Origin of the sequence: Candidatus Brevundimonas colombiensis (assembly GCA_029202665.1) — a bacterium.
GTDB classification, from domain to species: Bacteria; Pseudomonadota; Alphaproteobacteria; order Caulobacterales; family Caulobacteraceae; genus Brevundimonas; species Brevundimonas colombiensis.
In genome coordinates this window covers 57672-512858 of sequence record CP119326.1, presented here as the reverse complement: position 1 = coordinate 512858, position 455187 = coordinate 57672, and the positions used below count along the sequence as shown (strand labels likewise).

Here is a 455187-nt window from a genome sequence, read left to right as displayed (position 1 = left end):
GACCGACCGCCTGTCGATCTGGCTGGACGCCCAGTACAGCAAGGCGTCGGCCGACGACGTGGACATGAGCATCTACGGCGCGATCACGCCGGTCTACACGCTGATCGGCGAAGGCCGTCACGGCGTGCCGGACATCCAGTTCGTCGACGCCTCGGGCCAGCCCTCGGCCCTGACCAACGATCCGGCCAACTTCTACTATCGCGCCGCCATGGATCACGTCGAACAGTCCGACGGCGATCAGAAGGCGTTCAAGGCCGACCTGAAATACGACTTCGACAACTCGTTCCTGCGCGCCATCCGCATGGGCGCGCGTTATTCGGATCGCGAACAGACGCGCCGCTACAGCGCCTATAACTGGGGTGCGATTTCCGAAAGCTGGGCGGGCGGCATCTCGCCCTTCCAGACCACCGGACCGCTGGCGGTCGCTCAGTACGACTTCCCCAACTTCCAGCGCGGCCACAACCCGTCGCCGATCAACAGCTACTATCCGACCATCGGCCTGGCCTCGGCCTATCGCGATGGCACGTTGCAAGCCGCTCTGGCGGAGGTCAGGAGGCCTGAAGCATCGTGGAAGCCTTTGGACAAGCGTGACGGCGTGGTTTCCGGCACGCCATTCCTGCCCGGCGAGACAAACGTTTCGTCGGAACAGACGAAGTCCGCCTATGTTCGGTTCGATTTCGGTCGTGACGATATCTTCGGTGCTGATACGGCGCTCACGGGCAACATCGGCCTGCGTTACGCCAAGACGGAATTCCAGACGCGCGGCTTCATCACGACGCCGAAGGTGGGCGAGCAGTTCGGTGACGCCGACAGGAATGACCCGAGATTCCCGGGCCAGGGTATTCCTGTCACCCAAGCCAATGCCGCCGCCATTGCGCGTTATCGCTGCGGGCTGATCCAGCCTGGCCAGTCCGGACCGGGCTATTGTCTGCTCTCCGATGCACGATTGAATGATCTGATCGCCTTCAGCGATGGCAGCACCCAGCCGGTGGAGCGCACCAACAGTTACGATGACTGGCTGCCCAGCCTGAACGTCAACGTGAAATACAAGGAGTGGGTCTTCCGCGGCGCCGTCTCGCGCGCCATGACCCGGCCGGACTTCGGCGTCACCGCCTTCTCCGCCGGTCTGTTCTACACTGACATGAACCAGATTCGGGCGAACGGAGGCGACGTCAATACGGCGCCCCTGCTGACCACGAACGGCGGCGGTTCGTTGCTCACGGGCGTTCGCGCCTGGAACTACGATCTCGGCGTGGAGTGGTATTTCAAGCCGGGCAGCTCGCTGACGTTCAACGCCTTCTACAAGGACCTGACGGACATTCTGGCCAGTGGTTCGTTCGTTCAATCGTTCAGCAACACTCAGGGCGTCTCGACCGATGTTCTGGTCAACCAGCAGGTCAACATCGGCTCCGGCTGGATCAAGGGCTTCGAGGTGGGTTACCAGCAGACCTACAGCTTCCTGCCGGGTCTGCTCAGCGGGCTGGGGATCGAGGCCAACTACACCTTCGTCGAGCCTTCGACCTTCCCCAACGCCGTGACCGAGCCGCGCTACGCCGGGCTGGAGCTGCCGCTGCAGCAGTTGTCGCGCCACACCTACAACTTCTCGGTCTTCTATGAGCGGGATCGTCTGTCCGCGCGCCTGGCCTACAACTGGCGCAACGGCTTCCTGCTGACGCCGCGCGACGACGTGAACCCCTTCTCGCCGATCTTCAACGCCTCGACCGGGCAGTTGGACGGGTCGATCTTCTACACCCTGAACGACAACTGGAAGATCGGGGTGTACGGGGCCAATCTGCTGGACGAGGTCACGGTCACGGAACAGCAGACCTCCTACAAACTGAACGGCGTCAACCAGGCCGGTCCGCTGGCCCCGCGCTCCTACTTCCGCAGCGACCGCCGCGTGACGTTGAGCCTGCGCTACACCTTCTAAGACCTTCTCTGAGCCGAAGGCCTGGGGCGTCGATCACCGATCGACGCCCCTTTTTTTATGGATCAGGCGACGCCGTGAAGATCGGCCATGACCGTGTCGTGCGTCGGCAGGGCGGCCAGGGTCTGGTCGAAGGCCATCACCATTCGCCCCAGCGCGCCAAGGGCGGCCGAAAGGTCCAATCGGTCCGCCTGGACGTCGTAACGGCGGGGCGTCAGGCCCAGGCCCGCCATCACCATCCCCCAGTGCTGGGCGTCATAGGGATCGCCGTCCAGCATGACCGCGCCGTTTCGCGACAGGAACTGGCGAACCCGCCGTTCCAGCTCCGGTCCGAACGGCGCCAAGGCCGCGCCTTGCGGACCCTGACGCAGGATCAGGTGAAGCCGGTCGGCGCGGTGGCCCGCGTCTCTGGCGGTCGCCGTGTTGTAGGCTGCGGCGCAGGCCGGGATCTGGTCTGTCGCGCCGGGCAGACACGCGGCCAGCGTCTTCAGCTGCTGGCCCAGCAGGATGTCGTCCAGACCCAGGGCCGGGCCGAAGCTGGCGGCTGCGGGGCCCAGCGCCAGTCTGTCGCTGATCCAGGGGGTCCGAAGGAAGCCGGGACCGACGGCGGCATCGGATTGGTCGACGATCTCGACCTCGCCGACGGCGGCCCGCAGGCGGCCCCTCGCCTGATCCGGCGACGTCCGGCTCTCGGCGTAACAGAGGCTGGCGACGCCGCCGCCCCGCAGCGGCGTCAGCGTCAACAGACTGTCGGACAGCGCCCGCACGGCGACATAGGGCGGCTGGTCGCCGCCCCGATAGCGGACGACCGCGAGGCGATCATGACCCAGTCGGCCGCGCCAGTCCCCGTCGCCGTGGAAGGCGGCGGCGCGGGTGTCGACGGTCAGAAAAGGCGTCCAGCCTTCCGCCTCGTCCGCCGACATGCACCGGGCGCCGTCGCGCAGGGCGGCCGCCCTCAGGCGCGCCGTCAGGACCGCGCGGTCCAGCAGCAGTCGGGGCCGCAACAGCGAACGCGGCGACTGTCGTTCGGGGCTGGGGTGGGCGTATTGGCCCGCACGCATGACCCGCGCCTGAAACTGAAGCGGCTCCAACAGGGCGGCGTAGCCGTGCCCCCCCGGCGCCCCCAGCGCCGCCCGCAGCACCACGTCCTGAACGGCCACGCCGTCGATGGCGGGCAGGGGTTCCTGCTCCGCCAGGGCCATGTCGCGCCCCTCGCGCCATTCGCGCAGCATGACGCCCAGGCAGAAGCCGCCCTGGGCCTGGACCATCAGGTCGTCCCCGTCGTCCGCCAGTTGGACCAGCAGGCCGTCCGGCTCGGCCAGAACAGGCTGCAAATCCTCGGCGCCCGATTCGCGACCGTCCTCGACCCTCACCGAATGGCCGTGGGGCAGGGCGCGGGCCAGCAGGGCCGCCGCAGCCCAGGCCGCCAGTCCGCCGCCTTGGACCCGCCAGGTCTTCGTCGCCATCAGACGCCTCCCTGCGTCGGCCGACCGCCGGCCCGAACGAAGCTCATGTGATCCGGCGTGCCTTCGACCGCGCGCCGAACCGCGTCGCGCATTCCGGCCAGCCGGACCTCAAGCCCGGCGGGATTCAGCCGGTCCACGCGCGGATCCCAGCCTTGGGGGATGATGTTCTGGCCTATCAGCACAGCAAGCCAGCTGGGTGGATGGAAGACCCCGACATCATAGTCGGGCAGCAGGCCGCGCGACACGAAGGCCTCCACCTTGGCCGACAGGCTGTCCGGCCAGGCCATCTCGCGGATGTCGCGCCAGAACGGCTCGTCTCGCTGGTTGGCCACATAGTGCAGGACCAGGAAGTCGCGGATGCGGTCGAACTCCAGCGCCATGATCGTATTGTATTCCCGCGCATCGTCCGCCATCCCGGCCCGATCCGGGAACAGGTCCAACAGGGTCGTGATGCCCAGCTGGATCAAATAGATGCTGGTCGATTCCAGCGGCTCCAAAAACCCGCCCGACAGGCCGATGGCGACGACGTTGCGGTCCCACAGCCTGCGCCGCCGTCCGGTGCGGAACGACAGCCGACGCGGGTCCGCCAGCGCCGGCCCTTCCAGATTGGTCATCAGGATTTGCTGCGCCGCGTCGTCGGAGAGGTGGGCCGAGGAGAAGACCAGGCCGTTGCCGGTCCTGTGCTGCAGCGGGATTCGCCACTGCCAGCCGGATGAGCGGGCCGTGGCCCGCGTATAGGGGCCGACCGGGCCTGTGGTCTGGCACGGCGCCGCAAAGGCGCTGTCGCACGGCAGCCAATGGCTCCAGTCCTCGAAATCCGCATCCAAGGCCTGGGCGATCAAGCGTCCGCGAAAGCCCGAGCAATCGATGAACAGGTCGCCCGCGACGCGCCGACCGCCTTCCAGGGTCAGGGCCGTGACCCGGCCGGTCTCGGCATCCAGATGGTGATCCACCACCTTGCCTTCGGTGCGGACCACGCCACGTCCGCACGACACCTCGCGCAGGAAGGCGGCGTAGAGGCTGGCGTCGAACTGGAAGGCGTAGGAGAAGGCGGACAAGGGCGAAGCCTCGTCCGATGTCGGCCGTTGGAACCGGCAGGCCTCCGCCGCCCGCACCGGATAGCTGAAGTCGTCCAGCGGCGTCGGGTCGCCGCCCGCCCGGCGCGCGGCCCAGACTTGATGGAAGTCGATCCCCTCGATCGGCTCGCCATAGGCGCCGAAGGGGTGGATGTAGGCGTCGCCCGGCCGTCCCCAATCGACGAACTGTATGCCCAGTTTGAACGTCGCCCGGGTTCGGTCGATCAGGGCCTGCTCGTCGATGCCCATCGCGGCGTTGAAGGCGCGGATATGCGGCAGGGTGGCCTCGCCCACGCCGACGATGCCGATGGCGTCGGACTCGATCAGCTCGATCTCGACGCCGCGCCTCGCCAGCCGATGCGACAGGGCGGCGGCGGTCATCCATCCGGCCGTGCCGCCGCCGAGGATGACGACCCGTCTAATCGAGCCCTGGTCTGCGATCGTGTCCATACCGCTTCGTATCAGATGAATTCCGCCCATGACAGCGCAGGACAACGGGTGAAGAATATGCGCGCGCGCGTCATCGCTATTCCCCGCATCGGTGGTAAGAACGGCGTGAGCGGTCGGTATTCGGGGGCGGAATTTGGCGACGGTGACGATCTATGACGTGGCGGCCAGGGCCGGCGTCTCCATCAAGTCTGTGTCGCGCGTTCTGAACAACGAGCCCAACGTCAGCCCGTCGCTGCGCGCCAAGGTCGAAGAGGCCGCCACGTCTCTCGGCTATCGGCGCAGTCTGTCGGCGCGCAGCCTGGCCGGCGCCTCCTCGTCGCTGATCGCCGTTCTGGTCGACGCCGACCTGACCATCGAACACTGGAAAAGCGGCCGGGGCAGCGACTATCTGGGCCGTCTGGAGTTCGGCGCCCTGATGGAGGCGCGTCAGGTCGATTATCACCTGATGGTCGAACTGGTCGATCACAACTCGGCGGACCTGGAGCGGGACCTGATGGCCCTGCTGAACTCGATCCGGCCCGAGGGCGTCATCCTGACCCCGCCCAATTCGGACAACGCCATGGTCATGGACGTGCTGGACGCCGCCGGCACCCCCTATGCCCGCATCGGGCCGGAAGCCGCCTTCGATCGGGGCTACTGCATCGAGATGGACGAGCGGCGGGCCGCCTGCGAGATGACCGCGCATCTGATCCGCCGGGGCCACAGCCGGATCGGCTTCGTGACCGGTCCCATCGCCTATGGCGCCAGCCGCCGCCGCCTGGCCGGCTATCGCGACGCCATGGCCCAGGCCGGGCTGGAGGTGCGGGCGAACTGGGTGGTCGAGGGCGACTTCACCTTCAAGTCGGGAACCGTCGCCATGGAGCGGCTGCATGAGACCGCGCCCGAGATCACCGCCATCTTCGCCAGCAACGACGACACCGCCCTGGGGGTGCTGCATTGCGCGGCGCGTCTGGGACTGTCCGTGCCGGCTCACCTCTCGGTCGCGGGGTTCGACGATTCGCCCGGCGCGGGGTTCAGCACCCCGGACCTGACCACCATCCGCCAGCCGGTGGCCGAAATGGCCGCCGCCGCCGCCCAGCGGCTGATCCCGCCGCTGCGCCGCCTTCTGACCGGCGACCCGAACGCGCGTGTCATCGTGCCGCACGATCTGATCGCCCGCCAATCCACGGCTGAGCCGTACCACTAGGGGCTGGCTGCAAACCTGTTCTTGACAGCGCTGTCATACCGCTGGCACTGTTTGACTTGTCCGCTGCAACCTTGGACGTCACGACTGGCCTGAACGCGCGCCTCCGGGGTTGGCTTGGGCGGTGCGACGGCCGCAAAGATCAGGCCTCATCCATGCGAAAGACCGCCACCGCCTTGGTGATCACCCTCATGTCGAGCGCGTGCGCCGTCGCCGCCCCGTCGCGTCCGGTTCCTGTCCAGGCGGTGACGTCGGGGACTTCGATTGTGACGGAGGGGTCTCGGGCGCATCCGGGGCTTTGGCCGCGTGCGGCGTCTCCGGCGGCGATGACGGATGCGGCGACGGAGGCGTTCGTCACCGAACTGATGGGCCGGATGACGCTGGAGGAGAAGGTCGGCCAGACGATCCAGGCCGACATCGGCTCGATCAAGCCCGAGGATCTGCTGACCTATCCGCTGGGGTCGATCCTGGCGGGCGGCAACTCTTCGCCCGGCGGGGACGAGCGGGCCTCGGCCGACAAATGGGTCGCCCTGGCCCAGGCCTTCCGCGCGGCGGCGGCTCAGCGTCCAGGGGCGAAGGTGCCCCTGATCTACGGCATCGACGCGGTGCACGGGCACAACAACATCGTCGGCGCGACCATCTTCCCGCACAATATCGGCCTGGGCGCGGCGCGCGATCCGGACCTGATCCGCCGCATCGGCGAGGCGACGGCGCTGGAGGTGGCGGTGACGGGCGCCGACTGGACCTTCGGGCCGACCCTGGCCGTGCCCCAGGACGACCGCTGGGGCCGCGCCTACGAAGGCTATGCCGAGAACCCCGAGGTGGCGCAGAGCTACGCCGGTCCGATGACCCTGGGCCTGCAGGGCCGGCTGTCGGCCGACCATCCGCTGACCGCCGGCCATATCGCCGGCTCGGCCAAACACTTCCTGGCCGACGGCGGCACCACGGGCGGCAAGGATCAGGGCGATTACGCCGGGTCCGAGCAGGAGATGATCCGCACCCACCTGTCCGGCTATCCCCAGGCCATCGACGCGGGCGTGCTGTCGATCATGGCCAGCTTCTCCAGCTGGAACGGGGTCAAACATTCGGGCAACGAGACCATTCTGACGGATGTGCTGCGCGGCCCGCTGGGCTTCGACGGCTTTGTGGTGTCGGACTGGAACGCGCACGGCCAGCTGCCGGGCTGTTCGAACGAAAGCTGCGCCCTGGCCTTCAACGCCGGGATCGACATGTTCATGGCGCCCGACAGCTGGAAGCCGCTGTACGCCTCGACCCTGGCCCAGGTGAAGTCGGGCGAGATCCCGATGGCGCGCCTGGACGAGGCGGTGCGCCGCATCCTGCGGGTCAAGGTCAAGACCGGCCTGTTCAACGACAGCCGCCCGGTCGAGGGCCATATCAACGAACTGGGCTCGCCCGCCCACCGCGCCCTGGCCCGCGAGGCGGTGCGCAAGTCGCTGGTGCTGCTGAAGAACGAGGGCTCGGTCCTGCCGATCCGTTCGGGCGCGCGGGTGCTGGTGGCGGGCCACGCCGACGACATCGGCCAGGCCTCGGGCGGCTGGACCCTGACGTGGCAGGGCACGGGCAACACCAACGCCGACTTCCCCAACGGCCAGTCGATCTGGAGCGGCATCCGCGAGGCGGTGGCGGCCGGCGGCGGTCAGGCGACCCTCAGCGCCGATGGATCCTTCACCCAGAAGCCCGACGTCGCCATCGTCGTCTTCGGCGAGACCCCCTATGCCGAGTTCCAGGGCGATGTGGACACGCTGGACTTCCTGCCGACCGAACCGCTGGAGACGCTGAAACGTCTGAAGGCGGCGGGCATTCCCACCGTCTCGGTCTTCCTGTCGGGCCGTCCGATGTGGACCAACCCGGAGATCAATGCGTCCGACGCCTTCGTCGCCGCCTGGCTGCCGGGCACGGAGGGCGCAGGCGTCGCCGACGTGCTGATCGGCGATGCGGCCGGCAAGCCGCGCAACGACTTTACCGGAACCCTGTCCTTCAGCTGGCCCAAGACGGCCAAGGGCGAGCCGCTGAACGTGGGCCAGCCGGGCTATGATCCCCAGTTCGCCTATGGCTACGGCCTGACCTACGCCCGGCCCGCCCGCGTCGGCGCCCTGTCCGAGGACAGCGGCGTGGTCAGCACGGGCAGCAGCCTGGACCGCTACTTCGTCGATGGCCGCTTCATCGCCCCCTGGTCGCTGATGCTGCGCGACGCCGGCGGCGAGTTCCGCCTGGGCGCCGAAAAGAACGGCGCCAGCCCGCGCGCCGGCGTCTCGGTGCGATCAACCGACGGCGCCGGCCAGGAATCGGCGCGCGCGCTCACCTTCTCGCCGGCCGGCGGCATGGCGATGATCGTGGCGCAGCCGGTCGATCTGGTCCGCCAGGCCAACGGCGAGATGGCGCTGGCCTTCCGTTACCGCGTCGATGCGGCCCCGGTCGCGCCCGTCATGCTGGTGCTGGGCCAGGGCCAGGTCGATGTCACGGACCTGTTCAAGGCCGCGCCGCTGGGCGAATGGCGGACGATGAAGGTCCGCCTGTCGTGCCTGCGCGACGCCGGGGCCGATCTGGCGGCAGTCGAACAGCCCTGGGGCCTGCGCGCCGCCGGCGCCTTCGGCGTCACGGTCGAAAATATCCGCCTGGCCTCGAACGAAGGCGATGCCATCTGCCCGACGACGCGCTAAGGCGCATTCGGGGCAGGGGGCCGCGCGATGACGAATGCCGAACTGAGCGTCGCCTTCTTCCTGCAGATGGCGATCGTCATCGCCGCCTGCCGCATCGTCGGCTGGCTGGCCAAACGCTATCTGGGCCAGCCCCAGGTGGTCGGCGAGATGATCGCCGGGGTGATCCTGGGGCCGTCGCTGCTGGGGCTTGCGTGGCCTGATCTGCAGGCGGCCCTGTTCCCCAAGGAGTCGCGTTCGGTCCTGTTCGTCGGCGGCCAGCTGGGCGTCGGCCTCTATATGTTCCTAGTAGGTCTGGGCTTCCGGCGCGATCATTTCCAGGCCAACGCCAGAAGCGCGGCCGCCGTGTCGCTGGCGGGCATGGCCGCGCCGTTCCTGGTCGCCGTCGCCATCGCGCCCTGGCTGGTCTCAATGGGCCTGTTCGGCGCCGGGATCGCGACGTGGCAGGCCATGCTGTTCATGGGCGCGGCCATTTCCATCACCGCCTTTCCGATGCTGGCCCGCATCATCCACGAGCGGGGTCTCAGCGGCACGCGACTGGGCTCGCTGTCGCTGGCGGCCGGCGCCATAGACGACGCGGGCGCCTGGTGTGTTCTGGCCGTTGTCCTGGCCAGCTTCGGTGCGGGACCGATGGTGGCGGTCAAGGCCATCGCGGGCGGCGGCGCCTTCGCCCTGCTCGTCCTGACGATGGGGCCTAGGTTGCTGGCCCCGCTGGGCCGGATGGTCGAGCGCGAAGGACGTGTCGGCCCGACCGTGCTGGGGATTGTGCTGATCCTGTTCATGCTCAGCGCATGGGCCATGGATGCGGTGGGGATACACGCCGTCTTCGGCGGCTTCATCCTGGGCGTGGCCATGCCGCGCGGCCTGCTCGGCCAGGAGGTGCGGCGTCAGCTTGAGCCGCTGGTGGTCCTGCTGCTCCTGCCCATGTTCTTCACCTTCTCAGGTCTGAACACCCAGCTGACCCTGGTCGACAATCTGGGCTTGGTTGCGGTGACGGGCGTCATCCTGATCGGCTCCGTCCTGGCCAAGGGCGGGGCCTGCTGGGCCGCCGCGCGCCTGACGGGTCAGGACAATCCCACGGCCCTGGGCATCGGCGCCCTGATGAATGCGCGCGGACTGATGGAGCTGATCATCATCAACATCGGCCTGCAGCGCGGCGTCATCGGTCCGGCCCTGTTCTCCATCCTGGTGCTGATGGCCATCTGCACCACCCTGATGGCCTCGCCCCTGTTCGAGGCCGTCTATGGCCGAAAGGCGCGCGAGCGGGGCGAACTGGCCGGTCTGGACGAGGCGGAGCACGATACGGCCCCGCCGCCCGGCCTCACGCCCAGGGCCTGAGAAAGCCGCCCCGCCGCGCCGCCGCGACGGGGCTCTTTTTCAGTGATCGTCGATGAAGGCGGCGACCCAGACCAGGGGCGCGTTCCAGTTGATGGCCACCTCGTTCAGCGCATAGGCATTGATGTCGTCGGCCCAGCAGGTCTGGGCCGCGCATTTGCCGACCAGGGTCTTGGCCACATCGTCGATCATGGCCTGGTTGTTCGGCCCGCCCGACAGGGCGCCCGCCGGGGGCAGGGGATAGGCCGGGTTCGCCTGATGCGCCCAGAACCGATGGTGCGGGTTCTGGAACGGCCGGTCGCCGTAGCCCGTCACATAGGACCGATCCAGCGGGTTGCGGCCCAGCACATAGTCCAGCGCGGCGATCACGGCGTTCCGATAGTTCCAGTCGCCCGTATAGTCGAAGGCCGAGCCCAGAACGACCGCCCGGCTCATCAGGGCGCCGTTCGACCCCCATTCGTAGCGCTCGCCCGCGACCGGCAGGCCGTAGCCCTGGCCATAGCCGGCGTCGACATAGGACTTGGCGGCCGCGACGATATTGGCGCGCACGGTGACCAGATCGTCCGCCGGCAGGGCGTCTGGCACGGTGGCCAGGGTCAGCGACCCCAGCGCCGCCGTCCACGAATAGCCCGGATCGCCCGTCGCGCTGCGGCCCGAGATCGGCCCGCCCAGATAATAGGGCGAGGTCTTCAGGGCGGTCAGATAGGCCGGATTGCGGGTCGTGGCGAACAGCTCGGCCGTGGCCCAGTAGAACTCGTCCGAGAAGTCCTGGTCGCCATAGGCGCCGCCGCCCGCGAAATGTTCGCCGGCCCGGACGTCGCGATTGCGCAGGGCGGCGCGGAAGGCGCGCTGGGACGCAGTCAGGCACTGTCGCGCGAAGGCCGGGTCGATCTCGCGCCAGATGCGCGCGCACTGGGCGCCGACCGCCGCGAGATTGAGGGTGGCCGCGGTGCTGGGCGGATAGAGCAGGCGGGGTTGGGGATCGTCGGCCGGGGCCAGCGGAATGCCGGTCCACTGGGCGTCGTGGACCTTGTGATGGACCATGCCGCCGGCGTCGATCTCGGTCAGGGTCAGCGGCTGGCCCGGCGTCTGGGCGCCGAGCGGAACCTGGGCCTTCACCCCGTCGGGAATCTGCATCTTCAGCAGGAATTCGATCTCGTAGCGGGCCTCGTCCACCAGGTCGTTGACGCCGTTTCCGGCCTCCGGGATGCTGGCCTTGCCGTCCGCGAAGGCGTCCGCGCCCGGACCCTTGCGCGTCATCGCCCGCTCATAGGCGTTCAGCAGCATCCAGACGGAAATCCCGCCGTTGACGACATATTTGCCGTGGTCGCCGGCGTCGTACCAGCCGCCCGTGACGTCCAGCGTATAGTCGCATCCGGGCCAGACGACCCCGGCCGTATCCGCTCCCTTGAAACAGGCCGCCACCTCGTGCGGATGGCCCGCCGCCCGCGCCAGATCGGGGCGCGCGACATGGGCCGCCAGGATCGGCACGCCCGCCCGGTTCTGATAGAAATAGGCCAGGGCGTCGTATTTCAGCCGGGCGTGCGGATGCTGCTGGATCGAGAAGGGCCGGCTTTCGTGCGATCCCACGATCAGCCGATAGCCCTCGCCGTCCGTCTGCAGCGTGTGGAAATCGACCGTATGCACGGCCTGGCCCGAGGCGGCGTCCTGGCCGAACACCTTGGACGTGCCCTGGGCCACGCTGGCGCCCGACCGATCCACGATGCGCCAGGGCAGGGGGCGGGCGGCCCCATCCTCGACCGTCGCCATCTTGGGCCCCTGGGTCTCGAACCCGACCTGGCTCATCCGCACGGCGCCGGCCTCCGGTTCGGCCTGGGCCGTCCCGAACGCGCTCGCCAAGGCCGCCGCCGCCACGCCCGCCGCAAATCTCTTCTTCACCCCAGCCTCCCTCAAGACTCTGTCGTTTCTGATGCAAGCGGCCCACGTCGTCGCGCCGCCCGCCTTTACGAAAAGACTATCATCTGACAGCGTTGTCACAAGAGGTGCGGTGATCGCTTTATGTTGCAGGCACGCCCCGTGACCGCGCCATGATCGCCCTAGCAACGATCAGGAGCGCCGTGGCATAGGGAGAAGAGCCGTTCGATGGAGGAGGGTGACGTTTCCAGCCGGTCTGAGACCCGCCGCACGCCCATCGTCGTGGCGGCCTATCTCCTGCTTTTTCTCGCCGCCTTCATCGGCCTTGCGCCCCTGTTCCAGGTCGTCGCGCCGCTGCACGCCAGCCATCTGGACGCCCGGGCCAAGACCGAGATCCTGAGTCGGGCCATGGTCTGGGGCGCGATCACGGCGGCCGGGGCCAACATCGTCATGGGCGCGATCAGCGACCGGACGCGCTCGCGGTTCGGCCGCCGCCGGCCCTGGATCGCCCTGGGCGCCGTCCTGACGGTGCTGAGCTATGTCGGCATCTGGCGGTCGTCGACGGCGGACCAGTTCGTCTGGGCCATCATTGGTTTCCAGCTGGCGTTCAACGTCCTGATGGCGCCGCTCTCGGCCGTGTTCGCCGAGCGGGTGCCGCTGGCCCTGCGAAGCACCGCCTCGGCCCTGATGGGCCTGTCCTATCCTCTGGCCGTCGCCCTGGGGTCCAGCCTGATGGCCCTGGGGCCGCAGCACGAGCCGGGGCGGCTGGCGCTGCTGGGCGGCGTTCTGCTGGCCGCCGCCGCCCTGTTCCTGATCGTCTATGACGAGCCCGCCGCGACGGACCGCCCGCAGGCTGCGACGTCCGAACCGCACGCGGGGCGAGGGGGTTTCTTCGCTCCGTTCCGGTCGCGCAATTTCGTGGTGGTGTGGACCTGTCGGCTCCTGATCGCGACGGGCTACGCCTTCGTCAGCGCCTATCTGCTCTATTTCATCACCGATGCCGTCGGCTGGCCCGGCCGCACGCCCGAGAGCGCCCACGCCCTGCTGACCGGCGTGGGGTTCGGCGGCGTGGTGATCGTCGCCGGTCTGGTCGCCCTGTTCGGCCGGCGCATCAGCCGCCGCCAGCCCGTGGCCTTGGTCGGGGCGGTCCTGCTGTGCGCCGCGACGGTCGTCCTAGCCCTGACCCAGTCGTGGATCGTCGTGGTGATCGCCTTCGCCGCCTATGGCCTGGGGCAGGGCGCCTATGGCTCGGTCGAGATGGGGCTGATGGCAGACGCCCTGCCGTCCCAGGACAATCGGGGGCGGGACATGGGGCTAAACAATCTGGCGGTCGCGTTGCCGCAGGCGCTGGCCCCGATCACCGCCCTGATCCTGGAACGGGCCGAGATCGACGTGCGCGGCCTCTACATCGCGGCCGCCGCCTGCTTCGCCTGCGCCGTCGTGGTGGTGGGGCTGTTTCGACGGCGGGCTTGATCGCATCGCGCCGACCCCGCATGAGGTGGCGCCTTTCCGCGCACGCCGGCGTCAGGGACCATGTCGAACAGCCAGAGCAACAGTCGCGCCGCCGAAGCGGCGCTTATTCTGGATGCAGCCATCGAGCGGGCTGCGGCTGAGGGGCTGCATGGGTTGCGCCTGCGCGATCTGGCCCAGGCGGTGGGCAAGAGCACCACGGTCATCGTCAATCTGTTCGGGGCCAAGTCGGGGCTGATCCAGGCGGTGGGCGAAGAGGCGTTGCGGCGCGATGCGGTCTTTCACGACGCCTTCTTCGGATCGGTGGCGGGGTTGCCGCTGGAGCGTGACGGCCTGTTGGCCCTGACCCAGACCTATCTGCGGCATCGGGTGGCGGACGATGCGGGGTTCGCCCGCATCTGGGAAAGTCTTGTGTTGGACGCCGAGCCGACGTCGGAGCGGCAGGACCTGGTGGAGCGATGGCACGCCATGCGGTGCGCAGCCTGGCGTCGCCATCTATCGCGCGACGCACGACTGGACGCCTTCGTCGAGCCCCTGGTCGCCTGGCTGACGTTTGAACAATATTATTCGGGCGCGTTGTCGGGTCGCGCGGACTATGGGGTGGTCGCCGCCGAGGGGCTGGGCGCCCTGATCGACCGCGCCCTGGGACTGGCGGACGGCCCGCCCACAGCGACCTTCTGGTATCGCGACGTCATGGTCCTGCCTCAGGCGCCGGCCAAGAGCGCCGAACCCGAATCCATGCGGCGCAAGCTGCTGGATATCGCCGCCGACCAGATCCTGGCCGGCGGGATCACCGCCATCACCAATCGTTCGGTCAGCGCCGTGGCGGCCACCTCGACCTCGACCATCGCCTATCACTGGCCGGACATGCGCCATTTTGTGCTGGACGCGGTCTGGCACAGCGTATTCCGCGACATGCCGGGGCATCTGGCGGGGCATACGCCCGAGGGCGACCCGGCCGTCGCCGATCTGGAGCGATGGGCCGCGATCATGGCGCCGACCGTGGCCATCGCCCGGGAAGCCGAAGGCTTCTATGTCCGATACGCCCGCCTGATCGCCAGCATCTGCATCGAGGCCCGTCGCGATCCGTCGTTGCGCGACCTGGCCATGCTGCTGCGGGGACCGGAAGGCGGGGGCACCTATTACAAGCGAACAGGCGTCTGGCCGGCCGAGTTCGATCTCAACCGCTTGGCCGCCACCCGGTTCGCGCTGTGGATCAAGGCGGAGGCCCTGCTGGCCTGCGCGCGTGGACGCACCCTTGACGAAGAGGCTCTAAAGACGGGCGCCTGCCTGCTGGTTGCACGAAGCGGGTAGTAGAACGAGCGTTATCCCGCCGTGACGATGGTCGGGCGCTCATTTGACAAAAACAGTTACCACAAGCGTCACAAAAGCATAGTTCGCGCGGCCTATTGCGGCATCGTTGTCGAACAGTTGTTTTTCTAACGCGACGAAGACGCATCCGGCTCGCCTCCCCCGGGCCGCAGGCGTCTCGACCAAAGCGTGGATCGAGCGGCTGTTCGACGACATCCCGAAACACATCGACACGCGAGGGCGGGGGCCCCGCGCGTCGCCCGATGGATGGTCAAAATGAAACGTCTCCTTCTCGGCGCCTCGGTCGCCGCGCTCACCCTGGCGGCCTTGCCCGCCGTCGCTCAAACCCAGCCCGAGGCCGCGACCGCCTCGGTCGACGACGTCATCGTCACGGCCCAGCGTCGCGCCGAGTCCTCGCAGAAGGTCGGCCTGGCCCTGACCGTCATCTCCGGCGAGTCGCTGGACGATCGCAACATCGAGAACGTCAACGATCTGGAGAACTCGGTGCCCAGCCTGGAGGTCGACAGCCAGCTGGGCGGCGGCCAGCCGCAGTTCCGCATCCGCGGCGTCGGCCTGACCGACTACGCCGCCAACAACACCTCGACCGTCGGCATCTACGTCGACGAAGTGGCCTATCCTTACGGCGTGATGACGCAAGGTCTGCTGTACGACATCGCCCGCATCGAGGTGCTGCGCGGACCGCAGGGCACGCTTTACGGCCGCAACACCACCGGCGGCGCGGTCAGCGTCATCACCAACTCCCCGACCGACCATGTCGCCGCCGGTTTGAACCTGAGCTACGGCAGCTATGACGCGGCCAAGCTGGAGGGCTATCTATCCGGTCCGGTCGCCGAAAACCTGACGGCGCGTCTGTCGGTGGCGGCGGAATCGGGCGGCGCCTGGCAGTACAATCGCGACACCGGCGAAAGCCTGGGCGACAAGGACACCCAGGCCGCCCGCCTGCGCGTCAACTGGACCCCGACCGCCCAGACCGACATCGACCTGAACGTCCACTACAGCCGCGACCAGTCGGACGGACGGGGACTGCGCCTGATCACCAGCCCCTTCACCTCGGGCGGCGGCCGGGTCTATCCGATGGACACCGCCCACCGCATCACGGGCTGGGGGATCTCGCCCTATTTCGCCCAGCTGATCGGCGTCTCGGCTGACGCCAAGCCGTTCCGGGACAATGAAGGCAAGGGCGTCAGCCTGCGTCTGAACCAGGACCTGAACTGGGCGACCCTGACGGCCATCGCCAGCTACGAGACCTTTGCACGCAAGGAGTTCAACGACTGGGACGCCACCGCCTCCAACGAGGCCGGAACCTACTTCTTCAACGACATCGACACCTCGTCGCAGGAAATCCGTCTGGCCTCGCCGGCCGGCGGCCGGGCCCAATGGCTGGCCGGCGTCTATCACGCCAATGAAACCGTCGACGGCGGCTTCTACTCCGACTTCTCCCAGGCCAAGAATCTGGGCTTCTACATGAGCACGACCTACGGCCAGAAGGTCGAGACCACCGGCGTGTTCGGCAATCTGGACTATAGGCTGACCGACCGTCTGACCCTGGTCGGCGGCCTGCGCTACGAGGACGAGACCCGCGAGCTGAACAACTTCATCACCCAGGTCCTGGCGCCCACGCCGCGAACCAACGCCACCGCCTCCAAGTCGCAGTCGATGCGCGAATGGACCGGCAAGCTGGGCGTCGAATATACGATCAGCGACGACATCCTGGCCTACGCCAACGTGTCGCGCGGGGTGAAGTCGGGCGGCTTCACCACCTACAACAGCGGCCTGCCGGACCAGCTGGAGCCGTTCAAGTTCGAAGAGCTGATCGCCTATGAGACCGGGGTGAAGTCCAGCTTCTTCGACCGCAAGCTGCAGTTCAACGCCGCCGCCTTCTACTACGACTACCGCGACCAGCAGCTTCAGGGCGTCCTGTACACCCAGACCGGCCGCGTGGGCCGGATGATCAATGTGCCCAAGTCCCATATCCAGGGCGCGGAGATCGAGGCGGTCTGGCGGCCGCTGCCCAACCTGACCATCACCCAGGCCCTGGCCTACAAATACGGCGAATACGACGAGTTCTTCTTCGTCAACTCCAGCGCCACCGAGGCGGCCAAGGATCCCGTGACGGGCCAGTACAACACCATCGTCTACAGCGACCGCGCCGGCGAGCGGCTGCCCTTCCCCAAATGGGACTACAAGGGGTCGATCGCCTATGATTGGCAGATGGGCGACTGGGGCGTGGAGGCCCAGACCAACTACGCCTTCCGCGACGAGAAGTTCTCCACCTCGTCCAACTCGATCATCGACTCCTTCTGGCTGGTCAACGCCGGGGTGACGGTGCGGCCGATGAACGGGAACTATGCGTTCGGCGTCTATGTGAACAATCTGACGGATGAATATTCCGAGGAATCGCGCAACCGCTTCATCTCGGCGGCGACGGGTTCGCCCAATCCGCCGCGCACCTGGGGCGTGCGTCTGAGCTATCGTTACTGATCCAAAAAAAAGGGGCTTCGGTCGTCAGGCCGAAGCCCGTCCTGCCGCCAGGAGATCGCGCCGTGCATAATATCTGGAAACGCCTGACCTGCGCCGTTCTGGCGGGCGGGATCGCGCTCGTATCCGGCGCGGCTCTGGCCCAGCCCCAGCCCCAATCCGGGCCCCAGTCCGGGTCCCAGCCCGCCTCGGGGCGGTTCACCATCGCCGTCATCCCCGACACCCAGAACTATGCGGATTTCACCCATCAGCGCGCGGCGGGCTTTCCCTTCGACGCCCGCGACCTGATGACCGAACAACTGCAATTCATCGCCGACCACGCCGTCTCGCGGGGCGGCGATATCGTCTTCGCCACGGCTGTCGGCGACGTGTGGCAGCATCCGGTCATGACCATCGATCCCGACCACGCCGCGCGGGGGTTCCGCCCCCGTCCGGCGCCCGCAGGGGCGAACCTGGACAAGATGGTCGAGGGCGTGCGGACGGTCGAGATTCCGGCGTCCATCGCCGCCTATGACCGCATCGACGGCGTCCTGCCGTTCTCGGTCGTGTCGGGCAATCACGACTACGACGGTCAGTGGTGGGACGAACAATGGCCCCAGGATCTGAGCGCGCCCGCGGGCGATCTGCGCCGCCTGGGCATGATCCACATCGGCGGCCTGACGGCGTGGAACAGCGCCTTCGGGGCGGATTCGAAATATTTCAAGGACCGGCCCTGGTATGTGGCCTCGCACGACGGCGGCTCCGACAGCGCCCAGGTGTTCGAGGCGGGCGGCTATCGCTTCCTGCACATCGGCCTGCAGATGGCGCCCTCGGACGCCAGCCTGAAATGGGCCCAGACGGTCATCCACGCCTATCCCGGCCTGCCGACCCTGATCACCACCCACGACTTCATCGACAAGACCGGCCAGCGCCGCGCCCATCCGGTGGTCGATCTGCACGCCCTCGACCCCTTCGACAATGACGCGCAGGGGGTGTGGGACAAGCTGATCGCCCGCAATCCGCAGATCTTCATGGTTCTGAGCGGCCACCACAACGGCCAGGCCTTCCGCACCGACCCCAACCGCCAGGGCGGCGCCGTCTATCAGCTTCTGTCCGACTATCAGGACCGCAATCAGACCGCGCTGGACGCGGGCCTGGCGCCGGATCGCGCGCCGGCGATCGGCGACGGATGGATGCGGCTGATGGTCTTCGACATGACGGGCGAGACGCCGACGGTGCGGGTGCGGGCCTATTCCACCCATTATCATCAGTATGCGTCCGATCAGGCCGAATACGCCAGCCGATACAAGGCCAATGACCAGCCCCAGATGACCGACGCCGCCTTCGTCGCCAGCGACGACTTCGTCATCCGCCTGGAGGATTTCCGCGCCCGCTTCGGCGCCGGCGCCAGCGCCGCGAGCGCCGCGCGATGAGCCTTTCCAAACTCGGCTTTTCCCGCCGCGCCCTGATCGGGGGGCTGGTCGCGGCCCCGGTCGTGCTGCGCTTTGGCCGGGCCCAGGCAGGCGGGGCCTATCTGTTTCCGCTCGGCGTCGCCAGCGGCGATCCGTGGCCGGATGGTTTCGTCCTGTGGACGCGACTGGCCGTCGATCCCGTCGCCGCGGACGGACAGGGCGGTCTGGGCGCGCCCATCCCCGTTCAGTGGGACGTCGCGGCGGACGAGGGCTTTTCCCGCATCGTCGCCTCGGGCCAGGTGACGGCCGAGGCCGCCGCCGCCCATTCGGTCCATGTCGAGGTCCAGGGGCTGAACCCCGGTCGTCCCTACTGGTATCGGTTCACCGCCGCCGGCCAGCGCAGCCCGGTCGGCCTGGCCCGCACGGCCCCGGCGCCGAACGCCGATGTCGACCGGCTGAAGCTGGCCATCGCCTCCTGCTCTCACTGGGAGGTGGGCTATTTCAGCGCCTACGGCCACATGGCTGACGAGGCGCCGGACCTGACCCTGTTCCTGGGCGACTATATCTATGAATACACCCGCACGGGGGCGCGGGCGGCCAATGTCGTGCGTCATTACGGTTTCGAGGACGCCACCACCCTGGCCGGTTATCGCAACCGCTATGCGTTGCATCGGACCGACGCGGACCTGCAGCGTCTGCACGCGGCGGCGCCGTGCCTGGTCGTCTGGGACGATCACGAGGTGCTGGACAACTATTCCGGCGTCTGGCCCGACAAGGGCGGGCGGCCGGACGATTTCCTGATGCGCCGCGCCGCCGGGTATCAGGCCTTCTACGAGGCCATGCCGATCCGGCGCACCCGGCTGGACCGGCGGCTGCAGATGCCGATCTACAAGCGCGTCCGCTATGGCAGGTTGGCCGAGTTCTTCATGCTGGACGGGCGTCAGTACCGCTCGCGCGGGGCCTGTGTGGACGAGGGCGGCGCCAAGGGCCAGATCGTTACCGACGCCCAGTGCCTGGACCGCGTGGACCCGTCGCGCACCTTCCTGGGTTTCGAGCAGGAGCGTTGGCTGTACGACGGCCTGGCGGGCGCCGAGGCGCGCTGGAACATCCTGGGCCAGGACCTGGTCATGGCCGGTCTGCGGTTCGAGAGCCCGAACGGCGAGACCCGCTACTGGACCGACACCTGGGACGGCTTCCCCGCCGCGCGCGATCGCATGACCCAGGCGCTGCATACGATCAAGCCGCGCAATCCGGTGGTGCTGGCCGGCGACTATCATTCGTTCTGGACCAATGACGTCCTGCTGGACAGCCGCGACGAACGCTCGCCCGTGGTGGCGACCGAGTTCGTCGGCACCTCCATCACCTCGGGCGGCCCGCCCTACGACGCTCTGATGGCGACCATGCCGGCCAATCCGCACATCAAGTTCTTCGACAGTCGCGAGCGCGGCTATATTTCGATGGACGTCACGCCCCAGCGGATGACGGCCCGCTATCAGGCCATCAGCGACGTGCGCGATCCCAAGGCGTCGCTGTCCACCCTGAAGACCTGGGTCGTCGAGGACGGCCGTCCCGGCGCCCAGATCGCCTGAGTTTCCCAGAGTTTCAGAGTTTCCATGTCGCTTTTCCTTTTCGGTCGTCGGTCGACGGCGGCCGCCCTGGCGTTCGCCCTGGTCGGCTGCGCCTCCGCGCCTGCATCCACCCCCGGCTTCTGGACCGGCTTTCGCGATCATCCGCACGGCTATCTGGACCAGGCGACCGCGCCCAACGCCGCCGCCTTCCTGCCGCCGCCGCCTGAGGCCGGATCGCTGAGGGCGCAGGACGACCTGGCCTATTATCGCGCCACCCGCGCCCTGAAGGGGACCGCCCGCTGGGACCAGGCGCGCGCCGATAACGAGATCGAGACCCCCGCCGCGCCGCGCGTGTTCGACCAGGCGCTGGGCGTCGCCTTCGTGCCCGAACGGATGCCGACCCTGACACGGCTGCTGGGGCGGATGCTGGGCGACCTGGAGACGATCCAGACCCCGGCCAAGCGCGGCTTCGTGCGCCCGCGCCCCTTCGTGACCGAGCCGGCCGAGACCTGTTTCGAACCCGAGCCGTGGCTGACGGCCAGCGGTTCCTATCCTTCCGGCCATTCGGCCCTGGGCTGGGCCTGGGCGCTGGTCCTGTCCGAAATGGCGCCGGACCGGGCCGACCAGATCCTGGCGCGCGGCCTGGCCTATGGCGACAGCCGGGCCATCTGCGGCGTCCACTACGCCAGCGACGTCGAGGCCGGCCGCATCGTGGGCGCCGCCCTGTTCGCCGCCCTGAAGGCCGATCCGGCGTTCCAGGCCGACTTCGCCGTCGCCGCCCGCGAACTGGCCCGGGCCCGCGCCGCCGCGCCGTCGTCGGGACCCGCCCGGGTTACGCCGTAACCTTGTCTTGCGCGCCCGGCATGGTATGGGCGGGGCATGAACCGGCGCGGCGGACACTCCCGGCTGATGGCGGCGCTTTTCGCGCTGTTCCTCGGCCTGTTCGCCCTGGCCCCCGCCGCCGACGCCTTCGCCTGCGCGGGCGAGACCGGGTCGGCGCACGCCGCCGCCTTCGACGTCCAGACCGATCCTGACGACGCGAGCGATCCCATGCATGGGGTCTGCGCCCACGGCCATTGCCATCATGGGGCCAAGGCGGCCGATAGCCGGGCCGAGGCGCCGCCGACTGTCTTCGAGACCGCCCGCCACGAACGCGCGCCGAACGATCTGCGCGCCTCTCATGCGCCCGACGGGCTGAAGCGACCGCCCAGAGACTGATCCGATGCCGCGCGGCTGCGCGCGTCTTGTTTCGGATCATCATGGGAAGTGAATCATGCCCCCCCTTCATCGCCGATCGCCGCCTTGCGCGGTCGGCATCGCGCTGGCCGCCGTCGCGACCGCGTTCGCCGGCCCGTCCTGGGCCGATCCCGCCCCCGCGTTCGCCAGCCTGCTGGACCGGCTGGGCCAGACCCCCGGCCTGATCGAGGCCGACGCCGTAGGCGAGGCGGCCCAGGCGCGGGCGCGTCAGGCGCGCGCCCGTCCCAATCCGACCCTGAGCCTGGAGGCGGAAAACGCTTTTGGCGACGGTCCCTTCGCCGGCTATGGCGCCGCCGAGACCACCCTGTCCGTGTCGCAGGACTTGGAACTGTGGGGCCGGCGCGGCGCGCGGATCGGCGCCGCGGGGGCCGAGGCGCAGGCCGCCGCCCTGGAACGCGATCTGGCGGGGATCGACGCCGCCGGGCGTCTGGCCCTGACCTATGCCCAAGCCGAGGCCGCCGCCCGGCGCGCCGATCTGGCGCAGGAGGCCCTGACCCTGGCCGTCGCCGATGCGCGCGCCGCCCTGGCCCTGGTCGAAAAGGGACGCGAACCCATGCTGCGCGGCATCCAGGCCGAGAGCGAGGCCGCCACCGCCCGCGCCGCCCTGGAAGAGGCCCAGGCCGAACGCGCCGCCGCCTTCGCCCGGTTGACCGCCGTCGCCCTCTTGCCCCGGCCGGTCACGGCCATCCCCGAAAGCCTGCTGGACCAGACGGTCGAATGGGGGGAACCCAGTCTCTCCGTCTCGCCCGCCGTGCGCGTCGCCCAGGCCCGTCGCATGGCGGCGGAACGGCGCATCGCCGTGGAGCGGACCGCCGCGCGGCCCGATGTGACCGCCAGCCTGGGTCTGCGCCGGTTCGAGGCCGAGAACGCTACGGCCCTGACCTTCGGCGTCAGCCTGCCCCTGCCGCTGTTCGACCGGAACCGGGGAAACATCGACGCCGCCCGCGCCGAACACCGCGCCGCCGACGCCCGTCTGGCCCAGGCGCGGCTGGATGAACACGCCGACCGGGCGGCGGCCCTGGCCCGGCTTTCGGCCTCGGCAAGCCGCGTCTCGGCCGCCGACGCCGGGGTGGCGGCGGGCGATGAGGCCTATCGCCTGTCGCGGATCGGCTTCGACGCCGGCCGCATCTCGCAACTGGAGCTGCGCACCAGCCGCGCGGCCCTGATCGCCGCCCGCAACGCCGCCGTGGACGCCCGCCTGGCCCGCGTCCGCGCCGAAATCGATCTGGCGCGCCTGGATGGCCGCGCCCCCTTCCAAGGACGCCGCCCATGACCCGCCGCCGCTCCAAAACCGCCTTTCTAGCCGTCGCCGCAGGCGTGGTCCTGCTGTCCGGCGCCGGTCTGTATCTGGCGTTCGGCCGGCCCGACGCGCCGCCCTCTCCGGCCGGAGAAGACCACGCCGAGGCGTCCGCCGCGCCGGAAGGCGTCGTCGCCCTCAGCCCCGATCAGGCGCGCGCCGCCGGGATCCAGGTCGTCGCCGTCGAACGCGGCGGGGGCGGCGAGACGCGCCTGTCGGGCCGGGTCGAGGCCATGGTCGACGCCCGCGCGGCGGTCGGCGCCGCCGTCGGCGGCCGCGTCGAACGGGTGCTGGTGGCGCCGGGCCAGACGGTCCGTATCGGCCAGCCCCTGGTCAGTCTGGTCAGCGGCGACGCCGCCTCGCTGCGCGCCGAGGCGGACGCCGCCCAGGCCGCCTATGTCGCCGCCGAACAGGCGCACGGCCGCGACGAGGAGCTGGCCGACCAGGGCGTGATCGCGCGCCGCGAGGCCGAGGTCTCCCATGCCGAGGCCCTCAGCGCCCAGGCGTCCGCCCGCGCGGCCCGCGCGCGGGTCGCGGCCGCCGGGTCCCCCAACGCCTCGGGCCGTCTCAGCGTGGTCAGCCCCATCGCCGGGGTGGTCAGCGCCGTCCAGGTCGGGCCGGGCGGCTTCGTCGCCCAGGGCGGGGTCGTCGCCGAGGTGACCAATCCCGCGCGGGTCGAGCTGGTGTTCAACGCCCCGCCGCATCTGGCGGCCGAGGCGCGGCCGGGCGCGGTGCTGCGCGTCGCGGGGCCGGCCGGGGCCTTCGACGCCATCGTCACCGGGGTCGCCGCCAATGCGGCGGCGGATAGCAGCGGGGCGACCGTGATCCGCGCCCGGCCCGGCGGCGGCGGAGGCCTGCCGCCCGCCGGATCGGCGGTCAGCGCCACCCTGGTCACGGGCGGCGAGACCGGCGCCCTGACCGTGCCGAGCGCGGCGGTCCAGACCGTGGAGGGGGCCGCCGTGGTCTTCGTCCAGGTTCCGGGCGGGTTCCGCGCCACGCCGATCCTGGCCGGGCGCCAGGCGTCGGGCCGCACCGAAGTCCTGCGCGGCCTGACCGGCGACGAACGCATCGCCGCCGCCAACGCCTTCCTGCTCAAGGCCGAGATGGCCAAGGGCGAAGCCGAGCATGGTCACTGAGGTTCGGTCATGTTCAAAGCCATCATAGAAACCTCGATCCGCCTTCGGACCTTCGTCGTCCTGGCCGCCGCCCTGGTCGCGGCCGTGGGCCTGTTCGAGTTGACGCGGCTGCCGATCGACGCCGTGCCCGACATCACCAATCGTCAGGTCCAGATCAACACGGTCGCCCCCGCCCTGGCCCCGGAACAGATGGAGCGTCAGGTCACCTATCCGCTGGAGACGGCCATGGCCGGCATTCCCGGCCTGCAGTCCACCCGGTCGCTGAGCCGTAGCGGCTTCAGCCAGGTCACGGTGATCTTCAGCGACCGCACCGACCTGTATTTCGCCCGCCAGCAGGTGGCGGAACGCCTGGCCCAGGCGCGCGAAAGCCTGTCTGACGGGGTCGAGCCGGTCCTGGCGCCGATCACCACGGGCCTGGGCGAGGTGCTGATGTGGACGGTGGACTTCAAGCCGTTCGACCGCGCCGCCGTCAAAGGGGCGGGGCCCGGCTGGCAGGCGGACGGCGCCTATCTGACGCCCGAGGGCGAGCGGCTGACCACGCCCCAGGCGCGCGCGGCCTATCTGCGCACGGTCCAGGACTGGATCGTGGCGCCCCGGATGCGCACCGCGCCGGGCCTGGCCGGGGTCGACGTCAACGGCGGCTATGTGAAGGAATACGCCGTGCGGCCCGATGCGGCGCGGCTGGCCGCCTATGGCCTGGGGCTGTCGGACCTGGTTCGGGCGCTGGAGCGGGCCAACGTCCAGGCCGGCGCCGGCTATGTCCAGCGCGCGGGCGAGGCCCTGACGGTGCGGACCGACGCCCTGGCCCGCACGGCCGAGGACCTGGCCCAGGCGCCGGTGGTCAACCGCAACGGCCTGGTGGTGCGCGTCGCCGATGTGGCGACGGTCGAGATCGGCCAGGCCCCGCGCCTGGGCGGGGCCAGCCGCGACGGGCACGAGGCGGTGATCGGCACGGCCCTGATGCTGGCCGGCGCCAACAGCCGCACCGTGGCCCAGGCGGCCGCCGAACGGCTGGAGCATATCTCCGCCAGCCTGCCGCCCGATGTAGTGGTGCAGCCGGTGCTGAACCGCAGCGCCCTGGTCAACGCCACGATCAAGACCGTGGCCCGCAACCTGATCGAGGGCGCGCTTCTGGTCGTGGCGGTGCTGTTCCTGCTGTTGGGCGACATCCGCGCCGCGACCATAACCGCCCTGATGATCCCGCTCAGCTTCCTGTTCGCGGTGATCGGCATGAACCACTTCGGCGTCAGCGGCAATCTGATGAGCCTGGGCGCCCTGGACTTCGGGCTGCTGGTCGACGGGGCGGTCGTGGTGGTGGAGAACACGCTGCTGATGCTGGGTCGGCGGCGCGCCGAACTGGGGCGGATGCTGAGGCCGGGCGAACGGCTGGGCGTCGCGGCCGCTGCCGCCCGCCAAATGGTCAAGCCCGCCGCCTTCGGCCAGCTGATCATACTTCTGGTCTTTGCGCCCCTGCTGATGCTGGAGGGGGTGGAGGGCAAGACCTTCGTGCCGATGGGGGCCACCGTCATGCTGGCCCTGGTCGGCGCCTTCGTGTTTTCCTTCACCTTTGTTCCGGCCATGACGGCCCTGATCGTGCGCGAGCCCCGAACGGTCCACCGCGATGCGCAGGGGCGGATCGAGGCGCACGAGACCGCGGTGCTGCGCGTCGCCCGCCGTTGGATCGAGCCGGCCATCCGCGCCGCCGTCGCCCGGCCTCGGGCGGTGCTGATCGCGGCGGGCATGGCCCTGACGCTGGGCGGAACCGCCTTCACCCTGTTGGGGCGCGAGTTCATCCCGACCCTGGACGAAGGCGACATCGCCATGCAGGCGCTGCGCGTCCCGTCCGCCTCGCTGGAGCAGTCGCTGGCCATGCAGATGGCGCTGGAGCGGGCCATCAAGGCCCAGCCGGAGATCGAGACCATCTTCTCGCGCACCGGCACGGCCGAGGCGGCGGTCGATCCCATGCCGCCCAACATCTCCGACGCCGTGATCGTGCTGAAGGACAGGAAGGCCTGGCCCGATCCCCGGCTGCCCAAGGCCGATCTGGTGGCGCGGCTGGAGACGGTCGCCTCCGGTCAGCTGGGCAATAGTCTGGAGTTCAGCCAGCCCATCGAACTGCGCTTCAACGAGCTGATCTCGGGCGTGCGCACCGATCTGGCGGTCATGGTCCACGGCGACGACTTCACCCGTCTGCAGGCGACGGCGGATCAGGTGGCGGCGGCCCTGCGCGGCACGCCCGGCGCCGCCGACGTGCGGGTGGAGCAGGTCGCCGGCCTGCCGACCCTGACGGTGGCGGTGGATCGGTTCGCGGCCGCCAACTACGGCCTGTCGGCGGCGGATGTGTCCGAGGCGGTGTCCACCGCGCTTGGCGGCGCCCGGGCGGGTCGTATCTTCGAGGGCGACCGCCGCTTCGACGTGGTTGTCCGCCTGTCGGATCAGGCGCGCGACGATCCCGCCGCCTTGGCGGCCCTGCCCATCGCGACGTCCGGCGGGGCCAGCGTGCCCCTGTCCTCGGTCGCCGGAATTCAGGTCGCGGAGGGTCAGAACCAGATCAGCCGCACCGACGGCAGCCGCCGCATGGTGGTCCAGGCCAATGTGCGCGGCCGGGATCTGGGCGGCTTCGTCGCCGAGGCGCAGGGGCGGGTGGCGCAGGCCGTCGACCTGCCGACCGGCTATGCCCTGAGCTGGGGCGGGCAGTTCGAGAACCTGAAGCGGGCCGAACAGCGGCTGGGTCTGGTCGTGCCGGTCGCCTTCGTCCTGATCGGGGGGCTTCTGTTCATGGCCCTGGGGTCGGTGCGCGAGGCGGGGCTGGTGTTCGCCTGCGTGCCCCTGGCCCTGGTGGGCGGGGCGCTGGCGTTGCTGGCGCGGGGGATGCCGTTCTCGGTCTCGGCGGCGGTCGGCTTCATCGCCGTCTCGGGGGTGGCGACCCTGAACGGCCTGGTGCTGATGCAGGCCGTCCGAGAGCGGCTGCAGGCCGGGTCGTCCCCTGTCCAGGCGGCGATCGAGGGGGCCAGCGGCCGCCTGCGCGCGGTGCTGACCACGGCCCTGGTGGCCATCGTCGGCTTCATCCCCATGGCTCTGGCCCACGGGGCGGGGGCCGAGGTGCAGAAGCCCCTGGCCACGGTGGTCATCGGCGGGCTTCTGACCGCAACCGCCCTGACCCTGCTGGTCCTGCCCGCCTTCGCCGCGCGCGCCATCCGGCGTCGGCCGGATGCGGTGGAGGAAGCCTCGGCCTGAATGGCGAAAGGGGCGCGGTCGCAAGACCGCGCCCGATCCGTCGGAGCAAGGCCCCAGCGGCCTCAGCCGCGCCAGTTGTCGCGGTCGCCGCGTTCGTTGCGGATCTGGGCCGAGAGGCGGTCGAAGCGGCGGTCCAGGTCGGCGCGCTCCCACGCCGTCAGGCCGCCGCGACGATAGTTGGCCTCCAGCCGCAGCAGGCTGTTGAACTCGCCGCGCAGGCGGGCGGCCTCGCGGCGGCTGAGCTGACCGGTGCGGACGCCACGGTCGATGCGGCGGTCCAGGTTGGCCTGGCGGGCGTTGATCGACGACCAGCCGCCATAACCGGCGTGCTGGGGGCCGTGCTGGGGGCCGTGATGCGGCGGGGGCGGGGGCGCCGGGCGATGATAGGACTGGGCCAGGGACGGCGCGGCGACGGAGGCGGCGGCCAGGATCAGGGCGGGGGCGATAAGCTTGCGCATGACGATCTCCTTCAAGCGGTGCGCCGGTCGGGAACGGCCGGCGTTGACGAGACCAGACCATCCCCCGCCTGAGTCCGATCTGAACGGCGGCGATCAGGCGCCGTTCATCACCCTGACGGGATCGACAGGTTTTCACGGTCCCGGGTTTGGCGCAGGGCGGCTGTTGACCTATACGAGGCATTCAGCACCCGTTCAGATGAAGGGGGCTAGATCGGTCGCCATGTCTCGCAAACCCGCCAGTCTCATCGTCGCCGCCCGACCCGCGATCATGGCCCCGATCATGGCCCTGATCATGGCCTTGGCCTTCGCCCCCGTCATGACCACGCAGGCGGCCGCCCAGTCGCGCGACCAGGCCCAGCCGTCGCCGGACCGCGGCCCGCGCGTCAGCCCCGACGAGGCGCGCAGGCGTGGCGGAGAGGCCGGGGGCGGGCGCCCCATCGACACCCAGCCGCGCCGCGACGGCAACTATTCCGTCCTGGTCGAACGCGACGGCCGCGTGCGCGAGGTGGTGGTCGACGGCCAGACCGGCCAGACCCGCCAGGGTGGTCCCGACAACGCTCAACGCCGCAGGCCCAACTGATGCGCGTGCTTCTGGTCGAAGACGACGCGGACCTGTCGCGTCAGCTGAAGGCGGCGCTGGGCGACGCGGGATACGCCGTGGACCACGCCCCGGACGGCGAGGAAGCCCATTATCTGGGCGAGAACGAACCCTATGACGTCATCGTGCTGGACCTGGGCCTGCCCAAGATCGATGGGGTGTCGGTGCTGGAACGCTGGCGGCGCGAGGGCAAGACCACGCCGGTCCTGATCCTGACGGCGCGCGGCGCCTGGTCGGACAAGGTGGCGGGCTTCGACGCCGGGGCCGACGACTATCTGACCAAGCCCTTCCATACCGAGGAGCTGCTGGCGCGTCTGCGGGCGCTGCTGCGGCGGTCGGCGGGCATCGCCTCGGCGACCCTGTCGTGCGGCGGCCTGAGGCTGGACCCCCGCGCGGCGCGGGCCAGCGTCAACGGCGAGCCGCTGCGGCTGACGTCGCTGGAATACCGGCTGCTGCATTACATGATGATGCATCAGGGCCGGGTCATCAGTCGCACGGAGCTGGTCGAGCATCTGTACGACCAGGATTTCGACCGGGATTCCAACACCATCGAGGTCTTCATCGGCCGGGTCAGGAAGAAGGTCGGGCCTGACCGGATCGAGACCGTGCGCGGCCTGGGATACCGGCTGACCCCGCTGGCGGGCGAATCCGAACCGGCGTGACCGAGGCGCCGGTCGCGAAACGCCTCGATTGGGGCCGCTGGTTCGGGCGGCCGGGACGGTCGCTGACGCGCCGGCTGATCTGGCTGGCCTCGGCGTGGATTCTGGTGGCCCTTGTGATCGCGGCCCTGGTCCTGACCCAGGCCTTCCAGGAATCGGCCCTGCGGCGTCTGGGGGCCACGCTGAACGAGACCATCGACGAGATCGTGGTCGCCGCCAGCCGCACCCCGCCCGGCGACGTCGCGCCCCAGATTCAGGACGCCCGCACCCTGCGCCTGCTGTCGGGCAAATACTGGCAGATCCTGGAGGTGCGGCCGGACGGGCGGCTGGTCAATCTGGCGCGCTCCAACTCGCTGTGGCGTTACGACCTGGCGCTGCCGCCGGACCTGCCCCGGCGGCTGGATGCGGCCTTTGGCGACGTCATCACCTTCAACACGACCGGCCCCAAGGACGACGCCGAGACGCACGAACCCCTGCGCGTCGCCGCCAGCATGAAGTCCATCCCCCGGCACGAACATCCGATCATCTTCATCGCCGCCGTGGACCGGTCCGAGGTGGACGCCGACACGCGCCAGTTCGCCCATGTCGCCTGGATCGCCCTGTTGGTCTTGGGGCTGGGGCTGGTGTCGGCGGTCTTCATCCAGGTGCGGATCGGCCTCAGGCCCCTGTTCGACCTGCGCGACGAGATCGCGGACGTGCGCAAGGGCCGGTCGGCGCGGATCGGGCGGTCCTATCCGCTGGAGATCCAGCCCCTGGCCGAACAGGTCAACCGCCTGCTTGATCATAACCAGGAGGTGGTCGAGCGCCAGCGCACCCACGTCGGCAACCTGGCCCATGCGCTGAAGACGCCGATCTCGGTCATGCTGGCCGAGGCGGGGACGCAGGAGGGGCAACTGCCCGAACTGGTGCGGCGCCAGACCAAGGTCATGCAGGGCCAGGTCGATCACCACCTGCGCCGCGCCCGCGCCGCCGCCCGCGCCGCTCACGGTCTGGGCGAGACGACGCCCGTGCCCGAGGTGCTGGACGAACTGGCGGTCATGATCGAACAGGTGTTCCGCACCAAGGGGGTCGAGATCGACTGGCGCGCGCCCGACGACCTGGCCTTCCTGGGCGAGCGTCAGGACCTGCAGGAGATCCTGGGCAATCTGATCGAGAACGCCGCCAAGTTCGCCCGGCGTCGGGTGCGCGTCTCGGCCGGCGGCAGCGGCCTGGGGCAGATGATCCTGGTGGTCGAGGATGACGGGCCGGGCCTGCCCGCCGATCAGCGCGACACGGTCATGCAGCGCGGCGCCCGGCTGGACGAAAGCGCGCCTGGATCGGGCCTGGGCCTGTCGATCGTCGACGACCTGACGCGCGCCTATGGCGGGCGGCTGACGCTGGCGGACAGCGACATGGGCGGGCTGAAGGCGGTGCTGGAACTGCCGGCCGCCCAGACCTGAGGGCCATCTCACTGTTCGGTATCGCCTCCGTCTCGTCATTCCGGGGCTGAGCGCAGCGAGGAACCCGCAAGCCAGGGCCGCACGTTCGACGCCGGCCGTTTCGACGATCACAGAACGCCCCCCTGGGTTCCGGGTTCGTCCTTCGGACGCCCCGGAAGGACGGTCCGGGGCAGGCGTGGGATCTGAGATCGTCAGTCGTCGCCACGGCGGTAACATTCGCAGGCGGCCCGCTCCAGGGCGCTGCGGTCCAGAACGGTGATGCGCCCGCGCGAATAGGCGATCGCGCCGGCCTTCTGCAGCCCCTGGGCCGCCTCGTTCACCGTGGTCCGCTGCGAGCCCAGCATGGAGGCCAGATACTCCTGCGTCAGGTTCAGGGTGTCGCCCTGGACCCGGTCGTGACAGCGCAGCAGCCATTTGGCGAACCTCTGGCCGGCGTGGTGCAGGGCGTTGCAGGCCGTCGACTGCTCCAGTTCGCCCTGAAGCCGGGCCATATAGATCGCCGTCGCGTCGCGCAGGCCGGGCCGCTGGGCCGACAGGGCGCGGAATCGGCCCGCCTCCACCCGCCGCGCCGTGCCCGCCATCTGGGCCACGCTGCGGGTATGGGCGTGATGGGGCACGACCGAGGCGACGACGCCCAGCACCCCCTCGCGCCCGATCATGACGGTCTCGACCGTGCGTCCATCCTCCAGCACCGCCACCGAGGAGCAGAAGCCGCTGTCGATGAAGTGCAGGTGTTCGATGATGTCGTCCGGCTCGTTGAACACATGGCCCAGGGCGAATTCCACCGGGTTGGCGACCCCGAGAAGGGCGTCGCGGTCTTCGGGGTCCAGACCATGGATCAACCGGTTGCCCGGCGGGAGGCTGCGCATGAGTTCGCGCATAAGGCGATCCGCTCGTCGCGTCTGTCGGAACCCGACACAGCGTGACTGTATCTGATCCCGGTTCCTGGGGAAAAAGCCTGATAATACCGCGATGTGTACGCCAGCGATCAGAGGGCGGCCGGTTGGTCGCGTCGCACTCGCCCCACCATCCTGCCGGCCTCATGCACATCGACGCCGATACAGGACCTGTGATCGGCCAGCCGGGCGTGGGCGGCGGCCAGGGCCGTATTGTCGTCGGCGCCGTCGAAGAAATCGACCAGTGGGCGGCGATCCGCCTGATCGAAGAAATGAAACTCGTAGATGCGCAATGGACCCGCTCCCTTGAGATGGACCCTATTCTCCTAGGCGTCGTCTCGTCTGTCGGATACGCAACACAACCTATAGGCGTGTTGAGCCTTTCCGGCGGCGGGGCGTTTAGGGGCGTCTCGCTGCCGGAGATGCGATGACCGCCGCCAAGACCCTTCGTTGCGCCGCCGCCGACCTGGGCCGCATCTTGGGCCGACCCTCGCTGGCCACGCTGCTGGAGGGCGCGGCGCGGGTCGGTTACGGGGCGCGGGGCTTCGTCTATCTGTCGGCCGGGGGCCTGACCCTGCTGGCGGCGACCGACCGGATCGGCGAGGCGGTCGGGACCAGCGGCGCGGCGGGCTGGCTGGCGGAACAGCCGTTCGGCAAGGTCTGGCTGGTGCTGCTGGGCCTGGGCCTGTGGGCCTTCGTCGGCTGGCGCGTATTGCAGGCGGTGTTCGACGCCGACCACGAGGGGACCGACCTGAAGGGCTGGATCACGCGGGCGGGCCAGGCGGTCAGCGGCCTGTTCTATGGCGTGCTGGCGACCGGCGTGTTCGAATATCTGGACGAGTTCGCCGAGGCCTCGAACGCCTCGTCCGCCCAGGCCGAGAGCATCGCCGAGAACCAGCAGAAGGCCGCCGCCCTTCTGGCCCTGCCGTTCGGCGAGGCGCTGCTGATCGGCGCCGGGCTGACCGTGCTGGCGGTGGGGGTCGGCAATATCGTGAGGGCCTTCCGCGACGACTTCGACGACGCCCTGGCCTGTCCCAGGGCCTTCTGCGGGACGGCGACGGCCCTGGCGCGGACGGGATACGCCGCGCGGGGGTTCGCCTATCTGCCGCTGGGGGCCTTCGTGGTGCTGGCGGGGCTTCATGCGCGCTCGGGCGAGGTGACGACCACGGCGGCGGCCCTGGAGGCGCTGGAGGCCCAGCCGGGCGGCTCGATCATCCTGGGGCTGACGGCGGCGGGACTGATGGCGTTCGGGGCCTTCGCCTTCGTGGAGGCGCGCTGGCGGCGCATCCGGCCGCCCCGGGACCTGAAGATCGGCTGAGGCTTTGGTCTCCTCCCCATTCCATGCGGAGGCGTCGAGAGCCCCTCCACCCCTTCGGGATATCCCTCCCCACACGGTGGGGAGGAGACGGTCTGGCGTTCGTGCCCGGGCTTCCCATATGCTTCGCAACACTCTCTGTTTCAGAAGGCCGCCGCCATGACCCAGGTCGCTCCCGCCAAGACCCTCAAGATCGACTTCGTTTCCGACGTGGTCTGCCCCTGGTGCGTGGTGGGCCTGGGCGGGCTGGAGACCGCGCTGGACACGCTGAAGGACGAGGGGATCGCCGCCGACATCGCCTTTCAGCCGTTCGAGCTGAACCCCCAGATGGCGCCCGAGGGCGAGAATGTCGGCGAACACATCGCCCGCAAATACGGATCGACCCCGGAACAGTCCGCCGCCAACCGCGCCATGATCACCGAGCGGGCCGCCTCAGTCGGCTTCGACATGCGGATGCGGCCGGACAGCCGCATCTGGAACACCTTCGACGCCCACCGCCTGCTGCACTGGGCCCACGAGACGGCGCCGGACAGGCAGAAGGCGCTGAAACAGGCCCTGTTCGCCGCCCATTTCACCGACAACAGGAACATCACCGACGCCCGCGTCCTGACCGAGGCGGCCCAGGCCGCCGGGCTGGACCGGGCCGAGGCGGCCGAGGTGCTGGCGTCCGGCCGCTATGCGCAGGACGTGCGTCAGGCCGAGGAGACGTGGCGCGCGCGGGGCATCAACTCGGTCCCCGCCGTGGTGGTCGAGGGCAAATATCTGATCTCCGGCGGCCAACCCGCCCAGGCGTTCGAACAGGCGCTGAGGCAGATCGCGTCGGAGGGGTGAGGGCCGCGGGTCCGGTCGTCATTCCGGGGCGTCCAACGGACGAACCCCGAACCCCGGGGGACCCGTGGCGATGTCCGATGCGGTCAGGGCGGCGGGGCGGTCCTGGGTTCCGGGGTCTTGGCTTCGCTCGGCTCCGGAATGACGATCTGAGGGGCGGGCGGTCCGGTTTCAGACCCGCCTTGCGCAAAAACACCGTCTGAATAGTGCAATTCGTCTGAAATCGGCGGCGGGCTCAGGTCGTCCAGCGCGTCCACGCGGGCCATCAGGGCGTCGCGGCCGGCGATGTCGCCCCGCGTCAGGGCGGCGGCCTCGCGGGCGATGACGCCGATCTCGCGCGCGACGGCGGCGGCGCGGTCGATCCTGTCGGGCGGTTCGGGTTTCGGCGGCGGCGGGGCGGCGTCCTGCTGGCGCGCCAGGGCCGCCAGCGACAGGTGCAGCCGCATCCAGCGGGCGGCCTCCATCGCTCGCCCGGACCGGACCGCCCGGTTCAGCCGCGCCAGGGCCTGATCGGCCATGACCGCGAAATCGGTCGGTTCGTCCAGCAGGTCCGCCGCGTCCAGAGGCCCGTCGACGGGATCGGGGTCGGGCTGGTCGCGACGCCGCCAGCCTTCGTCGGCGGCGCGGGCGCGAAAGGTGCTGACGCCCATGCCGTAACGGGCGCCGACCATCTCGGCGGTGTCGCCCGCCAGATAGTCCTGGCCCGCCGCCTTCCACATCTCTTGCGAGACGCTGGCGTAGCCGCCGCGCGATCCGGCTCCGGACCCGGCCCCATCCCGCCCCTGGCGCCCCGTGGCGGCGTCCCGCTCGGCCATCAGCTCGGCCATGGCGGCGGCGACCGCCGGATCGGTCGGGGCGCCGGGGACGTATTCGTCGACCGGCAGGTCATCGGGATCGCGCCCCTCCTGCCAGGGACCGATATTGCCGCGCGCATCGCCCATCGGCGGCGCCTTGTGCCGGGGAATATAGGACAGGTCCCCGAACTCGTTCTGCTCCCACTCGCCGCGCGCGATGATGCGGGGTTCGCTCCGTTCCATGTCTTCCCAAGGCCCCTGACCACGCCCCCGAAACAGGGCGCCCCCAGTCTAACCCCGCCCCGAAGGGCGATAGGTCGGGCCGGCGCATTTTGGAGAAAGACGAGGGACCACAGTCAGTTGGCTGTCGGCATCGTGTATAGGAAGGCGGCCTTCCTGCCCCTTTTTTTTCGTCATTCTCCGGCGAGCGCAGCGAGACCGGGGAACCCAGCGGCGCCGAAGGCGATGCGTCCGCCGCATGATGTCGAAAGGTCCTGGCCCGCGACAGGTTCGCGCTCCCGCGCGCCGCTGGGTCCCCCGGTCTGCGCCGCTGCGCGGCTTGCCGGAGGATGACGAAAACTAGGCCCGCTTTTTCCGGGACGAGGGCGCGGCGTCGGCGGCCGTGACCAGATGCCCCTTCCAGCCGGGCGGCGGCAGGAATTTGCCGGACTTCTCCTCGCGCGTGCCTTCGCGCGCGATCCGCGCGGCGTCGCGTCCGGCTTTCAGAACGGTTTCTCGATCAAAGAGGGTGTTCATTTCGGCCCCAATCTAACAGTTCGAGGCCGTCGTCGCTACTCGCATAGACCTCCCACGCGTCCACCAGCGGCTTGTAGGTCGTCTCCAGATAGTCGAGGCTGAGCGCGAAGCGGCGGCGCAGCGTGTCCTCGGGAATGCCGTGCCCGCCCTGGGCCACGCGGCGCGCAACGCGGGCGACGGAGAAGTCCGCCGAGGGCGGGCGCAGATAGATCAGTTCGACCCGGTATCCGGCGGCCTTGAACCGGCGCAGGCGCGGGGCGTGGGAGCGGGTGGCCAGGGTCGTCTCCAGCACCACATCGGCCCGCTCGACGAACAGGGCGCCCAGCCGCTCCAGCACCAGCCGCCCGGCCGCCAGATCGCGCGCCGCACCCTCGCCCGTCAGACCCCGCGCGACCTCGTCCGGGTTCACAAACCGAAATGCCTCCGCCCGCTGACGCAGGAAGCGGTTGATGAAGGTGGTCTTTCCGGCACCGTTCGGTCCGGCGAGGAGGACGAGGGTGGGCTTGGTCATTTAAGAGATTGCTACGACACTTTGGGACGTACTGAGATGTATTTAATTCGCGCAAGGGTAGCGCTTTACCCGTTTCGCTTTATCATCGGGAAAAGAATAGCCGCGAGGAAATATGCCAAGCTCAATCGGAGTTCGAATTTATCAGGTGCGCGTCACGAAGGCTCGTCAAACCCAGACTATCGATCCCAATAGCTCCGAACTCAAGTTGCCTCTCAAAAGTTTTGTCGAGCAGTTTGTGAAAGCCAACGCTACTGTAAACGAGAGTTCAGAGGCGGAGCGAAGCTGGTACTTTGAAGAACGGACTGCCCAAGCTGAGGGCGGCTCAGGGTATGTGCATTACGGCACATTTGGTTTCGAAAGCAATTTCGTCGATAGCAAAACTAAGAAGCGTAACTATCGTCGTAAGACGACCGATGTTGAGGAAATACCTCTTTTCTACCAAGCATGGTTTCCCGACAGTGCCAAATACGGACTCGTTGCTTTTCAATCGTTTCAGGGACGATCATGCGTCGCGCTCGTCACCAGTAAAATGCAGAAGGCATTTGCTCAACAGAACGACGGTTTTGTCCTAAGATTCCGAAAGCTGTTGCCGGTCGGAAAAGCTGGGGGGCTCTACGCACAATCGCCCGTCAAAGAACTAAGGCTCGTCCGACGCAATGCGCCTTCCGACGTGACTGATCGCTATTTGGATGAAACGCCAGAAGATCCGATCGATTTTGAAGTGTCTATGAGGGCTCGACGAAAGGGCACTCTCGGCAAGCTGCAAGACATCCTTGGTTCCTTAAAGGCTAACGACAAAGGCCTCGTAATGCATGATGGCATCGCCTTTGACCGAGCTGTGGCCGATGTCAGAATCGGGCGAGGCACTCGGCCTGTTAACCTTCTCGGCAGTGCTGGGGAGGCGGGTGTCATAGACTTGACTGAAACTGTTAGTCGGGGGCCCGATGGGCACCCGGTCTTTGATTCCCTTGCTTCGGAAGTCGATGAAATTCTAATCGATTTCTTCAAGACGCTGTCTGGCAAATGAAATGAAGATTAATCTTCGCAGGATTATCTCCGATCACGTTCGAACTCTAAGACACGATGGCAGAGGCAAAATTTCTGTCCTCGATATCGTCCTGTTCTACGGTTTGCCTATAGTATCGGGGGTTCTTACGTTCAAATTTATATGTCTCGAGCCAGACGTATATAATGCTGGATTGTCTTTTTATGGAATATTTATCGGACTTTTGATAAATGTTCAGGTTGCTATGTTTTCAATCTTCCAGAGAAAATGGACCCCGTTAGAAGACAATTTAGCTGAGGAAGCTCGCTTGGAGTCTGTTCAAAGAAGGAATGTCTTGCTCAAAGAGGCCAACGCGAACATATCTTACCTTATCGTGATCTGCTGCTTTGCAGCGACCATCTCGATCATTTTACTTGTGCAGCGCGCTCAGTGTGGTTGGGGGCCAGCCCTTTGTGCCGTCCTGACTTCTCATTTTCTTCTGACGCTGATGATGATCGTCAAGCGCCTGCATGCGCTCTTCGCAAGAGAGTACGAAGAAAGGTGAAGTAGCGCCTTCTAGCCCTCACACCTTCACCTCCACTACCCCGCCGCCCGCCCGGAACTTCGCGCTCATCTCCGCCATGCCGGCTTCGGCTTCCAACAGGGAGGCCCCCGCGTCGTTCTGGGCCTTGGCGGCGTCGCGGATGTCCTGGCTGATCTTCATGGAGCAGAACTTGGGGCCGCACATGGAGCAGAAGTGGGCGGTCTTGTGGGCTTCCTTGGGAAGGGTGGCGTCGTGGTATTTGCGGGCGGTTTCGGGGTCGAGGCCTAAGTTGAACTGATCCTCCCAGCGGAACTCGAACCGGGCGCGGGACAGGGCGTCGTCGTGGGTGCGGGCGGCGGGGTGGCCCTTGGCCAGGTCGGCGGCGTGGGCGGCGATCTTGTAGGTGATGACGCCGTCCTTGACGTCCTGACGATCCGGCAGGCCCAGATGCTCCTTGGGCGTGACGTAGCAGAGCATGGCCGTGCCGAACCAGCCGATCATGGCCGCCCCGATGGCGCTGGTGATGTGGTCATAGCCCGGCGCGATGTCGGTGGTCAGCGGCCCAAGCGTATAGAAGGGCGCCTCGTGGCAGTGCTTCAACTGCTCGTCCATGTTCTGTTTGATCTTGTGCATCGGCACGTGGCCGGGGCCTTCGATCATGACCTGACAGCCCTTGGCCCAGGCGATTTTCGTCAGTTCGCCCAGGGTCCGCAGCTCGGCGAACTGGGCCTCGTCATTGGCGTCGGCGATGGAGCCGGGGCGCAGGCCGTCGCCCAGGCTGAACGAGACATCATAGGCGCGCATGATGTCGCAGATGTCCTCGAAATGCTCGTAGAGGAAGCTCTCCTTGTGGTGGGACAGGCACCATTTGGCCATGATGGAGCCGCCTCGGCTGACGATACCGGTCACCCGCTTGGCCGTCAGCGGCACGAAGGGCAGGCGCACGCCCGCGTGGATGGTGAAATAGTCCACGCCCTGTTCCGCCTGTTCGATCAGGGTGTCGCGGAACACCTCCCACGTCAGGTCCTCGGCGATGCCGTTCACCTTCTCCAGCGCCTGATAGATGGGCACGGTGCCGATGGGGACGGACGAGTTACGGATGATCCAGTCGCGGATGTTGTGGATGTTGCGGCCCGTCGACAGGTCCATGACGTTGTCGGCGCCCCAGCGGGTGGCCCAGACCAGCTTGTCGACCTCGTCATCCACGCTGGACAGCACTGCCGAGTTGCCGATGTTCGCATTGATCTTCACCAGGAAGTTGCGGCCGATAATCATCGGCTCGACCTCGGGGTGGTTGATGTTGTGCGGGATGATGGCGCGGCCGCGGGCGATCTCCTGGCGCACGAACTCGGGCGTCACGAAGTCGGGAATGGCGGCGCCGAAATCCTCGCCGTCGCGGATGCAGGGGCTGTTCTGCTCGCGGCGCAGGTTCTCCCGGATCGCCACATATTCCATCTCGGGCGTGATGATTCCGGCCTGGGCGTATTCGTATTGCGTCACCGGGCGGCCTTCGACGCCCTTGAAGACGCGGTGGTTCGAGACGTCGAAACGGGGGGCGAGGTGGCGGCCGCTGGCGTGGCCGTTGTCCTCGGGCTTGACCTCGCGGGGGTTCGCGACCGGGGCGATGTCGCCGCGATCCAGCTGCCAGCTGGATTTGACCAGGGGCAGGCCGCGCCTGATGTCGATGGTCACGGTCGGGTCGGTGTAGGGGCCGGAGCTGTCATAGATGGTCACCGGCGGCTCGTTGGCGCTCGGGTGGACGGCGACCTCGCGGAAGGGGACGCGGATGTCGGGGTAGAGTTCGCCGGCCACATAGACCTTCTTCGACCCGGCCCGTTCGCCGGTGGGGATGGCGCCGGTCTCCTGCATCACCTGCTCGCGCGCGTCTTTCAGAGCCAGCTCGATGTTGGGCTCTTCGGGCAGGGCGGGCGGTGTGACGGAGATATTCATGGCGGCCTCAAACGGTTGAGGTCCGCCGACGTCGGGCGAGACGGTCCTGTCGTGAGGACCAAAAGCGTTTCCCATCCCTTCGCCGGCATGACCCGGATCAGGTTCGACGGGTCAGAGGAGAAACCTCTATCTCAGCCGCTCGATTGCGACCCCCCGGAGAACAGGGCCACCATAACCCAGCCTCAAGGCGCCGACCAGCCCTTGACCGCGACGGTCGCCGTGCGGGGATCGCCGTCGAAGCGGAGATAGGCGCGGGCGTGGCCGTGGGCGGGAACGTAGTCCAGGGTCGCGGTGGCGGTCTGGTCGCCCAGCACGCCCTCGATGTCGACGGCGGCGGCCGTGTCGTCGCCATCGTTCTGTACACGGACAGTCGCAACATGACCGGCGGCGGTGGACTGGACGGCGACGATACGGGCGCTGAGGGCGGGGGGCGAGGACGGCTGCAGCGCCTCCCACACCACGATGCCGATGGCGGTCAGGGTGACGACGGCGCCGATGGCGGCCATCAGCCATTGAAGCATGGGGCGGGTCGCGGCGGGGGCGGATTTCTTCCTGGCGGGCATGGGCGGTCAGACCAGAAGGCGGGCGGCGGCGGCCCCGATGGAGGCGGGAAAGCCCAGGACGATCAGCGTCTGGACCACGCCCGTCACCGAATGGCCGTCGACGCGCCCGAACAGGGCCAGGGTGAACAGACTGATCCCCAGGGCGATGGCGTAGCCCGGCAGGGTGAAATGCAGGAAGGCGGCGGCGGGATGGTCGGCGTCCTCCTGCCCGGCGAAGCCCGCCTTGAACACGATCAGGTGCAGCAGCAGGATCGACACGGCGATCAGGGCCAGGACATGGGCGGGCGTCGCCTTGTAGGCGATCAGGATGATCTCCTCGGTCGGGGCGATGTTCAGGGCGAAGAACAGGGCGCCCGCCGCCATCAGGAACAGTTCGCCGAAATAGGAGGCCTGATCCTCGTCCGTGTCGCCGCCGCCTTCGCCGCTGAGCTGACGCCGCGCCAGAAGGGCGCCCATGGCGCCGGGAATGGCCTGAAGCGCGACCATGCCCAGGGCCTCGCGCGGGGGCGCGTCCCATTCGACCACGCCGAACAGGATCAGCAGGAGAGAGGCGGTGACGAAGCCGACCGCCAGGGCGACGGCCGTGTCCAGCGCGTCGTTGACCAGGCCGCGCCGCTTTGAGAACCCCGCATAGCAGGACAGGCCGTACAGCAACGGCAGGCCGCACAGAATGAAGCTCAGCAGCCGCCAGCGGTCCATGACCACGCCCTGCTCCCACATCTCCATGGTCATCAGAAGCGGGATGTTGAACACCAGGGCGCCGGCGAAGGCGCGGCCCAGATCCGACACATAGGCCCGCTCTCGATCCAGGTTCACGAACGGCGCGGCGGGGGTCATGGGACGGCAACGGTCGACACGCGGCTTTGGCTCCTTGGGGCTGTCATGCCGACGCGCTATCAAGGCGGCGAACAGGAACCCGTCTCCATGCATCTCGCCCGTTTCGCCCGTATTCGCCTGGCCCATCTGCCAACACCGCTGGAGCCGCTGCCCCGGTTGTCGGAGGAACTGGGCGTGGATCTGTGGATCAAGCGCGACGACTGCACCGGCCTGGCGGGCGGGGGCAACAAGACGCGCAAGCTGGAGTTCCTGCTGGGCGCGGCGTTCGAACAGGAGGCCGATACGCTGGTGACGCAAGGGGCGGTGCAGTCGAACCATGTGCGCCAGACGGCCGCCGCCGCCGCCGCCCACGGCCTGGCCTGCGAGATCATTCTGGAGGAGCGGACGGGATCGAAGGCCAGCGACTATGTCGGCAACGGAAACGTGCTGCTGGACCGGCTGTTCGGGGCGACGATCCGCACCGTGCCGGGCGGGACGGACATGGTCGCAGAGCTGGAGACAACGGCCGAGGCGGTGCGGGCGCGGGGCGGCAAACCCTATGTCATTCCCGGCGGCGGATCGAACCCGGTCGGGGCGCTGGGCTATGTCGACTGTGCGCGCGAGATCGTGGTCCAGGCCGACGAGATGGACCTGGAGGTCCACCGGATCGTGACGGCGACGGGCAGCGCGGGAACCCATGCGGGCCTGGTCGCCGGTCTGGCGGTCATGGGGGCGGACGTTCCGGTGCTGGGCATCGGGGTGCGGGCGCCCCGGGACAGGCAGGAGGCGAACGTCTTCAAACTGGCCGAGGAGACGGCCGCCCTGCTGGGCCAGCCGGGGCGGGTGACGCGCGAGATGGTGGCGGCCGACTGCGACTATGTGGGCGAGGGCTATGGCCTGATCGACCAGGGGGTGATCGACGCCCTGACCCTGGCCGCGCGCCTGGACGGGATCGTGCTGGACCCGGTCTATTCCGGCAAGGCGATGAAGGGTCTGATCGCCCTGGCGCGGGCCGGCCGGTTCCGGGGCGAGACGGTGGTCTTCCTGCACACCGGCGGGGCGCAGGGACTGTTCGGCTATCAGAGCGAGATCGAGGGGGCGCTGTAGCGCGGCGCCCGGCATGGACGCGCGCGAGGCGACGCTGGCGCTGTTGGCCGGCCGGGGCGCAGACGCGACCGTGTGCCCCAGCGAGGTGGCGCGGGCGGTCGCGGGTCGGAGCGGAGCGTGGCGGGAGGTGATGCCCGAAGTCCACGCGGCGGTGGATGTGCTGGTGGGCGAGGGCGCGGTGCGGCTGAGCTGGAAGGGACGGCCGATGGCGATGCGAGCTGGGCCGTACCGGATCGGGCGGGGCAAGGAGTCCGTGTAGTCGGCTCGGCGACGTCGGATAATCGCGCTATGCCATCCTGCTGGTGGGGGTTTACGCTGACGCCAGTCTCATGGCCCGGACAGCGAATCGGATGGCGACATCGATGAAGATGAGCATCTTGAAAGCCTGCCTTCCTCTGCTGGTCGTCGCAGGTCTGTTGGGATGCGGGCCCGAGCCCGCCGCCTCAGCCGAAGGACAGCCGTCGCAAACGGCTAGCCGGGGTGTCCAACCGGTCGCCTCGGGCGCCTTGGGACAGTGCTCGACATTCATGGGCGCATCGCTGTCCGACGGTGATCGGGCGGCGCTTTGGGACGGTCGCGGCGACGCCCAGCCTCTGTGCTTGTTTGTGGCATCGTTCGCCTGGGCGGATCATGATCGACAAAAGGCGTCTGACCTCTACGCATTGGCCATGGTGCGCTACCGGTACGACGCCGTGAGATGCGCGGCGCCCGTTCCAGACGCGCTGGTGTCCACCATGGTTGCAGCCCGGATGGCCGCCGGCGACCGACTTGCCGACCTCGGTATTGATGTCGGGCCGAACGAGATCGGTGCGGCGGCCCAGCGTTCTGAAAGCTACATCTATCCCGTCGGCCATCTTCAAACGCAGTGCGACGGCAAGCTGCGGCCGGAAACGGAATGGGCGGGCCTGAGGCGGGCGATGCAGGAACAGATCGCCGAAGCCCAAGCAAGACCCCGGACGAACCTTTCCTAATTCCCGATTGCTGACCATTGTCATGGCTGGTCGGGGCCGATCCTCCTTGCAGCAGGCCCCGTCGATAGCCGTGGCGGCAGTTCCGGCCGCGATCGCGGCGGTGGGATGGGGACTGATGCGATGAGCAAGATCCTGGGCGTCATCGGGGGCATGGGGCCGGCGGCGACGGTGGCGTTTCTGGCGCGGGTGCAGGCGCTGACCCCGGCTGAAGGGGACGCCGATCATATCCGGGTGGTGATGGACCTGAACCCTCAGGTTCCCGACCGGAACACGCGGCCGGGCGAGGCGGAGGTCGTGCTGGGGCGGATGGCGACGAGCTTGGCGGCGGCGGGGGCGACGGTAATCGCCATGCCGTGCAACACCGCCCATGCCCAGGCGGGCGCGATCCGGGAGGTGTGCGCGGCGCACGGGCTGGCCTTCATCGACATGATCGCAGCGACGGCGGATGCGGCGATCGTCGATGGCGCGCGGCGGATCGGGGTGCTGGCGACGCCGGGGGGCGAGCGGCTGTATCAAAAGGCGCTGGCGGCGCGCGGGGTCGAGACGGTGCTGCTGAACGGCGCGGACCGCGAGGCCTTCATGGGGCTGGTCTATGGGGTCAAGCGCGGGGACGTCGGCGAGACGGCGCGGGCGGGGATGCGGCGGTTGGCGCGGGGGCTGGCGGATGCGGGAGCGCAGGCGGTGATCGCCGGATGCACGGAGGTTCCGCTGCTGTTGCAGGCGGACGACGCGACCGCCCCGCTGACGGACTCGGCCGAGGTGCTGGCGCAGGCTTGCGTGAAGGCATGTCTGTCGTTTCGTCCCTGATGGGGTTGCCCCCCGGCTTCCGGCCCGCCAAACGAAGCGGGTGAGCATTCAATCCCTGATCATCGATTGCGACCCCGGCGTGGACGACGCCGTGGCGCTGTTCCTGGCCTTTGCGGCGCCCGAGCTGAAGGTGCTGGCCGTCACCACGGTCGGGGGCAATGTCCCCGGCGCCCTGACCCAGCGCAATGCGCGGATGGTGCGCCAGATCGCCGGGCGCGATGACGTGCCGGTGTTCGGCGGGGCGGAACGGCCGCTGAAACGCCCGCCGGCGGGGGCGGGCGCGTTCCATGGGCCCGAGGGGCTGGGCGATCTGGAACCGTTCGAGCCGACGGGCATCGTGGGCGACGGGCCGGCCGCCAACGCCATCGTCGATCTGGTGATGCGCCGGCCCGAAGGCTCGGTCGCCGTCGCCGTCCTGGGCCCCATGACCAATCTGGCCCTGGCCCTGCGACGCGAGCGGCGGCTGGCCGAACGGCTGGGGCCAGTGGTCGTCATGGGCGGGGCGCGCAGCGAGGGCGGCAATATCACGCCCTCCGCCGAGTTCAATATCTGGGCCGACCCGGACGCGGCGGCGGTGGTGTTCGGTTCGGGCTGCCGCGTGGTCGCCTTCGGCCTGGACGCCACCCATCAGGTGCGGGCGACCGAGGACCGGATCGCCGCCGTGGAGGCCATCGACGGCGCGGCGGCGCGGGCGACGGCGTCGATGCTGCGGTTCTCCCAGCGGGTCGAGCGTGAGATCGTCGGCTGGCCCACCTTCGATTGGGGGGCGCCGTTGCACGATCCCTGTCCCATCGCCTGGCTGATAAGGCCCGAGCTGTTCGAGACGCGGCCGTGCCGGGTCGAGGTCGAGACCGCGTCCGACCTGACGCGCGGCCATACGGCGGTGGAGTTCCGGGTCGATCCGGCGACGGCGCGGCATCGCTGGGCCACGGCGGCGGACGCCCAGGGGGTGTTCGACCTGATCGTCGAAACGTTGAAAGGCGCGGCATGAGGATCACCGTCGTCGGTTCGATCAATCTGGATCTGGTGGCCACCGCGCCCCAGCTGCCGGCGCCGGGCGAGACGGTGACGGGGGCGACCCTGGCGCGGCATCCGGGCGGCAAGGGCGCCAACCAGGCGCTGGCGGCCGAGCGTCTGGGCGCCGAGGTCAGTCTGATCGGCCGGGTCGGAAACGACGCCATGGCCGGCGAGGCCCTGGCTCTGATGGAGGATTTAGGCGTTGATCTGGCGGGGGTGGAGGTCGATGTGGCGGCCCCGACGGGCGTGGCCCTGATCGCCGTCGATCTGACCGGCGAGAACCAGATCGTGGTGGCGGCCGGGGCCAACCACATGGTCACGCCCGAACAGTTGCCGCAGCGGATCGAGGGCGCGCTGATCGTCCAGCTGGAGCTGCCGGTCGAGACGGTGGAGGCGGCGGTGGGCCGGGCGACGGGCTTCGTCTGCGCCAACCTGGCGCCCGCCCGGCCGGTGTCGGAACTGCTGCTGCGCCGCGCCGACCTGATCGTGGTCAACGAGACCGAGGCCGCCTTCTACGGCGACGGCCTGCACCGGGGCGGCGGCCGCGTGGTGGTGACCAAGGGCGCCAGGGGCGCGGCCATGTACCAGCGCGGCGTCGAAATGGCCTGGGCCGCGCCGCCGGTGATCGAGGCCGTCGATGCCACGGGCGCGGGCGACGCCTTCGTGGCCGCCATCACCGTGGCCCTGCTGGAAGGCATGGACCCGGCCGAGGCCCTGACCTTCGCCTGCGCCGCCGGAGCGTTCGCCGCGACCAGGGCGGGCGCGCAGCCTTCGGCGCCGGAGCGGGACGAGGTGGAGGCGTTGCTGGCTCTCTGACATCGTCATTCCAATCACTGGGCGCGAGAGAGTCACCCGTCCGCTCATCCTTGTGAAAGCGGGGGGCAGCGCTTTGCGCGGGCGACCTCGCAGACGATGACGGGCTGCCGATCCCGCGTCCTGCCGCGCAATAAACTGGTGCTCGTTTTTGCGGGGATGAGCGGAAAAGAAATAGGTAGATGTAATACTATAACCCTATTGAGGGTTGGCATGACGGCTTGGGCGGGGTTAGGTCTGGAGTTCGGGATTTGTGGGGACTTCAGACGATGATGATGCGTGGACGTGGGGTCGGGTTCGTCCTGGCGGCGGTGTTGCTGAGCGGCGTGGCGGGCGAGGCTCTGGCCCAGAATGCGGGGGGCCAGAATGCGGGGCCGGCCGCCGGGCCGATGGTCTATCAGCAGCCGCCCCAGCCCATCGCGGACATCTTGGACGCCAGGCCGACGCCGTCGTCGATGCTGAGCCCGGATCGGCGGACGCTGGTGCTGATGGATAGGTCGAGCCTGCCCAGCATCAAGGCGCTGGCCGAGCCGATGCTGAGGCTGGCGGGCGCGCGGATCAATCCCAGGAACAATGGCGCGGCCGAAAGCCGGGTGTCGTGGCTGACAGGGCTGAGCCTGCAGGACATCGACGGGGGGCAAGGTCAACAAGAAAGGGCGCGGGTCGTGGCCCTGCCGGCCGGCGCGCGGTTCACGGCGCCGCGGTTCTCGCCGGATGCGAAGTCGCTGGCTTTCGTGATGGACCGGCCGATGGGGCTGGAGCTGTGGGTCGTGGACGTGGCCTCGGCGCGGGCGCGCAAGCTGACCGAGCCGATGGTCAATATGACGGGCGGGTCGGGCTATGAGTGGCTGCCGGACAGTTCTGGCCTGTTGGTCGAGGCGGTTCCGTCCGGGCGGGGTCCGGCGCCGGACGTGACGGCGGCGCCGACGGGGCCGAACATCGAGGAGACGGCCGGGCGGGTCGCGCCGGTCCGCACCTATCAGGACCTGCTGTCGAATCCCGGCGACGAGGCCCTGTTCGATCACTATTTCACGTCGCAGCTGACGCTGGTTCCGCTGAACGGCCGTGCACGGACGATCGGAGCGCCGGCGATCTATCTGGACGTCGCGGTGTCGCCGGACGGCAAGTATCTGCTGCATGAGATCGCCAAGCGGCCCTATTCCTATGCGGTGCCGGACGACCTGTTTCCCACCGAGATCGTGGTGACGGATATGAATGGGCGGGTGGTGCGGACGATCGCCGACCTGCCTCTGCGCGACGATGTGCCGACCGCCTTCGACGCCGTGGCGCCGGGGCCGCGCTCGGTGGGCTGGCGGGCCGATGCGCCGGCGACCCTGACCTGGGTCGAGGCGCTGGACGGCGGCGACATCCGGCGCGCGGCCGAGTTCCGGGACCGGGTCTTCATGCAGGCGGCGCCGTTCACGGGCGAGCCGGTCAAGCTGATCGACCTGAAGGAACGGTTCGGCGGCATTGTGTGGGGCAGGGACGACCTGGCCATCGTCAACAGCCGCTGGTTCAACACCCGGCACGAGACGCGCTTCGTGGTCGATCCGTCCAATCCCGGGCAGGGGCGAGTGCTGCTGGAGCGGAATTATCAGGGGCGTTACGACAATCCGGGCCAGCCGGTGACCCAGCCGAATGCGGCCGGGCGTTCGACCATCCGCTTCACGACCGACGGCGACATCCTGATGTCCGGGGCCGGGGCGACGCCGCAGGGCGAGTTCCCGTTCCTGGCCGCCCTGGACCCGGCGACGGGGCGCAGCGAACGGCTGTGGACTTCGGCGAACACCGACTACGAGGCCGTGGTCGGCTTCCTGGATGCGGACGGCAGGCGGGTGGTGACGCAGCAAGAGACGCGGCTGGACCCGCCGAACCTGCAGATCCGCGACCTGACGACCGGCCAGACGACGCCGTTGACCCACTTCCCCGATCCGGCGCCGCAGCTGGCCGGGGCGACGCGCCAGCTTGTGACCTATGAGCGGGCCGACGGGGTCAAGCTGTCGGGGACGCTGTATCTGCCGGCCGGTTACGACAAGGACCGCGACGGGCCGCTGCCGATGCTGATGTGGGCCTATCCGGCCGAGTTCACCGATGCGGCGGTGGCGGGCCAGACGGTGGACGTGCAGAACCGCTTCGTGCGGCCGGGCGGGTCCAGCCATCTGTTCCTGCTGACGCAGGGTTATGCGATCTTCGACAACCCCTCCATGCCCATTATCGGCAAGGATGGGGCCGAGCCGAACGACACCTATGTCGAGCAACTGACGGCGGACGCAAAGGCGGCTGTCGATGCGGTGGTGGCGATGGGGGTGGCGGATCGCGACCGGATTGCCGTGGGCGGCCACAGCTACGGCGCCTTTATGACCGCGAACCTGCTGGTTCACACCGATCTGTTCAGGACTGGGATCGCGCGGTCGGGGGCCTATAACCGCACCTTGACGCCGTTCGGATTCCAGTCCGAGCAGCGCAACTATTGGGAGGCGACCGAGGTCTATACTGAGATGTCGCCCTTCACCTACGCCGACAAGATGAACGAGCCGATCCTGCTTATCCACGGCGAGGCGGACGACAACTCGGGCACCTTCCCTGTGCAGTCCGAGCGGTTCTATGCGGCGCTGAAGGGGCTTGGCGCGACGGCGCGCTACGTCACCCTGCCGCTGGAGGCGCATGGATACCGCGCGCGGGAATCGGTGGGCCATACGTTGTGGGAGATGACCCGCTGGCTGGACCAGTATGTGAAGAACGCGCCGCCGAGGACGGGGGAGTGATCTGCACCTGCGTTGATGCGGGCCGTTGAATGCTGTCATCACAACAGGCGCGATGACGGCGGGGAGGAGACGTCGGGGCTGAATCTGGGGCGGCGCTTGCCGAGCCGTCACGGCGACGTCGTGGTCCTTGTGTCCTCATTGGCGTTTTCCGGAGCGTTGCTGCCAGCGCGTTCGTGATCCGGGCCTGTCGATAGGCGCTTGACGCAGCGTCGTTCACGCTAGAGCGTCGTCGTTCGAAGCGACCGATCAGACGTCGCCAGGGAGAGACGACCGATGCCCAAGAGGCAAGAAGGCCCGCTGGCCGAACGCGCGACCTACAAGGCCTATCACATGGTCTCCACGCGCTGGGCCGACAACGACCAGTACGGCCATATCAACAACGCCAAATTCTACGAGTTCGTGGACTCGGCGGTGAACGCCCACCTGCTGATCGCCAACGCCCTGAACGAATCCATCGGCCTGGTGGTCGATTCCGGCTGCCGCTACACCTCGTCGCTGAAGTTTCCGGACGTGATCGAGGTGGGGATCAAGGTCGACCGCATCGGCACCTCCAGCGTCAGCTACGGCTTTGCGGTCTTCAAGCGCGGCGTCGACGTCCCCGCCGCCATCGGCCATTTCGTCCACGTCTATGTCGACGCGGAGACGCGCCGGCCCAAACCCCTGCCCGAACGGCTGCGCGCCGTGGTGGAGAACCTGCGGGCGGATTGAGGGTGGTCCGGACAAGTGCAAGGGCGGGTTAGAACGCGGGCGTAATCGCCCGGTCTCGACCCAAAGACGTGTCTTCCGGCGGTCCGTTTTGCGACCTTAGCTGTTTCCGTCAGCAAGCGGACGCAGGGACCTCACGCGTTTTAGTCGGTGACCGCCACCAGCATAGGCGTATAGCCGCTGAGCGACATGCCCCAGTTGACGTCCGTCGGCAGGATTAGAACCTGGCCGACTTGCGAGACTTGAATGCCCGCAAAGGGCTCAGCCCCCGGCATATCGATAGTCTGGACCTCGCCGCCGCTCGAAATAAAGACCTTCCCTGGCGCGATTGCGAGCCAGCCGTCCGGTGTCGCGGCCAGTCCGAACAAGGGCCATGTACTGTGAAAGAACGCTTCGATTGAACCCGGAAGGGCATCCACCTCGCGACTGAATACGAGCGTCGCTTCATCGCCGCAGATTCGCATGACTCGACCGTGGGATAACATATGGGACAGCCCGATCGAGGCCAGAAGGCATCCGGGATGGTCGACATCAGGAACGAGACCGGTGATCGGATCGCATTCAGCTGCAAGCGGGCCGTGGCAAGGATTGTTATCGACCTTGCGAACTTCGACCATCTTCGATGAGCCGGGCGCGATCCGCCATAGTCCGCCGCCCCATTCCCCATAGTTGAAGCCTATGTAGATAGACCCGTCGGGGGTGGATGCCATGGTCCTGACGCCAAGTTGGCGCCCAGAGCCTTCGATGGCCTGCCTGCGCCACCGACCGCCGTTACTCCGGTAAAGGGCGTCCCTTGTGACGACGATCCAGTCTGGCCCGACATAGAGCAGGCCGAGTGCGTCAGCGCGAAGCGCCGGCGTCAGGGAAAGGCCTGTTTCCGGATCAAAAACAGAGAAACGGCTCGGCGAGGCGCCATCCGACTTCAGGATAAGAGTTCGACCCGAGGCGCGCAGCAAATCCGCCGCGCCTTGCTCGACCACAATGCGCCGCTCGCCGTTGGATCGGTCGAAAGCGACAACGGCTCCGGACGCATTTCTGAGCCAGAGTCGATGCGCAGTGGCGACGCCTTCGACAAGCCGCGCGCCAAGGACAGGATCACTCGGTGGCGACGACGAATTCTGGGCCGCCGCTGAGCTAGCGCTAAACACGATCAAGAAAAGAAGGGCCAGGATGCGCATGATGCGACCCTAGCGTGAAATGGAGACGGCGTCCCGGCTTATCCATCACGTCGCCGGCGGACGTTGTTTGGGTGTAGCGTCAGATCCTTGGCGAGACGCCGCTTCGTAAACTCACCCGTTTTGAAGGTTTCTGATGGCTACTGAAGCGGACGTCGCTTTAGACCGCCGAATTCCACGTCGGACATGGCTCGGCTGCCTGTCTGATCGCAAAAAGCAACTACGCCTCGCGAGAGACATAGCGAAGGCCGGGTCGTCAGTCGTCCAGGCGGCCGATGAGGAACAGGGCGCCGACGGCGGTGAGGGCGCCCAGGGTGAAGGCGGTGACGACGGCGCCGGCGGCGACGGCGGTGGAGACGGTGACCGGGCGGGCCTCATACCATTCGACGATGTCGGCCTCGTGCAGGTCGTCGTCGGCATAGCCTTCGGCTTGGTAGATGGTGTCGTCGGCGGTCATGACTTTACGCTCCGTCTGTCTTGCCCGGATCAATACGCGCAAACGGTCGAGGTTCCACCCCCAGGGCGCATCGTGACAGGATGCCGTCCATCGGCCGAGCCTTGATCGGCTGAGGAGAAATCGCTTCGCGATTTCGCAGGCGCCGTGAATCAAGGCTCAGTTTGAACATGGAGCCTGATTCACCGTCTCGTCGAAGCGCGCAGCGCTTCCACTTCGGCGGATCAGGCTCTATGAGGCGCGGCTCAAGGTTTCAGAACGCGCAAAAGACGATCCCATGGCCGGCCACTCGAAATTCAAGAACATCATGCACCGCAAGGGGCGCGCCGACGCGCAGCGCTCCAAGCTGTTCTCCAAACTGTCGCGCGACATCACCGTCGCCGCCAAGTCGGGCCTGCCCGACCCGGCCGCCAACCCGCGCCTGCGCCTGGCGGTCAACAACGCCAAGGCCGAAAGCCTGCCCAAGGACGTGATCCAGCGCGCCATCAACAAGGCCGCCGGCGGCGACGTCGATACGATGGAAGAGGTCCGTTATGAGGGACGGGGTCCGGGCGGCGTCGGCATCATCGTCGAGGCCCTGACCGACAACCGCAACCGCGCGGCGTCCAACATCGGCACGGCGTTCAAGAAGAACGGCGGGACGCTGAGCGAAATGAACTCGGTCGCCTTCATGTGGGATAAGGTCGGCCAGATCATCTACAAGGCCGAGGCCGGCACCGAAGACGAGGTGATGGAGGCCGCCATCGAGGCCGGCGCGTCCGACGTCGAAAGCGATCTGGTCAAGCCGGACATCTATGAGGACGCGCCGGGCCACACCATCTGGACCGCCTTCGAAGATCTGAACGAAGTCGCCGACGCCATGTCCAAGGTGCTGGGCGACCCCAAGTCCACCGCCATCGTCTGGAAGCCTCAGTCCGAAGTGCCGGTGACGGGCGAGGCCGTCGGCACGCTGTTCAAGCTGCTGGACGCGCTGGACGCCGAGGACGACGTGTCTGCGGTCTATTCCAACGAGGACGTCTCGGACGAGGACGCGGCCAAGTACGCGGGGTGATGGGCGACATGCGGGGGTTGTGATACGGTTCCCGCATGACCGTGCATGTGACCATCGCCCTGGACGAAGCCGTCAAGGCCAAGCTGGACGCTCTGGCCGACGTCCGGCAGGCGACGATTGACGACATCGTGGCCATGGCGGTGCTGGACATGGCGGTCGAGGACGAGGCGGTGCCGTTCATGTCGGCTGAAGAAGAAGCCGCCTTTCACGCCGCCGTCGACGAGGGGCTGAGGTCGCTGGACGCCGGAGGGGGCATCCCGCACGAGGTGGTCGTCGCGGAGTTGCGCGCGCGACAGGCGGCGCGGACGCAGCGTTGAAGGTCATCTGGTCGCCCGCCGCCCGCACGGACCTCGAAGAGGTCTGGCGGTATATCGCGACCGATAGCGTCAATGCCGCGACCCTGGTCGAAAACCGCATCATCGACGCCGTCGATGGGCTGGGCGCCTTTCCTGAAACGGGGCGACGTGTCGGGAACGGGTTGAGGCAGTTGGTCGTCGCCAGAACCGGCTATCTGATCATCTACCGCGTCAGGGCGGAGCATATCGAGATCGCTCGGGTGTGGCACGGCGCGCGCGAACCGTTCGCCTAAGGGAACAGCGAGTCGTTCGCACGGAACCGGGCGGTGCGCCGGGCGTATCGGGGCTTCACAGTTACGCTAGGAGCCTTCCATGGACATCACCCAGCTGATCCTCGACGACCATGCCGAACAGCGCCGGCTGTTCTCGATCATCGAACAGATCGACCCCAAGGACACCGAGGCGCTAAGCGCGGTGTGGGGGCGGCTGTCGGCCTTTCTGGATGTCCACGCCGAGGCCGAGGAGCGGTTCTTCTATCCCGACCTGATGAAGAAGGGCGATGGCGCCAATGACGCCGAGGAGGGCACGGTCGAGGGCGAGACCGAGGACGCGATCGAGGATCACAACAAGCTGCGCGATGCGGTCAAGGCGGTCGCCAGGCACGAGGTCGGAACCAGGGCCTGGTTCGAGGCCGTGGGCGAGGCCAATGTGGTCAACTCCAAACATATGGGCGAAGAGGAACGTCAGGGCCTGACCGACTTCCGCCTGAACGCCGGCGTCGCCGTGCGCCATGATCTGGCGGTCAAGTTCGCGGCCTTCGAGGCGACGCATATCACGGGCGTCAAACCGGTGAACAAGGACCCGGAGACCTATGTCGAGAAACACGGCTGAGGCGTTGGAATCCTGAAGCAGAATCGGACCGGGCTGACGCGGTCGGCCCGGCTTTAGATTTTGCTTCGGTTTGATTCTGGAGCATTTTTCACCCTCTGTCCGATTCAGACAGCGGCCGAAATCCTCTAGGTGCAGAAGGCGGCGGCGGCGTCCAGCCAGACGGCCAGACCGACCCGAGACCACAGCCAGACGCCCACGGCCAGCAGGGTCAGGGCGACAGCGGCGATGGCCAGGGCAATCGGCCGCATCTTCATTCGGCCGGAAGGGCGGTGCGGACCAGGGGCGCTTCCTTGATCGGCAGATTGGCGACGGCGGCGGTCAGGGCCAGGGCGATGGAGGCGATCCACATCAGGCTGTAGGAGCCCGTGGCGTCGAAGATGAGGCCCGCCAGCCAGGCGCCGAGGAAGGCGCCGACCTGGTGGCTGAGGAAGACGATGCCTGCCAGCGCCGACAGATGACGCAGGCCGTAGATCTGCGCCACCAGGCCGTTGGTCAGGGGCAGGGTGCCCAGCCACAGGAAGCCGGAGACGGCGGCGAAGACCAGGGCGCTGGCCGAGGACAGCGGAACCAGGACGAAGACGATCATGCTGAGGCCGCGCAGCCCATAGAGCAGCGCCAGCAGCCCCTTCTTAGACCCCTTGGACCCCCAGGCGCCCCACAGCCAGGACCCGGCGATGTTGAACAGGCCGATCAGGGCCAGGCAGGCGGCGCCGATCGACGGGTCCAGACCGCCGTCGCGCAGATAGGCGGGCAGGTGGAAGCCGACGAAGGCCAGCTGGAAACCGCAGACGAAGAAGCCGAAGTTCAGCATCCAGAAGCTGGGGTGGGCGAAGGCCTCGGCCAAAGCAGGCTTCAGGGCCGGACCGTCCCGGTGATCGGCGGCGGGGGGCTTGCCCGCGACGCCCAAGGCCAGGGGGATGACCAGGGCGACCAGGGCGGCGAGGCCGAACAGGGTGACGCGCCAGTCGAAGGCGTCGATCAGGGCCTGGGTCAGGGGCACGACCAGGAACTGGCCCAGAGACCCGCCCGCCGTGACCAGACCGAAGGCCAGGGTGCGCCTGTGCGCGGGCACGACCTTGCCGACGGCGCCCAGCACCACGACGAAGGCGGCGCCCGACATGGCGGTTCCGGTCAGGACGCCCAGGCCGATCGTCAGGCCCAGGGTGCTGGACGCCAGGCCCGCGACGGTCAGTCCGAGGGCGTAGACCAGGGCGCCCGCCACGGCGATCACGCCCGCGCCGCGTCGGTCGGCCAGGGCGCCGACGAAGGGCTGGGCCAGGCCGAACAACAGGTTCTGGACGGCGACGATGAAGCCGAAGGTCTGGCGGTCTATGCCCATGTCCATCGTCAACGGCGCGAGGAACAGGCCGAACGCCTGACGGATGCCCATCGACAGGGTGACGATGGCGGCGGCCGCGCCGATCATGATCCAGACGCGGCGGGAGAGATGCGGGGCGTCGGCGTCAGACATGGGTCTCGACCTCGTTGAGCAGTTCGATCAGGGCGGCCTCGCCCGGGCCGAGGGTCCCGCTGACGGCGGCCTGAGCAGTTTTCCAGAGGGGGCGGGCCCGTTCCAGCTGTTCGCGACCGGCGTCGGTCAGGGCGAACCTCTGGACACGGCCGGGCTGGGCGGCGATCCAGTCGTGGCGGATCAGGGGCTGAAGCGTGCGCCACAGGGCGCTCTTCTCATGGGCGGTGCGTTCGGACAATTCGACCAGGGTGGGGCGGTCCATCGACGACAGGGTCCGCAGCACCGAGAACTGGGTGATGGTCAGGCCCACGGGCGTCAGGGCCTCGTCATAGTGACGGGTCAGGGCGCGCGAGGCGCGGCGCAGGCGGCCGCAGATGCAGGGGATATCATCGCCGGGGTTCGAGTTCATTGCATATGCAAAGCACGACGTCGTTGCATATACAATCGGCATTGTCGGACGGCTGGTGATTGTTTGCTAACCCTCTTTGCGGCAATAGGGGAACGGATGGCGAACGAACCGATCAGAATCATCGGGCTGGACCCGGGTCTTAGGCGCACCGGCTGGGGCGTGATCTCGGCCGAGGGGGCGCGGCTGCGCTGGATCGCGCACGGGGTGGTGACGCCGCCCGAGGCCGCGCCCTTCGCCGAGCGTCTGGTGCATCTGCTGGACCATGTGGCGGCGGTCTGCGCCGATCACGATTGCGACGAGGCGGCGGTGGAGGAGGTGTTCGTCAATGTGAACCCGTCCTCGACGCTGAAACTGGGCCATGCGCGGGCGGCGGTGATGCTGGCGCCGGCCAAGGCGGGTCTGGCGGTGGCGGAATATTCGCCGAACCTGATCAAGAAGGCGGTGGTCGGGGCGGGCCACGCCGACAAGAGCCAGATCGCCTTCATGGTCAAACGGCTGCTGCCGACGGCCGGCGACGTGAAGGCCGATGCGGCCGACGCCCTGGCGGTGGCGATCACCCATGCGCAACTGCGGAAACGGAGCCTGTTGGAAGCCCTGACGCGGGGTGCGGCATGAGCGGTGCGGCGTCAGTCTCCTCCCCATCGCAGATGGGGAGGTGGCGCGGCGCGGCTTCGCGCCGTGACGGAGGGGCTCTTCCTGTGCGGCTGGTGTCCGAGAGACGTCAAAAGCCCCTCCACCGCTTCGCGGTCCCCCTCCCCATCAAGATGGGGAGGAGACGGTCGTGATCGGGCGTCTGAGAGGCGTGCTGGCCGAGGTGGGCGAGGCGGACTGCCTGATCGACTGCGGCGGCGTGGGCTATGTGGCGTCGTGCGGGGCGCGGACCTTGGGGCGGCTGCCGGCGCCGGGCGACGAGGCGACGCTGCATATCCATTCGCAATGGAGCGAGGACGCGGGACCGCGCCTGTACGGCTTTCTGACGCGCGACGAGCGGCGGGCGTTTACGACCCTGCTGGCCATTCAGGGCGTGGGACCCAAGGCGGCGCTGGCGGTTCTGGACGTGCTGCCGCCCGGCGAACTGGCGGGGGCGGTGGCGCGCGAGGACAAGGCGGCGGTGGCGCGGGCCAACGGCGTGGGGCCGAAACTGGCGCTGCGGATCGTCACCGAGCTGAAGGGCAAGCCCCTAAGCAGTATAGTGGGCGACGTGGCCTTTGCGCCGCATGCGCCGGGAATGCATGTCGAGATCGCGCCGCCCCCGCCGTCGATCACCGGCGAGGCGGTGTCGGCCCTGCTGAGCCTGGGCGTGGTGGAGGTCAATGCGCGCCGGGCCGTCGATCAGGCCCTGATCCGGCTGGGCGACGAGGCCGAACTGTCGGCGGTGATCCGCGCGGCGCTGCAGGAGTTGGGGCGGTGACGCGTCGAGAACGCTCCCCAGGTTTGGAACGGACAAGGTTGAGCCGAGGTCCCGGCGCGGCCTATGGCGACAGCCCCCCCAAACATGAGTACGGATTTTACAATGAACAAGAAACTGCAGGTCGTGATCGTCTTCGCCGTCGGTCTGGTCGCCATGGTGGTCGGTTACGCGGTCCTGAAGGGGATGTAAGCCGGTCGCGTCGGGGAGCGGTTCGATGAGCGATGACAGACTGGTCGCCGCCGACGCCGCCCCCGGCGAAGCCTATGACCGCGCCCTGCGGCCCCAGACCCTGTCCGAGTTCGTCGGTCAGTCGCAGGCCAAGGGCAATCTGAAGGTCTTCATCGACGCGGCGCGCGGGCGGGGCGAGGCGCTGGACCATGTGCTGCTGTTCGGACCGCCGGGGCTGGGCAAGACCACCCTGGCGCAGATCGTGGCGCGCGAACTGGGGGTCGGGTTCCGGGCGACCTCGGGGCCGATCCTGGCCAAGGCGGGCGATCTGGCGGCCATCCTGACCAATCTGGAACCGCGCGACGTCCTGTTCATCGACGAAATCCACCGCCTGAGCCCCCAGGTCGAGGAAATCCTGTATCCGGCCATGGAGGACCATGTGCTGGACCTGATCATCGGCGAGGGGCCGTCGGCGCGTTCGGTGCGGATCGATCTGGCGCCCTTCACCCTGGTCGGGGCCACGACGCGGGCGGGCCTTTTGGCGACGCCGCTGCGGGATCGGTTCGGCATTCCGCTGCGGCTGGAGTTCTATACGCCCGAGGAACTGACCGCCGTGGTGCGGGGCGCGGCGCGCAAGATGGGCGCGGCCATCGACGAGGGCGGGGCGCTGGAGATCGCGCGGCGGGCGCGGGGCACGCCGCGCATCGCCGGGCGGCTGCTGCGTCGGGTGCGCGATTTCGCCGATGCGGAGGCCAGCGCGGTCATCACGCGGGCCGCCTCGGCGCGAGCGCTGGCGCGGCTGGAGGTGGACGAATCCGGCCTGGACAGCCTGGACCGCCGGTTCCTGAAGGCCCTGATCGAAAACTATGGCGGGGGGCCGGTGGGGATGGACACCCTGGCCGCCGCCATCGCCGAGGCGCGCGACGCGGTCGAGGACGTGATCGAACCCTATCTGCTGCAACAGGGCTTCATCATGCGCACCCCGCGCGGCCGGGTCGCCTGCGCCAAGGCCTACGCCCATCTGGGACTGAGCGCGCCGCCGCCGCCGTCCGCCGGCCCCGCGCCGGGCGACCTGTTCGAATGAAGGTCGGCTTCGATCCAGGCAAGGATGCGAGCAATCGCGCCAAGCATGGATTGTCGCTGTCGCGCGCGGGCGAACTGGACCTTCTGGCCGCTTTCGTCCTGGCCGATGACCGTCTGGATTACGGCGAGCCACGATGGCGGGCCTATGGTATGATGGACGGGCGGCTGCATATGCTGGCCTTCACCTTCCGGGACGGGATGTTGAGGGCCATCAGTCTGCGGCGCGCGAACGCCAGGGAGTGTAAACGCTATGGCTGATCCCAAGCTCAGCCTCGATCCGAACGACTATGCGGACGTCGAGATCGACGACATCGACAATCCCGAATGGACGGACGGGGACTTCGCCAAGGCGCGACCCCTGCGCGAGGTCATGCCGGACCTGTACGCCCGGATGACGGGCGAGCAGGACGTGGCGCTGAAACTGTCGGCGGAGACGATCAAGGCCTTTGCCGAGGAGGGCGAGGATTGGCGCGAGCGGATGGCGCAGGCTCTGACCGACGTGGCGCGGAACAAGCGCGCGGCCTGATCCCCGGCGACCTGTTCGAATAGGCGTTGCCAAGCCGGGGCGGATCGGCGTTTGCTGGCGCGGCATCGGAGCGCGCCCCATGATCCTTCGTCCTGTCGCGGCATTGGTTTTGAGCCTCGGCTTGTGGGGCGGTCTGGCGGTCGCGCCGCCCGCCCGCGCGGCGGCGCCCGTCTTCACCGAAAAGCCCTGTCCGGCCGACTGGCCGACCGATGTGCGCAAGACGACCTGCGGAACCCTGACGGTCGATGAGGCGCGGGGGACGGCCAGCGATCGGCGCATCGGCGTGGCGGTGGTGGTGCTGAAGGCCAGCCAGCCCTATCGCGACGCTTCGGGGCAGGCGCTGCCGCCGGTGTTCATGTTTCATGGCGGGCCGGGCGGGGATCTGACGCCGGGCGTGGGGAATATGCTGCGCGCCCTGTCGCGGCGGCCCGACCTGATGGCGGTGGATCAGGACGTGGTCCTGTTCGACCAGCGCGGGGGCGGGCGGGGCGATCCGTCGCTGGACTGTCCGGGGGTGCAGCTGACCGACGCCGGGCCGCCGTCCGACGCCGACCGCGACGGGCTGATCGCCTGTCTGAAAGCCTATCAGGCCAAGGGGATCGACCTGAACCAGTACAACGCCGCCGTCATCGCCGACGACGTGCGCGACCTGGCCCAGGTGCTGGGTTACGACAAGATCGACCTGTGGGGCGGCTCCTACGGCCCGCGCATCGAGGCGGCGGTGATCACCCATCAGCCCCGGATCGTGCGGGCGGCGGTGATGGACAGCCCCTGGCCGCCCGAAGGAAACTGGGCCGTCGGCACGCCCGAACAGGTGTCGGCGGCGGTGCGGCTGATCCTGGCCAAATGTCAGGCCCAGGTCGCCTGTGCGGGGCGGCATCCCGACCTTCAGGCGCGGTTCGAGGCCGAGGCGCGAAAGTGGCTGGCCGGGCCGGTGAGAGGAAAGGACGGGCGGAGCTTCACCGTCGACGACCTGTCGGCGTTTCTGATGGACACGACCTATAGCGCGACGGGGGTGCGGCGGCTGCCGGCCGATCTGGAGGCGATCATCGCCGGAAACCTGAACCCGGTCGCCGAGATCGCGGAGGACCGCACCTATTACACCGAGGGCCAGCATATGGCGCATCTGTGCAAGGAGGAGCTGCCGTTCGAATCCAGGGCGCGGCTGGCGGCGGGCGCGGCGGGCGATCCGGTGGCCGAGGTGCTGGTTCCGTCGCTGTCGCGCCTGTTCGACGTATGCGACGCGGTGGGCGAGACCCCAGCCGAGCCCATCGAGAACCAGCCGGTCACGACCGACATTCCGACCCTGTTCGTCGCCGCCGAGATCGACCCCGGCTGTCCGCCGCCCCTGACCGAGGCGGCGGCCAGGGGCTATTCCCGCAGCCAGGTGGTGATCGTGACCAACGCCACCCACGGCGTCATCAACGCCAGCCCCTGCACGCGCAGGATGGCGCGCGACTTCCTGCGCGATCCCTCGGCGCCGGTGGACCGCAGCTGCCTGCCGGCGGCGGACACGCCGCTGAACTTCATCGAGGCCGCTTCGGCGGGATAGGGGATGCGCGGGGCCTTTTCCCATCAGCGACGGACCATGGCCCTGATCGCGGCGGCGGGGGTGCTGGCGCTCAGCGCAGGCGGGGTGTGGCTGGCGACGCGGCCGACCGGCGCCCAGTCCCCCGAGCCGGCGGACGAGCGGGTGATGCGCCAGATCCGGGTCCAGGCGGGACACGGCGCCGAGCTGCGCTATTCCGAGCCGGGGCAGAGGCGGGCGGTCTGCGGCTATATGGGGCGCCGCGCGGGCGCGCCGGCGACGGCCTTCGTCTCCATTCCCAACCGCATCCTGTTCAGCGACGATCCCCTGCCGACCGAGTTCCGCGAGATGCGCCAGCGATACTGTCCCGGCTTCATGATCGCACCGGCGGGGGCGCGCTGAGGCGTGGTTTGCGCTAGATTGAGGCCATGAACATCGACCAACCCACAGCCGGGCGATTTGAAGGGCGCGACCACCTGTTGCCGGTGCGCGTCTATTATGAGGACACCGATTTCACGGGCCTGGTCTATCACGCCAACTATGTGCGGTATTTCGAGCGGGGGCGGTCCGATTTCCTGCGCGCCATCGGGGTGGGCCACGCCGATCTGCTGGAAGAGGCCGAGCCTCTGGCCTTTGTGGTCGCTGAGTTAAATATCAGATATTTGAAGCCCGCCCGGATCGACGACGCCCTGGTGGTGCGCACCCTCTACGAGCAGGTGAAGGGGGTGCGGCTGATCATCCGCCAGAGCGTGGAGCGCGGGGGCGAGGTGCTGTGCCGGGCCGAGGTGACGGCGGTGTGCATCCATCTGGACGGACGGCCCCGGCGGCCATCCAAAGGGCTGGTGGAGAAGGTGACGCCGTGGCTGGCGGAGGCGGGATAACGCCTTCCTTCGAGCATTCCGGCGAAAGAGATGGGGCTGTCGGGCGCCGCCCTTTGCTCTAGAATCGGCGCGAAACGAGGGGAAAATCATGGCGAGCGAAAACTACACGATGTCGGCCAGCGCGGTGGTGGTGTCGGTGCTGCTGATCCTGCTGCTGGTCGGCGGCGGGCTGGTGGGGTGCCCGTATTACAAGGTCTGGGAGCGCAAGATGGCCGGTCAGGCCGAGTTGCAGTACCAGCAGGGCGCGCGTCAGGCGCTGATCGCGCAGGCCGCCGCCGAGGACGAAGCCGCCATCAAGCGGGCCGAGGCGGCGACGCGCCGGGTTCTGGGCTGGACCGACGCGGCCAGGCGCGGCTGCGCCGAACTGGGCCGTCCGGGCGACCGCCAGTGCGAGGAAGGGCTGCTGAAAGACGCCGCCACCTATTCCATCGCCAAGGAAGGCCACGAGGGCGTGATCATCAGCGTCGGCGCACCCGTCTCGGTCGCCGTCGATCCGACGCGGCGGGCGGCGTCGGAGTGAGGTCGGCGCCGCGCCGGCCCGTGTCGTGACGGCATGATCATCGGTCAGATCGACGTCGCCATCCGGGCGGGGGCGGCGGTGACGATCCTGTTTCTGGCGTGGCTGATGCTGGGCCAGCGGCGGCGGCTGGGTCTGCCCGCCATCCTGTTCGCGCCGATGGCGGCCTGTGTCGCGGGTTTCGTCATCGGCAATACGCCGCTGGCGACGCTGAGCCCCGACGGTCTGGCCGGAGAGATCGCCAATACGCTGAGCGGTTTCACCGTCATCTTCCTGTGGTGGTTCTGCCTGTCCTGTTTCGACAGCCGGTTCCGGTTGAAGGGGGGCGTGCTAGGCGTCGGCCTGATCTGGGGGCTGATCGCGGCGATGGACCGGGGTCTGTTCGGCCAGACCCTGGCGCACATAAGCTGGTCGTTTCTGCTGGTGCCGCTGGGGTTCGCCATCGTGGGCCATATGGTCTGGCGGCTGTTGGCCGGACGCCAGGACGATCTGATCCAGCGGCGCCATGACGCGCGGATCATGGTGGCGGTGCTGCTGGGTGGGATGCTGTTCGTCGACCTGACGGCGGATGTGCTGTTCGGCTTCGCCTGGCGGCCGCTGGCCTTCGCCATGGGCCAGAACCTGGCGGTGCTGGTGTTCGGCCTGTGGCTGGCGGGACGGCTGCTGATGGTGCGGTCCGATGTTCTGACCTTCGGCGCGGCGGAAAAGACGGCACCGCGACCGGCGTCCGACCGCGACGACGCGCTGCATGGCCGCCTGTTGGTCCTGATGGAGACCGAGCGGGTGTTTCTGGACCCCGACCTGACGTTTGCGGCCTTCGTCGCGCGCATGGGGGCGCCGGAGCGCACGGTGCGCACCCTGATCAACCGCGAGCTGGGGCACGATCATTTCCGCAGCTTCCTGAACCACTATCGCGTTGCGGAGGCGCGGCGTCTGTTGAGCGCGCCGGGGCGGGCGGACGACAAGCTGATCGCCGTGGCCCTGGACAGCGGCTTCGCGTCCTTGGCCAGTTTCAACCGGGCGTTCCGGGCGATGCAGGGATGCGCGCCCAGCCAGTACCGCGCCGCCGCCCGACGGGTCGATTCCCCTTCCGCACCGCATGACGCCCGGTTTTGAGACGCGAAAAGCCGGGTTCTGAGGAGACGCATCCGGCCCTGCGCCGATAGGTCGCCGCCGTCATTGGCGATGAGGTGAAGGCGTGAACGGATTGATTGGATTGGGCGGCGTGCTGACGCTGCTGCTTGTTGTGGGAACCGCGATCGGATTGACGGACCGGCGGCGCTTTTCATGGCGGTGGCTGGTCGTCGCGGCCTTGCTGGTGGCGGTGAACGACGCGTTTCTGACGGGCTTCTACGGTCGGCTGCCGGACGTGATCGGCGGGTCGTGGAACTGGCAGGGCAAGCTGCTGGCCCTGGCCGCCACCCTGGCCATCGCCGCCTCGCCCGCGTTCGGATGGCGCCGCGCGGGCCTGACCCTGACCCAGGCGCCCGGCAGTCTGAAGGCGGCGCTGCCGGTCGCGGCGCTGTACTGCGCCTTCTTCGTCGTGATCGCCATGGCCTTTCCCGGCGGGTCGTCGACCGGCGAGGACATCGCCTTCCAGCTGACCATGCCTGGCCTTGAGGAGGAGCCATTCTATCGCGGCGTCCTGCTGTTCGCCCTGTGTCAGGCCTTCACCGGCACGAAGCGGTTCCTGGGCGTCGACTGGAGCTGGGGCGCCGTGCTGTCCTGCGCCCTGTTCGGACTGGCCCACGCCTTCGGCTTCTCGAACGGGGCCTTCTCGTTCGATCCGATGACGATGGCGCTGACGGCCCTGCCGTCCTTCATCGCCGTCTGGCTGCGTCTGCGCACCGGAAGCCTGCTGTTGCCCATACTGCTGCACAACTTCGGCAATTCGTTTTCGTTGATGTTCTAAGCGGGGTCGGCGGGAAGGCGCCCCTAGAAGAACTCGTCCAGGGCCAGGTGGAAGGCCAGCCTGTCCTGGTCCAGTTCGGTCAGGCCGTAGGCGTCGAGGAAGGCCCTTGGGCGTCGAGGCCGAACGGGGGCCAGGCCAAATTCGTCAGCTGCGGCGGCCCAGCCGATGCGCTCGCCTATTGCATGATCAGACCGCCATCCACCGCATACTGGCTGCCGGTCACGTAAGAGGCGTCGTCCGACAACAGAAACAGGGCCACAGCCGCTGCCTCGTCCGCTGTGCCCGCTCGGCCCAGCGGGACTTGTCGTATGACGAAATCCTCGAAACCGTGCTTGGCGTCCTCGGGCAGGAAATGGCGGAAATTGGTGTCGATCGGACCCGGTACGATCACATTGACGCGAATACGGCGAGCCGCCAGCGCCGAAGCCCAGGATCGAGCCATGGCGACCAGCGCCCCCTTGGTCGCGGCGTAAAGGCCGGTCGCCGCCGCCCCTTCATAGACGGACGAGGAGGCGGTCACGACGACGGAAGCGCCAGCTTTCAGGTGCGGCGATAGGGCGGCGATCTGCAAGGCGGGGCCACGCACATTCGCGGCCATCATGCGATCGAACGCCGGGGCGTCGATGTCTTCAGGCGCGCCAAGCGCGGCGTAGGCTGCGTTCAACCACAGTCCGTCCAGTCCCCCCGCCGTCTCGGCCGCTTGCGCCAGGACGGAGGCCGCAGCAGGATCGGCTGCATCATTGGCCAGCACTTCGCCTTTCTCGCCGAGTGCGGATCGCGCCGCATCCAGGCGCGCCGGGGTCATGCCCGTTACGATGACCGAGCCGCCCTCGCGGACGATACGTCTGGCTCCGGCCAATCCCATGCCGCTGGTTCCGCCGGTAATCAGGACGCGCTTATCTTGGAATCGAGCCATCTGTCTTCCTAGCGAATCCAAGAGGGGGCGTCGAGATTTCGGGAGCGCTCCGGTCCACGTCATGGCGCGCTCGTCGTCGTTTCGCCCACCTCCCTAGCGTCGCGATAACCTGCTGTTAACCGTTATGACGCGCCTGTCAGATGACGGGCGGTCGGGTCGTGGTTAAACGGGCCGGACGCCACACAATGGTCACGTCGGCTCGGTCGAAGACGATGTGACAGACCTCGATTCCGCCCGGAGCGCCTGAATGACCACGCCCGTCGACGCCGCGATGATGAACCCCGTCGCGCTGTTCATGACCGCCGACTGGGTGGTGAAGACGGTCATGATCGGCCTGGCGGCGGCCTCGATCTGGTCGTGGACCATCATCATCGACAAGGCGGTGCGGTTCACCGCCCTGAACCGACAGGCCGACGAGTTCGAAAAGGCGGTCCAGTCGGGCCGGTCGCTGGAGGACGTGTCGGCCCAGGCCGGGCCGGAGCCGGACCACGCCCTGCCGCGCATGCTGGCCATCGCCCTGTCGGACTGGCGCGAGGCGCGTCAGCGCGGCGTGCTGAACGATCATCAGGGCGACCTTCTGATGGTGCGGATCGACAAGGCGATGAACAGCCTGATCGCGCGCGAGAGCCAGCGGATCGAGAACGGGCTGGGGGTGCTGTCGGTCGTGGCCACCGCCTCGCCCTTCATCGGCCTGTTCGGTACGGTCTGGGGCATCATGAACGCGTTCGGACGGATCGCGGCGGCGGGCAACACCAATCTGACGACGGTGGCGCCGGCCATCGCCGAGGCCCTGTTCGCCACGGCCATCGGCCTGGCGGCGGCGATCCCGGCCTATATCGCCTACAACAAGTTCTCGATCGACGCGGGCAAGTTCGCCGGTCGGCTGGACGCCTTCGCCGATGATCTGCAGGCGGCGGTCGCGCGCCGGCTGGGCGCGCCGTCGGCCCCGCCGCCGCCGCCCCCGCCCGCCGCCGACCTCAGCCTGAAGCGGGGCGGCTGAGCCATGGCGCTTGGTGGCGGCAGGAGCGGTTCCAGCGGCGGCGGTCGCCGGGGTCGGCGGGGGCGCACGGGGCCTCTGACCGAGATCAACGTCACGCCCCTGGTGGACGTGATGCTGGTGCTGCTGATCATCTTCATGATCTCGGCGCCCCTGCTGACGGTGGGGGTGCCGGTCGAGCTGCCCAAGACCGAGGCCAGCGCGGTCGAGACCAAGTCCGAACCCCTGTCGGTCAGCATCGACCAGCAGGGCGCCATCTTCGTGGGCGACAGCGAGACGGCCTTCGACCAGCTGTCGGCGCGGCTGCAGACCGAGGCGGGCGGCGCGGACAAGGCGGCCGAGCGGCCGGTGTTCGTGCGGGCCGACGGGCGGGCGCCCTATCAGGCCGTGGCGCGGGTGATGGCGCGGCTGAGCGCGTCGGGCTTCACCAAGCTGAACCTGATCACCGACACGGCGCCGGAGGCCTGAACCCCTTGCGTCGGCCGAGCCCCGCGATCGTCGGTTCCCTCGCCCTGCACGCCGGGGTGATCGCGCTCGCCTTCGTGACCTTTTCGCAGAAGGTCGAGGAGGAGAAGCCCCTGGTCGCCTCGGTGCCCGTGACCATCGTGTCGCAAGAGGTGGTCCAGGCCGCCCCGGCCGACAATCCCCAGCCCGAACCCTCGCCCGACGACGCCGCGACGGCGCCGGTTCAGCAGCCCGACCCGGTTCCGCCCACGCCCCAGCCGACGCCGCCCCAGCCGCGTCCTCAACCCCAGCCCCAGCCCCGCCCGACGCCGCCCCAGCCGCAGCGTCCGACGCCCGCGCCCCCGACCAAGGCCCAGCCGACCCCGCGTCCCACGCCGACGCCCGCGCCGACCCCGCGCCCCACGCCGCGCCCGACGCCGCCGCAGCCCCGGCCCACGCCGCCCGCGCCCACGCCCTCGCCGCCGACCAAGGCCCAGCCGACGCCGCGCCCGGCGACGCCGGCGCCCGCCCGCCCGGCGCCGCAGCGCACCGAACCCAGCCTGGACCTGGACGCCCTGGCCGGACCGACGCGCCCGACCAACAATCGCGGCCGCCCGGCGACGGGTCAGCAGGGCGCAGGCGCGGCGTCCCAGGCGACGGGGCCGCAGATCACCGCCATCTTCAACCAGGTCTATCCGAACTGGATTCTGCCCTGCGACATTCCCGGCGCGGATCAGCTGAGAATTCAGGTCGAGCTGACCCTGTCGGCGGACGGGCGGATCACGCGCGGACCCAACCTGATCAACGCCCAGTCGTCGAACGTCTATCGCGCCGCCGCCGACGGCGCGCTGAGGGCCTTGCGCCAGACCGCTCCCTTCGACGTGCCCCAGGGCTTCCCCGGCGGCGTCTATCGTCCGACGTTCAACACCGAACGGGCGTGCCGGAATCGTTAGGCGCGAGGCGGTCCGATGAGGTGAAGCGCGTCGCGCCCCCCGACGACCGCATGAGGCGACAGGCGGCGGTCGAGCGTCGCCAAACGCCCGCCCTTCGACACGGCCAGGGCGAGTAGATAGGTATCTGTGACCTGCTCGGGCGTCGTGATCGCAGAACCGTCGAACACGCTGGTGTCGGCCAGGCTGAGTGTGTCCGGCCAGAAAACATGGCCTGACATTTCACGCAGGAGACGCAAAACGCCAATGACTTCGAAAGGCGTTCCGACCGGGTTGCGATAGCGGCTGTTGCCGACGATGCGGACCAGGCCATTTTCCGTTATCGGACACGTCGCCCAAGAGGAGACGGCTTCGCGCTGAAACCAGATATTGGCTGTCTCATGGAAGACGTGACGTGGATCGACCAGAGCGATCAGCACGTTGACGTCCAGCAGATAGGTCAAGGCAGTTCGTCGCGCAGCGCGTTGACGTCTTCCAGTGTGACCATCGGTCCCGGGCGGTCGGGAAGAAGGGGGACGCCGTCACGAAACCGGACGGTCGTGGGACGCTTCTGCAGCGTTTGTCGCGCCAGTTCGGACACGACCTCGCCGACCGTTCGATCCTGATGAACCGCAATGGCGCGCGCGGCGTTCAGCACGTCGTCGTCGATGGCGAGGGTGGTGCGCATGGGCCGAATATAATGCATCACGCATCACGCATCAATGTGATCGCCCTCGTCCCGAAAGTCGCCCCATTCGCCGTGAAGCTGGCGAAAGTCGAACGGCCCGGCGATAAGGGGCGGCGATCCTTTGAGACTTGTGGGAGCACCCGATGCGTCTGAACCTTCTTCTGGCCTCCGTGGCGGCGGTCGCCATGGCGGCGCCGTTGACGACGGCGGCCCAGACCCCGCAAGCCGCCGCGCCGCAACAGAACCAGCCGGTCGAGGTCGAGATCGATCAGGGCGTGCTGCGGCCGTTGCAGATTGCGGTGGTTCCGTTCGCGGGGACGCATGGGTCGGACATTTCCAGCGTGGTCAGCGCCAATCTGCGGCGTTCGGGCTTCTTCGAGCCGCTGAACCCGTCCAGCTTCATCGAGACCGGCCTGACCCTGGCCAATGCACCGAACTTCCCGCAATGGACCCAGATCGGGGCGCAGGCGGTGCTGTACGGCGGGGTGACGACGCGCGGCGATGGGCGGCTGGACGTGGGCTTCCGCCTGTATGACCCGTACCGTCAGTGCCAGCTGGTCAGCTATCAGTTCACCGCCACCCAGGAACAGTGGCGCCGGATCGCGCACAAGATTTCCGACGTCATCTATCAGCGCATGACGGGCGAGGCGGGCTTCTTCGATTCGCGCGTGATCTTCGTGTCCGAGGAAGGCTCGGCGCTGAACCGGATCAACCGCCTGACCATCGCCGACCAGGATGGGTTCAACCCCACCTATCTGACCCAGGGCGACGAGGTGATCATGTCGCCGCGCTTCTCGCTGTCGCAGCCGGACGAGATCACCTATGTGGCGCTGGGCAAGGATTACAGCCGCATCTACCTGTATAATCTGACGACCGGCCGGCGCGAGAGCCTGGGCGAGTTCGACGGCCAGGTGCTGGCGCCGCGCTTCTCCAACGACGGCAACAAGATCGCGTTTTCGATCATCCGGGGCGGCAATACCGACGTCTATGTGATGGACCTGAGAAGCCGCCAGATCTCGCGCCTGACCAATGATCCGGGCATCGATACATCGCCCTCGTTCAGCCCGGACGGCAGCCAGATCGTCTTCACCTCCGACCGTTCGGGATCGGCGCGGCTTTACGTCATGCGTTCGGACGGATCGGGCCAGCGGCCGATCTCGCGCGGGGGCGGCATCTATACGGCGCCGTCGTGGAGCCCGACCGGCAATCTGATCGCCTTCACCAAACAGGGCGGCGGCCGGTTTTCGACCGGGGTGATGAACGCCGATGGATCGGGCGAACGCATCCTGTCCTCCAGCTATTTCGAGGAGGGGCCGAACTGGGCGCCCAACGGCCGCTATGTGATGTTCGCGCGCCAGACGCCGGGCGGGGACACGCGCCTGTGGACCGTGGACCTGTCGGGCCGGGTGGTGTCGCAGGCGGGATACAATGGGCGCGGCACGGACCCGGCCTGGTCGCCGCTGCTGGACCGGCCGCCGACCAATCTGGGCTATGGCCAGGGCGCCGACAGTTGCCCGGCCTGATCACGACGCAGCCTTAAAGCTCAACAGTGCGTTATCGCCTCTGGCGCCCGGATGGAGGCCAAGGCAGACAGCAACGTCAAGCTTGAGGCCCGCCCCCTTGCAAGAAACGACACGTCAGGAGACGACCCCATGAAGACTTCCCGCATTATGAAACTGGCGATGGTCGGCTGCGCCGTGGCGGCGATGGCCGCCTGTACGCGCAAGCCCCCGGTCGAGACCGGCGTGCCCGGCCCCAACGACGGAACCTCGACCGCCCCGACCGGCCCGGCCTATCCGACCGCGCCGACCGGCCCGGTGACGGGCGGCGGCCTGGGGTCGGCCCAGCCGGGGTCCGAACAGGACTTCGTCGTCAACGTCGGCGACCGCATCTATTTCGACCTGGACAGCTATGAGGTCCGCCCCGAGGCCATGCCGCGCCTGGACGCCCAGGCCCAGTGGCTGCAACGCTATCCGTCCGTGACGGTCCGTATCGAGGGTAACGCCGACGAACGCGGCACGCGCGAATACAACCTGGCCCTGGGCGCCCGCCGCGCGGAATCGGTGCGCACCTATCTGATCAACCGCGGCATCCCGGCCGGCCGGATCGACACCATCAGCTTCGGCAAGGAGCGGCCGATCGCGGAAGGCTCCAACGAGGACGCCTTCGCCCGCAACCGCAACGCCCACACCGCCATCGTGTCGGGCGCGCCGCGCTAGGCGCCGGCTGAACGGCTGAAATGAGCGAGGCGTCGGCCGATCAGGGTCGACGCCTCTTTTCATGAAAGGCTCCTGTGGCGCGCACCCTGCAACAGCGGCCTTGCGGCGGCCCCAAATCGATGAAAGCTAGACGGATGACCAAGCTCTCGATCTCTCGCGCCCACACCCCTGCCGACGCCCCCGCCTACGCCATCGTCGCCGCTGCTGTCGGGGTCGTGCTGATGGGCGGCGCCGCCGTGGCTCAGCAGGCCCAGCCCAACATCATGGAGCGGACCGAATGGGACAACCGCCGCCTGGACCAGCTGGACCGCAACGTGCGTCGGCTGGAGCGGGCGCTGACCCAGAGGAACGCCGCCGGCCAGCCGGTGCTGGTCGAACCGGACCCCGAGGTGGTGACGCTGCAGGGGCAGTTCGCCCTGATGGATCGGCGCCTCGGCGACCTGGAGGCCACGGTGCGCCGCATCAACGGCGACAATGAGCGTCTGACCTTCCAGCTGGACGAGGCCACGCGCGACAATCAGGCCCTGCAGACCCGGCTGAGAGACGCCGAGACCCGCATCCAGAAGCTGGAGACCCAGGCCGAGCTGAACGCGCCGATCGAGGCGACCTCGCCCACCGGCGATGCGACGCGCGACCTGGCGGCGGCCGTGACCCTGTTGTCGACCGACAAGCCGCGCGGCGAGCGGGCGCTGGAGACGGTGATCGCGGCCTGGCCCGACACGCCGCAATCGCGTGAGGCGAACTCGCGTCTGGGCGACCTGCGGGTCGCGGCCAACGACAAGGCGGGGGCGGTGCCCTATTACGCCGCCGCGCTGAAGGACTGGCCGCGCATCGGCTGGGCGGCGGACACGACGCTGAAACTGGCCGACGCCCTGTTCGCGACCCAGCGTAAGCCGCAAGGCTGCGCCGCCCTGGCCGAGTTCACGCGCCGCTATGCGCCCTCGGCGTCCGATCCGCAGAAGGCCCGCGCGGCCCAGCTGCGGACCACGGGCGCGTGCGCCGCCTGACGTCCGACCCGGGGGGGCTGGCCGAGCGCGTCTTCGCGCGACTGGACGCGCGGCTGAGCCGAAACGTCGAGCGGCCTGTGGCCCTGGCCCTGTCGGGCGGAGGGGATTCCATCGCCCTGCTGCGGCTGGCGACCGAATGGGCCGGGGCGCGCGGCAGACGTCTGCTGGCCCTGAGCGTGGATCACGGTCTGAACCCCGACAGCGCGCGCTGGAACGGCTTCGCCCGACAGGCGGCGATGACGGCGGGGGCGGACTGGCGCGGCCTGCGCTGGGAGGGCGACAAGCCCCGGACGGGACTGACGGCGGCGGCGCGGTCGGCGCGGCATCGGCTGATCGCCGGGGCGGCGCGGGCGGCCGGGGCGCGGGTCGTGCTGTTCGCCCATACGGCCGACGACATCGCCGAGGCCGATCTGATGCGGCGCGAGGGCGCGACGCTGGGGCGGGTGCGCGAATGGTCGCCGTCGCCCGTCTGGCCCGAGGGGCGGGGGCTGATGCTGCTGCGGCCGCTGCTGGACGAGGGGCGCGAACCCTTGCGCGACGGGCTGAGGGCGCAGGGGGCGGACTGGATCGAGGACCCCGCCAACGCCGATCCGCGCTATGGCCGCAGCCGGGCGCGGCAGGCCCTGGCCGCCGGGGGCGCGGCGCCGCAGCCGGTGTCGGGACCGCGCGGGGTCTCGGGCGCGCAGGGGCTGAGGACGGTCGGGGCGGCGTCGGTCGAGGCGTCGCGCGACATTCCGGCGCGAACCCTGGCGGCGGCCCTGGTCTGCGTGGGCGGCGGGGCGACTCCGCCACGCGGCGGGCGGCTGGAGACGCTGGTCCGGCGGCTGCGGGCGGACGAGGATTTCACCGCCACCCTGTGCGGAGCGCGGATCACGGCGGCGGGCGAGACCGCGACCCTGGTGCGCGAGGCGGGCGAGATGGCGCGAAAGGGCGCGGCGCCCCTGAGGCTGACGCCGGGGGTGGAGGCGGTGTGGGACGGGCGGTTCGCGTTCACGGCCGCCGAGGCGGGCTGGTCGGTCGCGGCCGGGCGCGGGCGATTGTCGCAGCTGTCGGACACGGACCGGGCGGCGCTGGCGCCCTTGACGCCTCAGGCGCGGGCGGCCTGGCCTGTTTTGGTCCGGGACAAGGGCGGGGATGGGGGCGAGGGTGCGGTTCTTGCAGGGTCGGGGGTCGAACGGCGCGGGCTTGTCGCGGAACGGCTCAGGCTGGCGCTGGACGAAACGACGCATGAAGACGACCTGATTTCCGCCCCGCGATGGCGTAACGCCATGGAACCTCCTATTTTCCCAGACAGACACATCCAGACCGGCGGCCCGAACGGGGCGGCGGACGACCGAGGACCTCAATGAACCTGCGTAATCTGGCGATCACCGGCGTGATCATTCTGGCGCTGCTGGCGGGCTATGCGGCCCTGTCCCAAGGCGGCGCGATGAACGGCATGGCCGGTCAGCCGGCGGGCGGACGGCCCGAAGTGATGAGCTATTCCGAACTGGTGCAGCGGGTGAGCGCCGGCGACGTCAAGAAGGTGACGGTGCGCGTCGACAAGGTGAACGGCGAGCTGAAGAACGGCCAGCGCTTCACCTCCACCACCGTCTATCCGAACGAACAGCTGATGGCGAACATGCTGCAGGCGGGCGTCGAGATCGACGCCAAGTCGGGCGGTCAGTCGATCTGGATGAGCCTGCTGCTGGGCATCCTGCCCATCGCCCTGCTGATCGGGGTGTGGATCTTCTTCATGCGCCAGATGCAGGGCGGGGCGAAGGGCGCCATGGGCTTCGGCAAGTCCAAGGCCAAGCTGCTGACCGAACACAAGGGGCGCAAGACCTTTGACGACGTGGCGGGCGTGGACGAGGCCAAGGACGAACTGCAGGAGGTCGTCGACTTCCTGAAGGACCCGGGCAAGTTCCAGCGTCTGGGCGGCAAGATTCCCAAGGGCGCCCTGCTGGTCGGGCCTCCCGGCACCGGCAAGACGCTGCTGGCGCGCGCGGTGGCGGGCGAGGCGGGCGTGCCCTTCTTCTCCATCTCGGGTTCGGACTTCGTCGAGATGTTCGTCGGCGTCGGCGCCAGCCGCGTGCGCGACATGTTCGAACAGGCGAAAAAGAATGCTCCGTGCATCATCTTCATCGACGAGATCGACGCCGTGGGTCGCCATCGCGGCGCCGGACTGGGCGGCGGCAATGACGAACGCGAACAGACGCTGAACCAGCTGCTGGTCGAGATGGACGGCTTCGAGGCGTCCGAGAACATCATCCTGATCGCCGCCACCAACCGTCCCGACGTGCTGGACCCCGCCCTGCTGCGTCCCGGCCGCTTCGACCGTCAGGTGGTGGTGCCGAACCCCGACGTCTCGGGCCGCGAGCGCATCCTGCGCGTCCACATGAAGGACGTGCCGCTGGCCGCCGATGTGAATGTGAAGACCATCGCGCGCGGCACGCCCGGCTTCTCGGGCGCCGACCTGGCCAATCTGGTCAATGAGGCGGCCCTGACGGCGGCGCGCAAGGATCGCCGCATGGTCACGCACCGTGATTTCGAGGACGCCAAGGACAAGGTGCTGATGGGCTCGGAGCGTCGCTCCATGGCCATGAACGAGGAAGAAAAGCGCCTGACCGCCTATCACGAGGCCGGTCACGCCATCGTGGCCATGAACGTCAAGGCGGCGGACCCGGTCCACAAGGCGACCATCGTGCCGCGCGGCCGCGCCCTGGGCATGGTGATGCAGCTGCCGGAAGGCGACCGCTATTCGATGAAGTATCAGCAGATGATCGACCGGATCGCCATCATGGCGGGCGGCCGCGTCGCCGAGGAGCTGATCTTCGGCAAGGAGAACATCACCTCGGGCGCGTCGTCGGACATCGAACAGGCGACCAAGCTGGCCCGGGCCATGGTCACGCGCTGGGGCTTTTCAGAGAAGCTGGGCACGGTGGCGTACGGCGAGAACCAGGAAGAGGTCTTCCTGGGCCATTCGGTCGCGCGCAGCCAGAACATCTCGGAAGAGACGGCCCGCACCATCGACGAGGAGGTCCGTCGTCTGGTGTCCTCGGGCTGGGACGAGGCGCGCCACATCCTGACGACCAAGGCCGATCACCACGAGAAGCTGTCGCAGGCCCTGTTGGAATATGAAACCCTGTCGGGCGAGGAGATCAAGGACCTGCTGGAGAAGGGCGTCGCGCCGAACCGCGACGAGAACAACTTCCCCAACGCCGGGCCTTCGGTCTCGGTGCCGGTGACGCCGGTCTCGGACGGGACCGACATCGAGGTTCCGGTCGCCGCCCCCGCCGCGACCAGCGTGCCGACGGTTCACTGAGGGTCGTCTTTCAGTCGCCGTCATCCTCTGGCTCGACCCTTAGGATGACGGACACGGAAAACCGGCCGGGAGAGCGATCTCCCGGCCGGTTTTTTCAGGCCCGCCCGATGGTCAGAGGTCGGCCAGGATTTCGGCGTCCTCGATCATCACCGGCGTCAGGCTGCGCTCGGCGCCCGACGGATCGCTCCAGGAGATGGTGTAGCCCTCGACCAGACCGATCAGTCCCGCGCCCACGTGCGACAGGACCGACACCTTGCCCGCGTCGATGTCGGCCTCGTTGGGCAGGACGATCTGGATGCGGCGCGGCTCCGTCGACCGGCCATCGACATAGTGCAGCCAGCGGTGAAGCGGCACGGCGCCCTTGGGCAGGTCGCCCGGTTCGCAGATGATCGCGCGCTCCAGCTCGTCCTGCAACATGCCGGTGACTCCTTCGCCGGGCATGTCGCCGACCAGGCGCGACAGGGTTTCATGATCCTCGGCGCTGAGGAAGATGTCGGGGCGGACGGGAAGCGTGGATTTGGACATGGGAAATTCTCTTGGAGTGGCATGCGCCGCCGTGCGCGTTCTTCGGCGTTCGGGCGGCGGGAGGAAGGGGTTCGGATCGTCGCCCGGAACGGGCAGATGGCGCGCGGCCGTTCCGGGTCAGAAGCCTGCGACGAGGCGTCCCGCGTGGGAAAGGCGTCGAGCCTGGCTGACGAAACGAGTGTTCACCGCTAGAGGCTGATCCCATGCCGCGCGAAAGTCAAACCTCGCTGTGTTCGCCAGTGAATATCTTGCGGGTGATGGTTAGAAATCTTCGGATTCTGGTTCCCAGGTGCCGAGGTCGTAAAGATAGAGCGTGACTTCATCGGGGTATTGTTGCGCCCACGCGATAGCGTCTGTGACTGATATCCCCGAACGCGAGGACATGGTGTCGCCAAGCTTGATGGATGCTGTTGCGTCGGCGTTGTCATGATGCTGCGTGCCAGGGGGAGCGTTGTCGTGCCAAGTCGCCTCGGCTACGGCGTCTACTGATCGCCATTCATGAATATGAATCCGTCGATCGAGAATGTTTGTAATCATGGATGAGATGATGTCGCGGTTGCCTCCAAAAGTCATGGGCATCGTCAATGTGACGCCCGACAGCTTTTCCGACGGCGGACGCTGGGCCTCCACCGAACAGGCCGTCGATCAGGCGATGCGGCTGGTCGATCAGGGGGCTGACGTGCTGGATATCGGGGGTGAAAGCACCCGCCCCGGTGCGCAACCCGTTTCCGAGGTCGAGGAGATTGAACGGGTCGCGCCCGTCATCGCCGCCATCCGCGCGCGGTGGGACGGTTTGATCAGCGTCGATACGATGAAGCCCGCTGTCGCCCGTGCGGCGGTCTCCGTCGGCGCGGGCCTGTGGAACGACGTCACCGCCTTGACCCATGCGTTCGACAGCGCAGTCGTCGCCGCCGAACTGGGCTGCGAGGTGGTTCTGATGCACATGAGGGGCGAGCCGCGCACCATGCAGGCTGATCCCTGTTACGAGGATGTGGTCGCCGAGGTGGCGGATTATCTGGCCGCGCGGGCCGGTGCGGCGATAGCGGCGGGGGTGGCGCGCGAGCGGATATGGCTGGACCCCGGCGTCGGCTTCGGCAAGACGCTGGCGCACAATCTGACGCTGACGGCGGGGCTGGGGGCGCTGGTCGAACTGGGGTTTCCGGTGCTGTACGCCGCCAGCCGAAAGCGCACCATCCAGGCGATCGACCCGACGGCGGTCGAGGCGACGGACCGGCTGGGCGGATCATTGGCGCTGGCGCTGGCGGCGGCGGCGCGCGGGGCGCGGATGGTGCGGGTCCATGACGTGCGCGAGACGGTGCAGGCGCTGAAGGTGCAGGCGGCGGTTCGCGGGGCCGGTCGAACGGACGCGACGTTCGGTCGCGGTTGAGCTAAGGACGGGGATCAACCGCCGCAGCGTCGCCCATGCCCCTGATGTCCTACATCGCCCCCATCGTCATGTTGGCCCTGTCCAACGTCTTCATGACCTTCGCCTGGTACGGGCACCTGAAGTTCGAGCACAAGCCGTTGTGGCTGCTGGTGATGGCCAGCTGGAGCATCGCCTTCTTCGAATACTGGCTGGCGGTGCCGGCCAACCGGATCGGCATCAAGGTCTATTCGCCCGCCGAGTTGAAGACGATGCAGGAGGTGATCACCCTCCTGGTCTTCGCCGGGTTCTCGGTGCTGTATCTGGGCGAGAAGCTGACGGTGAACCATCTGGTCGGCTTCGCCTTCATCGGCCTGGGGGCCTTCTTCATCTTCAAGGGGCCGCTGGGCGCCTGATCGCGGCTTGCCCTGGTCGACGGGCTGCGCCATCTGAGCCGCATGTCCTGGGTCATGTCGATCAATCCGTGGGCGACGCTGGTGGTCGCCGGTCTGCTGGAGGTCCTGTGGGCCTCGGGCCTGAAGACCGTCGGCCTGAACCGGCCGCTGGCGTCGCTGGGCGTGGGCGTGGCGCTGGCCGGCAGCATGATCCTGTTGTGGGTGGCGACGCAGAAGCTGCCGATCGGCACGGCCTATGCGGTGTGGACCGGCATCGGCGCGGTCGGGGCGGCGGTGGTCGGGGTGCTGGTCCATGGCGAGCCGGCGACGGCGGTCAGGGCGGTGTGCATCCTGCTGATCGTGGCGGGGATCGTCGGATTGAAGCTGTTTTCGGGAGCCCCTGCATGAGCAGCCCTCAAACAGACGCCCGCCGCGCGGGCGGCGATAGCGCCAGAAAAATGGGCCGGGTGCTGATCCTGGCCGGGTCCGACTCGGGCGGCGGGGCCGGAATCCAGGCCGATATCAAGGCCGTGACGATGATGGGCGGCTATGCGGCGACCGCCATCACGGCCATCACGGTGCAGAACACCCTGGGGGTTCACGGCGTCCATCCCCTGCCGCTGGACCTGATCGCGGCGCAGGGTCGGGCGGTGCTGGACGACATCGGGACCGACGCCTTCAAGACCGGAATGCTGGGCTCGGTCGAGGTGGTGGAGACGGTCGCCGCCCTGCTGGACGGCGCCGACGCCCCCGCCGTGGTCGATCCGGTCATGGTGGCCAAGGGCGGACATCCGCTGTTGCCCGACGCGGCGGTCGAGGCGGTGAAGCGGCTGATGATCCCGCGCGCGGCGTTGCTGACGCCCAATGCGCCCGAGGCCGAGGCCCTGACCGGCATCGCGGTCCAGGACCTGGACGGCCAGCGACGGGCGGGCGAGGCCCTGCTGGCCATGGGCGCACGGGCGGTGCTGATGAAGGGCGGCCATGTGCCGGGGACGATGGTGATCGACCTGCTGATGACCCCGGACGGCGAGACGGCGCTGGAGGCCGAGCGGATCGACACCCGCCACACTCACGGCACCGGCTGCACCCTGGCCAGCGCCTGCGCGGCGGGTCTGGCGCTGGGGCGGCCGCTGGAGGTCGCGGTCGCCGAAGCCTGGGCCTATGTCGGCGAGGCGATCCGCCGCGCGCCGGGCCTGGGCGGCGGTCACGGCCCGCTGGACCACGGTTGGCCGGTGCGGGGGTAGAGCAACCTGCCCGCCACACCGTCATCCTAGGCCTTGTGCCTAGGACCCATAAACGCAGACCTGTCCGTATAGAGACGGTTTTTGCCTTGCGTCCTTCACCCCATGCACCGGGAGTATGGATCCTAGGCGCAAGGCCTAGGATGACGAGGAAAAGAGGCTGTGGATGCTGGTTCGCCGCCACTCCCCCGCGCCCGGCGGGGCCGCTAAGAGAAGGGCATGACCGACGCCCTGAACAAGGAACTGACCGACATCGTTCGGGCCGACCCCGGCCTGATGCATGTCCTGACCACGGTGCGGGAACTGGACCTGCCGGATTGGCGGCTGGTGTCCGGCGCTGTCTATCAGGCGGTGTGGAACGTGCGGACCGGACGCCCGGCGGGGTATGGGGTCAAGGATTACGACCTGGCCTATTTCGACGGGTCGGACCTGTCCTACGAGGCCGAGGACGGGGTCATCAAACGGGTCGCCGCCGCCTTCGACGAACCGTTCCGCAGCCGGGTCGAGGTGCGCAACCAGGCGCGGGTGCATCTGTGGTTTCAGGATCGGTTCGGCGAACCCTATGAGGCGCTGAAATCGACCGACGAGGCGCTGGGGCGGTTCGTGGCGCCGACCTTCGCGGTCGGGGTGCGGCTGGAGGCGGACGATACACTCACCGTCGCCGCGCCGTTCGGGCTGGAGGACGTCTTCTCCATGACCATCCGGCCCAATCCGAACCGGCCGGTGGCCAGGAGCTGGACCAAGGTGATCGAGAATGCGCGGGCGCGATGGCCCGAGCTGACGGTGGTGGAGGCCTGACCCGATACACCGTCATTCCGGGGCGTCCGAAGGACGAACCCGCAAGGGGTCCGGGTTCCGCGCGATGCGCGGCCCGGAAGGACGACATCTGGGATTAGAACGGCCCGTGTTTGCCGTTGGAGGAGAACTCGGGCGGGGCGGCCTTGTGGATATATTGTTCGGCGACCAGCCAGGCCTTGAAGGGGCGCAGGCAGCCCAAGCACAGGCCGATCAGGATGGGCAGGGTGACCACCCCGTGAACCCAGATCGGCGGATGGACGGTGAAGTCGAAGATCATCAGCAGGATCATGCCCACCACCCCGACCGCCGTCATGACGAAGAAGGCCGGGCCGTCCGCCGGGTCGGCGAAGCTGTAGCTGAGCCCGCAGTCCTCGCAGGCCTCGCGCAGGGTCAGATAGCCCTTGAACAGGGCGCCCTTGCCGCAGCGGGGGCAGCGGCAGGCCAGGCCGGTCTTGATCGTGCTGAGGCGCGGATAGTCCGTCATGGGACCGATTATGCGCGCTGGAAGCGGCGTTGTCGCGTGGACGGGTTGTCCTATGGCGTCGTCGTCACGGTGAACGGCGGTTAACCGCGATTAAAGGGCTTTTGCGGCATGGGTCGGAAGATATGTCCGGGGCCGCGCCGACCAAGCGTATTCTGAAGACGACCGTGGCGGCCGCCGCGGCCGGCGCCGTCGTGCTTTCTCCGCTGTCGCCACTGGCGCAGGAGGCGGGACGGTCGCGCGATCCGCTGTCCATCGGCATCGGCCAGAACGCCGAGTTCACCCGTGTTGAATTCGGCGGCGTCATCGGGGTGCGGACGCGCGTCAGCCGCCAGGGCGACAAGGTGGTGGTGCGGCTGGGCACCACGGCGGCGCCCGATGTGTCGCGCCTGAAGGTCGATCCGCCCGCCGGGGTGAAGTCGGTCGAGACGCGGGTCGCGCGGGCGGGCGGCACGGACCTGATCATCACCCTGCAAGAGGGGGCCGACGCGCGTTCGGGCGTGGCGGACGGGGCGGTCTGGCTGAACCTCTATGCGCCGGGCAAGGCGCCGCAGGGCGCGGACGCCGCCAAGCCGCAGACGACCCAGGCGGTGGTGCCGGTCAAGGCCGAGACCAGCGCCGACAAGACCATCCTGACCTTCCAGTGGGATGCGCCGGTGGGCGCGGCGGTGTTCCGGCGCGGCGACGCGGTGTGGATCGTGTTCGACACCCCCGCGCGGATGGACATGACCGGCGCCAGACAGCTGGGCCCGGCCAGGGACGCGCGCTGGGCGGCGGGGCCGGGTTACACCGCCATGCGGATCGCCGCGCCCGAGACAATGGGCGTGGCGGCCCAGGGGCAGGGCGGAACCTGGACCGTGACCCTGGGCGGGACCGCGCCCGCCGCCACCGGCGTCGAGGTGGATCGGTCCGACGACGGCTCGGCGACCCTGGTGGCGCGGATGGCCGGGGCGACCAAGGCGATCTGGCTGACCGATCCGCTGGTGGGCGACCGGTTCGCGGCGGTGACGGCGCTGGCGCCCGGCAAGGGCTATGGCGGCGGGCGGCGCACGGTCGACCTGACCCTGATCCCCACGGCCCAGGGGATGGCGGTCGAGACCGGCGCAGACGATCTGAAGATCGAGGCGGCGGGCGATCTGGTGACGCTGAGCCGACCCAGGGGGCTGACGCTGTCGGCGCCGTCGGCGGGGCTGGAGACCGGCGACCACGCGGCCGATGCGCCGAGACGCGCCGCCTATCCGGCCATGATCGACGAGGCCTGGGCCACGACGGGCGAGGCGGGCTTTTCGGACCGCTATCGTCGGCTGCAGGACGCGGCCGGGCTGGAGACCATCGCGGCGGGCGACGATCCGCGCGCGCCCATCGAGGCGCGGATGGCGCTGGCGCGGTTCCTGGTCGGATCGGGATTGAACTACGAGGCCATCGGCGTGCTGAACGCCCTGATCGCCAAGGCCCCGAACATGCAGGGCGAGCCGGAGGTTCGGGGCCTGCGCGGCATCGCCCGCGTGGGCGTGGGGCGGCTGGAGGAGGCCCAGGTCGATTTCGCGGGCGCGGCCCTGGCCGACGATCCGGCGACCAGGGTGTGGCAGGGCTATATCGCCTCGGAGCAGGGGGACTGGGAGGGGGCCAGGCGCAACTTCGCCGCCGGGGCCTCGGTGATCGACGACTTCCCCCCGGCCTGGCGCGCGCGGTTCGGCGCCGCCCATGCGCTGGCGGCCATCGAGACCGGCGATCTGGCCGCCGCCCAGCAGCTGCTGGCCTATAGTTTCAGCCAGAAGGCGCCGGCGACGGACCAGCTGACCGCGCGGCTGGTGCAGGCGCGGCTGTTCGACCTGCAGGGGGACAAGGACCGGGCGCTGGCGGTCTATAAGGCGGTGGCGCGCGCGCCCCTGGACGGGATCGCCACGCCGGCCAAACTGGGCGCCATCGGCCTGGAGATGGACAAGGGCGCGCTGAGCCCCGACCAGGCGGCCCAGCAGCTGGAACTGCTGAAATGGCGCTGGCGCGGCGACGGCACCGAACTGGCGGTGATCCGCAAACTGTCGGACATCTATCTGAAACAGGGGCGATACCGCGAGGCGCTGGATGCCCTGCGCGGGGCGGGCAAGCGGCTGTCGGGCATTCCGGGCGCGGCCGAGATCCAGGCCGATCAGTCCAACGCCTTCCGCGCCCTGTTCCTGGAAGGGGCCGCCGACGGGTTGCAGCCGGTGCAGGCCCTGGCCCTGTTCTACGACTTCCGCGAACTGACGCCGATCGGCGCGGACGGGGACGAGATGGTGCGCCGTCTGTCGCGCCGCCTGATCGACGTCGATCTGCTGGATCAGGCCGCCGAACTGCTGCAGCACCAGGTGGACGAGCGGCTGGACGGCGTCGCCAAGGCCCAGGTCGCCACCAATCTGGCCACCGTCTATCTGATGGACCGCCAGCCCGAAAAGGCGTTGCAGGCCATCTGGGGATCGCGCACCACCCTGTTGCCGGCGGCGATGAACAGCGAGCGGCGCGCGCTGGAGGCCCGCGCCCTGATGGACCTGGGCCGGTTCGACCACGCGCTGGAGGTGCTGGACAAGGATCAGTCGAACCCGGCGCGCGAGGTCCGGGCCGACATCTTCTGGAAGCAGCAGAAATGGGCCGAGGCGGCGCCGGTCTATGAGGCGCGCCTGGGCGATCGCTACAAGACCGCCGGAACGGCCCTGACGCCGGCCGAGGAAAGCTGGCTGATCCGCGCGGGCGTGGGCTATTCGCTGGCCGGGGATCGGGGCGGGCTGCAACGGCTGAGCGGGCGCTATGGGCCGTTCGTGGCGGGCGCGCGGTCGGCGGCGGCGATCCGGGTGGCGCTGGACGATAATCTGTCGGGCGTGGCGGGGACGGGTGACTTCGCCAATCTGTCCAGCCAGGCGGACACCTTCGTCGGCTGGGTCAACAGCGCCAAACAGGCGTTCAGGAAAGAGGCGGACGCCAAGGCGGCGGGCTGAAACGAGAACGGGCGGAGACCGCATCGCGATCCCCGCCCGCCCAGCATTGCCGATCCCGTCAGGCGGGATCGAAAAGGCTTAGCCGTTGACGGCGTCCTTCAGCGGCTTGGAGACGCGGAAGCGCACGGCCTTGGAGGCGGCGATCTTGATGGTCGCGCCGGTGGCCGGGTTGCGGCCTTCGCGCTCGGCGCGGGCGGCGGTGTCGAAGACGCCCAGGTTCGAGATGCGGATGTCGCCGCCCGACTTCAGGGTCGAGTGGATGTTTTCGACGATCGCGGTCAGCACCTTGCCGGCGTCGGCCTGCGAGACACCAGCGTCCTTGGCGACGGCGGCGATCAGTTCGGCTTGAGTGGTCATAAGAAGCGTTTCCAGTGTTAATCGCCCGATTCAGGGCGAGGACTGAGGGATCAACACGGATTTCCACCGGCTTTGCAAGCGCCGATGACGGGCAAAGCCATATGGGACGGGGGATTATCCGGCGCCGGACGCCTTCTGGAAGCTCTCGACCAGGCTTCCGGCGACCAACCGCCAGCCGTCCACCAGCACGAAGAAGATCAGTTTGAACGGCAGGGACACCACCACCGGCGGCAGCATCATCATGCCCATGGACATCAGGACGCTGGCCACCACCAGATCGATCACAAGGAACGGAACGAAAAGGAGAAATCCGATTTCGAACGCCTTCTTCAGCTCGCTGATCATGAAGGCCGGGGTGACGACGCGCAGGGGCAGTTCCTGGACGGTCTTGGGGGGCTCGATCTTCGACAGACGGGTGAACAGGGCCAGGTCGCCGCGGTCCACCTGGGCCAGCATGAAGGTTTTCACCGGCTCGGACGCCTGATCGAAGGCCTGGGGCAGTTCGATCTGCTGATCCATCAGCGGACGGATGCCCGAATCATAGGCGTCCTGCCAGGTCGGGGCCATGACGATGGCGGACAGGAACAGCGACAGGGACACCAGGACGGCGTTCGGCGGCGACTGCTGAAGACCCAGGGCTGTCCGCAACAGCGACAGAACCACGATGATCCGCACGAAACTGGTGGTCATGATGACGATGGACGGCGCCAGGGACAGAACCGTCATCAGCCCGACCAGCTGGACCACCCGCTGGGTCAGGCCGGCGCCCGAACCCAGGTCGATGTTCAGGGCCGAGCCGCCTTGCGCCGCCTGCTGGGCCAGGGCGGCGACGGGCCAGGCCAGGCAGATCAGGGTGGTGAACAGAGACAGCAGGGCCGCGCGCTTCAGCTCGGCGCCGGTGGGGGTGACGAACACCGTCACCCTCCCCCGGCGGGGGAGGGTGGTCGCGGAGCGACCGGGTGGGCGCGGCGAGGCGCAAGTGCGGGGTGCGATGCGGAACAGGCGTGCGAGGGATCGCCCTGCCGTCCCCACCCGACCTCGCTGCGTTCGGCCACCTTCCCCGGCGCGGGGAGGGAGAAGGGCGTGCGACGGCTTCATTGCACGCCTCCCGGTTGACGCGGCTCGATCAGTTCGCGGCCTTCGCCCAGCAGGATCAGCCGCTCTTCTTCGTCGATGCGGACCAGGACCAGACGGCGGGCGGGGTCCAGGACCAGGGTCTCGACCACCTGCATCCGGCGCGCCCCGCGCTCGGCGCCCAGCCTGGCCAGCAGTTGCGGCGCATAGCGGCGGGCGGCCCAGGCTGCGATCCCGATCAGGCCGAGGGTGAAGGCCAGGCCGAAGACGGCCCGGGCGAGATCGAGGAAATTCATACGCTGCAAGGCCCCGCGCAGTCGGCGCTGTGGCCCAAGTCTTAACCACCACGGTTAACGAGGCGTTGAGATAACCCCCTATTAACCATGGGGGCGGCATTTTCTGCCCATCGCGCGCATCCGCGTCGCACGGGAGATCGCCATGGGCGTCGCCGACATACCGCTGCTGGGGCAGATCAAGGGCCGTCTGGGCTGGCTGGACGCGCGCCAGCGCGTGATCGCCGAGAACGTGGCCAACGCCGACACGCCGGGCTACGTCGGGCGCGACCTGAAACAGCCGACCGACTTCGCCGCCGCCATGGCCCGGGGCGGGGGTCTGCAGATGACGCGGACCAATGCGGCCCACATCGCCCCGGCGGGAACGCCGGTGCGGTTCGATCCGACCAAGGCGCCCGATTCGGAAACCACGCTGGACGGCAATTCGGTCGTGGTCGAAGAGCAGATGCTGAAGATGGCCGAGAGCCGCATGGCCTATGACGCCGCCATCGGCTTCTACCAGAAATCCATGTCCATGATCCGCCTGGCCGCCAAACGGCCCGGCGGTTGAGGAAGGACGCTAAGCCATGCCCGATTCCATCTCCCCCTCGAACAGCGCCATGGCGGTGGCCGCCTCGGCCCTGAAGGCGCAGCAGTCGCGGATGCGCGTCATCGCCGAGAACATCGCCAACGCCCAGTCGACCGCCCGCACGCCGGGCGGCGAACCCTATCGCCGCCAGATCCCCGTCTTCCAGGCGCGCGAGGTCGACGGCGCGACGGGGGTGACCCTGGCCGAGGTGCGGCCCGACCAGAGCGACTTCAAGATGGACTACGACCCGTCGCACCCGGCGGCGAACGCGCAGGGCTATGTGAAGCGGCCCAATGTCGACACCCTGGTCGAGGCCATGGACATGCGCGAGGCGCAGCGCGCCTATGAAGCCAATCTGAACGTCATCGAGACGGCGCGGTCGATGGACAGCCGCACCCTCGACATCATCAAACGCTGAGGGCTAGGCCATGAATCCGATGATGGCCGCCAGGGCCTATGCCGCCGTTCAGGGCGGCGCCATGCCGACGGGCCTGTCGGGCGCCGCCTCGGCCCCCGTCGCCGGGGACGGCGGCTTCGCCGATCTGGTCAAGACCGCCATGACCGACATGACCCAGCAGTCGCGCGCGGCCGAAACCCAGATGACCCGCTCGGTCCAGGGCCAAGGCAATCTGATCGACGTGGTGACGGCGCTCAGTTCGGCCGAGGCCTCGTTGGAGACGGTGATCTCGGTGCGCGACCAGGTGATTTCCGCCTACAAGGAAATCATGGCCATGCCGATCTGACGGGATATCCCAGGCGCAAGGCCTGGGATGACGAGGGGTGTGATGCCGCACCCCTTCAGAAATAGCGTTCGCTCACGCGGATCGTGTCGCCGGGCAGGATGCGGGCGTCGGGGGACAGGGGCTGTTCCACGGCGGCGCCGGCGCGGCGCACGAACAGGCGCCGGCTGTTGGCGCGATAGGTGAAGCCCTGGGCCGTGGCGACCGCCTGCAGCGCCGTGGTGTCGCCCGCATAGGGATATTCGCCCGGCCGATTGACCTCGCCCAGAATATAGAAGGGCCGATAGGTCAGCACCTGGGCGGCGACGCGCGGCTGGTTCAGATAGCCCTGGCCGAGGGCGGCGGTCACGGCGGCCTGAAGCTGGGGCGCGCTAAGCCCCGAAGCCTGGATTTCGCCGATCAGCGGCAGGGTGATGCGGCCCCGCCCGTCCAGGGTGAAATCGCCGCCCAATGCGGGCTCCCCGAACACGTCGATCCTGACCCTGTCGGCCGGGGTCAGGCGATACTCGCCCGGTGTCAGGTCTGAAAAGGCGGTCAGACCGAGCGTCAGGACCAGTCCGACAGCGGCGGCGAGGACGGGGCGCGGCATGGTCGTTCCTCCCAAACGCACGTACAAGCTGTTCAATAATGCGCGATGGTTGTTCGGGTCTAGGGGCGCATCCTTGGCTTGACCGTCATTCCGGGGCCGAGCGGAGCGAGGAACCCGGAACCCAGGGCCACGATCGCGCTGTTGGACGCATCCCATGCCTGATGCCCGCCTCCTGGGTTGGCTGCTACGCGCCGCCCTTCGGGTCCGGGTTCACCCTGTGGGCGCCCCGGAATGACGATGAGGTCAGGCCCGATCGGCCAATATCCGCTGGGCCAGGTCGCGGGCCTGGCCGCGCAGGTCGGGGACGGCGGTCATCTCCCAGAAGGCGCCGCGCGTCAGGGGGCCGATGGCGTGAAGGCCCCGGGCCGGATGGCCGTCGGCGTCCAGCAGGCGGCCGTCGTCGTCGACCTGAAGCCCCAGGCCAAGGGGATCGGGCCGGCCATAGGCCTTTTGAAGCAGGTCGCGGATCATCGGCTCGACGCTGTGGCCGATGGAGCCCAGCGGTCCGGTGCAGTTGACCACCAGGTCGAAACGGTCGCGGATGGGGCGGCGGCGTCCGCGCGGACGCCAGGCGACCTCGATGACGTCGGCGAGCTTCAGTTCGGTCAGCTTGCCGGCCAGGACCGTCAACTCGCCCCCCGCCAGCATGGAGTGAATGTCGCGCGCCGCGCCGGGCGACAGCCGGTGGCGATGCACATCCCAAAGCGGGCGAAGGTGGCGCAGGAACCGCCGCCGTTCGACCGGCGACCAGCCCCGCCACAGCGCGCGGGCCGAATGCCGCAGCCGGTCGAACACGGCGCGCCAGTCGGCCTTGTCGGCCGCCGCGCGGACCTGACGCAGCACCTCGGCCGGGCCGCCCGCGAAATCGCCCGCGAACGGGGCAGGCGGCGCGACGGCGTGGGCGCGGGGCAGAAGACCGTGGCGCGACAGGGCGGTGAAGCGCCGCCCCGGCCGCCGCAGCGTCAGGGCCGCGTCCACCATGGTCAGGCCCGACCCGATCAGAAGGACGCTGCGCGCGCCCTCGACCGAGGCCGCGTCCAGCCGCCAGGGGTTCTCGACATAGGCGGGCGAGGCGCGCACGGCCGCATCCACCCCCGCGGGCGAGGCCGGCTCCAGATTTCCCAGGGCCAGGACCACCTGATCGACGACAATCCCCCCGTCCGAGGTTCCGATGCGCCAGCCGTGGTCCAGCCGGTCCAGGGACCGGGCCTCGGCGCCGACCAGGGTCAGACGTTCGGGCGCGTCCTCCAGCGCCGCGTCCAGCAGGGACTGGAGATAGTCGCCATAGACGCCGCGCGTGATGAAGCCGTCCTGGGCGCGCCAGGACGGCTGTTCCGCCAGCCAGTCGGACAGATGCTCCGGCCGGTCGGGAAAGGCGCTCATATTGTCCAGGCGCACGTTCAGCAGGTGCTGGGGATTGCCGGTGTCATAGGCCGTGCCGGGGCCGAAGACGCCCCGCCGCTCGATCAGCGTCACCCGCACGGCGGGCGAGGCCTGAAGCAGGTTCACGGCCGTCAGCAGGCCGCTGAACCCCGCGCCCACGATCGCGATCCGCGGCCCGTCTCGATCGGACATTCGCGCCCCCGTGTGGTTATCGACGCCCTAGGGATAGCACGGCCTCGGGGGACGGCCAGGGTGATAAATCTCTATCTATCTGGTAGGAAATTTAGCCGTTCCGCGTCGATCGCGCCCCTGGCGCAGGTCGGCCAGCGCCAGGGGAATCAGGCTCCATGGCTCGATACAGTAGCGGACGAACAGGCGCCGGGGATCGCGGAACAGGCGATAGGCCCATTCGATGCCGGCCCGGCCCATCCAGCGCGGCGCCGCGCTCTGGACGCCGGCCTCATAGTCGAAGGCGGCGCCGACCGACAGGATGACGCAATCGGGCAGCCGGTCGTAGTTGTCGGCGATCCACAGCTCCTGGCGCGGCATCCCCATGCCGACGAACAGGATGTGGGGCTTGAACGCGGCGACCCGGGCTAGGACGGCGTCGTTCTCGGGCGAACCGGGGCAGGCGTCGAAGAAGCCGTGATGAACCGCGATGTCGGCGCCGGGATAGAGGGCGCGCAGCCGCGCCGCCGCCGTCTCGCCCACCCCGGGCGCGCCGCCGACCGACAGGACGCGCCAGCCCTTGCGGTCGGCCACGCTCCAGAAATGGTCGCGCCAGTCCAGATAGGTGCAGCGGTGAAAACCCCGGCTGTTCAGCCCCGCCAGCCGCGAAAAGGCGATCAGGGGGGTGGAATCGACCTCCACCATATCGGCCCGGTCATAGAAGGCCGACAGGCCGGGCGTCCGCTGCATCAGATACAGGCTGTGCAGATTATGGTTGGCGATCAGGCTTTTGCGGCCGTCGTCCACGGCCTGTTGAATCTGATGCTGGACCTCCTCGGGCCGGACCAGATCGACCCATTGGCCCATCAGCCGCACACGTTCGCTGGCGCGGCGGCGCGTGCGGAAGGGCGCGCGGACGGCCGCGCGGCGCTCTGTCTTCGGCAGGGGCGGGGACAACGGCGTCATGATCTCCCCTTAAACGGCCACGCCTCAAGACGCGGTTAGCAAACAGGCTTAGCGGGCGTTAAACGGCGGCCGGGACGGGTCTGCGGCCAGGCTTCAAACGCCGTTCGCGGAAGAAATCGCGCCAAGGCGGAAAATCCCTGTTGACCCCGCCCGGAGCCTCCCTTAGAGGTCCGCGCCTTCCCGATGGAAACGCCGCAAGGCGCTGCCGACGGGGCCCAGATGGCGGAATTGGTAGACGCGCTGGCTTCAGGTGCCAGTGGCTTAACGGCCGTGGAGGTTCGAGTCCTCTTCTGGGCACCAGTCAGGTGATTTATCGCTCTTGCGCGATAAATCACCTGACTGGCCCTTAGGGGCCTATATTCCTTCCTCCGCAGCCGAACAAACAGGCCAAGCCGCAGGGCCTTCGGCAAAACGCCCAGCCGGCCGCCGGTTTGCACGGCGCGCCGATGATCTGCGCCGCATTGAACCGGCTCGTCTCCACCTCGGTCAGATGAAACGGACGTGAAGACGAGGGATCGGCAACGGGCGCGTCGGTCAGATCAGTTTGGCGTCCCTGAGCAGATCCTCCAGATAGGTGCCCTTGGCCTTGGCCAGGGCGGCCTTGCTGGCCAGACCGGCCAGGAAGGGCATCTGCATCTCTTCCAGCGGCTTGCGGCCGTTGAGATAATAGAGGGCGTTGAGCAGGACCCGGATGTCGAAGGCCGAGGCGAACGTCTCGGGCACGCCGCGATCCACACCGGTCAGCGTATAGACCGCCTCCATCGCCGTGCGCACCGAATATTCCGTGGTGAAGACCGTATCGCGCTCCGTCTCGGCGAAATTGCCGATGAAGGCGAGATTGCGCGACCGTTCCGGCGTCACCAGGGGCCGGTCGCCGACGGCGCGCGGCATGAAATAGGCGGTGATATAGGGCATGTTGCACGGGATGGTGCGCGCTGCACTGCGCGACAGGTCTTCGATCTGATCCTCCGGCACGCCCAGATGATACAGCCATTCGGCGCACAGTTCGGCGCCGGTGCATTCCCGGATCGTCTTTTTGACGTAGTCGCCCGGTCTGTCCGAAAACAGGCCGTACAGCCAGACCACCAGCGCCGTCTTGGGGTCCTGGGCGGCGAAATGGGGTTGGCGGCTGATGGAGAAGCCGTACAGCCAGCTGGAATCCTGGATGTTGCACGGCCCGCCGGTGACGATGGCGCCGGACCGGGGATCGCGCCCGGTGATGCGCTCGATATAGGGCGCGATGCGGTCGTCGGTCAGGGTGACGGTGGCCGATATGGTCCAGTTGGCCTCGGGTATGTTTTCGCAGAACTTCTCGGGGCGGCCGAAGGCGCGGTCCCGTTCGGCCATCCGCTTCCACAGCGACCAGGCCCCGCCGCGATCCGTGACGACGGGCGCGGGCGTGTCATTGTCGCCGAAGGTCGAGCTTTCGGTGATCGAGCCGTTGGTGACGAAGACCAGGTCCGTCGGCGCCAGGGCGATCTTTTCCTTGCGGCCGTCGACCGTCAGCTCCAGCGTGGTCGCTGTCTTTGAACCGCCCGCGTCCGTGACCAGAACGTCCTGAACCTGGGTCCCATAGCGGAAGACCACGCCCTGGGCCTTCAGGTGGGCCACCAGCGGGCGGATCAGAGATTCATACTGGTTATAGCGGGTGAAGCGCAGCGAACTGAGGTCGGGCAGGGTCGAGATGTGATGCACGAAGCGCAGGATGTAGCGCCGCATCTCCATCGCGCTGGCCCAGGGTTCGAAGGCGAACATGGTGGCCCAGTAGAGCCAGAAGTTCGAGGCGAAGAAGTCTTGGGTGAACACCTCGTCGATCCGCTTGTCGTCCAGGTCCTGTTCGCGCATCAGCGCCAGGGCGATCAACTCCTCCACCGCCTTGGGCGTCAGGGTCAGATCGGCGATCCGGTCGATCGGCTGGCCGCGGTTGCGCAGAGCCCGGCGGGCGCTGGTCGAGGGATCGGTCTTGTGCAGCCAGTACATCTCGTCCAGCACCGAGGCCTCGGGCGTGTCCAGCGACGGGATGGAGCGGAACAGATCCCACAGGGTTTCGAAATGCGCCTCCATCTCGCGGCCGCCGCGAATGATGAACCCCTTATGCGCGTCCAGGACGCCGTCCATGCTGCCGCCCGGCAGGTCCAGTTCCTCAAACACGGTGATGGCCTCGCCCGGCATCTGGGCGTCGCGAATCAGGAAGGCCGCGCCCGCCAGGGCGGCCAGGCCCGAGCCGACGAAATAGGCCCGTCGTCCGTCGACGCCCTCGGGCTTCAACGGGCGGGCGAAAGCTTCGAAATTGCCGTTTGAGCGGTACATGACATGGTCCTTGTCACAGGGCGACGACAAGGCCGGAAAGCCGTCGCAGCCCGGATGCGGGTTCGACCCTTCCAGGGCCACCCGTCCGGCCACTATGAAACCGTGGTCGCTCAAAGTCGCCGGGGCGATTTGTCCGAGGCGTCGCCTTTGTCGATCAGCCCGTTCCGTCCGCCGCATTCGCCGTGTAAGAGCCTGAGCATGACCGTTTACCTGCATGAGGGCGACCTGCCCGACGATCTGGACCTGGGGGCCGAGGTCGCCGTCGATTCCGAGACCATGGGTCTGCGGTTCCGCCGCGATCCGCTGTGCGTGGTGCAGCTGTCGTCCGGCGACGGCAAAGCCCATGTCGTGCGGCTGAACCGGCCCGCCTACGACTGTCCGAACCTGAAGCGGGTGCTGACCGACCCGGCGGTGACCAAGATCTTCCACTTCGGCCGGTTCGACATCGGCATGTTCCTGCTGCACCTGGGGGTCGAGACGCGGCCGGTCTATTGCACCAAGATCGCCTCCAAGCTGGCGCGCACCTATACCGACCGCCACGGGCTGAAGGACGTGGTGCGCGAGACGGTGGGGGTTGACCTGTCCAAGGCCCAGCAGTCGTCCGACTGGGGCGCGCAGACCCTGACCCAGGCGCAGCTGGATTATGCGGCGTCGGACGTCCTTTATCTGCACGCGGCCAAGGCCAGGCTGGACCAGATGCTGGCGCGCGAGGGGCGCGCCGAACTGGCCGCGAAATGTTTCGACTTCCTGCCGACCCGTTCGGCGCTCGACCTCGCCGGCTGGGACGAAGTCGACATCTTCGCCCACAGCTGAGGCGCGCTTGACCGACCCCGTCGATCCGTCCCGCATCGAGGCCGACGAGGCCCGGGTCGCCCTTGCCGGCGCCCGCTGGCGCGCGCGTTCGCGCCGGGTGAAACTGTATCGCCGGGTGCTGCCCGTCATCATCCTGGTGCTGGCGGGCGGCGTCCTGACCTGGACGGTGTTCCGCACCGTCATGTCGGGGGTGGAGCGCAAGGCCAGCCAGAGCCAGGAGGTGCGGCTGGACAGCCCGCTGTTCCACGGACAGGATTCGCAAGGCCGCGCCTTCACCGTCGGCGCCCAGGGCGCGGTGCGGGACCCCAATACCGGCAAGTTCCGCCTGATCGGCCCGGCGCTGAAGCTGAACCTGGGCGGACGCAAGGTGACGGAGCTGACCGCCGACGGCGGCGTCTATGACGAGCAGGGCAGGACGGTGACGATCGGACCGAACGTGCGGATTTCCGACGGCGGCACGGGCTTCATCCTGACCACGCCCGAGGCGGTGGTGAACACTGCGACCGGTGTGGTGACGGGTTCAAAGGGCGTTCAGGGTTCAGGCCCTATTGGAACCATCAACGCATCGTCCTATGCCATCTATGATCAGGGTCAGCGCGTGGTGTTCGATGGCGCGGGCGACAACAAGGTGAAGGGCGTGCTGACGCCCGCGGGTGCAGGCCGATGATGACGATGAAGATTTCCAAGGCCCTGGCGGCTGTCGCGGCTGTCGCGGTCGTCGCCCTGCCTGCGGTCGGGGACGCCCAGAGCCCCAACGCCGGGCGCGCCCAGGCGTCGAACCAGCCGGTGGCCTATGGCGCCGACTCGGTCGAATACGCGCCCAACCGGGTGATTCTGCGCGGCCGGGCCGAGGCGACCCAGGGCGGCAACCGTTTCCGCGCCGACACCCTGACCCTGGTCAGCAGCGACGGCGGCAGTCTGGAGCGGGCCGAGGCGGCGGGATCGGTCTATTTCGTCACCCCGGACCAGTCGATGCGCGGCGACCGCGCCGTCTATAATCTGGGCAATGGCGAGATCGTGGTGACCGGCAATGTCATCCTGACCCAAGGTCAGAACGTCCTGACCGGATCGCGGCTGGTCTATAATATCAACACCGAGACCGCCCGCATGGACGGCGCGCCGCGCGGCGCCGCCGGCAGCCGCGTGCAGGGCGTCTTTTATCCCAGCGGGAACTGAGGCCACTCGGCCTCGGGATCACTGATTTGGCGCGCAAGGAACTCTCCGCCCTGAACCTGGACGACCGGCCGGCGGCCGCGTCGCCGCCTGTCGTCTCGCCGGCCGAAAAGGGCCTGCGGGTCGTCAATATCGCGCGTTCCTTCGGGGCGCGGCAGGTGGTGCGCGACGTGTCCCTGACGGTGCAGCGGGGCGAGGTCGCGGGCCTTCTGGGGCCGAACGGGGCGGGCAAGACCACCTGTTTCTACATGATCACCGGCCTGATCCCGCCGGACTCGGGCTCGATCTGGCTGGACGGCGAGGACATCACCGGCCAGCCCATGTACCAGCGGGCGCGGATGGGCCTGGGCTATCTGGCGCAGGAAGCCTCCATCTTTCGCGGCATGACGGTCGAGAAGAACGTGCGCGCGGTGGTCGAGCTGAACTACCCCGCCGATCGGATCAAGGCCGAGACCGAACGGCTGCTGAACGAACTGCACATCGACCATCTGCGTCATGCGGCGGCGACGGCCCTGTCGGGCGGCGAGCGGCGGCGGGTGGAGATCGCGCGCGCCCTGGCCGGGCGGCCGTCCTTCATGCTGCTGGACGAACCCTTCGCCGGCATCGACCCCCTGGCCATCGCCGATATCCGCACCGTGATCCGCTATCTGGCCAGCCAGGGGATCGGGGTGCTGATCACCGACCATAATGTGCGCGAGACCCTGGACATCACCGACCGCGTCTCGATCATCTCCAACGGCGCGGTGCTGTTCGAAGGCACGTCGGACGAGGCGATCCACGACGCCGAGGTGCGCCGGGTCTATCTGGGCGAAAACTACGTCTGATCGCCCGCATCTCCTCCCCACGTGTGGGGAGGGGGACCACGAAGTGGTGGAGGGGTTTTCAATGTCCCACCGGCGCCTGCGATGCGGCGGACAGCCCCTCCGTCACGGCGCGAAGGCGCGCCGCGCCACCTCCCCATGAAATGGGGAGGAGACAAAAGCGCCGTTCGTCGGACGTTAACCGGTTAGGCGACATTCTGGCCCCAGCAAGTTCCGGGCCACTTCGGCCGCGGCGGCGGGATGCGGACGTGATCGGGCAGCGGTTAGAGGTCAGGCAGGGGCAGGGGCTGGTCATCACGCCCCAGCTGCAGCAGGCGATCAAGCTGCTGCAACTGTCCAATCTTGAGCTGGACGACTTCGTCGAACAGGAGCTGGAGCGCAATCCGCTGCTGCAGCGCGAGGAGCCGGAAGGCGAGACGCCCGAGACCGCCGAGCGGGCCGAGACCGGCGATGTCGAAATGACCTTCGGCGACGGGGTGGGCGAGGGCTCGGTCGCGGCGATGGACGCTGGATCGGACGACGTCTATGGCGACGCCGCGCCGGGCGAGCGCACCAGCGACCGGATGACCGACGAGGCCCAGCCCGGGCTGTCGGACTGGTCCAGCGCGGGCAAGGGCGGCCAGATGTTCGAGGGCGAAGGCGAACGGCCCGACACCCACGAGCTGACATTGTGGGAGCATCTTCAGGCCCAGGCGTCCTCGGCGGGGTTCACCGCGGCGGACCACGGCATCGCCCTGACCCTGATCGACGCCACGGACGAGGGCGGCTATCTGCGCGGCGAACTGGCCGAGTTCGCCGACCGTCTGGGCGTGCCGCTGGAACGGATCGAGACGGTGCTGAGCGTCTGTCACGGGTTCGAGCCGACGGGGATCATGGCGCGGTCGGTGCCGGAATGCCTCAAGCTGCAGCTGATCGAACGCAACCGGTTCGATCCGGCCATGGCGGGGCTGCTGGACAATCTGGACCTGTTGGCGCGGCGCGACCTGTCGGCCCTGCGCCGGGTGTGCGACGTGGACGGGGAAGACCTGGCCGAGATGATCGCCGAGCTGAAGGCGCTGACGCCGCGTCCGGGCGCGGGCTTCGGCGGGGAGCCGGCCCAGACGGTCGTGCCCGACGTGCATGTGCGGCCCGATCCGGCCGGCGGCTGGCGGGTCGAGCTGAACGCCGACACCCTGCCGCGTCTGCTGGTGGACAAGCGCTATCACGGCCTGGTCCAGGCGGGGGCGCGCTCCGACACGGAAAAGACGTTCGTCGCCGATTGCGCCGCCCAGGCCAACTGGCTGGTCAAGTCGCTGGATCAGCGGGCCAAGACCATATTGAAGGTGTCGTCCGAGATCGTGCGTCAGCAGGACGCCTTCTTCGCCTTCGGGGTGGAGTTTCTGCGGCCGCTGAATCTGAAGACGGTGGCGGACGCCATCGGCATGCACGAATCGACCGTCAGCCGCGTCACCTCGAACAAATATGTCGCCACGCCGCGCGGGGTGTTCGAGCTGAAATTCTTCTTCACCGCCGCCATCCAGTCGGTGGACGGCGCCTCCAGCCATTCGGCCGAAGCCGTCCGTCACAAGATCAAGACGATGATCGACGGCGAGGGCCTGGAGGGCGACGTTTTGTCCGACGACCGGATCGTCGAGATCCTGAAGGAGACCGGCATCGACATCGCCCGTCGAACGGTAGCCAAGTATCGGGAAGCCTTGAGGATTCCGTCCTCGGTGCAACGTCGGCGGATGCTGAAGACCGCCTGATAAGCTTCACCACAAAATGGTGATCCCGATTGACACCAAATCGGGTCGGGCGCGTTCTATCGACATGCAAGTCCAAGTCAGCGGCAAGCAAGTGGATGTCGGCGAAGCGTTAGGCTCGCGCATCTCCCAGGAACTCGAAGACGGGGTTGGAAAATACTTCGCCCGCGGCGGCGATGGCGCCGAAGTCGTGGTGTCCAAGGACGGCCACAACTTCAAGGTGGATTGTTGGGTTCGACTGGCGTCTGGCCAGACGCTGGTGACGACCGGGTTCGGCGGCGACGCCCATTCGGCCTTCACCGAGGCGCTGGACCGGCTGGAAACACGGGTGCGTCGCTATAAGCGTCGCCTGAAGGATCACCATATCGGGCCCAAGGGTCTGTCGCCCGAGAAGACCGAAAACGCCGCCCGCGAAGTCGCCCGCAGCATCGTGCTGCGGGACCCCGACACCGTGGAGGATGACGTCTTCGGCGATGCGAACGAGAACGACGGCCCGCCGCCGCTCGGCATGGTGATCGCCGAAACCGAACACGAAATCCGCACCATCACGGTGGGGCGCGCGGTGCTGGAGCTGGACATGACCGGCTATCCGGTCGTGCTGTTCCGCAATGCGGCCCACGGCGGTCTGGCGGTCGTCTATCGCCGTCCGGACGGCAATGTGGGCTGGATCGACCCGGAACGCACGGCGGTCGGCGGCAAGACCAACGGCGCGCACGTGAACGCTGATAAGGCCGATGGGGCCACGACCGAAGCCGCCGTGAATTGACGGCATGGTTTGACTTCGGCGCGGGAGCCTCTAAACGGGCGCCCGCGCCGTTGTATGCGTAATCGAGGGTTGTCTGATGGACATCGGTGATTTGCTCGCGCCCAAGGGCGTCGTGCTGCGCGGGGGAGCGTCGTCAAAACGCCAGGCCCTGCACGCCCTGTCCGAGGCGGCCTCGCACGCCCTGGGCGTCGACGACGCCAAGGTGTTCGATGCCCTGATGGAGCGTGAGGCGCTGGGCTCGACCGGCCTGGGGTCGGGGGTGGCGGTGCCGCACGCGCGTCTGGCCGAAATCGACAAGGTCATGGCGGTGTTCGTGCGGCTGGATACGCCGGTGGCCTATGATGCGGTGGACGACCGACCGGTGGATCTGATCTTCGGCCTGTTCGCGCCGCCCAAGGCGGGGGCCGAACATCTGCGCGCCCTGGCGGCCGTGTCGCGCGCCCTGCGCTCGCCCGAACTGCGCGAACAACTGCGCAAGGCGCACACGCCCGACGCGGTGCGGGCGCTGTTCGTCAAGGATAAGGCGGCGACCGCCGCCTGAGGCGCGTTTTCGCCCTTGTCAGTGAACCGAAACCGGCTCCAGCTCGTGCGCCACGGCGGCGGCGAAGGCGGTGTCGCGGTCGATCATGACCGCCAGACGCTCGCCATCCGCGCTATGGACGGCATACAGGGACTGGCCGGGATCGATGTCCACGTCCTTGATCTGAACCGCCTCGTCCAGCAGGTCGGACGCCTTGATCTCGCGCACATAAACGAGGTCAGGGGCGCCCAGGCCGGCGAAATCTTCCTTGGTCATGGTCATTGGCGTCATTAAGACCGCCTCCTTTGATTTGACAACGCCCGGATCGTCGGGCGGTTCGAACGGCCGCCGCTTTCAGCCGGCCGTGATGGGAATGCGCCGCACCTGTCGCTCGGCCTCGGGCCGGACCAGATCGACATGCAGCAGGCCGTGCTCCAGCCGGGCGCCGGACACCTCCAGCCCGTCGGCCAGGACGAAGCTGCGCACGAAACTGCGCGAGGCGATGCCCCGGTGCAGGAAGGTCTGGTCGCCCCCCGATCCCGATTTGCCCGCATCGTCACGCTTGCCGGCGATGGTCAGTTGGCGGCCGTCCAGGGTGATGGCCAGTTCGTCGGGCGAAAAGCCCGCGACGGCCAGACTGATCCGCACGCCCGCATCGCCGATCTGCTCGACATTATAGGGCGGATAGCTCTCGGCCGCCGCCTTGGCGGCGCGGTCGATCAGGGCGCGGGTATGATCGAAGCCCAACAGGAACGGGCTGTCGAACAGGATGGTGCGCGTCGTCGTCATCTGGGGTCCTTGGAGAAAGCGACCGGCGAAGGCGTCTCCCGCAATCGGCAAGACGCTCCGTCACAGATGAAGATGGGGGCGGACGCGGGCGGGATCAACCAGCGGCCGGGGGTCCGGCCCTCGGGTCGCCCCCGAGGATGACGGACGGGACGAAGACGCCCTAGTGGATGGCTTCGCCATGCTGGGTGTAGTCCAGCCCCTCGACCTCCTGGTCCCTGGTGACGCGCAGACCCGTGGTGAACCTGCAGATCATCAGGACGACGAAGGTGCCGAACGCGCTCCAGACGATGACGCCGGCCAGGCCGACGGCCTGTTTCCACACCGTCGCGCCGTCCGACAGGGCGTTGACGGTGGTGGTGGCGAAGACGCCGGTCAGCAGGGCGCCGACGATGCCGCCGATCCCGTGCACGCCGAAGGCGTCCAGGCTGTCGTCGTATTTCAGCGCGTGTTTCAGCCAGACCGCGCCCGCATAGCAGGCGGGACCGCCGATCAGGCCGATGAAGAAGGCGCCCTTGGGATCGACGAAGCCGGCGGCGGGGGTGATGGCGACCAGACCGCCGACGATCCCGGACAGAAGGCCCAGCAGGGTCGGACGCTTGCGGTCGAACCATTCGATCGTCATCCAGCCCAGGGCGGCGGCCCCGGCGGCGAGAAGGGTGTTGAAGGCGGCGACGGCGGCCAGGGCGTCGGCCGCACCCGCGGACCCGGCGTTGAAGCCCAGCCAGCCGACCAGCAGCAGACCCGTGCCGATGGCGCTATAGATCAGGTTGGCCGGGGCCATGTTGTCGCGCCCGAACCCGTGACGCGGCCCCAGCACCAGGGCGCAGACCAGGCCGGCGACGCCTGCATTGACGTGGACCACCGCCCCGCCCGCGAAATCCAGCACGCCGAGATGGCCCAGCCAGCCGCCGCCCCAGACCTGGTGACAGATGGGCGCATAGACGATCAGGTGCCACAGACCGAAGAACAGCAGGCTGGCCGAGAACTTCATCCGCTCTGCGAAGGCGCCGGCGATCAGGGCCGGGGTGATGATGGCAAAGGTCATCTGGAAGCTGACGAACAGCAGTTCGGGCAGGCCGGGCAGCAGGGCGTTGGCCGTCTGCATCGTCACCCCGTTCAGGAAGGCCGCCTGAACCCCGCCGATCAGGCCGTTGATCGCGTCCGGCCCATGACTGAACGACAGGGAATAGCCGACCAGGAACCACAGCACCGAGACGATGGCGAAGGCCGCCGCCGACTGGGCGACGACGCTGATGATGTTCTTCTTCCTGACCATGCCGCCGTAGAACAGCGCCAGCCCCGGCAGGGTCATCAGCAGAACCAGAGCCGTGGAGGTCAGGATCCAGGCCGTCGCCGCCGCGTCCAGGACCAGCGGCGCCTGGTGGGCCAGAAGGGCGGGCGCGGCCAAGGCCGGCCACGCCGCGAACGCCGCCCCCACGGCAAGACATGCGGCGAGGGCGGCGGTTCGGTTCATGCGGCGGTCTCGGGCAGGAGAGAGGAAAACCAGGTCAGGCGGAGGTCTTGAGCCGTTCCGTCCGGGCGACGATTTCGGTCAGGGGCGCGATGCGGACGAAGCGTTGCAGGCTGGCGTCCCAGTCGTTCAGCAGGCGCCGCGCCAGGGGCGAGGCGGTCGCCGCCAGATGGGCCTCGATCAGGCCCTTCAGACGGTCGGCCGCCGCATCGTCCAGATCGGCGACGCCTGCCAGGTCGCCGTTCAGCGCCCGTTCGGCATGACCGGGCTGGTCCAGCACGAACAGCTCGCCGCCGCTCATGCCCGCCGCCAGGTTCCAACCGACCGGACCCAGAACCACCACGCGGCCGCCGGTCATATATTCGCAGCCGTGCGCGCCCAGACCCTCGACCACGGCCTCGGCGCCCGAGTTCCTGACCGCGAACCGCTCGCCCGCCGCACCGGCCACGAACAGGCGGCCGGAGGTGGCGCCGTACAGCGTGGTGTTGCCGCAGATCAGCTGATCCTCGCGCCATTCGGGAGTGCGGACCGAAATCTCGGCGCCCGACAGACCCTTGCCGACATAGTCGTTGGCCTCGCCCGTCAGGTGCAGTTCCAGACCCTTGGCGGCGAATGCGCCGAAGCTCTGGCCCGCGATGCCTTCCAGATGCAGCTTCAGCCGCCCGGCAGGCCCCTGCGCCCCGAAGCGTCGCACGATGGCGGACGACAGGGCGGCGCCGACCGTGCGCTGGGTGTTGTTCAGCGGATAGGACAGCTCCAGCGTCTGGCCCCGGTCCAGGAAGCGGACGGCGTCCTTCAGCACGCGCGCGTCCAGGCTCTCGGCGATGGGCTTGCGGGCCGTCTTGTCGGCCCATTTGCCCGCCGCGCCCTCGTCCACCTGAACCAGCAGGGGGTTCAGGTCCAGGTCGTCCAGATGCGAGCCGCCGCGACGCACCTGACGCAACAGGTCGGTGCGGCCGATGATCTCGTCCATCGTCCGGGCGCCGATGGAGGCCAGGATTTCGCGCGTCTCCTCGGCGATGAAGGTGAACAGGTTGACGACCTTGTCCGGGGTGCCGGTGAACTTCTCGCGCAGGCGCTCGTCCTGGGAGCAGACGCCGACGGGGCAGGTGTTGGAATGGCACTGGCGCACCATCAGACAGCCCATGGCGATCAGGGCGGCGGTGCCGACCCCATATTCCTCGGCCCCCAGCATGGCGGCGATGACCACGTCGCGGCCCGTGCGGACCCCGCCGTCGGTCCTCAGCGTGACCGAGCTGCGCAGATTGTTCAGCGTCAGCACCTGATGGGCCTCGGCCAGACCGATCTCCCACGGCAGGCCCGCGTGTTTGATCGAGGTCTGGGGCGAGGCGCCGGTGCCGCCGTTGTGGCCGGCGATCAGGATGGCGTCGGCATTGGCCTTGGCCACCCCGGACGCAATGGCGCCGATGCCCGAGGCGGACACCAGTTTCACCGTCACCCGCGCATCGGGGTTGATGGCCTTCAGGTCGTAGATGAGCTGGGCCAGGTCCTCGATCGAATAGATGTCGTGGTGCGGCGGCGGACTGATCAGGGTGGCGCCGGGCACGGCGTGGCGCATCCGGGCGATGAACTCGGTGACCTTGAAGCCGGGCAGCTGGCCGCCCTCGCCGGGCTTGGCGCCCTGGGCCACCTTGATCTCGATCTCGCGGCACTGGTTCAGATATTCGGCGGTGACGCCGAACCGGCCGGACGCCACCTGTTTGACCGCCGAATTGGCGTCGTCGCCGTTCGGGCGGGGGTGATAGCGTTCGGGATCCTCGCCGCCCTCGCCCGAGACCGAACGCGCGCCGATGCGGTTCATGGCGATGTTCAGCGTCTCGTGCGCCTCTGGCCCCAGGGCGCCCAGCGACATGGCCTGGGTCAGGAAGCGGCGGCGGATGTCCGACACGCTCTCGACCTGGTCCAGCGGGATCGCCACGCCTTCGCGGAAGTCCAGCAGGTCGCGTAAGGAAAGGTCGGCCTGGGCGCGGACGACCTCCGAGAACTGCTTGAACCGGCGGTAGTCGCCGCGGTTGCAGGCGTCCTGCAGCAGGTGGATGGTCTTGGCCTCATGCGCGTGGGCCTCGCCGCCCGCGCGAATCTTGAAGAAGCCGCCGATGGCGGGCGAGGGGACGGCCTCGCCCCAGGCCACCTTGTGCCGCTTCATCGCCGCCTGCTCCAGACCGGCTAAACCGATGCCGGAGATGCGCGACGGGGCGCCGGGGAAGAACTCGGCCGTAAGCGCCCGCGACAGACCCAGCACCTCGAACTCGCAGCCGCCGCGATAGGCGGAGATGACGCTGATCCCCTTGCGGGCCAGGGTCTTCAGCAGGCCCGCCTCGATGCCGGCCTTGTAGTTCAGGCAGGCGTCGCGCAGCGTCAGGCCGGGATACAGGCCCCGGTCCAGACGCTCCTGGAACAGGTCCTGGGCCAGCCAGGCGTTGACGGTGGTGGCGCCCACCCCGACCAGGACGGCGAATCCGTGCGGGTCCAGCGTCTCGGCCGTGCGAACCACGATGGAGCAGTAGGAGCGCAGACCCGCACTGGTCAGGCGGCCGTGAACCCCGGCGGTGGCCAGGATCATCGGCGCGGCCAGACGATCCGCCGACCCGTGCTGGTCGGTCAGGACGATCAGGGCGGCGCCGTCGCGGGCGGCGGCCTCGGCCTCGTCCATGATCCGGTCGAGCGCGGCGCGCAGGCCCGCGCCGGGGCGGGCCTGGTCTGACGGCGCGTCATAGCTGCAGTCGATCACCCCGGTCGAACCGGCGCCGACCGTCTCGACCATCCGCTCGTACATGCCGTTGGTCAGGACGGGGCTGTCCAGAACGAAGACGTCGGTCTGGGCCTCTTCCTCGGCCAGGATATTGCCCAGGTTCTTGAACCGGGTCTTCAGGCTCATGGCCCCCGCTTCGCGCAGGGGGTCGATGGGCGGGTTCGTCACCTGCGAGAAGTTCTGGCGGAAATAGTGGCTCAGCGGACGCGGCAGGGCCGACAGGACGGCGGGCGGGGCGTCGTCGCCCATGGAGCCGACCGCCTCCTTGCCGTCGCGCACCAGGGCGTCCAGCAGCAGGTCCAGATCCTCGCGGCTGTATCCGGCGGCGATCTGACGGCGGGTCAGGGCTTCGCCGGAAACCGAGCGCGGTTCCGGGCCGGGGCCGATGATCGGCTCCAGATCGATCATATTGTCCAGCCACTCGGTATAGGGGTGGGCGGCGGACAGGGCGTCGATGGCCTCATGCTCGTCATAGACGCGGCCATGCTTCAGATCGACGGCGATCAGCTTGCCGGGGCCGATGTGCAGGCGGCGCTTCACCCGGCTCTCGGGAATCGGCACCAGACCGGCCTCGGACCCGGCCATCAGCAGACCGTCGACGGTCTCGACGGCGCGCAGGGGACGCAGGCCGTTGCGGTCCTTGCCCGCCACGATCCAGCGGCCGTCGGCGGCGCAGATGGCGGCCGGGCCGTCCCACGGCTCCATCACCGCATTGCAATAGGCGTAGAAGGCCCGGTTCTCGGCGGGCATGACCACATCGTCCTTGGCCCAGGCTTCGGGGATCAGCAGGGCCTTGGCCATCGGCGCGGGGCGACCGGCGTGGACCAGCACCTCCATGACGTTGTCGAGCGCGGCAGAGTCCGATCCACCCGGCTGGACCACCGGCTTCACCTCGCGGTCGCGATCCCCGAAGGCCTGAGCGGCCATGCGGATCTCGTGCGACTTCATCCAGTTCAGATTGCCCTTCAGCGTGTTGATCTCGCCGTTGTGGGCCAACATGCGGAAGGGCTGGGCCAGCTTCCATTCGGGGAAGGTGTTGGTCGAATAGCGCTGGTGGAAGACGGCGTAGGCCGAGACGAAGCGCGGGTCCTCCAGGTCGGGATACAGGTCGCCCAGCAGTTCGGCGCGCACCATGCCCTTGTAGGCGATGGAGCGGGCGGACAGGGTGCAGATATAGACGGCGGCCAGGTTCTCGGTCTTGACCGTCTTTTCGATGCGGCGGCGGCACAGATACAGTTCGCGCTCCAGCGCCTCGCCGTCCAGCGGTTGGCCTGCGTCGTCCAGCGGCGGGGCCAGCATGATCTGTTCGATCTCGGGCCGGGTCGCGCCGGCCTTGGTTCCGACGACCGACAGGTCGATGGGTGTCTGGCGCCAGCCATAGATCCAGAAGCCGGCGCGCAGGGCCTCGGTCTCGACGATGGCGCGGGCGCGGTCCTGGGCGCCCAGATCGGTGCGCGGCAGGAAGACCTGGCCGACGCAGATCGGGCCGGGACGCAGGGACTGGCCGATGGAGGCCACCTGCTCGGCGAAGAAGCCCTGCGGCAGTTCGGCCATGATGCCCGCGCCGTCGCCCGACAGGCCGTCGGGATCGACCGCGCCCCGGTGGGCCACGGCCTTCAGGCTGCGGATCGCATAGTCGACCACGTCGCGGCGCGGCGTGCCGTCGATGGAGCAGACCAGGCCCACGCCGCAGGCGTCGCGCTCTGAGCTGCGATCATAGGCGTTGGCGGCTTCCAGCCGGTCGCGGGTTTTGGTGTAGGTGTCTAACCAGGTCATAAGCTTACCCAACCCATCCGCTCATCCCCGCGAAGGCGGGGAGCCAGTGCTGTCGCGAGGCGCCGGCGTCAGGGATAAAAATCGTTGATCCGTCTGCTCCGTCGGAGCGCCCAAAGAACTGGGTCCCCGCCTTCGCGGGGATGAGCGGAAGTTTGAGGAAGGTCATGCCGCGACCTCCTCGATGCGGGTCTTGAAGTGGCGGTCGATCTCGGCGGCGGCGTCCTGGCCTTCGCGGACGGCCCAGACGACCAGGGAGGCGCCGCGCACCGCGTCGCCAGCGGCGAAGACGCCGGGCAGGCTGGTGGCGAAGCTGACGGCGCCGACCTTGATCGTGCCGTCGTCGCGCAGGCGAAGATCGGGTTCGTGCGCCGCGAACGGCTCGGGCGAAAAGCCCAGGGCCTCGATGACGATGTCGGCGGGAATGTCGAAGTCGGCGCCGGGAACGGGCACGATGTCGCGACGCTGGCCGGGGGCGGCCTCGGTCAGCTGCATCCGCGCGGCGCGGACGCCGGTGACGGCATCGCCTTGCGACAGCAGGGCCTTGGGCGCGCCCAGCCATTCGAAGACGACGCCTTCCTCCTCGGCGTTGATGACCTCGCGGGCCGAGCCGGGCATGTTCTCGCGGTCGCGGCGATAAAGGCAGGTGACGCTGGCCGCGCCCTGACGGATGGCGGTGCGGACGCAGTCCATGGCGGTGTCGCCGCCGCCGATCACGACCACCCGCTTGCCGCGCGCCTCGTGCCAGCCGTCCTGTTCGGCGTCGCCCAGGTCGCGGCGGTTCTGATGCGTCAGATAGGACAGGGCCTCGACCGTCGAATCCGGCCCGCGACCGGGCGCCGACAGGATGCGCGGCTGATAGACGCCCATGGCCAGAAGCACGACGTCGTGGCGATCCCGCAACTCGGTCAGGGTCACGTCCTTGCCGATCTCGCAGTCCAGCACGAAGCGGACGCCGCCCTCGGCCAGACGATCCACGCGGCGCTGGACGACGTGCTTCTCCAGCTTGAAGCCGGGGATGCCGTAGATCAGCAGTCCGCCCGCGCGGTCGTGCCGGTCATAGACCGTGACCTGATAGCCTTCTGAGCGCAGGCGGTCGGCGGCGGCCAGGCCGGCCGGACCCGCGCCGACGATCCCCACGGTCTCGCCGCGTTCGGCGGCGGGGCGGATGGGTTCGACCCAGCCCTTCTCCCATGCCTGATCGCCCAGCCAGGCCTCGACCGAGCCGATGGTCACGGCGTCCCAGCCGGACTGGTTCAGGGTGCAGCCGCCCTCGCACAGCCGGTCCTGCGGGCAGATGCGGCCACAGATTTCGGGCATGGTCGAAGTCTGGGACGACAGACGCCAGGCCTCGCGCGCCTCGTTCTCGGCCGACAGACGCAGCCAGTCGGGGATGTTGTTCTGAAGCGGGCAGGCGTTCTGGCAGAACGGCACGCCGCAGTCGGTGCAGCGCGACGCCTGTTTCTCGGCCGTCTCGGTCGAAGGCGGAATCGTGATCTCTCCGAAACCGCGCGCGCGCAGTTCGGCCGAGGCCTTGGACAGGCGGCGGGGTTCGACGACGAATGTCCCGCCTTGCTTCAGGGTCTTATGCATGTCTCGCATATGCCGCAAAGGAAGCCTGATGGGCAAATATTATTGCCGCGAGCCGTTCTCAACGAGAAAGAAAGAATAAATAATCCAATATCGGACGTTTCTTCGTCAGAAGATGCCGATTTTGAGGGGTTGCAGTGCAACAGTGTTTGGTTCCGCCCTGCGACATAAGGAACCGGCCGTCGCGCCAAGCGTTGCCGAACCTGCAATCAGCAGGAGAGGCGCGATCATGCCACGATGGACAACCCCCGTTGGACTGGGAGGGTGGTTGACGCTGCTTCTCGGCCTGCTTCTGGCCGTGATCGGCCTGGTTCTGACCGTGGGCGGGGTCCAGCTCGCCGCACTGGGCGGCTCCTGGTACTATCTTCTGGCGGGCCTGGCGCTGATCGCGTCAGGCTTTTTCCTTGTCTATCGCGACGTGCGCGGGGCCTGGATCTATGGCGCCACCTTCCTTCTCACCCTGGTCTGGGCGTTGTGGGAGAAGGGTCTGAACGGCTGGGCCATGATCCCGCGCCTGGTCGGGCCGCTGGTGCTGATGTTCCTGGTCCTGGCGACCCTGCCCGTGCTGCGCCCCGGTCGGGGCGGCGGCCGAAAGGCCGGCGTCGGCGCCCTGGGTCTGGCGGTGCTGACGGTGGTGTTCGGTCTGGTGGTCGGCCAGATCAACAGGTCCGGCGTCGACAGTCCCGTGCCTGGCGCGCGTGGTCCCTTCGGCGATCCCGCCCTGATCAAGGCCGGGGCGGACTGGCCCGCCTATGGCGGATCGGAGGCCGCCCAGCGCTTTTCGCCGCTGAACCAGATCAACAAGGACAATGTGGGCCAGCTGGAACGCGCCTGGACCTTCCGCACCGGCGACCTGCCGGGTCAGCGGTTCGGGGCCGAAACCACGCCGCTGAAGATCGCCGACACCATCTATCTGTGTTCGGCGCGCAACAAGATGTTCGCCCTGGACGCCAACACCGGCAAGCAGAAATGGACCTATGATCCCAAGGTGCCGGACGATCAGATCCCCTATACGGCCGCGTGCCGGGGGGTGACCTACTACGCCGTGCCCAACGCCGATCAGGCCCAGCCCTGCGCGACCCGCCTGATCGAAGGCACGCTGGACGGCCGCATCATCGCCGTGGACGCCCGGACGGGCGTGCCTTGCCCCGCCTTCGGGACCAATGGGTCGGTCAGCATCAAGGAAGGGATGGGCAACCCCTATCCCGGCATGGTGTCGATCACCTCTCCCCCCGTCATCGTGCGCGGGATCATCGTCACCGGCCACCAGGTTCTGGACGGCCAGAAGCGCTGGAATGCGTCGGGCGTGATCCAGGGCTATGACGCCGTGACGGGTCAGATGCGCTTCGCCTGGGACATGATGCGTCCCGAAACCACCACCACGCCGCCAGCGGGCGAGACCTACACCCCCGGCACGCCCAACATGTGGACGACGGCGACGGGCGACGAGGCCCTGGGCCTTGTCTATCTGCCGATGGGCAACTCGGCCGCCGACTATTATTCGTCGCTGCGCCGACCGCAGGAGGACCAGTATTCCAGCGCCCTGGTCGCGCTGGACGTCACGACCGGCAAGCCCCGCTGGCGCTATCAGACGGTGCGCCGCGACGTCTGGGACTATGACCTGGGGTCGCAGGTGACGCTGGTCGACATGCCGACGGCGGGCGGGGTGACGCCGGCGGTGATCCTGCCGTCCAAGCGCGGCGAGATTTTCGTGCTGGATCGCCGCACGGGTCAGCCCCTGCACGGGGTTCAGGATCGCGCCGTCCCCGGCGGCGGGGTCGAGCCGGCCCAGCGCGCCCGCACCCAGCCCTATTCGCTGTTCAACACCCTGGCCAAGCCCGATCTGCGCGAAGCCGACATGTGGGGGATGTCGCCGATCGACCAGATGATCTGCCGCATCCAGTTCAAGAAGGCATCTTATCAGGGTCAGTTCACCGCCCCGACGGCCGATCGCCGCTTCATCGAATATCCGGGCTACAATGGCGGTTCGGACTGGGGCAGCGTGGCGCTGGACCCGCGTCGTGGCGTGATCATCGCCAACTATAACGACATGCCCAACTACAACCGGCTGGTGCCCCGCGCCGAGGCCGACAAGCTGGGCTGGTTCCCGCGCGACGACCCCCGCTACATCGCCCGCGAGAAGGAACTGGCCAACCGGGGCGGCAGCCTGTCCAAGGCCGAGGGCGCGGGCGACCCGCAGATGGGCGTGCCCTATGCGATCGACGTGAACGCCGGCTGGCGGATGCCCTTCACCGGCCTGCTGTGCAAGGAGCCTCCCTATGGCGGCATCCGCGCCATCGACGTGCAGAGCGGCAAGACCCTGTGGGACCGTCCGTTCGGCACGGCGCGCAAGAACGGGCCGTTCGGCATTCCCTCGATGCTGCCGCTGGAGATCGGCACGCCGAACAACGGCGGCTCGGTGGTCACGGCGGGCGGGCTGATCTTCATCGCCGCGGCGACCGACGACCTGATCCGCGCCATCGACATCGAGACCGGCAAGACCGTCTGGTCCGACGTCCTGCCCGCGGGCGGCCAGGCCAACCCGATGATCTATGAGCAGAACGGCCGCCAGTATCTGGTGATCGTCGCGGCGGGTCATCACTTCATGGAGACGCCGGAGGGCGACTACGTCATCGCTTATGCTCTGCCGCAACGCGGTTGAGTTCACGCGCTGAATCTCCCTCCCCTGCGGGGGAGGGTGGTCGCGCCAGCGACCGGGTGGGGGCGGCTCGGAAACGAGCCGCCTTTTCTCGTTTTAGAAATGCCTGGCCGGGCCGCCCCCACCCGACCTCGCCTTCGGCTCAGCCACCCTCCCCGAGCGGGGAGGGAAAGGCGAATGTCAGAGTTCGACGTAGGCGATGTGATCCGCTTCGCTTTGCCATTCTTCGAAAACGGCAAAAGGCTCCGACACTCGCATCGCCTTGGTCGGCACGCTCTTGTCGCCCTGCATATCGTGTCGAATCTCGTCGCCGACACGCAGGGTCGAGGCTTCCCCTATCTCCAGCGGGATGGTGATCTCGCCCTCTGATGTCACTCGGCTTGTGATCATGTTGCGAGGGTGCGGTAAACTGCTGTCGCGTTCAAGTCAGGGCCTGATCTGCCCCTGGCCGCGCACGACGTATTTGTAGGTGGTCAGCTGTTCGGCGCCCACCGGGCCGCGCGCGTGGAGGCGGTTGGTGGAGATGCCGATTTCGCCGCCGAAGCCGAACTCGCCGCCGTCGGCGAACTGGGTCGAGGCGTTGATCAGCACGATGGCGCTGTCGATCCGGGCGGCGAAATCCTCGGCGGCGGCCGGGTCGGTGGCGACGATGGCCTCGGTGTGGCCCGAGCCGTAGCGGGCGATGTGGTCGACGGCGGCGTCCATATCGGCCACGACGCGGACGGCCAGGATGGGCGCCAGATATTCGGTCAGCCAGTCGGCCTCGTCGGCCGCGACCATGCCGGGGACAAGCTGTTGCGCCTCGGCGTCGCCGCGCAGTTCGCAGCCGGCGGCGATTAGATCGGCGGCGACGGCGGGCAGCAGGCGTTCGGCCGCCGCCCGGTCCACCAGCAGGGTCTCGGTGGCGCCGCAGACCGAGACGCGGCGCATCTTGGCGTTCAGCACGATGGCGCGGGCGGTCTCCAGATCGGCGGATCGGTGCAGATAGGTGTGGTTCAGCCCCTCCAGATGGCTGAGGACGGCTGTCCGCGCCTCGGCCTGGACGCGGGCGACCAGGCTCTTGCCGCCACGCGGCACGATGACGTCGATGGCGCCGTCCAGCCCGGTCAGCATCAGGCCGACGGCCTGGCGGTCGGGCGTGTCGACCAGTTGCACCGCATCGGCGGGCAGGCCCGCGTCGGCCAGGGCTTCGGCGATCAGGGCCGCGATGGCCAGGGACGACTGCAGACAGTCCGAGCCGCAGCGCAGGATGGCCGCATTGCCCGAGCGGATGCACAGGGCGGCGGCGTCGGCGGTGACGTTGGGACGGCTCTCGTAGATCACGCCCAAGACGCCGATAGGGGTGCGGACGCGGGCGATGTCCAGGCCGTTGGCGGGGGTCCAGCGCTCGGTCTCGATCCCCAGCGGATCGGGCACGGCGGCGATGGTCGCCACGGCCTGGACCATGCCGGCGACGCGGGCGGGGCTCAGCGACAGCCGGTCGATCAGGGCCTCGCTCATGCCGCCCGCGCGGGCGGCCTCCACGTCGCGGGCGTTGGCGGCCAGGATGTCGGTCTCGGCCGCCGCGAGCTTTTCGGACAGGGCGTTCAGCGCGCGGGTGCGGGCGGCGGCCGGGGCTTCGCGCAGGGCCGTGGCGGCGGCGCGGGCGCGGCGGCCCATCTCCAGCATCGAGGTCGAAAGCTCGGTCATCGGTCGTCCAGCACCATGTCGTCGCGGTGGATCAGAACAGAGGCGCCGCGATAGCCCAGGACGGCCTCGATCTCGTCGGAGCGGCGGCCCCGGATACGGGCGGCCTCGTCCGCCGCATAGGCGGCCAGGCCCACGCCGACGGGCCGCCCATCGGCGTCGATCAGGCGCACGCAGTCGCCCTTTTCGAACGCGCCTGAGACAGCCACGACCCCGGCGGGCAGCAGGCTCTTGCCCGCCTTCAGCGCCGTGACGGCGCCGGTGTCCAGCGTCAGGGTTCCGGCCGGCGACAGACTGCCGGCGATCCATTGTTTGTAGGCGGCCATCGGGCCGTCGGGCGCGGCGATCAGGGTGGCGCGGGCGCCGTCGCGGATGGCGGACAACGGTGCAAGCATCTGGCCCGAGGCGATCAGGGTGGCGCAACCGGCCGAGCGCGCGATCTGGGCCGCCGCCAGCTTGGTGGCCATGCCGCCCGTACCCACGCCCGCATCGGCGTTGGCGCCCCCGCCCATCGCGATGATGTCGGGGGTCAGGCTCTCGATCAGGGGCAGGTGGGCGGCGCCCGGATCACGGCGCGGGTCGGCGGTGTAGAGGCCGTCCACGTCCGACAGCAGGACCAGCAGATCGGCCCGCGCCAGCTGGGCCGTGCGCGCCGCCAGCCGGTCGTTGTCGCCGTAGCGGATTTCCTCGGTGGCGACCGTGTCGTTCTCATTGACGATGGGGACGACCCCGTGGGCCAGAAGCGCCTGGACGGTGGCGCGGGCGTTCAGCCACCGCCTACGACGTTCGGTGTCGTCGCGGGTCAGCAGAACCTGACCCGCGATCAGGCCGTGCGGCTCCAGCGCGGCGGACCAGGCGGCCATCAGCAGCGACTGCCCGACCGAGGCCGCCGCCTGCTTGTCCTCCAGCCGCGCGCCCAGATCCGGCAGGCGACCCCGGCCCAGGGCGATGGAGCCGGAAGACACCACGATCACCTCGCACCCCCTGGCCCTCAGCGCAGCCAGGTCGGCGGCCATGGCCGTCAGCCAGTCGCGCGTCGGCCGCCGCGTCTCGGCGTCGATCAGCAGGGACGAGCCGATCTTGACCACGATGCGTCGCGCGCCCTCCAGGGCGGAGGCGGCGTCGAGACTTAGGGGCTGGGCGGCGGCGGACGACATGACGGTGTCTCTAACGCGCGCTTTCGCGCTTGTCTCTTGCCGCGTCGCCCCACAATGCAGGCGGATGATGGAATCCCTTTTCCCGGCCTCCGGCGGTTGGGCTCCGATCATGGCCGGAACGCTGGGCAGTCTGGCGGCGGGCATGATGACGGCGGTGGGGGCGGTCCCGCTGCTGTTCTTCCGCAAGCCGGGGGGCAGACCCAGAGCGCCCTGTTGGGCTTCGCCGCCGGGGTCATGCTGGCCGCCTCCTTCTTCTCGCTGATCATCCCCGGCGTGGACGTGTTGCTGGCGGGCGGCGCGGGGCGGGCAGGGGGCGCGTCCGCCGTCGTCATTCCGGGGCGGTCGCAGGCCGAACCCGGAAGCCAGGAGGATGTCATCCGATTCGCGACGCATTTGGCATGGCGCCCGTCCCCCTGGGTTCCGGGTTCTTCGCTGCGCTCAACCCCGGAATGACCACGGAGTAATGGCGGCCATGTCGTTCACGGCTCTGAAACCGACCTTGATCGGGCCAGGGGGCGTTACATCATTTACATGGCGGACGGGGGTTGAAGCGGCCGGTCGCCAGAGGCTAGGCGTCTGGGCTTCGCTGCTCGATCTCGTCCCCTGAAGGAGCGCCGCTTTTGACGCGACCTCTCAAGCCTGCGGCTTCCCGTAGAAATTTCTTGTCTGGCCTGGGGCTTTTGGCCCTGATGGGCGCCGGAGTGTTCCCCATGCCTGTTTCCGCCCAAGCGTCCCGCACCATCGCCCGTCACCGCCAGAGGATCGAGGATCTGATCGCGGCCATGACGGTCGAGGAAAAAGCCGGGCAGTTGAACCTGCTGGCCGATCCGTTCCGCTGGATGCCGACGGCCGTCAATCCGCTGGACGGAACCGGCGACCCCGCGCGCGTCACCGCCCTGATCCGCGAGGGCAAGGTCGGGTCGCTGTTCAACGGCATCGGCGCCGAGGCGGGCCGTCGCATCCAGCGCGTCGCGATGGAGGAATCGCGGCTGAAGATTCCGCTGCTGTTCGCCGCCGACGTGATCCACGGCCTGTCGACCATCTTCCCGGTGCCCCTGGCCGAGGCGGCGGCGTTCGACACCGAACTGGCCTATCGCACCGCACGCGCGGCGGCGGTGGAGACGGCGGCCTCGGCCGTGCACCAGACCTATGCCCCCATGGTGGACGTGGCGCGCGACCAGCGCTGGGGCCGCAATGTCGAGGGCGCGGGCGAGGACGTGCTGCTGAACAATCTGCTGGCCGCCGCGCGCGTTCGCGGCTTCCAGGGCGAAAAGGGGCTGGACGACCGTGACGCGGTCCTGGCCACCGCCAAACACATGGCCGCCTATTCCGCCGCCGTGGGCGGGGTCGAATACAACACTACCGACATGAGCGAGCAGACGCTGCGCGGGGTGTTCCTGCCGCCGTTCAAGGCGTCGGTGGACGCCGGCGCCCTGTCGATCATGAGCGCCTTCAACGATGTGAACGGGGTTCCGGCGTCCGGCAGCCGCAAGCTGCTCACCGACATCCTACGGGGCGAATGGGGCTTCGAGGGCTTCGTGGTCTCGGACTACACCTCCGAGCAGGAGCTGGTGGCCCACGGCTTCGCCGAGGACGGCCGCGACGCCGCGCGCCTGGCCTTCAACGCCGGGGTGGACGTGTCGATGGTGTCGGGCCTGTATATGCAGCATCTGCCCGGCCTGGTGGCCTCGGGCGAGGTGTCGATGGCGCGGCTGGACGAGGCGGTGCGCCGCGTCCTGACCACCAAGGCGGCGCTGGGCCTGTTCGACGACCCCTATCGCGGCACCGATCCGGCGCGCGAAAAGGCCGTGGTCGGGTCGCGCGACCATATCGAACTGTCGCGCGAGGCGGGCCGCAAGTCGGTGGTGCTGCTGAAGAACGACGGCGACCTGCTGCCGCTGGACAAGGAGCGCAAGATCGCCCTGATCGGCCCGTTCGCCGACGACGTGGACAATGTCTGGGGACCGTGGACCATCTGGGGCGCGCCCGAGCGTCGGGTCTCGCTGGAGACCGGGTTCCGCGCGGCCATGCGCGACCCGCAGAACCTGACCATCGCGCGTGGTTCGGGCGTGGAGACGCGGCTGGACGGCGGGATCGAGCAGGCCATCGCCGCCGCCCGCGACGCGGAGGTCATCGTCCTGGCCATCGGCGAGGCGACCAATATGTCGGGCGAGGCGCAGTCGCGCACCGAGATCGTGGTGCCGGCCCCGCAGATGGCGCTGGTCGACGCCATGGCGGCCCTGGGCAAGCCCATGGTCGTCCTGTTGCGCAACGGCCGGGGTCTGGCGCTGGAGGGCAATGTCAGGAACGCCCAGTCCATCGTCGTGACCTGGTTCCTGGGCGAACAGATGGGCCACGCGGTCGCCGACGTGATCTTCGGCGATCACGGCCCGTCCGCCCGCTTGCCCGTCAGCTTTCCGCACAAGTCGGGCCAGCAGCCCTATTCCTACGACCGCAAGACGACCGGCCGCCCGGCCAATCCCGATCTGGCGACCGAGGAATACAAGTCCCGCTATCGCGAAACGACCAATACGGCGCTGTATCCGTTCGGCCATGGCCTGACCTATGGGGCGATCAGCTACGGGCCGATCGAGATGGAGACGGATCAGCTGCAATGGGCCGGGACGCTGGACGTCGCGGTCACGGTGACCAATACGGGCCGGCACGCGGCCGAGGAGCTGGTTCAGCTGTATATCCACGACCGGGTGGCCAGCCTGACCCAGCCGGGGCGGCTGCTGAAGGACTTCAAGCGGGTGGCCTTGCGCCCCGGCGAGAGCCGCAAGGTCGGCTTCACCCTGAACGCCCGCCAGCTGGGCTTCATCGGGGCGGACGAAACCTATCGGATCGAGCCGGGCCTGTTCGATCTCTGGCTGGCGCCCCACGCCCAGGGCGGGGTGACGGCGACCTTCCAGCTGGTCGGGCCGGCGTCCATCAGCGATGGGCGTTGAGCCGTGGTTGACGGGGCGGGCGGCAGGGCCTAACGACCCCGCCGTTTGCGTCCCGCCCCGGTTCGGGCGGGATTCGGTTTTAGGAGCGCGCCCATGACGACCAAGATTCTTCCGGGCGCGACCGGCGTCCTCGCACTGGCCGATGGCACTGTTCTGCAGGGGATCGGCGTCGGCGCCGTCGGCTCGGCCCTGGGCGAGGTGGTCTTCAACACCGCCATGACGGGCTATCAGGAAATCCTGACCGACCCGTCCTACATGAGCCAGATCCTGGCCTTCACCTTCCCGCACGTCGGCAATGTCGGCACGAACGTCGAAGACATCGAACAGATGGGCGGCGGCTCCGATACTTCCGCGCGGGGCGCCATTTTCCGCGACGTCCCGACCGATCCGGCCAACTATCGCTCGGACGCCTCGTTCGACGACTGGATGAAGCGGCGCGGCGTGGTCGGTCTGGCGGGCGTGGACACCCGCGCCCTGACCAAGATCATCCGCGACAAGGGCGCGCCCCATGCGGTCATCGCCCACGATCCCGAGGGCAATTTCGATCTGGACGCCCTGGTCGCCCAGGCCAAGGCCTGGACCGGCCTGGTCGGTCTGGACCTGGCCAAGCCCGCCTCGACGCTGCAGGCGTTCGAATGGAACGAGGGGCTGTGGGAATGGCCCGAGGGTCATCCGAAGACCGAAGGCCGCAAGGACGTCGTGGTCATCGACTATGGGGTGAAGCGCAACATCCTGCGCGCCCTGGCCTCGACCGGCGCCCGGATCACCGTGGTCCCCGCGACGACGACGGCGGAAGAGGTTCTGGCCCGCAATCCCGACGGCGTGGTCCTGTCAAACGGTCCGGGCGATCCGGCCGCGACCGGCGAATACGCCGTGCCCGAGATCCAGAAGCTGGTCGCCAGCGGCAAGCCCCTGATGGGCATCTGCCTGGGCCACCAGATGCTGGCCCTGGCCCTGGGCGCCAGGACCGTGAAGATGGATCAGGGCCACCACGGCGCCAACCATCCGGTCAAGGATTTGACCACCGGCAAGGTCGAGATCGTCTCGATGAACCACGGCTTCACCGTCGACCGCGACAGCCTGCCGGACGCCGTGACCGAAACCCACGTCAGCCTGTTCGACGGCACCAACTGCGGCATCGCGGTCAAGGACAAGCCGATCTTCAGCGTCCAGCACCACCCCGAGGCCTCGCCCGGACCGACCGACAGCCTGTATCTGTTCGACCGGTTCGCCGAACTGATGGGCGACCGCTGAGGCCATGAAACAGGGGGCGGCGCGGTCGGACTATCTGGACTGGCTGGCCCAGGCGCTGGCGGCGGCGCAAGCGTTCGAACCCTTGCCCGACGGCGATGCGGTGGTCGGCTACGCCACCGGCTACGACGCCGCCGACATCGCCCCCTTCGTGACCTCGCTGCGGGCCGTGTTCGACGGTTCGGTCGCCCTGGTCGTGGACCCGGACGCGGACCTGCGCGCCTTTCTGGCCGACCATCAGGTGATGGCCGTGGATGCGCCGGTCTGGCGCGGCTGGGCGCCCCATCCGGTGATGCAGCGGTTCGTCGCCTTCGCCGGGTTGCTGGGCGAGCGGCCGGGGGCGGCCCTGGCCTGCGACGTGCGCGACGTGATCTTCCAGGCCCCGCCGTTCGCGCCCGCGCCCCTGGGGCTGGAGGCCTTCGTGGAGGCGGACGGGCCGCTGGCGGACCATGCCTTCAACATGAAATATCTGCGCGCCCTGTTCGGTCAGGCCCAGGCGGACCGGATGGCCGACAGGGCCTGCCTGTGCGTCGGCACGCTGGTGGGGCCGCGCGCGGAGGTGTCGCGGCTGTCGCGGCTGATCCTGGCGCTGGCGTCCGCGCCGCGTTCGGAGATCGGCGGGGCGTTCGGCGCCGATCAGGCGGCCTTCAACCTGGCCATCCATCAGGGACTGATCGGGGCGACGGTGCAGGGCAACTACGGCCGGGTGGCGACGCTGGGCCTGACGCCCGGCGAGCGGCTGAGGTTCGAGGACGGCCGGGTGGTCAATCCGGACGGCGGGATCAGCCCCATCGTCCATCAGCACGACCGCCATCCGCATCTGGACGCGCCGGTCCATGCGCGCTGGGGCGCCGGGCTGGAGCATCGCAAGCGGGTGCGGCCGAAATCCGCAGGCCAGAAGCTGGAAAAGCTGAAGGCGTCGCTGCGCCGCCGGATGCCCGAACTGCGCTGAGGCGGCTATGCCAGGCCCAGGCGCTGGCGACGATGGATTTCAGGTCGGACCGGCGGGGCTGGAAGCCCAATTCGCGCCGGGCCAGGGCGATGTCCGAAACCAGATGGACCGGATCGCCCGCACGACGGTCGCCGGAAATCCGGGGCAGGTCCGCGCCGCTGTGATCCATGATCGCCGCCAGCACTTGGCGCACCGAATGGCCGTGTCCGGCCCCCAGATTATAGGCGGCGAAACCGCGTCGGTCGGCCAGCAACTGGCTGAGGGCGGACAGATGTCCCTGGGCAAGGTCGGACACATGGACATAGTCGCGCACCGCCGTGCCGTCGGCCGTCGGATAGTCGGCGCCGTGGATGGCGAAGTCTTTGATCCGGCCCATGGCGGCCATTATGGCGCGCGGGATCAGATGGGTCTCGACCGGCCGGTCCTCGCCGATCCGCCCCGAGGCCGAGGCCCCGCCAGCGTTGAAATAGCGCAGGGCCACCACCTTCAGTTCGTGGGCGGCGCTGGCGTCCGACAGGATCCGCTCGCACCCCAGTTTGGAGCGGCCATAGGGGGTGACGGGCGACAGAGGCGTCGCCTCGGTGATCGGCGCGTCGCCGGGGTCGCCATAGACCGCGCAGGAACTGGAAAAGACCAGCCGGTCCACCCCCGCCGCCCGCATCCCGCCCAACAGGCCGAACAGTCCGCCGATATTGTTGCGGTAATAGTCCAGCGGCGCCCGCACCGACTCAGGGACCACGGACGAGCCGGCGAAATGCATGACGGCGCGGATGTCGTGGGCGACCAGGGTGTGGCGCACATGGTCCGCGTCCCAGACATCGCCCTCGACCAGCGGGCCCCAGCGCACGAAGCGGCGTCGGCCTGTCGACAGGTTGTCCAGCGTGACGGGACGATAGCCCGCGGCGGCCAGGGCCTCGCAGACATGGGCGCCGATATAGCCTGCGCCTCCCGTGACCAGGATCGCCTTTCCAGATGTCAGCCCTGTCGCGACGTCGCTCATGGGCCCTTGTCGGACGTCAAAGGTCGGCAAAGCAACTTAAAATAGATGCGATATCTATTGGTAGTAGTTGTTTCGTCCGTCAGGGCAGGGGGGCGAAACTGCGGTCTTCGCGCAGGGCCATGGCCTTCTTCACGGCGATGGGGGCGGCGTGCAGCCAGTAGTCGGCGTCGTCCAGGCGACGCTGGCGGCGGCGCTCCAGTCCGCGCATCCGGCGCAGGGCGGCGTTTTCGAGCAGGCGCGCATGAAAGGCGCGGGGCGACAGTTCGGCGATGGCGGGAGAGCCGGGGACGGCGACGGCGTCGGGGCCTTTGGGCTCCACCGCCGGGTGGGCGATGGCGATGAACATGGATGTCTCGGTGCAGGAGGGGGAGGGCGCTTCTGCGCCGCATTCATGGTGAATTAACCACAGTTGCTGTGGATAGTTCCTGAGTGCGTCCGAAAAAAGTCCGTGAATCTAAAGGCTTATCGCCGCGATCTGGTCATAGGCGTTACCAGAAGGTTAATCCGAAGGCGGAGCTTCGGCTCGACGCCGAGGATCGACGATTCGGATTGGGGGAGGCCGCAAGGCGGCGCCGGTGGCAGTCCCTAGGGGAGTCGAACCCCTCTTTTCAGGTTGAAAACCTGACGTCCTAACCGATAGACGAAGGGACCGCGGCCGGGGCGGCGCATGTGCCCCGGTTCGGCCCCCTCTGCAAGCGAAAACTTACGCGGCCTCGGCGGTCGCCGGTACGAGCGCGTCTAGCGCCGGGAACAGGTCGGCGATCAGGTCCTCGACATGCTCCAGCCCGACCGACAGGCGCACCAGGCCGTCGCCGATGCCGGCCGTGACGCGCTGTTCCGGCGTCATGGCGGCGTGGGTCATGGTGGCCGGGTGGGCGATCAGGCTTTCGACCCCGCCCAGGGATTCGGCCAGGGTGAAGATCTCCAGGGTCTCGACCAGTTCGCGCACGGCGTCCGTGCCGCCGTTCAGCTCGAAGCTGAGCATGGCGCCGGGGCCTGCCTGCTGGACAGCGACCAGGGCGTGGCTGGGGTGGGATTTCAGGCCGGGATAGTGGACGACCTTGACCGCCGGGTGGGCGGCCAGCCGCTCGGCGATCAGGCCGGCCGTGGCCTGCTGGCGCTCGATGCGGGCGAACAGGGTGCGCACGCCCCGCAGCGTCAGATAGGCGTCGAAGGGCGAGCCGGTGACGCCGGTGCAGTTGGCCCACCAGGCCAAGGTCTGGTGATCCTCGGCGTCGGCCGAGACGACCGCGCCGCCGACCACGTCGGAATGGCCGTTGATGAACTTGGTGGTCGAATGAACCACGAAGTCGGCGCCCAGCTTGATCGGGTTCTGAAGGGCGGGCGACAGGAAGGTGTTGTCGCAGACGACCTTGGCGCCCGCCGCATGGGCGCGGGTGCAGATATCGGCGATGTCGACCAGACGCAGCAGGGGGTTGGACGGGGTCTCGACCAGGACCAATTTGGGCTTGAGAGCCAGGGCCGCCTCCAGGGCGACGGGATCGCCCTGATCGACCAGCAGCAGCTTGAAATGACCCTTCCCGGCGCGGGCGTTCAACAGGCGACAGGTGCCGCCGTAGCAGTCGTGCGGCGCGATCAGCAGATCGCCCGGCTGAAGCAGGGTCAGGGGCAGGTCGACGGCGGCCATGCCGGTGGCGGTGATGACGCAGCCCGCGCCGCCTTCCAACTCGGCCAGGGTCTCGGCCAGGACGTCGCGCGTCGGATTGCCCGAGCGGCTGTAGTCGTATTTCCGCTTCTGCTCGAAACCGGCGAAGGAATAGTTCGACGACAGATAGAGCGGCGGCATGACCGCGCCGTGGGCCGTGTCCGAATCCACGCCCGTGCGGGCGGCGATGGTGTGCGGATTGGCGGGACGGGAAGTCATGCTTTGATGTCCTTGAAGGCGGTGCGGAGGATGTCGCCGACGAAGGCGTCCTCCTTCAGAAAGGCGTCGTGGCCATAGAGGGAGGGCGCCTCGACGAAGCGCCACAGGGTCGGCAGCCGCGCGGCCAGTTCGCGGATGTCGTCGATCGGCACCAGCCGGTCGGAGGTGAAACCGATCAGGGTGACGGGGGTGGTTATGGCCTCGGGCGTCACGCTGTGGCGGTCCAGGGAATCGGACATCGACAGCCAGCGGGCCGGGGTGGTGTGGGTGCGGTACGCCTGGCCCCGCGCCGTCAGATAGTCGCAGACGGGATAGGCGCCGCCGACGGCCGCGGGCGCGGTGGTGTCAAAGCGGTCGTGGAATTCCTCGGCCGTGCGATAGGTGGTCATGGCCAGTTCGCGGGCCAGGGCCACGCCCTCCTCCGGGCGGCCGGCGGCGACGGCGAACTGCAGGATGCGGCGCTGGATGCCGCGCCAGGCGGTGGCCTGCGGATGGGCGCGGTGGGCGGCCGAGACGACGATCAACTGATCGGCCCAATGGGGATAAAGCTCGGCGAAGGCCAGGCCGATCATGCCGCCGTAGGAGCAGCCGACGAAGGCGGCGACCCGCTCGACCTTCAGATGGTTCAGCACCAGGGCCAACAGGCGCGCCTGGTCGTGGGTGGTGATGGTGACGGGGGTGTCCGAGAACTCGGCGCCCCATCTTTCGGAATTGGGCGCGAAATCGACGGCCAGGACCTGATAGCGCGACAGGTCGATGGGGCCGCGCACCGACACGGCGCCCGACCACCAGCCCAGGCCGTTGGTCTCGGTGCGGTGAACGAACCGCCCGGCCGAAATGCCGCCGGCGACGACGACGACGGGCGCGCCGATCCGGCCGTGAAGGCGGCCTACGATATTGGGCTGGTTCAGCTTTTCGCCCGACGTCAGGCGGAAGTCGGCGGGGATGGGGACGATGATGTCCCGGGCGCCGCCGCGTTCGCGGACCGGCGCGGCGACGGGCGCCGCAATCGGCTGACGCCGACAGTCGGGCTCTTCAAGCAGGGATGTTTCAGCCAGGGTCATCAATCGTCGTCCGCATCGTTCTCGCCTCAGCAAGGTCTCGATGCGGTGACAGATCGTGGAGCCTCGCCTCGCCGATGCTCCACTCATCTCTCGCGGTCCCGAAGAACCCCGCAGGAGTTGGCACCGTTTCGGGCGGAACCCGATGGTTGCCCCGGCGTCAAAGGGCCTAATCCCTCAGCCGGTCTTGATGAGTGACTTTACGTTGATCAAACGGGCGGCGCCGGTCAAGCGGAAAATTCCACCTTTATCGCGGTGTTGCGTGAGCGCATCGGGTTCGAAATGGGGGGAAAACGGTCCTGTCGCGAAAAAATCATCCAAGCCTGCTTGACAGACCGGGGGTGCGCCAATCACCCTAGGCCAAGATTTCAACCGGATCCGTCCCGTGCCGCAGCGCTCGTTCATCGCCGAAGTTTCCACCGTCGCCGGCCCCGCCGCGACGGGCTTCGGCATGGGCTCGACCCTCGGCGGCGCGACCCTCGGCGGCGCCATTATCGGCGGAACCATTACCGGCGGCACGACCGGCGCCACCACCATGCCCAGACGGGCGGGACGAGTTTAGCACGCCGAACGCAGGCGAACGCAGAACCCGAACCCCGCCCGGTCCGCCAGGCGGGGTTTTTCTTTTCACCCCACGCTCCCCATCCAGAAATCCGAGAAACCCCCGATGTCCGCCTCCCTCGCCGTCGTAGAGAAACCCGAACCGCTCGATCCCGATCACCGGCGGGCGCCCGAACCCGCCGCCGAGGTGGTGGTGCTGAAGTTCGGTTCGTCCATCCTGCGCAGCCCGGCGGAGGCGCCGCTGGTCGCCTCGGCCGTCTATGGCCATGTGCGGGCGGGTCGCAAGGTGGTGGCGGTGGTCTCGGCCTTCGGCGGCGCGACGGACCGGCTGCTCAGCGAGGCGCGGGCGCTGGGCCTGGCCCATTCCAACGACCTGCTGCCCGGCTATGTGGCCCTGGGCGAGGAGAAGTCGGCGGCCCTGGTCGCCATCGCCTGCGACCGGATCGGCCTGGACGCCTGCGCCCTGTCGGTGCGCGAACTGGGCATCGTGGCGGAGGGCGAGCCGGAGCATTCGCGCCCGTGCGGCCTGCGTCCCGACCACCTGAAACAGGCGCTGGACCGGCACGAGGTGGTGGTGGTCCCCGGCTTCGGCGCCGTGCGGCCGGACGGCAAGGTGGCCCTGCTGGGACGCGGCGGATCGGACCTGACGGCGGTGTTCCTGGCGGCCGAGCTGGGGCTGAAGAAGGTGCGGCTGGTCAAGGATGTGGACGGCCTCTACGACCACGATCCCAACGACAAGACGGCCCCGGCCCTGCGCTATCGCCGCGCCTCCTGGGACGTGGCGCGCAAGCTGGGCGGCGCCCTGGTGCAGCACGACGCCATCGACCTGGGCGAAAGCCGGGGGGTCGAGATCGAGGTGGCGGCCCTGGACCGGGCGGACGGCACGGTCATCGGCGAGAAGTCGGCGCCCCCCGGCCCGGCCCCGGCCCTGCCGCCGCTGAAGGTGGCGGTGGCCGGCTGCGGCGTGGTCGGCGGCGGGGTGCTGGGCCGGCTGCTGGTCGATCCGCGCTATGATGTCGTGGGCGTGCTGGTGCGCGATCCGAAGAAGGCGCGCGACGTGGCCTGTCCGGCCTCGCTGTTCACGGCCAGCGCCGAGGATCTGCTGTCGCGCAAACCTGACATCGTGCTGGAGGCCCTGTCCGAGGGCGAGGCCGGTCATGCGGTGATCCGCGCGGCGCTGGAGGCGGGCTGCGATGTGGCCAGCGCCAACAAACAGGCGGTCAGCCGCGATCCCGGCGGCCTGCAGGACCTGGCGCGGCGGCACGGACGCCGCGTCTTCTGGTCGGCCTCGGTCGGCGGCGGATCGCCGATGGTCGAGACGGTGCGCGCCGCCCGCGCGGCGGGCGAGGTCGTCGGCTTCGAGGCGGTGCTGAACGGCACGGTCAACTTCATGCTGGAGCGGCTGGGCGACGGCGCGGCCTTCGCCGAGGCCCTGGCCGACGCCCGGGCGGCGGGCTTCGCCGAGGAAGACCCGTCGTCGGACTTGGAAGGACTGGATGCGGCGGCCAAGGTGCGGCTGTTGTGCCACGAGGCGTTCGGCCGTTCGCCGGACGCGGAGGTGTCGCGCGACGCCCTGACCGAGGCGACATCGGCCGACGGCGGGGTGCGCCAGATCGGCGCCGCCCATCTGAAGGACGGGGTGGTCACGCCCTCGGTCAGGCTGACGGCGGACCACGGCGATCCGTTGTTCTCGGACCTGCGCGGCGAGGGCAATGCGCTGAAGGTGTACGGCGCGGACGGGCGGGTGTGGCGTTGCCGGGGACGCGGCGCTGGTCGCTGGGCCACGACCGAGAGCATCATGGCGGACCTGGCCGAGATCGTGCGCGCACGTCGCGCCGATGCGGGACTGAACTAGGGTCATGGCCGTCTTCACCCCCGTCAGCCTGGCCCAGGCCAGGGCGTTTCTAGTCGGCTACGACATCGGTCGGCCGGTGTCGCTGACCGCCATCGCCGAGGGGGTGGAGAACACCAACTATCGGCTGGACACGGTGCGGGACGGCGTGGCCCGGCGGTTCGTCCTGACCCTGTTCGAGGGGCGGACCGATGCGGCCTCCCTGCCGTTCTGCCTGGGGCTGACGGCGCATCTGGCCGGGCGCGGCTTTTCCTGCCCCATGCCCATCGAGGATCGGGCGGGTCAGTGGCTGGGACAGTTGAACGGCCGGGCGGCGGCGGTGATCGAATGGAAGACCGGCGCCTGGCTGAGGACGCCCGGCGAGGCGGATCAGGCGGCGGCGGGGGCGGTTCTGGCGCAACTGCATCTGGGGGCGGCCGACTTCCCGCTGCGCCGCGCCAATCCGGTCGGGCCGGCGGTGTGGCGGCGGTTGGCGGATCGGTGCGCCGAGGGCGTGGCGCGCGCTTCCGACACGGATCGGGCGCTGTTGAAACAGGTGGAGGCGGGGCTGGCGCGGCTGGGTGATCCGTTTACGGACGATTTGCCGGGCGGGGCGATCCACGCCGACTATTTCCCCGACAATGTGCTGTTCGAGGACGGGGCGGTTTCGGCCGTCATCGACTTCTATTTCGGCTGCGACGGCGCCTTCGCCTATGACCTGGCCATCGCCCTGTCGGCCTGGGGGTTCGACGCCGAGGGCCGGGCGCAGCCGCAGGCCCTGGCCGCCTTCCAGCGCGGCTACGAGGCGGTGCGGCCCCTGAGCCCGGTCGAGCGGGCGGCCCTGCCGCGTCTCGGCGAGGCGGCGGCGTTGCGGTTCACGGCGACCCGCCTGCACGACCGCATCTTCCACGATCCGGCCAATCTGGTGACCCCCAAGGACCCGGCCGTCTTCCTGCGCCGCCTGGACCACTGGCGGGCGGTGGAGCCGGCGTAAGACGGGCGAAAAAGACGGTGCAATCGGTGCGCTTCGTCTGAAATCAGGAAATTGAACTGCACCCGGAAAAAAGGTGCAAAGTGCAATTGCGCCGGGCGGCGATGTCAAAGACCCGAGGCGCAGTATCGCACGGTTTCGGGCCTGTATGGCCGAATGTCGCTGGCGGCGATCAAGTCGTTGAAATCGCGATGCCTGGATTGCGGAGTTGGGACCGATGCGACGCCTTTCTCCCTCCCCGTTCGGGGAGGGCGGCCGAGCGGAGCGAGGTCGGGTGGGGACGGCCGCACACGCTTCACCGATCTGTATTGCACCCGCTAAGCGCGTCCCTGCCGGGCCGCCCCCACCCGGTCGCTGCGCGACCACCCCGCCCGAACGGAGGGGACATGCGTATCGTCGCTGGAACCGAAAGCGTAACTGGGGTTTTGATGTGCAACGGCGAAAAGCGCCGCTCTCTTTCTCCCCGAGGATGACATCATGACCGACGAACAGATCAACGGCGCCGCTTCGCAGGTGCAAGGCAAGGTGCAAAAAGGCTTGGGCCAGCTGGTCGGCGACCAGAAGTTGCAGGTCGAGGGCGCCTATAACGACGCCAAGGGCAAGTCGCTGGAGACCTTCGGCAAGGCCATGGACGCCGTAGATCGCCTGGTCGAGAAGACCCCGGCCGATTATCGCGACAAGGCCCGCACCGTGGCGGCCGAGGCGCGCAAGCGTCCGCTGGTCACCACCCTGTCGGTCGCGGGCGTCGGTCTTCTGCTGATACGCGCCCTGACCGGCGGCAATCGCCGCTGAGTTCGGGTTCAGTGGCGGCCTGAAAAGGCCGCCACCGCGTCCAGCGCCGCCTCAACCGTCCCATTGACCACCGTCAACCGCTCGGGCCGATCGCCCAGGGCGGCGATGACGTTTGCGGCTTCGGGTTCGAAGCCCAGGACGTCGGAGACGAAGGCGCCGAACTTGGACGGGTGGGCGGTGGACAGGGCCACGACCGGTCCCCTGGCGCGATCCTGGCGACGCGCGGCGGCCAGGGCGACGGCTGTGTGCGGGCAGACCACGCGGCCCCAGGCCTCATAGGCATGGGCGATCTCGGCGCGGGTTTCGGCCTCGTCGATGGAGACGGCCGAGACCTCGGACCGCAGGGCGGCCAGCAGGTCCGGGTCGAAGGCGACGGCGCCGTCGCGGGCGAAGGTCTCGAACACCGCGCGGGTCGCCCCGGCGTCGCGGCCCGTCGCCTCGAACACCAGACGTTCGAAGTTGGACGGGGCCTGGACGTCCATGGAGACGCTGCCGCTCTCGACCGCCGCGCGGCGCGAATAGAGGCCGTCGTTGAGGGCGCGGGCCAGGGCGTCGTTCTGGTTCACGGCCGCCACGAAGCCGTTCGACGGCAGGCCCATACGGGTCGCGGCGATCCCGGCGAAGGCGTCGCCGAAATTGCCGGTCGGCACGACGAAAGTGGCGGCCCGGCCCAGCTGGGCGGTGGCGGAGACATAATAGGGGATCTGGCCCGCCAGCCGCGCCCAGTTGATCGAATTGACCGACGACAGCCGGCCGCGTGAGCGCAGATCCTCGTCGGCCAGCAGGCTTTTGACCAGGCGCTGGCAGTCGTCGAAATCGCCGCGCACGGCCAGGTTCAGCACATTGTCCGCCTGGACCGTCGTCATCTGTTTGCGCTGGATCGGCGACACGCGATCCAGCGGGTGCAGCACGATCAGATCGACGGACCGGGCCCCGGCGAAGGCGCGCACGGCGGCGGCGCCCGTGTCGCCCGAGGTGGCGGTCAGGATGGTCAGCCGCTCGCCCGAGGCCGACAAGGCCTCGTCGGTCAGGGCCGCGACCAGCTGCATGGCCAGGTCCTTGAAAGCGGCGGTCGGTCCGTGGAACAGCTCCAGCACGAACAGCCCCGGCTCCAGCTCGACCAGGGGCGTGACCAGCGGATGGTCGAAGCCGGCGGTCAGGCGATCCAGAGCGCGATCCAGCGCCCCGGCCGGCAGGGCGTCGCCGACGAAGGGCGACATGGCCTGAAGGGCGATGCGCTTGTAGTCCGCCGCGCCGGTCCAGGCCTGGGGCGAAAGCGCCGGCCAGGCGGCGGGCATATAGAGGCCGCCGTCCGGCGCGATGCCGCGCAGCAGGGCGTCGGCGAAATCGGTTTCGGGCGAGAGGCCTCGGGTCGAGACGTAACGGTCGGGGGAGGTGTTCATGATGCTGAAGGTCGTAGCCAGACGGGGCGGCGGCGTCATCCGGTTTCTGGCCCCGGCCGGGATGATTTTGTCGGGTTCCGCGGGCTTGTGGCCGGTTTGGCGCGCGAGGGGCGACGAAGGGATCGGCGGACGACAATTTCATGCCCTGTGCGACCTCCATCCCTGCCCGCCCCGTGGCCAGGATGGCCGACAGGGACGGGCGAAGGGCGTTGCGACCATCGCCCCGCTGGCGCCCGTCGTCGCGACGGTCCATGTCATGGGCATGAGACGACGCGATCTTCTGATCCGGCTGGGGTTGATCGCCGGGGGCGTGGGCGGAGCCTGGTGGCTGCGCGACCATGTGCTGTGGCGGGGGCCGACGGTGGTTTTCGCGCCGGGCGGGACGACGGGCTGGCAACCCTATGCCGAGCCGCGCGCCAGCACCCCGACGGTGGAGGTGTCCGTGGACGGTCGGCCGGTGCGGGCCCTGATCGATTCCGGGGCGCAGTATTCGGTGATCGACCGTTCGCTGGTCCAGACGCTGGGTCTGACCCATGTGTTCGACATCCCGATGGTGGCCTACGGCGTCGGCGGCCAGGCCCAGGTCGGGCGCGGCGCGACGCTGGATGTCCGCATCGGCGGCCCCCAGGGGGTGCGGCTGGAGGGGCTGCGCGCCGCGATCCTGGACCTGGGGCCGCTGGCCGGCGACAAGGGATTGGGCGCGCCCCTGATCCTGGGGCAGGATGTGCTGCGCGAACTGATCCTTGAACTGGATGTCCGCAGGCGGCGGATCCGGCTGATCTCGCGTGCGGGATGGACGCCGCCGCCGGGCCTGGCCCCTGTCGCGGTGACGCGGGCGGGCAAGGCGTTGCAGGCGGCGATCACGGTGGAGGGGGCCGCGGTCGATGCGGTGATCGACACCGGCGCATCGGCGGTGCTGGCCGTGACGCGCGAGACGGCCGACGCGGCGGGCCTGCTGGACGGCCGCCGGCGGACCCCGGGCCAGAGCATGGTGCTGGGCGGCGTGGTGGGAGCCGAGACGGTGATCGTCCGTACCCTGACCATTGGCGACGAATTGTATCGTCAGGCGGCGGTGGCCATCTATGACGACGTGGCCGTGCCGGGCTTTCCAAAGGCGCTGGTCGGCATGGCGGCGTTCGAGGATCGGCGCGTCATCCTGGACCTGCGCGGCCCGCGCCTGTTCGTCGAGCGGCCGATGGAGATCACGGTCGGGGCCTGACCGATTGAGGCTGGATCGGCGGCGGGGAACGGCCTAGGTCGGCGCCATGATCGAATTCACCCCCGAAATCGTCGCCCTGTTGTTCGCTGCGGCCATGGCGGCGGGGTTCGTGGACGCCATCGCGGGGGGCGGCGGCCTGATCACCGTGCCGGTGTTGCTGGCGGTCGGGGTCAGCCCGGTGGCGGCCATCGCCACCAACAAGATCCAGGGCAGTTGCGGCACCGCCTCGGCGACCTGGACCTTCTGGCGCAAGGGGCGGATCGATTTCGCCCTGCTGAAATGGCCGCTGATCGCCACGGCGGTCGGCGCCGCCCTGGGCGCCATGGTGGTCAGTTTCGTCGATACGACCTGGCTGATGGTGCTGCTGCCGCTGTTGCTGGCGGGGATCGCGGTCTATTTCCTGGTCGGCCCCAAGGCCAGCGACGAGGATGTCCATGCGCGGCTGACGCCCCTGGCCTTCGGGGCCGTGTCGGGCGGGATCGGCTTCTACGACGGCTTCTTCGGTCCGGGCGCGGGGTCCTTCTTCGCCCTGGCGCTGGTGACGCTGATGGGAATGGGGCTGACTCGGGCCACGGCCCATACCAAGGCGCTGAACTTCTCCAGCAATCTGGTGTCGGTGGTGGTGTTCGCCATCGGCGGCCATGTGCTGTGGGCCGTCGGGTTGACGATGGCGGTGGGGCAGGTGCTGGGCGGCTGGCTGGGGTCGCATGCGGCGATGCGGTTCGGGCCGAAACTGATCCGGCCCCTGCTGGTGCTGATCTGCATCGGCATGGTGATCAAGCTGCTGTCCGATCCCGCCAATCCCCTGAGGGCGTGGATCGAGGGCGTGATCTGAAACGGCTAGGCAGGGGCTTTGAGCACCGTCACTGGACGCACCGCGCCGGGCCAGAGCTGGATGCGATAACGGTCGTCGCCATCCAGGCCGTCTTCGGACAGGCTGTTCAATCCGCCGTGACAAACGCGGGCGGCATAGTCGCCGACGGGCGCGGCGATGCGTTCGGCCTGATCCGGATCATCGGTGCAGCCGAACACGATCAGCGCGCCGCTGGTCAGGCGGAGGCCGCAGTCGCGGACCTGATCCCACGCGTCCGTGTCGGGCGCCGGTTCCGACGGCAGGATTTGAAGTTCGACCGGAACCCGCATGTTGCGCGCCGTCCCTATGGCGATCAGGTCGGGGCCCACGGCCAGCATGGGGTCGCCGGCCGGGCCCCACAGGAGAGCGGGGTCGGTGACGAAGGTTTCGTCGCAGACGTAGAACTGGAAATAGTCCGCGAAGATGTCGAAGCGGCGGACCGTCATTCGCCCTAGCCCGCCAGGGCCGTCGCCACCACCGCCCTGGCCTCGGCCTGAACCTGGGCCAGATGGTCCGGGCCGAGGAAGGATTCGGCATAGATTTTATAGACGTCCTCGGTGCCCGAGGGGCGGGCGGCGAACCAGGCGTCGGCGGTGACGACCTTCAGCCCGCCGATGGCCTCGCCATTGCCGGGGGCCTTGGTCAGGATGTCGGTGATGGCCTGCCCCGCCAGGGCGGTGGCGGTGACGTCCGAGGGGCTGAGGGCGGCCAGACGGGCCTTTTCCGCGCGGGTCGCCGGGGCGTCGACGCGGGCGTAGGCGGGGGCGCCGTACTGGTCGGTCAGGTCGGCGTAGAGCCGGCTGGCGCTGCGCCCGGTGCGGGCCTGAATCTCGGCGGCCAGCAGGCACAGGATGAGGCCGTCCTTGTCGGTGGTCCACACCGTCCCGTCCTGACGCAGGAAGGAGGCGCCGGCCGATTCCTCGCCGCCGAAGCCCACGGTTCCGTCCAGAAGGCCCGGCACGAAATGTTTGAAGCCGACCGGAACTTCCAGCAGGCGGCGGCCCAGGCCGGCGACGACCCGGTCGATCATGGACGACGAGACCAGGGTCTTGCCCACCGCCACGTCCGCGCCCCAGCCCGGCCGGTTGGCGAACAGATAGGCGATGGCGGCGGCCAGGAAATGGTTGGGGTTCATCAGGCCCGCGTCGGGGGTGACGATGCCGTGGCGATCCGCGTCGGCGTCGTTGCCGAAGGCGACATCATAGGCCGATCCGCCCTTCATCATGCCGATCAGACCGGCCATGGCCGAGGGCGAGGAACAGTCCATGCGGATCTTGCCGTCGGCGTCCAGCGGCATGAAGGCCCAGCGCGGGTCGACGGCGTCGTTGACGACGGTCAGGTCCAGTCTGTGACGCTCTGCGATCTCGCCCCAATAGGCCACGGCGGCGCCGCCCAGCGGATCGGCGCCGATGCGGACCCCGGCGTTTCGGATGGCCTCCAGGTCCACGACGCGGGGCAGGTCGTCGATATAGGCGGACAGATAGTCGAACCGGCCCGCCGCCGCCTGGGCCTGGGCGGACGGGACGCGGCGCACCTGGGTCAGGCCGCCCTCGATCAACTGGTTGGCGCGGGCGGCGATGGCGGCGGTGGCCTCGCTCCCGGCCGGGCCGCCCGAGGGGGGATTGTATTTGATGCCGCCGTCGCGGGGCGGATTGTGCGACGGGGTGATCAGGACGCCGTCCGCCTGGCGCGCGTTGGCCCGATTGTGCGTCAGTATGGCGTGGGACACGGCGGGGGTGGGGGTGAAGCCGTCGCGGGCGTCGATCAGCACCTGGACCCCGTTGGCGACCAGCACCTCCAGCGTGGTGCGGAAGGCGGGTTCGGACAGGCCGTGGGTGTCACGCCCCAGGAACAGGGGGCCGTCCACGCCCTGGGCCGCGCGGTATTCGGCGATCGACTGGGCGATGGCCAGGATGTGGGCCTGGTTGAAGGCGCCGTCCAGGCTGGACCCCCGGTGGCCCGAGGTGCCGAAGACCACCCGCTGCTGGGGCTCGGTCATGTCTGGCTGGACCGTTTCATAGGCGCCCAGCAGGGCGTCCAGGTCGATCAGGTCTTCGGGGCGTGCGGTCAGGCCGGCGCGATCATGCATCGTTGGTCAATCAATCGTTTCAGACAAGGCGGGTCAGACAAGGCGGGGCGGCGCTCAGGCGCCGCCGAAGGTGTCGCAGGATGCGGGATCGCCCGACTGATAGCCGCGCTGCAGCCATTCGACCCGCTGGGCCGAGGAGCCGTGGGTGAAGCTTTCGGGCGAGACGCGGCCGCCGCCGCGCCGTTGCAGCGCATCGTCACCGATGGCCTGGGCGGTCTTCATGCCCTCCTCGATGTCGCCGGGCTCCAGCGCGACCTGACCGTTCGAGACGGCGGCGGCGTTCTTGGCCCAGACCCCGGCGTAGCAGTCGGCCTGAAGCTCCAGCGCGACGGAATAGCGGTTGGCCTCGCCCTCGCCACGCGCCCGCTGCTGGGCCTGACGCACCTGATCCGAGGTGCCGGTCAGAGTCTGGACGTGGTGGCCGAACTCATGGGCGATGACATAGGCGCGGGCGAAATCGGCGCCGGAGGCCCCGAGCTGGGTCTCCATCTCCTGCCAGAAGTTCAGGTCCAGATAGACGGTCTTGTCGTTGGGGCAGTAGAAGGGACCCATGGCCGACTGGCCGTAGCCGCAGCCGGTTCCCGTACCCTGTTCGTAGATCACGACCTTGGGCGGCTGATAGCCCTTAAGCTTCTGCGCCCAGACGTCGTTGATGTTGGCGCCGATGACATCGACGAACCGGCCGGCCTGGTCCTGGGGCGTGCCGACCTGGCCCTGCTGTTCCGAGGCGCCGACGCCGCCCAGCTGGCTGGCCAGTTGCGTCGTGGTGGACGGGTCGATGCCGAAGACGAAATAGCCGATCAGGGCCAGCACGCCCACGCCGATGCCGCCTCCCGCGATGGCGCCGCCCCCCATGCCGCGCCGGTCCTCGACCCCGCCGCCCGTTCGTCCGCCCTGCCAGCGCATCCGCCTATCTCCCGTCTGATCGCCCCTAAGCTAGGCCGGAACGCGGGGGCGAGGGAAGGGATGCGTGGTCCTAACGCGACCGATCCAGCCAGGCGTCGATCTGGCTGACGCCCTGGGTGGTCTGCTGGCGGCGTTCGGCGGCGGACTGGCGCAGCGCCCGCTCCTGTTCCGGGCTGTAGAGGAGGCGGGGCGGCAGGGCGGACGGGGCCGCCGGTTCGCGCGCAGTCTCGATGGCGCGCAGGCGCAACTGGGTCTCGATCTGCTGCTGGCGGGCCTGATCGGCGTTGGACTGGGACTGGGCGCGCAGACGGTCGTTTTCGTAGCGATGCTGGTCGGCGATGGCGGCGGGTATGCCGCCCGGATAGGCGCCATAGGGGCGGCCGGGCGCCGGATAGGTCTGGGTCGGGTAGATCTGGGCCAGGACGGGCGTCGCGGCGGCCGCCAGCAAGGTCGTCAGGGTCAGGAGCCTTCGCATGGACGATAGATGGTACCGGCGGCCGCATCCGCCAAGCGGAGCCGCAACCCTTTGACTTGTCGTGGGTTCATCGCCCCGAACCCCTTTCCGACACGGAGCATTTCCCATGGCCCAGACCCTTTCCGGCAAGACCGTCGCCATCCTGGCGACCGACGGCGTCGAACTGATCGAACTGAACGAACCGATGAAGGCGCTGAAGGATGCCGGGGCGGTGGTCGAGATCGTGTCGTTGAAGGCCGGGGAGTTCCAGGGCTTCGACCATCTGACGCCGGGCGAGAAGGTGACGGCGGACAAGGCGGTGGCGGCGGTGGACGCCTCGGCCTATTCGGCGCTGCTGCTGCCGGGCGGGGTGGCCAATCCCGACCTGTTGCGCGCCGATGCGGATGCGGTGGCCTTCGTGCGGGCCTTCTTCGATGCGGGCAAGCCGGTCGCCGCCATCTGTCACGCGCCCTGGCTGCTGATCGAGGCGGGGGTGGTCGAGGGGCGTCGGATGACGGCCTTCGAGAGCATCCGCACCGACCTGAAGAACGCCGGGGCCGATGTAGTCAATGAAGAGGTGGTGGTGGATCAGGGACTGGTCACCAGCCGTTGCCCCGACGACATCCCGGCCTTCAACGCCAAGATGATCGAGGAATTCGGCGAGGGGCGGCACGAGGGACAAGCCGCTTAAGTCGGCCTGCCGCAACACCCTCGTCGTGATTCCGGGGTCGAGCAAGGCGAGCCTGGGTTCCGGGTTCGCCCTGCGGGCGCCCCGGAATCACGTCCGGCAGGCTCAGGGCATGGCCCAGACCGAGGATCGCTTGATCTCCTGATCCTCCAGCTCGCGCGAGGTGGGGACGCGGTATTCGGCCAGGAAGTCCAGGCCCGTGCGCGGGAAATAGGTGCGGCCCGGATCGCCGATCAGGACGCGCGTCCCCCGGCTGCGGGCCTGGGCCAGCCAGGCCAGGACGGCCTCGGTCATCGGGCGTTCGTAGCAGATGTCGCCCGCGCAGATGACCTCGACCTCGGGCGGGGCGGCGTCCAGCAGATTGGCCTGGGTGAAGGTCAGGGTCACGCGGTTGGCGGCGGCGTTGGCGGCGACGGCGGCCTGACAAAAGGGGTCGATGTCCGCGCACAGGACCGAGGCCGCGCCCGCCCTCATCGCCGCCACGCCGACCAGGCCCGAACCGGCGGCGAAGTCCAGCACCCGCTTTCCCGCCACCTCATGCGGATGATCCAGCAGATAGCGGCTCAGCGCCTGACCGCCCGCCCAGGCGAAGGCCCAGAAGGGCGGCGGCACGCCCATTTCACCCAGCTCCTCCTCGGTCAGCCGCCAGATCGGGGTGATCTCGTCGGCCAGCCACAGGGAAATCTCCGGCGCGTGCGGCACGGGTTGAAGACGGGTGTTGTCCCGAATGAAGGCGGCGGGGTCGGCGATCGTCATGCCGGGCGGCGGGTCGCCGTTCGGATCACGTCCAGATAGCCGGGCGACACCTCCATCGCCGCCGCTTGCGGCCGGGCGTGGATGGCGCGGTGCAGGCGCGGCAGCTTCCAGCACGGCACATGCATGAACAGATGATGCTCGGCGTGGAAGTTGACCCAGTAGGGGGCGATGAAGGCGCGCTCCCACCAGGCGGCGCGGGTGGTGCGGGCGGCGCGGAAGGGATCGACGGCCGAACCCTCGACACAGGCGTGTTCGGCGATGTTCCTCAGCCGCGTCACCATGGGGAACCAGGTCGCCATCGGCAGCAGCCACAGGACGAAGAAGGCCCACCACAGACCAGCGGCGACGAAGCCCGCCAGCAGGACGGCGTTGAAGACCAGGAAGGGCAGGACGGACCGGCCCGTCACGACCGCCTCATAGTCGTGGGCGGCTTCGCCCATGGGTTTGGCGCGATCGCCCTGGGGGCGGTTTGAGCGCGGCGCAGCACGCGTCTGGGCCAGGGGCAGCAGCACCCGCTGTTTGAAGAAGGTCTGGCCGGTCAGGTCGCGGATCAGCTTGCGCCGCAGCGAGGCGGGGCTGACGGGGAAGGGCGCCGACAGCATCAGGTCCGGGTCCTCGGCCTGCTGGGCGAAGCGGTGGTGGGTCAGGTGATAGGGGCGATAGGCCGCCAATGATGCGCCGATGGGCGTGGCGCACAGCCAATGGCCAAGGAAGTCGTTCAGCCGGGGCGACTTGGACAGACCGCCGTGCGCCGCCTCGTGCATCAATATGGCCAGGCCCAGCTGGCGCGTGCCGACGATCATGACGCACAGGGGGATCAGCCAGGGCACGGCGACGCCAGCGGCCACGGCCAGGGCGATCACCGCCCAGCAATGCGCGACCAGCAGCGGCCCGGCCCAGGCCGAGCGCGTCTGGAACGGCGCCCATTCCTGGGGCGTGAACAGAACCGACGGAGCGATGCGCGGGGCGGCGGGCATGGGGTCATCCTACGCCCATCGGCGCGTCTGGAAAAGCAACGGATGAATGTGCGGATATCCTGACAAAAAGTCAGGTTGACATGACATAGCGTCGATGTCAGGTTGGCCTTACACATGGAGAGGCAGATGTTCACCGCCTGGAAGACCGGAACGCCCGCGCATCGGCGCTATCTGATCCGCACCCTGGCGTTCACCGCGCCCTATGTCGCGATCTGCGTGGCGATGATGACCACGAACCTCTTTGACGACCTGATGGGAAAGCCGGCGGCCTGGGGGCTGGCGGCGGCGGTGTCGGCGCCGGTGATCGGCCAGATCTGGGCGACCCTGGCGCTGATGCGCGAAAGCGACGAGTTCGTGCGCGGCGTGACGGCCAAACAGTTCATCGTCGCCGCAGGCCTGGCCCTGGCGCTCGCCACCTTCTGGGGCTTCGGCGAAAGCTTCGCCGGGGCGCCGCATATGCAGACCTGGCTGATCGTGCCTGTGTTCTGGGCCATGTACGGCCTTGTCTCGCCCTTCATTCGGAGCAGCCGATGAAGAACCGTCTGAAGCTGCTGCGGGTCGAGCGGGGCTGGACCCAGGAACAGCTGGGTCAGGCGCTGGGGGTGTCGCGTCAGGCGGTGATCGCCGTGGAGACCGAGCGGCACGATCCGTCGCTGGACCTGGCCTACCGGATCGCCGCCGTGTTCGAACGGCCGGTGGAAGAGATTTTCGAGAACTCGCATTCGGGCTGACCCGAATGTCGGAATAACCTTACAATTGGAGACTGTGATGTCGAACCCCATTCGCCCTTGCCGGGGCGTCTTCGCGCCCCCGCGCCTCGCCGCCGTCCTGGGCGTCCTGATCGCTTGCGCCGTCGCCGACGACCCGGCCCAGGCCCAAGCGCAGGCCCAGGCCAGCGGCGCGGTCGCCACGGCCGCCGCGCCCTTCGTCTCGGATCGTCTGTCGGTCGAGGTGGTGGGGTCGGGGCCGGACGTGATCCTGATCCCCGGTCTGGCGTCCTCGCGCGAGGTGTGGCGGGCGACGGCAGACCGGCTGAAGGCGACGCACCGGGTGCATCTGGTGCAGCTGGCCGGGTTCGCAGGCGAGCCGTGGACCCACGGCGACGGCGCCTTCGTCCAGCCCGAGGTCGAGGAACTGGCCCGCTATATCCGTCAGGCGGGGCTGAACCGGCCGGCGGTGATCGGCCATTCGCTGGGGGGCTTGAGCGGCCTGTTGCTGGCGCAGCAGCAGCCGGGCCTGGTCGGGCTGCTGATGACGGTGGACAGCCTGCCCTTCTACAGCGCCCTGTTCGGCCCGACCGCGACGGCCGAAAGCGCCAGACCGTTCGCCGACCGGGCGGCCGCCCTGATCCTGGGCGCGGACGAGGCCGGGTTCCGCACGCAGCAGGCGGCCACGGCCCAGGCCCTGTCGCGGACGCCGGGCGAGCAGGCGCGGATCGTGGACTGGTCGATGGCCAGCGACCGCCACGCCGTCGCCTCGGCCATGAAGGACGTGATGACCACCGACGCGCGGCCGGGCCTTGCGGCCATGACGACGCCGGTGACGGCCCTCTACGCCGCCGATGCGGACGGCGGGGCGCCGGCGGCGGGTGCGGATGCGATGTGGGGGAGGGAGTATTCGTCCCTGCCGGGCGCGACGCTGATCCGGGTGAACGGATCGCGCCATTTCATCATGGCCGATCAGCCCGAACGGTTCGCGGAACGGGTGGACGCGTTCCTGGCGAAGTGAAATCCGAAATCCGTCATCCCAGGTCTTGCGCCTGGGATGACGGGCTTCCAAACCGATCAGTTCTTCGGCGTCACGTCGCCCGCCTTGGCGGGGGCGCCGTCGAACTGGTCGGCGTAGACGGGGTTGAGCAGGGCGCGGAAGGCGCTCTGGGGCAGGGCGACCCAATAGGGGCCGTCCGAATAGGGGCCGATCTGATACGGCCCCATCAGGAAGGTGACGCCGCCCGCCTTGCCCGGCGTCGTGCCCGGCGTCAGGACGAAGGGGGTCGAGACGGCCTTGGGGCAGGTCCACATCTTGCCGTCCAGGGTCGCGGCCTCGGACCCTGGCGAGCGGGCCTGTTTGGCGGCGTTGGCGGCGGCGCACAGGGCCTTGTCCAGCACGGTCAGATCGGCGCCCGGACGGAACAGGTCGGCGAAGCCCAGTCGCTTGTTGGTCGTCTTGTCCCAGATCACAGAGGCGAAGCTGGTGTTGGGGTGGGCGCCGCCCGTGAACTCGAAATCGGTGCGGGCCAGGCTGACCAGCTTGGCCGTCTCGGCGCCGGGCGCGAAGGCGATGGACTTCTCATAGGGGTTGGGTCCGCCGCCGGCCTCGCTGAGATCGGCCTGGGCGCCCTCCTCGAACTGTTTCAGGTCGCGCACCATGTCGGCATAGAGGGCGGCGTGCAGGGCGGGGGTGGTCTTGACCGTCTGCGGCAGGGTCAGTTTGACGGTGGCGTAGGGGGTCTTGCTGTCATAGCCGACGGGGGTGTTGTCGGCGGCGACGGCCGGGACCGGGGCGGCCTTGGGCGCGGGGGCCTTGTCCTCTCGGCGCTGGCAGGCCGCCAAGGACGCCGAAAGGGTCGCGGCGACGGCGACGGACAGCAGCAGGATGCGGGGGGCGGAGGTCATTGTCGTTTTCCTATCGTTCGACGCGCGGCGTCTCTCTGCTTGAGGATAGTCGGTCATGGCGCGGCGCCCAAGGCGCCCAGGGCGACGGCGGCCAGCAGTATAAGGCCGGCGTCGCGGTTCGACTTGAACAGTTTCAGCGCCAGGGCGCCGTCGCTGCGGTCCAGGCGCGCGACCTGCCGCGCCAGATGGACGGCGTAGGCGACAAGGCCGATCCAGAACAGGGCGCCCAGACCGGCCGCCGCGCCCGCCGCGCCCGCCAGGACGACGGCCAGACCATAGAAGACGGCGACGCCCGGACGCACGGCCGAGGCCAGGCGCCGCGCCGAGGACTTGACCCCGATCATGGCGTCGTCCTCGATGTCCTGCAGCGCGTAGAGGGTGTCATAGCCCAGGGTCCAGAACACCCCGCCCAGCCACAGCAGGACGGCGGGGACATAGGCCTGCCAGACCAGGGCGACGGCATGGCCGCTGTCGCTGGCGGGCGACCACAGGAAGGGGCGGAACTCTCCGGCGATGTCGGCGGGCAGCAGAAGGGCGGCCGCCGCCAGGGGCAGGGCGGCGGCGAACCCCATCAGGGCGCCCCAGTTGAAGGTCAGGCCCAGCCAGGCCTGGGGCCACCAGGTGATCCGCTTCATGAAGGGATAGGCCGCGACCAGGGCCAGCGACCCGACGCCCAGCAGGATGGCCACGGTCGGCAGGGTCAAAAGGATCATCAGGCTGATCAGGCTGCACGCCATGACGAAGGCCCAGGCCTGTTTGACGCTGATCCGGCCCGACGGAATGGGGCGCAGGGCGGTGCGGGCGACCCGGGCGTCGAAATCCCGGTCCACGATGTCGTTGAAGGCGCAGCCCGCCGCCCGCATCAGACAGGCGCCGACCGCGAAGCCGACGAACAGCCACAGCTCATAGAGGCCGGGACTGCGCCGATACTGGGCCAGGGCCAGGGCGATCCCCTGCCAGCCGGGCAGCAGCAGCAGCCAGATGCCGATGGGCCGGTCGAACCGTCCCAGCTTCAGCCAGGGTTTCAGCCCCTCGGGCGCATGGCGATCCACCCAGTTGGCGCCGGCGTCGGGAAGGGGGGCGGAGGTCATGGCCACGACTTAGCGGTTCCGGGCCGGGGGGTGAAGGGCGCAGGGCAGATCCTTCTCACTGTGGGAGCAGGTGGCCCGGAGGGCCGGATGAGGGTCGGACGGCGGGCCAGGTCGCAATCCGACCCTCACCCTTTCGCGCCAGAACGACGGCTGCCGCCGTCGTGCGCTCAAGCCCTCTCCCAATGGGAGAGGAACGAAAAAGGGGGCTGGTGCGACCAGCCCCCTCTCGGTTCAACGCTTCATCGCCGATCAGTTCTGATACACCTGCCCCGAACCGGAGACGCTGCTGTTCAGCTTGGCGGGGCGCAGGGCCAGGTTGACGTCGCCCGAGCCGTTGATGTCGATATCGACCGTGCCGCTGGCGGCGAGCGTGGCCTCGCCCGAGCCGGCGATGTCGACCTTGGCGTCCGTCAGCGTCAGGCTGGCCAGGTCGGCGTCGCCCGAGCCCGAGATGTCCAGGTCCAGCCTGTCGGCGCGGCCCGAGGCCGAGACGTCCGACGACCCGGACACGGCCACCGACATTGACGGCTGGTCATACTGACGAATGGTCAGATCGCCCGAGCCGTTGGAGACGAAGCGGCGCACGTTCGGGGCGGTGACCACCACCTTCAGTTCGTCGCGTTCCGACCGGGCGGAGAAGTTTCCGCTGCTCCAGCCGAACACGACGCGTTCGTCGCCGTCGGCCAGGCGGATGCGACCATCCTCGACCGTCACGCGGTCGGCCAGGGCCTTGGGCCCGGTGACGACGACGGAGCTGGCCGGGCCCTGAACATAGTCGACGTCGACGCTGGAATCGACGGTCAGGGTTTCGCCGCCGGTCCAGGCCAGGGTGCGGGTGGTCATGGGGCCGAGGTCGTCGGTCCCGCCGCCCTTGACCCGCTCGAAGCGGACGCTCTCGCCATTGTCGTCCCTGAAGGTCCAGGCCCAGCCGTGGCGCTGCAGGTCGTGGCCGCCGATGGCGACGGCGCCGCCCACGGTGACAAGGCACAGCACCAGGGCGGCGCCGGCGATGATGAACAGGGTGCGGATCATGCCGAAACTCCCGAAGTCGAGGTGGATGGGGCAGGCGTGGGCTCAAGTGCGGGCTTGAGCAGGCGATAGTGCAGGCGGGCGAACCAGACGACGCCGTTGACCAGCCAGATGGTGAAGATGGTCAGAAGCGCCGCGATGAACACCGCCCCGGCCATCAGGCCCAGACCCATCAGGATCGCCGCGAACGGACCGCCGGGGAAGCCGGCGAACGGTCCGGCGACCATGATGACCCCGCCGGCGACGAACAGGGCGACGGCGGCGATGAAGAAGCCGAACACCGTCCCGACCACCCCCATCAGAATGGGCAGCAGGATCAGGATGTCGAGCGCGCCCAGGCCCAGCACCGCGAAGACGGCGCCGGCGGCGGCGGACGGGTTCTTTTCCTGGTGCCAGCGCTGAATGCCGGCCTCGGCCTTCAGTTCGCGGGCCAGGCGGACCGGATCGCCCAGGGCTTCGGCGACCTCGGCCTCGGTGCGACCGGCGGCGATCCCGTCGTCGAAATGGGTCTGATAGTCGGCGACGATGTCGTTGGCCGTGGTGGTCGGCAGACCGACCAGCCCGTCCTTGAGGCGGTTGATGAAATCGGCGCGCGTCATTGGGCGGCTCCCTGATCGGCGTCGTTCGCCACGATGGCGTCGACGGCCTTGGTGAAGGCGGACCATTCGGCGGTCTGGGCGGCCAGGGCCGCGCGACCCGCCTCGGTCAGGCGATAGTATTTGCGCGAGGGACCGGCGGAGGATTCGACCAGATAGGTCTCGACCTGGCCCTCCGACTGCATCCGCCGCATCAGCGGGTAGATGGTGCCTTCGCCCATGTCGATCGCGTCCGACAGGCGGCTGGCGATCTCATAGGCGTAGCTGTCCGCCCGGCTCAGAAGCGCCAGGACGCAAAGGCCCAGCACCCCTTTCTTCAACTGTATCTCGATGGTTTCAGACACCGCGATCTCTCCCTGTGTGTAGGGATTGACTACGGCAAGGTATCTGGCGACGCAAGGTAGCTGTCGAAACATGACAGCGATTTAATCGAGGCGGACAACCGTCGAGCCGCGGGTCGATCTTGGGCGGCATTGCGGCGATGGCGCGTTGTTCGCTTGGCAAGCCGAAAGCGATCCGATAGGTCAAATCCATCGCCGGGCGTGGGAATCGCGCCAGTGTGATTACTTGCGAGCCATTCGCAAGTGTCTGCTGTAGAACGGTTTTATGGGGAAGACTCCGATGGGGATGGGCAATCGAGCCCGGAGGACGCTGGGGGGGACTGCGGCCTCCATCGTGCTTGGGACCGGACTGGCGGTGTTCGCCGCCGCGCCGACCTGGGCGCAGGATCTGATGGGACAGCCGACGCCGGGGGGCATTGACCTGCAACCCGCAGCCTCGCCGCTGAAGCATGACGCCATCGCCTTCCACAACGGGCTGCTGGTGGTGATCACCGCCATCACCCTGCTGGTGCTGGGCCTGCTGGCCTGGATCGTGTTCCGCTACAACAAGAAGGCCAATCCGACGCCCGCGCGCTGGAGCCACAACACCACGATCGAGATCATCTGGACGGTCATGCCGGTCCTGATCCTGGCGGGCATCTCGCTGTTCTCGTTCCGGCTGCTGTTCGCCTATCACGACATGCCGACGCCGGACCTGACGGTGAAGGTGACCGGCAACCAGTGGAACTGGGCCTATGAATATCCCGACCAGGGCGTTGCGGAATATATCTCCAACATGCTGCCCGAGGACGAGGCCAAGGCGCGGGGCGTGCCCTATCGCCTGGCGGCGACCGAGCCGATGGTCGTGCCGGTCGGCAAGACGGTGCAACTGGTCATCACCGCCTCGGACGTGATCCACGCCGTGGCCCTGCCGGCCTTCGGTCTGAAGACCGACGCCGTGCCCGGCCGGATCAACACCACCTGGTTCAAGGCCGAGCGCACCGGCGTCTTCTACGGCCAATGCTCGGAACTGTGCGGCGTCGACCACGCCTTCATGCCCATCGAGATCCGGGTCGTGACCCAGGCGCAGTTCGAACAGTGGCTGGCCTCCAAGGGCGGCTCGATGAAGCCCAAGGTCGCCGCGCCCGCCGCCGCCGCGCCCGCCGCCGCCCCCGCCGCTCCGGCCGAGGGTGAAGCCGCCGCTGCGCCGGCCGCCACCGCCGGCGCCCCTGGCGCCCAACCCGTTCCCGCCGCGGCGCCCGCCGCGCCGGCCGCCCAGTAAGAGGCGAACAGATCCATGGCTGACGCTACCGCAACCCGCGACGCGACCCACATCGGTCACGCCCACGACCATCATCATCACGACGACCACAAGGTGGGCTTCTTCACCCGCTGGTTCCTGTCCACCAACCACAAGGACATCGGCACCCTGTATCTGATGTTCGCCATCATGGCGGGCATCGTCGGCGGCGCCCTGTCGGGCCTGATCCGCTGGGAACTGGCCGAGCCGGGCATCCAGATCTTCAAGGAAGGCTCGTCGATCCAGCTGCTGGGCCTGGTGGAGCAGTCCAAGCACGGCTACAACGCCGTGGTCACGGCCCACGCCCTGATCATGATCTTCTTCATGGTCATGCCCGCCATGATCGGCGGCTTCGGCAACTGGTTCGTGCCCATCATGATCGGGGCGCCGGACATGGCCTTCCCGCGCATGAACAATATCTCGTTCTGGCTGCTGGTCGCCGCCTGGTGCCTGCTGATCCTGTCGATGTTCGTCGACGGCGGGCCGGGCAAGGGCTTCGGCGGGGGCTGGACGGCCTATCCGCCGCTGTCGACCACGGGCCACGTCGGTCCCGCCTTCGACCTGGCCATCTTCGCCCTGCACGTCGCGGGCGCCAGCTCGATCCTGGGCGCGATCAACTTCATCACCACCATCCTGAACATGCGCGCGCCGGGCATGACCCTGCACCGGATGCCGCTGTTCGCCTGGTCGGTGCTGATCACCGCCTTCCTGCTGCTGCTGTCGCTGCCCGTCCTGGCCGGCGCCATCACCATGCTGCTGACCGACCGCAACTTCCACACCCACTTCTTCGATCCGGCCGGCGGCGGCGATCCGATCATGTACCAGCACCTGTTCTGGTTCTTCGGCCACCCGGAAGTGTACATCCTGATCCTGCCGGGCTTCGGCATCATCAGCCACATCGTCTCGACCTTCAGCCGCAAGCCGGTGTTCGGTTATCTGGCCATGGCCTACGCCATGGTGGCCATCGGCTTCGTCGGCTTCATCGTGTGGGCGCACCACATGTACACGGTCGGCATGAGCATCAATCTGCGCGCCTATTTCATCGCCGCCACCATGATCATCGCGGTGCCGACGGGCGTGAAGATCTTCAGCTGGATCGCCACCATGTGGGGCGGGTCCATCAGCTTCAAGACGCCCATGCTGTGGGCGATCGGGTTCATCTTCCTGTTCACCGTCGGCGGCGTGACCGGCGTGGTCCTGTCCAACGCCGGCATCGATTACAGCCTGCACGACACCTATTACGTCGTGGCCCACTTCCACTATGTGCTGTCGCTGGGCGCCGTCTTCGCCATCTTCGCGGGCTTCTACTACTGGTTCGAGAAGATGTTCGGGGTGAAGTACAACGAGTTCCTGGGCGCGACCCACTTCTGGATCATGTTCGTGGGCGTGAACCTGGTCTTCTTCCCGCAGCACTTCCTGGGTCTGCAGGGGATGCCGCGCCGCTACATCGACTATCCCGAGGCCTTCACCCTGTGGAACCACGTCTCGTCCATCGGCTATGCGATCACGGCCGTCGGCGTGGTGGTCTTCCTGATCATGCTGGCCGAGGCGGCGATCCGTCGCCGTCCGGGCGTGGCCAATCCGTGGGGCGAGGGCGCCACGACCCTGGAGTGGACCCTGTCCTCTCCGCCGCCGACGCACCAGTTCAACGAACTGCCGGTGGTCAAGGGCGACGAGCACTGACACCCGACCTTGCGCCGTCCTTCGGGCCTGTCCCGAGGGTCGGCCGGGGCGGCGACGAAAGACTGGGATGGGCCTCGGACGGACTGTTCGGGGCCCTTCTTTTTGTTTCTGGGAAAATGGAGACCCTCGGGACAAGCCCGAGGATGAGGGTGTAGAAGATGACCATCGTGACCCCGACCGACCTCGACCAAGCCGCCATCTCGACCGCCCAGCCGGAGGACTTCTTCCAGCTGTTGAAGCCGCGCGTGATGTCGCTGGTGGTGTTCACCGCCGCGACCGGGCTGATCGTCGCGCCGGGATCGGTCAATCCGCTGGTCGCGGCCATCGCCATCCTGTGCATCGCCGTGGGCGCGGGCGCGGCGGGGGCGCTGAACATGGCGCTGGAGGGCGAGACCGACGCCCTGATGCGGCGCACGCGCGGCCGGCCGGTGGCGGCGGGCCGCGTCAGGAAGAACGACGCCATGGCCTTCGGCGTGATCCTGAGCCTGTTCTCGGTCATGCTGCTGGGCATGAACACCAACTGGCTGGCGGCGGGGCTGCTGGCCCTGACCATCGTCTATTACGCCGGTTTCTACACCCTGCTGCTGAAGCGTCGGACGCCCCAGAACATCGTCATCGGCGGGGCGGCGGGCGCCTTTCCGCCGGTGATCGGCTGGGCGGCGGCGACGGGCCATGCGCCGTGGCAGGCGTGGCTGCTGTTCGCCATCATCTTCCTGTGGACCCCGCCGCACAGCTGGGCCCTGGCGCTGTATTCGGCCGGCGACTACGCCAAGGCGGGCATTCCGATGATGCCGGTGGCGCGCGGCGCCCGGTCCACCCGGCTGCAGATCCTGATCTACAGCCTGATCTTCGTGCCGACGGCCATCGCGCCCGCCCTGGTCGGCCTGGGCGGCCTCATCTATCTGGTCGTGTCGGTCGTGGGCGGCCTGGGTTTTCTGGGCCTGGCCTGGCGGCTGTTCCGCTCGCGCGCCGGCGACGAGCCTGACAAGGCCGACACCGTGGGACGCGAGGCCGCATTGTATGACGTCAAGGTCCAGGCCAAACCGGCGCGGGACCTGTTCGCCTTTTCCATCCTGTATCTGATGGCCCTGTTCTCGGCCCTGTTGGTCGAGGCCCTGGCCGGCCTGGGAGCGTAAGCCATGCGCCTGACCCCCGAAGAACTGCGTGCGCGCAAGCGTCGCAACGTCTGGATCGCCAGCGCCCTGGTCGCCTTCATCGTCCTGGTCTTCGCCACCACCGTCCTGCGCCTGCAGCAGAACCAGGCGGCGGAGCGGGCGCTGGAGCAGTCGGTCGAGAACAGCCGGCCATGAAGGCCGACCGCAAGAACCTGATCGCCATCGTCTGCGTGCTGGGCGTCATGGGGATGACGGGCGCGGCCTTCGCGGCGGTGCCGCTTTATCGGATGTTCTGTCAGGTGACAGGCTTCGACGGCACGGTGCGGCGGGCGGAAAAGGCGCCGGACAGGGTGCTGGACCAAACCGTCCTGGTGCGGTTCGACACCAATGTCCGGGGCCTGCCCATGACCTTCAAGGCCGAACAGGCGACGCAGCGGGTGCGGATCGGCGAAACGGGTCTGGCCTATTTCGACGTGACCAACACGTCGGACCGGCCGATCCAGGTGCGGGCCGGCTATAATGTCGTGCCGGAATATACGGGGCCGTATTTCCAGAAGCTGCAGTGTTTCTGCTTCACCGACCAGACCCTGGCGGCGGGCGAGACGCGCCAGTTCCCGATGCAGTATTTCATCGCCCCCGAACTGGCCACCGACCGGGAGGCGCGCGGCGCGCGCGAGATCACCCTCAGCTACACCTTCTATCCGTCCGTCGACGCGCCGACGGCTTGAGGTCTTGGCCCAGCCAGGCGTGGATTTCCCCGGCGTGGGGTGCGGCCTGGTGATCCGCGGCGACAATGGTCGCGTGCTGCTGTATCGGCGGGTTGGGGCGCCCGAGGCGAGTCATTGGAACATCGTCGGCAGCAAGGTCGATCCGATGGAGTCGTCGGCCCGGGTCGCTCGCCGCGAGGCCGAGGAGGAGACCAGCCTGGCCAAGTCATACATAACATAACCGTGGGTTAAATTCATACGACTAATAGTTGATATCGCAATGTGGTGGGATGGGTTCGTCATCAGCCACGCAGGAAAAGATGCGCGTCTCCCTGAAAACTAAACTGAGTGTGATTGCTTTGTCATTTGCCTGCACGGCGACAGCGATGCCGGCTAATGCTCAGTCGCAGCCGCCCCTGGATTCTTGCTGGGAAATCGTGGTCACTTGTAACAAACAGGGGGTCTGCGATATCTCGGAGCCGGTCCTAGTCGATTGCGACACGCTGTAACAATGACCATGCTGGCGGGGCTGCCGCCCCGTCAGCGCCTGACCTGTTCAGGTCCGAATTCCAATCCAGCCGGGAAGCGCGGCCAAGTTGGAGACGAAGGCGACCCAGTTGGTGTCGCCATAGCTGAACTGTGCCTTAGGCTGTAACCACTGGTCGTGGCTTCTGCGCGAAACCCGACATGGCCAGTTTCGTCCTGAAACACCTTGACCCCAATCCAGCCGCTGGTCTGTTGGCTGTCTCGAGCAAGCTCTGCGCCACGATTGATGTAGAACCCCGCCTTAGCACCGAGACGACATGCCGGTGTGGTTTCGGATCGCAGGACGCAATGCGTCAGAGGAGCATCGTCGGCGGACCACCAGCAGCTAAATTCAGCATAATCTTCGAACGGTTTACACTGAACTGGAACCTCGGTTGCAACAACCTGCTTCAATGGTTCTGCAGTTGTGCAGCCCGCAAGCCCCAACATTGTCAGCAGCACAACTTTTCTTCTGACCATATTATTCTCCTAGAATTCCTTCACGTTGTTTCAGTGCAACCTTGGCATGGCAAGAAAAAAGGACACACTGGAATCAAACCCCTCAGTCCTCGCTCAGCCCACATTCGAACGAGCGGACGCTGGCTGCGTGGACTTCCCCGGCGTGGGGTGCGGTCTGACGGCCCTCATAGAGCCCAAAGGGCCCTCTGGCCTGTTGCGCTCGACGGCGTTATGTCGGAAGAAACGGTGACTTCATCGCAGGATCGAGGCCTGACAAACGGCCCGGCCGCGAATGGATTTGAGGGGAAGAGACCGCATGGCCGACGCGCACGCCGCTCCGCAGCACGACTACCACCTGGTTCCGCCCAGCCCGTGGCCGCTGGTGTCGTCCATCGCCGCGGCCATCATGTTCATCGGAGCGGTGATCTGGATGAAGGGTCTGGCCCCGGCCGAGAATGGCCCGATCGCCGCCAACTTCCTGGCCCACGGCAAGCCCGGCGTCTTCTTCGCCGGCCTGGCGGGCGTGCTGATCTCCATGTTCGGCTGGTGGTCGGACGTGATCAAGGAATCCAAGGCGGGCGACCATACGCCGGTCGTCTCCATCGGCCTGCGCTACGGGATGCTGCTGTTCATCGCATCGGAGGTGATGTTCTTCGTCGCCTTCTTCTGGATGTTCTTCGACATGGCCCTGTTCCACGAATCGCGGGCGCTGACGCCGGAAGTCGGGACCTGGGCCGACACGGCCAAGGCCTGGTCGACCTGGCCGCCCAAGGGGGTCGAGGTGCTGTCGCCGTGGCAACTGCCGCTGTTGAACACCGTGACCCTGCTGCTGAGCGGCTGCACCGTCACCTGGGCGCACCACGCCATCCAGGTCGGGGACCGCAAGGGCGCCAAGATCGCCCTGGCCATCACCGTGGCGCTGGGCGTGCTGTTCACCTGCGTCCAGGCCTATGAATATCACCACATCCTGCACGAGAAGCTGTTCTTCAACGAAGAGGCGGTCAACTCGGGCCTGTACGGCTCCATCTTCTTCATGGCCACGGGCTTCCACGGCTTCCACGTCCTGATCGGGACCATCTTCCTGGCGGTCTGCCTGATCCGTCTGCTGGCCGGCGACTTCACCCCCCAGAAGCATTTCGGCTTCGAGGCGGCGGCCTGGTACTGGCACTTCGTGGACGTGGTCTGGCTGTTCCTGTTCGCCTTCGTCTATGTCGTCTTCGGTTGAGCCAAGACGGGCCTGAGACTGTCGAAACGGCGCGGGACGAGCCATCGTCCCGCGCCGTCATCGTTTGCGATCATCCGGTTCGCGCGGCGCTGAAGGGGCGGTGTCCGCGTTGCGGCCAGGGGCGGCTGTTCGACGGCTTTCTGAAGGTCCGGCCGGCGTGCGAGGCGTGCGGGCTGGATTTCTCGACCATCCAGACCGGCGACGGGCCGGCGACCTTCATCATGCAGATCGCCGGCTTCGTGGTGGTGTTCTCGGCCCTGTTCGTGGAGATCAAGTTCCACCCGCCCATGTGGCTGCATCTGATCGTCTGGCTGCCGATGGTGGCGGGCCTGTCGCTGGCGCTGATGCGGCCGGGCCGGGGGCTGATGATCGGCCTGCAGTACAGGAACCAGCGATGAAGCGTTTCCCGTGGGTGCTGACCGTGCTGACGGCGCTCGCCGTGGCCCTGCTTGTGGGGCTGGGCGTCTGGCAGGTCGAACGGCTGAAGTGGAAGGAAGGACTGATCGCGGCGGCCGATGCGGCGGCGGCGAAACCGCCCGCGCCGCTGGATCAGGTGCTGCAGGAGACCCGAAGCGGCGCCGACCTGGAGTTCCGCAAGGCCCTGATCGTCTGTCCCGGCCTGGCCAGCGCCCCCTTCGTGGCGTTGCAGTCGATCCACGACGGCGAGGCCGGGGTGCGGCTGATTTCGGCCTGTCGTCCGGCCGGTCAGGATTTCAGCCTGCTGGTCGACCGCGGCTTCGTCGGCGAGGGCGTGGCGACGCGGCCGCGCGTGATCGACACCACCTTGCCGCTGGTGCTGATGGGCGAGTTCCGCACGGTCCCCAAGCCCGGCGGCCTGAGCCCCGCCCCGGCCGACAACCGCTTCTACGCCCGCGACAACGCCGCCATGGCCAGGGCGCTGAAGGTCGCCGGGCCGGTGCGGCCCGAGGTGGTCTTCGCCCTGACCGCGACCAATCCCGAGTTCCCGGCCCTGCGGCCTTCGGCCCCGCCCGCCGCCTTCTCCAACAATCATTTCGGATACGCCCTGACGTGGTTCGGACTGGCGATCGCGCTCGTCGGCTTCTATGTGGCGCTGCTTCGCCGTCGAACCAAGAAAGACCTTTCCTGACCGCTTCCCTGCACACCCTGTCCAACGGCGTCCGCGTCGTCTGCGATCCCATGCCCGGCCTGAAGACCCTGGCCGTCGTCGTCACCGTCAAGGGCGGGGCGCGCTGGGAGGCCGAGGACCGCTCCGGCTGGTCGCACCTGCTGGAGCATCTGGTGTTCAAGGGCGCGGGCGACATGGCCGCGCGCGAGATCGTCGAACGCATCGAGGCCGAAGGCGGAACCATCAACGCCTCCACCGGATACGAGCGGACCAGTTTCGAGGTGCGGGGGCTGGACGGTTCCTTGCCGCTGGCCATGCAGGTGCTGTCGGACCTGGTGTTCCGGCCCACGCTCGATCCGACCGAGATCGTGCGCGAAAAGGACGTGGTGGCCCAGGAGATCGCCGAGGCCTTCGACACGCCCGACGACCATGTGTTCGAAATGGTCCAGACGCGCGCCTTCACCGGCCAGCCGATGGGGCGGCCGATCCTGGGCTCGATCGCCAGCCTGAAGCCAGCGGACAAGGCGACGGTCGAGGCGTGGCGGGCGCGTCTGTATTCGCCCGACCGCATGGTGGTGTCGGTGTCCGGCGCGGTGGAGGAGGGCGAACTGCTGGCCCTGGCCGAGCGCTGGTTCGGCGAGGCGGTCGCTGCGCCGGTCGAGGCCCCGGCCCCGGCCGTCTTCGTCGGCGGCCATGCGAAACTGACGCGCAAGATCGAACAGGCCAATCTGGTGTTCCAACTGCCCGCCCTGTCGGCGACCGATCCGGCCCTGTCGGCCATGCGGCTGTTCGGCGAAATCCTGGGCGGGGGCATGGCGTCGCGCCTGTTCCAGAGCGCGCGGGAAGAGCGGGGCCTGGCCTACGCCATCGACGCCTATCAGGAGCCGTATGAGGATGCGGGGGTGCTGGGCATCTACGCCGGGGCGGCGGCGGACCGGGCCAGGGAGCTGGCCGAGGTCTCGGCGACCGAGGTGCGGGCGCTGGCCGACACCGGACCGACCGAAAAGGAACTGTCGCGGGCCAAGGCGGTGATGAAGGCGGGCCTGTGGATGTCGGACGAAAACCCGATGAGCCGGGCGGGCCGCAACGCCGCCCAGACCCTGATCTTCGGCGCGCCGCGCGCCAGCGCCCTGATGACCGAACAGTTGGAAAGCCAGACGATCGAGGATGTGCGGACGGTCGGCGGGCGGGTGCTGGCGGGCGGCAAGGCGGCCAGCGCCGTGCTGGGGCCCAGGTCGGCCGCCCCGGCGGGCGAGGCCTTCGCCAGGGCGTTGTTCGGGGGCTGATCCCAACGCACGTCCGTCACCCTCGGGCTTGTCCCGAGGGGCCATGGTACGGCCGGTCACGGCCATGAAACCTGTCGCGACAGCGGCCGATCAGGCCTGCTGACAAATAGGCCCCGGGGACAAGCCCGATGTGACGGGGGAAGAGTAAGGGAACATCCGATCACGGTATCGGTTATGCTGGCGCTTCAATCCACCCGTCCCGGAGAACCCCATGTCCGTCCGCGTCGCCCTGATCGTCGGCAGCCTGCGCAAAGGCGCCTATTCGCGCGCCATCGGCCTTGAACTGAAGGCGCTGGCCGCGCCGGGGCTGGAGCTGGAGCTGGTCGAAATCGGCGACCTGCCGCTCTACAACCCCGACCTGGACACCGAGACGCCCCCGCCCGCCTGGACCCGTTTCCGCGACGAGGTGGCGACCACCGAGGCGGTGCTGTTCGTCACGCCCGAATACAACCGCTCCATCCCCGGGGCGCTGAAGAACGCGCTGGACGTCGGCTCGCGCCCCTATGGCCACAGCGTCTGGGCCAAGAAGCCCGCCGCCATCGTCAGCGTGTCGCCCGGCGCCCTGGCCGCCTTCGGCGCCAACCACCACCTGCGCCAGCCCCTGGTCTTCCTGGGGATGCCCACGATGCAGCAGCCCGAAGCCTATATCGGCAATGTCGCCGACCTGCTGGACGACGACGGCAAGTTGAAGAAGGACGACACGAAGAAGTTCCTGAAGGACTTCATGGACGCCTTCGCCGCCTGGATCGACACGACGAAGGGATAGTCGCGTCCGCCGTCGCGAGGCAGAGCAACGCCCCAATTGAAAACGGCGGCCCCTTGCAGGGCCGCCGTTTCCTTTATCGGATAAGACCGAACTCAGCCTTGGGTCTGGAGCTGGCCAGCCGATTCCTTGCCCGAACGCTTGTCGCGTTCCAGCTCGTAGGAAACCTTCTGGTTTTCGTCCAGGCCGCGCAGGCCGGCGGCTTCAACAGCCGAAATGTGGACGAAGACGTCCTTGCCGCCGTCGTCGGGTTGGATGAAGCCGTAGCCCTTGGTTGCGTTGAACCACTTAACAGTGCCGGTAGCCATGATGAGACCTCCGTTAGAGATTGACCGAGGGAACGCCCCTGCGGCCTGTCGGGTCTGAATGGGAGCGGCCTGGACTCGTGCGTTCGCAGAGAGAGTGGGCGTTACGCAGAGAGATCGACGAGGCTTATGTGCGCATGTCTTCGTGACAAATGCAAGCGCGCCCCGTGAGGCGACAAATTCGCCCGACGGAACGGTTTAGCTTGCAAGACGTTGATGTGACGAACGAAAGGCATTCATCATGAACCGCACCCACGTCGTGGAGCGCGCCTATCAGCTGGCGCGCACGCAGAACTGTCTGAATACGGGCGATGTCGTAAAGGCCCTGTCCGGCGAGGGCTATTCCGGCGCGGAAATCTCGCATTTCCAGGGCAGTTCGATCCGCGCCGACCTGAACCGCATCTGCAAGATGCCGAAGGCCGAGGTCGAAGCCACGCCGGACGCGGCCTGAGAGTCTGACCTGAGTCTTAATGCGCGCCGGCGTCGGCCGGCAGATGCATCTTCTCGAACCGCCCTACCCGCGCGACCAGGGTGCGGGCGGCGTCGTTCATGCCGGCGACCTCAACCTGGGCGCCCTGACGGCGGTAGCGGAACACCACCTTGTCCACGGCGGCGACGCCGGTCAGATCCCACAGATGCGCGTCGGTCATGTCGATGTGAACCCGCGTCGGCCGGCCATGGTGCTCGAAACTGGCGGCGAACAGATCGGCCGAGCCGAAGAACAGCTGACCCGACACGCGATATTGCAGAACGCCGGGTTCAGGCGTTTCGATCTCGGTCACGACCAGGGTCTTGCCCAGTTTGCGCATGAAGAAGACCGCGGACAGCAGGACGCCCAGCACCACCCCCTTGGACAGGTCATGGGTGGCGACGACGGTGACGGTGGTGGCGATCATGACGATCGACGACTGAAGCGGCAGGGTCCGCAGCTTCAGCACCGAGTTCCAGTCGAAGGTCCCGACCGACACCATGATCATGACGGCGACCAGGGCCGCCATGGGAATGCGCGCCACCCAGTCCTGAAGCGCCAGCATCAGGAACAGCAGGAACAGACCGGCCCACAGGGTCGACAGCCGCCCGCGCGCGCCCGACCCGACATTGATCATCGACTGGCCGATCATGGCGCAGCCCGCCATGCCGCCGAACAGGGGCGACAGGATGTTGGCGATCCCCTGGCCGCGCGTCTCGCGATCCTTGTCTGAGGCGGTGTCGGTGATGTCGTCGATCAGATTGGCGGTCAGCAGGCTTTCCAGCAGGCCGACAAAGGCCAGGGTCGCCGAGATCGGGGCGATGATCGCCAGGGTTTCCCACGTCAGGGGCACGGCTGGCAGGTGGAACATCGGCAGGGTCGTGGGCATCTGGCCCATGTCGCCGACGGTGCGGACGTCCAGCTTCATCACCATGACCACGGCGCTGATGAAGACGATGGCGACCAGGGGCGAGGGGACGGCCTTCGTGAGGCGCGGAAAACCGTAGATGACGGCCAGGGCCGCCGCGACCAGGGCGTAGGTGATCCAGCCCCTGCCGATCAGTTCGGGCATCTGGGCCAGGAAGATCAGGATGGCCAGCGAATTGACGAAGCCGGTCATCACGCTGCGGCTGACGAACCGGATGTAGCGGCCCAGTTTCAACAGGCCGATGGCGATCTGGAACACCCCGCACAGGATGGAGGCGGCGAACAGATATTCGATGCCGTGGTCGCGGACCAGGGTGACCATCAGCAGGGCCATGGCCCCGGTCGCGGCCGAGATCATGGCCGGGCGCCCGCCGACGAAGGCGATGGTGACGGCGATGACGACGCTGGCGTACAGGCCCACCGCCGGATCGACCCCGGCGATAAGCGAGAAGGCGATGGCCTCTGGGATCAGGGCCAGGGCGACGACGGTCCCCGCCAGCAGGTCGCGGCGCGGATTGGCGAGCCATTGACGGCGCGCGGAAGCGATCAGGGTCATGTCAGGATTACATCTGGATGAACCGCGCCCGACTGTTCGGTTTACGGCGGTTCGGTTTCCCAGCGGATCGGCGGCGGGGATAGCCACCCGTCGCCTGCGAACAGGGCCGGGTCCAAGGTGATGGCGTCCTGATGCGTCAGACGGGCGCGGAAAGCAAGACGCGGGCACGATCCGCACCCCATGCCGTCATTCCGGGGCCGAGCGTCAGCGAAGACCCCGCAAGCCAAGGGAGCGGCCCTGACGCCGACCTGTCATGGGCTTGCGCCGTGGTCCTGGGTTCCGGGTTCGTCCTGCGGCCGCCACGGAATGACGGTGAGGGGCGGCGGGACGGCCCGCCGTCAGACCAGTCCGGTCGTCGCCGGGGCCTCGGCCGCGCTGCCGGGGAAGACGCGATTGTCCAGGGCGGCGCGGTCCAGACCCATGTGATCGCGCAGCAGCCCCTTGAACACCGACCGGATGTCCAGGGTCGGTGCCAGGTCGCGGTTCTCGAACAGGCGGTTCTCGGCCAGGGTGGGCCAGTCGCCGATGGGACCGCCGCGCTTGATCGCCCCGCCCGCCAGCAACAGGGACGAGCCGGTGCCGTGGTCCGTCCCCTGGGTGCCGTTGGCGCGGGCGGTGCGGCCGAACTCGGTGGCGACCACCAGGGCGGTGCGCGGCCAGGCGTCGCCCAGACCCGTCTTCAGCCCCATGACCAGCTGATCCAGGCCGGTCAGCCGGTTCTGAAGCTGCGCCTTCTGGCCCGCATGGGTGTCCCAGCCGTCGAGAGACACGGCGATGACATCGGCGCCATCCGGCCCGCTCATCAGACGGGCGACGGCCTGACCCAGGCCCTGGACGTCGTTGCGACGCACCGGCTGGCCGCCGACCATTTCGACCCGCTCCTCGGTCGCCAGGCCGCGCGCCAGGTTCTGGCCCAGCAGCGGGTCCTCGACATAGAGGTCCTGCAGCAGGGCTGCGATGCGGTCGCCGCCGCGCACCAGCCCGCCCGGCGCCCAGCTGGACACGGGGGCGCCGCCGCGCAGGATCAGGGGCGTCTGGGCGCCGATGGACAGGCCCTTCACCGTGGTTCCGCCGGCCGCGACCAGGGCGCGGTTCAGCCAGCCGTCGGTCTGTTGGCGCAGGGCCTCGCCGCCGTTCTCCAGCACGTCCTGGGCTTCGAAATGCGAACGGATGCGGACCGGCAGGGCCACGGCGGGGGCGAACCGCATTTCGCCCTGACCATACAGCTGATGCAGGCCCGACAGCGCCGGGTGCAGGCCGAAACCCTCGCCCATGGCCAGGGCGCCGTTCGCCTCGCCCGGCGCGCCGATGGCCAGACCGCCGCGCAGGGGAACATAGTTGGCGTCGCCATGGGGGACGGTGACGGACAGGCCGTCCATGGCGCCGCGCGCGATGACGACCACCAGCTTGTTGGCGGGGCCGCGCGTCCGGGCGGCGACCTTGCCCGCGAAGGCCAGGCCCATGCCGGCGGTCGCGGCGGCCAGCAGGTGGCGACGGTTCAGGGAGAGGGCGTTCATCGGCGTTGAAACTCCGGCGACATGAACAGCAGGGTCAGGGCCTCGGGGCGGCTTTCGGCGCGGGCGACGGCCAAGCGCGTGCGTTCGCTGAGCCGGGCGCCCAGGGCGCCGGCGGCGACCGCGTCGGTGTCGGAAACATGGGCGGTCGCCGCGGCGGCGGACGCCCAGTTCAGCCGTTTGACCAGGGCGTCGGGACCGGCCCAGTCGGCGGCCGTGTCCGGCCATCCCTCGGGCGAGGGCGGGGCGTAGAGCGGCTGGCCCATGTCGGCCAGGGCCTGGCGCAGCGGCGGCAGACGCTGGGGCTGGGTTCCCAGGGCGCGGTGGGTGGAGACGACCAGGTCGTAGGGCGTCTTGATCTTGGCGGGCTGGGGCGTCCAGGTCTCGGGCGCGGCGATCAGGGCGCGGGCGACCTGGGCCAGATCGCCGCCCGAACGGGTCCAGGCGGCCTCAAGCCGGGCGACCAGGGCGTCGGGCGGGCTGTCGGCCACGAAATGGGCGGCCAGACGCCGCGACAGGCGTGTGGCCGTCGCCGGATGGCGGGCCAGATCGCGCAACACCGCCTGACCCTGGCCCAGGCCGCCGGGCGGATAGGTCTTGCCCATCACCGTGCGGGCGCCGGGTTCATGGACATTGGCGCGGAAGACGAAGCCGTTCGGACCCGGCTGAACCTGGGCGGCCATTCCGGCGCGACGTGGGCGGGCGCGACGCGGGGGGGCGGCGTCGGCGACCAGGCCCCCATCTTGCGCCTCGCGCGCGGTGGGAATGGACCAGCCGGTCAGGGCGCGGGCCAGTTCGGTCACGTCAGCCTGGGTATAGCCCGCATCGGCGCCGACGGTGTGCAGCTCCATCATCTCGCGGGCCAGGTTCTCGTTCAGCCCCGCCTTGCGCCGGGCGCCGACCGGACTGTCGGGGCCGGTCGAGCGGGCCTGGTCCAGATAGAGCAGCATGGCCGGATGCTGTTCGCAGGCCATGACCAGATCCTCGAACCGGCCGAAGACGTGGGGACGCACGGCCTCGCATTCGTACTGGGCGATGAAGGCGCCGCTGTCGAACCTGGCCGCCGAGACGGTCAGGGCGTTGGACCAGAACAGGGCCCAGCGCTCGGCGAATCCCTCCTCGGTCGCGGCGCCCAGCTGGGCGCGGGCCAGAAAGGCCTGGGCCGTGTCCTGAACGATGTCGCGCCGCGCGGCCTGGCGCGCCGCGCGCCGGGCTTCGGCGGCGGGATCGACGGGGGCGGCGCCGGGCGTGGCGGGGGTTTGGGCTGCAGGCGAAACGGCGGCCGCAGGGGCGGGCGCGCGAGAGGCGGACTGATAGTCGAAATACTGACCCAGCCGTTCGGCGGTGTCGGGCAGATCCCCCGGCGGCTGGGGCGCGCCCTGGCGCCGGATCTGTGCGAGGGCCCAGCCGCGCGGATCGGCGGCCACGCGCGCGATCTCGCCGGGACGGGCGCCCAGACCCAGCCGGGTCAGGGCGACGGCGGCGTCGATGGGGGGTGAAGCCATGACCTCTGTCCTCGTGCATCCCCCGAAGCCTGTAACGCACGAGGATGCGGCTTTCCGTCGCAGCGTGGCGACAGAAAAGCGACGAGGTCGAGGACGACAAGCCGGACAGGTTCAATCGACACACAGCCCGCCGCCCTTCGGGTCCGGGTTCCTCGCTTCGCTCAGCCCCGGAAGGACGAACGGGAGGCGGGTCGATCCAATGAGGTCAGGCCGGCTGGGCCAGGCCCGCCTCGGCCTGGACGATCAGGTCGCGGTCATCCACCTGCCAGGGGTGGAAGCCGGGTTTGTAGAAGGCGAAATAGTCGCCGATCATCCGCCGATACAGGCCCGGCTTCAGCCACAGCCAGCGGAACAGGCCGAACCGGGCGCGCCAGCCGACGATGCCGTCCTGTTTCAACAGCATCAGACTGGTTTCGCGCACCGTCTTGGTGAACAGCAGGGTGGTCAGCAGCATGGCCCAGCGCCGCAGCCGCCAGCGTTGAAGCGGCGACATCGCGCGGGTCGCGTGCAGGAAGACGTCATAGGCCACGCCCTTGTGTTCGATCTCCTCGATCGAATGCCAGCGCCACAGACGGGCCAGATCGTGCGGCGATCCCTTCAGCAGATCGGGGTCGGCCAGCAGCCGGTGGGCGAAGGCGGCGGTGAAATGCTCCAGCGCCATGGTCGCCGCCAGCTGGGCCAGCGGCGGGCGGGCGCGGGCGATGTCCAGCCGCTCGGTGACATAGGCCTCGATCGCGGCGGTCTGATAGCCGGCGCGTTCGGTGATGGCGTTGAAGGCCATGTGTTCGCGCGTGTGCGCCCCCTCCTGCACCGTGAAGGCGCGGATGTCGGCGGCCAGTTTCGGCGGCGCATCCCTGGCGAACCGCTTGACCGACTGGATAAAGAACCGCTCGCCGTCCGGGAAGGTCAGGCTGAGCGCATTCATCACGGCGGCGCCGAAGGGGTCGTTGTTCAACCACCAGCGTGGCGTGACGGCCTCGCGGTCGATATGCAGGTCGCGCGGCTTGATCTGGAGGTCGGCGGGGGTGGCGGATTTCGCCATGGTTCTGCTCCTCGATTTCGAGCGCAATATGGAGATAACTGACATTAATGTCAACTAATGGTCCGGTGAGACGTCGACGCGGCGCGGCGGCGCGCGAGGAGGCGCTGGAGGCGGCGCGCGATCTGCTGCTGTCCGGCGGCCCGGCGGCGGTGACGCTGAAGGCCGTGGGCCAGCGTATGGGGGTGGGCCACGCCAATCTGATCCACCATTTCGGATCGGCGGCCGGGCTTCAGGGCGCGCTGATGGATGCGATGGTGCGCGACCTGGCCCAGCGGATCGAGGCCGGGCTGGGCGAGGGGCGAGAGCAGGTCGAGCCGGATCGGCTGATGACCGTGGTGTTCGACGCCTTCGGCAAGGGCGGGGCGTCGCAGATGGCGGCCTGGCTGGCGCTGGCGCGCGAGCAGGGGCGGGCCGAGAGCTTCGCCGGGGTGGTGCGGGATCTGGCCGACCGTCTGGCGGCGATGGCGCCGGACGATCCGAACGCGGCGGAACGCGCGCGCGCGCTGGTCATGACGGCGGCCTATATGGCCTTCGCCGAAGGGCTGATCGGCGACATATTGACGCCGATGCTGGGCGCGCCCGACGGACTGGGCCGCGATCTGGCGCTGAAACTGACGGCGACGCTTTTGGGCGAACCTTAAGGTTCAGGCCAAGATCTTGGTGCTATAGTCCGACGCGATGGCCCTGCTGGACTGGATGAACGATGTTGGCGGTCCCGTGATCCGGGGCGACGGCGTGCTGTTGCGCTCGCCGCGCGCGGGCGATTACGCGGCCTGGTCCGCGCTGAGAGAGGGATCGCGCGACTATCTGCAGCCGTGGGAACCGGCCTGGCCCCAGGACGACCTGACCAAGGCGGCGTTCCGGCGGCGCCTGTCGATCTATGCGCGCGAGATGGAGCTGGGCAATGCCTGGCCCTTCTTCGTCCTGGTCGAGGGGGGCAAGACACTGGCCGGCGCCGTGACCCTGTCGAACGTGCGGCGCGGCGTCGCCGAGACCGGCACCCTGGGCTACTGGATCGGCCAGCCCTATTCCGGCCAGGGCGTGGCGACGGCGGCGGTCAGAGCGGTGGTCGGCTATGCGTTCGACACGCTGAAGCTGCATCGGCTGGAGGCGGCCTGTCTGCCGACCAACCACGGATCGCGCCGGGTGCTGGAGAAATCCGGCTTCAGCCAGGAGGGGCGGGCGCGGGCTTATTTGAAAATTAACGGCGGATGGGCAGACCATCTTCTGTTCGGCCTGGTCGAGGACGAGCGTTGACGGTCGCGAGCCGTCTGGAAGGGCGGATAGCGTGACGACACGATCCCGATCGCTGGCCTGGGACGCCACGACCGCCATCGAGGCGCTGGCCGCCGCCGACACCGCCCTGTGGATCTGGACCCCTGCCGAGAACGAACTGCGGTTCACCGGCGCCACCCGCGCCCTGGGCCTGGGGCCGCTGGCGCCGGAGTGCACCGCCGCCGGGTTCGTCGCCCTGGCCCTGCCTCAGGATCGCAGCCTGGCCGAGCGCATGCTGAAGCCCCAGGAAGAGGGGACCGAGGTCGCCGTGCGCCTGCGGATGCGCGGATCGGAAACCTGCCTGTGGCGCGGCGTCTGGCTGGAAGACGGGCTGCGCGCCGCTGGCGTCGTGGCGCTGGAGACCAAGTTCGCCGGGTCGGATCGGGATGGGCTGACGGGACTGCTGGACCGCCGCGCCTTTCTGGCGCGCGTCACCGAGGTTCTGACCCAGGTCGGCGAATACGAGGTGGTGGTCGGCGACGTCGACCGGCTGCGGCGCCTGAACGAGGCCCTGGGCCATGAACGGACGGACCTGGTGCTGTCGGCGCTGGGGTCGCGTCTGGCCGCCGCCTTCCCCAAGGACGCCTCGCCCGCCCGCATCGGCGAGGACGAGTTCGCCATCATCACCCCGCGCAGCCCCTCGCACACCAGCTATCGGATGCGCGACGCCCTGGAACAGCCGCTGCGCGTCGCCGGGTTCGACATCTATCCGACCGTCTCCATCGGGGCGGTGATGGTGGAGGGCGGGCCGGACGCGCCGGACGCCGCCGAACTGTTGCGGCGGGTCGAACTGGCGGTGGAATCGGCCAAGAGCGCCGGGCGCGGCGGATCGGCCGCCTATGGCCGGGCGCTGGAAAGCGACTCCTTAAGCCGTCTGGCGCTGGAGGCGGACCTCAGGAACGCCTTCGTGCGCGGCGAGATCGTGCCCTTCTTCCAGCCCATCGTGAACCTGAACACCGGGGCGGTGGCGGGGTTCGAGGCCCTGGCCCGCTGGCGACACCCGCGTCGCGGCCTGGTGCCGCCGGACGAGTTCCTGGGCCTGACCGCCGATTTGGGCATGATGAACGAACTGGGTCTTCTGATGATGACCCAGTCGGCGCGGCAGCTGGCCGAATGGATCGAACGCCATCCCCTGTCGGGCAAGCTGTTCTGCAGCGTCAATCTGTCGGTGGGCGAGATCGAGCGGCCGCATCTGTGCGAGGACGTGGCCCGGATCATCAAGGAAAGCGGCCTGCCCAAGGGGGCGCTGAAGCTGGAGGTCACCGAGGGCGACATCATGCGCGACACCGCGCGCGCCGCCGAGGTTCTGCAGTCGCTGAAGGACGTGGGGGCGTCGCTGGCGCTGGACGACTTCGGCACCGGCTTCTCGTCGCTGTCCTATCTGGCGCGCCTGCCGTTCGACACCCTGAAGATCGACCGCTATTTCGTGCTGACGATGAACAAGGACGAAGGATCGTCCAAGATCGTCAAGTCGGTGGTCAACCTGGGCCGCGACCTGTCGCTGGAGGTCGTCGCCGAGGGGGTGGAGAACGCTGAACTGGCCCGCCTGCTGCTGGACGCCCAATGCCATTACGGCCAGGGCTTCGGCTATGCCCCGGCCCTGCCGGCGCAGGAGGCCGAGGTCTATCTGGCCGAAAGCCTGGCCGACGGCTCGGCCCCGATCAAGCAGCGCTCGGCCTGATCGGCGCCGGGCCGATTCAGCGCAGCACCCCCTCAAGGTCCGCCAGGACCACGTCGTGCATCATGTTCAGATAGGCCTCGTAATAGGGTTTGTGCGAGGCGCCGACGATGGTCAGCATCCGCGTGCCCGGATAGCGGCCCACGACGTCGCGCATATTGGCGACAATGCGCAGGTTCCGCGTCTCCCAAAAACCGACGTAGCGGCGCCCGAATCCCTGGGGCGAGGGTTCCGTCAAAGCCGCGCCGAAGTCCGAACGATAGATGATCAGCGCCTGGCTTGGATCATTGTAGGCCCGGTACATGGCCAGCACCCCGTCCGGTTCGGCGAGCCGCGCTTCCAGTTGCTGCGACGCGGCGCGGCGTTCGCGGGTGTATGGATTGTCCCAGGCCCCCATCACGGCGTCGGCGTAGGCCTTCTTCTCCGCCGGATCGGCGCCGTCGGGCGTGTCGGCGGAATGATCGTCGACGCTCCACAGACGCTCCAGGCCCAGGCGGGCGGCCAGGGGGGCGGAAATCTGATCGGTCTCGTTGCGGCGGTCCTTGATCCGGTCGAGATGGACGACAAGCTCGGGCGTCAGGCCGTCGCCTTCGCGCCGTTCCTCGACCGGCAGACGCAGCCATTGGACCAGGGCCGAGCCCGGCTCTCCGGCCGCCAGGAAGACACCCGCCAGTCGCCGCCGCTGGGCGGCCGTGGGCGCCGAGGGCCAGGCGGCCAGCAACCGTTCCGCCTCGGCGTTGGCCGCCGGCACGTCCAGGCCCAGGGCGGCGCCGGCCGCCGTCGGATCGGCGCAGTAGGTCTCGACCGTTTCGGCGTAACGCTGGGGATAGCGGCGAAGACTGTCGCACTGAAGGCCCGACATGTCCTCGGTGGCGATGGCGGTCGGCGCCCAGGCGACCAGCCTGTCCATCAGCGGCGCCAGGAGGGCGAAATCAAAGGTCTCCGGCAGGCCGGCCAAGTGGGGGGTGCCCAGGACCAGAACCGTGTTGGGCACCCCGACCGGCGGTCCCTTCAACTGATCCGGGTGGAAGTCCGGCCGATAGTCCTGGGCGCCGGCCAGGCCGGAGGCGCTGGCGGCGGCGATGGCGACGAGGGACGCCAGGATGAGATGACGGAAACGCTTCATGCGCAACGAGCCTTGAGACAGCGTCGCCAGCCCCGGCGACGACGGGACTGTGGCGCAAGCGTCGCCGCAACGCCCGTTAAGTTTTGGACAGCTAGCCATACGGCTCAGTTTGACGGACAGTGGGCGCCATGACCGACGCCAGACTGGAGATCGCCGCCGGCTTTGCGACCTTGCAGGGGCCCAAGGCGGACAATCAGGACTTCGGCGGCGTCCACATCGGCACGACGGTCGAACAGCGCGAGCATGGGGTGGTGGCGGTGATCGCCGACGGGGTGTCGGGGTCCAGGGCCGGGCGGATGGCGGCCGAGCTGACGACGCGCAGCTTCATCGACGGCTATCTGGACCAGAACCCGCTGAACGGCATCGCCGCCAACGGGATCAAGGCGCTGCGGGGCTTCAACCGCTGGCTTCACGCCAAGGGGCGCAGCGATCCGGCGATGGAAGGGGCGGCGACCACCTTCACCGCCCTGGTGATGCGCGGGCGCGAGGCGGTGGCCCTGCACGTCGGCGACAGCCGCGCGTGGCATTTCCGCGATGGCGCCCTGACCCGGCTGACCGAGGATCACACCCGCGCCCAGCAGGGGATGAGCCATGTCCTGTATCGCGCGGTGGGCATAGAGGCGGACGTCAAGCTGGACGTGCGCCAGGTGCGGCTGGAGCCGCACGACCGGCTGTTGCTGACCACCGACGGGGTGCATGGGGTGCTGACCGACGCGGCCCTGGCCGGGTTGCTGGCGCGACGCGGATCGCCGGATGCGGACGCCCGCGCCATCCTGGCCGAGGTCGAGGCGGCGGGGGCGCGCGACAACGCCACCGCCATCGTCATCGACGTGGTCCGAACCGGCGCGCCCGACTGGGAGGCGATCACCGCCGAGGCCGAAGGGCTGGCCATCGCGCCGCCGCCGGTCGTGGGGGAGACGGTGGACGGCTTCGTCCTGCAACGGCTGATCGCCGACGGCCGCTACACCCGCCTGTTCCTGGCCCGGGACACGCTGGGCGACGCGGGCGTGGTGGTGCTGAAGTTTCCCAAGCCCGCCGTGGTGTCCGAACGCGGCGCCCGCACCGCCTTCCTGCGCGAGGCCTTCATCGGCCGGCGCATCGACAGCCCCCATGTCGGCAAGGTGCTGACGCTGGACGCGGGCCGCCAGAGCCGTCTCTATATCGCCCAACCCTTCCATGCCGGTCAGACGTTGCACGCGCGGCTGGCGGAGGAGGGGGCTTTCGAGATCGCCGAGGGGATCGCCGTCGCCCTGCCGCTGGCGCGCGCCGTCTCGGCTCTGCACCGGGCGGGGGTGACGCACCGCGACATCAAGCCGGACAATGTGATCCTGGAGACGGGCGGCGGGCTGAAGCTGGTGGATCTGGGCGTGGCGCGTCTCAGGCTGGCCGAGGAGTTCGCCGAGGCCGAGGCGCCGGGGACGGCCGGCTACAAGGCGCCGGAAATGTATGCGGGCGAGGCCGGAAACGCCCTGACCGACCAGTTCGCCCTGGGCGTGACCCTGTACCGCCTGTTCACCCGAACCTATCCGTGGGGCGAGGTCGATCCGGCGGACGCGCCGCGTTTCGACCGCGCGCCCGCGCCCCCGACCCGCCATCGCCCCGACATGCCCGCCTGGCTGGAGGCGGCCATAATGCGCGCTGCGGCGGTCGATCCGAACGAGCGGTTCGAGGATGTGGAGGAGCTGATCCATGTGCTGGAGACCGGCAGCGCCGTCGCCGCCCCGCCGCCGCGTCGACTGTCGCTGATCGAGCGCGATCCGGTGCGGTTCTGGCAGGGCGTCAGCCTGATCCTGCTGGTGGCCTTCCTGATCTCGATGGCCACACGCTAGCGGCCATACGCTCGGCCGCATCCCTTGGATGTGCGACATTTGGCGGCGCACCTCTTTCGGGAACGGCGTGCGCGCTGCGGCTTTCTGACCCGCGAGCGGGGACTTCGCGCCCGCAATCCGGCACGTGAGCCTCCCCCATGATCAAGACCCTTGCCTGCAGCGCCCTGGCGCTGGCCCTCGTCTCAACCCCCGCCCTGGCCCAATCGAGTGTCCAGAACTGGTCTGGCCCGTATGTCGGCATCTTCGGCGGCTATAATCAGTCGAACGACGACGGCGACGAAATCCTGCGCTTCGACCGCAATCTGGATGGAAACTATGGCGACCCCGTCACGACCGGCACCGGCGCCAACGCCTTCAGCCCCGGGTTCTGCGGCGGCGCGGCCACCAGCACCGGCCCGACCAGCGGCTGCAAGAGCGACAACAACGGCGTCGAAGCGGGCGTGCGCGCCGGCTATGACTGGCAGTTCGGCAATATCGTCGTCGGCGCCCTGGCCGAATACAGCGTCAACAACGCCCAGGATTCGGTGACCGGCTTCTCGACCACCCCGGCCTATTACACCTTCACGCGCGAGCTGGAGAGCACGGCGGCCGCCCGTCTGCGTCTGGGCTATGCGGCCGGCAACGCTCTGATCTACGGCACCGGCGGCTACGCCTACGGCAAGTTCGACAACAAGTTCCGCACGTCGAACCAGGCCAACAGCTTCACCCAGACCAGCGAGGGCGATGACGGCGACGGCTGGCAGGCCGGCGGCGGCGTGGAATACGCCCTGGGTCGCGGCCTGACCTTCACCGGCGAATATCTGTACACCTCGCTTGACGTCGACAGCCCCGTCATCCGCGTGGGCCAGGGCACGGCGCCGGCGACCAACCCCTTCGTCCTGGCGCCGAACACCACGGGCACGGACATGACGCGCGGCAACGGCAAGTTCGGCGCGCACATGTTCCGCCTGGGCATGAACTACCGCTTCTAGGGCCCAAGGCGGGGCGGTCGGGCCGGACCTTTCAGGCCCGGCCGCCCTGGCTGGACAGTCTGGCGGCGTCCACGCCCAGCTGGGCCAGGGCGCGCGTCCATTTCGACGTGTGTTCGCTGTCGAAGATCAGATCCAGGTCCGCTTCGGCGGTCAGCCAGACATTGTCGGCCAGCTCCTCCTCCAACTGCCCCTCGCCCCAGCCGGCGTAGCCCAGCAACAGGGCCGAGCGGCGCGGGCCGCCGACATCGTCGGTCATGGCCGTCAGGGCCTCGCGCGTGCCGGTCATGGCCAGGCCGTCGCCGAACGGCAGGCTGTCCTCGCCGATCATCCAGTCGTCGGTGTGCAGGACAAAGCCGCGCTCGCGCTCCACCGGCCCGCCCATCAGCACGACCCGGCCGATCGATTGATCCGGCGCCGGGGCGTCCAGCTTGTCCAGCACCGTCTTCAGATCCACCCCCGGCGCGGGATGATCCAGCCTGAGGCCCATCGCATGGTCCGGGCCGTGGGCGCAGATCAGGATGACGGCGTGTTCGAACCGGGGATCGTCGATGCCGGGCATGGCCACCAGCAGGCGGCCGGTCAGGGGGGAGGCTTGGCTCATGATCCGGCCATCATCCGTCGCGAAAGCGGCGGGCGCAAGTCGGCGGACGCTTGCGGTTGGCCCGGCGGCCTCTATGTGTCGCAGGCGGTGTTTCACATTCGTGCGACGCCCCGACTTTCCCTTCATCCCTTCCCTGTCCGCGGAGACCTCCATGACCATCCAGATCGGTGATCGCATCCCCAACGCGACCCTGGCCCAGGCCACCGCCGAGGGCCCCAAGCCCGTCAACACGTCCGACATCTTCGCCGGCAAGACCGTGGCCCTGTTCGCCGTGCCCGGCGCCTTCACCCCGACCTGCTCGGCCCGCCACCTGCCGGGCTTCAAGGACCATCTGTCGGACATCCAGGGCAAGGGCGTCGATACGGTGGCCTGCATCTCGGTCAACGACGCCTTCGTCATGAAGGCCTGGGCCGACAGCCAGGGCATCACCGACGACAGCATCGTCATGCTGGCCGACGGCAACGGCGAACTGACCAAGGCCCTGGGTCTGGTGCTGGACGGTTCGGGCTTCGGCCTGGGCGAGCGTTCGCAGCGCTATTCCATGCTGGTCAAGGACGGCGTCGTGACCCAGCTGAACATCGAACAGGGCGGCGAGTTCAAGGTGTCCTCGGCCGAGCATCTGCTCGCGCAGCTCTGATGATCTTAGGTCCAGGCTCAAGTAGCGAAGCGGTAGCCTGGACCGAAAAAAGATGACGACCGACGTTTTCAGCCCGGAGAAGCGCAGCGCCGTGATGCGTCGCGTGAAGGGGCGGGACACGTCGCCGGAACTGGCCGTGCGCAAGGTTCTGCGCGCGGCCGGGATTGGTTATCGACTGGGCGGCTGCGGCCTGGCCGGTCGGCCGGATGTCGTGATGAAGGGCCGCCGCGTCGCCCTGTTCGTCCACGGCTGTTTCTGGCACGGCCATGACTGCCCGCGCGGCGCGCGTCAGCCCAAGACCAACGCCGACTACTGGATCGCCAAGATCGGCCGCAACCGGACGCGCGACGCCGAAGTCCGGCAGGCGCTGCTGGCGGATGGCTGGCGCGTGATCGTGGCGTGGGAATGCGGGATGCGCCGCCCCGACTTCGCCTCGGCCCTGATCGCCGAGGTGAACGGTCAGGCGGCCTCGGAGCGGGCCTGAGCCGTCTCGTCCAGCACATGCTGCAGGGCGCCGATCAGGGCCGTGGGCGTCAGGGGCTTGGACACGAAATAGGCCATGCCCGCCGCCTGGCAGGCGGCCACGTCCTCGGGCGCCGTGTCGGCGGTGACGGCGACCACGGGCGTCAGGGCGTTCGGACCCTGGCCGGCCCGCAGGCGGCGGGTGGTCTCGCGCCCGTCCAGTTCGGGCATCCGCACATCCATGAAGATGACGTCGAACACCGTCTCCTCGCAGCGTTGCAGCGCGATCAGGCCGTCGGCGGCGGTGGTGATCTCGCACCCCAGCGGCTGGAGGATCAGCTGGATCGCGCGGCGATTGATGTCGTGGTCGTCCACCACCAGCAGGCGCAGCGGTTGATCGGCGTCGTCGTCCGGTTCGGGTTCAGGTTGGGGTTCCGCTTCCGGCTGAGGGGCCATCATGACGGGCGCGGGCTCAGGAACCGGCTCGGGCGCCGCGACGGCCGGGCGCAGCGCACGGGCGATCTCCAGCCGGCTTTCATCGACCGTTTCGATCGGGGGGGCGATGGCCTCGCCGCGCGGCAGCACCAGCGAGACGGTGAAGCGCGACCCCTGGCCCGGCGTGCTTCGCACCGTCAGCCGCCCGCCCATCAGGTCCGTCAGATTGCGGCTGATCGCCAGACCCAGCCCCGATCCGCCGTAACGGGCGGTGACGCCCTCGGCCGTCTGATCGAACGGGGTGAACAGGCGCGCCAGCTGGTCCTGCGTCATGCCGGGGCCGGTGTCGGCGATCTCGAACGTCAGGGCGTAGGACGCGGGCTCTTCCGGCCAGGCCTGGACGCGCAGGGTGATGGCCCCGGTCTCGGTGAACTTCATGGCGTTGGACAAGAGGTTGTTCAGCACCTGGCGAATGCGGATGACGTCGCCCTTGACCATGCGGGGCGCCAGGGCCGCGCCCTCGATCCGCAGTCTCAGCCCCTTGGCGTCGGCCTGGGCGCGCCACAGCTGCAGCGTCTGGGCCAGCATCTGGCGAAGGTCGAAATCCTTGACCTCAATGGTCATGCGCCCGGCTTCGATGCGGGAATGGTCCAGCAGGTCGTCCAGCAGCGACTTCATCATCAGCCCGGCGTCGGTGATCAGTTCGGCGTTCTGACGCATTCCGACATCGCCGCCGCGCAGGTCCGTCGCGCCGCTCAGGATCGCGCCGATCGGGGTGCGCAGATCATGACCGATGGCGGCCAGGAAGGCGCGCTGCTCGCGCAGTTCCTGGCCCATCCGGGCGACGTGCGCCTCGGCCAGCAGCCGGTCCTTCTGCTCGGTCTTCACCCGCTCGGCCAGGGCGCGCCAGACGTTCAGGCAGTAGATGGTGAAGATGGTCACCGCCGCCGCCGCCGTGATCGCCGCGCCCACCGGCGCGCCCAACTCGATCAGCAGGAAGGGAAAGGCGGCCATATAGAGCGCCTGCGGCGCAGTGGTGCAGGCCAGGACCGTCAGCGAACGCGGCGCATTGACCATGGAATAGACCATGGCCGCCGGCAGCATCACCGCCGCCGACACCCCGCCCGCCACGCCGCCATACAGCCACAGCACCAGCGACAGGGCGCCGTACAGGCCGGTGTTGGCGAACATGGTCGCCCCGCCCAGAATATTGCGCGCCCTGGACATCGGGCGCGGCGTCGAGGCGTTCAGGGGCGCAAAGACAAACGCCTCCCACAGCTGGATGGCGACATAGGCCGCGCCCCAGCCCAGGGCGATGCCCCAGCCGACCAGGGGCGTCGCCGCCAGACTGCTGGCCAGGCCCACGGCGACGCGTTGCATCATTGCGCCACGGCGTTGCCGAACCGCGAAGGTCCAGCCGCTGACCGTATCGGCGCCCGTGGTGTCCGGCATGCGTTTCCCCGTTGCGCGATCACGCGCTTCGGGGCGACCTTGCCCTGCTTGAACCTAACGCTCCGTCAACGGCCCGTCCCGATCGCCTGGGACAGAGTGGAAAAACCATCGGTGCGCAGCCGGGCGGCCAGGTCGCGCTTGATGCGGGCGACCAGACCCGGGCCTTCATAGATCAGGGCGGAATAGAGCTGGACCGCCGCGGCGCCCAGACGGATGCGGGCATAGGCCTCGGCCCCGCTGTCGATGCCGCCGACCGCGATCAGGGGCAGACGGCCGTCCGCCGCTTCGGCCGCCGCGCGCAGGGCCTTTTCGGCGAAGGGGCGGATGGGGGCGCCCGACAGGCCGCCGGTCTCGTGCGCCTGGGGCGACCGCAGGGTCTGGGGCCGCTCCAGCGTGGTGTTGGACACGATCAGCCCGTCGATCCGGTGGGCCAGGGACGCCTCGACGATCATGCCGATCTCGTCGGCGATCAGATCGGGCGCGATCTTCAGGAAGACCGGCACGCGGGCGGGACCCGCGACCGGTCGGGCGGCCTCGATGCGGCCCAGGAGATCGTCCAGCTGCGCGCGGCCCTGAAGCGCGCGCAGGCCCGGCGTATTGGGCGAGGAGATGTTGACGGTGAAATAGGAGGCGCGGCCGGCCAGCCGTTCCAGGCCCGCCACATAGTCCGCCGCCTTGTCCTGCGTATCCTTGTTGGCCCCCAGATTGGCCCCGACGACGACACCCGACGGGCGCTGGTCCAGACGGGCGGCGAAGGCGTCCAGCCCGGCGTTGTTGAACCCCATCCGGTTGATGACGGCGCGATCTTCACTCAGGCGGAACAGGCGGGGCTTGGGGTTTCCGGACTGCGGGCGCGGCGTGACGGAGCCGCATTCGACGAAGCCGAAGCCCAGGCGCGACAGACCGCGCAGCGCCTCGCCGTTCTTGTCCAGACCGGCGGCCAGACCGACCGGATTGGGCAGGTCCAGCCCGGCGAGCCTGGTCCTCAGGATCGGATCGTCGGCGGGCGGCGCGGGCAGGGGGGCGAACGCCAGCCCCTTGATCGCCAACTGGTGCGCCTGTTCCGGGTCGAGCCTGCGGAGCAGGGCGGCGCCGACATCCGTCAGGCTCATATCGCGTCCTCGAACGCCATCTCGCCGTCGGCCGTGACCGAGAAGGCGCGCGAGGCGGTGACGGCGGCGACGGGCAGGGGGGCGTAGAGGTGGGGAAACAGATCGCCCCCGCGCGACGGCTCCCAGATCAGGGCGTCGCCCAGGCGAGCCAGGTCCACCGTCAGCAGCAGCAGGCCGGACCGTCCGGCGAAATGCCTGCGCGCCGTCTCGGCCAGTTGCGGTTCGGCGGACATATGGATGTAGCCGTCGGCCAGATCGACGGGCGCGCCGTCGTAACGGCCCTCGGCGACGGCCGCGCGCCATTCTGCCGCGTCCACGATCTTGTAGGCGATGTCGGTCACAGCGACGGCGCGCCCAGCGCCCGGGGCGTCAGAAAGCCCTCATAGGCGCAGCGACCGGCCGCATCGACGGTGAACAGGGCGGCGGCGCCCGTCGGAAACCCTCCCGACAGCCGATCCGTCACCGCCGGGGAGGCGGCGCTTTCGATCAGATAGTCCGCCGCCAGCACATGGACGCCCGGATTATGCGCCAGGACCAGCAGGCAGCCGGCCTCGTCCTCGCTGGCCTCGACGAAGCGGCGGATGACGTCGGCGGCGGCGTTGTACAGGCTGGCCTCGTCGCGCACCTCCACGTCGCCCAGGGCGTCGTGCATCTGCTCCCAGGTCTGGCGGGTGCGCACGGCGGTCGAGACCAGGGCCAGGTCGGGCTTCAGCCCCCGTTCGGCCAGGGCGCGCCCCATCAGGGCGGCTTCGACGCGGCCGGCGGAGGACAGGCGGCGGGCCTCGTCCCCGCCGCCGGACGGGGCGGAGCTTTCGGCCTGGGCGTGCCGCATCAGGATCAGTCGGTGCATGAACTTCGCCATAAGGCGGTTTGCGTCGTCCGACCAGACGCCGCGCCGGTCAACTCACCGTCAGCCGGGGATCAGGAGTAGGGTTTTCGTCGCGATGAGATCGAGGCGGCGGGTTGGGGCGTCAGGACCGGGGCTGTGACCCGCTGGGCATGGCCGCTGGGCCGGATGCGGGCGTAGCCTTGGCGCGTCGCCTCCAGCAGGATCAGGCCGGCCGTTCCGGGAAAGACATGGCGTCCCACCTGTTCGAACCCGTCGGCGAGCGGCAGCATGGGGCCCCACGGCGGGGCGTACAGGGTCTGCGACCAGGCCATCGGCTCCAGCCCCACGTCGCGCACCAGCCGCTCCAGCTGGCGCCGCGTGAAGGGCCGCCCGTGACCGAAGGGCGTATTGTCCGCCCGCGCCCACAGCCCCCCGCGCGCCGCCGCCGCCAGGATGATCCGCCCGGTCGGCGCCAGCGCCCTGACGGCCTCGAGCAGCAGGGCGGCGGGGTCGTCCGCCTCCTCCAGCGCATGGACCAGCAGGATGCGGTCGAACGATCCGGCGGCGAAGGGCAGGCGGCGGTCGTCGACCAGCAGGGTGCGGTTGCGTCCGACCGCCGGCCAGTGCTCGACCCCCTGACCGCCCGGCATGGCCGCGACCACGCGCCGCGCGCCCACGAAGGCGTCCAGCCACGGCGTCGCATAGCCGACGCCCAGCACGTCGCAGTTGGCCGCCTCGCCCCAGGCGTCGTCCAGTCGGCGCGCCACCAGCCGTCGCGCCAGGGCGCCGGTCGGCTCGCCGTAGAAGGTTCGAAGCTCGTCGATGCTGCGCCGCATCCGGCCACTATAGGCCCGGCGCCCCCCGTCCTGCTAGGATGGCGGCATGACCCTGGACGTTCATCTGTTCCCCTGCCGCAGCGACAACTACGGCTTTCTGATCCGCGATGCGGCGACCGGCGTGGTCGCGGCGGTCGATACGCCCGACGCGGCGCGGATCCTGGAAGCGCTGGAAGGGCTGGGCTGGGGCCGGCTGGACCTGATCCTGAACACCCACTGGCACCCCGATCACACCGAGGGCAATGAACAGCTGAAGGCCGAAACGGGCTGCGAGATCGTGGGGCCGGAAGAGGTGCGCAGGGTCGCCCCGCTGGACCGCGTGGTCGCCGACGGCGACGTGGTGATGGTGGGCGAGACGCGGTTCGAGGTCACGGCCACGCCGGGCCATACCCTGGGTCATGTCGTGTTCCACGCCCCGGCGGATGAGCTGGCCTTCACCGGCGACACCCTGTTCGCCCTGGGCTGCGGGCGTCTGTTCGAAGGCGCGCCCGATCAGATGTTCGCCAGCCTGCAACAGCTGAAAGCCTGGCCAGACGCCACGGTGATCTGGTGCGCCCATGAATATACGGCCGCGAACGCGCGGTTCACCCTCAGCCTCGATCATCGCCCCGAAACCGCCGCCCATGCCGAGGCGATCTTCGCGGCGCGTGACAGGGGCGAACCGACCGTGCCGACGACGATGGGGGTGGAGAAGCGGTTCAACCCCTTCCTGACCGCAGGCGACGCCGATCAGTTCGCCGCGCGACGGGCGGCCAAGGACGCCTTCTAGACCTTAGCGGTTCAGCGCATCGCCGGCGACGACCCGCACGATACGGGCCGAGGACGGGCGGCCGGCCACGCCGGCGTCGGCGTCGATGACGATCCGCAGCGTGCCCTGGACCAGGGTGACGCTGGGCCGGCCCTGGTCCGACACCACGACGCGGCGCACCCGCTCGACCTGGCTGCGCAGGTTGGAGGCGCGGGCCATGCGCACGATGGCGTCGCTGGCCGCCGATACGGTTTCGGCCGCGACCTGTTCCGAGCCCGGCTGGATGTCCACGTCGATCACGACCAGTCGGCCCATGGCCGTGCTGGCCCGGTAGCTCTGACGCATGAAATAATCGACCAGCTGGGCGCCGGTCAGGGTGGCGCTGGCCAGGCCCTGGGCGTCGCCGACGCGCGACACGGGCGACCCCTGGGGCGTGGCGGTGGTGTACAGGGTCACGCCGCCGTCGGGGGTGACCTTCAGCACCTGATCGCCATTGTCGTTGCGATAGATGATGTCGCCGCGCGGGGCGGGCGTGGGGCGCAGGACCCAGACCTCGGTCGACCGCTCGAACCGCAGCAGGGCGCGCGAGCCGGAGGTGTCCAGGATGAAGGCCTGGCCGTTGCCGCTGACATAGCGGGCGGTGGGCGGCACGGCGCGGCGCGTCTGGGCGTGGCACTCGGCGGGCAGGACGACGGGCGTGGCGAGGCTGACGCCCATGACCGCGAGGGCGACGACCGCCATCGCGGTCACGCGCGGCGAATTTTTCGCCCTGACCGTTCCCATCAACTTCATGACAGACTTGATGAAAGGGACGCGCGGCGGATTTTGGGCGAAGCCCAGCTCAACCGACCAGGTATTGACCGCCGTTCAGCGACAGGGTGCAGCCTGTGACATATCCGGCACGCTCGCCGCACAGCCAGGACACCATGTCGGCGATCTCCTCCCCCTTTCCCAGACGCCCGACGGGGATGTGGCTGATGATGCCCTCCAGCACCTTGGGGTCCATGGCGCCGACCATTTCCGTGTCGATATAGCCGGGCGCGATACAGTTCACGGTCACGCCTTTTCTGGCGTTCTCCAGCGCCAGCGCCTTGGTGAAGCCGATCATCCCGGCCTTGGCGGCGGAATAGTTGGTCTGGCCGACCTGGCCCTTCTGACCGTTGATCGAGGAGATGTTGACGATGCGGCCGTGGCCCCGGTCGCGCATGCCGTTGATGACCTGGCGCGTCATATTGAACACGCTGTCCATGTTGACGCGGATCACGTCTGACCACTGGTCGTGGCTCATCTTGTGAAAGAAGCCGTCGCGGGTGATGCCGGCGTTGTTGATCAGAATGTCGATGGGCCCCAGCTCGGCCTCGACCTCGCCGACGGCGCGGGCGCAGTCGTCGAAACTGCCGACATTGCCCTTGACCACCATGACGCCCAGCGCCTTGGCCGTGGCCTGGGCCGCCTCGTCATTGCCGGAATAGCCGGCGGCGACCCGAAAGCCGTCCTCATGCAGCCGCTGGACGATCGCCTTGCCGATGCCCCGGGTGCCGCCTGTCACGAAAGCCACGCGCGCCATGTCGTCTCCTGTCCCTTGTTGGCCGTTCGCGGCCGTGTCTGATCTCAGGATTAACCCGCGACATGTCGCGCGCAAGGCGTGAATCTGACGCGGCGGAAGTCTTGGCCTCGGGGTCAGGCGGCCAGCTTCTCCATGTCGATGACGAAGCGATAGCGCACGTCCGACTTCAGCATCCGCTCATAGGCGTCGTTGATCTGGTGCGGGGCGATGGTTTCGATGTCGCAGACGATCCCGTGCCGGGCGCAGAAGTCCAGCATCTCCTGCGTTTCGCGGATCCCGCCGATCTGGGACCCGGCGATGCGCCGCCGCCGCCGCAGCAGCGGCAGGGCGAACACCGGCAGAGCCTCGGTCGTCAGACCCAGCATCACCATGGTGCCGTCACGCGCCAGCAATCGCACATGGCTGGCGATCTCGTGCGTGGCCGAGATGGTGTTGATGATCAGGTCGAACTTTTCGGCCGCCGCCTTCATGGCCGCATCGTCCGAGTTGATCAGGAAATGTCTGGCGCCCATCCGTTCGGCGTCGGCCTTCTTGCGGTCCGAGGTGGACAGCACCGTCACCTCGGCGCCCAGGGCCGCCGCCAGCTTGACCGCCATATGGCCCAGGCCGCCCAGGCCGATCACCGCCACCTTCGATCCCGGCCCGATCTTCCATTCCTTCAGCGGCGAATAGGTGGTGACGCCCGCGCACAGCAGGGGCGCGGCCGCATCCAGCGGCAGGCTGTCGGGGATCGACAGGACAAAATGCTGATCGACCGTGAGGTGGTCGGAATAGCCGCCCTGGGTGATCGGTTCGGCCGTGCCGCCCGTCTTGTCCCTGGCGCCATAGGTGCTGGTGAAGCCGGGCGCGCAGTATTGTTCCTCGCCCTCCTGGCAGGACGCGCATTCGCGGCAACTGTCGACCATGCAGCCGACGCCGACCCGGTCGCCCTGCTTGAAACGGGTGACGTTTGCGCCGACCGTCTTCACCACGCCCGCGATCTCGTGGCCCGGCACCAGCGGATAGGTGGATCGGCCGGTCTCGCTGCGCGCCGCGTGCAGGTCCGAATGACAGACGCCGCAGTATTTGATCGCGATGACCACGTCGTTCGGGCCGGGATCGCGCCGCTCGAAGCTGTAGGGCGCCAGGGGCTGGTCGGCGGCGGGGGCGGCGAAGGCGCGCGTGGCGATCGGCATGGTCTGTCCTTCAGGTCTTTCAGCGGGGGTGCGGTTGATGGGGCGGCTGCATGTCGCAACCGCCCGCCCCTCTCATTTCAGCTTGGCGATCAGCGCCTGGGCCGCCGCCGGGTTCCGCACCTTGGCCCCCGAGATGAAATAGGCGAAGACGTCGCCGCGTTTCGCCCAGGCCCGGGCCTGGTCCGCCACGACGTCCAGCTCGGTCGCGGTCATGCCGGTCGGCTCGTCCTCGCGGCTGGACATCAGGCGGGCGTAGCTGAAGTCGGCGGTCGCCTCGTCGATCTGGGGCCAGGTCGGCTCTTCGTCGTCCACCGCATAGACGATGGCCGCGCCGTATTTGCGCGCCAGATCATAGAATTGCTCGGTGGCGAAGGTCGGGTTCCTGACCTCCAGCGCGTGACGCAGCCGCAGGCCGTCCTTTTCCCTGGGCAACAGTTTCAGGAAGCCCTCGAAGTCCTCGGCGTCGAACTTTTTCGTGCCCATGAACTGCCAGTTGATCGGCCCCAGCTTGTCGCCCAGTTCGGTCAGGCCCTGGGACAGGAATTTGTCGAAGCTCTCCGCGCCTTCCGACAGCACCTTGCGATTGGTGCAGTAGCGGCTGGCCTTGACCGAGAACACGAAGCCCGCGGGCGTCTCGTCGCGCCACTTCCTCCAGCTGTCGGGCTTGAAGGTGGAATAATAGGTGCCGTTGATCTCGATCGAGGTCAGTCTGGACGCCGCATATTCCAGCTCCCGCTTCTGCACCAATCCCTCGGGATAAAAGACCCCGCGCCACGGCTCGAACGTCCAGCCCCCGATGCCGACGTGGATGGGGTGGGTCATGGTTCGTCTCCGTTAGTCATTCGATCCGTCGTCCGGCGCATCGGATTGCCAGTCTTCATGTCCATGTCGAATGCGGCGGACGAAAACGTCCACGTCGTCGATTCGATAAAGAATGGCATGGCTCTTGTAGAAGGCGACGTGGGCGTCCGCGCTCAAATCCTGCCGCGCAGCGCCAAGCCGTGGAAACTGCGCCAGCAGGTCCAGTTTCGCGAATAGACCCTCGATATAGTCGTCAGCTTGACGGCCGCCGAACAGTTCAAGACCTTGCAGATAGACCTGTTGCAGATCCGCCTTCGCCCTGAGGCTGAGGCGAAGCATCAGGAGGGGCGGCGCAACTGGGCGCGCAACTCCTCGATCACTTCACGAGGGGACTGGTCGGAAACGCCAGAGGCGTCCGCCTCGTCGATCAGCCTCCGCCAATGGGCGATCTTCTCGGCCTTGATCTGCTCACGGCGGATCAGGTCGCGCACGACGTCGGATGTATTGGCGTAACGGCCGGATTTCGCCTGTTCCTCGACCCAGGCCTTCATCGGATCGGGCAGGGAGATGTTCATCGTCGCCATGGTCGGCCTCCTGAAGCCAAGGTGGTGGTTTGGCAATCCTTGTCAAGATTAGCTCCAAACATCGACTGGCGTCGCCGCGTATCGGGGATAGGATGGCGCCATGATTTCCACCCTTCTTCTGATCATCGCGCTGCAGTCGAACGCCGACAGGATCGAAACCCTGACGCGGATCGATGATCGCGCCTGCACCGGCGACCAGGCGTGGTGTGTGGGGCTTGTGGAGGGCGTGCAGGAGGGGGAGCCCGTGGTTCGGCCTGTCTTGCGCCATCCGGACGCCCTGCCGTCGGGTCGGACGACGAAAAGCGAGGTCGAGCATTTCCAGCCCTGGACCGGCCTGGTCCGTCTGGCCGACGGCGGCTTTCTGGCCGGCGTTCAGGTCGAGACCAGCAGCATGTATTCCGGCGGCGGGGGCCAGGCGACCGAACTGCGGCTCTATCGGCTGGACGCCGGGGGCGATGCGGGCACGACGCCTGTTCTGACCGTGCCGATCCGCAGCGAGCTGATGATCCGCGCCTGTTTCAGCGAGGAGGACATGGCGCAGCGCGCGGGCGCCTGCCACGACGAATACGCGTTCGACGCGGTGCTGACGGCGACGGGCGAGGCGGGCGTGATGCCCGTCTTCACCTATGGAACCACGGCGACCGCCTATCCGCGCGGGGTTTCGCGGTCGGAGGATTCGCTGGAAAAGCCGCCGCTGAAGCCCGCCGATCTGGTGAAGACGCGCGATCCGAAATGCAGTTTCACGCGCCGCTTCACCTTTGATGCGGCCTCGGGGGCGTATCGACCGGATCGCAAGCTGCCCGACTGTTCGGACTACACCACGCCCTAATAGGCGAAGTCGGCGTAGATGCGTTTCATATCGCCCTGCCAGGCGCCGTGATACAGGTCCAGCAGGCGTTCGGCCGGGGTGATCCCGCTGTCGGCGATGTCTTCCAATTCCGACAGATAGCCGCGCTCGTCCACCATGCCGCCCGAGAATTTGGCGCGGTTCTTCAGCCCCTGTTTGGCGATGGTGACCAGGTCGACGGCGATGTCGCGCACCGACCGGCCCGCGACTTCCGCTTTCAGGCCTAAACGGGTCACGTCGCGGCGCAGGCGTTCGTGGTCGGCGATGTCCCAGTCCTTGACCAGGTCCCAGGCGGCGGCCAGCGACGGGGCGTCATACAGGACCCCGGCCCACAGGGCGGGCAGGGCGCAGATGCGGCTCCACGGGCCGCCGTCGGCGCCGCGCATCTCCAGATAGGCCTTCAGACGCACCTCGGGGAAAAGGGTGGTCAGATGGTCGTTCCAGTCCTTGATCGTCGGATACTGGCCGGGCAGGGCCGGCAGTTTCCCGGCCTGGAAATCGCGGAACGACTGGCCCGAGGCGTCGACGTAATGGCCGTCGCGCTTGGCGAAATACATCGGCGTGTCCAAGGCGTAGTCGGCATAGCGTTCGAAGCCGAAGCCGTCCTCGAACACGAAACCCAGCATCCCGGTGCGGTCGGCGTCGGTGTCGGTCCAGACGTTGGCGCGGGCCGACAGGAAGCCGTTGGGCCGCCCCTCGGTGAAGGGCGAACAGGCGAACAGGGCGGTGGCGATGGGTTGCAGCGCCAGGGAGGTGCGGAACTTCATCACCATGTCCGCCTCGCTGTCGAAGTCGAGGTTGGCCTGGATGGTGCAGGTGCGCAGCATCATGTCCAGGCCCAGCGACCCGACCTTGGGCATATAGGCGCGCATGATGTCATAGCGGCCCTTGGGCATGACCGGGACCTGCTCTCGGGTCCACAGCGGGTCGAAACCGGCGCCCAGGAAGCCGACGCCGATCTGATCGGCGACCTGCTTGACCTCCATCAGGTGCTGGCCGGTCTCGTTGCAGATGTCGTGGATGGTCAGGAGCGGCGCGCCCGACAGCTCCAGCTGGCCGCCCGGCTCCAGGCTGACCGAGGCGATGAAACCCTCGGCATTGCGGCGCTCCAGCCCGATCAGGACGCCGTTCTCCTCCACGCGGGACCAGCCGAACCGCTCCAGCCCCTCAAGCAGGGCCTTGATCCCGCCCTCGCCCTCATAGGCGGGGCGCGCCAGGGTATTCTTGTCGAAGCCGAACTTCTCGTGCTCGGCGCCGATGCGCCACTGGTCCTTGGGCTTGGCGCCCTTGGACATGGCCTCGATCAGAGCGTCTCTGGAAAGCGGCGCGTTCTCGGCCATCTGTAACCCCTGCTGTCGCGGCTAGATGGCGGCTAATGCAACGTTCCTCAAGGGGTTGAATGAAATCCGCTCATCCCAGGCGAGGGCGGGGAGCCGGTTCTTTCGTGTCGTCGGTGCGCGGGACGGGCGATGTCGCATGACTTGGACGCCTATGGCCCAAAGCACGGGGTCCAGCCTCGGCGGCTTCGCGCCGTCCCTCGGGTCGCGGGGATGAGCGGAACGAGGATCAGCGTTCCCAATCGCCGACCGCCGCCTGCCACAGGGTCATGGCGGCGATGGCGGCCGTGTCGGCGCGCAGGATGCGCGGACCCAGCGAAACGGCGGTGGTGAAGGGCAGGGACCGCAGTCGCTCGCCTTCCTCCGGCGAGAAACCGCCTTCCGGTCCGATCAGGATGGACCATTTGCCTTCCCCCGCCGCGCCAAGGGCGGACACCGCAGGCGCGCCGCCGGTCTCGTCGCAGAACATCAGCCTCCGTCCGGGTTCGGGGCCAGCCTCCCAGCCGTCCAGCAGGGCGTCCAGCCTGACCGGATCATCGACGGCGGGCACGTCCAGCCGCCCGGTCTGTTCGGCGGCTTCCTCGGCGATGGCGTCCAGCCGGTCCAGGCGGATGCGGTCGGCGTTGGTGCGTTTGGTCAGGACCAGCCGCACCCGGCGCGCGCCCAGTTCGGCGGCCTTTTCCACGATGGTTTCGACGCGGGCCTTCTTCACCACCGCCACGATCAGCTCCAGATCTGGACCATAGGTCTGGGGCCGCAGCTGTTCCTCGGCCCGCAGGATGACGCCCTTCTTCAGCACCTCGGCGACGGAGGCCCGCCATTCGCCGTCACGCCCGTTGAAGACCAGCAGGTCGTCGCCGACCTTCAGCCGCATCACCTGCGTCAGATAGCGGGACTGGTCCAGCGTGGGCGCGACGGCGGCGGCGGGGGCGAGGTCGCCCTGAACATGCAGACGGATCATGCGGCGTGCATATCGCGGTTTCGGCGCCCGAACCAATCCCTGACGGCTGGACGGGCCGATGTGGAACGTCGCCTGTCGTGCGACGTTTGACCAGCCATGTTCACAACCTTGGCCGTTGCCGCGCGCGACCGAAAACGTCTGACGGAGATATCGGGGATCGCGGCCCGTTTCGGGCTGGGCGCTGTTCTGGCGCGCCTGGAACTGGGGGCGGGTCTGGGGTCAGGCGCCGCGGACGACGCGGGAGGCGAGCCTCTGTCACGCCGCACGCGGCTGGCGCTGGAGGCGCTGGGTCCGACCTTCATCAAGCTGGGCCAGATTCTGTCGACGCGCTCGGACCTGTTGGCGCCCGACTGGATCGAGGAGTTCGAACGGCTGCAGAGCGGCGGGGCCACCCTGGACTTCGATGTTCTGCGCCCGGACGTGGAGGCGGCGCTGGGCGGGCCGCCGGAACAGGTCTTCGGCCGTTTTGACGTGACGCCCCTGGCCGCCGCCTCCATCGCCCAGGTCCACCGCGCCGCCCTTCTGGACGGGACTGAGGTGGTGCTGAAGATCCGCCGCCCCGGCGTGCGCCCCCGCGTCGAGGCCGACCTGCGCCTGATCGCCGAACTGGCGCGAAAGGCCGAACAGGCCAGCGCCGAGATCGCCCGATACCGCCCGCGCGCCTTGGTCGCCCAGCTGTCCGAAGCCATGCTGGACGAGCTGGATTTCACCATCGAGGGCCGCAACACCGACCGGTTCGCCGCCGACTTCGCGCGCAATCGCCACGTGGTCATCCCGACCATCCATTGGGATTACACCACCGACCGGGTTCTGGTTCAGGACTATCTGGACGGGGTGGCGCCCATCGACGCCGAGCGGCTGAGGGCGGGGGGCGTCGATCCGCACCAACTGGCCCGCATCGGGGCGGACGCCGTGCTGGACATGGTTCTGGTCAATGGCCGGTTCCACGCCGACCCCCATCCCGGCAACCTCAGGGGCATGGAGGGCGACCGGGTGGGCCTGCTGGACTTCGGCATGGTGGGCACGGTCACGCCGCGCCGCCGGGCCGAACTGATCGGCTTCGTCCAGGCGCTGGCGGGCGGGGACGCCCAGCGGATGGCCGAGGTTCTGGCCGACTGGACCGAGGGATCGGACGTGCCGTCGCGCAGCCTGACGGCGGGGGCCGAACGGCTGATCGCGCGCCACGGCCAGGGTCAGGTCGACCTGCCCGCCATCGTCGCCGACCTGATGGCCCTGATGCGTCAGGAGCGGGTGTCGGCGCCGCCCGACCTGATGCTGATCCTCAAGGCCCTGGTCACCATCGAGGGCGTGCTGTCGCGCGTCGATCCCGAGTTCGATCTGGTCCAGGCCATGAGCGGCGCCTGGAAACGGGTGGTCTTCGCGCCGCGCAGCCTGGGGATGATGCAGAACCAGTTGATCGGCGCCCTTCTGGACCTGTCGGCGTCAGGCGGCGACCTGCCGCGCATCATCCGGGCGGTGTCGCGGCGTCTGCTGGAGGATCCGGGCCGCCAGGCGGAGGCTGTCGACCGGCAAACCGCAGAGGCCGTGGCGAAGACCGGGCGCTGGATCGGCGTGTCGATCCTGGGCGCGGGCGGGATGATCGCCTTGGCCGTGATCGCCGGGGCGTGGCTGGGGCGTTGAGACGGTCAGGCCTGTTCGTCTGGATTTCGGGCGCGATAGTCCGCCAGCCCTTCCTGGGCTTCGGCCCGGGTCTCATAGAGGCCGGATTCGAACAGCGGAAACTCGGCCTCCCATGACCCGAGCCTGGGGGCTGAAACCGTTTGGCGCCGCCATTCGGTGAAGCTGTAGAGGCCGTCCGGGCGGCGTATGACCTCGAACCAGACGCCTGGCCCCGGCCCGTCCTGGCGGACCACGACATCACGGGCGGGGTGTTCGAAGGGCTGGAGGACAGGCCTGGGCGCGGGGCGCAGGATCGTCTTCAAACCCTGGCCCAGTCCCTGCACGAACCGCTCGAACGGGCCTTTCTCGATCAGGGCCATTCGGGGTTCTCAGGTCAGGTGATAGCGGACGGCGGCGATCGGGTCGGGCAGAGGGCGGGCGCCCGTCGCATCCAGCAACTCACGCTCGACCGTGCGGCTCATGGCGTCCAGCGCCAGGTCATTGTCGTCGTCGCCAAACGGGTCCTCCAGTTCGTCGCCCAACGCGTCCAGGCCGAAGAAGGCATAGCCGACGATGACGCTGAGCAGCGGCGTCCACCAGCCCAGCGCCGGGGCCAGGGCGAACGGCAGGAACAGACAGAAAAGATGCGCCGTGCGGTGCAGCAGCAGGGAATAGGCGAAGGGCAGGGGCGTGTGCTTGATCCGCTCGCACGCCGCCTGAACATGGGTCAGTTCGCCCAGCCGCAGCTCCAGCACCGAATAATGGATCGGCGTCAGCCGCTTGTCCTGCATCAGCCGCCCCAGACGGTCCCCGACCTGCGACAGGGCCGCGTCGGTGGGATTGAGCCGGTCGGCGACGACGCCTGCGGTCCACCGCGAAATGGCGGCGATCTCATCCCCGCCGCGCAGGCGGGCGTTCAGGCCATGGGTGAAGCCGATCAGGCCGCGCAGCATCGGCTCGCGATCCTGGGCTGTCAGGGTTGTGGTCTGGCGGGCGAAGCCCCGGCAGGCGATGATCAGCTCGCCCCACAGCTTTCGCGCCTCCCACCAGCGATCATAGCAGGCGTTGTTGCGGAAGCTTATGAAGATCGACAGCGCCAGTCCGATCAGGGCGAAGGGCGTGGCGCTGAGTTGCCCGACAAGTCCGGGCCAGCGCTGGGTCAGCCAGACGGCCAGGGCCGAAACCGCCGTCATGGCGGCCAGCCGCCCGATGATGCGCGGCAGGATCGAGCCGCGCAGAGCAAAGGCGATCTCGAACAGCGAGGGTTTGGCGCGGACGATCATGCCGCAGGCCTTACGCCCGCCGAACCCTCCGCGCCAAGGGGCTTACAGCGTGCGCGCGATCAGCAGTTTCATGATCTCGTTGGTGCCGCCGTAGATGCGCTGGACGCGGGCGTCCTTGTACAGCTGGGCGATGGGGTATTCGTTCATGTAACCATAGCCGCCGAACAGCTGGAGCATCTCATCGATGGTCTCGCCCTGGATGTCGGTGACCCAGTATTTGGCCATGGAGGCGGTGGCGGCGTCCAACTGGCCCTTCAGGTGCAGGCCGATGCAGTGGTCGACGAAGACCTTGGCGACGGTCAGCTTGGTCTTGACCTCGGCCAGCTTGAACTGGGTGTTCTGGAAGTCGATGATCGACTTGTCGAACGCCTTGCGCTCCTTGACATAGGCCAGGGTGGCCTCCAGCCCCCGCTCGGCGGCGGCGACGCCCTGAACGGCGATGTTCAGCCGCTCCTGCGGCAGTTGCTGCATCAGTTGGACGAAGCCCCGGCCCTCGACGCCGCCGATGATGTTTTCGCCCGGAACCTTGACGTCGTTGAAGAACAGTTCGGAGGTGTCGTTGGCCTCCATGCCGATCTTGTGCAGGTTGCGGCCGCGTTCGAAGCCTTCCGCCCCGTCCGTCTCGACCACGATCAGCGACGTGCCCTTCGAGCCCTGCGAGGGGTCGGTCTTGGCCACCACGATGATCAGATTGGCCAGCTGGCCGTTGGTGATGAAGGTCTTGGAGCCGTTGACCACATAGCCGTTGCCCGACTTGATGGCGGTGGTCTTCACCCCTTGCAGGTCGGACCCGGCGCCCGGCTCGGTCATGGCGATGGCGCCGACCAGTTCGCCCGATTGCAGGCGCGGCAGCCAGCGCTGCTTCTGCTCCTCCGTGCCATAGTGCCAGATGTAGGGCATGACGATCGCATTGTGCAGCGAGACGCCGAAATGGTCCGCGCCCTTCCAGCCCAGCTGGCGCATCAGCACGACCTCGTGCCGATAGTCGCCGCCGAAACCGCCGTCTTCCTCGGGCATCGACAGGCCCAAGAGCCCTGCGTCGCCCGCGTCGTTCCACAGTTGGCGCGGCACCGAGGAGTTGGCGATCCACTTCTGGACCTTGTCCAGCGGCGCGTGCTCGTCGATCCATTTGCCGACGCTGTCGGAGAAGAGGGTGATTTCTTCTTCCTGCATGAAGTCGGGTTCGGGGCTGTTGAGGACGTTCATGGGGTGATCCGACTGTCTCCCTCCCCGTTCGGGGAGGGTGGCCGCGCAGCGGCCGGGTGGGGGCGGCAGGGCGAAGCGTTGCAGGGCATGGATGGATTGCCGGGACGCCCCCACCCGGTCTCCGCTTCGCTTCGACCACCCTCCCCCGCAGGGGGAGGGAGATGTGCGTGCGGCGTCCTCAGAACGCCTCGGCCGGCATGGCCATCAGGACGTCGGCGCCAGTCTTCATCTTCTTCAGATGGGCTTCCGCGTCGGGCAGGATACGCTCGACGAAATAGCGGCCGGTCTGAAGCTTGGTGGCGTAATAGGGATCGGTCGAACCGGCCTCCACCTTGGTCTGCGCCACCTTGGCCATCTGCGCCCACATATAGGCCAGCGCCGTCAGGCCGAAGACGTTCAGATAGTCGGTCGAGGCGGCGGCGGCGTTGTCCGGGTTGGCCATGCCGTTCTGCATCAGCCACATGGTGCCGTCCTGAAGCTTGGCCTTGGCGTCGGCCAGACCGTCGACGAAGGGTTTGATGGCCTCATTGCCGCTGTTCTCGGCGACGAAGGCGTCGATCTCGCCGAACCAGGTCATGATGGCCCGGCCGCCGTTGGCGGGCAGTTTGCGGCCGACCAGGTCCAGCGCCTGAATGCCGTTGGTGCCTTCATAGATCATGGTGATCCGCGCATCGCGCAGATATTGCGAGGCGGTGAAGTGTTCGGTGTAGCCCGAGCCGCCGTGGACCTGCATCCCCAGCGACGCGACGTGGAAACCCTTGTCCGTCAGATAGGCCTTCAGCACCGGCGTCAGCAGGCCCATGTAATCCTTGGCCTTGGTGGCGACGGCGGCGTCCTCGGACTTCTCCAGATCGGCGTGCAGGGCGGTCCACAGGATGAAGGCCTGGCCGCCTTCGACGAAGGCCTTGGATTCCAGCAGCATCCGGCGCACGTCGGGGTGGACCATGATCGAGTCCGCCGGGCCGTCCGGGTTCTTCGGTCCCGTCAGCGAACGGCCCTGCAGGCGGTCCCTGGCGAACTCGACGGCGGCCTGATAGGCGGCGGTGCCGATGGCCAGCCCTTGCAGGCCGGTGCCCAGACGCGCCTCGTTCATCACCACGAACATATTGTTCATGCCGCGGCCTTCTTCGCCGATCAGCCAGCCCTTGGCCCCATCGTACTGCATGACGGCGGTGGCGTTGCCGTGGATGCCCATCTTGTGCTCAAGCCCGGCGCATTCGAGCTTGTTGCGCTCGCCCAGCGACCCGTCCTCATTGACCAGGAACTTGGGCACGACGAAAAGCGACAGGCCCTTGATGCCCGGAACCGCGCCTTCGACGCGGGCCAGCACCGTGTGGATGATGTTGTCCGAGAAATCGTGTTCGCCCGCCGAGATCCAGATCTTCTGGCCGGTGATCGAATAGGAGCCGTCGCCGTTCGGAACCGCCTTGGTGCGGACCATGCCCAGATCGGTGCCGCACTGCGGCTCGGTCAGGTTCATGGTGCCCGACCATTCGCCGGTCGCCATCTTGGGCAGGTATTTCTGCTTCAACTCTTCCGACGCATTGGCGTGGATGCCCGCATAGGCGCCCGCCGTCAGGCCCGGATACATCGAAAACGCCGCCGAGGCGCCCGCCGTCATCTGACCAAAGGCCGAGGCGACCACGCTGGGCATGCCCTGACCGCCATAGGCCGGGTCGGCGGCCAGCGCCATCCAGCCCGCTTCGGACATGGCCTTATAGGCTTCCTTCCAGCCCTTGGGTCCGGTCACGACGCCGCCCTCGGCCCAGTGACAGCCCTCCTTGTCGCCCGGATTGTTGATCGGGGCGATCACCTCGTCGGCGAACTTGGCGCCTTCTTCCAGAATCTGGTCGACCAGATCCGAAGAGACGTCCTGGAAGCCCGGCTGGTTGGTGTAGCGGTCGATCTCCAGCACTTCATTCAGGATGAAGGTGAAGTCGCGGACAGGCGCCTTGTAGGCCATGGATTACGCTCTTGCTTTGAAGGGGTGATGGTCGTGGTTGAGGCGCGACTTCAGCAGCCGCTCATAGTCTTCCGCGCCCGGCAGCAGGTCGGGACGGTGTTCGGACAGTTTGGATTCCATCCAGGCGCAGGCGGTTTCCGCCGTCTCGATGGCGCCTTCGATGTCTTCGAGCTGTTGTTTCAGCGCCGCGATCTGGGCGCGGTGGCGGACCAGGGCGACGGCCATCTGATGGACGTTGTGGTCCTTCTGATCATACAGATCCATCATGTCCTGGATCTCCTGCAGGGTGAAGCCGATGCGGCGGCCCCTCAGGATCAGTTTCAGCCGGGCGCGGTCGCGGGCGTCATAGACCCGCGTCTGACCCTTGCGCGCCGGGGTCAGAAGGCCCTTGTCCTCATAGAAACGCAGGGCCCGCGCCGTGGCGCCGAACTCGCGGCACAGCTGGCGAATGGAATAGGTTCTGTGATCGTCGGCTGTGGCCATGCGCCGACCATAACTTTACCCGCACGTAAAGGGAAGAGTTTACGCGCACGTAAGGGTAAGCTTTTTCTATGGCCCCTAGCCGAGCCTTGCTGCGGCAGAGAAAAAGCCCGGAACCGGGGGAACGGTTCCGGGCGCGAAACGCCGGAGGGAGGGGGGAGAACGTCCGGCGCTCGACCTTTTCGGCGCGTCAGGCCCGGCGGCGGCCCAGCAGCACCGGAACCGTGAAGGCCAGGAGGACGGCGTTCACCGCCGCCAGGGCGATGTCGTGATTGATGGCGTGGACGGCCAGCATGGCGGTCTCCATGACGATCAGGCCGGTCGCGGCGGTCAGCAGCAGCGGGCGGCCGATGCGCCAGGAGATCAGCGGGCTCAACATACCCAGCGCCAGGACCACCTCGACCACGCCCAGGCCGCGCACCATGTTCTCGGGCGCGACCGCGGGCCAACCCATCAGATTGATCAGATTGGTCATCGGCTCGGTCAGCTTGGCGTAGCCGGCGGCGATGAAGAACATCGCGATCCAGCCCTGCAGCGTCCACAGGGCGATGTTGCGATAGGCGGCGCGGCTGCGGCCCTGGGGGGCGGGAAGAAGAGTGGTGGTCATCGGGAGGGCCTTAATTCGTAACAGCCGCGATATCGGATCGGATGTCGCCGTGTGCAAGGGGGGATATAGCGGCGCTTTCGATATTTGTCATCCAGCGATGACATCAGCTGATGACATCGGCTGATGACTTTTTGTTACAGGTGGACGGATCGGCCCGAGGCCCCCGGGGTCGAGTCCGCGTCGCGGATGGCCCACAGGGCCGGGCCGTCTCCGGCGGCGCGGGCGATGGGGGCGGGGGCTGCGGGCGCCTCGGCGGCGTGGGCGTCCACGGCCAGGAAGGCGACGCTGGCGGCCAGGCCCACGGCGACGCCGAAGCCGATGGATTGCAGGCGCGAGGCGGCGCGCCCCAGAGCGATCTGGAGGTTCATGGTCTTGTTCCTTGATGTTTGGAGGGGCTTTCGGCGGCGGCCAGGCCGCCGCATCAGATGGCGAAGAGGTCTTCGACCGGATGGTTCAGGGCGCGGGCCACGCGGACCGCAAGAGGCAGGGATGGCGTGTAGAGGCCAGCCTCCACCGCGCGCAGGGTCAGGCGCGAGATGCCGATCTGACCGGCCAGTTGCGCGACCGAAAGACTCTGGCGGCTTCGCAGATCACGCACCCGGTTGGTCAGCGGCTTCATGCCCGCAGCCGGTGGATCAGCCAGGCGACGCCGTAGCCGACGGCCTGTCCGCCCAGCAGGCACAGGAAGCCGAACAGGGCCCAGGCGGCGGGGTGGTCGGACAGGGGTTGGGGCGCGATCGGCATCCCCGTGGCCAGGACGGCCAGAAGTGCGGCGGCGCCCAGCAGGATGCCGAAGTTGCCGCCATGCCACCAGGCCTTGCGGTGGATCTGGCGCTGGTCTTCGGTCAGGTCGCGCCACCAGACGGTCGAATGCCAGATGACGGCCAGAACGACCCCGGCGCCCAGCAGAACGACGCCCAGCGGGGGCGGCGCGCCCAGAGCCTGAGGCCAGAAGGGCGTGGCGGCGGTGACGGTCGCGCCGACCACGATGAGGGCGGCCAGGCTCGGCGTGACATTGTCGCGGGTCGGCGTGGTCTTGGTGATCGGTTGTTCGTTCATGACAAGCTCCCCTGTCGTTGTGACAAGTGAGCTTTACGTTTCGGTTCGCTTGTTGGTCAAGCGTATTTTACATCACGACAAAGAAACTTTCCAAAAAGCCGGGTTTCCTTGGCGGCAGCGGCTTCATTCGTTGAACGCCCACGCCGTCCGCGCCGCTTCCAGCCGGGCCAGTTTGGCGTTCAGGGGCGACCAGTCGTCGTCGGTTGCGATGGCGGCCCAGATCGTCTCGACCTCGTCGATCAGCATCTCCTCCGGCTCGCGGGCGGTGAACATCGGGTGCTCCAGCCGGTCGATGCGGTCGGGTTCATGCTCCATCAGGGCGAAGCGGAAGGCGTCGAAGGCCTCGCCCTGATACAGTTTCGCGCGCGGACCCGACAGGGCGCGGGCCGAGGAGGCGAAGCCGCCGAACCAGTCGAAGAACAACGGCTCCCACCGCATGGCCTCGCCGTTCTCCCGCAGGAGGGCCAGGGTCGCATCCAGCAGGCGCTGGTCCGCGGCCTCGCCCAGGCTGTTGACGCCCAGACGCATCAGGAAGGCGGCGCGCAGTTCGCGGATATAGGCGGGGCCGAAACTGTTCAGCGCCTCGGTCAAACCCTCGGGTCCGTCTGCGACCGGCTTCAGCGCGCCCGCCAACTGGGTCAGGTTCCAGAACACGGCCTCGGGCTGGCGCGCGAAGGCGTAGAGGCCCGTCTGGTCGAAATAGGCGGCGGTGAAGGCCGGGTCATAGTGCGGCAGGAACCGCCACGGCCCATAGTCGAAGCTTTCGCCCGTCACGTTCAGATTGTCGGTGTTCAGCACCCCGTGGACAAAGCCCGCGGCGACCCAGCGGGCCGTCAGCCTGGCCGAGGCCTCGACCATGGCGCGCAGCAGGCCGGACACGTCTCCCGGGGCGACCAGCGGGTGATACAGGCTGCGGACGTGCTCCAGCAGGGCTTCGGTCTGGTCGGTGCGGCCCAGATAGGCGGCGCGCTGGAAGGTTCCGAACCGGACATGGCTGTGCGACAAACGCACCAGAACAGCCGATCGAGTGGGCGAGGGCTCGTCCCCGCGTTCCAGCGCCTCGCCGGTTTCGATCAGCGAGAAGGCGCGGCTGGTGGGAACGCCTTGGGCCTCCAGCATGGCCGCCGCCAGCACCTCGCGCACCCCACCCTTCAGTGTGAGGCGCCCGTCGCCGTTTCGCGACCACGGCGTCTGGCCCGAGCCTTTCGTTCCCAGGTCCATTAATCTTGGCCTATCGCCGCGCTCGTGGCGCGCGGCTGCTTGAGGCGTTTCCCGCATCTGCGCGGCCAGGAAGCCGCGACCGTCGCCCAGATCGGGATTGTAGTGGCGGAACTGATGCCCGTGGTATCGCATGGCGACCGGCGCGGGCTGACCGGGCAGGGGCTGGAACCGGCCGAAGGCGGCGATCCATTCCGCATCCGTCAGCGTCTCCAGCCCGACGTCGGCGGCGGCCCGGTCGTTGCGGAACCGCAGGATCGTCTGGGGAAAGTCCGCCGCCTGCACCGCGTCGGAATAGTCCGGGCCGAGGTCGAAGAAGCGCGGGTCGGGGCGATAGGCGGGTGAGACGGGCATGGGAACCTAGGTGCGGGTCCGAGGAGCGGAGCGCAACCTTTACCGCGTCATTCCGGGGCTGAGCGTCGCGAAGAACCCGGAACCCAGGCGCATAGGCTGAACGCCAGCCGCATCAAGCGCCGCAGACGCCCTCCTGGATTTCGGGTTCGTCCTGCGGACGCTCCGGAAGGACGAGCGCAGGGGTGGCGAAGCCGGGCCAGGTTCTCTATTCTGGCTTCAGACATCAGGCCGTTGAACACGGTCAGGCTGGCGTCGCCTGCGGGCGGTGAATCCGGTCCGACGCCCGTCGATAACCTGGCGTCACGACGTTTCTTCCTTTCGCTTGGAGGCCGCCGTGGCGCGCAGACTGACCCTTGATTTCCTCAAGACCGAGGCCGCATCCGGCGCGGCCCTGGCGTTGGCCGCCGTGGCGGCCCTGGTCGTGGCCAACTCCCCTTGGTCGGCCGACTATTTCGCCTGGCTGAAGTCCTATCACATCGTCCAGATCGGCCCGATCCGGCTGGAGGAGACGATCTCCGACTGGATCAAGGAAGGGCTGATGGCGATCTTCTTCCTCGTCGTCGGGCTGGAGATCAAATACGAGATCGTGCGCGGCGAACTGAGCGATCCCAGGAAGCTGGCGACGCCGGTTCTGGCCGCGCTGGGCGGGATGGCCGGGCCGGCGGCGGTCTATCTGCTGCTGTCGGGCGCTATCGGCGCGCCGCATCAGGGCTGGCCCATTCCGCTGGCCACCGACATCGCCTTCGCCCTGGCCGTCTTCGGCTTCGTGGGCAGGGGATTGCCGTCGTCGCTGCGGGTCTTCCTGCTGACCCTGGCCATCGTCGACGATCTGGGGGCCATCGCCCTGATCGCGGTGCTGTTCAGCGAGGGGACGCAGTGGACCCCGTTGCTGTGGGCCGCCGCCGCCCTGATCGCGGGCGCCGTCGCCGCGCACAGCGTGCGGATCCCGGCGCCCTTCTGGGTGCTGGGTTTCGCCTTGGTCTGGTATCTGACGGTTCTGTCGGGCCTCAGCACCTCTCTGACCGCCGTGGCCTTCGCCATGATCGTGCCGATCAGGCCGCGCGCCGACGACGGCCAGAGCCCGCTGAAGGAAGCGATCCACGACCTGCATCCGTGGAACGCCTTTCTGGTCCTGCCCCTGTTCGCCTTCGCCAAGGCGGGCGTCTCCTTCGCCGGCCTGACGATGGATCAGGCCTTCGCGCCCCTGGTCGTCGCCATCGCCCTGGGCCTGTTCCTGGGCAAGCAGATCGGCGTGTTCGGCGCCGCCTGGCTGGCCTCGGCGCTGAAGATCGGCGCGCGGCCGACGGACGCCGGCTGGATGCAGGTCTATGGGGTGTCGCTGCTGTGCGGCGTCGGCTTCACCATGAGCCTGTTCATCGGCGTACTGGCCTTCCCCGGCGCGGTCGACAGCCCCGAACAGGTCGAGGTCAAGCTGGGCGTCATCGGCGGCTCGATCCTGTCGGCGGTGGCGGCGGCCCTGGTGCTGGGTCTGGCGGGGCGGGCGCGCCGCGTCGATCCCGTCGCCTTGAAACCCGAGGTGGAGCCGCAGGGGCCGAAAACAGCAGAAAAACTGACCTAACGTCAGGGTTTTCTGTCTCTTCACTGACACACAAAGGCGAATCTGCGGCGAAAAATCGTCGCGGTGAACAACGCTCGCTTGTCGGTGGCGGCGAAGCGCGCTTAGCCTAGCGATAACGAACGATCCCCCAAGAAGGGGACGTCGCAGGGAACAGGAAACGCCGCGATCGCTCCAAGCATCGCCGCTTCAGCCGGGAGGACGCTATGCGCCGCAATCTTCACCTCAGGACCACCGTGTCCGCCGCCGCCGTGATCGGCGCCGTCGCCTTCGGCTTCGCCGGGGCCGCCGCCGCGCAGGAAGCGCCCGCCACCGTCGACGACATCATCGTCACCGCCCAGAAACGCGAACAGAGCCTGCAGGACGTGCCGATCGTGGTCACCACCCTGTCGCAGGAACTGCTGCAGGGCGCGGGCGTCCAGGACATCAAGGACCTGCAGATCCTGACGCCCGGCATGACCGTCACCTCGACCCAGTCGGAGGCCTCCACCACCGTCCGCATCCGCGGCGCCGGCACAGTCGGCGACAACCCCGGCCTGGAAAGCTCGGTCGGCGTGGTGATCGACGGCGTCTATCGCTCGCGCAACTCGGTCGGCTTCGGCGACCTGGGCGAACTGAGCCGCATCGAGGTGCTGAAGGGGCCGCAGGGCACCCTGTTCGGCAAGAACACCTCGGCCGGCGTCATCAACATCATCACCGAGCGCCCGTCGTTCGATCCGTCCATCTCGGCGGAGCTGACCGGCGGCAACTTCGGCGCCATCGGCGGTTCGGTCTCCGTCACGGGCGGCCTGACCGACCAGATCGCCGGCCGCCTGTTCGTCGCCCACCGCGAGCGTGACGGCTTTTACGACGTCAACAACGGCGATGGTCCCAACAGCAAGACCGACGACCAGACCCAGGATTACTGGACCACGCGCGGCCAACTGCTGATCCTGCCCAACGACAACACCTCCATCCGCCTGATCGCCGACTATACCAAGCGTGAGGAATACTGCTGCGTCGCCGTGCAGACCCGCGTCGGTCCGACCCAGGCCTTCATCGCCGCCCTGACCGCCCCGAACGGCCAGGGTCAGGCCTCGCCTGCCGCCGGCTTCGGCACGGTGCCCTTCTCGCGCCTGGCCTATTCGAACCGCGAGACGCCGCAAGAGATCGAGGACATGGGGCTGTCGGCGGAAGCCAACATCGACTTCCCCAGCATCAACGCCACCCTGACCTCGCTGACCTCGTGGCGGGACTGGTCGTTCCAGCAGGGGATGGACCTGGATTACACCGGCGCCGACATCCTGCACCGGGCCAACGACGGCTCCAACGGTTACGGCGTCGGCAACCTGACCCAGGAACTGCGCCTGGCCGGCACGACGGGCAAGTTCGACTGGCTGGTCGGCTTGTTCGCCACGCGTGAGACCGTCTATCGCGACGACAGCTATGTCTATGGTTCGGACTACAACGCCTTCGCCTCCCTGCTGCTGACGGCGACGGTGCCGGCGGCCTTCGGCGGCCCCAGCCCGTCGCGCCTGGGCTGTTTCACCAACCCCAACGGCTTCCTGGTCGGCACGACCGGCGCCCTGGCCGGCCAACCCCTGTGCGTGCTGGGCCTGGTTCCGCCCAGCGCCGCCGCCCCCGGCTTCGCGGCCGGCAAGGCCTATGAGGACCACTATTCCCAGAAGTCGGAATCGGTCGCCCTGTTCACCAACAACACCTACCATGTGACCGAGGCCTTCGACATCAACCTGGGCCTGCGCTACACCTACGACAGCAAGCGTCTGCTGGGCGTGCAGGACAATCTGGGCAGCAATGGCGCTGCCTGCGGCGGCGCCCTGGCGAACAACCTCGCGCCGTCCCTGCCGGGCTCGCCGATCCCCGGCACGGCGAATGTGAAGACCCCGGCTGCGGCTCTGGGCCTGCTGTGCCTGCCCTGGTCGAACCCCCTGTACGACGGTCGCCGCATCCAGGAGAAGTTCAACGACACCGACGTCTCCGGCACGATCAAGGCGTCGTACCGCTTCAACCCCTCGATCATGGTCTATGGTTCGTATGCGCGCGGCTACAAGGGCGCGGGCTACAACATGGACCGGGTGCAGACGGGCGTGACCCCGGACGCCTCGCTGTTCTTCAAGGCCGAGACGGTCGACAGCTATGAGGCGGGGGTCAAGACGACCCTGTTCAACCGCACCATGCTGCTGAACCTGACCTATTTCGACCAGAAGTTCGAGAACTTCCAGCTGAACACCTTCCTGGGGACCGCCTTCGTGGTGGAATCCATCCCCGAACTGACGTCGCGCGGCGTCGACGCCGACATGGTCTGGTTCACCCCGGTCGAGGGCCTGACCTTCCAGGGCGGCGTGACCTATACCGACGCCAAATACGGCCGCTTCACCGCCGCCGACATGTCCAGCCCCGGCCGCTTCCCGCAGCTGTCGCTGCTGCCGGGGGCGCGCGCCTCGTTCGCCCCGGAATGGTCGCTGACCGGCGCCCTGGCCTTCGACCGCTCGCTGGGCGGGGGCCTGCGCGGCGGGTTCAACCTGTCGGCCAAATATTCGACCGACTACAACACCGGCTCGGACCTGTTGCCCTACAAGCATCAGGACGCCTTCACCGTGGTCAACGGCCGCGTGTCGATCGGGTCGGAAGACGAACGCTGGACCGTCGAGGTCTGGGGCCAGAACCTGCTGCAGGAAGAATACACCCAGGTCGGCTTCGCCGCCCCGCTGCAGGGCACGGCCTTCGCCAACACCACGACGCCCCAGGCGGACGGCACCTATTACAACAAGGCCACCGACACGGCGACCTACAACGCCTACCTCGGCGCCCCGCGCACCTATGGGGTGACACTAAAGGTCAAATACTGATCGTCAGGCCGCAAGACTGAACGCGGAAGGGCCGACCGGGCGACCGGCCGGCCCTTTTCCCTGGATGCGGGCCTGTGGCGGGCGAGAATGTCCGCGCTCAGAAGCGACGCCGGATTCGGCTGTCGATCCGAAGCAGACCTTAATCAACAGGCGTCATGTCCATGTAGTTGAAACGAGCGGTGCGTCCTGATGCAGTGGTCAGAAGCGCCGTGAGGGTCTCCGGATCGATTTTGAGGCTTGCCCCTTCATGCGTCATCTGTCGCAGCGCATCCAAACGTCCCGCATCATGCGGATCACATTGAGCTTGCGGCGGCTTGCCAGGATGCAACGCATCACTGACCAACACACCTCGATTTCGGTCGAGGCGGCCCCAATCCTGACAACTGATTGAAAGCTCATATTCTGAGGCTTGAAGGGTATCTGGGTTAAGTTTTGGAAGCCTCATCTCTACAAGAGAGCCGACGGTAGGCTCGCCGTTGACTTCGGTGACGTACCAATAACCGATCAACGGAGACGCATGCTCTTCGAGTTGGCACGCGGGGAGCCCGATGGAGCCTAGCAGGACTAACCCTAGTCTCGTCGCTCCAATCAGACTGCCTGTCAGCCCGGCTTTATGAAGTTCCAGCATGCCGAAATGATAGCACGCAAAGGTCCGCTTCCCACCCTTTGCAGACCCGCGGAGGGTCCGCAAAGGGTGATCGGCCTCATTCCACCAAGGGCGCCTGTTTCGGTTTCGCCAGTTCCCGCTGTCCTGCGGTCTTGCGGTGCAGGATGCGGCGGCCCCAGCCGGCGAAGTCGTCGACGATGGTGAAGATGGCCGGGATGTAGAGCAGGGACAGGAAGGTCGAGGAGATCAGCCCGCCCAGCACGGCGATGGCCATGGGCGAGCGGAACTGGACGTCGGCCCCCACACCCATGGCGATCGGCACCATGCCCGCGCCCATGGCGAAGGTGGTCATCAGGATGGGGCGGGCGCGCTTGTGCGCCGCGTCCAGGATCGCCTCGCGCCGGGGCATCCCGTCCCGCTCGGCCATGATGACATAGTCGACCAGCAGGATGGAGTTCTTGGCCGCGATCCCCATCAGCATCAGCACCCCGATCAGGGCCGACATCGAGAAGTTGGCGCCGCCGATGGCCAGGGCGATGAAGGCGCCGCCGATGGCCAGGGGCAGGGCCGCCATGATGGTGATCGGATAGGCGAAGCTTTTGAACAGCAGCGTCAGCACCGCATACATCAACAATATGCCCGAGGCGAAGGCGACGCCGAAGCCCACCAGCATCTCCTGAATGAACTCGGCGTCGCCGGCCGGCACCTGACGCACCCCGGCGGGCAGGGCCTTGACCGAGGGCAGACGGTTGACGGCGGCGCTGGCGGCCCCGGTCGTCGTGCCGTCCAGTTCGGCGCTGATCGAGGCGATGCGCGAGCGGTCCTGGCGGGCGACGGTGGCCGGGCCGGCGCCGAACTGGATGTCGGCGACGGCGCTCAGCGGCACCGAGGCGCCGCCCGTCGCCGGCACGCGCAGGTTCTCCAGCACGCTCAGATCCTCGCGCGCGGCCTCGGTCAGCTGCAGGCGGATCGGCACCTGGCGGTCGCCCAGATTGTACTTGGCCAGGTTCTGGTCGATGTCGCCGATGGTGGCGACCCGCACGGCCTGGGAGATGGCGCCGGCGGACACGCCCGCCAGGGCCGCCTCGTCGGGACGCGGGGTGACCAGGATTTCGGGGCGGGCGATGGCGGCCGAGTTGACCACATTGGCCAGGCCCGGAACGGTCCGCATCTCGGCCTCCACCTTGCGCGCGGCCGCATTCAAGGTGTCGGGATTATCGCCCAGGATCGAGAAGGTGTAGGTGGTGCCGTCGCCGGGACCGCCGCCCTGCTGGGCGATGCCGGCGCGGATGCGGGCGCCGGGAATCTGTTTCAACTGATCCACCATGGCGCGGGCGAAGGCCTGCTGGCTCAGCTTGCGGTCGCCCTTGGGCACCAGGTCGGTATAGACATTGGCCTGGGTCACGTCCTGGCCGCCGACGGCGGCGTAGACGGAGGTGACTTCCGAGCGCGCTTCCAGCGTCCGGGTCACCTGCTGCACCACCGCGTCGGTCTGGCGCAGGGTCGAACCGGGCGGCAGTTCGACCTGGAAGGCGGCGCGGGCCGTATCGCCGGGCGACATGAATTCGAACGACATCTTGGCGATCCCGGCGGTCAGGACGGAGCCGACCAGGAACAGGATGCCGATCACGAACACCTTCCAGCGGTTGCCCAGCGACCAGCGCAACGCCTTCAGATAGCCGCCCATCCAGAAGGGATCCTTGTCCTCGTGGTTGGTGTGTTTCAGGATGAAGGCCGCCATCAGCGGGGTCAGCGTCCGCGCGACCAGCAGCGAGAAGGCCACCGAGACGCAGGCCGCCAGGGCGAAGGCCTTGAAGAACTGGCCGATGATGCCGGGCATGAAGCCGACGGGCGCGAACACGGCGATGATGGTGGCGGTGGTGGCCACGACCGCCAGGCCGATCTCGTCTGCCGCCTCCAGCGAGGCGTCATAGGGCGGTTTGCCGTCGCGCATGTGGCGGACGATGTTCTCGATCTCCACGATGGCGTCGTCGACCAGGATGCCGATGGTCAGCGACAGGGCCAGCAGGGTCACCACGTTCAGCGACTGATCCAGCGGCCCCAGGATGGCGAAGGTGGGGATCAGCGACATCGGCATGGCCGTCGCCGCGATGAAGGTGGCCCGCCAGTCGCGCAGGAAGATGAAGACGATGATGACCGCCAGGACGGCGCCCAGCAGCAGGGCCTCCAGCGAGGCGAGATAGGATTCCTCGATCTGCTCGACGCTGGCCGTGACCTGCTGGATCGTCAGCTCGGGGTGGGCCTCGTCGATCCGCTTGACCTCCTGGCGCACCTTGTCGGCGACCTTGACCTCAGAGGCGGTGCGCGAGCGCAGGAAGTTGAAGGTGACGGCCTCCTGGCCGTTGTAGCGGGCCAGACGGCGCGGCTCGCTCCACTTGTCCTCGACGGTCCCCAGATTATCCAGGCGCACCGTCTTGCCGTCGCCTAGAGGCACCAGGGTCTCGCGAAGCTGCTGGACCGAAGTGGCCGATCCCAGGGTGCGGACGGCGCGCTCGGACCCGGCGATGGTGACGCGGCCGCCGGGCAGGTTGTTGTTGACGTTGTTCAGGGCCTGGCTGACCTCGGCGGCGGTGACGCCGTAGGCGGCCAGCCTTTGCGGGTCCAGCTCGACCCGCATCTCGCGGTCCACCCCGCCGGAACGGTTGACCTGGCCCACGCCGCCAAGCGCCAGAAGCGCGCGGCTCATTTCGTTGTCGATGAACCAGCTGATCTGTTCGGGCGTCATGGTGGGCGAGCGCACGACATAGGTGATCAGGGCGTCGCCGGTGATGTCGATGCGCTGGACCGCCGGCTCCTGCATGTCCTGAGGCAGGCTGGCGCGCAGGCCGGTCATGGCGTTGCGCACGTCGTTGGTGGCCCGGTCGGTGTCGGTGCCCAGCTCGAACTCGATCACCGTGGTCGAGACGCCGTCGCTGATGTTGGAGTTGATGTGGCGCACGCCCGACAGGCCGGCCAGCGAATCCTCGATCAGCCGCGTGACCTGCACCTCCATCTCGGCCGGGGCCGAGCCGGGGCGGGCGGCGGTGACGGACACCAGGGGAAAGTCGATGTCGGGGTTGGAGTTGATCCGCATCCCCATGAAGCCGACCACGCCGCCAAGCGTCAGCAGCAGGAACAGCAGGATGATCGGGATGGGGTTCTTGATCGCCCAGGACGACATCTGGTTCATGGGCTCGGTCCTAGTTGGTCGCGGCCGGGCGAGCCTGCGGGGCCGCAGGCTGGGCGCCGACGGCGGGGGCCACATTGACCTTGTCGCCTTCGTTCAGGAAGCCCGCGCCGTCCACAACGACGCGGACGCCGGTGTTGACGCCCGAGACCGCCGTCTGGGCGTCGGTGCGGGACAGGACCGTGATCGGCTGGAAATGCACCGAGCCGTCGCCGTTCAGGATGAAGACGCCGGGCTTGTTCTCGCGGTACAGCACCGCCCCGGTCGGGACGGTGGTCGCCGGCTGATCGCCGACGGCGATATCGGCGCGCGCGAACATGCCGGGCCGCAGCTGGGCGCCGGGCGTCAGCGAGATGCGGGCCAGGCCCAGCCGGGTCGAGGCGTTCACCTCGGGCGTGACGATGCGGACCGAGCCGGTCGTCCGGCCCGCCTCGCTGGAGGTCACGGTCGCCGACTGGCCGGCGCGCACCAGGCCCAGCTCCGTCTCCGGCACCTGGGCGTCCAGCTCCAGCCGGCCGTCGCGGACCATGCGGAACAGTTCGGTCCCGGCCGAGATGATCTGGCCCTTGGTCACGCTGCGGCTGATGATCAGCCCACTGACGGGCGCGCGGATGGTCGACTGGCTGAGCCGGGTCCGGGTTTCGGACAGGGACGCGCGGGCGGCGGCCAGATTGGCCGTCGATGAGCGTTGATTGGCCAGGGCCGTGTCCAGCGACGCCTGGCTGAGGAAGCCGCGGTCCTTCAACTGCCGGGCGCGATCCAGGGCGGCGTCGTCGCGCTGCACATTGGCCTCGGCCAGCTGGACCTGGGCCTGCTGCTGCTGCAACTGGGCGCGCAGCAGGACGTCGTTCATCTGCACCAGCGGCTGGCCCTGGCGGACATAGGACCCTTCGTCGACATACAGGGCCACGGCGGTCAGGCCCCCGGTCTCGGCGGCCACCGGCACCTCTTCCCAGGCCGAGACGGTGCCGGAGGCGGTCACGGTGCGGTTCAGATTGGTCTGGGCCACGGTCGCGACGCTGACGGTCTGGCGCGAGCCCCCGGCCTTATCCTCCGTCTTGTCCTCCTTGCGCTCCCCGCAACTCGCCAGCAGAAACGCCGAAAGGGCCATGGCGCCGACGTTGAGAGCGGTTCGGGTCGTCTTGGACACGGGGAAATTCCTCGGTTGCAGGCGAAGCGTATCGCCGGCTCGCGCCGGTTGGCGAAGGGTCGACCCTTACCGCGTCCGCGACCCGTTCTCAAACGTGGAAGTGGTTTGTTGCAAAGCCTTAATGTGGCCCGCCGCGCGACAGATCGGCCGTGCGGCTGGCCCCTGGCGCCTACGCGTGATAGGGGCGCGCGGATGACGACTCCCCCTATCTCGAACATTCGCAACTTCAGCGTGGTCGCGCACATCGACCACGGCAAGTCGACCCTGTCCGACCGGCTGATCCAGCACACCGGCGGTCTGACCGCGCGCGAGATGTCCGAACAGGTCCTCGACAACATGGAGATCGAGAAGGAACGGGGCATCACCATCAAGGCCCAGACCGTGCGCCTGACCTACAGGGCGCGTGACGGCCAGGACTATGTGCTGAACCTGATGGACACGCCGGGCCACGTCGACTTCGCCTATGAGGTGTCGCGTTCGCTGGCCGCCTGCGAAGGCTCGTTGCTGGTCGTCGATGCGTCGCAGGGGGTCGAGGCCCAGACCCTGGCCAATGTCTATCAGGCCATCGACAACAACCACGAGATCGTCCCGGTCCTGAACAAGGTCGATCTGCCGGCCGCCGAGCCGGACCGGGTGCGCGCCCAGATCGAGGATGTGATCGGCATCGACGCCTCCGAAGCCGTCCTGGCCTCGGCCAAGTCCGGCATCGGCATCGAGGAGGTGCTGGAGGCCATCGTCACCAAGCTTCCGGCGCCCAGGGGCGACATCAACGCCCCGCTGAAGGCCATGCTGGTCGACGCCTGGTACGACCCCTACCTCGGCGTCGTCGTGCTGGTGCGGGTGTTCGACGGCGTCTTGAAGACCGGGATGCGGGTCAAGATGATGCGCAACGGCTCGACCCACCTGATCGACCGGGTCGGTGTCTTCCTGCCCAAGAACACGCCCGTCGACCAGCTCGGTCCCGGCGAGGTCGGCTTCATCACCGCCCAGATCAAGGAAGTCGCCCACGCCGCCGTCGGCGACACCATCACCGATGAAAAGAAGCCGACCGCCGAACCGCTGAAGGGGTTCAAGGAGGTTCAGTCGGTGGTCTTCTGCGGCCTGTTCCCGGTGGACGCCGCCGACTTCGAGGACCTGCGCGCCGCCATCGGCAAGCTGCGGCTGAACGATGCGTCATTCACCTATGAGATGGAAAGTTCGGCGGCCCTGGGCTTCGGCTTCCGCTGCGGCTTCCTGGGGCTGCTGCACCTGGAGATCATTCAGGAACGCCTCAGCCGCGAGTTCAATCTCGACCTGATCGCGACGGCGCCGTCTGTCGTCTACAAGATCGGCCTGCGCGACGGGACCGAGATGGACCTGCACAACCCGGCCGACCTGCCCGACGTGATGCAGATCGAGACCATCGCCGAACCCTGGATCAAGGCCACCATCCTGACCCCCGACGAATACCTGGGCGGGGTCATCAAGCTGTGCCAGGACCGTCGCGGCCAGCAGATCGAACTGTCCTACGTCGGCAACCGGGCCATGGTGGTCTATGAGCTGCCGCTGAACGAGGTGGTGTTCGATTTCTACGACCGGCTGAAGTCGATTTCGAAGGGCTATGCCTCGTTCGACTACGAGATCACCGAATACAAGGTCGGCGACCTGGTGAAGATGTCCATCCTGGTCAACGCCGAGCCGGTCGACGCCCTCAGCATGCTGGTCCACCGCGCCCGCGCCGAGACGCGCGGCCGGGGCATGGTCGAGAAGATGAAGGAGCTGATCCCGCCCCACCTGTTCCAGATCCCGATTCAGGCGGCCATCGGCGGCAAGATCATCGCCCGTGAGACCGTCCGGGCGCTGAGGAAGGACGTGACCTCCAAATGCTACGGCGGCGACGCCACCCGCAAGAAGAAGCTGCTGGAAAAGCAAAAGGCCGGCAAGAAGCGGATGCGCCAGTTCGGCAAGGTCGAAATCCCGCAGGAAGCCTTCATCGCCGCCCTGAAGATGGACGAGGATTGATCGTCAGCGACGATCTTTTCCCTCCCCCTGCGGGGGAGGGTGGCTTAGCCGCAGGCGAAGTCGGGTGGGGGCGGCCAGGCGACGGCGCACTGATCTGACTTCAAACGAAATCTGAGAGGCTTTGCCCGGCCGCCCCCACCCGGTCGCTTCGCGACCACCCTCCCCGGAACGGGGAGGGAGAGGCAACTACGACGCCCTCAATGCGCCGCGTTCAACCGTTCGAACACGGTCTCATAGCCATTCACCTCCGCGAACCGCAGCGGCTTGACCCGTTCGACCAGGATTTCGCCGCGCGGCGTGTCGCCCCGCTCGATCAGGCCGATCACTTCGTTCGTAAACTCGGCCAGCGGCATGGAGTTGGGGTTCTCCGCATGGCCCGGCATTAGGTCGGTGGCCACGGCGGGCGGGGCCAGTTCCAGCACCTCGACCGAGGCACCCGCCAGTTGATGTCGCAGCGACTGGGTCCAGGAATGGATCGCCGCCTTGGTCGCATTGTAGGTCGGCGTCGCCGCCAGCGGGATGAAGGCCAGGCCCGATGTCACCGTCATCACCGTCGCCGCCGGCTGGGCCGTCAGATGCGGCAGAAGCGCGGCGGTCAGGCGGATCGGCCCCAACAGGTTGGTGGCGATGGTCCTCTCGGCCACGGCCAGATCGAACGGCTGGGCCTTGAGGTCTTCCGACTGCATGATGCCGGCGTTCAGGATGACCGCGTCCAGGGCGGGGTGATCCTTGACCACCTGGGCGCCGAAGGCGGCGATGGCGGCGGCGTCCTCCATGTCCAGCGTCGCCCAGGCCATGCCGGGATTGGCGGCCGCTGTCGCCTTCAGCACGTCCGCGCGACGGCCGGTGATGATGATCCGGTTGCCCCGCGCGTGCAGCGCCTCGGCCAGGGCGCGGCCGATGCCCGTGCCGCCTCCGGTGATCAGGATGGTGGCGTCGTTGATGTTCATGATCGTCTCCTTGCGGGATGCGCCCGCGATGAAGACGAGGTATGGGTTTCACTCTCCAATCGAAAGCAGGCACTTGAAACCGCCCTACTTACCGCTCGGAAAGAAATGGATATGACGGCTGTTCCGCCCGCAAGAATCGCTCATCCCGAGACTGGTGACTATGCCGATCCCCGCGTCGAGGCCCTGGTCAACGACGTGATCGGCCGCGTCGCCGACAAGTGGACCATGCTGATCCTGGAGGTCCTGGCCGAACACGGCGAGCAGCGCTTCACCCGCGTCGGCGACCTGGTCGGCGGGATCAGCCAGAAGATGCTGACCCAGACCCTGCGTCAGATGGAGCGCGACGGCCTGGTGGTCCGCACCGTCCACCCGGTCATCCCGCCCAAGGTCGAATACCGCCTGACCGACCTGGGCTTCACCCTGGCCGAAGCCTTCTGCGGCGTCTGGACCTGGGCCGAAAAGAACATCGACCGCATCGAGACGGCGCGGGCGGCGTTCGACGGGCGCAAGGGATAGGGCGGTTGCTAGCGTCGCGTCATATCGACCGTGCCGATAGGCCCGCCGATGGGCAGCAGGCGGACCCTGAGATCGACCGTGCCGGCGAAGCCCTGACGTGCGCGGTCGGTCAGGGTGAAGATCATCCTCATGCCGCCCGAGCCTGAGGTGACGACCAGCCTGCCGTCGCGTATCCGGCATTGAGCGGGCTGGTTATCGACCTCGCAGGTCAGCCGGTCGCCGGATCGGGCCGTGATCGTGAGCGGTTGAACGAACGGTCCGCCGTCCTTGGACTTGAAGGTGACGGTGCGCGCCTGTCCCTCGACGGGCGTCATCCTAAGCGTCCAATCGCCGATCACATCGCGGCCGGTGATCGGCGCGGCGGTTTGAGCTAGCGTCGCGCTACCGAGCAGCGAAGACGCCAACACGGCCGCGCCGATCCAATTCTGTTTGATCATACCGCCCTCCAAATATCGCCCCAGGGATGCATTGAACGATAACCATCGATTGGCACGTGAATTCTTGGACAGTTTTGGCGGAGGGGACCGTTACCCCTGCACCGTCTCCGTGATGAAGTGCCGGCCCTGCCTGTCCTCGATCTCCACCACCCACAGGTCCGGGTCATACCTCCGTTGCCGGGCGATGTAGGCGTCCAGTTCGGTTTCGTTGTCGGATGTGACCGGCTGAATCCACAGGCGCTCGCCATCGGGGCCGAAGGCTTCGGTGAACAGGCGGGCGGTGCGGGTGGAGGTGTCGTAGGCCTTGACGATGACCGAGCCGGCGCGGTCGTCGCCCCTGGCGACCACGGTGGCGTAGGCGCCCTCGATCTGGGCGCGGCGGATCAGGGCGCTGACCCACAGGTCGCTGGAAAGAAGCAATTCGCTAACCCTGCTCGCACACGGAACCCCAACCCTGGCGGGCTAGGGTCGGGGCATGAGGATAGGCCTTTCCCCCCGGCGGACCCAAGCCCTTATGTCGGCCTTGCTGATCGCCGCGACGCCCGTCGTCGCGATGGCCGCGCCGCAGGACCGGTATTATGAGCGCAGCTTCGTGCTGGCCGCCAACGACCGCTGCGGCCTGTTCGAGCCGCAGTTGACCGCCGCCCTGACGGCGGCGGCCTATCAGGCGCGGGGCGCGGCCCTGCGCGCGGGATCGAATGACCGGCAACTGGCCGAGACGGCGCAGCGGGCGCGGGCCCGGGCGGTCACCACGCCGTGCGGCTCGGCCGATCTGAAGACGGTTCAGGGCAGGGTGCAGACCGCCTTTTCCGGCTGGTCGCGCACGACGCGGATGGAGTTTCCCGGCGACCGCAGGGCATGGAGCGCGGACCGCGCCGCCTATTCCCGCCCGACCTGGCGGCTGATGCAGGCGACCGTGACCGGCGCCTCGCCGGTGCGGTTCGGGGTGGTGGGCGGCATGGCCCGGCCCGACCAGCTGGCGGCGGTGGTGTCCTGGCGCGGACGGTCGCGGCCCACCGGGGTCAGGATCGTGATGCGCGACGTCGGCGTGGCGCCGCGTCCGTGGCTGGCCCAGGGCCTGCCGCCCGCGGTCCAGCGCCGCGCCTTCTGGGCCGCCGGAAACCAGGCGGCCGAGCGCACCCTGCTGGCCGAGGGCCGCGCCGAGGGCCAGACCTGGGTCTTTCCCGCCGAGGCCGCCGACGCCCTGTCGCGGCTGGACCCGCGCGAGGTCTTCACGGTCGAGTTCGTCTTCCGCGACGGCAGCATCGCCCGCTCCACCTTCGAGGCCGGCGACTTCGCGGCGGGCCGGGCGTTCCTGGCGATGGGGCGGGTCTAGGGGCGACGCGCGAAAGGACGGGGTCTTGCGGACGACCCCATGATCTCTACCTCGAACCCGGGACGCGACATCAGGCGTCAGGGCCAGCAGGCGGATTCATGACGACCGAAAACAAACGGGTTCTTCTGGCCAGACGGCCGACGGGCCTGCCGACCCCAACCGATTTCCAGATGGAGTCCGCGCCTGTCCCAGAACCGGGCGACGGCGAAGTTCTGCTTGAAATCCTCTATCTCTCGCTCGATCCCTATATGCGCGGGCGCATGAGCGCGGCGAAATCCTATGCCGATCCAGTGGCGATCGGCGCGGTCATGGAGGGCGGCACGGTGGCGCGCGTCGTGCGCTCACGCCACGCCGACTTCGCCGAGGGCGAAATCGTTCTGTCGCATTCGGGCTGGCAAACCTATGCCGTCTCGGATGGCGCAGGGCTGCGCAAGCTCGATCCACAAAGCGCGCCCGTCAGCACAGCGCTCGGCGTTCTTGGAATGCCGGGCTTCACCGCCTATGCGGGGCTGTTGACCATCGGTCGTCCCCAGCCGGGTGAAACGGTCGTTGTGGCCGCCGCGAGCGGGCCGGTGGGCGCCACGGTCGGACAGATCGCGCGCATAAAGGGAGCAAGGGCGGTCGGCATCGCAGGCGGCGCGGAAAAATGCGCCTTCGTCCGTGATGAACTGGGCTTCGACGCCGTGATCGATCACCGCGCGCCGGACTTCGCCGAACAACTGAGGGCGGCCTGTCCGAATGGGATCGACGTCTATTTCGAGAATGTCGGCGGCCATGTCTGGGACGCGGTATTTCCGCTGCTGAATCCCTTCGCGCGCGTGCCGGTCTGCGGCCTGATCGCGCAATATAATGATGATCCCGGGGCGACGTCCGGTCCCGACCGGCTGCCGGGCGTGATGCGCGATGTGCTGAGCAAGAGCCTGACGGTTCGCGGCTTCATCCAGCGCGAGTTCGCCGATCAACGACCGGCTTTCTACGACGAGGTCGCCGGTTGGATCCGAGACGGCCGGATCAAATATCGCGAGGATATCGTCGCCGGACTGGACAGGGCGCCCGACGCCTTCATCGGTTTGCTTCAGGGCCGCAACTTCGGCAAGCTCGTGATCCAGGTGGCGCCCTAGCCGCCGTGAAGACCGCGCGGCCCGATCCCCGGTCTAGGCCGGGACGGAGCCTGGGGTCTTGGCGGGCTCAGTCGGCGAGATCGCGTCCGCCCCTCCCGTCGCCATCACCGGCAACCGGATCAGGACGGCCGTGCCTTCGCCCAGGGTGCTGTCGATGGTCATGCGGCCGCCGTGCAGTTCGGTCAGGCTGCGGACCAGGGACAGGCCCAGGCCAGTGCCTTGGGCCTTCTGGTCGGCGCCGCCCGCCTGTTCGAAGGGGCGGCCCAGGCGTTTCAGGTCTTCGGGGGCGATGCCGACGCCGGTGTCGGACACCGCCAGCTCCAGGTCCGGGCCGTCCGCGTCCAGGGTCAGGGTGACGGAGCCGCCGGCGGGGGTGAACTTGACCGCATTGGACAACAGGTTCAGCGCCATCTGCTTCAGGGCGCGGGCGTCGGCGCGCACCGTCAGCGGCTCGGCCGACAGGACGGCGGCCAGGTCCACGCCCTTGTCGTCGGCCTGCAGCCGGACCAGGGCGACGGCGGCCGAGACGGCGTCGCGCGCGTCGAACCCGGCGACCGCCAGCTGATAGCGTTCGGCCTCGATCTTGGACAGGTCCAGCACGTCGTTGATCAGGTCCAGCAGGTGGCCGCCCGCCTGGTGGATGGCGTCGGCGTAACCGGCGTAACGGTCGGGCAGGGGGCCGAACAGGCGCTGGCGCATGATGTCGGCGAAGCCCAGCACGGCGTTCAGGGGGGTGCGCAGTTCGTGGCTCATATTGGCCAGAAAGCGGGTCTTGCCGGCGGACTGGGCCTCGGCCTCGACGCGGGCAGTCTCAAGGCCCAGTTCGCGGGCGAACTGGGCCGTGCCGTCGAACGCCTGGGCGATCAGACGCGGGCGGCGGTCGGCGTCATGACGCAAGGGGGCGACGATCAGGATGACGCGGCGGTCCAGGGCGATACGCGGGCTGAACTGCACCTCGGCCGGATGGCCCGACAGGGCGCGCGACAGGGCGGCGGAGACGGCCGGCCGATCCGGCGCATGGGCGCTGGCCACCAGGCCCTGGTCGATCAGGGCCGGGACGGACAGGGCGGGGGGCGCCGCGCCCCAGGTCGCGACCGCATGGCCCGACGGCTCCAGCAGCAGGGTCAGGCCCGGCTGGTCGCGCAGCAGGGCGGCGATATGCTCGGCCTCGTCCCTGGCCTCGATCAGGCGGCGGCGACGCTGGCCCCAGGTCAGACGCAGGGCCGAGCCCGCGGCGGCCAGGGCCAGCAAGGCCGAGGCGGCGGCCAACAACGGCCCTTGCGCCTCCGGCCCGTTCAGCCAGCTGGACGTCAGGCCGCTGAAGATCGGCAAGAGCACGCCGAACACCCCCAGCCAGGTCAGCCCGTCGCGGCCGTCCCGCTCGTGGTCCAGGGCGATCCCGGCGGCCAGCGGCAGGACGACCAGGCCGGGCAGGGCGCCGGTCACGCCCCCGGTCAGGCCCGCCGCCGCCGTCGCCGCGACCAGCCAGCCGACCATGATCGCCAGCCGCAACGCCAGGCTGTCGCGCACCATCAGCACCACGCCCAGCACGCCGGGCAGGGCCATGATCAGAAGCGCCGCCAGCGGGCCGTTGTGCAGGCCGCCCGCCATCTGGGCCGACAGGGCCGTCAGGCTGACCGCCACGGCCCAGACGGCGTGCCACAGGGCCAGCGTGGGTGCGACCAGCGGCGCGCCCGACCGGGCGTCATGCGGCGCCGGGCGCAGGTCGTCCTGGAAGCTGTGGCGAGGCAAGGAGGTCAATCAGTCGGCCGGTGTTCTGTCTGAGCCCAGATTAGTCGCCGCCTTGAGTCGGCGCGAGGCCGCTCCCCCCTCAGGCGAACCCCCTCGCGGCGTTCACCATGAATATCGGGGGACAAAACGGCCGGTTGTCGTTAACGGCCCGGCGGCCTATCCAGCCCTCCATGACCGCAAGCCACCGCACGCCCCCGACAGACACCCTGGATGAGACGCTCGTTGAGCTGGCCGACGACTTCGACCTCCTGGGCGATTGGGAGCAGCGGATCGAATATGTGATCGAACTGGGCAAGGGGCTGGCCCCGCTGGACGACGCGGACCGCCTCGAGGCCAACAAGGTGCCGGGCTGTGCGGCCCAGGTGTGGCTGGCCGTGACGCCGGCGGACGGCCGCCTGTGGTTCGCCGCCGACAGCGACAGCGCCCTGTCCAAGGGCAATATCGCCCTGCTGCTGAAACTGTATTCCGGGCGCACGCCGTCCGAGATCCTGGCCTTCGACGCCAGGGCCGCCCTGGACCGCCTGGGCCTGCCCTCGGCCCTGACGCGCCAGCGCGCCAACGGCCTGAACAGCATGGTCGGGCGGATCAGGGAGGCGGCGCTGGCGGCGGGCTAGGTTACAGCGCGATCCTCAGCGACGCCCGGATGCTGCGCGGGGCGCCGGGGAAGATCCACAGGTTGCTGTAGGAGCTGGCGGCGTAGCGTTCGTCGAACAGGTTGTCGACCTCGACCCGCGCCGTGACCTGGCGCGTCAGCCCATAGTCCAGCGCCGCCTTGGCCTTCCAATAGGCGGGCAGTCTGACCGGATCGGCCAAGGCGCCGGCGCGGTCGCCGACATAGGCCGCGCCCGCCATCACCGACCAGTCCGTGCCGTGGGCGGTGGGGAAGCGGCCGATGGCTAACAGCGAGCCTGAGTGTTCGGGCACGTTCAGCACCGCGTCGCTGGCGAAGCGGCTGTCGTCGGCCTTGGCGTCGGTCCAGCTGTAGTTGGCCACCACCTGCCAGGCGTCGTCCAGGCGCAGCGACCCGTCCAGCTCGATCCCGCGCGTGGTCAGCTTGCCCACCGGGGCCAGATAGTTGGAATCGACCGGATCGGTGGTCAGGATGTCGGACTTCTTGATGTCGAACACCGTCGCGGCCAGGTCCAGCCCGTCCCAGGCGCCGGCCAGACCGATCTCATAGCCCTGGCCCTTTTCGGGCGCGAAGCCCGCGCCGTCGCGGCCCGTGCCTGAATTCAACACGAACGACCGGCCATAGCTGGCGTGGGCGGTGAGGTTGTCTGTCAGGCGGTAACGGGCGGCGAAACGATAGTCGAACGGCGTGTCCGACGCCTGACCCACCGCGCCGGTCCGGTTGTTGCGGATGCGCTGGTCATAGTCGTCCAGGCGCAGGCCCGCCGACAGGCTGAGGCGATCGTTCACCTCCCACAGGTCCTGGGCGTACAGGGTCACGACCTCGCGCGTTTCCAGATTGTCGGTGAAGGGCAGGGGGGTGGGCGCCGGAACGGCCCCATAGACCGGGTTGAAGACGTCGATCGGATAGGGGTTGGCCGCCGTCGGATTGATCCGCAGCCACTTCTCGCCATAGGTCAGCCTATAGGCCTTGGCGCCGAAGGCCAGGTTGTGAACGCCGACGCCCGCCGCGACCACGCCGTTCAGCTCCAGCCGCGCCGACAGGTCCTCGACGGAGAAGTCGCGGCCCCGGCGCTGGCGCCACAGCTGGTCGCCGACCAGGCGGGACTGATCGCTGGACAGACCCCTCAGCGAACCGCCGCGCCAGGCGACGCCGCCGTTCAGGCTCCAGGCGCCGTTCAGGGCGTATTCGCCCGTGATCTGATGCCGTTCGTTGCGGAACCGGGTCGGGCCGTCGCCCGGCTCGCCGTAATAGTTGGATTCCGGCAGGGCCAGGGCGTCGCCCTTGATGGCCGGCATTCCCCGGTCGAACAGGGTGGTGAAGGTGGTGAACTCGCCCACATAGGTCAGGCGCAGGTCCGCATTGGGCCGCCACGTCAGGGAGGGAGCGACCACGGTGCGGTCCAGCCCGACGCGGTCGCGCCAGCCCGTGCTGGTCTCGCCCGCCAGGATCAGCCGCCCGGCCAGGGTCTCGTGCAACGGGCCGGTGACGTCCAGCTCGCCGCGCCGCAGTCCGAAGGAGCCGACGGTCGCGGTGAACGCCGCCCCGGTCGTGAACCTGGGCGTCTTGGACACCAGATTGACCCGACCGGCCGGGTCGATGTCGCCGAACAGGGCGCCGGACGGCCCCTTCAGCACCTCTATCCGTTCGGCCGTGGCCGGGTCGCGCGGCGGGGCCATGCCGCGATTGGCCAGGAAGCCGTCGACGTAATATTCCGCCCCGCCGTCGGGCGTGCCCAGAAAGCCGCGGATGGCGAAATTGTCCATCACGCCGCCGCGATTGTTCTGCTGGCTGACGCCGCTGACCAGCTCCAGCGCATCGGCCAGGCGGGTGGCGCCGACCGCCAGGATCAGGTCGTTCTCGATCGAGCGGCTGGACGGGGACATGGTCTCGGTGTCGCGTCCGGCGCCCAGGGTCCGGTCGCGCGGCGCCGTGCGGCGGCCCAGGACGACGATTTCGCTCAAGGCGGCCGGTTCGGCGGCGGCTTCCGGCGCTGGAGCCGCAAGAGCCACGGACGGTTGGGCGGCGGCCAGCAGGCAGGCGCCGGCGCAGCTCGAAAGCAGGGACAAGTCAGGCTCCGTTTGAAACGTTATACTATATCGGCTATCCGCTTGGGCATGACGCTGTCAACCGCTGCGACGCTTTCGCCCTCCGCCCCTGCCCCTGCCCCGGCCCCTGCCGTTTCCCGGCCCGCCCTCGCCCTGGCAGGCGTGGGCGCCCGCATCCGCTCCATCGACGCCCTGCGGGGACTAGTCATCCTGCTGATGCTGGTGGACCATGCGCGGGAGTTCTTCTTCATCCACGCCCAGGTCTCGGACCCGATGGACGTGTCGACGACCGCGCCCGGCCTGTTCTTCACCCGGCTGTCGGCCCATCTGTGCGCCCCGGTGTTCGTCGCCCTGACCGGGCTGGGGGCCTGGCTCTATGCGGACAAGACCGCCAGGGGCGGGGACCGGGCGCGGGCCGCGTCCGGCTTTCTGCTGAAGCGGGGTCTGTTCCTGGTGGCGCTGGAACTGACGGTGGTCAGTTTCGCCTGGACCTTCTCGCTGAGCCCGCAGACGATCTATCTTCAGGTGATCTGGGTCATCGGCCTGTCGATGATCGCCCTGGCGGCTCTGGTGCATCTGCCCCGCCCGGCGCTGATCGGGGTCGGACTGATCATCGTCCTGGGCCACAATCTGCTGGATCCGATCAGCATCGCGCCGGGACAGGCGGGCCATGCGCTTTGGGCCATCCTGCACGAGCGAGGCTTCATCGATCTGTCCGGGTTGGGGCTGGGGGTCGAGCAGGCCCGGACCTCCTATCCGCTGTTGCCGTGGATCGGCGTCATCGCCCTGGGCTATGGCGTCGGGCCTTGGTTCGCAGGGCCGCAGGGGCTGCGGATCAGACGTCTGGCGGCGACGGGGCTGTCGGCCCTGGCCCTGTTCGCGATCCTGCGCGTCCTCAACCTCTATGGCGATCCGACGCCGTGGGCCGTTCAGGCGACGCCGCTGCAGACGGCGATGAGCGTGCTGAACCTGACCAAATATCCGCCGTCCGCCGATTTCATCCTGCTGACGCTGGGGGTCGGCGCCCTGCTGCTGGCGGGGCTGGAGCGGGCGTCGGATCGGCTGATCGGCCTGCTGGCCGTGTTCGGCGCGGCGCCCTTGTTCTTCTATCTGATCCACCTCTACGCCCTGCATCTGCTGCAACGGGGGTCGCTCGCGGTCTTCGGGGCCAATCAGGGGGACGGGTTCGCCGTGCCGGGCGTGGGCTGGCTCTGGGCGCTGGCGGCGATCGTCGCCATTCCCTGCTGGTTCGCCTGCCGCTGGTTCGCCCGGATCAAGCGGACCAGCGGCCAGCCCTGGATGAAATACCTCTAGACGCCGATGCCATAGTGTTCGGCAAGGGCCTGCAGCGCGTGTTTCAGCACCGTCTTGCCCTGGCGGCGGCGCAGGCCCAGGCCGGTTTCGGCCAGTTGCAGGCTGTCGCCGTGGATGCAGATGCGGTTCAGCATGGGGCGCAGGCGCGGGCCGACGGCGGTCAGCGCGGCCTCCACCCGGCGCGAGGCCGACAGGGCGCGGTCGCCGGGCTCCAGCCGCGCGGCGGTTCCGGCGCCTGACGTCGGCAGGGCGTCCCAGCGCATGGTCAGGGACGGACCGCGCAGGGCGAACTCGGCTTCGCGCCGCAGACGTTCACCCGCCGCCGCCTCGGCCGGCGTCAGCCAGGGGCGGCCCGAGACGTCCTTTCGCCGCGCCAGCCAGGCGATGGGGCTTTCGCCCAGATTGGCCGTCCGCCTGGCCACCCGCCCGTCGGGCTGGATCAGGTCGCGTTCGCCCAGGATGACGCCCGGCCGACCGGGCGGGGCCGAAGCCGTCGCCGCCGCCTCTCCGGCCGGACGCGTCCGCCAGCCGCCGCCGGGCCGGGCGCGCAGGCCGGGGCGGTCGATCAGGGCGCGGAACTCGTCCTCGTTCAGGGTCAGGCTGACCCGGCTGCGCCGATCCGCCGACAGCCGCAGCGCATAGGCGCCCTGCGCATCCTGGGCCAGCCAGGCGCCAGGGCGGGTCATCAGGTTGCGCGCCCGCTCCACGACGCGGCTCATCGGGCCAGATCCAGGACGGGCCGCTCATAGAGGGCCTGGATGCAGGTCTCCAGATCGTTGAGCAGGTCGTCCAGGGTGCGCCGGTCCCGCTCGTCCTCCACCCAGCGGCAGGCGGCCCCGACGCTGGCGCGATTGACCCCGAAGACATGGCTGACCCGCTCCAGCGTCCAGCCGAAGGCGACGTGCGACAGATACATGGCCACCCAGCGCGGGCGGGCGGTGCGCGGATGCATCCGGCCCCGGCCGATCATCTGCGACGGGCGCGCGCCCGTCCGCGCGGCGACCAGATGGATGGCCAGCCCGGCCTTGATCCGATCATCCTCGCTGACCGGCACGATATAGTCTTCCAAGGCGAACGCCCTCCCTGTTCTTCTGAACCCAAGGCCCGCACCATAAGGCGCCCCGACCTCGTGATAGGAATAAAAGCCTATCTGACGTCAAAATCGGTCGTGGCGTCTTAACCGCCTTGAGGTTGTGGGTTTGGCGATAGGCTGGCTGAGAGGCGGTCGCGGCGCGCGGCCGGGCCGCGCGGGCGGCGGACATGGTTAATAAATTTCGAATCCTTGACTCGGCCCACTCGACGCCGATTCGCAAATCAGCCTAGATTCGACTCAATCGAATGGCGTTAACCCTTCTTAAGGTTTTCACGTCTTAACCTGCGAACAAGGTTACCCGGCCGTATGCCAGGGTGGTTACCGCAAAGCTATGGCCTGGAGGGGCACGAATGCGCGTCCTGTTGATTGAAGACGATCACGCAACTGCCCAAAGCATCGAACTGATGCTGAAGTCGGAAGGCTTCAACGTCTACACGACCGACCTGGGTGAAGAAGGCATCGATCTGGGCAAGATCTATGACTACGACCTCATTCTTCTTGACCTGAACCTGCCGGACATGAGCGGCCTAGAGGTCCTGCGCCAGCTGCGCGTGGGCAAGGTCAACACCCCCGTCATGATCCTGTCGGGCAGCCACGAGATCGAAACCAAGGTCAAGACCTTCGGCGGCGGCGCCGACGACTATATGACCAAGCCCTTCCATAAGGACGAGCTGATCGCGCGCACCCACGCCGTGGTCCGCCGCTCCAAGGGTCACGCCCAGGCCATCATCCACACCGGCGAGATCGCCGTGAACCTGGACGCCAAGACGGTCGAGGTGAACGGACACCGCGTGCATCTGACCGGCAAGGAATATCAGATGCTGGAGCTGCTGAGCCTGCGCAAGGGCACCACCCTGACCAAGGAAATGTTCCTGAACCACCTGTACGGCGGCATGGACGAGCCCGAGCTGAAGATCATCGACGTCTTCATCTGCAAACTGCGCAAGAAGCTGGCCACCGCCGCCGACGGCAAACACTATATCGAAACCGTCTGGGGTCGCGGCTACGTCCTGCGCGACCCGTCAGAGAGCGTCGTCACCGTCGCCGCCTGATCGATCTTTCGATGCCGAAATGACGAAACGCCCGCCGGAAACGGCGGGCGTTCTGCGTTCAGGCGCTCCATCGACCCTGTTGCCGCTCTGGGGCGTCGAAGGCCAGGATGGCGATCAGGCCGCCGCCGTCGGCGTTCGTCAGGGTCAGGCGCGCGCCCGCGCGTTCCGCCATGCGGCGGGCGATGGTCAGGCCCAGGCCCGAACCGCCGCTGTCGCGTGAGCGGGACGGGTCCATGCGCTGGAACGGCTCGAACAGGCGGGGGATCTGGTCGCCGGGGACGCCGGGACCATGGTCGCGGACCGTCAGGCGCACGTCCGAGGCGTGGCGCACGGCGGACACCTGGGCGTCGCCGCCATGCCGCACCGCGTTGTCGACCAGGTTCGTCACGCAGCGGCGCAGCGCCTGCGGTCGGGTGCGGATCACCGCGCCGCAGCCGTGGACGAAGACGACGGGCTGACCCGCGTCGGCGGCGTCCTCGCACAGGGCGGACAACAGGGCGTCCAGATCGACGGGAACCGCGTCCTCGACCGTCGTCTCGATGCGGGCCAGATCCAGCCCCTCGCGCACCAGATGCTGCATGGCGGCCATATCCTTGACCAGCTGGGCGCGAAGGTCCGCGTCGTCGACCTTCTCTATGCGCAGCCGCATCCGGGTCAGGGGCGTCTGGAGGTCGTGGGCCACGGCGGCCAGGACGCGGGTGCGCTCTTCAATCAGAGCCTTGAGCCGGGTCTGCATGGCGTTTAGCGCCACGGTGGCCTGGCGCACCTCGCGCGCGCCCTCCTCGATCAGCGGCGGCCGATCCAGATCGTGGCTCAAGGCGACGGCGCCTTCCGACAGGCGGTTCAGCGGTCCGGCGGCCAGACGCGAGGCCATCCAGCCGGTCAGCAGCACGCCCGCCAGACCGAGGGCCAGCAGGGCGGCGGCTTCGGGGCTCAGGCTCCAGGGACGCGGATTGGCCGGCAGGCTGATGGCCACCTGGGCGTCCGGCTGGCCGTGAGGACTGAGGACCAGGATTCGGCACCGCATATGCGCCGTCACGCCGCCGCAGGCGATCAGCGGCGCCCTATAGGCCTTGAGCGCCACGCCCTCTATGCCGCGCCGCTTGAACGCGGCCGTCACGGCCTGCGTCAGGGCCGCATCGGCCGCACCCAGCCTGAGCCCGTCGGCTGGCGGCAAGCCCATGGACAGGGCGGCGGCCGGGTCGGCGCTGGAGCCCGCCAGGTCGACGATTCTTTCGGCCGTGACGAAGTCGTGCGATTCCGACAGGCCCTTGCGATGACTGAAGCTCAGCGCCGCGAAGGTGACGCCCGCCGCCAGCAGGGCGCCGATAAGCAGGAGCAGGAAAAGGCGGGTTGTCTCGTTTCCCGCGCGGCGCGGCCTCAGGCCCGCCATGTCACCGTTCCCGACAGCATATAGCCCAGATTGCGCACGGTGCGGATCAAGGTCGGGTTCCTGGCGTCATCGCCCAGCTTCTGACGCAGACGGCTCACTCGCAGGTCGACGGCGCGATCGTCCGTGTCGGCTATGGTCGAAAGGGCGCGTATGCGCTCGCGCGAAATGGCCTTGCCGCCGTTTCGGATCAAGGCGTGAAGCAGGTCGAAGTCCGCGCTCGACAGGGGCGCCAGCCGTCCGTCCGGCGCCGTCAGCGACCGTGTGGCGATGTCCAGGGACCAGCCGGCGAAGTCCGCGTGGCGGCTTTCGGCCGTATCCCTGGCCCCATCGGCGCGCCGCAGGACCGTGCGGATGCGCGCGACCAGTTCGCGCGGCTCGAAGGGTTTGGCCATATAGTCGTCGGCCCCCATTTCCAGCCCCAGTATCCGGTCGATGGGGTCGCCTCGCGCCGTCAATATGATGACCGGGATCAGGGAGGCGGCGCGGATGGAGCGGCACAGGCGCAGCCCGTCCTCATCCGGCAGGTTCAGGTCCAGCACGACCAGATTGACCGGCCCCGCGTCCAGCGCCGCCTGCATCGCCTTGCCGTTCGCCGCCTTCAAGGTGCGGAAACCGTGCTGCTCCAGGTGGTCAGCCAACAGATTTCGAATGTCGCGATCGTCGTCGACGATCAGCAGAACGGGAGCGGCCGGTTGAGACATCGGAGGGCCAGGTGACGTGAGACCTCACTTGTCCATCCGCCTCATGGCCAAAGCGCGGCGGACACAATCGGACACAAATCCGGGCGGCCTCGATACTTTGCGACACGGCTCGGTCCTTAACCCGCCGGAACCTGGCGCGAAACAAAAGGCGTCCGACATATCGTCGAACGTCCTTCTCAAGGGAGACACCCCCATGACGTCCTTCCGCACCGCCGCCGCCCTGTCCGCCGTCGCGCTTGTCGGTCTGACCAGCGGCTCGGCGTTCGCCGCCACTCAGGCGGCTTCCAGCCGCCAGTCCGCGACTTCGCCCGCCGCTTCGTCCACGACATCGCCCGCTCGTCCGTCGACGACCGCTCCGCGCGCCACCCCTGCGCCTGCGCCCTCGACGGGTGCGTCGGCGCATAACGCGCGCGGCCACCGCGCCGGTCCGGCTCAAACGCCGGCTCCGGCGCCGAAGAAAAAGTAAGGACTACGCGCCTTCCCCCCGGAACGTCCATCGGTCCAAGGATCGGTGGGCGTTTTGCTGTCCGCCCCCGCCAGAGCGGCGCTTAGCGCGGCGATCCGAACCCCGCCGCCAGCGCCGCCGCCATCGGATTGGGGCGGCCGAAGCTGTCGAAGGGCAGGGGCCTGTCCCGACCGTCGTCCTTGTCGCCCTGCCTGTACCAGCTGTCGGCATCGCGCAGGCCCCAGACGGTGAAGGCGAACTGCTGGGCCCTGGGCAGGGCGGCGAAGGCCTGGGCCAGTTCCGTGACGCGCGCGGACTGGGCGGTGATGCGTTCGCCCTGGCTGCGCAAATCCAGCCGGTCCTCGGTGCGCAGGGTGCAGTCCAGCTCCGACACATGGATGGGCAGGCCGAACTGGGCCGCCTCGCGCATGAAGGCGGCGATGACGCCGGGCTTGATGTCGATCCACAGGTGCGATTGCAGCCCCAGCCCCTGCAGCGGACAGCCGGCCTTCAGCAGGCGTTCGACCAGTTTCAGGAACTGGGCGCCTTTGGCCGGCACGCTTTCCTGATTGTAGTCGTTCAGGAACAGCACCGCCTCGGGATCGGCCGCCCGCGCCTGTTCGAAGGCGCGCAGGATATAGCCGTCGTGGCCGTAACGGGCGCTCCAGTGGCAGTCGCGCATCCCCGATCCGTCGTCCAGGATCGGCTCGTTGACCACGTCCCAGCTGCGGACCTTGCCGCGATAACGGCCGGCGACCGTCGCGATATAGCCGTCGAAGGCGCGGTCGAAGGCGGCGCCCGACAGTCCGGCGAACGCCTCTTTTCCTTGCGCGTACCAGATCAGGGTGTGGCCGTGCATCGCCATGCCCTCGGCCTGGGCGAAGGCGGCGATACGGTCGGACCGGTCGAAGTCGGGGCGGTCCAGGCCGTTCGCCAGGATATATTCCATCTTCATCTCCCATTCCGGCGTCAGCTGGGAGACGTTGGCGCGCGCCAGGGCGACCCAGTCCGGGTCGTCGATCTGGCTGGCCTTGATCGCCGTGCCGAAGGGGGCGGGGGCGACGGATTTCAGCGGCGGGACATTCGGCGGGCTGGCCTCGGCCGAGGCGAACCGGTCGCAGGCGGCGAGAGCGAGGGGCGCAGCGAGGAGGGCGCGGCGGGTCGGGGTCAAGGTTCTCCCTCGCCCGCAGGGGGAGGGAGATTGTCGCCTGTCAGACCGCACGTTTGCGCAGGCCCATTTCGTCGAAGGCGGCGGTTTCGCGCTTGGCGATGGCGACCAGCTGGTTCAGCCGGGTCGTTTCGGCGACGTGTTCGAACTTTTTCAGCTCTTCGAAGGCGCCGGTCAGGGCGTCGCGGGCGCCGGCTTCCTCGGCGTCCAGCACGGTCAGGTCGCCCTCGGCCTTGGCCTTGCGGGCCTTCCAGCCGTTCAGATAGGCGCCCAGCATCATGCCGGCCTCGGCGTCCAGACGGGCGCGGTCGCGCTCGCCCTCGGCCTCGGCGTCCAGAACGGCGATGCGGACCTCGGCCTGGCTGCGGCGTTCGGCGATCTCGGCCAGGCGCTTCTGCAGCGTCTCGACCTCATAGTTGGAGATGCGGATCAGGGATTGGGCCCAAGCGGTCATTTCGTCGTCACTCTCTGATCATGCCTTGGCTCAGGATTGCTTCCAGCCGGGTAAAGGAATCGGAAAGACGGGTCGCGTCGTCCTTGTCCTGACCCAGGAAGTCCTCCAGCGCCGGATTCAGGGCGATGGCCCGGTCCACGATGGGGTCGGCGCCGGTCCGGTAGGCGCCGATCTTGATCAGCTCTTCCATATTGGCATAGGCCGACAGGCATTGGCGCGCGCGCTTGTTCAACTCGCGCTCGGGCGGGGTCTGACAGCCGGGCAGGGTGCGGCTGACGGATTTCAGTACGTCGATGGCGGGGAAACGCCCGCGCTCGGCGATCTTGCGGTCCATGACGATGTGGCCGTCCAGAATGCCTCGCACCGCGTCGGCGATCGGTTCGTCGTGGTCGCCGCCGTCCACCAGCACGGTGAACAGGGCGGTGATCGGCGCCGCCGTCGTGCCGTCCGGGCGGATCGGTCCCGGCCCGGCCCGCTCCAGCAGTTTGGGCAGTTCGGTGAAGACGGTGGGGGTATAGCCCTTGGTCGTCGGGGGTTCGCCCGCCGCCAGGCCGATCTCGCGCTGGGCCATGGCGAAGCGGGTGACACTGTCCATCAAGCACAGCACCTCCAGATCCTGATCGCGCAGGAACTCGGCGATGGCCATGGTCATATAGGCGGACTGGCGGCGCTTCAGGGCCGGTTCGTCGCTGGTGGCGACCACCACGACGGCGCGTTTCAGCCCCTCTTCGCCTAAAGTCTCCTCCACGAACTCGCGCACCTCTCGGCCCCGTTCGCCGATCAGGCCGACCACGACCGCGTCGCAGGTCGCCTCTTTCGCCAGCATCGACAGAAGCACCGACTTGCCCACGCCCGACCCGGCGAAGATGCCCAGACGCTGGCCCCGGCAGGTGGTGGTGAAGACGTCCATGGCCCGCACGCCCAGGTCCAGCCGCTCGCCGACCCGGCCGCGTGAATGGGCCGGGGGCGGGGGCGCGCGCAGGGGATAGGGGGCAGGACCCTGGGGTAATGGCCCCTTGCCGTCGATGGGCTGGCCGAAGGCGTCGATGATGCGGCCCAGCCAGGCGGTGGTGGGCCTGACGCTGGCGGCCTGATCGATGATGCGGATGTCGGCGCCGGGGGCCACGCCCTCGACCGGGCCGAACGGCATCAGCAGGGCCTTTGAATCGCGGAAGCCCACGACCTCGGCCGGCAGGGGCGCCTGTCCGCGCCGCCCGATCTCGGCCCGGGCGCCGACCGCCAGGCGCGACAGGCCGCCGCGCGATTCGATCAGCAGGCCCGACACGCCCGCCACCTTGCCGGTCACGACCAGCGGGTCGATCGCTTCGACGGCGGCGACGAGATTGCGCAAACGGGACCCCAGGAACAGCTCTCAACCAGATGCGCCATCGTGGTTAACGACCGGTGAAGCCCGCCCGACCGGATGGGGGATCTGCAACTCATGATGAAGCTATGCCGCAATAACAGCCAAGCTTCACAACCTTTGCGAGAAACGCTTTCGCAAGGTTTGAGGCGCAAGTTGCGTTCATCGCAATCCAAGAGGGTCGGGATGTTCACCAAACGACGCGCGCAATCGGATCAACAGGCCCGGCTGGCCGATCTGGACGGCAAGATGGCCGCCATCGGCCGATCCCAGGCGGTGATCGAGTTCAACATGGACGGCGCCATCATCGACGCCAACCAGAACTTTCTGACCACCATGGGCTACACGCTGGAGGAAATCCGCGGCGCCCATCACCGCCAGTTCATGGACCCGGCCGAGGCGGCGGCGCCCGACTATTCGGCCTTCTGGCGCGAACTGAACGCCGGCCAGTTCATGGCGCGCAAGTTCCGACGGCTGGCCAAGGGCGGGCGCGAGGTCTGGCTGCAGGCGTCCTACAACCCGGTCTTCGGCGCCGACGGCCGGCCGGTGAAGGTGATCAAACTGGCCATCGACATCACCGACCACGAGCAGGATGCGGCCCGGCGCGAGGCGGCGCGCATCGCGGCGGAACAGGCCCAGACCGTGCTGGTCGAGGCCCTGGCCGGGGTGCTGGCGCGGCTGTCGGCGGGCGACCTGACCGCGCGCATCGACGCGCCGGTCGAGGGGGCGCATCTGCGCGTGCGCGACGACTACAACGCCGCGGTCGAGAGCCTGCGTCAGACCCTGGGTCAGGCGCTGGGGGCCATCGGCGCCCTGCGCGGCGGGGTGGGTGAAATCTCCAGCGCCTCGGACGACCTGTCGCGGCGCACCGAACAGCAGGCCGCCAGTCTGGAAGAGACGGCGGCGGCGTTGGATCAGATCACCGCCACCGTCAAACGCAGCGCGGACGGCGCGCGCCAGGCCTCGGCCGCCGCCGCCGGCGCCCGCACCGAGGCGGATCGGTCGTCCGAGGTGGTGCGTCAGGCCGTGGCGGCCATGGACGGCATCAGACGCAGCTCGACCCAGATCAGCGACATCATCGGCGTGATCGACGAAATCGCCTTCCAGACCAATCTGCTGGCCCTGAATGCGGGGGTCGAGGCGGCGCGGGCGGGCGAGGCGGGACGCGGTTTCGCCGTCGTGGCGTCCGAGGTTCGCGCCCTGGCCCAACGCTCGGCCGAGGCGGCCAAGGAGATCAAGACCCTGATCACCACCTCGGGCCAGGAGGTGTCGCAAGGGGTGCGGCTGGTCAACGAAACTGGCGCGGCGCTGGAAGCCATCGCGGTCAAGGTGGCCGAGATGGACGCCCTGGTCTCCGAGATCGCCGCATCGGCCCAGGAACAGGCGACCGGCCTCAGCCAGGTCAACAGCGCCGTCAACCAGATGGACCAGGTCACGCAGCAGAACGCCGCCATGGTCGAACAGACGACGGCGGCGGCGATGAGCCTGAAGACCGAAACGGACCAGCTGGCGCAACTGGTCGAACGGTTCGATACGGGCGATGCGCCGGTCAAGACCCAGGTTCACCATCTGACGCAGGCGTCCGGCCCCGTTCCCCTGGCCCGCGAACGCGCCCGCATCCGCGCCTATGCCGCGGGCGGCGCCGCGACGGCGGTCAGTCAGGAGTGGGAGGAGTTCTGACTCTCTGATGTCCGCTCGTCCCCGCCTTCGCCGGGATGAGCGGACAGAAGCGCCCTAAACTGGTTCCGGACCCGTCTGCGGTTCGCGCGTCGTGGCGATGGCGCCGACCGAGGCGGCCACGATGGCGGCGATGGCCAGCCATTGCTGGCCGGTCAGATGCTCGTGCAGGATGACCAGACCGGCCAGGGCGCCGACCGCCGGTTCGATGCTGAGCACCACGCCGAAGGTGCGTTTGGGAATGGCGCGCAGGGCCACCATCTCCAGCGAATAGGGCAGGGCGCTGGAGAAGATCGCCACCGCCACTCCCGCCAAGACGATGGCCGGGTTAAACAGCGCCATCCCGGCGTGGGCCACGCCGAACGGCACCACGACCATGGCCGCCACGCTCATGCCCAGGGCCACCGACTGACCGGCGTGCAGGTGCGACAGCCGCTTGCCGAAGACGATATAGAGCGCCCAGCACAGGCCCGCGAAGGCGGCCAGGCCCATGCCGACCGGATCGAGCGCGCCGGCGCCGCCCTTCAGCGGCAACAGAAGCCCCAGTCCCAGCGCCGCGAAGCCGATGCAGACGAAATGGATCGGCTTGCGCGAATGCAGCAGCGCCAGCGTCAGCGGCCCCATGAACTCGATGGCGATGGCCAGGCCCAGCGGAATGGTCCGCAGCGACATGTAGAAGCTGAGGTTCATGGCCCCCAGCACCACCCCGTAAAGCGCCACGGCGCCCAGATCGGCGCGGGTCAGGCGGAACCGCCAGGGCCGGAACACCGCCACCAGGATGACGGCGGACAGTCCGACGCGATAGGCGGTCGTGCCCTGCGCCCCGATCACGGGGAACAGGGTCTTGGCGAAGGAGGTGCCGCTGGCCAGGATGGCCATGCCTGCGAACAGCGCCAGATAGGGGATCAGGCGCGTCATCAGCGGCGATGTCAGATGCGATTTCAGGGCGACGGCGGTCATGACCGATGACTAGCCGAAATACGGTTGCGCTTCCCGGCGATTTCCGGCCTGAATGCGCCTGAATTCGGCGTCAGGGACTATGATATGACGAATTTCGTCACGCTGGATGCGTTCGATCACAGTCTGCTGGATCGGGTGCGTCGCAACAATCAGGAACCGGCGCGGGTCACGGCCGAAGCGGTCGGCCTGTCGGAATCGGCGGTCCTGCGTCGGCTGAGGCGGCTGCGGGCCGAGGGGGTGATCGTACGCGACGTGGCCATGATCGACCCGGCGCGGATCGAGCCGCGCATCGTCCTGCATGTCCAGGTCGAGATGAACACCCAGGAACGCAAGGTGATGGACGCCTTCCAGCGGGCCATGAAGGCCAGCCCGGAGGTTCAGGGCTGCTGGGACGTGACGGGCGAAACCGACTATCTGCTGACTGTCGCCGTCCGCTCCATGCAGGATTACGAGGCGTTCGGCATTCGCGAGCTGGTCCCCGAAAAGGGCGTGCGCGGCTACAAGAGCATGATCGTGATCCGCGAGGTGGTCGGGTTCGACCCGGCGCGGGCTGTGCTGGGGCGTTAGAGCGTTTCGCCCGTTGCGTCATCCTCGGGCATGACCCGAGGATCGGATGGTCCGCCGCGCGTGCGACAGGATCGGCGCACAGCCCGACCGGCGCCCGGTCCTCGGGTCGAGCCCGAGGATGACGGAAAAGAAGAGTCGCGCCTTCGGCGAGAGCGGAGGTGGGACGTCCTGTCAGAAATCCTCGCCCGCGCCCCCTTGCGGATCGAAGCCTCCGCCTATCTGTTAGCGCAACTGCAACATGCCCTTCGGAGACCGCCCCATGTCCGACTTCAGCTACGACGCCTCCCGCCACCTGAAGACGGGTCGGGGCAAGGTCTATGACTCGATCATCGACACCCTGGGCGACACGCCCATCGTGCGTCTGCCGCGCCTGTCGGCGGAATACGGGGCCAAGGCGACCGTCCTGGCCAAGCTGGAGTTCTTCAACCCCATCGCCTCGGTCAAGGACCGGATCGGCGTGGCCATGGTCGAGGCGCTGGAGCAGGCGGGCAAGATCAATGCGGACACGGTTCTGGTCGAACCGACCAGCGGCAACACCGGCATCGCCCTGGCCTTCGTCGCCGCCGCCAAGGGGCTGAAGCTGATCCTGTGCATGCCCGAAAGCATGTCGATCGAACGCCGCAAGATGCTGGCTCTGCTGGGCGCGCAGCTGGAGTTGACCCCGGCCGAAAAGGGCATGAAGGGCGCCATCGCCCGCGCCCAGGAGCTGCTGGAGACGACGCCGAACGCCGTCAGCCCCTCGCAGTTCGAGAACCTGGCCAACCCCGCCATCCACCGGGTCACCACGGCCGAGGAGATCTGGAACGACACCGACGGAGCGGTGGACATCGTCGTCGCGGGCGTCGGCACCGGCGGCACCATCTCCGGCGTCGGCCAGGCGCTGAAGGCAAAGAAAGCGTCCGTCCAGATGATCGCGGTGGAGCCGGAGGCGTCGCCGGTGCTGTCGGGCGGCCAGCCGGGACCGCACAAGATCCAGGGCATCGGCGCGGGCTTCACGCCCGCCATCTATGACGCCTCGGTCGTGGACGGGGTGGAGCAGGTGTCCAACGACGACAGTTTCGACATGGCCAGAAAGGCCGCGCGCGTCGAAGGCATTCCGGTCGGCATCAGCTCGGGCGCCGCCCTGAGCGTCGCCTTCCGTCTGGCGGCGCGCCAAGAGAATGCGGGCAAGACCATCGTGGTCATCATCCCCTCCTTCGCCGAACGCTATCTGTCGACCGCATTGTTCGAGGGCTTGTAGGCGCAGTCTTCGGCGGCCGCCCCATCGGGGGCGATATTCGAACAGGCCGTGACGCGGCCCGGGGCGGTCAAGAGCGGCTTGACCGTGCCGGGCGTCTTCGCCAGGGCGCCGGGGATCCCACGGGTTCCGAGGCCGGGGTGTTCGTGATCCAGGTCATGGCTGGGGTGGTCAACAACATCCGAAGCCCTCATGCCCGGTTAACCGCTCGCGTCTAGATTGGACGTATGGGCGAACAACCAGCCATGATCGCGCAAGAGCCTGGGGCGGAAACGCCGATGCGGGCGCGCCGGGCGTTGCTGAAGCGTCTGGCCGATGTGGTGTCTCTGCCCGCCAGCCGGATCAACGCCTTCGAACGCGCGGTGACGGGCGATCTGCTGGTCGAGATGCTGCGTCTGGCCACGCGCGAAGAGCGCCGCCGCGTCGCCGCCCGCCTGGCGCCCCTGGCCGAACTGCCCAACAGCGTGGCGCGCATCCTGCTGCGCGACGAGGTGGAGATCGCCGGCCTTCTGATCGAACAGTGCGCGTCCCTCAGCGATGCGGACATCGTCGGCTGCGCGCGCGACGCCGGCGTCGATCACCGGCTGCTGATCGCGGGCCGCCGGGGCCTGTCGGAGATCGTGACCGAGACCCTGTTCTCCTTCGGCGAGATGGAGGTGATGGAGGCGGTGCTGCGCAACGCCACCGCGCGCCTGTCGCAGGTGGGGATCGAGGCGGTGGTGGGCCTGAGCCGACAGTCGCCGGGCCTGTGCGGCCTCCTGCTGAAACGCCCGGAGCTGAGACCGTCGGGCGCCTATGTCATGTTCTGGTGGTGCGGGCCGGAGGACCGGCGCACCATCCTGCAAAGGTTCGCCGTGTCGCGCGAGGTGATGCAGGAGGCGTCCGAGGACGTGTTCGGCATGGCGGCGGCCGAGGACTGGGGCGATCCCGTCGCGCGCAAGGCCCTGCAGTTCATCGAGCGACGCCAGCGCAATCGCGGCGCCATCGCCAAGAGCCCCTTCGACAGTCTGGAACAGGCGGTCATGGTCGCCGGGCGCGACGGGCTGACGCGCGAGACGGCCTCGGAAATCGCCTTCCTGTCGGGCGTCAAGCCGCTGACGGGCGCCAAGCTGCTGGGCGATGCGGGCGGCGAGCCCCTGGCCATCTTGTGCAAGGCCACGGGCCTGTCGCGCGCCGATCTGGCCAATCTGTGGCGCTCGATGCGCCGGCCCGAGACGGTCGCCGACGGCCACATCCATCCCGATTGGGAGCGGGTGCAGATCACCTATGAAATGCTGGCCGTGGACCGGGCGCAAACGGTGCTGCGTTACTGGAACTGGTCTCTGTCCTCGGCCCTGACGCCCAGTCTGTTGCGCGCCATACGCGACGGGGAGGACGATGTGGTCGACGAATATTCGGCACCCGAACGCGCGGCGATGATGGTCCTGGCCGAAGACTTCGGCCGCTGAGCTTCACCACTACAGATATATGCAGCAGCGTGCATAGATCGGTCATCAAGCGCGGGTTTGCTATCGGGATCGAATAACTCTATTAGCGGATGCAGGATGTGTCGGCTGTGGAATCGGTCGGACGCAATAGATCAGGAAAGCGAAGACGCGAATGGAAGATAAGCCCGAACTGCTCGAGATGACCGCAGACATCGTGTCCGCCTATGTGGGCAACAATACAGTCTCGGCCGAGACCCTGCCGTCGCTTATCGCCAGTATCCACGCCGCCCTGTCGGGCGTTTCCAATGGTCCGGTCGAGGCCGAGCCGGAACCCAAGGAACCGGCGGTGCCGATCCGCAAGTCGATCGCCCCCGACTTCCTGATCTGCCTGGAAGACGGCCGCAAGTTCAAGTCGTTGAAGCGCCACCTGCGCACCAAATACGACATGAGCCCCGAAGAATACCGCGCCAAATGGGGTCTGCCGAAAGACTATCCCATGGTGGCCCCGAACTACGCCAAGGCGCGTTCTGAACTGGCCAAGTCGATGGGCCTGGGTCAGGGCGGCCGCAAGCCCGCCCGCACTCCGCGCGTCAAGAAATAAGCCGAGACGCCTCGGTATAGAGACGCCCGCTTCCGAAAGGAGGCGGGCGTTTTGCTTTGGGGGATCGCGCGATCTTTCTCCCTCCCCGTTCCGGGGAGGGTGGTCGCGCAGCGACCGGGTGGGGGCGACAGGGCGAAGCGTCATGGCTGTCTGAATGTAGCCTAGGCATACGCATGGCCGCCTCAGCTCGGCTGTCGAGGAGGCGGCGTACCATCTCCGGGGGTGTTTGCTGTAGGGAGCCGATTCTCTGTCCCTGCGCGAGACCGCTGACGCCAACGCTTGAAGCAGTAGTGAAAAGCCATCGCGATAAAATGCTTGATGATGGTGTGGACTAAAGCGGGGCCGTGGTTGGCCATGAAGTCGGTGAGGGTGTCGATGACGGTCATCCGTCGCTCCTTTCAAAAGAAAGGATCGATGCTCGGTCAGTCCGAAATCTCGCAACGCGGTCTTGTTGTCGGATGCGATCTGACAACACGCATCTTCGATGGAAAGTGTCTTGTCGGCCGCCCCCACCCGGTCGCTTCGCGACCACCCTCCCCCGCAGGGGGAGGGAGAGATAGTTGCTGCGTCAGGCCGCCTGGGCCGTGCGGCGCATGCGCCAGAAGCGCAGGGTGCGCAGCGCCGCGTCGCGGGTCAGTTCGCCGTACATCCGGCCATAGGCGGCGGCCTTGCCCATCGGATTGTCCTCTGATCCCAGGACGGCGACGGCGTAGGTCAGATAGACGGCGCGGTCCATGTCGGCCGCCTTGCAGACCACGGACAGGGCGTCCAGGTCCTTGCGCTCGACAATGCCGCGCGCGGTGTGGAAGTCGATGTCCGCCAGCTTGGCCAGGGCGATCAGGAAGGGCGTGCGGCCGTTGGAGCGCAGGAAACGGATCAGCACCACGGGCGTCAGCTGGCCCGCCGCGTGCAGTTCGTCCACATAGGCCAGATTCTCGGCGTAGTCGGCCGGCAGGGCCCCGTCGTCGGTGGCGACCCGGGTGCGGCCGGCGGCCAGGGCCGCCTCCAGTAGTTCGGGGTCCATCCGCGCGTTCTGCTCCAGAATCTGGTGACGCAGTCGGGCCTCGACGACGAAATACATCTCGTTCAGCAGATCGACCGGCAGGCTGTTTCGCTCGACCGTGGCGGCGTGCAGCGCGGGATTGGCCTTGGCCCGTTCCACAGCGGTCTCGGACGCCGCGCGCGACAGACGGGCGCCGTCATTGCGCAACAGGGCGCCCAGGGTGTCGTCGTCGCCGCGCTCGACGATGATGTCCGACACGGCCTCCGACACCACGACGCGGCCCGAGACGGCGCGCAGATGGCCCTGACCACGCTGGCGGACCACCTGGATCAGATCGTCTTCGGTCAGGACGGTGGAGCCGCGAAGGACCGGCTCGGCGACCTCAAGCTCATCGTCGGCCAGACGCCGGATCAGGCCGTGGGGGGCGTTGGCGGCGGGGGCGAAACGGGCGGCCAGCTCGGCGCGGACGGCCTGCTCCATCTCATTGGACAGTTTGGCCAGGACCGCGCCGTACAGGGCGGTCTCGCTGGGGCTGTGGTCGGGGGCGCCAAAGAAATGGTTGGTCAGTTCGCGCAGCAGCAGGCGCCGCTTGTCGCTGGATTCCTCGCCGGCCAGGGCGATCAGTTCGGGTAGGCGCGAGGTGGAGACGACGGCGGCCTCGACCGTGGTCGTATCGCTCATGGAAGGTCGTCGGCCTGGGTCTGGGGCACAGCGCGCAGCGAGCCGTTGGCGTTGCGGATCAGGGACGGCGGACCGTCCGGCTGGGCCAGGTCGTCGGACTTGGGGGTCTGGGTCATCTGCACCGGCAGGGCGTCCAGATAGGTCGGCTGGGGCGTGACGATGGTGTCGGGGTGCCGGCCGGCCTGACGGTGGACCGAATAATAGCGGGCGGTCTGTTCGCCGGGGGGCAGCTGGGCCGCCTGCTGCGATCCGGCGACGGCCGCCCCGTCCAGCGCGACGCCGCTCTGCGGGCGCATCAGGCGATAGATGGGCGCGTCGCGGCGCGGGGCCATGGGGTCGGCGGCGGCCTGAGCCGAAGGGGCCTGGGCCGAGGCGGTCTGATCGGGTGAAGGCTGGGCGGCGGGCGTTTCGGCGGGCGCGGTCTGGGGAGCCGCAGCGACCTGGGCGGCGGGGGCGGGGGCGGCGGTGGCGGGGGCGGGCTGCATCGCCGACGGGACGGCCGCGACCTGATGCGGGGCGGGCTGATAGGCGACGGGCGCGTCGGACACAGGCGGCGTTTGGGCCGCGTCCTGGACCGGAGCATGGGCTTCAGCCTGGACGGGGCGTTGAGCGGGCGCCGGCGTCGGATAGGCCTGGGGGACATTGCGGGCGGCCTGGGGGTTGATCCAGTCGCTGGCGGGCGTCAGGCCGGGGCGGGTCGCGGGCGGCGGCGCCAGGCGGGTCAGGGGCAGAGTGCGGCTGGCGGCGATCACGGTCGGGGTCGGCTCGGCCGGCGCGGGCGTGCGGGCCGGCGAAGGGGCGGGGGGCAGGCGGGCGCCGACCGGCGGCTTGCCCGGCCAGGACAGGTAGCGCAGCCCCGCGCCATTGGTCGGCGCCGACTGGGCGACGGCAGTCCCAGCCCAGGCGCAGGCGAGGGCGCTGGTCGCGGTCAGGACGGTCGTGAGGACGAGGGCGCGGCGCAAGGCGGCTCTCCGGCTGAGGAATTCAACCGTTAGTGTAGGCGGCACCGCTTAACCCCGCGCTAACGGCGGGTGTCAGCCGCGACCGGGCAGATAGTTGTCGGTGAAGGCGTCGCGCCAGTTCAGGTTCGCCTCGTAGACGCCCGCCTTGGAGGTCGCCTCGAAGAAGGCCTGCCACCGCTCGGCCGTCAGGGCGCCCAGGCCGTAGAGGGCCGCGTCGCCGCCGTCGACCACAGCCTTGTCGCGCAACCGGTCGCGGGCCTGATCCAGCTGGTCCTGGGTCATGTCGGGATTGTCGCGGCGGATCAGGGCGTCGCCAGCCGAGGCGTCGCCCCGGATATAGTCGCGCCAGCCCTCGGCCGAGCCGGCGATGAAGCTTCGGAGCGCCGCCGCATTGTCGCGCGCGAAGGCGTTGGGGGCCAGGACGATGGCGCCGTAGGAGGGATAGCCCTCGTCCGCCAACAGAAAGACCTTCGGCTCGAAATCGGCCGCCTGTTCGATCGTATAGGGATCGCTGGTCAGAAAACCCTGCTGCACCGCCCGGGCATTGGCGATGAAAGCGGCGGGGTCGTAGGCGTAGGGCCGCAACTGGGCGTCGGTGAAGCCATAGGTCGCCTTCAGCCAGACCCAGAAGGTCTCGATCCCCGCCTGGGCCACCAGGAAGGGACGTTCGGCCAGGTCGGCGATGGTGTGAAGCGCGGCGTCGGGATGGGCCATCAGGATCTGCGGATCCTTCTGGAAGAAGGCGGCGACGGCCCGGACCGGCGCGCCGGACGCGACCAGATTCATGGGGGTGAAGCTGTTGGACGCCATGCCCAGCTCCACCGCGCCCGAGGCCAGAAGCTGCGGCACATTCACCGCAGGACCGCCCTGGACGATCTGGACGTTCAGGCCCCGCTTCTCATAGGCGCCGGTCGCCAGGGCCTGATAGAAGCCGCCGTGATCGGCCTGGGCCCGCCAGTCCAGGGCGAAACGCAGCCGCACCCGGCCCTGTTCGTCCACCGGCGCCTCGGACCGGCCGCAGGCGCGCAATCCCACCCCCGCAACCCCCACGGCCGCAGCCCCCGCGATCAGGGCGCGGCGACGGGTCAGGAACCGATTCCCCGATAAGCTCATCTTCCTGATCTAGGGTGGGATGACGGCGTTGGAAAGGCGCGGCGTCAGTCGGTCGCGACGTCGTCTCGGGTCGCCTCGGGCCCGGAGGCGGCGACGGGCAACAGGTAGCGGATGGGAACGACGCAGCGGACCGCCGCGGTCGGCGCCGCCTCGGCGCGCGCCGAGCCGATCATGCGGCGGCCGTCCTCGCCGAAGGTCGCGGCGGGCTGGGCGTCGATCACCTCCAGGGCGCCCGTCTGGCCCCAGGTCGCCAGGTCGAACCGGATCAGGGCCCAACCTTCGATACGGCGTTTGGCGAAGGCCGCCGGAAACCGCTCCGGCGCGACGGTCAGCCGCAGACGGTCCGAAATGTCCGCCGGACAGACCTGCTGCGGGTCCTGATCGGGCGCGGGCATGTCCGGCGCCGGCAGGGTGTCGCCGATGCGGTTGAAGTTGAAGACGCATCCGGTCAGGGGCGCGCCCGGGCGCAGAACCGTATCGGCGACGGCGCGCCGGGCCTCGCGGTCCAGATCAATGTCGCCCGAAGATCCCAGGGTCTCGACCCCCGTGGCCCGCCCCGCGGCGTTCACGTTCCAACGCACCACGGTCCAGGAGCGGCCGCCCGGCGGCGGACGACGGCCGATCTTGAAGTCGGGCACGCTGATCGTGCGCGCGGCGCGGCCGCCGCGACCGTCGCTGCCGCAATCGGCGCCGGGGCCGCCCAGGCGCCTGGCGACGATATCGCGCAGGGCGCCGCGCGTGCGGGTGACGGCGAAATAGCGCAGAAGATCGTCGGTGGTCGCCGCCTCCAGCGGCTTGGTGGAATAGCGGATCGTGGCGCGGCAGTCGGCGCGCGGCGCGGCCTGGAAACGCCAGGCGGCCAGGGCGGCCTGTTCCGCTTCTGCGGGATTGAGCTGGGGAATGATGATCGGGCCGGTCGGATTGGACGGCCCATCCGGCGCCGGCCGAATGTCGCGGGTGCGGCCCTGTGCGTCCACCGAGAAGGTCAGGACGACGGCTGGCCTTTCGTGGGCGGCGCTGCGGACGGCGCCGACGGCCAGATCGTCGGCGTAGAGGGGTTGGATCGGTTGGCCGCCGCAGGCGATTTCGGTCGAGGGAACCTGCAGCAGCGACGACGGCTCGGCCACGAAAAGACGCCCGTCGCGGACGGGCGACACCCGCAGCGGCTCCAGCGCCTGCCCCGAGGTCGCCGCCAGGGCGGGAGATGTGGTCAGGGTCAGGGTCAGGCCGAGACCGATCAGGACTGCGCGCATGGGTATCTCCGGCTGCACCTCATGGGTGCAGCGCGGGCGGGGTTTGTCTAGCGCGATTGTGTGACAACGACCGGGCGGCGGCCGGATTGAGCGACGGATCAGTTGAGCGACGGACCAATTGAGCGAGGGCCCAATTGAGCGAGGGGACGAAGCGTGCGGGCGGACCCGTGTGCTTCGTCCCCTCGCCAAGTCCGGGTTGGACTTGGCCGTTCGGGTCAGGGCCTTGGCGTCGGCGCCGTCGCGGGCGAACCTGCGAGGGCGGTCGGCTGTATCCTGTCGCGCTCCTGGTCTTGGGCGTCCCACGGTATTGCGACCGCGTCGTCCCGTGATCCCGATCCGGTTCTCCTGTCCGTCGTCGATCCTGAGACCGTCGAGCACTGGAGCCTGGATCCCGCCTGTCGCACGTTACGATCCGAGGATCGCCCGAAACGCCGGGTCGGAGAGCCGGGCCGGTTCGCTTGACACCCGGGGTCTCCCCCGGATTTCCGCGCCGCCGTGTCCCTTGGCCTGTTGACGTTCCGACGAAAGCGGCTATGAGGCAAGCGTCCGACTTCGCCCCGATGTGCACGACCGGCCCGGCGGCGGTGGACAAGCTTGTGAACATCGGTGGACGGATTAAATTCGCGATTGCGGATCAACCTGTTGGCTTTTCCACAAGAAGACGCGCGAAAAGGCTTATGTCCGGTGACGAACACAGGATCGGCTGCAACAACTTCACGGGCTGGGGGTTTGTGGTCGGCAGACGTAAGACTTTGGGGAAAAAGCTTGTCCATCACGGTCTCTGAAGGCGAATCCATCGCCTTTAATCGCGCACAACTGGTGCAGATGTTCGCCCACGCGCCGGGGTTCATGGCCCTGCTGGTCGGGCCGCAGCATCGGTTCGAGCTGACCAATCCCAACTACCAGACGCTGATCGGCCATCGGTCGGTGACGGGCTGCGCCCTGGCCGATGTGCTGAAGGATGCGGTGGACCAAGGCTATCTGGAGCTGCTGGACACCGTCTATCGCACGGGCGAGGCGCACCGCGCCGAAAGCGCGCTCTACGCCGTGCAGGCGGCGCCGGACGGGCCGATAGAGGACCGCTACGTCGATTTCGTCTTCCAGCCGATGAAGACGGCGGAAGGTCAGGTCTGGGGCGTTTTCGTCCAGGGCGTCGATGTCACCGACCGCCTCAGGGCGGACCAGGCCCTGGCGCTGAGCGAGCAGCGCTACGGCGCCCTGTTCGCCGCCATGGCGACGGGTTTCTGCGTCATCGAGATGAAGTTCGACGAGGCGGACCGGCCTGTCGACTACAAGATCGTCGAGGGCAACACGGCCTTCGAAGAGATGACCGGCCTGGTCGATCCCTACGGCAAATGGGTCAGCGACACCGCGCCGGGGCTGGAGCAGCACTGGTTCGATCTGTACGGCGGCGTGGCGCGCACGGGCCAGCCGGTGCGGTTCGAGAATCCGGCCGACATCTTCGGACGCTGGTACGACGTCCAGGCGCTGCGGATCGGGGAGCCGGGCGCCTGGCAGGTCGCCATCCTGTTCAACAACATCACCGAGCGCAAGCAGAGCGAGGCGCGACAGGCCGCCCTGCTGGAGCTGAACGACGCCATCCGCGACCTGACCGACGCCGGCGAGATCGCCCAGGCCTCGGCGCGTGTCCTGGCCCAGTCCATGGGCGTCAGCCGTGCGGGCTATGGCGTGGTCGATACGGTCGCCGAGACCATCACCATAGAGCGCGACTTCAACCAGCCGGGGGTCGACAGCATCGCCGGCACCCTGGCCTTCCGCGAACACGGCTCCTACATCGAGGACATCAAGCGCGGCGAGACGGTCGCCATCGCCGACGTGACCCTGGACCCCCGCACGGCCGCGACCGCCGATGTGCTGAAGCAGATCGGCGCCGGCTCCTTTGTCAACATGCCTCTGATGGAGCAGGGCCGGGTCGTGGCCATGGTGTTCGTCAACCACGCGACGCCGCGCCATTACAGCGACGATGATCTGCGGCTGATGCGCGACGTGGCCGAGCGGGTGCGGATGGCCACCGAGCGCGCGCGCAGCGAAGCGGCCCTGCGCGACAGCGAGGCCCAGTTCCGCGTCTTCGCCCAGGCCACGCCGAACCAGATCTGGGCCGCCGACGTGGAGGGGATGCTGTATTGGTTCAATCCCCAGGTCTATGCCTATACCGGCCTTTCGGAAGCCGATCTGAACGGAGAGGCCACCTGGGCCCTGATCGTCCATCCCGAAGAACAGGCCCGAACCGAAGATGGCTGGTGGCGCGCCGTGGCCAACGGCGAAATCTATGAGGACGAGTTCCGTCTGCGTCGCAGCGACGGCGTCTATCGCACCTTCAAGGTGCGGGCCGATCCGGTGCACGACGAGGAGGGCCGGATCACGCGCTGGGTCGGCGCCAACACCGATATCGAGGACCTGCGCCGCCAGTCGGTCGAGCTGGAGCGGTTCAACGAGACGCTGGAAGACCAGGTCGCCGAGCGCACCAACGCCCTGATGCAGGCCGAGGAGGCGTTGCGCCAAAGCCAGAAGATGGAGGCGGTCGGGCAACTGACCGGCGGCATCGCCCACGACTTCAACAATCTGCTGGCGGGGATATCCGGCAGTCTGGAGATCATCGGCTCGCGCATCGCCCAGGGCCGGTTCAACGACGTGGAGCGGTTCTCGGCGGCGGCGCAGGGGGCGGCCCGGCGCGCGGCGGCCCTGACGCACCGGCTGCTGGCCTTTTCGCGACGCCAGACCCTGGACCCCAAGCCGACCGACCCCAATCGCCTGATCCGGGGAATGGAGGACCTGATCCGTCGCACCACCGGGCCGGGCGTCCATCTGGAGGTCGTGGCCGGGACGGGGCTGTGGCCCGTTCTGATCGATGCGAACCAGCTGGAAAACGCGGTGTTGAACCTGTGCATCAACGCCCGGGACGCCATGCCGGACGGCGGGCGGCTGACCATCGAGACCGGCAATCGCTGGATCGATCCGCGCGTCGCGCGGGCCCAGGACCTGGAGCCGGGGCAATATGTCTCCGTCTGCGTCAGCGACACCGGCGGCGGCATGTCGCCGGACGTGGCGGCCCGCGCGTTCGAACCCTTCTTCACCACCAAGCCGATGGGCGAGGGCACGGGGCTGGGCCTGTCGATGATCTATGGCTTCGTGCGCCAGTCGGGCGGGCAGGTGCGGATCTATTCCGAGCGGGACGAGGGGACGATGGTGTGCCTGTATCTGCCGCGCCATCTCGGCGCGGTGGAGGACGAACCGACGCCCACGGTGACCGACACCCCCCGCGCCCAGGCCGGCGAGACGGTGATGGTGGTGGACGACGAGCCGACGGTGCGGATGCTGGTCGCCGAAATCCTGCACGAACTGGGCTATCAGTGCATTGAGGCGTCGGACGGGGCGGCGGGGCTGAAGCTGCTGCAATCCGATGCGCGCATCGACCTTCTGGTGTCGGACGTGGGCCTGCCGGGCGGGATGAACGGGCGACAGATGGCCGATGCGGCGCGGATCGACCGGCCGGACCTGAAGGTCTTGTTCATCACCGGCTACGCCGAGAACGCGGTGGTCGGCAACGGCCATCTGGACCCCGGCATGCACGTCATGACCAAGCCCTTCGCCATGGAGGCCCTGGGCACGCGCATTCGCGAACTGATCGAGAGCTGATCCCCCTTTACCCGCGCATCGCGGCGAAAGCCGGAATGAGGGGAAGGGAGAGAGGACTTTTAGAGCCTGGCGTCCAGCCAGGTGCGGATGGCGCGCCGGGCGCCGCGGGCGGCGGGACCGCCGAAGTGCAGGAAGCCGTGCGGGACCTCGGGCACGCGGATCAGGTCGGCGTCGGACGCCTCGCCCCAGCGCGTCGCCATCAACAGGCTGTCCTCGAACAGGGGGTCGTATTCGCCGGCCAGGAACAGGGCGGGCGGCAGGCCGGTCAGGTCGGCGTACAGGGGCGAGACGTCGGGCTGGCGCAGGCCCGCCTCGTCGCGGTCGGGGGCCAGGCGGGCCAGGTCGGCCCGCATCGTCGGGCCGTTGAACAGCAGGGTCTCAGGCCCTGCGGAACGCACGCTTTCGGTCCCCGACAGGTCGAAGACGCCGTAGGTGAAGACGCAGCCCTTGACCAGATCGATCAGCCCCTTGTCGCGCAGGGCCACGGCGGTCAGGGCCGCCAGATGCGCCCCCGCGGATTCGCCCGCGATGAACAGGGTCGCGGCGCCCAGGCGGTCGACATGGGTCACGGTCCAGTAGGCGGCGGCCAGGCAGTCGGCGATGGCGGCGTCGATATAGACCTGCCGACGCTCGGACAGCAGGCGATAATCGACCGAGACGACACAAAAGCCGTGATGCGCCAGATGGGCGTTCAGCCGGTCGTTCAGCCCGGCGCTGCCCAGCACCCAGCCGCCGCCGTGAATGTCCAGGATGACGGCGCGCGGCGCGCCCGCCGGATGCAGGATGCGTAAGGGAACCGGATGGTCGCCGTCGGTCTGGACGATCTCCACCGTCACGCCGCGCTTCTTCAGGCGGGGCGTGGTGACGCGCCCGGCCGCCGCATCCAGCCACAGCGACAACCGCTGGCCCGCATCGATCCGCCAGCCGTCGGTCCGCAGACGCGGCGCGCGGGCCAGGGCGGCGTCGATGCGACGCACGGCCGCCTGTTGAGGCGGAGCGAAATCAACGACGTGGGTGCGCAGGGTCATGAGGCCTATGCGTGACCTTTAGAATGATGGACGCAAAGGCAACGCTTACGTCGGGGGCAAGTTGCGGGGTCAGGGCGCGGAGAACTGTGCGCGGTCGCCCAACAGGGCCGTTGGGACCACGAGTATGATGAAACCGGGCTGATCCTCGTCTTCGCTCTCAGCGACCGCGATGGCGCGATCGCCCTTCAGCATGACGCCGCCGTCATTTTCGCGATAGCCCCGAGCTTCGGCGTCAGCAAGAACCGCACGGGCTGCGGTCCGGGCCTGAGGTCCTGCAAGCAGGATTTGGCAGTCGCCGTTCCCCATGGGGTGCAGGCGAATGGACCCTTGCGAGGCATCGGCTGCGAGGCGACGCGACGCCAGTTCGGGTTCCGCCTTGAGCACGGCGACGCGCGCTGTTTCGTTGTTGAGGTCCAGAGCCGGGCAGACGACAGCCGCCGCGCGAAGAGCGACATCGACCAGGGGGCGTCGGGCGCGATCGGCCGCCTCCAGCATCTGAAGGCCCCATTTGCCTGCAACAGGGACGCTGACGATGGATGCGCCCGGCACGCCGTCTTCATCGAACGACTGGATGGCGATCATTCGGGTTTGAGACCGCCAGAGATTATCGCCCGCCAAGGACCAGTCCTGATCGGCGCTGAAACGGTCGGTCAGCGCCTTGACCGCCACACCGACGTTGGACTGGACGAAGACCTGACAGGCGCCGTCCGCCTGCACGGTGGCGAAGCTGATCTCCAAACCGTCCGATGTCGCGACGCCCTCGGAAATATCCGCCTGTCCCTCCGCGACGGCGGCGTCGCAACGGGTGAAGAGAAGGTCCTGCACGGACTGCGCGGTCGTCTGCTGCGCCTGGCTGGGGTGCGCCCAAAGCGTGAGCGCGATCAGAGTGGGAACAAGTGCGCGAAAGGTCATGTCGCCAGAATAGCCTCTTTGTCTTCCAAGCACCGTGATCGGCCGGGGCCTAGCCGTTCCATAATGTCTATCGCTCGGCGTCTTGACGTTGGTTTGACCTGACCGAAATGGAAACGCTTGCATAATCCGAGCGGGCCCAGGAGGGCCAGTTGAGCGGGATCGACTCTCGCGCCTCGGTTTGAATCTCGATGTCACCGCCGCGTAAGACGCCGTTGGCGTCGCGCTTCAGGCCGTGGGTCTGCGCAGCCGCGGTCAAGGCCTGGATGGCGTCGGGCGTGGCGGGCCCGCTGACGAGGATGCTGCACTCCTCGCCGCCTCGCACATCTATCGTGCCCTGGGTCGGATCGGCCAAGACTTCCTGATTAAGGATGGCCTCAGGCTCTATCTCCCACAGCTCCGCAAAGTCGGCGGCGCGTCCGCGAACCAGGCTTGGGCACAGATCAAAGACGGCCGCGATCAGAGCATCTGCAAGAGGCCGCAGCTGTCTTTTTCTCGTCGACAGAGTCTGTTGACCAGATAGGCCGTCCGCAGCCGTGACGAAAACGGCGCCTGAAGGGCCGTCTTCATGCTGCGTCTTACGCCAACGATTGACCTCGATGAGACGATCATTTTTGCGCCACAGGGCGTCCACAACAGCCCATCGTGATTCCGTTGTCGGCAGTCGTTCCCATCCGTCTTCGGACAAGATGTCTGACAGGGTGGAAATTGCGGCGGCTCCGGCTGCATCCAGTTCAATGCTGCATTGGTCCGTAGAAGGGGCGTAGGTCAGTTTGAGCTCTGCCCCATCCGATGTCATCAGGGTGCGATACACGAAGACCTGCTGCCTGGAAGCCAGGTCACAATCCTGCATGGCCAACTGCGGCAGCATGACAGCCACGGGCAGGGGCGCCGGTTCCGAAGGCGCCTGGACGAACGGGGCTGCGGCGGCGGCGATTACCCACAACGACGGCATGATCGACATCTTCGGCCTTGTCCTTCAGCGCGGTTCTGCGGCCCGACAGCCAGAGGGATAGTCTAGCACACCTAACCCGCGAGAGCCGCCTTCTTCTCTTCCAGCTCCAGCCATTCCATCTCGGCGTTCTCCAGGTCGGCGCGGGCTTTTTCGGCGGCCTTCATGGCGGCGTCGAAGGCCTTGGGGTCGCGCGCGTAGAGGGTGGAATCGGCCAGGGTGGCGTCGTGTCTGGCGATCTGGGCGGGGAGGGCGTCGATCAGGGTTTCCAGCTCCTTCAGGCGGTGAGCATCCTTGAAGGTCAGCTTGCCGGCCTTCTTGACAGCAGCGGGGGCGGGGTTGGCGGCGGCGCGTTCGGCGGCGGCCTTATCCTGAGGGCGGGGATTGGCGCCGGGCTGGAGGAAGCCGGGGTTCTGGCGGATGAAGTCGGTCCAGCCGCCGGGGGTCTCGACGATGTCGCCGCGCCCGTTCAGGGCCAGGGTCGAGGTGGACAGGCGGTCGATGAAATCGCGGTCGTGCGACACCAGGATCAGGGTGCCGTCATAGCCCTCCAGCAGCTCTTCCAGCTTGTCCAACGTATCCATGTCCAGGTCGTTGGTCGGTTCGTCGAGGATCAGCAGATTGGCGGGCTTGGCCAGGGCGCGGGCCAGCAGCAGGCGGTTGCGCTCGCCGCCCGACAGGGTCGAGATCGGCTGACGCAGCTGGGCCTCGGAGAACAGGAAGTCCTTGGCGTAGGCGGCGACGTGTTTGGAAACGCCGCGCACGATGATGCTGTCGCCGCCGCCTGGCGTCAGGGCGTCCCACAGGGTCATGTCCGACTTCAGCCCCTCGCGCGACTGGTCCAGATAGACGGGCTCCAGGTTCGCGCCCATGCGGACCGTGCCCTCATCGGGGGCCAGTTCGCCCAGCAGGGTCTTGACCAGGGTGGTCTTGCCCGCCCCGTTGGGACCGACGATGCCCAGCCGGTCGCCGCGCATGATGCGGGTGGTCAGGTCCTTGAACAGGGTGCGGCCGGCGAAGCCCTTGGACACGCCCTTGATCTCGGCGACCAGCTTCCCCGACGTGGCGCCGGAATCGACGCCCAGATAAAGCTCGCGCGGGGCGTCCTTCATCTTTTCGGCGCGTTCGGCGCGCAGCGCGTTCAGCGAGCGGGCGCGGCCCTCGTTGCGGCTGCGGCGGGCGGTGATGGAGGAGTAGAAGGTGGCGGTCTCGCGCTCGATGGTCTTGGTCAGGCGGCGCAGGGATTCGGCCTCTTCCTCCAGCACCTTGGTCGACCAGTCGTCGAACTCGACGAAACCCTTGTTCAGGGTGCGGACGCGGCGCCCCTCAAGCCAGTGCACCGTGTCGGTGACGCGGTTCAGGAAGGCGCGGTCGTGGCTGACGACCAGAAGCGCGAACCGGGCCGAGATCAGCTCGGTCTCCAGCAGTTCGATGGCCAGGATGTCCAGGTGGTTGGTCGGCTCGTCCAGCAGCAGCAGGTCGGGCTCCTCGGCGAAGGCCTTGGCGAGCGCCGCGCGGCGGGTCTCTCCGCCCGACAGGCCCTTGGCGGACTTGGCGGGATCGAGGCCGAAGGTGGCCAGCCAGCTCTCAGCGGTCCAGCTCTCGGCCGCGCCGGACGCCGCGTAGTCCAGCAAGGTCTCGCCGGTGATGACCGGCTCCTGCGGCACATAGGCGAAGCGGGTGGCGGACTGGACCGAACGGTCGCCGCTGTCCGGCTCGATCAGGCCCATGACCACCTTCATCAGGGTGGACTTGCCCGCGCCGTTGCGGCCCACCAGGGCGGCGCGGCTGCGCGGTTCGACCGCAAGATCGACGCCGTCGAACAGGGGGCGCTGGCCGTCCTGAAGGCGGACGTCCTTGAGCGCGACGAGAGGGGGTCTGGCTGCCATGGGCGGCCATATAGAGGAGGGCAGGCCGAACCGCCACGACCTTTGAGATTTGACTGTTACCGTCCGGTTGGTATGTAAGGGCGATGGACACGACTGCACGCCGCCGCGCGCCCAGCGATACGCGCGCCGAAATCATCGAAAAGGCGCTGGAAGTGGCGGCGGAGCTGGGGGCGTCGGGCTTTACCCTGGATGCGGTGGCGGCGCGGACGAGCGTCAGCAAGGGCGCCCTGCTGCATCATTTTCCCAGCAAGATCGCGCTGTTGGAAGGGATGGTCGATCATCTGGGGCGGATGCACACGGACATGATCCTGGCCGAGGCCGCGCGTGATCCCGAACCCTATGGCCGCAATGCGCGCGCCTATCTGAGGGCGACGGTGAACGAGCCGGTGACGCCGCAGAACGTCAGCATCGGCCGGGTCATCATGGCCGCCTGCGCCATCGACCCCAATCTGGCGCGCCGCTGGAACGGGTGGATCGACAAGGTGAAGGGGGATGATCCCAGCGATCCGGTCGGTGCCGACGACGCCGTGATGCTGAGGCTTATCGCGGACGGGCTGTGGATGTCGGACCTGTTCGGAACGCATCAGGTTTCGCCCGACCAGAGGCAGGCGCTGCTGTCGCTACTGACGCCCGGCCACCCGATCACGGCCAATGACGCATGAGTTTTGCGACCTGGGCCGCACTGTTGGGCGCCATCATGCTGGAGGTGGCGGGGACCAGCCTGCTGCAGGCCTCGCATCAGTTCACGCGGGCCTGGCCGACGGCGGGAATGGCGGTCTGCTACGGCCTGGCCTTCTATTTGCTGTCCATTGCGCTGAAACAGATGCCGGTGGGGATCGCCTATGCGATCTGGAGCGGGTTGGGGGTGGTGCTGATCTCGATCATCGGCGCCGTCGCGTTCCGCCAGAGACTGGACCCGCCGGCCATCGCCGGCCTGGCGATGATCGTTGGCGGGGTGGTGGTGATCAATCTGTTCTCCCGCACGGTGGGGCATTGAGGCCGCGACATCGCCCGAATGGGCGCGTATGAGGCGCGCCATGCAAGCCTACTGGGAAACCAAGACCCTGGACGAGATGTCGCCGACCGAATGGGAGGGGCTGTGCGACGGGTGCGGGCTGTGCTGCGTGATCCGGTTCGAGGATGAGGATTCCGGCGAGGTCATTCCGACGCGGGTCCACTGCAAACTGTTCGATTCCAAGGCCTGTTCGTGCTCGGACTATGCGAACCGCAAGGCCCAGGTGCCCGACTGCATCAAGCTGACGCCCGGAAACATCGAGGCGCTGGCGTGGATGCCCAAGTCCTGCGCCTATCGCCGGCTGAACGAAGGGCGGACGCTGGCGAAATGGCATCCTCTGGTCTCGGGCAGTCGCGAGACGGTGCACACGGCCGGGGTGTCGGTGCGGGGGCAGACGATTTCGGAGCTGTCGCTGGCCGAACCGGAGGACGCGCTGGACTTCGAGGCGCCGGAATGGGCGGTTGAACGCGGTCGCGAACGCTAGGTCAGGCCCCCTAGCCAGCGCAATGCGGCTGGTTAAACCTCAATCGAAACAAGCCGATGGCGAATTATGCAGGCCTTCTTCCGGCCTGAGGACGCTGGTGCGCTATGGTTTGGGCATGGCGGGAAATCGTGATGACGAAGAGGGCGGCCGGGACGGCGGCGACAGCGCCGCAGCCTGCGCCGGCTGGCTGGAGCCGCTGTTCCTGAAGCTGAAGACCAAGATCGAAGAGGCCGCTGAGGCCGTCTGCAGGACCGATGTCGGCGAGACGGGCGCGGCCGAGAAGGTCGCGCGCCAGATCGGCGTGATCGCGCGCTCGGCCAAGGCGGTCGAGGCGATGCGCCTGCTGTGCCTGAGCGAGGATGAAGAGGACGAGATGGGTGGACGAACCTACGACCCCGCAGAAGACGAACTGCTCCGAAAAAAGCTGCTCGTCGAATACGAGCGGGCGGATCGGATTCTGGAAGAGAAGCAGGCGGAAGCCGACGAACGGGCAAGAGCTAAGGCTGCAGATCAGTCATTATCAGCTGTTGAAGCATCAGCACCAGCCGGCTGATCGGACGCTGAAGACCTGGCTGCTGCTGGGCGGCCGGGGATCGGGCAAGACCTTCGCCGGGTCGGTCTGGATCGACGTGCTGGCGCGCGAGTTTTCCGGCATCACCCTGGCCCTGGTCGGCCCCGCCCTGCACGACGTGCGCGAAGTGATGGTGGAGGGGACGTCGGGGATCAAGGCGCTGGCGGAGCCGGGCGACCGGCCGCGCTGGGAGGCCGGGCGGCGGCGGCTGGTGTGGGGCAATCAGTCGGCGGCCTATGCGTTTTCGGCGGAAGATCCCGACAGTCTGAGAGGGCCGCAGTTCCATGCGGCCTGGGCCGACGAGTTCTGCGCCTGGCGACGCCCCGACCGGGTGTTGTCGAACCTGAGGTTTGGACTGCGGCTGGGGACCGAACCGCTGCTGGCCGTGACGACGACGCCACGGCCGATCCCGGCGCTGCGCCAACTGATGGCCGAGGCCGGGACGGTGACGGAGCGGGCCCAGACGGCGCTGAACGCGCACAATCTGTCGCCGGGGTTCCTGGCGCATCTGAACGATGTCTATGGCGGCACGCGACTGGCCGCGCAGGAGCTGGAAGGCCTGGTGGTCGAGGGCGAGGGCGCCTTGTTCTGCATCGAGGAACTGAGGCGGGCCAGGGGCGCGCGGCCGCCGGAGCTGGACCGGGTGGTGGTGGCGGTCGATCCGCCGGCGACCGCGCGGGGCGACGCCTGCGGCGTGGTGGTGGTCGGGCGAAAGGACGGCCGGGCCTTCGTCCTGGCCGACCGGACGGTCCGGGGGCGCTCGCCCAGCGGCTGGGCCGCCGTGGTCTGTCAGGCCGCGCGCGAGTTCGGGGCGCAGGAGGTGATTGCGGAGGGCAATCAGGGCGGCGACATGGTGCGCGCGGTCCTGGGGGCCAGCGACTGTCCGGCCAAGATCGAAATGGTCCACGCCACGCGGTCCAAGGCCGCGCGGGCCGAGCCGGTGGCGCTGCTGTACGAACAGGGGCGTGTGATCCACTGCGACGCCTTTTCGGCCCTGGAGGAAGAGATGCTGGCTCTGGGGTCCGAGGGCGGACCCAGCCCCGACCGGGCCGACGCCCTGGTGTGGGGGATCACGCGGCTGATGCTGGAGGCGCGCTCGGCCGGGCCGAGGGTGCGGGGGCTTTAGGGGACTTCTCCCTCCCCGTTCGGGGAGGGTGGTCGCGAAGCGACCGGGTGGGGGCGACCGGGTGGGGGCGGCCATGCAGGGCGCGCAGGGTGGCGGGCTGGTCGCGTCGCCGCCCCTACCCGGCTTCGCCTGCGGCTCAGCCACCCTCCCCCGCCGGGGGAGGGAGATTTTTGAACGACAGGAGAGACGATATGCCGGCCATTCCCGAGCGGGACGGATTGCTGAGCCATGGGCGCGAGGCCGGGGGACCGGCACGGCGCGCGCAGGCGGTGACCCCCAGCGATACGGCGGACCTGAACACCTACGCCAAGGCGCTGTATGTCGGGGCGGCGGGCAATGTCCGGGTGCTGACGACGGGCGGCGAGGATGCCGACGCCGTGACCTTCGCCAATCATCCGGTCGGCTGGCTGCCGGTGCAGGTGCGACGGGTGCTGGCCACCGGAACGACGGCCGGCCAGATCGTGGCGGTCTTCGACTGATGCCGGGCGTCAGGATCGGCGCGGCGTCGGCGGCGCCGGGCGGGGTGCTGGGCGGTGTCTTGGGAGGGACGCGGTTCGCCGTTCCCGACCTCCCCGTCTGGTCGGCGGCGGTCAGGACGATGCAGGCGGGCGGGCGCGAGGCGCGTCTGCTGTGCATCGGCGACAGCGTGACGCAAGGGTTCGGCGGGGTCGCCGGGGGCTGGACCCCCAATGCGCGGGGCGGCGCCTGGCCCGAACGACTGGCGGCGTCGATGAGCAGACGGGGCCTGCCCGCGTCGGCGGCCTCGGTCGCCGGAGCGGGCGCGGCGGATGGGGCCAGTGGCGGCTATGCGGCCTATGATCCGCGCGTGACGCTGGGCAGCGGCTGGAGCGTCAACGCCTTGGCGGGGATGGGCGGCAAACTGTTTGCCGGCGCTGCGGGCTCGACCGGCGGATGGCGTTTCCAGCCCGACAGTCCGGTGGATCGGTTCGACCTGTGGGCCGTGACCAATACGGCGCTGGGGGTCCTGACGGTCGAGACGAACGGTGTGGCGCGAGCCACGGTCAATACGACCAAGGCGGCGGCGATGGAGGCGACGACCGTGACCTTTCCAGAGACCAGCGGGCCGGTGACGGTGCGCTGGGCCTCGGGCGGGGCGGTGTTCGTCGTGGGCGGGGTCGCCTGGCGGTCGGAGGCGAGGCGCGCGCGGGTGATCAACGCCGGATGGGGCGGATCGAAGGTCGCGGACTGGATCGCGACGGATCAGCCGTACCGTGCATATGGCGCGCTGCCGGTCGCGGCGGCGGACCTGACGGTGATCGGTCTGACGATCAACGACTGGAATGCGGGGACGGCGGCGGCGACCTACAAGACGCAACTGGGGTCTCTGATCGACCGGGCGGCGGCGACGGGGGATGTGCTGCTAATGACCGGCTGTCCGTCCGATCCCGCCCAGGGCAGGGCGAGCTATGGGATGCAGGACGCCATCCGTGGCGCCGCGGTCGAGGTCGCGGCGGCCAGGGGGCTGGCGACGCCCATCGACGGGAAGACCCTGTTCGGCGGCGTCTTCGCGGGCGACCTGATGTTCGACGCCGTCCACCCCAATGCGGCGGGACAGGCGCGGATCGCCGAGGCCGTGCGGGCGCGCGTGATGATCTGAAGTTGTCGACCCGTCGCGCCGGGTGATAGGCGTGACGGATGGGGGAGCGGTTCTACGGGGTGCAGGCGCTGCGGTTCGCGGCGGCGACGGCGGTGGTCGCGGCCCATGCCGTGGACCTGGCCGGGACGCGGCTGGGGCTGGAGACGCTGGTCGGCGACGGAGCGCTGGCGGATTTCGGCGCGGTGGGCGTGGATGTGTTCTTCGTCATCAGCGGTTTCGTCATCGCCACGACGGCGCGAGGACAGGCGGGCGTCGATGCGGCGGGCGCGTTCCTGTGGCGACGGTTTCGCAGGGTGGCGCCGATCTATTGGCTGTTGTCGGCGCCGATCCTGGTCGGGATGGCGCGGGGCGGGACGTTAAGCGCCGATGTGGCGGCGGCGACGGTCCTGTTCTGGCCCTTCAGCGGGCTGGAGATGACGTTTCCGGCGCTGGGGCCGGGGTGGACCCTGTGTTTCGAGATGCTGTTCTACGCCGCCTTCGGGTTGGCGATGGCGTTCGGGCGGCGGGTCGGATGGGGGCTGGTCGGCGCCTATGGGGTGCTGCTGGTAGCCGGATGTTTCGTCGCGGCGCCGGTGCTGAGGTTCTGGGGCGCGCCGATCCTCGTGGAGTTTCTGCTGGGCATGGGGATCGCCGGGATCTGGCGGTTCATGCCGCGATGGGCCGGGCCGTGGGCGGTCGGGCTGGGGCTGGTCGTTCTGGGTCTGACGGTGGTGGTCGGATACGGGCGGGTCGACGGGGTGGAGGCCCTGAACGATCCGGCGACGGGGGTGGCGCGGGTTCTGATCTGGGGCCTGCCCAGCGCCCTTCTGGTGTTCGGGGCGGTGCGGATGGAGCGGCTGGACCGGGCGCCGGGAAGGGTCGAGCGGGCGGCGGCCTTCATGGGGGATGCGTCCTATTCGATCTATCTGACGCATGTGCTCGTGATCCGCGCGCTGGGTCGGCTGTTCGAGAGCGGGGTGGTCTCGGCGCCGGGGGATGCGGTGGCGGCGCTGACGGTGCTGGTCAGTCTGGCGGCGGGGGTCGCCGTGCATCTGTGGGTCGAGCGGCCGTTGTTGCGGCTGATGACGCCTTCAAGACACTGCGTCTAGTTTCACACGCCGTCATCCTCGGCCTCGTGCCCAGGACCCATAAACACCGGACTTGAGCGGCGAGCACCGTGAGCTTGGCTCCTCGGAACAAGCCCGAGGATGACGAAAATAAAAGGGAAATCGACACGATGGTTTCGATCCGGTGGCCGTTCGGCCAGGCGGGGCGCAGGGGTGCGCCTGAAGCGAAGGAAAGCCGGGCGGGCGGGGTGATCGCCCTGTCAGGCGTGGGGCGGCCGCGCTGGACGCCCAACGACTACGCCAGCTTGGCGCGCGAGGGGTATCAGAAGAATGCGGTGGCCTATCGCTGCATCCGCATGATCGCCGAGGCGGCGGCGTCTGCGCCGTTTGCTGTGTTTGTCGGCGGTGCGAGGGACGACGCCCATCCGCTGGCGAAGCTGATCCGTCGGCCCAATCCCGAACAGTCGGGGGCGGAGCTGATGGAGGCGGTCTATGGGGCGCTTCAGGTGTCGGGCAACGCCTATGTCGAGGCCACCGGCGATGCGGATGGGGACGGGGCGCCGGATGAGCTGTGGGCGCTGCGGTCGGACCGGGTGAAGGTGGTTCCCGGCCGGTCGGGCTGGCCCGAGGCGTGGGACTATTCCGTGGACGGACGGTCGGTTCGGATCGGGCGGGCCGGGGATGGCTGGGCGCCGGTGATGCACCTGAAACTGTGGCACCCGTTGGACGACTGGTACGGGCTGTCGCCGCTGGAGGCGGCTGCGCAGGGGGTGGATGCGCACAATGCGGCGGGCGCCTGGAACAAGGCCCTGCTGGACAATGCGGCGCGGCCCTCGGGGGCGCTGGTTTATGGTGCGCGCAACGGCGAGCGGCTGACCGACGGGCAGTTCGAGGCGCTGAAGGACCAGCTGTCGAACGCCTATGCCGGGGCGATGAACGCCGGGCGGCCGATCCTGCTTGAAGGCGGTATGGACTGGAAGCCGCTGAGCCTGACGCCGGCGGAGATGGACTTTACAGCGGGCAAACATGCGGCCGCGCGCGAGATCGCCCTGGGCTTCGGGGTTCCGCCGCAACTGCTGGGCGTGCCGGGCGACGCGACCTACGCCAACTATCGCGAGGCCAATGCGGCCTTCTGGCGCCAGACGGTGATCCCGCTGGTTCGGAAGGCGGCGGGGGCGATGACTGGCTGGCTGGGCGAACGGTTCGCCGACTGCGAGATCAGGGCCGATATGGATGCGGTCTCGGCGTTGCAGCCCGAGCGCGACGCCCTGTGGGCGCGGCTGGATGCCGCCAGCTTCCTGACCGAGGACGAGCGGCGTCGGATGGCGGGGGTGGAAGGATGACCGAACATCACATCCGGCGCGTGCCGACGGCGCTGCTGATCGCGGTGGTCGTGCAGACGGTCGGGGGGCTGGTCTGGGCGGGCGGCGCGGCGGCGCGGATCGGCACGCTGGAGCAGCGGGTCGGAGAGCAGAGGCTGGTCGCCGAACGGCTGGCGCGGCTGGAGACCCAGGGCGAGGCGACGGCGGCGGCCGTGGAGCGGATCGAGCGGCGGTTGGAGGGGGCTAAATGAGCGGCGAACGCAATCTTCTCCCTCCCCGCTCCGGGGAGGGTGGTCGCGCAGCGACCGGGTGGGGGCGGCCCAAGAAGGCCGCAGGATTGGAAACAAAACAGGTCGGTGGGACTTTGCCCGGCCGCCTCCACCCGGTTTCGTCTGACGGCGCGACCACCCTCCCCCGCAGGGGGAGGGAGAGTTCCGGCGCACTCCCTATCCAGGGCTACGCCTCCCTGTGGGGCGTGGCGGACCTGAACGGAGATGTGGTGCAGGCGGGGGCGTTCGCCGACAGTCTGGCGCGGACGGGGGCCGAGGGCGTGCGGATGCTGAGCCAGCATGATGCGCGGGCGCCGGTCGGGGTGTGGGACCAGATCGTGGAGGACGACCGCGGCCTGTTCGTGCGCGGCCGGATCGCGGACTGGTCGGCCGAGGCGCGGTTCGCGGGCGCGCTGAGCCGGGCGGGGGCGCTGGATGGCCTGTCCATCGGCTATCGCACCGCGCGGGCCAGGCGTCAGGGGCGGTTGCGGGTGCTGAGCGCGGTCGAGCTGTGGGAGGTGTCGCTGGTGACATTCCCGATGCTGCCGGGCGCGCGGTTCAGCCTGGCATCGACGGGGGAGATGGCGGCGTGTTTTCGCGGATGACGGGAACGGGCGCAGGGGCGTCCGATGCGGCGCCGCGCCACTGGCCGGCGACGACGCGCACGGCGACGGGGCGTCCATCGTCGGAACGCCGGGGATGAAAGAACAGTCCGAACATCCGCTTTTCCCTCTGATCGTTTTTGAGGTGGGCGGAAAAAGGCTGGATTGCAAGCCGGTCAGCGTGACTTCAACGCCGCGAACGCACCCTGACGGTCCAGGGTGTCCGCGAGCCTGGACATCATTGCGCGGCCCTTGGGCATATGGATGAAGCGCAGGGCCCAGAAGGCGAGGATCAGGGCGAAGAACCAGCCGGTGTGTAGTGCAAGCCGGGCGAACAGGACGAAGACCACCGCCAGGGCGTAGGCGCCCAGATAGACCAGGGCCAGGCGCCCTGCCGCCGAAGCTGACGGGTTCGACAGGCCGGACAGCATGTCGGCCACGCCGGGCGGTGAGGCGGAGACGGGCAGGGCGTGGTCGGCCGGACGGGCCGCCGGGGTCGTGCGCGCGGCGGGCTGAGGCTGGGGGTTGGGCTGGGTCGAGACGCTCGGCCGGGCGGCGGGTTTCGGCCTGGGGGCGACCGGATCGGGGGCGCGGCGGGCGGGCCGGTAGAGGACGGACTGGCCCCGGTCGTCGACGGTGAAGACCTCGCTGAAGGGGGTGTTGGAGAAGTCGATGGCGCGCGTGTCCTGGCCATAGCTCTGGCCGTGCAGGGCCATCAGGCGGCCCTGACGCAGCTCGATCTGGAAGCCCACGGGTTCGGGCAGGTCGGCGACCATGACATGGACCGTGCCGAACAGGCCCGTGGCGTCGGGGTTGGCCGTGCGCCGGTCGGCGTCGACCAGGAACTGGGAATAGAGGCCCGCCCCGGTGTTGCGACGCAGGCCCGGCGAACTGGACGCCGCCTGCGCCGCCAGATCGGGCACGCTGTCGCCCATCTGCCAGGCCATGGCGTCCATGACGGCGCTTTCGAGCGGCGTGAGGTGGGACATCGGGCGTTCGTCACAGGGCAGGGAAAGGGCGGCGGCCCGAGGTGGCCGCCTGGGCGATGTAGTAGCGGTTCATACTCGATAGCCGTTCTATCAGACGCAGGGCGACCAGTCCTGCAAAGAGCGCGATGAAGATCGGCCAGTAGGGCAGAAGCGGCGCGCCCAGACGACGGGACAGTTGACCCATCGGGTCATTCAGAAACACCATCGCCAGCAGCAGGACGAAAATACTCAAGTCCAGCGCGACGACGACGGCCGAAAGGGGTTTGGGCAGCGGCGCCCCCAGCGCGGCTATGGCCCACTGAACGACCCTCGGCAGGGTTTCGATGGCGGGATGATCGGTCACGCGCAGGGTTTCGCCTAGCGGGGCGAGATTGGCTTCGTCGGACATCTGAAGGCGCTGCAAGGGAGACAGGGCGCGAAGTCGAGCGCGCCTCTGGCGCCGCTCGATCAGCGCAAACGCATAGGATGCGGCCAGGCTGCCGAAGACGACAAGAAGCATGGCCGAGGACAGCCATCCGGCCCACCGCTCGGGGCTGTGCTTTGACGTCGCCACGACCAGCATCGGTGCGAACGGCGCCAGCACCCAAGCCAGTTTGAGCAGCCAGGAGCGCTGTAGGCTGTCGATGAATTTCGAGGTCGTGCCGGTCACGCCTCGACCCTAACCGCAACACGCGGTTCTTCAAACGGAGATATCATGAAAGAGACCAAACAGGCTTCCGCCTCGCCGGAAGCGCGCGCCGCCATGCATGAGATGATGGCCGCGTTCGAGGCGTTCAAAGGGGCGAACGACGTCCGGCTGGGCGAGATCGAGAAGAAGGCGGCGGCCGATGTCCTGCTGGAGGAGAAGGTGGCGCGCATCGATCAGGCGGTGGCGGCGGCCCAGGCGCGTCTGGATCGGGTGATGAGCCAGAACCGGCGTCCCCAGATCGGCGGCGAGCCGGTCGAGCCGGCGTCTGCGCCCGAGGCGAAGGCGGCGTGGGACGGCTATCTGAAGACGGGTCAATCCGGCGGGCTGGAGGTGAAGGCGGGCCTGTCGGGCGGCGCCACCTCGGGCGGCTATGTGGTGCCGTACGAGACGGAACGGGCCATCGAGCGGCGCCTGATGGCGGCCTCGCCGATGCGCGAGATCGCCACGGTGCGCACGGTGGCGGCGGGCGTGTTCAGAAAGCCGGTGTCGACGGCGGGCGTGGCCTCGGGCTGGGTGGCGGAAACCGCTGCACGTCCCGAGACGGACCCGGCGACCCTGGCCCTGCTGGAGTTCCCGTCGGCGGACCTCTACGCCAATCCGGCGGCGACCCAGGCCCTGCTGGACGACGCCATGGTCGATCTGGACGAATGGCTGGCGGCCGAGGTCGAGGACGCCTTCGCGGCGCAGGAGACGGCGGCCTTCGTGACCGGCGACGGGACCAACAAGCCGCGCGGCTTCCTGAGCTATACGACCGTGGCGGACGCGGATCAGGCCTGGGGTCAGATCGGTTCCGTGGCGTCAGGCGCGGCGGGCGGCTTCGCGTCGGCCAGCCCGACGGACCGGCTGATCGACCTGATCTATGCGCCCAAGGCCCAGTACCGACCGAACGGGCGGTTCGTGATGAACCGGAAGACGGTCTCGGCTGTGCGCAAGTTCAAGGACGCGGACGGCAACTACATCTGGCAGCCGGCGACGCGGCTGGGCGAGACGGCGAGCTTGCTCGGCTATCCGGTCACCGAGATCGAGACCATGCCGGATGTGGCGGCCAACAGCCTGTCGATCGCGTTCGGCGACTTCCAGCGCGGCTATCTGATCGTCGATCGGGCAGGGGTGCGGGTGCTGCGCGATCCCTATTCGGCCAAGCCCTATGTGCTGTTCTACACGACCAAGCGCGTGGGCGGCGGGGTGCAGAACTTCGACGCCATCAAGGTGATGAAGTTCGCCGCGAGCTGAAGTGATCGTCTCCTCCCTGTCGCGCAGCGATGGGGAGGTGGCGCGGCGCGTCTTCAGCGCCGTGACGGAGGGGGTCTTCGACGCATCACAGACGCCTGTGGGACTTCAGGAGCCCCTCCACCACTTCGTGGTCCCCCTCCCCATTGATGGGGAGGAGAGGTGATTTCTGACAATGGAGATTGGCATGGCGCAACCGGTGACGGCGGCGGAGGCGAAGCTGTTTCTGCGCGTCGAGCATGAGGCCGAGGACGGGCTGATCGCCACGCTGATCGAGGCGGCCAGGGCGCGGGTGGAGGCGGATGTGGGGCTGAGCTTGACGTCCACGTCCCCGGCGCCGCTTCGGCTGGCGATCCTGATGCTGGTGCTGTGGGCCTATGAACGGGGCGATCCCGACATGGCCGTGGAGCCGGTCGAGGGGTGGATCGCGCCCTATCGCGTGGTGCGGTTGTGAGGGTGCTGGGGGGACTGTTCCGGCCGGTTGAGGCCGAGACGCCTTATGGCGGGCGCAGCGTGACGTTCGAGCCGATGGGGTCGGTCTGGCTGAAGGGCGGGACGCGGCGGCGGGTCGAGCGCGGCGAGGGCGACCAGCGCCGGTCGGTCGAGACGATGAAGGCCGAGACGCGGGCCGATCCGCGACTGGCGCTCGGGCGGGTGCTGCGCTTCGGCGGGGCGGACTGGACGATCCGCCTGGTCGCGGACCCGCGGCCGGGGCGGGTCGAACTGGAGCTGGAGCGGACGCGATGAGGGATCACGAAGGGGCGCTGCAGAAGGCGATGGTGGCGGCGCTGAAGGCCGATCCGACGCTGTCGGCCCTGATCCAGGGGCGGATTTACGACCAGGCGCCGGACGGGGCACTGTGCCCCTATCTGGCGCTGGGGCGGTGCGAAAGCCGGCCGGTGGCGGCGGACGGCGGCGCGGTGGAGCAGAGGCTGACCCTGACCGGCGTGTCGCGCTTCGCCGGGTCGCAAGAGGCCAAGGCGATGGCGGCGGCGGTGCGGGCGTGTCTGCACGAGACCACGCTGGAGGCCGACGGGGTGCGGACCGCGACCCTGAGGGCGACCTTCGCCGATGTCTTCCCGGCCGGCGACGGGCGGCGGACCTATGCGGTCGTGCGGCTGCGGGCGGTGACCGAGGATGTGACGAGTGGTTAGCGGCGCGTGACGAGCGGGATCCGTGAGGTGGGATGGCGGGCGAACCGTTGCGACGGTCATCCTCGCCACGCGTCGCTCGCCACACGCCACACGCCACACATAAGCAAAGCGAGGACGACATGACCGCACAGGCGGGCAAGGACATACTGTTGAAGATCGAGGGCGCCCCGGTGGCGTCCCCGGGCGTATTCACGACGGTGGCGGGGCTGAGAGCGCGAACCATCTCGCTGAACGCTAAGACGGTGGATGCGACCGACGGCGACAGCGCCGGACGGTGGCGCGAACTGCTGGCGGGCGCGGGGGTCAAGTCGGCGGCGGTGTCGGGGCAGGGCATATTCCGCGACGCGCCGTCGGACGTCCTGGTGCGCGAAGCCTTCTTTGATCAGGCGGCGAAACGGTGGCGGCTGATCGTGCCGGATTTTGGCGTGCTGGAGGGGCCGTTCCTGGTGGCGGCCCTGGAATACGCCGGGGAACACGAGGGCGAGGCGACGTTCGCCGTGAGCCTGGCCAGCGCCGGGGCGATCGGGTTCAGCGCCCTATGAACGGGGCGCGAGGCGAGGCGGGGGTGATGCTGAACGGTCAGCGGCGTCGGGCGTGCCTGACGCTGGGGGCGCTGGCGGAGATCGAGACGGGCCTGGGGGTCGATGGACTGGCGGCGGTCGCGGAGCGGATGAAGACGCTGTCGGCGAGGGATCTGATGGTGGTGCTGGCGGCGGTGCTGCGCGGGGGCGGAGAGACGGCGCCGGATGTGACGGGCGTCGATCCGCGAGAGGCGGCGCAGGCGGTGGCGCAGGCGTTCGCGGCATCCTCCGGTCCGGCCGGAGGATGACGAGGTGACCCCTTGGGGCGAGATGTTGAGGTTGGCGGGCGCGATGGGCGTGGCGCCCGAGGCGTTCTGGCGGCTGTCGTTGAAGGAATGGCGGATGCTGACCCAGACGCCGCAGGCGGCGGCGCCGCTGGGGCGCGAGGGGCTGGCGCGATTGATGGAGGTTTGGCCGGATGGCGGATGAGATCGGACGGGACCGGATCGACGACGTCGCCCTGCGCGCCGCCGAGGCCGGGGCGGCGCTGGAGGCGCTGAAGGCGCCGGCGAAGGATGCGGCCGACGCCATTGAGGCGGCGTTCGGGCGGGCCGGCGACAGCCTGACGCGATCGCTGGCGCGGGCGGCGGCGGACGGGGAGGTGTCGTTGGCCGAACTGGCGCGGGCGGTGCTGAACGCGGTGAACGCGGCGGCGGGATCGCAGGGCGGCCTCGGCGCCGCCATCCAGGCGGCGATGTCCAGCTTCGGCGGGGCGGGGGCGCCTATCTGGTCGGAGAGCGCGGGCCGGAGGTGTTTCGTCCCGCGACGGGCGGCGAGATCGGCCCGGTTTCGGGCGGCGGGGTTACGGTCAATGTGACGGTGGACGGCGGGGCGCCGGCCCTGCTGCGGTCCGAGGCGCAGATCGCCCAGATGCTGGCGCGGGCGGTCAGCCTGGGCGCGCGGCGGATGTAGCGGCGAGCGACGATGGGGATGCGGCGCGTCCCGCCGCTGGCCGCTCGTCGCTCGCCACCTGTTGCCTATTCGCCCTTGGGGTTCGGGCCGAAGCGGTTTTCGCCCTTCTGGCTGTCGACGATGCCGATCCACAGCAGGAAGGCCAGCCACAGCAGGCCGGCGATGGCGAACAGGCCGAAGGCCGGACCCATCAGCGCGAAGACGGCGGCCGGATTGCCCTCATAATAGTCTTCGGAATAGCCGTTGGCGACGGCGGCCGCGATGACCATGGCGAAGCCTGCGGCGAAGGCGATGACCGAGCCGACCCAGGGAATGGCGACCAGCCAGCCGGTCTTGCCCATGTCGTGCAGACGCTTCACCGAAATGGCCAGGTTCGGCCAGATCAGCACGACGCCCAGCAGGTTGATGATCGGAATCCAGCTGATGACGATGTTGACGCCGAAGAGAACCAGCCAGCCGATCCAGAACTGCGAGCGACGCAGGCGACCTTCGAACGACAGGAACAGCTTTTGCCAGTCGATCGCGCCGGCGGCGGTCGAGGTGGAGCTGGCGTAACCCCCGGCGACGCCGGCGGTGGTGGGGGCGCCGGCCAGGATCAGGATCTGGGTGGCGACTGATCCCTCGGGCACGAAATCGACGCGCACGCCGGCGGCCGGCACGGCCGGCGACTGAAGCGCGGCGGATGTGAAGTCGTAACGCGCGCCGTCGTCGCCGCTGATCAGACCGACGCCGGTCGTGGCGTCGTAGCTGAGAATTTCACCGCGCACTGAGATCTCCATGAATGGCGCCAGGCTCGGCGCGGGGGCAACATCGCCGACCCATGCAATCCCAGCAACCCGAAAAGGTCAGGACGGCTGATCCTGACGGTATTGTAATGCGCCAAGGCCGCCGGGCGGCGCGCCGTGGACGTTCACGGCCGGTTGGGACGGCAACAGGCTGACGACGAAGACGAACAGGCCGCCCACATAGGGAACGAGGCCGATCAGGATCAGCCAGCCGCTGAGGCCCACGTCGTGGAAGCGCCGGATCGTGACGGCGACGCCGGGAATGACAAGCGCGAAAGAGATCAGGGCGACGATGCAGATCCAGGCGACGCCCCAAGTCTCCATGTCATAGCCGCCCTCGGCGTCGGCGATGGCCAGCCCGATGATCGGCATCATGGCGAGTATCAGCATCAGGAACTGGACCAGGGCGAAGGACCAGTATTCCCTGCGCCGCGCCCGGCCCTGGCCGTCGATGTAGCGTTCGGTGACGCAGCGGACGAAATACCCCCACAGGCCCAGGTCCGGCTCGGGCGCATAGACGGCCGGGGGCGGGACGCCGTCCCGCAGCGTCATCAGGCTGACGGCCTGGTCGTCCTGCACGACGAAATCGACGCGCCGGCCGGGTTCGAGACCGGCGGCGGTCGAGGTGAAACCGTACCGCTGCAGGTCGTCGCCGCTGACCAGACCGTCGCCGGTGACGGGATCGTAGCTGAGGATTTCGCCGCGCAAGGCCGTGTTCCCGAGAAGACGCGGCCCTGACGCCGCCGCCAAGCTTTGGACCGGACGGGCGGCTTCGCACAACAGGAGAGTGATCATGGTCGCCTTTCACGAGGTGCGGCTGCCCGCGCGGCTGGCGTTCGGTTCGACCGGCGGGGTGGAGCGAAGAACGGAGATCACGACCCTGGCGTCCGGGTTCGAGCGGCGTTCGACGCCCTGGGCGCTGGGGCGCAGGCGGTATCTGATCGGGGCGAACCTGAGGTCGCTGGACGACATGGCGGCCTTGACCGCCTTCTTCGAGGCGCGGCGCGGGCGGCTGTACGGGTTCCGGTTCAAGGACTTCGCCGACTTCAAGTCGTGCGCGCCGGGCGGGACGGCAGCGGCCCAAGATCAGGCGCTGGGCGTGGGCGACGGGGCGCGGACGGGCTTCGACCTGACCAAGGCCTATGGCGACGTGGCGCGGCCGATCGCCAAGCCGGTCGAGGGATCGGTGCGCGTCGCGGTCGGCGGGGTGGAGACCTCGGGCTTCACACTCGATGCTGCGACCGGGCGGGTGACCCTGGCGACCGCGCCGGGCGTCGGCGTTCCGGTGACGGCGGGCTTCCTGTTCGACACGCCGGTCCGGTTCGACACCGACCGGATCGAGACGACGCTGGAAAGTTTCGAGGCGGGCCGGATGGCGGCGGTTCCGCTGATCGAGGTGAGGGTTTGAAGGCGAGTGGCGAGTGATTAGTGGCGAGTGACGAGTGAGCGCCGTCGTTCCTGTCGCCAAGGCCATGACGCAGTCGTTCGCCTGCCTCGGCAGTTGCTCGCTACTCGTCACTCGCCACTCACTTTCCCTGAGCGAAAGCGAACATGAGACACATACCGGAAGACCTGGCCGCCCGCGTCGAGAGCGGGGCGGCGACGCTTTGTCATGTCTGGCGCCTGAAGAAGCGGGACGGCGTGGCGATGGGATTCACCGATCACGACCGCGATCTGATCATGGACGGGGTGGTCTGTCGCGCCGCCAGCGGCTGGACGGCGGGCGCGGGCGAGAGCGCCGTCGGGCTGGCGGCCGGATCGGTTTCGGCGGCGGGCGCGCTGGACGATCAGGCGATCACCGAGGCGGACGTGGCGGCGGGGCTGTACGACCAGGCGTCGGTCGAACTGTGGCGCGTGGACTGGATGCAGCCGACGCTGAGGGTGCGGCTGTGGGTCGGGACGCTGGCGCGGATCAGGCGCCAAGAGGCTTTGTCGTTCGTGGCCGAACTTGAGGGGCCGCTGGCGAAGCTGGAGCGGGTGGTCGGGCGGACCTATGGCCGGATGTGCGACGCGCGGCTGGGTGACTCCCGGTGCCGCGCAGCCGATGCGGCGGGGCGGACCTGCGACAAACGATGGCAGACCTGCGTCGGAACATTCGCGAACGGCGTGAACTTTCGCGGCTTTCCGGATGTGCCGGGGGACGATTTCCTGACCGCCTATCCGGCGGGCGGGGGGCGGAACGACGGCGGGAGCCGGCGGTGAGGGGGAATGAGATGACCTCTCCCTCCCCCCGTGGGGGAGGGTGGTCGAGCCGAAGGCGAGAGCGGGTGGGGACGGCCGAGCCATCGGAGTCCGGTCGCCGGGCCGCCCCCACCCCGTCGCTGCGCGACGACCCTCCCCCGCAGGGGGAGGGAGACATTGGTGCGGTGGTCGTCGCCGCCGCGCGGGCGTGGCTGGGGACGCCGTATCGACATCAGGCCAGCGTCAGGGGCGTGGGCGCGGACTGTCTGGGCCTGGTGCGCGGGGTTTGGCGCGAGGTCGTGGGCGAGGAGCCGGAGGTGGTTCCGGCCTATTCGGCGGACTGGGCCGAGGTCGGCGGGCGCGAGACGTTGCTGGAGGCGGCGGGGCGGTGGATGCGGGCGGTGGCGGTCGATGAGATGCGGCCGGGCGACGTGCTGCTGTTTCGGATGTCGCCGGGGGCGGCGGCGAAACACTGCGCCATTCTGAGCGCGGACGACGGGCCGGAGCCGAGGATGATCCACGCCTATTGGGGGCGGGCGGTGGTCGAAAGCTGGATGGGGACGTGGTGGCGGCGGCGGCTGGTCGCGGCGTTCCGGTTTCCGGAATCACCAAGGAAGCTTGCCTAGGAAATCCCGCTGCGGCGCGCATCGCTCGTTTCCATGACCGAGCATATCACGCGAATACGGCGTGATCGGTTGAAAGCCGAACCGACTATAAGACCAGTTGTAAAGCGCGTTGTCTTTGCGGTCCGCGATGGCGAGGACCGCATGGAATTCGAACCGCCAGTCGCAGGGGCCTGCCCCGCCACAGCGTTTGCGCTCTCGGGGCCAGGCGAGTTCGCGCAAATGCGTGATCTCATGGGTTCCATAAGAGTGCGGGTTAGGGGTGTAGAGGCAGTAGGGCGCATCGCCTGCCTTCAAGCGCGCCTGGCTATAGAGAAACAGCGGTGACAGCAGGAGCCAGACGGCGATCAGAGCCGTAAGCCCGCCAAGGAACAGCCACAGCATGCGCCACCCGCGCCGGGTGGGATTGGCGAAGCCTGACATCGTTCCTGTTCCACTGAAACCACAAGAACAAGACAGAAGGTTGCAGCATGGCGCAAGTCGTACTGAGCGCGGTCGGGCAGTCGGTCGGCGGCGGGATCGGGCGCGTGATCGGCGCGACCATCGGGCGGGCGGTCGACAGTCGCGTGATCGGGTCCTTGGGTCCGGCGCGCCAGATCGGGCCGCGCATCGAGACGCTGAAGGTTCAGGGAACGGCGGAGGGATCGCCGATGGCCTGTGTCTTCGGCCGGGCGCGGGTGACGGGTCAGGTGATCTGGGCCGCGCGGTTCGTGGAGAGCAAGATCAAGGGGCGGGCGGGCAAGGGCGGGCCGAAGACGGTCGATTACGCCTATTCGCTGAGTTTCGCGGTGGCGTTGTGCGAGGGGGAGATCGACGGGATCGGGCGGGTCTGGGCCGACGGGCGGCCGATGGACATGAACGGCGTCGCCATGCGGGTGCATCGCGGGGGCGAGGACCAGACGCCCGATCCCTTGATCGAGGCGGTCGAAGGCGCTTCTCAAGCCGGATTCGCAGGCGGATCGGGTGGTGCGCCCGCCTATCGCGGCACGGCCTATGTGGTGTTCGAGGACCTGCCGCTGGGGCCGTTCGGGGACCGGGTTCCGCAGCTGAACGTCGAGGTGTTCCGGCGCCCCAGGGGGCAGGCGCCCCGGCTGGAGGATGTGCTGGAAGGCGTCTGTCTGATCCCCGGGGCGGGAGAGTTCGCCCTGGCGACCGAGGCGGTGCTGCGCCGCGAGGGGTTGACGCGAACGACGGCGGAGAATGTGCATAACGGCGAGGGACGGGCGGACCTGTTGGCGTCGCTGGATCAGCTTCAGGCGCAGCTGCCGAATCTGAAACGGGTCAGCCTGGTCGTCGGCTGGTTCGGCAGCGATCTCAGGGCGGGCGAATGCCGCGTGCGGCCGGGGGTGGAGCGGCGCGACAAGCCGACCGAACCGATGGACTGGTCCGTGGCGGGGGTGGGGCGCGCGGGCGCCTATGTCGTCAGTCAGGTGGACGGGGCGCCGGCCTATGGCGGGACGCCGTCGGACGACAGCGTGCGCCAGGCGATCCGCGAGCTGAAGGCGCGGGGGCTGGAGGCGACGCTGTATCCGTTCGTCTTCATGGACTGCCCCGGCTATCCGTGGCGGGGGCGCGTGGCGGGCGTGGACGGCGCCGGGGCGACGGCGGAGATGGCGGGCCTGTTCGGGACGGCGGACGGCTGGGGCCTGAGGCGGATGGCGCTGCACTATGCCCGGATCGCCGCCGAAGAGGGGGCGGACGGCCTGTTGATCGGCTCGGAGATGCGGGGCGTGACCGGGACGCGGGATGCGGACGGGGGCTTTCCGGCGGTGCAGCAGTTCCGGGCCCTGGCGGCGGAATGCCGGGCCATCGTCGGGCCAGGCGTGAAACTGTCCTATGCGGCGGACTGGAGCGAATATTTCGGGCGGCGGACAGGCGGGGAGGTGGTGTTCCATCTCGATCCGCTGTGGGCCGACGCCAACATCGATTACGTCGCGATCGACTGGTATCCGCCGCTGAGCGACTGGCGCGGGGGCGACGGCGGGGTCGATGCGGGGGCGTGGAAGGGCGCGACGGACCCGGCCTATCTGGCGGCGGGCGTGGCGGGCGGGGACGGATTCGACTGGTTCTACGCCAGCGACGCGGACCGGGCGGCGCAGGTGCGCTCGCCCATCGCCGACGGGGCCTATGGCGAGGACTGGGTGTTCCGGCCCAAGGATGTGAAGGGCTGGTGGTCGAACCCGCATCACGACCGGCCGGGCGGCATCCGGCGTGCGACGCCGACGGCCTGGGTTCCGGGGATGAAGCCGGTGCGTCTGTCGGAGTTCGGCTGTGCGGCGGTCGACCGCGGCGGCAATGCGCCGAACCTGTTCCAGGACCCCAAGAGCAGCGAGAGCCATCTGCCGCCCGCCTCGACCGGCGCGCGCGACGACGCGGTGCAGCGGGCGGCGCTGGAGGCGGTGCTGACGCATTTCGGCAAGATCGAGAACAATCCGATGTCGGCGGTCTATGGCGGGCGGATGCTGGAGGCGGCGGACGCCTGGTGCTGGGACGCGCGGCCCTATCCGGCCTTTCCGGCGCGCGGCGACGTCTGGGCCGATGCTGGGGCGTGGCGGGCCGGACACTGGCTTAACGGACGACTGGCGGGCGACGGGCGCGACCTGATCACCGCGGTGCTGGCGCGCGGGGGACTGGGGCCGGACGAGAGAACGGTGGAGGGGGTCGAGGGCGCGGCGGCCGGCTATGTCATCGACCGGCCGATGCGGACGCGCGACGCCCTGGAGCCGCTGCTGGCCGCCTTCGACGCCGTGGCGTCTGAACGGGATGGGCGGGTCGCGGTCAGGGGGCGGGTCGCGGTCGAGGGCGACCTGACGGTCGACGCCCTGGCCCTGCCCGAGCGGGGCGCGTCGGTCAGCGCGACGCGGACGCTGGAGGCGCGGCCGTCCGTCGTGCGGGTGCGCTATATCGACGAGACGGCGGACTATCAGACCGGGGCGGTCGTGATGCGGGGCGACGACGCGGCGGCGACCGGCGGCGGGGTCGATCTGGACCTGCCCGTCGTGTGCGGCGGCGGTCTGGCCAGGGCGGCGGCGCTGGACGTGCTGGCGGGGGCCGGGATGGAGGCCGTGACCGTGGCGCTGGGGCCGCTGGAGGCGATGCGGCTGGAGCCGGGGGATGGGGTGCGGCTGGAGGGGCGGGCCGGAGACTGGCGGGTGGTGCGGACGACGGCGGACGAGACGCCCTCGGCCGTGCTGGAGCCGACGACGGCGCGAGGCGGTCATGAAGATGACGGCGGCTGGCGCGGGGGCGAGGCGCCGGCCGTGGTCGGGGCGCCATTCCTGAAGCTGCTGGACCTGCCGCCGCTGATGGGGGCCGAGGACGACGGGCGGCCGGTGGTCGCGGCGGCGGCGGAGCCATGGCGCACGATGCGGTTGCACGCCGGGGCCAACGCCGATGTCCTGACGCCCCGCGCGGACATGGAGACCTCGGCCAAGGTCGGGACGCTGGTTCAGGCCCTGGCGCCCGGCGTGCGCTGGCGCTGGGACACCCTCAATGCGGTCGTCGTGCGGATCGAAGGCGGGGAGCCGGAGAGCGTGGTCGCGGCGGCGGTGCTGGGCGGGGCCAACGCCATGGCGGTCGAAACGGCGGCGGGATGGGAGGTGATCCAGTATCGGTCGGCCGCCCTGGTCGGGCCGGGGACGTGGCGGCTGGCGGACCTGTTGCGCGCCCAGCAGGGGACCGAGGTCGAGATGCGGGCCGGGGCGCCGGTCGGGGCGACGGCGGTGTTTCTGGACGACCGGCTGGCGCGCGCCGAGATCGGGCGGGGCGAACGGGGCCTGCCGCTGGTCTGTCGCGCGGGACCAGCGGGGGCGGCGCCGGGCGGCGGATTCCGCGAGGTCGGCTTCACCCCGGCGGGCGTCCATGCGCGGCCGTGGTCGCCGTCGGGCCTGACCGTCGAGCCGACGGCGGCAGGGCGGATCGTGCGATGGACGCCGCGCGTGCGCCTGTATGGCGACGGATGGGACGGCGAACCGGCGATGGTCGATCCGCTGCGGTTCCGTGTTCGGGTGATGGACGGCGAGCGTGTGGCGAGGGTGTTCGAGGTCGAGGGGGACGGCCTGCTCTATCAAACGGCGGCGTTCGCAGAAGACTTTCCGCATGGTCCGGGGGGCGATGCCCGGATCGCCGTGGCGCAATGGGGGGAAGGGTTCGGCTGGGGCGTAGAGGCGGCGGTCCGGCTGGAAATCGGTCCGGTCTGACGAAATATGACGGGTCCGGCCCTTTGCGGGGGCGGGGGCATGGCTTAACTGACCACCCATCGGTTTTCAGTTGGAGCGACAACGGACGTGGCAGGCGACCCCTATAAGGAACTGGGCGTTTCGAAGGGCGCGAGCGCGGACGAGGTCAAGAAGGCGTACCGCAAGCTCGCCAAGGAATTGCACCCCGACAAGAACCCCGGCGACAAGATCACCGAGGACAAGTTCAAGCGGGTGACCGCCGCCTTCGATATTCTGGGCGACAAGGACAAGCGCGCCAAATACGACGCGGGCCAGATCGACGGCGACGGCAACGAACAGTATCGCGGCTTCGGCGGAAGCGGCGGCGGGCGTGCGGGCGGCAATCCCTTCGGACAAGGGGGCAATCCCTTCGGTCAGGGCGGCGGGCCGGGCGGACGCGCCAATTTCGAGGGCGTCGATCTGGACGACCTGTTCGGGATGTTCGGCGGGGGCGGTCGTCAGCGCGGCGCGCGCGACTTCACCGCGCGGGGCCAGGACGTGAAGGCGACGCTGGACATCAGCCTGGAAGACGCCATCGCCGGGGCGACGCGGCGCATCCAGTTTTCGGACGGGCGCACGCTGGACGTGACCATCCCCAAGGGGGCGTCGGACGGCCAGACGATCCGTCTGCGCGGACAGGGGGCGCCAGGGCGTGGGGCCGAGAACGGCGACGCCCTGATCGAACTGAAGATCGAGACGCACCCGATCTATCGCCGCGAAGGCGCGGATCTGACGATGGATCTGCCGGTTTCGGTGCCCGATGCGGTGCTGGGCGCCAAGGTGCGGGTGCCGACGCCTGAGGGGGCGGTGCAGATGACCATCCCCGCAGGCTCGAACTCGGGCAAGGTGCTGCGTCTGAAAGGACGCGGCGCGTTCGCTCAAGGTCGGCGCGGAGACCTGCTGGCCAAGCTGGCCGTCACCTTGCCGGACGAGCCGGACGCCGCCCTGACGCAATTCGCCGAGGACTGGCGCGCCAAGCGGCCCTATACGCCGGGGCGTTGAGCGCGCCGGTCCAGGAGACGATCATGAGTGTGAAGCCCGATGTGAAGCCGGCGCGGCCGTGGTTTTCGGCCGGACCGACGGCCAAACGCGCGGGCTATGCGCTGGGCGGCCTGCCGTCGGACCTGCTGGGGCGCGGCATTCGCGCGCCGGAGGTGGTGGAGCGGTTCGCCCATGGCCTGCGCCTGACGCGCGAGGTGCTGGAGGTCCCGGACAGCCATGTGATGTTGTACACGCCGGGGTCCGACACGGGCGCGGTCGAGGCGGCGCTGTGGGGGATGCTGGGGGCGCGGCCGGTGCAGGTGGTCGCCTATGAGAATTTCGGCCTGACCTGGCTGGCGGACGTGAAGGATCATCTGGGGCTGGAGCCCGAGGCCCTGACGGCGCCGTGGGGCGAACTGCCCGACCTGTCGCGGGCGGACTGGTCCAAGGATGTGATCTTCCCGTGGAACGGCACGACGTCGGGCGTGCGCGTGCCGGACGTGGACTGGATTTCCGACGACCGCGAGGGGCTGGCCATCTGCGACGCCACCTCGGCCGCCTTCGCCATGCCGCTGCCCTACGACAAGCTGGATGTGGTGACGTTCAGCTTCCAGAAGGCGCTGGGCGGCGAGGCGGGGATCGGGGTGATGGTGCTGTCGCCGCGCGCGGTGGAGCGGTTGGATTCGTATCGGCCGGATCGGCCCATTCCCAAGCTGTTGCGCCTGACCGACGGACAGGGACGGTTCGACCGGGCGCTGGCCGATGGAGTGGCGATCAACACCTTCTCGGTCCTGACCATTGAGGACTGGATCGACGCCCTGGACTGGGCGAAGGGCATCGGGGGCTTGAGCGAACTGATCCGCCGGACCGACGCCAACTATGCGGCGCTGGCGGCGTGGGTGGAGAAGACGGACTGGATCGACTTCCTGCCCGAACGCCCGGAAATCCGTTCGACGACATCGGTGTGCCTGAAGTTCGTCGATCCGCGCGTGACGGGATTGGATCAGAAGGGTCAGAAGGCCTTCGTCACCCGGTTCAAGGCCTTGCTGGAAGGCGAGGCGGCGGTGTTCGACATGGAACCGCACAGGAACGCGCCGCCGGGCCTGAGGCTGTGGTGCGGCTGCACCGTCGAGACCGCCGACGTCGTCGCCGCGACGCCGTGGCTGGAGTGGGCGTTCGAGACGGCGGTGAACGCGGTCGGATAATCCGACTTCTGGGACGACACCGGACGATTCCCCGGCTATAGGCTGCGCCCGCATTCAGCGGAGACAGTGCTTTGGCGAACGTGGCGGTGGTCGGCGCCCAGTGGGGCGACGAGGGCAAGGGCAAGATCGTGGACTGGCTGTCCAATCGCGCCGACATGGTGGTGCGGTTCCAGGGCGGTCACAACGCGGGCCATACGCTGGTCGTGGACGGCAAGGTCTATAAGCTGGCGCTGCTGCCCAGTGGCGTGGTTCAGGGCAAGCCCTCGATCATCGGCAACGGCGTGGTGGTCGATCCCTGGCATCTGGTCGGCGAGATCGAGAAGATCCAGGCGCAGGGCGTGGCGATCACGCCCGACATCCTGACCATCGCCGACAACGCCTGCCTGATCCTGCCCGTCCACCCCGCGCTGGACGTGGCGCGAGAGGCCGCCGCCAGCGCGCCGGGCGCCAAGATCGGCACGACCGGACGCGGCATCGGTCCGGCCTATGAGGACAAGGTGGGCCGTCGCGCCATCCGCGTCTGCGACCTGGCCAATGAAGACGACCTGAAGGTCAAGATCGACCGCCTGCGCTCGCACCACGATCCCCTGCGCGCGGGTCTGGGGCTGGAGCCGATCGATCCCGAGGCGCTGCTGGCGCAGTTGCTGGAGATCGCGCCGAAGATCCTGCCCTATGTGAAACCGGCGTGGCGGGTGCTGGATCAGGCGCAGAAGAACGGCAAGCGCGTGCTGTTCGAGGGCGCCCAGGGCGCCTTCCTGGACGTGGACCACGGCACCTATCCCTATGTGACCAGCTCCAACACCGTGGCGGGACAAGCGGCGGCGGGATCGGGCATCGGGCCGCGCGGCGTCGGCTATGTGCTGGGCATCGTGAAGGCCTATACGACCCGGGTGGGAGAGGGGCCGTTCGCCTGCGAACTGAATGATGAAGTCGGCGAACATCTGGCGACCGTGGGGCGCGAGGTCGGGGTGAACACCGGCCGGGCCAGGCGCTGCGGCTGGTTCGACGCCGTGCTGGCGCGTCAGTCGGTGGCGATCAACGGCATCGACGGCATCGCCCTGACCAAGCTGGACGTGCTGGACGGGTTGAAGACGCTGAAAATCTGCGTCGGCTACAAGGTCGATGGCGAGGTGCTGGACTATCTGCCGTCCAGCCTGAAGGCGCAGGGCGCCGCCGAGCCGGTGTTCGAAGAGCTGGAAGGCTGGAGCGAAAGCACCGCCGGCGTCCGCAGCTTCAAGGACATCAACGCCAACGCCATCAAATATGTGCGCCGGATCGAGGAGTTGATCGGGGCGCCCGTGGCGCTTCTGTCGACCAGTCCGGAGCGTGACGACACGATCCTGATGCGCGACCCGTTCCAGGGCTGATCCGGCGCAACTTCCGATTCAATAGGCTTTAACCTCGGTGGCTTAAGCATAAGAGCTCCAACCTGGAGCCGGGACGTGTTCTCTACCAACGCCAGAACTCTGAGCCGCATCGAACCTTCCGTGAGACGGGTGGTGATCATCGACCCGAACCCCTCCGCCGTCAGGCTGCTGACGGACATCATGAAGGGGATGGGCGCGCGCGAGGTCTATAGCGAGAGCGACGAGGAGCGGGCGCTGGAGCTGCTGCGCGACGTCGAGCCGGGGGTGATCTTCACCGAACGATCGGGACAGACGCTGAATGGCGAAACCCTGGCGCGGCGCGTGCGGCGCTCCAGCATGTCCTGCCGCATGTCGCCGATCATCATGGTCACGGGCGAAGCGACCGCCGCCGCCATCAAGGGCGCGCGCGACGCCGGCGTGCACGAGTTCCTGAGAAAACCCTTCACGACCGGGGACCTGTTCAAACGGGTCGAGAACGTGGCCCTGAAGCCCCGCCCGTGGATCGAGGCGGTCGGCTATGTCGGGCCGGATCGCAGACGCTTCAACTCGGGCGAATACACCGGGGCCAAGAAGCGCCGCAGCGACAGCGCGGCCGGGGGCGCGGCGGAGATGCGCGATCAGGCGACGCGCATCCTGGTCTCGGCCATGGCCCAGTTCGAACAGGACCCGTCCCAGGCCACGCGCGCCATTCGCCAGCAGGCCGAGACGCTGAACGGCCTGGCGATCAAGGCCGGGGACGCCAAGCTGGCGATGGTGGTGGCGACGTTGCAGGCCTATCTGGCCACCGGACAGGTGACCAAGGCGGGGTTGATGCAGCCGGTGAACGCCGTGGTGAACGCCGCCCGCGCCGCGGACGCCGAGCCGATGGCCAGGGCGTCCTGAGGCGCGGACGAACGCCTCAGGTCAGGCGTCGACCAGATTGCGCTCTTCGGCGGCGGCGCGCATGGCCTTTTGCAGCTTCTCGAAGGCGCGGACCTCGATCTGACGCACGCGCTCGCGCGACACCCCATACTGGCCGGCAAGCTCTTCCAGCGTGACCGGATCGTCCTTCAGGCGGCGTTCGGTCAGGATATGCTTCTCGCGATCGGTCAGCTCCTCCATGGCCTCCTGAAGCAGGCTCATGCGGATGCCCTTTTCCTCGTCGTCGGCGAGCTGGGTCTCCTGAGAGACGGCCGTGTCGTCGGCCAGCCAGTCCTGCCATTCGCTTTCCCCGTCGGCGCGAAGGGGCGCGTTCAGCGAGGCGTCGCCGCCGAGACGGCGGTTCATGTTGGTGACCTCCTCTTCCGACACGCCCAGTTTGGTGGCGATGGCGGAGAGATGCTCGGGATGCAGGTCGCCTTCCTCGAAGGCCGAGATCTGGCTCTTGGCCTTGCGCAGATTGAAGAACAGCTTCTTCTGCGCCGCCGTGGTGCCCATCTTCACGAGCGACCAGCTGCGCAGGATGTATTCCTGGATCGACGCGCGAATCCACCACATGGCGTAGGTCGCCAGGCGGAAGCCCTTGTCCGGGTCGAACTTCTTGACCGCCTGCATCAGGCCGACATTGCCCTCGGAGATCACCTCGCCGATCGGCAGGCCGTAGCCGCGATAGCCCATGGCGATCTTGGCCACGAGACGAAGGTGAGAGGTGACGAGACGGTGGGCGGCCTCTGGGTCCTGATGCTCTGACCAACGCTTGGCGAGCATGAACTCCTCGTCCTTGGTCAGCATCGGAAACTTGCGGATTTCCGTCAGATAACGCGACAGGCCCTGTTCGGGCGACATCACCGCGAGCGTCGAGTTTGCAGCCATTCCGTCCCTCCGGATCTCTAGGGCAAGCGCCAAGCCTGAAACCATGACGCAGGCGTGGTCGTCCAGCCCTGAACCGTTCAGATGGGAATCCGTTGCCGTGATTGAAAGAGGCCAGGGGCCTGCTGTTCAAAAGATCGGCGACGAGTCCCGGCGACTTCTACGGTCAATGGCGCTTACTTGCAAACAAGTCGCATTCGCCATAACGCTGAGGGAAAGGCAGGAGACCGCTGATGGACCCTTACCGTGTTTTCGATCTGACCCTAGTCCGGCGGCGCGTCCTGACCCCGTCCCTGACACGCTTCACCTTCAGCGGCGCAGAGGCCGAACAGGTGAGGAGTTTCGCGCCGGATCAGCGCGTCAAACTGTTCTTCCCGACCGTCGACGCGCAGGCGCCGCTGTTGGGGGAGCGGGTGCGGGCGGCGGGCAGCGACTGGTATGACGCCTATCGCGCAATCCCCGATGCGACGCGACCGCCGGTCCGGACCTACACCATCCGCGCTCTGAGACCCGAGGTCGGGGAGGTGGATATCGACTTTGTCCTGCACGGCGATCATGGACCGGCGTCGCGCTGGGCCGCGAGGGCCGAAGCCGGCGCCCAGCTTTCCATGGCGGCGCCCCACGCCCAGGTGGCCGGACCGCGCGCCGGGTTCGAATGGAAGCCGCCCCACGCCGTGCGGCAGGTGCTGGTTCTGGCCGATGAGACGGCGGTCCCGGCCGCCCTGGGCGTTCTGGAGCAGATGTCGGCATGGCCGCAGCGTCCCCGAGTGCGTTTCCTGGCGGAGACGCCGCTGGCCGAGGACCGGATGGAGACGCCGGACTGGGTCGAAAGCCGCTGGATCGCCAGGACATCCGGCTATGGCGACGATCTGATTGCGGCCGTGCGCGATCTGGACCTGAACGCCATGGCGGCGCCCGTCGCGGACGATGGCGAGGACGCGATCGCGGGCGTCGACATCGATTCGGAGATCCTGTGGGACACCGATGTCGATCAGGAGGCGGCGGTCTATGTCTGGGTGGCCGGCGAGACGCGGGCGGTGCGCGACATCCGCCTGCATCTGACGCGCGAACGCGGCCTGCCCAAGCGCAGCGTGGCGTGCATGGGCTACTGGCGGGTCGGGCGCGAGGGCCTATAGGGCGGCCAGTTCATCTTCCAGTCGCCGCATGTCCTCCGGGACCGGGGTTTCAAAGCGGAGCGCCTGGCCGGTCACGGGGTGGATGAAGCCCAGCACCGCAGCGTGGAGCGCCTGACGCTTCAGGCCGACCGTAGCAATGGCGGCGCGCACGGCGGCGCCGGGCGCGCCGGACCCATAGACCGGATCACCCAGCAGGGGCGCCCCAACGGAGGCCATATGGACGCGGATCTGGTGGGTGCGCCCGGTGTGCAGGGTGCAGGCGACGCGGGCGGCGGGCGGCGGGCCGCCGGGCTTCGAGGGTTGCCCGAAAACCTTCTCGACCCTGTAGTCGGTAATGGCGTGGCGGCCGCCCGACGAAAGCACAGCCATCTTCTTTCGATCGCCGTGCGAGCGGCCGATCTGGGTTTCGATGCGGCCTTCGCGGGGGATCGGCATGCCGCGCGTCAGGGCGATATAAGTGCGTTCGATGTCATGGGCGGCGAACAGGGCGGACAGGCCCTGATGGGCGCGATCGGTCTTGGCCGCGACCATGACGCCCGAGGTGTCCTTGTCCAGGCGGTGGACGATGCCCGGCCGCGCGACGCCGCCGATGCCCGACAGGCTGTCGCCGCAATGGGCCAGAAGGGCGTTGACCAGGGTGCTGTCAGGCGTGCCGGGCGCCGGATGGGCGGCCATGCCTGCGGGTTTGTCGATGACGATCAGGTCGGCGTCCTCATAGAGGACCGTCAGGGGGATGGCTTGCGGCTGGGGCGTGGCGGGCGCGACCGGGGGCAGGGCGACGGCGTAGAGACCCGCAAGGGCCTTGGCCGAGCCGCCGCTTAGGACCGCGCCGTCGCGGCGGACGGCGCCCTCTGCCAGCAGGGCCTGGAGACGGGCGCGCGACAGGGTGGGGAAGGCCTCGGCCAACGCCTTGTCCAGACGGACGCCGGGCGCGTCGATCCGGGCCTCCAAAACCTCGGCGGAAGCGGAAGGGGAGGACAGCTCGTCGTCATCGGTCAGGTCAGGATCGGACACAGCCCTCCCTAGCATGTCAGGTCGCTTGCGCGAGGGGCTGGCGTCGTTCGATAGTCACGCCTGGGGGCGTCGAGGGAAACGATCCGATGAGGCGATGGATTATCGCGGGCGGCCTGGTCGGCGCGCTGACGGTCTCGGGCGGCTTGCTGACGGGTTGCACCACCATGAGCAAGGACCAGTGTCTGGCCGGGGCGTGGGGTGAGAAGGGCTATGCCGACGGGGCGGCCGGCTATCCGATGAGCCGACTGGACGATCACGCCAAGGCCTGCGCCAAATATCAGGTCGCGCCCAATCCGTCCGCCTATGGCTCCGCGCGCGAGGACGGCTTGCGGTCCTATTGCACCTTCGAGCGTGGATGGACCGAGGGTCGATCGGGCAACACCTACTATGGGGTCTGTCGGCCGCAGGAGGAGCGCGTTTTCATGACGGCCTATCGCGACGGCCTGCGGCTGCACGCGGTCGAGGATGTGTTCGAGACGGCGCGAAGCGCCCTGAACAGCGCCGAGGCCCGGATCGAGAATCGAGAGGACAAGCTGGAGGCCAAGGAGCGCGAACTGCGCGGCGAGGGCCTGACGGAACAAGAACGGGAACGGGTTCGCGACCGAATTCGGGAGGTTCGCGGCGAGATTCGCGATGCGAGAAGAAACGCCCGAGACGCGCGCGACGCCTTGGACCGAGCCGAATGGGACGTTCGCCGGGTGCGGCTCGAACTGAGCGGCCGCTACCCGGTCTAGACGTCGGTCTCAGGCGGCCCCGATCAGGCGGCCCCGATCAGGCGGCCCCGATCAGGCGGCCTTGACCGCTGCGCCGCGGAAGGACGGATCGAGGTCGCCCGAGGCGTAGCGCTTGGCCATCTGGGCGGTGGAGAGCGGACGAATCTTGGACGCCTGACCCTCGCAGCCGAACTGGAGGTAACGCTCCATGCACAGCTTCTTCATCGCCTCCTTGGCGGGCTTCAGATAGTAGCGCGGGTCGAACTCGCCCGGCTTCTCCGTCAGGGCCTTACGGATGGCGCCGGTGATGGCCATGCGGTTGTCGGTGTCGATGTTGACCTTGCGCACGCCATGTTTGATGCCGCGCTGGATCTCCTCGACCGGCACGCCCCAGGTCTGGGGCATTTCGCCGCCATAGGCGTTGATGATGTCCTGCAGGTCCTGCGGCACGGACGAGGAGCCGTGCATCACCAGGTGGGTGTTGGGCAGGCGGCGGTGGATTTCCTCGATCACATTCATGGCCAGGACTTCGCCGTCCGGCTGGCGGGTGAACTTGTAGGCGCCGTGGCTGGTGCCCATGGCGATGGCGAGGGCGTCGACCTTGGTGGCGGCGACGAAGTCGACAGCCTGGTCCGGGTCGGTCAGCAGTTGCGAGTGGTCCAGCTTGCCCTCGAAGCCGTGGCCGTCCTCGGCCTCGCCCATGCCGGTTTCCAGCGAACCCAGCACGCCCAGCTCACCCTCGACCGAGACGCCGCAGGCGTGGGCCATTTCGGTGACGCGGCGGGTGACGTCGACATTGTACTCGTAGGAGGCGGGGGTCTTGGCGTCCTCTTCCAGCGAACCGTCCATCATGACGCTGGTGAAGCCGTACTGGATGGCGGTGGCGCAGGTCGCCGGACCGTTGCCGTGGTCCTGGTGCATGCAGACCGGGATGTGCGGATAAAGCTCGGCCAGGGCGTCGATCAGCTTGGCCAGGACGATGTCGTTGGCGTAGTTGCGGGCGCCGCGGGACGCCTGAATGATCACCGGGGCGTTGACCTCATGGGCCGCCTCCATGATCGCCAGGCCCTGTTCCATGTTGTTGATATTATAGGCCGGCAGGCCGTAGTCGTTCTCAGCTGCGTGATCGAGCAGCTGTCGCAGCGTGATGCGCGCCATGATGATAGTCTCCTGAGCCGAATAGTCTTTTTTGATTGGGCGAAAGACTAGCTGCGAGACGCGCCGAAGTCACGCCGCGTTACAACCCCCGAACGGGCATTTCCGACAAGAGCGAACAGGCGTGATCCGCCTGCATCGCCGACGTTCAGGCGCGCAGGGCCTCGACGCCTGGCAGGGGCTTGCCCTCCATCCACTCCAGGAAGGCGCCGCCGGCGGTGGAGACGAAGGTCAGGTCTGCCGCGACGCCGGCATGACCCACCGCCGCGACCGTGTCGCCGCCGCCCGCGACCGCGATCAGGGCGCCTGACTTGGCGCGTTCGGCGACGTGCCTCGCCGCCGCGACGGTGGCGGCGTCGAAAGGCGGAACCTCGAACACGCCCAAGGGGCCGTTCCAGATCAGGGTCTTGGACGCATCGACGGCGGCGTTCAGGTGGGCGACGGTTTCGGGACCGGCGTCCAGAATCTTGTCGTCGGCGGACAGGGTTTCGCCGGTCTTGACCGTGCGGGCCTCGGCGCCGGGCTTGACCTCGGTCGCCACGACGACATCGACCGGCAGCAGGATTTCGCAGCCCTTGGCCTCGGCTTCGGCCATGATCTCGCGCGCGGTGTCGGCCATGTCCTTTTCGGCCAGCGAGCCGCCGATATCGACGCCTTGGGCATAGAGGAAGGTGTTGGCCATGCCGCCGCCAATGGCCAGCTTGTCCAGCTTGCCGACCAGGTTCTTCAACAGGTCCAGCTTGGTCGAGACCTTGGAGCCGCCGACGATGCCGATGACCGGCTTCTGCGGCCTGCCGAGCGCGGCATCCAGCGCATCCAGTTCGCGACGCATGGATTCACCGGCATAGGCGGGGATGTGGTGCGCGACGCCTTCGGTCGAGGCGTGGGCGCGGTGGGCGGCCGAGAAGGCGTCGTTGACATAGAGGTCGCCCAGATCGGCCAGCTTCTGCGCAAAGACCGGATCATTGGCCTCTTCCGCCGCGTGGAAGCGGACATTTTCCAGCAGCAGCACGCCGCCCGCGTCCAGATCGCGGATGGCCTCGACGGCGGGGGCGCCGATGCAGTCGTCGGCGAAGCGGACGGGCGCGCCCAGCACGTTTTCCAGCGGCTCCACCACCGGCTTCAGGCTCATGGACGGGACGCGCTGGCCCTTGGGGCGGTCGAAGTGGGCCAGCAGCACCACCTTGGCGCCCGCGTCGCGCAGGCGCTGGATGGTCGGCACGGCGACCCGCAGCCGCGTGTCATCCGTGACCTTGCCGCCCTCCATCGGGACGTTGAAATCCACGCGGACCAGGGCCGTCTTGCCGGCGAGGTCGCCGGAAACTTTTTGGGCGTCGTCGAGGGTGCGGAAGGTCATGGTCAATCCCTGTCTCCTCCCTGTCGCGCAGCGATGGGGAGGTGGCGCGGCGCCTCTTGCGCCGTGACGGAGGGGCTCTGGCCCCGGGTTCAGTGCGGCGGAAAGAGCCCCTCCACCACGTAGCATGTCCTCGGGCTCGCCTCTGGCGAGACCCGGGGGTGGTCCCCCTCCCCACGTCGTGGGGAGGAGACGGTTGTGGCGCTTACAGGAACTTCGCCATCACCAGGGCGGTGTCGCTCATCCGCGTCGCGAAGCCCCATTCGTTGTCGTACCAGCTCAGCACGCGGGCCAGCTTGCCGTCGACGACCTGGGTCTGGGGCAGGGCGGCGGTGGAGGAGGCGGCCACGTGGTTCAGGTCGTGCGAGACCAGCGGATCGGTCGTCGTGAACAGGACGCCGTTCATCGGACCGTCAGCGGCGGCCTGCAGCGCGGCGTTGATTTCTTCCACCGTCACGTCGCGAGCGGCGACGACCTTCAAGTCCACGACGGAGACGTTCGGCGTCGGGACGCGGATCGACGAGCCGTCCAGCTTGCCCTTCAGTTCCGGCAGGACCAGGCCCAGAGCCTTGGCGGCGCCGGTCGAGGTCGGGATCATCGACAGGCCGGCGGCGCGGGCGCGGTACAGATCCTTGTGCATCGTATCCAGCGTCGGCTGGTCGCCGGTGTAGGAGTGGATGGTGGTCATATAGCCGCGCTCGATGCCGAACAGGTCGTTCAGCACCTTGGCGACCGGGGCCAGGGCGTTAGTGGTGCACGAACCGTTCGACACGACGATGTCGTCGGCGGTCAGGGTCTCGTGGTTGACCTTGAAGACGATGGTCTTGTCGGCGTTGTCAGCCGGAGCCGAAACCAGCACGCGCTTGGCGCCGGCCTTCAGGTGGGCGCTGGCCTTGTCCTTAGAGGTGAAGATGCCGGTGCATTCGAAGGCGATGTCCACCTTCAGCTCGGCGTGGGGCAGGTTGGCCGGATCGCGCTCGGACGTGACCTTGATCTTGCCCGTGCCGACATCGATCCAGTCCTCGCCTGACGTCACCGTACCGGGGAACCGGCCATGGACCGAATCGTAGCGGAACAGGTGGGCGTTGGTCTCGACCGGCCCCAGATCGTTGATCGCCACCACCTCGATGTCCTTGCGGCCATGCTCGACGATAGAGCGAAGAACGAGACGGCCGATGCGGCCGAAGCCGTTGATGGCGACGCGGACGGTCATGATGGAAGGCTCCTCTGAACGGATAGGGGTGACGCTTATATAGGTGCGCGTCTCAATGGAGCGGTCGGGCGCGGCTTGCAACCCTGAGCCTGTAACGTGATGTGATGAACCGTTACGCTTGAGGGCGGCGCCGGCCAGGTTCGGGCAAGAAACACCCCTCGCGGCATCTTCCGGCGTCTATTGAGCAAAATTTTTGCGACGGGGGTTGTGCGCGTCCCGGCGGTATGGTTTCTTGCCGTCAGAACAGGAGCCGCCCGTGGCCACGATGATGCGCGACATGACGAAGGGACGTACCGCCAAGGCGGTGGCGACCATTCGCGCGCCTATCGGCCTGGAAGGCCCGATTTCCCTTATTCTCCTCGTACTCCTCGGCCTGCTTACGCAAGCGGCGTGGATGCCTGCGACCTGACCTAGACACACTCAGGATCGCCTCGCACCACCCCGCCTCCGAAAGGACGCGGGGTTTTTAGTGCGCGGCGGTTCGAAAAGAACCGGACCGATGACGCAAGATTCTACCTCTCAGCCCCAAAAGCCCAATGCGCGCAGCGCTGCGGTCACGGCTGGCCCGAACCGGGCCGCCGCCCGGTCCTATCTGCGCGCCGCCGGGATGCAGGACGCCGATTTCGACAAGCCGATGATCGGCATCGTCAACACCTGGTCGACGGTGACGCCGTGCAACATGCACCTGGATCGTCTGGCCAAGGATGTGCGCGCCGGCATCATCGCAGCGGGCGGCTATCCGGTTGATTTCAACACCATCGTCGTGACCGACGGCATCTCGATGGGCACGGCGGGCATGAAGGCCTCGCTGATCAGCCGCGAGGTTGTCGCCGACTCGATCGAACTGGCCATCGAGGGGCACCAACTGGACGGCGTCGTCTGCATCGTCGGTTGCGACAAGACCATCCCAGCGGCGGCCATGGCTCTGGCGCGGATGGATATCCCCGGCCTGGTCTATTACGGCGGCACCATCATGCCGGGCGTGGTCGGGACGAAAGAGGTCTCGGTCCAGGAAGTGTTCGAGGCCATCGGCGCCCACGCCGCCGGCGCGCTGGACGATGCCGGCCTGAAGGCGGTCGAGAGCGCGGTCTGCCCTGGCGCCGGCGCCTGCGGCGGTCAGTTTACAGCCAACACCATGGCCATGGCCCTGTCGGTCATGGGCATCAGCCCGATGGGCGCCAACGATGTGCCTGCTGTCGACCCGAACAAGGGTGCGGAGGGTGAGCGCTGCGGCCGCATCATCGTCGAGCGCGTCAAGGCTGGCGACAACGCCCGCAAATACATCACCAAGGCCAGCCTGAAGAACGCCGCCGTCGCGGTTTCCGCCTCGGGCGGGTCGACCAATGCGGTCATGCACCTGACGGCCATCGCCGCTGAGGCGGGTGTGGATTTCGGCGTCGAGGACTGCCACCAGGCCTGTATCGAGGCGCCGGTCATCTGCGATCTGAAGCCGGGCGGCCGTTTCCTGGCCTCGCACCTGTTTGCGGCGGGCGGCACGCGTCTGGTCACGCAGCGCATGGCCGAGGCGGGCAAGATCGTCGATACGCCGACCGTCACGGGCCGCAGTCTGTTCGCGGAAGCGGCCGAGGCCGAAGAGGCGCCGGGCCAGCAGGTCGTCGCGCGTTTCGACGCTCCCGTGATGGCCCGCGGCAGCTATGCCGTCATCTATGGCGACGTCGCACCGGAAGGCGCGGTCATCAAGCTGACGGGCCACAAGGTCGATGTCTTCGAAGGTCCGGCCTGCGTCTTCGATTCGGAAGAAGACGCCTTCCATGCCGTCCAGGACGGTTCGGTGGGCGAGGGCGACGTCATCATCATCCGCTACGAAGGGCCCAAGGGCGGCCCCGGCATGCGCGAGATGCTGCAGGTCACCGCCGCCCTGAAAGGCCGCAAGATCGACAATGTCGCCCTGCTGACCGATGGCCGCTTCTCGGGCGCCAGCTATGGCTTCGTCGCTGGCCACGTCTCGCCGGAAGCCGCCGTCGGCGGGCCGATCGCCCTCATTCGCGATGGTGACCGCATCACCATCGACGTCACCAACCGCCGTATCGACGTCAATGTCGATCTGGCGACGCGCCGGGCGGGCTTTACGCCCCACGTAGTCCGTCCGGCGCGAGGCGTCTTCGCCAAATACCGCGCCTCGGTCGCCTCGGCCGCCCAGGGCGCCGTCACCATTCCCAACCCGCCGCCGGCGCAAGTTCCGGCATCCCACAAGACCAAAGCTGCTCAGGACGCCTGATCCCCATGGCCATCACCATCTACACCAACGAAGACATCAAGCCGGGCGCCATCGCCGGTCAGCGCATCGCCATCATCGGCTATGGCTCGCAAGGCCGCGCCCATGCCCAGAACCTGCGCGACAGCGGCCATGACGTCGTCGCCGGCGTCCGTCACGGCGGCACGGGCTGGAAACACGCCACCGAAGACGGCATCCCGACCGCCGAGCCGGCCGAGGCGGTCAAGGACGCCGACATCATCGCCATCCTGACGCCGGACATGGTTCAGGGCGACGTCTATCGCGACGTCATCGAGCCGAACGCCAAGCAAGGCTCGGCCCTGCTGTTCGCCCACGGCTTCTCGATCATCTATGACCGCATCAAGCCGCGCGCCGACATGGACGTCATCCTGGTCGCGCCCAAAGGGCCGGGCGATCTGGTCCGGCGCGAGTTCCAGCGCGGCCGCGGCGTGCCGTCGCTGTTCGCCATCGAGAAGGACGTCACCGGCAAGGCGCGCGACCGCGCTATGGGCTATGCCAAGGGCAATGGCGGCGCGACCGGCGGCCTGCTGGAGACCACCTTCCGCGAAGAGACCGAGACCGACCTGTTCGGCGAACAGGCCGTCCTGTGCGGCGGGGCCAAGGAACTGGTCATGCAGGGTTTCAACACCCTGGTCGAGGCCGGCTACCAGCCCGAAATCGCCTATTTCGAATGCCTGCACGAGCTGAAGCTGATCGTGGATCTGTTCTACGAAGGCGGCATCTCCAAGATGCACCATTTCATCTCGGAAACGGCGAAATACGGCGCCGTCGCCAGCGGTCCACGCGTGGTCAATGAAGAGACCAAGGCCCGCATGAAGACCATTCTGGACGAAATCCAGAGCGGCGCCTTCGCCCGCAACTGGATCGCCGAGAACGACGCCGGCAAGCCGCAGTACGAGGCCTGGCTGAAGCAGGACCGCGAGAGCCAGATCGAACAGGTCGGCGCGCGTCTGCGTGAACGCATGGCCTGGCTGAACACGCCCAAGGCCGAAGCGGCCTGAGCCGCAAGCGAAAGACCGGATGACCGTGATGACCGCCGCCGCCTTCAAACCTCAAGCCGAGGCTGCCCCCCGATCGGGGGCGCGCCTGCTGGTCTCCACCCTGGAGCGGCTGGGGGTGGAGGTGGTGTTCGGTTATCCGGGCGGCGCCATCATGCCGGTCTATGACGCCCTGGCGGGGTCCACACTGAAGCACATCCTGGTTCGTCATGAACAGGGTGCGGCCTTCTCGGCCGACGCCTATGCCCGCAAAAGCGGCAAGGTCGGGGTGTGCATGGCCACCTCCGGCCCCGGCGCCACCAACCTGGTCACCGGCATCGCCAATGCGATGATGGATTCGGTGCCGATCGTCTGCATCACCGGCAATGTGGCGCAAGGCCTGATGGGCACCGACGCCTTCCAGGAGATCGACATCCTGGGCGTCACCCTGCCCATCGTGAAACATTCCATTCTGGTCCGTTCGGCCGCCGATGTCCCGGCCGCCATCGAAGAGGCCTTCCACATCGCCCGGTCGGGTCGTCCGGGGCCGGTGCTGGTCGATCTGCCCAAGGACGTGCAGTTCGAGACGACGGGCGAGGACTACGGTTTTCACATTCCCAACGACACGCCGCGTGTCGATCACGACGCCGTCGCCGCAGCAGAGGCGGCGATCCGCGCGGCGAAGAAGCCGCTGGTCTATATCGGCGGCGGCGTGAAGATCGGCGGCGCCACCGAGGCCTTGCGCGCCTTCGTCGATGCGACCGGGATCCCGCAGGTCTCGACCCTGAACGCCCTGGGCACGATCCCGACCGATGCGCCTGGCATGCTGGGCATGCTGGGCATGCACGGCACGCGCGCCGCCAACCATGCGGTTCAGGACAGCGACCTGCTGATCGTCGTGGGCGCCCGGTTCGACGACCGCGCCACCGGCAAGCTGGCCGAGTTCGCGCCGAACGCCGGCATCGTCCATTTCGACATCGACGCCTCGGAAATCGGCAAGCTGCGCAGCGCCAGTGTCGCCGTGGTCGGCGAACTGCGCGAAGGGATCGAGGCCCTGACCCAGCGGATGCGCGCGGGCGCGGCGCTGGACATTCAGGACTGGGCCGGAGACTGCGTCCGCTCCGCAGAGGTCGGCGCGCATCGCTATGACGCGCCGGGCGAGGGGGTCTATGCACCCGCTCTGCTGAAGGAAATCTCGGAAGCGGCAGGCGATGATTTCGTCGCCGCCTGCGACGTGGGCCAGCACCAGATGTGGGCGGCCATGCATTGCCGCTTCGCCAAGCCCGAGGCGCACATCACCTCGGGCGGTCTGGGGGCCATGGGTTTCGGCCTGCCCGCCGGCATCGGCGCCAAACTGGCCGATCCGTCCGCGACGGTCGTGACCATCGCCGGCGACGGCGGCTTCATGATGAATATTCAGGAGTTGGCGACGCTGAAGCGTTACGGCATCCCGTTGAAGATCGTCCTGATCGACAACTCCAGCCTGGGCCTGGTGCGCCAGTGGCAGGAGTTGTTCTTCGCCGAGAACTATTCCGAGATCGACCTGTCCGACAATCCGGACTTCGTGAAGGTCGCCGAAGCCTTCGGCGTCGAGGCCTTCCGCATCGATCGCCGTGATCAGGTGTCGGACGGCATCCAGCGCCTGCTGGCCGCCGACGGCCCCTGCCTGGCCCATGTGGTCATCGATCCCCGAGACAATGTCTGGCCGCTGGTTCCGCCGGGCAAGAACAACGCTGAAATGATGGAGGGCTCCTGAGATGAGCAACACGATCCACATCCAGATCGACCGTGCGGACGGTTCGCTTCAGCGTCTCATCGGCCTTGTGGAGCGCCGGGGTTTCCACATCGACGGCATCAGCATGTTCGATGAAGGGGCCTTCCGCCGCATCGCCCTGACCGTGCGCGGCCGCGACGCCGGCCGCTGCATGGACAACCTGGGTCGCCAGATCGACCGGCTGTTCGGTGTTCGCCGCATCAGCAACGACATTATTCAATCCGAGGCCGCGTGATGACGACCCCCGAAAACGTACGAGTATCGGGCGTATCGCGCACCGAGGAGATCGCCGCCGATCCCAACCGCGTCATCATCTTCGATACGACGATGCGGGACGGAGAGCAGGCGCCCGGCTTTTCCATGTCGGCACAGGCCAAGGTGAAGATGGCGCAGGTCTTGAGAGACCTGGGCGTCGATATCATCGAGGCCGGCTTCGCCGCCGCCTCGCCCGGCGACGAGGACTGCATCCGCCGCGTGGCCAGCGAGGTCGAAGGGCCGATCTTCTGTTCACTGTCGCGCGCCAACGAAAAGGACATCGACGCCAGCTTCCGCGCCCTGCAGCCGGCGCCGAAATCGCATCGGCGGTGCCACATCTTCCTGGCCACCAGCCCGATCCATCGCGCCGCCAAGCTGAAGATGTCGACCAACGAGGTTCTGTCGACGGCTGTGCGGTCGGTGGAATATGCGGCCAGCCTGTTCGACGACGTGGAGTTCTCGGCCGAGGATGCGTTCCGCACCGAGCCGGAGTTCCTGGCCGATGTGCTGGAGGCCGCAGCCGACGCCGGCGCACGGACCCTGAACGTACCCGACACCGTCGGCTACGCCACGCCGTACGAAGTGCGCGAACGGTTCGCCTTCCTGGCTGCGCGGATCAAGAAGCGTCATCCGAATGTGGTCTTCTCCGCCCACTGTCATGACGATCTGGGCATGGCCGTCGCCAATTCCCTGGCCGCCATCGAGGGCGGGGCCCGTCAGGTCGAGGGCGCGATCAACGGCATCGGCGAACGGGCGGGCAACTGCTCGATCGAAGAGGTCATCATGGCGTTGAAGGTTCGCGACGACCTGTATGGCGTCACGACCGGCGCCGACAGCCGCCATCTGGTGCGGGCGTCCAAGATCCTGTGCGAGATCACCGAGACGGTCATCGCCCGCAACAAGTCGGTAGTCGGGATCAACGCCTTCGCCCACGAGGCGGGCATTCACCAGCACGGGATGCTGGCCGACAGCCGCACCTATGAGATCATGCGGCCCCAAGATGTGGGTTTCGAGGGCAGTTGGTTCGTGCTGGGCAAGCACTCGGGCCGTCACGCCATCGCCAAGCGCGCCGAGACCATCGGACGCCCCATCGAGGGCGAGCGGCTGGCCGCCGTCGTCGTCGGCTTCAAACGTCGCGCCGACCAGATCGGCGAGATCAACGACGCCGAACTGATCGCCATCATCGACCAGGTCGATGGCGTCTCTGAGGTCGTGCCTCAGTATGCCTGAGCCCAAGACCCTGTTCGACAAGGTGTGGGACGCCCACGTCGTGCGGTCGGAAACGGCCGACACGCCGGGGGTGCTGTATATCGACCTGCATCTGGTTCACGAAGTCACCAGCCCGCAGGCCTTCAGCGAGATCGAGGCGCGCGAGCTGAAGGTCCGACGCCCCGACCGCACCTACGCTACCCTGGACCATTCGACCCCGACCCTTCCGGCGGGGCTGAACGGCCTTAAGCCCTATGTCACCGCGCAGGCCGAGGCGCAGGTCCATACGCTGGAGCGGAACTGCGCCGCTCACGGCGTGCCGCTGGCGGGCTGGGGCTCCGAGGATCGCGGCGTGGTCCATGTCATGGGACCCGAACTGGGCCTGACCCAGCCCGGCATGACCGTGGTCTGCGGCGACAGTCACACCGCCACACACGGCGCGTTCGGCGCCCTGGCCTTCGGCATCGGCACCTCGGAGGTCGGCCATGTGCTGGCGACCCAGTGCCTGCTGCAGCGCAAGGCCAAGGCGATGCGGGTGACGGTGAACGGCGGCCTGCAGCCGGGCGTGTCGGGCAAGGACGTGGCCCTGGCCGTCATCGCCGCCATCGGCTTCGGCGGCGGCACCGGCTATGTCATCGAATACGCTGGCGATGCGGTGCGTTCGCTGGACATGGAGGGGCGGATGACCCTGTGCAACATGTCCATCGAGGCCGGCGCGCGGGCGGGCATGATCGCCCCGGACCAGACGACCATCGACTGGTTGCGGGGCCGCAAACACGTTCCCGCTGATTACGAGCGGGCGACGGACGCGTGGCTGAGGTTGTCCAGCGATCCGGGCGCGGTCTTCGACAAGGAGGTCGTGATCGACGGGGCCGCCATCCGCCCGATGGCCACCTGGGGCACGACGCCGGACGCCGGTGCGCCGATCGGTGCGCCGGTGCCGCAGCCCCAGTCGGACTCAGACCGCAAGGCCATCGCCTATATGGGGTTCACCGCGGGCGAGGCGACGACCAGCCAGCCGGTGGACGTGGTCTTCATCGGCTCCTGCACCAATGGCCGCCTGCCCGATCTGCGCGCCGCCGCCGAGGTTCTGCGCGGCCGCAAGGTCAAGCCGGGCCTGCGGATGCTGGTCGTGCCAGGCTCCGAGGCCGTGCGTCGCGACGCGGAGGCCGAGGGGCTTGACCAGGTCTTCATCGCCGCCGGGGCCGAATGGCGCATTCCCGGCTGTTCGATGTGCATCGCCATGAACGGCGATGTCGTCGCGCCGGGCCAGTTGGCGGTCTCGACCTCCAATCGCAATTTCGAAGGTCGTCAGGGCAAGGACGCCCGCACCATCCTGGCCAGCCCGGCGACGGCCGCAGCGACGGCGGTGGCAGGGGTGTTGACCGATCCGCGCGTCTATCTGAACGAGGTGGCCGCCCTCAAGCCGTCGAACGCCGCGCGCGAGACGGTAGGAGCGCAGAATGTCTGAACCCTTTCAGATTCTGACCTCCAAAACGGTCACGCTCAGCCAGGCCAATATCGACACGGACCAGATTATCCCGGCGCGGTTCCTGACCACGACGACGCGCGAAGGTCTGGGTAAGGCCGCCTTCTATGACTGGCGCTACGAAACCGATGGATCGGAAAAGCCCGAGGCCATCTTGAACCGCATCGATCCGGCCGAGCATCGCATCCTGCTGGCGGGCAAGAACTTCGCCTGCGGTTCGTCGCGCGAACATGCGCCCTGGGCCTTGCTGGACTATGGGTTCAGGGCGGTGGTCTCGACGGAAATCGCTGACATTTTTACATCGAACGCGCTGAAAAACGGCCTCCTGCCCATAGTCGTCAGCCAGGCCGTTTGGGACGATCTGGCGTCGCAGCCGGACCAGCCGGTCACGATCGACCTTCAGGCGAACGAGATTCGACGCGGCAATGCCCAGCCCGTGCCGTTCGGGGTGGAATCCTTCGCCCGACAATGCCTGCTGGACGGGGTGGACACCCTGGGCTGGCTGCAATCAAACATGCCTGAGATCGAAGCCTACGAGCGATCAAGAGAGACCGTCTGATGACCACCGCCGCCCCCAAGACCTATAATATCGTCGTCCTGCCGGGCGACGGCGTCGGCCCGGAGGTGGCGGGGGCCGCCCGGCAGGTGCTGTCGGTCATCGCCGACTTCTATGGCCATCACTTCGTCTTCACCGAACATCTGATCGGCGGCGCGGCCATCGATGCGACCGGAGAGGCCCTGCCCGAAGTCACCAGCGCGGCCTGCGTCGCCTCGGACGCGGTTCTGCTGGGCGCGGTCGGCGGACCCAAGTGGGACGGCGGCAAGGTGCGGCCCGAACAGGGCCTGCTGGCCATCCGCAAGGTCATGGGCCTGTTCGCCAATCTGCGTCCGCTACAGGTGTCGCCGGTCATGGCGCACCGGTCTCCGCTGAAGAAGGAGATCGTCGAAGGGGTCGATCTGATCGTCTTTCGCGAACTGACCGGCGGGGTCTATTTCGGCAAGAAGACGCGCGACGAGAAGGGCGCGACTGATCTGTGCGAATATACGGTCGTGGAGATCGAGCGTGTCGCCCGCGCCGCCTTCCAGACCGCGCGCCAGCGTCGCGGCAAGGTCACGTCGGTCGACAAGGCCAATGTGATGGAGACCAGCCGCCTGTGGCGCGAGGTCGTGACCCGCATCCACGCCGAGGAATATCCCGAGATCACCCTGGAGCACGCCCTGGTCGATTCCATGGCCATGCACCTGATCAGGAAGCCGCGCGACTATGACGTCATCCTGACCGAAAACATGTTCGGCGACATCCTGTCGGACGAGATTTCGGTGCTGGGCGGCTCCATCGGCCTGCTGCCGTCCGCTTCTCTGGGGACCCAGGGGCCGGGCCTGTTCGAACCGATCCATGGCTCCGCGCCCGATATCGCCGGCCAGGACCTGGCCAATCCCGTTGGGGCCATCCTGTCGGCGGCCCTGTTGCTGCGCCACAGTCTGAAGCTGGAGGACGAGGCGGATTCGATCGAGGCCGCTGTGGCCGCCGTCCTGGCCGCCGGCGCCGTGACCGCTGATCTGGGCGGCGAACTGGGCACGCGGGCCGCGACCGAGGCTGTCATCGACGCCATCCGCGCCATCCATTGGGCCGCGGCCCATCGGGTGCAGATGCATTGGGCCTAACGGCTTAAAACAGTCTTTGAAAATCCTGCCGGAAACTCTGGCCGGGTTGGCACATACAGTGCTGATATAGGCTGCATGATCGAAAGATCGTGCGGCCTTGATCTTTTTCTACATGACCGTTGCAAGAAAGTTGCGCCGTTCACGGCCTAGCCCCTTGCGCGTTTCGCAAATGCGGTAAAACCTTCGCAACTGCGAGATTGCATAGGGGGTACTAGCTCATGTCGCAGACAACGAAACGACTTATGGGGGCCGCAGGGCTCCTGCTTCCAACACTTTGTCTCATGGCCGCCGGAGCGGCCAATGCGCAGGACGCCGCGCCCGCCTTATTGGGTCATCAGGCTCCGCTTGTTCTGGACAGCGCCGGCACGTCCTGGCTCGGCGCCTCGACCGCCCTGGTTCTGCTGATGACCCTCCCCGGTCTGGCGCTGTTCTACGGCGGCATGGTGCGCAAGAAGAACGTGATCGCCACGATCACCCAGTCCGTCGGCGTGTTCGCGGTGGTGTCGCTGGTGTGGTTCATCGCCGGCTACAGCCTGGCCTTCGGCAAGAACTCCAGCGGGGCCCTCCAGCCCTTCATCGGCAGCCTGGACATGCTGTTCCTGAACGGCGTGTCGCTGAAGACTGCCAACGCCCTGCTGCCGGGCATTCCCGAGTTCCTGTTCATCGCCTTCCAGATGACCTTCGCCATCATCACCCCGGCGCTGATCACCGGCGCCTTCGCCGAGCGGTTCAAATATTCCGCGCTTCTGCTGTTCACCGCCCTGTGGTCGCTCCTGGTTTATGCGCCGATCTGCCACTGGGTTTGGGGCGGCGGCTTCCTGGGTTCGGCGGGCGTGCTGGACTTCGCGGGCGGCGCGGTCGTTCATGTCAACTCGGGCGTCGCGGGTCTGGTTTGCGCCATCGTCCTGGGTCGCCGTAAGGGTTACGGTACAGAGGCCATCACCGCCCACAACCCTGTCCTGACCATGATCGGCGCCAGCCTGCTTCTGGTCGGATGGATCGGCTTCAACGCCGGATCGGCGGGCGCGGCCAACGAGTTGATGGGCGTGGCGCTGCTGAACACCCTGCTGGCCGCCGCCGCCGCCGCCCTGACCTGGAAGATCGTCGAATATATCGAGAAGAAGAAGGTCTCGCTGATCGGCATGTTGTCGGGCGTGGTTGCGGGCCTGGTCGCCATTACTCCGGCGGCCGGTTTCGTCGATCCCAAGGGCGCGGTGATCATCGGCCTGATCGCCGGCCCGGCCTGCTACGCCTCCTCGGTGTGGATCAAGAAGTTGCTGCGCTATGACGACAGCCTGGACGCCTTCGGCATTCACGGCGCCGGCGGCCTGATCGGCGCCTTGTTGACCGGCGTCTTCGCCACCACGGCGATCAACAGCCTGTCGGAAGGCGCCAACGTCGGCGCCCAGGCCCTGGGTCTGCTGTGGACCATCGTTTACAGCGCCATCGGCACCCTGATCATCCTGATGATCTGCAAGTTCACCACGGGACTGCGGGTCAGCGAGGCGGAAGAAGCCGCCGGCCTGGATACCTCGCTGCACGGCGAAGCACTGGAACACTGATCTGGCGACCGGGCGCGGCTCCATCCCCGCGCCCGACTTCGCCGCCGGTTAGAACATCAAAAACAAGGGGATACAGATATGACCAAGAACCTGCTTCGTACGGCCGCCGCCGCGGCCGCCGCCACCGCCGCGATCGCCCTGTCGGGCCCGGCTTCGGCCCAGAGCGACGTCAAGGTCGCGTGGAACGTCGGCGTCGTCAGCGACTACATCTTCCGCGGCGTCAGCCAGACGGGCGAGGACCCGGCTATCCAGGGCGGGGTCGATCTGACGTCGGGCAGCTTCTACGCCGGCGCCTGGGCCTCGAACGTCGATTTCGGCGACAAGACCGATGCGGAAATCGACGTCTATGGCGGCTATCGCACCGAGGCGGCGGGCTTCGCCTGGGACTTCGGCGTGATCGGCTATCTGTATGCGGGCGAGCCCAAGGGCGCGGACTATAACTACGCCGAGTTCAAGGCCGCCGCCTCACGCGCCGTGGGTCCGGCCACGTTCGGCGCGGCCGTCTATTATTCGCCGGACTTCTACGGCGTGGACAAGGAGGCGACCTATGCCGAGATCAACGGCGCCTTCGCCCCGGCGCCGAAATGGACCGTGTCGGGCGCTGTGGGTCGTCAATGGCTGAACGTCAGCAAGGACTACAACACCTGGAATCTGGGCGTGGGCTACGCCCTGACGGACAATCTGGGTATCGATGTTCGTTATTACGATACCAACGTCAAAAACACGCCTGCCGCCGATGACCGCATCGTGGGCGGGTTGAAGCTGACCTTCTGATCCTGCGCCGATCCCAGACAGAAGGCCCCGGGGAGCAATCCCCGGGGCCTTTTTTCTTATCGCGCGTAACGGTCGTGGACCGGATCGTAGCTGTCCCAGACCTTGCCGTCGGCCAGCGACCGCAGCAGCTTCAGATATTCCGCATGGGTCCAGGCCAGGGGCGTGGCCGAGTCCGTGTTCTGACCCAGGGCGTAGTCCTTCGCCGTCGGGTTTCCGACCCCGTCCCACACCTGTTCGGCCAGCATCAGACCGTCGTTGGCGAACCGCTCCATGCCCCGCACATAGGTCTGGCGGATGGCGGCGATGTCGGCGGGCGAAGGCGCGCCGTTCACGCTGGCGCGGGCCAGTTCATAGTGACCGCGTTCGCCTGTGAAGAAGGGCCAGACCCGCCCGCGCTGACCGGGGCTCATCTGACCGCCGACGCCGTAGTTGGCGCCCGTCAGGTGATCCTCGCCATAGCCGTCGACGCCGTAACGACGCCAGCCCGGCGTCTTGTCGCCCTCGGGTCCGAAGTCGTAGCGGACGCGGTACAGCGGCTCCAGCGCCTGGTCGTCATAGACGGGCAGGGTGGCGACGATGTGCGGATCGTCGGCCTTGCGCACCCCATAGCGGACCAGTTCCAGGAAACCGCCGTCCACCACCTTGTCCTCGGGCGGGGCGACCTGGCCGTTGGCGGCGCCGATAGGAGCCTTGTCGTTGGGGTCCTGGTTCTGGGTGATGCGGATGAAATAGCGTCCGTCGCCGAAGTCGCCGTTGGTGGTGAACATCCGCGCTTCGATCTTGCCGGCGTAGTCGTCGGCGGCCGCCTGATAGCGGGCGGCGTTGGCGGCGTCGCCCGATGCGCGCGCCATTTCGGCCGCGACCGTCAGGCCCGCGACCACAGCGGCGGTCGAAGACGGCGAATAGCCCTGCTGCTCCTCCCAGCGTTCCTGCTGGGTGAAGGGCGGCTTGATCTCGGCGTCGTTCCACAACAGGCCGACCTTGCCGCCGTCGACCAGGAAGTCGGCCGCCGACTTTAGCATCGAGCGATAGTGTTCGGTCATCTGGGCGTCGGACAGCCAGCCCATCTTCCATAGGCGATAGCCCAGCATGATCGGCATGGCCGTCTGGTCCAGCTGGACCGCGACCCATTCCAGTTCGCCGTCCACATGAGTCTTCTGCAGGAACCAGCCGCCGACGCCGGTGTTGCCGGGCGTGTTCGGCCCCACCTGGACCTGGGGCAGATAGTTGAAGGCCGCCAGCGGCGTCTCCTTGTCGCCCAGCGCCGCCAGCGCCATCGCCACCTGATAGAAGTCGCGCGGCCAGACGGCCTTGTAGCCGGTCGAGGACTTGGACGCGTCCACCGTGTCGCCCCACGGGTTGGACAGACTGGCGATCAGAGCGCCGGCGTGGGTGCGATCCTCCTGCACCTTCAGCATCAGGGCCGAGGCGTAGGCCAGCTTGCCGCCGTCGGTCGCCTGCTCGGCGATGCGCGGCAGTTCGGTCAGGGAGGCGACATAATCCTCCCACCCCACACGGTCGCCTTCGCCGTTGAAGCGGGCCAGCACTTCGTCCAGTCCGGTGGCGAACGACCCGCCCGCCGCCGCGCGGGCCTCGGCCTCGCTGTGGCCGAAGCCGATGACGAAGTCGCGCGTGATCTGGCTGCTTTCACGCATCCGGGGCAGGGCGCCGGTCATCATGGTGTTGCCGGCCTGATCGCCGGTCGAGGCGTAGGTCCAGTCCAGCTTGCCGTCCCGAAGATCGGTCAGACCGTCGGAGGTTCCGACAAAGCCGACGCTGGCCTTTTCGAACGGCCGGCTGGGCTTCAGGAACAGATGAGTGTCGCCCTCCCAGGCGTGGAAGCCGTCGCGCGTCACGGCGCCCCGGTCGTCGATCCCGGTGTTGGCGATGTGCGGCTCCAGCATCAGATAGGGCGTCACCTGGCCCTTCAGCGCTGTGATCGTGACGCGCAGCACCAGGGCGTTGCGGTCGGGGTCGCTGAAGATCTGTTTCTCGATCTGGAAGCGGCCGTTCTTGTCGCGCGTCGTGATGCGATAGGCGGGCGACAGCGGGCGGCCCTGCGCGTCCACGTGCAGATATTCGGTGCGGCTGGTGGTGTCCGGCCCCTCGACGATCAGGCCGTCATGGGTGACGCCGGCGAAGCGCAGGGCCTTGATCTGGGCCTCGTGGATCAGGCCGTACATGGTCTCGGTCAGGACGCCGTCGGCGATGGAATACCAGACCTTGGACACCGCTCCGGTCGGGCCGCCGTCGCGATACTGGCCGTCGACATAGGCTTCGTAGGAGGCGCCGGCGCCGGTCTTGGCCGCGCTGGACCAGATGGGCGGGGCGCCGGGCGCGCCGGGGGCGACGCCCGACTGGGCCGTCGCTGCGGAAGCGAAGGCCAGACCGGCGGCGCCGGCGAGACAGAAGGTACGGAAGTGACGCATTGTGGTCCTCACGGGTTGCGCGTGGGGGCGGGGGAAAGAAGGAAGGTCAGGGGAACGTCCAGACGCTGGTTCCAGGACGCCTCGTTATGCTGGGCGCCGGGGAAGACCAGGCTCTGGAAATCGCCGGGGCCATAGCCGCGACGGCGGAACGTCCGGTCCACCTGGGTCTGGAAGGCGGCGTAGAACTGATCCAGCGTCTCGTCGCCCCGGTCGAAATAGAAGCGGTGGGCGCCGGGCACGGGCAGGCCGCGTTCGATCACGCCGGTCCAGGCGGCGACCAGCCGCTCGCGCCAGACGTCCAGCGCCGCGCCCGCCTCCAGCCCCTCGACCTTCAGCGGCCAGTGGGTCGACAGACAGGCGGCGGCGGAAAAAACATCGGGCCGCTTCATCACCGCGGCCATCGAGATCAGGCCGCCCATGCTGGAGCCCGCGATCATCGTGTCCTGCGGCCCGGTCAGGGTGCGATAGGTCCGGTCGACGAAGGGCTTCAGTTCCTCGACAAGGAACCGCAGATAGCCGTCGGACAGCGACGGCCCGCCATAGATGGCCTGGACCTCGTCGCGCATGTCGGCGGGCAGGGCGGCGATCAGATCGGCGGGGACATATTCCCTCAGGCGCAGATCGGTGTTCCAGACGCCGACGACGATGGGCGCGCGCACCTGACCGCCCGCGATCAGGCGAACCAGATGCTCGTCCACGCCCCACTCGCCGAAGCTGGCCGTGGCCGCATCGAACAGGTTCTGGCCGTCGTGCATATAGAGGACGGGATGGCGGGCGTCCGACGCCTCATAGCCCGGCGGCAGCCAGATCGAGACGTTGCGCGCCTTCGCATGGGCCGAGGTCACGGCTTCGTGGACGATCAGACGGCCGCCCGCGACGGCGCCTTCCGCCTGGGCCGCGCCGGCGAAGGGCAGGGCGGCCATCAGGGTCAGCAGGCTGCGCCGGTTCATGCCCGGTGCTCCTTGATCAACAGGGCGCTGCCCGCCGCCAGCACGAAGGAGCCTGCGCCCAGCAACAGGGCCCAGATCGCCTGGCCGTCGAACAGGGTCTTCAGAATCAGGCCCAGCACCGTGGCGGCCAGCAGTTGCGGCACGACGATGAAGATGTTGAACACCCCCATATAGACGCCCATCTTCCGGTCCGGCACCGCCGCCGACAGGATGGCGTAGGGTATGGAGACGATCGACGCCCAGGCGAAGCCGACGCCGATCATCGGCAGCCACAGCAGGCCCGGCTCGCGAATGGCGAAGACGCCGAACAGACCGGCCGCGCCCAGCAGCAGCATCACCGCATGGGTCGCCTTTCGCCCGATCCGTTTGGCGATGACCGGCAGGGTGAAGGCCGCCAGGGCCGCCACGCCATTATAGATTCCGAACAGCACCCCCACCCAGTCCGCGCCGGTCGCATAGGCGGCCGATGCCGCGTCGGTCGTGCCGTAATGGACGCGAGTCACGGCGGCGGTGGTGTAGATCCACATGGCGAACAGGGCGAACCAGCTGAAAAACTGAACCACCGCCAGGCCGCGCATCGTCTCGGGCATGCGGAAGATGTCGTTCAGGATTTCGGTCGCGGCGTTGACCATGCCCCGGCGCTGCATCATGCCGACCGCGATCATCAGAAGGCCGAACCCGGCCAGGAAACCGCCCAGGATCAGCAGCTCCTTTTCCAGCCGCAGCGCCGCGATCAGACCCAGCCCCAGCAACCCCAGCACCAGACAGATCAGGCCCGAACCCAGCCAGCCCCGCACCGACCGGGCCGGGGCCTCGGGCGCATCATCGGCGGCGACCGGGGCGCGGGCGCGTTCGAAGGCGGCGATCTGTTCGGGGCTGTATTCCTTCGTCGACAGCACGGTCCACAGCACGGCCGAGAACAGACCGGCGGCCCCAACATAGAAGGCGATCTTGACCGACAGGGGCACGACCCCGGCCGGGGCGGTCGCGGCGACGTGGAAGACGTTGGACAATATCCACGGCAGGGTCGAGGCGAAGACCGCCCCCGCGCCGATGAAGAAGCTCTGCATCGCATAGCCGGTGGTGCGCTGCTCCTCGGGCAGGTTGTCGCCGACGAAGGCGCGGAACGGCTCCATGGTGATGTTGATCGAGGCGTCCATGATCCACAGCATGGCGGCGGCGAACCACAGGCTGGGGCTGTTTGGCATGGCGATCAGCGCCAGGGTGGTGGCGATGGCCCCGATCAGGAAATAGGGCCGCCGACGCCCGAACCGGGTCCAGGTCCTGTCGCTGAAATGGCCGATGATCGGCTGAACCAACAGGCCCGTCAGAGGCGCGGCGATCCACAGGATAGCCAGCGTATCAACCTCGGCCCCCAGGGTCTGGAAGATGCGGCTGGTGTTGGCGTTCTGCAGGCCGAAGCCGATCTGGATGCCGAAGAAGCCGACGCACATGTTCCAGATCGCCAGGCCTGACAGGCGCGGGCGGTGGGGCAGGAGGGTCATGTCAGGTTCCCCCGGTCCGTCATCCTCGGGCTCGACCCGAGGATCGGATAGGCAACAGCTCGTGCGAACGGCCGACGCAACGCCCGATCAGCGCCCGGTCCTCGGGGCAAGCCCGAGGATGACGGATTGGCGGAGAAACTCATCTGCGCCGCGCCCTTCCCATCGGCACGAACCGGATCGCCTGTCCGCCGCCGGGCGCCAGGGCCAGGGTCAGGACGTCGCCCGACTTAACCTCGCGCTGCTCGATCACGATGTCCTCGCGTTTGCCCTTGTAGTCGGCGTCCGGGCCGTCGCGATAGATTTCGGCGCGGTAGCGGCGGCCGGCGTCCAGGAAGTCCAGCGGCGCGGTCAGGACGCGCGGATGCTCGTCGGTGACGGCGCCCAGGGCCCAGACGTCGGAGGCGCGGTCCTTACGCGCGATGACGACATAGTCGCCCATTTCGGCGGCCAGCACGCGGGTCTCGGCCCAGTCGCAGGGCACGTCCTTGATGAACTGGAACGGGCCGGGATTGGCCTCGTAGTTGACCAGCAGGTCCGCCGCCATCTGGATCGGGCTGTAGATGACGACATAGAGGGCCAGCTGTTTCGCCCAGGTCGTCTTCACCCCGCCGGGGCTGCGAGTCTCCATGCCGAAGATGCCGGGCGTATAGTCCATCGGCCCGGCCAGCAGGCGGGTGAAGACCAGGTTCGGCTCGTGTTCGGGCGGATTGCCGGGATTTCCCCAGGCCGAATATTCCATGCCCCGCTGGCCTTCGCGGCTGATCATATTGGGCCAGGTGCGGCGCAGGCCCGTGTCCTTGAACGGCTCGTGGGCGTTGACGGCGACCTTGTGCCGGGCGCCCGCCTCGATCACCTGCATATGGTGCTGGGCCATCGGCTGGCTTTCGTGCCAGGCCATGACCATCCGGCCGTCCGGTCCCGCGACGCGCGCCCCGCCCGCATCGGCGACATAGCCGGTCTTGACCGAATGGACGCCCAGCCGTTCGTACAGCGCCATTGCCGGTTCAAGCTGCTGTTCATAGTGGAAGGCGTTGCCGCCCGTCTCGTGGTGGCCGATCAGCTGCACCCCCTTGGCGCGGGCATGGGCGCAGACCGCTTCAATGTCGAAATCGGGATAGGCCTCGGTGAAGCTGAAGTCCGAACCATTGGCGAACCACTGGCCGTCCCAGCCCTTGTTCCAGCCCTCGACCAGCACCCCGCCCAGGCCGTGCTTGGCGGCGAAGTCGATGTGTTTGATCGCGTTCTCGGTGGTGGCGCCGTGTTTGGGACCGGAGTTCCAGGTCTTCAGCTCCAGGTGCATCTCCCACCAGACGCCGACGTATTTCATCGGCTTGAACCAGCTGACGTCGCCCAGTTTGTTCGGCTCGTTCAGGTTCAGGATCAGGCTGGATTCGATCAGGCCCGCGCCATCGTCCGCGATCTGCAACGTGCGCCACGGGGTGTTGAACGGCGCCTCGCGCACCACCGCTGCATTGGTCAGGCCGGGCGTCAGTTGCGCGCGGAATCTGGTCCCCTCGGACCGGCGCAGGTTCATGCCTGCATAGTCGAGGCAGGCTGCCTCGTGGATCGAGACGTGCAGGCCGGACTGGCCCTTGACCGTCATCGGTGTCTGGGCGGTGCCGACGGCGTCGATGAGGGTGCGGCTATAGAGGTATTCCTCGCGGTTCCATTCCCAGGCCGGGCACCACAGAGCCTCGCCGTTTTCGGCCAGGTTGAACTCGGTCAGTTCCGATCCGATGCGAACGGTCTTCAGCGCGGGCTGGTCGGGGAACTCGTAGCGGAAGCCCAGGCCGTCGTCATAAAGGCGGAACACAACGTCCACGCGCCGCTGCAGGCCGCCCGTCTCGGCATAGGTGACGCGCCATTCGTTATAGTGGTTGCGGATGAAGCGGCGCTCGCCCCACGGCTGCTCCCAGGTGTCGTCGACGGTTACAGGCTGGCTGGCGGTGATGGCCAGGCCGCGTTCGATGGCCGGGGCGTCGGTCAAAAGGAAGCCCAGCTTGGACGGCGCCACCACGACCCGGCCCTGACGCAGAACCGAATACATCGGCCGGCCGTCGTTGTCGGTGAAGGCCTCGACCGTCAGAACCCCGCCGGGCGATGAGGCGCGAGCGTGGGCGGGCGAGGTCTGGGCCCGCGCGCCGGTCGCCCCAAAGGCCAGAATCGATACGCCGCCGAGGGCCAGGAAGGATCTGCGCTGCATCATGGGAACTCCGTTACGCCGCCTCTTGCCAACCGCCGCGAACGGTGGCTGAAATATTTGCAGAAAATTTTGCAGTATCGCCACGCTGCTGTGAGGACCCGCGACCTTGAGCCGCAAGACCACCCGACTGGAAGACATCGCCCGCCTGGCCGGGGTGTCCATCGCCACCGCCTCGCGCGCCCTGAACGACAGCCCCGCCGTCAACGACCGCACCAAACAGACGATCTGGAAGCTGGCCAAGGAGCATGACTATCCGTTCCGCCGCCACATGCCCGCCGGACCGATCGGCGCCCAGGGCACCATCGCCCTGGTCGTGCCGCGCCCGCAGGGGCGGGAAGGGCGCCTCAGCGATCCCTTCTTCCTTGAGCTTCTGGCCGGGGTGGGCGAGGCGGCGCGCGAACGCGGCTGCGACCTGTTGATGAGCCATATCTCGCCCGCCAACTATGACGAGCTGTCGGCGGCGCTGAACACCAGCCGGGCGGACGGGGTGATCTTCCTGGGCCAGTCCAGCCTGCATTCGGCCTTCAACCGGCTGGTGGACGCCGACCATCGGTTCGTCGTCTGGGGCGCCGAACTGCCGGATCAGGACTATTGCTCCATCGGCTCGGACAATATCTCGGGCGGACGGCGCGCGACCCTGCATCTGGCGCGACTGGGGCGAAAGCGCATCGTCTTCCTGGGCGACCTCGATCCGCCCGAGGCCATGCAGCGCCATCGCGGCTATCTGGACGCCCTGAACCAGAGCGGGCTGGAGGCCGAGGCCGAACGGATCGTGCCCGCCCACTTCGAGGTCGAGTCGGCCGAGGCCGCCGTGGACGCCCTGATCCGACGCGGCGTCGCCTTCGACGGGGTGGTGGCGGCGTCGGACCAGATCGCCCTGGGCGCCGTGCGCGCCCTGTTGCACGCGGGCGTTGACGTGCCGGGCCAGGTCTCGGTCATCGGTTTCGACAATGTGCCGTTCAGCCGCTATTCGCGCCCGGCGCTCAGCACCATCGCCCAGGACACGATGAAGGCCGGCCGGTTGATGGTCTCCAAACTGCTGGATCACGGCGGCGCATCCGCCGGCATGGGCGTCGGCATGGGCGCCGGCCGGTCCGAGCGCGTTCCGACCGAGTTGATCGTTCGCGAGACCTGCGGCGGCTGACCCCCTCATCCGGCGTCGGCGAAGATCAGACCGGCCAGCGGCCTCAGCGCCGCGCCGTCCGTCTCGGTCCAGTTGACCGCTGCGATTTGGCGGGCGCCAGCGGGCGGCGCCCAGTCCACGGCCTTGAAGCCCAGGTTGAACACGCACAGCAGCCGCTCGCCGCCCTCGGCCCGTTCGAACCGGCGGAAGACCACCAGGTCGCCCGCGCTCTCGATCTCCAGACCGCCGGTCCGCAGCGCGGGATGACCCTGACGCAGGGCGATGATGCGGCGCGCGGCGTGCAGGATCGAGTTCGGGTCCGCCTCCTGCGCGTCCACCGCCAGCGCCTGGTGTCGCGGATCGACCGGCAGCCACGGCTCCACGGTCGAGAAGCCCGCATTGGGTGCGGCGGCGATCCAGGGCATGGGCGTGCGGGCGCCGTCGCGGCCCAGGGTCTGGGGCCAGTTGGCGATGGCTTCGGGATCGACCAGCCGCTCGAACGGCACCTCGGCCTGGGGCAGGCCCAGCTCCTCGCCCTGATAGACGAAGACATTGCCGCGCAAGCTCATCAGCAGCAGCAGGGCCATTTCCGAGAACGCCTTTTCGTCGCGCCCCCTGGCCCAACGCGACACCGCGCGCGGCGCATCGTGGTTCGAGAAGGTCCAGGACGGCCAGCCCTCGCCCTGCTGGTCCGGCCACATCCGGTCGCCCTGGCCGATCAGCTCGCCCCTCAGCGTGTCGGCGTAGAGGTAGAGGAAGCCATAGGCCGAATGCAGCCGGTCGCTCCCGGCGGTGAATTCCTTCATCTCGCGGTCGGCGTGGTCGCCGCCGACCTCGGCCACCGTGAACCGGGCGTCATAGCTGTCGGTCAGGGCTCGGATGCGGTTCAGGAAACCGATGATGTCGGGATGGGACTGGTTGTAGATCTTGTCCTGGAAGTCGAACGGCCGCGTCCGCTTCTTGCCGTCGTCGATCGGCGGATTGTCGCGCAAGGACGGATCGTGAATGGCGAAGTTGATCGCATCCAGACGGAAGCCGTCCACGCCCCGGTCCAGCCAGAACCGCGCCGCCGCGATCAGGGCGTCCTGCACCGCCGGGTTCCTGACGTTCAGCTGGGGCTGAGAGGCCAGGAAGTTGTGCATGTAATACTGGCCGCGCCGCGCGTCCCAGGTCCAGGCCGGGCCGCCGAACACCGACTGCCAGTTCGAGGGGGGCGAACCGTCGGGCTTGGCGTCGGCCCAGACGTACCAGTCGGCGTGGTCGCCGTCGCGGCTGGCGCGGCTGTCGGTGAACCAGGGGTGTTCGTCCGAGGTATGCGAAAAGACCTGGTCGATAACGACCTTCAGCCCCAGGGCATGGGCGCGCGCGATCAGGGCGTCGAAATCGGCCAGAGTTCCGAAGATCGGATCGACGTCGCAATAGTCCGACACGTCATAGCCGAAGTCCTTCATCGGCGACTTGAAGAAGGGCGACAGCCATACCCCGTCCACGCCCAGGCTGGCGACATGATCCAGATGGTCGGCGATCCCTTTCAGGTCGCCCACGCCGTCGTCGTTCGCATCGGCGAAGCTGCGCGGATAGATCTGATACAGGACCGCGCCCCGCCACCAGTCGCGCGCTGCGGCCGGGATCGATGCGGCGTCCGCCGGGGAAAGGTCGAGGGGTTGGGCGGTCACGGAACGCTCTTGCAAACGAGGTAGTCGAGAGGGGAAACGCGAACGGCGACGCTGGCGGGCGCCGACGAACGGGCGGCGCAGTCGCCGCGCAGAGCCTGCCACCGAAGCGAGCCGGGCTCCACCTCGACCTGGGCGCTGACGGGCGCGGTCGAGGTGTTGAACAGGACCAGCACCTCGCCGCCGTCGTCGGTCAGGCGTGACAGGGCGAACAGACCCGGCTTGTCGCCATAGGCGCGCACGACCTGACGACCACGACGCAACGCCGGTTCGGCGGCGCGCAGGCGCGCCATTTCCGCGATGGCTTTGTAAAGCGGCGCCTCGGTCGAATAGGCCGGCTGGCGACCTCCGACCGGCGTCTCGTTCGCATAGACCGGCGTGCGGCTGGGCCACATGTCCTGGCGCGAGTTTCCGTATCCGCCCGCGCCGGCCAAACCCTGCTCGTCGCCGTAATAGAGGGTGGGCACGCCCCGGCTGAACATCATCAGCGCATGGGCCAGCTTGATCCGGGCCAGCAGTTCGGCGTCGTCGGCCTCTGGGTTGGCCTGCTTCACGAAGAAGCCGATTCGGCCCATGTCGTGATTGCCCAGGAATGTCGGCAGGATGGCAGCCGTCTCCGCGCCGTCCGCATAGATCGCGTCGGCGTCGAACAGCCGGGCCAGGGCGTCGGTCCCGACCTTGCCCGCCGCGACGTCGGTCGCCTGCTTCTGGAACGGAAAGTCCAGCACGGCCGGATAGCCATCGACCCGCGTGAACCGCGCCGTCACGGCTGGATCGGGATCATAGACCTCGCCGAAGATGTGGAAGTTGGGGATGCCCTTGGCCGCGGCGCGGGCCTTCATGGCGGGGATGAAGGCCCGCCAGAAGGCGGGATTCACATGGCGGGCCGTGTCGATGCGATAGCCGTCGATGCCGTATCGGTCGATCCAGCCGCCGAAGATGTCGATCATGCCCTGGACGACCACCGGGTCCTCGGTCAGCAGGTCGTCCAGACCGGCGAAGTCGCCATCCAGGCTGCTTTCGCCCGAAAAGGTGCTTTCGCCCCGGTTGTGATAGCGGATGGGATCGTTCAGCCAGGCCGGAACCTTGGCGTTCTCCTCACCCGCCGGGATGTAAGGCGTGTAGGCATAGTCGGGCCGGGTCAGGCGCGTGAAGTCGCGGCCGTCGAAGCCGTCGTTGATCGGCGCCCCGTCCACCCCGCCCTTGCGCGTATAGGGATAGTCGGCGCGGCTGCGATAGGCGCAGTCGTTCTGCGGGCATTCGCGATAGCGGATGACGTCGGCGGTGTGGTTGGCGACGATGTCCAGATAGGCCTTCATGCCGCGCGCATGGGCCGCATCGACCAAGGCGCGCATCGTCGCCTCGTCGCCGAAATGGGGGTCGACGGTGGTGAAGTCGGTGATCCAGTATCCGTGATGCGCCGCGCCGGTATAGTCGCCATGCGTCTGGACCGGTTTGTTCTTGAAGATAGGCGCCAGCCAGACAGCCGTCGCCCCCAGGCCCTGGATATAGTCCAGCCGCTGGATCACCCCCGCCAGATCGCCGCCGTGATAGAAGTCAGTGTCCGTCGGGTCGAAGCCGCTGACCAGCCGCTGGGGCGCATAACCGCCGCGGTCGTTGGCGGGATCGCCGTTGGCGAACCGGTCGGGCAACAGGAAATAGATCACCTCGTCCTGAGGCGGGCGCTGGCGCAGCGCCTCCAGAACGGCGGGCGCCGGGGCGGTCTGGGCCAGCGTCGAGCCGGCGACGGCCGACATCAGGACAGTCGCGGCCGCAAACGCGCGCCATCTGTTCGGTGTCCTGGCTTTGTTCGTCATTCGTCGCTCCCAAACGTCTGGTCGATGCAAAGCCTTCCAGATCAGTTTGCAAGATTTTGCAGCAATGGCGCCGCCTGTCAACGCGGGTCGTTTTTTGCTGCAATGCAAAGTCTGAACGGGCTATCACGGCGTGATCAGGTGTCGCAGTTGCAAAAATCCCGCTTGTCTGAGGGCGGGAAAGGGGCGGCAACATTAACTGCTTGCAAGGTTCGCGAGGATTTGCATATTTTTGCGACGGCTTAGGATCGCGACGTTCAGAAATGCGATCAGCCCCAGGAGGATGATCATGTTCCAACGTCTCAACCGACGCGCGCGTCTGCTGTCCGGCGTCGCCTTCGGCGCAGCCGCCGTCATGGCGGTCGGCTCGGCCCACGCCCAGACCGCCGCGAGGACGACGGCTCAGGCTGGCGACCAGCCGACCGAAGTCGGCGAAATCGTCGTCACCGGCATCCGCCGCTCGATCGAAGCCTCGATCTCGGCCAAGGCCAACAACACCTCGATCGTCGAGGTCATTTCCTCCGAGGACATCGGCAAGCTGCCGGACGTGTCCATCGCCGAATCCCTGGCGCGCCTGCCGGGCGTGACGATGCAGCGCCTCGACGGCCGCAGCCAGGCGATCTCGATCCGGGGGCTGGGCCCGGACTTCACCACCGCCCTGTTGAACGGTCGCGAACTGGTCACGACCGGCGACAACCGCGGCGTCGAATTCGATCAGTTCCCCGCCGAACTGCTGTCCAGCGTCGTCGTCTACAAAACCCCGGATTCGGCCCTGATCGGCCAGGGCCTGGGCGGAACCGTCGACCTGCGCACCGTGCGCCCGCTGGCCTATGGCCGTCAGGCCATCGCCCTGAACTACCGCCACGAGTGGAATGACATCGGCGCCCTGAACTCGGGCACCACCGACAAGGGCGACCGCTACACCGTCTCCTACGTCGATCAATTCCTGGACGGGACCCTGGGCGTGGCCCTGGGTTACGCCCACATGAACTCGCCCTATCAGTCCGAGCGGTTCAACGCCTGGGGCTATCCGAACTATTCTGACGGCAATCTGCTGACCGGCGGGGTCAAGCCCTACGTCATGTCGTCGGAGCTGGAGCGCGACGGCTATATGGGCGTGCTGGAATGGCGCCCGAACGACCGCATCCACTCCACGTTTGACGCCTTCTATTCCAAGTTCAAGAACACCCAGGTCCTGCGCGGCATCGAATTCCCGCTGGCCTGGGGCGGTCTAGCTGAAAACCCGAAACGCAGCGACACCGTCCTGGGCGGTTGCCAGATCGCCAACAATGTCGCGACGCCCAACGTCTGCCGTCCGGCGCCGTCGCTGCGTCCCGGCTACACCGTTGAGAACGGCCTGATCGTGGCGGGGACCTGGGACAACATCAAGGGCGTGGTCCGCAACGACCTGAACAAGCGCGACAGCAACATCACGGCCCTGGGCTGGAACACCGAGTTCACGATCAGCGACGACTGGTCGGCGAACCTGGACCTCAGCTATTCCAAGGTCGAGCGCAACGACATCATCCTGGAAACCAACGCCGGCACGGGCCGCAACATCAACGGCGCCCTGGACACCCTGGGCTTCCAGCTGACCGGCGACGGCGTGACGCAGTTCACCAGCCGCCTGAACTATGCCGACCCCGCGCTGATCAAGATCACCAGCCCGCAAGGCTGGGGCGGCGACGTGATTCCTGAAGGTCAGGCCGGCTATATGAACACCCCGTCCATCAAGGACGAGCTGAAGGCCGCCCGCTTCTCGGTCACACGCGAACTGCACCAGAGTCCGTTCAAGTCCATCGACTTCGGCATCAACTACACCGAACGCCAGAAGACCTTCGTCAATGATCAGTACTACCTCGGCGTGCCCGGCGGCGGCGATCTGACCGTGCCGACGGCCTTCCTTCTGGACCCGACCGATCTGGGCTATCTCGGCATCTCGCAGGTGCTGAGCTACGATGCTCTGGGCCTGGTCAACAGCGGCGCGCTGAACCGCATCCGCAACCCGAACGCCGACGTCGCCGCCGGCAACTGGGAAGTGACGGAAAAGGTCTCCACCGCCTATGTCCGCGCCAACATCGACCACAACCTGTTCGGCATGCCCCTGACGGGCAACGTCGGTATGCAGTTCGTCTATACGGACCAGAACTCCACCGGGTTCTCGGCCCGTCAGGCTGGGCTTGGCGTATCGGAAACGATCGCCGTTTCGGGCGGCAAGGACTATCTGGAAATCCTGCCCAGCTCGAATTTCATCCTGCAGGTCGCGGACGACGCCTTCGTGCGCTTTGCGGCGGCCCGCACCCTGGCCCGCGCCCGCATGGACGACATGCGCGCCTCGCGGAACTATTCGTTCGACAACGGTAAGAACAATGGCAATGCGTCGGCCGACCAGAACTCGCCGTGGAGCGCCTCTGGAGGCAATCCGACGCTGACCCCCTATATCGCTGACGTGGCGGATATTTCGTTCGAGAAGTATTTCGCCAATCGCAAGGGCTATATCTCGCTGGCGGCCTTCTACAAGCATCTGGAAAGCTACGTTTACAACCACGACCAGATCTTCGACTTCACCGGCTATCCCACCGGCGGCGTGACGCCCGTCATCAACTTCGGCAAGTCGTCGGCGCCGGACAACGGCGAAGGCGGCTGGATCAAGGGTTTGGAGCTGTCGATCTCGGCGCCCTTCGACATCTTCCATCCGGCGCTCGAAGGTTTCGGCGCCCAGTTCAGCGCCTCCACGACCGACAGCGAGGTCCAGCCCGATCCGACCCAGGCGCCCACGGCCCTGCCGGGTCTGTCGGAGAACGTGATCAACGGCTCGCTGTATTATGAGCGTTACGGCTTCCAGTCGCGCATTTCGGCCCGCTATCGTTCGGACTACCTGGGCGAGGTTTCTGGGTTCGGCAACGGTCGCACCCTGCGTTCGGTGGCGGCGGAGACCGTCGTCGACGCCCAGATCGGTTACGAGTTCCAGTCCGGTGCGCTGGAGGGGCTGTCCGTTCTGGCCCAGGTCAACAACCTGACCGACGAACCGTTCAAGACCTTCCAGAACGGCGATGAGCGCCAGACCATCGACTACCAGCACTATGGCCGCACCTTTGCGGTCGGTCTGAACTACAAGTTCTGATCCCCCTTCTCTCCGAGCAACTGGGCCGCCGCGTTCGCGAGGCGGCCCTTTTCTTTGTCCGCCGTCCGACCGGTCAGAGGGCAAGTTTCGTTACAGCGTCCGCTTTTCCACTGGACGCCCGCCGTCCGATGTCGGAACCAGCAGGCGAGGAGAACCGCGCGAACCAGCGCGGCCGTCTTGTTTCACTGGGGGATTCTATCCAATGACCGTTCCGGACGCCGGAAAACGCCAGGGCGCGGGCCTGGCCTTCGCCTATGTCACCACCCTGTTCTTCGCCTGGGGCTTCGCCACATCGCTGATCGACCCGTTGATCGCGGCGGTGAAACGGGTGTTCGACCTGAACAACGCCGAAGCCTTCCTGACGACCTTCGCCTGGTTCATCGCCTATGGGCTGATGTCGCTGCCGGCCGCGTCCGTGTTGAGCAAGCTGGGCTACAGCCGATCGATCATCGGCGCCCTGATCGTCATGGTCGCCGGCTGCCTGATCGTGCCGGCCGCGACCGCCGCCGACTGGTATCCAGGCGTGCTGATCGCCCTGTTCGTCATCGCCTCGGGCGTCACCCTGTTGCAGGTCGCCGCCAATCCTCTGGTCGCCGAACTGGGCAGCCGGAAGGGCGCGTCCAGCCGTCTGAACCTGTCGCAGGCCTTCAACTCGCTGGGCACCACGGTCGGGCCGTGGTTGGGATCGCACGTCCTCCTGACCGGCGGCGTCTTCGCCGCCGGCGCCGTCGTGACCGCCGCCACCCGCATCCAGTCGCTGCGCAGCATCGACATGGCCTTCCTGGGCATGGGCTCCTTCTTCGCCCTGGTCGCCATCTTCATCTTCACGGCGCGCAAGAAGATCAACGCCGCCGCGCCTGCGACCACGGACGCGGTGTCGCCGCTGAAGGCCCTGTCGTCGCCGTGGGCGATCTTCGGCGCCCTGGCCATCTTCCTCTACGTCGGGTCCGAGGTCTCGATCGGCGGGATGCTGACCAACTTCCTGGAAAGCCCGGAAATCCTGAACGCCCCCATCGAGACGGCGGGCAAGATGGTCGCCCTGTACTGGGGCGGCGCCATGGTCGGGCGCTTCATCGGCTCGGCCGTGCTGACCAGGGTGCGTCCTGGCGTCGTGCTGGTCTTCTGCACGGTCGCGGCCGCCATCCTGTGCCTGACCGTCAGCCAGCTGGGCGGACCGACGGCGGCCTACGCCGTCCTGTCCATCGGCCTGTTCAACTCCATCATGTTCCCGACCATCTTCACCCTGACGCTGGAGCGTTCAACCGCGCCGACCTCGGCGACGTCGGGGCTGCTGGTGTTTGGCATCATCGGCGGCGCCCTGCTGCCGCAGGTGGCGGCGCACATCGCCGACGCGGCGGGCAATCTGCAGCCGGCCTTCATCGTGCCGATGCTGGGCTATGTGGGGCTGACGATTTTCGCCATCGCCTGTATCCGCACCAAGGCGCGCGCCGAGGTGACGACGACCGTCTCGCACTAGGGGCCGGCCGCCGGACAAGACAAAGGGCGCGGGGGGAAACCCCCGCGCCCTTCTTCGTTTCCGCGATAGGGTCAGCCGTCGATCAGGGCCTGGAGGATGGGGGCCAGCCGGTCGCGCATCTTCTCGCACTGGGCCTGTTCGATGTTGAATCTGCCGCCGCCCAGTTCGCGGCTGACGGACATGCCCATGATGAACCCGGCCAACAGCCGCGCGCGCACCGTCGCATCGGGTCCGCTCAACCAGTCCTCAAGCGGGCCGAAGAAGCGTTGCGAACAGGTCGTCTGAACCATCTCCGCCGCCTTGGCCGACCCGATGGAGCGCAGCATGATCGACATGCCCTTCAGCTTCTCGGCCTTGTTGGGCTCGAACACGATCTCATTGGCCACGCGTGCGCCGAACTCGGACTTCTCGCCGGACATCAGGGTGCTGCCGTCGGTGCAGCTGTCCAGCGCGGCCAGGAACAGATCGTCCTTGGAGCCGAAGTATCGACTGATCAGCGCCGCGTCCACGCCCACGTCGCGGGCGATGTCGCGCATCCCGACGTCGTCATAGCTCTCGGCCGCGAACCTTTCGCGCGCTGCATCGAGAATGGCCGTGCGCGTCGCGGCGGCGTTTCTCGGGCGTGGGCCGGGACATAACAAGGGTGTGACACTCCACAGAACAATAACCGTAGCTCCCATATGGCTTTGTCAACGCGTGTTGACAAGCGCCGCGGCCCTGACCATTAAGTCACCACGCGTTGACACGGCCGACTCCCCATCGGCCGATGTCCGCTCGACTGGGATTTAGCTCCGACAGGGAGATTGCGCATATGCGCGTGCTGAAGATTGCGGCGGTATCCGTCATGGTGACGGGTGCGCTTTATGGTTGTTCCCCAAAGGCGGAGGCTCCGGCGCAAGGCGCGCCCCCGGTGACGGTGGCTGTGCCGCTGAAGCAGCAGGTGCGCGACTGGGACGAGTTCACGGGCCGGTTCGAGGCGGTCGAGACGGTGGATGTGCGCGCCCGCGTCGGCGGCTATATCCAGGCGGTGCACTTCCGCGATGGCCAGATGGTCCAGCGCGGCCAGTTGCTGTTCACGCTGGATCCGCGGCCGGCCCAGGCCGCCCTGGCCCAGGCCCAGGCCCAGGTCGCCCAGATGCAGTCGCAACTGACCCTGGCCCGCGCCAACCTGGCCCGGAGCGAGACGCTGCTGGCGTCCCAGGCGGTGTCCAAGGCCGAGTATGACGCCAACAAGGCCGCCGTCGACGCGGCCCAGGCCAATCTGACGGCCGCCAACGCCGCGGTCCGCAATGCGCGCCTGAACCTGGACTACACCCGCGTCACGGCGCCGACGTCGGGCCGCGTGTCCGACCGTCGCGTCGATCCGGGCAATGTCATCGCCGGCGGTTCGTCGGCCGGCGACATCCTGACCACCATCATCTCGGGCGGGCCGATCCACTTCGTCTTCGACGGGTCGGAAGCGGTCCTGCTGAAGTACCTGCGTGAGGGCGGCGCCAATCAGGGCGCGACCGTCAACGTCCGCCTGCAGGACGAGAGCACCTACAAGCATTCCGGCCGCATGGACTTCTCGGACAACGCCGTGGACACCGCCTCGGGCGTGATCCGCCTGCGCGCCATCCTGCCCAACGCCGACGGCTTCCTGCGCCCCGGCATGTTCGGCAGCGCCCAGGTCGCCGGCGCCGGCGCCTATGACGCCCTGCTGGTGCCGGATTCGGCCATCGGCACGGATCAGGCCCGCCGCACTGTCGCCGTCGTCAACGCCGACGGCACCGTGACGAACAAGGCGGTCCAGCTGGGCCCCATCGTCCAGGGTCTGCGCGTCGTCCGTTCGGGCCTGGCCCCGACCGACCGCGTCATCATCGCGGGTCTGCAACGCGCCGCCCAGCCGGGATCCAAGGTCACGCCCAAGAACGGCAAGATCGAACCCGTCGCCGCCGACGCCGCGCAGGCGCCCGTCACCCAGGCGGCCCCGGCGTCCAGCGCCTCCTTCGCCAACAGCCTGCCGGCCGGCTAAGCCATGAACATCTCCCGCTTCTTCATTGATCGGCCGATCTTCGCGGCCGTGATCGCGGTGGTGATTTCGATCATCGGCGTCGCCGCCTATCCATTGCTGCCTCTGTCGCAGTATCCCGAGATCGCCCCTCCGACGATCACCATCAACGCCGCCTATCCCGGCGCCTCGGCCGAGACCCTGGCCGAGACCGTCGCGGCTCCCATCGAACAGGAGGTGAACGGCGTCGAAAAGATGCTCTACGTCACCTCTTCGTCCACCTCGGACGGGGCGGTCGCGATCACCGTGACCTTCCAGCCCGGCACCGATCTCGATGCCGCCCAGGTGCTGGTCCAGAACCGTGTCGCCCTGGCCGAGCCGCGCTTGCCCGAGGCGGTGCGTCAGACCGGCGTGGTCGTCAACAAGGCCGAAAGCGGCTTCCTGATGATCCTGGGCCTGACGTCGCCGGACGGCACGCTGGATAACGACTATGTCGGCAACTACGCCAACTCCACGCTGCGGGACCGCCTGCTGCGGATCGAGGGCGTGGGCGCGGTCCAGGTGTTCGGCGGCGGCAACTATTCGATGCGCGTCTGGATCGACCCGGCAAAGGCGGCCGAGCGCGGTCTGACGGGCCCCGAGATCGTTTCCGCCCTGCGCGCCCAGAACGTCCAGGCCGCGGCCGGCTCAATCGGCCAGCCGCCCTTCGCGAACAGCGCCGCCTCGTTCCAGCTGCCGGTTCAGGTTCAGGGCCGTCTCAGCAACCCCGAAGAATTCTCCAAGGTCATCCTGAAGACGGACGCCCAGGGGCGCGTCACCTATCTGCGCGACGTGGCGCGGATCGAACTGGGCGCCCAGGATTACGGCATCCGCGGCTTCTTCGACGGCCAGCGCGGCGTCGGCATCGCCATCGTGCAGCAGCCGGGCGCCAACGCCCTGGGCACCGCCGATCGCGTCCTGGCCGAGGTCGAGGCCGTCAAGGCCGATCTGCCGGCCGGCATGAACCTCTCCGTGCCCTACAACCCGACCGAATTCGTCGCCGCCTCGGTGGAGTCGGTTCAGCACACTCTGGTCGAAGCCGTCATCCTGGTCGTCCTCGTCATCATGGTCTTCCTTCAGACCTGGCGCGCGGCCATCATCCCGATCATCGCCATTCCGGTCGCCTTGGTCGGCACCTTTGCGGTGCAGTTGGCGCTGGGCTATTCGATCAACTCCCTGTCCCTGTTCGCCCTGGTTCTGGCGGTCGGCATCGTGGTCGATGACGCCATCGTCGTGGTCGAAAATGTGGAGCGGGCCATCAGCGAAGGCCTGACGCCAAAAGAGGCCGCCTATCGCTCGATGCAGGAAGTCTCCGGCGCCCTGATCGCCATCGGCCTGGTGCTGATCTCGGTGTTCGTGCCGACCATGTTCGTGCCCGGCATCCCCGGCATCTTCTACCGCCAGTTCGCGGTCGTGATCGCCTCGGCCTCGGTCATCTCGCTGTTCGTATCGCTGACGCTGTCGCCGGCCATGGCCGCCCTGCTGCTGAAGCCGCACGAGAAGGATCACGAAAACATCCGCAAGCCGGGCGTCCTGGGCGCGGTCGTCTATTACGGCGGCTGGGCCGGGCGAAAGTTCAACGAGGGCTTTGACTGGCTGTCGGATCGCTACGGTCGCCTGACCGCGCGTCTGGTGCGCACGGTCGGCCTGGTGCTGATCGTCTATGCCGGCCTGCTGGGCCTGACCGCCTGGCGTCTGGTGGACACGCCTTCGGGCTTCATCCCCGAACAGGATCAGGGCTTCCTGATCGGCGTCATCCAACTGCCGGCCGGCGCGTCTCTGGATCGCACCCAGGCGGTGATGGAACGCGCCACCAAGATCATCCGGGGCACCGAAGGCGTGAACGGCACCGTGGCCTTCGCCGGCCTGGACGGCTCCAGCTTCTCGTTCGGCTCCAACGCCGCCACCATCTTCGTGCGTCTGGATCCGTTCGAGCACCGCACCAAGCAGGAGGCCGCGACCGCCCTGGCCGGGGCCATCACCCAGGCCACGGGTCAGATCGAGGACGCGCAGATCTTCGTCATCGCCCCCCCGGCGGTTCAGGGTCTGGGCACCGGCAACGGCTTCTCGATGATGATCCAGGATCGTGAAGGCGCCGGCTATCGTCCGCTGGAAGGCGCGACGTTCGCCATGATGGGCGCCGCCGCCCAGGCGCCGACCGAGGTGAGCCAGGTCTTCTCGACCTACAACACCGCCTCGCCGCGCATCACCGCCGACGTCGATCGCGACAAGGCGCTGATGATGGGGGTCCAGCCCGGCGCCGTGTTCGACACGCTGGGGGTCTATCTGGGCTCGTCCTACGTCAACGACTTCAACATGCTGGGCCGCACCTTCCGGGTGACGGCGCAGGCGGAGCCGCAAGCGCGCGACGACATCGCCGACATCGCCAATCTGAAGACCAAGTCCGCGTCGGGAGCCATGGTGCCGATCGGTTCGGTGGCCAATCTGAAGAACGACTCGGGACCATCGCGTATCGTCCGCTACAACCTGTTCCCGGCGGCCGAGCTTCAGGGCAATGCGGCGGCGGGCGTGTCGTCCGGCCAGGCGCTGCAGGTCATGGAGCGCATGGCCGCCCAGACCCTGCCGCAGGGTTTCTCCTACGAATGGACAGGCCTGGCCTATCAGCAGAAGGCGGCCGGTTCGGGCGCGACGGTCATCTTCCTGATGGCGGTGGTGTTCGTCTTCCTGGTGCTGGCGGCGCAGTATGAGGCGTTCACGCTTCCGCTCGCGGTCATCCTGATCGTGCCCATGTGTCTGCTCGCCGCGATCATCGGGGTGAACCTGCGCGGCCTGGACAACAACATCCTGGTCCAGATCGGGCTGGTGGTGCTGATCGCCCTTGCGGCCAAGAACGCCATCCTGATCGTGGAGTTCGCCAAACAGGCCGAGGAAGAGCAGGGCATGAACCGGTTCGAGGCTGCGGTCGCCGCCGCCAAGACCCGTCTGCGCCCGATCCTGATGACCTCCTTCGCCTTCATCCTCGGCGTCGTGCCGCTGATGCTGGCCTCGGGTCCGGGCGCGGAGATGCGTCAGTCCTTGGGCACCTCCGTCTTCTCGGGGATGCTGGGCGTGACCTTCTTTGGTCTGATCTTCACCCCGGTCTTTTATGTGGTCAGCCGCTGGCTGTCCTCGAAGCTGCCGCAAGGCAAAAAGCCCGCGCCGACTTCGACTCCTGATCGGGTCGAGCGTTACGACGAAACCAGCGACCTGACCGATCCGAACGCGCCTGCGCCCGTGACCGGCCGGGGAGGGGACATCTGATGACCCGCAAACACACCCTCAGCCTTCTGACCGCCGCAGCCTCCAGCGCTCTGCTGGCCGCCTGCGCGGTCGGGCCAAAGGCGCCGGCGGCGGACCTGCCGACGGCCGGAACCGGCGCCTTCGTCGGGTCAGCCAACCCCACCGTCTCGACCGCTCAGGCGCGCGACGACTGGTGGCGGCTGTACGATGACCCTGCGCTGGACGCCCTGATCCAGCAGGCGTTCGCCGAGAACAACCAGTTGGAGGCCGCCTTCGCCAATCTGCGCGCCGTCCGGGCGTCCCTGTCGGAGGCGCGCATCGGCCGCTTCCCGACCACGACCACCAGCGCCCAGGCCCAGCGCAGCCGCGCCTCGGCCGCCACCGTTCCCGGCCTGCCGGCGGGCGAAAAGGCGCCCGAGGTCGACACCTATGACGTCGGCGTTCAGGCGGCCTATGAGGTCGATCTGTTCGGGCGGGTGGAATCGACCATCCGCGCCGCCCGCGCCGACACACGCGCCGCCGAGGCCGCCCTGGCCACGGTGCAGGTGACGGTCGCGGCCGAGACCGCCCGCGCCTATGCGGATGCGTGCTCGGCCAACGCCCAGATCGCGGTGGCCGAACGGACGCTGGAACTGCAACGCAACACCGCCAGCCTGACCCAGACCCTGCTTGACGGCGGGGCGGGCACGGGGCTGAACGTGGCCAGCGCCCGCGCGGCCGTGGCCCAGACGGCGGCGACCCTGCCGACGCTGCGCGCCGCCCGCAACGAGGCGCTGTTCCGTCTGTCGACCCTGATCGGCCGCACCCCGGCCGAGGCCAGCCAGGCGGCGGCGTCCTGCGTGCGGCCGCCCCAATTGTCCCAGCCGATCCCGGTCGGCGACGGCGCGGCGCTTCTGGCGCGGCGGCCTGACGTGCGCCAGGCCGAGGCGGAACTGGCCGGTGCGGCGGCTCGCGTGAACGTGGCGACCGCCAACCTGTTTCCCCGCATCAGCCTGGGCGGCTCCTACGGCTCGACCGCGCTGAAGTCCGGCGATCTGGGCGACGACCAGAATTTCCGCTTCAGCTTCGGTCCGCTGATCAGCTGGTCCTTCCCCAACGTCTTCGCCGCCCGCGCCCAGATCAAGGCGGCCGGCGCCCGGTCGGACGCGGCCCTGGCCACCTTCGACCAGACGGTGCTGACGGCCCTGCAGGAGACGGAGACGGCGCTCAGCAACTACGCCAACGAGCTGGATCGCCGTGCGGCCCTGACCGAGGCGCGCGACCAGGCGGCCCGCGCCGCCGACCTGTCGCGCCTGCGCTTCAACGCCGGGGCCGACAGTTTCCTGCTGGTGCTGGACGCCGAGCGCACCCAGGCTGCGGCCGACGCGGCCCTGGCCCAGTCCGACGCCCTGGTCACGACCTATCAGATCGCCCTGTTCCGCGCCCTGGCCGGCGGCTGGCAGGCCGACAGCTGAACGGCGCGGAACGCTGTTCGCGCGCGTTCAACCCAGAGACTGGAAAGGCCGGGCGCGCAATCGCCCGGCCTTTTTCATGCCGTTCTCCACAGGACGTCTCAAAGTCGGTGTTCACTGTCTGTTCTTTTGGTGATTAGATCGCCTTGGATCGGTGGCGCGATGGAGAACGACATGAACGACAGAATCCTGGCGCAGATGATGGCCGAACTGGACGCGGAGCTGGCGCGTGCGGAACCCCGCCTGCCCGCCCAGCCTGAACAGACCCGTCAGGCCGAGGTCATGCGCGCGCTAACCCTGGGACTCGGCAATTTTGAACGGATGCGGGCGCATGACGTGCATCTGATGGCGGCGAGACTGTCGTCGGGGAGGCCGTGAGCGCGGCGGCCATGAAGTCCACGAAGACGCGCACCCGCGGCGTCAGACAGTGGTTCGACGGCCAGACGACGCGGAACACGCCGCTGCTTCTCATGAAGGGGGTTAGGACGGGGATCAGGGTCCCGGCCTCGATCTGATGCTGCACGGCGAACAGGGGCACGCAGGTCAGTCCCTGGCCGCATTCGGCCAGATAGATCAGCGGCTCCAGCGTGCTGGCGATCACGGTCGGCGGCAGGCCGCCGCCGACAAACCGGTCCTCGCGATAGAGCGGCCACCGCTCAAGCTTTCCCGTGGACGGATAGCGGTGCTGGAGACACAGGTGGCGGGCCAGGTCTTCGGGCGTTTCAGGAACCCCCAGGCGCTGCAGATAGTCGGGAGATCCGACGATGACATGGTCGAATGCGCCGAGCTTTCGGGTGACCAGGCGCGAATCCACGACCTCGCCGGTACGGACCACGGCGTCGAAGCCTTCCTCGATCACATCCACGACGCGATCTGTGAAGTCGAGATCCAGCCGGATATCGGGATAGGCTTTCATGAAGTTCGACAGGATCGGCATCAGCAACATGCCCGCCAGCGGCAGGCTGAGCCGCAGTCGCCCGCGTGGCGCTTCTCTGGAGGCCGAGAGTTCGTGGGTCGCGGCGTTGACCTCGGCGAAGATGCGTCGGCACCGCTCCAGCAACAGACCGCCTTCTCCCGTCAGGGCGATGGCGCGCGTGCTGCGGTGAAACAGACGGGCGTCGATCTGGGTTTCCAGCCGCGCAATGGTCTTGCCCACGGCGGACGCCGATACGCCCAACTTCTTGGCCGCGCCGACGAAGCTGCCTGCCTCGGCGACATGGACGAAAACATTGAGGGCGCTGAGGCTGTCCATCGGCTTTTCAATTGCGGAACTGAATGTCCGGACTGAGGAGAACGATAGCGCGTTTTTCCGTGATGGTCGCGACCTTAGTTAGCGGTCGCGGTCAGCACCGACCGCTTCAACTGGGTTCCCACGATGTCGTCTCCCGTCTTCACCGCAGGTTTCTCCGCCGCGCCGCCCACCGTCTTCATCGTCAATGTGATCCATGCCCACGCCGGGCGTCAGGATGAGGCGTTCGCGATCATTCAGGACGTGGTTCGCTATGTCTCGGAGCGCAAGCCGGGGTTCCTGTGGAGCAGTCTGGCCAAGAGCACCGACGGTCAGACCGTCGTGAACATCGAGGCCATCTCCGATGAAGGCGATGTGGGCGAGTTCTTCTCCGATCCCGTTTTTGTCGAGAAGTTCGAACGTCTGGGCGCCGTTTCGACCAGCGAGTTTCACACCTATCGCGTCGGCGACCTGATCCTGCCCGCCATCCCGACCGGCGGCGCGGCATGACCGCCGCCGTCTGCAAGCCGTTACCGGGGCGGTTGCCGCTGGCGGGGCTGTCGGCCCTGGCCCTGGCCGGCTTCCTGACCGTGCTCACCGAGGCGCTGCCGGCGGGTCTGCTGCCGCAGATGAGCGCGGGGCTTGGGGTGTCGCAGCCCATGGTGGGCCAACTGATCACCGCCTATGCGCTGGGGTCCTTGCTGACGGCGATCCCCCTGACGTCGGCGACGCGGTCGTGGCGCCGACGCCCCCTGCTGATCGCGGCCATCGCGGGCTTCCTGATCGTCAATGCGGTGACGGCCCTGTCGCCCTTCTATTCGGTGACCCTGGCCGCGCGGTTTGCGGCGGGCATATTCGCGGGCGTCGTCTGGTCGCTGCTGGCGGGCTATGCGGGGCGGATGTCGCCCGCGCACCTGGGTGGTCGCGCGATGGCCATCGTGATGATCGGCATTCCCCTCTCCCTGACCATCGGCATTCCGGCAGGCACGTTCCTGGGCGGGCTGATCGGCTGGCGCGCGGTCTTTCTGGTGATGAGCGCCATCAGCATCGTGCTGATCGGGTGGATCGTCTGGCGCGTGCCGGACTTCGAGGGCGAGACGGCGGGTGCGCGGCGATCGCTGGCCAAGGTCATCGCCCTGCCGGGATTGAAGGCGGTGCTGGCGGGCACGCTGGGCTTCGTGCTGGCGCAGAACATTCTCTACACCTACATCGCCCCCTTCCTTGAGCGGTCAGGCCTGGCCGATCGGGTGGATGTCGTGCTGCTGGTGTTCGGTCTGTCAGCCCTTGTCGGCATCTGGATCACGGGCCTGCTGATCGACCAGCGCCTGAAGCAACTGGCTCTGGCCAGCACGATCCTGTTCGCCGCCGCCGCTCTGCTCATGGGCTTGTGGGGCGGATCGCCGGTCGTGGTGATTGCCGCCGTGGTGGTCTGGGGCGTCGGTTTCGGCGGCGCGCCGACCTTCTTGCAGACCGCCTCAGCCCGTGTCGCGGGCGACGCCGCCGATGTCGCCCAATCCATGATCGTGACCATCTGGAACCTGGCCATCGCGATCGGCGGGCTTATCGGCGGCGTGCTGCTGCAATATCAGGGCGCCGCCAGCCTGCCGTGGAGCCTGCTGGCGCTGCTCATCCCGACCGGCGTGGTCATCGCCATGAGCCGACACGGATTTCGTCAGGGGCGCGGCGCAGCCTAGCGCGCGGCCGTATCGATCCGCGCCACGACCGACATGCCCGGCGCCAGACGCTGCACTGCCTCCTGCCCCGGCTCGATGCGGATGCGGACGGGGATGCGCTGGGCGACCTTGGTGAAGTTGCCGGTGGCGTTGTCGGGGCGGATGACGCTGAACTCGCTGCCGGCGGCCGGGGCGATCCGCTCGACACTACCGCGCAGGGCCTGACCGCCCAGCGCATCCACCTTAAGCTCGACCGGCTGGCCGACGCGGATGTTCTTCATCTGCGTCTCCTTCATGTTGGCGGTCACCCAGATCGTGTCGGGCACCAGACCCATCAGCTGGGTTCCGGCGGTGACATACTGGCCCTGACGCACGCCGACCTCGCCTAGACGACCGGCGCGCGGGGCGACGATGCGGGTGTTGGCCAGGTCGATCTGGGCCAGGCGCACGGCGGCGCGGGCGTTCTCGACCTGGGCGGCCAGACTGCCGCGGCCGACCACGGCGGACTCCACGCTGGTCTCGGCGATGCCGCGCTGGGCGCGGGCCTGGGCGACCTGGGCCTGGGCGCTGCGAAGGGCGGCCTCCGCGACATCGACATTGGACTGGGACACCCAGCCGCCTGCCTTCAGGGTGCGGGCGCGGTTGGCGTCGGCCTGGGCCTTGGCCAGGTTCGCCTCGGCGCCGGCGATGGAGGCGGCGTATTGAGCAACGGAGCCGCGGGCCGAGGCCTGCGACTGGGTCGAGTTGGCCAGGACGGCCTCGGCGGCGTGCAGGGTCGCCGTCGCCTGTTCGACACGCTGGCTGTAGGTGCGGTCATCGACCTGGGCCAGCAACTGGCCCGCCTCGACGGTCTGGAAATCCTTGACCGGCACCTGGACCACATAGCCGCTGACCTGGGGGCTGATCAGGGTGACCTGACCGCGCACATAGGCGTTGTCGGTGCGCTGGATATGGCCGGTGAAGGGCGGCAGCTGCCAGGCGAACAGCACGACCAGAACGCCCAGCACGGCGACGCAGACGGCGACCACGGTCCACAACACGCGCTTCTTGGGTTGGGGCGGAGGCGGCGCGGCTGGTGCTGCGGCTGGCGCGGCGGCGGGAGCAGAGGCAGGGACGGCGGCGGGGGGGGCGGTGTCGGTCATGGGTCAGTCTCAATCGACGGCGGCGGCGACGGCGGAGGGTTCAGGGGCCTGGCTGGCGGTCTGGCGGGCGATGCGCTGGGCCTGCCAGCGGGGGCGGAGGTGGGTGAGGGTGACCCAGGCGCAGCCGATCGCCGCCATCACGGCGATGATCAGGAAGACGTCATTATAGGCCAGCACATTGGCCTGCTGGGTCACCTGACGGCTGAGCAGCGCGACGCCCTCGGCATTCTTCAGGGCCGGGTCGGTGATGGTGGAGCCATAGGCGCCCGACAACTGGCGCAGACGCAGGGCCACCTGCGGGTCCATGGCGGTGATGTCCGCGGCCAGCTGGTTGGAATGGAATTTTTCGCGGATGATCTGCAGCGAGCCGGTAAGGGCGCTGCCCGCCAGGCCGCCGACATTCTGAAACACGCTGAACATGACGATGAAGCTGATCAGGTTCTCCTTGCCCTGGGTCATGATCTTGACCACGCCGATCATCAGGGCCGGGCCGATGAACATGGCCGAGGCGAAGGCGAGCAGGGCCTGACTGACATAGAGCTGGGCCGGGCGGGTCAGCAGGGTCGAGTGGCTGTCCATGAAGGCGCCGATGGCGATCAGACCAAGCGCGATGGCGATGGGCTTGTTCAGCTTGGCCATGTTCAGGGTGAAGGCGCTGACGGCGGTGCCCGCGATCATGGCGGCCAGGATGACGCCGAACAGGCCCATCAACTGATCCGGCCCCAGACCCACGACTGTCAGGAAGCCCACGGCGCCGGACGTCTGTTCCGACAGGACGATGCGGATCAGCAGGATCGCCCCGAACAGCCGCAGCAGATCCGGCCCACTCAGCCAGCGCGTGTTGATCAGGGGATTGGTGCGGTTATGTTCTATCGTAATGGCGGCCGTCAGCAGAATGATCGATCCGATCAGGGCCCAGCCGATCCATGCCGCCTCGGTCCACCAGACGATGCGGCCCAGGCCCAGAACAGCGCAAAGCAACGCCACCCCCGGTGCGAACAGGGCGAAGGTGACAAAGTCCAGGCGCTCGAAGACGCGCGTCTTTTCGGACGGCGGCAATTTGATCAACTGCACGGCGGCCCAGGCGATCAGACACATTCCCAGCTCGTACAGATAGAAGGCGTGCCAGTCGTCGATCTGCAACAGACTGGGCATGATCAGCCGGGCCGTGGGGACGGTGAAGCTGGTCAGGCCGATGCCTATGATCAAACCCTTCAGACGGTGCGCCGCCGGGAAGGCCTGGATCAGATACAGGAAGCCAAGCGTGTTCAAGGCGGCGCCCGCCATGCCCGCCACGCAGCGGACCAGAAGCGTCGATTGATAATTATCGACAAACAGGTGGGCGGCGCAGACCAGGACGAAGACGCCGAGGAAAATCTGGCTGAACAGCCTAAGTCCGTACTGCATGCGGAACTTGACCAGGATCAGGTTCATGCAGGCGTTGGTCATGACAAAGACGACCGGCAGCCATGCGGCCTCGGTGGTGGTGATGCCCAGGGAGCCCTGAAGGCTCTGCACATTGGCGGTGATGGCGGCGTTGCCCATGCCGCCGACCGTCGCGATCATCACGCCGATGAGGCCGTAGATGAGGCGGCTGTGCCAGGAATGGTCGGGCGTGGCCGGGGAGCCGGGCACCATCGGCCGCTCGTGCGGCTTCAGGGTCTCGACATATTGCTCCCAGGGCAGGTGCCAGTTGTTCCGGGCCATCAGCGCGCCTTCAGTCCGTCCAGCACGATCAGGCGGGTGCGCGCCGATACAGCGCGCCGTTCGACCTCGTCAGCGCCCTGAAAGCCCGAACCCAGCAAAGTGGCGATCAGACGCACGTCCATCGGCCCCAGATCCTTACGCACCAATCCCGCCGCCTGGGCGCGCGCCAGAGGCCCGGCGCCCGCTTCCGTCAAGCGTTGCCGCAATGGCGTAAGCGCGTCTGGCGAAAGGACGTTCCGCAGAACATCGGACCAACCGGCGTTGTGCATCACCATATCGGCCAGTTCTTCGACAAACCAGAGAAAGACCTCGGGTCCATCGCCCCGCGCGCGGGTGCGGGCGTCCAGGTCGTCGATCCCGTTGATCAGCACGGCCAAGGCCAGATCAGTCCGGTCGGTGAAATGGCGGTACAGGGTGCCGCGCCCGACGCCCGCCCGTTCCGCGATCAGGTCCAGCGGAACGTCCAGCCCCTGTTCCGACATCAGTTCGCGCGCCGCCTTCAACAAGGCGGCGTGGTTGTTGGCGGCGTCTTTTCGGATAGGGCGCGACATCGTGAGCGCTTAAGTGGACATTCGTGTCCGTTTTTCAAGCGGCCATTTTGTGACCATCTTCAATTGCAGTTTCGTGGGCTGAATCCGTCATTTGCGGGCGCCGGAAACACGCGTGTAATTCACACCAGAAGCTTCTCCAGCACCACGAACGTCAGGTCCGAACGCGGCGGGTCGATGGGAAAAGGCCGTTCCTCGCCGGTGCGGACATAGCCCCGCCGTTCATACCAGGCGACCAGTTCCGTCCGACGATGGATGACGGTCATCTCCATGCGGCGCGCGCCGAATCGGCTGACGGCCTCGGCCTCGGCGGCGGCCAGAAGCCGACGGCCCAGACCCGCCGCCTGCAGCGGCGGGGAGACGGTCAGCAGGCCCAGATAGGCCCGATCATCACCCGTGCGGGCCACCTGGACGCACCCGACCAGATCGTCGTCGTAATGCGCCATCAGGATGACCCGCGCGGGATCGGCGATCAGGGCCGACAGTTCTTCGGGGTTGGTGCGTTCGTCCGACAGCATGTCGGCCTCATGCGTCCAGCCCGTCTTGGCGCTGTCGCCGCGATAGGCGCTTTCGATCAGCGCGCGCAGTGCGGGCACGTCCTGCAGCGCTGCGGCGCTGAAGACCGGCTCGCTCAACGACGGGGCCTGCGGGGCGCCGCCTTACGCTGGGTTTGAGCTGGCGCGACGCCCAGCTCGGCCAGCAGATGATCCATGCCATAGACGTCGCGCAGGGCCACCGTCACCGCCTGGGTGGTCACGATCACGCTGCGATTGACCGCGCGATCATAGCCATAGGCGTTGCGCTGGGTCAGGACGGTGGAATCGAAGTTGGCGCCGATGATCTCGCCCTTCGCATTGACGGCGGGCGAGCCGGACGAGCCGCCGATGGTGTCGCTGGACACGGCCATGTCCATGACAGCATTGGGGTCGATCCGGTCCCTGGCGGCCATCAGCCTGGGCGCGACCTTGAACGGCTCGGCGCCCGTCGCGCGGTCCCACAGGCCGGCGAAGGTGGTGAAGGCGGAAAACCGCTGGCCGGGCGCGTCGGAGCCTTCGACCTTGCCATAGGTCAGGCGCAGGGTGCCGGTGGCGTCGGGATAGACCGCGTCGCCATAGGCGGCGAAACGGGCGGTCGCCAACTGTTCGGAGGCGCGGTCGGTGGGGGCCTTGACCTTATTTTCCCAATCCGTGCGGACGGCGCGGGCGTCGGCGTCGATCGACAGCACATATTGGATCATCGGATCGTCGGAAGCCTGAACCGCCGCCAGACCGCCGGTCCACAGGGCGCGCCGGACCGCCGGATCGGCCAGTTTCGTGCCGGCGACGACGCGGGCCGACAGCTGCTCGGGGCTTTCGCGACCCAGCAGGGTGCGGACGTGCGGGCTGTCGACCGTCAGCCATTCGCGGGTCTTGGACAGCCACCATTCCAGACGGATCTGCTCCAGATCGGGATAGGTGGGTTTTTCGGCGAACAGGCCGGATTCGACGCCCGGCAGGCGGCTGTCGGCGAACTCGGCCAGACGCTGGTCGGACGGCTTGGCCCGTTCCTGCGCGCCGCGCACGATGGCTCTGGCCCACTGGAACAGCTGCGATCCGCCCGCGACCGAGGTCGTGCCCATGGCCGTGCCGCCTTCCAGCAGGGCGGTCGGGGCGTACAGTTCGCGGGCCAGCGGCTGGATGGTCTTCAGCGCCTCCCACGGATTCGAACCGCTGGCGTTGGCGGCGGCGTAGCGCTGCATGAAGTCGGCCTCGGCCGCCGCCTTGGTCTGCATGAAACCGGCGTCGGTCAGGGCGCGCATCCGGCCCAGGCCGCGTTTATAGGTGTTCTCCACCCCCACGATGGGGTCCATGGCGATGAAGGCCTGATCCTCGCCTTCCTCGGCATAGCGGATCAGACGCCCGCGCAGTTCGGAGGCGATCAGCTGGTCCAGCGGCAGGACCACGTCGCGGATGGTGGCCAGCTGGTCCATCGTCAGCAGGCGCTGCGTCGCGCCGGGATTGCCGGTGATGAAGACGGCCTCGCCCTCCGTCGGCTTGTCGGCGTTCCAGACGAAATGGATCGGCGTCTCGACCGGCTTGTCATCTTCATACAGGCGGATGAAGGCGGCATCGATGGCGAAGCGCGGGAAGGAGAAGTTGTCCAGATCGCCGCCGAAGGTCGCGGCGCGATCCTCCGGCGCCCAGGCCAGGCGCACATCGGTGTATTTGCGGAACCTGTAGAGTTTGAACTGGCCGCCCCGATACAGGCTGACGACCTGGCAGCGGATCTTGGGATCGTTCCCGCAGGCTTCGGTCTCGATCCGCCCGGCCTCGGCCTCGCGCGCCTGGGTGAAGGCCTGGCCGTCCAGCCCTTCGCCCGCCTTGTGCATCCGCTCGGTCACGTCGGAGATGTCGGTCAGGATTTCGGCCGTCGCGCCGGGGCATTTGCGCTCTTCCTCGCGCGTCTTCGGCGTAAAGCCGGTCTCGCCATACTGCTGCTGGGGCGTGGACAGGTTGGCGACGCAGGTGGCGACGCAGTGGTTGTTGGTCATCACCAGCCCCTGGCCCGACACCACCCCCGCCGAACAGCCGCCGAACTTCACCGACGACAGCCGCACCCGATCCAGAAACGCCTGGTCGATATGGGTCCCCAGCGTCTGATTGGCGCGGGCGATGGGGAAGTTGTCATAGGTCCACATGCCTTCTTCCGCGCTGGCCGATGAGGCGGCGGCGAAGGCGAGGACGGCGGCGGAGGCGAGGAGAAGAGGGCGCATGAGGTGATCCAAACTCTCCCTCCCCGTTCGGGAGGGTGGCTGGCGCGCAGCGCCAGACGGGTGGGGGCGGCAGGGCGACAAGGGCTCGGTCCTGTAAAGGATCGCCGAGCCCTCCCCACCGGGTCGCTTCACGACCACCCTCCCCGGAGCGGGGAGGGAGAGGCGTTTATGCGCCGATCAGCGACGCACGCCCAGTTCGCGCAGCAGGCGCGGCTGGTTATAGACGTTGCGCAGGGCCTCGGTGATGGCGGCGGTCGAGACCGTCACCGTGCGGTTCAGCTCGGGGTCGTAGCCGAAGCTGCCGCCCAGCGAGTGGATGTTGCCGTCGAAGGCCGCGCCGATGACTTCACCCTTGGCGTTGATCACGGGCGAACCCGAGTTGCCGCCGATGATGTCGTTGGTCGAGACGAAGTCATAGACGGTCGACTTGTTGACCTTGCTCTCGGCCGCCAGCCAGTCGGTCGCGGCGTTGAACGGTTCGGCGCCGGTGTTGCGCTGGTACAGGCCGCCGATCTCGGTGAAGGGCGTCACCGTCACGCCGCGATAGGTCCAGCCCTTCACCTGGCCATAGGACAGGCGCAGCGAGAAGGTCGCGTCGGGGTACAGGTTGGTCCCGTAAACCGCGAACCGGGCCTGGGCGATCTTTTCGCCCGCACGGCTGGTCGGGCCGGACACGGCCGATTCCCACTGGGTGCGGACGGCCTGGGCCGCGTCGTCATTGGCCAGGACGAACCTGATCAGCGGATCGCCCGAGGCGGCCAGTTGTTCCGGCGTCATGGCCAGGGCCTGGGCGCGGAAGGCGGGATCGGCCAGGCGCGTGCCGTCGATCAGACGGGCGGCGACCTGTTCGGGGCTTTCCGTCCCCAGCAGCGCCTTCACATTGGCGTTGTCGACGGTCAGATATTCGCGCGTCTTGGACAGCCAGAAGTCCAGGAAGATTTTCTCCAGATCGGTCGAGATCGGCGTCTCGGTCGCCAGACGGCGGCCCAGGGCGGTGATGTCGGCGTCCGAATAACCGGCGCGGCGTTCGGCGACCGGCTTGGCCCGTTCCTTGGCGGCGCGGACGATGGCCTTGGCGTAGCTGTAGAGCTGCGACCGCTGGCCCGCCGCCGATTCCAGCTGGCGATAGGGCAGGTAGAGGTCGCGCTGGGCGGTGGAGACGCGCTCCAGATCGGCCCACGGATCGCCGATGCGCTGGGCCAGGGCCGGGTCGGCGGCGACGCGCTGACGCAGTTCCTGCTCTTCGCGGCGCTTGGTGGCCATGAAGGCCGGGTCGGTCAGGGCGCCCTGCTGGCCGTAATAGACCTTGAAGCTGTTCTCCAGGCCGAACAGCGGATCGACGGTGACGCGCTTGGGCTCCTCGCCGGTGGTGGCGTATTCGACCAGACGACCGCGCAGTTCCGACGACTGGATCAGGGTCAGCGGCATCTGCTGATCACGCAGAACCTCCAGCTGGGACATGGTCAACAGGCGCGAGGTCGAGCCGGGATTGCCGGCGACGAAGGTGACGTCGCCGTCCTTGGGCGCGTTCGGGTTCCAGGTCAGGTGGTTGGGCGTCGCGACCGGCTTGCCGTCCTCATAGATGCGCAGGAAACCGGCATCCAGGGCGTAGCGCGGGAAGTTGAAATTGTCCGGGTCGCCGCCGAAGAAGGCCGCCTGGAACTCGGGCGCGAAGACCAGGCGCACGTCGTCATACTTGCGGAACTTGTACAGCTTGTACTGGCCGCCGCGATAGAAGCTGATGACCTGGCAGGTCAGCTTCTGATCATCGCCGCAGGTTTCCTTCTGGATCTTGTCGATCTCGGCGGCGCGGGCCTGGACGAAGGCGGCGCCCTCAAGCCCAGCGCCGGCGCCCACGACACGGTCGGTGACGTCCGTGATGTCCGTCAAGATTTCGGCCGTCTGGCCGGGGCATTTCTTCTCTTCCTCGCGCGATCCGGGCATCCAGCCGTTCTTGACGTAGTCGTTCTGGGCCGTGGACAGGTCCTGCACGCACGAGACGACGCAGTGGTGGTTGGTCAGGATCAGGCCTTCGCCCGAGACCAGCGAGGCCGAGCAGCCCTGCAGGCGGACGGCGGCGTTGCGAACCCGGTCCAGCCAGGCCTGATCGATGTTGGTGCCATATTTCTGGTTCACCGTGGCGATGGGGAAGTTGTCGAAGGTCCACATCCCCTCGTCGGCCTTGGCGGGCGAGGCGGGCGCCGACAGGACGGCGGTGGCGGCGCCGAGCGCGGCCAGCGAGGCGGTGAGACGAAGCGAAGGCAAGGACATGAAAGATTATCTCCCGGAGCGCGGGACAAGGGTCCCGTCTGTTATGTTGTAACTAGCGCCGACCTGCGTGCGGCGCCAAGAGCCGATGGCCGCCTTAGGCCCCTGTTGTTTCAGGCGCAACCGATCAGGTCCGCCGCATTACGGCCTCGCCTTACGCCGATTTAACTTGGCGGTGCGACGGCTCGCGGTCAGATAGCACCCGTTTCGGGGGAACCGCTGGTTCATGTCGCTTGCACTTTCAACGCTGCTCTACGAATGGCGCCGCTACATGGCGGCGATCGTGGCGCTGGCCTTTTCCGGTCTGCTGGTCCTGGCTCAGGTCGGGATGTTCATGGGCATCGGCAAGGCCTTCACCGCCCAGATCGACCGCGCGCGCGCCGACATCATGATCCTCAGCCCCGGCGCCACGGCCCTGTTCAACGGCGGCCCGTCGGGCGTGCCGCGCCGCATCATGCCGGTCGTCTATCAGCACCCGGAAGTGGTCGCCGTCGCGGACCTGGATGGGTCGGGCGGCCGCTGGCAGAACATCGTCAAGGATCAGAACCCCGGCGGCGGCGACGGCAAGTCCGACGGCGCCGCCAAGAAGATGGAGTTCGTCAATGTCACCACCATCGACGCCGTGCCCGGCGCGGTGACTGTGCCGATCGACTATTCCGACGATCTGGTCGAGGCGCTGCGCCAGCCCTATGCGGTGGCGATCGATCAGACCGCGTTGGGCCGGCTGGGCGTCAAGCTGGGCGACCAGGCGTCCTATAACGGCAAGACCGTGCGGGTCGCGGCCGTGACCCAGGGCTATCCCAACATGATGCAGGCCACGGTGGTCATGTCGCGCGACACCCTGCGGATGCTGGGCGAGGCCAACACCGGCGAGCGCGTCGGTCCCCTGATGGTCCAGATCAAGAACCCCGCCCGCGCGACCGTGGTGGTGGCCCAGCTGAACGCCATCGCCAACGGCCAGTTCAAGGCCTGGACCCGTCAGGACCTGGCCAAGGCCAACGAGGGGGCGATGATGAAGGAAAGCTTCATCGCCATCATGCTGGGCTTTTCGCTGTTCCTGGGCATTCTGATCGGGGTGGCCATCACCTGGCAGACGCTGCGCGGCGCCATCATGGCCAACATCAAGGAATTCGCCTCGCTGCGGGCGCTGGGCGTGTCGATGGGATCGCTGCGCCGGATCGTGCTGGAGCTGAGCTTCTGGGTCGGCATCGCCGGGGTGCTGGCGGCCTATGTCCTGACCTGGCTGGTCAGCCTGCTGGCGGCCGGCACGGGCCTGACCATGTCCTTCCCGCCGACGATGGTGCTGATGGTCTCGGCCATGCTGGTGCTGATCGCCCTGGGGTCCGGCTTCCTGTCGCTGGGCGTCCTGAAGAACAGCCAGCCTGCGGATCTGCTGCGATGACCTCTCATACCAAGACGAACGGCAAGCATGGCGATTTCGCCATCGAAGCCAAGGGGCTGGTCAAGCGGTTCAAGACGGGCCGCAGCTGGGTCGAGGTGCTGAAGGGCGTGGATTTCGACGCGCGCCACGGGGACCTGACCATGGTCATGGGGCCGTCCGGCTCGGGCAAGTCGACCCTGATCGCCAATCTGTCGGGCCTGTTGAAGCCAGACGAGGGACGGGTCGACATCCTGGACGTCGACGACCTGTGGAAATACGGCTCGGGCCGGATCGACAAGTTCCGGCTGGATCACTGCGGCTTCATCTTCCAGGGTTTCAACCTGTTCCCGTCGCTGACGGCGCTGCAGCAGGTGGCGACGGTCCTGAAATACCAGGGCCTGTCGCCGTCGGAGGCGAAGAAGCGCGCCACCACGGCGCTGGAGGAGGTCGGCCTGGGCCATCGCCTGAACCAGCGGCCCAGCGCCCTGTCCGGCGGCGAGAAGCAGCGCGTCGCCATCGCCCGCGCCCTGGCCAAGAACCCGCAGATCCTGTTCGCCGACGAACCGACATCGGCGCTGGACGGCGAGAACGGCCAGGTGGTCATCCGCCTGTTGCGTCGCGCCGCCACCGAACACGGCGCGGCCGTCATCTGCGTGACCCACGACCCGCGACTGGAAGCCTGGGCCGACCGGGTCATCCATATCGAAGACGGCAAGATCCTGGACGATCAGCGCCGCATCCCCGATCCCGACGCCCATCTGGCGTCTCACTAAGCCCTCTCTCGAACGGACCTCGCCGTCATGCCCGCCTTCCTCAAGAATAAATGGCTCTGGATCGGTCTTGTGCTGATCGTCCTGCTGGTCGGCGGCTTCATCGCCTTCTCCAAGGCCGGCGCCGCCAAGAAGGCTCAGGTCGAGAAGGAGGCGTCCCAGAAGATCGACAGCCCCTACGCCGCCATCGCCAACGGCAAGGCCGACATCGAGGGCGGGGTGATCAAGGTCGCCGCGCGTCGCGGCGGCATCGTCAACCAGGTCTATGTCAACGAGGGCGACCGCGTCGTCGCGGGCCAAATCCTGGCGCGTCAGGAAGACGACGAAACCCGTCTGGCCGCCCAGAGCGCCGCCGCCGCCGTCACCGAGGCGCGGGCCCAGCTGGGCATGACGCGGGTCGAGCTGACCACGGCGCGTCGCGAATACGACCGCCTGTCGAAACTGGCCGCCACCAACAATGTCGCGGCCCAGCGCCTGGATCAGGCCCGCGACCAGATCGCCCAGGCCGAGGCGCGCATCGCCTCTCAGGACGCCGCCATCCAGACCGCCCAGTCGCGTCTGGCCGAGGCCCGCTATAATCAGGAACTGACCATCATCCGCGCCCCGATGGACGGCCGGATCACCCGCCGCTACGCCCAGCCGGGCGCCGGCGCCTCGACCCTGAACGTCACGGCCATGTTCGACCTGGAGCCGGACACCGCCCGTATCGTGCGCGCCGAGATCGTCGAGGCCGACATCCCCAATGTCGCGGTGGGCCAGGAGGTCGAGCTGACGCCGGAAGGCGACCCGACCAAGATCACCGTGGGTCGCGTGTTGCGCCGCGCCGCCGTCTTCGGCGCCCGCCAGCTTCAGTCCGAAGACCCTTCCGCCCGCACCGACGAACGGGTCGTCGAGGTCGTGGTCTCTGCCGACAACACCCCCTTCCTGATCGGTCAGCGGGTGCTGGTGAAGTTCATGAAACCCGGTCAGAAGGCCGGCGTCGCCCGCCCGGTCCAGGCCGGGGTCACCGCCAGCCAGGCCATGCGTCCGGCGGGCCAGAAGTAACGCCGTCTCGACATCATTGACGGGCAAGGGGCGCTGCGGCGCCCCTTTTTCGTATGGGGATCAGCGGCCGGTGAAGTCGCCCGGGCGTTTGTCCAGCACGGCGGCGACGCCTTCCTGATGGTCGTCGGTCAGGTGGGCCAGGGCCTGCATGGCCGCCGACATCTCCAGCATCTGGTCGAAGGTCGTGTCGCGGCCCTGGCGCAGCAGGGTCTTGGCCATCCGCAACGCCTGCGGCGGCTGGGCCGCGATCTGGTCGGCCGTGGCCAGGGCCTCGTCCATCAGGCGATCATGGGCGACCACGCAGTTGACCAGGCCCCAGCGCTCGGCCGTCTCGGCGTCGATCGACCGTGACGTGAACAGCATTTCGGCGGCGCGGGCATAGCCGATGTTGCGCGGCAGCAGCCACGACCCGCCGTCGCCGGGAATGATGCCCAGCTTCAGGAAGGGCACGCCGAAGCTGGCGCGGTCCGAGGCGATGCGGATGTCGCCCAGCCCAGCGATGTCACACCCCAGCCCCATGGCCGGGCCGTTGACGGCGGCGATCAGCGGAACCTCCAGCCCGTACAGCGACCGCACGATCCGGTGGACCACCCGTCGATAGCGTTCGCGGATCGCCGCGCCCGATCCCTCGAACAGATCGCGCCGGTCGCGCATGGCCGTAAGGTCGCCCCCGGCCGAAAACGCCCGCCCGGCCCCCGTCAGCACCACGCAGCGAACGGACGGATCGGCGTTGACCCGTTCGCAGGCCGCCGCGACCTCGTCGCCGTCGTTCAGGTCGGGCAGGGCGTTCAGCCGCGCCTCGCGATCCAGCGTCCAGATCAGGACGGCGCCGCGGCGCTCTTGGGCGATCAGGGCCATGGGGGTCTCCGATGTTCGCGTCCGTCATCGACTGCCGCCGCAGGGTTAGGCAAGGCCGTAATTGCAAAAGCCCCGGCGAGACCGGGGCTTCCGCAGGCTTGGGCCGACAGGGGCCGTCAGCGTTTCTTGATCGTATAGGGTACGAAGTTGGACGGATGGCTGACCACCCGTCCCGAGTTCGACGGCATGTGCCGACTGTTGACCAGCATCCCGCCCCACAGGGCGAAGGACATCATGGCGTGTTGGAGGTTACGCTCCTTATCGTTCATCTTGGCGTCTCCTTTCGCAGAACGATGAAAAGAGACACGTCGTACCAATGGGATTCCACCGTCAGTCGTTTCGCGTCATCGAACAACATAGGACGGTCTCGTGAATTTGCAAATTTATTCGTCAGGAGTCGGAGTTATTTTCGTGTCGATGTCACAATGAGCGCTCCCGCGCCCGACCGCCCCGGCCCGCCCAAGGCCATCGCCAGTCCCTGCGTCATGGTGTGCGCCGTCGACGGTGAGAGCGGTCTGTGCCTGGGTTGTTTTCGCACCCTGAAGGAGATCGCCGGCTGGCGGGCCCTGAGCGACGGCGAGCGCGCGGCGGTGATGGCCGATCTGCCGGGGCGCCGCGACCGGATCGATCCGGCCAAGCTGGCCTGAGCGGCTTCGGGGCTTAAGCTTTCGTCAGCCACGTCGTTTCACGGCATCCAAAGGTCGCCACGCTAGACAGGGGGCATGATCCGCATCGACTTCCAGTCCGTCATCGTGTTCGGCGTCGCCCTGATGACGTCCTTCGCCACGGCCCTGACGATCCGGCACCTGGAGGGGGATGGCGCGGCCCAGGCGGCGACGGCGCCTGTGGTCGTCGTGGCTCCGGCTGCGGTCGGAACGGCTGCTCAGGTGGTCAAGGCCGATGACGGCCATTACTGGGCCCAGGCCCGGATCGACGGACGGGCGGTGCGGATGCTGGTGGACACCGGCGCCAGCGTCGTGGCCCTGACGCGGGCCGATGCGGCGCGGCTGGGCGTCGATCCCGAGCCTGAGGCCTTCATCGGCCAGGTCCAGACCGCCTCTGGCCTGGCGCGCGCCGCGCCGGTGCGACTGACCACCGTCTCGGTCGCCGGGGCGCGGGTCGATCAGGTCGAGGCCCTGGTGGTCGAACAGGGACTGGAATATTCGCTTTTGGGCATGAGCTATCTGGGCCGTCTGTCGGCCTTCGAGGCCACGCCGACGGGCCTGACGCTGAGACCCTAGAGATCCTTCATCTGGCGGCGGGCTTCGTGGAAATACTGCCAGCCGGTCCACAGGGTGATGATGGCGGCCAGCCAGATCAGCACGTCTGAGAAGAACTGGAAATTCTCCAGCCAGTCCAGCGACAGGCCGAAACCGTCCCAGTTGCGCGCGAACAGCTGACAGCCCAGGGCGACCAGCTGCAGCGTGGTCTTCCATTTGGCGGCCAGGGTGACGGGCAGTTCGATGCGCCCGGCCATGGTCTCGCGCAGGGCCGAGACGGCGAACTCGCGGAACAGGATCAGGCCGCAGGGAATGATGATCTGCGGCACCGAGCCCGAGGTCAGCACGCCCAGGATGGCGCCCGTGACCAGCACCTTGTCGGCGATGGGGTCCAGGATGGCGCCCCAGCGGGTGGTGGCGTTCCAGCGCCGCGCCAGGAAGCCGTCGATCCAGTCGGTCGAGGCGGCGATGACGAAGATCCAGAAGGCGACGCGATAGAGGGCGAACTGATCGTCCGGGCTCATCCACTGATCGGCCAGGGGGAAGCCGCTGGTCGCCCCCGCCAGGATCAGGAACATCACCACCCCGGCCGCCAGGCGCGCCCCGGTCAGGATGTTGGGAATGGGGTTGGCGCGATGGGCGGTCATGGCAGGGTCTCCAGCAGGGACGCCAGCAGGGGATGCGGCGTCTCTGCGAACGGATTGGCGACGGTCACGCCTCGATAGACGAAGCCGTCCTGCATGTCTTCGGAAAGCAGAAGCCCGCACCCGGCTTCGGCGGCGACGGACAGGATGATGGCGTCCCAGATCTGATGCGGATGGGCGTCGATCAGATCATAGGCGGCGATCAGCGTCGTCTCATCGCTGGGGGCGATGTGCGCCAGACGCCGCCAGCCGTGGGCGGCTTCGGCCGCCAGGGCGCTCGGCATCCTGGCCTTTCCGGTCAGGACGCGGTGAAGCTCGCCCAGGGTTTGAACGGCGATGACGATCTCGTGCTCAAGGTGAAGGTGATCGACGATCCGGCGGGCGTCGTCGCGACGTTGGGGGCCGTTCACGCCCTCGGCATAGACGAGGAGGTTCGTGTCGAGGGCGATCCTCAATCGTAAAGCTCGTCTCGGGTCCAGGGGCCGATGTCGATGGTCGGCATGGCCGCCCATCGATCAAGCATGGCGTGCAGAGCCGCCTTGCGACGTTCGCGCTCGATTTCGAGGCGGCGGTCTTCTTCCAGGCGCGCAGCCTCGGCGCTGCGCCTGGCGATTTCCTGATCCTGAAGCAGGCGCAGACCCTCGCGCACAACTTCGCTGACGTTGTTGTAGCGGCCGGAACTCACCCGATCCCGAGCGAACTTCTCAAGCGCGGCGGTAAGATGGACGTTGGTTCCCATAGGCTCACCATATCAATCTTTGATATTCAGGCCAAGGGCTCGAACCGGGCCTTGTCGGTCAGGGCGGTCAGGGCGCCCTCGGCGATGCCGAAGTGAAGGCCGCTCAGCTGAAGCTCGCCCCTGGCCTCGCGTTCGGCGATCCAGGGGAAGGTGCGCAGGTTTCGGATCGACAGGCGCACGATGGCTTCTTCCGCGGCGCGCTCCAACTGGTCGGGGGCGACGGTCTCGGCGACGTGCTGGACGACGGGCGTCCCTTGCGCGATCCAGGGAGCGACGAAGTCGGCGACGATGTCGGGCGCGCCGTGGATCATGGCGTTGACCCCGCCGCAGTGGGCATGGCCCATGACCACGATCCGCTTGACGCCCAGCACCTTGACCCCGAACTCCAGCGCCGCCGACACGCCGTGCAGCTTGCCGTCCGGCTCATACGGCGGGACCAGATTGGCGACGTTGCGCACCACGAACAGCTCGCCCGGCTTGGCGTCGAAGATCAGGGCCGGATCGGCGCGGCTGTCGGAACAGGCGACGATCAGGGTGTGCGGCTTCTGACCCTTGGTGGCCAGGGTTTCGTACTCGGCCCGGGCGGCCGGCCAGTGGTCGGCGCGGAACCGACGATAGCCGGCGGTCAGTTCGTCTTCGGTGTCGCTCATGCAGCGCCTGTAGCGTTTTGGAGGGCGGCGATAAATGGTGTATACGCGTCTATACGAAGGATGCCGTCATGCCGATCACCAGCCGAACCTTTCGCAGCGGCAACAGCGACGCCGTGCGTCTGCCCAAGGAAATCTCGTTCGGTCCCGGCGTCGAGGTCGAGATCGAGCGCAAGGGCGACGTCGTGACCATCTCGCCCAGACGGCCTTCCGTCAGGGAGATGCTGGCCAAGCTGGATGCGCTGCCCAAGCCGGCCAGCATAGGCAAACGACCGCCCTTTATCGCACCCGTTCGCAAGGGGCTTTGATCGTTGCTGATGCTGGACACCAGCATCGCCATCCACCTGAGAGATGGCGAACCGATCATACGGGCGCGGATTGAGGAAGCCGACGATACGCTGGTTTTCTCGATCATCACCGTGGTCGAGTTGGAGGCGGGTTTTCTGGACGGCGAGGCCGAGCTGCGGCGCGCGCGGATGTCGGCCTTGCTTGAGACGATCGATTACCGGCCTTTCGACAGCCGAGACGCCGCCGCCTATGGGCGCATCATCGCCCAGACCGGCTATTCGCGGCGCAAGGTGTTGGACCGGATGATCGCCGCCCAAGCCCTGGTCGATGGCGCCACGCTCGTCACCCGCAACGGCGACGATTTTCGCGACATTCCGGGGCTGACGCTGCTGGAGTGGTGACACGGCTCACGCCTTCCTGAAGAAGGCGTGGATGCGTTCGGCCAGGGGCTGGCTGACGCCGTCGACCTTGACCAGATCGACCACGGAGGCGCGGCTGACGCCCTTGGCCGAGCCGAAGGCGTGGAGCAGGGCCTTCTTGCGGCCGGGGCCGACGCCTTCGATCTCGTCCAGCGGGTTCTTCTTGATGTCCATCGAACGGCGCTTGGCGTGGGCGCCGTTGGCGAAGCGGTGGGCCTCGTCGCGCAGCCGTTGCAGGTAATAGAGGGCCGGCGACTTCAGCGGCAGCATGAAGGGCGCCTTGCCGGGCATGAAGAACTTCTCCATCCCCGCATCGCGATCCGGTCCCTTGGCCACGCCGACCACGGCGATGTCGTCCAGCCCGCCCAGGTCGGCCATGACCGCCAGCACCTCGGCCAGCTGACCCGCGCCGCCGTCGATCAGCAGCAGGTCGGGGCGGACGACGTCTTCGCCCTCTTCCTCGTCCTTGACCAGGCGGGCGAAGCGGCGGCGCATGACCTCGCGCATCATGCCGTAGTCGTCGCCGGGGGTCAGGTCTTCGCCCCGGATGTTGAACTTGCGGTACTGGGACTTCTGGAAGCCCTCCGGCCCCGCCACGACCATGCCGCCGACCGCATTGGTCCCCTGGATATGGGCGTTGTCGTAGATTTCGATCCGCTCGGGCCGTGCTTCCAGACCGAAGGCCTCGCATACCTCGTCGAGGATTTTGCCCTGGGCCGAGCTTTCGGCCAGGCGGCGGCCCAGGGCCTCGCGCGCATTGGTCAGGGCGTGGTCGACCAGGGCCAGCTTCTCGCCGCGCTGGGGCCGGACGATCTCGACCTTGCGGTCCGCCTTCATCGAGAAGGCCTCCTCCAGCAGCTCCAGCTCGTGCGGGCGCACATTGGACAGGATCAGGCGCGGGATGGGCTTGTCCTCATAGAACTGGCCCAGGAAGGCGGCCAGAATCTCCGGGTCGGTGTCGGACTTGTCCACGCGCGGGAAATAGGCGCGGCCGCCCCAGTTCTGGCCCGCGCGATAGAAGAAGACCTGGACGCAGGCCTGGCCGCCGTCGGAATGCAGGGCGAAGACGTCGCCTTCCGCCACGCTGTCGGCGCTGACGGAGTTCTCCATCGATATGGCCGACAGGGCGCGGATGCGGTCGCGCACGCGGGCGGCCTGTTCGAAGTCCATGGCGTCCGAGGCGGCCTGCATTTCGCCCGACAGACGGCCGATGACGGCGCGCGACTTGCCGCGCAGGAAGGCCTCGGCCTCGTCGACCAGTTCGCCGTAGTCCTCCAGCGAGATCAGGCCGGTGCAGGGCGCCGAACAGCGCTTGATCTGATGCAGCATGCAGGGGCGGGTGCGGGTCTCATAGACGCTGTCGGAACAGGACCGCAGCAGGAAGGCCTTCTGCAGCGTATTCAGCGTCCGATTGACCGCCCAGGTCGAGGCGAAGGGGCCGAAATACTGGCCCGGCGTCGTATGGGCGCCGCGATGCTTCCTGATCTGGGGCGCGCGGTGGTCGCTGCGGATCATCAGTTCGGCGAAGGACTTGTCGTCGCGCAGCACGACGTTGAAGCGCGGCTTCAGCTTCTTGATGAAGTTGGATTCCAGCAGCAGGGCCTCGGTCTCGGACGCCGTGACCACCAGCTCCATCGACCGGGTCTGGGCCACCATCAGGCCGATGCGCTGGGTGTGGAACCGGCCTTGCGCATACTGGACGATGCGCTTCTTCAGGCTGCGGGCCTTGCCGACATAGAGGCACGATCCGTCCTCGCCATACATCCGATAGACGCCGGGCTTGTCGGGCGCGCGGCGCGCCTCGTCGGCGATCAGAGCGGCGGCGGTCAGTTTCGAATCGGGGGGCTCCGCGGTCATCAGGCGGGATATAGGGTCAGGAGCGCCGGACCAGAAGGACGCCGGTCAGCCTGGCGCCGGTCAGGCCCCCGGCCAGGATGACGACGGGCATGGCGATCTGGGACGGGGCGATCAGAGACGGGGCGATCGGGGACGGGTTCATGGCCCCTGGCTAGCACGGCCGTCGCCGGATGCGGAGATCGGCTTTCGGCGATCAGCCCGACGCAGGCGGCGACGCTCGGCCCGGTTCGGGGGCGGCGACGGCGGGGAAGCGGCGGGCGGCGTGAAAACAGGGTGCAATCCGTGCACTTCGTCCTGTTCGGACCCGGCGTCGTCGAAAACGGGGTGCAATCCGTGCACTTCGTCCAGATCGGGCGCGTCGGCGGCCAGGGACGACAGGGTCTCGAAGATCTTCAGCCAGCGCATGGCCTCGGTCGCCTCGCCGTCCTCCAGGGCCAGTTGCAGCCGACGGCGCGCCGACACGGCCATGTCGGACAGGGCGATGTCCTCGACCGCCTCAAGTTCGGCGGCGGGATCGTACAGATCGGGGTCGTCCTGATCCTCGCGTCGCCATTTCGCCTTGCGGGCGCGGATGCGAAAGGCCGACAGGCCCAGGTCGTAGCGGCGGCAGACGACGCGCGCCGGCTCGCCCGACAGATAGTCGTCGCGGGCCAGGTCCCAGACCTCCTGCGAACGGACGCGATAGACGGGGGCGGCTTGGGTCATGGGCGGACGCTGCCACAGACCTGCGTCAGAGGCGGACGTGTCTTAGCCGCCCGGGTTCACCACTCGGGATCGGGCGGGGCGCCGTCGAAGATTTCGGCCAGACGCGCGCGACAGCCCCGGTTCGTATCCGCAGGCAGGGCGGAGGGAGAAAACCAGCCGATCTCGGCGATTTCGCCGTCGCCCGCGCGCGGGCCCGTGTCGAAGGCCTCGATGCGGAAGACGACCACATGGTCCCCGGGAAAGAACCGGTCGTTGGCATGGATGGAGACCAGACGCGGCGCCCCGCGCGCGATCAGACCCGTCTCCTCACGCAGTTCGCGCACCACGGCGGCCTGCGTGGTCTCGCCCCGATCCACCCCGCCGCCCGGCAACCACCAGCCCTTAAGATAGGTGTGCCGCACCATCAGCACCCGCCCGTCTCCATCCACCGCCACCGCCCGCACGCCGAGCGTCTTGCCGCGCGTCAGGCGGGACCAGGCGAAGAAGAGGGGACGGGTGAAGGGTTCGACGTGGATGCGCCAGGTCATGGGTGACATTCTGATCATTGACGCCGGGCGTCAACAGCGCCCGGCCGCGCGATGAAACCGCCCGGGCGACCGTCTTTCAGAGCCGGGTTTCAAGATGCCGCAAGCGCCGTCGTAACTTGGTTTCTTGCATTTGCGAACTAGTCGCATTAACAGCGGGGCGGACTTCAAGGATTCGTCATGCGCCGTGATTTGCTGCTCGCCACCGTCTTCGCCCTTGCGCCGGTTTCGGCCTTCGCCCAGTCGCAGCAGCCTGCCGCGCTGGAGGATGTGGTGGTCACGGCGTCGACGCGGGCGCAGCGGGTGGTGGAGGCGCCGGCGTCGATTTCGGTCGTGACGGCCGAGACCCTGGCCAATCGGCCGAACGCGGACCTGACCGACGCCCTGCGGGACGTGGAGGGGGTTTCGGTCAGCGGGTCGTCGAACAGCCAGGACATCTTCATTCGCGGCCTGCCGGGCAGCTACACCCTGGTGCTGGTGGACGGTAAGCGGCAGTCGACACGCGACAGCCGCACGAACGGCAACGCCGGCTTCGAACAGAGCTTCACCCCGCCGTCGGGCGCGATCGAACGGATCGAGGTGGTGCGCGGGCCGATGTCTTCGCTGTATGGATCGGACGCCATCGGCGGCGTGATCAACATCATCACCAAAAAGGTGCCCCAGCGTTGGGGCGGCTCCATCGGCGGCGACTATATCGCCCAGGAGAAGGGCGCGTCCGGCGACTGGCGCCAGGCCCAGGGCTATCTGGCCGGGCCGCTGGTGGAGGGCGTGCTGGGCGCCCAGATCTGGGGCCGCACCTACAAGCGCGACGAGGATCACATCCTGGGCGGCGTCAACGGCGGCGAGGACTGGAACCTGACCGGCCGTCTGGCCTGGACGCCCAGCGCCGACCACGAGGTGCTGCTGCAGGTCGATCGGACCGACGTCCGGCGCGAGAACACGGCCGGCGCGACCCTGGCCGCCACGGCCGCCTCCAACTACAACACCAATGAGCGCACGGCCGCGTCCCTGGGCTGGAACGGGCGGTGGGCCTGGGGAACCAGCGCCCTGTCGGTGCTGCGCGAAGAAACCAAGCGCGAGACCTTCACCCAACGGGCCGGGGATTTCACCAAGGATGCGCGCGCGCCGGAACTGACCAACACCGTCTATGACGCCCTGTTCAACATTCCGCTGGAGGGGTCGCGTCTGGGCGATCACCAGCTGGTGGTCGGCGGCCAGTATATCGAGAACAAGCTGGTCGATCTGAACCCCGGCGTCAGCGCGACCCAGCCGGGAACCTTCACCGTGTGGCAGCGCGCCCTGTTCGTCGAGGACGAATGGCGGCTGAACGACCGTCTGGCCCTGACGGGCGGCCTGCGTTTCGACGACCACGAACGTTATGGCTCGCACTGGAGCCCGCGCCTGTATGCGGTCTGGACCCCGGCGGAGGCCTGGACGATCAAGGGCGGCGTCTCCACCGGCTTCCGCGCGCCCGAACTGCGTCAGGTGGCGAATGGCTATGCCTACACCACGGGCGGGGCCAACTGCTCGGTGGGGCCGAACGGGACGTGCGGCGTCATCCTGGGCGATCCGAACATCGAACCGGAAACCAGCACCAACTATGAAGTCAGCGTGTTGTGGAATCCGTCCACCACCCTGTCCGCCAGCGCGACCGTCTTCCGCACCCGCTTCAAGGACAAGATCGAAAGCGCCATGGTCTATAATCAGGACGGTTCGATCGCGCGGTGGAGCGAGAATCCGAACTACCGCCTGTATTACTGGTACAATCTTCAGGACGCCGATCTGCAGGGCGTCGAGTTGTCGGGGCGTTGGCGGCCCATTCAACGGCTGGGACTGAAGGCCGGCTACACCTACACGGACTCCGAACAGAAGTCGGGAACCTATCAGGGACAGCCGCTGTCGCGCACGCCCGAGCATATGGCCAATCTCCGCGCGGACTATGACGTCGATGCGCGGCTGAACCTCTGGGGCGCCGTCAACTATCATGGCGAAGAGCTGAATGCGGGCCTGCGCGTCGGCTCGAACGGCAAGCCGATCATGGACGGAACCCGGCAACTGGGTCGTCGCTACCCCAGCTACACCACCGTGGATATCGGTGCGAACTGGCATGTGACCCCGGCGGTCAGTGTGAAGGCCGGCGTCTATAATCTGGGCGACGAGGCGATCGACGTCGCCGATTATGACTTCCAGGGCGACGGTCGTCGCGGCTGGATCGGCGTGAACTACAGCTTCTGATGCGCCGCGCCCTGCTCATCGCCGTCTGCGGTCTGGCGGTTCTGGCCGCCGCGCCTGTTTTGGCCCAGCCGACGGCGGCCGCGCGCGTGGACCGGACCATCGCCGATGTCGGCTCCGCCTATTACGGGTTTGAGCGGCTGTCGGTGACGTCCGAGGATGGGGCGCGGGTCTATCGCATCTGGATTGCGATCCCGAAAAAGGCCGCGCCCGCGGGCGGCTATCCGGTGGCCTGGCTGCTGGATGGCGACGCCGCCCTGGCGCGGATCGACGAGGCCCTGCTGGCGCGGCTGGACGCGGGCGATCCACCGGTCATCGTGACCATCGGCTATGAGGGCGACCGGCAGTTCGACGTCCTGGCGCGCGCCTTCGACTATACGCCGCGCCCTGAGGAAGGGCCGGCCGTCGATCCGGCGGGGCGGCCGGGCGGCGGGGCCGACGCCTTCCTGACCCTGCTGCACGACCGCATCACGCCCGAGGTCGCCCGCCGCGTCGCCATCGCTCCCGCGCGCAGCCTGATCTGGGGCCATTCCTATGGCGGGCTGTGCGTGCTGCACGCGGCCCTGACACGGCCGGACGCCTATCACGCCTTCGTCGCGGCCAGCCCGTCGTTGTGGTGGGGCTATGGCGCGGTGCTGAACGATGTGCCGCCCTTTCTGGCGCGGACGTCGCGGCCGGACATGGCCCTGACCCTGCTGGTCGGCGAGGACGAGGTTCAGGGGCGGTCGTCGCGTCCGCACCTGCATCCGATGTGGACCTCGGTTCCCGCCGGCGCGACGCACGATCTGGCCGCGCGGCTGGCCGGCGCCGGGGTCGATGTCCGCTATGCCCAGCTTGCGGGCCAGGGGCATGGCGGAATGCTGGCCGCCTCGCTGATCCCGACGCTTCTTTCCCTGGCCGGCGTGGGCCCGGCGCCTGGAGACTCGCTGACATGAGCGGCCTGACGATCCCCATGCTGTCGCGCCGGTCCGCCCTTCTGGGCCTGGGCGGCCTGTCGCTGCTGACGGCCTGCGGCCCAGCGCAGAAGGCGGCTGCGCCGTCCGACCTGAAGGACCTGCGCGACCGGCCGGTCCAGCCCCTGTCGTCGGGCCAGAAGATCAGCATCGACGATGGCCGCTATCTGATCGCCCTGGCCCTGATCCATCCCGACCCCGTCTCGCTGCTGGCGGCCTGGAGCGGCGACGTGAACCGGATCAGCCCGGACATGTACAAGGCCTATGCCGAGAAGTTCCCGGCCCTGGCGACCCTGCCCAAGATCCCCCGCTCGGGCGAGCCGTTCAATCTGGAGGCCGTGCTGGCCGCGCGGCCGTCGACGGCGGTGGTGTCGACGGAGTCCGGTCCCAGCGACGAACAGGCGGCCCAGTTGCAGGCGGCGGGCGTGCCGGTCGCCTTCATCGACTTCTTCAACCATCCGTTCGAGAACCAGGCCCGCAGCCTGGCCCTGCTGGGCGCCCTGATCGGACGGGGCGAACAGGCGGCCGCCTTCAACGCCTTTAAGAAGGCCCGGCTGGACGCGATCTCGGCCAGGGTGGCGACCGTGCCGATGGACCGGCGGCCCACGGTGTTCCTGGAACCCCACGCCATGATCACGCCGGACTGCTGCAACTCTCCGGGGCGGGGCAATGTCGGCGACTACATCGCCTTCGTCGGGGGGCGCAACATCGGCGCCGACGTCCTGACCGCGCCGACCGGCAAGCTGAACCTGGAATATGTCATCCAGCGCGACCCCGACGTCTATATCGCCACCGGCGGCCCGCACCTGGCCAAGGCCGGCGGCTTCGTCGTCGGGCCGGACTTCACCCCCGAACAGGCGCTGGCGGGCCTGCGCCGCGTCGCGGGGCGTCCCGGAATCTCGACCCTGAAGGCGGTGCGTCAGGGCCAGGCGCACGGTCTGTCGCATCAGCTGATCAACTCGCCGATCGACATCGTGGCCACCGAGGTCCTGGCCAAGTGGATTCATCCCGAACTGTTCGGCGACCTGAACCCGCGCGCGACCCTGGACCAGATCAATCAGCAGTTTCTGGCCGTGCCCTATCGCGGCGCCTACTGGGCCGACCTGACGCCCGCCTGATCCATTTTCCCCGATAGACCAAAGAAGGACTATGCCGATGACCGCCGTTCGTTTCGCCGCCCCCGCCCTGGCCTGCGCCGCCGCCGCCCTGCTGGCCAGCGTCGCCGCGCCCGCCCTGGCCCATACGGCCGCCGCGTCCCAGCCTGCCGCCGCGGCCGCCAGCGCGCCCAGCATCGTCAAGTCGGTGAAGGTCGAGCCCGGCGGCCTTTATGAGATCGTCTTCAATCCGGCCGACAGCAACATCCTGATCGCCGCCGTCGGTCCGCGCGGCGAGACGCGCGGCGCGGTCGCCCGCCTGAGCGCCGACCTGACGCCCGGCCAGTCCATCGACGTCTCGGCCAACCCCCTCTACGGCCTGGGCTTCAACAGCCGCACCCAGATGCTGTACGGCACGGCGACCCGCTCCGGCTCGATCGGGGTCGTGGACGTCAGGACCGGGCGGCTGGTCGCCACCATCAAGGACGGCGACGACGATTCCGCCCACGTCCGCGAGGTCATCGTCGATGAGGGGCGCAACAAGGCCTATGTCACCGTCGTCGGCGGCGAGGCGAACGACGCCAGCCGCCCGAACCAGATCTGGGTCGTCGACGGCGCGACCAACACGATCGAGCGCAAGATCGACGCGCCCGTCGGCGGCCTGACCGGCGCCGCGCTGGACGCCCGCAACAACCGCCTGTTCGTGACGGGCATGAGCTCCAACACCGTCGGCGTCATCGACCTGGCGACCGGCCAGTCCGTCGGAACCTGGCCCACCGGCAGCGACAAGCCGACCAACCTCGTCCTGGATGCACGCGCCAACCGCCTGTTCATCGCCAGCCAGGGCACGGGCGACCTGACGGTCATGAACGCCGCCGACGGGGCGGTGATCAGGAAGGTGGCGACCGGCGAGGGCGCGCTCAGCGTCGCCTACAATCCCGGCGTCGATCAGGTCTATGTCGCCAATCGTCAGGCGGGCACGGTGACGGTGGTGAACGGCGCCGACTACGCCGTGCTGGCCAACCTCCAGACCGGCACCTTCCCCCAGACCATCGCCATCGATCCGGCGACCAACGCCGTCTATGTGACCAACAAGGCGCGGGGTCTGCCGCGCAACGCTCCGGCCGGCACGCCCGTCCCGGTCGATCCGGCCGGCGACACCGTCACCCTGATCCGGCCCTGAGGATGAGCAGGGCGGCGGTTGCGCCTTCGCTGGACTGGAACGGCGAAAACGGGCGGCGTTGGGTCGAGAACCAGGACCGGCTGGACCGGATGCTGGCGGCCTATGGCCAGGCCCTGGGGCGCACCGCCGACCCGGCGGCGGGCGACCATGTGCTGGACGTCGGCTGCGGCGCCGGGGCCACGACCTTCGACATGGCCGGGCGGGTCGGTCCGTCCGGCCGGGTCGTGGGGCTGGATATCTCGGCGCCCCTGATCGGCCGCGCCCTGGACCTCGCCGCCGAGCGGACGGCGAAAAGAGAGGGGGCGGTCGAGTTCCGCCTCGCCGACGCCGCCCTGGCCGACTTCGCGCCCGACTTCGACCGGATCGTCTCGCGTTTCGGCGTGATGTTCTTCGACGATCCGGCGGCGGCCTTCGCCAATCTGCGTGGCGCCTTGAAGCCCGGCGGACGGCTGGTCTTCGTCTGCTGGCGCGGTGCGGCCGAGAACGACTGGACCCGCCTGCCGATGAGCGCGATCCGGCATCTGGCGTCCACCCCGCCGCCCGATCCCGAGGCGCCGGGTCCGTTCTCGTTCGGCGACCGCGCCCGGATCGAGCGTATCCTCGTCGACGCCGGCTATGCCGACATCGATATCCGCCCCTTCGACAGTCCGGTTCATTTCGGCGTGGGCGACACGGCCGACACGGCGCTGGACGACGCGGTCGATCATGCCATCCGTGTCGGGCCGCTGGAGCGGGCCTTGAGGGGCGTGTCCGATACGGTGCGCGCCCAGGCCCTGGCGGCGGTGCGGCTGGCTTTCGTCGACAAGCTGCGCCCCGACGGCGTGTGGATCGACGGCGCCGCCTGGATCGTCAGCGCCCGTCCGATCTAGTCTGTCCGGGCTTCGAGAGAAGCCGATATTTCCCGTCATTCCGGGGCTGAGCGCAGCGAAGAACCCGGAAGCCAGGGGAGTGTCACGGCGCGAACCGATCACACGTCGGAAATGCTCGCCTGGGTTCCGGGTTCGTCCTTCGGACGCCCCGGAATGACGGCGAAGGGGGGGGGCCTAAAGCACCTCGTCGACCATCACCTGGATCTGGCCCCGCGCGCAGGGCTCGACCCGGGCGCGCACCTGCCAGACGTCGGCCAGGACGGCGGGGGTGACGGCCTCGGCCGGGGCGCCCTCGATCCGCACCCGGCCGTCGTTCAGGACCACGATCCGGTCCGACACGCGGGCGGCGGCCTGCAGGTCGTGCAGCACCATCATCACCACGGCCCGGTGGTCGCGGGCATAGTCGCGGGCCAGACGGAAAACCTCCAGCTGATGCCGCAGATCGAGCGCGCTGGTCGGCTCATCCAGCAAGAGAACGCGCGGCTGGCGCACCATGGCCTGGGCCAGGCCCGCGATCTGACGCTGACCGCCCGACAGCCGGTCCAGCCGCTTCAGCGCCAGATCGACCGCGCCGACCTGCTCCAGCGCCGCCAGGGCGCGGACCTCGGCCTGGGCCGGACCGGCGGCGGACGGCGAAGCTTCCAAGGCCGCGATCACCGTTTCCAGCACCGTCAGGGCCACGTCCTGCGGCAGGGATTGGGGCATGTAGGCGACGTGGCGCGCCCGCTCGGCGATGGACATCCGGTTCAGGTCCAGCCCGTCCAGCAGCATCTGGCCCGAGGCCGGCGTCAGGCCGGCGACGGCCCGCATCAGGGTGGTCTTGCCTGCCCCGTTCGGCCCGATCAGCGACACGACCTGCCCCGCCGCCAAGGGCTGCAGGGCCACCTCCGACAGGATGGTGCGCTCGCCATAGCGGGCGGTCAGATGCTGGACGACCAGGCTCATCCCCGCGCTCCGCTGCGGAAGATCAGGATCAGGAAGGCCGGCACCCCGATCACCGCCGTCACCACCCCGACCGGCAGAAGCGCGCCGGGAACCAGCACCTTGGACGCCGCCGAGGCCAGGGACATCAGCAAGGCCCCGCTCAACACGCTGGCGGGCAGGTAAAGCCGGTGATCCTCGCCCACCAGCAGTCGGGCGATATGCGGCCCGACCAGACCGACGAAGCCGACCACCCCGACGAAGGCGACGGCGGCGGCCGACAGCAGGCTGGCGCGCAACAGGGCGAGGAAGCGCAACCGCCCCACATCGACCCCGGCGCTGAGGGCACGGTCCTCGCCCAGCCGCAACGCCGTCAGCGCCCGCGCCGCAGTCCAGGAAAAGGGCAGGGTCACGGCCAGGACGGCCGCCAGCACCGCGACCGACCGCCAGCTGGCGCGCGACAGCGACCCCATAGTCCAGAACACCAGCTGCTGCAGCGCCTCCTGCGAGGCGACGAACTGCACCAGGGCGGTCAGGGCGTTGAAGGCGAAGACCAGGGCGATGCCAAACAGGACGATGCTCTGCACCCCGCCGCGCCGCGCCCGCGCCAGGGCCTGCAGCAGCAGAACCGAGCCGAAGGCGAAGACGAAGGCGTTCAGCGCCACCACCCCGTCCGCCGGCACGAAGGGCAGGCCCAGCCCCAGCACGATGGCCAGCGACGCCCCGAACGAGGCGGCGGACGACACCCCCAGCGTAAAGGGGCTGGCCAGGGGATTGTTCAGCACCGTCTGCATCTCGGCCCCCGACAGGGCCAGGGCCGCCCCGACCAGGATCGCGGTCAGGGCGTAGGGCAGGCGGATCTGCCAGATGATGGCCGCCTCCGAGGGGGTCAGCAGGTCAGGTCGGACAATGCCGGTGACGATCCGCCAGGCGGCCAGACCTGAAGGCCCGGTCGCCGCGTCCAGACACAGGGCCGCCACGCAGGCGAACGCCAATCCCGCCAGCAGCAGGCGCCGATGCAGCCGCTGGCGACGGTGCTGGCCAAGAACCTGACGCGCGAGGTGAGAGGAGGGGAGGGAGACAGTCATGATAAGATTGCGTCGCAATACAATATCGTGCGCCGATAGGCTAGGAACGGATCATGACCGACAACGCCCCTTCCGACTGGACGCCCTGGACCGCGCCTGAATGGCGCACGCGGTCGCTGGCGGGGCCGGACGGTCGAAGGATGGATCTGATGCTGGCCCTGCCGCAGGGCGAGGCCCCGTCCGGCGGCTGGCCGGTGTTGCTGGCCCTGGACGGCGATCGGTTCTTCGCGCCCCTGGCCGGGGCTGCGGCCGCCCTGTCGCGACGGACGGCGAAGACGGGGGTGATCCCGATGGTCGTCGCCGCCCTGGCCCATCGTTCGGACGCGGGCGGGCTGGAGGATCAACGCGCGCGTGACTTCACGCGCCGGCCCAGCGCCGATCCGGCCTGGACGCGTCCGTCAGGCGGCGGGGACGCCCTGCATCGCTGGATCGCGGATCGGGTCCTGCCGATGCTGGCCGAGGTCGCGCCCGTTGACGCGGCGCGTGCTGCGTTGTTCGGCCATTCGCTGGGCGGACTGTTCGTTCTGGAGACGCTTCAGGCCGAGCCGAGCCTGTTCGCCCGCTGGATCGCCGTCAGCCCGTCCCTGTGGTGGTCGACGCCGTCGCCGGACATCGCCACGCCCGCCGTGCTGGTCGGCTGCGGCGAGGCGGAGACCGCGCGCGACATGCGCGACCGCATCGCCGCCTGGGCCGCCGCAAAACCCGATGGCGCCATCTTCAAACAGGCCCCCGCCGCCGATCATGGCGCGGCCCCCTTCGCCCTGATCCCCGACATCCTGCGCCACGCCAGCGGCGCGGAGGCGTAACGGACGTCAGCCCTCGCGACGCCAGGCCGCGACGAAGGCCTGGGCGTTGCGGCCGATCTGTTCGGCGCTCTGACCCGGCTTGAACACCGCCGACCCGATGCCGAAGCCCGAGGCGCCGGCGGCCCGCCATCCGTCCATGCTGTCGGGGTCGACCCCGCCGACCGCATAGACGCGCGTTCCGGCCGGCAGGATGGCGCGCACGGCCTTCAGGCCCTTGGTCCCCGCGACCTCGGCGGGAAACAGTTTCAGCGCATCGGCCCCGGCGGCCAGCGCCACGAAGGCCTCCGACGGGGTGAAAAAGCCGGGCAGGGACAAAAGGCCCAGCGCCTTGGTCTGGCGGATCACCTCGGCGTTGGTGTTGGGGGATATGACCAACTGGCCGCCCGCCTCGGCCACCTGCCGCGCGGCCTCGGGGGTCAGCACCGTGCCCGCGCCGACCAGGGCGCGACCGTCCAGCGCGGCGCGCAGCCGATGAATGCTCTCCAGCGGCTGGGGCGAGTTCAGCGGCACTTCCAGACAGGTGAAGCCGGCGGCGACGATGGCCTCGCCCACCTCCACCGCCTCATCGGGCGTCAGACCGCGCAGAATGGCGATCAGCGGCAGGGCGTCCAGACTTTCGATGGCGACGGGGATCATGCGGATGCGGCCTCGTGAATGCGCCACAGGCCTTGGGCCGTGGCGGCGGCGCCGTCCGCCGTGCGGACGTCGGGAAAACCGCCCAGGGCGAGGGCGGCGGCGTAGCGGCGGCACAGGGCCTCGGCGCCGATCAGGACGACGGGACGCGCCGCCATGCCGGACTGGGCGGCGATCTCGGTCCCGATCAGCAGGCCCGACAGATAGTCCGCCGCCGCCGTCGCCGGCAGACGGCCCGCCAGGCTCTCGATCCTGACGGAAAACAGGGCGGCGGTGATCGCCGGATCGGCCAGGGCGCGCCGCACCCCGTCCGCAAAGGCGCCGTCGTCCACGCCCGGCTCGCCCATGCCGCCGCCCAGGATCGTACCCTTGCGGATGGCGGCGAACAGTTCGCCGGTCATGAAGGTGCGGAAGTCGACGATCCGCCCGGCCTGGGTCTCGATCCATTTGCTGTGGGTGCCGGGGGCGACCACCACGGCGTCGGCGGGCGCGTCCAGGCCCATGACCTGGGTCTCCTCGCCCCGCATCACGTCATGCAGCCGCCCGTCGCGATAGGCGGCGACGCCGGGGACCAGGGCGACGAAGGGCGCGTCGTCCGGCCGCTCGACCGTGCGGGCCAGTTCCGCGATCCCGGCGGGGCAGGGGGCATAGGCCATCTCGCGCCACTTGCCGCGCGCCCCGGCCATGCCGCCCGCCATCACCGGCAGGCCCTCGGTCAGCCAGTCGCCCCCGACCTGTTCCAGCACGGGGCGGAACTGATCGGGCGACAGGCCGCCCGCGCCGCGCGGATCGGACCGGCTGTCCAGCACCGCCCCGCCTTCGGCGATCCGCATGACGCGCAGATTGCTGGTGCCCCAGTCGACCCCGATCAGACGGGCTTGGCCGCTCACCTCACCACCAGATCGTATAGACGACGATCAGGAAGGCCACGACGCCCACGGCCGCCAGGTTGAAGCCCAGCGAGGTCTTGTAGCTGATCTGGTCCAGCTTGATCTTCATCGCATCGGGCTTGGCCGGGGCCAGCAGGGACACGATCACCGCCGCGATCAGCGAGACGACGAAGACCACGCCGACCCGGTTCATGAAGGGGAAGATGAACTGCCCCGTCTCCTGCAGCCACCAGAAGATGGCCGACAGCACGACCGAGCCGATGGCGGCGGTCAGGGCGCCCGCTTCAGACGCGCGTTTCCAGAACAGGCCCAGCATGAAGATGACCACGATGCCGGGGGTGAAGAAGCCGGTGAACTCCTGGATGAACTGGAACGCCTGATCGAAGCCGCCCAGCAGCGGACGGGCGGTCAGGATGCCGATGATGACGGCGGCGACGGCGGCGATGCGGCCGACCGTGACCAACTGATGTTCGGGCGTGTCCTTCCTGATCTTGGCGTAGAGGTCCAGGGTGAAGATGGTCGAGATCGAGTTCACCTTGGACGCCAGCGAGGCGATGATGGCCGCGATCAGGGCGGCGAACACCAGACCCTTCAGACCCACCGGCAGCAGGTTCATCATGGTCGGATAGGCCTGGTCCGGCGCCGACAGATTGGGGGCCAGGATCAGGGCGGCCATGCCCGGCAGCACCACGATCACCGGCATCAGCAGCTTCAGATAGGCGGCGAAGGCGATGCCCTTCTGGGCTTCAGGCAACGACTTGGCGGCCAGGGCGCGCTGGATGATGTACTGGTTGAAGCCCCAGTAGCTGATGTTCATGACCCACAGGCCGCCCAGCAGAACGGCGATGCCCGGCAGCTCCTGATAGTGGGGATTGTCCTTTGACAGGATCATGTCGAACTTTTCGGGGAACTGGGTCAGCAGGGTGTGGAAGCCCGCCACCGCCCCGCCCGCGCCGCCGATGGTCGACAGGGCGATGAAGCCGATGATCAGGCCGCCGCAGACCAGCAGGGCCACCTGCACGATGTCGGTCAGGGCCACGGCCTTCAGCCCGCCCCACAGCTGATAGGCCAGGGCGAAGACGCCGATGGCGACGATGGCGTAATCCTGGTTGAAGCCGGTCACGGTGTGGACGGCGATGGCGCCCAGCCACAGGATCGAGGTCACATTGACAAAGACGTAGAGCAGCAGCCAGAACACCGCCATCACGTTCCTGATCGTCGGGCCGTACCGCTGCTGCAGGAACTGCGGCATGGTCACGATCTCGTTGCGCAGGAAGATCGGCAGGAAGAACTTGCCCACGATCAGCAGGGTCAGGGCCGCCATCCATTCATAGGAGGCGATGCCCAGGCCGATCACATAGCCCGATCCGCTCATGCCGATGATCTGTTCGGCCGAGATGTTGGCGGCGATCAGCGACGCGCCGATGGCCCACCACGGCAGGCTCTTGGACGCCATGAAATAGTCGGTGGAGGTCTTCTGTTCGCCCGCCTTGCCGCGCGACACCCACTGGGCCAGGCCGAAGATGAAGACGGCGTAGATGGCCAGGATCGCCAGATCCAGTCCTGCGAGCGACATGTGCATTTCCCCCTGCGGCCCCTTGGCCGGGGCGTTGTGCATCAGCCTAGGTTAGGGTCAGGGCCGTCGCAACGGATTTTTATATGTGCGCCAGGGTTTCACTCGCGGTAATATGGCGCGTCCGCACCGAAACTCCGCCCTTGGGCGGCATCGGCGCCCACGGCTTGCGACAGGATGCCATGACCGACCACGATCCCGCCGACGACCGCAAATATCGCGCCCCTGCTCTTGAAAAGGGGTTGGACGTGCTGGAGCTGTTGTCGGCGCAGGGCCAGGCCATGACCCCGTCTCAGATGTCGGTCACGCTGGGGCGGTCGGTCAGCGAACTGTTCCGCATGATCCAGGTGCTGGAGTTTCGCGGCTATATCGAACAGTCCTCTGACGGCTACAGCCTGACCAACCGCCTGTTCACGCTTGGCATGACCCAGGCGCCGATCAAGTCGTTGACCGACGTCGCCATGCCGGCCATGCGCGATCTGGCGGCGGCGACCTTCCAGTCCTGCCATCTGGTCGTGCCGTCCGGCGACCAGATCGTGGTGATCGCCCGTATCGAGAGCCCCGGCGACCTGGGCTATTCGGTGCGGGTCGGCTATCGGCGCAGCATCCTGCACGCCACCTCGGGTCTGATGTTCTATTCGCGGGCCAACGAGCGGGCGCGCGACCATCTGCGCAGCCGACTGATCGCCCGGTTCGGCGCTGAGGAAGTGGACGCCTTCGTCGAACGGTCGCTGTCCGCCACACGGGGCGACCATGTCGAGCGCGCCAGCGATTTCGTGAGAGGCGTCACCGATCTGGTCGCGCCGATCATCGGCGCGGACGGCGTCATCGCCACGCTGATCACCCCCTTCATCGAACAGGCCCCGATGCTCTGCACCAAGGACGAGGCGGCCGCGCAACTGGTCGCCGCCGCCTCCGCGATTTCGGCGCAGATGGGCGCCGTTTCCCAGGCTTGAATCCTGAGAATAGACCGTTGACAGCCAACCGGCGGCTCGTCATTTTCGTGGACGGTAACGACTTTCATTTGTGAAAGGTCGATATCCGTCGCGCGGCGGCGGAGCGTCTGGAGGCGCGCGAACGCGGATGGCGGCCATCTATACGGATCTGAAGGACAGGGTCGTCGTCGTCACCGGCGGCGCCGGCGGCATCGGCGCGGCGATCGTGCGCGCCTTTCACGACCAGGGCAGCAAGGTCGGATGTCTCGACTTCGACGTCGCGCGCGGCGAGGCTCTGACGGCCGAACTGGGTGACGGCGCCCTGTTCGTCCCCTGCGACCTGACCGACATTCCCGCGCTGAAGGCCGCCGTGGGCAAGGTGCGCGACGCCTTCGGCCCCATCGACATCCTGGTCAACAACGCCGCCCACGACGAGCGTCACGAGACCCTGGAGGTGACCGAGGCCTATTGGGACGGCCGCATGGCCGTGAACCTGAAACACCAGTTCTTCGCCGCCCAGGCCGTGCTGCCGGACATGAAGGCGGCGGGCAAGGGCGCCATCCTCAACCTGGGGTCGACCTCCTGGATCATCGGCCAGGGCGGGATGGCGGCCTATACGGCCTGCAAGTCGGCGGTGATCGGCCTGACCCGTTCGCTGGCGCGCGACTTCGGTCCATTCGGCGTGCGGGTGAACGCGATCGCGCCCGGCTGGATCATGACCGAGCGCCAGCTGGAGCTGTGGGTCACGCCGGAAACCGAAAAAGACATCTACGCCAACCAGTGCCTGAAACGCCGGCTCGTGCCCGACGACATCGCCCGCGTGGCCGTGTTCATGTGTTCGGACGAGGCCGGGGCCATCACCAATCAACACTATGTCGTCGACGGCGGCTGGACCTGAATGACCGAGACTTCAAAGCCCAAGAGGCCGCTCCGCAGCCGCGCCTGGTTCGACAATCCCGAAAACCCGGACATGACGGCGCTCTATCTGGAGCGCTATCTGAACTATGGGCTGACGCGAAAAGAGCTTCAGTCGAACAAACCCATCATCGGCATCGCCCAGACCGGCTCGGACCTGTCGCCGTGCAACCGCCACCACCTGGTCCTGGCCGAACGGGTGCGCGAGGGCATCCGCGAGGCCGGCGGCATCGCCATGGAGTTCCCGGTCCATCCGATCCAGGAAACTGGCAAGCGGCCGACGGCGGGCCTGGACCGCAACCTGGCCTATCTGGGTCTGGTCGAGAGCCTGTACGGCTATCCGCTGGACGGCGTCGTCCTGACCATCGGCTGCGACAAGACCACGCCCGCCTGCCTGATGGCGGCCGCCACCGTGGATATTCCCGCCATCGCCCTGTCGGTCGGCCCCATGCTGAACGGCTGGCACAAGGGCGAGCGCACCGGCTCGGGCACCATCATCTGGAAGGCGCGTCAGATGATGGCGGCCGGAGAGATCGACTATGACGGCTTCATCGAACTGGTGGCCTCTTCGGCGCCCTCGGTCGGTTATTGCAACACCATGGGCACGGCGACGACTATGAATTCGCTGGCCGAGGCGCTGGGCATGTCGCTGCCCGGCTCGGCGGCCATTCCCGCCCCCTATCGCGAGCGCGCACAGGTCGCCTATGAGACCGGCCTGCGGATCGTGGACATGGTGCGCGAGGATCTGAAGCCGTCCGACATCCTGACCAGGGAGGCGTTCCACAACGCCATCGTCGTCAACTCCGCCATCGGCGGCTCGACCAATGCGCCCATCCACCTGACGGCCCTGGCCCGCCACGCCCATGTCGACGTGCCGTTGCAGGACTGGCAGACCCAGGGGCTGCACGTCCCCCTGCTGGTCAACCTCCAGCCGGCGGGCGAGTATCTGGGCGAGGACTATTTCCACGCGGGCGGCGTGCCCGCCGTCGTCTCCGAACTGATGAAACAGGGGCTGATCCACCAGGACGCCCTGACCGTCACCGGCAAGACCATGGGCGAGAACTGCAGGGACGCAGAGATCGTGTTGCCCGACGTCATCAAGACCTTCGACGCCCCGATGAAGACCGACGCCGGCTTCGTCGTCTTCACCGGCAATCTGTTCAACTCGGCCATCATGAAGCTGAGCGTGATCTCGGACGAGTTCCGCCAACGCTATCTGTCCAACCCCGACGACCTGAACGCCTTCGAAGGCCCCGCCGTCGTGTTCGACGGACCCGAGGACTATCACCACCGCATCGACGACGAGCGCCTGGGGATCACCGAACAGACCCTGTTGTTCATGCGCGGCGCCGGTCCCATCGGCTATCCGGGCGCGGCCGAGGTCGTGAACATGCGGCCGCCCGCCTATCTGATCAAAAAGGGCGTCAGCGCCCTGGCCTGCATCGGCGACGGGCGCCAGTCGGGCACCTCCGGCTCCCCCTCGATCCTGAACGCCTCGCCGGAAGCCGCGGCGGGCGGAAATATCGCGCTGTTGCAGACCGGCGACCGGGTCCGCATCGACCTGAACACCGGCCGCGCCGACATCCTGATTTCCGATCAGGAACTGGCCGACCGTCGCCAGGCCTTCGAGGCCGCAGGCGGCTACGCCTACCCCGCCTCCCAAACCCCGTGGCAGGAAATGCAGCGCGCCGTCGTCGGCCAGCTCGAAACCGGCGCCGTCCTCGAACCCGCCGTCAAATATCACCGCATCGTCGACACCCTGGGCCTCCCGCGCGACAACCACTGACAAGCGCGCGTCGACTATCACGTCCCGTTCGGGGGGGCTAAGAGGTCGTCCTATGGCGCGCGGGAGCAGGGATTCGCGGCCGTGGAATTCTATACCCAGATCAAGACCTCCTATTGCGCGAGCTGACCCATGAACACGCCTGAACTCATCTGGGACATTCAGGCGGAACTGGGCGAAGGGCCGGTGTGGGACGAGGCGCGTCAGGCCGTGTGGTTCGTCGATATCAAGGGGCGGAAACTGCATCGCTATACGCCAGCGACGGCCGAGAAGCGTTCGTGGGACGCGCCCGACCAGATCGGGTTCGCCCTGCCGGCCGAGGACGGGTCGCTGGTCTGCGGGGTGAGGGGCGGGCTCTATCGCTTCCATCCCGACGAGGGAGATTTCTCGTGCTTTCATCCGGTCGAGCAAGACCGGCCGCAGAACCGTCTTAACGACGGCTTCGTGGCGCCGGACGGGTCGTTGTGGTTCGGCTCGATGGACGACAGCGAACAGGTCGAGACCGGCGCCCTGTATCGCTGGTTCCGGGGCGATCTGACCCGCCATGACGACGGCTATGGCGTCACCAACGGCCCCTGCCTCAGCCCCGACGGCCGCACCCTCTATCACCACGACACGCTGAAGAAGACGGTCCTGGCCTTCGATCATCTGGACGGCGCGCTGTCCAACCGACGCGTCTTCGCGGTGACGGAGGGCGGCTATGCCGACGGTCCCAGCATGGACGCCGACGGCGTGCTTCACGTCGGCCTGTTCAACGGCTGGGGCGTGGCGCGTTTTGCGCCCGACGGCGCGCCGCTGACAAAGATCGAGACCCCGGTTCAGACCGTGACCAAGGCGGCCTTCGGGGGGGCGGACCTGCGCGATCTCTACATGACCACGGCCTGGCTGGGGAATGCGGACAAGCGCGCCGCGCAGCCGACCCTGGGCGGGCTTTATCGCATCCGCGTCGAGACGCCCGGATTGCCGCAGAGCCGGATACGCCTGTGATCGCCTTGGCCGCCGGCGACTGGCGCGCGACCCTGGCGCCGGAGCGGGGTGGGGCGATGCTCACCCTGGATTGGCGAGGGCGCCCGGTCTTTCGCCCGACGCCCGAAGACGCGACCGACATTCTGGAGACGGCCTGTTTTCCCCTGGTTCCCTATGCCAACCGGATCGCGGACGGTCGTTTCCACTTCGGCGGTCGGTCCGTGCGGCTGACGCCGCTGGATCGTTTCGCGCCGCACGCCCTGCATGGCGACGGGTGGCTTCTGCCGTGGACGGTGACGCGCCAGACGCCAGAAGAGGTCGAAATGACGCTGGACTGGCCGGGCGATCCTGACGGCTGGCCCTGGCCGTGGCGCGCGGTTCAGCAGGTTTCGCTGGCTGAGGACGGTTTGAGGATCAGCTTGTCCGTGACAAACACCGGCGATGCGGCCATGGCGGCCGGGCTTGGGCTGCACCCCTATTTCCACCGTCCGGCCGACGGGGTCCTGAAGCTGAACGCAACCGGCGTCTGGGCGACCGACGACAGGGAAATCCCCGACCGCCTGGCTCAACCCGCCGTGATCGCCGACTGGTCCCAAGGTCTGGCGCTGAACGCCGCGCCCTTTGTGGACCATGCCTATGCGGGGTGGGACGGCGCGGCTGTCTTGAACGGCGCCGGTCAGCGCGTCACACTGTCGTCCGACGCCAACGCGCGTTGGGTTCAGGTGTATCGCCCGCTGGGCGCGGAGTTCGTGTGCGTCGAACCCGTCACCCATCGCCCCGACGCTCACAACGCCCCGGAGGGCGAGGATCACGGCCTGATCGCCCTGGCGCCGGGACAGACCCTGTCCCTGACAATGCAGGTCCGGGCCGAAGCCGTCTGATCACGCGGCGGCCAGGCCGTCCCAGGCCGGTCATCCGGCCTGGGGGGGAGGCTGGGATCAGCGGCGAGCGCGGCTTTCCAGCTCGCCGATCCGTCGCGTCAGATAGGCCGTGTCGTCGGACGAGGGGGTGGTGCGGCTATAGGCGGCCTCCAGCCGCGTCAGGTCGCCCAGCTCCACGCGGATGTCGGCCGCGTCCGCGCGGGTCACGGCGCCCGAGCGCTCCGCCGTCGTCACGCTGGTTTCCAGATTGGCCAGACGGGTGCGGGCGGGCAGGACGGTGGTCGGCGTCTGACCGGCCGGACCGTCGCCGACGCGCAGGTCCAGCGCATCCAGACGGGCATCCAGATCGGCCCGCTCGGTGGCATTGATCGAACCGTCGGCCTTGTAGCGGTTCTCGATCTGAATCACGGCCTGATAGTCGGCCTTCAGGCGCGTGGCCTCGGTGCGGGTGATGCGGCGCGCGGAAACCGCGGCGTCCACCCGCGCATCGAAGGCGGCGCGGCCTTCCGCGACCGTATTGGCGTCGCCATAGCCAGAAGCGCCTGACTCCAGCGTCTGGGTCAGGGCGGTGTAGCGGGCGTTCAGATCGGCGCGTTCCTGGGCCGAAATTCCGTCGGCGGCGTAGCGGTTCTCCAGATCGACCAGAGCCGTATAGTCGGCCCTCAACCGCGTGGCGGCCGAGGCGGACACGGTTCCGGCGCGCACCCCGGCGTCGACGCGGCCGGTGAACTGGGTCTGGCCATCGCGCAGGGGGCGACCGCCGCGCAGCCAGGCCTGGTCCATGGCCGACAGGCCCAACCGATCGCCGAACAGGGCGCCGACGACCGCGCCGAGGCGGTCCTGGTTGGTCGGCGCCTGATTCTGAGCCGATGCGGCCCCGGCGGTCAGCGTCAGCGCAAGGGCCGTGGCGCCCGCCAGGGCGATACGGATCGAGGCGACGCGGGTCGGGGCCACGCGGGTCGGGGCGATGCGGGTGGAGATCATGGTTTGGAGCCTTCGTGGTTTTGTCTGTCGCCGAAATAACGACGATCACCCCGCTTGGTTGCCACGACGCGGCCAGGGTCGGCTAGCATCCACCGGCCCCTTTCCCCTATGAGAGGCCGATATCCCGTGATCGGACCGTTCTGACGCCATGACCCAATCGCCGCCCCGCATCGGGGGCCAGGATGTCGAAAGCTGGGGCGATCCCGAAGACCCGATCGTGCTGTTGATCGGCCGGCCCTATGACCTGTTCGACGACTGGCGGCGGTCGGTGCGCGCGCTGATGGAGGCCGGTCGTCACGTCCTGATCGCTTCCGCCTTCGATACGGCGGACGATCCGACGGGCGAACTCCGACGGCTGCTGACCGACCTGCCGTCGCGGCCCGCCCTGATCTGCGCCGAGGCGGGTTTGCCGGCCGTGATCCCGGCGCTGCAGGTCACGGGCGCGCCCCTGGCCAGCTGCCTTATGATTTCGACGTCCGACGCGGCGTTCCAGCCGCCTTTGGCGCCGGCGGCGCTGGATCTGCCGATCCAGATCGTGGCGCGCGAAGACGGCGCCGACCCGACCGAGGCGGAGAACGCCCTCGTGCTCGGCTTTCTGGAACGCTGCGCCCCGCGTGAGGCGCTGCATTATCACGCCGGGTCCGACCCGCGCACCCTGCGCGACGCCCTGGGCTGTTTCGCGACGGGGGTGACAGTGGTCACCACCCTGGACGAGGCGGGCCAGCCCATCGGCCTGACCGCCAACTCCTTCTCCTCGGTGTCGCTGGACCCGCCGCTGATCCTGTTCTGCCTGGCGCGGTCGTCGACCAATGTGGAGCGGTTTCGCCAGGCGGCGCATTTCGCCATCAATGTCCTGCACATCGGTCAGCAGCCGACGTCGGGCGTCTTCGCCCGCGCGGGCGATCGGTTCCAGGACGTGGCGTGGGAGACCTGGGACACCGGCGCGCCCATATTATCCGGCGCCCTGGCCAGTTTCGAATGCGCCACGGATCGGATCGTGGAGGCCGGCGACCATCTGGTCTTCATCGGCCGCGTCACCCGCGCCCGGTTCGAGCCGCGCCGCGATCCGCTGCTTTATTTCCGGGGCAAGTATCGGCGACTGCACTTCTCCTGATCCCGACGGATCGCTATCTGTCGCCGCAAACGAGAGGAAACCATTATGTCGTCCGCCGATCCCGTCGTCATCGTCTCCTACGCCAGAACCCCGATGGGCGGTTTCCAGGGCGCGCTGTCGGACGCCAAATCCACCGACCTGGGCGCCGTAGCGGTGAAGGCGGCGCTGGAGCGGGCGGGTCTGGACGCCGCCAAGGTCGAGCAGATCATCATGGGCTGCGTCCTGCCCGCGGGTCTCGGCCAGGCGCCCGCGCGTCAGGCGGGCATGGGGGCGGGGCTTCCCGTCTCGACCGAGGCGACGACCATCAACAAGATGTGCGGATCGGGCATGCAGGCGGCGATGATGGCGCACGATGCGCTGGCCGCCGGTTCGGCCGATGTGATCGTGGCGGGCGGCATGGAGTCCATGACCAACGCCCCCTATCTGATGCAGAAGCACCGGGGCGGCGCCCGCATCGGTCACGACGTCATTTCCGACAGCCTGTATCTGGACGGGCTGGAGGACGCCTACACCCCCGGCAAGCTGATGGGCCAGTTCGCCGAGGACACGGCCAAGGCCTATCAGTTCACGCGCGAACAGCAGGACGCCTACGCCATCGAAAGCGCCAGCCGCGCCAAGCGCGCCCAGGATTCGGGCGATTTCGCCGCTGAAATCACCCCGGTCGAGGTCAAGACCCGCAAAGGGGCGGTGACGGTGGACCGCGACGAACAGCCGACCAAGTCCGACCCGTCCAAGATCCCCAACCTGCGCCCCGCCTTCGGCGCCGACGGCACGATCACCGCCGCCTCGGCCGCCTCGATCTCGGACGGCGCCGCCGCCCTGGTCATGATGCGTCAGTCGACGGCCGAAGCGCTGGGCCTGACGCCGGTCGCCCGCGTGGTGTCCCAGGCCGCCCATGCGCACGAGCCGCACCTGTTCACCACCGCCCCGGTCTTCGCCTTGCAAAAGGCGCTGAAGAAGGCGGGCTGGAGCGCCGACGACGTCGATCTGTGGGAGGTCAACGAGGCCTTCGCCATCGTGCCGATGATCGCCATGCAGGAACTGGGCATCCCCCACGACCGGATGAACGTCAACGGCGGCGCCTGCGCCCTGGGCCACCCGCTGGGCGCCTCCGGCGCCCGCGTCCTGACCACCCTGCTGTCGGCCCTGAAAGCCCACGGCAAGACCAAGGGCATGGCCGCCCTGTGCATCGGCGGCGGCGAAGCCACCGCGATGGGCGTGGAGTTGGTTTAGGGCTGCAATACCCCCAAGCTCTCCAACCAACTCGTGACCTGTGCGGGCCAATCCCTGGTGACGGGATCGGCAGTCGGCCGCATCCCAAAGGCGTGGCCGCCTTTCGCATAAAGCCGCATGTCGACCGGCACTCCGGCATCATTCAGAGCCAGCGCATAGGCCATGGGTTGGCGAACGTCATCGACGGGGTCGTTCATGGCATGGATGATCAGCGTCGGCGGTGCGTCAGGGCTGATCTTCACCCAGGGCGCCAGTTCAAGTTCGTTTCGTCCCTTGCTGGTGTCTAAAACTCGCGCCGTATAAGCGACGATCGCGAAATCGGGCCGCGACGGCTGTCGATCCGCCGCGTCGATCAATCGATAGGTGCGCTCGTCGGTATTGCTAATGTTGGTCACGAGATAGGCGCCGGCGGAAAACCCGATCACTCCGATCTTGTGAGGATCCACGCCGTAGGTGGCGGCATGCTCGCGCAAAAGGCTCATCGCGCGCTGCGCGTCTTCCAAACCTAGCAGAACGTCCGGCCGTCGCTGTCGGCCGTTTTCCCGTGGCCATACTTGTGGCGTTCGGTATTTCAACACGACGCAGGTCATGCCCTCCTGAACGACCCAGTCGCACACTTCAGTGCCTTCGAGGTCCGTCGCCACGGCGTAGAAGCCGCCACCAGGCAGAACCAGCATTGCGGCTCCGGTATTGCGCCCCTTTGGCCGATAGATCGTCATGGTCGGCCGGGTGACATAGCTGGCCCAGTGCCACATCCGGCCGCCGACTGTGGGCGAGCCGTTGCCGGTGGCTTCTGGTTGGTCGCCAGTATCGGGTTTCGCGAGGGGCGCATCTGCGGGCCAGAGCGGCACTTGAGTACCGCCGGAGGTCGGCTGCCAGACACCCTCCCGCTCCACCTTGGGCACCTCAGTCCGCTCCGTAGGACCTTCGACGCCGGTCGTCGTTTCGATATCCGCAGTCGTCTTGCGGATATCGCCCTCTTGCCCACAGGCTGCCACAGCAAAAGCAAGGGCCAGCAAAAAGGATGGGGCCGTCTGGATGCTTTGGAGCATCTGTTGAATTCCTGTCAGGTCAAACAATCAAAAAATTCAGAGCGCTGATCAGCCGGCCACCAGCGAGGCGACATTGTTGCATCGTTGGTCTCAACCGTGCTGCGTGAGACAAAGCTTGATGGATCGGAATCCGGCTCACAAATCGTCAAAATTGGACGTAGGCATGAATGGAGCTAATACCTAGGCATGGATCGCGCCCAACTCCCGCTTAATGCCATGCGCGCCTTTGAGGCGTCGGCGCGACATCTGAACTTCACACGTGCCGCCATCGAGTTGTGCGTCAGTCAAGGTGCAGTCAGCCATCAGGTGGCGCAGCTGGAGACGAAGCTGGGCGTCCGGCTCTTCCGCCGCCTGCCGCGCGGGCTGGCGCTGACGTCCGAGGGGCAGGCGCTCGCGCCGATGCTGGCAGAGACATTCGACAGGATGGGAGCGACGCTGGATAGGTATTCAGGCGGCCGGTTACGCGAGGTGTTGACGGTCGGCGTGGTCGGGACCTTCGCCGCAGGATGGTTGTTGCCGAGGATGGACCATTTCCGTCGCACATTGCCGAATATCGACCTGCGCCTGATGACCAATAACAATCGCGTCGACCTCGCCGGCGAAGGCCTGGACCTCGCGATCCGCTACGGCGCCGGCGCCTGGCATGGCACGCATGCCGATCCGATCCTTCAAGCGCCGCTGACACCTCTGTGCGCGCCTGCGATTTCCGCTCGTCTTGCCGGGCCCGCCGACCTGACGCGCGAGACGCTGCTGCGGTCCTACCGCGCCGACGAATGGCCACGGTGGTTCGAAGCGGCTGGCGTGGCATCCCCGCCCCTGCACGGCCCCGTGTTCGATAGTTCCACCACCATGGTCGCCGCCGCCGAAGCCGGCGCGGGCGTCGCCCTCGCTCCGGCAGGCATGTTCTCGCGCGATCTGATGACCGAGCGGCTGGTCCGACCGTTCGACGTGCAGATATCGCTGGGCTCCTACTGGCTGACGCGGCTGTTGTCCCGCGCGGAAACCGGCGCAATGCGCGCTTTCCGCGCCTGGCTGGAAGCAGCCGTATCCGAAGACAGTTTCAACGCCGTCGCTCAGCCAAGTAATCGCGCTTAACATACCGTTTCGACATCATCGCCTGCGTTGGCCGGTGGACGCCACCGCCCTAAGCCGCGAACGCCGCTCGGATCGGCTGCACCGTCTGGTCCGGCCATTTCAACGGCGGAAGCGCTGGGCCTGACGCCGGTCGCTCGCGTGGTGTCCCAGTCCGCCCACGCGCAAGAGCCGCACCTGTTCACCACCGCCCCGATCTTCGCCCTGCAGAAGGCGCTGAAGAGGGCGGGCTGGAGCGCCGACGACGTCGATCTGTGGGAGGTCAACGAGGCCTTCGCCATCGTGCCGATGATCGCCATGCGCGAACTGGGCATCCCCCACGACAAGATCAACGTCAACGGCGGGGCCTGCGCCCTGGGCCACCCGCTGGGCGCCTCCGGCGCCCGCGTCCTGACCACCCTGTTGTCGGCCCTGAAAGCCCACGGCAAGACCAAGGGCATGGCCGCCCTGTGCATCGGCGGCGGCGAAGCCACCGCGATGGGCGTGGAGTTGATCTAGGTCATCGCCCCAGCGTCATCCTCGGGTGACGCTGGGGCGTCGCCAAGGGCGGACGGCCAAATCTCGAAGACGTGGTCCTCTTTGGGATATTGCCGCATGTCGACCGGCGCGCCGGCGCCGTTCAAGGCCATCTCATAGCGCCTTTGGAGCCGTCTCTCATGACCACAGCCAGCGCCAAGGCGGAGATCGACAGGCCGGTGTCGCGTCAGAATCTCGTGGGCGCCGGGCGCCGAGCCCTGGGGGATGCCGAGACCATCCGTCGTCTTGCCTGACCGCGCGGCTGGTCTCATAGACGCGGCCGTGAACCCGTCCGCTTCTCCGACCCAACGCCGTTACGATCTCGACTGGATCCGGGTCGGCGCCTTCGGCCTGCTGATCCTGTATCATGTCGGTCTGGTTTACGGCGTCTATGACTGGCACGTGCACAGCGCCCACACCTTCGAGTGGATGCGCGAGGCGATCCTGATCACCAACCCGTGGCGGCTGACGCTGCTGTTTCTGGTGTCGGGCGCGGCGCTGCGCTTCATGACCTTGCGCCGCACGCCGCGCCAGGTGGCCCGCGCCCGGTTCGAGCGGCTGGTTCCGCCCCTGCTGTTCGGCGCGGTCGTGCTGGTGCCGATCCAGGCCTGGATCGAGGCGATGGACAAGGGCGGCTGGCCGGGCGGGATGGCGGGCTATGTCGCCTGGATGGCGCGCGAGTTCGGCCCCAGCGGCCTGGCCGACGGGGTGCCGGTCAATCACCTGTGGTTCATCGTCTATATCGCCGCCTACAGCGTCGTGGCGATCCTGCTGTGGCGCAAGGCCGGCCTGATCGAGGGGCTGGGGCGCGGGCTGGAGCGCGCCCTGACGGGACCGTGGCTGCTGATCCTGCCCATCCTCTATCTCTTCGCCATCCGCTACAGCCTGTTTCCCACCTTCGGGATCACCAACGTCCTGCACTGGGACTGGTACAACCACGCCCTGTCCCTGGCGGCCTTCGTCTTCGGCTTCGCCATCGTCGGACGCGAGGATCTGTGGCGCAATATCGAGCGCTGTCGCTGGGTCGCAGCCGGGCTGGCGGTCACAGCCTTGCCGATCATGATGATCCAGGTCTGGCATCCCGGCGCGCGCGCCTTCTGGGACGTGCCGCGACCGCTGGTCTATGCCATCGACCAGTGGTCGACCATCGTGGCCATCCTGGGCTTCGGATCGAAACATCTGCGTGACCGCAGCGGGCCGGTGCTGACCTATCTGACCCAGGCCACCTTCCCCCTCTATCTGGCGCACCAGACCGTTCTGGTCGCCGCCGTCTGGATCATCCGGCCCGCCGCCCTGCCGGCGGGGCTGGAGGCGCTGAGCCTGGTCGCCGTGACCTTCCTGGGCAGTCTGGCGATCTATGAGGTCGTGCGGCGCATCCCCGCCATCCGGCCGTTGTGGGGGCTGAAGCCGCTGGACGACCGTCCCTGGCCGCTGGACCTGAAGGCGCTGCTGAAGCCCAGGCTGCGCTATCACCGCCGCCGTCGCCTGCTGGGCGTGGGCGTCGCGGCGCCCCTTCTGGCCCTGACCGTGGTGGCCGCCGCCATCGCCGCCTACCCCGGCTTCAACAACGCCACCCAGTATCTGAGCGAACTGGGCGGGGCCAAGGCCCAGGCGCCGATCATCTTCAACGGCGGGGTCTTCGTGGCCGGAATCATGGCCGGACTGGCGGGCGTCGGATTCGGTCTGGCGATCTACGCCCTGACCGGGGCGCGGGTCGCGGGCTGGGTCGTCGCCGTCGTCTTCATCCTGGCGGGCGGGGGCATGTCGGCCTCGACCCTGTGGCCCTGGCCCGATCCGCGCCACATGGTCATCAACCTGGCCCTGGGCATCCAGCTGGCGCCGCTGCTGCTGCTGTGGGGCCTGGCGAAACGCCGCGACATGCCGCGCCTCAAGGTCTTCCTTGTCGCGACCTTCGTGATCATGGCCATCCTGACGGTCCTGACCAAACATCTGGTCCTGCCCGGCACGGTCAACGACGCCAACGTCGGCTGGTGGGAGCGGCTGTACGCCATCGTCCTGGTCTGCTGGGTCGGGGTTGCGGCCTGGGTTCTGGACCGTAAACTGCTGTCGGTCGCCACAGAGTCGCCGCCGCATCGCCCGACCGTCGCCGCCTTCGACGTCCCGGCTTGACGAAACCCCCACAATTTTCGGTTTCATCAACATTGCGTGATTGAAACTCGCGCGAATGTGATCGATTATGCAGGGCGTGTTGCAGTGCAGCACTCCGCGTCGCCCCCAGCCCTCGGGACGACATCCGGTTCACTCGGGGGCGACCAGAGCGGCATGAACAAGCTGGCGATCCGGCCTGTCGAACAGGCTGAAATCGAGACGACGATCCACGGCGCGCAAACGCCGTCCTGGTCGTGGCTGCCGGACGAGGCGCGTCTGGCCATGCCGGTGCAGTCGCTGGCGGCGCCCGACGCCGTGGCCGAACTGACGCCCGCGACCTCGCCGCGCACGGTGGCCTTGCGCCGCCTGGCCCTCTTGGCCGGCACCATCGTCATGACGGGCCTGTCCGCCATCGCCCCCTTCTATCTGTATGCCCGCAAGGGCTGGGACGGGACCGAGGTCCTGGCCTTCGGCCTGTTCATGGTGCTGATCACCGCCATCTCCTGCTGGTTCGTCAGCGGCCTGATGGGCCTGTTCGTCATGCTGCGCGGCAAGGATCAGCAGGATCTGGCCTTCTCGCCCCATCCGGCCATGCCGCGCACCCGCACGGCCCTGTTGATGCCGCTGTATAACGAGGACGCCCGCGCCTCCTTCGCCCGTCTGGCCATGATCGACCAGTCCCTGGCCCGCCTGGGCGCCGCCTCGGCCTTCGACATCTTCGTCCTCAGCGATTCGACCAAGGAAGACGCCGCCGCCGACGAGCGTTCGGTGTTCCAGTCGTTCCGCCTGACCGCCAATTCCAAGGCCTTCTATCGCCGCCGCACCGACAACGCCGAGCGCAAGGCCGGCAATCTGGCCGAATGGGTCCGTCGTTTCGGCGGCGCCTATGAGAACATGATCGTGCTGGACGCCGACAGCACCATGGCCGGCGAAACCCTGCTGCGCATGGTCGACGCCATGGAGCGCAATCCCGGCGTCGGACTGATCCAGACCGCTCCGGTCATCATCAAGGCCCGCACCATCTTCGCACGCGTGTCTCAGTATTCGGTGCGCCTGTACGGCCGCGTCGCCGCCGCTGGCCTGGCCTACTGGACGGGTTCGGAATCCAGCTACTGGGGCCACAACGCCATCATCCGCACGCGCGCCTTCGCCGCCTGCTGCGGCCTTCCGCACCTGAAGGGCAGGAAGCCCTTCGGCGGCCATATCATGAGCCATGACGTCGTGGAGGCGGCCCTGATGCGCCGCGCCGGCTGGGCCGTCCACGTCACCGCCTCGCTGGACGGCTCGTGGGAAGAGACCCCGCCCTCGATCACCGACTTCATCCGCCGCGACCACCGCTGGTTCCAGGGCAATCTGCAGCACCTGGGCCTGATCACGGCCAAGGGTCTGTCGCCGATGAGCCGCCTTCAACTGCTGATGGGCTGCATGGCCTATCTGTCGTCGCCGCTGTGGCTGGCGTCGCTGATGGTCGGCCTGTTCATCCAGATGTTCTATCCGGTCGACTGGTCCAGCTTCTTCTACATCCTGAACCCGCAGTTCACGCCCTTCATGCTGGCCTCCTTCCTGTCGGGCATCCTGCTGATCGGGCCCAAGTTCATGGGCGCGGCCCTGGTCCTCAGCCGCCCGGCCGAGCTGCGCGCCTTCGGCGGCCGCCGCGCCATCGCCAAGGGCATGGCGGCCGAGATCGCCCTGTCCGCCATCCTGGCCCCCATCCTGATGGTCGCCAACACCAAGGCCTTCCTCCAGATCGTTTCGGGCCACGACACCGGCTGGTCGACCCAGCAGCGCGAGGCCGACGGCCTGGCCTGGTCCGACGCCCTGCGCGCCATGCGCTGGCAGATGATCGCCGGCGTGGGCTTCCTGATCCCGCTGGCCGTCCGCCCCGACCTGGCCACCTGGTTCGCCCCGATCGTCCTGCCGCTGCTGCTGGCCGCCCCGATCGCGGTCTGGACCTCGCGCGTCCGTTCGGGCGACGCCCTGGCCAGGAAAGGCTTCCTGGTCACGCCGGTTCAGGACGGCGTCAGCGTTTCGCCGGCCGTGCTGCACACGCCGCGTTCGCCGCTGCGCGCGGTCGCCGGCAGCGTCCTGGCCCCCGTCGCCGCCCCCGCCATGGTCCCGGCCCGCGCGCCGGAGCTGTAAGGGTTTTCACCGATGCGTGGCGGCCACAGTGTCGCCACAACCGTTACGGTCAAGCTCGACGCGGAGGCGACTTGGCATCACCTTCGCCTTCTGACCTTTCCGAGGAGATGTGATTCCATGGCCAAGTCGAACGGTTCCGACGCCAAGCCCGACCTGCGGCTCGTCGCTGCCGAGGCCGAAATCTACGATTTGATGAAGGCGCCCGAGACCACCGCCGACCGCGTCAAACGCCTCCAGCTCGAGGCCCACGCCCTGGCGCTGGAAGAGATCGAAGCGCTGGAGAAGCTGTTGCTGGCCGCCGCCGCCAAGGCCAAGGCCATCGCCGACGGCGGCGACGCCTATCCGGTCGGCGCCCGTGAGATCGCCTCGCGCCTGGCGACCGACCTGCCCAACCGGGCCGAGACCATCCGAACCATCATCCATCGCGTCAGCTGAGCGTCGGCCGGGAACGCCGGCCGCCCTCGACCGCTTCCTAAGGCTTCAGCCTTCAGGAAGCCTTCGATGACCGACACCGCCCGCGCCGACGCCGTCGCCGACCACGAACGCGCCATCCAGCGCGACATCGACGCCAAGGACGGCCGGTCGGGCGACGCCGCCTCGTCCGGCGCGGTCCAGGCCGGGGCCCGCCTCTATCCCGAACCGCCCTTTCCCAAACAGCATCAGACCAAGCCGGGCGACGAGGCGGCGCTCGATCCCGCGCCCCTCTATGACGCGCCCTTCTGGAAGGGCTCCGGCAAGCTGGACGGGTTCGCCGCCCTGATCACCGGCGCCGATTCCGGCATCGGCCGCTCGGTCGCCGTCCTGTTCGCGCGCGAAGGCTGCGACGTCGTCATCTGCCATCTGGACGAAGACGCCGACGCCGAAACCACCAAGACCGCCGTCGAGGCTGAGGGTCGCCGCGCCGTGGTGCTGAAGGGCGACGTCTCCGACCCCGCCTTCGCCGAGGCGGCGGTCAGGGCCACGCTGGACGCCTTCGGCCGCCTCGATGTCCTGGTGCCCAACGCCGCCTTCCAGGAACACGTCAGCGCGTTCGAGGACCTGACCTACGAGCATTTCGACCGCACGCTGAAGACCAACCTCTATGGCTATTTCAACATGACCAAGGCCGCAGTCCCCCATATGCGGAACGGCGGCGCCATCGTCATGACCGGCTCGGTCACCGGGCTTCAGGGCAACAAGGATCTGCTGGACTATTCGCTGACCAAGGGCGGCATCCACGCCTATGCACGCTCGCTGGGCACGCATCTGGCGCCGCGCGGCATCCGCGTGAACGTGGTGGCTCCCGGCCCGGTCTGGACCCCGCTGAACCCCGCCGACAAGGACGCCGAAACCGTGTCCGAGTTCGGCGCACAGACGGTGATGAAACGCCCGGCCCAGCCCGAGGAGATCGCCCCCGCCTACGTCTTCCTGGCCTCGCCCCAGATGTCCAGCTACATCACCGGCGAAATCCTGCCGATCATCGGCGGCTATTCGGGCGGGTAGGGAACGCGCCTGCCTGCCGTCCCGTCATCCTCGCCGCGCGGGCGGGGATGACGGGCTTCGTGAAGCCGACTTACGCCAGCACGTCGTCGTAATCGGGATGCCGTTTGTGCCAGGCCACGGCATAGCTGCATTGCGGATACAGCTTGATCCCCGTCTCGCGGGCATGTTCGGCCAGGGCCTGCATGAACCGCCCCGCCGCGCCCGATCCACGCAGGGTCTGATCCGCCTCGACGTGCAGGATCATTCGGGCATCGCCGCGCACGGCGTAATCGGCCCAGACCTGGCCATCGCCGCCATCGCTCTTGAAGGCCTGTTCAAAGCGGTTCTCGTCCGCCTTGTCGATCAACTGTCCCTGACCGTCGGTCATGCGTCGCTCCTGTTTTGAAGCATCAACCATCGACCGGGCCGCCGCGTTCCCAGGCCCCTCAGATCGGCCGGTTCTGCACCAGATTGATCAGTCCCAGCACGCTCTTGACCGTGAACCAGATCGAAAGCGCCAGAAGCGCCAGACCGAACACGAAGAGGGTGACGACCCCGATCCCGATCGCCATCAGGGGAATACTGACGAACACGCCCACCCAGGCCGCGATGGTCCACCAGAACACCGACCAGAACAGGGCGATCTGCGCGTCGACATGCTGGCGCGCCACGCCCGTCGCCGTGCCGCGCGTGACATAGGACACGACCAGGCCGATCAGCACCAGCACGTTGGCGCTGGGGATCGACAGGATGAACAGCGCCCAGGCGACCAGGGCGCCGACCTTGCCTTCCGGCTCGCGGCCGGTGGAGAAATCGGGGGCGTCGGTCATGGTGATCCTGGGTCTAGAACAGCCAGCTGCGGGGCCGGGGAACGGCTTGGCCGCTCTTCAGTTTCAGCACCCCATAGGCGCCGCGCGCCAGAATCCAGATCGCGACGGCGAACAGGACGATCACCCCGATATTGACCACCACCAGCCCGGCGCCGATCAGGGCCGTCGCGATGGCGCCGAACACCGTCCGCCTCTGATACTGGGCATGGCTGGTTTCCAGCGCATCGGTCGCCGTGTCGCGCCGCATCACCGCCAACAGCGCCAGCAGGCACGAGGCGCCCAGCGTCGGCACCGCCAGCAGGATCAGCACATAGACCGCATACAGCCGCATGGGCGCGGCCGGTCCCGGAACGCGGTCAGGCGCGCGCGACGTCTCGGCCCGCATCTGTTCGCGCACGGCGGCGTGGGGCGCGGCGGCGCGCGGCGGCGAATGGGGGGCGAAACGGGCGACGGGCTGCACCCCCTCGCTGCGGTCGAACGGTCCAGGCTCGGGTGGGAGGCGCTGGGGCGACAGACGTTCGGGCGGCAGGGGCGGATCGAACAGGTCCGGCTCGTCGTCGGGTTCCGGCGCCGCGACTGGCTCCGCTGCGCGCGCCCGCCCGGCCAGAGAGGCGGGCGAGACGAAGCCGACGTGCGCGTCGTGATCGGTCTCGTCCTGCGCTTCGGCAGGGGTCTTGGGATCGCCGGGCTCGGCCATGAACAACGCTTCTCTCACGCCGGACGCCCGGCTGAACTGATCGGGGCGACAATGGCGGTCGATGCGGCGCGAAGCAACCGGCCTTCGCCTCTAGCGCCCCAGCACGATCTCGCAGCCCGGCGCCGCGACGGCCGTCAGGGCGCCCGGCTTTTCGATCCGCACCGTGGCCCGCCGCACCCGTGCGTCCTCCAGACAGGCGCGCGCCAGACGTTCGGCGAAGGTCTCCACCAGGCCCACATGCCCCGCCTCGGCGATGGCGCGCGCCGCATTGGCCACAGTCTCATAGTCGATGGTGTCGCCCAGCCGCTCGATGGGGCGCGGCTCCAGCTCCAGCGTCACATCGATCACCAGCCGCTGCAACCGCCCGTGTTCGTGGTCATAGACCCCGATGCCCGCCTCAACCTCCAGCCCGCGCACGAAGACGCTCAGCCGTTCGAACCGCACCGGCTCGGGCGCCGGGAACGGCGAAACCTGCGACGACTGGACCACGCGGCCTACTCCTGGATGTCGGGGGTGCGCCAGGCCAGATGCTGGCCCCCGTCGACGGCGATCATCTGGCCCGTGACCATCCGGGCGTCAATCAGCCACAGCACCGCCTCGGCCACCGCTTCCGGGCTACCGGGGGTTTCCAGCAGGGTGGCGCGCGCCTCGGCGGCGAATTCCTCTGGCGTCTGATGGATGGACGGCAGGGTCGGCCCCGGCCCCACGCCGTTGACGCGGATGCCCGGCGCCAGGGCCTGGGCCAGGGTCTGGGTCGCCCACCACAGCCCGTTGCGCGAAAGGCTGTAGGAGAAGAAGCGCGGGTCCGGCTTCAGCACCTTCTGGTCCAGCAGATTGACGATGGCGCCTTCGACAGCCTGGGCCGCGAACGCCTCGGCCAGCACCAGCGGCGCCCGCAGATTGGTCTCGATATGGGCGTCCCAGCTTTCGCGCGTCAGCCCGCCGATCCGGTCGTCCCGAAACACCGAGGCGTTGTTGACCAGAACCGTCACCGGCCCCAGCGCCTCGGCCGCCGCCGGGATCAGCCCGCGCACCCGCGCTTCGTCCGCCAGGTCGGCCTGCAACAGACAGGCGCGCCGCCCCAGGCCCGCGATCTCCTCGGCCAGGCCCCGCGCCTCGTCGCCCGACGCATGATGGTGGATCGCCACATCGAACCCGGCCCGCGCCAGCCTCAGACAAATGGCCCGTCCGATCCTGCGCGCCCCACCCGTGACCAGGGCGACGCCCCGCCCCGGACTGGCGACGGCCTCAGTCAACCCGACCGAACTCGAACACATTGAAAGCCGCGATGACGGCGATGAAGCCGAAGATAATGCCGAGCGCCAGCATGATATGCTCCTGTTGTCCCCTTGGCTTAGAGCGGGACGGGGCGGGGTTCAAGCGAGCTTCTTGGGCGCGCTACAGCGCGGCGGCCCTATAGTCCGACATAGGGTGCGCCGGTTCTCCAAATGTCATCTCGCCCGCCTGCAGCGAAATCCCCTGGCGCAAGGTGCAGTGGGCAGGGTCATCGCCATCGCGGCTTCGTGCGCCAAATGATCGATTGGATCATCACGCGCCTGCCGGGCGTCAGAAAATCAGTCCTGCCCGAGCCCCAACGCCTTCAGGGTGGCGGCGATACTGGCGTCTTGTTCTGCGCGGTACAGGGTCATCTCGTCCTGGACCGGGCGACCCAGGGCGGTTTCGAAAGCGGCGCGGGCGGGATCGACGTCATAGGCGATCTGGCGGGCCTCGGCGCCCAGGTTGGACTGGAAGATGCCGGCCGCGCTGACGGGCAGGAAGTCCTCGTAGGTGATCGGCTCGGCGACGACGCAGCCTTGGGCGATCAGGGCGTCCAGGTCGGCGGTTTCGACCCGTGTCGCCAGCCCCTGCGGCGTCGGACGATAACGGAACCAGGCCAGTTCGCCTCGGCGCAACCCATCCCAGTCGTCGGGCAGGGCGGAGAAGTCCCTGGTCGCCAGGGCCTGATCGTACAGGGCGCGGCCGGAGGGCGTCAGGGCGCAGCCGCGTTGCTCGATCTCGCCGAAGCGGGCGGTGTGGGCGCCGGCCGTGGGGCCGTCGGCGCCGGGGAAGGTGATCGCCTCCTGCAGGGCCTTGAAACTGGTCTGGCGCAGCAGGATGGGGCAGGCGCGGGCGGGCGGCCCCTCGATGGTTTCCTTGGGCGCGATGCCGCGCGCGGGCATGGCGGCCTGGGCGGCGTCGATGTCCAGGGTGCGCGGCGTCAGATGGTTGATGTGCGGCCCCTTGAAACTGACCACGTCGGCGATCAGCCGGTGCGCCGCGACCAGCCGTTCATAGGTCGTCGCGCTGACCGTCGCCTCAGCGTGCCAGCGGAAGGTCTCCAGCAGTTCGGCGACGAAGCGGTCGGCCTGATCGGTGTCCAGCCCGCCCTCGCGCTCGGCCGTCTCGATCAGCGCGCGCGCTCCGGGGGTGAAGATGTCGCGCCGGGCCAGGGTCTCGCCGGCTTCGGCCCGCAAGGCTTCGTCCTCGATAAGCTCCAGCCGCAACAGCGAGCAGAAGACCCGAAACGGATTGCGCGCCAAGGCCGCCGGATCGACCGGCCGGAAGGCGGTGGAATGCACCGGCACCCCCGCCGGCGCCAGATTGTAATAGCTGACCGGCGCCATCCCCATGACCGCGAAGGCGCGGGCGATAGTCGCCAGTTCGTCCGCCGTGCCGACGCGGATGGCGCCGTGGCGTTCCTCCGACAGCCGGGCCAGTTCGCCCGAGGCCGCCAGCCGGTCGGCGCCCGCCGCATCGGCTTTCAGCACGGTCGCATTGATGTCCGCCACCAGCGTCAGCAGATCGCCGTACTGCGGCACCTCGGCCCGGTACAGGGCTGACAGGGCGGCCGAGAACCGGCTGCGGATATCGTCGGGATGGACGAAGGCGGACATGATGGCTCCCACGGTTTCGTCGCTCATAAGCCGGTCGGCCGCCGGACGAAACCCGGCGGCCGCATCGGATGGATCAGGCGTCCACGCCCACGCCGATGGGGCAGACCACGCCCGTCCCGCCGATGCCGCAGTATCCGGCCGGGTTCTTGGCCAGATAGCCCTGATGATAGCCCTCGGCGTAGAAATAGTCGCCGGTCGGTTCGATCTCGGTGGTGATGGCCCCGCGCCCGGCCTTCGTCAGGGCGCCCTGGTAGGCGTCGCGCGAGGATTGCGCCTCGGCCTGCTGTTCGGCGTTCAGCGTATAGATGGCCGAGCGATAGGTGGTGCCGACGTCGTTGCCCTGGCGCATGCCTTGGGTCGGGTCGTGATTCTCCCAAAAGGCCTTCAGCAGTTCAGCATAGGTGATGACGGCCGGATCGAACACCACCTTGACCACCTCCGTATGACCGGTGCGGCCCGTGCAGGTCTCCTCATAGGTCGGATTGGGCGTGATCCCGCCTGAATAGCCGGCCGAGGTCACCCACACGCCCGGCAGCTGCCAGAAAATGCGCTCCACGCCCCAGAAACAGCCCATGCCGAAAATCGCCGTCTGGAAACCTTCGGGATAGGGGCCTTTCAGCGGATGGCCGTTGACCACATGGTTGGCGTCGGTGGCCAGTGGCTCGGCGCGGCCGGGCAGGGCGGTCTCGGGCGTGGGAAGTTCGGCGCTTTTCTTGAACAGCATGGGCGGGTCCCTCATCGGAAAATGGCTTTGATCTCATATGGGGATGCGAGAGGCGCTTGCCGAGGGGGCGAGGGTGTTCTATCAGGCCCGCCTCCCGCCGGATCGACCTCCGGCGGCGCGCACGAGCTGGCGTGAAACGGACAGGTGGCGGAGTGGTCGATCGCGCACGCTTGGAAAGCGTGTGTAGGTGAAAGCCTACCGAGGGTTCGAATCCCTCTCTGTCCGCCACGCACCCTAGCAACTCCTCTTGCTCTGCATCGAAACCTCTAGGCTCAGGACCCATTGATGTGAGGTGCGCGATCTGATTCAGGCTCCTGAGGAGTCTGGATATGAGCGACCTATATTGGCTTACAGACGAGCAGATGGCTCGGCTGGAACCTTCCTTCCCCAAGAGCCACGGCAGGCCCAGAGTGGATGACCGCCGGCTGTTGAGCGGGATCATCTTCGTGAACCGCAACGGCCTGCGCTGGCGGGATGCGCCGACGGCCTACGGGCCGCACAAAACGCTCTACAATCGCTGGAAGCGGTGGAGCGAGGCAGGCGTGTTCGTTCGAATGATGGAAGGGCTGTGTGGCGCTAAGACCGAGCGTCGCACTGTGATGATCGACGGGACCTACCTAAAGGCGCACCGCACGGCTTCGAGCCTAGCGGTAAAAAAGGGCCTCGGGCGACTGATCGGTGGCACGAAAGGCGGGATGAACACCAAACTCCACGCTGTGACCGATGCCAACGGACGGCCGATCAGCCTGTTCATGACAGCGGGTCAGGTTGGCGACTACACCGGCGCCGCCGCCCTGCTGGACAGTCTGCCCAAGGCGCAATGGCTGTTCGGCGACAGGGGCTATGACGCAGACTGGTTCAGGGACGCCTTGCAGGCCAAGGTGATCACGACCGGCATCCCAGGCCGCAAAACCCGAAGCGATCCATCCGCTACGACAAGCGCCGCTACAAGCAGCGCAACCGCATCGAAATCATGTTCCGCAGGCTGCAGGACTGGCGGCGCATCGCCACCCGCTACGATCTGCCCCACCGTCTTTCTGTCCTCCATCGCCTTGGCCGCTATCGTACTCTTATGGCTATGATTCCTGAGCCTAGGGGTCGTATCTCTGCCTGTTCCACATATCTGGCGATGACGAATGCCGACAGCGAACAGACATATCTTTTCGCGCCTGAGCGTCATTGTCAGAAATCAGACCGGCAGTTCGAATGCGGCTTAGTCCCTCACGGTAACGCTCTTGCCATAGATGCGATTGGGTCTCATCTAGCCGGGATCATTGCGTCTTCGCCCACGGAAGGTGGCCGATTTGCCAGCCTCTTCCGATCTCCTGCGACTGTTTCAAGATCACCGATCCGGGCTTGTCGAATATGTCGCCGTCATCCTGCGCGATCCCGGGGCCGCGGAAGATGTCGTGCAGGACGCGTGGATTCGATTGCAAGGTTCGGAAGGTCTAGCGGGCGCGGATCGTCCCGAAGCCTACCTTTACCGGACAGTGCGCAATCTGGCCTTGGACAGGCTTCGTCGGCGCAGCTTCGAACAGAGGCGGTTCGTTGGTGATGAGCTATCTCTGGCCACGGCGCCGGAACCTGTCCCTGGACCAGAAGCCGCCGCCGTTTCACGCGACGCACTGCGCCGGGTAATGACCGTTATGTCGGAGATGCCGCATCGGATGCGGACGGCTGTCGCCATGCACCGATTGGATGGCGCGCGCCTCAAGGACATCGCCGAGAGTCTTGGCGTGTCCGTAACGACCGCACACCAACTCGTCGTTGAGGGTGTCGAGCGCTGCCGTGCGGCTTTGCGGGAGCATTCGGAAAAATGACAGCCATGGGGGAAAAACCACGACGTCCATACGTCTTTTCTCTAAAGCGCAATCTCCTTGGACTGCGCGCTATGCCCTCGGGCCCCGGGACTGTCCGATGAGCCTTGACGCTGAAGTTCGCCGCGGAGCCGACCAAGAGGCGACCGACTGGCTCCTCCGCCTTCGTGAGGCCGAGGATGCCGAAGTCTATGAGGCGTTCGAGGCTTGGATTGTCGCCGCGCCGGCCAACGCTTCGGCCTGGGCCGAGCTGGGGCGCGTCTCGCAGACCATGACTGTGGCCCTGGAGCAGGCGGGGGCCGCGCCAGCGCGAACCTTGGGGATGGTTTTCCAGCGTCGAAGAAACGCGACAGCCCGGGGCCGCCAGATTGGTCCCAGGCTCACCCGTCGGACAGCGGTTGCAGCCGTCGCCGCCTCGATCGCGGCGATGGTCGCCGTGGCGGTCGCGCCGGACGCCGTTCTCAGCATCCGTTCCGACTACATGAGCGGCGTTCACCAACTCTGCACCGTCCAGCTTCAGGACGGCAGCGTCCTGACCCTGGCGCCGCGCAGCGCGGTGTCGGTCGACTTCGAGGGCGAGACGCGCCGGGTCCGCCTGCTTCGTGGCGACGCCTATTTTGAAGTCGCGCGCAATCCGGATCGTCCATTCACAGTATCGTCCTCGCGCCTCAAGACGACGGTCCTCGGCACCGGCTTCGAGGTGCGTTCGGCTTCCGACCAGCCTTTGGTCGGAGTTCGGCACGGCAGGGTGCGCGTTCAGGCAGAGACAGGAGCCAGTCGTGAACTGACAGCGGGCGAGGGGGTCCATCTGGGCCCCACGGGAGATCTGCAGCCGTTTGCAACCGATCCCGAGAATGTCGCGGCCTGGCGCCGCAAGCAACTGATCGTGGAAGGCAGGCCCGTCGCCGAGGTCGTCGACGCGCTGCGGCCCTGGTACGGCGGGGTGATCCTGGCGCGGGGCCATCGCCTCAATTCGGATCGCGTCACGGGGGTTTATGACCTGAACGATCCGGTCGGCGCACTGACCGCCCTGTCGCGCGCCAATGGCGCCTCGGTGCGGCGCATCTCGCCCTGGATCATGACGATTTCTTTCGACTGATCCCGCCGGCTTCCAAAAAGAACGGATTTCTTCCGAAACACGGCCGGCCTCGTTCGTCCTTGACGTGTAGGCGATGCAGTTGCGTGGCATTTGCATTGTGATCCGAATAATGGAGCGCGGGGCGTGACAGTTTCAAACGAAGGCATTCTTAGCGGCCGCCGTATCGGCGCCTTGGGCGGGATGCTCATGGCGAGCACGGCCATGATCGGTGTCCTCGCCGTGGCCGCGCCCGCGGCGGCCCAGACGAACGCCGCCGTCGCTGCACGTGACTTCAACATCCCCGCTCAGTCCCTGGGGGCCGCGCTGACCGACTTCGGCCGGCAGTCGGGCCTTCAGGTCAGCGTCGACGCGGCTGCGATCCGGGGCGTGTCGTCGCCCGGCATCTCGTCGAACGCGGGGCCGATGCAGGCGCTGGGACGTCTGTTAGAAGGTACGGGCTTCACCTACCGCCTGAACGGCAATGTGGTCACTCTGGAGCGGGCGCCACAGGTTTCGGGAGACGCGATCCTGCTGGGAACGGTGCGGGTCCAGGGCGCGGACGAACAGGCCGGGACCGTTGGCGCAGGGGCGCAGGCTGGTCCGGAGGGCGAGGATCGTCCGTATCGAACGGCTGGATCCAGCGCCTATATTTCGCAGGACAGGATCCAGCGGAACCGCGGCGTCTCGACGGGCGACTTCCTGAGCGGCACGCCCGGCGTCCTCAACGGTGACAACCGCAACTCCGGCGCCCTGGACGTCAATATCCGCGGCATGCAGGGCATGGACCGGGTTCCAGTGGTGATCGACGGCGCGCTCCAGCAATCCACCGTCTATCGCGGCTATTCCGGCGTGGCGGGGCGCACCTATCTGGATCCTGATCTGCTGGGCGACGTCGTCATCGAAAAGGGGCCGAGCGCCGCCGCGGACGGGGTCGGGGCGACCGGCGGCGTGGTGCGGGTCAGCACCATCGGCATCAATGATCTGGTCGCGCGAGGTGGTCGTTTCGGCATGCAGGCGCGGGTCGGTGTGACTGGAAACACCGTGGCGCCGCCGCCCGTCGCCACGCCGGGAACGGGGACTGGCGCGCCCGAGCGCTTCGACCGTCCGGACGCCCTGGACTTCAGCGACGGCAAGAGCGTGAGCCTGGCGGTCGGCGGCCGTTTCGAGAGGTTCGATCTGGTTGCGGCCTATGCCCATCGCAAACTGGGCAACTATTTCGGCGGCGAGCACGGGATCATACCGCCGGGCGGAACGGGCGCGCTGGGCAATGTCCTGCAACGCTACAATTTCGGCGAGGAGGTGCTCAGCACTTCCCAGGACAACGTCTCCTACCTGTTGCGCGCGATCATCCGTCCGACCGACGAACAGGCGCTGGACCTAGCCTACATGCGCTATGAGAGCGACTTCGGCGAGATGATGCCGTCGCAGATCATCCGCTTCGGCGGGGCGCTTCAGGCGCCGTTGAGCCGCACGGAGGTCGACACCTATACGGCGCGGTATCGCTACAAGCCCCAAGACAGTCGTCTGATCGACCTGCGCGCCGACGCCTGGGCGACCCAGAACTACACCCGCATCGAGACCCTGTATCGCTATTCCTGGACCACCGTGCCGCAGGACGCGGCCTATATGAGCCAGTCGGACCGCTGGGGCCTGAATCTGTCGAACACCTCGTCGCTCGATACGCCCTTGGGCGATCTCAAGCTGAACTACGGCGTTTCCTACACCCGTGAGGAACTCTCGGCGCCGGACGGCTGGGAAAACTACAAGAACAACTCCGGATATACGGCGTTCGTCGAACCTCGCGACGGCTGGCGCGATGAATACAGCGCCTTCATCGCCGGCGAGGTGAAGCCCTGGGACTGGCTGACCCTGAACGGCGCGCTGCGATACACCAAGGCGGAGTCGCAGGATAACAGACTGACCAGCGTCGGCGACGTCACGGGCTATAACCACGAAGAGAGCGACGGGGTCGCCCCGATGCTGTCGGCCCTGGCCGAGGTGGCGCCCGGGTTGCAGGTCTATGCCCGATACTCAGAGGCCATCCGCCCGGCCAGCCTGTTCGAAGCCACGACGGGCTTCAGTCTGTACGCCATGCCCAACGTCGATCTGCGTCCCGAGCACGCCCGGAACATCGAGTTCGGGGTCAACTACCAGAAGGATTCCGCCTTCCTTGCCGGAGACGTGCTCCAGACCAAGATTTCGGTCTTCTCGAACCACATCGACGACTATCTGACCCGCGGCGGCCTCAGCATCTACAACATCGACCGGGCCGAGTTCCAGGGTCTGGAGTTGAGCGCCCGCTACGACACGGGCCGTTTCTTCGGTGAACTGGGCGCCACCCTCTATACCCATACCCAGTTCTGCGACAAGGACGGGCTCTGCTCGGAAAGCAACACCACGAACGGGTATAGCCCCGCGCATATTCCGCCCAAAGAGGCGGCGTCCCTTACCGTCGGCGCGCGACTGCTGGACGAGCGCCTGACCTTGGGCGCGCGGTATAACCACGTCGGAGATCGTGAGGCGACGATTCTGACATTCGCGAGCTCGCTCACCGTCATCGACTGGCAGCCGTACGATCTTGTGGATCTGTGGGCCGCCTATCGTATCAACGACAACCTGAGCCTGGACTTCGCCGTCGATAACGTCACCGACCAATATTACATGGACGCCCTGACTCTGGGCCTGATGCCGTCGCCGGGCCGCACCTTTAGACTGTCCTTGACCAGTCGTTTCGGCGGACCTCCTCAGCGGGATTCCCTGTCGCGCCGTGCCCGCTCCGTCGCGGATGTTCTGGACTCCGGCGCGGCCTGGGGCGAGTTCGACGGGGACTGGTCCGGATTCAGGCTGGGCGTGGTCGGTGGTCATGAGTGGCTGCAGAGCCAGGGCGAGACGACATGGGGTGACGGAACGGCGAACGCGATCGCCGCCAGCGAATCGGCCGACATTCGCGCCGATGACGCCCGGATCGGTCTCCTGGCGGGCTATGATCGGCAGTTCGGCCGCTGGGTCGTCGGCGTCGAGGCGGACGGGTCCTGGGGACAGCCCAAGACCAACCAGTACGCCATCTCGACGGAGGTCCAGATGATCCGTTTTCCCGACGGAACGAATGCGTACCCCGACGAGGCGCGGATACAAGCCGGGACCGTATATGAGTTCGACTGGACGGCCGCGCTGCGGGCGCGGATCGGCTACGCCGTCGGGCGAGCCTTGGTCTATGTCGCCGGCGGCCCTGCCTGGATGAGCGAGGCTCAGAGGCGGACCCAATACAGGGATACCGCGTCCTATATGAATCTGACCGCCAACAACCGCTATGGCACTTTCACCAACCCCTTTTTCGTCGAAGTCGAGAAGCGCGTCAGAAACGGTTGGACATTGGGCGGCGGCCTAGAATTCGCACTGAGCAATCGCTGGTCCCTGCGTGGTGAATATCTCTATACGGATTTCGGTGAAAAGGACTTTGTCTTCGAAGACGCTAGGGCCGGTATTGGTAAAGCCTATCAGGTGGGCTCCGACTTCTACTATAATCCTGTGACCGGTGAGATCGACATCAATCCGGAGACCGGGGACTACTTTGTCTATATCACGGAGCCCGGGACGTCAGACAAGATTGTCGGGCGCCGGGCGAGAAACGACGCCAGCACCCATACGCTTCGCTTCGGACTGACCTATCGCTTCTAGGGCAATGACCATGACTGACGCCGCGACCCTGACCCGTTCCCGCACCCTGAAGACGGCGACCCACAACACCCATGATCGCCTGGACAAGGCGATCATGGCGGGCAGGCCTTTCGAAAACCGGGAGCGGTACGGCCTGTTCCTGGCCGTGCAGCAGCCGTTTCATCGCGACATCGACGCCCTGTATGACGACGAGCGGTTGACGGCGCTTATTCCCGATCTGGCGGAGCGGCGTCGACTGGCCCAGATCGAGCAGGATATGATGGACCTGGGCCTGACGATTCCCGCCTCTGACGAAGCGCCTCGTCTGTCGAACCAGACCGATCTGCCGACTGCCCTCGGCTGGCTCTATGTCGCCGAAGGCTCCAATCTGGGCGCCGCCTTCCTGTTCAAGATGGCGCTGAAACTGGGTCTGTCGGACAGCCTCGGCGCCCGCCACCTGGCCGGACATCCGGACGGCCGGGCCAATCACTGGCGGCAGTTCACCGGCGCGCTCGACGGCCTGGATCTGACGCCCGAAGAAGAGGGCAGGATGATCGCCGGCGCCAACGCCGCCTTCGAACGGGTCCATGGTCTGGTGAAGGATGTCTTCTCCTGACGCCGCCGACGGGTCCTGCATCGAAAGGGCTTGGGCGATGGCCCTGGCTCCTGCTCGGCTTGGTCTTCACAGGGCTTGGTCTCGTCGGGGCCCTGTTGCCCTTGATGCCGACGACCATCTTTCTGATCCTGGCCGCCGGCTGTTTCGCCCGGTCCTCGACGCGTCTGGAGGCCTGGTTGCTGGAGCACCCGCGCTTCGGCCCAAGTCTGCGGGCCTGGCGAACTCACCGTGCCGTCCCGCGCAGGGCCAAGGTCATGGCGGTGGGCGGGATGGCGGCCGGTTTCCTGATCTTCGAACTGACCGTCCACCCTCCGTTCTGGCTGGGTGTTCTGGTCGGCGTCCTGCTGGTCGCCTGCGCCGCCTTCATCGTCTCACGTCCCGTTCCGCCCGCGCCCCCGCCACCCGAGAATCCTGCATGATCTCCTCATTCCATTTCCGCGTGCTTCGCGTCCTAGCCGCCTTCACGCCGCCGCTTCTGCTGGCTGCTCCTGCCCGGGCTGGAGAAGCGTCCGCTCTGCTGCCGCCTCATGACCTGTCGCCGTGGGGCATGTTCCTGGCTGCCGACATGGTGGTGAAGGCCGTGATCGTCGGCCTGATGTTGGCGTCGATCGCAACCTGGACCGTGCTGTTGGCCAAGTCGCTGGAACTGCGCAGCCGCACCGCCGCCCAGAAGCGGGTGTTCGAGGCCGTCGACGCGGCGCGCACCCTGGCGGACGCGGCAAGCGACGATGAGGCGGCGGCCTCGCCCCTGATCCGCGCCGCCCTGGCCGAACTGGAGCTATCTTCCGACGCCCTGTCGGATGCAGAGGGTGTCAAGGAACGGATCGCCTCGCGCTTCAACCGCATAGAGGCGGCTCTTGGTCGACGAATGATCCGGGGCACGGGCGTTCTGGCCACCATCGGGGCGACGGCGCCGTTCGTGGGGCTGTTTGGCACCGTCTGGGGAATCATGAACAGCTTTATCGGCATCGCCGCAGCCCAGACCACCAACCTGGCCGTGGTGGCTCCCGGCATCGCCGAGGCGCTTCTGGCGACGGCTGTCGGTCTTGTCGCGGCCATTCCCGCGGTGGTGATCTACAATCATTTCGCCCGCCGAACCGCCGCCTATCGGGCCCTGGTGGGCGATACCTCGGCCGCTGTGCTCCGGCTTGTTTCCCGGGACCTGTCGCGCGGCGTACGGGGCTGAACCATGGGCTTCAAACTCTCGCATGGCGACGAGGAAGATCTGGCGGAGTCGCATGAGATCAACGTCACCCCCTTCATCGATGTGATGCTGGTGCTGCTGATCATCTTCATGGTCGCCGCACCTCTAGCCACGGTGGATGTGAAGGTTGATCTGCCCGCCTCGACGGCTGCGCCGACACCCCGGCCGGACAAGCCCGTGTTCGTAACCGTCCGGGCGGACGGCGCCGTGGCCGTGGAAAACGAACTCATGCCGTCGGCGCAACTGGCGGCGGGTCTCGATGCCCGGACGGGCGGAGATCGCGATCAGAGACTGTTCCTCCGCGCAGACAAGACCGTCGATTACGACACTCTGATGCAGACCCTGAACCGGCTGCGCGACGCCGGCTATCTGAAGGTGGCTCTGGTCGGTCTGGAGGGGGAAACGGCGTCGTGACGCTGGATGACAAGCGGGATGACGCCAGACGCTGGTTGGGCGCGCTCGCCGCCGTTCTGGTCGCGCACGCTACGCCTTTGCTGGTCGTCGCCTGGTGGTTGGGGCCGATCCTGCCGACACCGCCGCCCGAACCAGCGATCCTGATCGACATGGCCCCGTCGGCCGCCCCGCCGTTGCCGCCGTCCGAACAGCCGCCCGGTCCGCGTCAGGTCAGGGCCGAGGCAGCGCGTCCGGTAACGCCTGACACCCCAGCGCCCCCGGTCGCCCCGGCGATCCAACCCGAAGTGGCCCTGCCCGAGCCTCGGCCCGAGCCGACGCGGCGTCCGGCCGCCGTTCCCGCTCCTCAGACCAGCGCCCCCGCGTCTCGCCCGACACCCCCGGCTGCATCGAGCTCGGCTGGAACAGCGGATTGGCGCGGCCAGGTCCTCGCCAGTCTGGACAAGGTCAAACGCTATCCAGCCGCCGCCGAGATCCGACGCCAGCAGGGCGTGCCCTATATCCGTATTGCGATGGATCGACAGGGAAGGGTGCTGGAGGCCCGGCTGGAACGCAGTTCCGGCATCTCCGCCCTCGACCGAGAGGCTCTTGAACTGCCCCGACGCGCCCAGCCTCTGCCGCGCCCGCCCGCCGATATCGCCGGAGAGAGGATCGAGCTTGTGGTCCCTGTTGAGTTCTATCTGCGGCGCTGATGGCTGGGCAATTGGGTTTTGGCGTCAGGCCGGTGTCTACTGGTTGCGTTTAGCCGGTAGGCCATAACTGGTTCGGAACTGACGACTTAAGTCGCGACGTCCGCAGGATGCCCTTTCTCTGACCCGGTTGAGGCCGCTTGGGTCGCGGCCGCCCAAGCGGCCTCGGCATGGCCGCGCAGGACGCGAAATCCGGGTGGGAAGATAAGATGGGGCTGGAGGTTTCGTCCGGAGATAAGCTAGACGCCTTCCTCCAGCGTGTTGATCGACTGTTTGGCGAGGCCCACCGTCGCGGGCAGCGATCCCCGATCTTCCGTCCCTGATGCGGCGCGTTCACGAGCGGTTGGACGCCAAACCGACGTCGGTTAACCTCGGGGAGCGACGGTTCGAACGGACGGTTTCCCCGGTGCAACTGCTGGCCACGGTTAAAAGGCGCGAAGCGACTCTCGGCCGCCATTAGCCGGCGGCGGATAACGGCGCCCAGGAGCCGCAGGTAGGTCGCTTCGTAGTGGTCCGGACTCGTCAAGCGTGTCATCACCACATAACCCTCGCAGGGCAGTCCCCGCAGGCGTTTAACATAGCTCAAGCGAAGATCCTCGGTGGCATCTGCATAGTGCAGCCCGCGCGCCGCGCTTGGCGTCAGCGTCAACTGGATGACGGGCGCTCCTCCGACCATGACGGGCGTCGGACGTAAATCCAGTGAGAGGGCCGAATCGGACGGCTGGGCGATCATGCGAAGGGGGGAGATGTTCCGAACTGAATCCACCCTGCCCTGAAGCCAGCGACGAAACGACCTTGGCCAGGACAATGAGATGATACGATAAGATCCGGATCGGAACCGACGACCAGGACACTCCGGAAATTGTCGACGCATCAAAGCGCTCAGTGGAGATGGGATACCCGGTCAACGGACGACATCAGGGCCAGCACGCAAGCCCCTGCATCAACAGGCCGAACACATGACCGTAGCTGCGCCTTGACCCTCGCGCCGCAGCAGGACGTGAAGGCGGCGATAGCCGAACCGTCGACGTTCCTGGGCCAAGGCCTTCAGCCGGTCGCGCAGGGCGCCGTCGTCCGGGCGCGTCGCCTGATAGCGCACGCTCGTCCGATCAACACCCAGCACACGGCACGCCCGCCGCTCGCTCATCTCGTAGGCAACCTGCAGATGACCAGCCGCCTCGCGATAGCCGGCGGGCGTCACCACTTTTTTCCCAGCAGGTCCTTCAGCGCCACGTTGTCCAGCATCGCGTCCGCCAGCATCCGCTTCAGCCGGACGTTCTCATCTTCGAGCGCCTTCAGCCGCCGAGCCTCCGACACATCGAGCCCGCCGAACTTGGCCTTCCATTTGTAAAAGGTCGCCGAACTGACCCCGTGACGCCGACACACCTCCGCCGTCGTCACACCGGCTTCCTGCTCCCGCAGAATCCCGATGATCTGCTCTTCCGTGAACCTTGATCGCTTCATTCTGTCCGTCCTTCGTTGGGCGGACTCTAGCTATTCTTGGAGGAGTTTCAGGGGGTCACGTCAGATGTGACCCATCTGACGGGGCACAGCACGGCTTCGAGCTTGCCGGTAAAAAAAGGGGGCTTGGGCGGCTGATCGGGCGCACCGAGGGCGGCATGAACACCAAGCTGCCCGCGGTAACCGATGGGAACGTAAGGCCCATCAGTCTGTTAATGATAGCGGGTCAGCGACTACAACGGCGCCGCCGCCTTGTAGGCCAGGGAGATCAACCCATGCATCCCTGACCGCAAATCCCTGACCGAGCCCATCCGTTACGACAAGCGCCGATACAAACGACGCAATCGCATCGAACCGAAGGTCGGCGTAGCCAAATCATGTTCGGCAGGCTCAAAGACTGGCGGCGCGTCGCCACGAGCTATGATCGCTGTCCGACCGTCTTCCTGTCCGCCATTGCCGTCGCCGCTAACGTGCTCTTCTGGCTATGAGCCCTGAGCCTAGGGGCGCTGTCAGTTGCAGCTTCCGGCCTCAACCGGCGACGACGACGTGAGACTGCATCAGGGCGGCCGCGAACTCGTCCGGCGGGGCGATGTCGGTGACCAGGATGTCGACGGCGTCATAGCGGCAGGTGTGGATCAGGCCGCGACGGCCGAACTTGCTCTCGTCGGCGACGACCATGATCTTGCGGGTCGAGCGGATGACCTTCTGCTTGATCGAGGCCTCGCCCAGATGGAAGTCCATCATGCCGTGTTCGAGGTCCAGCGCGCCGATCGACAGTATGGCCAGATCCGGCGAGAAGCGGCCGACGAAGTCGTGGGCCTGGGCGTCGAAGGCGGCGCGGTAATCCTGGTCGATCTCGCCGCCGGTGAAGAAGACCCGGTTGTTGTTGATCGAAGCCAGGACCCGGGCCACGTCCAGGGCGTTTGTCACCACCGACAACTGGCGATGGCCACGCAGGGCCTGGGCGACGTGAAGCGAGGTGCTGCCGCTGTCGATGAAGATGGAGGCGTGTTCGGGCACCAGGAGCGCGGCGGCGGCGGCGATGGCCTGTTTGGCCTCGGTCCGCTCGTTGACCCGGGCGTCAAAGGGGGATTCGAACACATTGTCGGGCAGGCGGACCGCGCCGTGCAGCTTGTGCACCTTGCCAGCCTCTTCCAGAGCGCGGACGTCGCGACGGATCGTCTCTTCCGACACATCCAGGGTCTGAGCCAGGTCCGAGATGGAACAGGTCTTGGCCGCCCCCAGCGCCTTCAGTATCTTGTCCTGGCGACTGTATTTCATCCCGCGCGCTCCACCCGTGGTCGATTCTGACGCCTCCGCCAACCGGTCGGTCAGAAAGATGTGATCTTCCTTGCTTTTGATGACCGATTTTTGTGGCTGACGCCACATGAGACGCGACTGACGCCGAATTTCGTCTCGAAAATGCATCAGTTCGGATCCTGGTGTGTGTAAAATCGGCAAGCTGGTCAAAATCTCACATATTTTGTGGTTTTGAAGTGGAAGTGTTGTGGTTCTGTTGCGTTGCTGGGGGATATCGCCCTTTGACCAGTGGATGCCAGCCCGACGGGGGCGAGCCCGCTTGATCTTGGAGGGTGTCATGAAGATCTGGATGACGGGGGCGGCTGCAGGCGTGATGGCCCTCGCGGCGAACGCGGCCTGGGCGCAGAGCGAGACCCAGCAGACCAATACGGCGACCGAGGTCGGCGAAATCGTCGTCACCGGCCAGGCCAAGACCTATGCTGCGGTCGCGGTGTCGCAAGAGATGATCCACCGCCAGGCCCCGATGGCCAGCGTCAACGAGGTGGTCAACGAACTGCCTGGCGTTCACGTGACCGAGGCGGACTTCTTCGGTTCGGCCGACTTCCACACCGCCATCACCATGCGCGGCTTCAATTCGGGCATGGGCGCCCAGCAGATCGGCACGACCATCGACGGCCTGCCGAACGGCGGCTCGAGCTACGGCGGCGGTTCGCGCGCCAACCGTTATTTCGACATGGAAGACCTGGGCACGGTCGAGGTCAGCCAGGGCACGGCCGACATCGGCTCGCGCTCGAACGAGGCCCTGGGCGGCACGCTGAACTTCCTGTCCAGCGATCCGCTGAAGGACCAGCGCATCCGCCTGAGCGCGGCCATAGGCGACCAGAGCGCCAAACGCTTCTACGGCCGGTTCGACACGGGCGAGTTCCTGCCCGACACCTTCGCCTTTGTCAGCGCTTCCTCGTCGCGCCACAACGACTGGGTCGATGACGCCACCCCGACCACCCGCGACCACGCCACGGCCAAGGTCGTGTCCAAACAGGGCGGCTTCGACCTGACAGGCTTCCTGTCATGGGACAAGGTCAACGAGGCGGAATACGATTCCCAGTCTCTGGCCTCCTTCAACAACAACCCCCGCCGCGACCCGCTGCTGCCGGGCTGGACCGGCATTCCGTACTTCGATCAGAGAGCCCGGGACGTTTCACGCGCACACCGCGAGAACATCTTCACCTATCTGCGCGGCGAGCGCCGATTTGGCGAGGTCAAGGTCCAGGCTACGGGCTATTATCATTCAATGCGCGGCCAGGGCGACTTCGCCCCGCCCTATATCATCAACCTGGTCGCCGACGGCGCTGGCGCGCCGGAATCGGAACTCACTCCCGGCAAGGTCTTCTACGGCGGATCGTCCCTGACTGAGGACCGCAACGGCTCGTCGACCAACTTCATCTATTATGTCGACGCCCAGGGCCGTTATGTTACGCCGCGCTCGGGCTGCGTCGGTCGTCTGGGCATGCGGGCCGCGGCGGATCCCGCCTGCTACGACGGGGCCGTCACCCCGGTCAGCTCGTATCGCCACACCCACTATCGCAACAAGCGCTACGGCATGACCGCCGACGCCGCCTGGGACCGCGAATTCGGCGATTTCAACAACACGCTGCGCGCGGGTCTGTGGCTGGAACACTACAGCGCCGATTCCACCCGCGACTGGCACCGCATCCTCAATCCGCTGCTGGGCGATGCCTATGAGGGCGATCCCTACTGGGTGCAGTACGCCACCCAGAACACCACCGACGAGGTGATGTATTATGTCGAGGACGTGCTGCGATACGGCCCCTTCGCCGTCCGCGCCGGGGTGAAGCAGTTCTTCATCGACTATGAGCGGGCCCAGCCGATCGGCGATCAGACCGTCACCAAGCTGAACGCCGATTCTGAACCGCAATGGAGCTTCGGCGCCTCGTGGAATCTCGACAACGGCGTCGAACTGTTCACCGGCTGGTCGCGCAACTTCAACGCCATCAGCGTCGGCCGCCTGAGCAGCAACCCGGTCGAGACGGCCGCGCTCAAGCCGGAAACCGCCCGCAACATCGAGGTCGGCGCCCGGATCCGTCGCGGGCAACTGCAGGGCTCGCTGACCGTCTATGACATCAAGTTCGACGACCGCATCACCTTCGTTCCGAACGGCGTGGGCGGCGGCGACGGCGGCTATCTGGACGAACGTGACGGCACCTATGTCAACCTGGGCGGCATCAAGAGCCGGGGCGTCGAAGGTCTGGTCGCCTATGACTTTGATAACGGCTGGAAGGTCTCGGGCTCCTACACCTACAACGACGCCACCTATTCGACGACGGGCAGCGACGCGCTGGATGCTGCGGCCGGCATCAAGGACGGCGGCCAGGTCTTCGGTTCGCCCAAGACCATGTATGTGGCCTCGGTCGATTACGACGGCGGCTACTGGCGCGCGGGCCTGTCGGCCAAGCGGGTCGGCGACCGGTTCATCGACTTCGCCGGCAACCAGACGGCGCCGGCCTACACCCTGGTCAACGCCAGCTTCGGCGCCTCGTTGGGTGCGGTCTCTCCGGCCCTGAAGGGCTTCGAGGCCTCGGTGACGGTGAACAACCTGACCGACATCACCTTTGTCAACGGCGTCACCGGAGGCGGCGTCTATGCCGGCGCGCCGCGCACCGTGGTGTTTGCTGTCACAGCCGACTTCTAAAGAGTCCGCCTGACGACGGCGAACCTGCCCCACATTCGCCGTCGTCACATCGGCCCGGTCCCGATCGTCCCGTATCCCCCGGGGCGGTCGGGCATGGCTGTTCAGAGACATGAGACCGGAGACGCCTGCATGATCCAGATCGACCGCCGCGGCCTGCTGGCCGGCCTGACCGTGGCCACGGCCTTTCCCTCTCTGGCGCGGGCGTTGAGCATCGCGCCGCACGTCCGCACAGGAACGATCGAGGATGTGGAGCACGTCGTCATCCTGATGCAGGAGAACCGATCGTTCGATCACTACTTCGGCACGATGAACGGGGTGCGCGGCTTCTCCGATCCGCACCCGGCGCCGGCGCCGACGATCAATGGTCGGACGCGGGATGTGCTGTTGCAGCACGACGGACGCGGCGAGGGGCCCGCCTGGCTGGCGCCCTTCCCGTTGAACACCCGTCAGACCTTCGCCCATATGCGGGTCGAGGGCACCCCGCACAGCTGGCCCGACGCCCAGGCGGCCTGGGACGAGGGGCGGATGGGCGCCTGGCCCGAGGCCAAAAAGGCCCATTCGATGGGTTATTTCGAACGGGCCGACATGCCGTTTCAGTACGCCATGGCCGACGCCTTCACCCTGTGCGACGCCTATTTCTGTTCGCTGCAGACCGGGACCAATCCGAACCGGGTCATGCTGTGGTCCGGGACCAATGACGGAGCGGCCGAGCGGGGCGGACCCTGCATCGGCAACTCCCACGACAACCTGCCGCGCGATGGCGGGCACGAGGCGCCCTATCGCTGGACCACCTATGTGGAGCGGCTGCAGGCGGCGGGTATCGACTGGCGCATCTATCAGGACATGGCCGACAATTTCACCGACAATCCCCTGGTCGGTTTCGAAGCTTTCCAGAAGGCCGTCTCAGGGGCGCCCGGATCCGATCCGGCCCTGGTCGAGCGGGCGCTGACGACGCGGGCGCTGGACGGGTTGAAGGCCGACGTCCTGACCGGACGCCTGCCGCAGGTCTCCTATGTCATCGCCACGGCGGCGGGCTCGGAACATCCCGGCCCGTCCAGCCCGGCCCAGGGCGCGGCCTATACCGCCCAGGTCATCGACGCCCTGACCGCCGATCCCGATGTCTGGGCGAAGACTGTGCTGCTGATCAACTTCGACGAGAACGACGGCTTCTTCGACCATGTCCCGCCGCCCGCGCCGCCGTCGCGCGATGCCCAAGGCGGGCTGAAGGGCGGCTCGACCGTGGATCTGGCCGGCGAATACCACTTGGCTCCGAGCATCGGCGACGAGCGACTGGACAAGGCCGAGTATCGCGGCCGGCCCTACGGACTGGGGCCGCGCGTGCCCCTGTATGCGATCTCGCCCTGGAGCCGGGGCGGGCGGGTCAATTCGGAGGTGTTCGACCATACGTCGGTGATCCGATTCCTGGAGACGCGGTTCGGGGTAATGGAGCCGAACATCTCGCCGTGGCGACGGGCCGTTTGCGGCGACCTGACTTCGTGCTTCGACTTCAGCGGCGGCGACGCGGTTCCCGTGCGCCTGCCGTCGGTTCGGGCGCAGGCTGAACGGGCGGCGGCGCTAAAGGGGCGCACCACCCCGCCGACGCCAGAGACGTCGTCATTGCCGAGCCAGGCGCCGGGCGACCGCCCCGCCTGTCCGTCTCCCTACCGCCTGGCCTGCGAGGAGAGCATCGTGACCGGCGGCCGGATCCGACTGGTCTTCGTCAACGCCGGACGGCGCGGGGCGGTGTTCCACGTCTATGATCGCAAGGCTCTGGAAGCGGGTCCGCGCCGCTATACGGTGGAGGGCGGCCAGAGGCTGGAGGACGTGTGGGACGGGGCCGACTGCGACCTGCAGGTCATGGGGCCGGACGGCTTCCATCGTCGCATCCTCGGCTCCGGCGACGCCCTGAGCGCGCGGTTGGAGGAAGGGCAGGGGACGGCGACCCTGATCCTGACCGGGACGGGGACCGCCAGGCTGACGACGGCGGCGGGAACGCGTAGTGCGGCGGTCGCGGGCGAGGCGCGCCTGCCGGTCGCTGAATATGACGCAAACGGCCGCTTCGATCTGGCGGTCGAATGGGACGGGGCGCGGCGCGAGTTCGCCGGTCGGGTCTGGAATACGCTGTAACAACTCCCTCGCAAAACCGTCGCGGAAGCGGCGCGGCCCCCGTCTAGGGCTGGACGATCCTCCTCATAACCGTGTCCCGCATGACCTTCAGCGACCGCCTGTCTCGGCTACGCCCGACCGCCTTCGTCCTCTATGCGGGGCTGGCGGGGTTCACCGCCTATTTCTCGATGTACGCCTTCCGCAAGCCGTTCACGGCAGCGACCTTTGCGGACCTGCCCGACTGGGCGGGACAGATCGACTACAAGGTGGTGCTGGTGATCGCCCAGGCGGTCGGTTACGCCCTGTCGAAATGGATCGGGGTCAAGCTGATCGCCGAGGTCGGGCGCGGACGCCGCGCGGCTTTGATTCTGGGACTGATCGCCACGTCCTGGCTGGCGCTGGTCTTGTTCGCCGTCGTTCCGCGCCCGTGGAATATCGCCGCCCTGTTTCTGAACGGCCTGCCTCTGGGCCTGATCTGGGGTCTGGTGTTCAGCTATATGGAAGGGCGTCGGGTGTCCGACGTGCTTGGAGCCATCCTGTGCGCCAGCTTCATCGTGTCGTCCGGGGTGGTAAAGGCGGCGGGCAAACTGCTGCTGCAGGCCGGGGTCAATGAGTTCTGGATGCCTGCGGCGGTCGGCGGCCTGTTCGCGCCCCTGTTGCTGATAGCCGTGCTGGGCCTGTCGCAAATCCCGGCGCCGGACGCCGAAGACGAGCGCCAGCGCACCCGCCGGGTTCCAATGGATCGTCAGCAGCGCCGCCGTTTCCTCGCGACCTATTGGCCGGGTCTGATCATGCTGGTCGTCGCCTATATATTGTTCAGCGCCTTCCGCGACTTCCGCGACAACTTCGCCGCCGAAATCTGGGAGGCCCTGGGCTATGGCGATCAGGCGGCGGTCTTTGTGACCAGTGAAGTGCCGGTCGCGGTCTTGTCGCTGGCGGCCATGGCGGGCTTGGTCTGGGTGAAGCGAAATCATCAGGCCCTGATGCTCATCCACCTGGTGATGGCGGGAGGAGCCTTGTTGCTTGGACTGTCGACCCTGGCCTTCATGGCCGGCGGGATGTCGCCCTTCGTCTGGGTTCTGTGCACCGGGGCGGGGGTCTATATCGTCTATACCCCGTTCAACGCCGTCCTGTTCGACCGGCTGATCGCTACGACAGGCCAGGTCGCCAATGCCGGGTTCCTGATCTATGTCGCCGACGCCTCGGGCTATGTCGGCAGTCTGGGCCTGTTGCTGTACCGCAGCCTGGCGACGCCGAACCTGGACTGGGTCCCCTTTTTCCAGGGCGCGGCCTTGCTGACATCGGCGGCGGGCGTCGTCTGTTTCGGCGCTTCGGCGCTCTATTTTTGGAAGACAACAGGCGACGGCGTCGAAAGCCCTCCTGTCGTGGTTGGAGGCGCGGCGCGCGATCGTCAAGCCACTCACGAAGGCTACTGATCGGTTGCTGTCAGGTTCCGAGGACCCGTCGTCAAGCCGGTGCCGTCATGTGAAAATCCACCGAATGGCGGATTTCCGATCAGCCCTTTGCGGCGACGCCGGCAGCGCGCCTTAGGTCGGGCGGTCGCGTTGCAGGAAGGCGTCGAACAGGCTTTCCCAGGCGGGCGGGCCCGATTGGCCGGGGTCGGTCAGGCCGTGGCCGCCTTTTTCGAAGACGTGCAGTTCGGTGGCGACATTCTGCGCCCGCAGCGCCTGCCACAGCATCAGGCTGTTCTCGACCGGGACGACACGGTCGTCGGCGGCCGAGGCGATGAAGACGGGCGGGCCGTCGGCGGGGACATGGCGTTCGATGGACCAGGCGTCGCGGGCGGCCTCGGTCGGATCGCGGCCCACCAGCGCGCGGGCCGATGGGCCGTGGGCGTAGGGCGGGGTCAGGGTGACGACCGGGAACATCAGTCCGGCGAAGTCGGGTCGGGCCGACAGGCGGTCGATGGCGTCGACGGGTGCATAGGCGTCCCTGTCGAACCGCGTGGTCAGCATCCCCGCCACATGGCCGCCGGCCGAAAAGCCCGCGACGGCGACGCGGTTGGGATCGAAGCCCAGTTCCGCCGCGCGCGAGCGGACGATGCGGATGGCGCGCTGGGCGTCCTGAAGGGCGACGGCGGGACCGGCGGCCCAGCCGTCGCCGGGCAGGCGGTAATCCATGACGAAGACGGTGTAGCCCATCTCTGCCAGACGCGCGTCGATGGCGCCGCCCGCCTTGCTGACCGCGACGCGCTGATAGCCGCCGCCGGGGATCATCAAGATGGCCGCGCCATTGGGTCGCGCAGGGCGACGCAGCATGATCCAGGGATCGCGGACATGGACGAAGGCGGTGTCGTTGGGATCGCCGTTCGGATTGCGCAGGACGACCTGTTCCTGAACCGTCACCGCCTCGCCGCCCGGCGCGGCGCCGGGCCAAAGGGGGCGGACCTCCAACGGTGCTGAGGCGGCAGGGGTGGCCGAAGACATCGTTTGCGCGCGGGCGACGGCGGGCGCAATGACTGCGCCCGCTCCTAACGCCAGCAGGACCCGACGCGGCAGGCGGGGTGCGGTCATCGCCGCGCTCCTTCGGTCGTGGTCTGAACCCCGCCGCGCACATTGCGCTGGGTGATCAGGCGAACGTCCTCCAGCACATTGCCCGGCGCCCCGTCGGTCGAGACGGCCAGGGCGATGGTGTTGTGGCCGCGCGCGTTCAGTATGCCTTCCGGTAGGGTGAAGACCCGCTGCGGCCCGACGTTGGCGATGAACTGACCCATGTGCCAGCCGTTGACGAAGATCAGGACGCGATAGGCCGTCTCCGAACGCGGCTTGTCGATGTCGCCGAACGCCAGGGCGATGGAGGCGTCCTGCCCATGGGGCACGTTCAGGTCGAAGCTGGTGCGATACCAGGTCACGCCCGGCGGCAGGGCCTGACCGACGATGGCGGCGCCCCAGCGCGTGTCGTCGAACTGCGGCAGGTGCCAGCCGTTCCGCTCGCCGAACAGGCCGCCGTTGTTGGCGACGCCGCGCACGGTGTCGGTGAAGTCCTCGCCCCCCTGACGACCCTGAATCTTCCAGGCGATGGGGACCGAGAAGCCGGGGCCGGCGCGCGGACCGACTGAGACCGAGACCAGGCCGCGGGCTTCCTTGTGGAAGTCGTTGGCGTCCAGATTCCAGTTATGGCCGTTGTTGCGCACCATCACGGACAGGACGTGCGGTCCCGGCGTCCGGGCGGCGGCGGGCAGGGTGAAGCGCGCCAGCCCCGTGGTGATCGGACGCGGCATTCCGGTGGGCAGTTCGTCCTGACCGACCAGTTCGCCGTCCAGGAACAGTTGCAGCATCCCGGCGCCGCCCGCGCCGTAGAACAGCTCTATCGTCTGGGCGTTCGGCCCGCCTTCGAACCGGCCGCGATACCAGACGTCGCCTTCGTGGAAGCCATAGGCGTCCATCAGCATGTTCGGCTGACCGTCGGGGCGCAGGGTGTTGCTGGCGTAGGCGCGGTTGTCGATGGCCTGCCAGTCGCGGTCGTCGAAGTCGGGCTTGGCTTCGGGCGATCCGGGCGCCGCGCGCCAGTTCGTCAGGGCGGGCAGGGCGAGATCGGCCGGGCCAGGCAGGGCGGCGCGCGTCTCCAGTCCGCCCGACGCTGTGGCGCGCGTGGCGACCGTCGCGCCGTTCCAGCGCACCGATCGCACGGACGCCGACGACCACAGCTCCAGCGGCGTCTCGGCCTTGGTGTCGCCGGTCAGAAGCAACTGGCCGCGTTCGATGCGGGCATGGCGCAGCAGGGCAGGGCCGCGCACCAGCACGTCGCCCTGACGCCAGAAGCGCGCGGCCTCCTTTTCTTCTCCGATCAGCAGCAACAGGTCGGAACGACCGCCGCCGCTGATCTTCACGCGGGCCAGACCCTGATGGGCGTAGTCCAGCTTCAGATCGCCGGTCGCCGGATCGAAGGCGGAGCGGACCTGCCCCTCCAGCACCGTCACCGTCGGGGCCGAGGCGAAGCGCAGCACCGTCTGGCCCGGCTCGTCCTTGCGGCCGTACATCAGGACGACCGGCTGGCGCGCCGACGGCAGGACCGCCTGAACCTCGGACGTCGAATAGACCAGCCGCTGTCCCGCCAGATCGACCCCGGCGACCAGCCATTTGGCGTCGAACCCGTTCAGCGTCATCGGCACGACATAACGGCCGTCGGGCAGGCTGGCGGTGACGGTGAAGTCGTCGTGGCTCTGGCCGTTCGACGGCTTGTGCGTGACCAAGAGGAAGCGGGCGTCCGTCTCCGGGCTGCGGTTATGATAGACTTGGATGTTGGGCGACGAGATATCGACCGGCCCGGCGGGGATCATGCCGGCCAGATCGGGAACCGACTCCAACAGGCCCGCCAGCTGTTTCATCTCCTCGGCCTTGGGCCGCAGGTCGCGCGCCTCCGAAATGGCCGCGCCATAGTCGTAGCTGGTGAAGACCACGGGCGCCGCCAGCCAGCCCCAGCTGGCGCCGCCGAAGCCGACATAGATGCTCTGCAGCGAAATGCCGTTGGCCAGGTTCACGCCATAGAAGACGCGCTGGAACCGTTCGCCGCGCTGGCGGGCGTTGCACTCGTAGCCGCCGTTGGAGCCCCAGTAGTCGAACCAGCCGCCGCCGATCTCGGCCATGAAGCCAGGCGTGGAAGGCGAGGCCGAGGCGCCGCCCTTGGCCCCGCCGGGACCATAGAAGCCCCAGTCGGGGGCCGCCGCGCCGCGCGTGGTCTGGCCGCCGACCGTGCAGGTGCCGCCCGGATAGCCGTCGAAGGCGTAGAGATCGACCGGGCCATGCACCACCTTGTCGACGGGTGAGTTCTCGGGCGCCCAATAGCCGTTGCGGCCCTGGTCGTTATGGAAGATCGGCACATTGATGCCGTCCGCCCGCGCCTTTGCGTACAGATGGTCCATGTAGCGCCGGTGCGCGGGCGTCGTGACCGCCAGCTCGTTCTCGATCTGATAGAGGATGACCGAGCCTTGGTTGCCCTTGCCGTCGCCGTTGATCTGATGGCGGGCGATGATGCCGTTGATGTGGGTCATCCACTCATCGGCGGCGGCCAGATAGTCGGGCGAATCCGTGCGCGACGGCGCGCGCTGATTAACCAGCCAGCCAGGGAAGCCGCCGCGCGTCAGTTCGGCGTTGGCGTAAGGGCCGGGCCGGACGATGACATAGAGGCCCTCCTCCTCCGACATCTTCAGCAACAGATCCAGGTCGCGGATGCCAGTGAAGTCGTAAACCCCCTGTTTGGGACTGTGGTAGCCCCAGTCGAAATAGAAGGCGACGGTGTTGAATCCGCTGGCCTTCATCTTCTGCAGCACATCGCGCCACAGCTCGGGGCTGGGCAGGCGGAAGGGGTGCATTTCGCTGGACCAGATGACCAGGCGCTTGCCGTCGATCATCAGGGAGCGGGCGTCATAGGAGACGCGGCCGAAGGTCTGGGCCGGGGCGGTGAAATCGGCGGTGGCCTGGGCCGTCTGGGCGACGGCGGTCGAGGCCTGAACCAGCGGGGCGGCGGCGACGGCGGCGGCGAGGAGAAGAGCGCGCATCAGGCTTGATGGAACATCAGTTGCAGGGGCCATTCGCACGGCTTGTCGCCCGGTTCGACCTCCATCAGGGGCGCCATATGCGTCCACCACTTGCGCATCAGCGGATGGTTCGGCAGGTCGTCCAGCGTATGGCCTTCCGCGCGGCGCAGCACCGCGAACAGGGACAGGGTCTCTTCGTCCAGAAAGATCGAATAGTCGCTGACGCCGCTGGCGGTCAGCAGTTCGGCCAGTTCGGGCCAGATGGCGTCGTGCCGCGCCTTGTATTCCTGGACCGCGCCGGGCTTCAACTGCATGCGGAAGCCGTGAAGCGAGCTCATGATTCCTCCAGTTCCGATTATTCGGTATTCTGTGTCATCATTTGGTAGTGGGTCGGGCCGCGCGCGTCAAACGCTTCGCCGCGCGGTCAATCGCCGCGCGGGCGCTCGCGGCTGGCGGTCAGGCTGGGCGCGATGTCGGTCTCGGCCATCGGCGGGGCGTCGGGCGTGAAACGGCGGAAGTCCGGCGCGACATAGGCCGCCAGATCGGGGGCCTTTTCCGCGATCTGGGCGGCCACGGCGCGGGCCAGCAGCCAGGCGCCCGCATTGTCGTAGTGGGTGCGGTCCGCCCCGTTGTCGTTGAACAGGTTCGCCGCCTGATCCGGCCCCAGCGCCTCATAGATGCGGCGGGATGCGTCGTTCAGGTCGATCAGCGGCACGTTCTCTTCACGCGCGACCCGGCGCGCGGCCTCAGCATAGGCGCCCAGGGTGTCCTGGATGCGACCGTGGCGGAAGTTGCGACGCTCGGGCGAGGTGACGAGTATGGGATGGGCGCCGCGTCGCTTCGCCTCGGCGATGAAGACCTTCAGATAGGCCGGATAGGTGGTCTCGGGATCGACATAGGTCTGGGGCCACTGGGTCTTCTGGTCGTTGTGGCCGAACTGGATCAGCAGCCAGTCTCCCGCCTTCAGCGTGGTCAGGATCTTGGCCAGACGCAGCTCGCTGATGAAGGATTTCAGCGTCTCGCCCGACTGGGCGTAGTTGGCCACCGCGACATTGGGCGTCAGCAGGGCGGGCAGCATCTGGCCCCAGCTGGCCGCCGGTTCGGACGGCTGGTCGGTGACGGTGGAATCGCCTGCCAGATAAACCACGGGCGCCGCGACCGGCTCGATGTCGATGGACGCGACCTGCGGGCGATCCAGAAATTCCAGTGTCAGCCGGTCGTCCCAGGTGCGAGAGGCCAGCTCCTGCGGCGTCAGGACCACGGCCGTTCCGCCCGGCGCATTGGCGGGGGGCGGGGGCAGAGCGGGGCCGCGCACATGGACCAGGAAGCTGCGGGTCTGATAGGCGCCGGGCGCGGTGACGACATCGCGCAGCATCAACCGGCGGGCCTCGGCCTTGACCGTCGTGCGTCCGGCCTGCACGCCGCCGAAGCGGATGGTGACGCGATAGACGCCTTCAGCCACGGCGGCCGAAAACAGATAGCTGTCCGACGCGCCGCCCGGCTCGAACCCATAGGCGTTCGGCTGATAGGTCTGGCCCGGAGGGACCGCGATCCGGTCCGGCGCGGTCGGCTGGGCCGCTAGATCGAACCGCCAGGTCGAAATCGCCGCCGCCATGAGGATCGCCGTCAGCATCGCGGGTCTTTCCTTGTCAGGGTTCGGCCTATCGCCGGATGTCGAATCCGCCGTCGTTCATGGCGGCGTGAACGTCTTCGGTGGAGACCAGGTTGAAGTCGCCGGGGACCGAGTGTTTCAGGCCCGCCGCCGCCAGCCCGAAGTCCAGCGCCTGTTGATCGGGCCAGCGGCTCCACAGGCCGAACAGGACGCCTGACGCGAAGGCGTCGCCGCCGCCGACCCGGTCGACCACGCCGGTCAGGTGGATGGCCTCGGCCTGGGTCTCGATCACATCGTCCCCATCGCGCGTCAGCATGACGGCGGACAGGGCCTGGTCGGCGACGCTGTCCTGAACCCGCAGGGTGCAGGCGATCCGCTCCAGCCGGGGGAAGGCGGCGAAGGCGGCGGCGGCGGCCCGGCGCCGACGCTCGGCCGGGTCGGGGCTGTCGAAGGCGGTCTTCAGCACCAGGGCGAAGTCGCGGTCGTCGGCGAAGGCGATGCTGGCCCCCGCCAGCATCCGGCCCAGGGTCGCGGGCGGATCGCCGTCCCACTGCTCCCACAGCTTGCCGCGGAAGTTGCCGTCATAGCTGACCTTGACGCCCTTTCGGACGGCGGTCTCGATCAGGGCGACGGCGGCGGCCGAGCCGTTGGGGCCGGTCGCGGGCGTGACGCCCGAGGCGTGCAGCCATTCGACGCCGTCCAGCAGCCGATCCCAGTCGAAGACCGTGTTCACCTGGTCGACGAAGGCCGAACCGGCCCGGTCATAGAGAACTTCGGACGGACGCCTGACCGCGCCCGGCGTCAGGAAATACAGCCCCATCCGGCCCGGCGTGAAGACGATGGAGGTGGTGTCCACGCCGTGCTGGCGCACCGCATCGCGGGCCGCGCGGCCCAGGGCGTTGTCGGGCAGGACGGTGGCCATGCGGGTCGGAACGCCGAAGCGGGCCAGGGACACGGCGACATTGGCCTCGGCCCCGCCCGGACGCACGGTCAAGGCGGGGGACTGCAAAAGCAGCTCGTTCTGGATCGGCGACAGCCGCAGCAGCATCTCGCCGAAGCAGAGGATGGCGCCGTGGCCGGCGGCCGAAGAACCCGAGGCGGTGTTGGTCATGTGCGAACGCTAACCCGGCGTCAGCGCGCCTGCCAGCCGCCGTCGACCGGCAGGATGGCGCCCTGGACATAGTCGGAGGCCCGGCTGGCCAGGAAGACCGCCGCGCCGCCCAGGTCCGAGGGCTGGCCCCAGCGGCCGGCGGGGATGCGGCCCAGGATCTCGGCAGAACGCACCGGGTCCTCGCGCAGGGCCTGGGTGTTGGCCGTGGCGAAATAGCCGGGGGCGATGGCGTTGGCGGTGATGCCGTGCGGCGCCCATTCGTTGGCCATCAGCTTGGTCAGACCCGCCACGCCCGACTTGGATGCGGTGTAGGACGGCACGCGGATGCCGCCCTGGAAGGACAGCATGGAGGCGATGTTAATGATCTTGCCGCCGTCGCCTTGCTTGATGAACAGACGGGCGACCGCCTGGCTCATGAAGAAGACGGTCTTCAGGTTGATGTTCATCACCAGGTCCCAATCGGCCTCGGTGAAGTCCACCGCGTCGGCGCGGCGGATCAGACCGGCGTTGTTGACCAGAATGTCCACTCGGCCCATCGCCTCCAGCGCCTCGGCCAGCACGCGCTCGACCGGCTCGATCGAGGTCAGGTCGGCGCTGACGGCGTGGGCGCGGCGGCCCATCGCCTTCACCTGGGCCACGGTGTCGTCGGAATCGGACAAGGCCACCGAAACGATGTCGGCGCCCGCCTCGGCCAGGGCCAGGGCGATGCCCTGACCCAGACCCGTGTTGCCGCCCGTGACCAGCGCCACCTTGCCGGTCAGATCAAACGGATTGCTCATGGCGTGTCTCTCCCCTGTCCCGATCAGCGCAGCTGGCAGATGTCGAGCTTGCACATGTCGGTGTAGTCCAGGTTCTCGCCGCCCATGCCCCAGATGAAGGTGTAGTTGGAGGTGCCCGAACCCATGTGGATCGACCACGGCGGGCTGATCACCGCTTCACCGTCGGCCATGACGATGTGGCGCGCGTTGTCCGGCTCGCCCATGAAGTGGAAGACGCGGTCGTTCTCGCCCAGACCGAAGTAGAGATAGGCCTCCGAGCGACGGTCGTGCAGGTGCGGCGGCATGGTGTTCCACACCGAACCGGGCTTCAGTACCGTGACGCCCAGCAGCAGCTGGCACGACTTCACCTTGGCCGGGACGATATACTGATAGATGGTGCGCTCGTTCGACGTCTCCAGCGACCCCATCTCCAGCGGCACGGCCTCTTCGATCGAGATCTTGGTCAGGTCGTAGCGGGCGTGGGCCGGCATGGCGATGAGATAGAAGCGGGCCGGTTCGGCCGCGTCCTTTGAGGCGAAGGTGACGTCGCTCGACCCCATCGGCACATACAGACCGTCGCGGAAGGCCAGCTCGACCGTTTCGCCGTCGACCGTCACCGAACCGGCGCCGCCGATGTTGACCACGCCCAGTTCGCGCGCGTGCAGGAAGGGCTTGCCCGCCAGGGACGGCGGCTCGGAATGGGTGGGCAGGCTCAGGGCGCCGGCGACCGGCATGGCCCCGCCCAGCACCATCCGCTCGTTGTGCGAATAGTTCAGGCTGACCTTGTCCGGCGTGAACAGGCCGCCGACCAGATAACGATCACGCAACTGCTGGTTCGTCGCGCCTTCCATCATGTCCGGATGGGTCGCCTGATAAGTCTTGTCATACATGGGATCGGACATGGTCTTTGGTCTCGCACAGGTTGATCGCGACATTCCGTTCTTGGCGAACGGCCCGCCCCGAAGGCTTTACAGAGTCTCCGCGCCGTTCTTGACGGCGCATTTATGCTCACATAATGAGAGTGACATATAAGAAATGGGACGGCGTTGCTAGGCGTCGTTTTCGGGAATAGGGTGAAACTATCGGGGAGGCCAAGGGCGCGTGAGACGGCTTGTCGCTGTCGCGCCCGTGGAAGTCCCTGCCTGTTCAACTCCGCCCTGATTTGAATGACGGCGCCTCGGCGCCTTGGGAATCCGCGATGCCGAACCTGATCCACGACCTGCCCCACGCCGACGTTCGCGACGCCATCGCGCGCCTGATGGACAATCTGGTGAACATCAAGGACGACACCGGCGAATTCCTGCTGCGTCTGGAAGATGGTCGGGTCATCGACACCAAGGGCTGGAACGACTGGGAGTGGACGCACGGCATCGGCCTGTACGGCATCTACAAGCTGTATGAGCAGACCAATGATCCGGCCGCGCTGGACATCATGCTGAACTGGTTCCGCGACCGGTTCGCCGCCGGAACGCCGACCAAGAACATCAACACCGTCTCGCCCTTCCTGACCCTGGCCTATCTGTACGAGCAGACGGGCGACCAGACCTTCATTCCCTACCTCGATACCTGGGCGGAATGGCTGATGGACGGCCTGCCGCGCACCGAGGAGGACGGTTTCCAGCACATCGTCTTCAACGACGAGAACCCGCAGGAGCTTTGGGACGACACCTTGATGATGAGCGTCCTGCCGCTGGCCAAGATCGGCCTGGTGCTGGACCGCCCGCACTATGTCGAGGAGGCCAAGAAGCAGTTCCTCATCCACATCAAATATCTGTTCGACCGCAAGACGGGCCTGTGGTTCCACGGCTGGACCTTCCTGGGGCGGCACAATTTCGCCGATGCGCTGTGGGCGCGCGGCAACTGCTGGGTCACCATCGCCATCCCGGAGTTCATCGAACTGCTGGACCTGCCGCCCGAGGACAGCCTGCGTCGCTTCCTGATCGAGACTCTGGAGGCGCAGGTGAAGGCCCTGGCCCAGCATCAGGACGAGAGCGGCCTGTGGCGCACCTTGATCCCGGATCACGACAGCTATCTGGAGGCTTCGGCTACTGCTGGCTTCGCCTACGGAATCCTGAAGGCGGTCCGCAAACGCTACATCAGCGCCGAATACGCCCCGATGGCGCTGCAGGCGGTCAAGGGCGTCCTGGCCAACATCTCCGACGACGGCGAACTGCAGCAGGTGTCGTTCGGCACCCCGGTCTTCGACGAGCTGCAGGGCTACAAGGATATTCCCCTGACCTCCATGCCTTACGGCCAGTCCCTGGCGATCCTGTGCCTGGGTGAATTCCTGCGTCAGTACATCTGACGCGGCGCGGTCTGGAGAAGTCGAGATGACGTCCACGCAATCGTCCCCCCGCACCCCGCGCTGGTACAACTATTGGGGCTGGGGCTCCGGCGACATGCTGGGGGCGGGGGCGCAGGCCGTCATCACCGGCTGGCTGTTCTACTTCTTCACGACCTTCTGCGACCTGACGCCGGTGCAGGCGGGCCTGATCCTGGGCCTACCGCGCCTGCTGGAAGCCATCACCTGTCCTCTGATCGGCTATGTGTCGGACAATCTGCGCCACACCTGGATCGGGCGAACGGTGGGGCGCAGGAAGATCTTCCTGCTGATCACCATTCCGCTGCTGCCCAGCTTCGCCCTGATCTTCATCAGCGGCCAGACCTTCGTCTATTATCTGACGACCTTCATCTTCTTCGAGTTGCTCTACACGATGTTTCTCATTCCGTGGGAGACGCTCGCGGCCGAAATGACCAAGGATTACAAGGAGAAGGCCAAGTTCGCCGGGGCGCGTATGCTGGTGGCGCAAAGCTCGGCCATCCTGGCCTCCTATCTGCCGACCCTGATCATCAACAACTTCGGCGGCAAGGATTCAGCCCAGACCTTCCTGATCATGGCGACCATCTTCGGCCTGTTGTTCAGCGCCGTGGTGATCCTGGTGGTGATCTTCACCTGGGAGCGACCGTTCACCGACGACGAAAAGGCGATGAAGGCCGAGCCGCTGAACTTGCGCCGGGCGGCCCTGATCCCGGTCAATATGTTCCGTGACCTGTTCTCGACGCTGCGCATCCGCGCCTTCCGCCAGCATCTGTCGATCTATCTGGGCGGCTATATTTCGCAGGACATCTTCAACACCGCCTTCCCGATCTTCGTGGCCACGGTGATGTTGGGCGCGACGGTGATGATCTCGCAGATGATGACGGTGATGTATGTCGCCCAGCTGCTTTCGGTGATGGTCGCGATCAATCTGGTCATCCGCATTGGGCCGGTGATCGCCTATCGGATCGCGGCGGGTTTCTTCACCGCCGCCCTGATGCTGTTGCTGATCTTCTATTTCGTGCGGCCGATGGTCGGGGGGCAGGATCTGTTCGCCCTGATCAATCCGGTCTCGGGCGGGTTTAACCTGGGCGCCGCCTTCTGGCTGCTGGGGCCGATCGTCCTGGCGGGGCTGGGGCGCGGTACGCTGAACTTCGTGCCCTGGTCGGTCTATAACTATCTGCCGGACGTGGACGAGGCGGTCACGGGCCAGCGGCGCGAGGGCATCTTCGCCGGGGTCATGACCCTGGTGCGCAAGGTGGCCCAGTCCGGCGCCATCATCCTGACCGGCTGGATCATCGAGACGGGCGGCTATGTCTCGCCCAAGGCCGGGGCGGCGGGGGGCGTGGTCGCGCAGACGCCGGGTGCGGTCGCCTCGGTCGCCGGTCTGCTGGTCGCAGGACCGATCCTGGTCATGGCGGCGGGCGCGATCCTGTCGTGGTCGTTCCGTCTGGATCAGCCCAGCCACAAGGTTCTGATGACCGAGATCGACCGGTTGCGCGCGGGTGAAACACAACCCTCCAGTCCTGAAGCCCGCCAGATCGTCGAAAGCCTGACCGGCTGGAAATTCGACCGTCTCTGGGGCCGCAACCGACTCGTCTGACGAAAAAATCTAAAGCGGCGTCCAGTAAATCTCAAAATATGAGATACCAAATTCATATTTGGCACAAATGGTCGTCGGTGCTATAGCGGGTTCCGCAGCGAGAATTCGAGTCCGCCAAGGACCGCCTGCAGGAGGGAAAGCGTGAGGGTACGCGTCTTCGCGACCGGCGATGAGCGCCGGCGTGCAGGCCGGCCATAGACGAACTGGCGAGCCATGAAGCTCGCGCCACAGCCTTCAAGCAACGAAGCCGCCGGGGGGCGGCTGCGAAGGCTCCGCTCAAACAATAAGGCCATAGGCCGGAGGAGGAACTTCAGTGACGACACAGTCGAACGGGCGACGGGCTCGCCGTTTCATGTACACCGCCGGCGCCGCCGCGCTCATGCTGGCGTCCGCCGGCGCCGCGAACGCGCAACAGGCGACTGAAACCCAGGCGTCGGGCGCCCCGGTTGCGACCGTCGATGAAGTCGTGGTGGTCGGCACGCGCTCCAGCCTTCAGTCGGCCATGAACCGCAAGCGTTCGGCCAGCACCGTGTCGGACTCCATCGTCGCCGACGACATCGGCCAGTTCCCCGACAAGAACGTCGGCGAGGCCCTGGGCCGCGTCACCGGGGTTCAGCTGTCGCGTGACTTCGGCGAAGGCAACGCCGTGTCGATCCGCGGCGTGGAGCCCGACCTGAACCGGGTTGAGATCAACGGCGTCAGCGTCCTGTCCACGGCGGGCAATCTGAACGTCTATGGCGGCGGCGGCCGGTCCAACGACTTCCGCGAACTGCCGGCCGAGATCGTCAAGTCGATCGACGTCTTCAAGGGCTTCACCGCCGACATGACCGAAGGCGCCATCGGCGGCACGGTGTCGGTGCAAACCCGCCGTCCGCTGGACTTCCGCAAGCCCACCTTCTCCATGAGTGTGGCAGGCCAGAAGCTGGACACCCTGCCGGACTGGACGCCGCGGGCCAGCTTCTTCGGCGCCACCCAACTGCTGGAGGGCCGTCTGGGCCTGATGGCCAACGTCACCTATGACAATGTCCAGACACGCGGCGACTTCTACGACGACCACTCGTGGGCGCGTCTGGCCGATTTTGATAAGTCACCGGACAAGACCGCAAGCTACTACAATCCCGAATATAGTCGGGCTGTGAACGACTATATCGCCGCTGTCGGCACTCAGGCGGGCTGTGCGACGATGGCGACGCCCGACGCGAACCTGTTGAAGACAAGTGATGCGCGGACGGCCTGTCTGAGTCAGTGGTACGATTATAGTCCTCGTGTGCCGCGCTATCGTGTCTGGACGCGTGAGGACGAGCGGACTTCGGGAGAGTTCACCGCCGAATACAAGTTCGCCGACAATCTGCGCGGCTTCGTCACCTATCAGACCAATCGCCGCACGCAGCAGCTGAACGACATCAACTACGGCACCGACTTCACGTCGCTGGACCGGTTGAACTACATAGTCGGCACGACCTGTCCGCGCGTGAGCGCTTCAACCGCCGGGAATGTCCCAGGCGTCGTGGTGGATGCAAACCACAACGTCACCCAATACACCGTCGGCAACTGCGTGGGCACGAATGGCCGGGGTGGGGATACTGCGTTCAGCATCTCCTCGCGCGACTTCCGCTATGAGGCGGATTCCGACTACATCACCTATGGCCTGAAGTGGTACAATGACCGCTTCAAGGTCGATTTCCTGGGCGCCAACGCCAAGAGCGAAACGATCAGCCAGACGAACAACGTCTCGGTCAGTTTCAACACGCCTGGCATGGTTGTAAGCCTGGAGCCCGGCACCTCGGCGCCGACCTTCACCTTCGCCAAGGGTTTCTCACCGTCGGATGCTTCCGCCGTCAGCCAGTATCAGATCCAGTATCGCCCTTCACAGGCGTCCAATAAAGAAGATCAGTATAAGCTGGACGTCGATTTTGACCCGCGCACGACCTTCCTGACCAATATCAAGTTCGGCGGCCGGTATTCGCAGGCCCAGGCCCAAGGGTACGGATACGGCGGCTTCATCATCAATCCTGGTGCAAACGCGCTCTTGCCCAATGATGACATCGTCATCTACGCCAATTCGATCAACTCGACTGCTCGGGTCATTGACGGCGCGACGACAGACCAAACCTCGCCGAAATACGGCAACCCCTATCAGACCAGCTATTGGAATACGACCGAGGATTGGTCGCGCGGCTTCTCCAACTCGATTTTCGGTTCAGCGATGACGTCTTTACCGTCCGACTTCCATTACGGCGGCGGGGCTTTGCCATCGAACTGGATGTATCCAGACTTCAATACGATCGCCCAGCATCTGGATACGAGCCACTTCAACCTGGATAACTTGTATTCCGGCGTCGGCAACGACGGAAAAACCTATGATCAAATTCCGTACAGGGTGAAGGAAAAGACGGATTCGGAGTACATTCGTCTGGACTGGGCGCTGCCCATTTTCGGACTGGATCTGGTCGGGAATCTGGGGTTGCGTCGCGTCTATACCCAGACCACCACGGCGGGCAGCTACAAGCGCAATGAAAGACGCCGAGACGAGACGACAAATGTTGTGTCGACGGCGACTGTGTCGAACAGCCTGGTCGAGTACACGCGCGATTACACAAAGTGGCTGCCCAGCTTCAACGTCAATGCGTGGATTATCGACAACAAGCTGAACATGCGGGTGGGTTACGCCAAGCTGATGGCTCGTCCGCTGTATAGCTTCCTGATCCCGGACATGACCTGCACCATCGACTACGCCAATGACGGCACGGCGGAAGACGGACCGGACAGCTGCTCCGCCGGTAATCCCGAACTGAAGCCTTATGAGGCGGCGCAGTATGATCTGTCGTTCGAGTGGTATCCGAACCGCGACACGCAGTTCTCGGCCGGCTTCTTCTACAAGGACATTCAGACCTTCTATATTCCATCGCGCACCAGTCTCGGACAGAGAGACGTGTTCGGCGATGGCGTCCTCTATAACTACAACAGCTACATCAATGGCGAAGGCGCCAAGATTTCGGGCATCGAACTGACGGCCAAGACGGCCTTCACCTTCCTGCCGGGGGTGCTGTCGGGCTTCGGCGCTGACGTGAACTTCACCTATCAGGATGCATCGGATGTCGGTGTTTACAGCAAGCTGGACGGTTCGGAGCTGACCTATCCCGGTCTCTCCAGCACCAGCTACAACGCCACCCTGTGGTATGAACGTGGACCGATCAACGCCCGCCTGGCCTACAACTATCGTTCGGAATATCTGGTCACGGCCGCCGACCAATCGGGCAATCCGATCATCAAGGAGCCGACGGGCTATCTGGATGGCAAGATTTCGTGGAAGCCGGGCCTGAAGGGGCTGACGCTGTTCGCGGAAGGCAAGAACCTGACCGAGGAGGATGAAAGCACCTATGCAGGCGACATTCGCCTGATCAACAGGGGCTATTCGGGGCGCCGCTTCTTCTTGGGCGCGACTTACAAGTATTGAAATCTCTCCGAGGACTGGGTCGTCGCTTTCGAGCGGCGGCCCTTCTTTTTCTAGCGTAAAGCGCCGCTGGGGCGGCGGGAGTTGACCATGTCGTTCCAACCTTCGCGGCGTCACCTGCTCATGGGCGCCGGCGCCCTTGCGGCGGCCCAGGCCATGTCGAGCGCCGCGATAGCCGCGCCGCGCCAGGCCGCGCCAGCCACACCGCTGCGCTGGCTGGACGGCGACAAGCCCGCCCATCTGGACGGAACGACCTTCGGCGTGCCCTGGCCGCGCGGCGCGCTTCGCGCCAATCAGGCGTTCGGCGTGCGTGACGGCGTGGGTCGTGCGACGCCGGTGCAGTCCTGGCCCATCGCCTATTGGCCCGACGGCTCGCTGAAATGGTCGGCCCACGCCGTGACGGGCGATGCGGCGATGGACGGTCTGACGCTGGTTCCCGGCGCCCCGGCCGCGCCGAGGCAGCCGGTTCGCGCCGCCGATCAGGGCCAGCAGATCGTCGTCACGGTCGGCGATCTGGAATGGCGGGTGCCCAAGTCGGGCGACGCGCTTGTGTCCGGCGCCACGCGCGCGGGTCGGCCCGTGGTCGGCAAGCTGTCGCTGGTCGCCCTGTCGCAGGACAAGCCGGAACTGGAGGCGGGCGGCGCGGTGAAATCCTCGCGCTATGGCGTCCGCATCCGTCAGGCGGTGGTGGAGCAGTCCGGTCCCGTGCGGGCCGTGATCAAGCTGGACGGCGTCCATACGGACGGAACGCGCGACTGGCTGCCGGTGTCGGTGCGGCTGTATTTCTACGCCGGGTCGGACGCCGTGCGGATCGTCCACAGCTTCATCTTCGACGGCGATCCGAAGACAGACTTCATTCGTGGCCTGGGCGTCGTCGCCGACACGCCGATGACGGATACCAGCTATAACCGCCACATCCGTTTCGCCGGTGAGGGCGAGGGCGTGTGGGGCGAGGCGGTCCGCACCCTGACGGGCCTGCGCACCCGCGCCAATCCGACCGCCGCCGTGCGTCAGGCCCAGATCGAGGGTCGGGCGGTGGCCTTCGCCGACCTGCCCGACATCCTGAAGAACGACGGCTTGCAGTGGGTGCCTGAGTGGGGCGATTTCGCCTTCAACCAGCTGTCGCCCGACGGCTTCACCCTGCGCAAGCGGACCAGCGAGGGGCACGCCTGGATCGATTCCAATGCGGGCAAACGCAGCCGGGGCCTGGCCTATGTCGGTGGCGTCTCGGGCGGGGTCGCCCTGGGCTTGAAGGACTTCTGGCAACGCGCGCCGGTCGCGCTGGACATCCGCAACGCCCATACGGACACGGCCCAGTTGACGGCCTGGATGTGGTCGCCCGAGGCGCCGGCCATGGACCTGCGCCCCTATCGCAGCGCCAACGGCATGGACACGACGGCCGAGGAGCTGGTCGGTCTGGACATCACCTATGAGGATTACGAGGCCGGGTGGGACGACGCGCGCGGCATCGCCCGCACGTCCGAGCTGACCCTGTGGGCGCTGGGCGCGACCCCGTCGCATCAGACCTTCTCAGACATGGCGGCGCAGATCGCCGATCCGGCCCGGCTGACGGTCGAACCGGCCCGCCTGCACACGGCGGGGGTGTTCGGCGACTGGTCCCTGCCGGATGCGTCCACGCCCGTCCGCGCGGCGCTGGAAGGCCGTCTGACCCATCTGCTGGATCATTACGTCCGCGAGGTCGATCAGCGGCGCTGGTACGGCTTCTGGTCCTATGGCGACGTGATGCATACCTACGACCCGGATCGTCATATGTGGCGCTACGACGTGGGCGGATACGCCTGGGACAATTCCGAGCTTTCGACCGACCTGTGGCTGTGGACCAGCTATCTGCGGACGGGCCGGGCCGATGTGTTCAAGCTGGCCGAGGCCATGACGCGCCACACGGGCGAGGTGGACGTCTACCACCTGGGCCGGTTCAAGGGGTTCGGCACGCGCCACGGGGTGCAGCACTGGTCGGATTCGTCCAAACAGCCGCGCGTGTCGAACGTCGCCTATCGCCGCATCTACTACTTCCTGACGGCGGACGAGCGGGTCGGCGACCTGATGCGCGAACTGAACGAGTCGGATCATGCGCTTCTGAACGTCGACATCTCGCGCAAGCTGCCGCCCGCGCCGGGCCGCGCCGTGCCCGAGGGGCAGGTGGTGTCCGGGTTCGGCACGTCGTGGGGCGCCTTCATCGCCGCATGGCTGACGGAATGGGAGCGGACGGGCGACCGGCGCTGGCGCGACCGGATCGTCAATGGCATGACCACCATCGGCGGGTTGAAGCGCCGCTGGTTCGCCGGAGAGGCGCCGTTCGACCTGGCTACCGGCCGCTATCAGGGGCAGGGCGACTATATCGCCGTATCCCACCTGAACGCTGTGTTCGGCGTGGCCGAGATGAACGCCGAGCTGCTGGATTTGCTGGACGTGCCGTCCTATCGCGCCGCCTGGCTGGAATACTGCCGTTACTACAATGCGCCGGACAGCGAGATCGCCGGTCTGCTGGGCCAGGCGCCTAGGGGCCGATCGCTGACCGAAGCCCACTCACGCCTCACCGCCTTCGCCGCGCACGAGGAGAAGGACGCCGCCCTGGCCCAACGCGCCTGGAACGAGTTCCTGGGCAAGGACCCGGCCAAGCTGCAGGCGCTGCTGGGCGCGCGTTCGACGACCGTCGGCGGCGTGGACGTGCTGCGTCCCATTCAGGAGGACGCGCAGGTGTCCACCAATGACGCGGCGCAGTGGAGCCTGGCGGCCATCGAGAACCTGGCCCTGATCGGCGACAGTCTGGAAGAGGCAGTGACACGACTGGGCTTCAGGCCCTGACGCCGTCGGCGGGCGGCGTCAGAGGCGGTAGATCGTCTCGGCGGCGTCCGCGAACAGCCGTTGTCTCTCGTCGGCCGAGAAGTCGGCCGTGATCGCGTCGAAAGCGGAATAGAAGGCGTCGAAGGTCCCGTGGACGCTTTCCACGGGAAAGTCCGAGGCGAACATGGCCCGCTCGGTCCCGAAGGCGTCGATACACTCCAGCACGATGGGACGGATCGAATCCGGCGTCCAGGCGCGGTCGGTGATGCCCAGGCCGGAAATCTTGATCGACACCTGCGGCTGGGCCGCCAGCAAACGCAGGCCGGTGCGCCAGCGTTCCATGCCGATGTCGTCGCGGTCGGTGGGCAGACCGGCGTGATTGACGATCAGCGGGATGTCGGGATGGCGCGCGGCGAGTATGGCCGCCGTCGCCATCTGCGACGGATAGAGCTGCAGATCGAACGACAGCCCATGCTTGGCCAGTTTGGAGAACCCCTTGACCCATTTGGGATCGCGCAGCAGATCGCGGTCTGTGTAGGTCTTCAGCGGGTCTTCATGCCAGCAGACGATCTGGCGCACGCCGCGCACGTTCGGCCGCGCGGCGTGGGCTTCCAAGAGGGCGTCCAGATCGGGGTCCAGCAGATCGGCTCCGGCGACGATGCCGTGGGGATAGTCGCGGCGGTCCGCGACGGATTGAAGCCAGTCGGTCTCGGCCAGTTGACGGCCCATTGGCTGACCGGCCTCTACATGGACGATCTTGTCCACGCGCCACCCCGCCGTATCGGCCAGATAGTCGTCCAGCAGATAGTCCCGGTGCGCGATGGGCGTCATGTCTCCCGCCGGATTGTTCGGGAGGGGATCGTCCTGAAGCCAGCCATAGCGGGCGCGCGACAGGTCCCACAGGTGAACGTGAGGATCGATGATGCGAAGACCGGACGTCATGACGCGGGCTGCGCCTCCTTGCTGAAATAACCGCGCGCCCGCAGCCAGGCGTCCAGCGCCTGCGGCCACAGGGTCAGGGCGGGGTCGGCGCCGCCCAGGCCCGAGCCGTGCGACCCGTGGGCGAACAGATGCATCTCCACGTCCTTCCCCGCCCCCGCCAAGGCCGAATACAGGTCGACGGAACCCCGCACCGGCACAAGGGCGTCGTCGGTGGTGTGATAGATGAAGGTCGGCGGGGCCTTGGCCACGACGCCCGGCAGGGGCGTATAGGCGACATAATCCCCAGGGTCGCAATCCCAACGGGCCATGCGGGCGAAGCGGCAGTATTCAGAACCGCCCTCGGCGTTCAGGCGGGTCGCCTCAAGCCATGGATAGGCCAGGATCAGGAAATCAGGACGGCTTGAGACGCGCTCCACCGCATCGGGGGCGGCGGCGTCGCCATCATCCGACAGGCTGACCGTCATGGCCGCCAGATGGCCGCCGGCGGAAAAGCCCATCAGGCCGATCCGGTCGGCGTCCAGGCCGAAGGCGCGGGCGTTGGCGCGGACGAACCGAACCGCGCGTTCTCCGTCCTCGATCGGCTGGGGCAGGGGATGGCCCGCTCCGTAACGGTATTCCAACACGAAGGCGGCGATCCCGCGCGTGGCGAACCAGTCGGCGACCTGCCGTCCTTCCAGATTGCCCGCCAGGTTCACATAGCCGCCGCCGGGCGCGATGATGACCGCCGCACCACTGCCCCGACCGTTCTGTGGCGCGAACAGGGTCAGGGATGCGTCGTCCTCGCCCGGCCTCAACCCATAGGTTCGCGTCTGGAGCAGATCGTCCCGGGCCAGACTGGGTGGGGCGTCGGCGGTCTGGGCCTGGGCGACCGGCGACAGCAGGCCGCCGAGCGCCAGAATGACCGTCGCCGCCCCGGCCGCGACACGGGCGCGCCGACATCCGAAAATCCAGCCGCCCATGTCGTGTCCTGGCTTCAGTAGGTCGTGCGCCCGCCGGACGTGTCGAAGGTCGAGGCGGTGGTGAAGCTGCATTCCTCGGAGGCCATGAAACAGACCATGGCGGCGCTTTCGTCGACTTCTCCGAGGCGGCCCATGGGGATTTTGGAGCGCATGTAGTCGACCTGGCTCTGGGGCAGCTGGTCCAGGATGGGGCTTTCGAAGGTGGCGGGGGTCAGGCTGTTGGCGACGACGCCCTTGCCGGCCAGTTCCTTGCCCAGGGACTTGGTGAAGCCGATCACGCCGGCCTTGGAGGCGGAATAGGCGGAGGCGTTGGGGTTGCCTTCCTTGCCCGCGACCGAGGCGACGTTGACGATGCGGCCGTAGCCCGCCTTCAGCATATAAGGCGTGATGGCGCGGCAGCAGTAGAAGACGCCGTTCAGGTTGATGTCGATGACGCGCCGCCAGCTGTCCAGCGGGAAGTCCTGCACCGGCACGGTGGCCCCGGTGATGCCGGCCGAGGCGACCAGGATGTCGATGCGGCCGCCCAGCACCTGGGCCGAGGCTTTGGCGGCGGCGGCGACGGCCTCGGCGTCGGCGACGTCCAGGGCGATCACATGGGCGGCCCCGACTTCATCGGCGGCGGCCTTCAGGGCGTCGGCGTTCAAATCCCACAGCACCACCTTGCCGCCCTCGGCGACGATGCGGGCGGCGGCGGCCTTGCCCAGGCCCGAGGCGCCGCCGGTGATGACGGCCGTGCGACCCGCGAACCGGTCGTGATAGGCGCTCATCGGGTCCACTCCACGAAGGTCTGGCCCTGTTCGCCCAGCTTCTGGATGCCCAGACGCACCGTGTCGCCCGGCTTCAGATAGAGCGGCGGCTTCTGGCCCAGACCCACGCCCGGAGGGGTGCCGGTGGTGATCAGATCGCCGGGCTCCAGCGTCATGAACTCCGACAGATAGGCGACGATCTCGGCAACGCCGAAAATCATGGTCCGGGTGTTGCCGGTCTGCATCCGCTGGCCGTTCAGATCCAGCCACATGTCCAGGTTCTGGACGTCGCCCACCTCGTCCGTCGTGACGATCCACGGGCCGACCGGGCCGAAGGTGTCGCAGCCCTTGCCCTTGTCCCAGGTGCCGCCGCGCTCGGTCTGAAAAGCGCGCTCGGACACGTCGTTGATCAGGACGTAGCCGGCGACGTGATCCAGCGCCTGCTCCTTGGTCACATAGGAGGCGGGCTTGCCGATGACGATGCCCAGCTCGACCTCCCAGTCGGTCTTCTCCGAACCGCGCGGAATGACCACGTCGTCGTTCGGCCCATTCAGGCAGGTGATGGCCTTGGTGAAGACGACCGGCTCCTCGGGGATGGGCAGGTTGGATTCCGCCGCGTGGTCGGCGAAGTTCAGGCCGATAGCGATGAACTTGCGGCTGCCGTTGATCGGGACGCCGTAACGCGGCTGGCCCTCGACCAGCGGAAGCGTGGCCGGGTCGATGGCCTTCAGGGCCTCAAGCGCCGGGCCGTGCAGCTGGTCCGGGGTGATGTCGGCGACGACGCCCGACAGGTCGCGGATACGCCCTTCGGCGTCCAGCGTGCCCGGCTTTTCCTGGCCCCTGGGGCCGTAACGCAGCAGTTTCATGGTGGGGGAGGGGCTTTCGTCTTAACGCGCGTAGGGGCGGTGCAGGGCGATGTCGCGGTTCAGCTCGACGCCGAAGCCGGGGGTGTCGGGAACCTTCAGGCGGCCGTTCACGGGAACCGGCTCGCCGATCAGCTGCGGATGGAACATGGGCACGACCTCGTCGGCGCCGGGGGCCATCATCAGGAACTCCGCGAACGGGCTGTTATGGCGCGTCACCACGAAGTGGTAGGAATAGACGGACGAGCCGTGCGGGATCATCAGCACGCCCTTGGCGTCGGCCATGGCGGAGATCTTGATCAGTTCGGTCACGCCGCCGCACCAGCCCACGTCGGGCTGGATGATGTCGCAGCATTCCATCTCCAGCAGCATGCGGAAGCCCCAGCGCGTGGCCTCGTGCTCGCCGGTCGTGACCAGCATCCCCTTGGGGGCGTTCTTCTTCAGCGCCTGATAGCCCCAGTAGTCGTCGGGGCTGAGCGCCTCCTCGATCCACTTCAGGCCCAGTTTGTGGGCCTCGTGGGCCAGGCGGGTGGCGTAGTTCAGGTCCAGCGCCATCCAGCAGTCGAACATCAGCCAGAAGTCGTCGCCGCAGGCGTTGCGCATGGCCTCCAGCTCGGCCAAGTTCTTGCGCAGCCCTTCCTCGCCCTCGGCGGGGCCGTGGTGCAGAGGCATCTTGCCGCCGATGAAGCCCAATTCCTTGGCTTTGTCGGGCCGCGCGCCGGTGGCGTAGAAGGTCAGCTCGTCGCGCACCGCCCCGCCCAGCATGGCGAAGACCGGTTCCTGACGCAGGCGGCCCAGCAGGTCCCACAGCGCCAGATCGACGCCGGAGATGGCGTTCACCACCAGACCCTTGCGGCCGTAATACTGGGTGGAGAAATACATCTGGTCCCAGATCTTCTCAACCTCGGACGGATCGCGGCCTTCCAGGAAGCGGGCCAGATGCTTCTCGACGATATAGGCCGCCGGTTCGCCGCCCGTGGTCACCGCGAAGCCGACCACGCCGTTCTCGGCCTCGATCTCCACGACCAGGGTGCCCAGAACATTGATGCCGAAGCTGCGGCGGCTCTGGCGGTACTCGGGATATTTCGCCATCGGGGTGGCGATGTGGTCGTCGATCCAGTGACCGTCGCCCTGGTCGTGATAATCCGCGCCGCCGCCCCCATTCTTGCCGGATTGGCCGTCGTTCTTCACGACGAAGGCGCGCACGTGTTTGATGCGGGGCAGGCGGCTCATCGCGTCATCACCAGAGAGTGGTGATTTGTTCCCATAATGCGGGATTTCACTGGCGTTCCTCCGTGCATGGCGGCAAAGTCAGGCTCCTGTGACGGAGCGACTTGCGCGTTTTGCTACATTCTGAGAATGAGGATTACGAAATGGGACGAACGTCGTCAATCAAGACCGCACAGGTCGATGGAGAAGAAGAGGTCGGCGCCAAGGCGTCCGGCAGCCAGACCCTGTTGCGTGGTCTGGACGTCATCGAGGCCCTGATCGAGGGCTCACTGCCGCTGGCTGAACTGTCCGAAAAGCTGGAGCTGACGCGCAGCACCACCCACCGTCTGGCCTCGGCCCTGGTGGAGCGTCGTCTGCTGTCGTTCCGCCCGCGCGAGGGCTATTCGCTGGGGCCGAAACTGCTGGAGCTGGGTCATGCCGCCAGCCAGCAGATGCATCTGCCGCGCGTGGCCCGACCCTGGCTGGAGCAGCTGTCGGCCCAGACCGACGACACCGTGCATCTGGGGGTGCTGGATGGGCGTCACGCCCTCTATCTGGACAAGGTGGCTGGACGACGTCGCATCAACATCGGTTCGCGTCTGGGCGAACGTCATCCCATCGCCTCGACCGGTCTGGGCAAGGCGCTGATCCTGGACAAGACCGAGGCGGACTGGATCGACCTGTACGCCGAACCGGGCCAGGCCTATGACTCCTCGGCCCGCGCGGTCTGGCTGGAGCGGATGCACGGCTACGCCCAGAAGGGCTACGCCTTCGACCTGGAAGAGAATGAGGACCAGATTCGCTGTGTCGCCGCGCCGATCCGCTCGGTCAACGGCCAGATCGTCGCCGCGTTGAGCGTGTCGTCGGCCGCCCAGTATATGTCCGACGCGCGCATGACCGAACTGACCAAGACCGTCACAGAGGCCGCCGACGCCATCAGCGGCGACCTGGGCTGGACAAACAAAAACTGACTGCAACCTAGAGAACGCCGGAGCGCCTATGCTGCTTGAAAACAAGGTCGTCCTGGTCACGGGCGCATCGCGGGGCATTGGCCGGGCGACGGCCATCGAGGCCGCCTGTCAGGGCGCCGATGTCGCCCTCAACACCTATCGTGACGATGCAGCGGCGGCCGAGGTGGTCGCCGAGATCGAGGCCCTGGGCCGCCGCGCCATCGCCGTCGACGGCGACGTGGCCCAGCCCGACAGCGCCACGGCCTTCGTCGCCGCCGCCGTTCAGGCGCTGGGCCGGGTCGACGTCTTCGTCTCAAACGCCGGCATCTGTCCGTTCCACGCCTTCCTCGACATGCCGGTCGAGACCTTGCGGCGGACGATGGAGGTCAATCTGCACGGCGCCTATTTCATGGTGCAGGCGGCGGCGAACCAGATGGTCAAACAGGGTGACGGCGGCGCCATCGTGGCGATCAGTTCGATCTCGGCCCTGGTCGGCGGCGAGATGCAGACCCACTACACCCCCACCAAGGCGGGTGTGCACAGCCTGATGCAGTCCTGCGCGGTGGCCCTGGGTCGTCACGGCATCCGCTGCAACTCGGTCCTGCCCGGCACCATCGCCACCGACATCAACAAGGACGACCTCGCCGATCCGGCCAAGCGCGAATATATGGAAGGCCGCATTCCGCTGGGTCGTTTGGGACGGCCTGAGGATATCGCCTCGGTCGTGGCCTTCCTGTCTTCGGACATGGCCAGCTATATGTCCGGCGCAGCCCTGCTGGTTGACGGCGGGGCCTTCGCCAACTTCCAGTAAGACGCCGCCATGATCATCTCGTCCCCCAGCGACTATCGCGAGGCCGCGCGGCGCAAGCTACCGCCTTTCCTGTTCCACTATATCGACGGCGGCGCCTATGCCGAGCAGACGCTGAGACGCAACGTCGAGGACTGGCAGGCCATCGCCCTGCGCCAGCGCGTGCTGCAGGACATGACCAGCCTCAGCCTTGAGACCACGCTGTTCGACGAGACGCTGCGCCTGCCGGTCGTGCTGGGCCCTGTCGGCCTGACCGGCATGTATGCGCGCAGGGGCGAGGTGCAGGCGGCCAAGGCGGCCGCCTCGCGCGGCGTGCCCTTCACCCTGTCCACCGTCTCGGTCTGCCCGATCGAGGAGGTGGCGCCCGCCATTGATCGGCCCATGTGGTTCCAGCTCTATGTGCTGCGCGACCGGGGCTTCATGAAGAACGCGCTGGAGCGGGCGAAGGCGGCGGGGGTGAAGACCCTGGTTTTCACCGTCGACATGCCGACCCCCGGCGCCCGCTACCGCGACGCCCATTCGGGCATGAGCGGACCGAACGCGCCCCTGCGCCGCATGGTCCAGGCCATGACCCATCCGATGTGGGCCTTTGACGTTGGCCTGCGCGGCACGCCTCACGATCTGGGCAATGTCTCGGCCTATTTGGGCAAACCCACGGGCCTGGCCGACTATATCGGTTGGCTGGCGAACAACTTCGATCCGTCGATCTCGTGGAAGGATTTGCAGTGGATCCGCGACTTCTGGGACGGGCCGATGATCATCAAGGGTATTCTTGACCCGCAAGACGCCCGCGACGCCGTCAGCTTCGGCGCCGACGGCATCGTGGTGTCGAACCATGGCGGACGCCAACTGGACGGGGTGCTGTCCTCGGCCCGCGCCTTGCCCGCCATCGCCGATGCGGTTCAGGGCGATCTGAAGATTCTGGCGGACTCCGGCGTTCGCAACGGTCTGGACGTGGTGCGGGCGATCTCGCTCGGCGCCGACGCGGTCCTGCTGGGCCGGGCCTTTGTCTATGCGCTGGCGGCGGACGGCCAGGCGGGCGTGGCAAACCTGCTGGACCTGTTCGAAAAGGAAATGCGCGTCGCCATGACCCTGACCGGGGCCAAGTCCGTCGCCGGCATGACGCGCGAGATGCTGGCGGCCTGATCCGCGTCAGGCCGCCTTTCGCGTCTCATCGATAGGGCGTCAGGTCGATGGCGTCGGCCATGGCGCGGAAACCGGCGTCGTTGGGGTGCAGATGGTCGCCGCTGTCGTAGGCGGCGGCCAGTTTCAGCGGCTCGGCCGGGTCGCGCATCACGGCGTCGAAGTCGATGACGCCGTCCGCCTCTCCGCTGGTGCGAATCCAGGCGTTCAGGGCCTGGCGCGTCGCCTCGCCCTGTTCGGACCAGTAGTTGGCGTCCTTGTACGGCAGGATGGTCGCCAGCCTGACCTTCAGCCCGCCTGCATGGGCGCGGGCGATCATCTGGCGATAGCCGGCGATCAGGTCGGCCGGGGTCGGCGGCTGGGGATCGTGGTCGCGCCAGGCCATGCCGAAGTCGTTGACCCCCTCCAGCACGATCACGTCGGTCGCGCCGGGCACGGCCAGCACATCGCGGTCGAACCGGGCCAGGGCGGCGACGCCCAGACCGGGCTTGGGCTTCAGGATGCGGTTGCCGGAAATCCCGGCGTTGGCGACCGCCACCGCCGTCAGTCCCGCCGCCTGCAGACGGCGCGCCAGCAGGTCGGGCCAGCGCTGGTCGGCGTCGCGCGTGCCGTTGGCTCCGTCAGTGATGGAATCGCCCAGGGTGACGATGACCCGCCCCGGCTCGGCCCGCTGCACGTCTATGCCCGAGATCAGGATGCGCTGAGTGACCAGCACCGAGTCCGTCAGTTCGGCCGCCGCCGTCTGGTCGCCGGGCGCGATCCAGGCCGAAGACAGGCCCAGCAGGTGGATGGTCGGCTCGGCGACCTCTTCCGGCAGATAAAGGCTGATCGACAGGCGGGCGAGCGCGGGCAGCGCCAGATCGGCCGGATCGCTGAGCAGGGGCGCTTCCGGCGCCAGCACGGCGCCCGCCGATCCGTCGAAGGTCAGATCGCGCGCCGTGCCGGGCACGGGCTTGCCGTCGTCGGCGAGTTGCACGATCCGCACCCGTCCGATCCGGGCGGCGGCGGGGCCGTATTCGTTGGACAGGCGCAAACGAAACTGGTCGCCGCCCGCGCTGACGCGAACCACCTGACGCACGGTGACATCCTTCAGCGTCGGCGGGCGGCGGTCGGGCGCGGCGGCCAGCGGCGAGGCGTTCCAGCTTCGCGCCCAGTGGCTTTGCGCTTGGGCGCTGGGGGCGAGGGCCGCAAGGGCCAGCGCCAGGATCAGGGCTTGCTTCTTCATCGGCTTCCTCAAGCTAGGCGACGGTCCAGACCGAGAAGTCCCGGACGGTCATGTGATTCCAGGTGGTGCGCAGACCGAACCAGCCGCGTCGATAGGGGGCGGGATCGTCCAGGGCGAACATGCGCCGTTCGTCGCGCCAGTATTCGATGCGCGACCCGTCCGCGATCAGGCGGATGCGATAGAGCCGATTGGCTGCGATCAGGTCGTCCGGCGCCGACAGATCGTGCTGGGGCAGCAGGGGTCTTTCCCCGTTTCCGACATAGCGGCGGAAACGCGAGGAGGTGTTCGAATTGCCCCCCAGCCCGACATAATAGGTCCGCAGCGTGTCATAGTCGGCGAAGGCGCCTGATCGGGGGCGCGCCGGAAGGTCGCCGGGACTGCGCGGATCGTCGGCCATCCAGAAGCAGTTCAGATCGCTGACCCGATCATGGGCGCCGCCCCCCGACACGGCTTGGGCCGTGAAACGGATTTCGACCGGCGAGGTCAGTTCGGACCGGAACCAGGCGGTCGCCCCTTTCGGCACGTCGAAGGTCATCACCCCGTCGGCGGCGCGCACCGTTCCCTGTTCCTGCTCCAGTTCGACTAGCCACCGATCCAGGCCGTGGCGGAAATCGTCGGCGTAAAGACGCCGTGCGCCGGATCGGGGCAGGGCGGCGCATCCGGCCAGACCGGCGGCGCCCAGCAGAACCCCGCGTCTGTTCGCCCTCATCGCCCACGCTCGGTAGGCGGGGCCGCATCGAAGGCGAAGCTGGGGTGAGAGGGCTGGTTATAGGCCGAGTTCTGACCCGACACCTGCGACCGATACTGCGCGTCGTGCATCAGGGTGACGTGGCGCAGGCTGGTCGGATGCGGGGTCACATAGATGCGCAGCGCCGAGCTGTCGGCGGTGCGCCAGATCACCTCTTCGCGCCAGTCGCCCAGGATGTCGGCGACCAGAACCGGGTTCGCCTTGGTGCCGTTGTTCGACGCCAGGCCCTCGGCGTTCTGCAGGGGAACGGACCGCTGGTTCTCCCAGTCCCATTTGAAGATGCGGGTCCCGTCGAGCAGTTCGCGCAGGGCGTCGCCGTCCCACCAAATGCCGAAATTCATCTGTTGCGGGCGGGTGTGCGAGATGACACGTCCATCCGCCGAATACAGGTCGTTGCTGTTCGCTGCCCAGACCTCGGCGCCCGGATAGCGGGGGTCGATGTCGAGGGCCACGCCGCGCCCTACATCGTGCTGGCCCGGCGTGCGCCACAGGATTTCCCCGGTATGGGCGTCCACCATGGCCGAACCGACGCCGCCGTTGCCGCCGACGTTCTCATGCACGCCGAACTTCTCCAGCCCCGGCCGCGTCGGGTCCAGATCGCCTACGTGCATGGCGTCGCCGTGGCCCAGCCGCGTAGTCCACAGCGGCGTGCCGTCGTCGTCCAGCGCCATGGCGCCGTAAATGATCTCCTGACGGCCATCGCCGTCCACTTCGGCGACGCTGAACTGGTGGTTGCCCTGGCCCGCGTAACCGTCGGGCGCCTTGTCGCTGTCGAACACCCAGCGCTGGCTCAGCCGACCGTCGCGCCAGTCCCAGGCCGCGACCACGGTGCGACCATAATAGCCGCGCGCCATGACGATGCTGGGCAGGCGGCCGTCCAGATAGGCCGCACCGCCCAGATACCGCTCGGACCGGTTGCCATAGCCGTCGCCCCAGAGGGCCGCCATTTCTTCCCGCGTGGCCTCGTCGCCTGACCGGCCGCGCGAGGGGACATAGGGGGCGGTGGCCAGGGCCGCGCCGGTGCGGCCGTCGAAGACGGTGATGAACTCCGGCCCGGACAGGATGCGGCCCTTCAGGCCCGCCGCCAGGGTTCCGTCCGGCTTCTGCTCGGCGCCGGTGCGGTCGCGACTGGGGATTTCGCCGCCGTCCTCACGCCAGTCGGCTTCAGCGTCGCCGATCATCCGGTCGGCGCCGTCGATCGTGCCGTCTGCGGTCTTCAGCACTACTTCGGCCCGTCCGTCGCCGTCGAAGTCCTGCACCACCATCTGGGTGTAGTGGGCGCCCGAACGGATGTTGCGGCCCAGGTCGATGCGCCACAGCCGCCGCCCGTCCAGCGTATAGGCGTCGATCAGGGTCGGGCCGGTGAAGCCGGCGAAGGCGTTGTCCTTGGCGTTGGTCGGCTGCCACTTCAGGACGATCTCATAGCGGCCGTCGCCATCCAGATCGCCCACCGTCCCGTCGTTGGCCTCGTATTCATAGGCCACCCCGTCGGGCGTCACGCCGCCAGTGGGGCGATCCAGGGGGATAGTGAGATAGCCGTTGGTCAGGTTCAATGCATCCGAACGGTTCCGGTCGCCGACACGACGCACGGCGTAGCGCGCCCGATTGTCACCACTCGTATCGCGCCAATTCGTCGCCTGGGCCGCGCCGATCCGAGCTGCCTTTACGCCGTTCTTGAATACGTCAAAGCGGGTGTCCGAGGGTTCGTTCGCCAGCAGCCGCCATTGCACCAGCATTCCGTTATCGCTGGCCGGCGTGACGACCACGGACCGGTCCAATGGCTCCAGGCGTGGAGCCTCAGCGTTGGCGAACGTCGGGGTCAGAAGGAAACTGACGCCAGCACAGGCCATCCATTCGCGTATGGGTGTCATGCGAAACAAGCCGAACCGCCTCCCGAAGACATAAATCCATTTATTGGGATTTAATCTCAAAATAGATCAAATCCTTCTGCCTTCAAGTCCTTCGTGCAAGCGACATTCGCCCACCCGTATCGACTGAACGCCGCAACTGTCTCGCTTGACTCCGTCTGTAGGTTCGAGCGCATATGGAACATATGGAGAACATCTACTCTCGGCCTGACGCTCTGGCGAAGTTGAAGACGCGCCTGGAGGCCATAGATCGGGCGAATAATCGTCGCGTCAGCTCGGTTGCAAGAGAGGGAGGTGACGACATCTTCGCCTCCTTGGAAGCAAGCGTGGTTCACGACCTTTACGCCGCAGGACCTGCCGATGCTGTAGCGCTCAATGCCTTTGGTCTGGGCATGGCGATGCGGGCGGGACGTCCCATAGTTTGGGGGGTGCACGAAATGATGGGTCTGGAGGCCGGACGACCGCACGGTCCCGGTTTGCATGAGATGGGATTGGCGCCGTCCGACGTGTTGCTGGTGCGGGCGCCGGACATCCAGACTTTGCTCGTTATCGGCGAAGAGGCGCTGCGGACGCCGGCGGTGGGCGCCGTTTTGCTCAGCGCCTGGGGCGAGGCCAAGACCCTGTCCCTGACCGCCAGCCGGCGTCTGGCCCTGGCGGCGGAAGCGGGCGGCGGGACGCTGTTTTTGGCGCGGGCCGGGGCGACGCCCGCGCCCAGTGCGGCCGAAACGCGGTGGTCGGTGCAGGCGGCGGCGTCCACGCCGCTGGAAGGGGGCGCGCCGGGGCGGCCGTCTTTTTCCGCGACCCTGCTGCGGCGGCGCGGCGGGGGCGAGCAGAAAACCTGGACCCTGGAGTGGGATCGTGACACCCGATCGTTCCGCCAACCGGCGCCGTTATCTGGCGCTGTGGTTCCCTTGGCTGCCCAGCGACCGGCTAAGGCGTGGGGCGAGCGTCAGCGACGTATCGCCTGAGCCTGTCGTCTTGGTCGAGAAGGTCGGCGGCGCCCTGCGTCTGGCCGCCGTTGATCCGGCGGCGGCGCGTGCGGGTCTGAAACCCGGCCTGACCCTGGCCGATGCGCGGGCGCGAACGCCGTCCTTGCGCACCGTCGTTCACAGGCCCGAGGCGGATGCCGCCCTGCTTCTGCAGGTGATGGAGGATTTCGGCCGCTTCACCCCCATGATCGCCGAGGATGCGCCGCACGGCCTGATGCTGGACGTCACCGGCTGCGCGCATCTGTTCGGGGGCGAGACCGGACTGATGCGCGCCGCCCATGAGCGCGCGAAGCGTATCGGACTGACGGTGCGCAGCGCCCTGGCGTCCACGCCTCAGGCGGCGCGCGCCCTGGCTCGGTTCGGGTCAGGCGGCGTGTTTGCAGCGGGAGAGGATCGACAAACGATGCGCGGACTGCCTGTCGCGGCGCTGGAACTGCCGGAGCGCGACGCTCAGGCGTTGCAGCGTGCGGGACTGAAGCGGATCGCCGATCTGGACGACCGGCCGCGCGCGCCTCTGGCCGCCCGCTTCGGCGCGGACTTCCCCGCGCGTCTGGCTCGTGTGTTGGGCGACGAAGACATTCGCATCACGCCGCACCGCCCGCCGCCGCCCATCAGCGTCGACCGGGTCTTCTTCGAACCCATTCTGACCGATGCGGATGTGGAGCGTGTCCTGACAGACCTGCTGGTGGACGCCGTCGACCGGCTGGATCAGGCGGGCCAGGGCGGGCGGGCGTTCGAGGCAGGCTTCTATCGTGTCGACGGCCAGGTCCGCCGCATCGTCGCACGGTCCGGCCGGGCGACCCGGGATGCGGACGCCGTGCTGCGCCTGTTCCGCGAGCGGCTGGCGGCTCTGTCCAATCCGCTCGATCCCGGTTTCGGCTTCGATCAGATGCGCCTGTCGGTCCTGGAGACCCAGGCGCTGAAACCGGCCCAGCGCGGCCTGGACGGCGACCGTCCCGACGGCGAGGACTTCAGCCGCCTGGTCGACCGGCTGACCGCCCGGCTGGGTCCCGAGGCCGTGCTGCGCTTCGAGCCCCTGGGCTCGCACATCCCCGAACGGGCGACGCGTCTGGTCCCGGCGGCGATGACGGAGAAGCCGTCCTCCCAGGACTGGCCTGGGCAGGTTCCCGGCGATCCGCCGTTGCGTCCGCTGCAGATGTTCGACCCGCCCCAGCCGGTCGAGACCCTGGCCGAGGTGCCCGACGGCTCGCCCCTGCGGTTCCGCTGGCGCCGGGTGCTGCACGAGGTGGCCCTGGCCGAAGGGCCGGAGCGGATCGGCGGCGAATGGTGGCGCGCGCCGGATCAGAAAACCCGCGACTATTACCGCGTCGAGGACCGTGAGGGCCGCCGCTTCTGGCTGTTCCGTCAGGGCCTGTATGGCGAGACCGACGAGCCGCGCTGGTTCGTGCACGGCCTGTTCGCATGACCGCCCCCGCCTATGCCGAACTGGCCAGCGCCAGCAACTTCTCCTTCCTGCGCGGGGCGTCCCACCCCAAGGATCTGGTGCTGACCGCGATCCTGAGGGGGCATGCGGGACTGGGTCTGGCCGACCGCAACACGGTCGCCGGCGTGGTGCGGGCCTGGAGCGCGCTTCGAGCCATTCGCGAGGACGGCCTGTCGCCGCCCGATGTCGTGCGCGACGGCGGCGGCCCTGGCGAAGTGACCTATGTCGAGGATCCGCTGAACGATCCGGCCCTGTCGCAGATGGTCAAGGATCGGGCCGCCAAGTTCAAGCTGGCGACCGGGGCGCGTCTGGCCTTCAACGACGGGACGCCCGACATCATCGCCTATCCCGAGACGCGCGCCGGATGGGGGCGGCTGACGCGGCTGCTGACCTTGGGCAACCGCCGGGCCGTAAAGGGCCAGTGTGAGATCGGATTGCGCGACCTGCTCGCCGCGCCCGAGGATCTGCTCCTGATCCTCATGCCGGGCGCGCGGCTGGAGGGCGTGGATCAGACCTTGGCGCGCCTGATCGATGCGTCGCCTGGCGCGGTTTGGCTGGGCGCGGTCATGGGGCGAAACGGCGACGACCGTCGAAGACTGGCGCGGCTGAAAACCCTGTCGGAGCGGAGCAGGGCGCCGCTTCTGGCCGTCAACGACGTCCTTTATCACGACCCGGTTCAGCGCGACCTGCAGGACGTGCTGACCTGCATCCGCGAAGGCGTGACGATTGAGCAGGCGGGGCGGCGGTTGAACGCCAACGGCGAGCGTTGGCTTAAGCCGTCAGCCGAAATGGCCCGCCTGTTCCGCGACGCCCCCGAAGCCGTCGCCGAGACCGCAAACCTGCTGGCCCGGGTCGGGTTCGATCTCGGGGATATCAGTTATCAGTATCCCAAGGAGACGACGCCGCCTGATAGTACGCCGCAGGCGTGGCTGGAGCATCTGACCTGGCGGCACGCCGAAGTGCGCTATTCCGACGGCATTCCTGAGAAGGTGCGGCTGCTGCTGAAGAAGGAGTTGGCCTTCATCGCAGAGGCCGACTACGCGCCCTATTTCTTGACCATCTACGACATCGTCCGCGTGGCCCGCGACAAGCGTATCCTTTGCCAGGGGCGCGGCTCGGCGGCCAATTCCGCCGTCTGTTATGTGTTGGGCATCACGGCGGTCGATCCGGCCGAATCCGACCTGCTGTTCGAACGCTTTCTGTCGTCGGACCGGGGCGAGCCGCCCGACATCGACGTCGACTTCGAGCACGAGCGGCGAGAGGAGGTCATTCAGCATATCTACGAACGCTATGGCCGCGAACGCGCGGGCATCGCCGCCACCGTCATCCGCTATCGCCCCAAGAGCGCCATCCGCGACGTGGGCAAGGCCCTGGGCCTGACCGAGGACGTCACCGCCCGCCTAGCCTCCAGCCAGTGGGGCAGTTGGGGTTCGGAGATCGGCGACCGCCATGTCGAACAGGCCGGACTGGACCCCGCCAATCCCATGATCCGGCGCGCGGTGAAGATGGCCATGCGGCTGCTGAACTTCCCAAGACACCTGTCCCAGCACGTCGGGGGCTTCGTCCTGACCCAGAATCGGCTGGACGAATTGGTCCCCATCGGCAACGCCGCCATGGCCGATCGCACCTTCATCGAATGGGACAAGGACGACATCGACGAACTGCGCCTGATGAAGGTCGATGTGTTGGCGCTGGGCATGCTGACCTGCATCCGCAAGGCCTTCGATCTTATCCGCGTCCATGCGAACGAAGATTGGGCGTTGCACACCATCCCGCGCGACGATCCCGCCGTTTACGACATGCTGTGCAAGGGCGACTCCATCGGCGTCTTCCAGGTCGAGAGCCGCGCCCAGATCAATATGCTGCCCCGTCTGAAGCCGCGCAAACTCTATGATCTGGTGATCCAGGTCGCCATCGTCCGGCCCGGCCCGATCCAGGGCGACATGGTCCATCCCTATCTGCGTCGCCGCAACGGGTTGGAGGAGCCGGACTATTCCAAGCCGGGGCCGCAATACCCTCAGGACGAGCTGAAACAGGTGCTGAAAAAGACCCTGGGCGTGCCCCTGTTCCAGGAGCAGGCGATGAAGGTCGCCATGGTCGCCGCCGAGTTCTCGGACAAGGAAGCCAATGGTCTTCGCAAGGCCATGGGCACCTTCCGGGGCGACGGCACGCTGCACACCTATGAGGATCGGATGGTCGGACGGATGATTGAACGCGGCTATGATCCGACGTTTGCTCAGCGTTGTTTCGATCAGATCAAGGGCTTCGGCTCCTACGGCTTCCCGGAAAGCCACGCCGCCTCCTTCGCCCAGCTGGTCTATGTTTCGTCGTGGATCAAACACCACTATCCAGCGGCCTTCGCCTGCGCCCTGTTGAACAGTCAGCCGATGGGCTTCTACGCTCCGGCCCAGATCGTGCGCGACGCCCGTGACCACGGCGTCGAGGTGCGGCCGGTCGATGTCTCGCACAGCGGTTGGGACAACAGTCTGGAAGGCCGAGGGAAGCAGCCCGCGCTGCGGATCGGCCTACGCCAGATCGACGGCTTCCGTGAGGACTGGGCCGAGGCCCTGGTCGCCGGCCGGGCCTTCCCTCTCTCCGACATCGAGACTCTGGCCCGGCGCGCCGCCCTGCCGTCAGCCGCCCTGCGCAAGCTGGCCGACGCCGACGCCTTCCGCTCGATGGGTTTGGATCGACGTCAGGCCCTGTGGGCGGTGCGCCGCCTGCCCGACGACGCGCCCTTGCCCCTGTTCGCCGCCGCCGACGCCCGCGAGCTCGGCGCCGAACCCGACGCCCGCCTGCCGACCATGCCGCTGGGCGAGCACGTCGCCGCCGACTATCAGACCCTGCGCCTGTCGTTGAAGGCGCATCCCATGGCCATACTGCGCCCCATCTTCGACGCCGAACGCCTGCTGACCTGCGCCCAGACCGAGGCGAGAAACGGGGGCGCACTGGTGCGGGTCGCAGGCGTGGTTCTGGTGCGGCAGCGTCCCGGCAAGGGCAACGCCATCTTCGTCACCCTGGAAGATGAGACCGGCATCATCAACGTCGTGCTGTGGGCGCGGATGTTCGAGCAGTTCCGCCGCGAGGTCATGGCGGCCCGACTGATGGCGGTCGAGGGCGTGGTGGAGAAGAGCCCCGAAGGCGTCGTCCATTTGGTCGCCCGCAAGGTCATCGACCGCTCTTCGGAACTGGCGCGTCTGTCGGAAGATCACGATACGACAGTCCAACTCGCCCGCGCCGACGTCGTCGCCAACCCCCAGACACCCCGGCATCCCCCGCACCGTCATCCGCGCGACGTTCGCATCCTGCCGGGATCGCGGGATTTCCATTAAGCGCCGACTTCGTTGGCAAAAGGCGGCTGCTGAGATCGCGGCTGGCAACCAAGCCTGCGGTCTCGTCCTGCAGCAGGTCGCAGTCATGGAAAAGGCCATGGCGCCTCTTCGAAGAGGTCGACAGGCTTGCCGTTCAAAATCCGCCCCATAGCGGAAGCTTGATGATATTGGCCGTTGATCGGCGTCGCCCGACGACTGTCCGCCAGTCTTGCGAGCGGGTCGCAATACCTTTAGACGAACGGTCTCCGCGGAAGGCCGTCTGTGTCACCTAACAAATCCCTGCGATCTGAAGACATCGACGCCGTCGATCGGCAATTGCGCGGCATGGTGCGGGGCCAGGTGCGTAGTGCTCAGGACGCGGAGGATCTTGCGCAGGATAGCTGGGCGCGGGCGGTCGCCGCGGCCGTGGGGTCGAGACAGACGCCCATCGCCGACTTGCGCGCCTATCTCTTTCGCACCGCCCGCAACCTCATCGTTGACCACCGCCGCCGCGCGGCCGTCCGTCCGATCGTAGAGGTGGAGGAGGCTGTTCTGCTGTCGGCGGCGGATCCGCAGCCGACACCGGAAGCCGCGCTCATAACCTCCGATGAGCTGAGGCGGATGGACCGGATCATCGCCGCCATGCCCGCCAAGCCGCGCGAAGTGTTCCGGCTGGCCCGGATCGAGGGACTGAGCTACGCGGACATCGGACGACAGCTGAACATTTCCCGCCAGACCGTTCACCAGCATATGACGCGGGCGCTGCTGGCGCTTCAGCTGGCCACGCAGACGGCGTTCGATCAGGAAACCTGACAATCGACAGGGTTATTCGTCCTGTATGACGAGGGACGACCTGCGTTGTCTCACTCCAGGGGGGATCAGGTGAGCGCCAGACGTCCTGTCAGCGGGCTAGATCCCGTCATGCAAGAAGCCACTGAGTGGTTCGTGCAGTTGCATGAGGATCCTCGGGACGATCAGTTGCGTCCCCACTTTGAAGCTTGGCGCGCTGCGGACCCGCGTCACGCGGATGCCTATGAGCGGGTGCGGCGGCTGTGGGGCGCCGCGGCGCACCTGCCGGCGCTGGCACGCGCGCCGGCGCGACCGGATCGGCGTGCGGTCCTGACCGGCGTCGCCGGCCTGGGCGGGGCGGCGATGGCTGTGGCGGCGACCGGTCGGCTGGTGCTGGGTCCGCACCCTTTCGCCGACTATCGCACCCGCGCCGGCGAGGTCCTGCAGGTCACTTTGCAGGACGGCTCCAATGTCACGCTTTCGACCGCCAGCGCGCTGGAGATCGACATCTCCGCGACGGCTCGTCGATTGCGGCTGCTCCAGGGAGAGGCCTGGTTCGAGACCGCGAGCGATGCCGGTCGCCGCCTGAGTGTCGAAGCCGCCGGCGCGACTGTGTCTGCGGCCGACGCGGCGGCGTTCGGCGTGCGGCTGGTTGGCGGCTGCGGTCGTCTCAGCGTCGCGCGGCAGGCGGTCGCGCTGAGCCTGGCCGGTCAGAGCCGACAGTTCGGCGCGGACAAGACCGCCTTGTTTGATCGAACGGGGATCGGCGCTGTGTCTGATCTGGACGTCAACGACTGGGCTTGGCGCGATGGACAGCTGGTTTTCATCAACCGCCCCCTGGCGGAGGTATTGGCCGGCCTTGATCGCTGGACGGGCCTGCGCACCCTGATCCGGGGCCGGGATCTCGCCGCCCGTCCCGTGACCCTGATCACGCGAACGCGCGACGCCGCCGCAGGCTTGGAACAGCTATCGCGCGCCATTCCGATCCGGATCGAACACCTGCCAGGACTGACGATCGTTCGCGAGATGTGAAAATAATAGTCATTCGCACTGACAATCCTCGAGATGCTGCGTCTTTATCAGCAGGGCCGCGCGTCGGGCGCGGTCAGGGGAATGAGGCGTTGATGTATACGAAGCGGGGCGGCGGCCAGGCAGGACTTCTGGCAGTATTGATGGCGTCGAGCGCCCTGGGCGGGTTTCTGGCGACGCCCGTGGCGGCCCAAGCCCAGGCCCAGGTCCAGGTCCAGGTCCAGGCCGACCGCGTGGCGGCCTATGACGTCGGCGCGCAATCCCTGGGCAGCGCCTTGGCGGCCTTCAGCCGGACCAGCGGCGTGGACATCATCTATGGCGCGGGCGTGCCGAACATTCGATCTCCCGGGGTCTCGGGGCGACTGAGCGCGGCCGCTGCCCTGTCGCAAATCCTGACGGGCTCGGGTCTGACCTATCGCTTCATCGACAGCGGCACGGTTCGTCTCGAACCGGCTCCGCAGGCGGCTTCGGGCACAATCCAGCTTGGCGCGGTCCGTGTCGAGGGGGCTTCGGGCAGTACCGGACGGTCCACCGGAGAAGGGCTGTCGGACGATGCGGTTTTCACCACCGCCGCGCCGGTCGAACACATCAGCGCCGATAAGATCGACCGCTATCGCGGCTCCAGCCCGGCGGACATCTTCCGGGGCACGCCCGGCGTCCTGTCCGGCGAGGCGCGCAACGGCGCGGGCGCCATCGATCTGAACATCAGGGGACTGCAGGGTTTCGGTCGGGTGACCACCACCATCGACGGGGCCGAGAACGCGGTCACCGTCTATCAGGGCTATCAGGGCGTTTCGAACCGGACTTTCGTCGATCCGGACTTCATCGCCAGCGTGGACATCGCCAAGGGCGCCGACGCGGCCACGTTCGGTAATGCCGGATCGGTCGCGATCCGGACGCTGGATGCCAAGGACATCGTGCAAGACGGGCAGACCTGGGGATTGCGTTTGCGAGGCGGCCTGCGATCCAACACCTCCGATCCGGTGGCGGGCGCCCTGAGCGGCTATCGCTACGTCTCCGGGACGGGTGTCGCGACGCCGTCGCCGACGGGGATGGATCGGCCCGACACCTTCGAACCGACGGACGGCTGGGGCAGCCTGGTCGGCGCCTTCCGTGGCGAGGCTATCGACCTGCTCGCCGGCTATACCTGGCGGAAGCAGGGAAATTATCATGCGGGCGAGCATGGTCCAGTCGCCGATCCGCGCAACATTGGAACCACCACGACGTCCTGGGGCGCTATCCAGCCGAACACCATGATCAACGCCGGTCTGCTCAACTTCCGGGCCGGCGAAGAGGTGTTGAACGCCCAACTGGAGACGGAGTCCTGGCTGGCCAAGGCCACGGCGCGATTTGGCGACGGTCAGACGCTTCAGGTGGGCTACACCGGCTTCCGCAGCGAGGCGGGCGACCGGATCGCCTCCCGTCTGACCGGCAACACGGCGCAGGGACAGCAGCAGGCCCAAACCGCGGGCACGGCGCTGGATACCTATACCGCCCGCTATCGCTGGACCCCGTCAACCAGCGACCTGATCGATCTGAAGGGCAATCTGTACTGGTCGCATCTCGAACTGCGCAATCCGATCCGGGGAGGGCGGGGCCTGACGCCAGCGGGCATCGGTCTGGATTCGAACTTTAGGGTTGGATCGGACAGCGATCTTTGGGGCGCAGAGGTCAGCAACCGGTCGCGCTTCTTCCTCGACCAAGGTGATCTGCAACTGGACTACGGCCTGTCGTATCGCGCCGAAGATACACGCGGCAGCCGCCATACCGACGCGCTGGAAGGTTGGAACACGCCGCGCAACGGCGCTCGACAGGAGGTTGCGGCCTTCACCAAGGCCGCCTTCACCCCGCTGGATTGGCTGACCCTGGAAGGCGGACTTCGGTACACCCATTACTGGTCCGAGGATCGGGTCGATCCTTATGAGCCCTATCAGGTCGAGTACGGGCGCGTGCGTTTGGGCCTCAAGAAGGACGAAGGCGGCTTCAGTCCGTCTCTGGGGGTGGTGGTCTCGCCCCTCGAAGGGGGGCAGATCTATGTGCGTTACTCCAGCACGCTCCGGGCCCCCGCCCTGACCGAGACGGTGTCAGCCTTTAACAGTTTCGTGGCGACGACGGATATCGGAGCGGAGCGGTCTCGCAACTGGGAGATCGGCGCCAGCTACGGCCGCGACGGCCTGTTCGCTGCGAGCGACAAGGCGCAGGTCAAGCTGGGCTATTTCAACTGGGACGTCGACAACTATATCGCGCGCAATGTGCGGACGAATAAGCCGGACGAGCCCTATTTTCTGACGCTGAACATCGAAAATATCGACCGCGCCAGGTTCGAGGGACTGGAGTTGAGCGGTCGATACAAGACCGGCGGCTTCACCGCCGATCTGGCCACCAACTATTATCTCAACGTCGAATACTGCCGCACTTCCGACACCTGCGGAAACAAGTCGCTGTACGGCGACTACGCCACCAATCACGTGCCGCCGGAATATTCGATCGATCTGTCGCTGGCGCAGACTCTTTTGGACAACAGGCTGACGCTCGGGGGGCGGGTCCAGCACACCGGGCCGCGGGCGATCGGCCACGGCGACGTGACGGCCCAGGGCGCCGGCCAGTTCGTCGCCCTGATCGACTGGGAACCCTACACACTGACCGATCTGTTCGCTGACTATCGACTGACCGGCGACCTGACGCTCAGCCTGAGGGTCGAGAATTTGTTCGACAAATTCTACGCTGATCCGCTGGGCTTGGTGGCTCAACCCGGGCCGGGCCGAACCTTCAGCGCCAGCCTCACGCACCGCTTCGGCGGCGACCAGGCGTTCGGCTGGCTTGCGCCGCTCGATCTCGGCCCTGGCGAAGTCAATCGGGACTGGACCGGCCCTTACGTCGGGGTGGGAACTGGTGCGCAATACATGTCGACATCCGGGACGACGACCAACCTCTTCGGCTCGACAAATCCGGCTGCCGCTTTGGAGTCTGCGGACGAGGATGCGACCAGCGGTCTGTTCTCGATCTACGCCGGGTACAATCATCAGCTTCAGAGCCAGTGGGTTGTCGGGGTCGAACTCGAAGCCGCGCGCACATGGCTGCGCACCACGGACAAGGTGGCCTCCATCAACCCGGACCTGGCCGCCAAACGCTGGCTCGAAAACGCCACCCAGTACGATGTCGATTGGACGGCGGGCATACATGCGAGACTGGGCTACGCCTTCAGTGATCGGCTGTTTGCTTTCGGGTCTGCCGGCCTTGCCTTCGCGCATGAAACCCAGGGCCGAGATCAGTATTGGTCCAATGGCGCAAACCAGGACCAGCCTCTCGGCACGGAGACAGGCCTGTTCTTCGTCGAGCGGGTCGATCGGATCCGAAAGGGTGTCGCGGTCGGGTTCGGCAGCGAATATGCGTTGAGCGATCGGTGGTCGATCCGCGCGGACTATCGCTACACACGGTTCGAAAAGACCGATTTCGACTTCACCAATGCACGCGCGGGCACAGGGCGGGACTATACGGTCACCACAGCCATTCAGGTCGGGACCGAGATCGTGCCCCCCTTTGTCAATCCGGGCGACCCGTTCTGCGACATCGTCCCCGAGCTGTGCTTGCCCTCTGAGCAGCCGGTTTACCGCTATGAGACCACCAATTTTACGGGGACCTCGAGCGTGATCGACGGGCGGCGCGCATCGAACGACATGGATCAGCACGCCCTGAGGGTCGGGCTGACCTATCGGTTCTGAGGCAGGGGGGATGAACGGCAGTCAATCGACGTCTCGAGCCCTCAGCCTGAAGGATGTGACCCGGGAAAACCACGACCGTCTGGACGCCTTCACAGCCGAAGCTGCGTCTCGTCAGACGGTTGAGCCTTACGAGCCGGGTTCAGCCCGGATCGTAAGGCGACCGCGGCCGCGCAGGCGCCGATGGGTCTTGGGCGTCGGACTGTCTGTGGGGCTGCATGCCGCGCCCCTGCTGCTGATGGCGGGCTATTGGGCCACGCGTCCGACGCCAGTCACGCAAGCGCCGCCGGTGTTCGAGGTCGAACTGGTTCGTCTTCAGGCCCCGCCCTTACCGCCGTCCGAACAGCCGCCCGGGCCGGAGCAGATCGAGACCAAGGTCCGCCCGATCACGCCTCGTCCGCCGATTGAGCCTCGTCTCGCCCTCAATCCGCCGCCGAATGTGGAGCCATTATCCGTGCCTCCGCCTCGGCCGCCTGTTGACCCCGCGCCGCCGCGTCCCGCCGCGCCCGAGACGACGGCTCCGCCCAGTCCGCCAGCCCATCCCGCCATCAGTGCGGCTTCGAGCCGGTCCTGGGAAGGCGAGGTGCTGGCCCATCTGGAGCGCCGCAAACGCTATCCTCCGGAAGCGCGGTCACAGCGGCTGGAGGGGGTGGCCATGGTGCGCTTCTCGATGGACCGACGCGGCCGGGTTCTGTCCGTTGATCTCGCCCGATCTTCAGGACACGCCGTCCTGGATCGAGAGGCCATCAGCCTGCTTCGACGCGCCCAGCCTTTGCCAGCTCCGCCTGCGGAGGTGGCGGGCGATCCTCTGAGCCTGACCGTGCCGGTCGAGTTCTTCCAAAGGCGACGGTGAATTAAAAAGGTGTTGTCCGGGCCGGAACCGCCGATCCCAGCAGCGCCGCGCCAAAGCGTTTTCAAGTCGTTTTGGGGACGCCTGTCCGATCGTGAGCTTTGCAAGGTTCACAGAGGCGGTGCGCGCCAGTTCGCTTAGGCCATCGATCGCCTTCGACCGCAGGCGGAAGGCGTGAAACGGAACTGTCGTCCATTCGACATCAGGCGGTGACGGTTCGGCCTCATCTGGGCGTCTCATGAACCAGCCGGTAGAAACACGCGACGCTGCGGCGGCCCTGTCCGAGCGGCTGTCCACCGACGCAGCGTTCGCGGACCTGACCCGCCGTCTGCGACGACCGCTGATGCAGTTCTTCCTGCGCCGGGCCATGTCGCCGATGGACGCCGAGGAGATGGTTCAGGATCTGTTCGTCCGTCTGCTGCGGCGCGGCGACCTGTTCAGCCTGGACAATATCGATGGCTATGTCTTCGAGGCGGCCGCGAACGTGGCGCGGGATCGGGGTCGCTATGACCAGGCGCGCGGCCAGGGAAGACATGTCGATATCGACGACCTGAGGCCGGAAAGCGAAGAGCCGGGCGCCGAACAGATTCTGGATGGGAAGCAGCAGTTGAAGCGGATGTTGGCGGCCTTGGAGGCCCTGCCGCCAAGGGCGCGCACGGTGGTGATCCTGCGGCGGCTGGAAAACCTGACCTATCCCCAGATCGCGCGTCGGTTGGGCATTTCCGTCAGCGCGGTCGAAAAACACATGGTGCGTGCGATGACGGCGCTGAAGCTCGATTTGATCGAGGGGAGGCGTTGATGGTTTCCATCCCTGTCGACGCCGGCGACGCCGCCGCCTTCTGGTTCGCGCGCATGAACGGCGGTGTGACGCCGAGCGTGGAGGACGAGGCCGGGTTTCGGCGCTGGCTGGATTCCGATCCGGCCAATGTCGCCGCCTATCGAGACTGCCAGACGGTCTGGCGGATGCTGAACGACGAGGCGGCCGAGCCTGAGGTGCTGGCCCTGCGTGCGGCCGCGCTGGGACAGGTCGAGCCACGTCTGTCGCGTCGGGCGATGTTCGGCCTTGCAGGCGGAGCGGTGGCCGCGTCGTGCGCGGGGCTTTGGGTTCTGACGGCGCCATCGCCGGCCCGCGCCTTGATCTCGACCAAGGCGGGGCAAAGGCTGAATGCGACCTTGCCGGATGGGTCGGAGGTCACCCTGGCGCCATTGACGCGATTGAGGCTGAGCTTCGAGAACGGAAGACGCTCCGCCACGCTGGAGCGGGGTCAAGCCTGGTTCGATCTGAAACCAGACGCGGCCCGCCCGTTCGCCCTGCGTGTCGGCGACCATGTGCTGACGACAGAAGGAGGACGGTTTCAACTGACCGTAGCGGGCGATCGGCCTGACGTCGTGGTCGAACAGGGCGTGCTGACGGTCGCCGAACGACACGGCGGCAAGGCCTCCGTGCGCGTGCCTGCGGGGCGGAAGAGCGATGGCTTTACAGTGACCGCAGCGGATGTCGAAGCTGAGACCGCATGGCGCATGGGCCGGCTGGTCGTGCGCGACCAACCGCTGTCGCAGGTGGTGGCCGCCTTCAATCGCTATTCCGGCGAACAGTTGTCGATCGAGGACAGCGCGGCGGGCCAGAAGCGGATCTCGGGCTCGTTCCGATATGACGGCGGACGCGAATTCGCCCTGGCGCTGGCGAGCGGATTCGATCTGTCGGTGAAGCGGACGTCGGACGGCGTGTGGCGCATCCGGACGCCTGAAGGAACGGCTACGGTTCGATGAAATTTCCAAGACGGGGTGGGGACTCGCAGGTGCGCGTCCGTTCCTGAGAGCGAACCGGCGAGATGTCGGTGAACTCTTTCCGGGGGCTGCCAATGACCTATCTTTCGCCGAACTCATCTCGTCTGAAGCGGGGCCTGCTGGCCTGCAGCGCCGTGGTCGCGCTCGCCGGCGCATCGCCTGCGCTGGCCCAGAATGCGACCCCGCCGTCGCAACCCGTCGCCTTCGCCATCGAAGGTCAGTCGCTGGAAACGGCGTTGACCAGTTTCGCCCACGCCGCGGATGTGCAGGTGGTGTTCGCCCCCGAGCTGGTGCGCGGCAAGCGTGGCAATCGCGTGGTCGGCATGATGCGGCCGGCCCAGGCCTTGCGCGAGATTCTGGCCGGGTCGGCCCTGGTCGCCGATCAGGTCGGCGAGCGCACCTTTTCTGTTTCGCAAGCTGTCGCCCAGTCCGCCGACGCCACCACCCTCGACGAGGTGATCGTCACCGCCCAGAAGCGCGCCCAACGCATTCAGGACGTGCCGCTGGCCGTCACCGTCGTGGACGGCGCCGACGCGGCGCGGCGCGGCATCGACAGCGTCACCGGCCTGGTCGACGAGGTGCCGGGCGTATCGATCAACTATGCCTTTGGCGGCGCCAACTATGGTCTGATCAGCATCCGCGGCATCGGCGGGGCCGACGATTACAAACCCAATGGCAACCCCTCGGTCGCCCTGCACATCGATGGGGTCTATCAGACCTCGAACGCCTATCTGGGCCTGCCGCTGTTCGACCTGGACCGGATGGAAATCCTGAAGGGGCCGCAAGGCACCCTGTATGGCCGCAACACCACGGCCGGCGTCATAAACGTGATCACCAAGGGGCCTGGCGACGTGGTCGAAGGCTCTGGCCGGATCGAGGTCGGCAGCTATGACTACACCGCCATGGAAGCGGCCGTCGGTGGACCGATCAGCGAAAAGGTCGGCGTGCGCGTGGCCGTGCTGGCCGAACAGGGCGGCGGCTTCATGACCGGCGCCGGGGCCGGCGATCTGGCGGGCTTCCGGCCGATCATCGGCGGCGTGGTCCAGACCCAGGTGCCGGCCATTGTCGATCCGGGCCGACGTAAAGGCTTCGGCGACAAGGATCTGTTCGCAGGTCGCGCGACCGTGGCGATTGCATTCACCCCCGAGACCAGTCTGACATTGAAACTGTTCGGCAGCCGGGACCGGGGCGATACGCGACAGTACGACCGCATCTCGGCCGCGCTGGACACCAACATCGCCAACGCCGGCGAGAACGACGATCCGTACGAGTTCTACTCGTCCGAATATCCGACCCAAAGCATCGACATCTACGGCGCCTCGGCCATGTTGCAGCACAGGCTGGGCGACAATCTGATGCTGGCCGTCATCGGCAATGCTCAAGGCGCCAAGCGCTCGATCCAGGGCAATGGCGACGGCTCGCCCTATCCCGCCTCGCGTTTCGATGCGGACGAGAAGCTGAGCCAGACCTCGCTGGAAATGCGCCTGAGCGACGACACCGGCGGCCGTCTGGATTGGATCGCGGGCGTCTTCTACGTGTCGGACGACATCGACTTCGACACACACTGGACCAGCTATACGGCCCGGACCAAATACGACAATCTGCACAAGCAAAGCCGCAACAGCCTGGCTCTGTTCGGTCAGGTTGATTACGATCTGACCTCGAAGCTGACCCTGTCGGGCGGCCTGCGCTACACCCGTGACGAGGCGACCTTCCGCGGCCGCAACGACGACCTGAACCCGTGGGGCATCTCGACCTTCACCACCACCTTCGCCACGACCAACCCCTTTGTTTGGGACCGGTCGTTCGAGGACGACAATGTGTCGGGCCGGGTCACTGCGAAATACGCCTTCACACCCAGTCTGAACGTCTTCGTCTCCGCCGGAACCGGCTATCGCGGCGGCGGCTTCGACGGCACCTCCATCTTCACCCAGGCCGAGACCTTGCCGTTCGATTCAGAGACGGTGACGGCCTATGAGACGGGGCTGCGCTGGGCGACGCCGCGTCTGCGGGTGTCGGTGGACGCCTTCTCCTATCGGTTCAAGGAACTGCAGGCGACGACCCGCCTGGCCAACGACACCAACGGCCGCGCCAACGTGGGCGAGGCCGAGAGCAAGGGGGTGGAGTTCGCTGTCAACGCCGTGCTGTTGGAAACCGCGAACCAGAGCCTGGACTTCGACGTGGCGGCGGCCTTCCTCGATACGGAGATCCTGTCGTTCAGCTCCGCTCGCGTCGCGGATGTCCTGTCGACGGTGGGGGATCCGCTGCCGGGGGCGCCCGACGTCACGGCGACGGCGTCGCTGAACCATAATCTGATGCTGGACAACGGCTGGCGCCTGAACTCGCGCCTGTCGGTCTCGCACCACGGCGAGGAGTCCAACCGCCTGAACGCCGCGCCGGGAAACACCGCCGAGGCCTATACCCTGCTGAACGCCCGCCTCGAGTTGGAAACCACGACCCAATGGGCCATTTACGCCTATGGCCGCAACATCACCGATGAAGTCTATTTCCCCGAGCTGAACGGCGCCTCGCGGCTTGTCGGCGCCCCGGCCACCTATGGCGCCGGGCTGCGCTATAGCTTCTGACTCCAATGCGCCGTCGCCTCATCGCGGGCGGCGGCGTCAGCAGCTTAAGTCGGCGGACCACAGCTTGATCGACCTGGCACCAGATGTGGTGGGTGGCCTTGATGCGCGCGTCCAGACTGTCACTTTCGAGCGTCAGAGCCTGGCGCAACAGCCGTCGGCCCAAGTTGCGCAAGGCGGTCATTAAGAGGGAAACGCGACATGCTCGCCGGGCTGGGCATGTTCGCGGCTGGCTTTGTGCGGCGCATGTCACCGCCCAGACCGTCAGTCCGTGGGCGGCGCCAGCCGAATGGGTGCGCTATGCAGAAGATGCGACCACCACGATCAGCGCCTGGCTTGGCGAGGACGGCGAGCCGGCGACACGGTTCCGCACCTATCTCGACCAGACACGCCCGGCTGTGGATCAGCCGACGCCGCCGCTGGAGTTGCGGGTATGGATCGACCCGGATGGCGCCGTGTCGCGCATCACATTCCCCCCGTTCGCCCATGAAGAAGCGAACGCCAGCCTGCGCGGCGCGATCGTGGGTCGTCGTCTGACGCCGCCGCCGGCCGACATGCTGCTGCCGATCCGCATCGCCGTGCAACTGGACGCGCCGGCCGCCGAGCCGGCCTTGGCGCCAGCATCTCGACCAGCCGAGCGTCCGCTCCCTCGCAACCAGATATAATGCGCGCTGGAGGTCTTCCATCGTCGGACTGCCAGCACTGGCAGCGGCGCCACCGCGTGTCGCGGTGTGGGCATGTCAGCGCACGACTGCGTTGATGTTCAGTTTGACTCGCGTCGGTCTTTTCGGGTGCGCGTGTTGATTTCAGCTTGAGGGGATAAAGCGCAGGCCTGTTTTCTCACCAGTTGAACTCCAGGCCGATCGTCATCTGTCGACCTGCTGAACCGAGTTGGAGAAGGCGGGAGGGCGTTCGGTCGTAGGCCAGGTCGCGTGTGTCGGTCAGGTTCGTGGCGGCGATGGACAGGCGCGTGTCGGCGGTGATTCGATAGGTGGCCTGAGCGTCCAGATAGCCGGCTGCGTCGACGATGAAGGCGGACACACCGCCGCCCTGCAGGTCGGCCTCGGAACGGAAGGCCGATCGCCACGACCACGACAGGTTCATCTCGAAAGGCCCGCGTTCAAGATAGGGGTTGATCGACCACGCCAGGTCGGAGACGCCGGTCAGGCGTTCACCGTCCGGCAGTCGGCTGTTTGTCCAGGTGGCGCTGGCCCAGAGGCCTAAACCGCCGCCGAACCGATGGTGCAGGCCCGCCTCAAGCCCGTTGACCCGGGCGTGACCGACGTTGTGTGGACGTGACATCAGCACCTCCGCCTGAACCGCCGCACCCGTTCGCGTCTCGAACGTCAAGGTCTCGGTCGCGGAAGTGGTTTGAATGAAGTCGTGGATCGTCTTGTGGAACAGGGCCAGGCTGAAACTGGTCCGACGGCCCGTGACCTCATAGGACAGGTCGAGGTTGGTCGAGACATAGGGGGTCAGCGCCGGATTGCCGCCGATCCCGCTGAAGATCACACCCGGCTCAGGCTGGTCGACGGCCGCCTGTCCCCGCTCGTAGATGTTGGACACCAGGACGCTGGCGGGCACGGTCGAGGCGCGCAGATCGGCCAGGGACGGCCGGGTGATCGTGCGTGACGCCGCCACACGCACGGCGACTTCGTCGGTGACGGGGAAGACCATGTTCAGACTGGGCAACAGGATCGCGTGGTCGCCGTCGAGCGCCAGGGGCGTGACCTGGGCCTGTCCCGCCACCTCGGCCATCCGTGCGCCCTGAACATGGGTGCGCGTCAGGACCAGCCGCAGACCGGCGTTGCCGGAATAGGGCAGGGCGGCCTGGCGTCGGTCGAAATCCACCCGGACATAGGCCGCCGCAACCTCCTCCTTTACGCGATAGGCGTTCTGTAGATCCGATCCGGTCGGCGCCAGATCATCGGGTCTGAACACGACGTCTTCGCGCTCTGGACCCAGGGTGAAGGCGTCGCGAACCCGGTCAAAGCCTGGCGTGCTCCAGGGGCCCGGACGCCGTGCGACCAGATCGGCGAAGACGTCCTGCGGCGTGACGCCGTCGTAGAAGCTCGCCAGGTCTTGCTGGCCTGCACGTAACGCCGCACGGCGATCGCGACGATCATAGTTACGGCTGCGGGTGCGAAACTGGATGCCTGTCTTGATCGACGAAAACCGAAAGCCCGTCAGCGCGCGTCCCAGGTCGCGATGGGCGTCAAGAGCGGCGGTCAGGTCCTTGTCGTGGGATTCCACCGCCCTGACATTCAACTGCGCCAGCACCAGTTGAGCGGGGCCCAGCAGGTTGAAATCGGTCGTCAGTCGTGCGGCCCGGCGCGCTTCGCCTGCGTCGCCCAGGTCGAAGGCGTAGGCGACGCCCTGTGGCGACTGGGCCGAGAGACGCTCCAACGGCGTGTCCAGAACCGAATGGGCGCCGGAAAGGCTGAGGCGCGGACGCAGCCGCCATGGCCCCCGCTCAAGGTCCGCGCCGAGAGAAACGGCGAAATTCAGGTGGGACTGGTCGGAAAACTCGGTGTTGTTATCGATCCGTCCGGCGTCGATCACGCCCGCCGTGACGACCCCGTCGTCAATCCGTTGAATGGCGTCGGGCGTCGCCAGCCGCTCGCCCAAGCCGAAGACCAGTCGGTCCTCGCGGATGGCGTTGTCGAAGCTCGAGACCAGGGCGTCGAAATCCAGACGAACGTCAGGCGCGACGGTCCAATCGGCGCCGAGGAAGGCGCTGCGACGGCGGCGATCCTCGCTTTCGACCGTCGTGCGCAGGTCGTTGGGCGCGGCCAGTCGCCGGCCGTCCACCTGCACATCGCCATATCGCATGACCTGGAACCGATCGTAGCGGACGGATCTCTGATCCTGCGACAGGCCCGCGACCAGGCCGACCGCGCCGGTCGCGGAAATCCACCGACCGGCCGACGAGAAACCGGGGCGGGTGCGTCCATTTCGCTGCGTGTGCTCGCCCCCCAGGCGCAGGGTCACGAAGGGATCGCCGTCAAGTCCGCCGGTGGTCTCTATGTCGATGTTGGAGCCGATGCCGCCTTCCGTCATGTCCGCCGTCGCAGACTTGACCAGATGCGCGCCTGCCAGAAGATCGACGGACAGGGCGCGAAACCGGAACTGTCGCCCGCTTTGGGTCGAGTTGCGGATGTTCTCGTTGAAGGCCACCGGCACGCCGTTAAGCGTGACCGATTGAAACAGCGGGCCCAGGCCGCGCACGCTGACGAACTGGCCTTCGCCCACCTCGCGCTCGATGGCCACGCCCGGCGCGCGCTGAAGAGCCTCGGCCAGATTGGCGGAAGGCAGGTCGCCGAGCCGTTCGGAAGACAGGCCGTCGGATATGACATCGGCGTCGCGCTTGCGACGCAGCGCCCGGTCGATCCGGTCAGACAGGCGGCCGACGACCTCGACAGCCTCCAGTTCGGTCGTTTCAGATGGGCGCAGCGCGTTCGGCCGTGGCGCGGTCGGCCGCGCGGATGGGGCGGCGACCCAGATGCGCACGCCGCGCGATCCGACGAACCGATAATGCACGTCGGTCCCGTCCAGCATCTGCGCCAGGGCGACCCGCCAGCTCATTCGCCCCTTCACCGCGCGTGTCCGCACGCCGTGGCGCGGCGGTTGGATGAAGGCCAGTTCGCACCCGGCCTCCACGCAGAGGCGCAACAGGGCCGAAGAGGCGTCCTGACTGTCGATGTCGAAGGCTTGAACCGGCGCCGATGTCTGCGCAAAGGCGGGTCGGCCGGTCGCGCAAGCCAGCACCCATGCGACGCCGCAAATTACGCATCGTGCGCCGGAGAGCGATGCAGCGAGCGGTCGCACGGATTGGCCTCGGAAAAATGGTCCGCGACGCTCTTAGCGCAGCGCCGTGACAGGTCTGCGATGTCCCATTGTTTCAATCGGCCCGGACGATGCGCCGGGCGCCGTCGGGGCTTGGCGTCATGCGGATCGGCAAAAGGGCCGTCAGCCGGTCTTCGATCGCATCCTCGCCCTCCAGAGGCAGCACCATCGTCACCCGCATGCGGCCCAAGGCAGGATCGGTCAGGACCAGGGGATGATCCGAGTATCGGGCCACGGCGGCAAGTACGACCGACAGCGGCGCATCCTGGAACACCAGCCGCCGCTTGCGCCACGCCGTCGCCGTATCGACGTCGGCGGTCGTTTTGCGGATGCCGGGTTTTCCGGGCGTGAAATCGGCTCTCTCGCCCGGCGACAAGATAAGGGCGTTCGCCAGTGCGTCCCTGGCCGTCGCATCACGGCTTCCCACCGCGACCCGCCCCTGCAACAGAGAGACCTCCGCACCGTCTTCGGTCAGGGCGGTGACGAACTTGGTTCCGGTGACGATCACCCTGCGGTCGCCGACCGCCACCTGGAAGGGACGGGCGGCGTTGTGGGCCACCTCGAAATAGGCTGCGCCCCGTTCCAGCGTCGCGCGGCGGGCGTCGTCGCGCAAGGCGACACGAACGGCGGACCCGGCGTCCAGCGTCATACGTGAGCCGTCCTCCAGGGCGATGTCTGTGATCCGGCCGGACGCGGCTTCATAGAGCCGACCCTGATCCTTCAGCATCGAAGGCAGAACAACGACGGCGGCGATGGCGACGGCGGATGCGGCGAGACCGGGAGCGAGCAAGGTGCGGCGTGTCATCGATGGACGTGGGCTGCGGCGCAGCGTCGCCAAGTCGTCGGCGAAGACGCTTCGCAGCGGTTCCAGCGCCGCCTGATCGGCCTTGGCCTGTTCGTACTGGCGCAGGTGGTCGGGGTCCGCCCTCAGCCACGCCGTCAGCGCAGCCTGATCGTGCGCGCCCGCGTCCGGCCGCGCCATGCGGGCCAGCCACGCCTCGGCCGTCCGGGGGCGGGCGGCGAGAAGGATGTTCAGGCGCTGCAGCATCAGCGTGGCGGTTTCCTCTTCAATGCGTCGGGCGGATTGTCCGCGCGGCGCGTCTTACAAAACACAACGATCCAGGGAAGCGACACCTCAGTCGCCGCGCGATTTCTTCAGTTGGCGGAGGGCTTCGGCGATATGTTTCTCGACCATGCTGACCGACACGCCGAGCCGTCCGGCGATCTGGCGATAGGTCAGGGCTTCGAACCGGTGCAGCAGAAAGGCGCTGCGGGTCTTGGGCGGCAGGGCCCGGATCACGGCGGCGGCGGCGGCTAGGTCCTGACGCTGGATCAGGCCGGTTTCCGCATCCAGTGTCGCGCTGGCCAGACCGCGCGGGCCGTTGTCCAGATCGTGGACATCATGATCGCTGCGGCGCGCGGTTTCGCGCCCATCGGCCTTCCAGCGGTCGCGCTGGATGTTGCGGGCGATGACGAACAACAAGGGCCGGGCGTCCGGCGTACCGAGCGTGTGACCGGCGCGGTGAAAGCGCGCGAAGGCTTCCTGAACCACGTCCTCGGCGTCGCCTTCAGTGGCGTTGCGGCTCTTGCGCAGCAGATAGGCGATCAGATCGGCGCGGAGACGGTTGACCTCGGCCTCAAGCCCGGCGTCGCGCGCAGGCGCAAAGACGCCTCCCCCTGAGAAGGAGGAGGCGTCGACGCGCGGCGAACGCACGGGGGTCATGCGCGCGCCCGGCGGTGAGGGCCGCAGGTCAGGTCCACGACGGGATCAGAACTCCATCCGAAGGCCCAGGTTGATCCGGCGTCCCGACAGTTCGCGCATCGTGGGGAAGGACGGGTCCATCGTATAGCCCTTGGTCGCCTCGTCGGTGACGTTGATGCCTTCCAGACTGATCTGAAGGGCGTCGGTCGCGCGATAGCTGGCGGACAGATCGACCTGGCCGTAACCCTCGCGCCAGATCGGATACATCTCATAGCCGATGCCTTCGACGTATTTGTCCTTGTAGTTATAGGACGCCCGCGCCTGGAACCTGGCGTTCTCGTAGTAGAGGGTGACGTTGTAGGTGTTGTCGGCCAGGCCGACCGGCGGCGTGGGAATGCCTAGCTTGGACGATCCCGTCAGAGAACTATCCAGCATCGTATAGTTGGCGTTGATCCCGAACCCTTCCAGCGGCGCATAGAACTGGCCGAACGGGACCACGGCGACCAGTTCGACCCCGCTGATCTCGTAGGAACCCGGCTCGTTGATCGGCTGGTAGACGTCGAAGGTATAGACGCCGTCGACGGTGCCGTTGGCGTTGTATTTGGTGACGTTCGGCACCGTGCCGGTCAGGGCCTGGCGCACCACGCCCTCGATCTCCTTCCAGAAATAAGAGACCGCCAGCAGGCCGCCGTCGCCCAGATACTGTTCCAGGCCGACTTCCCACTGTTTGGCGTAGGTGGGTTTCAGGTTCGGGTTGCCGTCGGTGAAGCGGAACGAGTTGAAGCTGGCCGTGCGCTTGTAGGCCAGATCGGTCAGCGCCGGACGCATCAGGGTCTCGGACGCGGCGGCGCGGAAGATCAGGCTGTCGGTCAGTTCGGCCGTCACGTTGATGCTCGGCAGCACCTTGTCATAATCGCCGTCGCTGGACACCGGATCGGACGTATAGCCGGTCGAACCGTTCGGTTTCTGAATTTGGTGATAGCCCGAGGAGGTGACCGAGGTATCGACGTAGCGAACGCCGCCGTTCACCGAAACCGGCACGGGACCGATGTCGAAGTTCAGGTCGGCCATGGCGTAAAGGGCCAGAACCTTTTCGGACACCTCGTAATAGTCGCCGACGTTGAACGGCGTGTAGAAGCCGTCGTAGCGGAAGGTGCGCCGGGCGTAGTCGTTGGACACCTGGCTCCAGTTCAGGTCGCGCACGCGGAAACGGCCGCCGGGAACCAGATCGCCGATGGCCGTCAGTTCGCTCTGCGACATCGGCCGGTTCAGATAGTCGACACGGCCCGCGCCCGTGCCCTGGACCTTCAGTTCGCCATACTGGCGTTCCTTGGACTTGTCGGTGTAGCGCGCGCCGACCTGGATGCTGGTCAGGGCCGGCAAGAAGTTCAGGCTCAGATACTGGGTGAAGTCGATCTGGGCGGCGTATTTGTCGTCCTTGATATGCTCCAGCGTCGTCTCATAGGCCTCGAACAGATAGCGGTCGGGGCTGTTGTACATGTCGATCGAGGCGGGGTTGGCGCTCTTGATCGTTTCGCCACCATCGGCCGTCCAGCGCGTCCGCGACGGCGCATAGGCGACGTGCTTCAGATTGGCGTAGTCCAGCGTCTTCTCGGCGCCGGAATAGCCAGCCAGGGCGTGAAGCTTCCAGCTGTCGCCGCGCCAGTTCAACTCGGTCCCGAACTGGCGATAGTCGGTCTCGTTGATCTGCTCCTTGCTGAGCATTTCGTGTTGGGTGGCGGTGTAGGAGACGTCGCGCAGCACCACCAGGCCCTGGTCGGCCAGGGTCGTCTTGTCGAACTCATGGATGGTCTCAAGCGTCGACCGGCTGGAGGCTGAATAGGCCGCCGCATCATACTGGTCCTCGGTCGTCTCATAGCGGCCGATCAGGGCGTCGAAGGCCAGGCTGAAGGTGGTCGAGGGACGATACTGAAGCGACACGGCGCCGCCCCACTGGTCCTGGGTGTTCAGATAGGCGCGGTCGCCGACCTTGTCCTGGAAGATGATCCGGTCGGTCTCGGCGGTGTTGGCGCGGTTCTGAACGATGACGCCCGCGTCGCGCGCCAGCACGGCCTGGGCCTGGGCGCCCCGCGCGCCGGTCGATGTGGCCAGGAAACGGGTCAGGGGGCGGAAGTTGATGCCGGATTCGGAGTCGGTGCGGTTGGTGCGGCGTGCGGTCGAGAAGGACACCAGACCGCCCCAGTCGCCCCAGGTGTCGCTGGCCAGGAAGGACAGTTTCGGATCGGTCTTCTCGGAGATGGAGTTGTAGGCGCCTTCGGCGGACGCGACGATGCGGCGCCCTTCGTAATCGAAGGGGCGGGCGGTCGAGATGTTGACCGAGCCGGCGATGCCGCCTTCCTCGTCCGCCGCGCGAGGCGACTTCTGCACCGTCACCTGCTGGATGATTTCGGACGCGAAGATGTCGAACTCCACATCGCGGCCGCCGCTGCCCGAGGCCGTGGCCAGACCGTTGATGGTGACGAAGGTGAACTCGCCGGGCAGGCCGCGCACCGACACGCGCTGGCCCAGACCCTTGTTGCGTTCGATGGTCACGCCCGGCATGCGCTGAAGCGCCTCGGCCAGGTTCTGCTCGGGGAAGTTGGCGACGTCGGTGGCCACGATCGAGTCCGAGAAACCGACCGTCTTGCGCTTGATATCGACGGCTTGTTCCAGGCTGCGGCGATAGCTGCCGGTGACGATGATCTCGTCCACCTGGGCGACGTCGCCCTGAGCTTGCCCCTGCGTCTGACCCGCCGTTTGGGCGAAGGCGGCGAAAGGCGAAACGGTCGCGACGACAAGCGCCGTCGTGCCGAGAATTCGGTTCTTCATTTGGACAGACCCCCAGAGAACATGACGCGCTTCACCTGCGAAACGCGACGACCGATCCACGGCGTCATGCCGGCCGATCTACCGCCCTCAACGACGCCGCAGCCTCGCCCCTCAATCTGTGACGGTTGATTTCATTCAATCTTCACCGGGTTGTCGTGTTCGGCGACGTGCCCGTGTCCGAACGGGCCTTGGCCAGCGCGGCCTGAACCTCGGCGCGCGCCGCCTCCATGTCGCGCCGGAAGGTTTCCGAGCGTTGTTCGGCGCCATAGAGGACCGCGCCGGACAGTATGCCCGCCTCGACGGCGCTGTAGCTGTGCGAACCGCAGATGAAGCGGCTTTCGGCGAACTCGCGTCCGCGCGCGTAAAGCGCATCGGCCCGCTGCGGCGCCAGTTCGGCCAGGATCATGGCGATGTGCATGCCATGCGCCGAGTGGCCGGACGGATAGTCGGGATTGCCCGCCAGATGGTCGCTCTTGGCTTCGCAGATCGGCAGGTCCGTACCGATATAGGGACGTTTGGTCCCCCAGTAATCCTTGGCCAGGCCGACGACCGACCGGTCATTTCCTGAGCGGTCCAGAAGAGCGGTCAGCACCGGCGCCGTCTCGGGCGTCAGCCGCACGCCCAGCGCCTGGGCGAAATGATCGTATTTGTCGCCATCGACGTCTGCGGTCGCCAGTCGCCAGCGCGCCCCGCCCTGAAGGGCGCGGGTCTCGCGGAAAATCTCGGCGTTGGCGCGGTCGCGGGGCGAGCCGGGCGCGGGCGGCGGGGCCAGGACCTGGGTCAGATCCGGCCGATCCGCTGGCGACAGATAGCCCCGAACCGGCGCGCCCGCGACCATCTCGACCGCCAGCCCGTCGCACCGCGCCTCTGTTCGAACGGGATTGCAGGCGGCCGCCTGGGCGCCGGGCAGGCGGGCTTCATAGGCGGGGAACCGTGGGTCGGCCCAGTAGTAGTCGGTCGATACATATTGCGCGCCGCTGGCGAAGGCGGCCGTGCGACGGCTGATGTCTGCGGTTCTGGCCTCTACGGTGTCGGCGTCGGCGCGGGTGCGGACGATGAAGCCCTGACGCACGGCGGCCTGAATGCGGTCCTTTTGCACCACGGGGTCGTTCAGCGTCAGATAGGCGGCGGCCGGGCTGGCCTCGTCGGTATTGACGAACATCGCCCGTCCTTGAAGCGACGGGCGTCCTGCGGAATAGGCGCCGACCTTCTCGGGCCCTTCGTCCAGGGCGAAGAACACCTTGCCGCGCGCCTGACCCAGCGTCGGCCAGCCCCCGGCCAGCACGCCGTCGCGCAGGGTCGCGTGGTTACCCCGCACCTGATCCGGCGTAATCAGACGGCCTGCATCGAAGACCGCCCGGATTTGGGCGTCCAGCGCGTCCCAGGCTGCGGCGTCGAACGCCAGCGGCGCCACGCCCCCCGGCATGGAGGGGCTGCCGGTCTTGGCGTTCAGCATGATCAGGATGGGCGCGTGGTCGGGGTGCGCGGTCGACCAGTCGCGGATCTGCGTCAGGCAGGCCGTGAAGGTCAGGCAGGAGGCGCGGAAATCCACATCGGGCATGTGCAGGACCTTCATTCCCGGCTGCGTCATGGCGGCGCGGAAACTCGGACTGGTCGGCGCCTCATGACCCGGACCGCCCAGGGCCGAGGCGGGCCGCGCATATCGGCCGCCGTCGGGATCGTTCAGCACGTCGATCTCAAGCTGACGTGCGCCCGCGTCCAACTGCTCCACCAGCGGACGGTGGCTGTAATCCAGGCCCCGGGCGGCGGGATTGACCGCCGTCATCGCCGCCAGTTCCGCCTCGGGAATGGCCAGCTTGTAGCTGTTGTGGGTTCCGACCACGGCTATGTCGTTCATGCGCAGCGATCGGTCCATCCACGCCCGCGCGCACGCATCTCCGCCCGCTGCGCGCACATCGGCGGCGGTCGGCTCGCAAGGCGACGCGCCCAGAAGCAGGGCGATGATAAGGGCGCTCATGATCGATCTCCGTGGGCGGCGTCAGGAACCGGCCATCCTTCACACAACGACTGTGAACCACGCCTCCTCAACAGGGGCGTGACAAAGACGGCTTTGCGTCTGGGGCGGCGGGTTCGGTTTGTCGTACTGAGCTGGGCCGCCAGGCCGGTCTTCGTCGGTCCTGGCGGATTCTTTCACGCCTTTGACTTCAAAATATCAGCGTCCTGTCATCGCGTAACGTCAAGGCAAGGCGTGTTTGAGCGTGTCGCGGCAGGTCCATGGCGGATGGAAAACAGGTCACCGGCCAGCGGGACAGGCGTTCGCTGAACTACCTGCTTGCGCGCTATGGCGTCGACATCCGCACGGCTCTGGTTCGACGTTACGGCGCCGAGCAGGACGGCGTCGACGACGCAATGCAGCAGGCGTTCCTGCGATTCAGCACGCTGGAGGATCGGGATCAGGTGGCGGACCCCCGCGCCTTTCTGTTCGTCATGGCGCGCAACGCCCTGAAGGACGCCATACGCCGCGCCGACAGTCAGAAGCGGCGTTGGAAGGCGCTGGCCGAGGTGGAACCCGTGCACCACGAACTCAGTCCCGAAGAGGTGCTGCTGCAACGCGAGGCGCAGGAGGCGCTTGAGCGCGGCATAGCGGAGCTTGCGCCCCAGGCCCGCGAACTGCTGCGGCTGAGCCGCATCGAAGGCCTGACCTATGCGGAGATATCACGATTGACAGGACGGTCGCCGGCGGACATCAGCCGCACGATCACGCGGACCCTGATCGAACTTCGTCGCGCCGTGAAGGCGCGCGCGACGGAGGCGGCATGACAGGATGCGATGAAGTCCCGCCGATCGAACAGGCGATGGAATGGCTGTCACGCCGTTGCGGGGGCGGCCTCAGCCCTGCGGACGGGCGCGCGTTTGATCTCTGGCTGGCGGCGTCGCCGCACCACGCGCAGGCCTATGCCGAAGCCGAGGCCCTGTGGGCCGGACTCGATTGGTCGACGCGTCTGAACCAGGACAGCCTGAACCCCGCCAGTCCGGGCGTGGACGGCTCACGGCGGGCCTCTCTTGCGTCACCGGACAAGTTGACGACGCAAAACGCTCGTCATCGTCTCACGCGCCGCGGCCTCGTTGGACTGGCGGCGGCCGTCGCCGGTGTTGCGGCGGCGCCTCTGGCGATCAACGGGTTCGGGCGAACGACACGGCGTTTCGAAACCGAGGTGGGCGAAATCCGCCACATGGCCTTGCAGGATGGGTCGCGGGTGTCTCTAGGCGGCGACACGGTGCTTTCAACGCGCTTCAGCGACCATGAGCGACTGATGCGTCTGGATGCCGGCGAGGCGTTCTTCAACGTCGCCCATGATCAGAGCCGCGTCTTCAGGGTCGTCGGCGCTGGACTGGTGGTGGAGGCGCTGGGAACAGCCTTCGAGGTCCGGGTCGGCGAAAAGAGAGCGGAAGTCTTCGTTGAAGAAGGACGTGTGCGCGTGACCGCCAAGGCGTCGGGCGAACAGATGATCCTCGGTGCGGGCGAGCGTGCGGTTCTGGATCAGGACGTGCTGAGACGGACAGCAATTAATCCGGCCGCCGTGGCGCCATGGCGACGCCAAAGGTTCAGCTTCATCGACCAGCCGCTGTCGGAGGTGGTTGCGGATGTGAACCGCTACTACCGGCCGAGCGTGGTCGTCGCCTCGCCCGAACTGGCGGCGCAGAAGGTCACTGCCGCCTTCACGATCGAGCAGATTCCTCAGGCGCTGGAAAGCCTCGCCAATGAAATGGGCGGGCGTCTGACGCGCCGGTCCGACGCCGACGGCGAGGTCACGCTGATCCTGAAACGCTGAAGCTTCTTGAAGATTTGATGAAATCGACGGGATCGCTGGAAGGGCGCGAGAGCAGGCGCGTCTAGGCGGCGTCGAAGCTTTTGGGGGGCCGTGTCGGCTGCGGGCTTCGCATCAATGTCTAGGGATTACCGTGATGTTTCATCGTTCCAGGTTGAAGGGCGCCATCATGGGCTCTGCGGCCGTGATCGCGCTGGCGTTCGCCGCCCAGCCCGTCTTGGCCCAGGCTCAAACCCAGGGCCGCGCCCCGGCAGCCACGCAGATTCATCAGATCCGCATCGAGGCCCAGGCGCTTGATCGCGCCGTAGTGGCCCTTGCCGAACAGACCGGCGACATGATCCTGGCCCCGCGTGTGTCGCTGGAGAACCGTCGCGCCAGCGTCCTGTCCGGCGCCATGACGACGTCCGAGGCCCTGTCGCGCCTGTTGGAAGGCGCCAATCTGACGTTCCGCCAGGATGCCAACGGCGCCTATGTCATCATTTCGGCGGCCGAGGCGCGGGCCGAAGCCACCCAACTGGGCGACGTCATCGTGGCGGCGCGTTTCGACCCCTTGAGCCGCCTTCAGAAGGGCGCGACCGACAGCTTTTCCGGTCTGGACCGCTCGCTTCAGGAAACGCCCCGTTCGGCGTCGCGCGTCAGTTCGGACACCATCGCCCGCTATGGCATGGAGAATGTCGATGATCTGGTCGCCGCTGTGCCGGGCGCCTATACGGCCAGCTTTTTTGGCGTCCCGGGCAATCTGAACGTGCGCGGCACCCTGGCCGACACCTATTTCCAGGGCTTCAAGCGGATCGAGAACCGGGGCAATTTTTCCTCTAATCTGGGCGCCGCCGCCTATGTGGAGGTGCTGCGCGGCCCGTCGTCCCCGATCTATGGCCCCGGCAAGGTCGGCGGCCTTTTGAACTTCGTGCCGAAGTCGGCGCGGGGCGTGGACGCCCGCTACGCCGACGAGTTGGGCGGCGGCGTTAACGTGACGGTCGGCTCCTATGGGCGTCGCAATGCGGCGGCCGATCTGGTGGTCCCTGTCGGCGACGGCGGTTTCGCCTTCTATGTCGAACGCGAGGACTCCGATTCCTACTACCGCAATGTCCACCCGGAACACCTGAATCTTCAGGCCACCTATGTCGGCGACTTCGGCGGCGGCTGGTCGGGCGAGGTCAATCTGATGCGCTTCAAGGAAACGGGCCGCATCCAGTCGCCGGGCTGGAACCGGGTGACGCAGGACCTGATCGACAACGGCGTCTATATCACCGGACGCGACACCGACCTGGTCGATCTCGACGGCTCTGGCATGGTCGAATACGGCGAAATCGACGCGGCTTTCGGCGCCTGGGGCGGTACGTCCAACATCCGCCAGATCAAGGAATATGGCGGCAAGAACAATCCGAAGTTCGCGCTGGATGAAGGCGTGGGCACGACTCAACTGAGCCGCCGCGACGTCATGGCCGACGCCGTGGATTACAACGACAGCCTCAGTTTCACCGCCTATGCGGGCGTGCAGAAGACGATGGCCAACGGCTCGGTCCTGGCCTTCAAGGCCTTCATGGATGACGTCGAAAACCAGCGTTTCAACAGCTTCGGCTTCGCCGCCGACTATGACGCGCGGGCCATCGAGGGGCGCGCGACCTACAGCTTCCCATCGCGCTTCGGCCAGCATGTCAGCGCCGACACCATTGTCGGGGTCGGCTATCGCAGCCACACGGCCCAGCAATATGAATCCTTCCTGTCCGGCTATATCGCGCTGAACCGTCGCGATCTGTCGCGGGGGTCGACTGCTGGCGACCGCATCGCCTCTCCGCGCGTCGTGAACGGCGAGCAGATGTGGGACTCGCGTCACGAGATGCGGTGGAACAGCCGCGCCGTTTTCGCCATGAGCGACATCACCCTTTACGACCGCTTCAGCATCCTGGCGGGGCTTCGCTGGGACGATTACGACGTCAAGGCGATCAACAAGGGCGAGACGGTGTTCGGCCTCAAGAACACCTGGGTCGAAAACAGCGACGACGCCGTCACCTGGTCCGTGTCCGCGCGTTATGAAACGCCGTGGGGCCTGACGCCCTATGCGACCTTCGCCAAGCCGCGCTCGCTCGAATCCACACAGACCGGCGGCGTGTCCGTCGGGACGGTGTCGAGCAACCTGTTCATCTCTCCGTCCGAACTGAAGGAGGCGGGCGTCAAATTCTCGCTGTTCGACGGCGCGCTGTTCGGCGGCGCGGCCTATTATGAGCAGTTCCGCCGCCAGACCGACACCGTCGGCAATATCAGCGGGACGACCGCGGAAGGGTTCGAGCTAGAGGCCCAGTGGCTGGCCACCGACAAACTCAGCTTCACCACGGCCCTGACCCTTCAGGAGACCCGGGTCGATGCGCCGGGCAAGGGCAAGGGCGAATATCTGGAGCTTCGTCCCGAGCAGTTCGGCCTGGACCCGGCCAAGGCCTATGGCGGCACCTTCGCGGTCAACAATGCGGGCACGTTTGCGGAACTGGCCGACGGCTATGTGGTCCGCACCATGCCTGATACGGTGTTCAGCCTGTTCGGCGCCTATACGACCGAGCGGTTCAGCCTGATGGGATCGGAAGCCAGCGCGGGTTTGACGCTCGGCGCCACCTATGTGTCCGAGACGGGCGGCGTGCTGGAAAACAGCCTCAAACTGCCTGCCTACACCTTGGCCAAGGCGGCGGCCTTCGTGAAGGTGCGCGACATCACCCTGTCGGCCAATATCGATAACCTGTTCGACGAGGAATATTTCACGCCCTCGGCCGAGGTCTACAAGGAAGTCGCCGTCATGCCGGGCCTGCCGCGCATGTTCCGCGTCAGCCTGGCCTATCGCTTCTGAACCCTGAACGCCTGAAACCGGCGGCGGACACGCGATCCGCCGCCGGACGCCTTTTCGCGTCGCCTATCGGCGCACTGCTCGCCAGAAAGCACAGTTCCCATGACCCAGATCACCGGTCCCTCACGCCGGGGCCTCCTCAGCCTGTTGGGGAGCGGCGCGGCTCTGGCGGCGCCAACGGCCGTCATGGCCGGAGGGCAAGGGGGCGACCTTGACCCGGCGGCCTTCACCCATGGCGTGGCCTGCGGCGATCCCACCCAGGACGGCCTGGTCATCTGGACGCGGGCGGTCGGGCAGGGCGCAACGGCGCGTTTGAGTTGGCAGGTCGCCGAGGACGCGGATTTCACGCGCGTCATCCAGTCCGGCGCGACCCAAGCGGCCCAGGCGCGCGACCACACGGTCAAGGTCGATGTCGGGGGGCTACGCGCGGGGCGCGACTATTTCTATCGCTTCCACAGCGCGGACGCCGTGTCGCCGGTCGGACGCGGGCGCACCCTGCCGCAAGGCGGGGTCGAACGGGCGCGTCTGGCGGTCGTCTCCTGCTCCCATTACGGTTTCGGCTATTTCAACGCCTATCGCGCAATCGCTGAACTGGAGCAGCCGGTGGATGCTGTCGTCCATCTTGGCGACTACATCTATGAGTACGGCGTCGACGGCTATGGCGGACCCGAGAGCAAGGCTCTGGGCCGCGAACATGATCCGGCCCATGAGATTGTCACGCTGGACGATTATCGTCGACGTTTCGCCCAGTACCGCGCCGATCCCGATCTTCAGGCCGCCCATGCGCGCGCCGCCTTCATCACGGTCTGGGACGACCACGAAACCGCGAACAACAGCTGGATGGGCGGCTCCTCAGCTCATGACGAGGCGACAGAGGGGCCGTGGGATCGGCGTCGGGACGCCGCGATCCAGGCCTATTTCGAGTGGCTGCCGATGCGCGATCCGCCGTTCGGTCGCCCGGCCTATGTGCTGAACCGGGTGTATGATTTCGGCGATCTTCTGTCGCTGATCGCCATCGAAACGCGCCTGACCGGACGCACCAGGGCGCCCAGCGCCTCGCGCGACATGATTTTCGATGCAGAAGGGCGTCCCGACGCCGCGCGTTTTGAGGCAGAAGTTCTGAACCGACCGGAACGCTCCATGATGGGCGCGACCCAGGAAGCCTGGCTAGAGCAGGCCTTGACCGCATCGGTGGCGCGCGGCTGCGCCTGGCAGATGTTGGCCAACCAAGTGATCATGGCGCGGATGCGCGCACCGGATTTCATGGCTGTCATGCCGCCGGACATGCTGGAGCAGGCCATGGCGCAGCCCGGCGCGCGGCGTTGGCTGGAAAGCACGAAGCTGGGCCTGCCGATCAATCTGGACGCCTGGGACGGCTATCCGGCCGCACGTCTGCGTCTCTATGACGCCGTGAAGCGCAGCGGCGCCCACCTGGCCGTCCTCAGCGGCGACTCTCACATGTTCTGGGGCAACCGCCTGCATGATCCGCGCGATGAAAGCGTCGTCGGCGTCGAGTTCGGCGCAGGCAGCATCACCTCGCCCGGCGGATATGAGACCATCAGTCCCGATCCCCGAATTTATGAGATCGCCGAACGGGCCCTGGTGGCGAAGAACGCAGATGTGCGCTTCGCCCATGTCCGCGACCACGGCTTCCTGATTGTCGAGGCCACGAAAACCATGCTGACCTGCGACTACCATCAGATGGCGGACATCAAGGCCCGCGACAGCCGGTGGCGTCGCTTTGCGCACGTCATTGTCGATCGTTCAGGCGGCTTCACCCTGAGCGAGACCTGAGGAGGACAGGGGCGCGGACGAAAACTGGCGGCGGCAGGATCAATCCCGGCGTTTGCGCAGGAACAGGATCGCCGCGCCTCCGACCAGAACCAGTCCCACTAGGCTGGTCGCATAGGCGGCCGAAACGAAGAAGGGCAGCCACGGCAGGTTCAGGGAGCCGAAGTTCTTGAACAGCAGCAGGGCGACGCTGCCGATATAGCCCGTGGCGTCGGCCACATAGATCAGGAAACCCGCTGTCGCCACCGTGCCGGAAAAGGCGATCAGGCGGTCGAACAGCATGGCGTTGAACGGCGTATAGGCCAGATATAGTCCCGCGCCGCCCGCGATCATCCAGGCGATCGGCGAAAGCAGTCCGTGCTGAAACGCCAGGGTGGAGGCCCCGAGAAGCGCGAAGCCGGCCAGGATGACGCCGTGCATGAACAGCAGGGCGCGGCCGTTGTTCTTGACAAGGATCAGGACGCCCATCGCCACCAGCGACAGGGCCGCCACCGGTCCCTCGCTGGCGGTGAAGACCGACGCCGCGTCGCCATAGCCAAGCGCCTGCCAGATTTCCGCAGCGAAGTTGTCGCGCAGGTCACGAAAGGCGGTCAGCATCACATAGGCCGCGACAAGCAGGGTCAGCACCGGCCAGTGCGCGGTCAGGAAGGCGATCCGCTCGCGCGCCTGCATCGGACGGCGTGCGACGCGGGCGGCTTCGTCGGCGGGACTGGGCGGAGGCAGGGCGGCGAGGGCCAGGACAGAGACGGCCAGCAGGGGCATGAAGACGGCGCCGACGGCCGCCGGCATCCAGAAGGCGCTGACATGCTGATGCGCCATCAGGGCCTTTCCGACCGATTTCACCACGCCCGAGGACAGGATGAAGCTGGCGCACAATATGGCGCCCAGAACCTCGCTGGTGCGCCGGCCCTCCATGAAACCGAACACCAGCCCCCAGATCAGGCCCAGCGGCAGGCCGTTCAGGAACAGGGCGGCCACGTTCCACGGCGCAGGCGTCACGGCGAACAGCACCAGGGCCAGCCATGAAACCCCGATCAGCACGATGATGGCGGCGGCCCGGCGTTCGGCCTTCATCTCGGCGATCACCTTAACCCCGATCAGCTTGGACAGGGCGTAACCGGCGACCTGGGCGATCACCAGCGCGATCTTGTAGTCCAGGGCGAAGTCCCATCCGGCCACCTCGCCGAAGGTCGCCGCCGTGAACGGTTTGCGGAAGGCATACATCGAAAAATAGGCGCAGAATCCCGCCAGGCCTGCGAACAGGACGAAGACGAGGGGGTTCGCCTGGGCCAGCCAAGACCGCATCCGATTCAACATCTGACATCACTCTGTTGCATGAATGTGGTCTAGACCAATTCTGCGAAGCTTGGATGACGAGGACGATAAGAATGGATGGTCGCTACGACATCGCCGTGGTGGGGGCGGGGATCGTCGGCCTGGCCTGCGCGCTGGCGGCTGCGCGGCGGGGGCTGTCGGTCGTAGTGATCGATCGCGACGCCCAGGCCAATGGCGCCTCCATCCGCAATTTCGGCTTCGTCACCGTTACTGGCCAACCTCGGGGCAAGGTCTGGCGACGCGCCCTTCGCAGCCGCGCGGTCTGGGAGGAGGTCGCGCGCGAATCTGGCCTGCCGATTCTGCAGCGCGGCCTGTGGCTGCCCGTCCGTCGCCCCGAGGCCGCCGCCGTGCTGGAGGGCTTCATGGCCACCGAAATGGGCGAAGGCTGTCGACTGATGTCGGCGGATGAGGCGAGAGCACAAGCACCGGAAATCATCGGCCCTCAGACGATCGCCGCTCTGTGGAGTCCGCACGAGTTGCGCGTCGATTCTCGTACGGCCATTCCGCGCCTGGCCGACTGGTTGTCGGATCGCTTCGGCGTGAAATTCCTTAGACAGACCGCCGTTCAGGCCGTCGAACCGCCGCGCGTCGTCACCGGGCGCGGCGTGCTTGAGGCGCGGCGCATTGTGGTCTGTCCCGGCGACGATCTGGTCAGCCTGTTTCCTGATTATCTGGCCCAGGCCGGTCTGGTGCGATGCAGGCTTCAGATGATGCGGCTGGCCTCGCCCGGATTCACCCTGCCGGCCCCGGTCATGTCAGACCTCGGTCTGGTCCGTTACGGTGGTTACGCCGCCCTACCGCAGGCGGCCGCCCTGCGCGCGCGTCTGGAGGTGGAGCAGGGGCAGGCGCTGGCGGACGGCGTCCATCTGATCGCGGTGCAGGACGCCGACGGCGCCCTGGTCATGGGCGACAGCCATTATGACGCCGTAACGCCGGATCCCTTCGCCAGCACGACGGTCGATCAACTGATCCTCGACGAATGGCGCGCCGCCACCGGCCAAGTCGCGCCCGCGGTTCTGCAGCGCTGGACCGGAACCTATGCCCTCGGTCCGAACGCCGATCTGATCGCCGCCCCGCACGCCGATGTGCGTCTGGCCCTCATCACCGCCGGCAACGGCGCATCCACCGGCTTCGCCTTTGGCGAAGCGGTGATTTCAGACCTGTTTCAGGAGACGTTCGAACCATGACCTCCATCCGCGACAGTTTCGACATGGTCGTTTTCGACTGGGCCGGGACCATGGTCGATTTCGGCAGTCGCGCCCCGGCCATGGCCTTGATGGAGGCGTTCGACGCCCTGGGCGTTCCGGTCACTGAAGACGAGGCGCGCGGGGACATGGGCCGCGCAAAGGCCGACCATGTGCGCGCCCTGTTCGCACAGGCCCGTGTCAGCGACGCCTGGCGTGCGGCGCACGGCGTGGTTCCGGGTTCGGCGGCGGTTGAACGGGTCATGGCCGAACTCCAGGCGCCGATGATCCGTCTGGCCGAGGACAAGGCGGACCTCATCCCCGGCGCCGCCGAGGTCGTGGCGCAACTGCGGGCTCTGGACATCAAGATCGCCTCCTGCACCGGCTATACGCGCGAGATGATGCAGGCGGTCCTGCCCCGCGCCGCCGCGCAAGGCTATGCTCCCGACCTGGTGGTCTGCGCCCACGAAACCGCGCAGGGCCGACCGTCGCCGCTGATGATCTACAAGGCCTGCGCCGATCTGGGCGTCTGGCCCCTGTCGCGCGTGGTCAAGGTGGATGACGCCGAGGTGGGCGTCGCCGAGGGACGCAACGCCGGCTGTTTCACGGTCGGGGTGGCGGCGTCGGGCAATCTGGCGGGGCTGACGGCTCAGGCCCTGGCTGAACTGGGCGCGGATGAGCGGGCGGCCCTGTTGGCTAAGGCCGCCGATCGCCTGATTGAGGCGGGCGCCGACATCGTCATTGAGACGGTGGCGGATCTGATCCCCGCCCTGGAGGCCGAGGCGGCGCGGCGGAACGCCTGAAGCCCTACCGCACCCGGATGTCGACGCTGATTTTCAGGGCGTCGTGGCGCCAGTATTCGCGGTCGAACTCGACCACCCGTCCCTGGGCGTCGTAGCTGGTTCGGACCACGTTCAGGCCGGGCAGGCCGGACTTGACCTGCAGCGCCTCGGCCTCGCCGCGTGTCAGGGCGCAGGGCTGCATATCCACCCGGTTGCGCGCCACGGCGATGTTGTAAGCGGATTTCAGGACGCTGGTCAGGGAGCCGTCCAGCGGATGGCCCAGCAGGTCGGGGGCCAGGGCGGCGTCCACGACGATGGTCTCGACCAGAACGGCGCGGCCGTCGACGGATCGCCTGCGGCGGATGCGGTACAGGGGGGCGCCGACCGGACGGCCGAAGACGGCGGACAGGGCCGGTGTGCAGGCGATCTCGGTCTTGCTGAGGGTCTCGGTCGTGGGGTGCCGTCCCTGGGCCTCGACATAGGACATGAAACCCTCCCACCGTGTCGGATCATAGACGACGGGCGGGGGCGAGACGTACCAGCCGCTGCGGTCCTTGCGGTAGATCAGGCCTTCGGCCTCCAGTTGGAACAGGGCCTCGCGGATCGTGCCGCGCGCCACCCCTCCGCCGATCTGCAACTGACGCTCCGAAGGCAGGCGTTCGCCGGGCTTCAGCTCGCCTCCCGCGATCCGGGCGGCGATGGCGTCGCGCATCCCGAGATAATGCAGACCGTCAGGCTGAGACATGGAATCGTCCGATCGACGGTCGAGTCCCGCCTGTTCCGAAAATGAGAAGTCGCGTCCCACGGGTCAAGCAAGGTTGATCCGCCCGCCGACGGTCAGACATCCGCCGCTCAAGCTTCATGAAAGTTTCGCCTAGGACATCGGTCTATTGGTCTATACCAAAATTGAAGAGGGGGATTTGATCCATGACAAATGATCGACGGTCTTTCCTGCGCGGCGCGCTGGGTGGAGTAGCGGCGGGAGCGGCGCTGAACCTGTTGCCGGCGACGGTGCGCAAGGCGATGGCCATTCCCGCCAACAACGCCTCTGGCACCATCATGGATGTCGAGCATGTGGTCATTTTCATGCAGGAGAACCGCGCCTTCGACCATTATTTCGGCACGCTGAACGGCGTGCGCGGATTTGGCGATCCGCGTCCGCAACGCCTGCCCGGCGGGGCCGCCGTCTGGCGTCAGCCCAGCGATCAGCACCCCGATGGCTTCGTCATGCCCTTCCATGGGGATTCACGCACCACCGACGCCTATACGGTCGATGGGTCGGATCAGGGACACCGGGCCGCGATCACCATCGTCAACGGCGGTCGCTACGATCAGTGGGGCCGATCAGGCGAACTGCACAAGCGGATGGCCTATTACAAGGCCTCGGATTTGCCCTTCTATCACGCCTTGGCCAGCGCCTTCACCGTCTGCGACGCCTACCACTGCTCGACCCTGACCCAGACCTATCCCAATCGGCTCCATCTCTGGACCGGCTGCAACGGCGGCGGAAAGGTCGGCGGCGATCCGGAGATGAGCAACTACGGCGAGGATGAGACGCCCAGCGCCGACATGGCCGAGGACCAGCCGATGGCGACGGGGCCGCACGACTGGACCACCTACGCCGAACGGCTTCAGGCGGCGGGCGTCAGTTGGAAAGTCTATCAGGAGCACGACAATTTCGGCGACAATATCCTGTCGGTGTTCAAGCCGTTCCGGCCTTGCCCCAAGGACTCGCCCCTTTATCAGCGCGGCCGCGCCTGGGTCTCGGAGCACAAGACCGGCGCGGATCGCACCCGTTCGGACGGCGAACAGTTGGTGGAGGCATTCCGCGCCGACATCGCCGGCGGGCGACTGCCGCAGGTGTCGTGGATCGTCACGGCGGCGGATCTGTCGGAGCATCCGTCGGCCGAGCCGTCGAAGGGCGAGCACGTCTGCGCCAAACTGATCGAGGCCCTGGTCGATCATCCCGAGGTCTTCTCCAAGACCGTCTTCATCGTCAACTATGACGAGGCCGGCGGCTTCTACGACCACATGCAGCCGCCGATGCCGCCGCTGACGCCGGATCAGGGTCACAGCACTGTCTCCGTCGCCGGCGAGGCCAAACTCTATGGCGCCGACGCCGATCCGGCCCATCGCGGCGCCCACCCCCTGGGCCTGGGCATACGGGTGCCCGCCATCGTGGTTTCGCCCTGGAGTCGCGGCGGCTTTGTCTGTTCGGAAGTGTTCGACCACACCTCGACCCTTCAGTTTCTGGAAAAGCGTTTCGGCGTCCGCGAACAGAACATAAGCGACTGGCGCCGGACCGTATGCGGAGACCTGACCTCGGCCTTCGACTTCAAACGTCCGAACCAGGATTGGGCGGCCCTGTCCCTGCCTGCCACGGCCGATTACATGCAGCGCGTGGCCCGATCAAAGGCGTCGCCCAGCCTGCGCATTCCTGAACGCCAGATTCCCGCCTTCCAGGAGGGACCGCAGCGGGACGCCAGGCCCTTGCCCTATAATCTGGCCGCCCAGGCGCGTGTCACCGACGGGGCCGTCTGGATCGATCTGGTCAATCGCGGCCGTGCGGGCGCTGTCTTTCAGGTGTTCGACAGTACGGACCGCGCCGGGCCGTGGCGCTTCACGCTCGCCCCCGGCGAGACCTATGCAGCGGGTCACTGGAACGGCGGCGAACCGGGTCTCTATGATCTGACGGTTCACGGTCCGAACGGCTTCTATCGCCGTTTCGCCGGAGATGCGTCGCGGCCTCAGCCCCAGGTCACGATCTCCGCCGACGCCAGAGGTCTGCTGACTGTCGGGCTGACGGGGGCGGTCGATGGCTCGACGCTGGCGATCCTCGACATGGATCCCGCCTATCCCCTGTCGGAAGGCGAGGCGCGCCGCCGCCTGGCGCTGCGACCCGGCGCGGAGACGCGCGAGGTCTGGGATCTGCGGGGCAGCGACCACTGGTACGACCTGACCGTATCCCTGACCGACGATCCCGGCTTCATCCAACGCATGGCCGGCCATGTCGAGACCGGCGGGGCCAGCCGCACCGATCCCGCCATCGGGCGTATGCGCCTGTGATCGCTCCAACCCCAAGCGCCCCTCAAGACGGATTCTCGATGACTTCTCCCGTGGATGCAGACGCCTTTTTCGCCGAACTGTCGGACCTCTTCACCCGACTGGGCGGGCTGCACTACGGCGAGGATGTCACGCAGTTGGAACATGCGGTGCAGACGGCGCATCATGCGCGGGTCGACGGCGCGCCGGACGCCCTGATCGCGGCGGCCCTGCTGCACGATGTCGGCCATATGATGCAGAAGGCGGGCGAGGATGCGGCCGACCGCGGCATCGACACCCGCCACGAACACATCAGCGCGGGCTATCTGGGGCGCGCCTTCGGTCCCGATGTGACCGAGCCGGTTCGCCTGCACGTCGCGGCCAAACGATGCCTGGCGACCACGGCGCCCGGCTACGTCGATCGGCTCAGCGCCGCCTCGCTTCAGAGCCTCGCCCTGCAGGGCGGACCGATGACGCCGGCGGAGGTCGAGGAATTCATGGCTCTGCCGGCGGCCGAGGCCGCCCTGCGGCTGCGTCGCTACGACGAACTGGGCAAGGCTCAGGGCGTCGAGGTCGCCGGATTCGAGACCTATCGCGAACTTCTCTGCGACCTGATCAACCGCAGGGCTGACGTCTCGTTTTCATTTCAACGCATGGGGGTTGTTGAATGAGTGAAGGGTTCAATCGTCACCGCTCCGGTTAGACGGAGCTTGAGAAATCGGCCCGTCGTTCCCGGCGGCGCCGTCCCAATCCAATCAATTTCGGCCGCATCCGGGCCGAGCGGCTGATGCTGTCAGGGCGCGTCCGCGCGTCGCTGATCGCTGACGCCTGTCTCGAGCGGACCCGAACGGTCGATCCGAACACACATCAGGATCATTGGAGACAGTCATGTCGCTTCCTCTCGTCGCCCGAGAACGGGCTGTTCATCGTCACGCCCTCGCCGGAGGCGGCCTGCGCGCCGTTCTCATGGTCGGGACCGCCGCCCTGGCCGCCACGGCCGCCCAGGCCCAGACCTCCACGCCGCAATCGGCGCCCGCCGAGGTTGACGAGGTCGTCGTGACCGGTCAGCGCCTCAGCACCGCCAACGCCATCGAGGCTCAACGCCGTTCGGGCGTGGTCTCCAGCGTCATCTCGTCCGACGACCTGGGCAAGCTGCCCGACGCCAATGTCGCCGACGCCCTGGCCCGCGCGCCGGGCGTCAATGTGGTCGTCAACCAGGAGACGGGCGAGGGTGAATATGTCTCGGTCCGCGGCCTGGCCGGCACCTTCAACGCCTATTCGATCAATGGCGTCCGCGTCGCCCTGACCGACCCCGACAGCCGCAAGATGTCGATGACGGTCCTGCCGCCGAACGGCCTGAAGAGCATCACCGTCTCCAAGACCCTGATGCCGGACATGGACGGCGACGCCATCGGCGGTTCGGTCAACTTCCAGACCCCGACGGCCTTCGACTTCGCCAAGCCTGTCGCCCGCGCTTTCCTCAGCTACGGCATCAACGACCGGGCTCGTGATCAGGGCGAGAAGGACGGCGCCGGTCAGGTTCAACTGGACTTCGCCAGCCGTCTGTCGTCCGACAGCCGTTTCGGGGCCTTCGTCTCCCTCAACTACGGCAAGAGCAACGGCCTGAACGAGGAGAGCGAGAACGACGGGGAGTGGGAGCCCTATCGCTGGCGTCGGAACAGCACAGAGGAAATCGATGAGCGGTCGATGTATCTGCCCGGCATCGACCTCGACTACCGTCGCATTGAGCAGGAACGGTTCGGCGGCAATTTTTCGCTCGACTACCGCGGCGACCGCCACGACTTCTACCTGCGCGGACAGTACAGCCGTCTGGAGCGGACCGGAACGAACGACTACACCGACTTCCGCAGCCGCAAAACACGGCGTCTGCAACAGGTCGATCTGGAAGACGTCAGCCTGGTCCAGCCGGACAACGCTGTGGTCGGCTATGGCGCCAAGGGGCGCATCTACGGCTACACCACTGCCCAGATCAACGACTTCGACGGCGACGGCCTGATCACCGACGCCGACCGTCAGAGCAGTTCTTCCTACTGGTCGCTGTTCGGCCGTTCCGGCGTATGGAAGCCCGAGACCTTCCAGTTCGCCCGCACCTTCCAGACCCTGGATCAGACCTCGACCCTGGGCACCATCAATCTGGGCGGCCAGAGCCGTCTGAACCGTCTGACCCTGGACTATGACCTGAGCTATAGCGCAGGCGAGAAGGGCGGGCCGGACAACTATTCGGTCTCCTACAACTGCGACGCCTGTTCGGCGCCGTTCAACCAGACGGGACTGTTGTGGTCCTCCTACGATCCGCGCTTCCCCATGCCGCAGTTGCCCGCCTTCGCGCAGAACGGGCCGAGCGATCCCAGCCTGTTGCCCTATGACGGCGGCGGACGCAGCCGCGACAAGCAGACCGATGCGCGCACAGCCTTCCGCTTCGACGCCCTGTACGAGATGGACGGCGTGGTCCGTCACCTCAAGGCGGGCGTGAAGGTGCTGAGGTCCGAGCGCGAATATGACAGCACCCCGATCTGGGGCGGTTCCTTTGCGAACACCGCTCTGGACGGTCGGAACCTGGCTCAGTCCGGCCTGATCGACCGCGAGGTTCCGACTGTTCTGAACGGCCGCTACTACTATGGAGCCATTCTGAACCGCGACCGTGTCGCCGCCGCTATCGAGGCCGCGCAAAAGGCCAATCCGGTCAGCTATTCCTACGCCGATCTCAACTCGGGCGACAAGCGGGGGCATGAGACGATCTACGCCGGTTACGGCCTGGCCAACTTCCAGTTCAACGCTCTGGACGTGACCGCCGGGGTGCGGATCGAACACACCGAAGTCACCAACACCAACTGGATGGACGACGGCGCCCAGACCGGCTTTGGCGACACCGAAAGCCGCTACACCAATGTCCTGCCCAGCGTGACGGCCGTCTATCGCCCTTCAGACAAGTTCGTCTATCGCGGCGCGGTCTGGACCAGCTTTTCGCGGCCGGAGTTCAGCAACATCTCCCGCGGCGTCAGCATCGGCCGGGCGACGCCCCGTCCGGGCCAGACCCTGGGCGACATCGTCTCCATCAGCCGGGGCAACCCGGATCTGAAACCGGCCGAAGCCCTCAACCTGGACTTCTCGGCGGAATACTACCCTGATCGGTCCAGCCTGGTGTCGGTCGGCGTCTTCCACAAGAAGATCGATCACTTCATCTTCACCAACGGCAGCGCCGTGAACGCCGACACCCAGGAGGGCTCGATCACGATCAGCCAGCCCAAGAACGGCCAGACAGCCCGGATCACCGGCGTCGAGCTAAACCTGATCAAGTCGTTCGAAGGGATGGCCGCGCCGTTCGACGGCTTTGGCGTCGAGGCCAATCTGACCCGTCAGGTCAGCGAGGCCGAGACGGGGCTGGATTACCGCAAGGGACGGTCGATCTCGTTCATCCAGGCGCCGGACCTGATCTACAACGCCTCTCTGACCTACCAGAAATACGGTTTTGAGGCCCGTCTCTCCTACCAGTACCAGGGCGCCTATATCGAAGACCTGCGCGACAACGCCGTCGATAAATGGGTCCAGCCCAACAAGAGCCTGGACTTCCACTCTCGCTACACGTTCCGCCCCGGCCTGACGATGGACTTCGATGTCCAGAACATCCTGGACGGCCACCGCTACTACACGACCAAGGGCGAAAGCCCGTCCTATCAGAAGGACTATATGGAACCGGGTCGGAACTTCCTGGTCCGCCTGGCCTATTCCTACTGAACCGCGACAGGGCAAGGCCCGCCTCCGAGGGGTGAATCGGGGGCGGGTCGATGTTTCGGGGACGGCAAACGATGCCGCAGTCGGTCCGCCGCAGCCGCCTACTGGCGGATGAAGTGCGGCACGAACCGGGACGTGTTGCGGGTGATGCGGCCGGCGTCTTCGCGCAGGCTGATGCCGGCGGGTTCGGTTCCGACGATCCAGGAGCCGACAATGACGTGGGCGCCGTCGAAGTTCGGCGGATTGTGCAGCGCCTGGCGGACGTATCGGCCGCCGCCATAGCCGCCGTCCACGACTTCGGCCGCGCTCAGGCCTTGGTCGATCAGTTCGACATTGTCGCCTTCGCGCGAGAACAGGGGCTTTCGAACATAGGATGAGCCCAGCGCCGTCTGGGCGGGGTCGCCCTCGAAATAGGACTCCAACAGGTTGGGGTGACCCGCATGCCGTTCCCACAACAGGGGCAGGATGGCCTTGTTGGACAGGATGCCTTTCCACGCCGGTTCCAGCACCGTCACCTCGGCGGTGGGCAGGGGGGCGGCGTAGTCGTCGCGCAACATCTGTTCCCAAGGATACAGTTTGAACAGCGCCTGGATGATCCAGTTGTCGTGGTCCACGAACCGGCCGTCCTCGTTCAGGCCGATCTGGTCGATGGCGACGAACTGAGGCTCAAGCCCGGCCTGCTGTGCCAGATCTTCCAGGAACCGCACCGTCTGGCGGTCTTCGACGAAATCGGCGTCCGAGGCGAAGTGGACGAAGCCGCCGTCGGGGAAGATGGCGCGGAACCGATCGACCAGTTTCTCATGCAGGCTGTTGAACTGATCGGCGTCGGCGGGCAGGACGCCGGCCTTGATCTGGTCCTCCAGCCACAACCACTGGAACACCGCCGTTTCGAAGATGCTGGTCGGGGTGTCGGCGTTGTACTCGTACAGTTTCGCCGGACCCGCGCCGTCGTAGGCGAAGTCGAACCGGCCATAGAGGGACGGATCGCCCCGTTTCCAACTGTCGGCCACATAGTCCCGCATCGGCTCGGGAATATCGAGTTGCTCCATCATCCGCTCGGACTGGACAGCCTCGTTCACCAGGTCCAGGCACAGGCCGTGCAACTCGGCGGTCGGCGCCTCGATCTCGTCCTCGATCTCGGCCAGGGAGAAGGCATAGGCCGCCGTCTCGTCCCAATAGGGTTTGCCGTCTGTGTGACGCCAGGTGAAGCCGAGCACTTCGGCCTTGGCGTCCCAGTCGGTGCGGGGATCGAAGCGGAGACGCTGCATCGATCAGGCCGGGTCTTTGTCGGGCGTGGATTGTCCGATGCGCGGCGTGACCACCGTCACCTCCGGCTGGCTCAGGCGAGCCAGGACGTCGTCGGCCGACGAATGACCGGGCAGGATGCCGGCCTCGCGCAGTTTGGCGTCCAGATCGGCGCCGGTGCGGCGGTCTTCCAGCGCCTGGTTGGCGTTCAGCTTCTCTTCCTGGATCGCCTGACGTTGTTTGATGCGTTGCAGGCTGTCGGCGGCCGAACCGATGCGCGACTGGGCGCCGGCGGAGTTCAGGGCGACCGAGGTCTGGGCGCGTTGCACGGAATCGTTGACCTTGACGATGTCGATCTCGCGGCGAAGCGTCTCGATCTTCTGGTCGGTCGAGGCGATGGCGGTGCGCAGGCGCGTCTCGGCCGTTTTCATGTCCTCGATCAGCGGGCCGCGGCTGTTGATCTCGACTTCCAGTTCGGCGATGCGGCCGGCGACTTCACGGGCGAGATCGGTCTTGCCCTGGCCCAGGGCTGAGCGGGCCGAGCTTTCATATTTGGCGATCTGGTCGCGGAAAGATGCAAGTTCGTTTTCGGCCATGCGGCGACGCGCCACCAGACCGGCAAGGTCGTCGCGCGCCTTGCCTTGAGCATTGTCGGCGTCGCGAATCTCCTGGTCGAGGATCTTCAGGGCGTTGGCGTCGACGACGCCCTGGGCCGCATCATGGGCCGAACCCCGAAACAGGGCGGACAGTTTTCTGAGCATGGACATGGTCGGTCTTCCGGAATCAGGCGGCGTCGGCGCCGAAGGTTTCACGCAGTTCGGTGGCGTCGATCGCATTCTCGGCCAGGGTGCGCAGTTCGATCAGGATGGTCTGCAGCGTCGTCTTGCAAGAGAGTTCGCCCATCAATTCGTACACGTCCTCGCCGCCGACGCTGGTGATGGCGAAGTTGGACAGGGGCACCACCCGCTGGGCTTTCAGCAGGAACTCGTTGAAGGCGTGGCGATCGGCCTGTTCGGCGACCGGCCACAGCAGCACGGAACAGACGATCTGGGCGCCGCCGACGCTCAGATAGACCGGCAGGTCGCCGTATTCGTGCATGGTCGCCAGAAGAACGGGCTCGGCGCCCTCGACCACGCGCAGGGTCATCTCGCCATCGCGCAGCAGGGCGGACTGGTCCAGCGCCGTCTTTATGGCGGGCACGGTCCAGGGGGTTTCGATCACGGCGTCCATTTGGTGGTCGTCTCCGGAAGGGATGGAATCGGAAGTGGGGCGGCGCGGCCGGCCCGCAAGAGCGGGGCCACGCGTGGAATCGGTGACGATGGCGCGAACGGCGGCCTTCACGTCGTCGCGGGCGGCCTCTGGAATCCATAGCTCCAGCTTGACCAGGCCTGCTTCGCGACGCGCCTGCCGCCACGCACGGATGCGGTCGTTCGCGGCGGAAGAGGGAGGGGCGTTGTTTGGCATTTCGTTACATGAAACGCGTAACATGAACGCTTGACTTGAAGCAAGATCGGACGGAAGTTGACGCCATGAACCGCTTCATTCGGTCGCATCGTCGCTGTCCACTCGCCGTCGGCGCGCATCGGGCCTAGATAGTCGCCCATGTTCAAGAAGCTTTTCGGATCGTCGGAGAAGATGGCGCCCGCCAATCGGCTGGCGACTGTGCGCAACATCACCGTGGGCCGCACCGTGTCGCTGGACCCCCTGGCCTGGCGCCGCCTGGGCGACGAGACCCATTTCACGCTTGATCGCGACGTGCTGGACATCTCGGCGCAGGGGTTGGTCAGCCTGGACAGCGGTCAGTTCGTGCACCGGTTCTACACCGACGATCACGTCATGCTTCAGGCCATGAGCGACGACGAGGCCGGACTGGAATCCTATGATTTCAGCCTGTTTATCCCCTGGACCTCGGCCTATCCGCCCGGCGAACGCGAACGCCGCATCTGGCGCGACCGGCTATCGGCGCCGGTCTTCCATGGGGCGGCCGAGGATTTGCCCGACTATCCGCGCTTCTGGTTCGCCGAGAGCGATGCGATCCAGCCGCCCGTCACCCTGTGGGAGACGATCTGGGACGACCGCGCCGCAACCACGCCCTATGCCAAAATCTTTCAGACCTGCATGTTGTACGCCCGAGAGCTGGGCGGCGGGCGCGAACTGATGATCGCTCTGGAGCAGCAGCCGGACGGCGGCGAGACGACGCACGAAATCATGATCGGCATTCCGCTGGAAATGGCCGAGTTCCGCGCCTGAGCGCGCAATCCGAGGGGCAAGACCGATGTTCGACTGGTTCGTATTTCAGCAGGGGGCGATCGCCTTCCTGATCGCCTTCGCCATGGCGGGCGCCTTCACCCTGGCTTTCAAACTGATCTATCAGTGGGTCACGCCCTATCACGAGCATACGTTGATCCGTCAGGGCAACACCGCCGCGGCCATCGCTCTCGGCGGCGCCCTGATCGGCTATGTTCTGCCGCTGGCCTCGGCCCTGTCGCACACCGTCAGCCTGATGGAGTTCGCGGCCTGGGCCCTGCTGGCCGGCGTCATCCAGATCGTCGTCTTCGTCACCATCAGCCGTATGGCCTTCCGCAATCTGGTCGCCCGGATCGAAGCGGGCGAGATGGCTGCGGCCGTCTATCTGGCCTCCATCTCCATCTGCGTCGGCCTGTTGAACGCCGCCTGCATGACGTCGTGAGCGCCATGACCGATTTGCCCAAGACCGAAACCATGCGCCGGCTGAAACGCTCGCGCGTTCTGCACGTCAGCAGCCTGATGGCGACCGCCAGCTTCTCGCTGGCCGCCTGCGGATCGCCCCAGCGCGCGCCAGCCCCCGAGCCGGAACCGACCCTGGCCTATCAGTCGCTGGACGAGTGCAAGGCGGCCAATGACATCCCGGACAACGAATGCGACGCCGCCCTGACAAAGGCCCAGCAGGAGGCCGCCAAGACCGCGCCCCGCTACGCCACGCGCGAGGAATGCGAAGGTCAGTGGGGACCATCCCAGTGCCAGCCGCATAATAACGGCGGCTCCTTCTTCACCCCGCTTCTGACCGGTTTCATCGTCGGCCAGATGCTGAGCGGCGGCGGCTATCGCGGCGGCGGCCCGCTGTATCGCGACCGCGAGGGTCGGCTGTCGAACGGCTACGGCGGCGGCTACGCCTATCGCGACTACCGCACCGGTAAAACCCTGACCAATGCGCGCGAGCACGGCGACGTGGCGCGCCAGGCCCCGACGCGGGTGCAGAGCCGCACCACCGTCGTCTCGCGCGGCGGCTTCGGCGGCGGCGGCCGGGGCTACGGCGGCTGATCTGAAACCCTAGGTCCGTCACCCTCGGACATGCCCGAGCATGGAGGGTATTCGAAAAAGCTTCTGATCGCGCCATCGGCGACGACCGCGTCGGCGTCGCCGATGGCGCGCTGGTCCCTTGAGGTCTGACCGCCGCTGATCCTGGGACGGCGAAGGGGTCTGCGATCAAAACTCCTTAATATGTACGGTCCCGGACTAGGGCGGACAGCTAGGCTCATGTAACGAGTGAGGAAACTGCGCGCGTTGTGCAGTATTGGAAAACCGATTCAGGCCCATGTCACACGTCACCGAGGGGCCCAGAGAGGCTCGATTTGGAATACCGGGGCTGGACGACATCCTGTCGGGCGGGCTCGAACGTGATCGTGTCTTTCTGCTGGAAGGCAATCCGGGAACCGGCAAGACGACGGCCGCGCTCAGCTTCCTGATGGAAGGCGCGCGGGGAGGCGAAGCCACGCTTTATGTCACCCTGTCCGAAACGGAGGAAGAGCTGCGCGGCGCGGCCGCTTCGCACGGCTGGTCGCTGGACGGCGTCGAACTGTTCGAACTGGTGCCGCCCGAGAGCCTGCTGGACGAGCAGCAGCAGCAGAGCCTGCTCTATTCGTCCGACCTGGAGCTGGGGGAAACCACGCGGATGATCTTCGACGCCGTCGAACGGGTGTCGCCCAAGCGCGTGGTTATCGACAGCCTGTCCGAAATCCGGCTGCTGGCCCAGAGTTCTCTGCGATATCGCCGTCAGGTGCTGGCGCTGAAGCACTATTTCGCCAAGCACGGCGCGACAGTCCTGCTGCTCG

Annotated in this window: 419 protein-coding genes, 3 tRNA genes, 7 pseudogenes, 2 riboswitches and 1 other annotated feature (2 of these 432 running past the window's edge); of the genes and pseudogenes, 242 read left to right on the top strand and 187 right to left on the bottom strand. The window is 67.8% G+C overall.

Annotation, left to right across the window (positions count from 1 at the left end; genetic code table 11):
* Positions 1–1930 carry the 3' portion of a TonB-dependent receptor gene (locus tag P0Y50_02370; GenBank protein WEK40473.1) on the top strand. The gene continues 1166 nt to the left of window position 1, outside the view, so only the last 1930 of its 3096 coding nucleotides appear in the window; its start codon lies off the left edge, out of view; it ends in the stop codon at positions 1928–1930.
* A 62-nt stretch (positions 1931–1992) separates the two neighbouring features.
* Here P0Y50_02370 and P0Y50_02365 read toward each other — a convergent pair whose 3' ends face one another.
* Positions 1993–3393, bottom strand: coding sequence for a tryptophan 7-halogenase (locus P0Y50_02365; protein WEK40472.1), 1401 nt, complete (start codon positions 3391–3393; stop codon positions 1993–1995).
* Positions 3393–4919, bottom strand: coding sequence for a tryptophan 7-halogenase (locus tag P0Y50_02360; GenBank protein WEK40471.1), 1527 nt, complete (start codon positions 4917–4919; stop codon positions 3393–3395). The genes P0Y50_02365 and P0Y50_02360 overlap by 1 nt, the downstream gene beginning before the upstream one ends.
* A 133-nt stretch (positions 4920–5052) precedes the next feature.
* On the opposite strand from P0Y50_02360, the gene P0Y50_02355 reads away from it, so the two are divergent.
* The 3 genes from P0Y50_02355 (at position 5053) to P0Y50_02345 (ending at position 10118) form a co-directional block, all read left to right on the top strand.
* Entirely contained in the window at positions 5053–6105 is a 1053-nt protein-coding gene (locus P0Y50_02355) for a LacI family DNA-binding transcriptional regulator (protein WEK40470.1), read from the top strand.
* Between the two features lie 152 nt (positions 6106–6257).
* The gene (locus tag P0Y50_02350) at positions 6258–8783 is read left to right on the top strand and encodes a glycoside hydrolase family 3 N-terminal domain-containing protein (protein ID WEK40469.1); all 2526 of its coding nucleotides are present in this window, start codon (positions 6258–6260) and stop codon (positions 8781–8783) included.
* Positions 8784–8810: 27 nt separating this feature from the next.
* Positions 8811–10118 carry a cation:proton antiporter gene (locus tag P0Y50_02345; GenBank protein WEK40468.1) on the top strand — a complete coding sequence of 436 codons (1308 nt, stop codon included), beginning with the start codon at positions 8811–8813 and terminating at the stop codon, positions 10116–10118.
* Positions 10119–10157: 39 nt separating this feature from the next.
* Here the strand turns inward: P0Y50_02345 and P0Y50_02340 are convergent, their stop codons facing one another.
* Positions 10158–12014 carry a glycoside hydrolase family 9 protein gene (locus tag P0Y50_02340; GenBank protein WEK40467.1) on the bottom strand — a complete coding sequence of 619 codons (1857 nt, stop codon included), beginning with the start codon at positions 12012–12014 and terminating at the stop codon, positions 10158–10160.
* Positions 12015–12218: 204 nt separating this feature from the next.
* On the opposite strand from P0Y50_02340, the gene P0Y50_02335 reads away from it, so the two are divergent.
* The 10 genes from P0Y50_02335 (at position 12219) to P0Y50_02290 (ending at position 27156) form a co-directional block, all read left to right on the top strand.
* Complete coding sequence (locus P0Y50_02335) at positions 12219–13463, top strand: MFS transporter (GenBank protein WEK40466.1); 1245 nt, start codon at positions 12219–12221, stop codon at positions 13461–13463.
* A gap of 60 nt (positions 13464–13523) precedes the next feature.
* On the top strand, positions 13524–14774 hold the full coding sequence (locus tag P0Y50_02330) for a TetR family transcriptional regulator (GenBank protein WEK40465.1): 1251 nt from the start codon (positions 13524–13526) through the stop codon (positions 14772–14774).
* 273 nt (positions 14775–15047) lie between these two features.
* Complete coding sequence (locus P0Y50_02325; GenBank protein ID WEK40464.1) at positions 15048–17273, top strand: TonB-dependent receptor; 2226 nt, start codon at positions 15048–15050, stop codon at positions 17271–17273.
* 62 nt (positions 17274–17335) lie between these two features.
* The gene (locus tag P0Y50_02320) at positions 17336–18682 is read left to right on the top strand and encodes a serine/threonine protein phosphatase (protein WEK40463.1); all 1347 of its coding nucleotides are present in this window, start codon (positions 17336–17338) and stop codon (positions 18680–18682) included.
* A complete protein-coding gene (locus P0Y50_02315; protein ID WEK40462.1) occupies positions 18679–20250 on the top strand; it encodes an alkaline phosphatase D family protein in 1572 nt (523 codons plus the stop codon). The genes P0Y50_02320 and P0Y50_02315 overlap by 4 nt, the downstream gene beginning before the upstream one ends.
* Positions 20251–20274: 24 nt before the next feature.
* Positions 20275–21072, top strand: coding sequence for a phosphatase PAP2 family protein (locus P0Y50_02310; GenBank protein ID WEK40461.1), 798 nt, complete (start codon positions 20275–20277; stop codon positions 21070–21072).
* Between the two features lie 66 nt (positions 21073–21138).
* Positions 21139–21447 carry a hypothetical protein gene (locus P0Y50_02305; GenBank protein ID WEK40460.1) on the top strand — a complete coding sequence of 103 codons (309 nt, stop codon included), beginning with the start codon at positions 21139–21141 and terminating at the stop codon, positions 21445–21447.
* A 55-nt stretch (positions 21448–21502) separates the two neighbouring features.
* Positions 21503–22759 carry a TolC family protein gene (locus P0Y50_02300; GenBank protein ID WEK40459.1) on the top strand — a complete coding sequence of 419 codons (1257 nt, stop codon included), beginning with the start codon at positions 21503–21505 and terminating at the stop codon, positions 22757–22759.
* On the top strand, positions 22756–23919 hold the full coding sequence (locus P0Y50_02295) for an efflux RND transporter periplasmic adaptor subunit (GenBank protein ID WEK40458.1): 1164 nt from the start codon (positions 22756–22758) through the stop codon (positions 23917–23919). The genes P0Y50_02300 and P0Y50_02295 overlap by 4 nt, the downstream gene beginning before the upstream one ends.
* 9 nt (positions 23920–23928) lie before the next feature.
* The gene (locus P0Y50_02290; protein WEK40457.1) at positions 23929–27156 is read left to right on the top strand and encodes a CusA/CzcA family heavy metal efflux RND transporter; all 3228 of its coding nucleotides are present in this window, start codon (positions 23929–23931) and stop codon (positions 27154–27156) included.
* A 62-nt stretch (positions 27157–27218) separates the two neighbouring features.
* Here P0Y50_02290 and P0Y50_02285 read toward each other — a convergent pair whose 3' ends face one another.
* Positions 27219–27614, bottom strand: coding sequence for a hypothetical protein (locus P0Y50_02285; protein WEK40456.1), 396 nt, complete (start codon positions 27612–27614; stop codon positions 27219–27221).
* 220 nt (positions 27615–27834) lie between these two features.
* Here P0Y50_02285 and P0Y50_02280 point away from each other — a divergent pair, with 220 nt between their 5' ends.
* Genes P0Y50_02280 through P0Y50_02270 form a run of 3 tightly spaced genes read left to right on the top strand, consistent with a single transcriptional unit; the run spans position 27835 to position 30310 of the window.
* Positions 27835–28194 carry a hypothetical protein gene (locus P0Y50_02280; protein ID WEK40455.1) on the top strand — a complete coding sequence of 120 codons (360 nt, stop codon included), beginning with the start codon at positions 27835–27837 and terminating at the stop codon, positions 28192–28194.
* Positions 28194–28874, top strand: coding sequence for a response regulator transcription factor (locus P0Y50_02275; GenBank protein WEK40454.1), 681 nt, complete (start codon positions 28194–28196; stop codon positions 28872–28874). The genes P0Y50_02280 and P0Y50_02275 overlap by 1 nt, the downstream gene beginning before the upstream one ends.
* Complete coding sequence (locus tag P0Y50_02270) at positions 28871–30310, top strand: sensor histidine kinase (protein ID WEK40453.1); 1440 nt, start codon at positions 28871–28873, stop codon at positions 30308–30310. Before P0Y50_02275 ends, P0Y50_02270 begins: the two co-directional genes overlap by 4 nt.
* 191 nt (positions 30311–30501) lie before the next feature.
* Here the strand turns inward: P0Y50_02270 and P0Y50_02265 are convergent, their stop codons facing one another.
* The gene (locus P0Y50_02265) at positions 30502–31191 is read right to left on the bottom strand and encodes a Crp/Fnr family transcriptional regulator (GenBank protein ID WEK40452.1); all 690 of its coding nucleotides are present in this window, start codon (positions 31189–31191) and stop codon (positions 30502–30504) included.
* Between the two features lie 107 nt (positions 31192–31298).
* A complete protein-coding gene (locus P0Y50_02260) occupies positions 31299–31499 on the bottom strand; it encodes a hypothetical protein (GenBank protein WEK40451.1) in 201 nt (66 codons plus the stop codon).
* Between the two features lie 134 nt (positions 31500–31633).
* Between P0Y50_02260 and P0Y50_02255 the strand changes: the two genes are divergently transcribed.
* Both P0Y50_02255 and P0Y50_02250 read left to right on the top strand, forming a co-directional pair.
* Positions 31634–32524 (top strand): DUF1206 domain-containing protein, encoded by an 891-nt coding sequence (locus P0Y50_02255; protein WEK40450.1) that lies wholly within the window; start codon positions 31634–31636, stop codon positions 32522–32524.
* A gap of 156 nt (positions 32525–32680) precedes the next feature.
* Positions 32681–33352: a DsbA family oxidoreductase gene (locus tag P0Y50_02250; GenBank protein WEK40449.1), complete on the top strand. Its 672-nt coding sequence runs from the start codon at positions 32681–32683 to the stop codon at positions 33350–33352.
* A gap of 83 nt (positions 33353–33435) precedes the next feature.
* Here the strand turns inward: P0Y50_02250 and P0Y50_02245 are convergent, their stop codons facing one another.
* The 3 genes from P0Y50_02245 to P0Y50_02235 form a co-directional block, all read right to left on the bottom strand.
* On the bottom strand, positions 33436–34386 hold the full coding sequence (locus tag P0Y50_02245; GenBank protein ID WEK40448.1) for a hypothetical protein: 951 nt from the start codon (positions 34384–34386) through the stop codon (positions 33436–33438).
* 336 nt (positions 34387–34722) lie between these two features.
* Complete coding sequence (locus P0Y50_02240) at positions 34723–34899, bottom strand: hypothetical protein (protein WEK40447.1); 177 nt, start codon at positions 34897–34899, stop codon at positions 34723–34725.
* Positions 34883–35410 (bottom strand): zeta toxin family protein, encoded by a 528-nt coding sequence (locus P0Y50_02235; protein ID WEK40446.1) that lies wholly within the window; start codon positions 35408–35410, stop codon positions 34883–34885. Before P0Y50_02235 ends, P0Y50_02240 begins: the two co-directional genes overlap by 17 nt.
* Before the next feature lie 145 nt (positions 35411–35555).
* On the opposite strand from P0Y50_02235, the gene P0Y50_02230 reads away from it, so the two are divergent.
* Together P0Y50_02230 and P0Y50_02225 are read left to right on the top strand one after the other, a co-directional pair.
* Positions 35556–36437 carry a hypothetical protein gene (locus P0Y50_02230; protein WEK40445.1) on the top strand — a complete coding sequence of 294 codons (882 nt, stop codon included), beginning with the start codon at positions 35556–35558 and terminating at the stop codon, positions 36435–36437.
* A 1-nt stretch (position 36438) separates the two neighbouring features.
* Positions 36439–36960, top strand: a complete 522-nt coding sequence (locus tag P0Y50_02225) for a hypothetical protein (protein WEK40444.1) — start codon at positions 36439–36441, stop codon at positions 36958–36960.
* Positions 36961–36978: 18 nt separating this feature from the next.
* Here P0Y50_02225 and thiC read toward each other — a convergent pair whose 3' ends face one another.
* The 3 genes from thiC to P0Y50_02210 all read right to left on the bottom strand — a co-directional run bounded on the left by thiC (position 36979) and on the right by P0Y50_02210 (position 40289).
* Positions 36979–38808 carry a phosphomethylpyrimidine synthase ThiC gene (thiC, locus tag P0Y50_02220; protein WEK41510.1) on the bottom strand — a complete coding sequence of 610 codons (1830 nt, stop codon included), beginning with the start codon at positions 38806–38808 and terminating at the stop codon, positions 36979–36981.
* Between the two features lie 137 nt (positions 38809–38945).
* A riboswitch (TPP riboswitch) is annotated at positions 38946–39055 on the bottom strand.
* A 16-nt stretch (positions 39056–39071) separates the two neighbouring features.
* Entirely contained in the window at positions 39072–39452 is a 381-nt protein-coding gene (locus tag P0Y50_02215) for a hypothetical protein (protein ID WEK40443.1), read from the bottom strand.
* Between the two features lie 6 nt (positions 39453–39458).
* Entirely contained in the window at positions 39459–40289 is an 831-nt protein-coding gene (locus tag P0Y50_02210) for a TIGR02587 family membrane protein (protein ID WEK40442.1), read from the bottom strand.
* A gap of 87 nt (positions 40290–40376) precedes the next feature.
* Between P0Y50_02210 and P0Y50_02205 the strand changes: the two genes are divergently transcribed.
* The 8 genes from P0Y50_02205 to P0Y50_02170 all read left to right on the top strand — a co-directional run bounded on the left by P0Y50_02205 (position 40377) and on the right by P0Y50_02170 (position 48456).
* Positions 40377–41375: a D-cysteine desulfhydrase gene (locus P0Y50_02205; protein ID WEK40441.1), complete on the top strand. Its 999-nt coding sequence runs from the start codon at positions 40377–40379 to the stop codon at positions 41373–41375.
* A gap of 13 nt (positions 41376–41388) precedes the next feature.
* Complete coding sequence (locus tag P0Y50_02200) at positions 41389–41634, top strand: DUF3253 domain-containing protein (GenBank protein WEK40440.1); 246 nt, start codon at positions 41389–41391, stop codon at positions 41632–41634.
* A 103-nt stretch (positions 41635–41737) separates the two neighbouring features.
* Complete coding sequence (locus tag P0Y50_02195) at positions 41738–42346, top strand: hypothetical protein (protein WEK40439.1); 609 nt, start codon at positions 41738–41740, stop codon at positions 42344–42346.
* A 120-nt stretch (positions 42347–42466) separates the two neighbouring features.
* Positions 42467–43153 carry an amino acid racemase gene (locus tag P0Y50_02190; protein ID WEK40438.1) on the top strand — a complete coding sequence of 229 codons (687 nt, stop codon included), beginning with the start codon at positions 42467–42469 and terminating at the stop codon, positions 43151–43153.
* 40 nt (positions 43154–43193) lie between these two features.
* Entirely contained in the window at positions 43194–44144 is a 951-nt protein-coding gene (locus tag P0Y50_02185) for a nucleoside hydrolase (GenBank protein ID WEK40437.1), read from the top strand.
* Positions 44141–44986, top strand: a complete 846-nt coding sequence (locus P0Y50_02180; protein ID WEK40436.1) for a ribokinase — start codon at positions 44141–44143, stop codon at positions 44984–44986. Before P0Y50_02185 ends, P0Y50_02180 begins: the two co-directional genes overlap by 4 nt.
* A 266-nt stretch (positions 44987–45252) precedes the next feature.
* Positions 45253–47748, top strand: a complete 2496-nt coding sequence (locus P0Y50_02175) for a prolyl oligopeptidase family serine peptidase (GenBank protein WEK40435.1) — start codon at positions 45253–45255, stop codon at positions 47746–47748.
* A 273-nt stretch (positions 47749–48021) separates the two neighbouring features.
* Entirely contained in the window at positions 48022–48456 is a 435-nt protein-coding gene (locus P0Y50_02170) for a thioesterase family protein (GenBank protein WEK40434.1), read from the top strand.
* Positions 48457–48596: 140 nt separating this feature from the next.
* Here the strand turns inward: P0Y50_02170 and P0Y50_02165 are convergent, their stop codons facing one another.
* Positions 48597–49631, bottom strand: coding sequence for a hypothetical protein (locus P0Y50_02165; protein ID WEK40433.1), 1035 nt, complete (start codon positions 49629–49631; stop codon positions 48597–48599).
* 253 nt (positions 49632–49884) lie between these two features.
* Positions 49885–50085 (bottom strand): hypothetical protein, encoded by a 201-nt coding sequence (locus tag P0Y50_02160; GenBank protein ID WEK40432.1) that lies wholly within the window; start codon positions 50083–50085, stop codon positions 49885–49887.
* Between the two features lie 274 nt (positions 50086–50359).
* Between P0Y50_02160 and P0Y50_02155 the strand changes: the two genes are divergently transcribed.
* The 4 genes from P0Y50_02155 to P0Y50_02140 all read left to right on the top strand — a co-directional run bounded on the left by P0Y50_02155 (position 50360) and on the right by P0Y50_02140 (position 52320).
* Complete coding sequence (locus tag P0Y50_02155) at positions 50360–51133, top strand: YebC/PmpR family DNA-binding transcriptional regulator (protein WEK40431.1); 774 nt, start codon at positions 50360–50362, stop codon at positions 51131–51133.
* Positions 51134–51168: 35 nt separating this feature from the next.
* On the top strand, positions 51169–51450 hold the full coding sequence (locus P0Y50_02150) for a hypothetical protein (protein ID WEK40430.1): 282 nt from the start codon (positions 51169–51171) through the stop codon (positions 51448–51450).
* Positions 51447–51722, top strand: a complete 276-nt coding sequence (locus P0Y50_02145) for a type II toxin-antitoxin system RelE/ParE family toxin (protein WEK40429.1) — start codon at positions 51447–51449, stop codon at positions 51720–51722. Before P0Y50_02150 ends, P0Y50_02145 begins: the two co-directional genes overlap by 4 nt.
* Positions 51723–51801: 79 nt before the next feature.
* Positions 51802–52320 carry a hemerythrin domain-containing protein gene (locus P0Y50_02140; protein WEK40428.1) on the top strand — a complete coding sequence of 173 codons (519 nt, stop codon included), beginning with the start codon at positions 51802–51804 and terminating at the stop codon, positions 52318–52320.
* A 125-nt stretch (positions 52321–52445) separates the two neighbouring features.
* Here P0Y50_02140 and P0Y50_02135 read toward each other — a convergent pair whose 3' ends face one another.
* The 3 genes from P0Y50_02135 to P0Y50_02125 are packed head-to-tail and all read right to left on the bottom strand — an operon-like array spanning position 52446 to position 54200.
* Complete coding sequence (locus tag P0Y50_02135; protein ID WEK40427.1) at positions 52446–52568, bottom strand: hypothetical protein; 123 nt, start codon at positions 52566–52568, stop codon at positions 52446–52448.
* 2 nt (positions 52569–52570) lie between these two features.
* Complete coding sequence (locus P0Y50_02130) at positions 52571–53791, bottom strand: MFS transporter (GenBank protein WEK40426.1); 1221 nt, start codon at positions 53789–53791, stop codon at positions 52571–52573.
* Positions 53784–54200: a MarR family winged helix-turn-helix transcriptional regulator gene (locus tag P0Y50_02125; GenBank protein WEK40425.1), complete on the bottom strand. Its 417-nt coding sequence runs from the start codon at positions 54198–54200 to the stop codon at positions 53784–53786. The genes P0Y50_02130 and P0Y50_02125 overlap by 8 nt, the downstream gene beginning before the upstream one ends.
* Before the next feature lie 96 nt (positions 54201–54296).
* Between P0Y50_02125 and ruvC the strand changes: the two genes are divergently transcribed.
* From ruvC to P0Y50_02070, 11 genes are all read left to right on the top strand, one after another.
* The gene (gene ruvC / locus P0Y50_02120) at positions 54297–54815 is read left to right on the top strand and encodes a crossover junction endodeoxyribonuclease RuvC (GenBank protein WEK40424.1); all 519 of its coding nucleotides are present in this window, start codon (positions 54297–54299) and stop codon (positions 54813–54815) included.
* 166 nt (positions 54816–54981) lie between these two features.
* Complete coding sequence (gene ruvA, locus P0Y50_02115; GenBank protein ID WEK40423.1) at positions 54982–55611, top strand: Holliday junction branch migration protein RuvA; 630 nt, start codon at positions 54982–54984, stop codon at positions 55609–55611.
* A 214-nt stretch (positions 55612–55825) separates the two neighbouring features.
* Positions 55826–56863: a Holliday junction branch migration DNA helicase RuvB gene (ruvB, locus tag P0Y50_02110; GenBank protein WEK40422.1), complete on the top strand. Its 1038-nt coding sequence runs from the start codon at positions 55826–55828 to the stop codon at positions 56861–56863.
* A complete protein-coding gene (locus tag P0Y50_02105) occupies positions 56860–57120 on the top strand; it encodes a BrnT family toxin (GenBank protein WEK40421.1) in 261 nt (86 codons plus the stop codon). The genes ruvB and P0Y50_02105 overlap by 4 nt, the downstream gene beginning before the upstream one ends.
* Positions 57113–57388 (top strand): BrnA antitoxin family protein, encoded by a 276-nt coding sequence (locus P0Y50_02100; GenBank protein ID WEK40420.1) that lies wholly within the window; start codon positions 57113–57115, stop codon positions 57386–57388. The genes P0Y50_02105 and P0Y50_02100 overlap by 8 nt, the downstream gene beginning before the upstream one ends.
* A gap of 79 nt (positions 57389–57467) precedes the next feature.
* Entirely contained in the window at positions 57468–58940 is a 1473-nt protein-coding gene (locus P0Y50_02095) for an alpha/beta fold hydrolase (GenBank protein WEK40419.1), read from the top strand.
* Positions 58941–58976: 36 nt separating this feature from the next.
* On the top strand, positions 58977–59318 hold the full coding sequence (locus tag P0Y50_02090; GenBank protein WEK40418.1) for a hypothetical protein: 342 nt from the start codon (positions 58977–58979) through the stop codon (positions 59316–59318).
* 26 nt (positions 59319–59344) lie between these two features.
* A complete protein-coding gene (ybgC, locus tag P0Y50_02085) occupies positions 59345–59797 on the top strand; it encodes a tol-pal system-associated acyl-CoA thioesterase (protein ID WEK40417.1) in 453 nt (150 codons plus the stop codon).
* A gap of 88 nt (positions 59798–59885) precedes the next feature.
* A complete protein-coding gene (locus tag P0Y50_02080) occupies positions 59886–60317 on the top strand; it encodes a hypothetical protein (GenBank protein WEK40416.1) in 432 nt (143 codons plus the stop codon).
* Between the two features lie 33 nt (positions 60318–60350).
* Complete coding sequence (locus tag P0Y50_02075) at positions 60351–61430, top strand: AraC family transcriptional regulator (GenBank protein ID WEK40415.1); 1080 nt, start codon at positions 60351–60353, stop codon at positions 61428–61430.
* An 82-nt stretch (positions 61431–61512) separates the two neighbouring features.
* A complete protein-coding gene (locus P0Y50_02070) occupies positions 61513–62226 on the top strand; it encodes a CPBP family intramembrane metalloprotease (GenBank protein ID WEK40414.1) in 714 nt (237 codons plus the stop codon).
* A 175-nt stretch (positions 62227–62401) separates the two neighbouring features.
* Here P0Y50_02070 and P0Y50_02065 read toward each other — a convergent pair whose 3' ends face one another.
* The gene (locus P0Y50_02065; protein WEK40413.1) at positions 62402–63142 is read right to left on the bottom strand and encodes an SDR family oxidoreductase; all 741 of its coding nucleotides are present in this window, start codon (positions 63140–63142) and stop codon (positions 62402–62404) included.
* Between the two features lie 247 nt (positions 63143–63389).
* Between P0Y50_02065 and tolQ the strand changes: the two genes are divergently transcribed.
* Genes tolQ through P0Y50_02050 form a run of 3 tightly spaced genes read left to right on the top strand, consistent with a single transcriptional unit; the run spans position 63390 to position 65536 of the window.
* Positions 63390–64142: a protein TolQ gene (tolQ, locus tag P0Y50_02060; protein ID WEK40412.1), complete on the top strand. Its 753-nt coding sequence runs from the start codon at positions 63390–63392 to the stop codon at positions 64140–64142.
* 3 nt (positions 64143–64145) lie between these two features.
* Positions 64146–64607, top strand: coding sequence for a protein TolR (tolR, locus tag P0Y50_02055; protein WEK40411.1), 462 nt, complete (start codon positions 64146–64148; stop codon positions 64605–64607).
* Between the two features lie 5 nt (positions 64608–64612).
* Positions 64613–65536, top strand: coding sequence for a hypothetical protein (locus tag P0Y50_02050; GenBank protein WEK40410.1), 924 nt, complete (start codon positions 64613–64615; stop codon positions 65534–65536).
* Here P0Y50_02050 and P0Y50_02045 read toward each other — a convergent pair.
* A complete protein-coding gene (locus P0Y50_02045; protein WEK40409.1) occupies positions 65533–65976 on the bottom strand; it encodes a VapC toxin family PIN domain ribonuclease in 444 nt (147 codons plus the stop codon). The genes P0Y50_02050 and P0Y50_02045 overlap by 4 nt on opposite strands.
* On the bottom strand, positions 65973–66200 hold the full coding sequence (locus tag P0Y50_02040) for a CopG family transcriptional regulator (protein WEK40408.1): 228 nt from the start codon (positions 66198–66200) through the stop codon (positions 65973–65975). The genes P0Y50_02045 and P0Y50_02040 overlap by 4 nt, the downstream gene beginning before the upstream one ends.
* A 143-nt stretch (positions 66201–66343) precedes the next feature.
* On the opposite strand from P0Y50_02040, the gene tolB reads away from it, so the two are divergent.
* The 5 genes from tolB (at position 66344) to ftsH (ending at position 72730) form a co-directional block, all read left to right on the top strand.
* The gene (gene tolB, locus P0Y50_02035; GenBank protein WEK40407.1) at positions 66344–67723 is read left to right on the top strand and encodes a Tol-Pal system beta propeller repeat protein TolB; all 1380 of its coding nucleotides are present in this window, start codon (positions 66344–66346) and stop codon (positions 67721–67723) included.
* A 129-nt stretch (positions 67724–67852) separates the two neighbouring features.
* A complete protein-coding gene (pal, locus tag P0Y50_02030) occupies positions 67853–68419 on the top strand; it encodes a peptidoglycan-associated lipoprotein Pal (protein WEK40406.1) in 567 nt (188 codons plus the stop codon).
* A gap of 134 nt (positions 68420–68553) precedes the next feature.
* A complete protein-coding gene (locus P0Y50_02025) occupies positions 68554–69426 on the top strand; it encodes a tol-pal system protein (protein ID WEK40405.1) in 873 nt (290 codons plus the stop codon).
* Positions 69414–70775 (top strand): tRNA lysidine(34) synthetase TilS, encoded by a 1362-nt coding sequence (gene tilS / locus P0Y50_02020; protein ID WEK40404.1) that lies wholly within the window; start codon positions 69414–69416, stop codon positions 70773–70775. The genes P0Y50_02025 and tilS overlap by 13 nt, the downstream gene beginning before the upstream one ends.
* Positions 70772–72730: an ATP-dependent zinc metalloprotease FtsH gene (ftsH, locus tag P0Y50_02015; GenBank protein ID WEK40403.1), complete on the top strand. Its 1959-nt coding sequence runs from the start codon at positions 70772–70774 to the stop codon at positions 72728–72730. The genes tilS and ftsH overlap by 4 nt, the downstream gene beginning before the upstream one ends.
* A 111-nt stretch (positions 72731–72841) precedes the next feature.
* On the opposite strand, the gene P0Y50_02010 is transcribed toward ftsH, so the two are convergent.
* Both P0Y50_02010 and P0Y50_02005 read right to left on the bottom strand, forming a co-directional pair.
* A complete protein-coding gene (locus P0Y50_02010; GenBank protein ID WEK40402.1) occupies positions 72842–73255 on the bottom strand; it encodes a GreA/GreB family elongation factor in 414 nt (137 codons plus the stop codon).
* Between the two features lie 261 nt (positions 73256–73516).
* The gene (locus P0Y50_02005) at positions 73517–73840 is read right to left on the bottom strand and encodes a hypothetical protein (GenBank protein WEK40401.1); all 324 of its coding nucleotides are present in this window, start codon (positions 73838–73840) and stop codon (positions 73517–73519) included.
* On the opposite strand from P0Y50_02005, the gene folP reads away from it, so the two are divergent.
* The 5 genes from folP (at position 73827) to P0Y50_01980 (ending at position 77052) form a co-directional block, all read left to right on the top strand.
* Complete coding sequence (gene folP / locus P0Y50_02000) at positions 73827–74642, top strand: dihydropteroate synthase (protein WEK40400.1); 816 nt, start codon at positions 73827–73829, stop codon at positions 74640–74642. The genes P0Y50_02005 and folP overlap by 14 nt on opposite strands.
* 35 nt (positions 74643–74677) lie before the next feature.
* Entirely contained in the window at positions 74678–75034 is a 357-nt protein-coding gene (locus P0Y50_01995; GenBank protein WEK40399.1) for a DMT family protein, read from the top strand.
* Between the two features lie 42 nt (positions 75035–75076).
* Complete coding sequence (locus P0Y50_01990) at positions 75077–75421, top strand: SMR family transporter (protein ID WEK40398.1); 345 nt, start codon at positions 75077–75079, stop codon at positions 75419–75421.
* Between the two features lie 50 nt (positions 75422–75471).
* The gene (thiD, locus tag P0Y50_01985) at positions 75472–76257 is read left to right on the top strand and encodes a bifunctional hydroxymethylpyrimidine kinase/phosphomethylpyrimidine kinase (GenBank protein ID WEK41509.1); all 786 of its coding nucleotides are present in this window, start codon (positions 75472–75474) and stop codon (positions 76255–76257) included.
* Positions 76258–76473: 216 nt separating this feature from the next.
* Positions 76474–77052: a nucleotidyltransferase family protein gene (locus P0Y50_01980; protein WEK40397.1), complete on the top strand. Its 579-nt coding sequence runs from the start codon at positions 76474–76476 to the stop codon at positions 77050–77052.
* A gap of 94 nt (positions 77053–77146) precedes the next feature.
* Here P0Y50_01980 and P0Y50_01975 read toward each other — a convergent pair whose 3' ends face one another.
* Positions 77147–77536 (bottom strand): DUF983 domain-containing protein, encoded by a 390-nt coding sequence (locus P0Y50_01975; protein WEK40396.1) that lies wholly within the window; start codon positions 77534–77536, stop codon positions 77147–77149.
* A gap of 122 nt (positions 77537–77658) precedes the next feature.
* On the opposite strand from P0Y50_01975, the gene P0Y50_01970 reads away from it, so the two are divergent.
* On the top strand, positions 77659–80505 hold the full coding sequence (locus tag P0Y50_01970; GenBank protein ID WEK40395.1) for a hypothetical protein: 2847 nt from the start codon (positions 77659–77661) through the stop codon (positions 80503–80505).
* Between the two features lie 78 nt (positions 80506–80583).
* Here the strand turns inward: P0Y50_01970 and P0Y50_01965 are convergent, their stop codons facing one another.
* The 3 genes from P0Y50_01965 to P0Y50_01955 form a co-directional block, all read right to left on the bottom strand.
* Entirely contained in the window at positions 80584–80862 is a 279-nt protein-coding gene (locus tag P0Y50_01965) for an HU family DNA-binding protein (GenBank protein ID WEK40394.1), read from the bottom strand.
* A 114-nt stretch (positions 80863–80976) separates the two neighbouring features.
* Complete coding sequence (fliP, locus tag P0Y50_01960; protein WEK40393.1) at positions 80977–81783, bottom strand: flagellar type III secretion system pore protein FliP; 807 nt, start codon at positions 81781–81783, stop codon at positions 80977–80979.
* A gap of 173 nt (positions 81784–81956) precedes the next feature.
* Entirely contained in the window at positions 81957–82232 is a 276-nt protein-coding gene (locus tag P0Y50_01955; protein ID WEK40392.1) for a flagellar biosynthetic protein FliO, read from the bottom strand.
* A gap of 142 nt (positions 82233–82374) precedes the next feature.
* Here P0Y50_01955 and flgB point away from each other — a divergent pair, with 142 nt between their 5' ends.
* From flgB to P0Y50_01940, 3 genes are read left to right on the top strand one after another with little or no spacing between them, the layout of a single operon-like run.
* Positions 82375–82779 (top strand): flagellar basal body rod protein FlgB, encoded by a 405-nt coding sequence (gene flgB / locus P0Y50_01950; protein ID WEK40391.1) that lies wholly within the window; start codon positions 82375–82377, stop codon positions 82777–82779.
* A gap of 16 nt (positions 82780–82795) precedes the next feature.
* Entirely contained in the window at positions 82796–83215 is a 420-nt protein-coding gene (gene flgC, locus P0Y50_01945) for a flagellar basal body rod protein FlgC (GenBank protein ID WEK40390.1), read from the top strand.
* Between the two features lie 10 nt (positions 83216–83225).
* Entirely contained in the window at positions 83226–83540 is a 315-nt protein-coding gene (locus P0Y50_01940) for a flagellar hook-basal body complex protein FliE (protein WEK40389.1), read from the top strand.
* A gap of 55 nt (positions 83541–83595) precedes the next feature.
* Here P0Y50_01940 and P0Y50_01935 read toward each other — a convergent pair whose 3' ends face one another.
* From P0Y50_01935 to P0Y50_01925, 3 genes are all read right to left on the bottom strand, one after another.
* A complete protein-coding gene (locus P0Y50_01935) occupies positions 83596–84126 on the bottom strand; it encodes a polysaccharide export protein (GenBank protein ID WEK40388.1) in 531 nt (176 codons plus the stop codon).
* A gap of 243 nt (positions 84127–84369) precedes the next feature.
* On the bottom strand, positions 84370–85701 hold the full coding sequence (locus P0Y50_01930) for an FAD-dependent oxidoreductase (protein ID WEK40387.1): 1332 nt from the start codon (positions 85699–85701) through the stop codon (positions 84370–84372).
* Between the two features lie 75 nt (positions 85702–85776).
* Positions 85777–86643: a WecB/TagA/CpsF family glycosyltransferase gene (locus P0Y50_01925; protein ID WEK40386.1), complete on the bottom strand. Its 867-nt coding sequence runs from the start codon at positions 86641–86643 to the stop codon at positions 85777–85779.
* A 213-nt stretch (positions 86644–86856) separates the two neighbouring features.
* Here P0Y50_01925 and P0Y50_01920 point away from each other — a divergent pair.
* A tRNA-Leu gene (locus tag P0Y50_01920) sits at positions 86857–86943 on the top strand.
* Between the two features lie 234 nt (positions 86944–87177).
* Here P0Y50_01920 and P0Y50_01915 read toward each other — a convergent pair.
* A complete protein-coding gene (locus P0Y50_01915; protein ID WEK40385.1) occupies positions 87178–88953 on the bottom strand; it encodes an oleate hydratase in 1776 nt (591 codons plus the stop codon).
* 198 nt (positions 88954–89151) lie between these two features.
* Between P0Y50_01915 and P0Y50_01910 the strand changes: the two genes are divergently transcribed.
* The 7 genes from P0Y50_01910 to P0Y50_01880 all read left to right on the top strand — a co-directional run bounded on the left by P0Y50_01910 (position 89152) and on the right by P0Y50_01880 (position 94809).
* Positions 89152–89766 (top strand): ribonuclease D, encoded by a 615-nt coding sequence (locus tag P0Y50_01910; GenBank protein ID WEK40384.1) that lies wholly within the window; start codon positions 89152–89154, stop codon positions 89764–89766.
* A 7-nt stretch (positions 89767–89773) separates the two neighbouring features.
* Positions 89774–90433, top strand: a complete 660-nt coding sequence (lptC, locus tag P0Y50_01905) for an LPS export ABC transporter periplasmic protein LptC (protein ID WEK40383.1) — start codon at positions 89774–89776, stop codon at positions 90431–90433.
* Complete coding sequence (locus tag P0Y50_01900; protein WEK40382.1) at positions 90430–90942, top strand: LptA/OstA family protein; 513 nt, start codon at positions 90430–90432, stop codon at positions 90940–90942. The genes lptC and P0Y50_01900 overlap by 4 nt, the downstream gene beginning before the upstream one ends.
* A 26-nt stretch (positions 90943–90968) precedes the next feature.
* Complete coding sequence (gene lptB / locus P0Y50_01895) at positions 90969–91763, top strand: LPS export ABC transporter ATP-binding protein (GenBank protein WEK40381.1); 795 nt, start codon at positions 90969–90971, stop codon at positions 91761–91763.
* Positions 91764–92008: 245 nt separating this feature from the next.
* Positions 92009–93505: an RNA polymerase factor sigma-54 gene (rpoN, locus tag P0Y50_01890; GenBank protein ID WEK40380.1), complete on the top strand. Its 1497-nt coding sequence runs from the start codon at positions 92009–92011 to the stop codon at positions 93503–93505.
* Between the two features lie 64 nt (positions 93506–93569).
* The gene (gene raiA, locus P0Y50_01885) at positions 93570–94268 is read left to right on the top strand and encodes a ribosome-associated translation inhibitor RaiA (protein WEK40379.1); all 699 of its coding nucleotides are present in this window, start codon (positions 93570–93572) and stop codon (positions 94266–94268) included.
* Positions 94269–94344: 76 nt separating this feature from the next.
* Positions 94345–94809 (top strand): PTS sugar transporter subunit IIA, encoded by a 465-nt coding sequence (locus P0Y50_01880; GenBank protein ID WEK40378.1) that lies wholly within the window; start codon positions 94345–94347, stop codon positions 94807–94809.
* 18 nt (positions 94810–94827) lie between these two features.
* Here the strand turns inward: P0Y50_01880 and P0Y50_01875 are convergent, their stop codons facing one another.
* The 5 genes from P0Y50_01875 to P0Y50_01855 form a co-directional block, all read right to left on the bottom strand.
* Entirely contained in the window at positions 94828–95079 is a 252-nt protein-coding gene (locus P0Y50_01875) for a DUF1150 domain-containing protein (protein WEK40377.1), read from the bottom strand.
* Between the two features lie 63 nt (positions 95080–95142).
* On the bottom strand, positions 95143–95577 hold the full coding sequence (locus tag P0Y50_01870; protein WEK40376.1) for an Hsp20 family protein: 435 nt from the start codon (positions 95575–95577) through the stop codon (positions 95143–95145).
* Between the two features lie 160 nt (positions 95578–95737).
* A complete protein-coding gene (locus P0Y50_01865; GenBank protein WEK40375.1) occupies positions 95738–97051 on the bottom strand; it encodes an ammonium transporter in 1314 nt (437 codons plus the stop codon).
* Between the two features lie 34 nt (positions 97052–97085).
* Positions 97086–101597 (bottom strand): glutamate synthase large subunit, encoded by a 4512-nt coding sequence (gene gltB, locus P0Y50_01860; protein ID WEK40374.1) that lies wholly within the window; start codon positions 101595–101597, stop codon positions 97086–97088.
* 162 nt (positions 101598–101759) lie between these two features.
* A complete protein-coding gene (locus P0Y50_01855; GenBank protein ID WEK40373.1) occupies positions 101760–103187 on the bottom strand; it encodes an NAD(P)-dependent oxidoreductase in 1428 nt (475 codons plus the stop codon).
* Positions 103188–103452: 265 nt separating this feature from the next.
* Here P0Y50_01855 and P0Y50_01850 point away from each other — a divergent pair, with 265 nt between their 5' ends.
* Positions 103453–105846 (top strand): membrane-bound PQQ-dependent dehydrogenase, glucose/quinate/shikimate family, encoded by a 2394-nt coding sequence (locus tag P0Y50_01850; protein ID WEK40372.1) that lies wholly within the window; start codon positions 103453–103455, stop codon positions 105844–105846.
* A 177-nt stretch (positions 105847–106023) separates the two neighbouring features.
* Here P0Y50_01850 and P0Y50_01845 read toward each other — a convergent pair whose 3' ends face one another.
* Genes P0Y50_01845 through proB form a run of 3 tightly spaced genes read right to left on the bottom strand, consistent with a single transcriptional unit; the run spans position 106024 to position 108686 of the window.
* Positions 106024–106233 carry a transcriptional regulator gene (locus P0Y50_01845; protein ID WEK40371.1) on the bottom strand — a complete coding sequence of 70 codons (210 nt, stop codon included), beginning with the start codon at positions 106231–106233 and terminating at the stop codon, positions 106024–106026.
* 36 nt (positions 106234–106269) lie between these two features.
* A complete protein-coding gene (locus tag P0Y50_01840) occupies positions 106270–107532 on the bottom strand; it encodes a glutamate-5-semialdehyde dehydrogenase (GenBank protein WEK40370.1) in 1263 nt (420 codons plus the stop codon).
* Positions 107529–108686, bottom strand: a complete 1158-nt coding sequence (proB, locus tag P0Y50_01835; GenBank protein WEK40369.1) for a glutamate 5-kinase — start codon at positions 108684–108686, stop codon at positions 107529–107531. Before proB ends, P0Y50_01840 begins: the two co-directional genes overlap by 4 nt.
* Before the next feature lie 213 nt (positions 108687–108899).
* Here proB and P0Y50_01830 point away from each other — a divergent pair, with 213 nt between their 5' ends.
* The 4 genes from P0Y50_01830 (at position 108900) to P0Y50_01815 (ending at position 113837) form a co-directional block, all read left to right on the top strand.
* Positions 108900–109139, top strand: a complete 240-nt coding sequence (locus P0Y50_01830) for a hypothetical protein (protein ID WEK40368.1) — start codon at positions 108900–108902, stop codon at positions 109137–109139.
* 257 nt (positions 109140–109396) lie between these two features.
* Positions 109397–111634, top strand: coding sequence for a beta-glucosidase BglX (bglX, locus tag P0Y50_01825; GenBank protein ID WEK40367.1), 2238 nt, complete (start codon positions 109397–109399; stop codon positions 111632–111634).
* A 93-nt stretch (positions 111635–111727) separates the two neighbouring features.
* Positions 111728–112888: a glutamine-hydrolyzing carbamoyl-phosphate synthase small subunit gene (gene carA, locus P0Y50_01820; protein WEK40366.1), complete on the top strand. Its 1161-nt coding sequence runs from the start codon at positions 111728–111730 to the stop codon at positions 112886–112888.
* A 4-nt stretch (positions 112889–112892) separates the two neighbouring features.
* Positions 112893–113837, top strand: coding sequence for a hypothetical protein (locus tag P0Y50_01815; protein ID WEK40365.1), 945 nt, complete (start codon positions 112893–112895; stop codon positions 113835–113837).
* Positions 113838–113847: 10 nt separating this feature from the next.
* Here the strand turns inward: P0Y50_01815 and galE are convergent.
* From galE to P0Y50_01790, 5 genes and pseudogenes are all read right to left on the bottom strand, one after another.
* Positions 113848–114837: pseudogene (gene galE / locus P0Y50_01810) on the bottom strand (UDP-glucose 4-epimerase GalE).
* 79 nt (positions 114838–114916) lie between these two features.
* Positions 114917–115183: a hypothetical protein gene (locus P0Y50_01805; protein WEK40364.1), complete on the bottom strand. Its 267-nt coding sequence runs from the start codon at positions 115181–115183 to the stop codon at positions 114917–114919.
* Between the two features lie 230 nt (positions 115184–115413).
* Positions 115414–115488: transfer RNA gene (locus P0Y50_01800), tRNA-Glu, on the bottom strand.
* A gap of 52 nt (positions 115489–115540) precedes the next feature.
* Positions 115541–116722 (bottom strand): cystathionine gamma-synthase, encoded by a 1182-nt coding sequence (gene metB / locus P0Y50_01795; GenBank protein WEK40363.1) that lies wholly within the window; start codon positions 116720–116722, stop codon positions 115541–115543.
* Complete coding sequence (locus tag P0Y50_01790) at positions 116719–117786, bottom strand: homoserine O-succinyltransferase (protein ID WEK40362.1); 1068 nt, start codon at positions 117784–117786, stop codon at positions 116719–116721. Before P0Y50_01790 ends, metB begins: the two co-directional genes overlap by 4 nt.
* A gap of 80 nt (positions 117787–117866) precedes the next feature.
* Positions 117867–117980: riboswitch (SAM riboswitch) on the bottom strand.
* Positions 117981–118168: 188 nt separating this feature from the next.
* Here P0Y50_01790 and P0Y50_01785 point away from each other — a divergent pair.
* From P0Y50_01785 to P0Y50_01770, 4 genes are all read left to right on the top strand, one after another.
* Positions 118169–118345: a hypothetical protein gene (locus tag P0Y50_01785; GenBank protein ID WEK40361.1), complete on the top strand. Its 177-nt coding sequence runs from the start codon at positions 118169–118171 to the stop codon at positions 118343–118345.
* A gap of 105 nt (positions 118346–118450) precedes the next feature.
* The gene (locus P0Y50_01780) at positions 118451–120199 is read left to right on the top strand and encodes a homoserine dehydrogenase (GenBank protein ID WEK40360.1); all 1749 of its coding nucleotides are present in this window, start codon (positions 118451–118453) and stop codon (positions 120197–120199) included.
* A gap of 4 nt (positions 120200–120203) precedes the next feature.
* Positions 120204–121169, top strand: coding sequence for a homoserine kinase (gene thrB / locus P0Y50_01775; GenBank protein WEK40359.1), 966 nt, complete (start codon positions 120204–120206; stop codon positions 121167–121169).
* 474 nt (positions 121170–121643) lie between these two features.
* On the top strand, positions 121644–121958 hold the full coding sequence (locus P0Y50_01770) for a CsbD family protein (protein WEK40358.1): 315 nt from the start codon (positions 121644–121646) through the stop codon (positions 121956–121958).
* An 8-nt stretch (positions 121959–121966) separates the two neighbouring features.
* Here P0Y50_01770 and thrC read toward each other — a convergent pair whose 3' ends face one another.
* Positions 121967–123400 carry a threonine synthase gene (thrC, locus tag P0Y50_01765; protein WEK40357.1) on the bottom strand — a complete coding sequence of 478 codons (1434 nt, stop codon included), beginning with the start codon at positions 123398–123400 and terminating at the stop codon, positions 121967–121969.
* Positions 123401–123623: 223 nt separating this feature from the next.
* Between thrC and P0Y50_01760 the strand changes: the two genes are divergently transcribed.
* On the top strand, positions 123624–124580 hold the full coding sequence (locus P0Y50_01760; GenBank protein ID WEK40356.1) for a retropepsin-like aspartic protease: 957 nt from the start codon (positions 123624–123626) through the stop codon (positions 124578–124580).
* A gap of 46 nt (positions 124581–124626) precedes the next feature.
* Entirely contained in the window at positions 124627–125415 is a 789-nt protein-coding gene (locus P0Y50_01755; protein ID WEK40355.1) for a TSUP family transporter, read from the top strand.
* Between the two features lie 5 nt (positions 125416–125420).
* On the opposite strand, the gene P0Y50_01750 is transcribed toward P0Y50_01755, so the two are convergent.
* The 4 genes from P0Y50_01750 to P0Y50_01735 all read right to left on the bottom strand — a co-directional run bounded on the left by P0Y50_01750 (position 125421) and on the right by P0Y50_01735 (position 128903).
* Positions 125421–125879 (bottom strand): hypothetical protein, encoded by a 459-nt coding sequence (locus tag P0Y50_01750; GenBank protein WEK40354.1) that lies wholly within the window; start codon positions 125877–125879, stop codon positions 125421–125423.
* A gap of 5 nt (positions 125880–125884) precedes the next feature.
* A complete protein-coding gene (pgm, locus tag P0Y50_01745; protein ID WEK40353.1) occupies positions 125885–127522 on the bottom strand; it encodes a phosphoglucomutase (alpha-D-glucose-1,6-bisphosphate-dependent) in 1638 nt (545 codons plus the stop codon).
* Between the two features lie 54 nt (positions 127523–127576).
* Positions 127577–128428, bottom strand: a complete 852-nt coding sequence (locus P0Y50_01740; GenBank protein WEK40352.1) for a zinc metallopeptidase — start codon at positions 128426–128428, stop codon at positions 127577–127579.
* A gap of 70 nt (positions 128429–128498) precedes the next feature.
* Complete coding sequence (locus P0Y50_01735; protein WEK40351.1) at positions 128499–128903, bottom strand: hypothetical protein; 405 nt, start codon at positions 128901–128903, stop codon at positions 128499–128501.
* A 106-nt stretch (positions 128904–129009) separates the two neighbouring features.
* Here P0Y50_01735 and P0Y50_01730 point away from each other — a divergent pair, with 106 nt between their 5' ends.
* Complete coding sequence (locus P0Y50_01730; GenBank protein WEK40350.1) at positions 129010–129573, top strand: type 1 glutamine amidotransferase; 564 nt, start codon at positions 129010–129012, stop codon at positions 129571–129573.
* A gap of 102 nt (positions 129574–129675) precedes the next feature.
* Here the strand turns inward: P0Y50_01730 and P0Y50_01725 are convergent, their stop codons facing one another.
* Together P0Y50_01725 and P0Y50_01720 are read right to left on the bottom strand one after the other, a co-directional pair.
* Entirely contained in the window at positions 129676–130326 is a 651-nt protein-coding gene (locus P0Y50_01725; protein WEK40349.1) for a methyltransferase, read from the bottom strand.
* Positions 130323–131303 carry a fatty acid desaturase gene (locus P0Y50_01720; GenBank protein ID WEK40348.1) on the bottom strand — a complete coding sequence of 327 codons (981 nt, stop codon included), beginning with the start codon at positions 131301–131303 and terminating at the stop codon, positions 130323–130325. The genes P0Y50_01725 and P0Y50_01720 overlap by 4 nt, the downstream gene beginning before the upstream one ends.
* Positions 131304–131429: 126 nt before the next feature.
* On the opposite strand from P0Y50_01720, the gene P0Y50_01715 reads away from it, so the two are divergent.
* The 3 genes from P0Y50_01715 to P0Y50_01705 are packed head-to-tail and all read left to right on the top strand — an operon-like array spanning position 131430 to position 133031.
* On the top strand, positions 131430–131837 hold the full coding sequence (locus P0Y50_01715; GenBank protein WEK40347.1) for a hypothetical protein: 408 nt from the start codon (positions 131430–131432) through the stop codon (positions 131835–131837).
* Positions 131834–132034: a helix-turn-helix transcriptional regulator gene (locus P0Y50_01710; GenBank protein WEK40346.1), complete on the top strand. Its 201-nt coding sequence runs from the start codon at positions 131834–131836 to the stop codon at positions 132032–132034. The genes P0Y50_01715 and P0Y50_01710 overlap by 4 nt, the downstream gene beginning before the upstream one ends.
* 37 nt (positions 132035–132071) lie before the next feature.
* Positions 132072–133031: an alpha/beta hydrolase gene (locus P0Y50_01705; GenBank protein WEK40345.1), complete on the top strand. Its 960-nt coding sequence runs from the start codon at positions 132072–132074 to the stop codon at positions 133029–133031.
* Between the two features lie 56 nt (positions 133032–133087).
* Here P0Y50_01705 and P0Y50_01700 read toward each other — a convergent pair whose 3' ends face one another.
* The 5 genes from P0Y50_01700 to P0Y50_01680 all read right to left on the bottom strand — a co-directional run bounded on the left by P0Y50_01700 (position 133088) and on the right by P0Y50_01680 (position 136978).
* Positions 133088–133918, bottom strand: coding sequence for a DUF3298 domain-containing protein (locus P0Y50_01700; protein WEK40344.1), 831 nt, complete (start codon positions 133916–133918; stop codon positions 133088–133090).
* A 53-nt stretch (positions 133919–133971) separates the two neighbouring features.
* Positions 133972–135009: a UbiA family prenyltransferase gene (locus tag P0Y50_01695; protein ID WEK40343.1), complete on the bottom strand. Its 1038-nt coding sequence runs from the start codon at positions 135007–135009 to the stop codon at positions 133972–133974.
* 249 nt (positions 135010–135258) lie between these two features.
* On the bottom strand, positions 135259–136041 hold the full coding sequence (locus P0Y50_01690) for a DUF2807 domain-containing protein (GenBank protein ID WEK40342.1): 783 nt from the start codon (positions 136039–136041) through the stop codon (positions 135259–135261).
* Positions 136038–136637, bottom strand: a complete 600-nt coding sequence (locus P0Y50_01685; GenBank protein ID WEK40341.1) for a DUF1700 domain-containing protein — start codon at positions 136635–136637, stop codon at positions 136038–136040. The genes P0Y50_01690 and P0Y50_01685 overlap by 4 nt, the downstream gene beginning before the upstream one ends.
* Positions 136634–136978, bottom strand: coding sequence for a PadR family transcriptional regulator (locus tag P0Y50_01680; GenBank protein WEK40340.1), 345 nt, complete (start codon positions 136976–136978; stop codon positions 136634–136636). The genes P0Y50_01685 and P0Y50_01680 overlap by 4 nt, the downstream gene beginning before the upstream one ends.
* Positions 136979–137366: 388 nt before the next feature.
* Between P0Y50_01680 and coxB the strand changes: the two genes are divergently transcribed.
* The 6 genes from coxB to P0Y50_01650 all read left to right on the top strand — a co-directional run bounded on the left by coxB (position 137367) and on the right by P0Y50_01650 (position 142000).
* On the top strand, positions 137367–138236 hold the full coding sequence (gene coxB / locus P0Y50_01675; GenBank protein WEK41508.1) for a cytochrome c oxidase subunit II: 870 nt from the start codon (positions 137367–137369) through the stop codon (positions 138234–138236).
* A gap of 15 nt (positions 138237–138251) precedes the next feature.
* A complete protein-coding gene (gene ctaD / locus P0Y50_01670; GenBank protein ID WEK40339.1) occupies positions 138252–139937 on the top strand; it encodes a cytochrome c oxidase subunit I in 1686 nt (561 codons plus the stop codon).
* Positions 139938–140095: 158 nt separating this feature from the next.
* Complete coding sequence (gene cyoE / locus P0Y50_01665; protein ID WEK40338.1) at positions 140096–141073, top strand: heme o synthase; 978 nt, start codon at positions 140096–140098, stop codon at positions 141071–141073.
* A gap of 3 nt (positions 141074–141076) precedes the next feature.
* Entirely contained in the window at positions 141077–141247 is a 171-nt protein-coding gene (locus P0Y50_01660) for a hypothetical protein (GenBank protein ID WEK40337.1), read from the top strand.
* Positions 141244–141780 carry a cytochrome c oxidase assembly protein gene (locus tag P0Y50_01655; GenBank protein WEK40336.1) on the top strand — a complete coding sequence of 179 codons (537 nt, stop codon included), beginning with the start codon at positions 141244–141246 and terminating at the stop codon, positions 141778–141780. The genes P0Y50_01660 and P0Y50_01655 overlap by 4 nt, the downstream gene beginning before the upstream one ends.
* Before the next feature lie 4 nt (positions 141781–141784).
* Positions 141785–142000, top strand: coding sequence for an NUDIX domain-containing protein (locus P0Y50_01650; protein WEK40335.1), 216 nt, complete (start codon positions 141785–141787; stop codon positions 141998–142000).
* Positions 142001–142299: 299 nt separating this feature from the next.
* Here the strand turns inward: P0Y50_01650 and P0Y50_01645 are convergent, their stop codons facing one another.
* Positions 142300–142764 carry a hypothetical protein gene (locus P0Y50_01645; protein WEK40334.1) on the bottom strand — a complete coding sequence of 155 codons (465 nt, stop codon included), beginning with the start codon at positions 142762–142764 and terminating at the stop codon, positions 142300–142302.
* A 295-nt stretch (positions 142765–143059) separates the two neighbouring features.
* Here P0Y50_01645 and P0Y50_01640 point away from each other — a divergent pair, with 295 nt between their 5' ends.
* From P0Y50_01640 to P0Y50_01620, 5 genes are all read left to right on the top strand, one after another.
* Positions 143060–143968, top strand: a complete 909-nt coding sequence (locus P0Y50_01640) for a cytochrome c oxidase subunit 3 (GenBank protein WEK40333.1) — start codon at positions 143060–143062, stop codon at positions 143966–143968.
* Positions 143969–144027: 59 nt separating this feature from the next.
* A complete protein-coding gene (locus P0Y50_01635) occupies positions 144028–144366 on the top strand; it encodes a DUF983 domain-containing protein (protein ID WEK41507.1) in 339 nt (112 codons plus the stop codon).
* Positions 144363–145076, top strand: coding sequence for an SURF1 family protein (locus P0Y50_01630; protein ID WEK40332.1), 714 nt, complete (start codon positions 144363–144365; stop codon positions 145074–145076). The genes P0Y50_01635 and P0Y50_01630 overlap by 4 nt, the downstream gene beginning before the upstream one ends.
* A 50-nt stretch (positions 145077–145126) precedes the next feature.
* Positions 145127–146341 (top strand): pitrilysin family protein, encoded by a 1215-nt coding sequence (locus P0Y50_01625; protein ID WEK40331.1) that lies wholly within the window; start codon positions 145127–145129, stop codon positions 146339–146341.
* Between the two features lie 211 nt (positions 146342–146552).
* Entirely contained in the window at positions 146553–147107 is a 555-nt protein-coding gene (locus P0Y50_01620; protein WEK40330.1) for an NAD(P)H-dependent oxidoreductase, read from the top strand.
* A 92-nt stretch (positions 147108–147199) separates the two neighbouring features.
* Here the strand turns inward: P0Y50_01620 and P0Y50_01615 are convergent, their stop codons facing one another.
* A complete protein-coding gene (locus P0Y50_01615; GenBank protein ID WEK40329.1) occupies positions 147200–147412 on the bottom strand; it encodes a cold-shock protein in 213 nt (70 codons plus the stop codon).
* A 238-nt stretch (positions 147413–147650) separates the two neighbouring features.
* On the opposite strand from P0Y50_01615, the gene P0Y50_01610 reads away from it, so the two are divergent.
* Complete coding sequence (locus tag P0Y50_01610; GenBank protein ID WEK40328.1) at positions 147651–147860, top strand: hypothetical protein; 210 nt, start codon at positions 147651–147653, stop codon at positions 147858–147860.
* A 16-nt stretch (positions 147861–147876) separates the two neighbouring features.
* Here P0Y50_01610 and P0Y50_01605 read toward each other — a convergent pair whose 3' ends face one another.
* From P0Y50_01605 to P0Y50_01590, 4 genes are all read right to left on the bottom strand, one after another.
* Positions 147877–149355, bottom strand: a complete 1479-nt coding sequence (locus tag P0Y50_01605) for a SulP family inorganic anion transporter (protein WEK41506.1) — start codon at positions 149353–149355, stop codon at positions 147877–147879.
* A 59-nt stretch (positions 149356–149414) separates the two neighbouring features.
* Positions 149415–149478 (bottom strand) — a sequence feature (sul1 is cis-regulatory element that is thought to sense ions involved in sulfur or methionine metabolism; They are found in Alphaproteobacteria).
* A gap of 221 nt (positions 149479–149699) precedes the next feature.
* Positions 149700–150878, bottom strand: a complete 1179-nt coding sequence (locus P0Y50_01600; GenBank protein WEK40327.1) for a DUF1501 domain-containing protein — start codon at positions 150876–150878, stop codon at positions 149700–149702.
* A complete protein-coding gene (locus P0Y50_01595) occupies positions 150875–152380 on the bottom strand; it encodes a DUF1800 domain-containing protein (GenBank protein WEK40326.1) in 1506 nt (501 codons plus the stop codon). The genes P0Y50_01600 and P0Y50_01595 overlap by 4 nt, the downstream gene beginning before the upstream one ends.
* A gap of 205 nt (positions 152381–152585) precedes the next feature.
* Positions 152586–153422 (bottom strand): metal-dependent hydrolase, encoded by an 837-nt coding sequence (locus tag P0Y50_01590; protein ID WEK40325.1) that lies wholly within the window; start codon positions 153420–153422, stop codon positions 152586–152588.
* A 65-nt stretch (positions 153423–153487) separates the two neighbouring features.
* On the opposite strand from P0Y50_01590, the gene P0Y50_01585 reads away from it, so the two are divergent.
* From P0Y50_01585 to P0Y50_01575, 3 genes are read left to right on the top strand one after another with little or no spacing between them, the layout of a single operon-like run.
* Positions 153488–154063, top strand: a complete 576-nt coding sequence (locus P0Y50_01585) for a TetR family transcriptional regulator (protein WEK40324.1) — start codon at positions 153488–153490, stop codon at positions 154061–154063.
* Between the two features lie 37 nt (positions 154064–154100).
* The gene (locus P0Y50_01580) at positions 154101–154679 is read left to right on the top strand and encodes a GNAT family protein (GenBank protein ID WEK40323.1); all 579 of its coding nucleotides are present in this window, start codon (positions 154101–154103) and stop codon (positions 154677–154679) included.
* Positions 154680–154710: 31 nt separating this feature from the next.
* Positions 154711–156378, top strand: coding sequence for a bifunctional diguanylate cyclase/phosphodiesterase (locus tag P0Y50_01575; protein ID WEK40322.1), 1668 nt, complete (start codon positions 154711–154713; stop codon positions 156376–156378).
* A gap of 16 nt (positions 156379–156394) precedes the next feature.
* On the opposite strand, the gene P0Y50_01570 is transcribed toward P0Y50_01575, so the two are convergent.
* A complete protein-coding gene (locus P0Y50_01570) occupies positions 156395–157501 on the bottom strand; it encodes a DUF5694 domain-containing protein (protein WEK40321.1) in 1107 nt (368 codons plus the stop codon).
* Positions 157502–157629: 128 nt separating this feature from the next.
* Here P0Y50_01570 and P0Y50_01565 point away from each other — a divergent pair, with 128 nt between their 5' ends.
* Positions 157630–159330, top strand: a complete 1701-nt coding sequence (locus P0Y50_01565; GenBank protein ID WEK40320.1) for a protein kinase — start codon at positions 157630–157632, stop codon at positions 159328–159330.
* A gap of 137 nt (positions 159331–159467) precedes the next feature.
* The gene (locus P0Y50_01560) at positions 159468–160301 is read left to right on the top strand and encodes an outer membrane beta-barrel protein (GenBank protein ID WEK40319.1); all 834 of its coding nucleotides are present in this window, start codon (positions 159468–159470) and stop codon (positions 160299–160301) included.
* Positions 160302–160332: 31 nt separating this feature from the next.
* Here P0Y50_01560 and P0Y50_01555 read toward each other — a convergent pair whose 3' ends face one another.
* Positions 160333–160902 (bottom strand): YqgE/AlgH family protein, encoded by a 570-nt coding sequence (locus P0Y50_01555; GenBank protein WEK40318.1) that lies wholly within the window; start codon positions 160900–160902, stop codon positions 160333–160335.
* A gap of 151 nt (positions 160903–161053) precedes the next feature.
* Between P0Y50_01555 and P0Y50_01550 the strand changes: the two genes are divergently transcribed.
* Positions 161054–161539 (top strand): peroxiredoxin, encoded by a 486-nt coding sequence (locus P0Y50_01550; protein WEK40317.1) that lies wholly within the window; start codon positions 161054–161056, stop codon positions 161537–161539.
* A 52-nt stretch (positions 161540–161591) separates the two neighbouring features.
* A complete protein-coding gene (locus P0Y50_01545) occupies positions 161592–162023 on the top strand; it encodes a very short patch repair endonuclease (protein ID WEK40316.1) in 432 nt (143 codons plus the stop codon).
* On the opposite strand, the gene P0Y50_01540 is transcribed toward P0Y50_01545, so the two are convergent.
* The 5 genes from P0Y50_01540 to P0Y50_01520 all read right to left on the bottom strand — a co-directional run bounded on the left by P0Y50_01540 (position 161999) and on the right by P0Y50_01520 (position 166665).
* Positions 161999–163888, bottom strand: a complete 1890-nt coding sequence (locus tag P0Y50_01540; protein WEK40315.1) for an ATP-binding protein — start codon at positions 163886–163888, stop codon at positions 161999–162001. The genes P0Y50_01545 and P0Y50_01540 overlap by 25 nt on opposite strands.
* A 65-nt stretch (positions 163889–163953) precedes the next feature.
* The gene (locus P0Y50_01535; protein WEK40314.1) at positions 163954–165000 is read right to left on the bottom strand and encodes a quinone-dependent dihydroorotate dehydrogenase; all 1047 of its coding nucleotides are present in this window, start codon (positions 164998–165000) and stop codon (positions 163954–163956) included.
* A complete protein-coding gene (locus P0Y50_01530; protein ID WEK40313.1) occupies positions 164997–165341 on the bottom strand; it encodes a DUF952 domain-containing protein in 345 nt (114 codons plus the stop codon). The genes P0Y50_01535 and P0Y50_01530 overlap by 4 nt, the downstream gene beginning before the upstream one ends.
* A complete protein-coding gene (locus P0Y50_01525) occupies positions 165338–165850 on the bottom strand; it encodes a histidine phosphatase family protein (GenBank protein WEK40312.1) in 513 nt (170 codons plus the stop codon). Before P0Y50_01525 ends, P0Y50_01530 begins: the two co-directional genes overlap by 4 nt.
* Before the next feature lie 71 nt (positions 165851–165921).
* Positions 165922–166665, bottom strand: a complete 744-nt coding sequence (locus P0Y50_01520; protein ID WEK40311.1) for a methyltransferase domain-containing protein — start codon at positions 166663–166665, stop codon at positions 165922–165924.
* 46 nt (positions 166666–166711) lie between these two features.
* On the opposite strand from P0Y50_01520, the gene gloB reads away from it, so the two are divergent.
* Positions 166712–167434 carry a hydroxyacylglutathione hydrolase gene (gene gloB / locus P0Y50_01515; protein WEK40310.1) on the top strand — a complete coding sequence of 241 codons (723 nt, stop codon included), beginning with the start codon at positions 166712–166714 and terminating at the stop codon, positions 167432–167434.
* A gap of 3 nt (positions 167435–167437) precedes the next feature.
* On the opposite strand, the gene P0Y50_01510 is transcribed toward gloB, so the two are convergent.
* From P0Y50_01510 to P0Y50_01485, 6 genes are all read right to left on the bottom strand, one after another.
* Entirely contained in the window at positions 167438–168154 is a 717-nt protein-coding gene (locus P0Y50_01510; GenBank protein ID WEK41505.1) for a DUF4908 domain-containing protein, read from the bottom strand.
* A gap of 100 nt (positions 168155–168254) precedes the next feature.
* Positions 168255–168980 (bottom strand): acetoacetyl-CoA reductase, encoded by a 726-nt coding sequence (gene phbB, locus P0Y50_01505; protein ID WEK40309.1) that lies wholly within the window; start codon positions 168978–168980, stop codon positions 168255–168257.
* Between the two features lie 113 nt (positions 168981–169093).
* Entirely contained in the window at positions 169094–170155 is a 1062-nt protein-coding gene (locus tag P0Y50_01500; GenBank protein ID WEK40308.1) for an NAD(P)-dependent alcohol dehydrogenase, read from the bottom strand.
* A 72-nt stretch (positions 170156–170227) separates the two neighbouring features.
* Positions 170228–170977 carry a DUF72 domain-containing protein gene (locus tag P0Y50_01495; GenBank protein ID WEK40307.1) on the bottom strand — a complete coding sequence of 250 codons (750 nt, stop codon included), beginning with the start codon at positions 170975–170977 and terminating at the stop codon, positions 170228–170230.
* 12 nt (positions 170978–170989) lie between these two features.
* Positions 170990–171295 (bottom strand): type II toxin-antitoxin system RelE/ParE family toxin, encoded by a 306-nt coding sequence (locus P0Y50_01490; protein WEK40306.1) that lies wholly within the window; start codon positions 171293–171295, stop codon positions 170990–170992.
* A complete protein-coding gene (locus tag P0Y50_01485; GenBank protein WEK40305.1) occupies positions 171295–171576 on the bottom strand; it encodes a type II toxin-antitoxin system ParD family antitoxin in 282 nt (93 codons plus the stop codon). The genes P0Y50_01490 and P0Y50_01485 overlap by 1 nt, the downstream gene beginning before the upstream one ends.
* Before the next feature lie 64 nt (positions 171577–171640).
* Between P0Y50_01485 and P0Y50_01480 the strand changes: the two genes are divergently transcribed.
* Positions 171641–172369: a hypothetical protein gene (locus P0Y50_01480; protein WEK40304.1), complete on the top strand. Its 729-nt coding sequence runs from the start codon at positions 171641–171643 to the stop codon at positions 172367–172369.
* Here the strand turns inward: P0Y50_01480 and P0Y50_01475 are convergent.
* Entirely contained in the window at positions 172366–173727 is a 1362-nt protein-coding gene (locus P0Y50_01475) for a glutamate--cysteine ligase (GenBank protein WEK40303.1), read from the bottom strand. The two genes, P0Y50_01480 and P0Y50_01475, sit on opposite strands and share 4 nt — an antisense overlap.
* Positions 173728–173953: 226 nt before the next feature.
* Complete coding sequence (locus P0Y50_01470; protein ID WEK40302.1) at positions 173954–174685, bottom strand: 16S rRNA (uracil(1498)-N(3))-methyltransferase; 732 nt, start codon at positions 174683–174685, stop codon at positions 173954–173956.
* A 96-nt stretch (positions 174686–174781) separates the two neighbouring features.
* Here P0Y50_01470 and P0Y50_01465 point away from each other — a divergent pair, with 96 nt between their 5' ends.
* Positions 174782–176326 (top strand): AarF/UbiB family protein, encoded by a 1545-nt coding sequence (locus tag P0Y50_01465; protein ID WEK40301.1) that lies wholly within the window; start codon positions 174782–174784, stop codon positions 176324–176326.
* 5 nt (positions 176327–176331) lie between these two features.
* On the opposite strand, the gene P0Y50_01460 is transcribed toward P0Y50_01465, so the two are convergent.
* The 10 genes from P0Y50_01460 to P0Y50_01415 form a co-directional block, all read right to left on the bottom strand.
* The gene (locus tag P0Y50_01460) at positions 176332–176685 is read right to left on the bottom strand and encodes a hypothetical protein (GenBank protein WEK40300.1); all 354 of its coding nucleotides are present in this window, start codon (positions 176683–176685) and stop codon (positions 176332–176334) included.
* 9 nt (positions 176686–176694) lie between these two features.
* Positions 176695–177588, bottom strand: a complete 894-nt coding sequence (locus P0Y50_01455; protein WEK40299.1) for a bestrophin family ion channel — start codon at positions 177586–177588, stop codon at positions 176695–176697.
* 42 nt (positions 177589–177630) lie between these two features.
* Positions 177631–178794, bottom strand: coding sequence for an acyl-CoA dehydrogenase family protein (locus tag P0Y50_01450; protein ID WEK40298.1), 1164 nt, complete (start codon positions 178792–178794; stop codon positions 177631–177633).
* 178 nt (positions 178795–178972) lie between these two features.
* Positions 178973–180757, bottom strand: a complete 1785-nt coding sequence (locus tag P0Y50_01445) for an acyl-CoA dehydrogenase C-terminal domain-containing protein (GenBank protein ID WEK40297.1) — start codon at positions 180755–180757, stop codon at positions 178973–178975.
* A 3-nt stretch (positions 180758–180760) separates the two neighbouring features.
* The gene (locus tag P0Y50_01440) at positions 180761–181240 is read right to left on the bottom strand and encodes a MerR family DNA-binding transcriptional regulator (GenBank protein ID WEK40296.1); all 480 of its coding nucleotides are present in this window, start codon (positions 181238–181240) and stop codon (positions 180761–180763) included.
* A gap of 187 nt (positions 181241–181427) precedes the next feature.
* Positions 181428–181844: a DoxX family protein gene (locus P0Y50_01435; protein ID WEK40295.1), complete on the bottom strand. Its 417-nt coding sequence runs from the start codon at positions 181842–181844 to the stop codon at positions 181428–181430.
* Between the two features lie 134 nt (positions 181845–181978).
* Positions 181979–182212, bottom strand: coding sequence for a hypothetical protein (locus P0Y50_01430; protein WEK40294.1), 234 nt, complete (start codon positions 182210–182212; stop codon positions 181979–181981).
* A gap of 53 nt (positions 182213–182265) precedes the next feature.
* Complete coding sequence (locus tag P0Y50_01425; GenBank protein ID WEK40293.1) at positions 182266–182463, bottom strand: helix-turn-helix transcriptional regulator; 198 nt, start codon at positions 182461–182463, stop codon at positions 182266–182268.
* Complete coding sequence (locus P0Y50_01420) at positions 182460–182903, bottom strand: hypothetical protein (protein ID WEK40292.1); 444 nt, start codon at positions 182901–182903, stop codon at positions 182460–182462. Before P0Y50_01420 ends, P0Y50_01425 begins: the two co-directional genes overlap by 4 nt.
* A 123-nt stretch (positions 182904–183026) precedes the next feature.
* A complete protein-coding gene (locus P0Y50_01415) occupies positions 183027–184475 on the bottom strand; it encodes a YdiU family protein (protein ID WEK40291.1) in 1449 nt (482 codons plus the stop codon).
* A gap of 334 nt (positions 184476–184809) precedes the next feature.
* On the opposite strand from P0Y50_01415, the gene nhaA reads away from it, so the two are divergent.
* Together nhaA and P0Y50_01405 are read left to right on the top strand one after the other, a co-directional pair.
* Positions 184810–186054 carry a Na+/H+ antiporter NhaA gene (gene nhaA, locus P0Y50_01410; GenBank protein WEK40290.1) on the top strand — a complete coding sequence of 415 codons (1245 nt, stop codon included), beginning with the start codon at positions 184810–184812 and terminating at the stop codon, positions 186052–186054.
* 203 nt (positions 186055–186257) lie between these two features.
* Complete coding sequence (locus tag P0Y50_01405; protein WEK40289.1) at positions 186258–188900, top strand: TonB-dependent receptor; 2643 nt, start codon at positions 186258–186260, stop codon at positions 188898–188900.
* A gap of 139 nt (positions 188901–189039) precedes the next feature.
* Here the strand turns inward: P0Y50_01405 and P0Y50_01400 are convergent, their stop codons facing one another.
* From P0Y50_01400 to P0Y50_01390, 3 genes are all read right to left on the bottom strand, one after another.
* Positions 189040–189528 (bottom strand): hypothetical protein, encoded by a 489-nt coding sequence (locus P0Y50_01400; protein ID WEK40288.1) that lies wholly within the window; start codon positions 189526–189528, stop codon positions 189040–189042.
* Positions 189529–189604: 76 nt separating this feature from the next.
* Positions 189605–192697: an efflux RND transporter permease subunit gene (locus P0Y50_01395; GenBank protein ID WEK40287.1), complete on the bottom strand. Its 3093-nt coding sequence runs from the start codon at positions 192695–192697 to the stop codon at positions 189605–189607.
* Between the two features lie 10 nt (positions 192698–192707).
* Positions 192708–193844, bottom strand: a complete 1137-nt coding sequence (locus tag P0Y50_01390; protein WEK40286.1) for an efflux RND transporter periplasmic adaptor subunit — start codon at positions 193842–193844, stop codon at positions 192708–192710.
* Positions 193845–194036: 192 nt separating this feature from the next.
* Here P0Y50_01390 and lepA point away from each other — a divergent pair, with 192 nt between their 5' ends.
* Positions 194037–195845, top strand: a complete 1809-nt coding sequence (gene lepA, locus P0Y50_01385) for a translation elongation factor 4 (protein ID WEK40285.1) — start codon at positions 194037–194039, stop codon at positions 195843–195845.
* A 197-nt stretch (positions 195846–196042) separates the two neighbouring features.
* On the opposite strand, the gene P0Y50_01380 is transcribed toward lepA, so the two are convergent.
* Complete coding sequence (locus P0Y50_01380) at positions 196043–196795, bottom strand: SDR family NAD(P)-dependent oxidoreductase (protein ID WEK40284.1); 753 nt, start codon at positions 196793–196795, stop codon at positions 196043–196045.
* Between the two features lie 111 nt (positions 196796–196906).
* On the opposite strand from P0Y50_01380, the gene P0Y50_01375 reads away from it, so the two are divergent.
* Positions 196907–197311 carry a helix-turn-helix domain-containing protein gene (locus tag P0Y50_01375; GenBank protein WEK40283.1) on the top strand — a complete coding sequence of 135 codons (405 nt, stop codon included), beginning with the start codon at positions 196907–196909 and terminating at the stop codon, positions 197309–197311.
* A gap of 8 nt (positions 197312–197319) precedes the next feature.
* Here P0Y50_01375 and P0Y50_01370 read toward each other — a convergent pair whose 3' ends face one another.
* Positions 197320–197748: a hypothetical protein gene (locus tag P0Y50_01370; GenBank protein WEK40282.1), complete on the bottom strand. Its 429-nt coding sequence runs from the start codon at positions 197746–197748 to the stop codon at positions 197320–197322.
* Between the two features lie 90 nt (positions 197749–197838).
* The gene (locus tag P0Y50_01365; protein ID WEK40281.1) at positions 197839–198168 is read right to left on the bottom strand and encodes a DUF1491 family protein; all 330 of its coding nucleotides are present in this window, start codon (positions 198166–198168) and stop codon (positions 197839–197841) included.
* Positions 198169–198262: 94 nt separating this feature from the next.
* Between P0Y50_01365 and P0Y50_01360 the strand changes: the two genes are divergently transcribed.
* Entirely contained in the window at positions 198263–199084 is an 822-nt protein-coding gene (locus tag P0Y50_01360) for a hypothetical protein (GenBank protein WEK40280.1), read from the top strand.
* 98 nt (positions 199085–199182) lie between these two features.
* Positions 199183–200205 (top strand): NADP-dependent oxidoreductase, encoded by a 1023-nt coding sequence (locus P0Y50_01355; protein WEK40279.1) that lies wholly within the window; start codon positions 199183–199185, stop codon positions 200203–200205.
* Between the two features lie 33 nt (positions 200206–200238).
* Here the strand turns inward: P0Y50_01355 and P0Y50_01350 are convergent, their stop codons facing one another.
* Entirely contained in the window at positions 200239–201966 is a 1728-nt protein-coding gene (locus P0Y50_01350) for a HAMP domain-containing sensor histidine kinase (protein ID WEK40278.1), read from the bottom strand.
* 161 nt (positions 201967–202127) lie between these two features.
* Between P0Y50_01350 and P0Y50_01345 the strand changes: the two genes are divergently transcribed.
* Entirely contained in the window at positions 202128–202571 is a 444-nt protein-coding gene (locus P0Y50_01345; protein WEK40277.1) for a SufE family protein, read from the top strand.
* Position 202572: 1 nt separating this feature from the next.
* Here the strand turns inward: P0Y50_01345 and P0Y50_01340 are convergent, their stop codons facing one another.
* Positions 202573–204657 carry a TonB-dependent siderophore receptor gene (locus P0Y50_01340; GenBank protein ID WEK40276.1) on the bottom strand — a complete coding sequence of 695 codons (2085 nt, stop codon included), beginning with the start codon at positions 204655–204657 and terminating at the stop codon, positions 202573–202575.
* 48 nt (positions 204658–204705) lie between these two features.
* Between P0Y50_01340 and P0Y50_01335 the strand changes: the two genes are divergently transcribed.
* A complete protein-coding gene (locus P0Y50_01335; protein WEK40275.1) occupies positions 204706–205950 on the top strand; it encodes a DUF1624 domain-containing protein in 1245 nt (414 codons plus the stop codon).
* On the opposite strand, the gene P0Y50_01330 is transcribed toward P0Y50_01335, so the two are convergent.
* Both P0Y50_01330 and P0Y50_01325 read right to left on the bottom strand, forming a co-directional pair.
* Complete coding sequence (locus P0Y50_01330) at positions 205947–206669, bottom strand: DUF6456 domain-containing protein (GenBank protein WEK40274.1); 723 nt, start codon at positions 206667–206669, stop codon at positions 205947–205949. The two genes, P0Y50_01335 and P0Y50_01330, sit on opposite strands and share 4 nt — an antisense overlap.
* Entirely contained in the window at positions 206666–207019 is a 354-nt protein-coding gene (locus P0Y50_01325; GenBank protein WEK40273.1) for a chromosomal replication initiator DnaA, read from the bottom strand. Before P0Y50_01325 ends, P0Y50_01330 begins: the two co-directional genes overlap by 4 nt.
* A gap of 374 nt (positions 207020–207393) precedes the next feature.
* Between P0Y50_01325 and P0Y50_01320 the strand changes: the two genes are divergently transcribed.
* Positions 207394–208095 carry a response regulator transcription factor gene (locus tag P0Y50_01320; protein ID WEK40272.1) on the top strand — a complete coding sequence of 234 codons (702 nt, stop codon included), beginning with the start codon at positions 207394–207396 and terminating at the stop codon, positions 208093–208095.
* Between the two features lie 58 nt (positions 208096–208153).
* Here P0Y50_01320 and P0Y50_01315 read toward each other — a convergent pair whose 3' ends face one another.
* A complete protein-coding gene (locus P0Y50_01315) occupies positions 208154–209488 on the bottom strand; it encodes an ATP-binding protein (protein WEK40271.1) in 1335 nt (444 codons plus the stop codon).
* Entirely contained in the window at positions 209476–210189 is a 714-nt protein-coding gene (locus P0Y50_01310) for a response regulator transcription factor (protein WEK40270.1), read from the bottom strand. The genes P0Y50_01315 and P0Y50_01310 overlap by 13 nt, the downstream gene beginning before the upstream one ends.
* 193 nt (positions 210190–210382) lie before the next feature.
* On the opposite strand from P0Y50_01310, the gene P0Y50_01305 reads away from it, so the two are divergent.
* The gene (locus P0Y50_01305) at positions 210383–210655 is read left to right on the top strand and encodes a hypothetical protein (GenBank protein ID WEK40269.1); all 273 of its coding nucleotides are present in this window, start codon (positions 210383–210385) and stop codon (positions 210653–210655) included.
* An 82-nt stretch (positions 210656–210737) separates the two neighbouring features.
* Here the strand turns inward: P0Y50_01305 and P0Y50_01300 are convergent, their stop codons facing one another.
* Genes P0Y50_01300 through fliI form a run of 3 tightly spaced genes read right to left on the bottom strand, consistent with a single transcriptional unit; the run spans position 210738 to position 213607 of the window.
* Positions 210738–211805 (bottom strand): endo-1,4-beta-xylanase, encoded by a 1068-nt coding sequence (locus P0Y50_01300; protein ID WEK40268.1) that lies wholly within the window; start codon positions 211803–211805, stop codon positions 210738–210740.
* Between the two features lie 40 nt (positions 211806–211845).
* Positions 211846–212256 (bottom strand): flagellar export protein FliJ, encoded by a 411-nt coding sequence (locus P0Y50_01295; protein ID WEK40267.1) that lies wholly within the window; start codon positions 212254–212256, stop codon positions 211846–211848.
* A gap of 7 nt (positions 212257–212263) precedes the next feature.
* Positions 212264–213607 carry a flagellar protein export ATPase FliI gene (gene fliI, locus P0Y50_01290; GenBank protein WEK40266.1) on the bottom strand — a complete coding sequence of 448 codons (1344 nt, stop codon included), beginning with the start codon at positions 213605–213607 and terminating at the stop codon, positions 212264–212266.
* A gap of 198 nt (positions 213608–213805) precedes the next feature.
* Here fliI and P0Y50_01285 point away from each other — a divergent pair, with 198 nt between their 5' ends.
* Positions 213806–215299: a PAS domain-containing methyl-accepting chemotaxis protein gene (locus P0Y50_01285; protein ID WEK40265.1), complete on the top strand. Its 1494-nt coding sequence runs from the start codon at positions 213806–213808 to the stop codon at positions 215297–215299.
* Positions 215300–215353: 54 nt separating this feature from the next.
* On the opposite strand, the gene P0Y50_01280 is transcribed toward P0Y50_01285, so the two are convergent.
* Positions 215354–216256 carry a DMT family transporter gene (locus tag P0Y50_01280; protein ID WEK40264.1) on the bottom strand — a complete coding sequence of 301 codons (903 nt, stop codon included), beginning with the start codon at positions 216254–216256 and terminating at the stop codon, positions 215354–215356.
* Between the two features lie 84 nt (positions 216257–216340).
* Between P0Y50_01280 and P0Y50_01275 the strand changes: the two genes are divergently transcribed.
* The 4 genes from P0Y50_01275 (at position 216341) to P0Y50_01260 (ending at position 220088) form a co-directional block, all read left to right on the top strand.
* Entirely contained in the window at positions 216341–216823 is a 483-nt protein-coding gene (locus P0Y50_01275; GenBank protein ID WEK40263.1) for an Lrp/AsnC family transcriptional regulator, read from the top strand.
* A gap of 259 nt (positions 216824–217082) precedes the next feature.
* A complete protein-coding gene (gene cysK, locus P0Y50_01270) occupies positions 217083–218063 on the top strand; it encodes a cysteine synthase A (GenBank protein WEK40262.1) in 981 nt (326 codons plus the stop codon).
* A gap of 224 nt (positions 218064–218287) precedes the next feature.
* Positions 218288–219508 (top strand): DUF2336 domain-containing protein, encoded by a 1221-nt coding sequence (locus P0Y50_01265; protein WEK40261.1) that lies wholly within the window; start codon positions 218288–218290, stop codon positions 219506–219508.
* Between the two features lie 151 nt (positions 219509–219659).
* Positions 219660–220088 (top strand): MucR family transcriptional regulator, encoded by a 429-nt coding sequence (locus P0Y50_01260; GenBank protein ID WEK40260.1) that lies wholly within the window; start codon positions 219660–219662, stop codon positions 220086–220088.
* 182 nt (positions 220089–220270) lie between these two features.
* Here the strand turns inward: P0Y50_01260 and P0Y50_01255 are convergent, their stop codons facing one another.
* The 5 genes from P0Y50_01255 to P0Y50_01235 form a co-directional block, all read right to left on the bottom strand.
* Entirely contained in the window at positions 220271–220474 is a 204-nt protein-coding gene (locus P0Y50_01255; GenBank protein WEK40259.1) for a hypothetical protein, read from the bottom strand.
* A 182-nt stretch (positions 220475–220656) separates the two neighbouring features.
* Positions 220657–221772 carry a DUF2336 domain-containing protein gene (locus P0Y50_01250; GenBank protein ID WEK40258.1) on the bottom strand — a complete coding sequence of 372 codons (1116 nt, stop codon included), beginning with the start codon at positions 221770–221772 and terminating at the stop codon, positions 220657–220659.
* A complete protein-coding gene (locus tag P0Y50_01245; GenBank protein ID WEK40257.1) occupies positions 221769–222734 on the bottom strand; it encodes a hypothetical protein in 966 nt (321 codons plus the stop codon). The genes P0Y50_01250 and P0Y50_01245 overlap by 4 nt, the downstream gene beginning before the upstream one ends.
* Before the next feature lie 72 nt (positions 222735–222806).
* Positions 222807–223847 (bottom strand): ABC transporter substrate-binding protein, encoded by a 1041-nt coding sequence (locus P0Y50_01240; protein ID WEK40256.1) that lies wholly within the window; start codon positions 223845–223847, stop codon positions 222807–222809.
* A gap of 44 nt (positions 223848–223891) precedes the next feature.
* Positions 223892–225100 (bottom strand): energy transducer TonB, encoded by a 1209-nt coding sequence (locus P0Y50_01235; protein ID WEK40255.1) that lies wholly within the window; start codon positions 225098–225100, stop codon positions 223892–223894.
* 765 nt (positions 225101–225865) lie between these two features.
* On the opposite strand from P0Y50_01235, the gene P0Y50_01230 reads away from it, so the two are divergent.
* Positions 225866–228757 (top strand): PAS domain S-box protein, encoded by a 2892-nt coding sequence (locus P0Y50_01230; GenBank protein ID WEK40254.1) that lies wholly within the window; start codon positions 225866–225868, stop codon positions 228755–228757.
* A 59-nt stretch (positions 228758–228816) separates the two neighbouring features.
* Here P0Y50_01230 and P0Y50_01225 read toward each other — a convergent pair whose 3' ends face one another.
* From P0Y50_01225 to P0Y50_01210, 4 genes are all read right to left on the bottom strand, one after another.
* Positions 228817–229785, bottom strand: a complete 969-nt coding sequence (locus P0Y50_01225; GenBank protein WEK40253.1) for an alpha/beta hydrolase fold domain-containing protein — start codon at positions 229783–229785, stop codon at positions 228817–228819.
* A 69-nt stretch (positions 229786–229854) separates the two neighbouring features.
* The gene (locus P0Y50_01220; GenBank protein WEK40252.1) at positions 229855–230697 is read right to left on the bottom strand and encodes a hypothetical protein; all 843 of its coding nucleotides are present in this window, start codon (positions 230695–230697) and stop codon (positions 229855–229857) included.
* A 67-nt stretch (positions 230698–230764) separates the two neighbouring features.
* Positions 230765–231658 carry a hypothetical protein gene (locus tag P0Y50_01215; GenBank protein ID WEK40251.1) on the bottom strand — a complete coding sequence of 298 codons (894 nt, stop codon included), beginning with the start codon at positions 231656–231658 and terminating at the stop codon, positions 230765–230767.
* A gap of 62 nt (positions 231659–231720) precedes the next feature.
* Complete coding sequence (locus P0Y50_01210; GenBank protein WEK40250.1) at positions 231721–233535, bottom strand: ABC-F family ATP-binding cassette domain-containing protein; 1815 nt, start codon at positions 233533–233535, stop codon at positions 231721–231723.
* A gap of 83 nt (positions 233536–233618) precedes the next feature.
* Here P0Y50_01210 and P0Y50_01205 point away from each other — a divergent pair, with 83 nt between their 5' ends.
* From P0Y50_01205 to P0Y50_01155, 11 genes are all read left to right on the top strand, one after another.
* Entirely contained in the window at positions 233619–234197 is a 579-nt protein-coding gene (locus tag P0Y50_01205; GenBank protein WEK40249.1) for a TetR/AcrR family transcriptional regulator, read from the top strand.
* Positions 234194–234532 carry a multidrug efflux SMR transporter gene (locus tag P0Y50_01200; GenBank protein WEK40248.1) on the top strand — a complete coding sequence of 113 codons (339 nt, stop codon included), beginning with the start codon at positions 234194–234196 and terminating at the stop codon, positions 234530–234532. The genes P0Y50_01205 and P0Y50_01200 overlap by 4 nt, the downstream gene beginning before the upstream one ends.
* Before the next feature lie 40 nt (positions 234533–234572).
* Positions 234573–235034, top strand: a complete 462-nt coding sequence (locus tag P0Y50_01195) for a YcgN family cysteine cluster protein (protein WEK40247.1) — start codon at positions 234573–234575, stop codon at positions 235032–235034.
* Between the two features lie 22 nt (positions 235035–235056).
* Positions 235057–235587, top strand: coding sequence for a hypothetical protein (locus P0Y50_01190; GenBank protein WEK40246.1), 531 nt, complete (start codon positions 235057–235059; stop codon positions 235585–235587).
* Complete coding sequence (locus P0Y50_01185) at positions 235562–236731, top strand: terminase family protein (GenBank protein ID WEK40245.1); 1170 nt, start codon at positions 235562–235564, stop codon at positions 236729–236731. The genes P0Y50_01190 and P0Y50_01185 overlap by 26 nt, the downstream gene beginning before the upstream one ends.
* A gap of 191 nt (positions 236732–236922) precedes the next feature.
* A complete protein-coding gene (locus P0Y50_01180; protein ID WEK40244.1) occupies positions 236923–237210 on the top strand; it encodes a hypothetical protein in 288 nt (95 codons plus the stop codon).
* On the top strand, positions 237210–238349 hold the full coding sequence (locus P0Y50_01175; GenBank protein WEK40243.1) for an SGNH/GDSL hydrolase family protein: 1140 nt from the start codon (positions 237210–237212) through the stop codon (positions 238347–238349). The genes P0Y50_01180 and P0Y50_01175 overlap by 1 nt, the downstream gene beginning before the upstream one ends.
* 38 nt (positions 238350–238387) lie before the next feature.
* Complete coding sequence (locus tag P0Y50_01170; protein WEK40242.1) at positions 238388–239437, top strand: acyltransferase; 1050 nt, start codon at positions 238388–238390, stop codon at positions 239435–239437.
* A gap of 128 nt (positions 239438–239565) precedes the next feature.
* The gene (locus P0Y50_01165; GenBank protein ID WEK40241.1) at positions 239566–240738 is read left to right on the top strand and encodes a phage portal protein; all 1173 of its coding nucleotides are present in this window, start codon (positions 239566–239568) and stop codon (positions 240736–240738) included.
* Positions 240735–240968: a hypothetical protein gene (locus tag P0Y50_01160; GenBank protein ID WEK40240.1), complete on the top strand. Its 234-nt coding sequence runs from the start codon at positions 240735–240737 to the stop codon at positions 240966–240968. Before P0Y50_01165 ends, P0Y50_01160 begins: the two co-directional genes overlap by 4 nt.
* The gene (locus tag P0Y50_01155; protein ID WEK40239.1) at positions 240965–241591 is read left to right on the top strand and encodes an HK97 family phage prohead protease; all 627 of its coding nucleotides are present in this window, start codon (positions 240965–240967) and stop codon (positions 241589–241591) included. The genes P0Y50_01160 and P0Y50_01155 overlap by 4 nt, the downstream gene beginning before the upstream one ends.
* Positions 241592–241764: 173 nt before the next feature.
* Here the strand turns inward: P0Y50_01155 and P0Y50_01150 are convergent, their stop codons facing one another.
* Together P0Y50_01150 and P0Y50_01145 are read right to left on the bottom strand one after the other, a co-directional pair.
* Entirely contained in the window at positions 241765–242577 is an 813-nt protein-coding gene (locus P0Y50_01150) for a hypothetical protein (protein WEK40238.1), read from the bottom strand.
* 10 nt (positions 242578–242587) lie between these two features.
* Positions 242588–243226 (bottom strand): hypothetical protein, encoded by a 639-nt coding sequence (locus P0Y50_01145; GenBank protein ID WEK40237.1) that lies wholly within the window; start codon positions 243224–243226, stop codon positions 242588–242590.
* A 45-nt stretch (positions 243227–243271) separates the two neighbouring features.
* On the opposite strand from P0Y50_01145, the gene P0Y50_01140 reads away from it, so the two are divergent.
* From P0Y50_01140 to P0Y50_01105, 8 genes and pseudogenes are all read left to right on the top strand, one after another.
* A complete protein-coding gene (locus P0Y50_01140; protein ID WEK40236.1) occupies positions 243272–244498 on the top strand; it encodes a phage major capsid protein in 1227 nt (408 codons plus the stop codon).
* Between the two features lie 184 nt (positions 244499–244682).
* Positions 244683–244949, top strand: coding sequence for a head-tail connector protein (locus P0Y50_01135; GenBank protein ID WEK40235.1), 267 nt, complete (start codon positions 244683–244685; stop codon positions 244947–244949).
* A complete protein-coding gene (locus P0Y50_01130) occupies positions 244916–245242 on the top strand; it encodes a phage head-tail adapter protein (GenBank protein ID WEK40234.1) in 327 nt (108 codons plus the stop codon). Before P0Y50_01135 ends, P0Y50_01130 begins: the two co-directional genes overlap by 34 nt.
* The gene (locus tag P0Y50_01125) at positions 245239–245649 is read left to right on the top strand and encodes a DUF3168 domain-containing protein (GenBank protein WEK40233.1); all 411 of its coding nucleotides are present in this window, start codon (positions 245239–245241) and stop codon (positions 245647–245649) included. The genes P0Y50_01130 and P0Y50_01125 overlap by 4 nt, the downstream gene beginning before the upstream one ends.
* Positions 245650–245768: 119 nt before the next feature.
* Entirely contained in the window at positions 245769–246191 is a 423-nt protein-coding gene (locus P0Y50_01120) for a phage major tail protein, TP901-1 family (protein WEK40232.1), read from the top strand.
* Complete coding sequence (locus tag P0Y50_01115; GenBank protein WEK40231.1) at positions 246188–246478, top strand: GTA-gp10 family protein; 291 nt, start codon at positions 246188–246190, stop codon at positions 246476–246478. The genes P0Y50_01120 and P0Y50_01115 overlap by 4 nt, the downstream gene beginning before the upstream one ends.
* A gap of 4 nt (positions 246479–246482) precedes the next feature.
* Complete coding sequence (locus P0Y50_01110; protein WEK40230.1) at positions 246483–246659, top strand: phage tail assembly chaperone; 177 nt, start codon at positions 246483–246485, stop codon at positions 246657–246659.
* Positions 246649–247142 (top strand): annotated as a pseudogene (locus P0Y50_01105) (phage tail tape measure protein). The gene P0Y50_01110 and the pseudogene P0Y50_01105 overlap by 11 nt, the downstream one beginning before the upstream one ends.
* Positions 247143–247207: 65 nt before the next feature.
* On the opposite strand, the gene P0Y50_01100 reads toward P0Y50_01105, so the two are convergent.
* Both P0Y50_01100 and P0Y50_01095 read right to left on the bottom strand, forming a co-directional pair.
* Positions 247208–247921: a DUF805 domain-containing protein gene (locus tag P0Y50_01100; GenBank protein ID WEK40229.1), complete on the bottom strand. Its 714-nt coding sequence runs from the start codon at positions 247919–247921 to the stop codon at positions 247208–247210.
* Between the two features lie 66 nt (positions 247922–247987).
* Positions 247988–248722 carry a DUF805 domain-containing protein gene (locus tag P0Y50_01095; protein ID WEK40228.1) on the bottom strand — a complete coding sequence of 245 codons (735 nt, stop codon included), beginning with the start codon at positions 248720–248722 and terminating at the stop codon, positions 247988–247990.
* Here P0Y50_01095 and P0Y50_01090 point away from each other — a divergent pair.
* From P0Y50_01090 to P0Y50_01080, 3 genes are all read left to right on the top strand, one after another.
* Positions 248721–249335, top strand: a complete 615-nt coding sequence (locus tag P0Y50_01090; GenBank protein ID WEK40227.1) for a DUF2460 domain-containing protein — start codon at positions 248721–248723, stop codon at positions 249333–249335. The genes P0Y50_01095 and P0Y50_01090 overlap by 2 nt on opposite strands.
* A 143-nt stretch (positions 249336–249478) precedes the next feature.
* Entirely contained in the window at positions 249479–250129 is a 651-nt protein-coding gene (locus tag P0Y50_01085; protein ID WEK40226.1) for a DUF2163 domain-containing protein, read from the top strand.
* Between the two features lie 164 nt (positions 250130–250293).
* Positions 250294–250734, top strand: coding sequence for an NlpC/P60 family protein (locus P0Y50_01080; protein ID WEK40225.1), 441 nt, complete (start codon positions 250294–250296; stop codon positions 250732–250734).
* On the opposite strand, the gene P0Y50_01075 is transcribed toward P0Y50_01080, so the two are convergent.
* On the bottom strand, positions 250714–251115 hold the full coding sequence (locus P0Y50_01075; GenBank protein ID WEK40224.1) for a hypothetical protein: 402 nt from the start codon (positions 251113–251115) through the stop codon (positions 250714–250716). The genes P0Y50_01080 and P0Y50_01075 overlap by 21 nt on opposite strands.
* A gap of 86 nt (positions 251116–251201) precedes the next feature.
* Here P0Y50_01075 and P0Y50_01070 point away from each other — a divergent pair, with 86 nt between their 5' ends.
* The 5 genes from P0Y50_01070 to P0Y50_01050 all read left to right on the top strand — a co-directional run bounded on the left by P0Y50_01070 (position 251202) and on the right by P0Y50_01050 (position 259383).
* A complete protein-coding gene (locus P0Y50_01070; protein WEK40223.1) occupies positions 251202–254930 on the top strand; it encodes a glycoside hydrolase/phage tail family protein in 3729 nt (1242 codons plus the stop codon).
* A gap of 87 nt (positions 254931–255017) precedes the next feature.
* Positions 255018–255950 carry a DnaJ C-terminal domain-containing protein gene (locus P0Y50_01065; protein WEK40222.1) on the top strand — a complete coding sequence of 311 codons (933 nt, stop codon included), beginning with the start codon at positions 255018–255020 and terminating at the stop codon, positions 255948–255950.
* 23 nt (positions 255951–255973) lie between these two features.
* Positions 255974–257134 (top strand): phosphoserine transaminase, encoded by a 1161-nt coding sequence (locus tag P0Y50_01060; protein ID WEK40221.1) that lies wholly within the window; start codon positions 255974–255976, stop codon positions 257132–257134.
* Positions 257135–257205: 71 nt separating this feature from the next.
* Positions 257206–258501 (top strand): adenylosuccinate synthase, encoded by a 1296-nt coding sequence (locus P0Y50_01055; protein WEK40220.1) that lies wholly within the window; start codon positions 257206–257208, stop codon positions 258499–258501.
* Positions 258502–258576: 75 nt separating this feature from the next.
* A complete protein-coding gene (locus P0Y50_01050; GenBank protein ID WEK40219.1) occupies positions 258577–259383 on the top strand; it encodes a response regulator in 807 nt (268 codons plus the stop codon).
* A gap of 21 nt (positions 259384–259404) precedes the next feature.
* On the opposite strand, the gene rpoH is transcribed toward P0Y50_01050, so the two are convergent.
* Complete coding sequence (gene rpoH / locus P0Y50_01045; protein ID WEK40218.1) at positions 259405–260292, bottom strand: RNA polymerase sigma factor RpoH; 888 nt, start codon at positions 260290–260292, stop codon at positions 259405–259407.
* Positions 260293–260522: 230 nt separating this feature from the next.
* Here rpoH and P0Y50_01040 point away from each other — a divergent pair, with 230 nt between their 5' ends.
* Positions 260523–261425, top strand: coding sequence for a siderophore-interacting protein (locus P0Y50_01040; protein ID WEK40217.1), 903 nt, complete (start codon positions 260523–260525; stop codon positions 261423–261425).
* Here P0Y50_01040 and P0Y50_01035 read toward each other — a convergent pair.
* Positions 261420–262439, bottom strand: a complete 1020-nt coding sequence (locus P0Y50_01035) for an RluA family pseudouridine synthase (protein ID WEK40216.1) — start codon at positions 262437–262439, stop codon at positions 261420–261422. The two genes, P0Y50_01040 and P0Y50_01035, sit on opposite strands and share 6 nt — an antisense overlap.
* A gap of 86 nt (positions 262440–262525) precedes the next feature.
* Here P0Y50_01035 and P0Y50_01030 point away from each other — a divergent pair, with 86 nt between their 5' ends.
* A complete protein-coding gene (locus P0Y50_01030) occupies positions 262526–263173 on the top strand; it encodes a DUF2799 domain-containing protein (protein WEK40215.1) in 648 nt (215 codons plus the stop codon).
* Between the two features lie 51 nt (positions 263174–263224).
* Here the strand turns inward: P0Y50_01030 and fba are convergent, their stop codons facing one another.
* The 3 genes from fba to gap form a co-directional block, all read right to left on the bottom strand.
* Entirely contained in the window at positions 263225–264310 is a 1086-nt protein-coding gene (gene fba, locus P0Y50_01025; GenBank protein WEK40214.1) for a fructose-bisphosphate aldolase class II, read from the bottom strand.
* A gap of 145 nt (positions 264311–264455) precedes the next feature.
* Positions 264456–265664, bottom strand: coding sequence for a phosphoglycerate kinase (locus tag P0Y50_01020; protein WEK41504.1), 1209 nt, complete (start codon positions 265662–265664; stop codon positions 264456–264458).
* 202 nt (positions 265665–265866) lie between these two features.
* A complete protein-coding gene (gene gap, locus P0Y50_01015) occupies positions 265867–266874 on the bottom strand; it encodes a type I glyceraldehyde-3-phosphate dehydrogenase (protein WEK40213.1) in 1008 nt (335 codons plus the stop codon).
* A 256-nt stretch (positions 266875–267130) separates the two neighbouring features.
* Here gap and P0Y50_01010 point away from each other — a divergent pair, with 256 nt between their 5' ends.
* The 11 genes from P0Y50_01010 (at position 267131) to P0Y50_00960 (ending at position 278836) form a co-directional block, all read left to right on the top strand.
* Positions 267131–267283, top strand: coding sequence for a hypothetical protein (locus P0Y50_01010; protein WEK40212.1), 153 nt, complete (start codon positions 267131–267133; stop codon positions 267281–267283).
* 90 nt (positions 267284–267373) lie between these two features.
* Entirely contained in the window at positions 267374–269113 is a 1740-nt protein-coding gene (locus P0Y50_01005) for a dihydroxy-acid dehydratase (GenBank protein ID WEK40211.1), read from the top strand.
* Between the two features lie 5 nt (positions 269114–269118).
* Positions 269119–270132 carry a ketol-acid reductoisomerase gene (gene ilvC / locus P0Y50_01000; protein ID WEK40210.1) on the top strand — a complete coding sequence of 338 codons (1014 nt, stop codon included), beginning with the start codon at positions 269119–269121 and terminating at the stop codon, positions 270130–270132.
* A gap of 19 nt (positions 270133–270151) precedes the next feature.
* Complete coding sequence (gene ilvG, locus P0Y50_00995; GenBank protein ID WEK40209.1) at positions 270152–271864, top strand: acetolactate synthase 2 catalytic subunit; 1713 nt, start codon at positions 270152–270154, stop codon at positions 271862–271864.
* A gap of 1 nt (position 271865) precedes the next feature.
* Positions 271866–272117, top strand: a complete 252-nt coding sequence (locus P0Y50_00990; GenBank protein ID WEK40208.1) for an ACT domain-containing protein — start codon at positions 271866–271868, stop codon at positions 272115–272117.
* Entirely contained in the window at positions 272117–273367 is a 1251-nt protein-coding gene (locus P0Y50_00985) for a 2-isopropylmalate synthase (protein WEK40207.1), read from the top strand. Before P0Y50_00990 ends, P0Y50_00985 begins: the two co-directional genes overlap by 1 nt.
* Positions 273360–274817: a 3-isopropylmalate dehydratase large subunit gene (gene leuC, locus P0Y50_00980; GenBank protein WEK40206.1), complete on the top strand. Its 1458-nt coding sequence runs from the start codon at positions 273360–273362 to the stop codon at positions 274815–274817. The genes P0Y50_00985 and leuC overlap by 8 nt, the downstream gene beginning before the upstream one ends.
* Complete coding sequence (gene leuD, locus P0Y50_00975) at positions 274810–275394, top strand: 3-isopropylmalate dehydratase small subunit (GenBank protein ID WEK40205.1); 585 nt, start codon at positions 274810–274812, stop codon at positions 275392–275394. Before leuC ends, leuD begins: the two co-directional genes overlap by 8 nt.
* Positions 275394–276500: a 3-isopropylmalate dehydrogenase gene (gene leuB / locus P0Y50_00970; protein WEK40204.1), complete on the top strand. Its 1107-nt coding sequence runs from the start codon at positions 275394–275396 to the stop codon at positions 276498–276500. Before leuD ends, leuB begins: the two co-directional genes overlap by 1 nt.
* A 281-nt stretch (positions 276501–276781) precedes the next feature.
* Entirely contained in the window at positions 276782–278062 is a 1281-nt protein-coding gene (locus P0Y50_00965) for an ammonium transporter (GenBank protein ID WEK40203.1), read from the top strand.
* Between the two features lie 78 nt (positions 278063–278140).
* Positions 278141–278836 (top strand): TorF family putative porin, encoded by a 696-nt coding sequence (locus P0Y50_00960; protein ID WEK40202.1) that lies wholly within the window; start codon positions 278141–278143, stop codon positions 278834–278836.
* A gap of 56 nt (positions 278837–278892) precedes the next feature.
* Here the strand turns inward: P0Y50_00960 and P0Y50_00955 are convergent, their stop codons facing one another.
* The 4 genes from P0Y50_00955 to P0Y50_00940 all read right to left on the bottom strand — a co-directional run bounded on the left by P0Y50_00955 (position 278893) and on the right by P0Y50_00940 (position 285926).
* Positions 278893–281265: a glucan 1,4-alpha-glucosidase gene (locus P0Y50_00955; GenBank protein ID WEK40201.1), complete on the bottom strand. Its 2373-nt coding sequence runs from the start codon at positions 281263–281265 to the stop codon at positions 278893–278895.
* Positions 281266–281273: 8 nt separating this feature from the next.
* Complete coding sequence (locus P0Y50_00950; GenBank protein WEK40200.1) at positions 281274–282215, bottom strand: alpha/beta hydrolase-fold protein; 942 nt, start codon at positions 282213–282215, stop codon at positions 281274–281276.
* On the bottom strand, positions 282212–283720 hold the full coding sequence (locus P0Y50_00945) for an MFS transporter (protein WEK40199.1): 1509 nt from the start codon (positions 283718–283720) through the stop codon (positions 282212–282214). Before P0Y50_00945 ends, P0Y50_00950 begins: the two co-directional genes overlap by 4 nt.
* A gap of 139 nt (positions 283721–283859) precedes the next feature.
* Positions 283860–285926 (bottom strand): glycoside hydrolase family 97 protein, encoded by a 2067-nt coding sequence (locus P0Y50_00940; GenBank protein WEK40198.1) that lies wholly within the window; start codon positions 285924–285926, stop codon positions 283860–283862.
* 103 nt (positions 285927–286029) lie between these two features.
* On the opposite strand from P0Y50_00940, the gene P0Y50_00935 reads away from it, so the two are divergent.
* Positions 286030–287067: a LacI family DNA-binding transcriptional regulator gene (locus tag P0Y50_00935; protein ID WEK40197.1), complete on the top strand. Its 1038-nt coding sequence runs from the start codon at positions 286030–286032 to the stop codon at positions 287065–287067.
* A 5-nt stretch (positions 287068–287072) separates the two neighbouring features.
* Here the strand turns inward: P0Y50_00935 and P0Y50_00930 are convergent, their stop codons facing one another.
* Together P0Y50_00930 and P0Y50_00925 are read right to left on the bottom strand one after the other, a co-directional pair.
* Entirely contained in the window at positions 287073–288677 is a 1605-nt protein-coding gene (locus tag P0Y50_00930) for an alpha-amylase family glycosyl hydrolase (GenBank protein ID WEK41503.1), read from the bottom strand.
* Positions 288678–288718: 41 nt separating this feature from the next.
* A complete protein-coding gene (locus P0Y50_00925; GenBank protein WEK40196.1) occupies positions 288719–290476 on the bottom strand; it encodes an alpha-amylase family glycosyl hydrolase in 1758 nt (585 codons plus the stop codon).
* A gap of 346 nt (positions 290477–290822) precedes the next feature.
* Between P0Y50_00925 and P0Y50_00920 the strand changes: the two genes are divergently transcribed.
* Positions 290823–293657, top strand: coding sequence for a TonB-dependent receptor (locus P0Y50_00920; GenBank protein ID WEK40195.1), 2835 nt, complete (start codon positions 290823–290825; stop codon positions 293655–293657).
* A gap of 202 nt (positions 293658–293859) precedes the next feature.
* Positions 293860–295134 (top strand): sugar MFS transporter, encoded by a 1275-nt coding sequence (locus P0Y50_00915; protein WEK40194.1) that lies wholly within the window; start codon positions 293860–293862, stop codon positions 295132–295134.
* 71 nt (positions 295135–295205) lie between these two features.
* Here the strand turns inward: P0Y50_00915 and P0Y50_00910 are convergent, their stop codons facing one another.
* Entirely contained in the window at positions 295206–295814 is a 609-nt protein-coding gene (locus P0Y50_00910; protein WEK40193.1) for a TetR family transcriptional regulator, read from the bottom strand.
* 131 nt (positions 295815–295945) lie between these two features.
* Here P0Y50_00910 and P0Y50_00905 point away from each other — a divergent pair, with 131 nt between their 5' ends.
* From P0Y50_00905 to P0Y50_00895, 3 genes are read left to right on the top strand one after another with little or no spacing between them, the layout of a single operon-like run.
* Complete coding sequence (locus P0Y50_00905) at positions 295946–297148, top strand: efflux RND transporter periplasmic adaptor subunit (protein ID WEK40192.1); 1203 nt, start codon at positions 295946–295948, stop codon at positions 297146–297148.
* A gap of 3 nt (positions 297149–297151) precedes the next feature.
* Positions 297152–300424 (top strand): multidrug efflux RND transporter permease subunit, encoded by a 3273-nt coding sequence (locus P0Y50_00900; GenBank protein WEK40191.1) that lies wholly within the window; start codon positions 297152–297154, stop codon positions 300422–300424.
* Positions 300424–301857, top strand: coding sequence for a TolC family protein (locus P0Y50_00895; protein WEK40190.1), 1434 nt, complete (start codon positions 300424–300426; stop codon positions 301855–301857). Before P0Y50_00900 ends, P0Y50_00895 begins: the two co-directional genes overlap by 1 nt.
* Before the next feature lie 277 nt (positions 301858–302134).
* On the opposite strand, the gene P0Y50_00890 is transcribed toward P0Y50_00895, so the two are convergent.
* Positions 302135–303106, bottom strand: coding sequence for a LysR family transcriptional regulator (locus P0Y50_00890; GenBank protein WEK40189.1), 972 nt, complete (start codon positions 303104–303106; stop codon positions 302135–302137).
* 123 nt (positions 303107–303229) lie between these two features.
* Here P0Y50_00890 and P0Y50_00885 point away from each other — a divergent pair, with 123 nt between their 5' ends.
* Positions 303230–303592 carry an antibiotic biosynthesis monooxygenase gene (locus P0Y50_00885; protein WEK40188.1) on the top strand — a complete coding sequence of 121 codons (363 nt, stop codon included), beginning with the start codon at positions 303230–303232 and terminating at the stop codon, positions 303590–303592.
* Positions 303589–304776 carry an MFS transporter gene (locus tag P0Y50_00880; GenBank protein ID WEK40187.1) on the top strand — a complete coding sequence of 396 codons (1188 nt, stop codon included), beginning with the start codon at positions 303589–303591 and terminating at the stop codon, positions 304774–304776. The genes P0Y50_00885 and P0Y50_00880 overlap by 4 nt, the downstream gene beginning before the upstream one ends.
* On the opposite strand, the gene P0Y50_00875 is transcribed toward P0Y50_00880, so the two are convergent.
* The 6 genes from P0Y50_00875 to P0Y50_00850 form a co-directional block, all read right to left on the bottom strand.
* Positions 304773–305897 carry an HlyD family secretion protein gene (locus P0Y50_00875; GenBank protein WEK40186.1) on the bottom strand — a complete coding sequence of 375 codons (1125 nt, stop codon included), beginning with the start codon at positions 305895–305897 and terminating at the stop codon, positions 304773–304775. The genes P0Y50_00880 and P0Y50_00875 overlap by 4 nt on opposite strands.
* A gap of 9 nt (positions 305898–305906) precedes the next feature.
* The gene (locus tag P0Y50_00870) at positions 305907–307604 is read right to left on the bottom strand and encodes an MFS transporter (GenBank protein ID WEK40185.1); all 1698 of its coding nucleotides are present in this window, start codon (positions 307602–307604) and stop codon (positions 305907–305909) included.
* Complete coding sequence (locus P0Y50_00865; protein ID WEK40184.1) at positions 307604–308155, bottom strand: helix-turn-helix domain containing protein; 552 nt, start codon at positions 308153–308155, stop codon at positions 307604–307606. Before P0Y50_00865 ends, P0Y50_00870 begins: the two co-directional genes overlap by 1 nt.
* Before the next feature lie 119 nt (positions 308156–308274).
* The gene (locus tag P0Y50_00860; protein ID WEK40183.1) at positions 308275–308787 is read right to left on the bottom strand and encodes a GNAT family N-acetyltransferase; all 513 of its coding nucleotides are present in this window, start codon (positions 308785–308787) and stop codon (positions 308275–308277) included.
* Positions 308784–310904: a S46 family peptidase gene (locus tag P0Y50_00855; protein WEK40182.1), complete on the bottom strand. Its 2121-nt coding sequence runs from the start codon at positions 310902–310904 to the stop codon at positions 308784–308786. The genes P0Y50_00860 and P0Y50_00855 overlap by 4 nt, the downstream gene beginning before the upstream one ends.
* A 177-nt stretch (positions 310905–311081) precedes the next feature.
* Complete coding sequence (locus P0Y50_00850) at positions 311082–313175, bottom strand: S46 family peptidase (GenBank protein ID WEK40181.1); 2094 nt, start codon at positions 313173–313175, stop codon at positions 311082–311084.
* 223 nt (positions 313176–313398) lie between these two features.
* Between P0Y50_00850 and P0Y50_00845 the strand changes: the two genes are divergently transcribed.
* Genes P0Y50_00845 through P0Y50_00835 form a run of 3 tightly spaced genes read left to right on the top strand, consistent with a single transcriptional unit; the run spans position 313399 to position 316367 of the window.
* Positions 313399–314574: an ABC transporter permease gene (locus P0Y50_00845; GenBank protein ID WEK40180.1), complete on the top strand. Its 1176-nt coding sequence runs from the start codon at positions 313399–313401 to the stop codon at positions 314572–314574.
* A complete protein-coding gene (locus tag P0Y50_00840; GenBank protein ID WEK40179.1) occupies positions 314571–315326 on the top strand; it encodes an ABC transporter ATP-binding protein in 756 nt (251 codons plus the stop codon). The genes P0Y50_00845 and P0Y50_00840 overlap by 4 nt, the downstream gene beginning before the upstream one ends.
* Before the next feature lie 27 nt (positions 315327–315353).
* The gene (locus tag P0Y50_00835) at positions 315354–316367 is read left to right on the top strand and encodes an efflux RND transporter periplasmic adaptor subunit (GenBank protein ID WEK40178.1); all 1014 of its coding nucleotides are present in this window, start codon (positions 315354–315356) and stop codon (positions 316365–316367) included.
* Between the two features lie 60 nt (positions 316368–316427).
* Here the strand turns inward: P0Y50_00835 and P0Y50_00830 are convergent, their stop codons facing one another.
* Together P0Y50_00830 and P0Y50_00825 are read right to left on the bottom strand one after the other, a co-directional pair.
* Positions 316428–317225, bottom strand: a complete 798-nt coding sequence (locus P0Y50_00830; GenBank protein WEK40177.1) for a crotonase/enoyl-CoA hydratase family protein — start codon at positions 317223–317225, stop codon at positions 316428–316430.
* A 116-nt stretch (positions 317226–317341) separates the two neighbouring features.
* Positions 317342–317494: a hypothetical protein gene (locus P0Y50_00825; protein ID WEK40176.1), complete on the bottom strand. Its 153-nt coding sequence runs from the start codon at positions 317492–317494 to the stop codon at positions 317342–317344.
* 156 nt (positions 317495–317650) lie between these two features.
* On the opposite strand from P0Y50_00825, the gene P0Y50_00820 reads away from it, so the two are divergent.
* Positions 317651–317872, top strand: coding sequence for a DUF1289 domain-containing protein (locus tag P0Y50_00820; protein WEK40175.1), 222 nt, complete (start codon positions 317651–317653; stop codon positions 317870–317872).
* A 75-nt stretch (positions 317873–317947) separates the two neighbouring features.
* Positions 317948–318466 carry a TIGR02281 family clan AA aspartic protease gene (locus P0Y50_00815; GenBank protein ID WEK40174.1) on the top strand — a complete coding sequence of 173 codons (519 nt, stop codon included), beginning with the start codon at positions 317948–317950 and terminating at the stop codon, positions 318464–318466.
* Here the strand turns inward: P0Y50_00815 and pgsA are convergent.
* Genes pgsA through P0Y50_00795 form a run of 4 tightly spaced genes read right to left on the bottom strand, consistent with a single transcriptional unit; the run spans position 318463 to position 320478 of the window.
* A complete protein-coding gene (pgsA, locus tag P0Y50_00810) occupies positions 318463–319092 on the bottom strand; it encodes a CDP-diacylglycerol--glycerol-3-phosphate 3-phosphatidyltransferase (GenBank protein WEK40173.1) in 630 nt (209 codons plus the stop codon). The genes P0Y50_00815 and pgsA overlap by 4 nt on opposite strands.
* Positions 319089–319544 (bottom strand): PIN domain-containing protein, encoded by a 456-nt coding sequence (locus P0Y50_00805; protein WEK40172.1) that lies wholly within the window; start codon positions 319542–319544, stop codon positions 319089–319091. Before P0Y50_00805 ends, pgsA begins: the two co-directional genes overlap by 4 nt.
* Complete coding sequence (locus tag P0Y50_00800) at positions 319541–319828, bottom strand: type II toxin-antitoxin system ParD family antitoxin (GenBank protein ID WEK40171.1); 288 nt, start codon at positions 319826–319828, stop codon at positions 319541–319543. Before P0Y50_00800 ends, P0Y50_00805 begins: the two co-directional genes overlap by 4 nt.
* Before the next feature lie 26 nt (positions 319829–319854).
* Positions 319855–320478: a carbonic anhydrase gene (locus P0Y50_00795; GenBank protein ID WEK40170.1), complete on the bottom strand. Its 624-nt coding sequence runs from the start codon at positions 320476–320478 to the stop codon at positions 319855–319857.
* A 68-nt stretch (positions 320479–320546) separates the two neighbouring features.
* Here P0Y50_00795 and P0Y50_00790 point away from each other — a divergent pair, with 68 nt between their 5' ends.
* Positions 320547–320783, top strand: coding sequence for an AbrB/MazE/SpoVT family DNA-binding domain-containing protein (locus tag P0Y50_00790; GenBank protein ID WEK40169.1), 237 nt, complete (start codon positions 320547–320549; stop codon positions 320781–320783).
* A gap of 9 nt (positions 320784–320792) precedes the next feature.
* Positions 320793–321164, top strand: coding sequence for a PIN domain-containing protein (locus tag P0Y50_00785; protein ID WEK40168.1), 372 nt, complete (start codon positions 320793–320795; stop codon positions 321162–321164).
* Between the two features lie 6 nt (positions 321165–321170).
* On the opposite strand, the gene uvrC is transcribed toward P0Y50_00785, so the two are convergent.
* Genes uvrC through P0Y50_00765 form a run of 4 tightly spaced genes read right to left on the bottom strand, consistent with a single transcriptional unit; the run spans position 321171 to position 324271 of the window.
* Positions 321171–323039: an excinuclease ABC subunit UvrC gene (gene uvrC, locus P0Y50_00780; protein WEK40167.1), complete on the bottom strand. Its 1869-nt coding sequence runs from the start codon at positions 323037–323039 to the stop codon at positions 321171–321173.
* 16 nt (positions 323040–323055) lie between these two features.
* Positions 323056–323181 (bottom strand): hypothetical protein, encoded by a 126-nt coding sequence (locus tag P0Y50_00775; GenBank protein ID WEK40166.1) that lies wholly within the window; start codon positions 323179–323181, stop codon positions 323056–323058.
* A complete protein-coding gene (locus P0Y50_00770) occupies positions 323178–323744 on the bottom strand; it encodes a hypothetical protein (GenBank protein ID WEK40165.1) in 567 nt (188 codons plus the stop codon). Before P0Y50_00770 ends, P0Y50_00775 begins: the two co-directional genes overlap by 4 nt.
* 56 nt (positions 323745–323800) lie before the next feature.
* Entirely contained in the window at positions 323801–324271 is a 471-nt protein-coding gene (locus P0Y50_00765; protein ID WEK40164.1) for an NUDIX domain-containing protein, read from the bottom strand.
* 177 nt (positions 324272–324448) lie between these two features.
* Between P0Y50_00765 and P0Y50_00760 the strand changes: the two genes are divergently transcribed.
* Genes P0Y50_00760 through P0Y50_00740 form a run of 5 tightly spaced genes read left to right on the top strand, consistent with a single transcriptional unit; the run spans position 324449 to position 330599 of the window.
* Positions 324449–326503, top strand: a complete 2055-nt coding sequence (locus P0Y50_00760; protein ID WEK40163.1) for a TonB-dependent receptor — start codon at positions 324449–324451, stop codon at positions 326501–326503.
* Positions 326503–327435: an alpha/beta hydrolase-fold protein gene (locus P0Y50_00755; GenBank protein ID WEK40162.1), complete on the top strand. Its 933-nt coding sequence runs from the start codon at positions 326503–326505 to the stop codon at positions 327433–327435. The genes P0Y50_00760 and P0Y50_00755 overlap by 1 nt, the downstream gene beginning before the upstream one ends.
* On the top strand, positions 327432–328571 hold the full coding sequence (locus P0Y50_00750) for an ABC transporter substrate-binding protein (protein WEK40161.1): 1140 nt from the start codon (positions 327432–327434) through the stop codon (positions 328569–328571). The genes P0Y50_00755 and P0Y50_00750 overlap by 4 nt, the downstream gene beginning before the upstream one ends.
* Positions 328572–328608: 37 nt before the next feature.
* Positions 328609–329730, top strand: a complete 1122-nt coding sequence (locus tag P0Y50_00745; protein WEK40160.1) for a YncE family protein — start codon at positions 328609–328611, stop codon at positions 329728–329730.
* 2 nt (positions 329731–329732) lie between these two features.
* A complete protein-coding gene (locus P0Y50_00740) occupies positions 329733–330599 on the top strand; it encodes a methyltransferase domain-containing protein (GenBank protein WEK40159.1) in 867 nt (288 codons plus the stop codon).
* Between the two features lie 174 nt (positions 330600–330773).
* Here P0Y50_00740 and P0Y50_00735 read toward each other — a convergent pair whose 3' ends face one another.
* Together P0Y50_00735 and P0Y50_00730 are read right to left on the bottom strand one after the other, a co-directional pair.
* Positions 330774–331544 (bottom strand): ABC transporter ATP-binding protein, encoded by a 771-nt coding sequence (locus P0Y50_00735; GenBank protein WEK40158.1) that lies wholly within the window; start codon positions 331542–331544, stop codon positions 330774–330776.
* Positions 331541–332608, bottom strand: a complete 1068-nt coding sequence (locus P0Y50_00730; GenBank protein ID WEK40157.1) for an iron ABC transporter permease — start codon at positions 332606–332608, stop codon at positions 331541–331543. The genes P0Y50_00735 and P0Y50_00730 overlap by 4 nt, the downstream gene beginning before the upstream one ends.
* A 53-nt stretch (positions 332609–332661) precedes the next feature.
* Between P0Y50_00730 and P0Y50_00725 the strand changes: the two genes are divergently transcribed.
* Positions 332662–333414 carry an alpha/beta hydrolase-fold protein gene (locus P0Y50_00725; protein ID WEK40156.1) on the top strand — a complete coding sequence of 251 codons (753 nt, stop codon included), beginning with the start codon at positions 332662–332664 and terminating at the stop codon, positions 333412–333414.
* Positions 333415–333420: 6 nt separating this feature from the next.
* Here the strand turns inward: P0Y50_00725 and P0Y50_00720 are convergent, their stop codons facing one another.
* Genes P0Y50_00720 through P0Y50_00710 form a run of 3 tightly spaced genes read right to left on the bottom strand, consistent with a single transcriptional unit; the run spans position 333421 to position 336555 of the window.
* Positions 333421–334050, bottom strand: coding sequence for a 2-dehydro-3-deoxy-6-phosphogalactonate aldolase (locus P0Y50_00720; GenBank protein WEK40155.1), 630 nt, complete (start codon positions 334048–334050; stop codon positions 333421–333423).
* Entirely contained in the window at positions 334047–334937 is an 891-nt protein-coding gene (locus P0Y50_00715) for a 2-dehydro-3-deoxygalactonokinase (GenBank protein WEK40154.1), read from the bottom strand. Before P0Y50_00715 ends, P0Y50_00720 begins: the two co-directional genes overlap by 4 nt.
* Before the next feature lies 1 nt (position 334938).
* The gene (locus P0Y50_00710) at positions 334939–336555 is read right to left on the bottom strand and encodes a sodium/sugar symporter (protein WEK40153.1); all 1617 of its coding nucleotides are present in this window, start codon (positions 336553–336555) and stop codon (positions 334939–334941) included.
* A gap of 137 nt (positions 336556–336692) precedes the next feature.
* Here P0Y50_00710 and P0Y50_00705 point away from each other — a divergent pair, with 137 nt between their 5' ends.
* The 6 genes and pseudogenes from P0Y50_00705 to P0Y50_00680 all read left to right on the top strand — a co-directional run bounded on the left by P0Y50_00705 (position 336693) and on the right by P0Y50_00680 (position 341990).
* Complete coding sequence (locus P0Y50_00705; GenBank protein WEK40152.1) at positions 336693–337466, top strand: helix-turn-helix domain-containing protein; 774 nt, start codon at positions 336693–336695, stop codon at positions 337464–337466.
* A gap of 127 nt (positions 337467–337593) precedes the next feature.
* A complete protein-coding gene (locus P0Y50_00700) occupies positions 337594–338343 on the top strand; it encodes an SDR family oxidoreductase (protein WEK40151.1) in 750 nt (249 codons plus the stop codon).
* Positions 338344–340146 carry a dihydroxy-acid dehydratase family protein gene (locus P0Y50_00695; GenBank protein ID WEK40150.1) on the top strand — a complete coding sequence of 601 codons (1803 nt, stop codon included), beginning with the start codon at positions 338344–338346 and terminating at the stop codon, positions 340144–340146. It abuts the gene before it with no gap.
* Positions 340147–340173: 27 nt separating this feature from the next.
* Positions 340174–340272, top strand: a pseudogene (locus P0Y50_00690) (hypothetical protein).
* Positions 340273–340275: 3 nt separating this feature from the next.
* Positions 340276–341130: an SMP-30/gluconolactonase/LRE family protein gene (locus tag P0Y50_00685; GenBank protein ID WEK40149.1), complete on the top strand. Its 855-nt coding sequence runs from the start codon at positions 340276–340278 to the stop codon at positions 341128–341130.
* Entirely contained in the window at positions 341127–341990 is an 864-nt protein-coding gene (locus tag P0Y50_00680; protein ID WEK40148.1) for an aldose 1-epimerase, read from the top strand. Before P0Y50_00685 ends, P0Y50_00680 begins: the two co-directional genes overlap by 4 nt.
* Positions 341991–342047: 57 nt before the next feature.
* On the opposite strand, the gene P0Y50_00675 is transcribed toward P0Y50_00680, so the two are convergent.
* Positions 342048–342974: a hypothetical protein gene (locus tag P0Y50_00675; GenBank protein ID WEK40147.1), complete on the bottom strand. Its 927-nt coding sequence runs from the start codon at positions 342972–342974 to the stop codon at positions 342048–342050.
* Between the two features lie 148 nt (positions 342975–343122).
* Between P0Y50_00675 and P0Y50_00670 the strand changes: the two genes are divergently transcribed.
* Together P0Y50_00670 and P0Y50_00665 are read left to right on the top strand one after the other, a co-directional pair.
* On the top strand, positions 343123–344088 hold the full coding sequence (locus P0Y50_00670) for a flavin reductase family protein (GenBank protein ID WEK40146.1): 966 nt from the start codon (positions 343123–343125) through the stop codon (positions 344086–344088).
* 45 nt (positions 344089–344133) lie between these two features.
* Positions 344134–345321, top strand: a complete 1188-nt coding sequence (locus tag P0Y50_00665; protein ID WEK40145.1) for an acetyl-CoA C-acyltransferase — start codon at positions 344134–344136, stop codon at positions 345319–345321.
* On the opposite strand, the gene P0Y50_00660 is transcribed toward P0Y50_00665, so the two are convergent.
* Complete coding sequence (locus P0Y50_00660; protein WEK40144.1) at positions 345318–346373, bottom strand: alpha/beta hydrolase; 1056 nt, start codon at positions 346371–346373, stop codon at positions 345318–345320. The two genes, P0Y50_00665 and P0Y50_00660, sit on opposite strands and share 4 nt — an antisense overlap.
* Positions 346374–346559: 186 nt before the next feature.
* Between P0Y50_00660 and P0Y50_00655 the strand changes: the two genes are divergently transcribed.
* The 6 genes and pseudogenes from P0Y50_00655 to P0Y50_00630 all read left to right on the top strand — a co-directional run bounded on the left by P0Y50_00655 (position 346560) and on the right by P0Y50_00630 (position 353711).
* Positions 346560–347468, top strand: coding sequence for a LysR family transcriptional regulator (locus P0Y50_00655; protein ID WEK40143.1), 909 nt, complete (start codon positions 346560–346562; stop codon positions 347466–347468).
* 99 nt (positions 347469–347567) lie between these two features.
* A pseudogene (locus P0Y50_00650) lies at positions 347568–347963 on the top strand (acetyl-CoA C-acetyltransferase).
* 300 nt (positions 347964–348263) lie between these two features.
* Complete coding sequence (locus tag P0Y50_00645) at positions 348264–350111, top strand: DUF998 domain-containing protein (protein ID WEK40142.1); 1848 nt, start codon at positions 348264–348266, stop codon at positions 350109–350111.
* Between the two features lie 153 nt (positions 350112–350264).
* Positions 350265–352229: a glucans biosynthesis glucosyltransferase MdoH gene (gene mdoH, locus P0Y50_00640; protein ID WEK40141.1), complete on the top strand. Its 1965-nt coding sequence runs from the start codon at positions 350265–350267 to the stop codon at positions 352227–352229.
* Positions 352230–352346: 117 nt separating this feature from the next.
* Positions 352347–352664: a hypothetical protein gene (locus P0Y50_00635; protein ID WEK40140.1), complete on the top strand. Its 318-nt coding sequence runs from the start codon at positions 352347–352349 to the stop codon at positions 352662–352664.
* Between the two features lie 66 nt (positions 352665–352730).
* Entirely contained in the window at positions 352731–353711 is a 981-nt protein-coding gene (locus P0Y50_00630) for an SDR family oxidoreductase (protein WEK40139.1), read from the top strand.
* A 70-nt stretch (positions 353712–353781) separates the two neighbouring features.
* On the opposite strand, the gene P0Y50_00625 is transcribed toward P0Y50_00630, so the two are convergent.
* The 8 genes from P0Y50_00625 to msrA form a co-directional block, all read right to left on the bottom strand.
* Positions 353782–354078 (bottom strand): GNAT family N-acetyltransferase, encoded by a 297-nt coding sequence (locus tag P0Y50_00625; protein ID WEK40138.1) that lies wholly within the window; start codon positions 354076–354078, stop codon positions 353782–353784.
* 58 nt (positions 354079–354136) lie between these two features.
* Positions 354137–354520, bottom strand: a complete 384-nt coding sequence (locus P0Y50_00620; GenBank protein ID WEK40137.1) for a hypothetical protein — start codon at positions 354518–354520, stop codon at positions 354137–354139.
* A gap of 13 nt (positions 354521–354533) precedes the next feature.
* Positions 354534–355217, bottom strand: coding sequence for a hypothetical protein (locus P0Y50_00615; GenBank protein ID WEK40136.1), 684 nt, complete (start codon positions 355215–355217; stop codon positions 354534–354536).
* A gap of 90 nt (positions 355218–355307) precedes the next feature.
* Positions 355308–355706 (bottom strand): dihydroneopterin aldolase, encoded by a 399-nt coding sequence (folB, locus tag P0Y50_00610; GenBank protein ID WEK40135.1) that lies wholly within the window; start codon positions 355704–355706, stop codon positions 355308–355310.
* Positions 355707–355711: 5 nt separating this feature from the next.
* Positions 355712–356473: an SDR family oxidoreductase gene (locus P0Y50_00605; GenBank protein WEK40134.1), complete on the bottom strand. Its 762-nt coding sequence runs from the start codon at positions 356471–356473 to the stop codon at positions 355712–355714.
* Positions 356466–356597, bottom strand: coding sequence for a hypothetical protein (locus tag P0Y50_00600; GenBank protein WEK40133.1), 132 nt, complete (start codon positions 356595–356597; stop codon positions 356466–356468). The genes P0Y50_00605 and P0Y50_00600 overlap by 8 nt, the downstream gene beginning before the upstream one ends.
* Before the next feature lie 194 nt (positions 356598–356791).
* Positions 356792–358138, bottom strand: a complete 1347-nt coding sequence (locus tag P0Y50_00595; protein WEK40132.1) for a VOC family protein — start codon at positions 358136–358138, stop codon at positions 356792–356794.
* 46 nt (positions 358139–358184) lie between these two features.
* Positions 358185–358835, bottom strand: a complete 651-nt coding sequence (gene msrA, locus P0Y50_00590) for a peptide-methionine (S)-S-oxide reductase MsrA (protein WEK40131.1) — start codon at positions 358833–358835, stop codon at positions 358185–358187.
* Positions 358836–358973: 138 nt separating this feature from the next.
* Here msrA and P0Y50_00585 point away from each other — a divergent pair.
* From P0Y50_00585 to P0Y50_00540, 10 genes and pseudogenes are all read left to right on the top strand, one after another.
* Positions 358974–359063 (top strand) — tRNA-Ser (locus P0Y50_00585).
* Positions 359064–359164: 101 nt separating this feature from the next.
* Positions 359165–359917 (top strand): annotated as a pseudogene (locus P0Y50_00580) (IS5 family transposase).
* Between the two features lie 213 nt (positions 359918–360130).
* Positions 360131–360655, top strand: coding sequence for a sigma-70 family RNA polymerase sigma factor (locus tag P0Y50_00575; protein ID WEK40130.1), 525 nt, complete (start codon positions 360131–360133; stop codon positions 360653–360655).
* A 97-nt stretch (positions 360656–360752) separates the two neighbouring features.
* Positions 360753–361751 (top strand): FecR domain-containing protein, encoded by a 999-nt coding sequence (locus tag P0Y50_00570; protein ID WEK40129.1) that lies wholly within the window; start codon positions 360753–360755, stop codon positions 361749–361751.
* Positions 361752–361874: 123 nt separating this feature from the next.
* A complete protein-coding gene (locus P0Y50_00565; protein WEK40128.1) occupies positions 361875–365408 on the top strand; it encodes a TonB-dependent receptor in 3534 nt (1177 codons plus the stop codon).
* 10 nt (positions 365409–365418) lie between these two features.
* Positions 365419–366003, top strand: a complete 585-nt coding sequence (locus P0Y50_00560; protein ID WEK40127.1) for a biliverdin-producing heme oxygenase — start codon at positions 365419–365421, stop codon at positions 366001–366003.
* Positions 366000–366422 (top strand): YbaN family protein, encoded by a 423-nt coding sequence (locus P0Y50_00555; GenBank protein WEK41502.1) that lies wholly within the window; start codon positions 366000–366002, stop codon positions 366420–366422. The genes P0Y50_00560 and P0Y50_00555 overlap by 4 nt, the downstream gene beginning before the upstream one ends.
* The gene (gene exbB / locus P0Y50_00550; GenBank protein ID WEK40126.1) at positions 366419–367189 is read left to right on the top strand and encodes a tonB-system energizer ExbB; all 771 of its coding nucleotides are present in this window, start codon (positions 366419–366421) and stop codon (positions 367187–367189) included. Before P0Y50_00555 ends, exbB begins: the two co-directional genes overlap by 4 nt.
* A 3-nt stretch (positions 367190–367192) precedes the next feature.
* Positions 367193–367621, top strand: coding sequence for a TonB system transport protein ExbD (exbD, locus tag P0Y50_00545; GenBank protein ID WEK40125.1), 429 nt, complete (start codon positions 367193–367195; stop codon positions 367619–367621).
* Positions 367618–368310, top strand: a complete 693-nt coding sequence (locus P0Y50_00540; GenBank protein WEK40124.1) for an energy transducer TonB — start codon at positions 367618–367620, stop codon at positions 368308–368310. Before exbD ends, P0Y50_00540 begins: the two co-directional genes overlap by 4 nt.
* Positions 368311–369286: 976 nt before the next feature.
* Here P0Y50_00540 and P0Y50_00535 read toward each other — a convergent pair.
* A pseudogene (locus P0Y50_00535) lies at positions 369287–369771 on the bottom strand (transposase).
* Between the two features lie 63 nt (positions 369772–369834).
* Between P0Y50_00535 and P0Y50_00530 the strand changes: the two are divergent.
* Positions 369835–370256: pseudogene (locus P0Y50_00530) on the top strand (IS5/IS1182 family transposase).
* Positions 370257–370296: 40 nt separating this feature from the next.
* On the opposite strand, the gene P0Y50_00525 reads toward P0Y50_00530, so the two are convergent.
* Positions 370297–371049 (bottom strand): DeoR/GlpR family DNA-binding transcription regulator, encoded by a 753-nt coding sequence (locus P0Y50_00525; GenBank protein WEK40123.1) that lies wholly within the window; start codon positions 371047–371049, stop codon positions 370297–370299.
* 316 nt (positions 371050–371365) lie between these two features.
* Here P0Y50_00525 and P0Y50_00520 point away from each other — a divergent pair, with 316 nt between their 5' ends.
* The 3 genes from P0Y50_00520 (at position 371366) to P0Y50_00510 (ending at position 377280) form a co-directional block, all read left to right on the top strand.
* Complete coding sequence (locus P0Y50_00520; GenBank protein WEK40122.1) at positions 371366–373738, top strand: TonB-dependent receptor; 2373 nt, start codon at positions 371366–371368, stop codon at positions 373736–373738.
* A gap of 129 nt (positions 373739–373867) precedes the next feature.
* Positions 373868–375865, top strand: coding sequence for a phospholipase C, phosphocholine-specific (locus P0Y50_00515; GenBank protein ID WEK40121.1), 1998 nt, complete (start codon positions 373868–373870; stop codon positions 375863–375865).
* An 80-nt stretch (positions 375866–375945) separates the two neighbouring features.
* Complete coding sequence (locus P0Y50_00510) at positions 375946–377280, top strand: DUF5690 family protein (protein ID WEK40120.1); 1335 nt, start codon at positions 375946–375948, stop codon at positions 377278–377280.
* A gap of 111 nt (positions 377281–377391) precedes the next feature.
* Here the strand turns inward: P0Y50_00510 and P0Y50_00505 are convergent, their stop codons facing one another.
* The 7 genes from P0Y50_00505 to kduI all read right to left on the bottom strand — a co-directional run bounded on the left by P0Y50_00505 (position 377392) and on the right by kduI (position 385712).
* Positions 377392–378378 (bottom strand): alpha/beta hydrolase, encoded by a 987-nt coding sequence (locus tag P0Y50_00505; GenBank protein WEK40119.1) that lies wholly within the window; start codon positions 378376–378378, stop codon positions 377392–377394.
* Positions 378375–381362, bottom strand: a complete 2988-nt coding sequence (locus P0Y50_00500) for a beta-galactosidase (protein ID WEK40118.1) — start codon at positions 381360–381362, stop codon at positions 378375–378377. The genes P0Y50_00505 and P0Y50_00500 overlap by 4 nt, the downstream gene beginning before the upstream one ends.
* On the bottom strand, positions 381362–381679 hold the full coding sequence (locus P0Y50_00495) for an L-rhamnose mutarotase (protein ID WEK40117.1): 318 nt from the start codon (positions 381677–381679) through the stop codon (positions 381362–381364). Before P0Y50_00495 ends, P0Y50_00500 begins: the two co-directional genes overlap by 1 nt.
* Before the next feature lie 86 nt (positions 381680–381765).
* Positions 381766–382974, bottom strand: coding sequence for a rhamnogalacturonan acetylesterase (locus tag P0Y50_00490; protein ID WEK40116.1), 1209 nt, complete (start codon positions 382972–382974; stop codon positions 381766–381768).
* A gap of 28 nt (positions 382975–383002) precedes the next feature.
* Entirely contained in the window at positions 383003–384064 is a 1062-nt protein-coding gene (locus P0Y50_00485) for a sugar kinase (GenBank protein ID WEK40115.1), read from the bottom strand.
* 20 nt (positions 384065–384084) lie between these two features.
* A complete protein-coding gene (kduD, locus tag P0Y50_00480) occupies positions 384085–384843 on the bottom strand; it encodes a 2-dehydro-3-deoxy-D-gluconate 5-dehydrogenase KduD (protein ID WEK40114.1) in 759 nt (252 codons plus the stop codon).
* 23 nt (positions 384844–384866) lie between these two features.
* On the bottom strand, positions 384867–385712 hold the full coding sequence (gene kduI, locus P0Y50_00475) for a 5-dehydro-4-deoxy-D-glucuronate isomerase (protein ID WEK41501.1): 846 nt from the start codon (positions 385710–385712) through the stop codon (positions 384867–384869).
* A 308-nt stretch (positions 385713–386020) separates the two neighbouring features.
* Between kduI and P0Y50_00470 the strand changes: the two genes are divergently transcribed.
* The 4 genes from P0Y50_00470 (at position 386021) to P0Y50_00455 (ending at position 395022) form a co-directional block, all read left to right on the top strand.
* Positions 386021–387127, top strand: a complete 1107-nt coding sequence (locus P0Y50_00470; GenBank protein ID WEK40113.1) for a glycoside hydrolase family 88 protein — start codon at positions 386021–386023, stop codon at positions 387125–387127.
* A gap of 25 nt (positions 387128–387152) precedes the next feature.
* Entirely contained in the window at positions 387153–388742 is a 1590-nt protein-coding gene (locus tag P0Y50_00465) for an MFS transporter (protein ID WEK40112.1), read from the top strand.
* A 352-nt stretch (positions 388743–389094) separates the two neighbouring features.
* The gene (locus P0Y50_00460; protein ID WEK40111.1) at positions 389095–392199 is read left to right on the top strand and encodes a TonB-dependent receptor; all 3105 of its coding nucleotides are present in this window, start codon (positions 389095–389097) and stop codon (positions 392197–392199) included.
* Between the two features lie 87 nt (positions 392200–392286).
* Positions 392287–395022 carry a Tat pathway signal sequence domain protein gene (locus P0Y50_00455; GenBank protein WEK40110.1) on the top strand — a complete coding sequence of 912 codons (2736 nt, stop codon included), beginning with the start codon at positions 392287–392289 and terminating at the stop codon, positions 395020–395022.
* Positions 395023–395040: 18 nt separating this feature from the next.
* Here the strand turns inward: P0Y50_00455 and P0Y50_00450 are convergent, their stop codons facing one another.
* From P0Y50_00450 to rhmD, 5 genes are read right to left on the bottom strand one after another with little or no spacing between them, the layout of a single operon-like run.
* On the bottom strand, positions 395041–395943 hold the full coding sequence (locus P0Y50_00450; protein ID WEK40109.1) for an amidohydrolase family protein: 903 nt from the start codon (positions 395941–395943) through the stop codon (positions 395041–395043).
* Positions 395940–396902 (bottom strand): alpha/beta hydrolase, encoded by a 963-nt coding sequence (locus P0Y50_00445; GenBank protein ID WEK40108.1) that lies wholly within the window; start codon positions 396900–396902, stop codon positions 395940–395942. The genes P0Y50_00450 and P0Y50_00445 overlap by 4 nt, the downstream gene beginning before the upstream one ends.
* A 14-nt stretch (positions 396903–396916) precedes the next feature.
* Positions 396917–397669, bottom strand: coding sequence for an SDR family NAD(P)-dependent oxidoreductase (locus P0Y50_00440; protein WEK40107.1), 753 nt, complete (start codon positions 397667–397669; stop codon positions 396917–396919).
* Entirely contained in the window at positions 397666–398514 is an 849-nt protein-coding gene (locus P0Y50_00435; GenBank protein ID WEK40106.1) for a fumarylacetoacetate hydrolase family protein, read from the bottom strand. Before P0Y50_00435 ends, P0Y50_00440 begins: the two co-directional genes overlap by 4 nt.
* 21 nt (positions 398515–398535) lie before the next feature.
* Positions 398536–399744, bottom strand: a complete 1209-nt coding sequence (gene rhmD, locus P0Y50_00430; protein ID WEK40105.1) for an L-rhamnonate dehydratase — start codon at positions 399742–399744, stop codon at positions 398536–398538.
* A 140-nt stretch (positions 399745–399884) separates the two neighbouring features.
* Between rhmD and P0Y50_00425 the strand changes: the two genes are divergently transcribed.
* From P0Y50_00425 to lldD, 3 genes are read left to right on the top strand one after another with little or no spacing between them, the layout of a single operon-like run.
* Positions 399885–400691, top strand: a complete 807-nt coding sequence (locus tag P0Y50_00425) for an IclR family transcriptional regulator (protein WEK40104.1) — start codon at positions 399885–399887, stop codon at positions 400689–400691.
* 28 nt (positions 400692–400719) lie between these two features.
* Positions 400720–401481 (top strand): SDR family NAD(P)-dependent oxidoreductase, encoded by a 762-nt coding sequence (locus tag P0Y50_00420; protein WEK40103.1) that lies wholly within the window; start codon positions 400720–400722, stop codon positions 401479–401481.
* Between the two features lie 9 nt (positions 401482–401490).
* Positions 401491–402624 (top strand): FMN-dependent L-lactate dehydrogenase LldD, encoded by a 1134-nt coding sequence (gene lldD / locus P0Y50_00415; GenBank protein WEK40102.1) that lies wholly within the window; start codon positions 401491–401493, stop codon positions 402622–402624.
* Positions 402625–402649: 25 nt separating this feature from the next.
* Here the strand turns inward: lldD and P0Y50_00410 are convergent, their stop codons facing one another.
* From P0Y50_00410 to P0Y50_00400, 3 genes are read right to left on the bottom strand one after another with little or no spacing between them, the layout of a single operon-like run.
* The gene (locus tag P0Y50_00410) at positions 402650–403846 is read right to left on the bottom strand and encodes an SGNH/GDSL hydrolase family protein (protein WEK40101.1); all 1197 of its coding nucleotides are present in this window, start codon (positions 403844–403846) and stop codon (positions 402650–402652) included.
* A 13-nt stretch (positions 403847–403859) separates the two neighbouring features.
* On the bottom strand, positions 403860–404555 hold the full coding sequence (locus tag P0Y50_00405) for a DUF6250 domain-containing protein (protein WEK40100.1): 696 nt from the start codon (positions 404553–404555) through the stop codon (positions 403860–403862).
* Positions 404552–406465, bottom strand: a complete 1914-nt coding sequence (locus tag P0Y50_00400) for a rhamnogalacturonan lyase (GenBank protein WEK40099.1) — start codon at positions 406463–406465, stop codon at positions 404552–404554. The genes P0Y50_00405 and P0Y50_00400 overlap by 4 nt, the downstream gene beginning before the upstream one ends.
* 323 nt (positions 406466–406788) lie before the next feature.
* Between P0Y50_00400 and P0Y50_00395 the strand changes: the two genes are divergently transcribed.
* From P0Y50_00395 to P0Y50_00345, 11 genes are all read left to right on the top strand, one after another.
* Positions 406789–407430 (top strand): hypothetical protein, encoded by a 642-nt coding sequence (locus tag P0Y50_00395; GenBank protein WEK40098.1) that lies wholly within the window; start codon positions 406789–406791, stop codon positions 407428–407430.
* A gap of 10 nt (positions 407431–407440) precedes the next feature.
* Positions 407441–408877 (top strand): DNA polymerase Y family protein, encoded by a 1437-nt coding sequence (locus P0Y50_00390; protein WEK40097.1) that lies wholly within the window; start codon positions 407441–407443, stop codon positions 408875–408877.
* Positions 408874–412227 carry an error-prone DNA polymerase gene (locus tag P0Y50_00385; protein ID WEK40096.1) on the top strand — a complete coding sequence of 1118 codons (3354 nt, stop codon included), beginning with the start codon at positions 408874–408876 and terminating at the stop codon, positions 412225–412227. Before P0Y50_00390 ends, P0Y50_00385 begins: the two co-directional genes overlap by 4 nt.
* Before the next feature lie 261 nt (positions 412228–412488).
* Complete coding sequence (locus P0Y50_00380) at positions 412489–413019, top strand: RNA polymerase sigma factor (GenBank protein WEK40095.1); 531 nt, start codon at positions 412489–412491, stop codon at positions 413017–413019.
* A 108-nt stretch (positions 413020–413127) separates the two neighbouring features.
* Positions 413128–414027 carry a FecR domain-containing protein gene (locus tag P0Y50_00375; protein ID WEK40094.1) on the top strand — a complete coding sequence of 300 codons (900 nt, stop codon included), beginning with the start codon at positions 413128–413130 and terminating at the stop codon, positions 414025–414027.
* A 140-nt stretch (positions 414028–414167) separates the two neighbouring features.
* A complete protein-coding gene (locus P0Y50_00370) occupies positions 414168–417746 on the top strand; it encodes a TonB-dependent receptor (protein WEK40093.1) in 3579 nt (1192 codons plus the stop codon).
* Between the two features lie 205 nt (positions 417747–417951).
* Positions 417952–418596, top strand: coding sequence for a TonB family protein (locus P0Y50_00365; protein ID WEK40092.1), 645 nt, complete (start codon positions 417952–417954; stop codon positions 418594–418596).
* Between the two features lie 235 nt (positions 418597–418831).
* Positions 418832–419392, top strand: a complete 561-nt coding sequence (locus tag P0Y50_00360; GenBank protein WEK40091.1) for a sigma-70 family RNA polymerase sigma factor — start codon at positions 418832–418834, stop codon at positions 419390–419392.
* Entirely contained in the window at positions 419392–420363 is a 972-nt protein-coding gene (locus tag P0Y50_00355; GenBank protein WEK40090.1) for a FecR domain-containing protein, read from the top strand. The genes P0Y50_00360 and P0Y50_00355 overlap by 1 nt, the downstream gene beginning before the upstream one ends.
* Before the next feature lie 92 nt (positions 420364–420455).
* Positions 420456–422966 (top strand): TonB-dependent receptor, encoded by a 2511-nt coding sequence (locus P0Y50_00350; protein ID WEK40089.1) that lies wholly within the window; start codon positions 420456–420458, stop codon positions 422964–422966.
* 290 nt (positions 422967–423256) lie between these two features.
* Positions 423257–423628: a hypothetical protein gene (locus P0Y50_00345; protein WEK40088.1), complete on the top strand. Its 372-nt coding sequence runs from the start codon at positions 423257–423259 to the stop codon at positions 423626–423628.
* 175 nt (positions 423629–423803) lie between these two features.
* Here P0Y50_00345 and P0Y50_00340 read toward each other — a convergent pair whose 3' ends face one another.
* The 5 genes from P0Y50_00340 to P0Y50_00320 all read right to left on the bottom strand — a co-directional run bounded on the left by P0Y50_00340 (position 423804) and on the right by P0Y50_00320 (position 433318).
* A complete protein-coding gene (locus P0Y50_00340; GenBank protein WEK40087.1) occupies positions 423804–426731 on the bottom strand; it encodes a TonB-dependent receptor in 2928 nt (975 codons plus the stop codon).
* Between the two features lie 133 nt (positions 426732–426864).
* Positions 426865–427857: a FecR domain-containing protein gene (locus P0Y50_00335; protein WEK40086.1), complete on the bottom strand. Its 993-nt coding sequence runs from the start codon at positions 427855–427857 to the stop codon at positions 426865–426867.
* 87 nt (positions 427858–427944) lie between these two features.
* Positions 427945–428532, bottom strand: coding sequence for an RNA polymerase sigma factor (locus P0Y50_00330; GenBank protein WEK40085.1), 588 nt, complete (start codon positions 428530–428532; stop codon positions 427945–427947).
* A 45-nt stretch (positions 428533–428577) separates the two neighbouring features.
* On the bottom strand, positions 428578–431340 hold the full coding sequence (locus P0Y50_00325) for a TonB-dependent receptor (GenBank protein ID WEK40084.1): 2763 nt from the start codon (positions 431338–431340) through the stop codon (positions 428578–428580).
* Between the two features lie 142 nt (positions 431341–431482).
* The gene (locus P0Y50_00320) at positions 431483–433318 is read right to left on the bottom strand and encodes a Ca2+-dependent phosphoinositide-specific phospholipase C (protein ID WEK40083.1); all 1836 of its coding nucleotides are present in this window, start codon (positions 433316–433318) and stop codon (positions 431483–431485) included.
* Between the two features lie 257 nt (positions 433319–433575).
* Here P0Y50_00320 and P0Y50_00315 point away from each other — a divergent pair, with 257 nt between their 5' ends.
* The 4 genes from P0Y50_00315 (at position 433576) to P0Y50_00300 (ending at position 439758) form a co-directional block, all read left to right on the top strand.
* On the top strand, positions 433576–434121 hold the full coding sequence (locus P0Y50_00315) for a sigma-70 family RNA polymerase sigma factor (GenBank protein WEK40082.1): 546 nt from the start codon (positions 433576–433578) through the stop codon (positions 434119–434121).
* The gene (locus tag P0Y50_00310; GenBank protein WEK40081.1) at positions 434118–435134 is read left to right on the top strand and encodes a FecR domain-containing protein; all 1017 of its coding nucleotides are present in this window, start codon (positions 434118–434120) and stop codon (positions 435132–435134) included. The genes P0Y50_00315 and P0Y50_00310 overlap by 4 nt, the downstream gene beginning before the upstream one ends.
* Before the next feature lie 133 nt (positions 435135–435267).
* Positions 435268–437967 (top strand): TonB-dependent receptor, encoded by a 2700-nt coding sequence (locus P0Y50_00305; GenBank protein WEK40080.1) that lies wholly within the window; start codon positions 435268–435270, stop codon positions 437965–437967.
* A 99-nt stretch (positions 437968–438066) separates the two neighbouring features.
* The gene (locus tag P0Y50_00300; protein WEK40079.1) at positions 438067–439758 is read left to right on the top strand and encodes an alkaline phosphatase D family protein; all 1692 of its coding nucleotides are present in this window, start codon (positions 438067–438069) and stop codon (positions 439756–439758) included.
* A 39-nt stretch (positions 439759–439797) separates the two neighbouring features.
* Here P0Y50_00300 and P0Y50_00295 read toward each other — a convergent pair whose 3' ends face one another.
* Positions 439798–441072, bottom strand: coding sequence for a DUF5690 family protein (locus P0Y50_00295; GenBank protein ID WEK40078.1), 1275 nt, complete (start codon positions 441070–441072; stop codon positions 439798–439800).
* 71 nt (positions 441073–441143) lie between these two features.
* Between P0Y50_00295 and P0Y50_00290 the strand changes: the two genes are divergently transcribed.
* Together P0Y50_00290 and P0Y50_00285 are read left to right on the top strand one after the other, a co-directional pair.
* Positions 441144–442277, top strand: a complete 1134-nt coding sequence (locus P0Y50_00290) for a TIGR03364 family FAD-dependent oxidoreductase (GenBank protein WEK40077.1) — start codon at positions 441144–441146, stop codon at positions 442275–442277.
* The gene (locus P0Y50_00285) at positions 442274–443077 is read left to right on the top strand and encodes a phosphonoacetaldehyde hydrolase (protein ID WEK40076.1); all 804 of its coding nucleotides are present in this window, start codon (positions 442274–442276) and stop codon (positions 443075–443077) included. Before P0Y50_00290 ends, P0Y50_00285 begins: the two co-directional genes overlap by 4 nt.
* Before the next feature lie 4 nt (positions 443078–443081).
* Here the strand turns inward: P0Y50_00285 and P0Y50_00280 are convergent, their stop codons facing one another.
* Positions 443082–443801, bottom strand: a complete 720-nt coding sequence (locus P0Y50_00280; GenBank protein WEK40075.1) for a UTRA domain-containing protein — start codon at positions 443799–443801, stop codon at positions 443082–443084.
* 182 nt (positions 443802–443983) lie between these two features.
* Between P0Y50_00280 and P0Y50_00275 the strand changes: the two genes are divergently transcribed.
* The 3 genes from P0Y50_00275 (at position 443984) to P0Y50_00265 (ending at position 449854) form a co-directional block, all read left to right on the top strand.
* A complete protein-coding gene (locus P0Y50_00275) occupies positions 443984–446122 on the top strand; it encodes a phospholipase C, phosphocholine-specific (protein WEK40074.1) in 2139 nt (712 codons plus the stop codon).
* A 38-nt stretch (positions 446123–446160) separates the two neighbouring features.
* Positions 446161–446769, top strand: coding sequence for an inositol oxygenase family protein (locus tag P0Y50_00270; GenBank protein ID WEK40073.1), 609 nt, complete (start codon positions 446161–446163; stop codon positions 446767–446769).
* A gap of 217 nt (positions 446770–446986) precedes the next feature.
* Entirely contained in the window at positions 446987–449854 is a 2868-nt protein-coding gene (locus P0Y50_00265) for a TonB-dependent receptor (GenBank protein ID WEK40072.1), read from the top strand.
* A gap of 98 nt (positions 449855–449952) precedes the next feature.
* On the opposite strand, the gene P0Y50_00260 is transcribed toward P0Y50_00265, so the two are convergent.
* The 3 genes from P0Y50_00260 to P0Y50_00250 are packed head-to-tail and all read right to left on the bottom strand — an operon-like array spanning position 449953 to position 452326.
* Complete coding sequence (locus P0Y50_00260; GenBank protein WEK40071.1) at positions 449953–451119, bottom strand: glutathionylspermidine synthase family protein; 1167 nt, start codon at positions 451117–451119, stop codon at positions 449953–449955.
* A gap of 3 nt (positions 451120–451122) precedes the next feature.
* Positions 451123–451863, bottom strand: coding sequence for a PspA/IM30 family protein (locus P0Y50_00255; GenBank protein WEK40070.1), 741 nt, complete (start codon positions 451861–451863; stop codon positions 451123–451125).
* Between the two features lie 16 nt (positions 451864–451879).
* On the bottom strand, positions 451880–452326 hold the full coding sequence (locus tag P0Y50_00250; GenBank protein ID WEK40069.1) for a YjfI family protein: 447 nt from the start codon (positions 452324–452326) through the stop codon (positions 451880–451882).
* A 372-nt stretch (positions 452327–452698) separates the two neighbouring features.
* Here P0Y50_00250 and P0Y50_00245 point away from each other — a divergent pair, with 372 nt between their 5' ends.
* The 4 genes from P0Y50_00245 to P0Y50_00230 form a co-directional block, all read left to right on the top strand.
* A complete protein-coding gene (locus P0Y50_00245; GenBank protein ID WEK40068.1) occupies positions 452699–453346 on the top strand; it encodes a DUF2491 family protein in 648 nt (215 codons plus the stop codon).
* Positions 453347–453371: 25 nt separating this feature from the next.
* Positions 453372–453785, top strand: coding sequence for a DUF350 domain-containing protein (locus P0Y50_00240; GenBank protein WEK40067.1), 414 nt, complete (start codon positions 453372–453374; stop codon positions 453783–453785).
* 5 nt (positions 453786–453790) lie between these two features.
* Positions 453791–454396 (top strand): DUF1190 domain-containing protein, encoded by a 606-nt coding sequence (locus P0Y50_00235; protein WEK40066.1) that lies wholly within the window; start codon positions 453791–453793, stop codon positions 454394–454396.
* Positions 454397–454670: 274 nt separating this feature from the next.
* Positions 454671–455187, top strand: partial view of an ATPase domain-containing protein gene (locus P0Y50_00230; protein WEK40065.1) — the beginning only. It continues 980 nt past the right edge of the window; the window shows 517 of its 1497 coding nt (coding positions 1–517); it begins with the start codon at positions 454671–454673; its stop codon lies off the right edge, out of view.

Excerpts from the sequence above, each read along its gene's own strand:
- P0Y50_01875 (WEK40377.1), bottom strand. The coding sequence starts at position 95,079 with ATGACGCCAATGACCATGACCAAGGAAGATTTCGCCGGCCTGGGCGCC.
- P0Y50_00750 (WEK40161.1), top strand. The coding sequence starts at position 327,432 with ATGAGCGGCCTGACGATCCCCATGCTGTCGCGCCGGTCCGCCCTTCTG.
- P0Y50_00350 (WEK40089.1), top strand. The coding sequence starts at position 420,456 with ATGACCTATCTTTCGCCGAACTCATCTCGTCTGAAGCGGGGCCTGCTG.
- P0Y50_00800 (WEK40171.1), bottom strand. The coding sequence starts at position 319,828 with ATGGGAACCAACGTCCATCTTACCGCCGCGCTTGAGAAGTTCGCTCGG.
- P0Y50_01120 (WEK40232.1), top strand. The coding sequence starts at position 245,769 with ATGACCGCACAGGCGGGCAAGGACATACTGTTGAAGATCGAGGGCGCC.
- P0Y50_00270 (WEK40073.1), top strand. The coding sequence starts at position 446,161 with ATGACTTCTCCCGTGGATGCAGACGCCTTTTTCGCCGAACTGTCGGAC.
- P0Y50_00455 (WEK40110.1), top strand. The coding sequence starts at position 392,287 with ATGTCGTTCCAACCTTCGCGGCGTCACCTGCTCATGGGCGCCGGCGCC.
- P0Y50_00525 (WEK40123.1), bottom strand. The coding sequence starts at position 371,049 with ATGAAATACAGTCGCCAGGACAAGATACTGAAGGCGCTGGGGGCGGCC.
- P0Y50_01560 (WEK40319.1), top strand. The coding sequence starts at position 159,468 with ATGATCAAGACCCTTGCCTGCAGCGCCCTGGCGCTGGCCCTCGTCTCA.
- P0Y50_00925 (WEK40196.1), bottom strand. The coding sequence starts at position 290,476 with ATGTCGGCCGTCGCCGGCTCGACGCTGGCCCAGACCGCCCCGGCGCCC.
- P0Y50_00305 (WEK40080.1), top strand. The coding sequence starts at position 435,268 with ATGTTTCATCGTTCCAGGTTGAAGGGCGCCATCATGGGCTCTGCGGCC.
- P0Y50_00485 (WEK40115.1), bottom strand. The coding sequence starts at position 384,064 with ATGACCAACACCGCCTCGGGTTCTTCGGCCGCCGGCCACGGCGCCATC.
- P0Y50_01420 (WEK40292.1), bottom strand. The coding sequence starts at position 182,903 with ATGAACGAACAACCGATCACCAAGACCACGCCGACCCGCGACAATGTC.
- ruvC (WEK40424.1), top strand. The coding sequence starts at position 54,297 with ATGGCGAACGAACCGATCAGAATCATCGGGCTGGACCCGGGTCTTAGG.
- P0Y50_01330 (WEK40274.1), bottom strand. The coding sequence starts at position 206,669 with ATGAGCCGCGTCGTGGAGCGGGCGCGCAACCTGATGACCCGCCCTGGC.
- P0Y50_00880 (WEK40187.1), top strand. The coding sequence starts at position 303,589 with ATGACCGCCGCCGTCTGCAAGCCGTTACCGGGGCGGTTGCCGCTGGCG.
- P0Y50_02180 (WEK40436.1), top strand. The coding sequence starts at position 44,141 with ATGAGGATCACCGTCGTCGGTTCGATCAATCTGGATCTGGTGGCCACC.
- thiC (WEK41510.1), bottom strand. The coding sequence starts at position 38,808 with ATGCAGGAGACCGGCGCCATCCCCACCGGCGAACGGGCCGGGTCGAAG.
- P0Y50_01190 (WEK40246.1), top strand. The coding sequence starts at position 235,057 with ATGCGGCTGGTTAAACCTCAATCGAAACAAGCCGATGGCGAATTATGC.
- P0Y50_01610 (WEK40328.1), top strand. The coding sequence starts at position 147,651 with ATGAACCGCACCCACGTCGTGGAGCGCGCCTATCAGCTGGCGCGCACG.
- P0Y50_02095 (WEK40419.1), top strand. The coding sequence starts at position 57,468 with ATGATCCTTCGTCCTGTCGCGGCATTGGTTTTGAGCCTCGGCTTGTGG.
- P0Y50_01465 (WEK40301.1), top strand. The coding sequence starts at position 174,782 with ATGTTCACAACCTTGGCCGTTGCCGCGCGCGACCGAAAACGTCTGACG.
- P0Y50_02200 (WEK40440.1), top strand. The coding sequence starts at position 41,389 with ATGGACGCGCGCGAGGCGACGCTGGCGCTGTTGGCCGGCCGGGGCGCA.
- P0Y50_00285 (WEK40076.1), top strand. The coding sequence starts at position 442,274 with ATGACCTCCATCCGCGACAGTTTCGACATGGTCGTTTTCGACTGGGCC.
- P0Y50_01545 (WEK40316.1), top strand. The coding sequence starts at position 161,592 with ATGACGACCGACGTTTTCAGCCCGGAGAAGCGCAGCGCCGTGATGCGT.
- P0Y50_01155 (WEK40239.1), top strand. The coding sequence starts at position 240,965 with ATGAGCGGCGAACGCAATCTTCTCCCTCCCCGCTCCGGGGAGGGTGGT.
- P0Y50_00625 (WEK40138.1), bottom strand. The coding sequence starts at position 354,078 with ATGACCGACGGTCAGGGACAGTTGATCGACAAGGCGGACGAGAACCGC.
- P0Y50_00720 (WEK40155.1), bottom strand. The coding sequence starts at position 334,050 with ATGATCCCCGTCGCCATCGAAAGTCTGGACGCCCTGCCGCTGATCGCC.
- P0Y50_00965 (WEK40203.1), top strand. The coding sequence starts at position 276,782 with ATGGCCGCCGGAGCGGCCAATGCGCAGGACGCCGCGCCCGCCTTATTG.
- P0Y50_00320 (WEK40083.1), bottom strand. The coding sequence starts at position 433,318 with ATGAGCGCCCTTATCATCGCCCTGCTTCTGGGCGCGTCGCCTTGCGAG.
- P0Y50_01460 (WEK40300.1), bottom strand. The coding sequence starts at position 176,685 with ATGGCCCTGATCGAGAAAGGCCCGTTCGAGCGGTTCGTGCAGGGACTG.
- P0Y50_00850 (WEK40181.1), bottom strand. The coding sequence starts at position 313,175 with ATGTCCTTGCCTTCGCTTCGTCTCACCGCCTCGCTGGCCGCGCTCGGC.
- mdoH (WEK40141.1), top strand. The coding sequence starts at position 350,265 with ATGAACAAGCTGGCGATCCGGCCTGTCGAACAGGCTGAAATCGAGACG.
- exbB (WEK40126.1), top strand. The coding sequence starts at position 366,419 with ATGATCTCCTCATTCCATTTCCGCGTGCTTCGCGTCCTAGCCGCCTTC.
- P0Y50_01360 (WEK40280.1), top strand. The coding sequence starts at position 198,263 with ATGTCGGCCTTGCTGATCGCCGCGACGCCCGTCGTCGCGATGGCCGCG.
- P0Y50_01730 (WEK40350.1), top strand. The coding sequence starts at position 129,010 with ATGGCCCAGACCCTTTCCGGCAAGACCGTCGCCATCCTGGCGACCGAC.
- P0Y50_01510 (WEK41505.1), bottom strand. The coding sequence starts at position 168,154 with ATGGCGGTCGTCGCCCTCGCGGTCATGGGCGTCAGCCTCGCCACGCCC.
- P0Y50_01005 (WEK40211.1), top strand. The coding sequence starts at position 267,374 with ATGACGCAAGATTCTACCTCTCAGCCCCAAAAGCCCAATGCGCGCAGC.
- thrC (WEK40357.1), bottom strand. The coding sequence starts at position 123,400 with ATGACGCCGCCGCCCCGTCTGGCTACGACCTTCAGCATCATGAACACC.
- msrA (WEK40131.1), bottom strand. The coding sequence starts at position 358,835 with ATGCTGTTCAAGAAAAGCGCCGAACTTCCCACGCCCGAGACCGCCCTG.
- P0Y50_01195 (WEK40247.1), top strand. The coding sequence starts at position 234,573 with ATGCAAGCCTACTGGGAAACCAAGACCCTGGACGAGATGTCGCCGACC.
- P0Y50_01935 (WEK40388.1), bottom strand. The coding sequence starts at position 84,126 with ATGCCGCGCCCCGTCCTCGCCGCCGCTGTCGGACTGGTCCTGACGCTC.
- P0Y50_01760 (WEK40356.1), top strand. The coding sequence starts at position 123,624 with ATGAGACGACGCGATCTTCTGATCCGGCTGGGGTTGATCGCCGGGGGC.
- lepA (WEK40285.1), top strand. The coding sequence starts at position 194,037 with ATGACGACTCCCCCTATCTCGAACATTCGCAACTTCAGCGTGGTCGCG.
- tolR (WEK40411.1), top strand. The coding sequence starts at position 64,146 with ATGGCGCTTGGTGGCGGCAGGAGCGGTTCCAGCGGCGGCGGTCGCCGG.
- P0Y50_01140 (WEK40236.1), top strand. The coding sequence starts at position 243,272 with ATGAAAGAGACCAAACAGGCTTCCGCCTCGCCGGAAGCGCGCGCCGCC.
- P0Y50_00500 (WEK40118.1), bottom strand. The coding sequence starts at position 381,362 with ATGCGCGCTCTTCTCCTCGCCGCCGCCGTCGCCGCCGCCCCGCTGGTT.
- P0Y50_01695 (WEK40343.1), bottom strand. The coding sequence starts at position 135,009 with ATGACCTCCGCCCCCCTTCCCGACGCCGGCGCCAACTGGGTGGATCGC.
- P0Y50_02360 (WEK40471.1), bottom strand. The coding sequence starts at position 4,919 with ATGGACACGATCGCAGACCAGGGCTCGATTAGACGGGTCGTCATCCTC.
- P0Y50_02065 (WEK40413.1), bottom strand. The coding sequence starts at position 63,142 with ATGGCTCGATTCCAAGATAAGCGCGTCCTGATTACCGGCGGAACCAGC.
- P0Y50_00815 (WEK40174.1), top strand. The coding sequence starts at position 317,948 with ATGATCCGCATCGACTTCCAGTCCGTCATCGTGTTCGGCGTCGCCCTG.
- P0Y50_00265 (WEK40072.1), top strand. The coding sequence starts at position 446,987 with ATGTCGCTTCCTCTCGTCGCCCGAGAACGGGCTGTTCATCGTCACGCC.
- P0Y50_01405 (WEK40289.1), top strand. The coding sequence starts at position 186,258 with ATGCGCCGCAATCTTCACCTCAGGACCACCGTGTCCGCCGCCGCCGTG.
- P0Y50_01250 (WEK40258.1), bottom strand. The coding sequence starts at position 221,772 with ATGAGCGATACGACCACGGTCGAGGCCGCCGTCGTCTCCACCTCGCGC.
- P0Y50_02135 (WEK40427.1), bottom strand. The coding sequence starts at position 52,568 with ATGCGGCCGATTGCCCTGGCCATCGCCGCTGTCGCCCTGACCCTGCTG.
- P0Y50_00755 (WEK40162.1), top strand. The coding sequence starts at position 326,503 with ATGCGCCGCGCCCTGCTCATCGCCGTCTGCGGTCTGGCGGTTCTGGCC.
- P0Y50_01955 (WEK40392.1), bottom strand. The coding sequence starts at position 82,232 with ATGAATTTCCTCGATCTCGCCCGGGCCGTCTTCGGCCTGGCCTTCACC.
- P0Y50_00895 (WEK40190.1), top strand. The coding sequence starts at position 300,424 with ATGACCCGCAAACACACCCTCAGCCTTCTGACCGCCGCAGCCTCCAGC.
- P0Y50_01225 (WEK40253.1), bottom strand. The coding sequence starts at position 229,785 with ATGACCCTGCGCACCCACGTCGTTGATTTCGCTCCGCCTCAACAGGCG.
- P0Y50_00985 (WEK40207.1), top strand. The coding sequence starts at position 272,117 with ATGACGACCCCCGAAAACGTACGAGTATCGGGCGTATCGCGCACCGAG.
- P0Y50_01305 (WEK40269.1), top strand. The coding sequence starts at position 210,383 with ATGACGTCCTTCCGCACCGCCGCCGCCCTGTCCGCCGTCGCGCTTGTC.
- leuD (WEK40205.1), top strand. The coding sequence starts at position 274,810 with ATGTCTGAACCCTTTCAGATTCTGACCTCCAAAACGGTCACGCTCAGC.
- P0Y50_01430 (WEK40294.1), bottom strand. The coding sequence starts at position 182,212 with ATGAACCTCCAGATCGCTCTGGGGCGCGCCGCCTCGCGCCTGCAATCC.
- P0Y50_00675 (WEK40147.1), bottom strand. The coding sequence starts at position 342,974 with ATGATCTCCACCCGCATCGCCCCGACCCGCGTGGCCCCGACCCGCGTC.
- coxB (WEK41508.1), top strand. The coding sequence starts at position 137,367 with ATGGGACAGCCGACGCCGGGGGGCATTGACCTGCAACCCGCAGCCTCG.
- P0Y50_01395 (WEK40287.1), bottom strand. The coding sequence starts at position 192,697 with ATGAACCAGATGTCGTCCTGGGCGATCAAGAACCCCATCCCGATCATC.
- P0Y50_01090 (WEK40227.1), top strand. The coding sequence starts at position 248,721 with ATGGTCGCCTTTCACGAGGTGCGGCTGCCCGCGCGGCTGGCGTTCGGT.
- P0Y50_01260 (WEK40260.1), top strand. The coding sequence starts at position 219,660 with ATGGAAGATAAGCCCGAACTGCTCGAGATGACCGCAGACATCGTGTCC.
- P0Y50_00655 (WEK40143.1), top strand. The coding sequence starts at position 346,560 with ATGGATCGCGCCCAACTCCCGCTTAATGCCATGCGCGCCTTTGAGGCG.
- P0Y50_00405 (WEK40100.1), bottom strand. The coding sequence starts at position 404,555 with ATGAGGGCGAACAGACGCGGGGTTCTGCTGGGCGCCGCCGGTCTGGCC.
- P0Y50_01540 (WEK40315.1), bottom strand. The coding sequence starts at position 163,888 with ATGCCGGACACCACGGGCGCCGATACGGTCAGCGGCTGGACCTTCGCG.
- P0Y50_00845 (WEK40180.1), top strand. The coding sequence starts at position 313,399 with ATGTCGCTTGCACTTTCAACGCTGCTCTACGAATGGCGCCGCTACATG.
- P0Y50_00785 (WEK40168.1), top strand. The coding sequence starts at position 320,793 with ATGCTGGACACCAGCATCGCCATCCACCTGAGAGATGGCGAACCGATC.
- P0Y50_01970 (WEK40395.1), top strand. The coding sequence starts at position 77,659 with ATGTCCGGGGCCGCGCCGACCAAGCGTATTCTGAAGACGACCGTGGCG.
- P0Y50_02345 (WEK40468.1), top strand. The coding sequence starts at position 8,811 with ATGACGAATGCCGAACTGAGCGTCGCCTTCTTCCTGCAGATGGCGATC.
- P0Y50_00730 (WEK40157.1), bottom strand. The coding sequence starts at position 332,608 with ATGACTGTCTCCCTCCCCTCCTCTCACCTCGCGCGTCAGGTTCTTGGC.
- P0Y50_00295 (WEK40078.1), bottom strand. The coding sequence starts at position 441,072 with ATGTTGAATCGGATGCGGTCTTGGCTGGCCCAGGCGAACCCCCTCGTC.
- P0Y50_01580 (WEK40323.1), top strand. The coding sequence starts at position 154,101 with ATGGCCCTGCTGGACTGGATGAACGATGTTGGCGGTCCCGTGATCCGG.
- P0Y50_02285 (WEK40456.1), bottom strand. The coding sequence starts at position 27,614 with ATGCGCAAGCTTATCGCCCCCGCCCTGATCCTGGCCGCCGCCTCCGTC.
- P0Y50_01095 (WEK40228.1), bottom strand. The coding sequence starts at position 248,722 with ATGATCACTCTCCTGTTGTGCGAAGCCGCCCGTCCGGTCCAAAGCTTG.
- P0Y50_01480 (WEK40304.1), top strand. The coding sequence starts at position 171,641 with ATGATTTCCACCCTTCTTCTGATCATCGCGCTGCAGTCGAACGCCGAC.
- P0Y50_01735 (WEK40351.1), bottom strand. The coding sequence starts at position 128,903 with ATGCGAAGGCTCCTGACCCTGACGACCTTGCTGGCGGCCGCCGCGACG.
- P0Y50_01625 (WEK40331.1), top strand. The coding sequence starts at position 145,127 with ATGCCCGGCCTGAAGACCCTGGCCGTCGTCGTCACCGTCAAGGGCGGG.
- P0Y50_00775 (WEK40166.1), bottom strand. The coding sequence starts at position 323,181 with ATGAACCCGTCCCCGATCGCCCCGTCTCTGATCGCCCCGTCCCAGATC.
- carA (WEK40366.1), top strand. The coding sequence starts at position 111,728 with ATGACGACCAAGATTCTTCCGGGCGCGACCGGCGTCCTCGCACTGGCC.
- P0Y50_01845 (WEK40371.1), bottom strand. The coding sequence starts at position 106,233 with ATGATCACAAGCCGAGTGACATCAGAGGGCGAGATCACCATCCCGCTG.
- P0Y50_02250 (WEK40449.1), top strand. The coding sequence starts at position 32,681 with ATGACCCAGGTCGCTCCCGCCAAGACCCTCAAGATCGACTTCGTTTCC.
- P0Y50_01175 (WEK40243.1), top strand. The coding sequence starts at position 237,210 with ATGCCGGGCGTCAGGATCGGCGCGGCGTCGGCGGCGCCGGGCGGGGTG.
- P0Y50_01490 (WEK40306.1), bottom strand. The coding sequence starts at position 171,295 with ATGCTTCGCCTCAGCCTCAGGGCGAAGGCGGATCTGCAACAGGTCTAT.
- P0Y50_01180 (WEK40244.1), top strand. The coding sequence starts at position 236,923 with ATGCCGGCCATTCCCGAGCGGGACGGATTGCTGAGCCATGGGCGCGAG.
- P0Y50_01915 (WEK40385.1), bottom strand. The coding sequence starts at position 88,953 with ATGTACCGCTCAAACGGCAATTTCGAAGCTTTCGCCCGCCCGTTGAAG.
- P0Y50_01615 (WEK40329.1), bottom strand. The coding sequence starts at position 147,412 with ATGGCTACCGGCACTGTTAAGTGGTTCAACGCAACCAAGGGCTACGGC.
- kduD (WEK40114.1), bottom strand. The coding sequence starts at position 384,843 with ATGAGCAATCCGTTTGATCTGACCGGCAAGGTGGCGCTGGTCACGGGC.
- cysK (WEK40262.1), top strand. The coding sequence starts at position 217,083 with ATGTCCGACTTCAGCTACGACGCCTCCCGCCACCTGAAGACGGGTCGG.
- P0Y50_01215 (WEK40251.1), bottom strand. The coding sequence starts at position 231,658 with ATGTCGATCATGCCGTCGTTGTGGGTAATCGCCGCCGCCGCAGCCCCG.
- P0Y50_01815 (WEK40365.1), top strand. The coding sequence starts at position 112,893 with ATGAAACAGGGGGCGGCGCGGTCGGACTATCTGGACTGGCTGGCCCAG.
- P0Y50_01085 (WEK40226.1), top strand. The coding sequence starts at position 249,479 with ATGAGACACATACCGGAAGACCTGGCCGCCCGCGTCGAGAGCGGGGCG.
- P0Y50_00735 (WEK40158.1), bottom strand. The coding sequence starts at position 331,544 with ATGAGCCTGGTCGTCCAGCATCTGACCGCCCGCTATGGCGAGCGCACC.
- P0Y50_01720 (WEK40348.1), bottom strand. The coding sequence starts at position 131,303 with ATGCCCGCCGCCCCGCGCATCGCTCCGTCGGTTCTGTTCACGCCCCAG.
- P0Y50_01170 (WEK40242.1), top strand. The coding sequence starts at position 238,388 with ATGGGGGAGCGGTTCTACGGGGTGCAGGCGCTGCGGTTCGCGGCGGCG.
- P0Y50_01375 (WEK40283.1), top strand. The coding sequence starts at position 196,907 with ATGACGGCTGTTCCGCCCGCAAGAATCGCTCATCCCGAGACTGGTGAC.
- P0Y50_02100 (WEK40420.1), top strand. The coding sequence starts at position 57,113 with ATGGCTGATCCCAAGCTCAGCCTCGATCCGAACGACTATGCGGACGTC.
- P0Y50_00790 (WEK40169.1), top strand. The coding sequence starts at position 320,547 with ATGCCGATCACCAGCCGAACCTTTCGCAGCGGCAACAGCGACGCCGTG.
- bglX (WEK40367.1), top strand. The coding sequence starts at position 109,397 with ATGCCTGTTTCCGCCCAAGCGTCCCGCACCATCGCCCGTCACCGCCAG.
- P0Y50_00355 (WEK40090.1), top strand. The coding sequence starts at position 419,392 with ATGGTTTCCATCCCTGTCGACGCCGGCGACGCCGCCGCCTTCTGGTTC.
- ftsH (WEK40403.1), top strand. The coding sequence starts at position 70,772 with ATGAACCTGCGTAATCTGGCGATCACCGGCGTGATCATTCTGGCGCTG.
- pal (WEK40406.1), top strand. The coding sequence starts at position 67,853 with ATGAAGACTTCCCGCATTATGAAACTGGCGATGGTCGGCTGCGCCGTG.
- P0Y50_02290 (WEK40457.1), top strand. The coding sequence starts at position 23,929 with ATGTTCAAAGCCATCATAGAAACCTCGATCCGCCTTCGGACCTTCGTC.
- P0Y50_00870 (WEK40185.1), bottom strand. The coding sequence starts at position 307,604 with ATGGCCCGGAACAACTGGCACCTGCCCTGGGAGCAATATGTCGAGACC.
- P0Y50_01770 (WEK40358.1), top strand. The coding sequence starts at position 121,644 with ATGACCGACGAACAGATCAACGGCGCCGCTTCGCAGGTGCAAGGCAAG.
- P0Y50_01335 (WEK40275.1), top strand. The coding sequence starts at position 204,706 with ATGACGCTGTCAACCGCTGCGACGCTTTCGCCCTCCGCCCCTGCCCCT.
- P0Y50_01725 (WEK40349.1), bottom strand. The coding sequence starts at position 130,326 with ATGACGATCGCCGACCCCGCCGCCTTCATTCGGGACAACACCCGTCTT.
- P0Y50_01550 (WEK40317.1), top strand. The coding sequence starts at position 161,054 with ATGACCATCCAGATCGGTGATCGCATCCCCAACGCGACCCTGGCCCAG.
- P0Y50_00745 (WEK40160.1), top strand. The coding sequence starts at position 328,609 with ATGACCGCCGTTCGTTTCGCCGCCCCCGCCCTGGCCTGCGCCGCCGCC.
- P0Y50_00235 (WEK40066.1), top strand. The coding sequence starts at position 453,791 with ATGACCGATTTGCCCAAGACCGAAACCATGCGCCGGCTGAAACGCTCG.
- P0Y50_01535 (WEK40314.1), bottom strand. The coding sequence starts at position 165,000 with ATGAGCCTGACGGATGTCGGCGCCGCCCTGCTCCGCAGGCTCGACCCG.
- P0Y50_00770 (WEK40165.1), bottom strand. The coding sequence starts at position 323,744 with ATGACCCAAGCCGCCCCCGTCTATCGCGTCCGTTCGCAGGAGGTCTGG.
- P0Y50_02160 (WEK40432.1), bottom strand. The coding sequence starts at position 50,085 with ATGACCGCCGACGACACCATCTACCAAGCCGAAGGCTATGCCGACGAC.
- P0Y50_02215 (WEK40443.1), bottom strand. The coding sequence starts at position 39,452 with ATGCCCGCCAGGAAGAAATCCGCCCCCGCCGCGACCCGCCCCATGCTT.
- P0Y50_01275 (WEK40263.1), top strand. The coding sequence starts at position 216,341 with ATGACGAATTTCGTCACGCTGGATGCGTTCGATCACAGTCTGCTGGAT.
- P0Y50_00840 (WEK40179.1), top strand. The coding sequence starts at position 314,571 with ATGACCTCTCATACCAAGACGAACGGCAAGCATGGCGATTTCGCCATC.
- P0Y50_01710 (WEK40346.1), top strand. The coding sequence starts at position 131,834 with ATGAAGAACCGTCTGAAGCTGCTGCGGGTCGAGCGGGGCTGGACCCAG.
- P0Y50_00325 (WEK40084.1), bottom strand. The coding sequence starts at position 431,340 with ATGAAGAACCGAATTCTCGGCACGACGGCGCTTGTCGTCGCGACCGTT.
- P0Y50_01445 (WEK40297.1), bottom strand. The coding sequence starts at position 180,757 with ATGGCCTACAAGGCGCCTGTCCGCGACTTCACCTTCATCCTGAATGAA.
- P0Y50_01855 (WEK40373.1), bottom strand. The coding sequence starts at position 103,187 with ATGCATAAGACCCTGAAGCAAGGCGGGACATTCGTCGTCGAACCCCGC.
- P0Y50_01115 (WEK40231.1), top strand. The coding sequence starts at position 246,188 with ATGAACGGGGCGCGAGGCGAGGCGGGGGTGATGCTGAACGGTCAGCGG.
- P0Y50_02090 (WEK40418.1), top strand. The coding sequence starts at position 58,977 with ATGGCCCTGATCGCGGCGGCGGGGGTGCTGGCGCTCAGCGCAGGCGGG.
- P0Y50_01930 (WEK40387.1), bottom strand. The coding sequence starts at position 85,701 with ATGTCCGATCGAGACGGGCCGCGGATCGCGATCGTGGGCGCGGGGTTC.
- P0Y50_02130 (WEK40426.1), bottom strand. The coding sequence starts at position 53,791 with ATGTCTGACGCCGACGCCCCGCATCTCTCCCGCCGCGTCTGGATCATG.
- P0Y50_00245 (WEK40068.1), top strand. The coding sequence starts at position 452,699 with ATGTTCAAGAAGCTTTTCGGATCGTCGGAGAAGATGGCGCCCGCCAAT.
- P0Y50_02075 (WEK40415.1), top strand. The coding sequence starts at position 60,351 with ATGATCATCGGTCAGATCGACGTCGCCATCCGGGCGGGGGCGGCGGTG.
- P0Y50_00330 (WEK40085.1), bottom strand. The coding sequence starts at position 428,532 with ATGACCCCCGTGCGTTCGCCGCGCGTCGACGCCTCCTCCTTCTCAGGG.
- P0Y50_00905 (WEK40192.1), top strand. The coding sequence starts at position 295,946 with ATGCGCGTGCTGAAGATTGCGGCGGTATCCGTCATGGTGACGGGTGCG.
- P0Y50_02105 (WEK40421.1), top strand. The coding sequence starts at position 56,860 with ATGAAGGTCGGCTTCGATCCAGGCAAGGATGCGAGCAATCGCGCCAAG.
- P0Y50_00335 (WEK40086.1), bottom strand. The coding sequence starts at position 427,857 with ATGCTGCAGCGCCTGAACATCCTTCTCGCCGCCCGCCCCCGGACGGCC.
- P0Y50_00505 (WEK40119.1), bottom strand. The coding sequence starts at position 378,378 with ATGACCGCACCCCGCCTGCCGCGTCGGGTCCTGCTGGCGTTAGGAGCG.
- P0Y50_02275 (WEK40454.1), top strand. The coding sequence starts at position 28,194 with ATGCGCGTGCTTCTGGTCGAAGACGACGCGGACCTGTCGCGTCAGCTG.
- P0Y50_01320 (WEK40272.1), top strand. The coding sequence starts at position 207,394 with ATGCGCGTCCTGTTGATTGAAGACGATCACGCAACTGCCCAAAGCATC.
- P0Y50_01990 (WEK40398.1), top strand. The coding sequence starts at position 75,077 with ATGTCCTGGGTCATGTCGATCAATCCGTGGGCGACGCTGGTGGTCGCC.
- P0Y50_00830 (WEK40177.1), bottom strand. The coding sequence starts at position 317,225 with ATGGCCCTGATCGCCCAAGAGCGCCGCGGCGCCGTCCTGATCTGGACG.
- P0Y50_00865 (WEK40184.1), bottom strand. The coding sequence starts at position 308,155 with ATGTCGCGCCCTATCCGAAAAGACGCCGCCAACAACCACGCCGCCTTG.
- P0Y50_00875 (WEK40186.1), bottom strand. The coding sequence starts at position 305,897 with ATGACCGACACCGCCCCCCCCGCCGCCGTCCCTGCCTCTGCTCCCGCC.
- P0Y50_00310 (WEK40081.1), top strand. The coding sequence starts at position 434,118 with ATGACAGGATGCGATGAAGTCCCGCCGATCGAACAGGCGATGGAATGG.
- raiA (WEK40379.1), top strand. The coding sequence starts at position 93,570 with ATGCAAGTCCAAGTCAGCGGCAAGCAAGTGGATGTCGGCGAAGCGTTA.
- metB (WEK40363.1), bottom strand. The coding sequence starts at position 116,722 with ATGACTTCCCGTCCCGCCAATCCGCACACCATCGCCGCCCGCACGGGC.
- P0Y50_01520 (WEK40311.1), bottom strand. The coding sequence starts at position 166,665 with ATGCGGCGCAGCATCGACGAGCTTCGAACCTTCTACGGCGAGCCGACC.
- ruvB (WEK40422.1), top strand. The coding sequence starts at position 55,826 with ATGAGCGATGACAGACTGGTCGCCGCCGACGCCGCCCCCGGCGAAGCC.
- P0Y50_00900 (WEK40191.1), top strand. The coding sequence starts at position 297,152 with ATGAACATCTCCCGCTTCTTCATTGATCGGCCGATCTTCGCGGCCGTG.
- P0Y50_01640 (WEK40333.1), top strand. The coding sequence starts at position 143,060 with ATGGCCGACGCGCACGCCGCTCCGCAGCACGACTACCACCTGGTTCCG.
- P0Y50_02310 (WEK40461.1), top strand. The coding sequence starts at position 20,275 with ATGTCGCTTTTCCTTTTCGGTCGTCGGTCGACGGCGGCCGCCCTGGCG.
- P0Y50_02265 (WEK40452.1), bottom strand. The coding sequence starts at position 31,191 with ATGCGCGAACTCATGCGCAGCCTCCCGCCGGGCAACCGGTTGATCCAT.
- thrB (WEK40359.1), top strand. The coding sequence starts at position 120,204 with ATGGCCGTCTTCACCCCCGTCAGCCTGGCCCAGGCCAGGGCGTTTCTA.
- P0Y50_02080 (WEK40416.1), top strand. The coding sequence starts at position 59,886 with ATGGCGAGCGAAAACTACACGATGTCGGCCAGCGCGGTGGTGGTGTCG.
- ctaD (WEK40339.1), top strand. The coding sequence starts at position 138,252 with ATGGCTGACGCTACCGCAACCCGCGACGCGACCCACATCGGTCACGCC.
- P0Y50_01150 (WEK40238.1), bottom strand. The coding sequence starts at position 242,577 with ATGTCCCACCTCACGCCGCTCGAAAGCGCCGTCATGGACGCCATGGCC.
- rpoH (WEK40218.1), bottom strand. The coding sequence starts at position 260,292 with ATGGCTGCAAACTCGACGCTCGCGGTGATGTCGCCCGAACAGGGCCTG.
- P0Y50_00420 (WEK40103.1), top strand. The coding sequence starts at position 400,720 with ATGCTGCTTGAAAACAAGGTCGTCCTGGTCACGGGCGCATCGCGGGGC.
- P0Y50_01415 (WEK40291.1), bottom strand. The coding sequence starts at position 184,475 with ATGCCCGTCTCACCCGCCTATCGCCCCGACCCGCGCTTCTTCGACCTC.
- P0Y50_00385 (WEK40096.1), top strand. The coding sequence starts at position 408,874 with ATGACCGCCCCCGCCTATGCCGAACTGGCCAGCGCCAGCAACTTCTCC.
- P0Y50_00890 (WEK40189.1), bottom strand. The coding sequence starts at position 303,106 with ATGGACAGCCTCAGCGCCCTCAATGTTTTCGTCCATGTCGCCGAGGCA.
- exbD (WEK40125.1), top strand. The coding sequence starts at position 367,193 with ATGGGCTTCAAACTCTCGCATGGCGACGAGGAAGATCTGGCGGAGTCG.
- P0Y50_00835 (WEK40178.1), top strand. The coding sequence starts at position 315,354 with ATGCCCGCCTTCCTCAAGAATAAATGGCTCTGGATCGGTCTTGTGCTG.
- P0Y50_01525 (WEK40312.1), bottom strand. The coding sequence starts at position 165,850 with ATGCACCGACTGATCCTGATGCGGCACGCCCAGGCCGAAAGCTCCGCC.
- P0Y50_01370 (WEK40282.1), bottom strand. The coding sequence starts at position 197,748 with ATGATCAAACAGAATTGGATCGGCGCGGCCGTGTTGGCGTCTTCGCTG.
- ybgC (WEK40417.1), top strand. The coding sequence starts at position 59,345 with ATGAACATCGACCAACCCACAGCCGGGCGATTTGAAGGGCGCGACCAC.
- P0Y50_00435 (WEK40106.1), bottom strand. The coding sequence starts at position 398,514 with ATGAAACTGCTGCGTTACGGCCCCAGGGGCCAGGAAAAGCCGGGCACG.
- P0Y50_02240 (WEK40447.1), bottom strand. The coding sequence starts at position 34,899 with ATGAACACCCTCTTTGATCGAGAAACCGTTCTGAAAGCCGGACGCGAC.
- P0Y50_00470 (WEK40113.1), top strand. The coding sequence starts at position 386,021 with ATGCCGAACCTGATCCACGACCTGCCCCACGCCGACGTTCGCGACGCC.
- P0Y50_00635 (WEK40140.1), top strand. The coding sequence starts at position 352,347 with ATGGCCAAGTCGAACGGTTCCGACGCCAAGCCCGACCTGCGGCTCGTC.
- tolQ (WEK40412.1), top strand. The coding sequence starts at position 63,390 with ATGACCACGCCCGTCGACGCCGCGATGATGAACCCCGTCGCGCTGTTC.
- P0Y50_01880 (WEK40378.1), top strand. The coding sequence starts at position 94,345 with ATGGACATCGGTGATTTGCTCGCGCCCAAGGGCGTCGTGCTGCGCGGG.
- P0Y50_00450 (WEK40109.1), bottom strand. The coding sequence starts at position 395,943 with ATGACGTCCGGTCTTCGCATCATCGATCCTCACGTTCACCTGTGGGAC.
- P0Y50_01965 (WEK40394.1), bottom strand. The coding sequence starts at position 80,862 with ATGACCACTCAAGCCGAACTGATCGCCGCCGTCGCCAAGGACGCTGGT.
- P0Y50_00570 (WEK40129.1), top strand. The coding sequence starts at position 360,753 with ATGAGCCTTGACGCTGAAGTTCGCCGCGGAGCCGACCAAGAGGCGACC.
- P0Y50_01740 (WEK40352.1), bottom strand. The coding sequence starts at position 128,428 with ATGCGCTGGCAGGGCGGACGAACGGGCGGCGGGGTCGAGGACCGGCGC.
- P0Y50_01030 (WEK40215.1), top strand. The coding sequence starts at position 262,526 with ATGAGGCGATGGATTATCGCGGGCGGCCTGGTCGGCGCGCTGACGGTC.
- P0Y50_02025 (WEK40405.1), top strand. The coding sequence starts at position 68,554 with ATGACCAAGCTCTCGATCTCTCGCGCCCACACCCCTGCCGACGCCCCC.
- P0Y50_01205 (WEK40249.1), top strand. The coding sequence starts at position 233,619 with ATGGACACGACTGCACGCCGCCGCGCGCCCAGCGATACGCGCGCCGAA.
- P0Y50_01345 (WEK40277.1), top strand. The coding sequence starts at position 202,128 with ATGACCGCAAGCCACCGCACGCCCCCGACAGACACCCTGGATGAGACG.
- P0Y50_01160 (WEK40240.1), top strand. The coding sequence starts at position 240,735 with ATGACCGAACATCACATCCGGCGCGTGCCGACGGCGCTGCTGATCGCG.
- P0Y50_02165 (WEK40433.1), bottom strand. The coding sequence starts at position 49,631 with ATGCGCATCCTGGCCCTTCTTTTCTTGATCGTGTTTAGCGCTAGCTCA.
- P0Y50_01660 (WEK40337.1), top strand. The coding sequence starts at position 141,077 with ATGCGCCTGACCCCCGAAGAACTGCGTGCGCGCAAGCGTCGCAACGTC.
- P0Y50_01870 (WEK40376.1), bottom strand. The coding sequence starts at position 95,577 with ATGACGACGACGCGCACCATCCTGTTCGACAGCCCGTTCCTGTTGGGC.
- P0Y50_00515 (WEK40121.1), top strand. The coding sequence starts at position 373,868 with ATGATCCAGATCGACCGCCGCGGCCTGCTGGCCGGCCTGACCGTGGCC.
- P0Y50_02300 (WEK40459.1), top strand. The coding sequence starts at position 21,503 with ATGCCCCCCCTTCATCGCCGATCGCCGCCTTGCGCGGTCGGCATCGCG.
- P0Y50_01600 (WEK40327.1), bottom strand. The coding sequence starts at position 150,878 with ATGAACGCCCTCTCCCTGAACCGTCGCCACCTGCTGGCCGCCGCGACC.
- P0Y50_00700 (WEK40151.1), top strand. The coding sequence starts at position 337,594 with ATGGCGGCCATCTATACGGATCTGAAGGACAGGGTCGTCGTCGTCACC.
- P0Y50_00510 (WEK40120.1), top strand. The coding sequence starts at position 375,946 with ATGACCTTCAGCGACCGCCTGTCTCGGCTACGCCCGACCGCCTTCGTC.
- P0Y50_02235 (WEK40446.1), bottom strand. The coding sequence starts at position 35,410 with ATGACCAAGCCCACCCTCGTCCTCCTCGCCGGACCGAACGGTGCCGGA.
- P0Y50_02175 (WEK40435.1), top strand. The coding sequence starts at position 45,253 with ATGATGATGCGTGGACGTGGGGTCGGGTTCGTCCTGGCGGCGGTGTTG.
- P0Y50_00460 (WEK40111.1), top strand. The coding sequence starts at position 389,095 with ATGTACACCGCCGGCGCCGCCGCGCTCATGCTGGCGTCCGCCGGCGCC.
- P0Y50_00400 (WEK40099.1), bottom strand. The coding sequence starts at position 406,465 with ATGACACCCATACGCGAATGGATGGCCTGTGCTGGCGTCAGTTTCCTT.
- P0Y50_00315 (WEK40082.1), top strand. The coding sequence starts at position 433,576 with ATGGCGGATGGAAAACAGGTCACCGGCCAGCGGGACAGGCGTTCGCTG.
- P0Y50_00990 (WEK40208.1), top strand. The coding sequence starts at position 271,866 with ATGAGCAACACGATCCACATCCAGATCGACCGTGCGGACGGTTCGCTT.
- P0Y50_02125 (WEK40425.1), bottom strand. The coding sequence starts at position 54,200 with ATGAACTCGAACCCCGGCGATGATATCCCCTGCATCTGCGGCCGCCTG.
- P0Y50_00630 (WEK40139.1), top strand. The coding sequence starts at position 352,731 with ATGACCGACACCGCCCGCGCCGACGCCGTCGCCGACCACGAACGCGCC.
- P0Y50_00885 (WEK40188.1), top strand. The coding sequence starts at position 303,230 with ATGTCGTCTCCCGTCTTCACCGCAGGTTTCTCCGCCGCGCCGCCCACC.
- P0Y50_01040 (WEK40217.1), top strand. The coding sequence starts at position 260,523 with ATGGACCCTTACCGTGTTTTCGATCTGACCCTAGTCCGGCGGCGCGTC.
- P0Y50_01685 (WEK40341.1), bottom strand. The coding sequence starts at position 136,637 with ATGACGCGCGCCGATTTCATCAACCGCCTCAAGGACGGGCTGGTCGGT.
- P0Y50_01980 (WEK40397.1), top strand. The coding sequence starts at position 76,474 with ATGACCGACGCCCTGAACAAGGAACTGACCGACATCGTTCGGGCCGAC.
- P0Y50_01200 (WEK40248.1), top strand. The coding sequence starts at position 234,194 with ATGAGTTTTGCGACCTGGGCCGCACTGTTGGGCGCCATCATGCTGGAG.
- pgm (WEK40353.1), bottom strand. The coding sequence starts at position 127,522 with ATGCATGATCGCGCCGGCCTGACCGCACGCCCCGAAGACCTGATCGAC.
- P0Y50_01425 (WEK40293.1), bottom strand. The coding sequence starts at position 182,463 with ATGAAGCCGCTGACCAACCGGGTGCGTGATCTGCGAAGCCGCCAGAGT.
- lldD (WEK40102.1), top strand. The coding sequence starts at position 401,491 with ATGATCATCTCGTCCCCCAGCGACTATCGCGAGGCCGCGCGGCGCAAG.
- P0Y50_00465 (WEK40112.1), top strand. The coding sequence starts at position 387,153 with ATGACGTCCACGCAATCGTCCCCCCGCACCCCGCGCTGGTACAACTAT.
- P0Y50_00370 (WEK40093.1), top strand. The coding sequence starts at position 414,168 with ATGGCGTCGAGCGCCCTGGGCGGGTTTCTGGCGACGCCCGTGGCGGCC.
- P0Y50_01450 (WEK40298.1), bottom strand. The coding sequence starts at position 178,794 with ATGAACGTCCTCAACAGCCCCGAACCCGACTTCATGCAGGAAGAAGAA.
- P0Y50_00670 (WEK40146.1), top strand. The coding sequence starts at position 343,123 with ATGACCCAATCGCCGCCCCGCATCGGGGGCCAGGATGTCGAAAGCTGG.
- P0Y50_01750 (WEK40354.1), bottom strand. The coding sequence starts at position 125,879 with ATGACGGTCCGCCGCTTCGACATCTTCGCGGACTATTTCCAGTTCTAC.
- kduI (WEK41501.1), bottom strand. The coding sequence starts at position 385,712 with ATGTATGACAAGACTTATCAGGCGACCCATCCGGACATGATGGAAGGC.
- P0Y50_00955 (WEK40201.1), bottom strand. The coding sequence starts at position 281,265 with ATGCGTCACTTCCGTACCTTCTGTCTCGCCGGCGCCGCCGGTCTGGCC.
- P0Y50_00765 (WEK40164.1), bottom strand. The coding sequence starts at position 324,271 with ATGACCTGGCGCATCCACGTCGAACCCTTCACCCGTCCCCTCTTCTTC.
- P0Y50_01020 (WEK41504.1), bottom strand. The coding sequence starts at position 265,664 with ATGACCTTCCGCACCCTCGACGACGCCCAAAAAGTTTCCGGCGACCTC.
- P0Y50_01655 (WEK40336.1), top strand. The coding sequence starts at position 141,244 with ATGAAGGCCGACCGCAAGAACCTGATCGCCATCGTCTGCGTGCTGGGC.
- P0Y50_01235 (WEK40255.1), bottom strand. The coding sequence starts at position 225,100 with ATGCGCGCAGTCCTGATCGGTCTCGGCCTGACCCTGACCCTGACCACA.
- P0Y50_01100 (WEK40229.1), bottom strand. The coding sequence starts at position 247,921 with ATGGAGATCTCAGTGCGCGGTGAAATTCTCAGCTACGACGCCACGACC.
- P0Y50_01595 (WEK40326.1), bottom strand. The coding sequence starts at position 152,380 with ATGGCTTCACCCCCCATCGACGCCGCCGTCGCCCTGACCCGGCTGGGT.
- P0Y50_00795 (WEK40170.1), bottom strand. The coding sequence starts at position 320,478 with ATGAGCGACACCGAAGACGAACTGACCGCCGGCTATCGTCGGTTCCGC.
- gap (WEK40213.1), bottom strand. The coding sequence starts at position 266,874 with ATGACCGTCCGCGTCGCCATCAACGGCTTCGGCCGCATCGGCCGTCTC.
- P0Y50_00250 (WEK40069.1), bottom strand. The coding sequence starts at position 452,326 with ATGGACGCCGTGATCGAAACCCCCTGGACCGTGCCCGCCATAAAGACG.
- P0Y50_01435 (WEK40295.1), bottom strand. The coding sequence starts at position 181,844 with ATGACCACCACTCTTCTTCCCGCCCCCCAGGGCCGCAGCCGCGCCGCC.
- P0Y50_00410 (WEK40101.1), bottom strand. The coding sequence starts at position 403,846 with ATGAAGAAGCAAGCCCTGATCCTGGCGCTGGCCCTTGCGGCCCTCGCC.
- P0Y50_02140 (WEK40428.1), top strand. The coding sequence starts at position 51,802 with ATGGACATCACCCAGCTGATCCTCGACGACCATGCCGAACAGCGCCGG.
- P0Y50_01210 (WEK40250.1), bottom strand. The coding sequence starts at position 233,535 with ATGGCAGCCAGACCCCCTCTCGTCGCGCTCAAGGACGTCCGCCTTCAG.
- P0Y50_00560 (WEK40127.1), top strand. The coding sequence starts at position 365,419 with ATGACTGACGCCGCGACCCTGACCCGTTCCCGCACCCTGAAGACGGCG.
- P0Y50_02350 (WEK40469.1), top strand. The coding sequence starts at position 6,258 with ATGCGAAAGACCGCCACCGCCTTGGTGATCACCCTCATGTCGAGCGCG.
- P0Y50_01590 (WEK40325.1), bottom strand. The coding sequence starts at position 153,422 with ATGGCGAAATCCGCCACCCCCGCCGACCTCCAGATCAAGCCGCGCGAC.
- P0Y50_01475 (WEK40303.1), bottom strand. The coding sequence starts at position 173,727 with ATGGCCGAGAACGCGCCGCTTTCCAGAGACGCTCTGATCGAGGCCATG.
- P0Y50_01355 (WEK40279.1), top strand. The coding sequence starts at position 199,183 with ATGACGACCGAAAACAAACGGGTTCTTCTGGCCAGACGGCCGACGGGC.
- P0Y50_01220 (WEK40252.1), bottom strand. The coding sequence starts at position 230,697 with ATGACCTTTCGCGCACTTGTTCCCACTCTGATCGCGCTCACGCTTTGG.
- cyoE (WEK40338.1), top strand. The coding sequence starts at position 140,096 with ATGACCATCGTGACCCCGACCGACCTCGACCAAGCCGCCATCTCGACC.
- P0Y50_02305 (WEK40460.1), top strand. The coding sequence starts at position 21,139 with ATGGCGGCGCTTTTCGCGCTGTTCCTCGGCCTGTTCGCCCTGGCCCCC.
- P0Y50_00945 (WEK40199.1), bottom strand. The coding sequence starts at position 283,720 with ATGACCCTCCTGCCCCACCGCCCGCGCCTGTCAGGCCTGGCGATCTGG.
- P0Y50_00290 (WEK40077.1), top strand. The coding sequence starts at position 441,144 with ATGGATGGTCGCTACGACATCGCCGTGGTGGGGGCGGGGATCGTCGGC.
- tolB (WEK40407.1), top strand. The coding sequence starts at position 66,344 with ATGCGTCTGAACCTTCTTCTGGCCTCCGTGGCGGCGGTCGCCATGGCG.
- P0Y50_02225 (WEK40444.1), top strand. The coding sequence starts at position 36,439 with ATGAAGATTAATCTTCGCAGGATTATCTCCGATCACGTTCGAACTCTA.
- P0Y50_01555 (WEK40318.1), bottom strand. The coding sequence starts at position 160,902 with ATGAGCCAAGCCTCCCCCCTGACCGGCCGCCTGCTGGTGGCCATGCCC.
- P0Y50_01565 (WEK40320.1), top strand. The coding sequence starts at position 157,630 with ATGACCGACGCCAGACTGGAGATCGCCGCCGGCTTTGCGACCTTGCAG.
- gloB (WEK40310.1), top strand. The coding sequence starts at position 166,712 with ATGACCCTGGACGTTCATCTGTTCCCCTGCCGCAGCGACAACTACGGC.
- P0Y50_02245 (WEK40448.1), bottom strand. The coding sequence starts at position 34,386 with ATGGAACGGAGCGAACCCCGCATCATCGCGCGCGGCGAGTGGGAGCAG.
- P0Y50_00490 (WEK40116.1), bottom strand. The coding sequence starts at position 382,974 with ATGCTGACGGCGATCCTCATGGCGGCGGCGATTTCGACCTGGCGGTTC.
- P0Y50_01790 (WEK40362.1), bottom strand. The coding sequence starts at position 117,786 with ATGACCCTGGCTGAAACATCCCTGCTTGAAGAGCCCGACTGTCGGCGT.
- P0Y50_01900 (WEK40382.1), top strand. The coding sequence starts at position 90,430 with ATGATGACGATGAAGATTTCCAAGGCCCTGGCGGCTGTCGCGGCTGTC.
- P0Y50_01500 (WEK40308.1), bottom strand. The coding sequence starts at position 170,155 with ATGCCGATCGCCACGCGCGCCTTCGCCGCCCCCGCCGCCGACCAGCCC.
- P0Y50_00595 (WEK40132.1), bottom strand. The coding sequence starts at position 358,138 with ATGAGCGACGAAACCGTGGGAGCCATCATGTCCGCCTTCGTCCATCCC.
- rhmD (WEK40105.1), bottom strand. The coding sequence starts at position 399,744 with ATGAGCCGCCTGCCCCGCATCAAACACGTGCGCGCCTTCGTCGTGAAG.
- folP (WEK40400.1), top strand. The coding sequence starts at position 73,827 with ATGGGCATCGTCAATGTGACGCCCGACAGCTTTTCCGACGGCGGACGC.
- P0Y50_00710 (WEK40153.1), bottom strand. The coding sequence starts at position 336,555 with ATGCACAACGCCCCGGCCAAGGGGCCGCAGGGGGAAATGCACATGTCG.
- thiD (WEK41509.1), top strand. The coding sequence starts at position 75,472 with ATGGGCCGGGTGCTGATCCTGGCCGGGTCCGACTCGGGCGGCGGGGCC.
- P0Y50_01310 (WEK40270.1), bottom strand. The coding sequence starts at position 210,189 with ATGTCTCAACCGGCCGCTCCCGTTCTGCTGATCGTCGACGACGATCGC.
- phbB (WEK40309.1), bottom strand. The coding sequence starts at position 168,980 with ATGGCGCGCGTGGCTTTCGTGACAGGCGGCACCCGGGGCATCGGCAAG.
- P0Y50_00665 (WEK40145.1), top strand. The coding sequence starts at position 344,134 with ATGTCGTCCGCCGATCCCGTCGTCATCGTCTCCTACGCCAGAACCCCG.
- P0Y50_01865 (WEK40375.1), bottom strand. The coding sequence starts at position 97,051 with ATGAACCGAACCGCCGCCCTCGCCGCATGTCTTGCCGTGGGGGCGGCG.
- P0Y50_00705 (WEK40152.1), top strand. The coding sequence starts at position 336,693 with ATGACCGACCACGATCCCGCCGACGACCGCAAATATCGCGCCCCTGCT.
- P0Y50_01620 (WEK40330.1), top strand. The coding sequence starts at position 146,553 with ATGTCCGTCCGCGTCGCCCTGATCGTCGGCAGCCTGCGCAAAGGCGCC.
- P0Y50_01715 (WEK40347.1), top strand. The coding sequence starts at position 131,430 with ATGTTCACCGCCTGGAAGACCGGAACGCCCGCGCATCGGCGCTATCTG.
- P0Y50_01925 (WEK40386.1), bottom strand. The coding sequence starts at position 86,643 with ATGACGCCGTTGTCCCCGCCCCTGCCGAAGACAGAGCGCCGCGCGGCC.
- P0Y50_02330 (WEK40465.1), top strand. The coding sequence starts at position 13,524 with ATGTCGAACAGCCAGAGCAACAGTCGCGCCGCCGAAGCGGCGCTTATT.
- P0Y50_02210 (WEK40442.1), bottom strand. The coding sequence starts at position 40,289 with ATGACCCCCGCCGCGCCGTTCGTGAACCTGGATCGAGAGCGGGCCTAT.
- P0Y50_02315 (WEK40462.1), top strand. The coding sequence starts at position 18,679 with ATGAGCCTTTCCAAACTCGGCTTTTCCCGCCGCGCCCTGATCGGGGGG.
- leuB (WEK40204.1), top strand. The coding sequence starts at position 275,394 with ATGACCACCGCCGCCCCCAAGACCTATAATATCGTCGTCCTGCCGGGC.
- P0Y50_01295 (WEK40267.1), bottom strand. The coding sequence starts at position 212,256 with ATGACCGCTTGGGCCCAATCCCTGATCCGCATCTCCAACTATGAGGTC.
- P0Y50_00825 (WEK40176.1), bottom strand. The coding sequence starts at position 317,494 with ATGAACGATAAGGAGCGTAACCTCCAACACGCCATGATGTCCTTCGCC.
- P0Y50_01125 (WEK40233.1), top strand. The coding sequence starts at position 245,239 with ATGAGGGATCACGAAGGGGCGCTGCAGAAGGCGATGGTGGCGGCGCTG.
- P0Y50_01440 (WEK40296.1), bottom strand. The coding sequence starts at position 181,240 with ATGGCCACAGCCGACGATCACAGAACCTATTCCATTCGCCAGCTGTGC.
- P0Y50_01780 (WEK40360.1), top strand. The coding sequence starts at position 118,451 with ATGTCCGCCTCCCTCGCCGTCGTAGAGAAACCCGAACCGCTCGATCCC.
- P0Y50_01840 (WEK40370.1), bottom strand. The coding sequence starts at position 107,532 with ATGACCGAGCTTTCGACCTCGATGCTGGAGATGGGCCGCCGCGCCCGC.
- P0Y50_01455 (WEK40299.1), bottom strand. The coding sequence starts at position 177,588 with ATGATCGTCCGCGCCAAACCCTCGCTGTTCGAGATCGCCTTTGCTCTG.
- P0Y50_00915 (WEK40194.1), top strand. The coding sequence starts at position 293,860 with ATGACCGTTCCGGACGCCGGAAAACGCCAGGGCGCGGGCCTGGCCTTC.
- P0Y50_02255 (WEK40450.1), top strand. The coding sequence starts at position 31,634 with ATGACCGCCGCCAAGACCCTTCGTTGCGCCGCCGCCGACCTGGGCCGC.
- P0Y50_01910 (WEK40384.1), top strand. The coding sequence starts at position 89,152 with ATGACCGTTTACCTGCATGAGGGCGACCTGCCCGACGATCTGGACCTG.
- gltB (WEK40374.1), bottom strand. The coding sequence starts at position 101,597 with ATGACCTGGTTAGACACCTACACCAAAACCCGCGACCGGCTGGAAGCC.
- P0Y50_00375 (WEK40094.1), top strand. The coding sequence starts at position 413,128 with ATGCAAGAAGCCACTGAGTGGTTCGTGCAGTTGCATGAGGATCCTCGG.
- ilvG (WEK40209.1), top strand. The coding sequence starts at position 270,152 with ATGACCGTGATGACCGCCGCCGCCTTCAAACCTCAAGCCGAGGCTGCC.
- P0Y50_01755 (WEK40355.1), top strand. The coding sequence starts at position 124,627 with ATGATCGAATTCACCCCCGAAATCGTCGCCCTGTTGTTCGCTGCGGCC.
- P0Y50_01380 (WEK40284.1), bottom strand. The coding sequence starts at position 196,795 with ATGAACATCAACGACGCCACCATCCTGATCACCGGAGGCGGCACGGGC.
- P0Y50_01700 (WEK40344.1), bottom strand. The coding sequence starts at position 133,918 with ATGACCTCCGCCCCCCGCATCCTGCTGCTGTCCGTCGCCGTCGCCGCG.
- P0Y50_00240 (WEK40067.1), top strand. The coding sequence starts at position 453,372 with ATGTTCGACTGGTTCGTATTTCAGCAGGGGGCGATCGCCTTCCTGATC.
- P0Y50_01240 (WEK40256.1), bottom strand. The coding sequence starts at position 223,847 with ATGAGCTTATCGGGGAATCGGTTCCTGACCCGTCGCCGCGCCCTGATC.
- P0Y50_02150 (WEK40430.1), top strand. The coding sequence starts at position 51,169 with ATGACCGTGCATGTGACCATCGCCCTGGACGAAGCCGTCAAGGCCAAG.
- P0Y50_00615 (WEK40136.1), bottom strand. The coding sequence starts at position 355,217 with ATGGCCGAGCCCGGCGATCCCAAGACCCCTGCCGAAGCGCAGGACGAG.
- P0Y50_01165 (WEK40241.1), top strand. The coding sequence starts at position 239,566 with ATGGTTTCGATCCGGTGGCCGTTCGGCCAGGCGGGGCGCAGGGGTGCG.
- P0Y50_00255 (WEK40070.1), bottom strand. The coding sequence starts at position 451,863 with ATGTCCATGCTCAGAAAACTGTCCGCCCTGTTTCGGGGTTCGGCCCAT.
- P0Y50_00920 (WEK40195.1), top strand. The coding sequence starts at position 290,823 with ATGTTCCAACGTCTCAACCGACGCGCGCGTCTGCTGTCCGGCGTCGCC.
- flgB (WEK40391.1), top strand. The coding sequence starts at position 82,375 with ATGGGCGTCGCCGACATACCGCTGCTGGGGCAGATCAAGGGCCGTCTG.
- P0Y50_00360 (WEK40091.1), top strand. The coding sequence starts at position 418,832 with ATGAACCAGCCGGTAGAAACACGCGACGCTGCGGCGGCCCTGTCCGAG.
- P0Y50_01995 (WEK40399.1), top strand. The coding sequence starts at position 74,678 with ATGCCCCTGATGTCCTACATCGCCCCCATCGTCATGTTGGCCCTGTCC.
- P0Y50_00950 (WEK40200.1), bottom strand. The coding sequence starts at position 282,215 with ATGAACCGGCGCAGCCTGCTGACCCTGATGGCCGCCCTGCCCTTCGCC.
- P0Y50_01315 (WEK40271.1), bottom strand. The coding sequence starts at position 209,488 with ATGGCGGGCCTGAGGCCGCGCCGCGCGGGAAACGAGACAACCCGCCTT.
- P0Y50_02365 (WEK40472.1), bottom strand. The coding sequence starts at position 3,393 with ATGGCGACGAAGACCTGGCGGGTCCAAGGCGGCGGACTGGCGGCCTGG.
- ilvC (WEK40210.1), top strand. The coding sequence starts at position 269,119 with ATGGCCATCACCATCTACACCAACGAAGACATCAAGCCGGGCGCCATC.
- P0Y50_01975 (WEK40396.1), bottom strand. The coding sequence starts at position 77,536 with ATGACGGACTATCCGCGCCTCAGCACGATCAAGACCGGCCTGGCCTGC.
- P0Y50_01570 (WEK40321.1), bottom strand. The coding sequence starts at position 157,501 with ATGAAGCGTTTCCGTCATCTCATCCTGGCGTCCCTCGTCGCCATCGCC.
- P0Y50_02040 (WEK40408.1), bottom strand. The coding sequence starts at position 66,200 with ATGCGCACCACCCTCGCCATCGACGACGACGTGCTGAACGCCGCGCGC.
- P0Y50_02335 (WEK40466.1), top strand. The coding sequence starts at position 12,219 with ATGGAGGAGGGTGACGTTTCCAGCCGGTCTGAGACCCGCCGCACGCCC.
- P0Y50_01075 (WEK40224.1), bottom strand. The coding sequence starts at position 251,115 with ATGCTGTGGCTGTTCCTTGGCGGGCTTACGGCTCTGATCGCCGTCTGG.
- P0Y50_00520 (WEK40122.1), top strand. The coding sequence starts at position 371,366 with ATGAAGATCTGGATGACGGGGGCGGCTGCAGGCGTGATGGCCCTCGCG.
- P0Y50_00440 (WEK40107.1), bottom strand. The coding sequence starts at position 397,669 with ATGAGCGCCTATCACGACCGGTTCGCGGGTCGCACGGCCGTCATCACC.
- P0Y50_02195 (WEK40439.1), top strand. The coding sequence starts at position 41,738 with ATGAAGATGAGCATCTTGAAAGCCTGCCTTCCTCTGCTGGTCGTCGCA.
- P0Y50_01690 (WEK40342.1), bottom strand. The coding sequence starts at position 136,041 with ATGATCCGCACCCTGTTCATCATCGCCGGCGCCGCCCTGGTGCTGTGC.
- P0Y50_00260 (WEK40071.1), bottom strand. The coding sequence starts at position 451,119 with ATGCAGCGTCTCCGCTTCGATCCCCGCACCGACTGGGACGCCAAGGCC.
- P0Y50_01400 (WEK40288.1), bottom strand. The coding sequence starts at position 189,528 with ATGCTGGAACTTCATAAAGCCGGGCTGACAGGCAGTCTGATTGGAGCG.
- P0Y50_00280 (WEK40075.1), bottom strand. The coding sequence starts at position 443,801 with ATGTCTCAGCCTGACGGTCTGCATTATCTCGGGATGCGCGACGCCATC.
- uvrC (WEK40167.1), bottom strand. The coding sequence starts at position 323,039 with ATGACCGCGGAGCCCCCCGATTCGAAACTGACCGCCGCCGCTCTGATC.
- P0Y50_00445 (WEK40108.1), bottom strand. The coding sequence starts at position 396,902 with ATGGGCGGCTGGATTTTCGGATGTCGGCGCGCCCGTGTCGCGGCCGGG.
- P0Y50_00695 (WEK40150.1), top strand. The coding sequence starts at position 338,344 with ATGACCGAGACTTCAAAGCCCAAGAGGCCGCTCCGCAGCCGCGCCTGG.
- P0Y50_00660 (WEK40144.1), bottom strand. The coding sequence starts at position 346,373 with ATGCTCCAAAGCATCCAGACGGCCCCATCCTTTTTGCTGGCCCTTGCT.
- P0Y50_01285 (WEK40265.1), top strand. The coding sequence starts at position 213,806 with ATGTTCACCAAACGACGCGCGCAATCGGATCAACAGGCCCGGCTGGCC.
- P0Y50_02325 (WEK40464.1), top strand. The coding sequence starts at position 15,048 with ATGAAACGTCTCCTTCTCGGCGCCTCGGTCGCCGCGCTCACCCTGGCG.
- P0Y50_00760 (WEK40163.1), top strand. The coding sequence starts at position 324,449 with ATGCGCCGTGATTTGCTGCTCGCCACCGTCTTCGCCCTTGCGCCGGTT.
- P0Y50_02170 (WEK40434.1), top strand. The coding sequence starts at position 48,022 with ATGCCCAAGAGGCAAGAAGGCCCGCTGGCCGAACGCGCGACCTACAAG.
- P0Y50_00740 (WEK40159.1), top strand. The coding sequence starts at position 329,733 with ATGAGCAGGGCGGCGGTTGCGCCTTCGCTGGACTGGAACGGCGAAAAC.
- fba (WEK40214.1), bottom strand. The coding sequence starts at position 264,310 with ATGGCGCGCATCACGCTGCGACAGCTGCTCGATCACGCAGCTGAGAAC.
- P0Y50_00300 (WEK40079.1), top strand. The coding sequence starts at position 438,067 with ATGACCCAGATCACCGGTCCCTCACGCCGGGGCCTCCTCAGCCTGTTG.
- leuC (WEK40206.1), top strand. The coding sequence starts at position 273,360 with ATGCCTGAGCCCAAGACCCTGTTCGACAAGGTGTGGGACGCCCACGTC.
- P0Y50_02295 (WEK40458.1), top strand. The coding sequence starts at position 22,756 with ATGACCCGCCGCCGCTCCAAAACCGCCTTTCTAGCCGTCGCCGCAGGC.
- P0Y50_00425 (WEK40104.1), top strand. The coding sequence starts at position 399,885 with ATGGGACGAACGTCGTCAATCAAGACCGCACAGGTCGATGGAGAAGAA.
- P0Y50_01805 (WEK40364.1), bottom strand. The coding sequence starts at position 115,183 with ATGTTCATCGCCATCGCCCACCCGGCGGTGGAGCCCAAAGGCCCCGAC.
- P0Y50_00910 (WEK40193.1), bottom strand. The coding sequence starts at position 295,814 with ATGGGAGCTACGGTTATTGTTCTGTGGAGTGTCACACCCTTGTTATGT.
- P0Y50_02205 (WEK40441.1), top strand. The coding sequence starts at position 40,377 with ATGCATCTCGCCCGTTTCGCCCGTATTCGCCTGGCCCATCTGCCAACA.
- P0Y50_00960 (WEK40202.1), top strand. The coding sequence starts at position 278,141 with ATGACCAAGAACCTGCTTCGTACGGCCGCCGCCGCGGCCGCCGCCACC.
- P0Y50_00620 (WEK40137.1), bottom strand. The coding sequence starts at position 354,520 with ATGACCGACGCCCCCGATTTCTCCACCGGCCGCGAGCCGGAAGGCAAG.
- P0Y50_01470 (WEK40302.1), bottom strand. The coding sequence starts at position 174,685 with ATGATCCGTCTGCATGTTCAGGGCGACCTCGCCCCCGCCGCCGCCGTC.
- P0Y50_01280 (WEK40264.1), bottom strand. The coding sequence starts at position 216,256 with ATGACCGCCGTCGCCCTGAAATCGCATCTGACATCGCCGCTGATGACG.
- P0Y50_01495 (WEK40307.1), bottom strand. The coding sequence starts at position 170,977 with ATGACCCACCCCATCCACGTCGGCATCGGGGGCTGGACGTTCGAGCCG.
- P0Y50_00275 (WEK40074.1), top strand. The coding sequence starts at position 443,984 with ATGACAAATGATCGACGGTCTTTCCTGCGCGGCGCGCTGGGTGGAGTA.
- pgsA (WEK40173.1), bottom strand. The coding sequence starts at position 319,092 with ATGACCGCCCATCGCGCCAACCCCATTCCCAACATCCTGACCGGGGCG.
- P0Y50_00855 (WEK40182.1), bottom strand. The coding sequence starts at position 310,904 with ATGCGCCCTCTTCTCCTCGCCTCCGCCGCCGTCCTCGCCTTCGCCGCC.
- P0Y50_00725 (WEK40156.1), top strand. The coding sequence starts at position 332,662 with ATGACCGACAACGCCCCTTCCGACTGGACGCCCTGGACCGCGCCTGAA.
- P0Y50_01070 (WEK40223.1), top strand. The coding sequence starts at position 251,202 with ATGGCGCAAGTCGTACTGAGCGCGGTCGGGCAGTCGGTCGGCGGCGGG.
- P0Y50_00820 (WEK40175.1), top strand. The coding sequence starts at position 317,651 with ATGAGCGCTCCCGCGCCCGACCGCCCCGGCCCGCCCAAGGCCATCGCC.
- P0Y50_02190 (WEK40438.1), top strand. The coding sequence starts at position 42,467 with ATGAGCAAGATCCTGGGCGTCATCGGGGGCATGGGGCCGGCGGCGACG.
- P0Y50_01255 (WEK40259.1), bottom strand. The coding sequence starts at position 220,474 with ATGACCGTCATCGACACCCTCACCGACTTCATGGCCAACCACGGCCCC.
- P0Y50_01060 (WEK40221.1), top strand. The coding sequence starts at position 255,974 with ATGAGTGTGAAGCCCGATGTGAAGCCGGCGCGGCCGTGGTTTTCGGCC.
- P0Y50_00495 (WEK40117.1), bottom strand. The coding sequence starts at position 381,679 with ATGAGCTCGCTTCACGGCTTCCGCATGCAGTTGAAGCCCGGCGCGGTC.
- P0Y50_02280 (WEK40455.1), top strand. The coding sequence starts at position 27,835 with ATGTCTCGCAAACCCGCCAGTCTCATCGTCGCCGCCCGACCCGCGATC.
- P0Y50_01135 (WEK40235.1), top strand. The coding sequence starts at position 244,683 with ATGGCGCAACCGGTGACGGCGGCGGAGGCGAAGCTGTTTCTGCGCGTC.
- P0Y50_01265 (WEK40261.1), top strand. The coding sequence starts at position 218,288 with ATGGGCGAACAACCAGCCATGATCGCGCAAGAGCCTGGGGCGGAAACG.
- P0Y50_00940 (WEK40198.1), bottom strand. The coding sequence starts at position 285,926 with ATGATGCAGCGCAGATCCTTCCTGGCCCTCGGCGGCGTATCGATTCTG.
- P0Y50_00685 (WEK40149.1), top strand. The coding sequence starts at position 340,276 with ATGAACACGCCTGAACTCATCTGGGACATTCAGGCGGAACTGGGCGAA.
- P0Y50_01645 (WEK40334.1), bottom strand. The coding sequence starts at position 142,764 with ATGGTCAGAAGAAAAGTTGTGCTGCTGACAATGTTGGGGCTTGCGGGC.
- P0Y50_01705 (WEK40345.1), top strand. The coding sequence starts at position 132,072 with ATGTCGAACCCCATTCGCCCTTGCCGGGGCGTCTTCGCGCCCCCGCGC.
- P0Y50_02010 (WEK40402.1), bottom strand. The coding sequence starts at position 73,255 with ATGTCCAAATCCACGCTTCCCGTCCGCCCCGACATCTTCCTCAGCGCC.
- P0Y50_02155 (WEK40431.1), top strand. The coding sequence starts at position 50,360 with ATGGCCGGCCACTCGAAATTCAAGAACATCATGCACCGCAAGGGGCGC.
- proB (WEK40369.1), bottom strand. The coding sequence starts at position 108,686 with ATGTCGTCCGCCGCCGCCCAGCCCCTAAGTCTCGACGCCGCCTCCGCC.
- flgC (WEK40390.1), top strand. The coding sequence starts at position 82,796 with ATGCCCGATTCCATCTCCCCCTCGAACAGCGCCATGGCGGTGGCCGCC.
- P0Y50_01940 (WEK40389.1), top strand. The coding sequence starts at position 83,226 with ATGAATCCGATGATGGCCGCCAGGGCCTATGCCGCCGTTCAGGGCGGC.
- P0Y50_01630 (WEK40332.1), top strand. The coding sequence starts at position 144,363 with ATGAAGCGTTTCCCGTGGGTGCTGACCGTGCTGACGGCGCTCGCCGTG.